This window comes from Pseudomonas fortuita (assembly GCF_026898135.2).
GTDB classification, from domain to species: Bacteria; Pseudomonadota; Gammaproteobacteria; order Pseudomonadales; family Pseudomonadaceae; genus Aquipseudomonas; species Aquipseudomonas fortuita.
Genome location: NZ_CP114035.2, coordinates 5,419,192 through 5,880,564, shown reverse-complemented (window position 1 = coordinate 5,880,564; position 461,373 = coordinate 5,419,192). Strand labels below are relative to the sequence as shown.

Annotated in this window: 396 protein-coding genes, 3 tRNA genes, 1 other RNA gene, 7 pseudogenes and 2 riboswitches (2 of these 409 cut by a window edge); of the genes and pseudogenes, 231 read left to right on the top strand and 176 right to left on the bottom strand. The window is 62.1% G+C overall.

What is annotated here, in order from left to right; genetic code table 11:
• On the top strand, positions 1–95 hold the 3' end of the coding sequence (bamE, locus tag OZ911_RS26845) for an outer membrane protein assembly factor BamE domain-containing protein (RefSeq protein ID WP_003249234.1). The gene continues 160 nt to the left of window position 1, outside the view; only the last 95 of its 255 coding nucleotides appear in the window; its start codon lies off the left edge, out of view; the stop codon is at positions 93–95.
• Positions 92–664, top strand: a complete 573-nt coding sequence (locus OZ911_RS26840; protein ID WP_016489586.1) for a lipocalin family protein — start codon at positions 92–94, stop codon at positions 662–664. Before bamE ends, OZ911_RS26840 begins: the two co-directional genes overlap by 4 nt.
• A 116-nt stretch (positions 665–780) precedes the next feature.
• Here the strand turns inward: OZ911_RS26840 and OZ911_RS26835 are convergent, their stop codons facing one another.
• Complete coding sequence (locus OZ911_RS26835; RefSeq protein ID WP_023048245.1) at positions 781–2,145, bottom strand: formimidoylglutamate deiminase; 1,365 nt, start codon at positions 2,143–2,145, stop codon at positions 781–783.
• Between the two features lie 144 nt (positions 2,146–2,289).
• On the opposite strand from OZ911_RS26835, the gene hutC reads away from it, so the two are divergent.
• The 7 genes from hutC (at position 2,290) to hutG (ending at position 10,884) form a co-directional block, all read left to right on the top strand.
• Positions 2,290–3,000, top strand: a complete 711-nt coding sequence (hutC, locus tag OZ911_RS26830; protein WP_172455918.1) for a histidine utilization transcriptional repressor HutC — start codon at positions 2,290–2,292, stop codon at positions 2,998–3,000.
• Positions 2,997–3,569: a HutD/Ves family protein gene (locus tag OZ911_RS26825; RefSeq protein ID WP_016489583.1), complete on the top strand. Its 573-nt coding sequence runs from the start codon at positions 2,997–2,999 to the stop codon at positions 3,567–3,569. Before hutC ends, OZ911_RS26825 begins: the two co-directional genes overlap by 4 nt.
• Positions 3,570–3,992: 423 nt before the next feature.
• A complete protein-coding gene (gene hutU / locus OZ911_RS26820; protein ID WP_023048244.1) occupies positions 3,993–5,666 on the top strand; it encodes a urocanate hydratase in 1,674 nt (557 codons plus the stop codon).
• Between the two features lie 108 nt (positions 5,667–5,774).
• On the top strand, positions 5,775–7,307 hold the full coding sequence (gene hutH, locus OZ911_RS26815; protein WP_016489581.1) for a histidine ammonia-lyase: 1,533 nt from the start codon (positions 5,775–5,777) through the stop codon (positions 7,305–7,307).
• Positions 7,308–7,454: 147 nt separating this feature from the next.
• A complete protein-coding gene (gene hutT, locus OZ911_RS26810) occupies positions 7,455–8,858 on the top strand; it encodes an L-histidine transporter HutT (protein ID WP_023048799.1) in 1,404 nt (467 codons plus the stop codon).
• A gap of 15 nt (positions 8,859–8,873) precedes the next feature.
• On the top strand, positions 8,874–10,079 hold the full coding sequence (gene hutI / locus OZ911_RS26805) for an imidazolonepropionase (protein WP_023048800.1): 1,206 nt from the start codon (positions 8,874–8,876) through the stop codon (positions 10,077–10,079).
• Between the two features lie 10 nt (positions 10,080–10,089).
• A complete protein-coding gene (gene hutG / locus OZ911_RS26800; RefSeq protein ID WP_023048801.1) occupies positions 10,090–10,884 on the top strand; it encodes an N-formylglutamate deformylase in 795 nt (264 codons plus the stop codon).
• A gap of 14 nt (positions 10,885–10,898) precedes the next feature.
• Here hutG and OZ911_RS26795 read toward each other — a convergent pair whose 3' ends face one another.
• Positions 10,899–16,406 (bottom strand): dermonecrotic toxin domain-containing protein, encoded by a 5,508-nt coding sequence (locus tag OZ911_RS26795; protein ID WP_175444039.1) that lies wholly within the window; start codon positions 16,404–16,406, stop codon positions 10,899–10,901.
• A gap of 183 nt (positions 16,407–16,589) precedes the next feature.
• Here OZ911_RS26795 and pip point away from each other — a divergent pair, with 183 nt between their 5' ends.
• The 7 genes from pip to OZ911_RS26760 all read left to right on the top strand — a co-directional run bounded on the left by pip (position 16,590) and on the right by OZ911_RS26760 (position 25,386).
• Positions 16,590–17,561 carry a prolyl aminopeptidase gene (gene pip / locus OZ911_RS26790; protein ID WP_016489576.1) on the top strand — a complete coding sequence of 324 codons (972 nt, stop codon included), beginning with the start codon at positions 16,590–16,592 and terminating at the stop codon, positions 17,559–17,561.
• Positions 17,558–17,995 (top strand): D-aminoacyl-tRNA deacylase, encoded by a 438-nt coding sequence (gene dtd / locus OZ911_RS26785; RefSeq protein ID WP_023048804.1) that lies wholly within the window; start codon positions 17,558–17,560, stop codon positions 17,993–17,995. Before pip ends, dtd begins: the two co-directional genes overlap by 4 nt.
• A 262-nt stretch (positions 17,996–18,257) precedes the next feature.
• Positions 18,258–19,997 (top strand): glucan biosynthesis protein G, encoded by a 1,740-nt coding sequence (locus OZ911_RS26780; RefSeq protein WP_033734161.1) that lies wholly within the window; start codon positions 18,258–18,260, stop codon positions 19,995–19,997.
• On the top strand, positions 19,990–22,563 hold the full coding sequence (gene mdoH, locus OZ911_RS26775; RefSeq protein WP_016489573.1) for a glucans biosynthesis glucosyltransferase MdoH: 2,574 nt from the start codon (positions 19,990–19,992) through the stop codon (positions 22,561–22,563). Before OZ911_RS26780 ends, mdoH begins: the two co-directional genes overlap by 8 nt.
• Positions 22,564–22,821: 258 nt before the next feature.
• Entirely contained in the window at positions 22,822–23,619 is a 798-nt protein-coding gene (locus OZ911_RS26770; protein ID WP_024717349.1) for a transporter substrate-binding domain-containing protein, read from the top strand.
• A gap of 77 nt (positions 23,620–23,696) precedes the next feature.
• Entirely contained in the window at positions 23,697–24,659 is a 963-nt protein-coding gene (locus tag OZ911_RS26765; protein ID WP_016489571.1) for an amino acid ABC transporter permease, read from the top strand.
• Complete coding sequence (locus tag OZ911_RS26760) at positions 24,652–25,386, top strand: amino acid ABC transporter ATP-binding protein (protein ID WP_024717350.1); 735 nt, start codon at positions 24,652–24,654, stop codon at positions 25,384–25,386. Before OZ911_RS26765 ends, OZ911_RS26760 begins: the two co-directional genes overlap by 8 nt.
• A gap of 120 nt (positions 25,387–25,506) precedes the next feature.
• Here the strand turns inward: OZ911_RS26760 and OZ911_RS29095 are convergent, their stop codons facing one another.
• The 13 genes and pseudogenes from OZ911_RS29095 to ubiE form a co-directional block, all read right to left on the bottom strand.
• Positions 25,507–26,211 carry a methyl-accepting chemotaxis protein gene (locus tag OZ911_RS29095; protein WP_375341498.1) on the bottom strand — a complete coding sequence of 235 codons (705 nt, stop codon included), beginning with the start codon at positions 26,209–26,211 and terminating at the stop codon, positions 25,507–25,509.
• A gap of 198 nt (positions 26,212–26,409) precedes the next feature.
• Positions 26,410–27,450 (bottom strand): annotated as a pseudogene (locus tag OZ911_RS29090) (methyl-accepting chemotaxis protein); the annotation flags it as partial.
• 231 nt (positions 27,451–27,681) lie between these two features.
• Positions 27,682–28,386, bottom strand: a complete 705-nt coding sequence (locus tag OZ911_RS29085; RefSeq protein ID WP_375341497.1) for a methyl-accepting chemotaxis protein — start codon at positions 28,384–28,386, stop codon at positions 27,682–27,684.
• A gap of 198 nt (positions 28,387–28,584) precedes the next feature.
• A pseudogene (locus OZ911_RS29080) lies at positions 28,585–29,481 on the bottom strand (methyl-accepting chemotaxis protein); the annotation flags it as partial.
• 218 nt (positions 29,482–29,699) lie between these two features.
• Positions 29,700–30,407, bottom strand: a complete 708-nt coding sequence (locus OZ911_RS26745) for a 16S rRNA (uracil(1498)-N(3))-methyltransferase (protein ID WP_016489567.1) — start codon at positions 30,405–30,407, stop codon at positions 29,700–29,702.
• Positions 30,404–31,192, bottom strand: coding sequence for a twin-arginine translocase subunit TatC (tatC, locus tag OZ911_RS26740; RefSeq protein ID WP_023047997.1), 789 nt, complete (start codon positions 31,190–31,192; stop codon positions 30,404–30,406). The genes OZ911_RS26745 and tatC overlap by 4 nt, the downstream gene beginning before the upstream one ends.
• Positions 31,189–31,566: a Sec-independent protein translocase protein TatB gene (tatB, locus tag OZ911_RS26735; RefSeq protein WP_016489565.1), complete on the bottom strand. Its 378-nt coding sequence runs from the start codon at positions 31,564–31,566 to the stop codon at positions 31,189–31,191. Before tatB ends, tatC begins: the two co-directional genes overlap by 4 nt.
• A gap of 3 nt (positions 31,567–31,569) precedes the next feature.
• Positions 31,570–31,842, bottom strand: coding sequence for a twin-arginine translocase TatA/TatE family subunit (locus OZ911_RS26730; RefSeq protein ID WP_023049298.1), 273 nt, complete (start codon positions 31,840–31,842; stop codon positions 31,570–31,572).
• Positions 31,843–31,867: 25 nt separating this feature from the next.
• Complete coding sequence (locus tag OZ911_RS26725) at positions 31,868–32,203, bottom strand: phosphoribosyl-ATP diphosphatase (protein WP_016489563.1); 336 nt, start codon at positions 32,201–32,203, stop codon at positions 31,868–31,870.
• Position 32,204: 1 nt separating this feature from the next.
• Positions 32,205–32,597 carry a phosphoribosyl-AMP cyclohydrolase gene (gene hisI / locus OZ911_RS26720; protein ID WP_023049299.1) on the bottom strand — a complete coding sequence of 131 codons (393 nt, stop codon included), beginning with the start codon at positions 32,595–32,597 and terminating at the stop codon, positions 32,205–32,207.
• Positions 32,598–32,669: 72 nt separating this feature from the next.
• Positions 32,670–34,292 (bottom strand): ubiquinone biosynthesis regulatory protein kinase UbiB, encoded by a 1,623-nt coding sequence (gene ubiB / locus OZ911_RS26715; protein ID WP_070086471.1) that lies wholly within the window; start codon positions 34,290–34,292, stop codon positions 32,670–32,672.
• Complete coding sequence (locus OZ911_RS26710; RefSeq protein ID WP_016489560.1) at positions 34,289–34,912, bottom strand: ubiquinone biosynthesis accessory factor UbiJ; 624 nt, start codon at positions 34,910–34,912, stop codon at positions 34,289–34,291. The genes ubiB and OZ911_RS26710 overlap by 4 nt, the downstream gene beginning before the upstream one ends.
• A complete protein-coding gene (gene ubiE / locus OZ911_RS26705; protein ID WP_016489559.1) occupies positions 34,912–35,682 on the bottom strand; it encodes a bifunctional demethylmenaquinone methyltransferase/2-methoxy-6-polyprenyl-1,4-benzoquinol methylase UbiE in 771 nt (256 codons plus the stop codon). Before ubiE ends, OZ911_RS26710 begins: the two co-directional genes overlap by 1 nt.
• A gap of 124 nt (positions 35,683–35,806) precedes the next feature.
• Here ubiE and OZ911_RS26700 point away from each other — a divergent pair, with 124 nt between their 5' ends.
• The gene (locus OZ911_RS26700) at positions 35,807–36,082 is read left to right on the top strand and encodes a polyhydroxyalkanoic acid system family protein (protein WP_016489558.1); all 276 of its coding nucleotides are present in this window, start codon (positions 35,807–35,809) and stop codon (positions 36,080–36,082) included.
• 36 nt (positions 36,083–36,118) lie between these two features.
• Here OZ911_RS26700 and OZ911_RS26695 read toward each other — a convergent pair whose 3' ends face one another.
• Entirely contained in the window at positions 36,119–40,852 is a 4,734-nt protein-coding gene (locus OZ911_RS26695) for a DUF6543 domain-containing protein (RefSeq protein WP_023049260.1), read from the bottom strand.
• 182 nt (positions 40,853–41,034) lie between these two features.
• On the opposite strand from OZ911_RS26695, the gene OZ911_RS26690 reads away from it, so the two are divergent.
• Positions 41,035–41,454 (top strand): phasin family protein, encoded by a 420-nt coding sequence (locus tag OZ911_RS26690; protein ID WP_023049259.1) that lies wholly within the window; start codon positions 41,035–41,037, stop codon positions 41,452–41,454.
• A 10-nt stretch (positions 41,455–41,464) separates the two neighbouring features.
• The gene (locus tag OZ911_RS26685) at positions 41,465–42,241 is read left to right on the top strand and encodes a phasin family protein (RefSeq protein ID WP_070086472.1); all 777 of its coding nucleotides are present in this window, start codon (positions 41,465–41,467) and stop codon (positions 42,239–42,241) included.
• Between the two features lie 121 nt (positions 42,242–42,362).
• On the opposite strand, the gene OZ911_RS26680 is transcribed toward OZ911_RS26685, so the two are convergent.
• The 14 genes from OZ911_RS26680 to gshB form a co-directional block, all read right to left on the bottom strand.
• The gene (locus OZ911_RS26680) at positions 42,363–42,977 is read right to left on the bottom strand and encodes a TetR/AcrR family transcriptional regulator (RefSeq protein ID WP_016489554.1); all 615 of its coding nucleotides are present in this window, start codon (positions 42,975–42,977) and stop codon (positions 42,363–42,365) included.
• A 13-nt stretch (positions 42,978–42,990) separates the two neighbouring features.
• Positions 42,991–44,673, bottom strand: coding sequence for a class II poly(R)-hydroxyalkanoic acid synthase (gene phaC / locus OZ911_RS26675; protein WP_016489553.1), 1,683 nt, complete (start codon positions 44,671–44,673; stop codon positions 42,991–42,993).
• Positions 44,674–44,714: 41 nt separating this feature from the next.
• Positions 44,715–45,566 (bottom strand): poly(3-hydroxyalkanoate) depolymerase, encoded by an 852-nt coding sequence (phaZ, locus tag OZ911_RS26670; protein WP_016489552.1) that lies wholly within the window; start codon positions 45,564–45,566, stop codon positions 44,715–44,717.
• Between the two features lie 62 nt (positions 45,567–45,628).
• On the bottom strand, positions 45,629–47,308 hold the full coding sequence (phaC, locus tag OZ911_RS26665) for a class II poly(R)-hydroxyalkanoic acid synthase (RefSeq protein WP_268968525.1): 1,680 nt from the start codon (positions 47,306–47,308) through the stop codon (positions 45,629–45,631).
• A 268-nt stretch (positions 47,309–47,576) separates the two neighbouring features.
• Complete coding sequence (locus OZ911_RS26660; protein ID WP_016489550.1) at positions 47,577–47,954, bottom strand: gamma-butyrobetaine hydroxylase family protein; 378 nt, start codon at positions 47,952–47,954, stop codon at positions 47,577–47,579.
• Positions 47,955–48,142: 188 nt separating this feature from the next.
• Positions 48,143–49,486, bottom strand: a complete 1,344-nt coding sequence (gene hslU, locus OZ911_RS26655) for an ATP-dependent protease ATPase subunit HslU (RefSeq protein ID WP_016489549.1) — start codon at positions 49,484–49,486, stop codon at positions 48,143–48,145.
• Between the two features lie 76 nt (positions 49,487–49,562).
• Positions 49,563–50,093 (bottom strand): ATP-dependent protease subunit HslV, encoded by a 531-nt coding sequence (hslV, locus tag OZ911_RS26650; RefSeq protein WP_003249309.1) that lies wholly within the window; start codon positions 50,091–50,093, stop codon positions 49,563–49,565.
• Positions 50,094–50,305: 212 nt separating this feature from the next.
• Positions 50,306–51,577 (bottom strand): dihydroorotase, encoded by a 1,272-nt coding sequence (locus OZ911_RS26645; RefSeq protein ID WP_016489548.1) that lies wholly within the window; start codon positions 51,575–51,577, stop codon positions 50,306–50,308.
• The gene (locus OZ911_RS26640) at positions 51,574–52,578 is read right to left on the bottom strand and encodes an aspartate carbamoyltransferase catalytic subunit (RefSeq protein WP_008099987.1); all 1,005 of its coding nucleotides are present in this window, start codon (positions 52,576–52,578) and stop codon (positions 51,574–51,576) included. The genes OZ911_RS26645 and OZ911_RS26640 overlap by 4 nt, the downstream gene beginning before the upstream one ends.
• A gap of 12 nt (positions 52,579–52,590) precedes the next feature.
• Positions 52,591–53,109 carry a bifunctional pyr operon transcriptional regulator/uracil phosphoribosyltransferase PyrR gene (pyrR, locus tag OZ911_RS26635; protein ID WP_016489547.1) on the bottom strand — a complete coding sequence of 173 codons (519 nt, stop codon included), beginning with the start codon at positions 53,107–53,109 and terminating at the stop codon, positions 52,591–52,593.
• Positions 53,110–53,158: 49 nt separating this feature from the next.
• A complete protein-coding gene (gene ruvX / locus OZ911_RS26630; RefSeq protein WP_016489546.1) occupies positions 53,159–53,584 on the bottom strand; it encodes a Holliday junction resolvase RuvX in 426 nt (141 codons plus the stop codon).
• Positions 53,584–54,153, bottom strand: coding sequence for a YqgE/AlgH family protein (locus OZ911_RS26625; protein ID WP_016489545.1), 570 nt, complete (start codon positions 54,151–54,153; stop codon positions 53,584–53,586). Before OZ911_RS26625 ends, ruvX begins: the two co-directional genes overlap by 1 nt.
• Positions 54,154–54,290: 137 nt before the next feature.
• Positions 54,291–55,196 carry an energy transducer TonB gene (locus OZ911_RS26620; RefSeq protein ID WP_016489544.1) on the bottom strand — a complete coding sequence of 302 codons (906 nt, stop codon included), beginning with the start codon at positions 55,194–55,196 and terminating at the stop codon, positions 54,291–54,293.
• A 91-nt stretch (positions 55,197–55,287) separates the two neighbouring features.
• Positions 55,288–56,241 carry a glutathione synthase gene (gene gshB / locus OZ911_RS26615; RefSeq protein ID WP_070086474.1) on the bottom strand — a complete coding sequence of 318 codons (954 nt, stop codon included), beginning with the start codon at positions 56,239–56,241 and terminating at the stop codon, positions 55,288–55,290.
• A 152-nt stretch (positions 56,242–56,393) separates the two neighbouring features.
• Here gshB and OZ911_RS26610 point away from each other — a divergent pair, with 152 nt between their 5' ends.
• The 7 genes from OZ911_RS26610 to trhA all read left to right on the top strand — a co-directional run bounded on the left by OZ911_RS26610 (position 56,394) and on the right by trhA (position 65,975).
• On the top strand, positions 56,394–56,795 hold the full coding sequence (locus OZ911_RS26610; protein ID WP_016501972.1) for a response regulator: 402 nt from the start codon (positions 56,394–56,396) through the stop codon (positions 56,793–56,795).
• Between the two features lie 47 nt (positions 56,796–56,842).
• On the top strand, positions 56,843–57,208 hold the full coding sequence (pilH, locus tag OZ911_RS26605; RefSeq protein WP_016489541.1) for a twitching motility response regulator PilH: 366 nt from the start codon (positions 56,843–56,845) through the stop codon (positions 57,206–57,208).
• Complete coding sequence (locus OZ911_RS26600; protein ID WP_016489540.1) at positions 57,205–57,759, top strand: chemotaxis protein CheW; 555 nt, start codon at positions 57,205–57,207, stop codon at positions 57,757–57,759. The genes pilH and OZ911_RS26600 overlap by 4 nt, the downstream gene beginning before the upstream one ends.
• Before the next feature lie 47 nt (positions 57,760–57,806).
• A complete protein-coding gene (locus tag OZ911_RS26595; RefSeq protein ID WP_224372594.1) occupies positions 57,807–59,831 on the top strand; it encodes a methyl-accepting chemotaxis protein in 2,025 nt (674 codons plus the stop codon).
• 23 nt (positions 59,832–59,854) lie between these two features.
• The gene (locus OZ911_RS26590) at positions 59,855–64,795 is read left to right on the top strand and encodes a hybrid sensor histidine kinase/response regulator (protein WP_070086475.1); all 4,941 of its coding nucleotides are present in this window, start codon (positions 59,855–59,857) and stop codon (positions 64,793–64,795) included.
• A complete protein-coding gene (locus OZ911_RS26585) occupies positions 64,788–65,261 on the top strand; it encodes a chemotaxis protein CheW (protein WP_016489537.1) in 474 nt (157 codons plus the stop codon). Before OZ911_RS26590 ends, OZ911_RS26585 begins: the two co-directional genes overlap by 8 nt.
• 96 nt (positions 65,262–65,357) lie before the next feature.
• Positions 65,358–65,975, top strand: a complete 618-nt coding sequence (gene trhA, locus OZ911_RS26580; RefSeq protein WP_070086476.1) for a PAQR family membrane homeostasis protein TrhA — start codon at positions 65,358–65,360, stop codon at positions 65,973–65,975.
• On the opposite strand, the gene OZ911_RS26575 is transcribed toward trhA, so the two are convergent.
• The 3 genes from OZ911_RS26575 to OZ911_RS26565 form a co-directional block, all read right to left on the bottom strand.
• Positions 65,976–66,695, bottom strand: a complete 720-nt coding sequence (locus OZ911_RS26575) for a 16S rRNA (uracil(1498)-N(3))-methyltransferase (RefSeq protein ID WP_023048334.1) — start codon at positions 66,693–66,695, stop codon at positions 65,976–65,978.
• 147 nt (positions 66,696–66,842) lie between these two features.
• Complete coding sequence (locus OZ911_RS26570) at positions 66,843–68,249, bottom strand: adenosylmethionine--8-amino-7-oxononanoate transaminase (protein WP_016489534.1); 1,407 nt, start codon at positions 68,247–68,249, stop codon at positions 66,843–66,845.
• 79 nt (positions 68,250–68,328) lie between these two features.
• On the bottom strand, positions 68,329–68,820 hold the full coding sequence (locus OZ911_RS26565; protein ID WP_016489533.1) for a hypothetical protein: 492 nt from the start codon (positions 68,818–68,820) through the stop codon (positions 68,329–68,331).
• Between the two features lie 211 nt (positions 68,821–69,031).
• Between OZ911_RS26565 and OZ911_RS26560 the strand changes: the two genes are divergently transcribed.
• From OZ911_RS26560 to OZ911_RS26550, 3 genes are all read left to right on the top strand, one after another.
• A complete protein-coding gene (locus tag OZ911_RS26560) occupies positions 69,032–70,897 on the top strand; it encodes a flavin monoamine oxidase family protein (protein ID WP_070086477.1) in 1,866 nt (621 codons plus the stop codon).
• 318 nt (positions 70,898–71,215) lie between these two features.
• Positions 71,216–71,767: a cytochrome b gene (locus OZ911_RS26555; protein WP_023046973.1), complete on the top strand. Its 552-nt coding sequence runs from the start codon at positions 71,216–71,218 to the stop codon at positions 71,765–71,767.
• A 34-nt stretch (positions 71,768–71,801) separates the two neighbouring features.
• A complete protein-coding gene (locus OZ911_RS26550; protein WP_016489530.1) occupies positions 71,802–72,380 on the top strand; it encodes a YceI family protein in 579 nt (192 codons plus the stop codon).
• 93 nt (positions 72,381–72,473) lie between these two features.
• Here the strand turns inward: OZ911_RS26550 and rhlE2 are convergent, their stop codons facing one another.
• From rhlE2 to ahcY, 5 genes are all read right to left on the bottom strand, one after another.
• Positions 72,474–74,351, bottom strand: coding sequence for an RNA helicase RhlE2 (gene rhlE2 / locus OZ911_RS26545; protein WP_016489529.1), 1,878 nt, complete (start codon positions 74,349–74,351; stop codon positions 72,474–72,476).
• Between the two features lie 217 nt (positions 74,352–74,568).
• Positions 74,569–75,357, bottom strand: coding sequence for a substrate-binding periplasmic protein (locus OZ911_RS26540; RefSeq protein WP_016489528.1), 789 nt, complete (start codon positions 75,355–75,357; stop codon positions 74,569–74,571).
• 47 nt (positions 75,358–75,404) lie between these two features.
• A complete protein-coding gene (locus OZ911_RS26535; protein ID WP_023046974.1) occupies positions 75,405–76,481 on the bottom strand; it encodes a hypothetical protein in 1,077 nt (358 codons plus the stop codon).
• Between the two features lie 92 nt (positions 76,482–76,573).
• Positions 76,574–77,419, bottom strand: a complete 846-nt coding sequence (gene metF / locus OZ911_RS26530) for a methylenetetrahydrofolate reductase [NAD(P)H] (RefSeq protein ID WP_023046975.1) — start codon at positions 77,417–77,419, stop codon at positions 76,574–76,576.
• Positions 77,420–77,527: 108 nt separating this feature from the next.
• On the bottom strand, positions 77,528–78,937 hold the full coding sequence (gene ahcY, locus OZ911_RS26525) for an adenosylhomocysteinase (protein WP_016489525.1): 1,410 nt from the start codon (positions 78,935–78,937) through the stop codon (positions 77,528–77,530).
• 20 nt (positions 78,938–78,957) lie between these two features.
• Positions 78,958–79,054, bottom strand: a riboswitch (S-adenosyl-L-homocysteine riboswitch).
• 178 nt (positions 79,055–79,232) lie between these two features.
• Here ahcY and OZ911_RS26520 point away from each other — a divergent pair.
• Positions 79,233–79,634: an acyl-CoA thioesterase gene (locus OZ911_RS26520; protein WP_016489524.1), complete on the top strand. Its 402-nt coding sequence runs from the start codon at positions 79,233–79,235 to the stop codon at positions 79,632–79,634.
• A gap of 116 nt (positions 79,635–79,750) precedes the next feature.
• On the opposite strand, the gene OZ911_RS26515 is transcribed toward OZ911_RS26520, so the two are convergent.
• Entirely contained in the window at positions 79,751–80,986 is a 1,236-nt protein-coding gene (locus tag OZ911_RS26515; protein ID WP_023046976.1) for a cation:proton antiporter, read from the bottom strand.
• A 193-nt stretch (positions 80,987–81,179) separates the two neighbouring features.
• Here OZ911_RS26515 and OZ911_RS26510 point away from each other — a divergent pair, with 193 nt between their 5' ends.
• Both OZ911_RS26510 and OZ911_RS26505 read left to right on the top strand, forming a co-directional pair.
• The gene (locus tag OZ911_RS26510) at positions 81,180–82,013 is read left to right on the top strand and encodes a DMT family transporter (RefSeq protein ID WP_016489522.1); all 834 of its coding nucleotides are present in this window, start codon (positions 81,180–81,182) and stop codon (positions 82,011–82,013) included.
• A 27-nt stretch (positions 82,014–82,040) separates the two neighbouring features.
• The gene (locus OZ911_RS26505) at positions 82,041–82,427 is read left to right on the top strand and encodes an MAPEG family protein (protein WP_016489521.1); all 387 of its coding nucleotides are present in this window, start codon (positions 82,041–82,043) and stop codon (positions 82,425–82,427) included.
• A 49-nt stretch (positions 82,428–82,476) separates the two neighbouring features.
• Here OZ911_RS26505 and mltA read toward each other — a convergent pair whose 3' ends face one another.
• A complete protein-coding gene (mltA, locus tag OZ911_RS26500) occupies positions 82,477–83,628 on the bottom strand; it encodes a murein transglycosylase A (RefSeq protein WP_023046977.1) in 1,152 nt (383 codons plus the stop codon).
• Positions 83,629–83,747: 119 nt separating this feature from the next.
• On the opposite strand from mltA, the gene OZ911_RS26495 reads away from it, so the two are divergent.
• Positions 83,748–84,194 carry a c-type cytochrome gene (locus tag OZ911_RS26495; RefSeq protein WP_016489519.1) on the top strand — a complete coding sequence of 149 codons (447 nt, stop codon included), beginning with the start codon at positions 83,748–83,750 and terminating at the stop codon, positions 84,192–84,194.
• A 128-nt stretch (positions 84,195–84,322) separates the two neighbouring features.
• Here OZ911_RS26495 and OZ911_RS26490 read toward each other — a convergent pair whose 3' ends face one another.
• The 4 genes from OZ911_RS26490 to OZ911_RS26475 all read right to left on the bottom strand — a co-directional run bounded on the left by OZ911_RS26490 (position 84,323) and on the right by OZ911_RS26475 (position 88,894).
• Positions 84,323–84,715 carry a DUF1090 domain-containing protein gene (locus OZ911_RS26490; RefSeq protein WP_023046978.1) on the bottom strand — a complete coding sequence of 131 codons (393 nt, stop codon included), beginning with the start codon at positions 84,713–84,715 and terminating at the stop codon, positions 84,323–84,325.
• A gap of 132 nt (positions 84,716–84,847) precedes the next feature.
• Positions 84,848–86,548: an NAD-dependent DNA ligase LigB gene (ligB, locus tag OZ911_RS26485; protein ID WP_031311600.1), complete on the bottom strand. Its 1,701-nt coding sequence runs from the start codon at positions 86,546–86,548 to the stop codon at positions 84,848–84,850.
• Between the two features lie 144 nt (positions 86,549–86,692).
• Positions 86,693–87,883, bottom strand: coding sequence for a methionine adenosyltransferase (gene metK / locus OZ911_RS26480; protein WP_016489516.1), 1,191 nt, complete (start codon positions 87,881–87,883; stop codon positions 86,693–86,695).
• An 18-nt stretch (positions 87,884–87,901) separates the two neighbouring features.
• Positions 87,902–88,894, bottom strand: a complete 993-nt coding sequence (locus OZ911_RS26475; protein ID WP_016489515.1) for an ArsR/SmtB family transcription factor — start codon at positions 88,892–88,894, stop codon at positions 87,902–87,904.
• 227 nt (positions 88,895–89,121) lie between these two features.
• Here OZ911_RS26475 and tkt point away from each other — a divergent pair, with 227 nt between their 5' ends.
• The 9 genes from tkt to OZ911_RS26430 all read left to right on the top strand — a co-directional run bounded on the left by tkt (position 89,122) and on the right by OZ911_RS26430 (position 98,511).
• Positions 89,122–91,119 carry a transketolase gene (gene tkt / locus OZ911_RS26470; RefSeq protein ID WP_023046980.1) on the top strand — a complete coding sequence of 666 codons (1,998 nt, stop codon included), beginning with the start codon at positions 89,122–89,124 and terminating at the stop codon, positions 91,117–91,119.
• 150 nt (positions 91,120–91,269) lie between these two features.
• On the top strand, positions 91,270–92,331 hold the full coding sequence (epd, locus tag OZ911_RS26465) for an erythrose-4-phosphate dehydrogenase (protein WP_023046981.1): 1,062 nt from the start codon (positions 91,270–91,272) through the stop codon (positions 92,329–92,331).
• Between the two features lie 12 nt (positions 92,332–92,343).
• The gene (locus OZ911_RS26460; protein ID WP_016489512.1) at positions 92,344–93,507 is read left to right on the top strand and encodes a phosphoglycerate kinase; all 1,164 of its coding nucleotides are present in this window, start codon (positions 92,344–92,346) and stop codon (positions 93,505–93,507) included.
• Positions 93,507–93,758: a hypothetical protein gene (locus OZ911_RS26455; RefSeq protein ID WP_016489511.1), complete on the top strand. Its 252-nt coding sequence runs from the start codon at positions 93,507–93,509 to the stop codon at positions 93,756–93,758. Before OZ911_RS26460 ends, OZ911_RS26455 begins: the two co-directional genes overlap by 1 nt.
• 62 nt (positions 93,759–93,820) lie before the next feature.
• Complete coding sequence (locus OZ911_RS26450) at positions 93,821–94,150, top strand: MliC family protein (RefSeq protein WP_016489510.1); 330 nt, start codon at positions 93,821–93,823, stop codon at positions 94,148–94,150.
• A gap of 100 nt (positions 94,151–94,250) precedes the next feature.
• Positions 94,251–95,315: a class II fructose-bisphosphate aldolase gene (gene fba, locus OZ911_RS26445; RefSeq protein WP_016501943.1), complete on the top strand. Its 1,065-nt coding sequence runs from the start codon at positions 94,251–94,253 to the stop codon at positions 95,313–95,315.
• Between the two features lie 214 nt (positions 95,316–95,529).
• Complete coding sequence (locus OZ911_RS26440; protein WP_016489508.1) at positions 95,530–97,662, top strand: putative bifunctional diguanylate cyclase/phosphodiesterase; 2,133 nt, start codon at positions 95,530–95,532, stop codon at positions 97,660–97,662.
• Positions 97,663–97,701: 39 nt separating this feature from the next.
• A complete protein-coding gene (locus OZ911_RS26435; protein ID WP_031311603.1) occupies positions 97,702–98,202 on the top strand; it encodes a M48 metallopeptidase family protein in 501 nt (166 codons plus the stop codon).
• 12 nt (positions 98,203–98,214) lie between these two features.
• Positions 98,215–98,511 carry a winged helix-turn-helix domain-containing protein gene (locus OZ911_RS26430; protein WP_016489506.1) on the top strand — a complete coding sequence of 99 codons (297 nt, stop codon included), beginning with the start codon at positions 98,215–98,217 and terminating at the stop codon, positions 98,509–98,511.
• Positions 98,512–98,643: 132 nt separating this feature from the next.
• Here the strand turns inward: OZ911_RS26430 and OZ911_RS26425 are convergent, their stop codons facing one another.
• Positions 98,644–99,096, bottom strand: a complete 453-nt coding sequence (locus tag OZ911_RS26425; protein WP_024717355.1) for a GNAT family N-acetyltransferase — start codon at positions 99,094–99,096, stop codon at positions 98,644–98,646.
• A gap of 155 nt (positions 99,097–99,251) precedes the next feature.
• Between OZ911_RS26425 and OZ911_RS26420 the strand changes: the two genes are divergently transcribed.
• On the top strand, positions 99,252–99,989 hold the full coding sequence (locus OZ911_RS26420; protein WP_016489504.1) for a substrate-binding periplasmic protein: 738 nt from the start codon (positions 99,252–99,254) through the stop codon (positions 99,987–99,989).
• 111 nt (positions 99,990–100,100) lie between these two features.
• Here the strand turns inward: OZ911_RS26420 and yccS are convergent, their stop codons facing one another.
• From yccS to OZ911_RS26385, 7 genes are all read right to left on the bottom strand, one after another.
• Complete coding sequence (gene yccS, locus OZ911_RS26415; protein ID WP_023046983.1) at positions 100,101–102,284, bottom strand: YccS family putative transporter; 2,184 nt, start codon at positions 102,282–102,284, stop codon at positions 100,101–100,103.
• 128 nt (positions 102,285–102,412) lie between these two features.
• Positions 102,413–103,594, bottom strand: a complete 1,182-nt coding sequence (locus tag OZ911_RS26410; RefSeq protein WP_016489502.1) for a BaiN/RdsA family NAD(P)/FAD-dependent oxidoreductase — start codon at positions 103,592–103,594, stop codon at positions 102,413–102,415.
• 79 nt (positions 103,595–103,673) lie between these two features.
• Positions 103,674–105,011: an ATP-dependent RNA helicase DbpA gene (gene dbpA / locus OZ911_RS26405; protein WP_231995348.1), complete on the bottom strand. Its 1,338-nt coding sequence runs from the start codon at positions 105,009–105,011 to the stop codon at positions 103,674–103,676.
• 113 nt (positions 105,012–105,124) lie between these two features.
• Positions 105,125–106,552 (bottom strand): multidrug transporter subunit MdtD, encoded by a 1,428-nt coding sequence (mdtD, locus tag OZ911_RS26400; RefSeq protein WP_016489500.1) that lies wholly within the window; start codon positions 106,550–106,552, stop codon positions 105,125–105,127.
• Positions 106,553–106,681: 129 nt separating this feature from the next.
• Complete coding sequence (locus OZ911_RS26395; RefSeq protein WP_070087044.1) at positions 106,682–108,001, bottom strand: TldD/PmbA family protein; 1,320 nt, start codon at positions 107,999–108,001, stop codon at positions 106,682–106,684.
• A complete protein-coding gene (locus OZ911_RS26390; protein ID WP_023046984.1) occupies positions 108,001–109,443 on the bottom strand; it encodes a TldD/PmbA family protein in 1,443 nt (480 codons plus the stop codon). Before OZ911_RS26390 ends, OZ911_RS26395 begins: the two co-directional genes overlap by 1 nt.
• A 32-nt stretch (positions 109,444–109,475) precedes the next feature.
• Entirely contained in the window at positions 109,476–111,278 is a 1,803-nt protein-coding gene (locus OZ911_RS26385) for an acyl-CoA dehydrogenase (RefSeq protein ID WP_070087045.1), read from the bottom strand.
• 757 nt (positions 111,279–112,035) lie between these two features.
• Here OZ911_RS26385 and OZ911_RS26380 point away from each other — a divergent pair.
• A complete protein-coding gene (locus tag OZ911_RS26380) occupies positions 112,036–112,296 on the top strand; it encodes a hypothetical protein (RefSeq protein WP_024717357.1) in 261 nt (86 codons plus the stop codon).
• Positions 112,297–112,299: 3 nt separating this feature from the next.
• Entirely contained in the window at positions 112,300–112,563 is a 264-nt protein-coding gene (locus tag OZ911_RS26375) for a DUF3077 domain-containing protein (protein ID WP_023046985.1), read from the top strand.
• Between the two features lie 428 nt (positions 112,564–112,991).
• Here OZ911_RS26375 and putA read toward each other — a convergent pair whose 3' ends face one another.
• Positions 112,992–116,945: a trifunctional transcriptional regulator/proline dehydrogenase/L-glutamate gamma-semialdehyde dehydrogenase gene (gene putA, locus OZ911_RS26370; protein WP_016489494.1), complete on the bottom strand. Its 3,954-nt coding sequence runs from the start codon at positions 116,943–116,945 to the stop codon at positions 112,992–112,994.
• A gap of 358 nt (positions 116,946–117,303) precedes the next feature.
• On the opposite strand from putA, the gene putP reads away from it, so the two are divergent.
• Positions 117,304–118,782, top strand: a complete 1,479-nt coding sequence (gene putP, locus OZ911_RS26365) for a sodium/proline symporter PutP (protein WP_023046986.1) — start codon at positions 117,304–117,306, stop codon at positions 118,780–118,782.
• A 77-nt stretch (positions 118,783–118,859) separates the two neighbouring features.
• On the opposite strand, the gene OZ911_RS26360 is transcribed toward putP, so the two are convergent.
• Positions 118,860–119,114, bottom strand: coding sequence for a hypothetical protein (locus OZ911_RS26360; protein WP_016489492.1), 255 nt, complete (start codon positions 119,112–119,114; stop codon positions 118,860–118,862).
• A 186-nt stretch (positions 119,115–119,300) separates the two neighbouring features.
• Between OZ911_RS26360 and OZ911_RS26355 the strand changes: the two genes are divergently transcribed.
• The 8 genes from OZ911_RS26355 (at position 119,301) to OZ911_RS26320 (ending at position 128,497) form a co-directional block, all read left to right on the top strand.
• Complete coding sequence (locus tag OZ911_RS26355) at positions 119,301–120,137, top strand: 23S rRNA (adenine(2030)-N(6))-methyltransferase RlmJ (protein ID WP_016489491.1); 837 nt, start codon at positions 119,301–119,303, stop codon at positions 120,135–120,137.
• Positions 120,138–120,357: 220 nt separating this feature from the next.
• Positions 120,358–122,115 (top strand): carbamoyltransferase family protein, encoded by a 1,758-nt coding sequence (locus OZ911_RS26350; RefSeq protein ID WP_016489490.1) that lies wholly within the window; start codon positions 120,358–120,360, stop codon positions 122,113–122,115.
• Positions 122,099–123,229: a glycosyltransferase gene (locus tag OZ911_RS26345; protein ID WP_096426850.1), complete on the top strand. Its 1,131-nt coding sequence runs from the start codon at positions 122,099–122,101 to the stop codon at positions 123,227–123,229. Before OZ911_RS26350 ends, OZ911_RS26345 begins: the two co-directional genes overlap by 17 nt.
• Complete coding sequence (locus OZ911_RS26340) at positions 123,229–124,125, top strand: antimicrobial resistance protein Mig-14 (RefSeq protein ID WP_016489488.1); 897 nt, start codon at positions 123,229–123,231, stop codon at positions 124,123–124,125. Before OZ911_RS26345 ends, OZ911_RS26340 begins: the two co-directional genes overlap by 1 nt.
• Positions 124,122–125,525 (top strand): PIG-L deacetylase family protein, encoded by a 1,404-nt coding sequence (locus OZ911_RS26335; protein WP_023048672.1) that lies wholly within the window; start codon positions 124,122–124,124, stop codon positions 125,523–125,525. The genes OZ911_RS26340 and OZ911_RS26335 overlap by 4 nt, the downstream gene beginning before the upstream one ends.
• Positions 125,526–125,573: 48 nt before the next feature.
• Positions 125,574–126,530 (top strand): glycosyltransferase family protein, encoded by a 957-nt coding sequence (locus tag OZ911_RS26330; RefSeq protein ID WP_023048671.1) that lies wholly within the window; start codon positions 125,574–125,576, stop codon positions 126,528–126,530.
• Positions 126,531–126,594: 64 nt separating this feature from the next.
• Entirely contained in the window at positions 126,595–127,368 is a 774-nt protein-coding gene (locus OZ911_RS26325; RefSeq protein ID WP_016489485.1) for a glycosyltransferase family 2 protein, read from the top strand.
• A gap of 37 nt (positions 127,369–127,405) precedes the next feature.
• Entirely contained in the window at positions 127,406–128,497 is a 1,092-nt protein-coding gene (locus OZ911_RS26320) for a glycosyltransferase (protein ID WP_016489484.1), read from the top strand.
• A 3-nt stretch (positions 128,498–128,500) separates the two neighbouring features.
• Here OZ911_RS26320 and OZ911_RS26315 read toward each other — a convergent pair whose 3' ends face one another.
• On the bottom strand, positions 128,501–129,106 hold the full coding sequence (locus tag OZ911_RS26315) for a protein kinase family protein (protein WP_016489483.1): 606 nt from the start codon (positions 129,104–129,106) through the stop codon (positions 128,501–128,503).
• Positions 129,107–129,207: 101 nt separating this feature from the next.
• On the opposite strand from OZ911_RS26315, the gene OZ911_RS26310 reads away from it, so the two are divergent.
• The 3 genes from OZ911_RS26310 to hldE all read left to right on the top strand — a co-directional run bounded on the left by OZ911_RS26310 (position 129,208) and on the right by hldE (position 133,759).
• A complete protein-coding gene (locus OZ911_RS26310) occupies positions 129,208–130,383 on the top strand; it encodes an O-antigen ligase family protein (protein WP_023048669.1) in 1,176 nt (391 codons plus the stop codon).
• A 15-nt stretch (positions 130,384–130,398) separates the two neighbouring features.
• Positions 130,399–132,207, top strand: a complete 1,809-nt coding sequence (gene msbA / locus OZ911_RS26305) for a lipid A export permease/ATP-binding protein MsbA (RefSeq protein ID WP_016489481.1) — start codon at positions 130,399–130,401, stop codon at positions 132,205–132,207.
• A gap of 130 nt (positions 132,208–132,337) precedes the next feature.
• Entirely contained in the window at positions 132,338–133,759 is a 1,422-nt protein-coding gene (gene hldE / locus OZ911_RS26300; RefSeq protein ID WP_016489480.1) for a bifunctional D-glycero-beta-D-manno-heptose-7-phosphate kinase/D-glycero-beta-D-manno-heptose 1-phosphate adenylyltransferase HldE, read from the top strand.
• A 132-nt stretch (positions 133,760–133,891) separates the two neighbouring features.
• On the opposite strand, the gene OZ911_RS26295 is transcribed toward hldE, so the two are convergent.
• Genes OZ911_RS26295 through OZ911_RS26285 form a run of 3 tightly spaced genes read right to left on the bottom strand, consistent with a single transcriptional unit; the run spans position 133,892 to position 136,897 of the window.
• Complete coding sequence (locus OZ911_RS26295) at positions 133,892–134,860, bottom strand: hypothetical protein (RefSeq protein WP_023048668.1); 969 nt, start codon at positions 134,858–134,860, stop codon at positions 133,892–133,894.
• 52 nt (positions 134,861–134,912) lie between these two features.
• Positions 134,913–135,725, bottom strand: coding sequence for an aldo/keto reductase (locus OZ911_RS26290; protein ID WP_016489478.1), 813 nt, complete (start codon positions 135,723–135,725; stop codon positions 134,913–134,915).
• Positions 135,722–136,897, bottom strand: a complete 1,176-nt coding sequence (locus OZ911_RS26285; protein ID WP_023048667.1) for an NAD(P)/FAD-dependent oxidoreductase — start codon at positions 136,895–136,897, stop codon at positions 135,722–135,724. Before OZ911_RS26285 ends, OZ911_RS26290 begins: the two co-directional genes overlap by 4 nt.
• Before the next feature lie 205 nt (positions 136,898–137,102).
• On the opposite strand from OZ911_RS26285, the gene OZ911_RS26280 reads away from it, so the two are divergent.
• The gene (locus tag OZ911_RS26280; protein WP_054833304.1) at positions 137,103–137,660 is read left to right on the top strand and encodes a hypothetical protein; all 558 of its coding nucleotides are present in this window, start codon (positions 137,103–137,105) and stop codon (positions 137,658–137,660) included.
• 72 nt (positions 137,661–137,732) lie between these two features.
• Here the strand turns inward: OZ911_RS26280 and OZ911_RS26275 are convergent, their stop codons facing one another.
• The gene (locus OZ911_RS26275) at positions 137,733–138,065 is read right to left on the bottom strand and encodes a DMT family transporter (RefSeq protein WP_024717360.1); all 333 of its coding nucleotides are present in this window, start codon (positions 138,063–138,065) and stop codon (positions 137,733–137,735) included.
• 87 nt (positions 138,066–138,152) lie between these two features.
• Here OZ911_RS26275 and OZ911_RS26270 point away from each other — a divergent pair, with 87 nt between their 5' ends.
• The gene (locus tag OZ911_RS26270; protein ID WP_016489474.1) at positions 138,153–139,043 is read left to right on the top strand and encodes a LysR family transcriptional regulator; all 891 of its coding nucleotides are present in this window, start codon (positions 138,153–138,155) and stop codon (positions 139,041–139,043) included.
• Positions 139,044–139,054: 11 nt separating this feature from the next.
• Complete coding sequence (gene waaA / locus OZ911_RS26265; protein WP_268968522.1) at positions 139,055–140,326, top strand: lipid IV(A) 3-deoxy-D-manno-octulosonic acid transferase; 1,272 nt, start codon at positions 139,055–139,057, stop codon at positions 140,324–140,326.
• Between the two features lie 152 nt (positions 140,327–140,478).
• On the opposite strand, the gene OZ911_RS26260 is transcribed toward waaA, so the two are convergent.
• A complete protein-coding gene (locus OZ911_RS26260) occupies positions 140,479–141,912 on the bottom strand; it encodes a TolC family outer membrane protein (protein WP_016489472.1) in 1,434 nt (477 codons plus the stop codon).
• 160 nt (positions 141,913–142,072) lie between these two features.
• A riboswitch (TPP riboswitch) is annotated at positions 142,073–142,179 on the top strand.
• Between the two features lie 154 nt (positions 142,180–142,333).
• On the opposite strand from OZ911_RS26260, the gene thiC reads away from it, so the two are divergent.
• Positions 142,334–144,214 carry a phosphomethylpyrimidine synthase ThiC gene (gene thiC, locus OZ911_RS26255; RefSeq protein WP_016489471.1) on the top strand — a complete coding sequence of 627 codons (1,881 nt, stop codon included), beginning with the start codon at positions 142,334–142,336 and terminating at the stop codon, positions 144,212–144,214.
• Between the two features lie 148 nt (positions 144,215–144,362).
• A complete protein-coding gene (gene cytX, locus OZ911_RS26250; protein WP_016489470.1) occupies positions 144,363–145,646 on the top strand; it encodes a putative hydroxymethylpyrimidine transporter CytX in 1,284 nt (427 codons plus the stop codon).
• Here cytX and OZ911_RS26245 read toward each other — a convergent pair.
• Positions 145,615–146,361 carry an RsiV family protein gene (locus OZ911_RS26245; protein WP_016489469.1) on the bottom strand — a complete coding sequence of 249 codons (747 nt, stop codon included), beginning with the start codon at positions 146,359–146,361 and terminating at the stop codon, positions 145,615–145,617. The genes cytX and OZ911_RS26245 overlap by 32 nt on opposite strands.
• A 184-nt stretch (positions 146,362–146,545) precedes the next feature.
• Between OZ911_RS26245 and OZ911_RS26240 the strand changes: the two genes are divergently transcribed.
• From OZ911_RS26240 to OZ911_RS26200, 9 genes are all read left to right on the top strand, one after another.
• Positions 146,546–147,163 (top strand): NUDIX domain-containing protein, encoded by a 618-nt coding sequence (locus tag OZ911_RS26240; protein WP_016489468.1) that lies wholly within the window; start codon positions 146,546–146,548, stop codon positions 147,161–147,163.
• The gene (locus OZ911_RS26235; protein WP_016501905.1) at positions 147,154–147,606 is read left to right on the top strand and encodes a DUF1249 domain-containing protein; all 453 of its coding nucleotides are present in this window, start codon (positions 147,154–147,156) and stop codon (positions 147,604–147,606) included. The genes OZ911_RS26240 and OZ911_RS26235 overlap by 10 nt, the downstream gene beginning before the upstream one ends.
• A 1-nt stretch (position 147,607) precedes the next feature.
• On the top strand, positions 147,608–148,405 hold the full coding sequence (gene cpdA / locus OZ911_RS26230) for a 3',5'-cyclic-AMP phosphodiesterase (protein ID WP_023047362.1): 798 nt from the start codon (positions 147,608–147,610) through the stop codon (positions 148,403–148,405).
• Between the two features lie 240 nt (positions 148,406–148,645).
• A complete protein-coding gene (locus OZ911_RS26225; protein WP_016489466.1) occupies positions 148,646–149,254 on the top strand; it encodes a YqiA/YcfP family alpha/beta fold hydrolase in 609 nt (202 codons plus the stop codon).
• A 35-nt stretch (positions 149,255–149,289) separates the two neighbouring features.
• Positions 149,290–151,194 (top strand): DNA topoisomerase IV subunit B, encoded by a 1,905-nt coding sequence (gene parE / locus OZ911_RS26220; protein ID WP_016489465.1) that lies wholly within the window; start codon positions 149,290–149,292, stop codon positions 151,192–151,194.
• On the top strand, positions 151,191–152,177 hold the full coding sequence (locus OZ911_RS26215) for an esterase-like activity of phytase family protein (protein WP_023047363.1): 987 nt from the start codon (positions 151,191–151,193) through the stop codon (positions 152,175–152,177). Before parE ends, OZ911_RS26215 begins: the two co-directional genes overlap by 4 nt.
• A complete protein-coding gene (locus tag OZ911_RS26210; RefSeq protein WP_016489463.1) occupies positions 152,174–152,692 on the top strand; it encodes a retropepsin-like aspartic protease family protein in 519 nt (172 codons plus the stop codon). Before OZ911_RS26215 ends, OZ911_RS26210 begins: the two co-directional genes overlap by 4 nt.
• Positions 152,693–152,702: 10 nt before the next feature.
• Positions 152,703–154,961, top strand: coding sequence for a DNA topoisomerase IV subunit A (gene parC, locus OZ911_RS26205; protein WP_023047364.1), 2,259 nt, complete (start codon positions 152,703–152,705; stop codon positions 154,959–154,961).
• A 171-nt stretch (positions 154,962–155,132) separates the two neighbouring features.
• Entirely contained in the window at positions 155,133–155,843 is a 711-nt protein-coding gene (locus tag OZ911_RS26200; RefSeq protein ID WP_016489461.1) for a PqiC family protein, read from the top strand.
• 111 nt (positions 155,844–155,954) lie between these two features.
• Here OZ911_RS26200 and OZ911_RS26195 read toward each other — a convergent pair whose 3' ends face one another.
• Entirely contained in the window at positions 155,955–157,409 is a 1,455-nt protein-coding gene (locus OZ911_RS26195; RefSeq protein ID WP_070086513.1) for an AhpA/YtjB family protein, read from the bottom strand.
• Positions 157,410–157,543: 134 nt separating this feature from the next.
• On the opposite strand from OZ911_RS26195, the gene serB reads away from it, so the two are divergent.
• The gene (gene serB, locus OZ911_RS26190; RefSeq protein ID WP_016489459.1) at positions 157,544–158,758 is read left to right on the top strand and encodes a phosphoserine phosphatase SerB; all 1,215 of its coding nucleotides are present in this window, start codon (positions 157,544–157,546) and stop codon (positions 158,756–158,758) included.
• A gap of 108 nt (positions 158,759–158,866) precedes the next feature.
• Here the strand turns inward: serB and asd are convergent, their stop codons facing one another.
• The 3 genes from asd to OZ911_RS26175 are packed head-to-tail and all read right to left on the bottom strand — an operon-like array spanning position 158,867 to position 162,129.
• A complete protein-coding gene (gene asd, locus OZ911_RS26185; RefSeq protein ID WP_024717361.1) occupies positions 158,867–159,730 on the bottom strand; it encodes an archaetidylserine decarboxylase in 864 nt (287 codons plus the stop codon).
• 9 nt (positions 159,731–159,739) lie between these two features.
• Positions 159,740–160,549: a rhodanese-like domain-containing protein gene (locus OZ911_RS26180; RefSeq protein ID WP_016489457.1), complete on the bottom strand. Its 810-nt coding sequence runs from the start codon at positions 160,547–160,549 to the stop codon at positions 159,740–159,742.
• Between the two features lie 44 nt (positions 160,550–160,593).
• Positions 160,594–162,129, bottom strand: a complete 1,536-nt coding sequence (locus tag OZ911_RS26175) for an HDOD domain-containing protein (RefSeq protein ID WP_023048988.1) — start codon at positions 162,127–162,129, stop codon at positions 160,594–160,596.
• 130 nt (positions 162,130–162,259) lie between these two features.
• Here OZ911_RS26175 and motA point away from each other — a divergent pair, with 130 nt between their 5' ends.
• Together motA and motB are read left to right on the top strand one after the other, a co-directional pair.
• Positions 162,260–163,111, top strand: a complete 852-nt coding sequence (motA, locus tag OZ911_RS26170; RefSeq protein WP_016489455.1) for a flagellar motor stator protein MotA — start codon at positions 162,260–162,262, stop codon at positions 163,109–163,111.
• 3 nt (positions 163,112–163,114) lie between these two features.
• On the top strand, positions 163,115–164,149 hold the full coding sequence (motB, locus tag OZ911_RS26165; protein ID WP_016489454.1) for a flagellar motor protein MotB: 1,035 nt from the start codon (positions 163,115–163,117) through the stop codon (positions 164,147–164,149).
• A gap of 174 nt (positions 164,150–164,323) precedes the next feature.
• On the opposite strand, the gene rsgA is transcribed toward motB, so the two are convergent.
• Positions 164,324–165,355, bottom strand: a complete 1,032-nt coding sequence (gene rsgA, locus OZ911_RS26160; RefSeq protein WP_016489453.1) for a small ribosomal subunit biogenesis GTPase RsgA — start codon at positions 165,353–165,355, stop codon at positions 164,324–164,326.
• A 152-nt stretch (positions 165,356–165,507) separates the two neighbouring features.
• Here rsgA and orn point away from each other — a divergent pair, with 152 nt between their 5' ends.
• Together orn and OZ911_RS26150 are read left to right on the top strand one after the other, a co-directional pair.
• Positions 165,508–166,050 carry an oligoribonuclease gene (orn, locus tag OZ911_RS26155; RefSeq protein WP_016489452.1) on the top strand — a complete coding sequence of 181 codons (543 nt, stop codon included), beginning with the start codon at positions 165,508–165,510 and terminating at the stop codon, positions 166,048–166,050.
• 91 nt (positions 166,051–166,141) lie between these two features.
• A complete protein-coding gene (locus OZ911_RS26150) occupies positions 166,142–166,753 on the top strand; it encodes a trimeric intracellular cation channel family protein (RefSeq protein ID WP_003249516.1) in 612 nt (203 codons plus the stop codon).
• Between the two features lie 40 nt (positions 166,754–166,793).
• On the opposite strand, the gene queG is transcribed toward OZ911_RS26150, so the two are convergent.
• Entirely contained in the window at positions 166,794–167,858 is a 1,065-nt protein-coding gene (gene queG, locus OZ911_RS26145) for a tRNA epoxyqueuosine(34) reductase QueG (protein WP_023048990.1), read from the bottom strand.
• A 65-nt stretch (positions 167,859–167,923) separates the two neighbouring features.
• On the opposite strand from queG, the gene OZ911_RS26140 reads away from it, so the two are divergent.
• The 13 genes and pseudogenes from OZ911_RS26140 to OZ911_RS29135 form a co-directional block, all read left to right on the top strand.
• Entirely contained in the window at positions 167,924–168,784 is an 861-nt protein-coding gene (locus OZ911_RS26140) for an NAD(P)H-hydrate dehydratase (protein WP_024717362.1), read from the top strand.
• Positions 168,772–169,245, top strand: coding sequence for a tRNA (adenosine(37)-N6)-threonylcarbamoyltransferase complex ATPase subunit type 1 TsaE (gene tsaE, locus OZ911_RS26135; RefSeq protein WP_016489449.1), 474 nt, complete (start codon positions 168,772–168,774; stop codon positions 169,243–169,245). The genes OZ911_RS26140 and tsaE overlap by 13 nt, the downstream gene beginning before the upstream one ends.
• Positions 169,246–169,256: 11 nt before the next feature.
• Positions 169,257–170,687 (top strand): N-acetylmuramoyl-L-alanine amidase, encoded by a 1,431-nt coding sequence (locus tag OZ911_RS26130; protein WP_016489448.1) that lies wholly within the window; start codon positions 169,257–169,259, stop codon positions 170,685–170,687.
• Entirely contained in the window at positions 170,684–172,582 is a 1,899-nt protein-coding gene (gene mutL / locus OZ911_RS26125; RefSeq protein ID WP_023048023.1) for a DNA mismatch repair endonuclease MutL, read from the top strand. Before OZ911_RS26130 ends, mutL begins: the two co-directional genes overlap by 4 nt.
• Before the next feature lies 1 nt (position 172,583).
• The gene (gene miaA, locus OZ911_RS26120; RefSeq protein ID WP_023048022.1) at positions 172,584–173,555 is read left to right on the top strand and encodes a tRNA (adenosine(37)-N6)-dimethylallyltransferase MiaA; all 972 of its coding nucleotides are present in this window, start codon (positions 172,584–172,586) and stop codon (positions 173,553–173,555) included.
• A gap of 94 nt (positions 173,556–173,649) precedes the next feature.
• Positions 173,650–173,910, top strand: coding sequence for an RNA chaperone Hfq (hfq, locus tag OZ911_RS26115; RefSeq protein ID WP_016489445.1), 261 nt, complete (start codon positions 173,650–173,652; stop codon positions 173,908–173,910).
• A gap of 12 nt (positions 173,911–173,922) precedes the next feature.
• Complete coding sequence (gene hflX, locus OZ911_RS26110; RefSeq protein ID WP_016489444.1) at positions 173,923–175,224, top strand: ribosome rescue GTPase HflX; 1,302 nt, start codon at positions 173,923–173,925, stop codon at positions 175,222–175,224.
• A gap of 96 nt (positions 175,225–175,320) precedes the next feature.
• Entirely contained in the window at positions 175,321–176,502 is a 1,182-nt protein-coding gene (hflK, locus tag OZ911_RS26105) for an FtsH protease activity modulator HflK (protein WP_016489443.1), read from the top strand.
• Positions 176,502–177,371: a protease modulator HflC gene (gene hflC / locus OZ911_RS26100; protein ID WP_012274454.1), complete on the top strand. Its 870-nt coding sequence runs from the start codon at positions 176,502–176,504 to the stop codon at positions 177,369–177,371. The genes hflK and hflC overlap by 1 nt, the downstream gene beginning before the upstream one ends.
• A 301-nt stretch (positions 177,372–177,672) precedes the next feature.
• Positions 177,673–178,860: an ATP phosphoribosyltransferase regulatory subunit gene (locus OZ911_RS26095; protein WP_016489442.1), complete on the top strand. Its 1,188-nt coding sequence runs from the start codon at positions 177,673–177,675 to the stop codon at positions 178,858–178,860.
• A 56-nt stretch (positions 178,861–178,916) separates the two neighbouring features.
• Complete coding sequence (locus OZ911_RS26090) at positions 178,917–180,209, top strand: adenylosuccinate synthase (RefSeq protein ID WP_016489441.1); 1,293 nt, start codon at positions 178,917–178,919, stop codon at positions 180,207–180,209.
• 595 nt (positions 180,210–180,804) lie between these two features.
• Positions 180,805–181,497 (top strand): annotated as a pseudogene (locus tag OZ911_RS29075) (methyl-accepting chemotaxis protein); the annotation flags it as partial.
• A gap of 390 nt (positions 181,498–181,887) precedes the next feature.
• Positions 181,888–182,403: pseudogene (locus OZ911_RS29135) on the top strand (methyl-accepting chemotaxis protein); the annotation flags it as partial.
• 292 nt (positions 182,404–182,695) lie between these two features.
• Here the strand turns inward: OZ911_RS29135 and OZ911_RS26080 are convergent.
• The 4 genes from OZ911_RS26080 to OZ911_RS26065 all read right to left on the bottom strand — a co-directional run bounded on the left by OZ911_RS26080 (position 182,696) and on the right by OZ911_RS26065 (position 185,718).
• Positions 182,696–184,261, bottom strand: a complete 1,566-nt coding sequence (locus tag OZ911_RS26080) for an ABC transporter permease (protein WP_016489439.1) — start codon at positions 184,259–184,261, stop codon at positions 182,696–182,698.
• The gene (locus OZ911_RS26075; RefSeq protein WP_016489438.1) at positions 184,261–185,274 is read right to left on the bottom strand and encodes an extracellular solute-binding protein; all 1,014 of its coding nucleotides are present in this window, start codon (positions 185,272–185,274) and stop codon (positions 184,261–184,263) included. Before OZ911_RS26075 ends, OZ911_RS26080 begins: the two co-directional genes overlap by 1 nt.
• Before the next feature lie 183 nt (positions 185,275–185,457).
• Positions 185,458–185,544: transfer RNA gene (locus tag OZ911_RS26070), tRNA-Leu, on the bottom strand.
• 87 nt (positions 185,545–185,631) lie between these two features.
• Positions 185,632–185,718 (bottom strand) — tRNA-Leu (locus OZ911_RS26065).
• Positions 185,719–185,990: 272 nt separating this feature from the next.
• Here OZ911_RS26065 and rnr point away from each other — a divergent pair.
• The 7 genes from rnr to dnaB all read left to right on the top strand — a co-directional run bounded on the left by rnr (position 185,991) and on the right by dnaB (position 193,182).
• Positions 185,991–188,576: a ribonuclease R gene (gene rnr, locus OZ911_RS26060; protein WP_070086515.1), complete on the top strand. Its 2,586-nt coding sequence runs from the start codon at positions 185,991–185,993 to the stop codon at positions 188,574–188,576.
• A complete protein-coding gene (rlmB, locus tag OZ911_RS26055) occupies positions 188,573–189,319 on the top strand; it encodes a 23S rRNA (guanosine(2251)-2'-O)-methyltransferase RlmB (protein WP_016489436.1) in 747 nt (248 codons plus the stop codon). The genes rnr and rlmB overlap by 4 nt, the downstream gene beginning before the upstream one ends.
• 303 nt (positions 189,320–189,622) lie before the next feature.
• The gene (rpsF, locus tag OZ911_RS26050) at positions 189,623–190,048 is read left to right on the top strand and encodes a 30S ribosomal protein S6 (RefSeq protein ID WP_003249557.1); all 426 of its coding nucleotides are present in this window, start codon (positions 189,623–189,625) and stop codon (positions 190,046–190,048) included.
• 28 nt (positions 190,049–190,076) lie between these two features.
• The gene (gene rpsR, locus OZ911_RS26045) at positions 190,077–190,307 is read left to right on the top strand and encodes a 30S ribosomal protein S18 (protein WP_003249563.1); all 231 of its coding nucleotides are present in this window, start codon (positions 190,077–190,079) and stop codon (positions 190,305–190,307) included.
• Between the two features lie 33 nt (positions 190,308–190,340).
• Positions 190,341–191,204 carry a hypothetical protein gene (locus tag OZ911_RS26040; protein ID WP_016489435.1) on the top strand — a complete coding sequence of 288 codons (864 nt, stop codon included), beginning with the start codon at positions 190,341–190,343 and terminating at the stop codon, positions 191,202–191,204.
• A 20-nt stretch (positions 191,205–191,224) separates the two neighbouring features.
• A complete protein-coding gene (rplI, locus tag OZ911_RS26035; protein WP_012316464.1) occupies positions 191,225–191,671 on the top strand; it encodes a 50S ribosomal protein L9 in 447 nt (148 codons plus the stop codon).
• A gap of 113 nt (positions 191,672–191,784) precedes the next feature.
• A complete protein-coding gene (gene dnaB / locus OZ911_RS26030; RefSeq protein ID WP_023046912.1) occupies positions 191,785–193,182 on the top strand; it encodes a replicative DNA helicase in 1,398 nt (465 codons plus the stop codon).
• A gap of 171 nt (positions 193,183–193,353) precedes the next feature.
• Here dnaB and OZ911_RS26025 read toward each other — a convergent pair whose 3' ends face one another.
• Positions 193,354–194,958: an ATP-binding cassette domain-containing protein gene (locus OZ911_RS26025; protein WP_023046913.1), complete on the bottom strand. Its 1,605-nt coding sequence runs from the start codon at positions 194,956–194,958 to the stop codon at positions 193,354–193,356.
• 1,156 nt (positions 194,959–196,114) lie between these two features.
• Between OZ911_RS26025 and OZ911_RS26020 the strand changes: the two genes are divergently transcribed.
• Entirely contained in the window at positions 196,115–198,415 is a 2,301-nt protein-coding gene (locus OZ911_RS26020) for a YgiQ family radical SAM protein (protein ID WP_031311556.1), read from the top strand.
• Between the two features lie 128 nt (positions 198,416–198,543).
• Here the strand turns inward: OZ911_RS26020 and OZ911_RS26015 are convergent, their stop codons facing one another.
• On the bottom strand, positions 198,544–199,131 hold the full coding sequence (locus OZ911_RS26015; protein WP_016489428.1) for a cytokinin riboside 5'-monophosphate phosphoribohydrolase: 588 nt from the start codon (positions 199,129–199,131) through the stop codon (positions 198,544–198,546).
• A 349-nt stretch (positions 199,132–199,480) separates the two neighbouring features.
• On the opposite strand from OZ911_RS26015, the gene azu reads away from it, so the two are divergent.
• On the top strand, positions 199,481–199,930 hold the full coding sequence (azu, locus tag OZ911_RS26010) for an azurin (RefSeq protein WP_024717363.1): 450 nt from the start codon (positions 199,481–199,483) through the stop codon (positions 199,928–199,930).
• Positions 199,931–200,044: 114 nt separating this feature from the next.
• Here the strand turns inward: azu and nadE are convergent, their stop codons facing one another.
• The gene (gene nadE / locus OZ911_RS26005; RefSeq protein ID WP_016489425.1) at positions 200,045–200,872 is read right to left on the bottom strand and encodes an NAD(+) synthase; all 828 of its coding nucleotides are present in this window, start codon (positions 200,870–200,872) and stop codon (positions 200,045–200,047) included.
• 3 nt (positions 200,873–200,875) lie between these two features.
• Entirely contained in the window at positions 200,876–202,081 is a 1,206-nt protein-coding gene (pncB, locus tag OZ911_RS26000) for a nicotinate phosphoribosyltransferase (protein WP_016489424.1), read from the bottom strand.
• Between the two features lie 469 nt (positions 202,082–202,550).
• Here pncB and OZ911_RS25995 point away from each other — a divergent pair, with 469 nt between their 5' ends.
• The 6 genes from OZ911_RS25995 (at position 202,551) to OZ911_RS25970 (ending at position 209,007) form a co-directional block, all read left to right on the top strand.
• On the top strand, positions 202,551–203,687 hold the full coding sequence (locus OZ911_RS25995) for a branched-chain amino acid ABC transporter substrate-binding protein (RefSeq protein ID WP_016489423.1): 1,137 nt from the start codon (positions 202,551–202,553) through the stop codon (positions 203,685–203,687).
• Positions 203,688–203,841: 154 nt separating this feature from the next.
• Positions 203,842–204,756: an ABC transporter permease subunit gene (locus OZ911_RS25990; RefSeq protein WP_016489422.1), complete on the top strand. Its 915-nt coding sequence runs from the start codon at positions 203,842–203,844 to the stop codon at positions 204,754–204,756.
• 2 nt (positions 204,757–204,758) lie between these two features.
• A complete protein-coding gene (livM, locus tag OZ911_RS25985) occupies positions 204,759–206,060 on the top strand; it encodes a high-affinity branched-chain amino acid ABC transporter permease LivM (protein WP_016489421.1) in 1,302 nt (433 codons plus the stop codon).
• Positions 206,057–206,932 (top strand): ATP-binding cassette domain-containing protein, encoded by an 876-nt coding sequence (locus OZ911_RS25980; protein ID WP_016489420.1) that lies wholly within the window; start codon positions 206,057–206,059, stop codon positions 206,930–206,932. The genes livM and OZ911_RS25980 overlap by 4 nt, the downstream gene beginning before the upstream one ends.
• Positions 206,929–207,645: an ABC transporter ATP-binding protein gene (locus tag OZ911_RS25975; RefSeq protein ID WP_016489419.1), complete on the top strand. Its 717-nt coding sequence runs from the start codon at positions 206,929–206,931 to the stop codon at positions 207,643–207,645. Before OZ911_RS25980 ends, OZ911_RS25975 begins: the two co-directional genes overlap by 4 nt.
• Before the next feature lie 594 nt (positions 207,646–208,239).
• Positions 208,240–209,007: an SDR family oxidoreductase gene (locus OZ911_RS25970; RefSeq protein ID WP_016489418.1), complete on the top strand. Its 768-nt coding sequence runs from the start codon at positions 208,240–208,242 to the stop codon at positions 209,005–209,007.
• Between the two features lie 118 nt (positions 209,008–209,125).
• Here OZ911_RS25970 and OZ911_RS25965 read toward each other — a convergent pair.
• The 4 genes and pseudogenes from OZ911_RS25965 to OZ911_RS25950 all read right to left on the bottom strand — a co-directional run.
• Positions 209,126–209,506 (bottom strand): annotated as a pseudogene (locus tag OZ911_RS25965) (AGE family epimerase/isomerase); the annotation flags it as partial.
• Between the two features lie 62 nt (positions 209,507–209,568).
• Positions 209,569–210,666 (bottom strand): AGE family epimerase/isomerase, encoded by a 1,098-nt coding sequence (locus tag OZ911_RS25960; protein ID WP_016489417.1) that lies wholly within the window; start codon positions 210,664–210,666, stop codon positions 209,569–209,571.
• Between the two features lie 43 nt (positions 210,667–210,709).
• Positions 210,710–211,345 carry a TetR family transcriptional regulator gene (locus tag OZ911_RS25955; protein ID WP_023046917.1) on the bottom strand — a complete coding sequence of 212 codons (636 nt, stop codon included), beginning with the start codon at positions 211,343–211,345 and terminating at the stop codon, positions 210,710–210,712.
• Positions 211,346–211,467: 122 nt separating this feature from the next.
• Positions 211,468–211,830, bottom strand: coding sequence for a hypothetical protein (locus tag OZ911_RS25950; protein ID WP_016489415.1), 363 nt, complete (start codon positions 211,828–211,830; stop codon positions 211,468–211,470).
• A gap of 340 nt (positions 211,831–212,170) precedes the next feature.
• On the opposite strand from OZ911_RS25950, the gene OZ911_RS25945 reads away from it, so the two are divergent.
• Complete coding sequence (locus OZ911_RS25945) at positions 212,171–214,237, top strand: AsmA family protein (protein WP_023046918.1); 2,067 nt, start codon at positions 212,171–212,173, stop codon at positions 214,235–214,237.
• Positions 214,238–214,348: 111 nt separating this feature from the next.
• On the opposite strand, the gene OZ911_RS25940 is transcribed toward OZ911_RS25945, so the two are convergent.
• Both OZ911_RS25940 and osmE read right to left on the bottom strand, forming a co-directional pair.
• Positions 214,349–214,879, bottom strand: coding sequence for a ferritin-like domain-containing protein (locus OZ911_RS25940; protein WP_016489413.1), 531 nt, complete (start codon positions 214,877–214,879; stop codon positions 214,349–214,351).
• 42 nt (positions 214,880–214,921) lie between these two features.
• A complete protein-coding gene (gene osmE / locus OZ911_RS25935; protein WP_016489412.1) occupies positions 214,922–215,263 on the bottom strand; it encodes an osmotically-inducible lipoprotein OsmE in 342 nt (113 codons plus the stop codon).
• Between the two features lie 123 nt (positions 215,264–215,386).
• On the opposite strand from osmE, the gene OZ911_RS25930 reads away from it, so the two are divergent.
• Positions 215,387–216,277 (top strand): esterase/lipase family protein, encoded by an 891-nt coding sequence (locus OZ911_RS25930; protein WP_016489411.1) that lies wholly within the window; start codon positions 215,387–215,389, stop codon positions 216,275–216,277.
• On the opposite strand, the gene OZ911_RS25925 is transcribed toward OZ911_RS25930, so the two are convergent.
• Complete coding sequence (locus tag OZ911_RS25925; protein WP_016489410.1) at positions 216,274–217,146, bottom strand: DMT family transporter; 873 nt, start codon at positions 217,144–217,146, stop codon at positions 216,274–216,276. The genes OZ911_RS25930 and OZ911_RS25925 overlap by 4 nt on opposite strands.
• A 226-nt stretch (positions 217,147–217,372) precedes the next feature.
• Here OZ911_RS25925 and OZ911_RS25920 point away from each other — a divergent pair, with 226 nt between their 5' ends.
• The 3 genes from OZ911_RS25920 to OZ911_RS25910 all read left to right on the top strand — a co-directional run bounded on the left by OZ911_RS25920 (position 217,373) and on the right by OZ911_RS25910 (position 219,590).
• Complete coding sequence (locus OZ911_RS25920; protein WP_016489409.1) at positions 217,373–218,161, top strand: AraC family transcriptional regulator; 789 nt, start codon at positions 217,373–217,375, stop codon at positions 218,159–218,161.
• A 63-nt stretch (positions 218,162–218,224) separates the two neighbouring features.
• Positions 218,225–218,512: a PsiF family protein gene (locus OZ911_RS25915; protein WP_016489408.1), complete on the top strand. Its 288-nt coding sequence runs from the start codon at positions 218,225–218,227 to the stop codon at positions 218,510–218,512.
• A 70-nt stretch (positions 218,513–218,582) separates the two neighbouring features.
• Positions 218,583–219,590, top strand: a complete 1,008-nt coding sequence (locus OZ911_RS25910; protein WP_023046919.1) for an AI-2E family transporter — start codon at positions 218,583–218,585, stop codon at positions 219,588–219,590.
• Between the two features lie 36 nt (positions 219,591–219,626).
• On the opposite strand, the gene OZ911_RS25905 is transcribed toward OZ911_RS25910, so the two are convergent.
• Entirely contained in the window at positions 219,627–220,898 is a 1,272-nt protein-coding gene (locus OZ911_RS25905; RefSeq protein WP_023046920.1) for an Hsp70 family protein, read from the bottom strand.
• Positions 220,899–221,062: 164 nt separating this feature from the next.
• On the opposite strand from OZ911_RS25905, the gene cbpA reads away from it, so the two are divergent.
• Both cbpA and OZ911_RS25895 read left to right on the top strand, forming a co-directional pair.
• The gene (gene cbpA, locus OZ911_RS25900; RefSeq protein ID WP_016489405.1) at positions 221,063–222,016 is read left to right on the top strand and encodes a curved DNA-binding protein; all 954 of its coding nucleotides are present in this window, start codon (positions 221,063–221,065) and stop codon (positions 222,014–222,016) included.
• Positions 222,017–222,018: 2 nt separating this feature from the next.
• On the top strand, positions 222,019–222,324 hold the full coding sequence (locus OZ911_RS25895; RefSeq protein ID WP_016489404.1) for a chaperone modulator CbpM: 306 nt from the start codon (positions 222,019–222,021) through the stop codon (positions 222,322–222,324).
• A gap of 132 nt (positions 222,325–222,456) precedes the next feature.
• Here OZ911_RS25895 and OZ911_RS25890 read toward each other — a convergent pair whose 3' ends face one another.
• The 17 genes from OZ911_RS25890 to OZ911_RS25810 form a co-directional block, all read right to left on the bottom strand.
• Positions 222,457–222,972, bottom strand: coding sequence for a GNAT family N-acetyltransferase (locus tag OZ911_RS25890; RefSeq protein ID WP_016489403.1), 516 nt, complete (start codon positions 222,970–222,972; stop codon positions 222,457–222,459).
• Positions 222,973–223,003: 31 nt separating this feature from the next.
• Positions 223,004–223,702 (bottom strand): urea ABC transporter ATP-binding subunit UrtE, encoded by a 699-nt coding sequence (urtE, locus tag OZ911_RS25885; protein ID WP_268968518.1) that lies wholly within the window; start codon positions 223,700–223,702, stop codon positions 223,004–223,006.
• 146 nt (positions 223,703–223,848) lie between these two features.
• Positions 223,849–224,706: an urea ABC transporter ATP-binding protein UrtD gene (urtD, locus tag OZ911_RS25880; RefSeq protein WP_031311558.1), complete on the bottom strand. Its 858-nt coding sequence runs from the start codon at positions 224,704–224,706 to the stop codon at positions 223,849–223,851.
• Positions 224,703–225,782, bottom strand: coding sequence for an urea ABC transporter permease subunit UrtC (gene urtC, locus OZ911_RS25875; RefSeq protein ID WP_016489400.1), 1,080 nt, complete (start codon positions 225,780–225,782; stop codon positions 224,703–224,705). The genes urtD and urtC overlap by 4 nt, the downstream gene beginning before the upstream one ends.
• Positions 225,782–227,269, bottom strand: coding sequence for an urea ABC transporter permease subunit UrtB (urtB, locus tag OZ911_RS25870; RefSeq protein WP_016489399.1), 1,488 nt, complete (start codon positions 227,267–227,269; stop codon positions 225,782–225,784). Before urtB ends, urtC begins: the two co-directional genes overlap by 1 nt.
• A 77-nt stretch (positions 227,270–227,346) precedes the next feature.
• Positions 227,347–228,612: an urea ABC transporter substrate-binding protein gene (urtA, locus tag OZ911_RS25865; RefSeq protein WP_016395201.1), complete on the bottom strand. Its 1,266-nt coding sequence runs from the start codon at positions 228,610–228,612 to the stop codon at positions 227,347–227,349.
• A gap of 263 nt (positions 228,613–228,875) precedes the next feature.
• A complete protein-coding gene (cycA, locus tag OZ911_RS25860) occupies positions 228,876–230,282 on the bottom strand; it encodes a D-serine/D-alanine/glycine transporter (protein ID WP_016489398.1) in 1,407 nt (468 codons plus the stop codon).
• Positions 230,283–230,520: 238 nt separating this feature from the next.
• On the bottom strand, positions 230,521–231,888 hold the full coding sequence (locus OZ911_RS25855) for a PepSY-associated TM helix domain-containing protein (protein WP_023046924.1): 1,368 nt from the start codon (positions 231,886–231,888) through the stop codon (positions 230,521–230,523).
• A 58-nt stretch (positions 231,889–231,946) separates the two neighbouring features.
• Positions 231,947–234,013, bottom strand: a complete 2,067-nt coding sequence (locus OZ911_RS25850; RefSeq protein WP_070086909.1) for a TonB-dependent copper receptor — start codon at positions 234,011–234,013, stop codon at positions 231,947–231,949.
• A gap of 66 nt (positions 234,014–234,079) precedes the next feature.
• Positions 234,080–234,511 (bottom strand): DUF2946 domain-containing protein, encoded by a 432-nt coding sequence (locus OZ911_RS25845; protein ID WP_016489395.1) that lies wholly within the window; start codon positions 234,509–234,511, stop codon positions 234,080–234,082.
• Between the two features lie 22 nt (positions 234,512–234,533).
• Positions 234,534–235,019, bottom strand: a complete 486-nt coding sequence (locus OZ911_RS25840; protein ID WP_016489394.1) for a copper chaperone PCu(A)C — start codon at positions 235,017–235,019, stop codon at positions 234,534–234,536.
• Positions 235,020–235,065: 46 nt separating this feature from the next.
• Complete coding sequence (locus OZ911_RS25835; protein ID WP_016489393.1) at positions 235,066–235,455, bottom strand: DUF2946 domain-containing protein; 390 nt, start codon at positions 235,453–235,455, stop codon at positions 235,066–235,068.
• Positions 235,456–235,675: 220 nt separating this feature from the next.
• Entirely contained in the window at positions 235,676–236,530 is an 855-nt protein-coding gene (locus OZ911_RS25830) for an SPFH domain-containing protein (RefSeq protein WP_016489392.1), read from the bottom strand.
• Positions 236,531–236,556: 26 nt separating this feature from the next.
• On the bottom strand, positions 236,557–236,994 hold the full coding sequence (locus tag OZ911_RS25825) for an NfeD family protein (RefSeq protein ID WP_023046926.1): 438 nt from the start codon (positions 236,992–236,994) through the stop codon (positions 236,557–236,559).
• Between the two features lie 231 nt (positions 236,995–237,225).
• Complete coding sequence (locus OZ911_RS25820; protein WP_016489390.1) at positions 237,226–237,969, bottom strand: cobalt-precorrin-6A reductase; 744 nt, start codon at positions 237,967–237,969, stop codon at positions 237,226–237,228.
• On the bottom strand, positions 237,966–239,060 hold the full coding sequence (locus OZ911_RS25815) for a cobalt-precorrin-5B (C(1))-methyltransferase (RefSeq protein ID WP_070086908.1): 1,095 nt from the start codon (positions 239,058–239,060) through the stop codon (positions 237,966–237,968). Before OZ911_RS25815 ends, OZ911_RS25820 begins: the two co-directional genes overlap by 4 nt.
• Positions 239,053–240,264, bottom strand: a complete 1,212-nt coding sequence (locus OZ911_RS25810) for a bifunctional cobalt-precorrin-7 (C(5))-methyltransferase/cobalt-precorrin-6B (C(15))-methyltransferase (RefSeq protein ID WP_016489388.1) — start codon at positions 240,262–240,264, stop codon at positions 239,053–239,055. Before OZ911_RS25810 ends, OZ911_RS25815 begins: the two co-directional genes overlap by 8 nt.
• Positions 240,265–240,508: 244 nt before the next feature.
• On the opposite strand from OZ911_RS25810, the gene cobG reads away from it, so the two are divergent.
• The 7 genes from cobG (at position 240,509) to OZ911_RS25775 (ending at position 247,017) form a co-directional block, all read left to right on the top strand.
• Complete coding sequence (gene cobG, locus OZ911_RS25805) at positions 240,509–241,840, top strand: precorrin-3B synthase (RefSeq protein WP_070086907.1); 1,332 nt, start codon at positions 240,509–240,511, stop codon at positions 241,838–241,840.
• Entirely contained in the window at positions 241,833–242,459 is a 627-nt protein-coding gene (locus OZ911_RS25800; protein WP_016489386.1) for a precorrin-8X methylmutase, read from the top strand. Before cobG ends, OZ911_RS25800 begins: the two co-directional genes overlap by 8 nt.
• Complete coding sequence (locus OZ911_RS25795) at positions 242,459–243,190, top strand: precorrin-2 C(20)-methyltransferase (RefSeq protein ID WP_016489385.1); 732 nt, start codon at positions 242,459–242,461, stop codon at positions 243,188–243,190. Before OZ911_RS25800 ends, OZ911_RS25795 begins: the two co-directional genes overlap by 1 nt.
• On the top strand, positions 243,178–244,875 hold the full coding sequence (gene cobJ, locus OZ911_RS25790; protein WP_070086894.1) for a precorrin-3B C(17)-methyltransferase: 1,698 nt from the start codon (positions 243,178–243,180) through the stop codon (positions 244,873–244,875). Before OZ911_RS25795 ends, cobJ begins: the two co-directional genes overlap by 13 nt.
• Positions 244,876–244,967: 92 nt before the next feature.
• Positions 244,968–245,648, top strand: coding sequence for a hypothetical protein (locus OZ911_RS25785; RefSeq protein WP_016489383.1), 681 nt, complete (start codon positions 244,968–244,970; stop codon positions 245,646–245,648).
• A gap of 59 nt (positions 245,649–245,707) precedes the next feature.
• On the top strand, positions 245,708–246,397 hold the full coding sequence (locus OZ911_RS25780) for a hypothetical protein (RefSeq protein WP_031312560.1): 690 nt from the start codon (positions 245,708–245,710) through the stop codon (positions 246,395–246,397).
• The gene (locus OZ911_RS25775) at positions 246,394–247,017 is read left to right on the top strand and encodes a hypothetical protein (protein WP_016489381.1); all 624 of its coding nucleotides are present in this window, start codon (positions 246,394–246,396) and stop codon (positions 247,015–247,017) included. Before OZ911_RS25780 ends, OZ911_RS25775 begins: the two co-directional genes overlap by 4 nt.
• Here OZ911_RS25775 and tspR read toward each other — a convergent pair.
• The 9 genes from tspR to OZ911_RS25730 form a co-directional block, all read right to left on the bottom strand.
• Entirely contained in the window at positions 247,014–247,610 is a 597-nt protein-coding gene (gene tspR, locus OZ911_RS25770) for a type III secretion system genes modulator TspR (RefSeq protein WP_016489380.1), read from the bottom strand. The two genes, OZ911_RS25775 and tspR, sit on opposite strands and share 4 nt — an antisense overlap.
• Before the next feature lie 97 nt (positions 247,611–247,707).
• A complete protein-coding gene (locus tag OZ911_RS25765) occupies positions 247,708–250,479 on the bottom strand; it encodes a hybrid sensor histidine kinase/response regulator (RefSeq protein ID WP_023049271.1) in 2,772 nt (923 codons plus the stop codon).
• A gap of 150 nt (positions 250,480–250,629) precedes the next feature.
• Positions 250,630–251,925, bottom strand: a complete 1,296-nt coding sequence (gene purD / locus OZ911_RS25760) for a phosphoribosylamine--glycine ligase (protein WP_268968515.1) — start codon at positions 251,923–251,925, stop codon at positions 250,630–250,632.
• Positions 251,926–252,107: 182 nt separating this feature from the next.
• The gene (gene purH, locus OZ911_RS25755) at positions 252,108–253,715 is read right to left on the bottom strand and encodes a bifunctional phosphoribosylaminoimidazolecarboxamide formyltransferase/IMP cyclohydrolase (RefSeq protein WP_023049476.1); all 1,608 of its coding nucleotides are present in this window, start codon (positions 253,713–253,715) and stop codon (positions 252,108–252,110) included.
• Positions 253,716–253,796: 81 nt separating this feature from the next.
• Positions 253,797–254,117 (bottom strand): DNA-binding transcriptional regulator Fis, encoded by a 321-nt coding sequence (gene fis, locus OZ911_RS25750; protein ID WP_012274390.1) that lies wholly within the window; start codon positions 254,115–254,117, stop codon positions 253,797–253,799.
• A complete protein-coding gene (gene dusB, locus OZ911_RS25745; protein WP_016489376.1) occupies positions 254,114–255,127 on the bottom strand; it encodes a tRNA dihydrouridine synthase DusB in 1,014 nt (337 codons plus the stop codon). The genes fis and dusB overlap by 4 nt, the downstream gene beginning before the upstream one ends.
• A 196-nt stretch (positions 255,128–255,323) precedes the next feature.
• The gene (locus OZ911_RS25740) at positions 255,324–256,691 is read right to left on the bottom strand and encodes a DUF3426 domain-containing protein (RefSeq protein ID WP_070086893.1); all 1,368 of its coding nucleotides are present in this window, start codon (positions 256,689–256,691) and stop codon (positions 255,324–255,326) included.
• A 42-nt stretch (positions 256,692–256,733) separates the two neighbouring features.
• Positions 256,734–257,612, bottom strand: coding sequence for a 50S ribosomal protein L11 methyltransferase (gene prmA / locus OZ911_RS25735; protein ID WP_016489374.1), 879 nt, complete (start codon positions 257,610–257,612; stop codon positions 256,734–256,736).
• 196 nt (positions 257,613–257,808) lie between these two features.
• Complete coding sequence (locus OZ911_RS25730) at positions 257,809–258,264, bottom strand: MaoC family dehydratase (RefSeq protein WP_016489373.1); 456 nt, start codon at positions 258,262–258,264, stop codon at positions 257,809–257,811.
• A gap of 143 nt (positions 258,265–258,407) precedes the next feature.
• Between OZ911_RS25730 and OZ911_RS25725 the strand changes: the two genes are divergently transcribed.
• From OZ911_RS25725 to OZ911_RS25715, 3 genes are read left to right on the top strand one after another with little or no spacing between them, the layout of a single operon-like run.
• The gene (locus OZ911_RS25725) at positions 258,408–258,770 is read left to right on the top strand and encodes a CidA/LrgA family protein (RefSeq protein WP_016489372.1); all 363 of its coding nucleotides are present in this window, start codon (positions 258,408–258,410) and stop codon (positions 258,768–258,770) included.
• Positions 258,767–259,483 (top strand): LrgB family protein, encoded by a 717-nt coding sequence (locus OZ911_RS25720; protein ID WP_016489371.1) that lies wholly within the window; start codon positions 258,767–258,769, stop codon positions 259,481–259,483. The genes OZ911_RS25725 and OZ911_RS25720 overlap by 4 nt, the downstream gene beginning before the upstream one ends.
• A gap of 9 nt (positions 259,484–259,492) precedes the next feature.
• Positions 259,493–260,083: an LON peptidase substrate-binding domain-containing protein gene (locus OZ911_RS25715; protein WP_016489370.1), complete on the top strand. Its 591-nt coding sequence runs from the start codon at positions 259,493–259,495 to the stop codon at positions 260,081–260,083.
• A gap of 128 nt (positions 260,084–260,211) precedes the next feature.
• Here OZ911_RS25715 and OZ911_RS25710 read toward each other — a convergent pair whose 3' ends face one another.
• Complete coding sequence (locus tag OZ911_RS25710) at positions 260,212–261,528, bottom strand: bifunctional DedA family/phosphatase PAP2 family protein (RefSeq protein WP_268968514.1); 1,317 nt, start codon at positions 261,526–261,528, stop codon at positions 260,212–260,214.
• Between the two features lie 2 nt (positions 261,529–261,530).
• Positions 261,531–262,199 carry a DNA-3-methyladenine glycosylase gene (locus OZ911_RS25705; RefSeq protein ID WP_023047864.1) on the bottom strand — a complete coding sequence of 223 codons (669 nt, stop codon included), beginning with the start codon at positions 262,197–262,199 and terminating at the stop codon, positions 261,531–261,533.
• A 489-nt stretch (positions 262,200–262,688) separates the two neighbouring features.
• Here OZ911_RS25705 and OZ911_RS25700 point away from each other — a divergent pair, with 489 nt between their 5' ends.
• The 13 genes from OZ911_RS25700 to OZ911_RS25640 all read left to right on the top strand — a co-directional run bounded on the left by OZ911_RS25700 (position 262,689) and on the right by OZ911_RS25640 (position 275,125).
• Positions 262,689–263,960, top strand: coding sequence for a glutamate-5-semialdehyde dehydrogenase (locus tag OZ911_RS25700; protein ID WP_016489368.1), 1,272 nt, complete (start codon positions 262,689–262,691; stop codon positions 263,958–263,960).
• Between the two features lies 1 nt (position 263,961).
• Entirely contained in the window at positions 263,962–264,621 is a 660-nt protein-coding gene (nadD, locus tag OZ911_RS25695; protein WP_016489367.1) for a nicotinate-nucleotide adenylyltransferase, read from the top strand.
• Positions 264,622–264,664: 43 nt separating this feature from the next.
• Entirely contained in the window at positions 264,665–265,096 is a 432-nt protein-coding gene (gene rsfS / locus OZ911_RS25690) for a ribosome silencing factor (protein ID WP_016489366.1), read from the top strand.
• Between the two features lie 9 nt (positions 265,097–265,105).
• A complete protein-coding gene (rlmH, locus tag OZ911_RS25685; protein WP_003249722.1) occupies positions 265,106–265,573 on the top strand; it encodes a 23S rRNA (pseudouridine(1915)-N(3))-methyltransferase RlmH in 468 nt (155 codons plus the stop codon).
• Positions 265,574–265,589: 16 nt separating this feature from the next.
• Entirely contained in the window at positions 265,590–267,479 is a 1,890-nt protein-coding gene (gene mrdA, locus OZ911_RS25680) for a penicillin-binding protein 2 (RefSeq protein WP_016489365.1), read from the top strand.
• Between the two features lie 38 nt (positions 267,480–267,517).
• Positions 267,518–268,621, top strand: a complete 1,104-nt coding sequence (rodA, locus tag OZ911_RS25675) for a rod shape-determining protein RodA (RefSeq protein WP_049275595.1) — start codon at positions 267,518–267,520, stop codon at positions 268,619–268,621.
• 17 nt (positions 268,622–268,638) lie between these two features.
• On the top strand, positions 268,639–269,649 hold the full coding sequence (mltB, locus tag OZ911_RS25670) for a lytic murein transglycosylase B (RefSeq protein ID WP_016489363.1): 1,011 nt from the start codon (positions 268,639–268,641) through the stop codon (positions 269,647–269,649).
• Positions 269,649–270,650: a septal ring lytic transglycosylase RlpA family protein gene (locus tag OZ911_RS25665; RefSeq protein ID WP_016489362.1), complete on the top strand. Its 1,002-nt coding sequence runs from the start codon at positions 269,649–269,651 to the stop codon at positions 270,648–270,650. The genes mltB and OZ911_RS25665 overlap by 1 nt, the downstream gene beginning before the upstream one ends.
• 272 nt (positions 270,651–270,922) lie before the next feature.
• Positions 270,923–272,083 (top strand): D-alanyl-D-alanine carboxypeptidase family protein, encoded by a 1,161-nt coding sequence (locus OZ911_RS25660; protein ID WP_016489361.1) that lies wholly within the window; start codon positions 270,923–270,925, stop codon positions 272,081–272,083.
• Between the two features lie 73 nt (positions 272,084–272,156).
• Positions 272,157–272,432: a DUF493 domain-containing protein gene (locus OZ911_RS25655; RefSeq protein ID WP_016489360.1), complete on the top strand. Its 276-nt coding sequence runs from the start codon at positions 272,157–272,159 to the stop codon at positions 272,430–272,432.
• The gene (lipB, locus tag OZ911_RS25650) at positions 272,432–273,079 is read left to right on the top strand and encodes a lipoyl(octanoyl) transferase LipB (protein WP_016489359.1); all 648 of its coding nucleotides are present in this window, start codon (positions 272,432–272,434) and stop codon (positions 273,077–273,079) included. The genes OZ911_RS25655 and lipB overlap by 1 nt, the downstream gene beginning before the upstream one ends.
• Before the next feature lie 2 nt (positions 273,080–273,081).
• Positions 273,082–274,098 (top strand): lipoyl synthase, encoded by a 1,017-nt coding sequence (gene lipA / locus OZ911_RS25645; RefSeq protein ID WP_016489358.1) that lies wholly within the window; start codon positions 273,082–273,084, stop codon positions 274,096–274,098.
• A gap of 88 nt (positions 274,099–274,186) precedes the next feature.
• A complete protein-coding gene (locus tag OZ911_RS25640; RefSeq protein ID WP_023047916.1) occupies positions 274,187–275,125 on the top strand; it encodes a S66 peptidase family protein in 939 nt (312 codons plus the stop codon).
• Positions 275,126–275,231: 106 nt separating this feature from the next.
• Here the strand turns inward: OZ911_RS25640 and OZ911_RS25635 are convergent, their stop codons facing one another.
• The 5 genes from OZ911_RS25635 to leuS all read right to left on the bottom strand — a co-directional run bounded on the left by OZ911_RS25635 (position 275,232) and on the right by leuS (position 281,236).
• Positions 275,232–276,548: a lytic murein transglycosylase gene (locus OZ911_RS25635; protein WP_016489356.1), complete on the bottom strand. Its 1,317-nt coding sequence runs from the start codon at positions 276,546–276,548 to the stop codon at positions 275,232–275,234.
• 60 nt (positions 276,549–276,608) lie between these two features.
• On the bottom strand, positions 276,609–276,773 hold the full coding sequence (gene arfA, locus OZ911_RS25630) for an alternative ribosome rescue factor ArfA (protein ID WP_016489355.1): 165 nt from the start codon (positions 276,771–276,773) through the stop codon (positions 276,609–276,611).
• A 112-nt stretch (positions 276,774–276,885) separates the two neighbouring features.
• Positions 276,886–277,923, bottom strand: a complete 1,038-nt coding sequence (gene holA / locus OZ911_RS25625; protein WP_016489354.1) for a DNA polymerase III subunit delta — start codon at positions 277,921–277,923, stop codon at positions 276,886–276,888.
• Between the two features lie 39 nt (positions 277,924–277,962).
• Positions 277,963–278,568: an LPS-assembly lipoprotein LptE gene (locus OZ911_RS25620; protein WP_023047918.1), complete on the bottom strand. Its 606-nt coding sequence runs from the start codon at positions 278,566–278,568 to the stop codon at positions 277,963–277,965.
• A gap of 61 nt (positions 278,569–278,629) precedes the next feature.
• Positions 278,630–281,236, bottom strand: coding sequence for a leucine--tRNA ligase (gene leuS / locus OZ911_RS25615; protein ID WP_016489352.1), 2,607 nt, complete (start codon positions 281,234–281,236; stop codon positions 278,630–278,632).
• A gap of 228 nt (positions 281,237–281,464) precedes the next feature.
• On the opposite strand from leuS, the gene OZ911_RS25610 reads away from it, so the two are divergent.
• Positions 281,465–281,779 carry a hypothetical protein gene (locus tag OZ911_RS25610; protein ID WP_016489351.1) on the top strand — a complete coding sequence of 105 codons (315 nt, stop codon included), beginning with the start codon at positions 281,465–281,467 and terminating at the stop codon, positions 281,777–281,779.
• Positions 281,780–281,922: 143 nt separating this feature from the next.
• A pseudogene (locus tag OZ911_RS25605) lies at positions 281,923–282,682 on the top strand (YdcF family protein).
• A 129-nt stretch (positions 282,683–282,811) separates the two neighbouring features.
• Here the strand turns inward: OZ911_RS25605 and lnt are convergent.
• Genes lnt through OZ911_RS25585 form a run of 4 tightly spaced genes read right to left on the bottom strand, consistent with a single transcriptional unit; the run spans position 282,812 to position 286,667 of the window.
• Positions 282,812–284,329, bottom strand: coding sequence for an apolipoprotein N-acyltransferase (gene lnt, locus OZ911_RS25600; protein ID WP_268968511.1), 1,518 nt, complete (start codon positions 284,327–284,329; stop codon positions 282,812–282,814).
• A gap of 8 nt (positions 284,330–284,337) precedes the next feature.
• Positions 284,338–285,177, bottom strand: a complete 840-nt coding sequence (locus OZ911_RS25595; protein ID WP_003249762.1) for a CorC family transporter — start codon at positions 285,175–285,177, stop codon at positions 284,338–284,340.
• A 25-nt stretch (positions 285,178–285,202) separates the two neighbouring features.
• Entirely contained in the window at positions 285,203–285,676 is a 474-nt protein-coding gene (gene ybeY / locus OZ911_RS25590; protein ID WP_023048414.1) for an rRNA maturation RNase YbeY, read from the bottom strand.
• Positions 285,669–286,667 carry a PhoH family protein gene (locus OZ911_RS25585; protein ID WP_016489347.1) on the bottom strand — a complete coding sequence of 333 codons (999 nt, stop codon included), beginning with the start codon at positions 286,665–286,667 and terminating at the stop codon, positions 285,669–285,671. Before OZ911_RS25585 ends, ybeY begins: the two co-directional genes overlap by 8 nt.
• Before the next feature lie 232 nt (positions 286,668–286,899).
• Here OZ911_RS25585 and OZ911_RS25580 point away from each other — a divergent pair, with 232 nt between their 5' ends.
• On the top strand, positions 286,900–287,226 hold the full coding sequence (locus OZ911_RS25580) for a DUF1820 family protein (protein ID WP_016489346.1): 327 nt from the start codon (positions 286,900–286,902) through the stop codon (positions 287,224–287,226).
• Positions 287,227–287,229: 3 nt separating this feature from the next.
• Here OZ911_RS25580 and OZ911_RS25575 read toward each other — a convergent pair whose 3' ends face one another.
• The 4 genes from OZ911_RS25575 to OZ911_RS25560 all read right to left on the bottom strand — a co-directional run bounded on the left by OZ911_RS25575 (position 287,230) and on the right by OZ911_RS25560 (position 290,711).
• On the bottom strand, positions 287,230–287,775 hold the full coding sequence (locus tag OZ911_RS25575; protein WP_016489345.1) for a tetratricopeptide repeat protein: 546 nt from the start codon (positions 287,773–287,775) through the stop codon (positions 287,230–287,232).
• Positions 287,776–287,975: 200 nt separating this feature from the next.
• The gene (gene hemL, locus OZ911_RS25570) at positions 287,976–289,259 is read right to left on the bottom strand and encodes a glutamate-1-semialdehyde 2,1-aminomutase (protein ID WP_016489344.1); all 1,284 of its coding nucleotides are present in this window, start codon (positions 289,257–289,259) and stop codon (positions 287,976–287,978) included.
• A 17-nt stretch (positions 289,260–289,276) separates the two neighbouring features.
• Positions 289,277–289,900 carry a thiamine phosphate synthase gene (gene thiE, locus OZ911_RS25565; protein ID WP_070086616.1) on the bottom strand — a complete coding sequence of 208 codons (624 nt, stop codon included), beginning with the start codon at positions 289,898–289,900 and terminating at the stop codon, positions 289,277–289,279.
• 13 nt (positions 289,901–289,913) lie between these two features.
• A complete protein-coding gene (locus OZ911_RS25560; protein WP_016489342.1) occupies positions 289,914–290,711 on the bottom strand; it encodes a hydroxymethylpyrimidine/phosphomethylpyrimidine kinase in 798 nt (265 codons plus the stop codon).
• Between the two features lie 265 nt (positions 290,712–290,976).
• Between OZ911_RS25560 and OZ911_RS25555 the strand changes: the two genes are divergently transcribed.
• Both OZ911_RS25555 and OZ911_RS25550 read left to right on the top strand, forming a co-directional pair.
• The gene (locus OZ911_RS25555; protein WP_268968510.1) at positions 290,977–292,965 is read left to right on the top strand and encodes a sensor histidine kinase; all 1,989 of its coding nucleotides are present in this window, start codon (positions 290,977–290,979) and stop codon (positions 292,963–292,965) included.
• 456 nt (positions 292,966–293,421) lie between these two features.
• Complete coding sequence (locus tag OZ911_RS25550) at positions 293,422–293,682, top strand: DUF3077 domain-containing protein (RefSeq protein ID WP_016501785.1); 261 nt, start codon at positions 293,422–293,424, stop codon at positions 293,680–293,682.
• Between the two features lie 85 nt (positions 293,683–293,767).
• On the opposite strand, the gene OZ911_RS25545 is transcribed toward OZ911_RS25550, so the two are convergent.
• On the bottom strand, positions 293,768–294,154 hold the full coding sequence (locus OZ911_RS25545) for a hypothetical protein (RefSeq protein WP_082422026.1): 387 nt from the start codon (positions 294,152–294,154) through the stop codon (positions 293,768–293,770).
• Positions 294,147–295,553: a PAAR domain-containing protein gene (locus OZ911_RS25540; protein WP_031312434.1), complete on the bottom strand. Its 1,407-nt coding sequence runs from the start codon at positions 295,551–295,553 to the stop codon at positions 294,147–294,149. The genes OZ911_RS25545 and OZ911_RS25540 overlap by 8 nt, the downstream gene beginning before the upstream one ends.
• Before the next feature lie 267 nt (positions 295,554–295,820).
• Between OZ911_RS25540 and OZ911_RS25535 the strand changes: the two genes are divergently transcribed.
• The 3 genes from OZ911_RS25535 (at position 295,821) to OZ911_RS25525 (ending at position 299,767) form a co-directional block, all read left to right on the top strand.
• On the top strand, positions 295,821–297,473 hold the full coding sequence (locus tag OZ911_RS25535) for an acyl-CoA dehydrogenase family protein (protein ID WP_016489334.1): 1,653 nt from the start codon (positions 295,821–295,823) through the stop codon (positions 297,471–297,473).
• 185 nt (positions 297,474–297,658) lie between these two features.
• Entirely contained in the window at positions 297,659–299,122 is a 1,464-nt protein-coding gene (gene amn, locus OZ911_RS25530) for an AMP nucleosidase (RefSeq protein WP_070086615.1), read from the top strand.
• 6 nt (positions 299,123–299,128) lie between these two features.
• A complete protein-coding gene (locus OZ911_RS25525) occupies positions 299,129–299,767 on the top strand; it encodes a pseudouridine synthase (RefSeq protein ID WP_016489332.1) in 639 nt (212 codons plus the stop codon).
• A 120-nt stretch (positions 299,768–299,887) separates the two neighbouring features.
• Here OZ911_RS25525 and OZ911_RS25520 read toward each other — a convergent pair whose 3' ends face one another.
• Entirely contained in the window at positions 299,888–300,091 is a 204-nt protein-coding gene (locus OZ911_RS25520; protein WP_003249787.1) for a DUF2788 domain-containing protein, read from the bottom strand.
• Positions 300,092–300,145: 54 nt separating this feature from the next.
• Positions 300,146–300,622, bottom strand: a complete 477-nt coding sequence (locus OZ911_RS25515; RefSeq protein WP_016489331.1) for an Lrp/AsnC family transcriptional regulator — start codon at positions 300,620–300,622, stop codon at positions 300,146–300,148.
• A gap of 395 nt (positions 300,623–301,017) precedes the next feature.
• Here OZ911_RS25515 and OZ911_RS25510 point away from each other — a divergent pair, with 395 nt between their 5' ends.
• Positions 301,018–301,854 (top strand): DUF6515 family protein, encoded by an 837-nt coding sequence (locus OZ911_RS25510; RefSeq protein WP_070086614.1) that lies wholly within the window; start codon positions 301,018–301,020, stop codon positions 301,852–301,854.
• Between the two features lie 115 nt (positions 301,855–301,969).
• Here the strand turns inward: OZ911_RS25510 and OZ911_RS25505 are convergent, their stop codons facing one another.
• The gene (locus tag OZ911_RS25505; protein WP_023048412.1) at positions 301,970–302,839 is read right to left on the bottom strand and encodes a cation diffusion facilitator family transporter; all 870 of its coding nucleotides are present in this window, start codon (positions 302,837–302,839) and stop codon (positions 301,970–301,972) included.
• 25 nt (positions 302,840–302,864) lie between these two features.
• On the bottom strand, positions 302,865–303,284 hold the full coding sequence (gene pmcY / locus OZ911_RS25500) for a periplasmic Zn2+ metallochaperone PmcY (protein ID WP_016489328.1): 420 nt from the start codon (positions 303,282–303,284) through the stop codon (positions 302,865–302,867).
• Between the two features lie 117 nt (positions 303,285–303,401).
• Here pmcY and hrpB point away from each other — a divergent pair, with 117 nt between their 5' ends.
• Complete coding sequence (gene hrpB / locus OZ911_RS25495) at positions 303,402–305,930, top strand: ATP-dependent helicase HrpB (RefSeq protein ID WP_060518544.1); 2,529 nt, start codon at positions 303,402–303,404, stop codon at positions 305,928–305,930.
• An 18-nt stretch (positions 305,931–305,948) separates the two neighbouring features.
• Here hrpB and OZ911_RS25490 read toward each other — a convergent pair whose 3' ends face one another.
• On the bottom strand, positions 305,949–306,602 hold the full coding sequence (locus OZ911_RS25490) for a YciC family protein (RefSeq protein WP_023048888.1): 654 nt from the start codon (positions 306,600–306,602) through the stop codon (positions 305,949–305,951).
• Positions 306,603–306,769: 167 nt separating this feature from the next.
• Here OZ911_RS25490 and OZ911_RS25485 point away from each other — a divergent pair, with 167 nt between their 5' ends.
• The 5 genes from OZ911_RS25485 (at position 306,770) to rhlE1 (ending at position 311,217) form a co-directional block, all read left to right on the top strand.
• Entirely contained in the window at positions 306,770–307,540 is a 771-nt protein-coding gene (locus tag OZ911_RS25485; RefSeq protein WP_070086613.1) for a DUF2076 domain-containing protein, read from the top strand.
• Positions 307,541–307,699: 159 nt separating this feature from the next.
• Positions 307,700–308,179, top strand: a complete 480-nt coding sequence (locus OZ911_RS25480; RefSeq protein WP_016489324.1) for a LabA-like NYN domain-containing protein — start codon at positions 307,700–307,702, stop codon at positions 308,177–308,179.
• A 9-nt stretch (positions 308,180–308,188) separates the two neighbouring features.
• On the top strand, positions 308,189–308,794 hold the full coding sequence (locus tag OZ911_RS25475; RefSeq protein ID WP_016489323.1) for a 3'-5' exonuclease: 606 nt from the start codon (positions 308,189–308,191) through the stop codon (positions 308,792–308,794).
• Positions 308,795–308,918: 124 nt separating this feature from the next.
• The gene (gene yedA / locus OZ911_RS25470; RefSeq protein ID WP_023048887.1) at positions 308,919–309,839 is read left to right on the top strand and encodes a drug/metabolite exporter YedA; all 921 of its coding nucleotides are present in this window, start codon (positions 308,919–308,921) and stop codon (positions 309,837–309,839) included.
• 55 nt (positions 309,840–309,894) lie between these two features.
• A complete protein-coding gene (rhlE1, locus tag OZ911_RS25465) occupies positions 309,895–311,217 on the top strand; it encodes an RNA helicase RhlE1 (protein WP_023048886.1) in 1,323 nt (440 codons plus the stop codon).
• 34 nt (positions 311,218–311,251) lie between these two features.
• Here the strand turns inward: rhlE1 and OZ911_RS25460 are convergent, their stop codons facing one another.
• From OZ911_RS25460 to pmrG, 3 genes are all read right to left on the bottom strand, one after another.
• Positions 311,252–312,493 (bottom strand): TIGR03862 family flavoprotein, encoded by a 1,242-nt coding sequence (locus tag OZ911_RS25460; RefSeq protein ID WP_023048885.1) that lies wholly within the window; start codon positions 312,491–312,493, stop codon positions 311,252–311,254.
• Positions 312,494–312,641: 148 nt separating this feature from the next.
• Positions 312,642–313,556: a histone deacetylase family protein gene (locus OZ911_RS25455; protein ID WP_016489319.1), complete on the bottom strand. Its 915-nt coding sequence runs from the start codon at positions 313,554–313,556 to the stop codon at positions 312,642–312,644.
• A gap of 154 nt (positions 313,557–313,710) precedes the next feature.
• The gene (gene pmrG, locus OZ911_RS25450; RefSeq protein ID WP_016489318.1) at positions 313,711–314,397 is read right to left on the bottom strand and encodes a lipopolysaccharide core heptose(II)-phosphate phosphatase PmrG; all 687 of its coding nucleotides are present in this window, start codon (positions 314,395–314,397) and stop codon (positions 313,711–313,713) included.
• 179 nt (positions 314,398–314,576) lie between these two features.
• Here pmrG and OZ911_RS25445 point away from each other — a divergent pair, with 179 nt between their 5' ends.
• From OZ911_RS25445 to OZ911_RS25430, 4 genes are all read left to right on the top strand, one after another.
• Positions 314,577–315,146, top strand: coding sequence for a GNAT family N-acetyltransferase (locus OZ911_RS25445; RefSeq protein WP_023048884.1), 570 nt, complete (start codon positions 314,577–314,579; stop codon positions 315,144–315,146).
• Between the two features lie 96 nt (positions 315,147–315,242).
• Positions 315,243–316,112 (top strand): acyl-CoA thioesterase II, encoded by an 870-nt coding sequence (tesB, locus tag OZ911_RS25440; protein ID WP_016489316.1) that lies wholly within the window; start codon positions 315,243–315,245, stop codon positions 316,110–316,112.
• A complete protein-coding gene (locus OZ911_RS25435; RefSeq protein ID WP_016489315.1) occupies positions 316,109–316,699 on the top strand; it encodes an HAD family hydrolase in 591 nt (196 codons plus the stop codon). The genes tesB and OZ911_RS25435 overlap by 4 nt, the downstream gene beginning before the upstream one ends.
• 310 nt (positions 316,700–317,009) lie before the next feature.
• The gene (locus tag OZ911_RS25430) at positions 317,010–318,020 is read left to right on the top strand and encodes a zinc-dependent alcohol dehydrogenase family protein (RefSeq protein ID WP_016489314.1); all 1,011 of its coding nucleotides are present in this window, start codon (positions 317,010–317,012) and stop codon (positions 318,018–318,020) included.
• 79 nt (positions 318,021–318,099) lie between these two features.
• On the opposite strand, the gene OZ911_RS25425 is transcribed toward OZ911_RS25430, so the two are convergent.
• Positions 318,100–318,801, bottom strand: coding sequence for a FadR/GntR family transcriptional regulator (locus OZ911_RS25425; RefSeq protein ID WP_268968509.1), 702 nt, complete (start codon positions 318,799–318,801; stop codon positions 318,100–318,102).
• Between the two features lie 261 nt (positions 318,802–319,062).
• On the opposite strand from OZ911_RS25425, the gene OZ911_RS25420 reads away from it, so the two are divergent.
• From OZ911_RS25420 to OZ911_RS25410, 3 genes are all read left to right on the top strand, one after another.
• Complete coding sequence (locus OZ911_RS25420; RefSeq protein WP_268968508.1) at positions 319,063–320,415, top strand: MFS transporter; 1,353 nt, start codon at positions 319,063–319,065, stop codon at positions 320,413–320,415.
• A gap of 19 nt (positions 320,416–320,434) precedes the next feature.
• A complete protein-coding gene (gudD, locus tag OZ911_RS25415) occupies positions 320,435–321,790 on the top strand; it encodes a glucarate dehydratase (protein WP_070086784.1) in 1,356 nt (451 codons plus the stop codon).
• A 397-nt stretch (positions 321,791–322,187) separates the two neighbouring features.
• The gene (locus tag OZ911_RS25410; protein ID WP_016489310.1) at positions 322,188–323,579 is read left to right on the top strand and encodes an amino acid permease; all 1,392 of its coding nucleotides are present in this window, start codon (positions 322,188–322,190) and stop codon (positions 323,577–323,579) included.
• 68 nt (positions 323,580–323,647) lie between these two features.
• Here OZ911_RS25410 and OZ911_RS25405 read toward each other — a convergent pair whose 3' ends face one another.
• On the bottom strand, positions 323,648–324,511 hold the full coding sequence (locus OZ911_RS25405; protein WP_016489309.1) for a LysR family transcriptional regulator: 864 nt from the start codon (positions 324,509–324,511) through the stop codon (positions 323,648–323,650).
• 280 nt (positions 324,512–324,791) lie between these two features.
• On the opposite strand from OZ911_RS25405, the gene OZ911_RS25400 reads away from it, so the two are divergent.
• From OZ911_RS25400 to OZ911_RS25290, 23 genes are all read left to right on the top strand, one after another.
• On the top strand, positions 324,792–326,324 hold the full coding sequence (locus OZ911_RS25400; protein ID WP_023047876.1) for an MFS transporter: 1,533 nt from the start codon (positions 324,792–324,794) through the stop codon (positions 326,322–326,324).
• A gap of 849 nt (positions 326,325–327,173) precedes the next feature.
• Positions 327,174–327,440 (top strand): hypothetical protein, encoded by a 267-nt coding sequence (locus tag OZ911_RS25395; RefSeq protein ID WP_016489307.1) that lies wholly within the window; start codon positions 327,174–327,176, stop codon positions 327,438–327,440.
• Entirely contained in the window at positions 327,430–328,194 is a 765-nt protein-coding gene (locus OZ911_RS25390; protein ID WP_016489306.1) for a DotI/IcmL family type IV secretion protein, read from the top strand. The genes OZ911_RS25395 and OZ911_RS25390 overlap by 11 nt, the downstream gene beginning before the upstream one ends.
• A 2-nt stretch (positions 328,195–328,196) precedes the next feature.
• Complete coding sequence (locus OZ911_RS25385) at positions 328,197–329,210, top strand: DotH/IcmK family type IV secretion protein (protein ID WP_016489305.1); 1,014 nt, start codon at positions 328,197–328,199, stop codon at positions 329,208–329,210.
• A complete protein-coding gene (locus tag OZ911_RS25380; protein WP_016489304.1) occupies positions 329,207–330,640 on the top strand; it encodes a DotG/IcmE/VirB10 family type IV secretion system protein in 1,434 nt (477 codons plus the stop codon). The genes OZ911_RS25385 and OZ911_RS25380 overlap by 4 nt, the downstream gene beginning before the upstream one ends.
• A gap of 10 nt (positions 330,641–330,650) precedes the next feature.
• The gene (locus OZ911_RS25375) at positions 330,651–331,274 is read left to right on the top strand and encodes a hypothetical protein (protein ID WP_016489303.1); all 624 of its coding nucleotides are present in this window, start codon (positions 330,651–330,653) and stop codon (positions 331,272–331,274) included.
• A 14-nt stretch (positions 331,275–331,288) separates the two neighbouring features.
• A complete protein-coding gene (locus OZ911_RS25370) occupies positions 331,289–331,873 on the top strand; it encodes a hypothetical protein (RefSeq protein WP_016489302.1) in 585 nt (194 codons plus the stop codon).
• A 37-nt stretch (positions 331,874–331,910) separates the two neighbouring features.
• Entirely contained in the window at positions 331,911–332,291 is a 381-nt protein-coding gene (locus OZ911_RS25365) for a hypothetical protein (RefSeq protein ID WP_016489301.1), read from the top strand.
• 72 nt (positions 332,292–332,363) lie between these two features.
• Positions 332,364–333,110, top strand: a complete 747-nt coding sequence (locus OZ911_RS25360; protein ID WP_024717374.1) for an HNH endonuclease — start codon at positions 332,364–332,366, stop codon at positions 333,108–333,110.
• A 63-nt stretch (positions 333,111–333,173) separates the two neighbouring features.
• The gene (locus tag OZ911_RS25355) at positions 333,174–336,236 is read left to right on the top strand and encodes a putative type IV secretion/conjugal transfer ATPase (protein ID WP_268968507.1); all 3,063 of its coding nucleotides are present in this window, start codon (positions 333,174–333,176) and stop codon (positions 336,234–336,236) included.
• Positions 336,237–336,247: 11 nt separating this feature from the next.
• Entirely contained in the window at positions 336,248–339,187 is a 2,940-nt protein-coding gene (locus tag OZ911_RS25350; RefSeq protein ID WP_023047877.1) for a TraM recognition domain-containing protein, read from the top strand.
• 117 nt (positions 339,188–339,304) lie between these two features.
• Entirely contained in the window at positions 339,305–339,922 is a 618-nt protein-coding gene (locus OZ911_RS25345) for a hypothetical protein (RefSeq protein ID WP_023047878.1), read from the top strand.
• Between the two features lie 2 nt (positions 339,923–339,924).
• Complete coding sequence (locus tag OZ911_RS25340; protein WP_016489296.1) at positions 339,925–340,449, top strand: transglycosylase SLT domain-containing protein; 525 nt, start codon at positions 339,925–339,927, stop codon at positions 340,447–340,449.
• Positions 340,450–340,513: 64 nt separating this feature from the next.
• Positions 340,514–341,014, top strand: a complete 501-nt coding sequence (locus OZ911_RS25335; protein WP_256219698.1) for a DotD/TraH family lipoprotein — start codon at positions 340,514–340,516, stop codon at positions 341,012–341,014.
• Positions 341,015–341,028: 14 nt separating this feature from the next.
• Entirely contained in the window at positions 341,029–341,976 is a 948-nt protein-coding gene (locus tag OZ911_RS25330) for a type IV secretory system conjugative DNA transfer family protein (RefSeq protein WP_256549940.1), read from the top strand.
• The gene (locus tag OZ911_RS25325; RefSeq protein WP_016489293.1) at positions 341,973–343,172 is read left to right on the top strand and encodes an ATPase, T2SS/T4P/T4SS family; all 1,200 of its coding nucleotides are present in this window, start codon (positions 341,973–341,975) and stop codon (positions 343,170–343,172) included. The genes OZ911_RS25330 and OZ911_RS25325 overlap by 4 nt, the downstream gene beginning before the upstream one ends.
• A 48-nt stretch (positions 343,173–343,220) precedes the next feature.
• Positions 343,221–343,493, top strand: coding sequence for a hypothetical protein (locus tag OZ911_RS25320; RefSeq protein ID WP_172455929.1), 273 nt, complete (start codon positions 343,221–343,223; stop codon positions 343,491–343,493).
• A 54-nt stretch (positions 343,494–343,547) separates the two neighbouring features.
• A complete protein-coding gene (locus OZ911_RS25315) occupies positions 343,548–344,867 on the top strand; it encodes a secretion/conjugation apparatus DotM-related subunit (protein WP_016489291.1) in 1,320 nt (439 codons plus the stop codon).
• A 134-nt stretch (positions 344,868–345,001) separates the two neighbouring features.
• A complete protein-coding gene (locus tag OZ911_RS25310; protein ID WP_070086785.1) occupies positions 345,002–345,994 on the top strand; it encodes a thioredoxin domain-containing protein in 993 nt (330 codons plus the stop codon).
• 12 nt (positions 345,995–346,006) lie between these two features.
• The gene (locus tag OZ911_RS25305) at positions 346,007–346,789 is read left to right on the top strand and encodes a hypothetical protein (RefSeq protein WP_016489289.1); all 783 of its coding nucleotides are present in this window, start codon (positions 346,007–346,009) and stop codon (positions 346,787–346,789) included.
• A 249-nt stretch (positions 346,790–347,038) separates the two neighbouring features.
• Complete coding sequence (locus OZ911_RS25300; protein ID WP_016489288.1) at positions 347,039–347,881, top strand: hypothetical protein; 843 nt, start codon at positions 347,039–347,041, stop codon at positions 347,879–347,881.
• 4 nt (positions 347,882–347,885) lie between these two features.
• Positions 347,886–348,458 carry a hypothetical protein gene (locus OZ911_RS25295; RefSeq protein ID WP_232894869.1) on the top strand — a complete coding sequence of 191 codons (573 nt, stop codon included), beginning with the start codon at positions 347,886–347,888 and terminating at the stop codon, positions 348,456–348,458.
• A 36-nt stretch (positions 348,459–348,494) separates the two neighbouring features.
• Positions 348,495–349,343 (top strand): hypothetical protein, encoded by an 849-nt coding sequence (locus tag OZ911_RS25290; protein ID WP_016489286.1) that lies wholly within the window; start codon positions 348,495–348,497, stop codon positions 349,341–349,343.
• A gap of 84 nt (positions 349,344–349,427) precedes the next feature.
• Here OZ911_RS25290 and OZ911_RS25285 read toward each other — a convergent pair whose 3' ends face one another.
• Together OZ911_RS25285 and OZ911_RS25280 are read right to left on the bottom strand one after the other, a co-directional pair.
• On the bottom strand, positions 349,428–349,781 hold the full coding sequence (locus OZ911_RS25285) for a hypothetical protein (protein ID WP_023049287.1): 354 nt from the start codon (positions 349,779–349,781) through the stop codon (positions 349,428–349,430).
• 11 nt (positions 349,782–349,792) lie between these two features.
• The gene (locus tag OZ911_RS25280; protein ID WP_016489284.1) at positions 349,793–350,338 is read right to left on the bottom strand and encodes a hypothetical protein; all 546 of its coding nucleotides are present in this window, start codon (positions 350,336–350,338) and stop codon (positions 349,793–349,795) included.
• A 961-nt stretch (positions 350,339–351,299) separates the two neighbouring features.
• On the opposite strand from OZ911_RS25280, the gene OZ911_RS25275 reads away from it, so the two are divergent.
• The 5 genes from OZ911_RS25275 to OZ911_RS25255 all read left to right on the top strand — a co-directional run bounded on the left by OZ911_RS25275 (position 351,300) and on the right by OZ911_RS25255 (position 357,693).
• On the top strand, positions 351,300–354,230 hold the full coding sequence (locus OZ911_RS25275; protein ID WP_070086929.1) for a DotA/TraY family protein: 2,931 nt from the start codon (positions 351,300–351,302) through the stop codon (positions 354,228–354,230).
• A gap of 164 nt (positions 354,231–354,394) precedes the next feature.
• On the top strand, positions 354,395–354,772 hold the full coding sequence (locus tag OZ911_RS25270; protein ID WP_016489282.1) for a hypothetical protein: 378 nt from the start codon (positions 354,395–354,397) through the stop codon (positions 354,770–354,772).
• A gap of 59 nt (positions 354,773–354,831) precedes the next feature.
• Positions 354,832–355,284, top strand: a complete 453-nt coding sequence (locus OZ911_RS25265; protein WP_023047575.1) for a hypothetical protein — start codon at positions 354,832–354,834, stop codon at positions 355,282–355,284.
• A 58-nt stretch (positions 355,285–355,342) separates the two neighbouring features.
• Positions 355,343–357,133 (top strand): phospholipase effector Tle1 domain-containing protein, encoded by a 1,791-nt coding sequence (locus OZ911_RS25260; RefSeq protein ID WP_023047576.1) that lies wholly within the window; start codon positions 355,343–355,345, stop codon positions 357,131–357,133.
• A gap of 125 nt (positions 357,134–357,258) precedes the next feature.
• Entirely contained in the window at positions 357,259–357,693 is a 435-nt protein-coding gene (locus OZ911_RS25255; RefSeq protein WP_016489279.1) for a hypothetical protein, read from the top strand.
• Between the two features lie 31 nt (positions 357,694–357,724).
• Here OZ911_RS25255 and OZ911_RS25250 read toward each other — a convergent pair whose 3' ends face one another.
• Both OZ911_RS25250 and OZ911_RS25245 read right to left on the bottom strand, forming a co-directional pair.
• Positions 357,725–358,978, bottom strand: a complete 1,254-nt coding sequence (locus tag OZ911_RS25250; RefSeq protein WP_023047577.1) for a DUF6685 family protein — start codon at positions 358,976–358,978, stop codon at positions 357,725–357,727.
• Between the two features lie 34 nt (positions 358,979–359,012).
• Positions 359,013–359,546, bottom strand: coding sequence for a hypothetical protein (locus tag OZ911_RS25245; RefSeq protein ID WP_016489277.1), 534 nt, complete (start codon positions 359,544–359,546; stop codon positions 359,013–359,015).
• A gap of 306 nt (positions 359,547–359,852) precedes the next feature.
• Between OZ911_RS25245 and OZ911_RS25240 the strand changes: the two genes are divergently transcribed.
• Entirely contained in the window at positions 359,853–360,344 is a 492-nt protein-coding gene (locus OZ911_RS25240; RefSeq protein ID WP_016489276.1) for a hypothetical protein, read from the top strand.
• Complete coding sequence (locus OZ911_RS25235) at positions 360,341–360,994, top strand: OmpA family protein (protein WP_016489275.1); 654 nt, start codon at positions 360,341–360,343, stop codon at positions 360,992–360,994. The genes OZ911_RS25240 and OZ911_RS25235 overlap by 4 nt, the downstream gene beginning before the upstream one ends.
• A gap of 22 nt (positions 360,995–361,016) precedes the next feature.
• Here OZ911_RS25235 and OZ911_RS25230 read toward each other — a convergent pair whose 3' ends face one another.
• The gene (locus OZ911_RS25230) at positions 361,017–361,364 is read right to left on the bottom strand and encodes a hypothetical protein (protein ID WP_016489274.1); all 348 of its coding nucleotides are present in this window, start codon (positions 361,362–361,364) and stop codon (positions 361,017–361,019) included.
• 113 nt (positions 361,365–361,477) lie between these two features.
• Between OZ911_RS25230 and OZ911_RS25225 the strand changes: the two genes are divergently transcribed.
• Positions 361,478–362,089, top strand: a complete 612-nt coding sequence (locus tag OZ911_RS25225) for a hypothetical protein (RefSeq protein ID WP_016489273.1) — start codon at positions 361,478–361,480, stop codon at positions 362,087–362,089.
• 102 nt (positions 362,090–362,191) lie between these two features.
• Positions 362,192–362,950: a FliH/SctL family protein gene (locus OZ911_RS25220; protein WP_016489272.1), complete on the top strand. Its 759-nt coding sequence runs from the start codon at positions 362,192–362,194 to the stop codon at positions 362,948–362,950.
• A gap of 44 nt (positions 362,951–362,994) precedes the next feature.
• On the opposite strand, the gene OZ911_RS25215 is transcribed toward OZ911_RS25220, so the two are convergent.
• The 10 genes from OZ911_RS25215 to OZ911_RS25170 form a co-directional block, all read right to left on the bottom strand.
• Positions 362,995–363,426 carry a hypothetical protein gene (locus tag OZ911_RS25215; RefSeq protein ID WP_256550686.1) on the bottom strand — a complete coding sequence of 144 codons (432 nt, stop codon included), beginning with the start codon at positions 363,424–363,426 and terminating at the stop codon, positions 362,995–362,997.
• A gap of 28 nt (positions 363,427–363,454) precedes the next feature.
• On the bottom strand, positions 363,455–363,880 hold the full coding sequence (locus OZ911_RS25210) for a hypothetical protein (RefSeq protein WP_016489270.1): 426 nt from the start codon (positions 363,878–363,880) through the stop codon (positions 363,455–363,457).
• A gap of 88 nt (positions 363,881–363,968) precedes the next feature.
• Complete coding sequence (locus OZ911_RS25205; RefSeq protein ID WP_023047579.1) at positions 363,969–365,318, bottom strand: hypothetical protein; 1,350 nt, start codon at positions 365,316–365,318, stop codon at positions 363,969–363,971.
• 27 nt (positions 365,319–365,345) lie between these two features.
• Complete coding sequence (locus OZ911_RS25200; RefSeq protein ID WP_023047580.1) at positions 365,346–366,479, bottom strand: M23 family metallopeptidase; 1,134 nt, start codon at positions 366,477–366,479, stop codon at positions 365,346–365,348.
• Positions 366,480–366,492: 13 nt separating this feature from the next.
• On the bottom strand, positions 366,493–367,668 hold the full coding sequence (locus tag OZ911_RS25195; protein ID WP_023047581.1) for a hypothetical protein: 1,176 nt from the start codon (positions 367,666–367,668) through the stop codon (positions 366,493–366,495).
• A 7-nt stretch (positions 367,669–367,675) separates the two neighbouring features.
• Positions 367,676–368,812, bottom strand: coding sequence for a hypothetical protein (locus OZ911_RS25190; protein WP_016489266.1), 1,137 nt, complete (start codon positions 368,810–368,812; stop codon positions 367,676–367,678).
• A gap of 1 nt (position 368,813) precedes the next feature.
• The gene (locus tag OZ911_RS25185; RefSeq protein WP_016489265.1) at positions 368,814–369,569 is read right to left on the bottom strand and encodes a hypothetical protein; all 756 of its coding nucleotides are present in this window, start codon (positions 369,567–369,569) and stop codon (positions 368,814–368,816) included.
• A gap of 12 nt (positions 369,570–369,581) precedes the next feature.
• On the bottom strand, positions 369,582–370,427 hold the full coding sequence (locus OZ911_RS25180; protein WP_023047582.1) for a hypothetical protein: 846 nt from the start codon (positions 370,425–370,427) through the stop codon (positions 369,582–369,584).
• Entirely contained in the window at positions 370,420–370,938 is a 519-nt protein-coding gene (locus tag OZ911_RS25175) for a type IVB secretion system protein IcmW (protein WP_016489263.1), read from the bottom strand. The genes OZ911_RS25180 and OZ911_RS25175 overlap by 8 nt, the downstream gene beginning before the upstream one ends.
• Positions 370,939–371,198: 260 nt before the next feature.
• Entirely contained in the window at positions 371,199–371,969 is a 771-nt protein-coding gene (locus tag OZ911_RS25170; protein ID WP_023047583.1) for a nuclease-related domain-containing protein, read from the bottom strand.
• A gap of 174 nt (positions 371,970–372,143) precedes the next feature.
• On the opposite strand from OZ911_RS25170, the gene OZ911_RS25165 reads away from it, so the two are divergent.
• A complete protein-coding gene (locus OZ911_RS25165; RefSeq protein WP_023047584.1) occupies positions 372,144–374,537 on the top strand; it encodes a TonB-dependent siderophore receptor in 2,394 nt (797 codons plus the stop codon).
• A gap of 96 nt (positions 374,538–374,633) precedes the next feature.
• Here OZ911_RS25165 and OZ911_RS25160 read toward each other — a convergent pair whose 3' ends face one another.
• Positions 374,634–375,281 (bottom strand): TetR/AcrR family transcriptional regulator, encoded by a 648-nt coding sequence (locus tag OZ911_RS25160; RefSeq protein ID WP_016489260.1) that lies wholly within the window; start codon positions 375,279–375,281, stop codon positions 374,634–374,636.
• 122 nt (positions 375,282–375,403) lie between these two features.
• On the opposite strand from OZ911_RS25160, the gene OZ911_RS25155 reads away from it, so the two are divergent.
• The 7 genes from OZ911_RS25155 to OZ911_RS25125 all read left to right on the top strand — a co-directional run bounded on the left by OZ911_RS25155 (position 375,404) and on the right by OZ911_RS25125 (position 382,957).
• Entirely contained in the window at positions 375,404–377,440 is a 2,037-nt protein-coding gene (locus OZ911_RS25155) for an NADH:flavin oxidoreductase (RefSeq protein WP_016489259.1), read from the top strand.
• A gap of 100 nt (positions 377,441–377,540) precedes the next feature.
• Positions 377,541–378,848 carry a M24 family metallopeptidase gene (locus tag OZ911_RS25150; protein WP_268968504.1) on the top strand — a complete coding sequence of 436 codons (1,308 nt, stop codon included), beginning with the start codon at positions 377,541–377,543 and terminating at the stop codon, positions 378,846–378,848.
• A gap of 13 nt (positions 378,849–378,861) precedes the next feature.
• Positions 378,862–379,671 (top strand): amino acid ABC transporter ATP-binding protein, encoded by an 810-nt coding sequence (locus tag OZ911_RS25145; protein WP_023047587.1) that lies wholly within the window; start codon positions 378,862–378,864, stop codon positions 379,669–379,671.
• Positions 379,671–380,312 (top strand): amino acid ABC transporter permease, encoded by a 642-nt coding sequence (locus OZ911_RS25140; protein ID WP_023047588.1) that lies wholly within the window; start codon positions 379,671–379,673, stop codon positions 380,310–380,312. Before OZ911_RS25145 ends, OZ911_RS25140 begins: the two co-directional genes overlap by 1 nt.
• A complete protein-coding gene (locus OZ911_RS25135) occupies positions 380,309–380,968 on the top strand; it encodes an amino acid ABC transporter permease (RefSeq protein ID WP_019470406.1) in 660 nt (219 codons plus the stop codon). Before OZ911_RS25140 ends, OZ911_RS25135 begins: the two co-directional genes overlap by 4 nt.
• A 58-nt stretch (positions 380,969–381,026) precedes the next feature.
• A complete protein-coding gene (locus tag OZ911_RS25130) occupies positions 381,027–381,860 on the top strand; it encodes a substrate-binding periplasmic protein (RefSeq protein ID WP_268968503.1) in 834 nt (277 codons plus the stop codon).
• Positions 381,861–381,949: 89 nt separating this feature from the next.
• Positions 381,950–382,957 carry an Ldh family oxidoreductase gene (locus OZ911_RS25125; RefSeq protein ID WP_070086979.1) on the top strand — a complete coding sequence of 336 codons (1,008 nt, stop codon included), beginning with the start codon at positions 381,950–381,952 and terminating at the stop codon, positions 382,955–382,957.
• Between the two features lie 815 nt (positions 382,958–383,772).
• On the opposite strand, the gene OZ911_RS25120 is transcribed toward OZ911_RS25125, so the two are convergent.
• Entirely contained in the window at positions 383,773–384,621 is an 849-nt protein-coding gene (locus tag OZ911_RS25120; RefSeq protein ID WP_024717377.1) for a hypothetical protein, read from the bottom strand.
• A 313-nt stretch (positions 384,622–384,934) separates the two neighbouring features.
• Between OZ911_RS25120 and OZ911_RS25115 the strand changes: the two genes are divergently transcribed.
• The 5 genes from OZ911_RS25115 (at position 384,935) to recD (ending at position 395,569) form a co-directional block, all read left to right on the top strand.
• Complete coding sequence (locus OZ911_RS25115) at positions 384,935–385,126, top strand: helix-turn-helix transcriptional regulator (protein WP_024717378.1); 192 nt, start codon at positions 384,935–384,937, stop codon at positions 385,124–385,126.
• 423 nt (positions 385,127–385,549) lie between these two features.
• Entirely contained in the window at positions 385,550–386,218 is a 669-nt protein-coding gene (locus tag OZ911_RS25110; RefSeq protein WP_024717379.1) for an inovirus Gp2 family protein, read from the top strand.
• Between the two features lie 128 nt (positions 386,219–386,346).
• Entirely contained in the window at positions 386,347–389,808 is a 3,462-nt protein-coding gene (gene recC / locus OZ911_RS25105; RefSeq protein WP_033734147.1) for an exodeoxyribonuclease V subunit gamma, read from the top strand.
• Entirely contained in the window at positions 389,805–393,479 is a 3,675-nt protein-coding gene (gene recB / locus OZ911_RS25100; protein ID WP_024717381.1) for an exodeoxyribonuclease V subunit beta, read from the top strand. The genes recC and recB overlap by 4 nt, the downstream gene beginning before the upstream one ends.
• The gene (gene recD / locus OZ911_RS25095) at positions 393,476–395,569 is read left to right on the top strand and encodes an exodeoxyribonuclease V subunit alpha (protein WP_024717382.1); all 2,094 of its coding nucleotides are present in this window, start codon (positions 393,476–393,478) and stop codon (positions 395,567–395,569) included. Before recB ends, recD begins: the two co-directional genes overlap by 4 nt.
• On the opposite strand, the gene OZ911_RS25090 is transcribed toward recD, so the two are convergent.
• Positions 395,557–395,721, bottom strand: coding sequence for a hypothetical protein (locus tag OZ911_RS25090; protein ID WP_196304846.1), 165 nt, complete (start codon positions 395,719–395,721; stop codon positions 395,557–395,559). The two genes, recD and OZ911_RS25090, sit on opposite strands and share 13 nt — an antisense overlap.
• A 141-nt stretch (positions 395,722–395,862) precedes the next feature.
• Here OZ911_RS25090 and OZ911_RS25085 point away from each other — a divergent pair, with 141 nt between their 5' ends.
• From OZ911_RS25085 to OZ911_RS25075, 3 genes and pseudogenes are all read left to right on the top strand, one after another.
• A complete protein-coding gene (locus OZ911_RS25085; protein ID WP_024717383.1) occupies positions 395,863–396,462 on the top strand; it encodes a tetratricopeptide repeat protein in 600 nt (199 codons plus the stop codon).
• Between the two features lie 25 nt (positions 396,463–396,487).
• A complete protein-coding gene (locus tag OZ911_RS25080; protein WP_268968502.1) occupies positions 396,488–396,724 on the top strand; it encodes a hypothetical protein in 237 nt (78 codons plus the stop codon).
• A gap of 257 nt (positions 396,725–396,981) precedes the next feature.
• A pseudogene (locus OZ911_RS25075) lies at positions 396,982–397,739 on the top strand (NAD-dependent protein deacylase).
• Between the two features lie 16 nt (positions 397,740–397,755).
• Here the strand turns inward: OZ911_RS25075 and OZ911_RS25070 are convergent.
• The 3 genes from OZ911_RS25070 to OZ911_RS25060 all read right to left on the bottom strand — a co-directional run bounded on the left by OZ911_RS25070 (position 397,756) and on the right by OZ911_RS25060 (position 401,526).
• Positions 397,756–398,292: a GIY-YIG nuclease family protein gene (locus tag OZ911_RS25070; protein WP_024717386.1), complete on the bottom strand. Its 537-nt coding sequence runs from the start codon at positions 398,290–398,292 to the stop codon at positions 397,756–397,758.
• A 6-nt stretch (positions 398,293–398,298) separates the two neighbouring features.
• Complete coding sequence (locus tag OZ911_RS25065) at positions 398,299–399,345, bottom strand: helix-turn-helix transcriptional regulator (RefSeq protein WP_268968501.1); 1,047 nt, start codon at positions 399,343–399,345, stop codon at positions 398,299–398,301.
• Positions 399,346–399,429: 84 nt separating this feature from the next.
• Positions 399,430–401,526 (bottom strand): AAA family ATPase, encoded by a 2,097-nt coding sequence (locus OZ911_RS25060; protein WP_024717388.1) that lies wholly within the window; start codon positions 401,524–401,526, stop codon positions 399,430–399,432.
• Between the two features lie 299 nt (positions 401,527–401,825).
• Between OZ911_RS25060 and OZ911_RS25055 the strand changes: the two genes are divergently transcribed.
• From OZ911_RS25055 to OZ911_RS25045, 3 genes are read left to right on the top strand one after another with little or no spacing between them, the layout of a single operon-like run.
• The gene (locus OZ911_RS25055; protein ID WP_024717389.1) at positions 401,826–403,043 is read left to right on the top strand and encodes a hypothetical protein; all 1,218 of its coding nucleotides are present in this window, start codon (positions 401,826–401,828) and stop codon (positions 403,041–403,043) included.
• A complete protein-coding gene (locus tag OZ911_RS25050) occupies positions 402,983–405,034 on the top strand; it encodes a phospholipase D-like domain-containing protein (RefSeq protein WP_268968500.1) in 2,052 nt (683 codons plus the stop codon). Before OZ911_RS25055 ends, OZ911_RS25050 begins: the two co-directional genes overlap by 61 nt.
• Positions 405,018–408,785, top strand: a complete 3,768-nt coding sequence (locus OZ911_RS25045) for a helicase-related protein (RefSeq protein WP_024717391.1) — start codon at positions 405,018–405,020, stop codon at positions 408,783–408,785. The genes OZ911_RS25050 and OZ911_RS25045 overlap by 17 nt, the downstream gene beginning before the upstream one ends.
• Here OZ911_RS25045 and OZ911_RS25040 read toward each other — a convergent pair whose 3' ends face one another.
• Positions 408,786–409,895, bottom strand: coding sequence for a helix-turn-helix transcriptional regulator (locus OZ911_RS25040; protein ID WP_024717392.1), 1,110 nt, complete (start codon positions 409,893–409,895; stop codon positions 408,786–408,788).
• A 110-nt stretch (positions 409,896–410,005) separates the two neighbouring features.
• Here OZ911_RS25040 and OZ911_RS25035 point away from each other — a divergent pair, with 110 nt between their 5' ends.
• Positions 410,006–410,884, top strand: a complete 879-nt coding sequence (locus OZ911_RS25035; protein WP_024717393.1) for a hypothetical protein — start codon at positions 410,006–410,008, stop codon at positions 410,882–410,884.
• A gap of 19 nt (positions 410,885–410,903) precedes the next feature.
• On the opposite strand, the gene OZ911_RS25030 is transcribed toward OZ911_RS25035, so the two are convergent.
• Positions 410,904–411,776: a helix-turn-helix transcriptional regulator gene (locus OZ911_RS25030; protein WP_024717394.1), complete on the bottom strand. Its 873-nt coding sequence runs from the start codon at positions 411,774–411,776 to the stop codon at positions 410,904–410,906.
• Between the two features lie 120 nt (positions 411,777–411,896).
• On the opposite strand from OZ911_RS25030, the gene OZ911_RS25025 reads away from it, so the two are divergent.
• The 7 genes from OZ911_RS25025 (at position 411,897) to OZ911_RS24995 (ending at position 419,446) form a co-directional block, all read left to right on the top strand.
• The gene (locus tag OZ911_RS25025) at positions 411,897–412,163 is read left to right on the top strand and encodes a hypothetical protein (protein ID WP_024717395.1); all 267 of its coding nucleotides are present in this window, start codon (positions 411,897–411,899) and stop codon (positions 412,161–412,163) included.
• Between the two features lie 158 nt (positions 412,164–412,321).
• Complete coding sequence (locus OZ911_RS25020; protein WP_024717396.1) at positions 412,322–413,131, top strand: YaaW family protein; 810 nt, start codon at positions 412,322–412,324, stop codon at positions 413,129–413,131.
• 28 nt (positions 413,132–413,159) lie between these two features.
• Positions 413,160–414,308, top strand: coding sequence for a hypothetical protein (locus OZ911_RS25015; RefSeq protein WP_024717397.1), 1,149 nt, complete (start codon positions 413,160–413,162; stop codon positions 414,306–414,308).
• A 319-nt stretch (positions 414,309–414,627) separates the two neighbouring features.
• The gene (locus tag OZ911_RS25010) at positions 414,628–415,569 is read left to right on the top strand and encodes an ATP-binding protein (RefSeq protein WP_033734152.1); all 942 of its coding nucleotides are present in this window, start codon (positions 414,628–414,630) and stop codon (positions 415,567–415,569) included.
• A gap of 21 nt (positions 415,570–415,590) precedes the next feature.
• Positions 415,591–416,862 (top strand): hypothetical protein, encoded by a 1,272-nt coding sequence (locus OZ911_RS25005; protein ID WP_024717399.1) that lies wholly within the window; start codon positions 415,591–415,593, stop codon positions 416,860–416,862.
• Entirely contained in the window at positions 416,859–418,766 is a 1,908-nt protein-coding gene (locus OZ911_RS25000) for a coiled-coil domain-containing protein (protein WP_024717400.1), read from the top strand. The genes OZ911_RS25005 and OZ911_RS25000 overlap by 4 nt, the downstream gene beginning before the upstream one ends.
• A gap of 11 nt (positions 418,767–418,777) precedes the next feature.
• Positions 418,778–419,446: an OmpA/MotB family protein gene (locus OZ911_RS24995; protein WP_024717401.1), complete on the top strand. Its 669-nt coding sequence runs from the start codon at positions 418,778–418,780 to the stop codon at positions 419,444–419,446.
• A gap of 339 nt (positions 419,447–419,785) precedes the next feature.
• Here the strand turns inward: OZ911_RS24995 and radC are convergent, their stop codons facing one another.
• From radC to OZ911_RS24970, 5 genes are all read right to left on the bottom strand, one after another.
• The gene (radC, locus tag OZ911_RS24990) at positions 419,786–420,283 is read right to left on the bottom strand and encodes a RadC family protein (protein ID WP_024717402.1); all 498 of its coding nucleotides are present in this window, start codon (positions 420,281–420,283) and stop codon (positions 419,786–419,788) included.
• Between the two features lie 48 nt (positions 420,284–420,331).
• Positions 420,332–421,246 carry a recombination directionality factor gene (locus tag OZ911_RS24985; protein WP_024717403.1) on the bottom strand — a complete coding sequence of 305 codons (915 nt, stop codon included), beginning with the start codon at positions 421,244–421,246 and terminating at the stop codon, positions 420,332–420,334.
• 77 nt (positions 421,247–421,323) lie between these two features.
• Positions 421,324–422,328, bottom strand: coding sequence for a YqaJ viral recombinase family nuclease (locus tag OZ911_RS24980; protein WP_196304847.1), 1,005 nt, complete (start codon positions 422,326–422,328; stop codon positions 421,324–421,326).
• Positions 422,329–422,403: 75 nt separating this feature from the next.
• A complete protein-coding gene (locus OZ911_RS24975) occupies positions 422,404–423,372 on the bottom strand; it encodes a TIGR03299 family phage/plasmid-derived protein (protein ID WP_024717405.1) in 969 nt (322 codons plus the stop codon).
• Positions 423,373–423,443: 71 nt separating this feature from the next.
• A complete protein-coding gene (locus tag OZ911_RS24970; RefSeq protein ID WP_024717406.1) occupies positions 423,444–423,773 on the bottom strand; it encodes a hypothetical protein in 330 nt (109 codons plus the stop codon).
• A gap of 390 nt (positions 423,774–424,163) precedes the next feature.
• On the opposite strand from OZ911_RS24970, the gene OZ911_RS24965 reads away from it, so the two are divergent.
• Genes OZ911_RS24965 through OZ911_RS24955 form a run of 3 tightly spaced genes read left to right on the top strand, consistent with a single transcriptional unit; the run spans position 424,164 to position 433,535 of the window.
• A complete protein-coding gene (locus OZ911_RS24965; protein WP_059395879.1) occupies positions 424,164–427,022 on the top strand; it encodes an SNF2-related protein in 2,859 nt (952 codons plus the stop codon).
• A 43-nt stretch (positions 427,023–427,065) separates the two neighbouring features.
• Positions 427,066–430,170 (top strand): site-specific DNA-methyltransferase, encoded by a 3,105-nt coding sequence (locus OZ911_RS24960; RefSeq protein WP_024717408.1) that lies wholly within the window; start codon positions 427,066–427,068, stop codon positions 430,168–430,170.
• Positions 430,170–433,535 carry a DEAD/DEAH box helicase family protein gene (locus OZ911_RS24955; protein WP_024717409.1) on the top strand — a complete coding sequence of 1,122 codons (3,366 nt, stop codon included), beginning with the start codon at positions 430,170–430,172 and terminating at the stop codon, positions 433,533–433,535. The genes OZ911_RS24960 and OZ911_RS24955 overlap by 1 nt, the downstream gene beginning before the upstream one ends.
• A gap of 30 nt (positions 433,536–433,565) precedes the next feature.
• Here the strand turns inward: OZ911_RS24955 and OZ911_RS24950 are convergent, their stop codons facing one another.
• The 8 genes from OZ911_RS24950 to OZ911_RS24910 form a co-directional block, all read right to left on the bottom strand.
• Positions 433,566–433,868, bottom strand: coding sequence for a hypothetical protein (locus OZ911_RS24950; RefSeq protein ID WP_024717410.1), 303 nt, complete (start codon positions 433,866–433,868; stop codon positions 433,566–433,568).
• Between the two features lie 473 nt (positions 433,869–434,341).
• Positions 434,342–434,417: transfer RNA gene (locus tag OZ911_RS24940), tRNA-Phe, on the bottom strand.
• A gap of 320 nt (positions 434,418–434,737) precedes the next feature.
• Positions 434,738–435,994: an integrase domain-containing protein gene (locus OZ911_RS24935; protein WP_024717411.1), complete on the bottom strand. Its 1,257-nt coding sequence runs from the start codon at positions 435,992–435,994 to the stop codon at positions 434,738–434,740.
• Positions 435,995–436,179: 185 nt separating this feature from the next.
• Positions 436,180–436,578, bottom strand: a transfer-messenger RNA (tmRNA) gene (ssrA, locus tag OZ911_RS24930).
• A gap of 99 nt (positions 436,579–436,677) precedes the next feature.
• Positions 436,678–436,968 carry a PA2433 domain-containing protein gene (locus tag OZ911_RS24925; RefSeq protein ID WP_023047600.1) on the bottom strand — a complete coding sequence of 97 codons (291 nt, stop codon included), beginning with the start codon at positions 436,966–436,968 and terminating at the stop codon, positions 436,678–436,680.
• 579 nt (positions 436,969–437,547) lie between these two features.
• Positions 437,548–440,358 carry an FAD-binding and (Fe-S)-binding domain-containing protein gene (locus OZ911_RS24920; RefSeq protein WP_023047601.1) on the bottom strand — a complete coding sequence of 937 codons (2,811 nt, stop codon included), beginning with the start codon at positions 440,356–440,358 and terminating at the stop codon, positions 437,548–437,550.
• A gap of 75 nt (positions 440,359–440,433) precedes the next feature.
• Complete coding sequence (gene lldD, locus OZ911_RS24915; RefSeq protein ID WP_019470436.1) at positions 440,434–441,579, bottom strand: FMN-dependent L-lactate dehydrogenase LldD; 1,146 nt, start codon at positions 441,577–441,579, stop codon at positions 440,434–440,436.
• 63 nt (positions 441,580–441,642) lie between these two features.
• Positions 441,643–443,313, bottom strand: a complete 1,671-nt coding sequence (locus OZ911_RS24910; RefSeq protein WP_016489185.1) for a lactate permease LctP family transporter — start codon at positions 443,311–443,313, stop codon at positions 441,643–441,645.
• A gap of 254 nt (positions 443,314–443,567) precedes the next feature.
• On the opposite strand from OZ911_RS24910, the gene OZ911_RS24905 reads away from it, so the two are divergent.
• Entirely contained in the window at positions 443,568–444,335 is a 768-nt protein-coding gene (locus tag OZ911_RS24905; protein ID WP_016489184.1) for an FCD domain-containing protein, read from the top strand.
• A gap of 133 nt (positions 444,336–444,468) precedes the next feature.
• Here the strand turns inward: OZ911_RS24905 and smpB are convergent, their stop codons facing one another.
• The gene (smpB, locus tag OZ911_RS24900; RefSeq protein ID WP_016489183.1) at positions 444,469–444,951 is read right to left on the bottom strand and encodes an SsrA-binding protein SmpB; all 483 of its coding nucleotides are present in this window, start codon (positions 444,949–444,951) and stop codon (positions 444,469–444,471) included.
• A gap of 163 nt (positions 444,952–445,114) precedes the next feature.
• Here smpB and OZ911_RS24895 point away from each other — a divergent pair, with 163 nt between their 5' ends.
• Entirely contained in the window at positions 445,115–445,549 is a 435-nt protein-coding gene (locus tag OZ911_RS24895) for a type II toxin-antitoxin system RatA family toxin (protein WP_016489182.1), read from the top strand.
• Positions 445,550–445,612: 63 nt separating this feature from the next.
• On the opposite strand, the gene OZ911_RS24890 is transcribed toward OZ911_RS24895, so the two are convergent.
• Positions 445,613–446,149 (bottom strand): outer membrane protein assembly factor BamE, encoded by a 537-nt coding sequence (locus OZ911_RS24890; protein WP_024717412.1) that lies wholly within the window; start codon positions 446,147–446,149, stop codon positions 445,613–445,615.
• Positions 446,150–446,246: 97 nt separating this feature from the next.
• Here OZ911_RS24890 and fur point away from each other — a divergent pair, with 97 nt between their 5' ends.
• Entirely contained in the window at positions 446,247–446,651 is a 405-nt protein-coding gene (gene fur, locus OZ911_RS24885) for a ferric iron uptake transcriptional regulator (protein ID WP_003249922.1), read from the top strand.
• A gap of 107 nt (positions 446,652–446,758) precedes the next feature.
• Here the strand turns inward: fur and recN are convergent, their stop codons facing one another.
• Positions 446,759–448,432, bottom strand: coding sequence for a DNA repair protein RecN (gene recN / locus OZ911_RS24880; RefSeq protein WP_016489180.1), 1,674 nt, complete (start codon positions 448,430–448,432; stop codon positions 446,759–446,761).
• A gap of 192 nt (positions 448,433–448,624) precedes the next feature.
• On the opposite strand from recN, the gene grpE reads away from it, so the two are divergent.
• The 8 genes from grpE to OZ911_RS24840 all read left to right on the top strand — a co-directional run bounded on the left by grpE (position 448,625) and on the right by OZ911_RS24840 (position 459,044).
• Complete coding sequence (gene grpE / locus OZ911_RS24875; RefSeq protein WP_016489179.1) at positions 448,625–449,182, top strand: nucleotide exchange factor GrpE; 558 nt, start codon at positions 448,625–448,627, stop codon at positions 449,180–449,182.
• A 101-nt stretch (positions 449,183–449,283) separates the two neighbouring features.
• Positions 449,284–451,209: a molecular chaperone DnaK gene (gene dnaK / locus OZ911_RS24870; protein ID WP_003249929.1), complete on the top strand. Its 1,926-nt coding sequence runs from the start codon at positions 449,284–449,286 to the stop codon at positions 451,207–451,209.
• A 196-nt stretch (positions 451,210–451,405) separates the two neighbouring features.
• A complete protein-coding gene (dnaJ, locus tag OZ911_RS24865; RefSeq protein WP_016489178.1) occupies positions 451,406–452,530 on the top strand; it encodes a molecular chaperone DnaJ in 1,125 nt (374 codons plus the stop codon).
• 13 nt (positions 452,531–452,543) lie between these two features.
• Complete coding sequence (gene dapB / locus OZ911_RS24860) at positions 452,544–453,347, top strand: 4-hydroxy-tetrahydrodipicolinate reductase (protein WP_016489177.1); 804 nt, start codon at positions 452,544–452,546, stop codon at positions 453,345–453,347.
• A 327-nt stretch (positions 453,348–453,674) separates the two neighbouring features.
• Positions 453,675–454,811: a glutamine-hydrolyzing carbamoyl-phosphate synthase small subunit gene (carA, locus tag OZ911_RS24855; RefSeq protein WP_016391781.1), complete on the top strand. Its 1,137-nt coding sequence runs from the start codon at positions 453,675–453,677 to the stop codon at positions 454,809–454,811.
• A gap of 105 nt (positions 454,812–454,916) precedes the next feature.
• On the top strand, positions 454,917–458,138 hold the full coding sequence (carB, locus tag OZ911_RS24850; protein ID WP_016489176.1) for a carbamoyl-phosphate synthase large subunit: 3,222 nt from the start codon (positions 454,917–454,919) through the stop codon (positions 458,136–458,138).
• 2 nt (positions 458,139–458,140) lie between these two features.
• Positions 458,141–458,617 (top strand): transcription elongation factor GreA, encoded by a 477-nt coding sequence (greA, locus tag OZ911_RS24845; RefSeq protein ID WP_024717413.1) that lies wholly within the window; start codon positions 458,141–458,143, stop codon positions 458,615–458,617.
• Positions 458,595–459,044, top strand: a complete 450-nt coding sequence (locus OZ911_RS24840; RefSeq protein WP_019470448.1) for a hypothetical protein — start codon at positions 458,595–458,597, stop codon at positions 459,042–459,044. Before greA ends, OZ911_RS24840 begins: the two co-directional genes overlap by 23 nt.
• A 12-nt stretch (positions 459,045–459,056) precedes the next feature.
• Here the strand turns inward: OZ911_RS24840 and OZ911_RS24835 are convergent, their stop codons facing one another.
• Positions 459,057–459,365, bottom strand: coding sequence for a YhbY family RNA-binding protein (locus tag OZ911_RS24835; protein ID WP_016489174.1), 309 nt, complete (start codon positions 459,363–459,365; stop codon positions 459,057–459,059).
• Between the two features lie 102 nt (positions 459,366–459,467).
• On the opposite strand from OZ911_RS24835, the gene rlmE reads away from it, so the two are divergent.
• Both rlmE and ftsH read left to right on the top strand, forming a co-directional pair.
• Positions 459,468–460,094 carry a 23S rRNA (uridine(2552)-2'-O)-methyltransferase RlmE gene (gene rlmE, locus OZ911_RS24830; protein WP_268968496.1) on the top strand — a complete coding sequence of 209 codons (627 nt, stop codon included), beginning with the start codon at positions 459,468–459,470 and terminating at the stop codon, positions 460,092–460,094.
• Positions 460,095–460,297: 203 nt separating this feature from the next.
• On the top strand, positions 460,298–461,373 hold the 5' portion of the coding sequence (ftsH, locus tag OZ911_RS24825; protein ID WP_016489173.1) for an ATP-dependent zinc metalloprotease FtsH. Its footprint extends 829 nt past the window's final position; only the first 1,076 of its 1,905 coding nucleotides appear in the window; the start codon lies at positions 460,298–460,300; its stop codon lies beyond the right edge, outside the window.

Sequence of the window (461,373 nt, the reverse complement as noted above, 5' to 3'; positions counted from 1 at the left end):
TGAGCAGCTGCACCTGGGGGGACGAGAAGAGCTTCATCAGCGTGCAGTACGCGGCTGACAAGGTGCTGATGTATTCAGGGCAGGGCCTCAAATGAGGCGTCTGTACCTGCTGATGGGGGTATGCCTGGCATTGCTGCTGGGCGGTTGTGCAGGCTCCGTGCACGACCCGCTGGCGCCGAAGACCGCTGGCAACGTCGACCTCAAGCGCTACCAGGGCAAATGGTTCGAGCTGGCGCGCCTGCCCATGCGCTACCAGACCGGCTGCGAGCAGTCCGAGGCGCATTACAACCTCAAGCCTGATGGCACGTTTGGTGTGCTCAACCGCTGCCGCACCATGGGTGATGAGTGGCTGCGTGCCGAGGGGCACGCAAGCATCCAGGAGCCGGGGCACACCGACAAGCTGTGGGTAGAGTTCGATAACTGGTTCACCAAGCTGGTGCCTGGCGTGGCGCGGGGCGAATACTGGATTCTGTACGTGGACGATCGCTACCGCACGGCAGTGGTCGGCAGCCCGGACCGCAAGTACCTGTGGATACTGTCACGCACGCCGACGTTGCCGGCCTGGGAGCGCGAGCACCTGCTGGCCAAGGCACGCCAGCAGGGGTATGACACCAGCCGGCTTATCTGGCGGGCGTCCGATCAGCAAATCGTAAAAATGCACTGATTTTTGGGGCCGCTTTGCGGCCCTTTCGCGGCACAAGGCCGCTCCTACAGGGATACGCGTTCCCCTGTAGGAGCGGCCTTGTGCCGCGAAAGGGCTGCAAAGCAGCCCCAATACGCTCACCCCAAGAGCTGCCGCAGCACCCCGGCAAACGCCTGCGCGCTTTCCTGTTCGTGCGCATGCCGCCCCTGGCGCACCACCCATTGCCCATTCACCATCACATCGCGCACCTGGCGATCCCCGCCAGCAAACAGCCAGCGGTTGAGAATGGCATCGCCATCCGCCATGGCGATGTAAGGGTCCTGCCCATCAAGTACCAGCCAGTCGGCGCGCTTGCCCACGGCCAGTTCCCCGACCGCTTGCCCCAGTGCCTGTGCACCGCCCGCCAGCGCGGCGTCGTACAGCGTGCGCCCGACCATCGGCTGGTCGCCACGGTACAAGCGGTTGCGTCGCTGGTCCCGCAGCCGCTGGCCATATTCCAGCCAGCGCAGTTCTTCCACCACGCTTAGTGACACATGGCTGTCCGAGCCGATGCCCATGTGCCCGCCCTGGGCCAGGAAGTCCACCGCCGGGAAAATCCCGTCGCCCAGGTTGGCCTCGGTGGTCAGGCACAACCCGGCCACCGCGCCACTGCGGGCCATGGCGGTGACTTCATCCGGCTCGGCATGGGTGGCATGCACCAGGCACCAGCGACGGTCCACATCCACATGCTCGTACAACCATTGCAGCGGGCGCAGGCCGCTCCAGGCCAGGCAGTCGTTCACCTCCTTCTGCTGCTCGGCGATATGGATATGCACCGGGCATTGTTTGTCGCTGGCCGCCAGCACTTCGGCGATCTGCCCCGGCGTCACCGCACGCAGCGAGTGGAAGCACAGGCCCAGTTGCTGCGCAGGTTGCGCGGCCAGCAGCGGGGCCAGTTGCGTTTGCAGTTGCAGGTACTGTTCGGTGGTGTTGATGAAGCGCCGCTGCCCGTCGTTCGGTGCCTGGCCGCCGAACCCGGCGTAGCTGTACAGCACCGGCAACAGGGTCAGGCCAATGCCACTGTCGGCCGCGGCCGTGCTGATGCGGCGGGACAGCTCGGCCGGGTCGGCGTAGGCCGTGCCTGCCTGGTCGTGGTGTACGTAATGGAATTCGGCCACCGAGGTGTAGCCGGCCTTGAGCATTTCGATATACAGCTGGCGGGCGATGACCTGCAACTGGTCCGGGGTGATCTGCCCGACCAGGCGGTACATCAGGTCGCGCCAGGTCCAGAAGCTGTCGTTGGGGTTGCCGGCGACTTCCGCCAAGCCCGCCATGGCACGCTGGAAGGCATGTGAGTGCAAGTTGGGCATACCGGGCAGCAACGGACCTGCCAGGCGCTCGGCGCCTTCGGCCGAAGCGCCCGGCTCGATGCGGGTCACATGGCCATCGCTGGCGACCTCGATACGGACATGGCGGGCCCAGCCCGTAGGTAGCAGGGCGCGTTCGGCGAAATAGGCGGACATCGGTGAAATCCTGTTATTGTTAACTTGTATATACATATACAGGCGTTTGCCTGCCGGGTAAACTGCGGCAAGCTACCGCTCATTCCATACGCACAAGGATCCAACGCCGTGCCGACACCTCCTGTCTCCGCGCTGGTTGCCCAGATGGGCGAGGGCCCGGCGCCGCTGTACGCCCGGGTCAAACAGATGATCATCCAGCAGATCGACAACGGCAGCTGGCCACCCCATCACCGGGTGCCCTCGGAGAGTGAACTGGTCAACGAACTGGGTTTCAGCCGCATGACCATCAACCGTGCCCTGCGCGAACTCACGGCCGAAGGCCTGCTGGTGCGCATGCAAGGGGTTGGCACTTTCGTAGCCGAGCCCAAGGGCCGTTCGGCGTTGTTCGAAGTCAACAACATTGCCGATGAAATTGCCGCACGCGGCCATCAGCATAGCTGCCAGGTGATCACGCTCACCGAGGAAGCAGCCGGTTCCGAACGGGCCCTGGCCCTGGACATGCGCGAAGGCCAGCGAGTGTTCCACTCGCTGATCGTGCATTTCGAGAACGGTGTGCCGGTGCAGATCGAGGACCGCTACGTCAACGCCGCGATCGCACCCGACTACCTCAAGCAGGATTTCACCCGGCAGACGCCATATGCCTACCTGTCCCAGGTAGCGCCGCTGACCGAGGGTGAGCACGTGGTCGAAGCCATCCTGGCAGAGCCGGAAGAATGTCGCCTGCTGCAGATCGAGCGGGGCGAACCATGCCTGCTGATTCGCCGCCGTACCTGGTCCGGTCGCCAGCCGGTGACCGCGGCACGGCTGATCCACCCCGGTTCCCGTCATCGCCTGGAAGGACGTTTCAGCAAATGAGCCAGTTGCAGTTGTTGCGCGCGCAGGATTACCCGCGCATGCCGTGGAAGAACGGTGGCGGTTTCACCGAAGAGATCACCCGCGACAGTGGTGAGGGCCTGGACGGTTTTGGCTGGCGCCTGTCGATTGCCGATATCGAAGAGTCTGGCGGCTTTTCCACCTTCGCCGGTTACCAGCGGATCATCACAGTGCTGCAGGGCGATGGCATGCGGCTGTTGGTCGATGACCAACCCAGCCGGCCGTTGCTGCCGTTCGATGCCTTTGCCTTCGGCGGTGAGAGCCAGGTCAGCTGCAAGCTGCTGGGTGGGGCGATCCGCGATTTCAACCTGATCTATGCACCGCAGCGGTACCGGGCGCGGTTGCAGTGGTTCGATGGCACAAGCCGCTTGTACAGCTCGGCGTCGACGGTGCTGTTGTTTGCTGCCAGCAGCCACGTGGAAGTGACCATGGCGGGGCGTGAGGTGCAGCGGTTGGGGTTGTATGACTGCCTGCGCCTGGAGGGCAACGATGAGTTGCTTGGGTTGGAGGTACAGGGGCGGTTTTGCTTGATTGAGCTCATTTCTCGCTGATGGGCTTGGCGATACATTTTCATCGCCTGTGAGATCGAGCGCCGCCCGCGCGGCGCTTCGCGGGGCAAGCCCGCTCCCACATTTGTTTCGGGCCGGTTTCTCCTGGGAAGTCACTGCTGCCCGCCCTGTATGTTTTGTTTGATATCCAGGGTTGCACAAGGGCAGCTCCCCGATTTGCAGCCATGCACCAAGGCTGCAACCCACCTGACTCAGGAATGATTGGCCCGAAACAGATGTGGGAGCGGGCTTGCCCCGCGAAGCGCCGCGCGGGCGGCGCTCGATCTATGCGCCGCCACACAACTCAAGCCAGGAACGGCAAGGTCCAATTATTTTGGTTGTCCATGCTTGTACATACAAGTAAAGGTGTGTTTGTATATTGACCACGACATACCCGCCCGCGGACGACCGCAGAGGACCTTTCCCGTGACCGACAACAACAAATACCGTGACGTTGAAATCCGTGCCCCACGTGGCAACAAGCTGACCGCCAAAAGCTGGCTGACCGAAGCGCCACTGCGCATGCTGATGAACAACCTCGACCCACAGGTTGCGGAAAACCCGAAAGAACTGGTGGTGTACGGCGGTATCGGCCGCGCCGCGCGTAACTGGGAATGCTACGACAAGATCGTCGAAACCCTGACCCGCCTGGAAGACGACGAAACCCTGCTGGTGCAGTCGGGCAAGCCGGTCGGCGTGTTCAAGACCCACAGCAATGCCCCGCGCGTGCTGATTGCCAACTCCAACCTGGTGCCGCACTGGGCCAACTGGGAGCACTTCAACGAACTGGACGCCAAAGGCCTGGCCATGTACGGCCAGATGACCGCCGGCAGCTGGATCTACATCGGCAGCCAGGGCATCGTCCAGGGCACTTATGAAACCTTCGTCGAAGCCGGTCGCCAGCACTACGGTGGCAGCCTGAAAGGCAAGTGGGTACTCACCGCAGGCCTCGGCGGCATGGGCGGCGCCCAGCCATTGGCGGCTACCCTGGCCGGCGCCTGCTCGCTGAACATCGAATGCCAGCAGAGCCGCATCGACTTCCGCCTGGAAACCCGCTACGTCGACGAGCAGGCCACTGATCTCGACGACGCTCTGGCGCGTATCGCCAAATACACCGGCGAAGGCAAGGCCATTTCCATCGCCCTGCATGGCAACGCCGCCGAAATCCTGCCAGAGCTGGTCAAGCGTGGCGTACGCCCCGACATGGTCACCGACCAGACCAGCGCCCACGACCCTCTGAACGGCTACCTGCCTGCGGGCTGGACCTGGGAACAGTACCGCGACCGCGCGCAGACCGAACCTGCTGCTGTGGTCAAGGCGGCCAAGCAGTCGATGGCTGTGCACGTGCAGGCTATGCTGGACTTCCAGAAGCAGGGTGTCCCGACCTTCGACTATGGCAACAACATCCGCCAGATGGCCAAGGAAGAGGGCGTGGCCAATGCCTTCGACTTCCCGGGCTTCGTCCCTGCCTATATCCGTCCCCTGTTCTGCCGCGGCGTAGGCCCGTTCCGCTGGGCGGCGCTGTCTGGCGAGGCCGAGGACATCTACAAGACCGACGCCAAGGTCAAGGAACTGATCCCCGACGACGCCCACCTGCACCGCTGGCTGGACATGGCCCGCGAGCGCATCAGCTTCCAGGGCCTGCCAGCACGTATCTGCTGGGTTGGCCTGGGCCTGCGCGCCAAGTTGGGCCTGGCTTTCAACGAAATGGTCCGCAGCGGCGAGCTGTCGGCGCCGGTCGTGATCGGCCGTGACCACCTGGACTCGGGTTCGGTCTCCAGCCCCAACCGCGAAACCGAAGCCATGCGTGATGGCTCGGACGCTGTGTCCGACTGGCCGCTGCTCAACGCCCTGCTGAACACCGCAGGCGGCGCTACCTGGGTGTCGCTGCACCATGGTGGTGGCGTGGGCATGGGCTTCTCGCAGCACTCGGGCATGGTCATCGTCTGCGACGGCACCGATGAAGCCGCCGAGCGCATCGCCCGTGTACTGACCAACGACCCAGGGACTGGCGTCATGCGCCACGCCGATGCCGGTTATGACATCGCCATCGACTGCGCCAAGGAGCAGGGCCTGGACCTGCCGATGATCACTGGCTGATTGCCACGCTTTGGATCGCACCCCGCCAGGGGTGATACTGAACAACAAGAAGGAGCGCGCAGGCACCCACGAACGGGCCTGCGGCTCCACGCGATTTGGAGTAGTAACGTGACCGAACTCACCCTCAAGCCCGGCACCCTGACCCTGGCCCAGCTGCGCGCGATCCATGCCGCGCCTGTGCGCCTGCAACTGGATGCCAGCGCCGCGCCGGCCATTGACGCCAGCGTCGCTTGTGTCGAGCAGATCATTGCCGAAGACCGCACCGCCTACGGGATCAACACCGGTTTCGGCCTGCTGGCCTCGACCCGCATCGCCAGCCACGATCTGGAAAACCTGCAGCGCTCGCTGGTGCTGTCCCACGCCGCCGGTATCGGCGCGCCGCTGGATGACGACCTGGTGCGGTTGATCATGGTGCTGAAAATCAACAGCCTCAGCCGTGGCTTCTCCGGCATTCGTCGCAAAGTCATCGACGCGTTGATCACCCTGGTCAACGCCGAAGTCTACCCGCACATCCCGCTGAAAGGCTCGGTGGGTGCTTCCGGTGACCTGGCGCCCCTGGCACATATGTCACTGGTGCTGCTGGGCGAAGGCAAAGCCCGTTACAAGGGCCAGTGGCTGTCGGCCACCGAAGCCCTGGCAGTTGCCGGGCTCGAACCGCTGACCCTGGCTGCAAAAGAAGGCCTGGCCCTGCTCAATGGCACCCAGGCGTCCACCGCCTATGCCCTGCGCGGCCTGTTCCATGCCGAAGACTTGTACGCGGCGGCCATCGCCTGCGGCGGCCTCAGCGTCGAGGCCGTATTGGGCTCGCGTTCGCCGTTCGATGCGCGTATTCACGAAGCGCGTGGCCAGCGCGGCCAGATCGACACCGCCGCCTGCTTCCGCGACCTGCTGGGCGAAGCCAGCGAAGTGTCGTTGTCGCACAAGAACTGCGACAAGGTTCAGGACCCGTACTCGCTGCGCTGCCAGCCGCAGGTCATGGGCGCGTGCCTGACCCAGCTGCGCCAGGCCGCCGAGGTGCTGGGCATTGAAGCCAACGCCGTGTCCGACAACCCGCTGGTGTTCGCTGCCGAAGGTGACGTGATTTCCGGCGGCAACTTCCACGCCGAACCGGTGGCCATGGCCGCCGACAACCTGGCCTTGGCCATCGCCGAAATCGGTTCGCTCAGTGAGCGCCGCATCTCGCTGATGATGGACAAGCACATGTCCCAGCTGCCGCCGTTCCTGGTGGAAAACGGTGGCGTCAACTCCGGCTTCATGATCGCGCAGGTTACCGCTGCCGCTCTCGCCAGCGAGAACAAGGCCCTGTCGCACCCGCACAGCGTGGACAGCCTGCCGACCTCGGCCAACCAGGAAGACCACGTGTCGATGGCCCCGGCTGCCGGCAAGCGCCTGTGGGAAATGGCCGAAAACACCCGTGGCGTGCTGGCCATCGAATGGCTGGGCGCCTGCCAGGGCCTGGACCTGCGCAAAGGCCTGAAAACTTCCGCCAAGCTGGAGCAAGCGCGCCAGGCGCTGCGTAGCGAAGTGCCGCACTATGACCGTGACCGTTTCTTTGCACCAGACATCGAAAAGGCTGTGGAACTGTTGGCCAAGGGTAGTCTGACCGGTTTGCTGCCGGCGGGTGTACTGCCAAGCCTGTAATGCCCCTAGGGCCGCGTTGCGGCCCATCGCGAGCAAGCTCGCTCCTACAAAGGCAACGCGTTCCCTTGTAGGAGCGAGCTTGCTCGCGATGGGGTTGCATGGCGCCCCCCTGATCTCACGACCACAAAAACAATTTAAGGACGTGACATGCAACAAGCTCAAGGTCTCAAGCGCGGGCTAAGTGCCCGCCACATCCGTTTCATGGCCCTCGGTTCCGCCATCGGTACCGGGCTGTTCTACGGATCGGCCTCGGCCATCCAGATGGCCGGCCCGGCCGTGCTGCTGGCCTACCTGATCGGCGGCGCCGCCGTGTTCATGGTCATGCGCGCCCTCGGCGAAATGGCCGTACACAACCCGGTGGCCGGCTCCTTTGGCCACTACGCCAGCACCTACCTCGGCCCCATGGCCGGCTTTATCCTCGGCTGGACCTACGCTTTCGAGATGGTCATCGTCGCCATCGCCGACGTTACCGCCTTCGGTATCTACATGGGCTTCTGGTTCCCGGAGGTAGCCCGCTGGGTCTGGGTGCTGGGCATCGTCTTCGTCATCGGCGGCCTCAACCTGTGCAACGTCAAGGTCTTTGGCGAGATGGAATTCTGGCTGTCGCTGCTCAAGGTCGGCGCCATCGTCGCGATGATCCTGGCCGGCCTCGGCATCATGGCCTTCGGCTTCAGCCAGGTCGGTACCGGGCATGCCGTGGGGATAAGCAACCTGTTCGACCACGGTGGCTTCATGCCCAATGGCGTGGGCGGGCTGATTGCCTCCTTTGCCGTGGTGATGTTCGCCTTTGGCGGTATCGAGATCATTGGTGTCACTGCCGGTGAGGCCAAGGACCCGCAGCGTGTTATCCCCAAGGCAATCAACGCCGTGCCGCTGCGCATCCTGCTGTTCTATGTGCTCACCCTGTTTGTGCTGATGTGCCTGTACCCGTGGCCGCAGATCGGCAGCGAAGGTAGCCCGTTCGTGCAGATCTTCAGCCACCTGGGGATTGGCTCTGCCGCCGCAGTGCTGAACGTGGTGGTGATTTCTGCCGCGATCTCTGCCATCAACAGTGACATCTTTGGCGCAGGCCGCATGATGTATGGCCTGGCCCAGCAAGGCCATGCGCCACGCAGCTTCGGCAAGCTGTCGAAACACGGCGTGCCGTGGATGACCGTGGTGGTGATGGGCGCTGCGCTGCTGATCGGCGTGTTGCTCAACTACCTGATCCCCGAGAACGTGTTCCTGCTGATCGCTTCGATCGCCACCTTCGCCACCGTCTGGGTGTGGCTGATGATCCTGCTCACCCAGGTGGCCATGCGCCGCAGCATGAGCCGTGAAGAAGTGGCCCAGCTCAAGTTCCCGGTACCCTTCTGGCCTTATGGCCCAGCCATGGCCATTGCGTTCATGGTGTTCATCTTTGGCGTGCTCGGCTACTTCCCGGATACCCAGGCGGCATTGATCGTCGGCGTGATATGGGTGGTGTTCCTGGTGGCGTCCTACCTGCTGTGGTGCAAGCCGCGCGCAGGGCAGGGCCAGCCAGTAGCAGAGCCGGTCGAGCTGCACCGCTAGCAAAGGAGATTGTGCATGAGAACCCTCTGGCAGCATTGCCATGTGGCAACCATGGCCGAGGGCCGTTATTCGGCCATCGAAGACGCGGCCATCGTCACCAGCGCCGGCCTGATCGAATGGATCGGCCCACGCGCCGAGCTGGCACCGGTTGACGCTGACCGCACGGTGGACCTGGGCGGCGCCTGGGTTACACCGGGGCTGATCGACTGCCACACCCACGCGGTGTTCGGTGGCAACCGCAGCGGCGAGTTCGAGCAGCGCCTGCAAGGCGTCAGCTACGCTGAAATCGCCGCGCAGGGCGGCGGTATCGCCAGCACCGTGCGGGCCACCCGTGCGGCCAGTGAGGACGAGTTGTTCGCCAGTGCCCGCCAGCGGGTGCAGGCGCTGATGCGCGATGGCGTAACCACCCTTGAGGTCAAGTCCGGCTACGGCCTGGACCTGGCCAACGAGCGCAAGATGCTGCGCGTGGCCCGGCGCCTGGCAGACGAGCTGCCATTGGCGGTGCGCGCCACCTGCCTGGCTGCGCATGCCCTGCCGCCGGAGTATGCCGGCCGGGCCGACGACTACATCGCGCACATCTGTGACGAGATGCTGCCGGCCCTGGCCGCCGAAGGCCTGGTGGACGCGGTGGATGCCTTCTGCGAACACCTGGCGTTCTCCCCGGCCCAGGTCGAGCGGCTGTTCATCAAGGCCCGCGAACTGGGCCTGCCCGTCAAGCTGCACGCCGAACAGCTGTCGTCGCTGCATGGCTCCAGCCTGGCGGCCCGCTACCAGGCGCTGTCGGCCGACCACCTGGAGTTCATGACCGAGGAGGACGCCATTGCCATGGCTGCAGCCGGCACGGTCGCCGTGCTGCTGCCGGGCGCCTTCTATTTCCTGCGCGAAACCCAGTTGCCACCCATGGATGCACTGCGCCGCCACGGGGTGAAGATTGCCTTGGCCAGCGACCTCAACCCCGGTACTTCGCCAGGGCTGTCGCTGCGGCTGATGTTGAACATGGGCTGCACCTGTTTCCGCATGACCCCGGAAGAAGCCTTGGCCGGCGTCACTGTGCATGCCGCCACGGCGTTGGGCCTGGGGGACAGCCACGGCTCGCTGGAAGTGGGCAAGGTAGCCGACTTCGTCGCCTGGCAAATCGAACGCCCCGCCGACTTGGCCTACTGGCTGGGTGGCGACCTGCCCAAGCGCGTGGTGCGCAAGGGCCACGAAATCTCCAACTGAGCGAGGCACGATGGACAAGGTTCTGAGTTTTCACCAAGGCCGCTTGCCGCTGTTGATCAGCATGCCGCACGCCGGCCTGAAACTGACTCCCGCCGTGGACGAGGGGCTGGTCGATGCGGCGCGCAGCTTGCCTGACACCGACTGGCACATCCCGCGTCTGTACGATTTTGCCTGGGAACTGGGTGCGAGCGTGGTGGCGGCGGAGTATTCGCGCTTTGTAATCGACCTGAACCGGCCTGAAGATGACCAACCGCTGTATGTCGGCGCGACCACCGGGCTGTACCCGGCCACGCTGTTCGACGGCGAGCCGTTGTTCAAGGAGGGCAAGGCACCCTCGGCAGCCGAGCGCGCGAGTTATCTGGAACGTATCTGGCGGCCTTACCACGACACCCTTCGTGAAGAGCTGCTGCGCCTGCGTGATCAGTTCGGTTATGCACTGCTATGGGACGCCCACTCGATCCGCTCCCAGATCCCGCACCTGTTCGAGGGCAAGTTGCCGGACTTCAACCTCGGTACGTTCAATGGCGCCAGTTGCGATGCGCGACTGGCAGAGCAACTGCAAGGCGTTTGCGCCGAGGCGGTGGATTTCAGCCATGTGCTGAACGGGCGCTTCAAGGGCGGCTACATCACCCGTCATTACGGCCAGCCATGCGACGGCATCCACGCCGTGCAGCTGGAGCTGGCGCAAAGCACCTATATGCAAGAGTGCGAGCCGTTCGCCTATTGCGAACAGCTTGCGCACCAAACCCAGGGTGTGCTGCGCAAACTGCTCGAAACCATGCTGGCATGGAAGCCGGCCGCTTAGGCCCTTGAACCAGGTCACTCGCTCGAGGAACGAGGCCTGCGATCAGGGTCGGCCCAGGCGGTGAGTTCGCGGATCAAGTGTAATTCGCGAGCCTGCCGTCTTCTTTCCAGTGTGTTGAACTCATCCGCCAGGGTGTCCAGTGACCGTTCTGGATAACGATCCTGCAATTCGATCACCTGGCCCCGGTAGCTGTCTTCGATTTGCGCGAAACGCTCCGGGTAGGCCTCGCGCAAATGCTGGACCCACACTTCATTGGCGGAGGCAAAGCGCAGGAAGTCCTCCCCGAGCTCGCCGCGCTGAACTTGCACCTCGGCATCGATCAATTCGTCGATACTGGGGTTGATCGCATAGCGCAGCCTGTCGACAGGCAGGCCTAGCTGCAGGGGCGCATTCAGTTCACGCAGGTAAGTCAGGCGCACTTCGGCTATATCCCGGTCCCCGGCTTCGCGGGTCGCCAGTTCATCCACCGCATGCACGCGGTACAGCCGGCGCACTTCACGGTAGAGGTTGGCCTGGTTGTCCGCGCCTTCGAACTGCAGGTACTCACTGGCGATGTAGAACTCGATGTTCTTGAATGTCAGCAGTGCACCGTCGTGACAGGTTCGGCTGCCATTTTCCTGCGTCAGGGCTTCACTGGCCTGGATGTTGAACAGCGCCCGCTCGTCCGGGTTGAGCAACGCCCTGACCAGCACCTGTCGCACCCGCTTGCAGAACGCCACGCGGGTTTCGTTATTCTGGTAGGTGGAGGTGTTTTTCAACCGGCCTATCAGGGCAAGCAGGTCCTGGGCGTCGCCCGACGCCTGAAGTTGCTCCCAAATGTCGCGCAGGGCTTCGTTTTCAGGCTCCGAGGCCTGGAGCCAGTCCGTGAGCACGGGGGCGTCGTCGATGACCTGTCCGCCAAAGTTGCGGAAAAATTCGTCAAGCAAGTCTTGGTCCCATTCGTCTGGGGCATCGTACCTCAGGGTGAAGCTGCCTTCGCTCTCCGATATCCCTCGTGCGCGGTGAACCGCTTGCTCCGACAATGGATTGCCGCCCAGGTCGATCGTGCTGACGAGCACGTTGTTGTGAAGGTTTTCCTGAATGTGCTGTGGCAGCTCCCTGATATGGTTATGGCGTAGGTCCAGCACCTCCAGGGGCAACAGACGATCCACCCAGGCGGGCCAATGCTCGAGGTCCGCCCGGGAAAGATCAAGGCGTCGCAGCGACCCCAGCGCAGGTGGCGCACTGACGATCGTGCCCAAGCGGTTGTTGCTGAGGTCCAGCACTTCGAGTCTTTGCAGGGGGGCCAAGGCATCCATGAAACGCTGATCGATCTCCAGCCCGACATTGTTCAAGGACAGAGAATGAAGTTCAGAGGACCGCTGCAGTGCCATCGGCAGGTCTTGTTGAGCCCGGACGAAATTATCTGCAGTCAATCGGACCAAGTGCGGGAATCGACCAAGCAGGTCTTGCAACTGTGCTGTGGTGCCGCTGACATTGTTCAGGTAGAGGGTATGTACGCGTTCGTTGAGGAATGTGGGCAGACGAGTCGGGAACAGCTCCAGTGCAATGCCTGACAGGTACAGCGCGGGGCTGTACTGACGCGTCTCCTGAGCAATCCAGAACTGATTCAAGGCATTCTCGATGCGCATTCTGCCCGCCAATACAGCCTGGCTGACCACTGTGGTGGAGGAGGAAGCGTTGACATAGTTGTCCAGAAGGTCGTGCAACTGTTGACGCATCTGCAGGTGCTGGTCAAGGAGCTCACGAAAATCGGCTGGCTGGTCCCACTCGAAACGTGTCTGAAATTCGTCTCGGCGGAGCATCACGGTCAGCATGTCGTCATAGCTGATCGGGTTGCCTTGCAGAAAGAGCTGGGGATGTCGGGTAATGCCGACAATGTGTTGCAGCAGGAAATGGGGCAGTAAGGTGATCCGGTTGTTGCGCAGGGAGATTTCGCGGATTTCGTGGGCAACGTGCCAGCCAAGCCCGTTGGGCCAATGCTCCAGCTGCATGTTATCGAGGCCGAGATGAGTCAGCTCCAGGCGGTTGAAATCGGGCGGCGAGTCGTCGGAAAAGCGATTTCCGCTGAGGTCCAGGCGGCGCAGCTCGCCCAAGGCCGTAAGGCTGTCGATATCGGAGGTGGCAATTACCATATTCTGGTTGATCAGGCTCAGCGATTGCAGTGAGGGCAGATGCTCTGCGATCAGGGGCAAGCTGGACTGGAACGGCGAAGGAGGCGCCTCAGGCCGGTAGGCGCGGCTGATCTCCAGCGTTGTGAGATTGGCGAATTGCCGCAGCAGGCTGTTCAGGCGTGAGGTGTGTTCGCCTAAGCCTTCAAAGCGCTCGGGCTGGGTCTCGAGCAATTGCAGCTCACGTACGCCTGCGGTGAAGAACGTCGGTAACTCAAGGGGGAAATCCAACAGGGACAGGCGCTGCAGCCGTAACGGATTGCCCGGATCGGGGCTTGCTGCGAAGGCTCGATCATACCAGTGCTGCAAAATGCTACCTGCCAACTGCTCGAATTCGTTCGCACTCTGGTGGGTCAGCGCTTCGCCCCTCTGCCGCCAGTTGTCAAGGCTCGACTGCAACTGGTGGCGTTGCTCCAGGAGCGTGTCGAGCAGGTCGTTGATCGCACTGCGGTCCAGGTTGCGGCTTTCCAGCGTTGCCAGCGTCTGTTCGGCGGGGTGGGGCAGGGGGAGGTACAGGCCGATCTGCCTGATTCTGTTGAGCAGTGTATGCCGTGAAAAACTGGTGGCGCGCGGGCGGGCTCCGCCCAGCGGGTAGCCGAGACGGCCATCGGCCAGGCGCATGGGCGAACGGAATTCAGGCTTTATCGGCTGCATGCCCAATACCTGCCTCAGGGCTGGGCGTGGCAGCCACTGGGCGTGTACCACCAATGCCTTGAGTGCCGCCTCATCGTCGATCCCCAGCGCCGTGCGCTGTGCTTCGCTGAGGGCTTCGAACAGGGCGCCATACAAGATGGCATGGGCATTCAAGGGGGCATCGGGTGTTTCGCTGTGCATCAGCAAGTAGCCAGCCCGGGCACTGATGATCGTCGGATTCTGCGCCGCATCAACGGGACCGATACGGGCGCTCTGGTTGGGCGATTGCATGCGCTGTTCCAGGGTGATGCCGGTATCCGCCGGCCAGTCGGGCAATCGCGCAAGGGTATGCAGGACCAGGCAATCGGTGTCCCAGTTGCGCAACTGCTCAAGGTACAACCCTTCGTAAGCACGGTTGAGCCTGAGCTGTTGCTGGAGCAGGCGAACTTCGTCGGCCAGGCGCCTGGGGACCTTGCCATCGCCCAGGTCGGCCAGTTCGCTGGCGGTAGCATTGTGTAGCAGCTCTTCGATGACCGGGGAAGGGAGCTGCCGATAGCGGGTGCGCAGCAGCTCTGCCCCCGGCGCCTGGCTGGCAGGAAGGCGCTGGTACTGCTGGTAAAAGTCGCGTTGAATCTGACCGGGTAATGCCTGGGCGTTCGCCTGCTCAATGGCCCGGTACAATTTGAAGCGGGTGAAGGTATCTTCCAGCTGTCCAGGCAGGCGCTGGCTGTCGCACAGCACCTTGCGCAGCACATCCTCGCTGATGCCGCTGACCCGCAAGATGCGCTGCGCGGTGTCGTCGTCAAACCCTTCGTTGGCTGTTCCGGAGCGACGCAACAATTGCTGTTCCTGCCATTGTTCGGGACGTTCCAATGGGTGCAGCCAGATGTCGGCGCCGTTGTGACGCAGTGGTGGCTGGTAGGCATTCGCCCGGGTTGGGTGTTCGATGCGGTATCCATCGCCCTGGGGTGAGCGCCTGACTGCGTAGGTCTGGCCGTCCAGCTTCAGCCAGGTTCTACCTTGGTGATGATGCAGGCCCAGCTCGTCTGGTCCGAGTGTGTCGGGTATGTCGATGGGCTGGGCATAGGGCGCCAAGTCGGGTTTCCAGAGCTTGATCTGGCCCTCGGGGAGTTCTACATCGTCGAGCTCTTCGATGAAAGAAGGGGTCTCAACGGGCATTGGCTCTGGTAACACCGTTGGCTCGCCCGGCCCGCCAGCAGCGGCCCTCACGCCGCCCTCGGCCGCTTTGATGGCCAGGCTGAATGCGGCCATCTGCGCAACGTTTTGCACCACGTCCAGCAGGTACTGGTAAGCCTGCTGCTTATCGTCGTGGGCCCAGCTTTCGATGCCTTCATAAACCTCGTACGCCAGTTGCAGTGCGCAGATCCCCAGCATGACCTCGCCGATCGCAGGCACGAAGAACCCGGCAATGTTGAGCGTGGTCAGTGCTTTTTGCAGCAGGTGCTCGCGGTGACTTACCGCACTGATGGTATCCATGAGCGTTGTGGGCAGGGCATGGAAGGCGACGTCTTCTTCATGGCGAAACACCTTTTCCGTCACCAGCCCCTGTAACAGGGAGCCACTGAGCTGGCGTGCCTGCAACAACACCTTGGCATGTGGGTCTGCGGTGCGCTCATGGGCGCCCGTTACCGTCAGCGTCAACGGCATCAGTCGGTCGAGCAGCCGGACCCTCAGGTGGGCCTTGTCTCGTTCTTTCATGCAGTGGTCGAGGTAATGAATGTCGCCAAGCAGGCGATCGCGCAGCCATTGCTCGCATTCTGTCTGCGACGCAAATTCCTTGAGCGGTGTTTCAGGATCGTCCGGAATGTAAAGCGCCACTGATGGGTGCCCGTCCGTTGCCTGGTAATCGAACAGGCGCAGTCGGGTCAGCTGCACATCCCACAGCGAAAGTGCACTGAACGTCAGGCTGGAGGACTGCACTGGAACATCCAGGGGCAGCGCCAGAGCGGTTTCATAGAGAGCCTGGCTGATGTCATTCTGCAGCCGGGCGAGGTGCAGGCTTTGCGTGAAAGTGCAGCGTTCGAGCTCGGCGAGCTTGTCGAAGGTTGCCGGGTTGCTCGCGCCGGTTTTGATATCGCTGTAGTAGATTGCCTGCAACTTTGCCTGGTACTGGCCACCGATATCCAGCTCGCGGCACAGACGGGCGAAGCGTTCGGGTGCGATGTCGAGGGAATTGGGGATGGGCACTGTGCCCATGAAACCTTTGTGGTCAAGGATCACCGATTTCTTCAGAAGGGCATTATCGTTGTCCATGCCACCGGGCTCTGCTGCGCTGGCCTCGAAGTTGTGCAGCGCACTTTCCAGCAATGTATGGGTGGCATGTTTGTAAGCTTCCAGCGCTTGTCCGGGTTGCTTGTCGAGGTGACGGACGTCCAGCAGATAGTTGTTGCAGACGTCTACCTCAAACCCGAAGGTTTGCTTGATGGCTGTGCTCAATTGTTCGCTGGCGAATGCTTCCAGGTTCGGCAAGGCACGATACAGCGCCTGCACCTCGGCCATGGCCGCCTGCAGCCGCGCATGCTCGCTTGTCAGCGCGCTGGCGATGGCCGGTTGGGTCTGACATGCCTGCTCCAGTGCAGTTGCACGGGTGCTCATGACCTGCTTCATGAGGGTGTGGGTCGATGGCGCCGCGGTTTTCAACCAGTTGGGGGTTTTACCTGCGATCAGCGCATACGGGAGGCGGGTGTCTTGTTCCATGGTCATATGAACCTGTGTGCAGTGAAAGGCTCAGCGACTATGGCTACATGGCCAGGGAGAATGTGGTAGATATTCGTACGGTGGTCCTCGAACTTTCATGTTCGAGGGTACGAGAACATGCTCAAAGCGCAATTCAGGTTTATGATGCCCAACGGCAGTCAATATCCTCACACGGAGTGCGCAATGCAGACCCTCTACCCGCAGATCAAACCCTACGCCCGGCACGATCTGGCCGTGGAAGCGCCGCATGTGCTGTATGTCGACGAAAGTGGCTCGCCCGAAGGTCTGCCCGTGGTGTTCATCCATGGAGGCCCGGGTGCTGGCTGCGACGCCCAGAGCCGCTGCTACTTTGACCCCAACCTGTACCGCATCATCACCTTCGACCAGCGTGGCTGTGGTCGCTCCACGCCCCATGCGAGCCTGGAAAACAACACCACCTGGCACCTGGTCGAGGACCTGGAGCGCATTCGCGAGCACCTTGGCATCGACAAATGGGTGCTGTTTGGCGGCTCGTGGGGCTCGACCCTGGCCCTGGCCTACGCCCAGACCCATCCCGAGCGTGTCCATGGGCTGATCCTGCGTGGCATCTTCCTGTGCCGGCCGCAGGAGATCGAGTGGTTCTACCAGGAGGGTGCGAGCCGCTTGTTCCCCGACTACTGGCAAGACTACATCGCACCGATTCCGCCGGAAGAGCGCGGGGACCTGGTCAAGGCCTTCCACAAGCGCCTGACCGGCAATGACCAGATTGCCCAGATGCACGCTGCCAAGGCCTGGTCAACCTGGGAGGGCCGTACCGCCACCCTGCGCCCGAATCCGCTGGTGGTCGACCGCTTCTCCGAGCCGCAGCGGGCGCTGTCGATTGCGCGTATCGAGTGCCACTACTTCATGAACAACGCCTTCCTCGAACCGGACCAGCTGATCCGCGACCTGCCGAAGATCGCCCATCTGCCAGCGGTGATCGTGCACGGTCGCTATGACGTGATCTGCCCGCTGGATAACGCCTGGGCCCTGCACCAGGCCTGGCCGAACAGCGAACTCAAGGTCATTCGTGACGCTGGCCACGCTGCGTCCGAGCCGGGCATCACCGATGCGCTGGTGCGTGCCGCCGACCAGATGGCCCGCCGCCTGCTTGACCTGCCCCTGGAAGAAGCATGAGGGGCTTGCTGCAGCGCGTGCGCGGTGCGCGGGTTGAAGTGGCGGGGGAGGTTGTCGGCGCCATCGACCAGGGTTTGCTGGTGCTGGTGGCAGTCGAGCCTGAAGATTCCCGCGAGCAGGCCGACAAACTGTTGCACAAGCTGCTGAACTACCGTGTGTTCAGCGATGAGCAGGGCAAGATGAACCTGTCGTTGAAGGACGTCGGGGGTGATTTGCTGCTGGTGTCGCAGTTCACCTTGGCCGCAGACACCCGCAACGGCATGCGCCCGAGCTTCTCGACGGCAGCGCCGCCGGCCCTCGGAGCTGAATTGTTCGACTATCTTTTGCAGCGAGCGAAGAGCCAGCATGGCAACGTGGCGAGCGGGCAGTTCGGTGCGGACATGCAGGTGCATCTGGTCAATGATGGCCCCGTAACATTTATGTTACAAATATGAGGTCAAAAACCCTTTGTTTATAAGAAAACAAGGGGTTTTGTACGATAAATAGTTGGTTCAGCCTGATGCGTTGTCACGCGACCTGCTGGATAATCGCGCGCTGCATGGACCTGCGTTCGCAGGTTCGTTTCACTCTGACTCGAGCATTGTCTGGATCCGTTTGGGGAATCATTACGCCCTCACGGGGTCCGAACAGTGCTCGCCAACCCGGCATTTGTCGCTGGCCGTTGGTTTCATGATCTGTTTTCGGCGAGGGTTGCTCGTGATTGTTAGTCCCCAAAAAGCATCAAGAATCCCCGGCATCCGGCTACGCAAGGCCCTGATGGCCAGTGTGGCACTGGTCGGCCTGATGAGCGCGGGCCAGCTGTGGGCATTCAATCTTGACGATGTTGCAGCCAAGGCAAAGGATCTGGCCGGCCAGAAGTACGACGTACCCAAAAGCAACCTGCCGGCGGTGTTCCGCGACATGAAGTTCGCGGACTACCAGAAAATCCATTTCCTGCAGGAAAAGGCCGAGTGGGCCAAGGACAAGACCCCGTTCAAACTGTCGTTCTACCACCAGGGCATGCACTTCGACACCCCGGTGAAAATCAACGAAGTCACCGCTACCAAGGTCGAGGAAATCAAGTACGACCCGAGCCGCTTCGAGTTCGGTGACGTGCCCCACGACCCGGAAACCACCAAGAACCTGGGTTACGCCGGTTTCCGCGTGCTGTACCCGATCAACAAGGCCGACAAGCAGGACGAGATCATGACCCTGCTTGGCGCCAGCTATTTCCGCGTGGTCGGCAAGGGCCATGTCTATGGCCTGTCGGCCCGTGGCCTGGCCATCGACACCGCGCTGCCGTCGGGCGAGGAATTCCCGCGCTTCACCGAGTTCTGGGTCGAGAAGCCCAAGCCGGCCGACAAGCATCTGGTGATCTACGCCCTGCTGGATTCGCCGCGCTCTACCGGCGCCTACAAGCTGACCCTGCGCCCGGGCAACGACACCGTGGTCGACGTGCAGTCCCGCGTGTTCCTGCGTGACCAGGTCAGCCGCCTGGGCATTGCCCCGCTGACCAGCATGTTCCTGTTCGGCCCCAACCAGCCGTCCAAGGTCCTCAACTACCGTCCGGCCCTGCACGACTCCGAAGGCCTGTCGATTCACGCCGGCAATGGCGAGTGGCTGTGGCGCCCGCTGAACAACCCTAAACACCTGGCCGTGAGCAACTTCAGCGTCGAGAACCCGCGTGGTTTCGGCCTGATGCAGCGCCAGCGCGCGTTCAGCGACTACGAAGACCTCGATGACAACTACCAGAAGCGCCCAAGCGCCTGGATCGAGCCGAAGGGCGACTGGGGCAAGGGCACCGTCGACCTGGTCGAAATTCCGACCGCCGACGAGACCAACGACAACATCGTAGCCTTCTGGAGCCCGGAGAAACTGCCGGAGCCAGGCAAGCCGTTCGAGTACGCTTACCGCCTGCACTGGACCATCGACGAGGCGAAGTTCCAGGCCCCTGAGCTGGGCTCGGTCAAGCAGACCCTGCGTTCCACCGGTGACGTGAAACAGTCCAACCTGATCCGCCAGCCAGACGGCAGCGTGGCCTTCCTGGTCGACTTCGCCGGGCCGGCCCTGGCCGCATTGCCGGAAGACACCGCGGTGCGCAGCCAGATCAGCGTTGGCGACAATGCCGAGGTGGTCGAGAACAATCTGCGCTATAACCCTGAGACCAAGGGCTGGCGCCTGACCCTGCGCCTGAAGATCAAGGAAGCTAACAAGTCGACCGAAATGCGTGCCGCGCTGGTGCGTGATGTGCCGGCCGAAACCGCCAAGCCTGCCCAGGACGCCAAGCAGGACAAGGCCGCAGCCAAGCATGCCAAGGCCGAGAAAGCCGTCAAGGCTGAGCAACCTGCCAAGGCCGAACAACCTGCCGCCGATGCGGCGCCCACCAACGGGACCCCGGCCACCACCGAGAAGGTGCTGACCGAGACCTGGAGCTATCAGTTGCCTGCCGATGAGTAACTCAAACGCAAGGCCAGTATCGCTTGGCGAGTACCTGGCTCACCTACCACTGAGTGACGAGCAACGGGCGGAACTCGCCAGCTGCACGTCGTTCAGTGAGCTGCACCAACGCTTGGCGGCCAACCCGGCCGCCAACGCTGCCGAGGCCGTGCAGGCCTCGGTGGGCCCGCGCCTGACCGTGGGCAGCGCCGCCGAGCTGGAAGAGGCCGAAATGCTCGGCGTCGACGGCAGCGGCCGCCTTTGCCTGAAGATCGCCCCGCCGATCAAACGCACCAAAGTTGTGCCCGAGCCTTGGCGCACCAACGTGCTGATCCGCATGTGGCGGCGCATGACCGGCCGCACCAACGCGCCGCAGCCGCCCAAGCGCGAGCTGCCGCCGGCACGCTGGCGCACGGTGGGCTCTATCCGCCGTTACATCCTGCTGACCCTGATGATCGGCCAGACCATCATCGCCGGTTGGTACATGAAGGGCATCCTGCCGTACCAGGGCTGGTCGTTCGTCGACCTTGACGAAGTCCTCAGCCAGCCGCTGTGGGATACCGTGGTGCAGGTGTGGCCGTATGCCTTGCAAACTTCCATCCTGATCCTCTTCGGTATCCTGTTCTGCTGGGTGTCGGCGGGCTTCTGGACCGCGCTGATGGGCTTCCTTGAGCTGCTTACCGGGCGCGACAAATACAAGATTTCGGGCAGCAGCGCCGGCAACGAGCCGATTGCACCCGAGGCGCGTACCGCACTGGTGATGCCGATCTGCAACGAAGACGTGCCTCGCGTGTTCGCCGGTCTGCGCGCAACGTTCGAGTCGGTGGCCGCCAGCGGCAACCTCGACCGCTTCGACTTCTTCGTGCTCAGCGACACCAACGACACCGACATTGCCGTGGCCGAACAACAAGCCTGGCTGGACGTGTGCCGCGAAACCAAAGGCTTCGGCCGCATCTTCTACCGCCGCCGTCGGCGCCGTGTGAAGCGCAAGAGCGGTAACCTCGACGACTTCTGCCGTCGCTGGGGGGGCGAGTACAAGTACATGGTCGTGCTGGACGCAGACAGCGTCATGAGCGGCGAGTGCCTGAGCAGCCTGGTGCGCCTGATGGAGGCCAACCCGGACGCCGGCATCATCCAGACCGGGCCTAGAGCCTCGGGCATGGATACCCTGTATGCACGCATGCAGCAGTTTGCCACCCGCGTGTACGGCCCGCTGTTCACCGCTGGCCTGCACTTCTGGCAGCTGGGCGAGTCGCACTACTGGGGCCACAACGCGATCATCCGCATGAAGCCGTTCATCGAGCACTGCGCCCTGGCGCCGTTGCCGGGCAAGGGGGCGTTCGCCGGTGCGATTCTCTCCCACGACTTTGTCGAAGCTGCGCTGATGCGCCGGGCCGGCTGGGGCGTATGGATCGCCTACGACCTGCCGGGCAGTTACGAAGAGCTGCCGCCCAACCTGCTCGACGAGCTCAAGCGCGACCGGCGCTGGTGCCACGGCAACCTGATGAACTTCCGCCTGTTCCTGGTCAAGGGCATGCACCCAGTGCACCGTGCGGTGTTCCTCACCGGGGTGATGTCGTACCTGTCGGCGCCGCTGTGGTTCCTGTTCCTGGTGCTGTCGACGGCGTTGCTGGCGACCAACACCCTGATGGAGCCGCAGTACTTCATCGAGCCGTACCAGCTCTACCCGCTATGGCCACAGTGGCACCCGGAGAAGGCCGTGGCGCTGTTCTCCACCACCATCGTGCTGCTGTTCCTGCCCAAGCTGCTCAGCATCATCCTGATCTGGGCCAAGGGCGCCGTCGAGTTTGGCGGGCGGATCAAGGTCACCCTGTCGATGCTGATGGAGATGCTGTTCTCCATGCTGCTGGCACCGGTGCGCATGATCTTCCACACCCGCTTCGTGCTGGCCGCGTTCCTCGGCTGGGCGGCGACCTGGAACTCGCCACAGCGTGACGACGACTCCACGCCGTGGAGCGAGGCTGTGCGTCGCCATGGTCCGCAAACCCTGCTGGGTATTGCCTGGGCCGCGTTGGTGGCGTGGTTGAACCCGAGCTTCCTGTGGTGGCTGGCGCCAATCGTTGGCTCGCTGGTGCTGTCGATCCCGGTTTCGGTGATTTCCAGCCGCACTCGCCTGGGCCTGGCGGCCAAGGACGAGAAGCTGTTCCTCATCCCGGAGGAATACGCCACCCCACAAGAGTTGCTGGCCACCGACCAGTACACCCACGAAAACCGCTGGCATGCCCTGCATGACGGCTTTGTGCGGGCTGTGGTCGACCCCCGGCAGAACGCCCTGGCCTGTGCCATGGCCACTGCCCGTCATGGCCAGGCGGCGCCGATCGAAGCGCTGCGTGCCGAGCGCGTGGCCAAGGCCATGGAAGTCGGGCCGAAAGGGCTGGACCTCAATACTCGCCTGGCCCTGCTCAGCGACCCGGTTGCGCTGACCCGCCTGCACGAGCAGGTATGGGCAGAGCACAACGCGGCGTGGATCGATGTGTGGCGCGCGTCGATCAAAAATGACCCGCACTCGCCGTTGTTGCCGCTGCATCCGGAGAATGAAGGCCAACCGGCACTCGTCGGCGCCTGATCCGTCCATTCGCGGGGCAAGCCCGCCCCCACAGGGACCTCACAGTTGTTGAATGCTGTGCGGTCCCTGTGGGGGCGGGCTTGCCCCGCGAAGCTTTTAACAGCCCATGCATTCGATTTTGGCCAACAAAGTCCCCCCCGGCGCTAGGTCCCCGAGCCGCCATGCGTTAGCATCCCATTCCGATACGACGCCTCGGCCAGTACGGCCGTGCCAACACAATAAGATTCGCTACTTTTCTTGCTAGGGGACTTGGTGATGATCAAGCAATACCTTTCGCGACTGCTGGTCGGTGTAACCGCCCTGGTCGCTGTAACTGCGGCCCAGGCAGGCGCCATTGATGACGCGGTCAAGCGCGGTACCCTGAAGGTGGGCATGGACCCGACCTACATGCCGTTCCAGATGACCAACAAGCGTGGCGAGATCATCGGCTTCGAAGTCGACATTCTCAAGGCCATGGCCAAGTCCATGGGCGTCAAGTTCGAGGCAGTGTCCACCGCCTATGACGGCATCATCCCGGCCCTGTTGACCGACAAGTTCGACATGATCGGCAGCGGCATGACCCTGACCCAGGAACGCAACCTGCGCCTGAACTTCAGCGAACCCTTCATCGTGGTTGGCCAGACCCTGCTGATCCGCAAGGAGCTGGCGGGCGAGATCAAGTCGTACAAGGACCTGAACAACGAGAAGTACCGCCTGACGTCCAAGCTGGGCACCACCGGCGAAATGGTCTCCAAGAAGCTGATCGGCAAAGCCAAGTACCACGGCTACGACAACGAACAGGAAGCGGTCATGGACGTGGTCAACGGCAAGGCTGACGCCTTCGTTTATGACGCGCCGTACAACGTGGTCGCCGTGGAGAAGGCCGGTGCCGGCAAGCTGCTGTTCCTCGAAGAGCCCTTCACCTACGAGCCGCTGGCCTTCGGCCTGAAGAAAGGCGACTACGACAGCATCAACTTCATCAACAACTTCCTGCACCAGATCAAGCATGACGGGACCTACGATCGTATTCACGACAAGTGGTTCAAGAACAAGGACTGGCTGAAGGACATGGAATAAGGCCCAGGCCACAAGCCCGGCTTTGACCCCGACGCGCAGGCAAACCCTGCGCGTTCGCATTTACGGAAGTACCCCACGTGATCAAACACAAGAAAGCCCAGTGGCCCTGGCACGGGCTGACCGCCCTGGTGCTGGTCGGCCTGGCGATCAGCCTGTACATGGCCACCTCGATGATGTCCTACGAGTGGCGCTGGAACCGTGTACCCCAGTACTTCGCCTACAAGGCCGAGGACGTACAGCGCGCCGCCGGTAACGGCACCGTGCAGGACATCGTCATTGCCGGCGATAACGCTCGCGTCACACTGAAGGACGAGCAAGGTGACGAGCAGGTGCTCGACGTGGCCAAGGACAGCCTGCAACTGAGCCGCGGCGACGATGTTGCCGAAGGCGACCAGATCGGTGTCACCCGCCACTGGGCAGCCGGCCCGCTGGCCTGGGGCCTGTGGACCACATTGTGGCTGTCGGTGGTGTCTGGCGCCCTGGGCCTGGTCATCGGCCTGTTCGCTGGGCTGTGCCGGTTGTCCAGCAACCCGACCCTGCGCGACCTTTCAACCGTCTATGTCGAATTGGTGCGTGGCACGCCGCTGCTGGTGCAGATTTTCATTTTCTACTTCTTCATCGGCACCGTCCTCAACCTGTCCCGCGAGTTTGCCGGGGTGGCCGCGCTGGCACTGTTCACGGGCGCCTACGTGGCGGAAATCGTCCGTGCTGGCGTGCAGTCCATCGCCAAGGGCCAGAACGAAGCCGCCCGCTCGCTGGGCCTGAACGCTGGCCAGTCAATGCGGCACGTGATCTTGCCGCAAGCCTTCAAACGCGTGCTGCCGCCGTTGGCTGGCCAGTTCATCAGCCTGGTCAAGGACACCTCGCTGGTCTCGGTGATTGCGATTACCGAACTGACCAAAAGCGGCCGCGAGGCCATCACCACCTCGTTCTCGACCTTCGAGATCTGGTTCTGCGTGGCAGGTCTGTACCTGCTGATCAACCTGCCGCTGTCGCACCTGGCCAGCCGGCTCGAGCGGAGGCTTGCGCAAAGTGATTGAAGTCCGTGACCTGCTGAAAGTGTTCGACACCCGTGGCCAAGTGGTCCGGGCTGTGGACAATGTCACCACCCAGGTCGCCAAGGGCGAAGTGGTGGTAGTGCTCGGCCCATCGGGCTCGGGCAAGTCGACCTTCCTGCGCTGCCTCAACGGCCTGGAGCATTTCGACGAAGGCCATGTGGCCATCGACGGCCTGCAGTTGGCCGACCCAAAGACCGACATCAACGCCTACCGCCGCGAAGTCGGCATGGTGTTCCAGCACTTCAACCTGTTCCCGCACATGACCGTGCTCGAAAACCTGTGCCTGGCGCAGAAGGTGGTGCGCAAGCGCAACAAGGCCGAGCGTGAAGCCAAGGCCCGGGCGTTGCTGGAGAAGGTGGGTATTTCGCAGAAGGCCAACGAGTACCCGTCGCGCCTGTCCGGCGGCCAGCAACAGCGGGTGGCAATTGCCCGCGCCCTGGCGATGGACCCGAAAGTGATGCTGTTTGACGAGCCGACCTCGGCGCTGGACCCGGAGATGGTCGGCGAGGTGCTGGACGTGATGAAGACCCTGGCCCAGGAAGGCATGACCATGGTCTGCGTCACCCACGAAATGGGGTTTGCCCGCGAAGTGGCGGACCGGGTGCTGTTCTTCGACCATGGCAAGCTGCTTGAAGATGCCGCGCCTGGGGCGTTCTTCGATGCGCCGAAGGATCCGCGCGCGCAGGCGTTCCTGCGCCAGGTGCTGTAACCGCACCGGCCTCTTCGCGGGACAAGCCCGCTTCCACAGGTGCCCGGCTGCTGTCAGGGTGCGTGATGCTTGTGGGAGCGGGCTTGTCCCGCGAATGGGCCGCAATGCGGCCCCGGCATTTCACAGGTTGAACCGCCCCACCATCCCCCGCAACTGCTGCCCCAGCTGCTCAAGCTCCCCGCTCGAAGCCGCCGTCTGCTCACTGGCCGCACTGGTCTGATCCGACACATCCCGCACATTGATCACGCTTCGGTTGATTTGCTCGGCCACCACGCTCTGTTCTTCGCTGGCCGTGGCAATCTGCTGGTTCATGCCCTGGATGCTCGACACTGTGTCGGTGATCTGGCTCAGCGCCTGCCCGGCCCTGCGGCTCAGCGCCACGCTCTGCTCGGTCAGGCGCTTGCTGCTGTCCAGCAAACGGGTCACGTCGTCCGTACCGTTGTGCAGGCTGTCGATCAGCTGGCCAATCTCCTCGGTCGCCGTCGAGGTACGCTGGGCCAAACCGCGTACTTCATCGGCCACCACGGCAAAGCCACGGCCGGCTTCGCCTGCACGGGCCGCCTCGATGGCGGCGTTCAGCGCCAGCAGGTTGGTCTGTTCGGACACCGACTTGATCACGTCAAGGATGCTGCCAATGCGCTGGCTTTCGCCCGCCAGGTGCTGCATGGCTGCCAGGCAATGATCCATCTGCCCGGCCAGTTGCTCGATACGGCCGATGGCTTCGGACACGACCTGGTCGCCCATCTGCGCCTGCTGGTCAGCGTTGGTCGCGGCCTGCGAGGCTTGTTCGGCATTCTGTGCCACTTCCTGCACGGTTGCGCTCATCTGGTTCATGGCGGTAGCCACCTGGTCGGTTTCCTCGCGCTGCTGGTTGATGCGCAGCTTGGTGTCCTCGCTGCTGGCCGCCAGCTGTGTAGCAGCCTGTGACAGCTGCCCGACCCCCTGGTCGATGCCGCCGATCAACTCGCGCAGGCTCAAGGTCATTTCGCGCATGCGGGTTTGCAGCTGGCCCATTTCATCACGGCGTTGCACTGCGTCAACCTGGCTCAGGTCACCCTTGGCGATACGTGCGGCTACGGCCAGCGTCTGGCGCAGCGGTTGGGTGATCTGCAAGGTGATCAGCCACGCAGCCAATACGCCCACCGCCAGTGCCAGCAGCGCCACACTGGTCAGCAGCGAGCGTGCGGCCAAGGCTTCGCTGTCACGTTGTTCGACCTTGCGTTTACCCAATTCGAGGCTGACCGCGCGCAGCTCATTGCCCATATTTTCCATATTGTTCTGCAGCTGCTCGACACGTATGGCGGCGTGGCGGTACTCGTCCAGGGCGGCGCGGTACTTGGCCAGCTCGACACCGGGCTGCTCGCTGACTGCGCGTGGCAAACCCAGCGGCGCAAGGCCGGCAAGCAGTTGCCCAAGGCTATTTTTGGCAGCATCCAGGGCGTTGTCGCCGACTTTTGCGAAATCCTCGACCGGAGTGAAGGTATAGGCTGGCACCAGGCTTTGCTGATTGGCCCCTTCGACCTGTCGGGTGAGGGTGTCCATCAGGCCCAGTACACCACTTTGCTGGCTGTCGGCTGGCATCCTCAGCAGGGCTTGGGTCTGCAGCTCGTCGATCGCATCATTAAGTGCCTGTTCCCGAGCCTGCATGGCTTCGCGCAGCGTGCTGCGGTTACCGGTGCTACGTTGCAATTCGCTGAAATCGCCGCGCAGGCGCTGTAACAGCGCCAGCTTTTCGGTCAGCAACTGTCTTGATTCATCGACGTTGCTGCGTTTTTGCAGGGTGGTCAGCATGTTGTTGAGTTGTTCGAGGATGCTGCTGATGCGCGCTTTGCTGGTGTCGTCGTTGAGCACGCGGTAGGTGATGCGTTCTGCCCGCAGGTCTTTGGTCAGGTCGTTGATCAGGCCTATTTCGCTGAGTTGCTGTGAGCGCACGATGGCGTCATCCAGGGCGCGCCACCCGCTGATGGTGGTGGCCAGTGTGAGCAGCAGCACTACGGCGAAGCCGAGGGCCAGCTTGGCAGCGACACTGATATTGCCAAGCTTGCGGTTGAGGTAGGCGAACATAGAGCGTCTCCGAGCGAATGAGAGGGAGGATGCAGGCGCATTGCTGGCATCACATCTCTGCCAATCGGCAGGGGAGCTGTAGGACTTGACCTGATAATCAGGTAGGAATAATCACTGGCGACTGTAGGAAGAATCGCCCTGCGGCGCAGCCTCTACGGAGGCTGCCAGGCGTCGCAAAAAGGGCCGCAAAGCGGCCCCGGCAATAGGTGCGGCGAAGCTGAAATGGCGGGGTCAGAGTTTGAACCGCCCCACCAACCCCTGCAGGTGGGTCCCCAGCCGCGCCAGCTCCACACTGGAACTGGCCGTCTCTTCACTTGCCGCCGAGGTCTGGTCGGATATATCCCGCACATTCATCACGCTGCGGTTGATCTCCTCGGCAACGGCGGTCTGTTCCTCTGCAGCAGTTGCAATCTGCTGGTTCATCGCCTGGATCGACGACACCGTGCGGGTGATGGTTTCCAGAGAGGTACCGGCACGGCGGGTCAGCTCGACGCTGCTGTCGGTCAGCTGGCGGCTGTTGTCCATCACGCTGGCCACCCGTTGTGTGCCGCTTTGCAGGCCGGCGATAAGCTCTTCGATCTCTTCAGTCGACTGCTGGGTGCGCTGGGCCAGGCTGCGCACCTCGTCGGCGACCACGGCAAAACCACGCCCGGCCTCCCCAGCGCGGGCGGCTTCGATCGCGGCGTTCAGGGCCAGCAGGTTGGTTTGCTGGGCCACCGACTTGATCACGTCGAGCACACTGCCGATCTTGTCGCTTTCAGTCTTGAGCTGGTTCATCGCTTCGCTGGAGTTGATCACTTCACCCGCCAGCCGCTCTATCTGCGCCACGGCCTCGCCCACCACACGGTCGCCTTCGCGGGCCTGCTGGTCGGCCATCAAGGCAGCTTCCGAGGCCTGTTCGGCATTGCGTGCCACTTCGTGCACGGTGGCCGTCATCTGGTTCATGGCGGTCGCAACCTGGTCGGTTTCGACCTTCTGGTTGTTGACCCCGGCGCTGGTCTGCTCAGTCACCGCCGACAGCTCCTCTGCGGCACTGGCGATCTGAGTGACACCGTCACCGATGCCGCCGATCAGTTCGCGCAGGCCTTGGGTCATGCGCTGCATGCTCGCTTGCAACTGGCCCAGTTCGTCGCGGCGGTTTACCTGCAGGTTCTGGGTCAAGTCGCCACTGGCGACCCGCTCCGCGGCGCGCAGGGTCTGGCGCAGGGGAATGATGATCTGCCGGGTAATAGCCCATGCCGCCAGCAGGCCGAGGGCCAAGGCCAACCCGGTGGCCACGGCGAGCAGGGTCTTGGCCTGGGTGGCCCCGGCGTCCCGCACGGCGGTCTGCGAGGTGGTCATCGCCTGGCTGGTCTGCAGCAGCAACGTACCTTGCTCGGCCATGTGCTGCAGGGCCTGCTCGCTGGCAGCCTGGGCATTGCCGAACTGGGTGACCGCATCACGGTAGCCGCCCATGGCGGTGGCGGCATCGTCGAGACCGGCGGCATGTTCGGCCGGCACTTTGGCTGGCAATGCACGCAGCTCGGCCAGGGCCTGGTCGATGGCCTTCAGCGCCGTTTGCTGGAAGTCGGTATTGCCGCTGTAGGTGTAGCCACGCACCTGGAAGCGCGCTTGTTGCAGCAGGGCGCTGACGTCTACCGCGTGCTGGTACTGGCTGATATCGCCAGCTTGCAGGAGGCCGCGCTGGACGCGCCCGATCAGCTCTGCCGCCTTGTCGGCGCTGTCGCCGAGCACGCTACGGCTGGCCTCGCGGCGCTGGCCCGCCTGCTTCAGCTCGTTGAACGCCTGCTGGTAGATGCGCACCGCCTCGCGCTGCTGCTCCAGGCGCTGGCGGTCGGCGGGGTGTTCGATCTGACCGAGCATCAGCTGCACCTGGCGGTCGAGGTTGGCCAGTGCTTTCTCCAGCTCGGCCACCGATGCGTCATCACTGCGGCGCTCGTAATGCTGGCGGGCGATGCGCAGTTCCTGGGTGTACTGCTGAATGACCGAGATGTTACCCAGCTTGTCGCCGCGGTCGATGATGCTGTCCATGCCGTGCCAGCCGGCCAGGGTAATAGCCAGGGTCAACAGCAGCACCAGGCCGAAACCCAGCCCCAGTTTGCGATTCACGCTCACATTGCCCAGCGATTGGGCTAACCATTGATACATGTACGACTCCCCGGCGGCTTGGCAGCACAAATAGTTGTTGTGTTGCCAAGGCCATCGGCCCGGGGGAGGGAAACTTGATGGCCAAAAAAGTGGCGTTTGCGTCAGAAAATACGCGAAAGCAGCGCAGTCACGGCGGTCTCTACCCGCAGGATGCGATCACCCAGTTGCACCGGTGCCAGGCCAGCCTTGCCCAGCAGCTCGATTTCGTAGGGTATCCAGCCGCCCTCGGGGCCGATGGCCAGGGTTACGGGTTGTTCCACGGCACGCGGGCAGGCAGGGTAGGGGCCGGGGTGACCGACCAGGCCCAGGGTGCCCGCGGCGATGGCGGGCAGCCGATCTTCGACGAAAGGCTTGAACCGTTTCTCGATGATCACCTCGGGCAGCACCGTGTCACGCGCCTGTTCCAGGCCGAGGATCAGGTTTTCGCGAATGCTCTCGGGCTGCAGGAAAGGTGTTTGCCAGAAGCTTTTCTCGACCTTGTAGCTGTTCACCAGAATCAGCCGTGATACGCCGAGGGTCGCCACGGTCTGGAACAGCCGTCGCAGCATTTTTGGCCGTGGCACTGCCAGTACCAAGGTCAACGGCAGCTTGGCCGGTGGCTGCTGGTCGAAGGTCACTTCAAGTTCGGCTTCGTGCTTTTCCAGGCGCAGTACCGTGGCTTGGCCCATCAGGCCGTTGAGCCGGCCCACCCGCAGGTGGTCGCCCACCGCCACGCGGTGGATCTCCTGCATGTGGGTGAAGCGCCGGTCGGCGAGAACGACGCGGTCGGCCGAGACGAAGTCGGCCTCTTCGAGGAGCAACAGGTTCACGGTTGGGTCGCTGGTGGCTGGTCGTTGTGGTCGTTGGCTGCTTCGTCGTGGGCGCTACGCTTGCGGATCAGGCTGCCACATAGCACGCCGACCTCGAACAATAGCCACATAGGTACGGCCAGCAGGGTCTGGGAGAAAATGTCCGGCGGGGTGAGGATCATGCCGACCACGAAGCAGCCGATGATCACGTAAGGGCGGATCTTCTTCAGGTACTTCACGTCGACCACGCCTATCCACACCAGCAACACCACCGCCACCGGGATTTCGAAGGCAACGCCAAAGGCGAAGAACAGCGTCATCACGAAGTCGAGGTAGTTGGCGATGTCGGTCATCATTGCCACGCCTGCCGGGGTGGCGGCGGCAAAGAACTTGAACATCAGCGGGAACACGAGGAAATAGGCAAAGGCCATACCGGCGTAGAACAACAGAATGCTCGACACCAGCAGCGGAATGGCAATGCGTTTTTCATGGCGGTACAGGCCTGGCGCGATAAAGCCCCAGATCTGCTGGAGAATGAACGGAATGGCCAGGAACAGCGACACGATCATGGTCAGCTTGAACGGCGTAAGGAACGGCGAGGCCACGTCGGTGGCGATCATCGTCGCGTTGGCCGGCAAATGGTCGCGCAGCGGCGCCGAGACCAAGGTGTAAATTTGCTGGGCGAAGGAAAACAGCCCGGCAAAGATCAGGAAAATGACGGCAACGCAGCGCAGCAGGCGGGTGCGCAGTTCGGTCAGGTGCGAGACCAGCGGCATCGGCTGGTCGTGTTCCGGATTCTCGCTCATGGGGCTCGCGGCGGTTGAGGCGGTTCAGAGGGTACGGCCGGGGCAGCAGGTGCTTCGACCGGCCTGGCTTCGAGCCCGGCAGGTGGCTGCACGCTGGCCGTGGTTACCGGCGGCTGCGCGGGTGGCGTCATCGGGTTGAGGATGCGCTTGGCTTCCTCTTCCATCTGCAGGATGTGCTCGTTGTGCAGCTGGCGGCGGATGTCGTCGGCGCCAATTTCGCGCTCCACTTCCATCTTGATGCTGTTGAAGCTGCGTTTGAGCCGGCCAATCCACAGGCCTGCCGTGCGCGCGGCTCCGGGCAGGCGCTCGGGGCCGAGCACCAGCAGCGCGACCAGACCTACGAGTAGCAGCTCGCTGAAACTGATGCCGAACATGGGTCAGTCTTTCCGCTGCGGCTCTTGGACCGGTTGGGCCTGGCCTTCGATGGTGTGGCCTTGTTGCGGCTGGGCAGTGTTTTGCACCGGCGGCACCGCTTGGGCTGGCGGCGGCGTTTGCTCGGCCGGCTTGGTTTCTTCTTCGTTCATGGCCTTGCGGAAGCCCTTGATCGACTCGCCCAGGTCACTGCCGAAGTTTTTCAGCTTCTTGGTGCCGAACACCAGGACCACGACAACCAGCAGGACGATCCAGTGTTTCCAGTCAAAAATACCCATGGTGCTCTCCTAGAATGCGTTGTGCTCAAGCCGAAGGCTGTCGAGCGGCCTTTTCATCGTGCCCGGACAGCCCGAAACGGCGGTCCAGCTCATCCAGCACGGCTTGCGGATGCTGGCCCAGCGCGCTGAGCATCACCAGGCTATGAAACCACAGGTCGGCGGTTTCGTAGATGACATCGCTGTAATCCTTGCTGACGGCAGCATCCTTGGCGGCAATGATCGTTTCGACCGACTCTTCGCCGAGCTTTTCGAGGATCTTGTTCAGGCCTTTGTGGTACAGGCTGGCCACATAGGAGCTGTCAGGCGCCGCTTGCTTGCGTTCTTCAAGCACTTCGGCCAGGCGGTTGAGGGTGTCGCTCATGTCAGTGTCCTGCGCTGTAGATGGCATCCGGGTCCTTGAGGACCGGGTCGACGATTTTCCACTGGCCGTCTTCATGGACGCGGTAGAAGCAGCTTTCCCGACCGGTATGGCAAGCGATATGGCCCAGTTGCTCGACCATCAGGATGATCACGTCGGCGTCGCAGTCCAGGCGCATTTCATGCAGCTTCTGCACATGCCCGGACTCTTCGCCCTTGCGCCACAGCTTGCCTCGCGAACGCGACCAGTAGATGGCGCGCTGTTCGCTGGCGGTCAGCGCCAGCGATTCGCGGTTCATCCAGGCCATCATCAGCACGCGTCCGGTCTTGTGGTCCTGGGCGATTGCCGGTACCAGGCCGTCGCTGTTCCACTTGATCTCGTCCAGCCAGTCTTTCATCGTCGACTCCAAAGCGGGCCCGCTCCTGTATCGGGCCCTTTGCGCTAGTGTGCCAGCCGCAGGCGCGGCTGGCTATTGGCGCACGATCAGGTAAAGGCCTGCGGCCAGCATCAGCCAGGCCGGCCAGGCTGCAGGGGCGGCCAGGCTGGCGGCCTCGGCGGCGCCAGCGGCCAGCACCGCGCCGCCACTGAGCAGGCCGGCGCCCAGCAGGCGCAGTGCCCAGCGGTCACCCTGGCGGCGGCGTTCCGGCATTTGCGGATCGTGCAGGTGCGGTTGCGACAGGCGTTCGAGCAGGTCTCGGGCCATGTTGGTCAGGTGCGGCAACTGCTCCACCTGCCCATGAATGTTGCCGAGCACGGCCTTGGGGCTGTAGCGGTCGCGCATCCAGCGTTCGAGGTAGGGTTTGGCGGTGCTCCACAGGTCCAGGTCGGGGTACAGCTGGCGGCCCAGGCCCTCGATGTTGAGCAGGGTCTTTTGCAGCAGCACCAGTTGCGGCTGCACTTCCATGTTGAAGCGCCGCGCCGTCTGGAACAGGCGCATCAGCACCTGGCCGAAGGAAATATCCTTTAACGGTTTTTCGAAGATTGGTTCGCACACGGTGCGGATCGCCGCTTCGAATTCGTTGACCTTGGTATGCGCCGGCACCCAGCCGGAGTCGATGTGCAACTCGGCAACGCGTCGGTAGTCACGCTTGAAGAAGGCAAACAGGTTGCGCGCCAGGTAATCCTGGTCCTCGGCGGTCAGGCTGCCGACGATGCCGCAGTCGATGGCGATGTACTGCGGGCTCCACGGCTTGACCGTACTGACAAAGATGTTGCCCGGGTGCATGTCGGCGTGGAAGAAGCTGTCGCGGAAGACCTGGGTGAAGAATACCTCCACCCCGCGCTCGGCCAGCAGCTTCATGTCAGTGCGCTGGTCGGCCAGAGTGGCCATGTCGGTCACCGGTACGCCGTAGATGCGCTCCATCACCAGCACTTTAGGGCGGCACAGGTCCCAGTAGACCTGGGGCACGTACATCAGCTCGGAGCCTTCGAAGTTGCGCCGCAGCTGGCTGGCGTTGGCAGCCTCGCGCAGCAGGTCGAGCTCGTCGTAAATGGTTTTTTCGTAGTCGCCGACGATTTCCACCGGGTGCAGGCGGCGGGCATCCGCCGAGGCGCGCTCGGCGGCCTTGGCAATCAGGAACAGCCAGGCCAGGTCCTGGGCGATCACCGGCTTCAGGCCCGGGCGCACGACCTTGACCACCACCTCTTCGCCCGTCTTGAGGCGTGCGGCGTGCACCTGGGCCACCGAGGCCGAGGCCAGCGGTTCGACGTCGAAGCGGCTGAACACCTCACCAACCTTCGCGCCCAGCTGCGCTTCAATCAGTGCCACGGCCTGTTTCGGGTCGAACGGCGGCACGCGGTCCTGCAGCAACATCAGCTCGTCGGCGATATCGGTGGGCAGCAGGTCGCGGCGGGTGGACAGCAGTTGGCCAAATTTGATGAAGATCGGGCCCAGGTCCTGCAACGCCAGGCGCAGGCGCGCGCCACGGCTGAGCTCAGTGGGCTTGCGTGGCAGCCAGCGCCACGGCATCAGCAGGCGCAGGCTGGCCAGCCACCAGGGCAGCAATGGCTGATCGAACAGCAGGTCATCGAGACGGTAGCGAATCACCACACGCTGGATGCGAAAAAGACGGCGGACGGCGAGCAGCTTCATGCGTTTTCGCTGGTATCAAGGGATCGGGAGAGGCGCTTGATGCGCGCCTCGAGGCGTTCTGTATCGAGCTTCAGGGCATCGAGTTCGCTGAAGGCGGCTTCGGCTTCGCGTTTGCCTACCAGGGCGCGGGACTCTTCGGCCAGGTACTCGGAAAGGTTCTGGCTGAAGCGCGCCAGGCCCTGCCGGGTCCAGCGTGCACGCAGGCGGATGTGGCCTGCCAGCAGCGCCGTGGCGACCGGGCCGAGCCAGCGTTGCAGTTCGTGCTCCCAGTCCAGTTCCAGGTCCTGCAGCACGCCGAACAGGTCAAGCAGCACGGCGCTGTCGCCATGCAGTTCGACCTGCGGGCTGTGCAGCACGGCGGTCTTGTCCCCGGCCAAGGCCAGTTGCGCCAGGCTGCCGGCCGGTGCGCGCAGGCTGCAGTCGACCTCGCCCTCCCAGTGGGCGGCGAGCATCAGGCCGTCTTCATCGGGCAGGATGAAGACCTGCAGGGCCGGTTGGCGGCAGTCTATCTCGATGACCTTGCCTTCCAGCGCGGCCAGCCGCGGCAGGGCCGTGCTGTCCATGCGCAGGACGCGGTTCAGGCCATGTTCGACGCTGGCGAGCAGCCCGGCCAGCAGCATCAGGGTTTGATCCCCCGGTGCACGGCAACGATGCCGCTGGTCATGTTGTGGTAGGTGACGCGGTCGAAACCGGCCTCGACCATCATGCTCTTCAGGGTTTCCTGGTCCGGGTGCATGCGGATCGATTCGGCGAGGTAACGGTAGCTTTCGGCGTCGTTGGTGATCAGCTTGCCCGCCAGCGGCATGAAGGCGAACGAATAGGCGTCGTAGGCCTTGGACATCAGCTTGCTGGTCGGTTTGGAGAATTCCAGGATCAGCAGGCGGCCACCGGGCTTGAGCACGCGCAGCATCGAACGGATGGCTTCGTCCTTATGAGTGACGTTGCGCAGGCCGAACGCGATGGTCACGCAGTCGAAATGGTTGTCCGGGAACGGCAGTTTTTCGGCGTCGGCCTGGACGAACTCGATGTTGCCGGCTACACCACGGTCCAGCAGGCGGTCACGGCCAACCTTGAGCATCGACTCGTTGATGTCGGCCAGCACCACCTGACCCGTCGGGCCGACCAGGCGCGAGAACTTGGCAGCCAGGTCACCGGTACCGCCGGCGATGTCCAGCACCCGGTTGCCGCTGCGCACGCCCGACAGCTCGATGGTAAAGCGCTTCCACAGGCGGTGCATGCCGCCGGAAAGCACATCGTTCATCAGGTCGTACTTGGCTGCCACCGAGTGGAACACTTCGGCGACTTTTTTCGCCTTCTGGCTTTCAGGTACGTCCTGGTAACCAAAGTGGGTGGTGGGTTCGGCGTGGTCGCCTTTGCGCTGGTCGTTCATATCGCTTCACCGGAAAAAATTACCGCCATTCTAGGGCGAACGGGCGGATTTGTCTTGGCGGGGTGTGCCAGTGGGCAGGGGCGGGCATAATGCCAATTATGTCTACATCTTCAGGAATGCCCGTATGACCCAGATCAGCGTTGAACGCAAACACTCCCTCGGCCGCGATGCTGCCCGCGCCAAGGCGCAAGCGCTGGTCGACAAGCTCAGCCGCGAATACGACCTCAAGGCCACCTGGAACGGTGACCGGGTCGATGTGGCGCGCAGCGGCGCCAACGGCAGCGTGCACATTGGCGAAGACATCATCCGTGTGGAGCTGAAACTGGGCATGATGCTGTCGATGATGAGCGGCACCATCAAGGGTGAAATCGAGCGGGCGCTGGACAAGGCGCTGGTCTGAGCCTGACGGGCCGACCGAGGTCGGCCCGTCCCACGATCAATCGGCAGGGAACGGTATGATGTCTGCCACATCTTCGCGCTTCAGATCGCCCCGGTAGATCTTGATCCGCTCGGCGGTTGTGGCCTGCTTGAGTTGTTCCTCTCGCTCCAGGCTCCGGGGCTCCCAGAACTTCAAGTGACCCTTGGCGAAGTCGAGGGCGCTGGCCTGCTTGCTGCGGTAATGAAAATGCGCCTCCCAAAGCACCGCTGCGGGGGCATGCGTGTCTCTGATCTCATACACGTCCAGAAAATCATCCGCGCGACGCGTCGGTTTTCTTGCCACGGTTGGCGTGATCTGCAGGCGCTGTTGTTCATGCAGGTAGCGCAATGCGGTGGCATCGGGGTGATGTGTGGTGAGGTAGGACTGGGTAAGCAGCCGTTGTTTCTCCGCCCGCACGTAGGCTACCGCTTCACGCAGTTCGCCAGTTAACGCGGCCAACCGGGGATCGTCCTTGATGCCCTTGATTTTGACGGCGATCTCGAGCATGTCTTCGATATGCCAGTCCATGAGGTTGGACAGGGCATTCGGCTCGTGGATATGGCGTGCGGCCTTGGCGATTCGCTCCTCACGGCTGGCGAGCAGGCTGGTGGCGCGCTGGCGCAGTTCGGAGGTGTCGAGGGCCACCGGTGGTTCCGCCGGTGCCAGCTCGAACCACTCGCCGTCGCGCTGCTCGAAGGTGCTGGCAGGTTGCTGAGTGACGGGGTCATGTTGAACCGCCCGGTTGCTGCCTTGCGCCCGGTCAACCAGTAACCTGCGACCTTGCGCCGTCCTGATCACCATGCTCTTGCGAGGATGTACACGGTACATCACTGGGGCGGGGGCGGGGCTTGCGCCGCTGTCGACGTTGACCAGGGCGCTGGCTAGTTGTGATTCCGTGATGTGCACCAGTACCGACAATTCCTCGATGTACGCTTGCAGTATGGTCTGGTCGATGGCCGGATGCTCGAAGGATTGTAGGTACTGGGCCTTGCCGAGCGTGGTCTCATACTCGCGCAATGCGTCGCCGAGCAACGCTGCCTGCTCTTCCTGGGGCAGGTTTGCAGTCGCGATCCCATCATGTGTCCAGACGGTTTGTGAGAACTGCCTGCTGTCCAGTGATTGCTGCACCGGTAGAAGATCGATGGCCACCTGTTCGGTCAGGCGCGTCTTGTCCAGCAACAGGTACGCCATGTCGCTCAGCTGCTGCGCACGAATGACCAGTGTTGAATAGGGCCGCAGCGCGATGGCCGCTTCGACCTTGGCTTTCTTGTCCTTGTTCGGGAACGTGATCAGCGGGTCCTCCAGCATTCGGGGCAAGAGGGTGTCAAGCCGCTCACTGACCGTGCGCAGGCGGCTGACGATGTCCAGCGTGTCACGCACTGCCTGGCGAAACGAAACATGGCGCTGTTTTTGCTCATCGGTCACAGGCACTTTTTTCAGGCCGACGGATTTTTGCTCAAGGCCCTGGTGGTCCGATTGTTCCAGCAGACGGCGAAGCAAGAGGATGTCGTTCTCGACCTGCGTTTCGGAAAGGACACCCAGGCTGCGTCGGGCGGTGCCTAGCGGGTCGAGCCTGGCGAACCTGGGCTCCATCAGCTGGCGCAGGAGGGAGGCATTGGTCTGCAGCAGTGACGCTTGTTTTTCCAGGCACAGCGATATCGTGCGAATCTGCGGCATAAGCTCGAGACGCCGGGCAGCCAAGTCCCGGTTCTGTTGCTGCAAGTGTTCGTCCATGGCTGCCTGGCCACCTGCCCTGGCCAGGGCCTTCCCGAAGGCGTTCGCCTCGGCATCGTAGTCGGTCATCAATTGCTGGTTGGCATCCAGCAGCGGCTTGATCTTTTTCAGGGCATTGTGATTGGCAGACACCGCTTGGTTCAAACTGTCGAACTGCTGTTGGTTTTGCGCAATGATCTGCTGCCGGCTTTTCGGCATGCCGCCTGCCAGGGCGAGGTCCAGTACCCAGGTATCGTTCCGGCGTGTCAGCCAGGGGCCGTAACTGCGTTGGCGGCCAACGATATGGTAGCCGTCCGGGTTGCCACCCCAGCGGGCTTGCCATTCATCCACGTTTTGCGGCGGGCCGATGATCCGCAGGCCTGTCTCGCTTTCCAGCACCTCGTAGGCGACCTCGTGCAACTTCACGTAGTAGCGGTCTTCGATGGCATACAGCCCTCGAAGCCTGCCTTGGCGCTGCACCGTGCGCCCCTGCAGGGAAATGTTGGCCTGCAGTTGACCCAGCGCTTGTCGGGTTGGCGCTGGAAGGTTGCCCAAGCGTTGGTTGTCGCCCCAGCTCAACAGCGTGACGTGGGTTTGGGTCGGAACCGGCGATTGCCAGGCGCCTTCGTCCGGTGCCTCCCGCCAGGCCGCAGCAGCTGACGGTCGGGCTTCCAGGCTTTCAAGCCGTGGCAGAGGGCCTTGCAGCCGGGCCGAAGGGGGCTCAGGTGTGACGCTGCCAACGTCATGAATCAACAACATGGCGACATTGGCCAGCAGGTCAGTGACTGCCAAGGCCTGCGCTTCGGGTGTGCCTTGAGTGAGGGCAGACAAATCGTCCTTCAATGCTGCCACTGCAGCCACCACCCAGGCCACGGCCGCCGCCGGGCCTCGCAGCAGTGGCGTGGTGGCGTTGAACAGCATCCAGCCAAGCTGCCAGGCCAGCGCCCAGCGCTGCTGTGAGTTCGAGACCGTCTGGCGCGAGGCAAGAAGCAATAGCGCCTGGACTCTCGCCTCGTGCAGCTTGATGTCCAGATCGCCCTGCCAAGGCTCATGCACCAGGGTAACCGGGGTCCGCAGCGACTCCAGCGCAGCATCTGTCCACGCTGTGCCACCGCCCAGCCAGTGCGCCAGTTTCGACATGCGCGGATGCAGGTGGGGCCGAAGGAAGCCGCCATTCTGATAGACGGCCCGGTTTTCGTCATCTACCCAGTCGAGCACGTCCTGTTGCAGTTGTGGATTGGTCTGGATCTGAGCCATCAGTGCATCCAGGCTGGCATGTTCTGCCAAGGGTTGTTCGGCAAACAACGGGCGGTAAAGCAAAAAGCTGGCGCTGGCCTGGACGTGCAGCACAAACATGCCCTGCACAGTGTCGCCTTCAGGGGCACCCTTGAACGGTTGCAGCACCAGTGGCGAGAAGGTCAACGGTTCTGCTGGCAGCGCTTTGCCCAGGCAGAATTCGACAACAGCCAGGCAGGCGGTCTCGCCAATCTGGCCGTCAATTTTCGCCTTTAGGGCCGTGAACGCCAGATTGCCACGCCATTCTCGGGCGAAGCGCTGGACTTGTTCGGGGTCATGCTCGAATGCCTGCAACTGGGCCGCCACGTGCACCGGGTACTGGCCGCCGATGTCCACCTCGGTGACCAGTGCCTGGAGGTAATCAAGGGTCATCCAGGCTTGCTCCGGCTGGCGCCCCTGATAGGTCAGGCCAGATGCCACTTCGTTTAGGTCGGTGTGCAGGCGCACTACGGCCATCTCGGTCAGGGTTATGCGTTTGAGGTGCCGCAGCACGGCCGGCCCTGTCGAAGACACAGGAACCACGACGGAAATCTCTATCAGCAGCAGGTCAGGGTCGAGCGGCGCCTGGTCGGGGTGGTCGAGCTGCATGCGCTCGCGAAGGCGCCTTCTGGCATAGGTGTCCAGGGGTTCGATGTCGTCCAGCGAACCTTTGCTGCCCGCCTGCGCCTGGCGAGCGCATAGCCGCAGCACTGCGTCGCTGTACAGCAGGCGGTCACTGGCGGCCGCCGAAGCCAGCCAGGCCGGCAGGGCGATGTCTGGTTGGGCTTCGTTCACCAGCCACTGGCCGGAAATATCGGAGGCGGGGTCTGTAACGGCGTCGAGCGTCTGTTCCAGCTCCTCGACGGTGCTGAACGAGGCCAGGCTCAGGCGGCCGAGGCGCTCAAGAATGCTGTTGAGCATGGCGGTGGCCTGGTGTTCGAAGGGGTCACCCAGCAAGGGGCGATGTGCCCAGCTGAACGCCTCGAAGCGATAGGCTTGCGCCAACTGGTCGCGCAGGGCGCTGGCAAAGGTGGTTGCATCCACGTAGCGGCGTACTTTGCCCGCAGGGCTGCACCACAGCACCTGATCGGGGCCGAACAATACAAGGTCCGCCAGGGTGAACGACTGGGTGTTGCCCGACATGCCCAGCGATATCTGCAGGCCGCTGACGGCGGGTGTGTCGGCCCCATTCTCCAGCAAGCGATAGAGCGTGCCTTTGGCGGTGTCATCCAGCCCTTGGCGTTCAACCCCGTTCAGCAGCGAAGCTTTCAGCAGGTGTGCCAGCCAGCGCACGTTGGAGCGCTCGGAAATGCCGTCAGTGCCGGCCCAGAAGCTGATTTGGGCCTGCTCGAACGCATCGCCCAGAGCGGCCAGCAGTGTGTCGAAATCCTGGTTGAGCATTGCCATATCAAGCGTGATTCGCGGCTGACTGGCAGGGTTTTCACCTTGCTCCTGGGGGTAGAAGGGTTGCGGTGGTGCGATGCTGAGCTGATCCGCCGCCCCCAGGTCCATGGGGCGGCCGTTCAGGTAGTGCTCGAGCAGCAGGGGCACCAGTGGCTGTACTGGCGGCTCGGAAGGTGCTGCCCTGAGCACGGTGAAACGCTCGAGGCCTTCAAGGTCCGGATAGTTGCGAACGATCCACGGGTAGCGATCGGCAAGCACGCTGAAGCCTTCGCTAGCCAGCAGCTGACGTAGCGTGGGGCGTTTGGCGAAGCGGCTGGCCACCAGCTGCCGATAGGTGGTTGTCGAGGAGGAAACAGCCATGCGAGTCGAGCTCCGTTTAGTCAATGAGCGCGAACGGTAGAAGCTGCATGGGTAACGGGTGAGGTAGATAGGTCGTGATGCGTGTTCTTAGGGTGTGGTTTCTAATTTTGTTCCCTACCTTAGGCATCAGCCCAGCGTTCATGGGCGCATCCTCCTCCACTGATGAACATGAGGCACTGAGCATGGCCAAAGTGACTGTGAAGAAAAAGGAAGACGCCCAGGGCACGCTGGGTGAGGTGCGCGGCTACGCGCGCAAGATCTGGCTGGCAGGTATCGGCGCTTATGCCCGCGTCGGCCAGGAAGGTTCCGAGTATTTCAGCGAGCTGGTCAAGGCCGGCGAAGGTGTTGAAAAACGTGGCAAGAAACGCATCGACAAAGAGCTCGATGCTGCCAACCACCAGATCGACGACGCCGCTGAAGAACTCAGCCGCGTACGCGGCAAGGTCGAAATTCAACTCGACAAGATCGAAAAAGCTTTCGACGCGCGGGTAGGACGCGCCTTGAATCGCCTCGGCATTCCGTCTAAACATGACGTTGAGGCGTTGTCGGTGAAGCTTGAACAGCTGCACGAGCTGCTTGAGCGCGTCGCGCACAAACCATAAGGAGAGCAGGATGGCTGGCAAGAAGAATTCCGATAAAGAAAGCAGCTCCTGGGTCGGCGGGATCGAGAAGTACTCCCGCAAGATCTGGCTGGCGGGGCTGGGTATCTATTCGAAGATCGACCAGGACGGCCCCAAGCTGTTCGACTCGCTGGTGAAGGATGGCGAGAAGGCCGAGAAACAGGCGAAGAAGACCGCTGAAGATGTGGCCGACACCGCCAAGGCTTCGACCACCTCGCGTGTGTCTGGTGTGAAAGACCGTGCGCTGGGCAAATGGAGCGAGCTCGAAGAAGCCTTCGACAAGCGCCTGAACAGCGCCATATCGCGTTTGGGTGTGCCAAGCCGCAACGAGATCAAGGCCCTGCACCAGCAGGTGGACAGCCTGACCAAGCAGATCGAGAAACTGACCGGTGCTTCGGTTACGCCGGTTTCGTCGCGCGCTGCGGCGGCCAAACCGGCTGCGAGCAAGGCAGCGGCCAAGCCACTGGCCAAGGCAGCAGCGGCCAAGCCTGCGGCGAAAACCGCGGCAGCCAAACCTGCAGCTAAAACGGCAGCGGCCAAATCTGCTGCCAAGCCGGCGGCCAAACCTGCCGCCGCCAAGGCTGCGGCGGCCAAGCCAGCGGCAGCGAAGAAACCTGCGGTGAAGAAAGCACCGGCCAAGCCGGCAGCCGCGAAACCGGCAGCCCCAGCGGCCAGCGCGGCCCCGGCCGCTACCACAGCACCGACACCTGCCACCGCCCCGGCCAGTAGCGCCCCGTCGGCACCAAACGGCACCGGTACCTTGATCTGATACCGCATCGCCTTCTTCGCGGGCTTGCCCGCTCGCACAGGGACAGCGCCGATCAACGGGTCAGCGCAGGCCCTGTGGGAGCGGGCATGCCCGCGAAGGCCCCAGCGCCGAAACAGCAGGCCTACCCCTCCAGGTAGCGCACAGCCAACTGCTCCGCCGCCGCCCGCGCCTGTGCCTGCAGATGCGGCGCCACCAGCATCATCACCTGGTACACCACGATCCCCACATCCCCCTCGCGCCCCAGCACACGCTGGTAATCCAGCGAGAACAGCAGCGTCATCGTGATCTGCTCCACCAGCTGCCCCAGCGCCTGCGTACCACTCTCTACCAGCCCCTGGCCCTTGAGGCTGGCCAACAGCGCCGCCAACGTGCGCTTGAGGGCATTGATCAGGCTGCGCATGCCGCGTGCCAGCTTTGGCAGGCGGCCGGTGAGGTTGGAGAGGTCCTGAAACAGGAAGCGGTACTGCGACATGTGCTCGACAATCAGGTGCAGGAACAGCCAGTAGTCCTCGGCGTCCAGGCGCACTTCCAGGGGTGGGTCAAGCAAGGGCATCAGCGCGTCCTCGAAGCGCTCGAACAGGCCCAGCACCAAGGGTTCCTTGCCGTGGAAGTGGTAATACAGGTTGCCCGGGCTGATGCCCAGTTCGTTGGCAATCTCCAAGGTGGATACGTTCGGTTCGCCCTGCTGGTTGAACAGCTGCAGGGCGCATTCCAGGATACGGTCGCGGGTCTTCATCCGGTCGTCGGGCTCATCGGGTCAGGACATAGGTGCCTGGCGCCGGGCCGAGCGGTGGGTAGGTACTGTTGCCCAGCTCGGTACGGGGAGCCTTGAGCGGACCAGAGCGCGGTGTGATCCATTCCAGCCACAACGGCCACCAACTGCCGTCGCTGCGTTTGGCCTCGTAGAACCAGGCGCGCGGATCGCTCGCAAGCTTGGGGTTTTCCAGGTAGTAGGCCTTGGGGTTGCCCGGTGGGTTGATGATGCTTTGAATGTGCCCGCTGTTGGCCAGCACGAAACGCCGGTCGCCACCGAGCAGCAGGGCAGAGCGATACACGGCGTCCCACGGGGTGATGTGATCGTTGCTGCCGGCCACGGTAAAACTGTCCAGGTCGACCTGCTTGAGGTCGATGGGCGTGCCGCATACTTCAAGGCCGGCCGGGTGGGTGAGCGGGTTGTGCTTGAAAAAGTCCAGCAAGTCGCCGTGCAGTGCCGCCGGCAGCCGTGTGTTATCGGCGTTCCAGTAGAGGATGTCGAACGCGGGTGGGGCTTTGCCAAGCAGGTAGTTGTTGACCCAGTAGTTCCAGATCAGGTCGTTGGGGCGCATCCAGGCGAAAATCCTCGCCACCTCGCCGCCGTCCAGTACACCCCGTTGATAGGAACGGCGCTTGGCCGCCTCGACGGTCTGCTCGTCGGCGAACAGGCTGGCCGGGCTGTCGAACTTGCTGTCGAGCAGGCTGACCAGGTAAGTGGCGCTGCGGATCTTGCGCAGCTGATGTCTGGCCTGCAGGTGGCCCTGCAGTGCAGCCATGGTCAGGCCGCCGGCACAGGCACCCATCAGGTTGGGGTCGCGGTTGCCGCTGATGCTGCGGCAGGCGTTCAGCGCTTCTTCCAACGCCTGAACGTACGAGGACAAGCCCCATTCGCGGTGGCGCGGGTCGGGGTTGCGCCAGCTGATCATGAACACCTGCAGGCCGTTCTTGAGCATGTACTGGACGAAGCTATTGTGGGCCTGCATGTCGAAGATATAGAACTTGTTGATTTGCGGTGGTACCACCAGCAGGGGCCTGGCGTGCTGTTTTTCACTCATCGGCTTGTACTGGATCAGCTCCAGCAGCTCGTTGCGAAACACCACCGCACCGGGTGTCGCCGCCAGGCTGCCACCCACCTCGAAAGCGCGTTCGTCCACTTGGCGCGGCAGGCCGTCATTGTGACGCAGGTCGTCCAGCAAGTGGGCCAGGCCACGCACCAGGCTTTGCCCGCCGGTGTTCAGCAGCTCTTTGACGGCCAGCGGGTTGAGCAGCGAATTGCTCGGCGCCAGGGCGTCGTTGATCATGCCGAACAGGAAGTGGGCGCGTGCCCGATCATCGTCATCCAGGTGGCTTTCGTCGATCCACTGGCGCGTCTGCTTCTGCCAGGCCAGATAGGCCTGCAGGCCCCGGCGGTAAAACGGGTTCTGGCTCCAGGTAGGGTCGTTGAAGCGGCTGTCGCGAGGGTTGGGCTGATAGGGCGTGTCGCCCAGCATCACGCGGCCCAGTTGGCCGCCGAGCGCCAACAGGTGCCGCGCAGTGTGCAGCGGGTTGGTCAAGCCGTGGCGGCCAACCCTGCGCAGGGTCGACACCAGGTCGCGCCCACGCAGGCCAAGCATGGCGTTATGCACGTTCATGCTGGTGGCGGGCAGCGGTTTCGTTCCTTTGGCCGGTTTGTCTGTCATGGCAACACTCCCTCGTCTTCCCGATGCTTGGGCAGCGACAATCAACCGCCAGAGGCGGGGCGCGGGTGCATGACCGCGCGCTGACGTTCTTCCTGGAGAAACTTCATGATGATCGGTGCGACGGCCTCGGCCCGGGTAATCAGGAACAGGTGGCCATCGTCGATTATGTGTAGCTGGGCATTGGGAATCCGCCAGGCCAGCAGGCGCATGTTGACCAGCGGGATCAGCGGGTCGTCGTCACCGGCCAGTACCAGCGTCGGCTGATGGATCTTGTGCAGCCAGTGGATGCTGGTCCAGCCCAGGCCGGCGAATAATTGCCAGTAGTAGCCCAGCTTGCCGCCCGAGCGCACCTTGGATGCATGATGCATGGCCAGGTCCGGGTCGCGGCGGAAGGCACCGCCGTAGATCAGCGGTGCAATACGGATCACATGGGAGGGCTGCACGTAGCGCCGTGGACTGGCCATCATCCACAACACCTTGGGTTTGCCCGGCACCATTACCGCGCCGGCGGCAGTTGCGGCCAGCACCAGTTTTTTGCAGCGTTCCGGATAGTCGTGGGCGAACTGCTGGGCCAGGGCGCCGCCCCAGGACACACCGATGGCGTTGACTTGGCCGTAGTCCAGGTAATCGAGCATGCGCGCTGTGAGCTTGGCCAGGCCAGGAAAACGATAAGGGTGGCGCGGTGTGGATGATCCACCCACGCCGGGTACATCGAAGGCAATGACCTCCAGGTCCGGGTCCAGCGCCTCGATGAAGGGGAACACCAGCTCCAGGTTGGCGCCGATGCCGTTGAAGATCAGCAACGGGGTCAGGTGCGGCTTGCCTGGGCGGACGGCGGTGCGAATGGACTGGTCGTCCAGCTCGACGGTCCTGAAGATATAGGGTTCCGGCATGCGTTCGACTCTTTCGTGAAAAAAGTGCCGTGGCGCGCTCAGGGCTGCCACGGCCATGCAACTCAACGCTCGTGAACGTAGGTGCCTGGGGCGGCTTCGCCAGCTGCATAGGCACGGTTGCCCAGGCGGGTTGGCGCTTTTTTCAGCTCCCCGGCCCGCTCGCTCAGCCAGCTTTGCCAGTGCAGCCACCAGGAGTCGGCGTGCTTGGTGGCGTTTTCCTGCCAGGCCACCGGGTCACCCGGGCGATCAGCCCCGGTCATGAAGCGTGCCTTGGGGTTGCCCGGCGGGTTGAGGATGCTCTGTATGTGGCCGCTGTTGGACAGCACGAACTCGATCTTGCCGCCGAACAAGTGCGCCGAGCGGTAGCACGATTGCCACGGGGTGATGTGGTCGGCGGTGCCGGCAACGCTGAAGATGTCGCAGTGCACATTCTTCAGGTCGATCGGGGTGCCGCACACTTCCAGTGCGTTCGGGCGTATCAAAGGGTTGCTTTTGAACATCTCGATCAAATCGCCGTGGAAGGCGGCCGGCAGACGCGTGGTGTCGTTGTTCCAGAACAGGATGTCGAACACCGGCGGCTCGTTGCCGAGCAGGTAGTTGTTGACCCAGTAGTTCCAGATCAGGTCGTTGGGGCGCATCCAGGCGAACACCTTGGCCATTTCGCTGCCTTCCAGCACGCCAGCCTGGTACGAGTGGCGGTTGGCGGCTTCCAGGGTCTGTTCGTCGACGAACAATGCGACCTGGTTGTCCATGGTGGTGTCCAGCACGCTGACCAGCAGGGTCAGGGCATTGACCTTGTTTTCGCCAATGGCGGCGTAGTGGCCCACCAGCGCAGTACAGGTGATGCCGCCAGAGCAGGCGCCGAGCATGTTCAAGTCTTTGCTGCCGGTAATCGCCAGTACGGCGTCAACGGCTTCCTTGAGTGCATCGATGTAGGTGGACAGGCCCCATTCCCGCTGGGCCTTGGTCGGGTTGCGCCAGCTGATGATGAAGGTTTGCTGCTGCGAGCGCAGGCAGTAGCGCGCCAGGCTCTTTTCCGGGCTCAGGTCGAACACGTAGAACTTGTTGATCTGCGGTGGCACCACCAGCAGCGGGCGGGCATGCACCTGTTCGGTGATGGGGCTGTACTGGATCAGCTCCAGCACATCGTTGCGGTACACCACCGCGCCTTCACTGGTGCCCAGGTTCTTGCCCACTTCAAAGGCGTCCATGTTCACCTGGCTGGGCATGCCGCCATTGTTGACCATGTCCTTGGCCAGGTTGGACAGGCCATCGAGCAGGCTCTTGCCGCCGGTTTCGAAGAAGCGCTTGACCGCTGCCGGGTTGGACAAGGTATTGGTCGGCGCCATGGCTTCGGTCATCAGGTTGATGACGAACTGGCCGCGGCTGATGTCCTGGGGTGGCAGGTCGCTGTTGCCGATCCAGTCCTGCAACTCGTTGCGCCAGGCCAGATAGGTTTGCAGGTAGCGGCGGTACAGCGGGTTGTTGCTCCAGGCCGGGTCGTTGAAACGGCGGTCGTCGCTTTCCGGGGCCAGGCTGGACTTGCCCAGCAGCACGTTTTTCAGTTCCAGGCCAAAGTGGGCCACATGCTTGGCGCTGTGCAGCGGTTGGCGCACGGCCTGGCGCAGCACGGTGCGTGCCGAGCTCAACAGGTCCTTGCGGCGAATGCCGATGACCGGGTTCAGCCCCAAGGTGTTTTCCGAGGCCTGCCGCTGCAGCTCATCGTTGTTCTTGTTACTCATCTACGACGCTCCGTTGTCCTGAGACGAGTACCGGTTGCTGTGGCGGGGGCACAGCCCTGAGCCCGGTACTGCTACTCGGGTGACCAGTGATAAGGAACAGCGGTGCTGCGGGGGTTCTGACTGCCTGCAAAGTGATGCAGGGAACTTGCCACACCCATTGGTTACCCGACTTTCATGTAATGCGCAAGACAGCCCTTCACTGGGCTGTCTGTAAGTCATTCAAACAGATGAATTTAGAAAATGCGCTCTAAACCCTGAAGACCTTGCGCTAGAGCATGAGTTTGACCACCGATTCGGCCGGGTCGCGGGATTTTCCGGCCTTGTGCAGCTCGTCGAGGTATTCGGCCCACAGCTGTTCCTGGCGCAGACACAGCTGTTCCAGGTATTCCCAGGTGAACAGGCCGCTGTCATGGCCGTCGTCGAAGGTCAGTTTCAGTGCATATTGGCCGGCAGGCTCCAGGCCGACCAGGCCGACGTTGATCTTGCCGAACTGCAGGATGGGGTTGCCGTGGCCCTGGACCTCGGCGGAGGGGGAGTGCACGCGCAGGAGTTCGGCGGGCAGGTGGTAGACCTCGCCGGGGGCGTAGGTGAGGGTGAGGGTTTTCGAGGCTTTGTGCAGGTTGATGGCGGTGGGCAGGCGGGCCATGGGCAGAATCTCTCGGGAGCTGATGATGCACAGCTTCGGGACATTCTGGGGATTGTGCAAGGGGGCTGCTTTGCAGCCCAGTCGCCGGCAAGCCAGCGCCCACAGGTACTCCACAGCATTCAGGATTGTGATAATCCTGTGGGGGCTGGCTTGCCGGCGATTGGGCCGCACAGCGGCCCCCTGCGGTCTTACAGAATGTAACGCGACAGGTCTTCGTTCTGCGCCAGTTCACCCAGGTGGCTGTTCACATACGCAGCGTCGATCTGGATTGGCGTTTCGTCATGTGCGCTGGCCAGGTCGCCGGCGCTGAACGACACTTCTTCGAGCAAACGCTCAAGCAGTGTGTGCAGGCGACGGGCACCGATGTTTTCGGTCTTTTCGTTGACCTGGTAGGCAATCTCGGCCAGGCGCTTGATGCCGTCGGCGATGAACTCGATGTTCAGGCCTTCGGTTTTCAACAGGGCCTGGTACTGCTCGGTCAGCGAAGCGTGCGGCTCTTGCAGGATGCGCTCGAAGTCTTCCGGGGTCAGTGCCTTGAGTTCGACACGGATCGGCAGGCGGCCTTGCAGCTCGGGCACCAGGTCGCTCGGCTTGCTCAGGTGGAACGCACCCGAGGCAATGAACAGGATATGGTCGGTCTTGACCATGCCCAGCTTGGTGTTGACGGTGCAGCCCTCGATCAGCGGCAGCAGGTCGCGCTGTACGCCTTCACGGGACACATCGGCGCCGCCAACATTGCCGCGCTTGGCAACCTTGTCGATTTCGTCGATGAACACGATACCGTGCTGCTCGACTGCTTCCAGGGCCTTGGCCTTGAGCTCTTCCTCATTGACCAGGCGGCTCGCTTCTTCATCGCGAACCATCTTCAGCGCCTCTTTCACCTTCAGCTTGCGCGCCTTGCGCTTGCCTTTGCCCATGTTGGCAAACAGGCTCTGCAGCTGATTGGTCATTTCTTCCATGCCGGGCGGCGCGGCAATTTCGACGCCCACGGCATCGGCCACTTCGATTTCGATTTCCTTGTCGTCCAGCTGGCCTTCACGCAGGCGTTTGCGGAAGAGCTGGCGGGTGTTGGAATCGCTGCTGGTCTGCGCGGCTTCCTCGCTGAAGCTGGTCACCCGCGCCTGCGGCAGCAGGGCATCGAGGATACGGTCTTCGGCGGCGTCTTCGGCGCGGTGGCGCACGCGGATGATTTCCTGCTCGCGCAGCATCTTCAGCGCGGCGTCGGCCAAGTCACGGATGATCGACTCGACGTCGCGGCCCACGTAGCCCACTTCAGTGAACTTGGTGGCTTCGACCTTGAGGAATGGTGCGTTGGCCAGCTTGGCCAGACGACGGGCGATTTCGGTCTTGCCGACACCGGTAGGGCCGATCATCAGGATGTTCTTGGGGGTCACTTCGGCACGCAGCTCGACAGGCAGCTGCATCCGGCGCCAGCGGTTGCGCAGGGCAATGGCCACGGCGCGCTTGGCGTCGTCCTGGCCGATGATGTGGCGGTTGAGTTCGTGGACGATCTCGCGGGGGGTCATGGACATGATCAATAGGGTCCTTGGGCAGATGAGTCAGCGTGGAAAAGCCCCTTCACCGGGAAGAGGCGCCAGAGCAGCTGAATCAGTCGGCCAGGTCCTGCTCCTCGATGGTCAGGTTGTGGTTGGTGAACACGCAGATGTCGCCGGCGATGTTCAGGGCGGTTTCAGCGATTTCACGGGCCGAGAGGTCGGTCTTGTTCAGCAGGGCGCGGGCTGCGGCCTGGGCATAGGCGCCGCCGGAACCCATGGCGATCAGGCCATCTTCGGGTTCGACCACGTCACCGTTACCGGTGATGATCAGGGAGGCATCCTTGTTGGCCACGGCCAGCATGGCTTCCAGGCGGCTCAGGGAGCGGTCGGTACGCCATTCCTTGGCCAGTTCGACGGCAGCGCGGACCAGGTGGCCCTGGTGTTTCTCCAGCTGGCCTTCGAAGCGCTCGAACAGGGTGAACGCATCGGCTGTGGCACCGGCGAAGCCGGCGATGACCTGGCCGTGGTACAGGCGGCGCACTTTCTTGGCGTTGCCTTTCATCACGGTATTGCCGAGGGAAACCTGGCCGTCGCCGCCCATGACGACTTTGCCGTTACGGCGGACAGAAACGATGGTGGTCAAGGGGAGAGTCTCCACGCAGCGGGGCGAAAGTGCCTGATGCAGACTCATATGGGGGTGGGGTGAAAGATTTCAACCGGGGGGGATGAATGGTTAATGCTCTCCAGCACAGGCCTGATCGCCAGCAAGCCAGCTCCCACAGGTCATCACAGGGCTTGAGGGCAGTGATTTCCTGTGGGAGCTGGCTTGCCGGCGATGGGGCCTGTGAGGGTTACTCAGGCCTCGTGGCAGATGTGGCCATCGACCAAGGTATAACGCACCGCACCCGGCAGGCAGTGGCCGATGAACGGGCAGTTCTCGCCCCGCGACAACCACTGCTCGCCAGCCACTGTCGAGGCCTGTGGGTCGAACAGCACCAGGTCAGCTGCGCCACCCACCTTCAGCTCGCCCGCCGGCAGGCGCAGGGCGGCTGCCGGGCCGCTGCTTAGGCGGGCCAGCAAAGTTGGCAGGTCGAGCAGGCCGTCCTGCACCAGGGTCATGGCCAGTGGCAGCAACAGCTCGACGCTGCTGATACCCGGCTCGGTGGCACCGAACGGTGCCAGCTTGGCGTCGCGCTCGTGCGGCTGGTGATGGCTGGAAATCGCCTGGATCACGCCCGATTTGACTGCGGCGCGCAGGCCATCCCGGTCTTTGGCAGTGCGCAGCGGTGGCTGCACGTGGTACAGGCTGGAAAACTCGCGCAGCGACTCATCGGTGAGTATCAGCTGGTACAGCGCCACATCGGCGGTCACCGGCAGGCCGAGCTCCTGCGCCTGGGCAATCAGCTGTGCACCACGGGCGCTGGTGATCTGGCTGAAGTGCGCACGCACACCGGTCTGTTCCACCAGCAGCAGGTTGCGCGCCAGGGCCACGGTTTCTGCGGTTTCCGGGATGCCCGGCAGGCCGAGGAAACTGGCCATGGCACCTTCATGGGCCAGGCCGCCTTGGGCCAGGTCACGGTCCTGGGAGTGGAACACCACGGTCAGGTCGAAGGTGGCGGCGTACTCCAGGGCGCGGGCCAGGGTCCGGTTGTTGGGGATTTGTTTCAGGCCGTTGCCGAAGGCCACGCAACCGGTATCGCGCAGGGCCACCAGCTCGGCCAGTTGCTCGCCTTCAAGGCCTTTGGTCAGGGCGCCGATCGGGTACACCTTGCTGTTGGCGGCCTCACGGGCGCGGTCCAGGATCAGTTCGGCCACCGCCGAGGTGTCCAGCACCGGCTTGGTCTGCGGCGGGCAGCACAGGCTGGTGACACCGCCGGCAACGGCAGCGCGGGTTTCGCTGGCGATGTTGCCTTTGCGGCTGTAACCCGGCTCACGCAGGGACACGCCAAGGTCGACCAGGCCCGGTGCGGCGACCAGGCCATCGGCCTGTATCGTACGGCTGGCGCTGAAACCGGCCGGTGCGGCGCCAATGGCGGCAATGCGGCCACCGTCCAGGTGCAGGTCGGTCACCTGATCCAGGCCGGTCGTGGGATCGATGACCCGGGCGCCAAGAATGCTGATGGTCACTGGGCGTTCTCCTGGTCGAATTGACGTTGTGCGTTCTGCCCGCTCATGGCCATGGACAGCACGGCCATGCGCACGGCGATGCCGTAGGTGACCTGGTTGAGGATCACCGAGTGTTTGCCGTCGGCCACCGCTGATTCGATTTCCACGCCCCGGTTGATCGGGCCCGGGTGCATGACGATGGCATCAGGCTTGGCCCCGGCCAGGCGCGCGGTGGTCAGGCCGAACAGGCGGTAGAACTCGCCTTCGCTGGGCAGCAGGCCGCCGGCCATGCGCTCACGCTGCAGGCGCAGCATGATCACCACGTCGACATCCTTCAGGCCTTCGGCCAAGTCGGTGTAGACCTTCACGCCGTACTGTTCGATGCCGATCGGGATCAGGGTTTTCGGGCCGATCACGCGGATGTCCGGGCAACCCAGCGCTTTGAGCGCCAGCATGTCGGAGCGCGCCACGCGCGAGTGCAGAATGTCGCCGACGATGGCCACCGAGAGGTTTTCGAAGCTGCCTTTGTGGCGGCGAATGGTCAGCATGTCGAGCATGCCCTGGGTCGGGTGCGCGTGGCGGCCATCACCGCCATTGATCACGGCGACATCCGGGCACACGTGCTCGGCGATGAAGTGCGCGGCGCCGGAGTCGGAATGGCGCACCACGAACATGTCGGCCGCCATGGCCTCGAGGTTGCGCAGGGTGTCGAACAGTGTCTCGCCCTTGCTGGTCGAGGAGGTCGACACGTTCAGGCTGATCACGTCGGCCGACAGGCGCTGGGCTGCCAGTTCGAAGGTGGTGCGGGTGCGGGTCGAGTTCTCGAAGAACACGTTGCACACGGTCTTGCCGCGCAGCAACGGGACTTTCTTCACGGCCCGGGCACCGACTTCCAGGAAGGAGTCGGCGGTGTCGAGGATCTCGGTGAGCAGTTCGCGGGGCAAACCGTCGAGCGAGAGGAAGTGGCGCAGCTGGCCCTGATCATTGAGCTGCAGCGGGCGCTTGGCGTCGATTGGCGTCATCGCGGGGGACTCTTAAAGGGCGGAAGCGGAGGCGAGGTCCTGGCGCTCGAGGGCGAGCGGTGCGGGTCCGGTCAATTTTACCCGTTCATGGGCGGCCAGCGACAGGGTGGCACCGAGCACATTCGGACGGATCGGCAATTCGCCGGCGTCCAGGTCCAGCAGGCAGACCAGGGTGACGCTGGCCGGGCGGCCGTAATCGAACAGTTCGTTGAGCGCCGCGCGGATGGTGCGACCGCTCATCAGTACATCATCCACCAGCACCAGGTGCTGGCCCTCGACCTCGAACGGCAGCTCGGACGGGCGCACTTGTGGGTGCAGGCCGTTCTGGCTGAAGTCGTCGCGGTAGAACGAGACGTCCAGGGTGCCCATCGGGCTGCTGTCGCCCATGGCTTCCTGCAGGGCCTGGGCAACCCAGACACCGCCGGTGCGGATACCGATGTAACGGGGCTCGGTGATTGCCCGGCGCGCCAGGTGGGCACGAAGGTCGACAGCCATCTGCCGAATCAGGTCGGCGGGATTGGGTAGGCTCATTGCGGGCTCCTCGGAAGGGGGCGCCGGGCGGGCCCGGCGGCAAAGATGATCAGGTATTGGCCTCCAGCCAGCCTTGCAGCAACAGGGCGGCGGCGATGGCATCGACCGGGTTGTCGCGGTAGCTGCCGCGCTGGCCGCCACGGGCCATGCGTTCGCCTTTGGCTTCGAAGGTGGTCAGGCGTTCGTCGTGGGTATGAACCGGCAGGTTGAAACGGCCGTTAAGGCGGCGGGCGAACTTCTCGGCGCGGGCGCTCATTTCGCTGGGTGTGCCGTCCATGTTCAACGGCAGGCCGACGACAATGGCATCGGGTTTCCACTCATTGATGAGCTTTTCCACCTGAGCCCAGTCCGGCACGCCGTTCTGCGCCTTCAGGGTGCACAGCTCGCGTGCCTGCCCGGTGATCACCTGGCCGACGGCCACGCCAATCTGTTTGCTGCCGTAGTCGAAACCCAGCAAGAGGCGTAGTTCGGCCATCAGGCGTGGCCCGCCTGGCTGGTCAGCAAGTGCAGGTTGATCCCCAGGCTGGCGGCCGCTGCTTCAAGGCGCAGGTCGCTGGCCCGGTCAAAGATGATTTGCGCGTCGAACGGGCAGTTGAGCCAGGCGTTGTCGGCCAGTTCCGCTTCCAGCTGGCCCGCCTCCCAGCCGGCATAACCCAGTGTGATCAGGCTCTGTTTCGGGCCTACCCCTGCGGCAATCGCAAGCAACACATCCTGCGATGTGCTCAGTGACAGCCCTTCCAGGGCCACGGTGGCCTGGAAGCTGCATTCGCTGCTGTGCAGCACGAAGCCGCGATCGGTCTGCACCGGGCCGCCCTGGTAGATCGGCACCTGCAGGGTGCTGGCCGGCGGCGTTTCGTCCGGGCGCAGCTGCTCGAGGATGTCGGCCAGGCTCAGTTCCTGCGGCCGGTTGACCACCAGGCCCATGGCGCCATGTTCATTGTGCTCGACAATGTACGTGAGGGTCTGGGCGAAGTTCGGATCGGCCATGTGCGGCATGGCGATCAGGAACTGGTGCTTGAGATAGCTCGGGGCGAGGGTTTTCATGGGGATAGTGTGGCGCCAGGCGGCGAGGCTGACAAGGTGCGGATTTGTGTCGCTTGGTTGGCGGCTGTCTTGAGGTTTTTGGCGCTTATGAGATCGAGCGCCACCGCATATAGCAAGCCCTACACCGAGGCCCTGAGTCAGTTGCTGGACAAACGGTCCCCACGGGCAAAGCGCCAGGTGCGGATGATCTCCAGCCGGTCAAACTCGGCCAAATCCCCGGTGAACGGTGCAAACGGCGCTGCCAGCCGCACGATGCGTTGCGCTGCCTGGTCCAGCACCTGCTGCCCGGACGATTCCAGTACCAGCACTTCGTACAGCGATCCATCGCGGTTGATCGACACCATCATGCGCAAGTTGCCGTAGATCTGTTGCCGACGTGCTTCGTCGGGGTAGTTCAGGTTGCCCACCCGTTCGACCTTCTTGCGCCACTCTTCCTTGTACCAGGCGCCCTTGTCGCGCATGGTCGAGGCGGCGTTCAGGCGGTGGATGCGCGGGCGCTTGGCGTACATCTGCTGTTCGTTGGACAGCTCCGCCTCCAGGCTGGCGATCTGGCTGGACAGCTGCGAGCTGTCGAAGTCTGGCGCGGGCGCCGCCGGCTTGGGCTGTGCCTTGCTTTCCTTGGGCTTGGGTTCGACCTTCTGCGGCTTGGGCGCAGTCGTTACTACCGCCGACTTTTGTGGGGTAGGGGGGGGTACCACCTCGGGCCTGGCGGCGGGTGGCGGGGTGATCTTGTTGATCTTGCTGTCCTGGAACGGCGCCAGTTCGGTGGTGGTGGGCACCGCTTTCTTGTCCAGCGTGCCGCTGCCCTGCTGGTTTTCCTGAGCCTGGAAATCGGCCTTCTCGGGCGCTTTCTCGCTCTTGAAGGTGGCCAGGGTGATGTCCATGGTGTGGCGGATTTCGGCAGGCTTGACCACGGTAAAGCCGACGCCAAGAATCAGCGCCAGGTGCACCAGGGCAGCCAGGAACAGGGTAAAGCCGAGCCGGTCCACCGGGCGAACACGGGGCGGCAGCAGGTCGGAGGGGATGTCAGCGGGCAGCGTCATCAGGTATCCAGCAACTGCAGGGCGGGGCAGCAGCTCAGTCGATTAGGACCGGCATCATACCCCACTCTGCGGTTTAGCTTCGCGTTGGCTGTCAGCGCGCCTTGAGCTTGCGATCAATGGCATCCATCAATTTGCCACCGATATCGGTGTTGTAGGCAGCATCGATCTCGCGGATGCAGGTGGGGCTGGTGACGTTGATTTCGGTGAGGTAGTCGCCGATCACGTCCAGGCCCACGAACAACAGGCCCTTCTCGCGCAGGGTCGGGCCGACCTGGGCGGCAATCCAGCGGTCGCGCTCGGTCAGCGGGCGCGCTTCGCCATGCCCGCCAGCGGCCAGGTTGCCACGGGTTTCGCCGCTGGCCGGAATACGCGCCAGGCAATAGTCCACCGGCTCGCCATCAATCATCAGGATGCGTTTGTCGCCGTCCTTGATCGCCGGCAGGTAGGCCTGGGCCATGATCTGCTGGGTGCCCAGCGCGGTCAGGGTTTCCAGGATCACCGACAGGTTGGGGTCGCCAGCCCGGTGGCGGAAGATCGACGTGCCGCCCATGCCATCCAGTGGCTTGAGGATCACGTCAACATGCTTGGCCGCGAATTCGCGAATGATGTCCGGGCGGCGGCTGACCAAGGTTGGGGTGGTGCACTGCGGGAACAGCGTGGCGAACATTTTTTCGTTGCAGTCGCGCAGGCTCTGCGGGCGGTTGACCACCAGCACCCCTTCATTCTCGGCCTGCTCCAGCAGGTAGGTGCTGTAGACGAACTCCATGTCGAAGGGCGGGTCCTTGCGCATCAGGATCACGTCCAGCTCGGCCAGCGGGCTGTCCTGCTCCTCGCCCAGCTCGAACCAGTGCGCCGGGTCGGCAAACACCTTCAGCGGGCGCATGCGGGCGCGGGCCTTGCTTTCGCCCTGGTACAGGTCTTGCTGTTCCATGTAGAACAGGCTCCAGCCGCGTGCCTGGGCGGCCAGCAGCATGGCCAGCGAACTGTCCTTCTTGTAGGAGATGGACGCGATGGGGTCCATGACAATGCCGAGGCGAACGCTCATGGGGTGGTTCCTCTTGGCGGCAGGTGGCCGCGATGGCGAAAGAAAAGTGGCTCAGGGTGGCGCCGCGAACGCCGCCGGTCAAGGGGCGGCGCAGATGGAATGGCCACCCGGAGTATGCTAAAAGTGCAGCTAATTTCCATTGGTAGGCGTCTATGGAACAACCCCTGAAGGTGATGGTGATCGACGATTCGCGCACGATCCGCCGCACCGCCCAGATGTTGCTCGGTGAAGCGGGCTGCGAGGTGATCACCGCCAGCGATGGCTTCGATGCCCTGGCCAAGATCGTCGACCACCAGCCCAGCATCATCTTCGTTGATGTGCTGATGCCGCGCCTGGACGGCTACCAGACCTGCGCCGTGATCAAGCACAACAGTGCTTTCAAGGACACCCCGGTGATCCTGCTGTCGTCGCGCGATGGCCTGTTCGACAAGGCCCGCGGCCGGGTGGTCGGCTCTGATCAGTTCCTGACCAAACCGTTCAGCAAGGAAGAGCTGCTCGACGCGATCCGCGCCCACGTGCCCGGGTTTACCGCGCCTCCACAACACGCACCCTGACCGCGCCCCGCCATGGCACGGCCTTACTTTCCTGATGGGGAAACAGCATGGCCCGAGTTCTGATTGTCGACGACTCGCCGACAGAGATGTACAAATTGGCCGGATGGCTTGAAAAGCACGGTCATGAGGTGCTCAAAGCCAGCAACGGTGCCGATGGCGTGGCGCTGGCGCGTCAGGCAAAGCCCGATGCAGTGTTGATGGATATCGTCATGCCTGTTCTCAACGGCTTTCAGGCCACCCGGCAATTGAGCAAGGACCCCGAGACCAGCGCCATTCCAGTATTGGTCGTTACCACCAAAGACCAGGAAACCGATCGCATCTGGGCAAAACGCCAGGGTGCGAGGGGTTTCGTGACCAAGCCCGTGGAAGAAGACGACCTGATCGCCAAGCTCAAAGAAGTGCTGGGCGCTTGACCACCCGCCCGCAAGGCGCGTCGCTGACCGCCTTCGAGCTGTTGCTGGACATTGACCGGCGCTGCCGCCTGCTGGTTGCCGACCAACCGCCGCAAGACAACCGCCTGCAACAGTGGAGCGGTATCGGTTTTCGCATTGCCGGGCAGTGGTTTGTCGCGCCCATGGGCGAGGTGGCCGAGGTGCTGCGTGAACCGCGCAGCAGCCGCGTCCCCGGTGTGCAGCCATGGGTGTGCGGGGTAGCCAACCTGCGCGGCCGGTTGTTGCCGGTGATGGACCTGAGCAGCTTCTTCGGCCTGGGCCACGCCGCCCCGGGCAAGCAACGGCGGGTACTGGTGCTGGACCACGAGGCCCTGTTCGTCGGCCTGCTGGTGGACGAGGTACTGGGCTTGCAGCACTTTGACCTGGACAGCCTGCAGCTGTCGCCGCCGCAGCCACTGCTGCGCGCCGCTGCTCGTTTTGTGCAGGGGCATTTCCCGCGTGAACGCAATTGGGCGATCTTCAGCCCCTTCGCCCTGGCCCAGGCGCCGGGCTTTCTCGATGTGGCGTTATAGGACCTGCGAACGTGAACAAGCCTGCCACCTCCGTTACCGCGACCACCGTGAGCCCGCGTACCCGCAGCATCGCGCAGATCACTGTGCTGTTTTTGATCCTGATCCTGTCGATCATCCTGTTGTTCGCCAACTTCGCGTACCTGAACACCCAATCCAATTACGACAAGCAGTACATCGGCCATGCCGGGGAACTGCGGGTGCTGTCGCAACGCATCGCCAAGAACGCCACTGAAGCCGCCACCGGCAAGGCCCTTGCATTCAAGCTGCTGTCGGATGCGCGCAACGATTTTGAGCGGCGCTGGGGCTACCTGCGCCAGGGTGACAAGTCCACCGGGCTGCCGCCCGCGCCGCCCACGGTGCGTGACGAGATGGAATCGGTACGCCGCGACTGGGAAAACCTGCGCAAGAACACCGACACCATCCTGGCCAGCGAGCAGACCGTGCTGTCGCTGCACCAGGTGGCGGCGACGCTGGCCGAAACCGTGCCGCAGTTGCAGGTGGAATACGAGAAGGTGGTTGAGATCCTGCTGCAAAGCGGCGCCCCGGCCAACCAGGTGGCGGTGGCCCAGCGCCAGTTGTTGCTGGCCGAGCGCATCCTCGGTTCGGTCAACACTGTGCTGGCCGGTGACGATGCCGCAGCCCAGGCGGCCGACGCTTTTGGCCGTGATGCCGGCCGCTTTGGCCAGGTGCTGGAGGGCATGCTCAGCGGCAACGCGGCAATCCAGATAACCCGCGTCGAAGACGCCGACGCCCGCGCGCGGCTGGCGGAAATCGCCGAACTGTTCCAGTTCGTCGCCGGTTCTGTGGATGAAATCCTCGAAACCTCGCCCGAACTGTTCCGCGTGCGCGAAGCTGCCGGCAACATCTTCAGCCTGTCGCAAACCCTGCTCGACGAAGCGTCGCACCTGGCCAACGGTTTCGAGAACCTGGCCGGCGGGCGCACCCTCGATACTGTGGGCGGCTATGCCCTGGGCGTGCTGGCGCTGGCCTCGATCATTCTCATCGGCCTGGTCATGGTGCGCACCACCAACCGCCAGCTGCGTGAAACGGCGGAAAAGAACGAACGCAACCAGCAGGCGATCATGCGCCTGCTCGACGAAATCGAAGAGCTGGCCGATGGCGACCTGACCGTGACCGTATCGGTAACCGAAGACTTTACCGGCGCCATTGCCGACTCGATCAACTATTCCGTAGACCAGCTGCGCGACCTTGTGGCCACCATCAACCACAGCGCCGTGCAGGTGGCCGCAGCCGTGCAGGACACGCAAAACACCGCTCGCCAGCTGGCCAAGGCCTCCGAGCACCAGGCCGAGCAGATCAGCGAGGCCTCCGAAGCCGTCGGCGACATGGTCGAGTCGATCGACCGGGTATCCGCGCATGCTTACGAATCGGCCAAGGTGGCCGAACGCTCGGTGGCCATCGCCAACAAGGGTAACGAGGTGGTGCACAACACCATCAATGGCATGGACAACATTCGCGAGCAGATCCAGGACACCGCCAAGCGGATCAAGCGCCTGGGTGAGTCTTCTCAGGAAATCGGCGACATTGTCAGCCTGATCGACGATATTGCCGACCAGACCAACATCCTTGCCCTTAACGCGGCGATCCAGGCTTCGCTGGCCGGTGAGGCCGGCCGTGGGTTTGCCGTGGTCGCCGACGAGGTGCAGCGCCTGGCCGAACGCTCGTCATCGGCTACCCGCCAGATAGAGGCGCTGGTGCGCACCATCCAGGCCGACACCAACGAGGCCGTCATCTCCATGGAGCAGACCACCGCCGAAGTGGTGCGCGGCGCCCGCCTGGCCCAGGATGCCGGCGTGGCGCTGGCCGAAATCGAAGGCGTATCGCAGAACCTGGCCGACCTGATCCACAGCATCTCCGACGCTGCCCAGTTGCAGACCTCGTCGGCCGGGCAGATCTCACACACCATGGCGGTCATCCAGCAGATTACCGCGCAGACCTCCGCCGGCTCCGGGGCCACTGCCGACAGCATCCGCCACCTGGCCCGCATGGCCAGCGAGATGCGCCGTTCGGTGTCCGGCTTCACCCTGCCGCCACCTGCCGAGCCCAAGTGAAGCGCCGCGTTGAGGAAGTGACAATGGCATCTGTTGCTGTAAGCCCCGAGCGCCACGACACGGTGGCGCTGGCCTGGACCAAGGCTGCCATCCTCGACTGCCTGGGCCAGGCGCGTCAGGCGCTGGAGCGTTTCGCCGGCGAGCCAGGTGACCTGTCGATACTCGCCTTTGTGGTCGACAACCTGCACCAGGTGCATGGCTGCCTGCGCATGCTCGAGCTGCGAGGTGCGACGCGTCTGGCCGAAGAACTGGAGCTGTTCGCCAAGGCCATGGCCGACGGCCAGGTGAGCCCACGGGGTGATTGCCTGGGTGCGCTGTTCCGGGGCCTGGAGCAGTTGCCCTCATACCTTGAGCGCTTGCGCGGTGCACGCCACGACCTGCCATTGGTGATGCTGCCGCTGCTCAACCAGCTGCGCGCCTGCCGTGGCATCGAGCCGCTGGCCCAGGCCAGCCTGATCAGCGGTGCTGCGCAGCGCTTTGCCGGCTCTGACGACCTGGCCAACCTCGACCTCTCGCTGGGCAACTGGCGCGAACAGTTGCAGGCCGGGCCGGGCCGCGATGCCCTGCGCTCGGTGGTGACCGCACTGTGCGACGACCTTATGCGCATCAAGGAGCGCCTGGACCAGTTCGTGCGCAGCGACCGCCAGCACAGCGAGCAGCTTGATGCCCTGCTGGCGCCGCTGCGCCACGTGGCTGATACGCTGGCTGTACTGGGCTTCCAGCAACCACGGCGGGTGATCATCGACCAGGTGTTGGCGCTGCAGGCCCTGGCTCAGGGCGAACGAGCCGTGGACGACGCGGTGTTGATGGATGTAGCGGGCGCCTTGTTGTATGTGGAAGCCTCCCTGAATGGCATGGTCGGCCCACTGGAGGAAAACGGCCAGGCCGGCCTGCCAGGCTCGGACCTGGCCGAGATACGCCAGCTGGTGCTGAACGAATCGCTGAACGTGTTGCAGCAGGCCAAGGACCTGATCGGTGACTATGTGGAGTCCGACTGGCCCCGGCAGCGCCTGCAGCCCTTGCCAGGGCTGTTGCAGCAGGTTCGCGGGGCCTTGGCCATGTTGATGCTGCCCGCCGTGGCCGAGCTGCTTGCCGGCTGTGCAAGCTATGTGCAGCGTTGGTTGCAGCACCTGGAGGAGGAGCCGCCTGCCGACGAGCTGACCCACCTGGCCGAGGCCCTCAGCGCCGCTGAATGCTACCTGCAGTGGCGGGTGGCCGACCCGCTGGCGGATGGCCAGCCGTTCATCGACATGGCGTGTGCCAGCCTGGCGGCGTTGGGTGTGCACTGTGCGCAGGCGGATGCCCGAGCGGGCCTGGATGCCAATGGCGATGGCATCGATGACGAACTGCGCGAGGTGTTTCTCGAGGAAGCGGGCGAGTTGCTGCCGGAAATCGAGCGCCACTGGCTGCGCTGGCGTGCCGATAACCAGCAGCGCGGGGCGCTGGGGGAAGTGCGCCGTGCGCTGCATACCCTCAAAGGCAGTGGCCGCATGGTGCATGCCGAGGCGGTGGCCGAACTTGCCTGGGGCGCCGAGCACCTGCTGAACCGGGTGCTGGAGGGCCGCAGCGCGCTCAGCCCGGAAGGCGTGGTGGCCCTGCAACAGGTGTTCGTCCATTTGCCCGATCTGCTGGCGGACTTTGCCACCGGCCAGCTGCCGCAATTGACCGAAATCGAACAACTGGCCGGGCACCTGCATGCCCTGGCTGAAAACGATGCACCGGCGGCCAGTATCGATGGCCTTGAGCCGCAGTTGCTGGATATCTTCCGCAGTGAGGCGCAGGGCCACCTGGCCAGCCTTGATGATTTCCTGCAGGGCGCCGACGGCCACGACACGCCGGTCAGCGATGGCCTGCAACGTGCCCTGCACACGCTCAAGGGCAGTGCCGCCATGGCCGGGGTGATGCCGATCGCTGAGCTGGCCACCGCCTTCGACCGCCTGGCCCGTGAATACAAGGGCCATCAGTTGCCACTGCAAATGGCCGAGATCGAATGGCTGGAAGCCGCGCGCTCGCTGTTCCATCTGGGCCTGGCGCAACTCGACAGCACACCACTGGCCGCCATCCCTGGCGCCGCGGAGCTGATCGAAGCGGTTGGCCAGGCAGTCGATAGCCGCCTGGCCAGCGGGCATGACGACCCGCAGCATGCCCGGCGTAGCAAGCGCGACCCGCAGCTGGTTGCCAGTTTTCTGGCCCAGGCCATGGACATTCTGCTTGATGCCGAGTCGTTGTTGTCGCGCTGGCAGCAACAGCCCGGCCAGCGCGACGCGCTGGATACCCTGCTCGACCAGATGACCAGCCTGGGCCATGCCGCGCACCTGGCCGACTTGTGGCAGATGGATGACGTGTGCGAGGCCTTGCTCGATCTGTATGGCGCCGTGGAAGAGGGCAGCCTGCCAGCCGATGCACGCTTTTTCGCCCACACGCAGCGGGCCCATGAGGCACTGCTGGACATGCTCGACGAAGTAGCGGCGGGGCAGGACATCGTGTCACGCCCGGAACTGGTCGATGGCCTGCGCACGCTGCTGGACCAGGCATTGGCACCGGATGCCACCGGCCTGGTGGGCATCGACAAGGTGACACCGCTGCACCCGGACATGGACCTGAGCGGTACTTTGGGGCTGTCGCATGACCCTTCGCTGCCAGAGGTGGGTGAGCCACTGCCAGACGAGCCGGAAAGCCCAGGCGAAGAGTTGCTGGAAGTGTTCCTCGAAGAAAGCTCGGACATTGTCGAGAGCGCCGCTGCCGCCCTGGCGCGCTGGCAGGCCGACCCGCGTAGCAGCGTCGAGGTGGACAACCTGATGCGCGACCTGCACACCCTGAAGGGTGTGGCGCGCATGGTTGAAATTGCCCCCATCGGTGACCTGGCACACGAACTGGAATTTCTGTACGAGCTGCTGGCTGCCGGGCGTTTGCCGCCGAGCCCGCCACTGTTCGCGCTGTTGCAGAATTGCCATGATCGCCTGGCGCACATGCTGGATGCCGTACGCCTGGGGCAGCCGTTGCATGCGGCCACGGCACTGATCGACTATATCCGTAACTTCAGCAGCGCAGCCCTGACCGACAGTGCGGCCGGCCAAGGGCCTGTCGAGGCAGCCGCCAGCGAGTTGCCGGCGGCAGCGCCAGAGCGGGCCGCAGGCGACATGGTCAAGGTTGATGCCGAGTTGCTCGATGACCTGGGCAACCTGGCTGGCGAGCACTCGATCATTCGTGGGCGCATCGAGCAGCAGGTCAACGATGCGCAGTTCGCCCTCAACGAGATGGAAACCACCCTGGAGCGCATGCGCGACCAGTTGCTGCGCCTGGATAACGAGACCCAGGGGCGGATCTCCAGCCGGCAGCCGTTCGAAGGCGATGCCTACGACGACTTCGATCCCCTGGAAATGGACCGCCATTCGCAGTTGCAGCAATTGTCGCGGGCCTTGTTCGAGTCTGCCTCGGACTTGCTCGACCTGAAGGAAACCCTGGCCCAACGCGCCCAGGAGGCCTACAGCCTTCTGCAGCAGCAGGCCAGGGTGAACAGCCAGTTGCAGGAAGGCCTGACCGCCACTTTAATGGTGCCCTTCGAACGCCTGGTGCCACGCCTGCAGCGTGTGGTGCGGCAGGTGGCCAGCGAACTGGGCAAGCAGGTGGAACTGGTGGTCGGCAACGCCGAGGGCGAACTGGACCGCAGTGTGCTCGAGCGCATGGTCGCACCGCTGGAGCACATGCTGCGCAACGCTGTCGACCATGGCCTGGAAAGCCGCGAAGCACGGCTGGCCGCTGGCAAGCCGGAGCAGGGCACCATCCACCTGAATTTGCTGCACGAAGGTGCCGATATCGTTATCGAAATGACTGACGACGGTGCCGGTGTGCCACTCGACGCGGTACGGCGCAAGGCCATCAAGCGCGGCCTGCTGGATCCGCACGCAGACTTGAGCGATCACGAGATCCTGCAGTTCATCCTGCGCCCGGGGTTTTCCACCGCCGAGAAGATCACCCAGATTTCCGGGCGCGGTCTGGGCATGGACGTGGTGCACGAGGAGGTCAAGCAGCTCGGTGGCTCTATGAGCATCGAGTCGGCCCAGGGCAAGGGTGCACGCTTCTTGATCCGGCTGCCGTTCACCGTATCGATCAACCGTGCGCTGATGGTGCACCTGGGCGAAGAGCAGTACGCCATCCCGCTCAATACCATCGAGGGCATTGTCCGCGTGCCGCCGGCAGAGCTCGCAGCGTGCTATCAGCTGGACACGCCGCGCTATGTCTACGGCGGCCACGAATACGAGCTGCGTTACCTGGGCGAGTTGCTGCAAGGTGTGCCGCGCCCCGCGCTGCTGGGGCAGAGCGTGCCGTTGCCAGTGCTGCTGGTGCATTCCAAGGAGCAGTCGTTCGCCATCCAGGCCGACAGCCTGTCGCCCAGCCGCGAGATCGTGGTGAAGAGCCTGGGGCCACAGTTTGCTGCGGTGGCCGGGTTATCGGGGGCGACATTGCTGGGTGACGGGCGGGTCGTGCTGATTCTCGACCTGCTCGGCCAGCTGCGCGGCCAGCAGCGGCGCCTGGCACGTTTGCCCGGCGGCGAAGCCCAGCGCCAACTGCTCGGCCCGGCGCCGCGGCGTGCGTTGCTGGTGATGGTGGTGGATGACTCGGTGACCGTGCGCAAAGTCACCAGCCGCCTGCTGGAACGCCACGGCATGAGCGTGCTGACGGCCAAGGACGGGGTTGATGCCATGGCCCTGCTGGAAGACCACCGCCCCGACGTGTTGCTGCTGGACATCGAAATGCCGCGCATGGACGGCTTCGAGGTGGCCACACGCATTCGCCGTGACGAGCGGCTGAAAGACCTGCCCATCATCATGATCACCTCGCGCACCGGGCAGAAGCACCGCGACCGTGCCATGGCCATCGGCGTCAACGAATACCTGGGCAAACCGTACCAGGAGTCGCTGCTGTTGCAGAGTATCGCCCATTGGAGCCAGCCCCATGCTTGAACTGATTTCCGGCCAGCGCAGCAGCCTGACCGGGCTGTTGCTGCCTTTGGGTGATCGCACCCTGGTGCTGCCCAACGTGGCGGTGGCTGAGTTGAGCGGGCAGCGCAACCTGGTGTGCCAGCCCGGCGACCCCGCCTGGCACCTGGGCTGGATCGACTGGCGGCAGCAGCGCCTGCCGCTGATCGGCTTCGAGGCGGCGTGTGGGGGTGAAACCCCGTGCGGTGAGCGGGCCCGGGTAGTCGTGCTCAACGCACTGGGTGATACCGGCCTGCGCTACCTGGCGCTGTTGCTGCAAGACATCCCGCGCTCGTGCAAGCTCGACAGCCAGCTGAACTACGTGGACGTGGCGCTGGGCAGGCTGGAGCTGGCGGCGGTGCAGGTGGGCGAGCAGGTGGCTCGGGTGCCGGACCTGGTTGCACTGGAAAGGCTGGTGCGTGACGCGGATCTGCAACCTGACCTTGGCTAGGATGATGCTTGTGCGGGCCTCTTCGCGGGCAAGCCCGCGAAGAGGCCATCAGCATCACATCAGGAACCCAGCCCACCTGAAGAGGTCTGTGTTTGCATGTATTACGGTGAACGCTTCAATGCCTGGACCCACCTGGTCGGTGCTGTCCTGGCCTGTATCGGTGCCATCTGGCTGATCGTGGTCGCGGGCCTGCAAGGGGACCCGTGGAAGATCGTCAGTTTCTCCATCTACGGCAGCACCCTGCTGTTGCTGTACAGCATTTCCACCCTGTACCACAGCACCCGCGGGCGGGCCAAGGTAATCATGCGCAAGCTCGATCACCTTTCTATCTACCTGCTGATCGCTGGCAGTTACACGCCATTCTGCCTGGTCAGCCTGCGCGGCCCCTGGGGCTGGAGCCTGTTCGGCGTGGTCTGGGGGCTGGCGGTGATCGGTATGCTGCAAGAGATCAAGCCGCGTTCCGAGGCGCGGATCCTGTCGATCATCATTTATGCCGTGATGGGCTGGATCGTGCTGGTGGCAGTGAAACCGTTGCTGCAATCGCTGGGCAGCGCCGGCTTTGCCTGGTTGGCCGCCGGCGGGGTGTTCTACACCGTGGGCATCATCTTCTTCGCGCTCGACAGCCGCTTGCGCCACGCTCACGGCATCTGGCACCTGTTCGTGATTACCGGCAGCCTGCTGCATTTCGTGGCGGTGTCGTTCTACGTGCTCTAGTCAAAAGTCGCCCCACAGTTGCTGTGCCACCGACAGCGCCACAACGGGCGCAGTTTCAGTGCGCAGCACGCGCGGGCCGAGGCGGGCGGCGTGGAAGCCGGACGCTTTGGCCTGCTCGACTTCGGCCTCGCTCAGGCCGCCTTCGGGGCCGATCAGAAACGCCAGGGTCGCAGGTTTTTCGTGGCTGGTAAGCGGCTCGGCCACCGGGTGCAGGACCAGTTTCAGGTCCGCCTTGGTGCTGCCCAGCCATTCGGCCAGGGTCACGGGTGGGTGGATGACCGGCAAGGTAGAACGACCGCATTGTTCACAGGCGCTGATTGCCACTTGCCGCCAATGGGCCAGGCGCTTGTCGGCGCGCTCGTCTTTCAGGCGCACTTCGCAGCGCTCGCTGACGATCGGGGTGATTGCATTGGCGCCCAGCTCGGTGGCCTTCTGGATCGCCCAATCCATACGCTCGCCGCGGGACAGGCCTTGGCCGAGGTGCACGTGCAGCGGTGAATCGGCCTGGCCGGCAATGGCCCGGTCAAGGTTGACGCGTACGGTTTTCTTGCCCACTTCAAGCAGCTGACCGAGGTATTCCTGGCCGCTGCCGTCGAATAGCTGCACGGCGTCGCCGGGGGCCATGCGCAGTACGCGGCCGATGTAGTGGGCCTGGGCTTCAGGCAGGTCGTGCTCGCCAAGGCTCAGGGGGGCGTCGATGAAGAAGCGGGACAATCTCATGGGTTTGCTCGGTAAATAGAGAGACACAGATCCCCTGTGGGAGCGGGCGTGCCCGCGAATCAGGCGCTGCGGTGCCTGGCAAGGGCTTCGCCCTTGTTCGCGAGCACGCTCGCACCCACAGGAAAAGTGGTGTGGCGAATTGCCGGGCTAGCCCGGGTCGCGGAAATCGGGGTGGAAGTTGGCCGGCACGGCAACACTGACGCTGTCGCGGGTGGCGATGTCGATGCCTTCGCTGGCGACCTCGGCAAGGAAATCGATCTGCTCAGGGGTGATCACGTACGGTGGCAGGAAGTACACCACGCTGCCCAGCGGCCGCAGCAAGGCGCCGCGGGTCAGGGCATGCTCGAACACCTTCAGGCCGCGACGCTCCTGCCAGGGGTAGGCCACCTTGCCAGCCTTGTCCTGAACCATTTCGATAGCCAGGGCCATGCCGGTCTGGCGGATTTCGGCAACGTGAGCATGCTCGGCCAGGTGCGCAGTGGCGGTGGCCATGCGCGTGGCCAGGGCCTTGTTGGCTTCGATCACGTTGTCCTGCTCGAAGATATCCAGAGTCGCCAGCGCCGCAGCACAAGCCAGCGGGTTGCCGGTGTAGCTGTGCGAGTGCAGGAACGCGCGCAGGGTCGGGTAGTCGTCATAGAACGCCTGGTAGACCTTGTCGGTGGTCAGGCAGGCGGCCAGCGGCAGGTAGCCACCGGTCAGGGCCTTGGACAGGCACAGGAAGTCCGGGCGGATACCGGCCTGTTCGCAGGCGAACATCGTGCCGGTGCGGCCAAAGCCCACGGCGATTTCGTCGTGGATCAGGTGCACGTCATAGCGGTCGCAGGCCTCGCGCAGCAGCTTGAGGTACACCGGGTGGTACATGCGCATGCCGCCGGCACCCTGGATCAGCGGCTCGACGATCACGGCGCTGATCGAGGCGTGGTGTTCGGCCAGGATCTGCTCCATGGCGGCGAACATGTTGCGCGAATGCTCCTCCCAGCTCATGCCTTCGGGGCGCAGGTAGCAGTCGGGGCTAGGCACCTTGATCGTGTCCAGCAGCAACGCCTTGTAGGTTTCGGTGAACAGCGGCACATCACCTACCGACATGGCGGCGATGGTTTCGCCGTGGTAGCTGTTGGTCAGAGTGACGAAGCGCTTCTTGCCCGGCTTGCCGACGTTCTGCCAGTAGTGGAAGCTCATCTTCAGCGCCACTTCGATACACGACGAGCCGTTGTCGGCGTAGAACACCCGGTCAAGGCCGGCCGGGGTCATGGCCACCAGGCGCTCGGACAGCTCGATTACCGGCTGATGGCTGAAACCGGCCAGGATCACGTGCTCCAGTTGGTCGACCTGGTCCTTGATGCGCTGGTTGATGCGCGGGTTGGCGTGGCCGAACACATTGACCCACCAGCTGCTCACCGCGTCCAGGTAGCGCTTGCCTTCGAAGTCCTCAAGCCACACGCCTTCGCCGCGCTTGATCGGGATCAGCGGCAGCTGCTCGTGGTCTTTCATCTGGGTACAGGGGTGCCACAGGACCTTGAGGTCACGTTGCATCCACTGATCGTTGAGGCCCATGGGCACTTCTCCTGGCTTTGCGGCGTGGTTCGACCGCGTAAGCCTAAGCAATGCCGCAGGGCAGGACAACCGCTGCCTTTCAATGACGTTGGGTGCCGGTCCATTCCAGCCTGCGGATGTGCACGGTTCCGGCCTGCGAAGTGGAGATGGTCAGGCGGCGGAAGGGGCCGTCGATCACCTGGTGGTAGGGGTACGTGGCAATGGGGCCGGGGCGCAGGTCGCTAAACCCGCTGCCTTCCACTGTGAGCCAGTAAAAGGTGCGCGGGACCGGGGCGACCAGGTCGTAATCAACCCTTTCAGCATCGAACAGCATGTGCAGGTCGTCGCAGAGAAAGTCGCTGACTACGTAGTATTCCAGGCGCAGGCACTCGACTTCCTGGGCGAAGACGATCTCTACGTCGCTGTGTTCACCGATGACCAGTTCGGTACCGTCTTCACCCTTGAACGCTTCATGAAAGCCGGTCCAAGAGGTGCTGTTGGAGCGGATACTTAGGCCGGAGGCTGTATGAAGCGTTTTTTTGTGCCATAGAAACTGCCGTTCGACGTGTTGGAAGTGCTCCTCGAAGATCATGCGCATGCCCTCCTGGCGGGGCTTCTGGCCAGTTTCGCCAGCTTCGCCTGCCGCCGTGTGACATGGCTACTGGCAAAAATGTCAGTTGCCAAAAGGACTTGATGTCACTGCGCTGGCAGGGCCGGCGGAGCTGACGTATTCTTAACGCATCTCTCTCGGGGCATTCCTGCCTCTCCCTGTTTCTGTAACCTCTGACTCGGAGTTCGCCGACATGGCTGCTGCTTGGGTGCGCCTGTGCGCGTTGGTATTGATTGGTGTCACCAGCGGCGCCGCGCTGGCAAAGGACAAGACGCCCACGGCGATTGTCGTGGGTGGCGGCCTGGCTGGCCTGACGGCAGCCTATGAGCTGCAGGACAAAGGCTGGCAGGTGACCCTGCTGGAGGCCAAATCGGGCATGGGTGGGCGTTCGGGCCTGGCCACCAGCGAGTGGATCGGCAATGCCAAGGCGCAGCCGGTGCTCAACCATTACCTGGACCGTTTCAAGCTTGAAACACTGGCGGCACCGGAGTTCGTGCGTACCCCTGGTTACCTCATCGACGGTGAGTACTTCAGCGCCACCGACCTGGCCACCAAGCAACCGGCTACCGCCGAAGCGCTCAAGCGCTACGAGAAAACCCTCGATGACTTGGCCCGTTCGATCGATGACCCGCTGAACCCGCAGGCAACCAGCACGCTGTTCGCACTCGACCAGATCAACGTCTCCACCTGGCTGGACAAACTGCAACTGCCGGCCACTGCCCGTCAGCTGATCAACCAGCAGATCCGTACCCGTTACGATGAGCCGTCGCGTCTGTCGCTGCTGTATTTCGCCCAGCAGAACCGAGTGTACCGTGGTGTCAGCGACCGCGACCTGCGTGCCGCGCGCCTGCCCGGTGGCAGCCCGGTGCTGGCCCAGGCCTTCGTCAAGCAGCTGAAGACCATCAAGACCAGCTCACCTGTCACTGCCATCGTCCAGGACAAGGATGGTGTAACGGTCAAAGTTGGCAGTGTCGGCTACCAGGCGGATTACCTGGTCATGGCCGTACCACTGCGCGCCCTGGCCAAGATCCAGATGACTCCGGGCCTGGACAACCAGCACCTGGCGGCGCTCAAAGGCACCAATTATGGCTGGCGCGACCAGCTGATGCTCAAGTTCAAGAAGCCCGTGTGGGAAAGCCGCGCGCGCATGTCGGGCGAAATCTTCAGTAATACCGGCCTCGGCATGCTGTGGATCGAGCCGGCGCTCAAGGGCGGCGCCAACGTGGTGATCAACCTTTCCGGCGACAATGCCCGCCTGCTGCAGGCGTTTGGCGACAAGCAGATGGTCGACCAGGTGCTGATCCGCCTGCATGCGTTCTACCCGCAAGCCCGCGGTGCCTTTACCGGTTACGAGGTGAAGCGCTACAGCACCGATGCTGGTACTGGCGGCGCGTACCTGGCCTATGGCCCAGGGCAGATCAGCAAGTACTGGCGCCTGTGGGAGCGCCCAGTGCAGCGCATCACCTTTGCCGGTGAGCACACCGACGCCCTGTACCCAGGCACCCTGGAAGGCGCCCTGCGCAGTGGCCAGCGTGCGGCCAGCCAGGCGCAGGACCTGCTGGCCGGCAAGTCGTTCGACCCCGCCAAGGCGGTGCCGGTTGCGGCGGCAGCGGCAGCCGGTGCAGCGGCCACCAAGGACAGCAAGGGCGGGTTCTTCTCCAATATGTTTGGTGGTTCGTCCGATAAGGGCGACAAGGCTGACAAGGCGCCGGTCAAAGCTGAGCCTAAGCAGCCCGAAGAGGCCAAGCAGGACAAGCCAGGCTTCTTCAAACGCCTGTTCGGTGGGGCGCAAGCGCCAGAGGTGAAGGCTGAGCCAATCGCCAAAGCTGAGGAAGTGGCGCCGGCACCTGCGCCTGCTCCACAGGCCGCGCCGGCCCCGGCAGCGCCTGCGCCTGTAGCCAAGGAACCGGCTGCCAAGCCTGCGGCAACCAAGGCCGCCCCGTCCAAGCATGCCCCGGCGCACAAGCCAGCTCCCAAGCCTGCCGAAACCAAGAAGGCGACAGCCAAATCCGAGCCGACCAAGAAACCTGTGGTCAATAACCAGGCCAAGGCTGGCTGATTGATCGAAGGTGCTGGCTGCTCCCTCAGAGTCACGCTAACTCCCTGAGTTAGCGGGGACTCTGTGGGAGCGGGCTTGCCCCGCGAACACCGGCAAAGCCGGTGCCAGACACCGCGTGCCCTCCTTCGCGGAACAAGCCCGCTTCCACAGCAGCTTGCTTGTTGCCGATGTTCTCCCCGACTATCGTTAATGTTTCCTTAATGGGAAGCTTACACAATACATATCGGATTTATCGATAATCCGAAGCAATTTTTTCCGCTTTTATTCGATACGTTACGCGTTAGTCTGTGCACAGCTTCCACGGAGAAACACGCCAACATGCAACTGCGCAATTCACCTTCTCGCTACGGCGTGGTCAGCATCATCCTGCACTGGGGCGTGGCGCTGGCAGTTTTCGGCCTGTTCGGCCTCGGCCTGTGGATGGTCGGCCTCGACTACTACAGCCCTTGGCGCAAGGCCGGCCCGGACCTGCACAAGAGCATCGGCCTGGTGCTGCTGGCGGTGATGCTGTTGCGGGTAGTCTGGCGTTTCATCAGCCCGCCACCACCGGCACCTGCCAACCACGGCGCGGCCACACGGCTAGCGGCCAAGCTGGGCCATCTGGCGCTGTACCTTGGCCTGTTTGCGGTGATGGCTGCCGGTTACCTGATTTCTACCGCTGACGGCGTCGGCATTCCGGTGTTTGGCCTGTTCGAAGTACCGGCACTGGTCAGCGACCTGCCTGATCAGGCAGATGTGGCTGGCGTGATTCATCTGTGGCTTGCCTGGGGCCTGGTGATTTTTGCCGTGCTGCATGGCCTGGCAGCGCTCAAGCACCATTTCATCGACCGTGACGCGACCCTGACCCGCATGTTGGGCCGCAAAGCTTGACTCTCAACCTCAATTGCATAGGAAGGAAATAAGGATGTTGAAAAAGACTTTTGCCGCTCTGGCGCTCGGTACCGCTCTGCTTTCCGCCGGCCAGGTCATGGCTGCCGAGTACAAGATCGACAAGGAAGGCCAGCACGCGTTTGTCGACTGGAAGATCAGCCACCTGGGTTACAGCTTTATTCACGGTACCTTCAAGGATTTCGACGGCAACTTCACCTGGGATAGCGCCAAGCCTGAAGCCAGCAAGATCAGCGTCGACCTGAAAACCGCCAGCCTGTGGTCGAACCATGCCGAGCGTGACAAGCACATCGCCAGCGCCGACTTCCTCGACGTGAAGAAGTATCCTGAAGCCAAGTTCGTCTCCACCGCCGTCAAGTCGACTGGCGACAAGACTGCTGACGTGACCGGCGACCTGACCCTGCACGGCGTGACCAAGCCGGTCACCTTCAAGGCTACCTTCAACGGTGAAGGCAAGGACCCATGGGGTGGTGAGCGTGCTGGTTTCAACGCCACCACCACCCTTAACCTGAACGACTTCGGTATCAAAGGCCCAGGCCCGACTTCGCAGACCCTCGACCTGGATATCAGTGTTGAAGGTGTGAAGCAGAAGTAAGCATTGCCTTGGCAATAGAAAACGCCGCCCATAGGGCGGCGTTTTCTTTTCCCGTTCAGGGCCCTGACAGGGCCGCTACAGGCTGCCTCTGGCTTAACCTTTTCGGGTCAACAGGGCGGGACGCTCACCGCGCGGGCGGCTCGGCAGATCATCCAGTTGCTCAGGCGTCGGGAAACGGTCGAGCTTGGACTCCTTGCGGATGATCACCGGCTGTTTTTCCGGCTGGCGCGTGTTGCGCACGGCCGGCTCTTGCCGGGCAGCATCGTCACGGGCCGGGCGGCCACGGCCACCGCCATCACGGCGAGCACCACCACCGTTGTTATTGCGCGGCGGGCGCTTCTCACCGTTTGCAGTGCGTGGCTGGCCGCCGTTGCGAGCCTGACCACCGCCACCGTTGCTACGCGGGGCAGCACCTCCTTGGCTCTGGCCTGCACCAGTACCACCGCCAGGACGACGGTTACGTCCCTGGTTCTTGCCTTGGTACGGGCTGACGTAATCGGCGCGGTTACCGAAGTTGTCGACTTCGTCATCCAGGAACTCATCCGGGGCACGGTCGGCTGGCGGCTTGGGCACGCTGTTCTGGCTGGCCTGCTGCTGGCGCGGCTTGTTGTCACGCGGCTTGCGCTGCTGCGGCTTGTCGCCGGACTTTTCCTTGTCTGCAGGCTTGCCGGCCGCTGGCTGCTTGGCCTTGCCTTTATCCTTGCCTTTGTCCTTGCGGCCACCGTTGGCGTCTTTGCCACCTTCGCCGCGTGGCTGGTTGCGACCGCCACGGCCGTTGTTCTGCGGGCGTTCGCGTACTTCCGGTTTTTCGGCTTCTACCTGGCTGGCGTCGAAGCCCATCAGGTCGCCGTCCGCGATCTTCTGCCGGGTGACCCGCTCGATGCTCTTGAGCAACTTCTCTTCATCTGGCGCGACCAGCGAAATGGCCTCGCCCGAGCGACCGGCGCGGCCAGTACGGCCGATGCGGTGCACGTAATCTTCCTCAACATTCGGCAGCTCAAAGTTGACCACGTGGGGCAACTGGTCGATGTCCAGGCCGCGGGCAGCGATGTCGGTGGCGACCAGTACGCGGACGCTGTTGGCCTTGAAGTCGGCCAGGGCCTTGGTGCGGGCGTTCTGGCTCTTGTTACCGTGAATCGCGGCAGCGGTCAGGCCTTGCTTTTCCAGGTACTCGGCCAGACGGTTGGCGCCGTGCTTGGTACGGGTAAACACCAGTACCTGTTCCCAGGCACCCAGGGTGATCAGGTGTGCCAGCAGCGCACGCTTGTGGCTGGCAGGCAGGCGATAGACACGCTGCTCGATACGTTCGACAGTGGTGTTCGGCGGCGTGACCTCGATACGCTCCGGGTTATGCAGGAGCTTGTCGGCGAGGTCGGTGATGTCCTTGGAGAAGGTGGCCGAAAACAGCAGGTTCTGGCGCTTGGATGGCAGGCGCGCCAGTACCTTCTTGACGTCGTGGATGAAGCCCATGTCGAGCATGCGGTCGGCTTCGTCGAGCACCAGGATTTCGACATGGGCCAGGTCGACCTTGCCTTGGCCGGCCAGGTCGAGCAGGCGGCCCGGGCAGGCAACCAGCACGTCAACGCCCTTGGCAATCGCCTGGACTTGCGGGTTCATGCCAACGCCGCCGAAGACGCAGGCGCTGACCAGTGGCAGGTCACGGGCATAGACCTTGAAGCTGTCGTGCACCTGGGCTGCCAGCTCCCGGGTTGGGGTCAGGACCAGCACGCGAGGCTGGCGAGGGCCGTGGCGCTGCGACTTGTCGGGGTGACCGGCGGGGAACAGGCGCTCGAGAATCGGCAGGGCGAAGCCGCCGGTTTTACCAGTACCTGTCTGAGCGGCAACCATCAGGTCGCGGCCTTGCAACACGGCGGGAATCGCCCGCTGTTGCACGGGGGTCGGCTGGGTATAGCCCGCAGCCTCGATAGCGCGGACAAGAGCCTCGGAGAGACCGAGGGAAGCAAAGGACATGGGCGATCCTGTTCTCGTGTGGGCTGGGCCCGTTGGGATGTTCTGCCTGGCGCGACGGGCATCGGTGGGATGCGATCGCGTCCGGTCCAGCTGGGCTTTCACTGCACATCCGGGAAACGGAGGGTGACGCGAAGGTGCGTCGGTGCCGATCGGGATGCCTGTTACGAGGCCGAGCGTCCGGGCGTGAGCCGGGCGGGAAGGCCCGAGTATAGCAGAGCTATCGCGCTGTGCTGCTTTCCTGCTGCTCAACGGCGTTGAGAATGTTTCCGATGTCGCCTGTGTAACGGTGGCTGATGGCGGCAAAGGCCGGTTCGTGCTTGAACCGCTGCAGTTCTTCGGCAAAGGCCAGGGCCAGTGTTTCGCGCCCTGGCTTGCGCACCAACCCCAGGTACTGGGCTTGGCGGCTGATTGCCAGCGGGAGTTCCTCGACTTGTTGTTCAAGGCCCAGACGGCGAATCAGGTAATGCCCGACCACGCGGTCGGTGATTGCCAGGTCGATACGGCCCAGCAGCAGTTTGCCGAAGTTGGCTTCCTGCGTTGGCGCGGCTTCACGCCGAAAATGGGTCGCCTGGTTGAACGCGTCGCCATAGGCGTAGCCGGGCGAGGTGCCGACGGTGAGGCCCGCCAGGTCCTTGAACCCGGCCACGGCATGGCGGCGTGCGCGGGCCTGAAACAGCACGAACTCGACCTCCGACATGGGCTCGGGGGCGTACACCAGATAGGGCCGCCGCGTCTCGCTCTGGAAGATGTCCAGAATACCGTCGGCCAAGCCTTTCTCGATCATTGCCAGGCAGCGCTTCCATGGCAGGAACTGCCATTCCACCTCAACCCCAAGGCGTTTGAATACCTCGGTGGTGACTTCGTAGTCGATACCGAGGGGCTGGCCCTCGTGCTGATAAATGTAGGGCGCCCAGTCATCGGATACCAGGCGCAGGCGCTCGCCCAGAGCCAACGGGCTCAGGCAGGCGAGCAGCAGGATCCAGAACAGGCGGGCGACGAGTGGCATGGCCGCAGATTACGCGCTCGGCCGATTCAAGGCCAGCACAGGGCTGCTCAAGCCTGGGAAGACCTCAGCAAATATGCCTCGACATCTTTGCGCCGTTCGCCCAGCGACAACCGCAGCCCCGGGTGACGCAGGCATTGACGTAGCCGCTCGGGTGCCATACGGCCATGGCGTGCATGGAGGTTTTCCAGGGCTTTGTCCCACCAGGCCGGCGCGCAGGCGCGGTCGAATTCATTGGGATAGGGGTAGCAGCCATAGAGCAATTCGCGCGCAAACTGGCGCTCGTGGCTGGGCAGGGTCAGGCTCAGTGCCTTGTAACCCAAGCGGTGCAGGGTAGGGGGGCGCGGCAGTTGGTCGTTGACCAACGCAACGTCAGCCAGCGCTTCGCCGCCCAATGGGTCGTGGCCGTGCTTGCGCAGCCAGGCTTGGATCTTGGCACGGAACTGGGCTTTGCGGCTCCAGTAGTGGTGGATGACGTCGGTACACTCGGCCACCTCCAGTTTGCGGTATGCCGCCACTGCCAGGCAGAACTCCTCAAGGGTATAGGCCTCGCGAGCCAAGGGGTAGAACTCGTCCATCATGTCGATGGAGCGGTCCAGGGTGCCGGCGTCCTCGGCTGTGAGGCCAATTACCCCAGAGTTGACCAGTGGCATCTGGCAGTCGGCCAGGCCCCGGGTTTGCAGGATGGACAGCAGGTTCCGGTACAGCAGGCACTTCTGGTTTGCGCCATAGCGCGGGCCGATGGCATTGCACAGCAGCTTGCCTGGGGCCACTCGGGCGAACAGGTGCAGCGGCGATGTGCGGAAGAAGGTATCGGTGTCGATCAGCACTGCCAGCGGGTGTTGTTGTAGCACCTGGCGAAGCAGCACATGCTTGCTGCGAAAATGATAACCGTGAGGAGCGTTCCATGCCTGGCGCGTGGCTTCGTCCAGCAAGTGGACAGTGACGGGCAGCTTGGCGTAGGGCTGTGGGTTGTCGGTGTACACCTGGATGCCAATGGCATCGGCTGCTGTCGTCCCCAAGTGGGCGAGGGCGCTGACAATGCTGAAGCAGGCTTCCTGATGATAGGTTGCCGGGCCAAAAGCCAGGTAGACAAGCTGTGGGCGCGATGGCTGGGGATGCTGCATGGCTGGCAAGACCTGTATACCCGAAAATGATTAAGGCTTTAGTCTATGACCAAAGCCTTAATCATTTCTTAAGCAGACTTTGCCAAAAAGTTTCAGCGCGGCAGCTTCAGGTTGTTCCAGATCGCCAGGCTTGGGTCGGCCTGGTTCAACGTGTAGAAGTGCAGGCCCGGTGCGCCGCCTTGCAGCAGCTGTTCGCACATGCGGGTAATCACTTCTTCGCCGAATGCCTGGATGCTGGCGGTGTCGTCGGCATAGGCTTCCAGCTGCTTGCGGATCCAGCGCGGGATTTCGGCGCCACAGGCGTCGGAGAAGCGCGCCAGCTTGCTGTAGTTGGTGATCGGCATGATGCCGGGTACCACCGGGATGTCCACGCCCAGCTTCTGTGCGCGCTCGACGAAGTAGAAGTAGCTGTCGGCGTTGAAGAAGTACTGGGTGATGGCGCTGTCGGCGCCCGCCTTGACCTTGTGCACGAAGTTGGCCAGGTCGGTTTCAAAATTACGAGCCTGCGGGTGCATTTCGGGGTAGGCGGCCACTTCCAGGTGAAAGTGGTCAGCGGTTTCCTGGCGAATGAACTCGACCAGGTCGCTGGCGTAGCGCAGTTCACCACTGGCCATGCCCATGCCGGAGGGCAGGTCGCCACGCAGGGCGACGATGCGCTTGATGCCGGCAGCCTTGTATTCCGCCAGCAAGGCGCGCAGGTCGTCCTTGGAGTCGCCCACGCACGACAGGTGCGGTGCGGCCGGTACCTTCACTTCGCTCTCCAGCTGCAGCACGGTGTTCAGCGTGCGGTCGCGGGTCGAGCCACCGGCACCGTAGGTGCAGGAGAAGAAGTCCGGGTTGTAGGTGGCCAGCTGGCGAGCGACGCCCATCAGCTTTTCGTGACCGGCGTCGGTCTTGGTCGGGAAGAACTCGAAACTGTAGCGGCGTTCTTGTGACATCACTCGTTCCTCAAGCAGCCTGCTTCAAGCGGCAGGTTGCAAGTAAAAGCCAGGGCGGTGTGGGCCGGCCTGGCTTGGGCATCGTTGCGAAGCGTTGCCTGCGACTACTTAGTAGCGGTAGGCGTGCGGCTTGAACGGGCCTTCGACGGTCACGCCGATGTAGTCGGCTTGCTGCTTGGTCAGCTTGGTGACCACGCCGCCGAAGCCGCGGACCATTTCCAGGGCCACTTCTTCGTCGAGTTTCTTCGGCAGTACTTCAACGGTCAGGCGCTCGGCTTTCTGCTCGGCCGACAGGTCGGCGTACTTCTGCTCGAACAGGAAGATTTGTGCCAGCACCTGGTTGGCGAACGAACCGTCCATGATGCGGCTTGGGTGGCCAGTGGCGTTACCCAGGTTGACCAAGCGGCCTTCTGCCAGCAGGATCAGGTAGTCGTCGTTCTGCGGGTCGAAGCTGCCAGCGCCGGTGCGGTGGATCTTGTGCACCTGCGGCTTGACCTCTTCCCAGGCCCAGTTCTTGCGCATGAAGGCGGTATCGATCTCATTGTCGAAGTGGCCGATGTTGCAGACCACGGCACGCTTCTTCAGGGCCTTGAGCATGTTGGCATCGCAGACGTTGACGTTACCGGTGGTGGTGACGATCAGGTCGATCTTGCCCAGCAGGGCCTTGTCGATGCTGGCTTCGGTGCCGTCGTTGATACCGTCGATGAACGGCGAGACCAGCTCGAAGCCGTCCATGCAGGCCTGCATGGCGCAGATCGGGTCAACTTCGGTGACCTTGACGATCATGCCTTCCTGACGCAGGGACTGGGCCGAGCCCTTGCCCACGTCACCGTAGCCGATCACCAGCGCTTGCTTGCCCGACAGCAGGTGGTCGGTACCACGCTTGATGGCGTCGTTCAGGCTGTGACGGCAGCCATACTTGTTGTCGTTCTTGCTCTTGGTGACCGAGTCGTTGACGTTGATCGCCGGGACTTTCAGCTCGCCCTTGGCCAGCATGTCCAGCAGGCGATGCACGCCAGTGGTGGTCTCTTCGGTTACACCGTGCACGCGGTCCAGCACTTGCGGGTATTTCTTGTGCAGCAGCTCGGTCAGGTCACCACCGTCGTCGAGGATCATGTTGGCGTCCCATGGCTGGCCATCCTTGAGGATGGTCTGCTCCAGGCACCACTCGTACTCTTCTTCGGTTTCACCTTTCCAGGCGAATACCGGGATACCGGCGGCGGCGATCGAAGCGGCGGCCTGGTCTTGAGTAGAGAAGATGTTGCAGGACGACCAGCGCACTTCGGCACCCAGGGCAACCAGGGTTTCGATCAGCACGGCAGTCTGGATGGTCATGTGGATGCAGCCCAGGATCTTCGCACCCTTGAGCGGTTGCTCGGCCAGGTACTTGCGACGCAGGCCCATCAGCGCAGGCATTTCCGATTCGGCAATGATGGTTTCGCGACGGCCCCAGGCGGCCAGGGAGATGTCAGCGACTTTGTAATCGGTAAAACCAGCAGGCATGTTTGCAGCGCTCATGAGAGCCTCCATTCGTAGTGTGCGAATGGGCGCCGTTGTGCGTTAAGCGCCCGCGAGAGCGAGCAACGCCCCATCCGAGCCTGACAGGCCTAGCCTGCTGCAGCGCCCCTCGGACAGGTGGCGGGCATGGCACCGCTGTGGGCAACCATGTGAAGCGGCGCAGATTATAGCCGCCCCCGGCAGCTTGCCCAAGGTTTTCCGTCGATTAATCGCGACGATAGTCGATGTTCAATGGAGCGAAGGCAGCCGCTCTGCCATCATTGCTACACGTTAGCCAAGCAGGTCAGGAGCAAAGATGAACTTTCACACCCGCAAGTGGGTTAAACCCGAAGACCTCAACCCTAATGGCACCCTGTTCGGTGGCAGCCTGTTGCGCTGGATCGACGAAGAGGCGGCCATCTACGCCATCGTCCAGCTGGGCAACCAGCGTGTAGTGACCAAGTACATTTCCGAAATCAACTTCGTCAGTGCTTCGCGTCAGGGTGACATCATCGAACTGGGCATTACTGCCACCGAATTCGGCCGCACGTCGATCACCCTCAAGTGCGAAGTGCGCAACAAGATCACCCGCAAGAGCATTCTTACCGTCGACAAGATGGTGTTCGTCAACCTCGGTGACGACGGCTTGCCGGCAGCGCACGGGCGCACCGAGATCAAGTATGTCCAGGACCAGTTCCCGGATTCGGCAGTCGAGTGATTTTCTGGGGCTGCTCCGCAGCCCATCGCGACACAAGGCCGCGCCCACAGGAAGTCGCATTCTCGCTGTGGGAGCGGCCTTGTGCCGTGAGTGGCCGCAAAGCGGCCCCGGCAATCTCAAGGCTGGGCGCTGACCTTGCGCACCACTCGCCCGATGCTCAAGCCCTGCACCAGGATCGACGACAACACCACGATGTAGGTGATCGACAGCAGCAGGTCACGCTCCTCGCCCAGTGGCAGCGACAGCGCCAGGGCCACCGACACCCCGCCACGCAGGCCACCCCAGGTCAGCACCCGCACCGTGCCTTTGGGCACCGGGCGCCAGCGGCGCAGCAGGACGATGGCCGGGGCCACGGTCAGTAGCCTCGACAGCAGCACCGCCAGCGCCAGCACGCTGCCGGCCGCCAGGTGCATCCAGTTGAACGGCAGCAGCAACAGCTCCAGGCCGATCAGTGCGAACAGCAGGGCATTGAGCATGTCATCGATCAGCTCCCAGAAACCGTCCATGTAGCGACGGGTCATGTCGTTCATCGCCAGGTTGCGTCCCAGGTTGCCGATGATCAGGCCGGCCACCACCATGGCGATCGGCGCCGAAACGTGTAGCTCGTAGCACATGGCCGAGCCACCGATGACCAGCGCCAGGGTCAGCATGACTTCCACCTGGTACTGCTCGATGCTCTTGATCATGCGGTAGGTGGCGTAGCCGATCAGGCCACCAAACACCACGCCACCGATGGCCTCGCGGGCGAACAGGATCGCCGTGTCGGTCATGCTCGGCGTTTCACCCAGCTGGATGATGCCCAGCAACACGGTGAACACCACTACCGCAGTGCCGTCGTTGAACAGCGACTCGCCGACGATGGTGGTTTTGAGCGGTTTGGAGGCGTTGGCGGTACGCAGCGCGCCCAGCACGGCAATCGGGTCGGTGGGCGAGATGAGCGCACCGAACAGCAGGCAGTAGATCAGCGGCACTTGCCAGCCAAACATCGCGAATACCCAGTGCGACAGGTAGCCGATGACCACGGTGGCGATCAGCACCCCAATCGTTGCGAGCAACCCGATCGGCCAGCGGTAACTGCGCAAATCGCTGAGGTTCACGTGCAAGGCGCCGGCAAACAGCAGGAACGCCAGCATCCAGTGCATCAACAGGTCGTTGAAATCGATCTGGTTCATCAGCCCTTCGACGCGCTCTTCCAGGCCAGGGAAGCCGATCAGGCTAAGGCCCTGCAGTATCAGGGAGAACAGCAGTGCCGTGACCATCACACCGATGGCGGGCGGCAGGCCGATGAAACGGTAATTTACATAGGTGAGGAGGGTGGTGAGGCAGATAAACGCGGCAACTAATTCAAGCATCCCGAATCCTGTGACAGTGGCTTCCAAGTCGTTACCCGAATGGCTCGGGCAGTTCTTTGATGACCTGGCACGGGGTTCGGGACACAAGCTTTGACCGGATTCGTTCCAATCGTTCCCATGTAAGGGGGCCGCACAGCGGCCCCTGAACGCTATATATTCACAGCAATAAAAAAGCCATTAAGGATAAGAAGGCGTGTTGGCAACATCCCTGGTGCTGGTCGCCGCCCTGCTGCATGCGACCTGGAATACCCTGATCAAATTCAGCGGCGAGCGCTTGCTGGTGATCGCCAGCATGGACACGGTGGCCCTGGTGTTCGCGGTGCTGGCGGTCGCCTTCGTCGATGTGCCGCCGGCGGAAATATGGCCCTGGTTGGTTGCCTCGGCGCTGGCCGAGCAGCTGTACCGCTATCTGCTGATCAAGGCCTACCGCGTGGGCGACCTGGGGCTGGTCTATCCTCTGATGCGCGGGCTGTCACCGTTAGTGGTGCTGGGCTTGACCTTGGCCTTTGCCGGGGAGTCGCTTAGCCAGCAGCAGATCATCGGCATCTTGCTGATCCCTTGTGGCATGGCTTGCCTGTTATGGCAGGGCGGTGGCGGTGACCGGCTGCCCTGGTCGATGCTGCCGGTGGTCGCCCTGATCGGTCTGTGCATCGGCTGTTACACCTGGTTTGACGGCCAGGCGGTGCGCTTATGGGGCAAACCGTGGGATTACCTGGTGTGGCTGACTCTGCTCAGTGCCTGGCAATTCCCGCTGCTGGCCGGGGTGGCGCGGCGGGCTCCGTTCGCCCTGTTCTGGCGAACGCAATGGCGCCTGGGCCTGGCGGTAGGGCTCTGCGTGTTGTTCAGTTATGCGCTGGTGTTGTGGGCCATGCACCTGGGGTCGGTGGCCGAGGCGGCTGCGTTGCGGGAGTTGAGCGTGATCCTGGTGGTGTTGCTGGGTATGCGTTACCTCAAAGAACCTTTTGGCGGGCCAAGACTCCTAGCTTGCGGGCTGGTCCTTGCAGGCATGCTGGTGATGAAGCTCTAACCTATTTTCGAACAAGGAGTCCTGAGCATGACCGTTGCCCTGTGGTGCATCCTGATCGCGCTGATGCTGAACCCGCTGTGTGCCTTGATCGCCAAAGTGGCCAGCGGCCGGTTTGGCCTCAAGGACAATCACGACCCGCGCGCTTTCCTTGATACCTTGTCGGGCTTGCCGCGGCGGGCCCATGCGGCGCAGCAGAATGGCTACGAGGCGTTCCCGGCGTTTGCTGCTGCGGTACTGGTGGCGGATATTGTCGGCAATGCCGAGCAGGTGACGCAGGATGTGCTGGGGGTGATGTACATCACCAGCCGCTTGCTTTACATCATCTGCTACCTGGCCGATTGGGCGGCCTTGCGCTCGCTGGTGTGGTTTGCCGGGTTGGCAATTATCGTGTCGTTCTTCGTGGTTTCCATCTGAAACCGCGTTGCCTGCTTCGCGGGCGAGCCCGCGAAGAATTCACCGCCGATCAAAGGACCTTAGGTACCTCAGGTAGTGGCTGGCCTTTAGGCCAGAGCATCCAGATCTGCCCCTGCTGCTTCATGTTCCCCGCCAGCTCGCCGGCTTCCGGCCCGGTGCCCCAGAACAGGTCGGCGCGCACTTCACCCGCAATCGCCCCTCCCGTGTCCTGCGCACCCACCGGGCGCACCACTGGCGAGCCGTCCGGGCGCGTGGTGGAAAGCCACAACAGGCTGCCCAGCGGAATCACCTTGCGGTCGATGGCCACGCTGTAGCCCGCTGTCAGCGGTACGTTCAACGAACCGCGCGGGCCTTCGTTACTGTCCGGGCGGGTGCTGAAGAACACATAGCTGGGGTTGCTGGCCAGCAGTTCCGGTACTCGCTGCGGATTGGCCTGGGCCCAGGCATGAATGGCACCCATGCTCACGTCTTCTTTTTTCAACTGACCCTGCTCCACCAGCCAGCGGCCGATCGGCCGGTAGGGGTGGCCGTTCTGATCGGCGTAGCCCAGGCGCAGCTGACGGCCGTCTTCCAGTTGTACCCGCCCAGAACCCTGGATCTGCAGGAATTGCAGGTCCATCGGGTCGGTCAGCCAGGCCAGCACCGGTGCCTTGACGCCGTTACGGTTGATCACTTCGGCAGTGTCGTATGGCTTGAGCACCCGGCCATCAAGCCGGCCGCGCAGGCGTTTACCCTTGAGTTCGGGGTACACGCTGGCAAGGTCGACCACGATCATGTCATCAGGAATGCCGTAGACCGCCACATGGTTGGTCGCTGACTGGCTCAGGCTGCCGGGGTAGACCGGCTCGTAGTAGCCGGTAATCAGGCCGTTGGCCTTGTTCTCGGCGGAGCGCAGGCCGTATACCTGCAGGTTCTGTTCAAGGAATGTACGTACCTGGGCGGCGCTCGCCGTGGCGTTGCCGGCCGCTTCGCAGGTGGCGGCCCACACTGGGTCGCGCTTGAGTTTCTCACAGCCGTTGCGCCAGGCGTAGAAACCGGCCAGCAGGTCTTCGTCGCTGACTGCGGGCAGGTCTTTGAATGTGGCCGGAGCATAAGTGGCGATGGCGTGGGGCTCGGGCTTGGCGGTCTCGCCGCCGTTGCAGCCGGCCAGCAACGCCAGCACCGGAAGTGTCCAGGCCAGGTGGCGCAAGGCAGATGTCATGTGTGCATTCCTGTCATGGGCGAACATGAAGATTCGCCCCTGTTTTTTATGTGGCTATTGGTGTTTGGCCCTTGGACGGCGATACTGGCCGCCCATTTGCGTAGGCCGAAGTGAGCGTGATGTTGAAGCGATTGACCGTTGTTCTGCTGGCAGCCCTGGCCCTGAGCGGTTGCGACCGGGTTGACCCGAACTCGCCGCTGGGCAAGCGCAAGGTAATCTTCAAGGACATGCTCAAGACCAGCGAAGACTTGGGCGGTATGCTGCGTGGCCGGCTGCCGTTCGACGGGCTGAAGTTTGCCGATGGCGCGCTGAAGCTGGACAGCCTTTCGCACCAGCCCTGGCAGCACTTCCCCGAGGTACGCGATGGCGGTGATAGCGCCGCGCGCGCAGCGGTATGGGAGCGCCAGGCGCGCTTTCATGAACTGGCCCGGCAGCTGGAAAGCGTTACGGGCGAGCTGGTCGATGTCAGCCGCAGCCAGCCGCTGGACGCTGCACAGCTGAAAGCGCCGATGGACAAGGTCGAAGCGGCGTGCAAGGCGTGCCATACCGAGTTTCGTAATCATTGATGACCTGCTGTGGCCTCATCGCCGGCAAGCCAGCCCCCACAGGTACTGCGCAGTAATTGAGGGCAGTGTGATACCTGTGGGAGCTGGCTTGCCGGCGATGAGGCCAGTAAGGGCAACGCAAATCGCTGTCAGTGATCCAGATCGTCTACCGCTTTCTGCAATTCTTTACGCGATTCGGCAAGCTTGTCCTTGCGCTTGTTGATCTTCTCCGCGTCGCCTTTTTTCTCGGCTTTCTTCAGGTCTTTTTCCCGCTGCACCACTTCGTGACGTGCATCCAGCACCTTCTGCTCACGCTCTTTGCGCAGGCTCGCGTCGGTGCAGTTGTCCACGCCACGCAGTGCTTCCTCCAGCCCTGCGACCTGGTCGCTGTTGCCGTGGTCGCGGGCGATTTTCAACTGGTTCTCGATGGCGCTGCGCTTGGCGGCGCAACCGGTCAGGCCTGGGTCCGGCTGGGCCGCTTGTACAGCTCCCGCAGCCAAACCCAGTGATGCGAGCAGGAAAAGAGTCGAAATGCGTTTCATGAAAAGCCTCCTGAACGGGGCGGGGCAGCAAAAGTTGGTGGAAATCCTGCCTTGGTTTTGCCCATTTAGGAACCCTTGGTGAGGTTTTCGGCTTGAATCTCGGGTTTTTCCTACGAGCTAAATGGTAAAAAATCATTGCTCAATGCGCTGGGGGCTAGCGGGGAACCCCTCTATGCCGGTTTTCGCCAACCGTGCAGCAATGGCCTGCACCTCAGGGGCCGCGAAGAAATCCACAAGTTGGCGCGAGCGTTTTGCGCCAATGCCGGGCACGGTTTGCCATTGCCCGGCACTGCGTGAAGCCAGCTCTGCCCAGTCGCCCGTCAGTTGCAGATGCTTGCTGACGGGCGCGCCAATGCCGCGCAGCCACAGATCGAATGGCCGTGAGCGTGCTTGGTCGAAACTGCCCAGCAGCTGTGCGGCCGTCAGGCTACTTATGCCGGGTACCTGCTGCAGGCGCTCGGCATCAAGATGCAGCCAATCGGTCATTGATGTTACCAAGCCCGCTTCGACCAGCCGGCGCCACGTGCCGGGCCCGGTACGCGGCAAGGCCAGGCCTTGTTTTCCGCCAAGCCAGGTAAGCCGGGCAATGAATTGCTCTTCACAGCCTTCGCTGGCCTGCCAGCAGCTGTGGGCATGATGCTGGTCGGGTGCAGGCGCGGCCAGTGGCTGGCGCTCGACAGCGCTGTGCACGACGTGGTCCAGGCGTGGAATGGTCAGCCCGGCAAGACTGATGGCCACCTGGTCGCCGGGGCGGATGTCCAAGGCTTGCCAGCGCGCCAGCGAGCCAAGGCTTACCTGGGAAATGCGCCGGTCATCGAGGGTTACCGACTGTACCTGCACAATGGGCGTGACCCTGCCGGTGCGGCCAACCCGAAAGCGCACGTCGCGCACTTCGGCCAAGGCTTGTACATAGGGGTATTTCCAGGCCGCGATCCAGTACGGTGCCTTGGCCTGCCAGCGCTTGGCGGGCGGCCGGCGGCCCTGGCGCAGGATCACGCCGTCGGTGGCGAAGGGCAGGGGGGAGTTGTACCAGTGCCCACGCCAGTGCGTTGCATCTTCCAACGTGTCGATGGCGATGCTGTAACGCTGGCTATCCGGGAAACCCAGGTGAGCGAGCTGTGCGAGGCGTTCGGCCTGCTGGTCGGGGCCCTGCGGCCAGCCCCATACGAACAGGCCGATAGTGTCCCCTTGCTCGGCGGTCAGTTGCTTGCGTGCGAGCAGCCCGGCCACAGTGCCGCGGGCGTTGGTGCTACCTGCCTTGGCTTGTATATGTTCGTTCAGGCGCAGATACAGCTCACCTTGCAAGTGCAGGTCAATCGGCATGGGCAACTGTCGGGTGACTGCGCCCAGTTGTGGAATGTGTCGGCTCCAGTCATGGCCATGTACACCGTCACCCCGGCTGGTGAGCTGCACCAATCGACCCTGCTGGTAAGTGAGGGAAACTGCAACACCGTCGACCTTGGGCTGTACCCACACGCCGGTCTTGCCGGCCATCCATCGCGCTACGGCCTGGCGGTCTGCCAGCTTGTCGACGCCGGTATGCGGCACGGGGTGGGTTACCGGGCCACGAGCGCTGGCCAAAGGGGAGGGGCTGCTGCCAACCGCGAAGCACTGCTGCAGGTGATTCAGGCGCTCGCGGCTTTGGTCGTACAGTTCATCGGCGACCAGGGCAACACCCTGGCGATGGTAGTTTTCGTCCCATCGGGTGAGCGTGGCGCGCAGCTGCGCAACTTCGGCCTCGGCCTGTTGCGGGTTCCAGTCAGGGCATGAGGTAGCCCTGGCCAATGGGGCGTTCAGCGTAAATAGCAGGGTGAACAACAGCAGATACGGCATGGCCAGCATCCTTGCATGGCGGGTGGGCCCTCCAGCCTAGGCAGGTTCGCGGGCGCTTGCCGCCGCGCGATTGTCAGCCGATATGTCACAAAAAAGCCCCTGCCGATTGCTCGGCAGGGGCTTTCGCCTGGTGCTGTAGGAAGCTTACAGGCCGGCAGCGTCACGCAACGACTGGGCGCGGTCGGTGCGCTCCCAGGTGAAGGTGGTGAAGGTGTCGTCGCCGACAGTCTTCTGCTGCGGCTCGCGGCCGAAGTGGCCGTAGGCAGCGGTTTCCTGGTACATCGGGTGCAGCAGGTCGAGCATGGTGGTGATGGCGTACGGACGCAGGTCGAAGCACTCGCGCACCAGCTGGATGATCTTGTCGTCGGAGACCTTGCCGGTACCGAAGGTGTTGATCGAGATGGAGGTCGGCTGGGCCACGCCAATGGCGTACGACACCTGGATCTCGCAACGCTCGGCCAGGCCGGCGGCAACGATGTTCTTGGCTACGTAGCGGCCGGCATAGGCGGCGGAACGGTCGACCTTGGACGGGTCCTTGCCGGAGAACGCACCACCACCATGGCGGGCCATGCCGCCGTAGGAGTCGACGATGATCTTGCGGCCGGTCAGGCCACAGTCACCCACCGGGCCACCGATGATGAAGTTGCCGGTCGGGTTGATGTGGTACTGGGTGCCCTTGTGCAGCAGCTCGGCAGGCAGGGTGTGCTTGACGATCAGTTCCATCACGGCTTCTTGCAGGTCTTTCTGCGAGACTTCAGGGTTGTGCTGGGTCGACAGCACCACGGCGTCGATACCGACCACCTTGCCGTTTTCGTAGCGGCAGGTGACCTGCGACTTCGCATCCGGGCGCAGCCACGGCAGCAGGCCGGACTTGCGCGCTTCGGCCTGGCGCTCAACCAGACGGTGCGAGAAGCAGATCGGTGCCGGCATCAGTACTTCGGTTTCGTTGCTGGCATAACCGAACATCAGGCCCTGGTCACCGGCGCCCTGGTCTTCAGGTTTGGAGCGGTCCACGCCCTGGGCGATGTCCACAGACTGCTTGCCGATGATGTTCATCACGGCGCAGGTGGCGCCGTCGAAGCCGACGTCGGAGCTGTTGTAGCCGATGTCGATGATGACCTTGCGCACCAGGTCTTCCAGGTCGACCCAGGCCGAGGTGGTGACTTCGCCGGCAATGATGGCGACACCGGTCTTGACCAGGGTTTCGCACGCTACGCGGGCATATTTGTCCTGGGCGATGATGGCATCAAGGACGGCGTCCGAAATCTGGTCGGCGATCTTGTCCGGATGCCCTTCGGACACGGACTCGGAGGTGAAAAGGGAGTATTCGCTCATCTCGAAGGTTCCTGAAATTTACCGATGGTGTATGTCGCCAGCCGTCCGCTGGAAATGGCGGACCTGGATCTGGAAACCGTTACGCAAGCCCACGTACAGGCTGTCCCCATGGGCCAGCCCGGCAGCGTTGGCCCAGCGGGCCAGGTCGTCCTGTTCAAAGCCAAGCCAAAGGTCGCCGCAGGCGTCCCGCGCCCACCCTTGGTCATGGCTGCACAACTCGGTGACCAGCAGGCTGCCGCCTGCCTTCACCCGCTTGGCCAGCTGGCGCAAGGCCAGGGCCGGATCGCTGAAATGGTGCAGCACCATGTTCAGCACAACGCAGTCGGCGGCCACATCCGTTGCACCCAGTGCATCGGCCAACTGCAGGTTCACGTTGTCGAGCCCCTCGCGCTGGCAGACCTGGCGCGCCAGTTCGAGCATGGTCGGGCTGTTGTCCAGCGCGGTGACCCGGGCGAAGCGCCGGGCCAGGTCGGGGAGGAAGCCACCGTCCCCGGGGCCGACCTCCAGGGCACTGGCGGCCGGGTCGAAATGCAGTTTGTCGAGCAGCGCCAGCAGGCTTTCGCGGTACTGCGGCAGCCCGGCGATCAGGTCTTGCTGTGCGCGAAACTTCTCTTCCACGCGCAGGAAGAAATCCTGGCTGGTAACCGCGCGGCGTTGTTGCACCTGGGCTATTCGCGCCTGCACGGCCGGCGGCAGGGCCAGCTCGTCGACTTCTTCGAGCAGCGCCGCATGCAGCCGACCGCCCAGGCGCAGGCTGTCGGGCAGTGCGCGGCGATAGAAGATGGCGTTGCCTTCGCGGCGCGTTGCCACCAGCTCGGCCTGGGCCAGCACCTTCAGGTGGTGGCTCATGCCCGACTGGCCGATGTCGAAGATCTGCGCCAGCTCCAGCACGCCGAACGAGTCGTTGGCCAGGGCGCGCAATACGTTCAGGCGCAGCGCGTCCCCACTGGCTTTGCACAAGGCGGCCAATGTTTCGTGTTGCTCGGGGTTTGATTGCGCACGCAGGTTCATGGGGCGGCAGTCTAGACAGGCATCGATGCCCTAGCAAGGCCAATATCAAAAAGTTTTGATATTGGGTGATGGGCGGGGCGGTTAACCCGGTTTTGCCCCGAATTGAATGCCAATCACAGGAAAATCCCCCGACTGCGACCATACGTCATTGCCCCAAGCCCCCCCAGTGGGCGAAAATGGCCGCCTTTTTCGTAACACTACCTATTCAAGCCCCCAGGAGATCAGCGATGCCCAGCCGTCGTGAACGTGCCAACGCCATTCGTGCCCTCAGCATGGATGCCGTGCAAAAGGCCAACAGCGGCCATCCAGGTGCCCCCATGGGCATGGCGGATATCGCCGAAGTGCTTTGGCGCGACTATCTGAAGCACAACCCGAGCAACCCGAGTTTCGCCGACCGTGACCGCTTTGTGCTGTCCAACGGCCACGGCTCGATGCTGATCTACTCGCTGCTGCACCTGACCGGCTACGACGTCACCCTCGATGACCTCAAGTCGTTCCGCCAGCTGCACAGCCGTACCCCGGGCCACCCGGAGTTCGGCTACACCCCGGGTGTCGAGACCACCACCGGCCCGCTGGGCCAAGGCCTGGCCAACGCCGTGGGCTTTGCCCTGGCCGAGAAAGTACTGGGCGCCCAGTTCAACCGTGAAGGCCACAACGTCGTCGACCACCACACCTATGTGTTCCTGGGCGATGGCTGCATGATGGAAGGTATTTCCCACGAAGTCGCCTCGCTGGCCGGCACCCTGGGCCTGAACAAGCTGGTCGCCTTCTACGACGACAACGGCATTTCCATCGACGGTGAAGTGGAAGGCTGGTTCACTGACGACACGCCGAAGCGTTTCGAGTCCTACAACTGGCTGGTGATCCGCAACGTCAACGGCCACGACGCCGACGAGATCCGTACCGCCATCGAGACCGCCCGCAAGAGCGACCGTCCGACCCTGATCTGCTGCAAGACCATCATCGGTTTCGGTTCGCCGAACAAGCAGGGCAAGGAAGACTGCCACGGTGCTCCGCTGGGCAACGACGAAATCGCCCTGGCGCGCAAGGAACTGAACTGGAACCACGGTCCGTTCGAAGTCCCTGCCGACATCTACGCCGAGTGGGACGCCAAGCAAGCCGGTGCCAAGGCCGAAGCCGAATGGAACCAGCGTTTCGATGCCTATGCCGCTGCCTTCCCGGAACTGGCCAGCGAACTCAAGCGCCGCCTGAGCGGTGAGCTGCCGGCCGACTTCGCAGAAAAAGCCGCTGCCTATATTGCTGAAGTCGCGGCCAAGGGCGAGACCATTGCCAGCCGCAAGGCCAGCCAGAACACCCTGAACGCCTTTGGCCCGCTGCTGCCGGAATTGCTGGGCGGCTCGGCCGACCTGGCCGGCTCCAACCTGACCTTGTGGAAAGGTTGCAAGGGCGTCAGCCATGAAGATGCCAATGGCAACTACATGTACTACGGCGTGCGCGAGTTCGGCATGACCGCGATCATGAACGGCGTTGCCCTGCACGGTGGCCTGGTGCCTTACGGCGCGACCTTCCTGATGTTCATGGAATACGCCCGCAACGCCGTGCGCATGTCTGCCCTGATGAAGCAGCGCGTGATCCACGTCTACACCCACGATTCCATCGGCCTGGGCGAAGACGGCCCGACCCACCAGCCGATCGAGCAGCTGGCCAGCCTGCGCAGCACGCCAAACCTGGACACCTGGCGCCCGGCCGATGCGGTGGAATCCGCCGTGTCCTGGAAGCACGCTCTGGAGCGCAAGGACGGCCCGTCGGCGCTGATCTTCTCGCGTCAGAACCTGCAGCATCAGGTGCGCAGCGATGCGCAGATCGCCGACATCGCCCGTGGCGGTTACGTGCTCAAGGATTGCGCTGGCGAGCCTGAGCTGATCCTGATCGCCACCGGTTCGGAAGTGGGCCTGGCTGTTCAGGCGTTCGACAAACTGACCGAGCAAGGCCGCAAGGTGCGTGTCGTGTCGATGCCGAGCACCAGCGTGTTCGACGCTCAGGATGCAGCCTACAAGCAGTCTGTGCTGCCGCTGGAAGTGGGTGCGCGCATCGCCATCGAAGCTGCCCACGCCGACTTCTGGTACAAGTACGTCGGCCTGGAGGGCCGTATCATTGGCATGACCACTTACGGTGAGTCGGCGCCAGCTTCGGCACTGTTCGAAGAGTTCGGCTTCACCCTGGAAAACATCCTCGGTACTGCCGAAGAGCTGCTGGAAGACTGATACAAGGAAGGCGAGGGCCGTTGGCCCTCGTTCGCGGCACAAGGCCGCTCCCACAGGGTATTGCGCATGCCGTTCTCTGTGGGAGCGGCCTTGTGTCGCGAATGGGCCGCATGGCGGCCCCGTTCAACTGCCGGAGTTCAAGAGCTACCTATGCCCCACCTGCGTCCCTACAAAGTTGCACTCAACGGTTATGGCCGCATCGGCCGCTGTGTCCTGCGCGCGCTGGTCGAGCGGGGGGCAAAGGCCGGGTTCGAGATCGTCGCGCTGAACGACCTGGCCGACCAGGCCAGCCTTGAGTACCTGACACGCTTCGACTCCACCCACGGGCGTTTCCCCGGCGAGGTGAAAGTCGACGGTGACTGTCTGCATATCAATGGCGACTGCGTGAAGGTTATGCGCAGTGCCACCCCCGAAGGCATCGACTGGGCTGCGCTGGACATCGACCTGGTGCTGGAGTGCACCGGTGCCTACAACACCCGTGCTGATGGCCAGCGCTTTCTCGACGCCGGCGCGCCGCGCGTGCTGTTCTCGCAACCGATGGCCAGTGAAGCCGACGTCGATGCCACGGTGGTCTACGGCATCAACCAGGCGTGCCTGACCGGCAGCGAGCGCCTGGTGTCCAATGCCTCGTGCACCACCAACTGCGGCGTGCCACTGCTGCGTGTGCTGGACCAGGCGTTCGGCATCGAATACGTGCAGATCACCACCATCCACTCGGCGATGAACGACCAGCCGGTGATCGACGCCTACCACCACGAAGACCTGCGCCGCACGCGTTCGGCCTTCCAGTCGGTGATCCCGGTGTCCACTGGTCTGGCCCGTGGCATCGAGCGCCTGCTCCCGGAACTTGCCGGGCGAATCCAGGCCAAAGCGGTACGTGTACCGACCGTCAACGTCTCGTGCCTGGACATCACCCTGCAGACCGCCCGGGACACCAGCGCGGCCGAGGTCAACCGGGTGTTGCGCGAGGCCGCGCTGGAAGGCCCGCTGAAAGGCTTGTTGGCCTACACCGAGTTGCCGCACGCCAGCTGTGATTTCAACCATGACCCGCATTCGGCGATTGTCGATGCCAGCCAGACCCGTGTTTCCGGCCCCCGCCTGGTGAACTTGCTGGCCTGGTTCGACAACGAATGGGGTTTTGCCAACCGTATGCTCGACGTTGCCGAACACTTTCTGCACGTCGTTCACCCAACCCGCAACAAACAGCCCTGAAGGACTGCATTCATGACCGTGTTGAAGATGACCGACCTCGACCTGCAAGGTAAGCGCGTACTGATCCGCGAAGACCTCAACGTGCCTGTGAAGGACGGTGTGGTAACCAGCGACGCGCGTATCCTGGCAGCGCTGCCGACCATCAAGCTGGCGCTGGAGAAGGGCGCGGCGGTAATGGTCTGCTCGCACCTGGGCCGCCCGACCGAAGGCGAATTCTCTGCCGAGAACAGCCTCAAGCCGGTTGCCGACTACCTGAGCAAGGCCCTGGGCCGTGATGTGCCGCTGGTGGCCGACTACCTGGACGGTGTCGCGGTACAAGCCGGTGAGCTGGTGCTGTTCGAGAACGTGCGCTTCAACAAGGGCGAGAAAAAGAACGCCGACGAGCTGGCGCAGAAGTACGCTGCCCTGTGCGATGTGTTCGTCATGGACGCTTTCGGCACCGCTCACCGCGCCGAAGGTTCGACCCACGGTGTGGCCAAGTTCGCCAAGGTTGCCGCTGCCGGTCCGCTGCTGGCGGCCGAGCTGGATGCCCTGGGCAAAGCTCTGAAAGCCCCGGCCAAGCCGATGGCGGCCATTGTTGCCGGCTCCAAGGTGTCTACAAAGCTGGACGTGCTGAACAGCCTGAGCAGTGTGTGCGACCAGCTGATCGTCGGTGGCGGTATTGCCAACACCTTCCTGGCTGCGGCCGGCCACCCGGTGGGCAAGTCGCTGTACGAGCCGGACCTGGTAGACACCGCCAAGGCCATCGCCGCCAAGGTCAGTGTACCGCTGCCAGTCGACGTGGTGGTTGCCAAGGCGTTTGCCGAGAGCGCCGAAGCTACCGTCAAGGCTATTGCCGACGTTGCTGCCGACGACATGATCCTGGATATCGGCCCGCAAACCGCGGCCAACTTCGCTGAGCTGCTGAAGTCGTCGAAGACCATCCTGTGGAACGGCCCGGTCGGCGTGTTCGAGTTCGACCAGTTCGGCAACGGCACCAAGGTGCTGGCCAAAGCCATTGCCGAGAGCGCAGCGTTTTCTATCGCCGGTGGCGGTGACACCCTGGCCGCCATCGACAAATATGGCGTTAGCGAGCAAATCTCCTACATTTCTACCGGTGGTGGTGCTTTCCTCGAGTTCGTCGAGGGCAAGGTCCTGCCAGCGGTAGCAATCCTGGAAGAGCGGGCCAAAGCCTGATGACGTCGGCGCTTGGCAAAGGGAGTGGCCTGATGGTCAAGCAATTGCCTGTGATGATGCTGGCTGGCCTGCTGAGCGCCTGCTCCGGCAGCCCGGCCTCGGATGGCGACCCGGCGCATCCGCCCAAGGGTGGTTGCTACCAGTCCGAGTGGCAGGCCGAAACCGTGCCGGTCATCAGCAAGCGCGTAGGCCCGGAAGGCCTGGAAAAGTACGACGAAGACCACCAGCGCAAGGCGCCGGGTTGCCCATGACCCCGCGTTTCGTCGGGCCAGGCAACCAAGCGGCTGCTCTGTGGTCATCTAGAGGAAATGTAATGAAAGCGCTTTTGGCCGTAACGGCCCTGGCGACACTGGCAGGATGCTCACTGCTGCAGCCGGCGCCACCCGCCCCGGCAGACAACTGGACCCGTTGGGTCTGTGACACTCAGGTCGAAGTGCTGTGGCGCTTCGCCGATGCACAACGCGACCAGGTCGACGTGCGCCTTGGCGGCGGTGACCAGGTCTACCGGCTCAAGTCCGAGCCGGGTGCTTCGGGTGCGTTGTACAGCGATGGCATGCTGGCCTTCCACACCAAGGGCGAAGAAGGCCTGGTGTACTGGGTGGCAACCAACGATCTGATTGGGCGGGGCTGCAAGGCACCGTGACTGGCCGGGCTGCGTGAATGGCCCACACTACTTGAACAGCAACCGCCCCTGCGGCAGGCTTGCACGAAACAAACGACGCTTGTCGGGAGAGAGATACACAATGGCACTCATTAGCATGCGCCAGATGCTGGACCACGCCGCCGAGTTCGGTTACGGCGTACCAGCTTTCAACGTCAACAACCTCGAGCAGATGCGCGCCATCATGGAAGCGGCTGACAAGACCGACTCCCCGGTGATCGTCCAGGCCTCGGCCGGCGCCCGCAAATACGCCGGTGCCCCGTTCCTGCGTCACCTGATCCTGGCCGCCATCGAAGAATTCCCGCACATCCCGGTGTGCATGCACCAGGACCACGGCACCAGCCCTGACGTTTGCCAGCGCTCCATCCAGCTGGGCTTCAGCTCGGTGATGATGGACGGCTCGCTGGGTGAAGACGGCAAGACCCCGACCGACTACGAGTACAACGTCCGCGTTACTCAGCAAACCGTTGCCATGGCGCACGCTTGCGGCGTTTCGGTTGAGGGCGAGCTGGGCTGCCTGGGTTCGCTGGAAACCGGCATGGCCGGTGAAGAAGACGGCATCGGTGCCGAAGGCGTGCTGGACCACAGCCAGATGCTGACCGACCCGGAAGAAGCGGCCGATTTCGTCAAGAAGACCCAGGTGGACGCCTTGGCGATCGCCATCGGTACCAGCCACGGTGCTTACAAGTTCACCAAGCCACCTACCGGTGACGTGCTGGCCATTGACCGCATCAAGGAAATCCACAAGCGCATCCCCAACACCCACCTGGTGATGCACGGTTCTTCCTCGGTCCCGCAAGAGTGGCTGGCGATCATCAACCAGTACGGCGGCGACATCAAGGAAACCTACGGCGTACCGGTCGAAGAGATCGTCGAAGGCATCAAGCACGGCGTGCGCAAGGTCAACATCGACACCGACCTGCGCCTGGCGTCCACCGGTGCAATGCGTCGCCTGATGGCGCAAAACCCGAGCGAGTTCGACCCACGCAAGTTCTTCGGTGAAACCGTCAAGGCCATGCGTGACGTGTGCATCGCCCGTTACGAAGCCTTCGGCACTGCCGGTAATGCCTCGAAGATCAAGCCGATCTCCCTGGAAGGCATGTACCAGCGCTACCTGAAAGGTGAGCTGGCCGCCAAGGTCAACTGATCGGCTGGCAGCAGTAAAAAAACCCGCAGCGATGCGGGTTTTTTTATGGGCAACAAAAAGGCGGAACATAATTCCGGCAAACCGACCGTTAGTCGGCTACCGTACAGTTGAACCACTGATAGCGTTCTGATTCCATTGCGTGTTGACACCTCAGGGCTAGAGTACTCATGGATCCAACCGTATTTTGAAGTCGGTCACATAACAGAGAAGCAGCATGGATGGCGCTCAAGCTCAAGTTCAACCACAGCCACTGGATGGCAGCTCGGTCCTTCTGGTGGTAGATGACTACCCCGAGAACCTCATCAGCATGCGGGCGTTGCTGGCCCGGCAGGATTGGCAGGTGTTGACGGCAAGCTCGGGGACGGAAGCCTTGAGTGCGTTGCTCGAACACGATGTCGACCTGGTGTTGCTGGATGTACAGATGCCGGAGATGGATGGTTTCGAAGTCGCCCGGCTTATGCGTGGCAGCCAGCGCACCCGGCTGACACCGATCATATTCCTCACCGCCAACGAACAGTCCGAAGCGGCCGTACTCAAAGGGTACGCCAGCGGCGCTGTGGACTACATGTTCAAACCGTTCGACCCGCAAATTCTCAAGCCCAAGGTCCAGGCCTTGCTCGACCAGCAGCGCAACCGGCGCATGCTGCAGCGCCTGACCCGCGAGCTGGAGGCAGCCAGGGCGTTCAATGCGTCGGTCCTGGAGAACGCTGCCGAGGGCATTCTGGTGGTGGATGCCCAGGGCGTGATCAGTTTTGCCAACCCGGCCATTTCGCGCTTGCTGGCGGCCCCGGTGCAGCATTTTCAGGGGGTACACCTGCTCGACCTCGTGCAACTGGCCAGTGCCAGCCTGTGGGCGGAGTCTGACTTCTACCAGGCCTACCTGGGGCGGCGTATTTTCCGCGTGCATGATGCTCAGTTGCGTACCCTCGATGGCGAACTGGTGCCGGTGGCGTTGTCCTGCGCACCGTTGCCGGCGGACCAGCAGGCCATGGTTGTCACCGTGCTGGACATGTCGGTGGTGCGCAACCTGCACCAGCAGCTGGAATATCAGGCCGTCACCGACCCGCTGACCGGCCTGCTCAACCGCCGTGGTTTCTACCAGGCTGCCGAAGGTGCGTTGCTGCGCAACGAGCGCTCGGACAAGGCGCAGGCATTGATGTACATGGACCTGGATGGCTTCAAGCGCATCAACGACTCGTTGGGCCACGACACCGGTGACCGTGTGCTGCGTTGGGTGGGCGAGCAGCTGAAGGATTGCCTGGGCAGCCAGGCCCTGCTGGCACGAATGGGAGGGGATGAATTCACCGCGCTTTTCGACAGCCTGCCCTATCCCGAACAGGCCGGGCGCTATGCCGAGCAATTGCTTGAGCGGATTTCGATCAGCCACCAGATCGAAGGGCTTGATGTGTGCCTTGGGGTCAGCATCGGCATTGCCACCTACCCGGACTGCGGAGCCAATGTCGAAGGCCTGCTGCGCGCAGCCGATGCGGCGATGTACGCCGCCAAGCAGGCTGGGCGCCAGCAATACCGTTTCTACGACCAGGAGCTCAACGGCCGGGCGCGCTCGCGGCTGATGCTGGAAGACGGTGTGCGCACCGCCATCGAGCAGCAGGATTTCACCTTGGTGTATCAGCCGCAGGTGTCTTTCATTGATGGCCGTCTGCGTGGCTTCGAGGCCTTGTTGCGCTGGCAGCATCCCAGCGTGGGCGACGTACCGCCGGGGCTGTTCATTCCGTTGCTGGAAGAAGCACGCCTGATCAACCGCCTGGCCAGCTGGATCTACCGCCAGGGGGCGGCCCAGCGCCAGGCCTGGTACGAACGCTTCCCGGCAGACCTTGTGCTCGGCATCAGCCTGAGCCGCGCGCAGTTTGTCATGCCCGGCCTGGTCGAAGAGTTGCAGCGGGTGATCCAGCTTTACCAGCTTGACCCGGCGCAGCTGGAGGTGGAAGTCGCGGAAACCTCGCTGATGTACAACATTGATGCAGCTATCAAGCAGATACACCGCTTGCGTGAGCTGGGGGTACGTGTGGCCCTGGACGATTTTGGCGCAGGCGACTGCTCGTTGCGCATGCTGCGTGACTTGCCGATCGACACCTTGAAGCTCGACCGCCACCTGGTGGCGCGCTTGCCTGATTCGGCGGTGGATGCTGCCTTGGTCCGCAGTGTGATCGGCCTGTGCGCCGACTACGGCATCACGGTGATCGCCGAGGGTGTTGAAACCCTGGCCCAGGCGGCCTGGCTGAAGGCCAATGGTTGCGAGTATGTGCAGGGTTTTCTGGTGGCTCACCCGATGACCGCGGCGGATGCCAGCGGCTTTCCGGCAATTTTCTCCTGGCCTGGGCCATGATTGGCTAGAATCGGCATTCGTTACGCCGAATGCAGCGCCATGACCGTATTACGTTATCTGCAAGCCTACCCTCCGCACCTGCAAGAGCAGGTGCGGCAGATGATCGACAGCGACCGCCTGGGTGACTACCTGCAGCGCCGCTACCCCGACCGCCATGATGTGCAAAGCGACAAGGCGCTGTATGGCTATGCCCAGGATCTGCGCCAGCAGTACCTGCGCAGTGCGCCGAACCTCGACAAGGTGCTGTTCGACAACCGTCTCGACCTGACCCATCGGGCCTTGGGCCTGAACACGGCAGTGTCGCGGGTGCAGGGCGGCAAGCTCAAGGCGAAGAAGGAAATCCGCATTGCCTCGCTATTCAAGGAGGCTGCGCCGCAGTTCTTGCGCATGATCGTGGTGCACGAACTGGCGCACCTGCGCGAGCGCGATCACAACAAGGCGTTCTACCAGCTCTGCCAGCACATGGAGCCGGACTACCACCAACTGGAATTCGACCTGCGCGTCTACCTGACCTATCGGGAGCTGCCGGGCAACTGCTAAGGACCACGCAGCATGGAAGTGAGCAAGACCAAGAGCAGCTTCTACCGTCGCCTGTACGTCGCCTGGCTGATTGACAGCCAGACCGCGACCAGCGTGCCCGCCCTGATGGAGGCTACCGGCATGCCACGGCGCACGGCCCAGGACACCATCGCCGCGCTGGCCGACCTGGACATCGTCTGCGAGTTCGAACAGCTGGAAGGTGCACGCAACCACGCCGGGCATTACCGCATTCATGACTGGGGGGCGATCGACAAGCAGTGGATCATCCGCCACTTGCGCCAGATCCGCGAAGTGCTGGGTTACCCCTGAGATTTCTGGCGTCTGTACTGGCCTCATCGCCGGCAAGCCAGCTCCCACAGATAAGGCGTGTCTCTGAGGCCTGCGCGGAACCTGTGGGAGCTGGCTTGCCGACGAAAGGGGTGCAAAGCACCCCTGGCAATGTCAGCCTTTGCGCATCCCGATGTGCGGGATGTCATCTTCAAGATGTTCCTCGCCCACCACCGCAAACCCATGGCTGGCATAAAACGCCTGCAAATGCGTCTGCGCCGACAGGTAGACCGGCACCCCCGGCCAGCAATGCTCCGCTGCCTCTAGCCCTTTGAGCAGCAGCTGTTCTTCAAGACCTGACTCGCGTGCCGCAGGTGAAGTCACCACTCGCCCGATCACCACATCCCCGCCTTGGGACTGCGGATCGAGCAGGCGCAGGTACGCCACCAGCTTGTCATCCTGCCAGGCCATGAGGTGCAGGGTATCGTCCGTAAGGTCCTGGCCATCGACTTCCTGATAGGCGCAGCGCTGCTCCACCACGAGCACTTCCGTGCGCAATTGCAGAATGGCGTACAGCTGGTCTTTGCCGAGGTCGGTGTGGTGCTTGCAGAGCCAGTCGACGGACATTGGCGCGAACTCCTTGAGTGGGCCTTCGATCATCGCATGGTCTATGCCCTTCGGCCAAAATAGAGGCTAAATGACACTATTGGCGGCTGCCCTCGGCGGCAGCTTTGTGTAATCTCGTCGGCAGTGTGTGCCCTCCATAACGAAAGGACGTGAGCATGCGGCCACTGCTTTGTGTTCTGGGGTTACTGGCAATGATGCTGGCAACCCCCGCACCGGGTCACGGCAAGCTGCGCCTGGTGGCTGATAGCTGGCCACCGTTTACTGATGCCAATATGCCGGGCGGCGGCCTGGCGACCAGCATCGTCACCACGGCGCTGGCCCGTGCCGGCTACACCAGCGGCTATGAAGAGGCGCCCTGGGCGCGGGCGCTGCTGGGGGTAGGTGAGGGGCGCTACGACGTACTGATCAATGCCTGGTACAACGACTCACGCGCCAACATCGGGCAGTTTTCCAACGCTTACCTGACTAACCGTATTCATCTGTTGCAACGCAAGGGTGAGACATTCCACTACAAGCGCCAGTCGGATTTGTACGCCTACAGCATCGCCGTGGTGCGTGATTACGCCTACTCGCCGGAATTTGACGGCGATACCCGTCTGCACAAGGTGCCGGTGCGCAACTTTTCATCGGCGGTGCGAATGCTGGCGGCAGGGCGGGTGAACCTGGCGGTGGAAGACGAGTATGTGGCCCGCTACAACCTGCAGCGTGAGCCGCAGGAAGTGCGTGATGGGGTGATGCTGGTCGAGCCGCCGCTAGGGGAGAACACCCTGCATATTCTGGTGAGCCTGAAGCACCCGGAACATAAGCGCATCGTCGAGCGCTTCGAGCAGGCGATTGCGGCGATGAAGGCCGATGGCAGCTATGCCCGGCTAATGCGCCAGCATGGCTTCTGATCTGTATCGCCTGTGCCGGCCTCTTCGCGGGCACTCCATATGTCTCAAGCCCTGTGAAGTCCCTGTTGCAGCGGGTTTACCCGCGAAGAGGCAATCACAGGCACCCAAAAATCAGGCCGGAGCACCTTCCTTGATCAGGTGTGCCGCCAAGGTCCGCAACGGCCCCAACTGTCGGCAAATCAACGCCAACTGTGTCTGCACCAACCGCTGATGTTCATCCAGCTCTTCCGGCATCTGCTCCAGCGCATTGGCCAGTGCCTCTTCAGCATCGCTGTGAATGGCCACCGGTAACCGCGCGGCCAGGCCGTTGGCAATCTCGTCCAGGCTGCTGGCCAGGCTTTGCCCGGCGCCTTCGATCAACTGCTCCTGCACCTCTGCCGGCAAGGCCGTGTCGCGGTGCGCGCCCAACCCCGAGAGGTAGCTGAGCAAGGTGTGCGACAACACCAGGAAGCGGAAGCCAACGTCGGCCTCCTTTCGGAAATGCCCTGGCTCCATCAGCATGTTGGCCAGGGTAGTGGACAGCGCCGCGTCGGCGTTATGGGCATTGCGCCGGGCCAGGCGGTAGGCCAGGTCGTCCCGCTTGCCATGGGCATACTGCTGCATGATCTGGCGCAGGTACACGCTGGCGCAGGCCAGGGTATTGGCCAGTGCCTTGTTCAACCGTCGTCCTTGCCAGTCAGGCAGGAACAGGAACACCGCCAGAATGGCGATCAGGCTGCCCACCAGGGTATCGAACAAGCGTGGCAGGAACAGCCCATAGCCATCGCCGATCTGATTGAAGCAGAACAGCACCATCAAGGTGATCGCGGCCGTGGCCAAGGTGTAGCGGGTGGTGCGGTTGACGAAGAACACCACCCCGGCGACCACGGCGAACAAAGACTGGATGACCGGGTTGGGGAACAGGTCGAACAAGGCCCAGCCCACTGTCAGGCCGACGGCAGTGCCGAAAATTCGCTGCACCAGTTTGCGCCGGGTTGCCCCGTAGTTGGGCTGGCACACGAACAGCGTGGTCAGGATGATCCAGTAGCCCTGGGTCGGGTGAATCAGGTGCACCATGCCGTAGCCGATCGACAGCGCCAGCGGCAGGCGCAGGGCATGGCGGAACAACAGCGAGGTCGGCGTGAGCTGGGTGCGCAGGCGTGTCCATACGTCTTTCAGCGAGCGTGGCGAGCGGTCGAGCAGGCTGCTGTCGCTGGCATCGGCCAGGCTGTCCGGGTTGCTGGCGGCGCTCAGCAGGCGGTCCAGTGTTGCCAGGTTGGCGGCCAGTGCCCGCAGCGAGCGCAAAAGGCTGCGCCAGGCCGGGTTGTTCTGGAGGCGCAGGTGCTCCAGCGAAGCGTTGAGGTCTTCGAGGGCTTCTGGGTAACCACTGGCCAGCACAAACGGCTGGCGCAGGCGGATCGAGCGGGCCAGCTCCTGGCAGGACGAGCCTTGTTTACGCAGCAGGCGCTGGCAGCGGAACATCACGTCGCTGTGGAAAAACGCCTCGGTCAGGCCGTTGTAGGGGTAGTGCGAGGCACTGACCCGCTCGTGAATGTCCTGGGCCAGGAAGTACAGCTTCAGGTAGCGGCTGACCTTGGAGTTCGGTTGGCTGTTGCCCACCCGGTGCAGGATGATCTCCTTGGCTGCGTTGAGCGCTGCCACCACCTTGCCGTTCTGCTGGGCCAGCTCCAGGCGCCTGGCCTCGACGTCGAGGGTGCGGATGGGCTCGAACAGGCTGGCCTTGAGCTTGAGGTAACTGCCCAGTTCGAAGAACAGCCTGGCCAGGCTCTGCTGCACAGGCTGGTTGGAAAACAGTGCCTGCCACAGTACCGAAAGCAGCCCGTACCAGGCCGCCCCAGCCACCAGCAGCAGCGGTTCGTGCCAGAAGTCCGTGACTTGGCCGCCGCGCTGGTCCACCCCGATCATGGTGTAAACCGCCGTGATCAGTGTCGCCGAGGCAATCGCACCATAGCGCTCGCCCAAGGCGCCGAGCATGGTCAGGCCAAACGCCGCCAAGGCCAGGGCGACGGCAAAGATCCAGGGGTAGGGGAACAGCAACTCGACCGCCAGTGCAGCGATGGCGAAACACACCAATGTAACGGCCAGGGCGCTGAGGCGGCCCTGCCAGCTATCGTCGGTTTCGGCCAGGGCGCTGGCGATAATGCCGAGGAACAGCGGAATCAGCAGGGCCATCTCGTTCTGGTACCAGCACAGGGCCAGGCTGCCGGTGAGGGCGATGGTGACCCGGATGCTGTAGCTGAACTTGTCTTGGCCCCACAGGCGACGCAGTGACTGACGGAACGAGCTCGATGACATGATGGCCTGCTAGGCAGTGATCAGAAGAATACCTTTCAGGGCCGGTTATTGGGGCGCGCAGCGGCCCCAGTAACGGCTCCAAGCACGGGCCAGCAAGAAGCGTTCCGTGCTGCTGAATGGATTCTACTCTACACGAACTGCGCTGCGGCGTTGGCCGACGCCCACGCCCACTGGAAGTTGAAGCCACCCAGGTGGCCAGTGACATCCAGCACTTCCCCGATGAAATACAGCCCGGGGCTTTTCAGCGATTCCATGGTCTTGGACGACACCTCGCGGGTATCCACGCCGCCCAGGGTCACTTCGGCGGTGCGGTAGCCTTCGGTACCGGCCGGCACCACTTGCCAGTTCGCCAGTTTTTCGGCGATCTGTGCCAGTTCCGCAGGGGTGTACTGCTTCATCGGCCTGGACTCGAACCATTGCTCGGCCAGCAGGTTGGCCAGCTTGCGGGTGAATACCTCGCCCAGCACGGTCTTCAGCTCGGCATTGGCACGTTCGGCCTGCATCTGTTGCAGCCAGGTCAGCGCATCGCGGTCCGGCAGCAGGTTGATCTCGACCGTGTCACCGGCTTCCCAGAACGACGAAATCTGCAAGATCGCCGGGCCGCTCAGCCCGCGGTGGGTGAACAGCAGGTTCTCGCGGAAGCTGGTGCCGTTGCAGCTGGCGGTGCAGTCCAGCGAGGTGCCGGACAACTCGGTGCACAGTGCCTTGAGTTGGGGCTCGGTGATGGTGAACGGCACCAGCCCGGCGCGGGTTGGCAGCAGGGTGTGGCCAAACTGGCGCGCCACCTGGTAGCCGAAGCCGGTGGCGCCCAGGGTCGGGATCGACAGGCCGCCGGTGGCGATCACCAGTGACTGGCAGGCGAACTGGCCGCCGCTGGTCTGCAGCAGGTAGCCGCTTTCGGTCTTCTCGATGTGTTCGATGCTGGTGTGCATGCGGATCTCGGCGCCGGCCTCGTCGCATTCGGCCAGCAGCATGTCGAGGATGTCGCTGGCCTTGTTGTCGCAGAACAGCTGGCCGAGTTTCTTCTCGTGATACGCAACGCCATGCTTGCACACCAGTTCGATGAAGTCCCACTGGGTGTAGCGGGCCAGGGCCGACTTGCAGAAGTGCGCGTTGTGCGACAGAAAGTTGGCTGGCTCGGTGTACATGTTGGTGAAATTGCAGCGGCCGCCGCCGGACATGAGAATTTTTTTGCCGGGCTTGTTGGCGTGGTCGAGCAGCAGCACCCGGCGGCCACGGCGGGCGCTGAGCTGGGCGCACATCAGGCCTGCGGCGCCGGCGCCGAGGATGATCACGTCGGTGGAGTGCACGGTATGAACCTTCAGATTTGAAATGCTGAACCCTGTGGAAGCGGGTTAATCGGAGCGCCCACAGGGACCTTGCCGAATTTTAGAGAATACGGACTTTCAGGGCGCGGCCCTTGATCTTGCCGCTGTTCAGCCGCTGCATGGCCTGCTTGGCCAGGGCGCGCTCGACGGCAACAAACGCCTGGAAGTCGAAGATGGCAATCTTGCCCACCTGCTTGCCCGGGATGCCGGCATCACCGGTCAGCGCACCAAGAATATCCCCAGGGCGCAGTTTGTCCTTGCGGCCTGCGGCAATGCACAGCGTAGTCATCACGGGCAGCAGCGGTTCGCCGCCCTTGTTCTTCAAGCTGTCCAGCGAGTCCCAGCGCAGCGGGCTTTTCTGCAGGTCTTCGATGGCCTGGGCACGGTGGCCTTCGGCTGGCGCCACCAGGCTGACCGCAACACCTTTCTCGCCGGCACGGCCTGTACGGCCCACGCGGTGCACGTGGATTTCCGCATCACGTGCCAGTTCCACGTTAATGACCATGTCCAGGCCATCGATGTCCAGGCCGCGTGCGGCCACGTCGGTGGCCACCAGCACCGAGCTGCTGCGGTTGGCGAACATGGCCAGTACCTGGTCACGGTCGCGCTGCTCCAGGTCACCGTGCAAGGCTTGGGCGACGATGCCCTTGGCCGTCAGGTGGGCAACCACGTCCTCGCACTGCTGCTTGGTGAAGCAGAACGCCACGCAGGATTGCGGGCGGTAGTGGCCGAGCACACGGGTGACGGCTTCAAGGCGGTGCTGTGGGTCGATCTCGATGAAGCTCTGTTCGATCTGGTTGTCGGTGTGCAGGCTCTCGACCTTGACCTGTTGCGGGTTGCGCATGAAGTCTGCGGCCAGCTGCTTGATGCCGGACGGGTAGGTGGCCGAGAACAGCAGGGTCTGGCGGCGCGATGGGGTCTTGCCGATGATGCTGGCGATGGCGTCGAAGAAACCCATGTCGAGCATGCGGTCGGCTTCGTCCAGCACCAGCGTGTTCAGGCCGTCGAGCACCAGGGTGCCTTTGTCCAGGTGCTGCTGGATGCGCCCCGGGGTGCCGACGATGATGTGCGCACCGTGCTCCAGCGAAGCGATCTGCGGGCCCAGCGAAACGCCACCGCACAGGGTCAGGATCTTGATGTTGTCCTCGGCGCGGGCCAGGCGGCGCAGCTCTTTGGCCACCTGGTCGGCGAGCTCGCGGGTAGGGCACAGCACCAGCGCCTGGCAGCCGAAGTAGCGCGGGTTGATCGGGTTGAGCAGGCCGATGCCGAAGGCGGCGGTCTTGCCGCTGCCGGTCTTGGCCTGGGCGATCAGGTCCTGACCCTTGAGGATGACGGGCAGGCTCTGGGCCTGGATCGGCGTCATCGAGGCATAGCCGAGGGCGTCCAGGTTCGCCAGCATGGCGGCGGACAACGGCAAAGTGGCAAAGGCGGTGGATTCGGTGGTCACGAGGCGGGCCTGCGTTGCGAAGCGAAAAAATGCCGCACAGTCTACCAGCCTCGTGGCCATTCGCCCTACGGTTCCATGTGTTGTTCCGGACGACGGGCACGCCTTCCGTCCGTCGGCGCCAGTTGCAGGAAGATCGCTGCCGCCAGCATCGCCATTATGCCAATGGTGACAAACGTCAGCTGGAAGGCGCCGAGGGTGGTCTCCACGCCTTCGGCACTGCCCGCTGCGGTAAAGCCGCCCAGCAGGGCGCCGGCACAGGCTACGCCCAAGCTGAGCGCCAACTGTGCGACTACTGACAGCAGGCTGTTGCCACTGCTGGCGCTGGCGTCGTCGAGGTCGATCAGGGTAACCGTGTTCATCGCGGTGAACTGCATGGAGTTCACCGCGCCCAGAAGGCCAAGTTGGACCAGCAGCAGCCAATAGGGCGTCTGCTCGTCCACCAGCCCCAGGCTTGCCAGCAGCACCCCCAGCAGCAACGTGTTGCCAGTGAGAATGATGCGATAACCGAACCGTTCGATCAGCGGCCGGGCAATCGACTTGGCCAGCATGGCCGCCGCTGCCAGCGGGATCATGCTCATGCCGGCCTGCGCCGGCGAGTACCCCAGCGCCACCTGCAGCAGCAACGGCACGAGGAACGGCAGGGCGCCGCTACCCAGGCGAGCGAACAGGTTGCCGAGGATCCCGATGGCGAAGGTGCGCACGCGGAACAGGCTGGGCGAGAACAGCGGCTCGGGGTCGCGCCCGGCACGCAGCCAGTAGGCGGCCAGGCAGGCCATGCCGGCGAACAGCAACAACATCACCCGCAGGTGCGGCAGGTGCAATTCGCCCAGGCCTTCCATGGCGATGGTGATGAGTACCATGGCTGCGCCAAACAGCAGGAATCCAGGGCCGTCGAACGAGGTTCGCTCCGCGCCGCGCAGGTCCGGGATGAACTTCCACACGGCAATGCAGCCGATCAGCCCTACTGGCAGGTTGAGCAGGAAGATCCAGTGCCAGCTGAGGATTTCCACCAGCCAGCCGCCGACGGTTGGCCCTAGCAATGGCCCGAGCAGGCCTGGGATGGTGATGAAGCTCATGATCCGCACCAGCTCGCTGCGCGGGTAGGCGCGCAGCACCACCAGCCGCCCGACCGGCAGCATCAGCGCACCGCCCAGGCCCTGCACGACGCGGGCGAAGATCAGAAAACCGAGGCTGTTGGCGGCGGCGCACAGCAGCGAGCCGAAGCTGAACAGCAAGATGGCGCTGAAGAAGATGCGCTTGGTGCCAAAGCGGTCTGCAATCCAGCCCGAGGCGGGGATCAGCAGGGCCACCGTGAGCATGTAGGCGATGATCACACCCTGCATGCGCAGCGGGTCTTCAGCGAGTGAACGGGCCATGGCCGGCAGCGCAGTGTTGAGGATGGTGCCGTCCAGGGATTGCATGAAGAAAGCGATGGCTACCACCCAGGGGATCCAGCGGGCGGTGACGGGGTCCAGCGGGGTACGCTCAGGCATGACGTCCTCTTTTGTCTGTGCCGGCCTCTTCGCGGGGCAAGCCCGCTCCCACAAGATCTCCACTGCCCTCTGATGTGGTGAGATCTCTGTGGAAGCGGGCTTGCCCCGCGAAAGGGTCGGTAATGCCAATCACAATGTCAGGGTCAGGCCTTTGACCAGTGCCCCGGGTAAATGACTCGACCCGGTGCTGCGCTGCCCATAGGTGCTGGTCGACAAGATCATCTCGCGCTCCCGGGTCAGGTCCTCCAGCTGGCTACCCAGCAGGCTGTACAGGCTGTCATCGAAGCGCATGGTGCTCACCGGCCCCTGGATCTGCCCGTTTTCCACCCAGAAGGTCGCGAAGCGGGTTAGCCCGGTCATCCGCGCTGCCGGCAGGTCAGAGTAGTTCAGGTACCACAGGTTGCTGATGTACAGCCCGGTGCCTAGCCGCTCAAGGATCTGTTCGCTGGCCAGGTTGCCAGGCGCCAGGCTGAGCGCGCAGGGCGACTCGTAGCTGTCGGCACCGTTGGCCTGCAGTTCGAACTCGGCCGCACTGCGCGCACTGACCAAGCGTTGCAGCGCTGCGCCTTGCTGGATCAACGGCACATCCAGGCGTGGCGCTCCTTCATCGGAAAACGCCGGGCTCAGCGAGCCGCTGACCTGTTCGGTGAAGCTCACCAGCGGGCTTAACCGTGCATCGCCGCTGTACAGGCGCTGCAAGGCGCTGTTGCCGGTGGCGAGGGCCTGCGCGGAAAACCCGCCCCAGCACAGCATGCCGGCAATTTCGTCCATGGCCGCAGGCGCCAGGTAGGCGCGGTAGCTGCCGGGCTTGAGGGTGACCGCCGTGCGACCTAGGAACCCCAGTTGTTCACGTGCCTGGCGCAAGCGTGCGATGAAGTCGTCGGCGCTCCACAGCTGGCCGGCACAGTTGGCCTTCACCGCCTGGCCGTTTTCGTGGAACAGGCTCCAGTCAAAGTTGAAGCTGTTGGCCTGGTGCCAGCCGAAGGCCCCGAAGGAACTGGCAAAGCCCCGGCAGATCGGGCCGGCGGCGTAGATGCCGACCAGGTCCAGGTCGCCAGCTTCACGGTCGAGCAGGGCCAGTACTTCGTCCAGTGCGGGCAGGGGGTGTTCCTGCTGGCTGTGGCTGTGCCAGGCGCTTTGGTCCAGGCGCAGGTAAGGGTCGAGGGCCAGCAGCGGCAAGGTCTGGCGCAGCTGCTCAAGCGCATCGCTCAGGCGCTGGCGATCCAGTTGCACGTCGCCACTCAAGGTCACCTGCTGTTCCGCCTGGCGCCCATCGCGCACCAGCCGCAGCTGCGCGCTGGCCTGGCTCACTTCACCGGCCTGGCGAACCTTGGCGTGATTGAAGCGCACGAATTGCGACTGCTCTGCGCTGTAGCCGAGGGTGAACTGCTCGCCTGCTTGCAGGGCGGCGCGCACATCCGCAACCAGGGTTTCGAAAGCGTGCTTCATCAGGCGTCTCCTCCGAATACATCGATCTGGCGGAACACACAGGCCGGCGATGCGTGGCCGACCCGCACCACCTGGTTGGGTTCGCCCTTGCCGCAGTTGGGCGTGCCCAGCACCTGGAAGGTACTGCGGTCGCCGACCGCCGACAGGTTGCGCCAGAACTGCGCGGAGATGCCACGGTAGTTGGGGTTTTTGACGATGCCTTTGAGCTCGCCGTTTTCAATCAACTGGCCCCATTCACAGCCAAACTGGAACTTGTTGCGCGCATCGTCGATGGACCAGGAGCGGTTGGTACGCATCAGGATGCCGTGCTCGATGCCCTGGATCAGCTGGTGCAGGCTCTGGTCACCCGGCTCGATGTTGAGGTTGGCCATACGGTCGATCGGCGCACGGTTCCAGCCACAGGCGCGGCTGTTGGCCACGCCGTCCAGGCCTGAGCGGAACTGCGACAGCGCGCCGCCCAGTGGGCGCAGCAGCAAGCCGTCGCGGATCAGGAACTGCTTGCTGGCCGGGGTGCCGTCATCATCAAAGCTGTAGCTGGCCAGTTCTTCGCCGATGGTCGGGTCGAAGGTCACGTTCAACAGACGGGAGCCGTACTGCAGGTGGCCGAAGTCGCTGGCTTTGACGAAGCTGGTGCCCGCGTAGTTGCGCTCGTCGCCAAGGATGCGGTCCATTTCCAGCGGGTGGCCGATGGACTCGTGGATCTGCAGCATCATCTGGTCGGGCATCAGCAGCAGGTCGCGCGGGCCGCTGGGGGTGTTGGGGGCCAGCAGCAGTTGCAGTGCCTCGTCGGCCACCCGCCGGGCGGCGCCGACCAGCCCGCAGCGCTCGATGATTTCGAAACCGCCCTGCTGGCCGAAGTTGTCGCGGCCCAGGCTGCGGCTCTGGCTGTCCTGGCCATCGCTGGCGGTTACGCCCAGCCCCGGGAACAGGAAACGCTGTGCGTGGCGCAGTTCGGCGCCCGCGGAGTTCAGGTAGGTTTGCTCCACCAGGCTCAGGCCCAGACTGGCCTGCCAGTCCACCAGACGGCTGTCTTTGGGCACGCTGGCCGATTCGGCGGCGAGCAGGCCAAGGCAGTCGGCGAGGGAGGGGACGGGCTGGTCGAAGTTGGGCGAGATATGGTCGTGGCGTGCGCTGGTCACCGGCTGGTTGCGCAAGTCCAGCAGGCTGTGTCGGGCAATCTGCCGGGCCAGCGCCTCGGCTTGTTCCAATGCGCGTTGCAGGCCAGCCTGGGAGAGGTCGGCGGTGGCCGCATAGGCCTCCACGCCATTGACCCGCGCGGTGAGCATGGCGCCTTCGTCCTGGCTGAAGAGCGGCGGTTCGGCAACATTGCGGCGAACCGACAGCGCCTGGTGCGACTGTTTCACATGGCGCAGGGAAAACAACTCGGCCGTACTGCGCAGCGCGGCAAAGCGCTGGCGCAGCAGGGCGCTGGAATCGAACATGCAAAAGCCTCCGTGTACACGGTGGCTCCCCCTTAGAACCACTCGTCCTGCATGGTGAGGCAAGTGTTGTCGCGCGCCTCTAGCAATGCCAGCTCATTATGGCAGCCCGGTACTTCCCAGGTCAGGAAATAACGCGCGGCCTGCAGCTTGCCGAGGTAGAAGTCGCGGTCGGCGGTGTTGCCTTTGAGCATGCCGAGCTCTGCGTGAATCGCCTGCTCCAGCCAGCGCCAGCCGATCACGCAGTGACCGAAGGCTTTGAGGTACAGGGCCGAATTGGCCAAGGTGTCAGCGACTTTGCCTTTGGCCAGATCGCCGAGCAGTACCAAGGTTACGCTTTGCAGGCGGTTGACCAATTGCTCCAGCGGCTGGCGCAGGGGGTCAAGGTTTGGGTTGTGGCTGGCGCGCTCGCCAGTTGCTGCCATAAGCCGAATGAGTTGCTTGAGCCCGGCACCATTGTTCTGGGCCAGTTTGCGCCCAAGCAAGTCGAGAGACTGGATGCCCTCGGTACCCTCGTGAATCGGGTTCAGGCGGTTATCGCGGTAGTACTGCTCCACTGGGTATTCGCGGGTGTAGCCGTGGCCGCCGAGAATCTGGATGGCCAGTTCGTTGGCCTTGAGGCAGAACGTCGAGGGCCACGACTTGACGATCGGGGTCAGCAGGTCGAGCAGCGCCTGCGCTTGTGTGCGGGACGTTTCGTCATCGGCGGTGTGGGTATCGTCGAACAGGCGCGCGGCGTAAAGGCCCAGGTCGAAGGCGCCTTCCACGTACGCCTTCTGTGCCAGCAGCATACGTTTCACATCGGTGTGCGCGATGATCGGCACCGCCGGGCTGAGCGGGTCTTTGTTGTCCGGCAGCCGGCCTTGCGGCCGTTGGCGGGCATATTCCAGCGAATACAGGTAGCCGGCGTATCCGAGCATCACCGCGCCCATGCCAACGCCGATACGCGCCTCGTTCATCATCTGGAACATGCAGGCCAGGCCTTGGTGCGGCTGGCCGACCAGGTAGCCGACGCACTGGTCGTTGTCGCCGAAGTTCAGCGCGGTGGAGGTGGTACCGCGCCAGCCCATCTTGTGGAACAGCCCGGCCAGCAGCACGTCGTTGCGCGGGCCACGGCTGCCGTCGGGGTTGACGTTGTACTTGGGCACGATGAACAGCGAGATGCCTTTCACCCCGGGCGGTGCGTCCGGCAGCTTTGCCAGCACCATGTGCACGATGTTTTCCGACAGTTCGTGGTCGCCACCGGAGATGAAGATCTTGTTGCCCTTGAGCCGGTAGCTGCCGTCGCCCGCAGGTTCGGCACGGGTGCGGATGTCGGCCAGAGACGAGCCAGCGTGGGGCTCGGTCAGCGCCATGGTGCCGAAGTAGCGGCCCTCGATCATTGGCTGCAGGAACAGACGCTTCTGTTCCTCTGTGCCGAAACTTTCGATCAGGTTGGCTGCGCCCATGGTCAGGAACGGGTAGGCCGTGGTGCCGGCGTTGGCAGCCTGGAAGTGAGCGAAGCAGGCCTGCGAGACCAGGCTGGGCAGTTGCATGCCGCCGACCTCGAAGTCGCGATTGGCGTTGAGGAAGCCGGCCTTGAGGAAGGCATCGACGGCAGGCTTGACCTCGGGGATCAGTTCCGCGCGGCCGTCCACGTAGCGCGGCTCGTTTTCGTCGGCCTTGCGGTTGTGCGGGGCGAAGTACTTTTCGGCGATGATGCGGGCGGTAGCCAGTGCCGCGTCGAAGGTTTCGCGGCTGTGCTCGGCAAAGCGCGGGCGCTGGGTGAGGGCTTGGGCGTCGAGCACTTCGTAGAGCTCAAAGGCCAGGTTGCGGGGGCTGAGCAGGGTCTCGGGCATGGGGGCGGTCCTGAGGCGGGATGCTGCGAGTGTAGGGAATCGGGTGGGGTGGGGGGAGGTTAATAGGTTTGGGTGATATGGGTTTAGAACGGGTGGGGCATACAGGTGCTTGCCTTGATTTTTTCTGCGCCTGCAAGACCGAGCGCCGCCCGCGCGGCGCATCGCGACGCAAGGCCGCTCCCACATTTGTTTCGGGCCAATCCATCCTGTAAGGCCACCGCTGTCCGCCTTGGTTGTTCCATGCGGTATTGAAGGGGGTGCAGTCGCTCTTTATCGATCTCCAGCCATGCACCCAGGGTGCGCGCGCCATAGGCACAGGAGAGACTGGCCCGAAACAGATGTGGGAGCGGCCTTGCGTCGCGATGCGCCGCGCGGGCGGCGCGCGATTTCACAGGCGCTGCAAAAGGTGAGGCGAACACCTTCCAGCCTCACCGCATTCCGGCCAGTTTCGGCAGATCATTTTAGGTTTTCACCTATTCCATGTAGTCCATTTCCCAAACATACTCCCAACCCCCTTCAAGCCATTGCGGTGCTCTGGATCGGGCCCTAGTCTCGGGTGGTCGCTGCCAAATCAGTGACCGGCTTTGACAGGCCGCTTAGGTCAAACCGCATCGCTTTGCCTTTATGGCAGCTGTGCATGGGGCACTTCGTGTGCGCCGGGTTTTGGTTTGCCTACCGGTCTGTCAACCCATGTACAGCTGCCACCCTCTTGTTTGACAGCAGGTGTGTAGTGGTCTTTATCACTAGGTGAACCATGATGCTGAAGATAGTCCCCGATCCACCCCTTAACGCCCATTCCCTTGAAGACACCCTGATCCAGGCCACGGATCACGCGCTGTGTGCCGCAACCGTGGTGCACCACGCCATACAGCTGCAGCCCAGGTCGCCGGCTTCGATCCTGATGATGACCACGATGCATGAACTGGAGGCGCTGCGGGCTTTGCTTGAGTCTGCATTGGTTCAGGTGCAGATGCCCGCTGAGGCCAGGCCAGGCAGTCGAGAATTATCAGGGGATTGAACAATGACAACAGAAGACCCCCAGTTCACCGTCGGCAAGACAACTTTCTACCAGGGCGAAAACGGCACGCATCCATTGTTCCGCATCGAGCCCGGTATCCCGTGCATGGATGCCCGCGAGCAGTCGTCGGAATTGATGGGCTATGTGCGCGAACTGACCATTACCGGGCTGATGGATGAGAAGCCAATGATGATATGGGCTGCCCATTACCTGAGTGCCATGGCAAAGGCACTGATGGATGATGCCGAGTTGGGCATGAAGCAGTGAGGGCTTGCCTTCCGGTTGCGTGAAGGCGGCCAGGTGTTAGTCACAACATTTTCTGCGCCTGTGAGATCGAGCGCCGCCCGCGCGGCGCATCGCGACGCAAGGCCGCTCCCACATTTGTTCCGGGCCAGTCCATTCTGTGAGGCCACCGCTGTCCGCCTTGTTTGTTCCATGCGGTATTGAAGTGGGCGCAGTCGCTCTTTATCGATCTCCAGCCATGCACCCAGGGTGCGCGCGCCATAGGCACAGGAGAGACTGGCCCGAAACAGATGTGGGAGCGGCCTTGCGTCGCGATGCGCCGCGCGGGCGGCGCTCGGTCTCACACGCGCAGAAAATGTTGTGGCGAGCACCTGTCAGCCCAACCCAATCTCAAACAAACCCCCATAAAAAAGGGAGAGCCGAAGCTCTCCTTTTTTCAACAACCCTCAGCCTCAGCCAATGGTCATCAAGCTGGCATTACCGCCGGCAGCAGCAGTGTTCACACTCACCGCCCGCTCAATCACCAACCGCTCCAGCGCAATCTGGTGATCCCCGCTGGACAGCCCGTGCACACCGACGATGGCACCGGCACGCTTGGCCACCTGCTGGCAGACGCTGCGCAGCTGGTCCGAGTCGCCATGGTGGATCACGGCGTCGAACGCCACTTCATCCTTGTTCCAGTCAGCCACCAGCTTCACCTTGGCCTGCAGCTCACGCGGCAGGCGGGCACGCAGGGCTTTGCCAGGCTCGCTGTCTGCCCACACCGCCGAGCTGCCGACGGCCAGTACGGCGGCCAACTGCGCCAGCAGGTCAGCCTCGTTGTCGGCCAGGCACAGCACGTGCTCACGCGGCAGGATGGTGTAGCTGTTGCGCTCGCCGGTCGGGCCTGGCAGCAGGCGGGCGATGCCGCTCTGCGACTGGCTGGCGAACTGGTCACAGAGCGCAGCCAGGTCGGCCAGTTGGTTGCTCTGGGCCCAGGCCTTCAGGCCGTGCAGCGGCTTGACCAGCTGTTCGTGCAGGGTGCGGTCTGGCTTGCCTTCGCCGTCCTGCTGCTGGAAGTGGCGGCCAATGGCATCGGCCGGGCGGGTCGACAACAGGCGGTACAGGTACAGTGGGCCGCCGGCTTTCGGGCCGGTGCCAGACAGGCCTTCACCACCGAACGGCTGCACGCCCACCACTGCACCCACAATGTTGCGGTTGACGTACATGTTGCCGGCGTTGGCGGTTTCCACCACCTTGGCGATGGTCTCGTCGATGCGGGTATGCACGCCGAGGGTCAGGCCGTAGCCGGAGTTGTTGATCTGCTCGATCAGTTGGTCCAGGTTGCGGCGGTTGTAACGCACCACGTGCAGCACCGGGCCGAAGATTTCACGCTTCAGTTCGTCGAAGCTTTCCAGCTCGATCAGGGTCGGCATCACGAAGGTGCCACGTTTGACCTCGGTCGCGTCGGCAATGGCCACCTGATAGACCGCGCGGCCTTTCTCGCGCATGCCCTGGATGTGCTTCTCGATGCCGGCCTTGGCTTCGGCGTCGATCACCGGGCCAATGTCCACGGCCAGGCGGTCCGGGCAGCCCAGACGGCTTTCGGCCATGGCGCCCTTGAGCATTTCGATTACGCGGTCGGCGGAGTCTTCCTGCAGGCACAGCACGCGCAGGGCCGAGCAACGCTGGCCGGCACTGTCGAAGGCCGAGGACACCACGTCGATCACCACCTGCTCGGTCAGCGCCGAGGAGTCGACGATCATCGCGTTCTGGCCGCCGGTTTCGGCAATCAGCGGGATCGGGCGGCCCTGGTTGTCCAGGCGGCCGGCGACGTTGCGCTGCAGCAGGCGGGCAACCTCGGTGGAGCCGGTGAACATTACGCCTTTAACGCGCTCGTCACCCACCAGGCCGGCGCCGACGGTTTCGCCGCGGCCCGGCAGCAGTTGCAGCACGCCCTCGGGGATGCCGGCTTCCAGCAGCAGGCGCACGGCCTGGGCGGCGATCAGCGGGGTTTGCTCGGCGGGCTTCGCCAGCACCGGGTTGCCGGCAGCCAGGGCCGCAGCTACCTGGCCGGTAAAGATCGCCAGCGGGAAGTTCCATGGGCTGATGCACACCACTGGGCCCAGGGGGCGGTGGGCGTCGTTGCTGAAATCGTTGCGTGCCTGCACGGCGTAGTAGCGCAGGAAGTCCACGGCTTCACGCACTTCAGCGATGGCGTTGGCGAAGGTCTTGCCGGCTTCGCGAATGAGCAGACCCATCAGCGGCTGGATTTCGGCCTCCATCAGGTCGGCGGTGCGTTCCAGAATGGCAGCGCGCTCGGCGGGTGGGGTGGCCTGCCAGATCGGCGCGGCGTTCAAAGCGCACTGGATGGCGTTGTCCACGTCGGCAACGGTGGCTTCCTGTACATGGCCGACCACGTCGCGGTGATCCGCTGGATTCAGTACCGGCGCGGCAGCGCTTTCACTGGCGGCGCAGGCCAGCATCGGGGCGGCCTTCCAGTCGTTGTGAGCGGTGGCCAGCATGGCGCAGGACAGTGACGCCAGGCGGTGCTCGTTGGCCATGTCGATGCCGGCCGAGTTGGCCCGCTCAGTGCCATACAGGTCGCGCGGCAACGGGATACGCGGGTGTGGCAGGCCGATGTTGCCTTCCTGGGTGCCCATGCGCTCGATGCTGGCGACCGGGTCGGCGACCAGTTCCTGAATGGAGATCGAGTGGTCGGCGATGCGGTTGACGAACGAGGTGTTGGCGCCGTTTTCCAGCAGGCGGCGTACCAGGTAGGCCAGCAGCGTCTCGTGGGTACCAACCGGCGCATAGACCCGGCACGGGCGATTCAGCTTGCCATCGGCAATCTTGCCGACCACTTGCTCGTACAGCGGCTCGCCCATGCCGTGCAGGCATTGGAACTCGTATTGGCCCGGGTAGTAGTTCTGCCCGGCAATGTGGTAAATGGCCGACAGGGTGTGGGCGTTGTGGGTGGCGAACTGCGGGTAGATGGCTTCTGGTACGGCCAGTAGCTTGCGGGCGCAGGCGACGTAGGAAACGTCGGTGTACACCTTGCGGGTATAGACCGGGTAGCCTTCCAGGCCTTCGACCTGGGCGCGCTTGATCTCGCTGTCCCAGTAGGCGCCTTTTACCAGGCGGATCATCAGGCGGTGGCGGCTGCGCTTGGCCAGGTCGATGACGTAGTCGATCACGTACGGGCAGCGCTTCTGGTAGGCCTGGATAACGAAACCGATACCGTTCCAGCCCGCCAACGACGGCTCGAAGCACAGGCGCTCGAGCAGGTCGAGCGACAGCTCCAGGCGGTCGGCTTCTTCGGCGTCGATGTTCAGGCCGATGTCGTACTGCTTGGCCAGCAGGGTCAGCGACAGCAGGCGCGGGTACAGCTCTTCCATCACGCGCTCGTACTGGGCGCGGCTGTAGCGCGGGTGCAGTGCCGACAGCTTGATGGAGATGCCCGGGCCTTCATAGATGCCGCGGCCATGGGAGGCCTTGCCGATCGAGTGGATGGCTTGCTCGTAGGAGGCCAGGTACTTTTGCGCGTCGTGCTCGGTCAGTGCGGCTTCGCCGAGCATGTCGTAGGAATAGCGGAAACCCTTGGCCTCGAAGCGGCTGGCGTTGGCCAGGGCTTCGGCAATGGTCTCACCGGTGACGAACTGCTCGCCCATCAGGCGCATGGCCATGTCGACGCCCTTGCGGATCATCGGCTCGCCGCTCTTGCCGATGATGCGGGTGAGCGAGGAGGTGAGACCGGATTCGTTGTGGGTGCTGACCAGCTTGCCGGTCAGCAGCAGGCCCCAGGTGGCGGCGTTGACGAACAGCGACGGGCTGTTGCCCAGGTGCGGCTGCCAGTTGCCGGTGCTTATCTTGTCGCGGATCAGCGCATCGCGGGTGCCCTTGTCGGGGATGCGCAGCAGGGCTTCGGCCAGGCACATCAGCGCCACGCCCTCCTGGGACGACAGCGAGAACTCCTGCAGCAGGCCCTGGACGATGCCGGCGCGACCGCCAGCACTCTTCTGATTACGCAGTTTTTCGGCAATGCCGGCGGCCAGCTTGTTGGTGGCTTCGGCCAGTGGTGCGCTCAGGCGCGCCTGTTCCAGCAGCATCGGCACCACCTCTTGCTCGGGGCGGCGGTAGGCGGCGGTGATTGCCGCGCGAAGTACCGACTGCGGCAGGATGCTCTCGGCAAATTCGAGGAAGCACTGGTGGCTGTGGTCGGCCGGGATCTCACCGGCATCGTCGACAAGGTTGCCGACATGGCCGTTAAGTTCGGTCAGGGTGGCACCACCCTCAAGCTTCTCCAGATAATTGAAGATCGCTTGCTTGATCAACCAGTGCGGCGTGCGGTCAATGGACTGCGCAGCTGCTTTGAGTCGCTCACGGGTCGGGTCGTCGAGTTTGACCCCAAGGGTGGTAGTCGCCATTTCTTATCCTCGTTATTGCCACGGCTGTGGCCTAAGCTGGCGCCAAGAGTAGCTGTAGGACAATTCGGGTGCAACCAGGTGCAACCGCATTTTTTGGCGCTATAGGTGCAACTCGTCTGACAGACATTTCCATGCCCTTCAATAAGGGCTTTAAGGGTGAGTTTTCTTATGAAAAACCCCTGTGATGCTCCAAAAAGGAGCAAAAAAGTGCCTCCTACGGAATATTGACGAGCGGGTGCAACTTCCAAATGAAAAATGGTTGCACCTGCTTTGCGTTGTTGCATAGGATTCGCCGCCTGGGTGCAACCGTCACGACTATGGTTGTGCATGAGATAAAAACAAACGCCAGGGCACACGCATGGGCAATCCACTTACGATCACTTTCGTGGTCTACATCGCAGCAATGGTACTGATCGGCTTCGCCGCCTATCGCGCCACCAACAACCTTTCCGATTACATTCTGGGTGGTCGCAGCCTGGGTAGCGTTGTTACAGCGCTGTCTGCCGGGGCATCCGACATGAGCGGCTGGCTGCTGATGGGCCTGCCGGGCGCCATCTACTTTTCGGGCCTGTCCGAGGCCTGGATCGCCATCGGTTTGACCGTTGGTGCTTACCTGAACTGGCTGTTCGTCGCTGGCCGGTTGCGTGTCCAGACCGAGCACAACGGCGATGCGCTGACTCTGCCGGACTACTTCTCCAGCCGATTCGAAGACAATAGCGGCCTGCTGCGGATTATTTCGGCGATCGTCATCCTGGTGTTCTTCACCATCTACTGCGCTTCTGGCATCGTTGCCGGTGCCCGCCTGTTCGAAAGCACCTTTGGCATGTCTTACGAGACTGCCCTGTGGGCTGGCGCCGCAGCGACCATCGCCTACACCTTCGTCGGTGGTTTCCTGGCGGTGAGCTGGACCGATACGGTTCAGGCTTCGCTGATGATCTTCGCGCTCATCCTGACCCCGGTGATCGTGCTGATTTCCACGGGCGGTTTCGACACCACCTTTGCTGCCATCGAGGCGGTGAACCCAGCCAATTTCGACATGTTCAAAGGTGCTACCTTCATCGGCATCATCTCGCTGATGGGCTGGGGCCTGGGCTACTTTGGCCAGCCGCACATCCTGGCGCGCTTCATGGCCGCCGATTCGGTGAAGTCGATCGCCAAGGCTCGCCGCATCTCCATGACCTGGATGATCCTGTGCCTGGCCGGTACCTGCGCCGTGGGCTTCTTCGGCATCGCCTACTTCTCGGCCAACCCTGACCTGGCGGGCCCGGTCACCGAGAACCATGAGCGTGTGTTCATAGAGCTGGCCAAGATCCTGTTCAACCCATGGGTCGCTGGCGTACTGCTGTCGGCCATTCTTGCGGCGGTAATGAGCACCCTGAGCTGCCAGTTGCTGGTGTGCTCCAGTGCATTGACCGAAGACTTCTACAAGGCCTTCCTGCGCAAGAACGCTTCGCAGCTCGAGCTGGTGTGGGTCGGTCGCCTGATGGTGCTGGCCGTGGCCCTGATTGCCATCGCCATGGCTGCCAACCCGGAAAACCGCGTGCTGGGCCTTGTGGCCTACGCCTGGGCTGGCTTCGGTGCCGCCTTCGGTCCGGTGGTGCTGATTTCGGTGCTGTGGAAAGGCATGACCCGAAACGGCGCGCTGGCCGGTATCGTGGTGGGTGCACTGACCGTTATCCTGTGGAAGCAGATCGATACCTGGGGCCTGTACGAAATTATCCCGGGCTTCCTGCTGGCTAGCATCGCCATCGTTTTGGTGAGCAAGCTGGGCAGCCCCTCCAAGGCAATGGTGCAGCGCTTCGAGACGGCTGACGCGGCGTATCACGCTGACAAGTGATGAGTGCTGGGTAGGCAACGAGTACGGCCCGAACAACAGCGTTGTTCGGGCCGTACTCGTTTGTAGCGGATGATTGCTTACAGGGTGAACTCGCACCGCGTTGGTTCGAACGCACCGGCCACACGTGGCACGATCAGGGCTTCATACTTGCCAGGGCCATGCCGGTCCAGGCCAACCTCCCATTCGTCGGATTTCGAGCTTGGCACTACCAGTGTCTCAGTAACGCCTTCAGGGTTCTTGAGTTTGAGCTGGGCGGTATAAGGCACATTGTCCAGGCCCAGTTTGCCGTGCAGGCGGTTTTGAGTTTTATCGTATTGGATGGAAGCTTTCATTTCATTTGCTCCTGGTTGGTGGAGACTCGATTCTTGGGATTTGCAGGGGCGCAGCGAATCAGGAATTCATTCCGAACGATGAGGGTTTTCATGGCTTCTCAACGGCGCGAGGGCGCTTGCGGTTGATTGCTGCACCTGACTCCGCCTGCAAGGCAAGGTAAACTTGCCACCCCCGCAGGAGTTGCCATGAACTATCGTCACGCCTTCCACGCCGGCAACCACGCCGACGTCCTCAAGCACATCGTGCTGACCCGCCTCATCGCCTTGATGTCGCGCAAGGAGCAGCCATTTGCCTACATCGATACCCACGCTGGGCTTGGTCTGTACGACCTGCAAGGCGACCAGGCAACCCGGACCGGCGAGTACCTGGAAGGCGTCGCCCGCTTGTGGGGCCGCGATGATGTGCCCGCCATGGCTGCCGACTACCTGCGCGTCATCAAGCGCCTGAACGCGGACGGCGAGCTGCGTTACTACCCCGGTTCGCCCGAGCTGGCTCGCCGCCTGATGCGCCAGCAAGACCGCGCCCTGCTCAACGAAAAGCATCCTGAAGACGGGCCGCTGCTCAAAGAGAACATGAAAAAAGACCCGCGTGTGGTCGTGCACCTGGGCGAAGGCTGGCATGTGCCCAGGGCCCTGCTACCGGTGCAGGAAAAGCGCGCGATCATGCTGATCGACCCGCCGTTCGAGCAGGCCGATGAGCTCAAGCGCTGCACCCATTCCATGAAAGAGGCCATCAGCCGCATGCGCCAGACCGTCGCGGCTATCTGGTACCCCATCAAGGACCAGCGCTCGCTGACGCGTTACTACCAGGACCTGACCAGCACTGGCGCGCCAAAATTGCTGCGGGTCGAGCTGTATGTGCACCACCAGGACAGCCCGCAGGGCCTTAATGGCTCGGGCCTGGCCATCGCCAACCCGCCATGGGGCCTGGAAGAAGAGCTCAAGGAGCTGCTGCCGTGGCTGGCCAAGGAGCTGGCGCAGACGGACGGTAGCTATCGCATGGACTGGCTCATCGCCGAATAGTATTGCCTGCCTGTACTGGCCTCATCGCTGGCAAGCCAGCTCCTGCAAGTACTGCATCTCCCTTGAGGGCAGCGGTGTTCCTGTGGGAGCTGGCTTGCCGGCGATGAGGCCAGTACGGGTTGCCGCGTTGCGCTTATGTTTGCGTTATAATCCCGCCCTTTAGCCGCCACCCGCCCATGAGGCCGCTGGCGCATTTTTACCGAATGAAGAGGCTAATCCCTTGGCATTGACGATTCTTGGCCTGTCCGGCGCCCTTAGCCATGACCCTTCCGCGGCCCTGTACATTGACGGCAAGCTGATTGCCGCCGCCGAAGAAGAGCGCTTCGTGCGTGACAAGCATGCGAAGAACCGCATGCCCTACGAGTCGGCGAAGTTCTGCCTGGAGCAGGCAGGCATCAAGCCGTCCGACGTCGACGTGGTAGCCATCCCGTTCGCCCCGATCAGCCTGTTCGGCAAGGCGCGCTGGCACTATGCCAAGCGCTATTGGTACGCCCCGGATCGCGCCCTCGATGCGATCCTGATGGGCAACCGTCGCTACAAGCGCTATCGCAAGAAAATCGTCTGGTGCCTGGAGCAGCTGGGCTTCGACCCGAAAAAGGTCAAGATCGAGCCGGTCGAGCATCACCTGGCCCACGCCTCCAGTGCCTACCACTGCTCTGGCTTCAAGGAAAAAACCGCGATCCTCGGCATTGATGGTAAAGGCGAATACGCCACCACCTTCTTTGGCTACGGCGAAAACGGCAAGATCCACAAGATCAAGGAATTCTTCGACCCGGACTCCCTGGGTGGCCTGTACGGTGCGATCACCGAGTTCCTCGGCTTCGAAATGCTCGACGGCGAGTTCAAGGTCATGGGCATGGCGCCGTACGGCGACGCCAGCAAGTACGACTTCTCGCGGTTGGCCAGCTTCGAAAACGGCGAACTGGTGATCAACACCGATTACGCCAACGTCATTGGCCTGCGCCGCTATAAAGAGAAGGGCAAGGGTTTCTACTTCTCGCCGAAGCTGATCGAATGGCTGGGCCCCAAGCGCGAAGGCGACATCGCAGACGAGCCGTACATCCATTACGCCGCCAGCATGCAGGCGCTGTTCGAGAAGCTGGCGCTGCAGATGATCGACCACTACCTGGGCGACACCCTGCGTGAAACCGGCAAGCTGGCCTTCGCCGGCGGCTGCGCGCTGAACGTCAAGCTCAACCAGAAGATCATCGCCCGCCCGGACGTGAAAGAGCTGTTCGTCCAGCCGGCCTCCGGCGACGCCGGTACTGCTGTCGGCGCCGCAGCCTATGTTTCCCACGCCCGCGGCGTACCGGTGGAGAAGATGGAGCATGTGTATCTCGGCCCTTCGTACTCCAACGAAGACGTGATCGCCGCCTGCGCCCGTCACCCGAACCAGCCCAAGTGGCGCAAGCTCGACAACATGCCGCAGCAAATCGCCCAGATCATGGTCGACGGCAACCCGGTGGCCTGGTTCCAGGGCCGCATGGAGTTCGGCCCGCGCGCCCTGGGTGGCCGTTCGATCATCGGCTGCCCGAGCGTCGAAGGCGTGGCTGACCGCATCAACCACCAGATCAAGTTCCGCGAGCGCTGGAGACCTTTCTGCCCGTCGATGCTCGACACCGTCGCCCCGCAGATGATCAAGGTCGACCACCCGGCACCGTTCATGACCTTCACCTTCGAAGTGGCTGAAGAGTGGAAGACCCGCGTACCGGAAGTGGTGCACGAGGACGGTACTTCGCGTGCCCAGGTGCTCAAGCGCGAGTACAACCCGCGCTACTACGACATGATGAAGGCGCTGGAAGACCTGACCGGCAATGGCGTGTCGCTGAACACCTCGCTCAACCGTCGCGGTGAACCTATGATCTGCTCGCCGACCGATGCCCTGAACATGTTCTTCGGCTCGGACCTGCAGTACCTGATCATGGAAGACATCCTGGTGGTGAAGGACGGCGCGGCCGCCTATGACCAGCCGCTCTGAACCGCGCATCCTGCAGTTCTGCCATGGCTATGACGGGCCGTTCCTCGACTGTGCCCGTCAGTACGCCAGCCTGTTCCAGGGGCGTGGCTACCAGGTCACCACGGTGTTCCTCACCGGTGCCGCCGACCCGCAGGTGGCGGCCGGTTGCGCGTCTGACGAGGTGCTGTTCCTTGAGTTCAGCTCCAAGGCCGTGCGTGGCCTCAAGCTCGGTGCCATCCGTGCCTTGCGGCGCATTGCGGCCGAGCGCAACTTCGCCTTCTGCATTGCCCACCGCTTCAAGCCCATCTACGTGGCCCTGCTGGGCACCGGCCTGCCGGTGATCGGCGTGCACCATGCCTTTGGCGACTATGAGCGCAAAGGCCGCCGGCTGTTCGCCAACCTGTTCAGCAAGCGCCTGATCCTGCTGGGCGTGTCAGACGCGGTGCGTGACGACATGCGCCGCTGCCTGCCACAGTGGCCAGCCGAACGCATCCAGACTTTGTATAACCGCATCGACATCGACGCCCTGCAAACGGCCCTGGTGCCGCGCGCCGAGGCTCGCCGGGCTCTGGGCCTGGACACGCAGGCGTGGGTCGTCGGCAATGTCGGTCGCCTGCACCCGGACAAGGACCAGGCCACTTTGTTGCGTGGTTTTGCCCAGGCGCTGCCCAAGCTGCCGGCCGGCGCGCGCCTGGCGATCCTCGGCAAGGGCCGGCTAGAGGCCGAGCTCAAGGCCTTGGCCGCCGAGCTGGGGATTGCCGGCCAGGTGAGCTTCCTGGGCCAGGTGCCGGATGCACGCCGCTACTTCGAGGCATTCGATGTGTTCGCCCTGAGCTCCGACCACGAGCCGTTCGGCATGGTCCTGCTCGAAGCCATGGTCGCTGGCGTACCGGTGCTGGCCACGGCTTGCGGCGGGGCTCGTGAAGTGGTCGAGGGTGTGGGTGTGCTGTTCCCGTTGGGCGATGCTGCCCAGTTGGCTCAGGGCCTGGAGCATATGGCCACGCTGAGCGCCGAACAGCGCCAGGCCTGTGCTGAGCACATGCTGCAACGCCTGCGTGAACGCTTCTCCGACCAGGCGGTACGCGAGACCTTCTGGCAGTTGCCGCAGGTACGTGCACTGGTGGGGCAGGCTTGATGCTCAATCGTATCCAGGCCTTCCGCGAGCGCGGGTGGCAAACGATCGACGCCAAGGCCTACGCCGAGGCATGGGCGCGTTTTGGTGGCAGTGTCGCCACCCATCCGCTGGTGGTCGAGCAACTGGCTGACCTGGCGCAGATCCCGGTACGTTACCTGGGCTGGTATCAGGCCGGCGAGCTGAAAGCCGCCATCCCGACCTGGGGGCGCCACCTGGCGCTGGCCAAGGACGTGCTCAAGCGTGCCGGCAAAAAAGCCCTGTTCGACTTGGGCAATGCCGAAATCATCCTGCCAGCTGCGGCCGATGCCGCTGCACCGTTGCGCCATACCGCACGCTACCTGTCCGAACTGAGCCAGGGCCGTTTCACGGGCCTCAAGGAACAGAAGGAACAGCTGGCGATGGCGCGGGCGCACGAAGACCTGTCGAAGAAATTCCGCTACAACCAGCGCCGCGAACTGCGCCTGCTGGAAGAGGCGGGTGGCGTGGTGCGCCCGATCAGCGACTTCAGTGCCCAGCAAATCGCCAGCATGTACTGCGACCTGTTCCAGCGCCGCTGGGGCTTCCCTGCCACCGGTGCCGAGCGCATGGCCGAGGTGCTGGAGCGTCTGCGCGAGCTGCTGATCGGCTCTGTGCTGATGCTGGACGGCAAGCCGATTGCCATTCAGCTGGTGTACCGCGTCGAAGCGCCGGACTGGGTCAGCGTCGAGTACATCAATGGCGGTGTAGACCCTGAAACCAAGGCCTTCAGCCCAGGCAGCGTGCTGAGTTTCCTCAATACCCAGGCCGCCTGGGAAGACGCCCGGGCGCGCAACAAACCATTGCGGTTCTCGTTCGGCCGTGCCGACCGCGAATACAAGGACCGTTGGTGCAACCCTGTGCCGGTGTATCAGGCGTGAGCCGTAAGCAGCAGTTGCTCAAGCGCCACCGGCGCAACAAGCGTCTGGGCTTGCTGGCAGGCCTGGTTGCGCTGGTCGCCCTCGGTGTACTGGCCTGGTGGTGGCTGCCGCTGTTGCTGTTGCCGCTGCTCTGGGCCGCCCACGAGGCCTGGTTTGCCGACCACCTGTTCTACGCACCCGGCGAGGACTACGCCTACGACTTCGGTGACCAGGCGCGGCAAGTACCTGCCAGCCTGCACGCGGGCCTGCTCAAGGCCGACTGCGTGCTACAGGGCGATGAAACCCTTGTGCTTGAGCTGCGGGTAAAAGGCAGCTGGCTCGGTCGGTTCCTGGACCCGCAGGTCGCGCTGCTGGCGGGTGAGCAGGCCGATCGGCAAACCTTCGAGCGTGGCGTCGATGGCGTGCGCTTCCTCAACCTGACCGGCCTGGCTGCGCCGCTCCAGGCCGGCGCATTGCGCCTGCGTGGTCGCCATTGCCGGCTGCTGGGCGAGCCGCGTCTGTGGATAACGCCGGCGGTCGAACTGCAACGGCGCCGGGTGATGGTGATTGCGCCGCATGCCGACGACGCCGAGCTTGCTGCGTATGGCCTTTACAGCCAGGCAGATGAAACCTGGGTAGTGACGCTGACCGCCGGTGAAATCGAGGCCGAGCACTATCAGCAGATGGGCCTGGGCAAGGCCGAGGCCGCGCGCCTGAAGGGCCGCCTGCGCGCCTGGGACAGCATCGCCGTGCCGCGTTGGGCCGGTGTGCCGGAGTCGCGTTGCGTACAGCTGGGCTACTTTTGCCTGCAGTTGCCTGCCATGCAGGCCGCGCCAGAGCAGCCTGTGGCGTCACGCGAGGCCGAGCTGGCCGATATCCGCGTATTTCGCCAGTTCAACCCGTTCCCGCTGCCGGCCGACAGCGATGGTGCGCCAACCTGGAACAACCTGCTGGCCGACCTGCGTAACTTGCTGGAAATGGCCAGGCCGCAAGTCCTGGTAATGCCGCACCCGCAACTCGACCCGCACCCCGATCACATCTGCGCTCAGGCAGCGGTGCTGGAGGCCTTGCAAGGCCTGGCATGGCAGCCACAAACCCTGCTGTGCTACGCCAACCACCTGCATGACAACGACCGCTGGCCCATGGGCGACAGCGGCGATGGTGTGGCCTTGCCTCCGCAGTTGAGTGCTGTGCAGGCCTGGGCACCTTGCAGCCTGGTCCTGGACGTGGCTACCCAGCACGACAAAGCCATGGCCCTGGGCATGATGCACGACCTGCAGCCGGCCCCGCCATTCAAGCGCCGCCTGCGCCGCTTGCTGCAACGCTGGCTGGCCGGACGGCGGCCGTCGCCTTATGGGGAGAACGAGTTCTTCCGCAAGGCCGTGCGCCGACACGAACTGTTCTGGCGGCGCGAGCTGTAAGTACGCCCCATGGTTGACCGCGATGGCGCAGAGCGCCCAAGGAAAGCAATGAAAGTCCTATTTCTGGTGCAGAAGGAACAGCGGGCGATTCTCGACCGCCTGTACGATGGCGTCGCGGCCAACTGCGAGTGCGACCTGCGTTGGCTGACCAGCGAAGACCAGCGCAACCTGCGTCGCTACTTCAAGCGTGAAGTGCAGGTCGAGCGTTATGACCGCATCGTGTTCTTTCTGCGCTTCAAGCAGGAAATCCGTCAGGTGGCCTTCATCCGTACCGTACCGAACCTGGTCATCCTCGAGCACGACGCCTACCAGAACTACATCCCGTGCAAGTACACCGGCAAGTTCAGCGCCCATTACCGCCAGTTGCCATGGGCGCGGGTGATCAGCTCTGGCTACATGGTCAGCGAGCGCCTGCGCCAGGAAGGTTTCGATGCGGTGTTCGTGCCCAAGGGCTATGACGAGCAGTTGCTGGCCGACCAAGGGCGTGAGCGCGACATCGAACTGGCCTTCGTCGGCAGTGTCAACAGCGTGGCCTACAGCGGTCGCAAGGCGCTGCTGGATGAGTTGGGGCAGGTCGAGAACCTGCTGGTCACCCGCACCAAGTCGGGTGAAGACTACTGCAACACGCTCAACCGTATTCGTTTCTTCGTCAGTGCCGACGTCGGCATGGGCGAATACATGATCAAGAACTTCGAAGCCATGGCCTGCGGCTGTGTACTGCTGGCGTACGACCAGGGCGAGGAGGAAAACCGCGCGCTGGGCCTGGAAGACATGCACAACGTGGTGTTCTATGACAACATCCCGACCCTTCAGGAAAAGCTCCGCCGTTTGCGTGCAGCCCCAGAACTTGCCCGGCAGATTGCTGAAAATGGCCGCCATCTGGCGGTTTCCCGTTTCAGTTTCGCCGCCGTTGGACGTAGCATCGTCGACCACATGCGCCCGGCGCTCAGGCCCCACCCGCCGTTGTCTGCGTGGCAGCGGCTACGCCTGACGCTGGGCATCTAAACAAGAGCTTTCGCGCCCAGGAGCGGGTGTTGAAAGCCGATAGTCGCAATGCGGAGGGAGTCCGGTGCGCTTTTCAGAAGAAAGTGATGTCACGCTCGTCGTGACCAGTTGTGGGCGGTTCGATCTGCTCAAAGACACCCTTGAGAGTTTCGATCGCTACAACACAGCGCCCATTCGCGAAGTGTTCATCACCGAAGATTCCGGTGACGATGCCGTGCATGCTGCGGTGCCTGAGCACTGGAGACCGTACTGCAAGGTGTTCGTCAACCGGCCCAAACTCGGCCAGTTGCCCTCGATCGACCTGGCCTACAGTCACGTCACGACGCCTTACATCTTCCACTGCGAAGACGACTGGCACTTCTACCGCCAGAGCTTTGTCGAAGACTCGCGGGCTATCCTGGATGCCAGGCCTGACCTGCTGCAAGTGTGGCTGCGCAGCCATGCCCATGACTTGGCTATCCACAGCCCTTACATTCACCTGGGCGATCGCCAGGTCATTGCCGGCGTGCCGTGTTATCCGCTGCTGTCCGACAAGGCCGAATGGCAAGCGTTTTCGCTCAATCCCGGCCTGCGTCGATTGAGTGATTATCAGCGCTGTGCGCCATTCGCCGCCTATGCTGGAGAGAAGGCGCTTTCCCGACGCTACGCTGAGTTTAATTTGACAGCGGTCACCTTGGAAGGTGATGCAGTGTTGCACACTGGCTTTGGCAATCACGTGACCTTGCCCATCGAAGTGGCGCGCAAGGCCAAACGTCGTCAACGTGATCGTATCAAGCTGGCATTGACGCTGGTGACAGGTGCTTTGATCGGCATGGGTATCACCCTTTTTGTTCAATGAAGTCGCTGTCCCACCTGACATGAGCGGGAGAGGGCCCATGAACATCGTCAATATGATGTGGGCGGGTGGAACGCCGTACATGTCCATCCACAAGGTGCATCGGCAAGTGCTGTCGCACGCCGGCACCGATGCCCGGATCAGTAACTGGTTGCTGCTGGGTAGCGGGCTGTGCTGTGGGCTCGGTTCAACACGGGAGTGGCACATGCCACCACGAGCTCTGAAAGGGCGGCACCTGTGGCGCCTGCTGCGGCCGTGGTTGCGCATGCGCTTGCGCAAGGGGCTGACAGAGGCCAAGGCAGAAATCGTACTGCTCGATGGTATTGGGGTTGCGCGGCTGGTATTGCCGCTACTGCGGAACATTCCCCATGTTCGGGCCAAGGTGCTGTTCCATGGCAAAACGCGCCTGAACAACAGTGACATTCGCCTGTTGCGCATGTTTCCGGGCGAGCGGCTGAGCATCGCGGCCGTGTCGCATACGCTGGCCAAATCGCTGGAACATGACCTGGGCAGGCCAGTGCAGACCCTGCGCATGGCGCTCGACCCGCTGGCGTTCGTCGAACCGTTGCTGAGCCGGAACCAGGCCAGGCAGGCGTTGCAGCTGCCTCAGGCCGACGGGGTGATGCTGGGCGCGGTAGGGCGGTTGGTTGAAAGCAAAGGATTTGAAATGCTGATCGAGGCCTTCGCCAAGGCCAGTGCGCGGCAACCAGGCCTGCAGCTGGCGATTATCGGCGAGGGGCCACAGCATGCCTTGCTGCAGCAGCGTATCAATGCGCTGGGCCTGGCTGGGCGCGTGCATCTGCGCGGTCACCGCGAAGACCTGCAGCTGCTGTATAGAGCGTTCGACTGGCTGTTGGTGCCCTCGCGTTCCGAGGGCTTGGGGCTGGTGGTGCAAGAGGCTGTGATGGCCGATGTACCGGTCGTGTGCAGTGACCTGCAGGTGTTCCGCGAACAGTTGTGCGACACCGGGGTCTACCTGCCCATCGCCGACGAAAGGGCCTGGGCTGATGCGATCGAGCGTTGCACAGCCCTCAGCGCCCCGGCGGTTGCCGCGCGGCAGCGTCAGGCACTGGCGCCGGAGCAGGCCTGGCAGGCGTTCTGTACCGGCTCACAGAGCCTGTTGCGCAACTGACGCTCAGCGCGCCAGCAGGGCTGCCTCGAAGGCGGCGAGGGGGAACTGGTCGCCCAGGTTCTCCCGCTCGATATAACGCACCATGTGCTGCACATTGCGACGAATCATGCGTGCCGAGAGCGGCGGGCGCAGGAAGCGCATGTCGGCCACATCGATCAGGCCCAGGTGCTGGTCGGGGGTAACCACCACATTGCCCAAGTGCAACGAACGGAAGTACACGCCACTGCGGTGCAGCTGGCGGACCAGCTGGATCAGTTGCGGCAGGTAAGTATCCCAGCTGAAGCCGTCATCACGCGACATTTGCAGCAAGGTGCGGCCGGGTAACGGGCGGTACAGCACGGCAGTGCGGCCTGGCACGTCGAGCTTGTGCTGGCTGATCACTTCGAGCGTGGGGATACCCAGTTCCGCCAGCCGCGCGGCGTTATCGACGAATCGCTGGGAGTATGGGCGCAGCAGTGCAGATGAAATCAGCCGCTTCCTACGAAAAACCTTTAGGAAATTACCATCCGCGAGCAGGTAGACTTTGGCGCCATGGCTGTCTGCCTCAAGCACCTGTGCGCCTTGTGTCAGCTGATCGAAGTCGACCTGGGTGAGCCGGGAGCATTGCATGAATAGAGCCTTGTCGTCTGGCGAGCAAAATGACCGGCAATAATGCCGAAAATAATGTTCTAGCACCATGGATGGTGTTTTTGATTCATCGGGGGAAATGGATGCTGTATCAAAAAAACTGGGCGCAGGCCTGGCTGGGATTGGGTCTGGTCTGGTTTCTGGCAGCGATTGCCCTGGCGCCGAGCAACAAGATTTATCAGCAAGGCCTGGTGCTGTTCCTGTGGCTACCGACATTGGTGCTGGCATGGTCCGCCCGCGAGGTGTTGGTGCAAGGCTGGAAGCGTCAGCCGGCGCTATGGATGAGTGTGGTGGTGCTATTGGCCTGGAGTGGCTTGAGCCTGGCCTGGTCGCCCGCAGAGGACACGGGGCGTGAAATCAAGCGGCTGCTCTACATTCTGGTGTTCCTGCTCGCGTTCCCCTTGTTGGCTCAGCTTGGCCTTGCGAGGATTCGCCAGCTGTTGCTGCTAGGGAGCGGCCTGCTGGCCCTCGCTGCGCTGGTGTCGATCATCAATTTCTACGGGCTGCAGGGTGAGCCGTTGCTGGTCCGCCTGGCCGGGATTGGCGAGATATCACACCCCATTCTGGGCGCTTATGTCGTTGGCTCGGCCGTTCTTTTCCTGCTGTATGAGCCGCCGCAGCAGCGTGGCCCGCAGCTGTTGTGGGTGCTCGCACTGGCTTGTCTTGGCGCGTTTGCCGTGCTCAGTCAAAGCCGTGGCGCGCTGTTGGCCCTGGTGCTCACCGTCATGATCGCACCGCTGTGGTTCCGTGACCGCCACAGCCGGGTGTTCGCCATCCTGGCAGTCATTGCAACCGGCTTTGCCTTGTATGCGGCGTATGACCTGATCGCCGAGCGCGGTTCATCCTACCGGCCAGAAATTTTCCATGCCGTGGTCAACATGATTGCCGCGCACCCCTGGACAGGCCTGGGCCTGGGGGCTGACTACGATGTCAGTGCGGTGGGCAGGCACTTCGACCACACCCACAACATGTTCACCCACGTTGCCGTGGAGATGGGCCTGCCTGGCATGCTGCTCTGGGTCATGGTGTGGTTGTTCACCTTGGGTGAAATCATCCGCGCGCGCGGTACCCTGTTCGGCAAGCTCCTGCTGGGCTTATGGGTGTACTCGACACTGGCCATGCAGTTCGATGCCGCCAGCCTTACCGGTACGCCACGTGCAGAATGGTTCATCAGCTGGCTGCCTGTTGGCCTTGCCATGATGCTGCCATGGGGGCGTGCCGAAAATGACGCCTGTGGTAAAATTTCCGGTTCAACCTGAACAGCGAGCTCGATAATGGCCGAAACACCGCGACCGGCGGAGCACACCTCCAGCCTGAAGATCTATTTCCGGCTGTTGGGCTATGTGAAACCCTATGTCGGCATTTTCCTGCTGAGCATTGTCGGTTTCGTGATCTTTGCCTCGACCCAGCCGATGCTGGCCGGCATTCTCAAGTACTTTGTCGATGGGCTGAGCAACCCTGAAGCGGTGTTGTTCCCCAACGTCCCCTACCTGCGCGACCTGCAATTGCTGCAGGCGGTGCCGTTGCTGATCATCCTGATCGCTGCGTGGCAGGGCCTGGGGTCTTTCCTTGGCAACTATTTCCTGGCCAAGGTTTCCCTGTGCCTGGTGCACGACCTGCGCGTGGAGTTGTTCAACAAGCTGCTGGTACTGCCCAACCGCTACTTCGACAACCACAACTCCGGGCACCTGATTTCGCGTATCACCTTCAACGTGACCATGGTCACCGGTGCTGCCACCGATGCAATCAAGGTGGTCATCCGTGAAGGCCTGACCGTGGTGTTCCTGTTCGCCTACCTGTTGTGGATGAACTGGCACCTCACCTTGGTCATGGTCGCCATCCTGCCGGTGATCGCGGTAATGGTCAGCATCGCCAGCAAGAAATTCCGCAAGCAGAGCAAGAAGATCCAGGTGGCGATGGGTGACGTCACCCACGTCGCGTCGGAAACCATCCAGGGTTATCGCGTTGTCCGTAGCTTCGGCGGCGAGGCTTACGAAGAGCAGCGGTTCAGCAAGGCCAGCCAGAGCAACACCGACAAGCAGCTGCGCATGACCAAGACCGGCTCCCTGTACACGCCAATGCTGCAGCTGGTGATCTACAGCGCCATGGCGGCGCTGATGTTCCTGGTGCTGTTCCTGCGTGGTGAGTCCACCGCCGGTGACCTGGTGGCCTATATCACTGCTGCCGGCCTGCTGCCCAAGCCGATTCGTCAGTTGTCGGAAGTCAGCTCGACCATCCAGAAGGGCCTGGCAGGTGCAGAAAGCATCTTCGAGCAACTGGACGAAGAGCCTGAACTGGACACCGGTACGGTCGAGAAGGACCGTGTGGAAGGCCGCCTGGAAGTGCGCAACCTGAGCTTCACCTACCCAGGTACCGAGCGTGAAGTGCTGAGCGACATCAGCTTTGTCGCCGAGCCAGGGCAGATGATCGCCCTGGTTGGCCGCTCTGGCAGCGGCAAATCGACCCTTGCGGCGCTGATCCCGCGCTTCTATCACCATGACCAGGGGCAGATCCTGCTCGATGGTGTGGAGATCGAGAACTACCGCCTGCGCAACCTGCGCCGCCACGTTTCGCAGGTGACCCAGCACGTTACCCTGTTCAACGACACCGTGGCCAACAACATCGCCTATGGCGATCTGGCAGGTGCCCCACGCGCAGACATCGAAGCCGCTGCGGCCGATGCCTACGCCAAGGAGTTCGTCGACCGCTTGCCGAAGGGCTTCGATACCGACGTGGGTGAAAACGGCGTGCTGCTCTCTGGCGGCCAGCGCCAGCGCCTGGCCATTGCCAGGGCACTGCTGAAGAACGCGCCGCTGCTGATTCTGGATGAGGCCACCTCGGCCCTGGATACCGAATCCGAGCGGCACATCCAGGCTGCCCTGGACCATGTGATGCAAGGCCGTACCACGCTGGTGATCGCCCACCGTCTGTCGACCATCGAGAAGGCCGACCAGATCCTGGTCATGGACCAGGGCCGTCTGGTAGAGCGCGGCACCCATGCTGAACTGCTCGCGGCTAATGGCCATTATGCCCGCCTGCACGCCATGGGCCTGGATGAGCCGGTCAAGGCCGATATCACCTGAGTCCTCCCTCATCGGGGCCGTAACGGCCCCGATTGTCACGGGAATTTTCCGGGGGCGATCTGGCCATAAAGCCGTCGACTACCCTGTGCTAATATCCTGCCCCTGTTCATTATTTCCATATGGGTTGCCCATGAAGTTGTCCATGCCGCGTTTCGATCAAGCCCCGGTTCTGGTGGTCGGCGATGTCATGCTCGACCGCTACTGGCATGGCGGTACTTCGCGTATCTCGCCTGAAGCGCCAGTGCCGGTGGTCAAGGTCGATCAGATCGAGGATCGCCCCGGCGGCGCGGCCAACGTTGCCTTGAACATCGCTGCGCTGGGCGCACCGGCGTCGCTGATCGGCGTTACCGGCCAGGACGAGGCCGCCGACAGCCTGGCCAACAGCCTGCAGGCTGCGGGGGTGCGGTCTGTGTTCCAGCGCATCGCGCACCAGCCGACCATCGTCAAGCTGCGGGTCATGAGCCGTCACCAGCAACTGCTGCGTATCGATTTCGAAGAGCCGTTTGCCACCGACCCGCTATCGCTGGGTGCCGAAGTCGACAGCCTGCTCGAAGGTGTCAAAGTGCTGGTCTTGTCGGACTACGGCAAGGGTGCTCTGAAGAACCACCAAAGCCTGATCCAGGCGGCACGGGCCAAGGGCATTCCGGTGCTGGCCGATCCCAAGGGCAAGGACTTTTCCATCTACCGTGGCGCTAGCCTGATTACCCCGAACCTCAGCGAGTTCGAAACCATCGTCGGCCGTTGCGCCGATGAGGCCGAACTGGTTGCCAAAGGCTTGCAGCTGCTGCAGGACCTGGACCTGGGGGCCGTGCTGGTAACCCGTGGCGAGCATGGCATGACCCTGCTGCGCGTTGGCCAGCCTGCGCTGCACCTGCCGGCGCGGGCGCGCGAGGTGTTCGATGTGACCGGTGCCGGCGATACCGTCATCTCCACCCTCGCCGCAGCCATTGCCGCGGGTGAGGACCTGCCCCATGCGGTGGCCCTGGCCAATCTGGCGGCAGGCATTGTGGTCGGCAAGCTGGGTACCGCTGCGATCAGCGCCCCCGAGCTGCGCCGCGCAATCCAGCGTGAGGAAGGCTCCGAGCGCGGCGTGCTGGGCCTGGAGCAATTGTTGTTGGCCATCGATGATGCGCGGGCGCACAACGAGAAGATCGTCTTCACCAATGGCTGCTTCGATATCCTGCATGCCGGGCATGTCACCTATCTGGAGCAGGCGCGCGCCCAGGGCGATCGCCTGATCGTCGCGGTCAACGACGACGCCTCGGTCAGCCGCTTGAAAGGGCCGGGCCGGCCGATCAACAGCGTCGACCGGCGTATGGCCGTACTGGCCGGGCTGGGCGCGGTGGACTGGGTAATCAGCTTCCCGGAAGGCACCCCGGAAAACCTGCTGAGCCAGGTCAAGCCGGATGTGCTGGTCAAGGGGGGCGATTATGGCATCGACCAAGTGGTAGGCGCTGATATCGTCAAGGCCTATGGCGGCACCGTGAAGGTGCTGGGCCTGGTCGAGAACAGCTCGACTACCGCGATTGTCGAGAAGATTCGCAAGAACTGATACAGCCAGGGCCTCTTTGCGGCCCAATCGCCGCCAAGCCAGCTCCCACACGCACAGCGCAGGCCTTGAGTCCTGCACAGGCCTTGTGGGAGCTGGTGTGCCGGCGATTGGCTGCGCAGCAGCCCCAGGGACTCACTTGTGAAGTGAGGTGCGGGCGCGCTCCAGCAGCGCCCGGGCCTTGTCGCCAAACCGCTGCAGGTGCGACGCCCGCGCCGGCTTGCTCTCCACCAACCCCTGCTGTTTGACCCAGTCCTTCCAGCGCACCCGCTCCTCCGTCACCACCCAGCCTTCCTGCCGGGCAAAACTCTCGGCCAGATACAGCCCGCGTGTGCTCGCCGGCACCAGCTCATCTTTTTTCAGCGTATACAGCTCCGCCACTGGCTGGCCGTCCTTCAACGGCATCAGATACAGGTCTGGCCGCTTGCGGTTGAGGCGGGCTTCCAGTTGGTCACCCTCCAGTCGCTCGTCGACATGGAACAAGCTGAGCTTTTTGGCTTCCCGAGGCACCTGCAGACGCATGTCGTAGATCAGCTGGAGCGACGCGGTGGGCAAGTGCACGTAGGCCCGTGGCCGCTCCATTAGCATCAGCTTGCTGCAGTGCACGGGGCGGGCGGCACCGGACTGTGGGGTAAGCACGAAATGTGGCGTTTCGCGGTAGTGCAGGGCGGCGGCGTAGGGCACGGGCAGCCAGGTGTCGTTGAAACGCCCGCCCAGCCAGCCTTCCGGGGTTTCCAGCAGGCATTCCTCGGCCACTTCCTGAACCGCCGTGTGCAGCGGGAGGTTCAGTTCCTGCGCCGGCACATAGCCAGAAATCAGTTTCAACACCACATCGCCCCGGTCTTGCCGACGCTGACGTACCAACACCCAGTAATCACGGTTTTGCCAATGCAGGGTAAGCCGCACCGACACACCCAGATTGGCGAGTTCGACCACGAAGTGCTGTGTGTCGGGCAGCTGAATGGCCTTGCGCCGCTGCTGGGTCTGGGCAAAGTTCAGCGGCATGCCGATGCTCTGATAGGTCAGGCCTTCGGGCGTTGCCTCGACATGCAGTGGTAGTGTCTTGAAGTTGCTCGGGTTTTTGCGGATCAACGTTCGCGCCACGAGGCTCCTCCTTGCGTCGGGTCGTACCTCTGGCCCTTGGGCCAGGGGTAACTCAGTGCTGGCCCAGGATACGGGCGACGGTGGCCACGTTGTGGGCCAGGTGCAGCGGATTGATGGTGCCGACGATAGCACTGCTGACACCCGGGTGGGCGAACAGCAGCTCGAAGCTTGCCTGCACCGGGTCAACGCCCGGGGCCAGGCAGATATGCCCGCTGGCCAGGGCCTTCTTTACCAGGATGGCCTTGCCGTGTTCGGCAGCGTAGTCCAGCACCGGGCGTTCTGCCTGTTCGTTGAGGTTATAGGTGACCATGGCACAGTCGCCTTGCTCCAGCGCTTTCAGGCCGCCTGCCACGGTCTTGCCGGACAGGCCAAAGCCGAGGATCTTGCCCTCTTGCTTGAGCTCCGCCAGGGTCTGGTAGACCTCCTGCTGTTCGAGGATGGCCAGGTCGTTGCCGTCGGAATGCACCAGCACCAGTTCGATGCGGTCGGTTTCCAGGCGGCGCAGGCTGCGCTCCACCGAACGGCGGGTGTGGGCCGCACTGAAGTCGAAGTGCGACAGGCCGTTGTCGAATTCTTCGCCGACTTTGCTGACGATTACCCATTCATCGCGCTGGCCGCGCAGCAGCGGGCCCAGGCGTTCTTCGCTGCGGCCATAGGCGGGGGCGGTGTCGATCAGGTTGATGCCCAATTCGCGGGCCTGTGCCAGCAGCATGCGGGCTTCGTCATCGCCGGGGATGGTGAAGCCGGTGGGGTATTTCACGCCCTGATCTCGGCCAAGCTTGACTGTGCCCAGGCCTAAGGGGGACACCTTGAAGCCGGTGCTGCCCAGGGGGCGGTGGAAATCGTGCAACGTAGGCAGGGTCATGGCAGCAGTTGCTCCCAGGCGGGTACACCCAGCGGTGGACGTGGCAGGCCGGCCAGGTCGGCTTGTGCCTGTGGGCGGATGCCGTCGCGCTCCAGGTTGGCGATTACCCGGTCGCTGAAGTCGGGTGCTAGAGCCAGCTTGGTCGGCCAGCCCACCATCAAGCGTTGCTGGTCGGCGAGGAATGCGTTGTCCGGGCGTACCAGGCCCGATTGTGCGGGTTCTGCACGGTCGACTCGCAGGGTGGCCCAGCGCACCTGGCTCTGGTCGACCCAGGGCAGCAGGTTGGCGATTTCCTTCTGCGCCGCAGCAATCTGAGCGGCAGGTTCGCGCGCCACGCCTTCGGCTTCGGCCAGGTCACCACCGAGGTACCACACCCACTGGCCATCTGCCGCCGGGTGGGTGGTCACCGTCACGCGCGGCTTGGGCCCGCCACCGAGGCAGTGGGCGTACAAGGGTTTGAGGTTCGGTCCCTTGGCCATGACCATGTGCAGCGGGCGGGTTTGCATGGCTGGTTGGTCCAGGCCCAGCGCCTGCAGCAAACCTTCGGTGCCGGCACCGGCGCTTGATACGATGCGCTGGGCACGGATTTCCCGGTCGTCCACGCGCAGGCCGACCAGCGCATCACCTTCACGCAACGGTTCGATGTGTTCACCTGCCAGCAGGGAGTCGCCGGCCAGCTCGGCCAGGTTGGCCAACAGGCTCGGGACATCGATTACCAGTTCCGCCAGGCGATAGACCTTGCCTTTGAACGCGCGGTCCTGCAAAGCGGGCGGCAGATGCTCACCTTTGACCTGGTCGACCCGGCCGCGCACGGCCTTACTGGCGAAGAAGCTGGTGAGGTTGCCGGCCAAGGTCCCCGGCGACCACAGGTAGTGGGCATCGGATAGCAGACGGGTACGCCCCAGGTCGAGTTCGCCGTCGCCAGCCAGGGCCTCGCGCCAGCGCCGTGGCATGTCGGCGATGGCTTCCGAAGCACCGGTCAGGGCGCCGTGCAGGGCGTACTTGGTGCCGCCGTGAATAATGCCTTGAGACTTGATGGTCTGCTCGCCGCCGAGGCTGGCGCGTTCCACCAGCACGGTCGAGTAGCCCAGGCGGCGCAGCCGGGCATTGAGCCACAAGCCAGCGACCCCGGCGCCGACGATCAGCACGTCAGTGGAAATGGCGGTTGGCATGGATTACCTCCAAGGTTGGACAGCTGGGCAGTATACAAGCTAAGGCCGTGCCTCTGTGTGCCCAGCCTTCTGATAGTAGCGCGCTGCAGCAGGGGGATGATTCGAACTACATGTGGGTTTGCCCAGTACTTCCTTCAAGTCGGCATGGCAACTGTCATATTTGCTAGTTTCGAGTTCGCGAGGGGGTGTTACGCTGGATTCTCGGTTGTCTATCGCTTTGAATGGCGTTGAAAATACTGAGGGTAAAAATATGAATAGTCTTATTCATCTGACTGATTTCTCGCTTCAGGCAGGCGTTGATTACAAAGAAAAAGATATTCTTAAATATGGTTTGAATGGGTGGCGGCTTTATAACCAGTCTGCGCTCGTGAAAATTCAGGAGGATCCTGAAAAACCAGAACAAGGTTCTGTCCTGCGGTTTGGCAGTAGCGGCAGCGAGGGGCCTCTGCGCCCAGGAATCATAATGTATAAAGTGATTTCGGGTTTTCCGCCTGGCTATAAACTGAAATTCGCTATGACCGCCAGGCGCCAGGGTGCTTATAATCAACCTAGATTGTCATTTCATTATAACGGCACCATTCTCAAGACAGGTTTTCACTTAAAAGATGATTACGATCATTATTTTGGAGAATTTACTGTCCGTGATGACGTAACCATACTCGCGATAGAGAACTCGATTACCGAAACTTCTGGGAATGATTTTTTCATTTCGAAATTGGAAATTCGGCCGCAGGGGGTTGGTGAGATATCCGACGAGGGGTGATTCCAATTTCCGAGTGTTTTTTATGTTGCCGGCGCGGCCATTTACTAGCGTGCCGGCAATTTTTTAGAGCGTTCAATGTCCAGCTGATTTCGAGTAGAGCTGAATTATCACCACGCCTGCAACAATCATCGCCATTCCCACCATTGCCGGTAGATCCAGCTTCTGCCCGTATATCACCAGCGCCGCCACGCTGATCAGCACAATCCCCAGCCCCGACCAGATCGCATAGGCGATGCCCACCGGAATGCTGCGTACCACCAGCGTCAGCATCCAGAACGCGATGCCGTAACCCACCACCATCAAAAGCAAAGGCAACGGCGTGCTCAGGCCTTTGACCGCTTTCATGGAGGCAGTGGCGACGACTTCGGCGCAGATGGCGATAGCGAGATAGGTATAGGCGTTCATGATGCGTTTCTCCGGTGACTGGTCGAGCATTCTAGACGCGCCCTGGATGCGGTAAAGTCATTACCTATCAGAAATGGAGATAGGTTAATGGCAGAGCGCTGGGATCTGGAACAACTGCGCCTGTTTGCACGGGTTGCCGAGCTGCGTTCGTTCTCCGCCGTTGCGCGCGAGCAGCGTAAGGCGCAATCGGCCGTAAGCAATGCCATCGCGCTGCTGGAAACCGACCTTGGCGTCACCTTGTTCGAGCGCAGCAGCGGCCGCCAGCCCAGGCTGACCGAAAACGGTACGGCCTTGCTGGAAGATGCCCGTGAACTGTTGCGTCAGTGCGAACGCCTGGATGGCCGGGCGCTCGCGCTGATGCGTGGCCAGGAAGCCCTGCTGCGGGTTGCCCAGGACGAAGCCATGCCGTATCAGCCGGTGATCGACAGCCTCGACGAACTGGCCAGCCGCTACCCGTTTCTGGAGGTGCAACTGGCCAGCGGTGCTCAGGGCGATGTAGCGCGTAAGCTGGTGGAGCGGCGCGCCGATCTGGGCCTGTTCTTCCTCCACGAGAGCATCCCGGCATCGCTGGAGCGGCGGGCGCTGGGCAGTGTGGAGATGGTTACGGTGTGCGCGGTCGGCCACCCGCTGGCGGGCGAAGGCCGGGTCACCCGGCAACAACTCGCACGCCACCGGCAGTTACTGATCACCCCACAGCAAAGCGGTTATCCCGGCGGCGAGGCGATCAGCCCTCAGGTATGGCGCGCCGACAGCTTCTACGCCATGGCCGAACTCCTGATGCGCGGCCTGGGCTGGGCATGGTTACCACGGCATGTGGTGCAGTATCCGACCTACCAAGCGCATATGGTTGAACTGGACAGCGATTGGCGGCCTCCGGCCTTGGTGGCCGAGCTGGCCTGGCGCCGCGATGAACCCTTGGGCCCGGCCGCGCAGTGGCTGGCAGAGCGCTTTGCAGTGCACCTGCGCGCGATCGGGTAAACTTCGCCGCCATGAACAGAACACTCTATACCTTGCTGTTTCACCTGGGCCTGCCGCTGGTTGCGCTGCGCCTGTACCTGCGCGCGCGCAAGGCGCCAGCCTATGGGCAGCGTATCGGCGAGCGTTTTGCGCTCAACCTGCCCCTTATGCACCAGGGCGGGATCTGGGTGCACGCGGTGTCGGTAGGCGAGAGCATTGCTGCAGCGCCCATGGTTCGCGCCTTGCTCAAGGCTTATCCCGAACTACCGATCACGCTGACCTGCATGACGCCGACCGGTTCCGAGCGTATTCGCGCCATGTTCGCCGACGAACCGCGCGTGCAGCATTGCTACCTGCCCTACGACCTGCCGTGGGCTGCGGGGCGTTTTCTCGACCATGTCCAGCCGAAGCTGGGCATCATCATGGAAACCGAACTGTGGCCCAACCACATTCACCAGTGTGCCAAACGCGGGATTCCGGTGGCGCTGGCCAATGCACGATTGTCCGAGCGCTCGGCACGCGGCTACGGGCGCTTTGCCAGGCTGACCCGGCCGATGCTGGCCGAGATGAGTCTGATTGCCGTGCAGACTGAAACCGAGGCTCAGCGCTTCCGTGATCTGGGCGCACGCCCTGAATGCGTAAAAGTCACCGGCTCGATCAAGTTCGACCTGAAGATCGATGAGCAACTGCTACCGCGTGCCAAGGCATTGCGTGAGCAGTGGGGGGCCGAGCAGCGCCCGGTGTGGATTGCCGCCAGTACCCATGACGGTGAAGATGCGCTGATTCTGCAGGCTCATCGGCAGTTGTTGCAGGTGCATGGCGATGCCTTGCTGATCCTCGTGCCGCGTCACCCTGAGCGGTTTGCTGCGGTGCATGCGCTGTGCAGCGAGCAATTCACCACCGTGCGCCGTTCTTCTGCAGCGCCGGTCGATGCCCAGACCCGCGTGTTGCTGGGCGATACCATGGGGGAGTTGCTGTTCCTCTATGCGTTGGCCGATATCGCCTTTGTCGGCGGTAGCCTGGTGCCGACGGGAGGGCACAACCCGCTGGAGCCTGCGGCGCTGGCCTTGCCGGTGCTCATGGGGCCACATGTGTTCAACTTCCTCGAAATCAGCGCGATGTTGCGTGAAGCGGGGGCGTTGCAGCAGGTGGACGATGCCGACGGGCTGGCCGGTGCGGTGCGGCGGCTGGTCGAGTTGCCGCAGGATGCGCAGCGCATGGGCGAGGCGGGCAGGGCGGTGATGCGGGCCAATCAGGGCGCGTTGCAGCGCTTGCTCGATGGCCTGGATGCGCTTGTCCGCTGACGTTTGCTTTGGTTGTCCTGGCCTCATCGCCGGCAAGCCAGCCCCCACAGGTACTGCACAGGGTTTGAGGCCAGTGAGGAACCTGTGGGAGCTGGCTTGCCGGCGATGAGGCCATCGAAAGCAACCCGGTCTGTGAGAAATACGCCCCTATTTCAAGGGCGACGCTCAAAGTTCTTGGCCGCTGCCGCAGCCAGGTCTGGCGGCAGGAAGTCCTTGTCCGGGTTGTAGTCCGGTTTCAGGTAGCGCTTGAGGTCTTGCAGGTCTTGCGGGCTCAGGGTGCCGGCCGCCTGCTTCAGGCTCAGGTTGTCGAGGATGTAGTCATAGCGGCTGTTGTTGTAATCCCTCACCGAGGTGTACAACTGGCGTTGGGCATCGAGCACATCGACGATGTTGCGGGTACCTACCTGGTAGCCGATTTCAGTGGCTTCCAGCGCGCTCTGGTTGGAGATGATCGACTGCTTGCGCGCCTGTACCTGTTCTACATCGGTGTTCACCGCGCGGTGCAGGTTGCGGGTGTTTTCCACCACCTGGCGGCGCAGGCTTTCACGCTGCTGTTCGCTCTGGCTCAGGCGTTGATATGCCTCGCGTACCTGCGAGCTGGTCAGGCCTCCGCTGTAGATCGGGATGTTCAGTTGCAGGCCAACGCTGGTCTGTTCGACATCGCCGCTGTAGCGCACGCCCAGTTGCGAAGGGTTGGTAAAGCCGAGGCTGTCGTTGTCACCTTTCTGGTACTTGGCCACGGCATCCAGGGTCGGCGCATGGCCGGCCTTGCGCTGGCGCAGGGTCTCTTCAGCAGCAGAAACCGCATAGTTGGTGGCCAGCAGGTTGAGGTTCTGGCGGCCGGCGGTTTCGACCCAAGCCTTGGCGTCGTTTGGCGTGGGTACCTGCACGGGCAGGGTATGCACCACGCCTTGAATCGAGGTGTATTCACGGTTGGTCAGGGTAACCAGCGCTTCAAAGGCATCCTGCACCTGGCGCTCGGCGATGATCCGGTTGGCCCGCGCCGTGTCGTAGCTGGCCTGGGATTGCAGCACGTCGGTCTTGTCCGACAGGCCCACATCGAAGCGTTCGTTGGACTGGTCCAGCTGGCGCTTGAACGCGGCTTCCTCAGCCTTGGTCGCGGCCAGGTTGTCCTGCGCGCGCAGCACGGCGAAGTAGTTTTGCGCGGTTTGCAGGATCAGGTTCTGTTCAGTGGCCGACAGCTCCAGCGCTGCCTGTTCGTTGACCGCTTCGGCGGCCTGCAGCTGGAACCAGCGATCAGCGCGGAAGATTGGCTGGGCCAGGGTTGCGCTCCATGAATTGCCGCTGCGGTTGGAGGTGATGGAGGGCTCGTCCAGCTTGGTGCGGGTGTTCATCATTTCGGCATCGGCCGACAGGTTCGGCAGCAACCCGGCGCGGGCCTGCGGTACTACTTCGCGGCGGGCGCCATAATCGGCGCGTGCTGCTGCCAGGTCGGCGTTGTTGTCTACCGCTTCCTGATAAACGCTGACCAGGTCGGTTTTAACTGTCGGGAGCATATCCGCTGCCCAGACCATTCCGTTGGACGCACAAGACACGGCTATCGCCAGTGAGAGTTTGCGCAGCATAGAGGCAATCCTTGTACGAAATTTAATTACTGAACTGTTGAGTATCGAGCGATGGGCCAGTGTAGTGCCATGCGCACCCGGCAACAATCGCTCGGTGTGCCTTTCATCATCCGCGCATTTACCCGCTTGGCTTTGCCGACCACTCCAGTCTAGACTGCGCATGTTCTTGTCGGGGTGCCTTGAAGCAAAGGCTGAGATCGCAGAGGTGCGGATCCCGTTGAACCTGATCAGGTTAGCGCCTGCGTAGGGAACAAGATTGCTCGCCTTCCCGGGGAGCCTCTTGTGCCAGGTCCGGGAATGTCGCAGCTGCATGCAGCTTCAGGCACCCCCTATCCGGCACTGCACGCCTTCATGGGTGCGTCCGCGTTTTTCAGGTTCTCCCCGACATTCCACTGCTAGGAAGCCGTCTGGAGAGCCTGTGATGACCAAACAAGAAAAAGCGATCAACCTCAGCGAATCGGCACAAGTCGATCAGCAGTCCGTGCAACCGTTCCCGCGCTCGCGCAAAATCTATGTCGAAGGCTCGCGGCCGGACATTCGCGTGCCCATGCGTGAAATCAGCCTGGACGATACCCCGACCGATTTCGGTGGCGAGACCAACGCGCCGGTACTGGTCTACGACACGTCGGGCCCGTACACCGACCCCAACGTCATCATCGACGTGCGCAAGGGCCTGGCCGACGTGCGTTCGGCGTGGATCGAGGCCCGCGGCGACACCGAGCGCCTGGGCGGGCTCAGCTCCGACTTTGGCCAGCAGCGCCTGAACGACGCCGAACTGGCCAAGTTGCGTTTCGCCCACGTGCGCAACCCGCGCCGTGCCAAGGCCGGCGCCAACGTCTCGCAGATGCACTATGCCCGCCAGGGCATCATCACCGCCGAGATGGAATATGTAGCCATCCGCGAAAACATGAAGCTGCAAGAAGCCCGCGCCGCTGGCCTGCTGAACGAGCAGCACGCCGGCCACAGCTTCGGTGCCAACATCCCGAAAGAAATCACCCCCGAATTCGTCCGCCAGGAAATCGCCCGCGGGCGCGCGATCATCCCGGCCAACATCAACCACCCGGAGGTGGAGCCGATGATCATCGGCCGCAACTTCCTGGTGAAGATCAACGGCAACATCGGCAACAGTGCCCTCGGGTCCTCGATCGAGGAAGAAGTGGCCAAGCTGACCTGGGGCATTCGCTGGGGTTCGGACACGGTCATGGACCTGTCCACCGGCAAGCACATTCACGAAACCCGTGAGTGGATCATTCGCAACTCGCCGGTGCCAATCGGTACCGTGCCGATCTACCAGGCCCTGGAAAAGGTCAATGGCGTGGCCGAGGACCTGACTTGGGAACTGTTCCGCGACACCCTGATCGAGCAGGCCGAGCAGGGCGTGGACTACTTCACCATCCACGCGGGGGTGCTGCTGCGCTATGTGCCGCTGACCGCCAAGCGCGTCACCGGTATCGTCAGCCGCGGTGGCTCGATCATGGCCAAGTGGTGCCTGGCGCACCACAAGGAAAACTTCCTCTACACGCACTTCGACGAAATCTGCGAAATCATGAAGGCCTACGACGTCAGCTTCTCGCTGGGTGATGGCCTGCGCCCTGGCTCGATCGCCGATGCCAACGACGCCGCGCAGTTCGGTGAACTGGAAACCCTCGGCGAGCTGACCAAAATCGCCTGGAAGCACGACGTGCAGTGCATGATCGAAGGCCCTGGCCACGTACCGATGCAGCTGATCAAGGAGAACATGGACAAGCAGCTGGAGTGCTGCGACGAGGCGCCGTTCTACACCCTCGGCCCACTGACCACCGACATTGCCCCGGGCTACGACCACATCACCTCGGGCATCGGTGCGGCGATGATCGGCTGGTTCGGTTGCGCCATGCTCTGCTACGTCACGCCCAAGGAACACCTGGGCCTGCCGAACAAGGATGACGTCAAGACCGGCATCATCACCTACAAGATCGCCGCGCACGCCGCCGACCTTGCCAAGGGCCACCCCGGCGCGCAGATTCGCGACAACGCCCTGTCCAAGGCGCGTTTCGAGTTCCGTTGGGAGGACCAGTTCAACCTGGGTCTGGACCCGGACACTGCCCGTGCCTTCCACGACGAGACCCTGCCGAAGGAATCGGCCAAGGTGGCGCACTTTTGCTCGATGTGCGGGCCAAAGTTCTGCTCGATGAAAATCACCCAGGAAGTGCGTGAATACGCCGCCAAGATCGAGGCCGTGGATGTAACGGTCGAGCAAGGTATGCGCGAGCAGGCCGAGCGTTTCCGCCAGGAAGGCAGCCAGCTGTACCACAAAGTGTAAGAACGTCATTTCCCTTTGTGGGAGCGGGCCTGCCCCGCGAAAGCGTCAGCTGCGCCAACGCGTTCGGCAGGCCAGACGCCTTCGCGGGGCAAGCCCGCTCCCACAATGGCTCGGCGAAGCCCCATCCATTCCTCTGGCGAACATGACAATGACCACCCCCAGCCAATTCTCCCCCGACCACCCGGTCCCCACCCACCAGCGCATCTTCGGCGCCCGCGACCTGTTCTCGCTGTGGTTCTCCCTCGGCATCGGCCTGATGGTGCTGCAAGTCGGCGCCATGCTCGCCCCAGGCCTTGGCCTTGCCAGCGCGGTGCTGGCCATCGCCCTGGGCACCGGCGTGGGTGTGCTGTTGCTGGGCGCCGCCGGTGTCATCGGCAGCGACACCGGCCTTTCTGCCATGGGCACCCTGAAACTCAGCCTGGGCAGCCATGGCGCGCGCTTGCCGGCTGTGCTCAACCTGCTGCAACTGGTAGGTTGGGGCGCATTTGAGATCATTGTCATGCGCGATGCCGCCAGCCTGCTGGGCGCGCGGGCGTTCGGCGAAGGCAGTGCCTGGAACAGCCCGATGCTCTGGACCCTGTGTTTCGGCGCTCTGGCCACCCTGCTGGCCGTCAGCGGGCCGCTGGCCTTCGTGCGCAAGGTGCTGCGCGCCTGGGGTATCTGGGTGTTGCTGGGCGCCTGCCTGTGGCTGACCTGGAACCTGTTCGCCAAGGCCGACCTGGCTGAACTGTGGGGCCGCGCCGGTGACGGTTCGATGTCGTTGGCCGTGGGCTTTGACATCGTCATCGCCATGCCGCTGTCCTGGTTGCCGCTGATCGCCGACTACTCGCGCTTCGCCCGCAACGGCAAGCACGTGTTCGGCGGCACGGTACTTGGCTATTTCATCGGCAACACCTGGCTGATGAGCCTGGGCGTGGCCTACACCCTGGCCTTTGCCGCCAGTGGCGAAGTCAATGCCTTGCTGCTGGCCCTGGCGGGCGCAGGCATGGGTATTCCGCTGCTGCTCATTCTGCTGGACGAGTCGGAAAAGGCCTTTGCCGACATCCACTCGGCGGCTGTTTCCACCGGCGTGCTCGTACCTGTGAAGGTTGAGCACCTGGCGCTGGGCATTGGCGTACTGTGCACCCTGATCGCCCTGCTGGCCCCGCTGGCCCAGTACGAAAACTTCCTGCTGCTGATTGGTTCGGTGTTCGCGCCGCTGTTTGGCGTGGTGCTGATGGACCACTACGTGATCCGTCGTCGTCGCCTGCCGGCGCAGGTGGGTGGCTTGCACTGGCAGGCACTGGTGGCCTGGTTTGCGGGGGTGGCGGCCTATCACCTGATTGCCGCCAACGCTCCAGAGCTGGGGGCTACCCTGCCAGCACTGTTACTGGCAGGTGTGCTGCACGGGCTGCTGAGCTTCAGCCGCGGCCGGGAAACAGTTCAGGCTTGAGTACGCCATTCAGGCGCGGGTAGGGGATCTTCAGTTCCACGTGGCCCATGGAATAGGGCGCGATGGCGTAGACCTCGTACTTGACCACTACCGCGCCGTACGTCAGGGCGATGTGCGGCGACTTCTTGAACGGCCAGGTCTTGACGAACTCGGCGTCCTTGTCCATGCCCACGCTCATCAGCCAGGCCCGGTGCGACTCCTCGACGGTTTTCCAGAAGGTCTCCTCCTGGCCTGGCACAAGCATGTCCTGCAGGGTCAGCACCTTGTCCAGCTTGCGCGAGTAGTTGATGAAGCCGCGCCCGGGCATGCCATGCGCGCCACCACTGTCCAGGTAGCTGGACAATTCGATGATCACCAGCCCGTCATGCTGCTCGCGTACCTTGGCTTGCAAATAACTGCTGTTACGTTTGTCGGCACTGGCCAGGTATTGCTGTTCGTAGGCCTGCAAGGTGCTGGGCGCGGTGCCATGCTGATTGTCTTCGGTCAGTTGCAGCAGGCGCTTTTCGACAATGCCGTCGAGCGCGGGCAGGGCCGGGAAGTGGACCGTGTCGATGTTCACCAGCGGGCAGTCGCTTTCGCTGCAGCCGGGTTTGACATGCTCCCAGGCGTCGCGCTTGACCTCGAGCGGGGCCCGGTAGTTGGGCGTGAACAGGCTCTGGCAGGCGCCCAGAGCCAGTGCCAGCACAGCCACGGAAGTCAGTTTGACAAGTGTCATGGTGATCCTTGCAGAACAGGGAAAGTCGGCCTTTGACCGTCTGCGCGGCCTTCAGTTCGCCACTAAGCTAACAGAGTGAAGACGCGCTGTCCCGAGTGTGCGAACGGTTGCCGGAAAGGGGTGAAACGGGCAAGCGTGCAGAGTAGGATGGCGCGATGCGGTAATTGAGGTAACGAGGATTTCCATGTCAGACACGTTGAATTCGGTGCCCAAGGCGGTCGAGATCGTCAAGCGGGACAATTGCTTCCAGGGCTTCTACAAGCTCGACAAGGTGCACCTGCGCCACGAGCTGTTTGCCGGTGGCATGGGCCGCGAGATCAGCCGCGAACTGTTTGTGCGCCACGATGCAGTGTGTGTGCTGCCTTACGACCCGTTGCGTGATGAAGTGGTGCTGATCGAGCAGTTCCGCGTCGGCGCACTGGACAAGGTCGGTAACCCCTGGCTGATCGAGATGGTTGCCGGGCTGATCGACAAGGATGAAGAACCCGAGGAAGTCGCCCATCGCGAAGCCGAGGAAGAGGCCGGCCTGACGTTCAGTGCCTTGTGGCCGATGACCCGCTACTTCCCGTCGCCCGGCGGCAGTGACGAATACGTTCACCTGTTCCTTGGCCGTTGCAGCAGCGAAGGCGCGGGAGGGCTGCATGGTCTGGAAGAAGAGGGCGAAGACATCCGCGTGCGCGTGTGGTCGTTCGAGGATGCCTTGCAGGCGGTACGCGATGGGCGCATCTGCAACGCGGCGACTATTATCGGCTTGCAATGGCTGGCGCTGAACCGTGACGAAGTACGAGGTATGTGGAAGTGAACCTGCTGCGCGAGCGCTATCGAGTCGACCTGGTCGGGCTGCAGGCCGCCTGCGAGGCCAACTACGCCCGGCTGATGCGCCTGTTGCCCGACATGCGCACCACCCAGAGCTCGCGCCGCATCGGCATGACCCAGGGCGACCAGATGCTCGGCGTGCTGGTGCTGGACGTGGTGCTGGCCTGCCCGTACACCACCACCTTGCATGTGCGTCAGGAGCACAGCCTGCCGTGGCTGCCGGTGCCGCACCTGGAAGTGCAGGTGTACCACGATGCACGCATGGCCGAAGTGGTCAGCGCCGAACACACCCGGCGCCTGCGCAGTATCTACCCGTATCCGAACGAGGCCATGCACCAGCCGGACGAAAAGGCCCAGCTCAACCTGTTCCTGGGTGAATGGCTGAGCCACTGCCTGGCCTGCGGCCACGAACTGGCAAGCGTTCGCTGACATGCATCCAGACCAGACGCGCCCTGTACATGTGCTGCAACTGACCGACGCCCATCTTTTCGCCGATCCGGCCGGCAGCATGCTGGGGCTCAATACCCGTGACAGCCTGCGCCATGTGGTGGCCCAGGTGCGGCGCGAGCAACCGCTTATCGACCTGCTGTTGTGTACAGGTGATCTGTCCCAGGACGCTAGCGTTGCCTCTTATGAGGCGTTCCGGGAGCTGACGGCGCCGTTAGCCGTGCCCACCCGCTGGTTGCCGGGTAACCACGACGAGGCCCGGATAATGGCTGAAGTGGCCCCGGAGCTGGTGCAAGCGGTAACTGATGTTGGGGCCTGGCGTATTGTCATGCTCAACACTGCGGTGCAGGGGGCGACACACGGTCTGCTGGAGAGCGACCAGCTGGCGGTGCTGGAGGCCGCCTTGAACGAGGCGGGCGAGCGGCATTGCCTGGTGTGCTTCCACCATCAGCCGGTAGACATCGGCTGCGCCTGGATCGCGCCGATCGGCTTGCGCAATGCCCAGGCTCTGTTCGATATCGTCGAGGCTTATCCACAGGTGCGGGCGTTGCTGTGGGGGCATGTGCATCAGGAATGGGATGAGGTGCGCGACGGGCGGCGCCTGCTGGCCACGCCTTCAACCTGTATTCAGTTCGCGGCGCGCAGCGAAGACTTCAAGGTGAGCGAGGAGCAGCCCGGGTACCGCTGGTTGCGCCTGCACGCCGACGGGCGGCTGGAAACCGGGGTGGAGCGGGCCACGGATTTTGCGGTGAAACTCGACTTTGATAGCCCGGGGTATTGAGGATCTTGGGGCTGCTGCGCAGCCCATTCGCGGCACAAGGCCGCTCCCACAGGAGACCGGGAATCCCTGTGGGAGCGGCCTTGTGCCGCGAATGGGCGCAGAGCGCCCCCGGTACTTTCAAGTCTGTTGAAGAATTTGTTGCTAAAACCACGGTGCGGCGCCAAAACCCGGCGAACGCGCTACACTGCGCGTCCCTGCGCCCACATCATCAGGCGCGAAGCCACAGATTTCGGGGGCAGCATGTCGGGTTCCATCCTCTATATCCATGGCTTCAACAGCTCGCCGCTGTCGACCAAGGCGCGCCAGCTCGACGCCGTGATGCAGCAACTGGGCCTGTCGGCCCAGCTACGTGTGCCCGCCTTGCATCACCACCCGCGGCAGGCCATCGCCCAGCTTGAAGCGGCCATCGCCGAACTGGGTGCGCCACTGCTGGTGGGCAGTTCGCTCGGCGGCTACTATGCCACCCATCTGGCCGAGCGCCATGGCCTCAAGGCCCTGCTGGTCAACCCTGCGGTAACGCCGCACAAGCATTTCGACGGGTACCTGGGCACTCAGCGCAATCACTACAGCGGTGAAACCTGGGAGCTGACCCACGATCACGTACAGGCCCTGGCCGAGCTGGAAGTGCCGGCCCCGGTGGATGCCGGCCGCTATCAAGTGTGGCTGCAGACCGCCGATGAGACCCTGGACTATCGCCATGCCGAGCGTTATTACCGTGCATGCGCCCTGCGTATCCAGGCCGGTGGCGATCACAGCTTCCAGGGCTTTGCCGAGCGCCTGCCGGCTCTGCTGGCGTTTGCCGGCATTGCTCGCGGGCACTACGCGGCGCTCGATTTTTCTGTATTTTGACCTTTTTGCATTCACCAGACTGACGACGAGACCCTATGGCCAATCCCAGCGCTAGCGCCTATAACGCAGACGCCATCGAAGTCCTCTCGGGCCTTGACCCGGTCCGCAAGCGGCCGGGCATGTACACCGATACCAGCCGCCCCAACCACCTGGCCCAGGAAGTCATCGACAACAGTGTTGACGAAGCCCTGGCTGGCCACGCCCGTTCTGTGCAGGTCATCCTGCATGCCGACCATTCGCTGGAGGTCAGCGACGATGGCCGCGGCATGCCGGTGGACATCCACCCGGAAGAGGGCGTGTCCGGTGTCGAGCTGATCCTTACCAAGCTGCATGCCGGCGGCAAGTTCTCCAACAAGAACTACCAGTTCTCCGGGGGGTTGCACGGTGTGGGTATCTCGGTGGTCAACGCCCTGTCGACCCAGGTACGTGTGCGCGTCAAGCGCGACGGCAACGAATACCAGATGACCTTCGCCGATGGCTTCAAGGCCAGCGAGCTGGAAGTGGTCGGCTCGGTCGGCAAGCGCAACACCGGTACCAGCGTCTACTTCAGTCCAGACCCGAAGTACTTCGACTCACCCAAGTTCTCCATCAGCCGCCTCAAGCATGTGCTCAAGGCCAAGGCCGTGCTGTGCCCGGGGCTGCTGGTAAGCTTCGAAGACAAAGCCAGCGGCGAGAAGGTCGAGTGGCACTATGAAGACGGCCTGCGTTCTTACCTGGTCGATGCGGTCAGCGAGTTCCAGCGCCTGCCTGACGAGCCGTTCTGCGGCAGCCTGGCGGGCAACAAGGAAGCCGCAGACTGGGCGTTGCTGTGGTTGCCAGAAGGCGGCGACAGCGTCCAGGAAAGCTACGTCAACCTGATCCCCACTGCGCAGGGCGGCACCCATGTCAACGGCCTGCGTCAGGGCCTGCTGGATGCCATGCGCGAGTTCTGCGAGTTCCGCAATCTGCTGCCGCGTGGGGTGAAGCTGGCGCCGGAGGACGTGTGGGAGCGCATCTCTTTCGTGCTCTCGATGAAAATGCAGGAGCCGCAGTTCTCCGGGCAGACCAAAGAGCGCCTGTCGTCGCGCGAGGCGGCTGCCTTTGTCTCCGGCGTGGTCAAGGACGCCTTCAGCCTGTGGCTCAACGCCCACCCCGAGCTGGGCATGCAACTGGCAGAACTGGCCATCAGCAACGCCGGGCGCCGCCTGAAGGCCAGCAAGAAGGTCGAGCGCAAGCGCATCACCCAGGGCCCGGCTTTGCCGGGCAAGCTGGCCGATTGCGCCGGCCAGGACCCGATGCGTGCCGAACTGTTCCTGGTCGAGGGTGACTCGGCGGGTGGCTCGGCCAAGCAGGCACGGGACAAGGAATACCAGGCGATCCTGCCGCTGCGCGGCAAGATCCTCAACACCTGGGAAGTGGACGGTGGCGAAGTTCTGGCCAGCCAGGAAGTGCACAACATCGCCGTGGCCATCGGTGTTGACCCGGGTGCCACAGACCTGGCGCAACTGCGTTACGGCAAAGTCTGCATCCTCGCCGACGCCGACTCTGACGGCCTGCACATCGCCACGCTGCTGTGTGCGCTGTTCGTCCAGCACTTCCGTGCGCTGGTGGAGGCGGGGCATGTGTACGTGGCCATGCCACCGCTGTATCGCATCGACCTGGGCAAGGAAATCTACTACGCCCTCGACGAAGCCGAGCGTGACGGCATCCTCGACCGCCTGGTGGCCGAGAAGAAGCGCGGTAAACCGCAGGTTACCCGCTTCAAGGGCCTGGGTGAGATGAACCCGCCGCAACTGCGTGAAACCACCATGGACCCGAACACCCGGCGCCTGGTGCAGCTGACCCTGGATGACGTCGAGGCCACCTGCGAGCTGATGGACAAGCTGCTGGCCAAGAAGCGCGCAGGTGACCGCAAGAGCTGGCTGGAAACCAAAGGCAACCTGGCCGAGGTCATGGTTTGATTCGGCACGTTCTTGCCGTTTGCGTTGCGTTGGTTGCCCTGCCTGCCCTGGCGGGTAACTGGCCCGAGCTGAAGCTCACTGCCGAGCACCCGATTGACGGCATGCGCGGTGGCAACTTGTCCGGCCTGGCGCAATGCCGGGGCGGGCTGTGGGGCGTGTCCGACCGCGACGACGACCGCATCTACCGCTTCGACCAGCAGAACCCGACGTGGCGCGCGCAACCGCTCACCTTTACCCCGCCATCGCCTCCGGAAAGCGGCCTGCCATGGGGCCTGAAATCGCGTAATTGGGCGGCCTCGTACATTCGCGGGGGCGAGCTGGATTTCGAAGGTATCACCTGTGACCAGGCGGGTAACCTGTACCTGGCCAGTGAAGCCCATGCCGCCGTATTGCAGTTACCGGTACAAGGCGAGCCGGACTGGTTGAAGATCGACCCGGCCATGGTGCGCCAGGCCCGCGCCAGCGGCATGCTGCTGAACTTCAATGCCTTGTTCGAAGGCCTGGCGATCAACCCGGCGGGCGACCGCCTGTGGCTGGCCGCCGAACGCGAGCGCCGTGGCCTGGTGGCCATCGAGCGCCAGCAATCGGTGTGGACCTGCGGACGCAGCTGTGTGCTGCTGAGCGAGGCCGGAGTCGAGATGCAGCCTGCACAAATGCCCAATGCCAGGGCGCTGTCGCGCGATTTTGCCGACCTGGCCTGGTTCGAGGGCAAGCTCTTCACCCTCGAACGCAATGCTTACCGGGTCTGCCGGCGTGATACCGACAGCGGTCAGGTCGAGCGCTGCTGGTCGTTTGCGGCCGACGCCCTGGCCGAGGCGCGCCGATACCCGCAACCATTCGGCCTGGCCGAAGCCCTTGTGATTGATGCCAAGGGCGCATGGATCGGCCTGGACAACAACAACGGCGCCCGGGCCGATGGCGAGACGCGCCCGATTGTCTGGCGCTTCGCTGCACCGGAAGGTGGCTGGAGCGCCAAACCATGAGCCAGGCGCCGGGCAAGCGGGCGGGCAGGGTACTGATGATCGTCGCCTGGGCGGCGGCACTGTTCCTCGCCACGCGCTTTTTCGGCCAGTGGGAAGACAGCCAGCGCAACCCTAATGCCCAGGTGCAGTCCGAGCACGGCGAAGGCTTTGTCGAAGTACGCCTGCTGGGCAACGGCCAGGGCCACTTCATGGTGGATGGCGCGATCAACGGCCAGGTGGTGCATTTCATGCTCGACACCGGTGCCACCGATGTGGCGATCCCCGAGGCGCTGGCCCGTGACCTGAACCTTGAGCGCGGCAGCCCGGTGTTGCTCAGCACCGCCAATGGCCGCACCGAAGGCTACCGCACACGCCTGGTCAGCCTGCAACTGGGCGATATCCGCCTGCAGGATGTGCGCGCCATCGTGGTGCCGGGGCTGGACGGGCAAACCGTACTGCTGGGCATGAGTGCCCTGAAACAACTTGAATTTACCCAGCGCGGCGGCACCATGCTGCTACGCCAGAACCTGAAATGACGAGGCCCGCATGAGCGACTCACTGGAACTCAGCCTGGACGGTGTCGAACGCCGCTCGCTGGCTGACTTCACCGAACAGGCCTACCTCAACTATTCCATGTACGTGATCATGGACCGCGCCTTGCCGCACATCGGCGATGGCCTGAAGCCGGTGCAGCGACGCATCGTCTATGCCATGAGCGAGTTGGGGCTCGATGCCGATGCCAAGCACAAGAAGTCGGCGCGCACCGTCGGTGACGTGCTCGGCAAGTTCCACCCCCACGGCGACTCGGCCTGCTACGAGGCCATGGTGCTGATGGCGCAACCGTTCAGCTACCGCTACACCCTGGTCGACGGCCAGGGTAACTGGGGTGCGCCGGACGATCCAAAGTCGTTCGCCGCCATGCGTTATACCGAGGCGCGGTTGTCACGCTACGCCGAAGTGCTGCTCAGCGAAGTTGGCCAAGGCACCGTGGATTGGGTACCGAACTTTGACGGCACCCTGCAGGAGCCGGCCGTGCTGCCGGCGCGCCTGCCCAACATCCTGCTCAACGGTACCACCGGTATCGCCGTGGGCATGGCCACCGACGTGCCGCCGCACAACCTGCGTGAGGTGGCCAGCGCCTGCGTGCGCCTGCTCGACGAGCCCAAGGCCACCATCGAGCAGCTGTGCGAGCACATTCAGGGGCCGGACTACCCCACCGAGGCGGAAATCATCACGCCGCGGGCAGAAATCCTCAAGATGTACGAAAGCGGCCGCGGCTCGATCCGCATGCGTGCCGTTTACCGCGTCGAGGATGGCGATATCGTTGTGACTGCACTGCCACACCAGGTCTCCGGGGCCAAGGTGCTGGAGCAGATCGCCGCACAGATGCAGGCCAAGAAACTGCCGATGGTGGCGGACCTGCGTGACGAATCCGACCACGAGAACCCGTGCCGCATCGTCATCATCCCGCGCTCCAACCGTGTGGATGCCGACGAACTGATGCAGCACCTGTTCGCCACCACCGACCTGGAGAGCAGCTACCGGGTCAACGTCAATATCATTGGCCTGGACGGCCGCCCGCAGTTGAAGAACCTGCGTGCAATATTGGTGGAGTGGCTGGAGTTCCGCACCAACACTGTTCGCCGGCGGCTGCAGCATCGCCTGGACAAGGTGGAAAGGCGCCTGCACCTGTTGGACGGTTTGCTCACCGCATTCCTCAACCTGGATGAAGTGATTCACATCATTCGTACCGAGGAGCACCCCAAGCAGGCGCTGATTGCCCGATTCGAGCTGAGCGAAATCCAGGCTGAGTACATCCTCGAGACCCGCCTGCGTCAGCTGGCGCGCCTGGAAGAGATGAAAATCCGCGGCGAGCAGGACGAACTGCTCAAGGAACAGGCCAAGCTGCAGGCGCTGCTGGGCAGCGAGGCCAAGCTGCGCAAGCTGGTGCGCAGCGAACTGATCAAGGATGCCGAAACCTACGGCGATGCGCGCCGTTCGCCCATCGTCGAGCGCGTCGAAGCCAAGGCCCTTTCGGAAAACGAACTGATGCCGACCGAGCCGGTCACCGTGGTGCTCTCGGAGAAGGGCTGGGTGCGTTGCGCCAAAGGCCACGACATCGACGCCACCGGCTTGTCGTACAAGGCCGGCGATGGCTTCAAGGCCGCTGCGGCCGGGCGTTCCAACCAGTTTGCCGTGCTCATCGACTCTACGGGCCGCAGCTACTCGGTGGCTGCTCACAGCTTGCCGTCGGCACGTGGTCAGGGCGAGCCGCTGACCGGCCGCCTGACGCCACCGCCAGGGGCCACCTTCGAGTGCGTGCTGTTGCCGGACGACGACGCGCTGTACGTGGTGGCCTCGGATGCGGGCTACGGCTTTGTGGTCAAGGGTGAAGACTTGCAGGCCAAGAACAAGGCCGGCAAGGGTTTACTCAGCTTGCCCAACGGTGCCAAGGTCATGACCCCGCGCCCGGTGGCCAATCGCGAGCAGGACTGGCTGGCAGCCGTGACCACCGAAGGTCGCTTGCTGGTGTTCAAGGTCAGCGACTTGCCGCAGCTGGGCAAGGGCAAGGGCAACAAGATCATTGGCGTGCCGGGCGACCGGGTGGCCAGTCGTGAAGAATATGTCACCGATCTGGCCGTTATTGCCGAAGGTGCGACCCTTGTATTGCAAGCCGGCAAGCGTACCCTTTCTCTGAAAGCGGACGACCTGGAGCATTACAAGGGCGAGCGCGGACGGCGAGGCAGCAAGCTGCCACGCGGCTTCCAGCGCGTCGATGGGTTGCAGGTGGAAGTGCCGGCGTAACGTGCAGAAATGTCTGGAACGGCAATTTCAGCGCCGTTCCGGGCAGAAATGCTGGAGTCGGACGGTTATTTCGCGGATGATATGGCCCTTGCGGTGCCGACGTAGTCGTGTGCCCGTTTGAATCTATATGTATCACTGCGGTGGCCTATAGGCGACCGCCTGGATGGGATGATGAAACTTCTGCGCCTTCCATTTGCGCTGTTGATGACTGGCCTGCTGGGCCTTGGCGGGTGCACCATGCATCAGCCGGTTGCCTTGTACCAGCTCGACAGTGGTGATCCTGGCCAGCCTTCGCAGAGTGCAGGCATGGCCGTGGTGCTCGGCCCGGTATCGGTAGCCGATTACCTGCAGCGTGAGACGTTCCTGCAGCGTCAAGCCGATGGCAGCCTGAGCGCGGCGACTGACGGCCGTTGGGCGGGTAGCCTTTCGTCGGATATCGACCAGTTGCTGGTGCGTCAACTGGCCTGGCGCCTGGACAGCCAGCGCGTTGTGCTGGCGCCGGCGACCGCTGGCTTCAGCCCGGACGTGCAGGTACTGTTGTCGATCACGCGCCTGGACTCGGGCAAAAACCAGCCGGCCATCCTGGATGCCCAGTGGCGTCTGCTGGACCGCCGGGGCCATGTGCGTGACAACCGTATCGTTCACCTCGAGCAGCAGCATGAGGGTAGCGAGTCGTCGCAGGTACAGGCTCAGGGCCAACTGCTGCAGAAGCTGGCTGAACAGCTGAGCACCGCAGTCAAGCCGCTGGCCAACCAGCCGGCGATTGCCGAAGAAGCCCCGAAAAAGCCCGCTGCACCGGTGCAGGTGAAGAAGGGACCGGAGAAGTCCAAGATTCCGATGGCCTCGCCGATTCGCACCGACATGGAAGTTTATCGGTTCTGATCCAACAGCCATCCACAAAAAAGCCCGCATAGGTTGCGGGCTTTTTTGTATCTAAAGGATAGATGCGGACTTTGTGGGAGCGGGCGTGCCCGCTCCCACAGGGGGAAACTGTCAGGCGCGGCGTTCGTGCATGCGGGCCAGCTGGCGCTCCAGCATCGACGGGTAAGGCTCCATCAAGCGCTCCACACAGCAGGCGCCTTCAGGGCTGGCAATCGGGCGAATGCGGGCGCGCTGGCGAATCAGCGCGTCATCGCTGATCTGCCGCTCCACCAGCAACAGGTTGCGGCTGTGCTGAGACAGCGCCAGGGCATCCTGGGCCTTTTCGGTCATCAGCAGGTCCACCAGCTCCAGCCCTTGCAGGTCGTTGCCCAGGACCAGGCCCAGCTGCAGCTGAAGGGTGATGCCGCTGTCAGCCACTTCGATCTGCAGGGCATGACCCAAGGCGCGCAACAGCTCACCGCAGCAGATGGCGTTTGTCAGGTAGTCCTCGCCACAGTCGCGGCTGTGGAACAGCACCAAGGTGCTGCCGTCGTTGAGCGTGTGGGTTTCACCGTCATAGAGCGAGGCTGCATGCTCCAGGCAATCGCGGTAGCGTTCGGTCAGCTCGGTCAGGCGTGTGCGGGGCAAACGGCGCAGTTGTTCCTGCGAGCCCAGTTGCACGGCAAGTACGGCGCTGTACTGCGGCTCGTCAGACTCGACCGGGGCGGCTTTGGGCGCACTGTCGTCGTCCAGCAGGCCGGCAAAGGCGTCGTCATCCTCCTCAGCCAATGCGGCAACCCTGGGACGCGACGCAGCCGTGGAGGCCGGTGCAGTGTCGTGGACGTCGTCGAAATGCTCGTCGTCCTCCTCCTCAAGCTCTGGCTCCGGCGGTGGCGGCGGGGCCAGGCGCGCATGCAGCTGGCGCGCGATGTCGCCGATCTCGTCCTGGCGGTCTGTGGCCGGGGTATAGGGTTGCGGGTCACGCAGCCACACCCGCAACTGCAGCAGCGGCAGGGTGATGAAACGGCCCTGTCGCAGGCTCAGGCTGAGGGCCAGGGCCAACAGGATGGCCGCCATGATCCCCATGCTCTGCAGGCTGATCAGCATCGGTTGCTGGAACTGGCTCATGTCCAGGCTGATGCGCAGTTGCCCGGCTGTCACGTCCTGGAAGGTGATCTTGGTCTGGTACAGGCCCTCGGCCTCGCCCAGCAGGCTATTGCGCGGGCGCTGGCCGGCTTCGGCGAGGATACGGTTGTCCACGCTATAGATAGCCGCGTGGGCCACCAGCGGGTTTTTCACCAGGTTGCCCAGCAGCACATTGAGACTGAGGATGTCGTTGGACACCAGCAGCTCGGTCGCCGAGGTGGCGGTCTGGGTGGTCAGGCTCTGGCCAAGGGCATCGGCCTGCTCGTGCATGGCCTGCTTGAACTGCAGGCCCATCACGCAGGCATAGATCACCAACGCCAGCGCGACCAGGAAGATGTTGGTGCAGGCGATGCGCAATGCCAGCGGCACGCGGCGTTGACTCAGGGCACGATAGATCATCAGGAAGAAATTGTCTGGTTTGACGGGCGTGGGCCGGTTCACTGAGCTCGGCTCTTAATGGCAGAAAGTGTGGGGCAGTATAGCGACCCCGGTTTTGTCGGCAAAGTATCGTTGGCGCCCGATGGTCACGGAAAATCGGTAGAATGCGCATTTTTCATCGAAGTCGGAGCCAGGTTGTGCGCGAAATCGTCCTGATCAACATCACCGGTGAGGACCGTCCCGGTCTCACTGCGGCAATCACCGGCGTCCTGCTGCAGGGCGGTGTGAGCATCCTCGACATAGGCCTGGCAGTCATGCACGGCACTTTGTCGTTCGGTATCCTGGTCGACATCCCCGACAACGAAGTGGCTACCGCCCTGCTGCAAAGCGTACAGGCCAAGGCCCACGAACTGAACCTGCAGGCCCGCTACACGCCTATTTCCGAGGCCGACTACCAGCACTGGGCTGACGGCCAAGGCGAAGCGCGCCACATCGTCACCCTGCTCAGCCGCAAGATCACCCCCGAGCAACTGCAGCGGGTGAGTGCGGTTATCAGCCAGTACGGGCTCACCATCGAGCGCATCGAGCGTTTGTCTGCGCGCGTGGCGCTGGATGCCGATACCGAAAAAGGCAAGGCGGCCATCGAGATCTCCGTGCGTGGCGCACCGAGCGATGCCCAGGCCCTGCGTGCCGACTTCTTTGCCCTGGCCGAAGCGCTGAGCGTCGATATCGCCTTCCAGAAGGACGACCTGTTCCGCCGTAACCGCCGCCTGGCGGTGTTCGACATGGACTCGACGCTGATCGAAGCCGAAGTCATCGACGAACTGGCCAAGGCGGCCGGCGTGGGTGAGCAGGTGGCGGCCATCACTGAGCGGGCCATGCGCGGTGAGCTGGACTTCCGCGCCAGCTTCAAGGAGCGCATGGCGCTGCTCAAGGGCCTGGATGTGGGTGTGCTGGACGAAATCGGTGCCTCGCTGCGCCTGACCGAGGGTGCCGAAAACCTGTTCGCCGAGCTCAAGCGCCTGGGTTACAAGACCGCGATCCTGTCCGGTGGCTTTACCTACTTCGCTCGCCAGGTGCAGGCGCGCCTGGGCATCGACTATGTGTTTGCCAACGAGCTGGAAGTGGTCGACGGTAAAGTGACCGGCGTAGCTGTCGAGCCGATCGTCGATGCCCAGCGCAAGGCCGAGCTGCTGCAAAAGCTGGCCCACGAAGAAGGCTTGCAGCTGGAGCAGACCATTGCCGTGGGCGATGGCGCCAATGACCTGCCGATGCTGTCGCTGGCCGGCCTGGGCGTAGCGTTCCGCGCCAAGCCGCTGGTGCGCCAGTCTGCCAAGCAGGCGATTTCCACCCTGGGGCTGGATGGCGTGCTGTACCTGCTGGGCCTGCGCGACCGCGACGCCCGCGGCTAGTTTGCCGTTTAATCTTCAGCGCCTGTGAGATCGAGCGCCGCCCGCGCGGCGCTCGATCTCACAGGCGCTGAAGAACCCGCGCCGATCACCTCGAAGCAGAAACCACGGTCAAGCCTGTGCAGGCGCCGCCAACAGTTGCCCCATGCGCACTGCAGAACCAGCGCCCAGGTTCTCAGCCCACTTCACCTGCTCCGGCCCGAACAGCACAATGGCGGTCGAGCCCAGCTTGAAGCGGCCCAGCTCGGCACCTTTCTCCAGGTGGATCGGCGCACGGCTGGCTTCGTCGTAACGGAAGGTCTTCAGCTCACGCTTGGGCGGCGTCACCAATCCAGCCCACACGGTTTCGATCGAGGCGACGATCATCGCACCCACCAGCACCACGGCCATCGGCCCGCGCTCGGTGTCGAACAGGCAGACCACGCGTTCGTTGCGGGCAAACAGCTCGGGAACGTTCTCTGCGGTGGTCTGGTTGACCGAGAACAGACGGCCCGGCACATAGACCATTTCGCGCAGGGTGCCGGCCAGCGGCATGTGCACGCGGTGGTAGTCCTTGGGCGAGAGGTAGATCGTGGCAAACTCGCCGCCCATGAACGGCGCTGCCATGGCCGGGTCGCCGCCCAGCAGCTCTTGCGCGCTGAAACCGTGGCCCTTGGCCTGGAAGATGCGACCGTGCTCGATCGGGCCGAGCTGGCTGACGGCACCGTCGGCCGGGCACAGGATGGCGCCTGGGGTTTCGTCCAGCGGGCGGGCGCCCGGCTTCAGGGCGCGGGTGAAGAACGCATTGAAGTGCTCATAAGCGCTCAAGTCCTCGACCAGGGCTTCAGACATGTTGACCTGATAGCGTTTGGCGAACCAGGCGGTAAAGGCATTCTTGAACCAGCGCACGCGGCACTCGGCAATGCAGCCGGCCAGCCGCGACAGCAGGTGGTGCGGCAGCAGGTACTGGCTGATGATGAACAAACGGGATTTCATGCAGGTTCCTTAAACTTCTACAGGCGTGTCCGGGTGGTTGCCCCATTCGCTCCACGAGCCGGCGTAGGCCTTGACGCGTGGGTAGCCCAGGGCCTTGGCCACCAGATAAGTGAAGCCGGAGCGGCGGTGGGTCTGGCAGTGGGTGATCACTTCCTTGTCAGGAGTGATGCCCAGTTGCGCGAGGACTTGTTTGATGTCCTGGCGAATGCGCAGGTTGTCGTTGAGGTCCATGCCGGCTGTCCACTCGAAGTTGATAGCGCCGGGGATGTGACCGCCCTTGGCTGCCAGTACCTTCTCGCCGTTGAATTCCTGCGGGCCGCGAGCGTCCCAGATGACCAGGTCATCGGCGCCCAGGCGGCTTTGCAGGTACTCGCGGGTGGCGGTGGGCGCGTTGTCGATACGCAGGTGCACCGGGCTGTTGCTGCTGGCGGGCACTTCGGTGGACAGCGTGTCTGCCGGCCAGGCCTGGATACCGCCATTGAGGTAGTGATACGCCTTGTGGCCAATCACGTCGAGCAGCCAGATGAAGCGCCCGGCCCAGCCACCGCCTTCATCGTCGTACACCACATAGACGGCGTCGTCGCGGTGGCCGAGTTCGCTGAACAGTTTTTCCAGCTCGCCCTGCGGCGGCAGCAGGCCGGGGGCAGGAGGCTGGCCAAGCTGGGTACGCTTGCCTTCGACAAAGCGTGCGCCGGGGATGTGCCCGCTGACATAGCGGTTGGCACTGCTCAGGTCGACCAGGATCAGCTGTGGCGAACCCAGGCGTGGCAGCAGGTCAGCCGCTTCGATCACCAGGGGCAGGCCGGAAAAGTCAGTCATCCACGGTCTCCAGTGTGGAAAGAGGGGCGATTGTAGCGCAAGGCTCAGCCCTTGCGGTTGGCAAACACCGACAGTGCCCGCTCGGTGCATTGCGCGGTCTTGCCGAAGGCCTGCACGCTGATGTCGGCCAAAGGCCGGCAGCCTTGGTCGGCCACCATCAGCATAAGAACCTGGTCATTCACCGCCAGCGAGCGCAGCAGCACGTGCTCGCTGCGGAACAGGGCACGCAGCGGGGCTGGCAGCAAGGCCGAGAACTGGCTGTGGTTTTCCGGAGTGATGCGCAGTTGCCCGGCCTGGGCCATCAGCTTTTGCAGCAGTTTGTTTTGTGACACCGGCAAGGCCAAGGCACCTGCCTCGTTGGGTAGCCCCGCAATCTGCTGCACGCGCAGGCTGTCGCTGGCCTTGTCCAGGCTCAGCAGCATGATGCGTTGCATGCCGCAGGCCAGCAGGGCTTCGCGGGCCTGGGTAGCCAGGTGCACGGTGTTGGTGAACGGGCTGGGCTGTGCCAACAAGTCCTGGCACAGCTTGCGCCAGCGCGCCAGGTCGTCGCTGCTGGGCGGTGGCGGCGCCAGCATGTCCGGGTGCGGGCGGCGCTGGTGCCAGGGCCAGATCAGCGCCTCAGCCGGGTGGAACAGGGCATGCCTGGCGTGGCGGCGGGCGCTGGCGGCAGCCTGCTGGTGTACTTGCTGCTGCACGTCTTCCAGCGAAGTTTGCAGGTACAGCGCAGTCAGCAGCTGCCAGCGCAGCAGGTGCGGGTTGTCCCAGCCCACTTGCGCCGCCAGCGCAAGGTTGTTGGCCAGCAGCACGGTGTTGGCCGGCTGGTTGAACCAGCGGCGCAGGCCAGGCTCGGCGTCCAGGCGGTGTTGCTGGCTGAGCAGGTCTTCGTCGCGGGCGATGTTGAGCACCAGGGCCAGTTGATCGCGTTCTTCCAGCAGCAGGCGGTAACCTTGTGTCACCCACTGCGGCAGGCGCCAGTACTCCGCCATGGTCTGGCACAGCGCCATGATGCGCACGCCAAACAGCTCATCCTCTACCAGGGCGGCGTCCTCGCCCTTGTGGATAACCCGAAGCTCCCAGGTGTCAAGCAGCTTGGGGTAGGCCAGTGCCAGCGGCCACAGTGGAGACAGGAAAAGCAGGCTTCCCCAGTGAATTTCCTGCCACAGGCGTGCCAGGCGGCTGGCAAACAGGCCGCTGGCCTGCTGCGAAGCGTGCTGGCTGATCAGCTGGAACTGGCTCAGTACGGGCGGTATTTCTTCGACGGGCAGCGCGGGCAGGCGCTTGAGCAGTTGCTCGCTGCGCTCCAGCCCCAGGCGATTCAGGGCCACCTCCAGGCTTTCGGCGGGCTCGGCCTGGCTGGCGTTGGTGGGATGGTTTGCTTCGCGCATCACCGAAAGCACCAGCGCCGGGCTATCTTGCATCAGTTCGGCGATATCGCGCAGCGAGCGGCGGCTGTCGTGAATGGCAGCCATGACCCGGTCGTAGCTGTGCTTCGGCACGGGGATGCGAACACTCTCTAGCAGCTTTACCCAGGCCTCTAGCGTACGCGGGGCCTGAGCGGGCACCTTGGTTTCGATTGGCATTTTGACATCAGTCCGAACTGGCTTTTCGCATTGAGTGGCTATAGTCTGGCGCAGTTCTGCCGATAAGTAGAAGAAGAGTTTTAAAGCTCCCGTCTCTTCCCCTGACCACGACAGCAAGTGCTTTGAACCTATGGCTAAAATTATCGGCATCATCGTCGTATTCGCGAGCGTGCTCGGCGGCTACGTGCTCTCCCACGGCAAGATCGCGGCGCTGATCCAGCCGTTCGAAGTTCTGATCATCGGCGGTGCCGCCTTTGGTGCATTCCTGCAGGCCAACCCTGGCCACATGACCATGCACGTCATCAAGAAGTCGATGAAGATGTTCGGCTCGCGCTTCACCCACGCCTACTACCTGGAGGTACTGGGCCTGGTGTACGAGATCCTCAACAAGAGCCGTCGCGAAGGCATGATGGCCATCGAGGCCGACATCGAGGACGCCGCCGCCAGCCCGATCTTCGCCAAGTACCCGACAGTACTGGCCGATGAGCGCATGACCGCGTTTGTCTGCGACTACCTGCGCATCATGTCCACCGGCAACATGGCCCCGCACGAACTCGAGGGCCTGTTCGACATGGAGCTGCTGAGCATGAAGGAAGAGCTGGAGCACCCGTCCCATGCGGTGACCGGCATCGCTGACGGCATGCCCGGTTTCGGTATTGTCGCGGCGGTACTGGGTATCGTGGTGACCATGGCCTCGCTGGGCGAGGGCGACCAGGCGGCCATCGGCATGCACGTGGGTGCGGCGCTGGTCGGTACCTTCTTCGGTATCCTGGCTGCCTATGGCTTCTTCGGCCCGTTGGCCAAGTGCCTGGAGCACGATGCCAAGGAGGAGCTGAACCTCTACGAATCGATCAAGGCTTCGCTGGTCGCCTCGGCCTCGGGCATGCCGCCTTCGCTGGCCGTCGAGTTCGGGCGCAAGGTGCTGTACCCCATGCACCGCCCAAGTTTCGCCGAGCTGGAACAAGCGGTTCGCGGTCGCTGAGTCATGGAAAACAACCAGCCCATCATCGTCAAGCGCGTCAAACGCTTTGGCGGCGGCCACCACGGCGGCGCCTGGAAAATCGCCTTTGCCGACTTTGCTACGGCAATGATGGCGTTCTTCCTGGTGCTGTGGTTGATGTCCACAGCCACCCCGGAGCAGAAAATCGCCATTGCCGGCTACTTCAAGGACCCGATCGGCTTCTCGGAAAGCGGCACGCCCTATGTCATCGACCTGGGTGGCTCACCTGAACTGGCACCGGAAAAAACCATCAACCCGGAAGTCAAATCCGAGCCGATGCCCGAGTCCACGACCCAGCTGAGCAAGGACCAGGTCGAGACCATGGCCGAGCAGGTCGAGCGCGAGCGCCTGGAGTTGCTGCTGCAGGAGCTGCAGAACAAGGTAGAAGAGAACCCGCAGCTGCAGAAGTTCAAGGACCAGATCCTGTTCGAGATCACCCAGGACGGCCTGCGCATCCAGATCATGGATGCCGAGAACCGGCCGATGTTCGACATCGGTAGCGCCCGCTTGCAGCCGTACTTTGAAGACATCCTGCTGGCCATGGCCGACACCATCAAGGCGGTGCCGAACAAGATCAGCATCAGCGGCCACACCGATGCCAAGCCGTATGCCGGCAGTGGCGAGTTCGGCAACTGGGAGTTGTCGGCCAACCGTGCCAACGCTGCGCGCCGTGCACTGGTAGCCGGTGGTTACCCGGATGGTCAGGTGGCGCGGGTGGTGGGTTATGCCTCGTCGTCGCTGTTTGACCGCAAGGACCCGTTCAACCCGGTCAACCGCCGTATCGATATCATCGTGCTGACCAAGAAGGCCCAGCGCAATATCGAGGGTGAGCAGGGTGCGCCCGAAGCGCCGGCCGCCGACCCTGCTGCACCGCCAGCCACTGGCGCTGCGCCAGGGGCTGGCGTGCCGGATGCCCCAGGGGCAGCGGAACAAGCGCCGATGCAGCCGCGTGAGCTGCGCCAGAAGCTGAACATCTTTGAAGATGGCACGCTGAAGATGGATGAGGCCAAGGAGCAGTAAACGGCTTTTTTTGTGCGGGCGACTGTTCTACACAAAACCTGAACGCTGGCGCGATCAGTGTGGGAGCGGGTTTACCCGCGAAGCATCCAGCGCGGTGGATGGCACCGGCGTTGCCGGTGTTCGCGGCTAAAGCCGCTCCCACAGGGGATCGCGGCAACTTTCATTTCAAGCGTTTCAGTAGCTGTCTTCTGTCAGGCTGGCGATGATCGAGCGGTAGCTGTTCATGCGTTGCGGCGTGATGCGCCCCTCGTCCAGTGCCTTGAGCAGCGCGCAGCCCGGTTCGCGGTCGTGCTTGCAGTCGCGGAAGCGGCAGGTGCCGAACAGGTCGCGGAACTCGATGAAGCCATCTTCCACGTCGTCGCGGCTGACATGGCCAAGGCCAAACTCACGGATGCCCGGCGAGTCGATCAGGTCGCCGCCATTAGGGAAGTGGTACAGCCGTGCCGTGGTGGTGGTGTGGGTGCCCTGGCCAGACCATTCCGACAGGTCGCCGACACGGGTGCCCGCGTCCGGCAGCAGGCTGTTGACCAGCGACGACTTGCCCACCCCGGACTGGCCGACGAACACACTGATGTGGCCGTCAAGTAGTTGCTGCAGGCGCTGCATGCCGTCGCCCTGGTGTGCCGATACTTCCAGCAGCGGGTAGCCCAGTTCGCGGTAAACCTCCAGCAGCGCATGCAGGCCGGGGCCGTTCTCGTCGTTGATCAGGTCGGCCTTGTTCAGCAGCAGCAGCGGCCGCAGGCCGGCGTGCTCGGCCGCTACCAGGTAGCGGTCGATCAGGTTCGGGTGCGGCTCCGGTGCCGGGGCGAACACGATCACGATCAGGTCGACGTTGGCTGCCACCGGCTTGAGTTGCCCGTGGTTGTTCGGCCGGCACAGCTCGGTGCTGCGTGGCATCTGCGCCACGATCACGCCAATGCCCTGGTTGCCCGCACGCCACACGACACGGTCGCCGGTGACCAGCGCCGGCAGGTTGGCCCGCAAATGGCAGCGGAACACCTGGCCTGCGGTTTCGCCATCCTGGGCTTCAACTTCTACCTGCACGCCGAAGTGCGCGATCACCAGGCCCAGTTGCTCGGGCCCCAGGTCGCCGCCCTCCAGTTCCTGCAGCGCATGCTGCTCGCGTTTGGCGGCGCGAGCGGCGCGCTCGCCCTGGATTTTTTCGATCCGCCAGTTTTGGCGGCGATTGAGCTGGCGTTTGGCCATGAAGGTACCGTGAGAAAGGCCCGGGTAGGGCATTGAAAACGGCTGGCAGTTTAGCACGCCAGGCGCTGGACCATTCCGCTTACCTTTGATGCAGTGAATGGGTTTGCTTTGACCACTAGGCTAATATGACGGCCTATATGAGGAGCCCCTGCATGCAAAACCCACAGAACCTGATCTGGATCGACCTGGAAATGACCGGCCTGGATCCGGACAGTGATGTCATCATCGAGATGGCCACCATCGTTACCGACAGCGAGCTGAACACCCTGGCTGAAGGGCCGGTGATCGCCATCCATCACAGTGACGAAGTGCTGGCGCGCATGGACGAATGGAACACCCGTACCCACGGTGCTTCGGGCCTGACCCAGCGCGTGCGCGAGAGCAAGCTCAGCATGGCAGAAGCCGAAGCGCAGACCATCGCCTTCCTCGAGCAGTGGGTGCCCAAAGGCAAGTCGCCGATCTGCGGCAACAGCATCTGCCAGGACCGCCGCTTCCTCTATCGCCACATGCGCAACCTGGAAAACTACTTCCACTACCGCAACCTGGATGTCTCCACCCTGAAGGAACTGGCCGCGCGCTGGGCGCCGGGCGTGCGTGACAGCTTCAAGAAGGGCAACACCCATTTGGCGCTGGACGATATCCGCGAATCGATCGCCGAGCTGCGTCACTACCGCGAGCACTTCATCAAACTGTGAGCCCACAAGGCGCAGATATTGTATCTGCGCCCCCTTTTGGTGCCTTGGGCAACTGGTTAGACTGCGCGCCTTTCCTGCACGGACCCGCGCCATGTTGTTGATGCTCTACCTCATCGCTATCACCGCCGAAGCCATGACCGGCGCGCTGTCTGCCGGGCGCCGCGGCATGGACTGGTTCGGCGTGGTGCTGATCGCCTGCGTCACCGCCCTGGGTGGCGGCTCGGTGCGCGACGTGCTGCTCGGGCATTACCCGCTGACCTGGGTGAAGCACCCGGAATACCTGGTGCTGACCAGCTTTGCGGCGTTGCTGACCATCTTCATTGCGCCAATGATGCGCCGCCTGCGCTCGCTGTTTCTGGTGCTCGATGCCCTGGGGTTGGTGGCCTTTACCTTGATTGGCTGCATGACTGCACTCGAGATGGGGCAGGGCATGCTGGTGGCGTCGATCAGCGGGGTGATCACCGGGGTGTTTGGTGGGATCTTGCGCGATATCTTCTGCAACGACATTCCACTGGTGTTCCGCCGTGAGCTGTATGCCAGCGTGTCGTTTGCGGCGGCCTGGTTCTACCTGGGGTGCGTGTATTTCAAGGTGCCGGCAGAGCAGGCGATGCTGCTGACCTTGTTTGGCGGGTTTCTGGTGCGGTTGCTGGCTATCCGCTTCCACTGGGAAATGCCCAAGTTCCACTACAACGACCAGCAGTAGGTCATTTTCAGCCCTGATGCAGTCTTTGTGGGGCGGGTGGTTACTGGATGTTGTGCCGGGCCAAAGCCCACGCCACATGCTCGCGCACCAGTTCTGATTCATCCTCGCGGCGGGCCTTCAGGGCCTCGATCACAGGAATGGTGGAAGGCGCATTGCCCAACCCCACCGCCAGGTTGCGCAAGAACCGCTCATATCCCGCCCGCCGCAACGGCCCACCCTCGGTCTTGCGCAGGAAGGTACGTTCATCCCACAGGAACATCTGCGCCAACTCGGCATTCTCCAGCCCATGCCGTGGCTGGAAGTCCTGTTCCTGGCTGTGCTTGGCAAAACGGTTCCAGGGGCAGACGATCTGGCAGTCATCGCAACCGAACACCCGGTTGCCCATCATTGCCCGCAACTCGACAGGGATCGCGCCCTTCAGTTCGATGGTGAGGTATGAGATGCAACGCCGGGCGTCCAGCACATAAGGCCCGACAAATGCCTGGGTCGGGCAAATGTCCAGGCAGGCCTGGCAGCGCCCGCAATGCTCGCTGGTGGTCGCTTCGTCCACCGGCAACGGCAGGTCCACAAACAGCTCGGCAAGAAAGAAGTAACTGCCCGCCTTGCGGTTGAGCAGCAAGGTGTTCTTGCCGATCCAGCCCAGCCCGGCCTGTTCGGCCAGGGCCTTCTCCAGCACCGGGGCGCTATCGACGAATGCGCGGTAACCGAACGGGCCGATAGCCTCCTGAATGCGGTCGGCCAGGAACTGTACGCGCTTGCGCACCAGCTTGTGGTAGTCCCGGCCCAGCGCATAGCGCGATATGTAGGCCTTTTCCGGCTGCGCCAGGCGCTGCGCCATCTGTGTGTCGCCGGGCAGGTAGTCCATGCGCAGCGAGACCACCCGCACCGTGCCGGGAATCAGTTGGTCGGGGTGCGAGCGCTTGCTGCCGTGCGCGCCCAGGTACTCCATTTCGCCCTGGTAGCCGGCATCGAGCCAGCGCTGCAGGTGGTGTTCGTGTTCGCCAAGGTCGACCCCGGCGATGCCGACATGGGCAAAACCGAGTTCCTGGCCCCAAATCTTGATCGATTGGGCCAGTTGGGCGAGGTCAGGTGTGCAGCTGGACATGGATGGGTAAGGCAATACGGGCTCAGGTGCGTATAATTCTGCCAGACAATGGAGCCTTTGACCCCATGCCGCAGACCAAACACCCCAGCCATGCCCCGCAACTGCTCAGCAGCGTGACCGTCGCGCACCTGCCGACACGGCATGCGCATGCCCATAAAGGCGACTTCGGTCATGTACTGGTGGTCGGTGGCGACCTTGGCACAGGCGGCGCTGTGCTGTTAAGCGCTGAAGCCGCCCTGCGCTGTGGCGCCGGGCTGGTCAGCGTGGCGACGCGCCCTGAGCATGTCGGCGCGAGCCTGGCCCGTCTGCCCGAAACCATGTGCCTGGGTGTCAGCTCGGCCAACCAGCTGATGGGCGTGCTGGAGCGCGCCTCGGTACTGGTGGTGGGCCCGGGGCTGGGGCAAGCGGCGTGGGGGCGTAGCCTGCTGTCGGCAGTGGCCAACGCCGAGCAGCCGCAGGTATGGGACGCCGATGCCCTGAATTTGCTGGCGCGTACCCCCCTGGCCCTGCCCAGTGGCAGTATCCTCACCCCGCACCCGGGGGAGGCGGCGCGGCTGCTGGGCATTTCCACCGAGGCGGTGCAGGCCGACCGCCAGGGCGCTGCGCGCAAGCTGGCGCGCCGTTACAACAGCGTCTGCGTGCTCAAGGGGGCCGGTACCCTGGTCGCCGACCCCGCCGGGCAACTGATGCTGTGCGAGCGAGGCCACCCGGCGATGGCCGGGGCCGGCTTTGGCGATGTGCTGACCGGTGTGCTGGCGGCCTTGCTGGCCCAAGGGCTGGACGCCTGGCAGGCCGCTGGGCTGGGTGTGTGGTTGCATGCCTGTGCGGGGGAGCGGTTGGGTGTACAAGGTAGAGGCCTGGCGGCCAGTGATCTGGCGCCGGTCATTCGTGAGTTTCTGGAGGAGCATTCTGCGTGTCTGGCATAACCCTGTTTCTGGCCGATGAAGACGCCACGGTCAAGTTTGGCGCAGCCCTGGCTGAGGTGACCGGCGGTCGCGGCGTGATCTTTCTTGAAGGCGACCTGGGTGCGGGCAAGACTACGCTTTCCCGAGGGCTGATCCGTGGCCTGGGCCATACGGGTGCAGTGAAAAGCCCGACCTTCACCGTGGTTGAACCCTACGAAATCGGTGAGGTGCGGGCCTTCCACTTCGACCTGTATCGCCTGGTCGATCCGGAGGAACTGGAGTTCATGGGAATCCGTGACTATTTCGAAGGCGACCCGCTGTGCCTGTTCGAGTGGCCACAAAAGGGTGCGGGCGTTTTGCCAAAGCCTGACCTGACCATTACCATGACCCCCCAAGCGGGCGGACGCTCGCTGATCCTTTCGCCGCAGGGGGCTCGCGGCGAGGCCTGGTGCGTGGCACTGGCCAAACACTATAAACAGTAAGTGGGGTAGGTATGCGCATACGCGCACTGGTTGCCATCGTTGGGCTGCTGCTGACAACGGTGACCGTTGACGCTCTGGCCGTCACTCAAGTCAAGAGCGTGCGCCTATGGCGCGCGCCAGACAACACGCGGCTGGTCTTCGACCTGTCTGGCCCCGTGCAGCACAGCGTCTTCACCTTGAGCGCGCCTGATCGTCTGGTTATCGACATCAATGGCGCCACGCTGGCCGCGCCATTGAACGTGGCCACCTCCAACACGCCGATCAGTAGCGTGCGTTCAGCCCAGCGCACCCCCACCGATCTACGGGTGGTGGTAGACCTGAAAAAGTCGGTCACCCCGAAAAGCTTTACGCTGGCGCCGAATGCCCAATACGGCAATCGCCTGGTGGTCGACCTGTACGATCAGGAAGCCGACGCCATTGCGGCCAGCGCGCCACCTCCGGCGCCCGTGCCGGTGCAGACGCCGGCGACCACGCCAGCGGTGCCGGTATCCCCGGCCCAGCCCGCCATCAAGTTGCCGCCGGTGCCTAGCGGCAAGCGTGAAATCGTGGTTGCCATCGACGCCGGCCACGGTGGCGAAGACCCGGGTGCGTCCGGTTCGCGTGGCCAGCATGAAAAAGACATCGTGCTGCAGATTGCCAAAGAGCTCCAGCGCCAGATCAACAGCGAAAGAGGCTTTCGTGCCGAGCTGACCCGTACGGGCGATTACTTCATTCCGCTGCGCAAACGCACGGAAATCGCCCGCAAGAAGGGGGCCGACCTGTTCATCTCGATTCACGCCGACGCCGCGCCGTCGCGTGCTGCATTTGGTGCCTCGGTGTTCGCCCTGTCTGACCGCGGCGCCACCTCCGAGACCGCGCGCTGGCTGGCCGACACGGAAAACCGTTCTGACCTGATCGGCGGTGCTGGCAACGTCAGCCTCGATGACAAGGACCGGATGCTGGCCGGCGTGCTGCTGGACCTGTCGATGACTGCCACGCTCAGCTCCAGCCTCAATGTGGGGCAGAAGGTGCTGGGCAACATGGGCCGTGTCACCTCGCTGCACAAGCAGCGTGTGGAACAGGCCGGCTTCATGGTGCTGAAGTCGCCTGATATTCCGTCGATCCTCGTTGAAACCGGGTTCATCTCGAACAACAACGAAGCCGCCAAGCTGGCCACCGCCAGCCATCAGCAGGCCTTGGCCCGTTCGATCCATACCGGTGTGCGCCAGTACTTCCAGCAGAACCCACCGCCGGGTACCTATATTGCCTGGCTGCGTGATACCGGCAAGCTTGCCGCCGGCCCACGTGAGCACACAGTGCGCCCTGGCGAGACCCTGGCGATGCTCGCCGTGCGTTACCAGGTCAGCGTGGCCAGCCTGCGCAACACCAACAGCCTCAAGACGGATGAGCTGAAGGTCGGCCAGCGCCTCGACATCCCTGCTACCACATTGGCCGCGCAATGAGTGGCGGTTCGCGCATCCAGCTGCTCAGCCCGCGGCTGGCCAACCAGATCGCCGCCGGTGAGGTAGTCGAGCGGCCGGCCTCGGTTGCCAAGGAGCTGTTGGAAAACAGCCTGGACTCCGGTGCCCGACGTATCGACGTGGACGTGGAGCAGGGCGGCGTCAAGTTGCTCAAGGTGCGGGACGATGGCAGTGGTATTTCTGCTGACGACCTGCCGCTGGCCCTGGCCCGTCACGCCACCAGCAAGATTCGCGAGCTGGAAGACCTTGAAGGGGTATTGAGCCTGGGTTTCCGTGGTGAGGCCCTGGCGTCGATCAGTTCGGTGGCACGCCTGACCCTGACTTCGCGTACCGCCAATGCCAGCGAGGCCTGGCAGGTCGAAACCGAAGGCCGTGACATGACCCCGCGCGTGCAGCCGGCGGCGCACCCGGTGGGTACCTCGGTAGAAGTTCGCGATCTGTTCTTCAATACCCCGGCGCGGCGCAAATTCCTCAAGGCTGAAAAGACCGAGTTCGATCACCTGCAGGAAGTGATCCGCCGGCTGGCGCTGGCGCGTTTCGACGTCGGCTTTCATCTGCGCCACAACGGCAAGAGCATCCTCAGCCTGCACGAGGCCCATGACGAAGCGGCCCGGGCGCGGCGGGTAGGCGCCATTTGCGGCCCCGGTTTCATGGAGCAGGCGCTGCCGATCGACGTCGAGCGCAACGGCCTGCGCCTGTGGGGCTGGGTTGGCCTGCCGACCTTCTCGCGCAGCCAGGCAGACCTGCAGTACTTCTTCGTCAATGGCCGTGCGGTGCGCGACAAGCTGGTTGCCCACGCTGTGCGGCAGGCCTACCGTGACGTGCTGTTCAATGGTCGGCACCCCACATTCGTGCTGTTCCTGGAGCTGGAACCCAACGGCGTCGACGTCAATGTGCACCCGACCAAGCACGAAGTGCGCTTCCGCGAGGGGCGCTCGGTGCACGACTTCCTGTATGGCACCCTGCACCGCGCATTGGCCGATGTGCGTCCGGAAGACCAGTTGGCCGCGCCCGCCGCCGTACCTGAGCTGATCCGCCCCACTGGTCAGCAGGCCGGTGAGTTCGGCCCACAGGGCGAAATGCGCCTGGCTTCGCCAGTGCTTGAACGGCCTCAGGCGCCGCAGCATGCGATCTCCAACGGCGGCAGTGGCGCCGGTTACCAGTATCAATACACCCCACGCCCTTCGCAGCCGCTGCCGGCCGCCGAGGCACAGGCGGTGTATCGCGAGTTCTACAAACCGCTGGAAGGCGGTGCGGCACCGGTCACGACGTTGCCCGAAAGCCAGGGTGATATTCCCCCGCTGGGCTACGCACTGGCGCAGCTCAAGGGCATCTATATCCTGGCCGAGAACGCGGTTGGCCTGGTGCTGGTGGACATGCACGCTGCTCACGAGCGCATCATGTACGAGCGCCTCAAGGTGGCCATGGCCAGCGAAGGCCTTAGCGGCCAGCCGCTGCTGGTGCCCGAAACCCTGGCCCTGAGCCAGCGTGAAGCTGATTGCGCCGAAGAGCATGCGCAGTGGTTCCAGCGCCTGGGCTTCGAACTGCAGCGCCTGGGCCCCGAGACGTTGGCGATACGCCAGATTCCGGCCTTGCTCAAGCAGGCCGAGGCCAACCGCCTGGTTCAGGATGTGCTCGCCGACCTGATGGAGTACGGCACCAGCGACCGTATTCAGGCGCACCTCAATGAATTGCTTGGCACCATGGCCTGCCACGGCGCCGTGCGCGCCAATCGGCGCCTGGCCATTCCTGAAATGAATGCCCTGCTGCGCGACATGGAAAATACCGAGCGCAGTGGCCAGTGCAATCATGGCCGTCCCACCTGGACCCAGATGGGCCTGGACGATCTGGACAAACTCTTCCTGCGCGGTCGATGAAATGAGCGGCAAGCCCCCTGCAATATTCCTGATGGGCCCGACGGCGGCCGGCAAGACCGACCTGGCTATCGAACTGACCAAAGTGCTGCCGTGCGAGCTGATCAGCGTCGACTCGGCGCTGGTCTATCGCGGCATGGACATCGGTTCGGCCAAGCCGTCCAAAGAAATCCTGGCTGCCCACCCGCACCGGCTGATCGACATCCGCGACCCGGCCGAGAGCTATTCGGCCGCGCAATTTCGCGCCGATGCCCTGGAGGCCATGGCCGACATCACCGCGCGTGGCAAGATCCCGCTGCTGGTAGGCGGCACCATGCTCTATTACAAGGCGTTGATCGACGGCCTGGCCGACATGCCGGCAGCTGACGCTGCGGTGCGGGCCGACCTGGAAGCCCAAGCCGAGGCGCTGGGGCTGGCCGAACTGCACCGCCAATTGGCCGAGGTCGACCCGGAATCGGCGGCGCGCATCCACCCCAACGACCCGCAGCGGCTAATCCGCGCGCTGGAAGTGTATCGGGTGAGCGGTGAGAGCATGACAGCCCATCGCCAGCGTCAATTCGCGGAAAGTCGCGCCGCAGACGCAGGCGCTGGCGGACATTTGCCCTATACTGTCGCGAGTTTGGCGATTGCTCCTACAGATCGTCACATTTTGCATCAGCGAATTGCGTTACGATTTTCGCAGATGTTGGAACAGGGCTTCGTTGACGAGGTCCGATCGCTGCGAGCCAGAAGTGACTTGCACGCCGGGCTGCCGTCTATACGGGCTGTGGGGTATCGGCAGGTCTGGGATTACCTGGACGGCACGCTGACTGAGAATGAGATGCGAGAACGCGGTATCATTGCTACCCGGCAGCTGGCCAAGCGGCAGTTCACCTGGTTGCGTGGCTGGCCTGATGTGCACTGGCTTGACAGCATGGCCTGCGACAATCTGTCCCGCACCTTGAAATACCTTGGGGCCATCTCCATATTGAGCTGAGTCCCTGCTGATTGCCGTCTATTCTTGCGAAGGGGCGGCCTAATTTATCGATTTTCTTGATTTTCTATTATTTATCCTTACAGGAGTGCGGCATATGTCAAAAGGGCATTCGCTACAAGACCCTTACTTGAACACCTTGAGAAAAGAAAAGGTTCCGGTATCCATCTACCTGGTCAACGGCATCAAATTGCAGGGCTCGATCGAATCGTTCGACCAGTTCGTGGTACTGCTGAAGAACACCGTCAGCCAAATGGTCTACAAACACGCCATTTCGACTGTAGTGCCTGCCCGTCCGGTTCGCCTGCCAAGCCCGTCCGATTCCGACCTCGGCGACAGCGAGCCAGGCAACGCCTGATAGGAGCCTGCATTGTTCTTTGAGCGCCACGGTGGTGGTGAGCGGGCGTTGCTCGTTCACTTGGAAGGTCAGAACCCTGAGGCGCGCGAAGATCCGCAGGAGTTTCGGGAGCTGGCATTGTCGGCCGGGGCGGACATCGTCTCGCTGGTGACAGTGACAAGGCATCAGCCCACGGCCAAATACCTGATTGGCAGCGGCAAGGTCGAGGAATTGCACGACCTGGTCCATGCCGAACAGGTAGACCTGGTGATTTTCAATCACACCCTTACGCCCAGTCAGGAGCGCAACCTTGAACGTGTGTTCGAGTGCCGTGTGCTCGATCGTACCGGGCTGATCCTCGATATTTTCGCCCAACGGGCGCGTACCCATGAAGGCAAGCTGCAGGTCGAACTGGCCCAGCTTGATCACATGAGCACGCGGCTGGTGCGTGGCTGGACCCACCTTGAGCGACAAAAAGGTGGTATTGGCCTGCGTGGCCCGGGTGAAACCCAGCTGGAAACCGACCGCCGCCTGTTGCGGGTGCGCATTCGCCAGATCAAGTCACGCCTGGAGAAGGTACGCAGCCAGCGTGAGCAGGCGCGTCGCGGGCGCAAGCGCGCGGATATCCCTTCAGTATCGCTGGTGGGTTACACCAACGCCGGCAAGTCCACGCTGTTCAACGCTCTGACCGAATCCGAGGTGTACGCCGCGGACCAGCTGTTCGCCACCCTCGACCCGACGCTGCGCCGGCTCGAGCTCGACGACCTGGGGCCGATCGTGCTTGCCGACACCGTGGGCTTCATTCGCCACCTGCCGCACAAGCTGGTCGAGGCTTTTCGGGCTACGCTCGAAGAGTCGAGCAACTCCGACCTGCTGCTGCACGTGATCGACGCCCATGAGCCAGAGCGCATGGAGCAGATCGAGCAGGTGCTGGCCGTGTTGGGTGAGATTGGCGCTGAAGGCTTGCCGATCCTTGAGGTGTATAACAAACTCGACCTGCTCGAAGATGTCGAGCCACAGATCCAGCGCAATGCCGACGGCAAGCCGGAACGGGTCTGGGTATCGGCACGTGATGGGCGTGGTCTGGAGCTGGTTGGCCAGGCGATTGCCGAGTTGCTGGGGGATGATCTGTTTGTCGGTACCCTGTGCCTGGAGCAGCGTTTTGCCCGCTTGCGCGCGCAATTCTTTGCTCTGGGTGCCGTGCAGAGTGAAGAGCATGATGAAGAAGGGCGCAGCCTGCTGAGCGTGCGACTGCCCAGGGTCGAATTGAATCGCCTGGTCAGCCGCGAAGGCATGGAGCCGCAAGTGTTTGTCGAGCAACACACTTTGCAATAAATGCTCGTCGAGGTCGCCGGGCAGCAGTGACAGGCATTCTGTAGCATTGGACGGCGCGCCGTGGGCGCGTCTTTGCTTTATCAGATGGAGAGCGCTATGGCTTGGAACGAGCCGGGTGGCAACTCGAACAATCAGGATCCCTGGGGCGGCCGCCGTGGTGGCGGTGGCGGTGGTGGTGACAAGAAAGGTCCGCCGGATCTGGACGAGGCCTTCCGCAAACTGCAGGACAGCCTGAATGGCATGTTCGGCGGTAACAAGAAACGTGGCGGCGGTGACCGCAATGTCGGCAAGGGCGGTGGCCTTGGCCTGCTGGGCATAGGCCTGGCGGTGCTGGCTGCCATCTGGCTGTACAGTGCCGTGTACGTGGTCGACGAGCAGGAGCAGGCCGTGGTGCTGCGCTTCGGCAAGTACCACGAGACGGTCGGTCCCGGCCTGAACATCTACTTCCCGCCGATTGATCGCAAGTACATGGAAAACGTCACGCGTGAGCGTGCCTATACCAAGCAGGGCCAGATGCTGACCGAAGACGAGAACATCGTCGAGGTACCGCTGACCGTCCAGTACAAGATCAGCAACCTGCAGGACTTCGTGCTTAACGTCGACCAGCCTGAGGTGAGCCTGCAGCACGCGACCGACAGTGCCCTGCGCCACGTGGTGGGTTCCACCTCGATGGACCAGGTGCTCACCGAAGGCCGTGAACAGATGGCCGTGGATATCCGCGAACGTCTGCAGCGCTTCCTCGACAACTACCGTACCGGTATCACCGTTACCCAGGTCAACGTACAGAGCGCGGCAGCCCCGCGTGAAGTGCAGGAAGCCTTCGACGACGTGATCCGTGCCCGCGAAGACGAGCAGCGTGCCCGCAACCAGGCCGAGTCCTACGCCAATGGCGTGGTGCCGGAAGCCCGTGGTCAGGCCCAGCGCATCATCGAGGACGCCAACGGTTACCGCGACGAAGTCATCGCCCGGGCCAAGGGTGAGGCCGACCGCTTCACCAAGCTGGTTACCGAGTACCACAAGGCACCTGACGTGACCCGTCAGCGTCTGTACCTGGAGACCATGCAAGAGGTCTACAGCAATTCGAGCAAGGTCATGGTGGCGACCAAGGACGGGCAGAACAACCTGCTTTACCTGCCACTGGACAAGATGGTCGAAGGCAGCCGCAACCCGTCCACGCCAACCACCAGCGTGTCGCCATCGGCCAACGATGCGGCCGCCCGTGCGGCGCAGGACCTGCAACAGCAACAGCAGCCGCTGCGTACTAGGGAGAGCCGCTGATGAGCAATAGATCGCTGATCGCCCTGATCGCCGCCGTCGTTCTGGCCATTGTGGCCTGGAACAGCTTCTACATCGTGTCCCAGACAGAACGTGCGGTACTGCTGCGCTTCGGTAAGGTGGTCCAGGCAGATGTTCAGCCCGGCCTGCACGTGAAGATTCCGTACGTGAACCAGGTGCGCAAGTTCGACGCCCGCCTCATGACCCTCGACGCCCCGACCCAGCGGTTCCTGACCCTGGAGAAAAAAGCGGTGATGGTCGACGCCTACGCCAAGTGGCGCGTCAAGGATGCCGAGCGCTTCTACACCGCCACGTCCGGCATGAAGCAGATCGCCGACGAGCGTCTGTCGCGTCGTCTGGAAAGCGGCCTGCGCGACCAGTTCGGTAAACGTACCCTGCACGAGGTGGTTTCCGGTGAGCGTGACGCACTGATGGCCGACATCACTGCATCGCTGAACCGCATGGCCAACAAAGAGCTGGGCATCGAGGTGGTCGACGTGCGCGTCAAGGCCATCGACCTGCCGAAGGAAGTCAACCGCAGCGTGTTCGACCGCATGAGCACCGAGCGTGAGCGTGAAGCTCGCGAGCACCGTGCCAAGGGTAACGAGCTGGCTGAAGGTATTCGTGCCGATGCCGACCGCCAGCGCCGTGTGCTGCTGGCCGAGGCCTACCGCGAAGCAGAAGAAACCCGTGGTGACGGCGACGCCCAAGCGGCTGCCATCTATGCCAAGGCCTACAGCCAGGACGCTGATTTCTATGCGTTCCACCGTAGCCTGCAGGCATACCGCGAGAGCTTCTCGAGCAAGAGCGACGTGCTGGTCCTGGACCCGAAGAACGAGTTCTTCCGTTACCTGGACAAGAGCAAGCCGTGATGCTCAGGCCCTGATTTTCATGCAGCGGCGCCCCGCCTGGCAGCTAAAACACCAGGCGGGGTGCATCCTGAATGAAAAGGGGTGTATGATGAGGCAGCCGGGAAATTTCCCGGCTTTTTTGCGTCTGAAAGGTTGATTGGCACAGCGCCAGTTGACGGTTTGGTCAGCTCGCAAGGCAATTCGAGGGTATCGGGTACGGTGGCTGCGCTGGGATCAGTGCTGCCCGCTGCTGTGCGCGATACCGGCTTTACTGACGGCTCGCCAGCTGGCAAGCCGCCCGGACCAGAGGGGAAAAGGCGTAATGGCAACGGTAGACCGCTGGCTGCTGCCAGATGGCATCGAGGAAGTACTGCCACCTGAAGCCGCGCGCATCGAGATCGCGCGCCGCCAGGTGTTGGACCTGTTCCAGAGTTGGGGCTACGAGCTGGTCGTCACCCCGCATATCGAGTACCTGGAGTCGCTGCTCACCGGCGCCGGCCAGGACCTGGATCAGCGCACCTTCAAGGTAGTGGACCCGCAGTCCGGTCGCCTGATGGGCTTCCGCGCCGACTTCACCCCGCAGGTGGCGCGCATCGACGCGCACACCCTGCGCCGTGAAGGCCCGAGCCGCCTGTGCTACGCCGGCAGCGTGCTGCACGCCCAGCCGCGTGCACTGTCCACCTCGCGCAGCCCGATCCAGCTAGGCGCCGAGCTGTATGGCGATGCCAGCCCGACCAGCGACGTGGAAGTCATCAGCCTGATGCTGGCCACGCTGCAACTGGCCGATGTGCCGGACGTACACATGGACCTGGGCCACGTCGGTATCTACCGCGGCCTGGCCCGTGCTGCCGGCTTGTCCGGTGCGGTCGAGCAGCAGCTGTTCGACGCCCTGCAGCGCAAGGCCGTCGATGAAGTGCAGGCATTGACCGCCGACCTGCCGAAGGACCTGGGCAACATGCTGCGTGCATTGGTCGAGCTGTGCGGTGGCCGTGAAGTGCTGGCCGAAGCCCGCGTGCGCCTGGGCCGTGCCCCGGCCAGCGTGCTGGCGGCGCTGGACGACCTGCTGGCGATCGCCGATCGCCTGACGTCGCGCTATCCGGACCTGCCGTTGTACTTCGACCTCGGCGAGCTGCGCGGCTACAACTATCACACCGGCGTGGTGTTTGCCGTGTTCGTGCCGGGCGAGGGTCAATCGATCGCCCAGGGCGGGCGCTACGACGACATCGGCGCCGACTTTGGCCGGGCCCGCCCGGCCACCGGTTTTTCCACGGATTTGAAGACCCTGGTCACACTGGGGCGAGCGGAGGTCGTATTGCCAACTGGCGGCATCTGGATGCCGGACAGTGGCGACGCGGCCCTCTGGCAGCAAGTCTGCCAGTTGCGCAACGAGGGCCAGCGTGTGGTCCAGGCCCTGCCTGGCCAGCCGTTGAGTGCTGCTCTCGAGGCGGATTGTGATCGGCAATTGATTCAGCAAGACGGGCGCTGGCAGGTTCTGCCGCTGGCCCAGTGAGTTTCTGCGTCGGCAACAGGCCGGCAACCAAGTTTGCGTGAATGAGGACCAATGTAATGGGTAAGAATGTCGTCGTCCTGGGCACCCAGTGGGGTGATGAGGGCAAAGGCAAGATCGTCGATCTGCTGACCGAACATGCTGCCGCCGTAGTGCGCTACCAGGGGGGCCACAACGCGGGTCACACCTTGGTGATCAACGGTGAAAAGACCGTTCTGCACCTGATTCCGTCCGGCATCCTGCGTGAAGGCGTACAGTGCCTGATCGGCAACGGCGTGGTCGTTGCCCCGGACGCCCTGATGCGCGAAATCACCAAGCTGGAAGAAAAAGGCGTACCGGTGCGCGAGCGCCTGCGCATCTCCCCGGCTGCACCGCTGATCCTGTCGTACCACGTGGCCCTGGACCAGGCCCGCGAAAAAGCCCGTGGCGAAGCCAAGATCGGCACCACCGGCCGTGGTATCGGCCCAGCCTACGAAGACAAGGTCGCGCGCCGCGGCCTGCGCGTGGGTGACCTGTTCCACCGCGAGCGTTTCGCTGCCAAGCTGGGTGAGTTGCTGGACTACCACAACTTCCAGCTGGTGAACTACTACAAAGAGCCGGCCATCGATTTCCAGCAAACCCTGGACGAGTGCATGGCCTACGCTGAACAGCTCAAGCCGATGATGCTCGACGTCACCGCCGAGCTGCACAACCTGCGTCGCGCCGGCAAGGACATCATGTTCGAAGGTGCCCAAGGCTCGCTGCTGGACATCGACCACGGTACCTACCCGTACGTCACCAGCTCCAACACCACCGCTGGCGGTATTTCCACCGGTTCCGGCGTTGGCCCGATGTACCTGGACTACATCCTGGGTATCACCAAGGCGTACACCACTCGCGTAGGCTCCGGTCCGTTCCCGACCGAACTGTTCGACGAGACCGGCGCTACCCTGGCCAAGCGTGGCCACGAGTTCGGTTCCACCACCGGCCGCGCTCGCCGTTGCGGTTGGTTCGACGCTGTGATCCTGCGTCGCGCCATCGACGTCAACAGCATCTCGGGCATCTGCCTGACCAAGCTGGACGTGCTGGACGGCCTGGAAACCATCAACATCTGCGTTGGCTACAAGAACGAGAACGGTGCTGTCATCGACGCGCCTTCCGACGCCGACAGCTACATCGGCCTGGAGCCGGTGTACGAAGAGATGCCAGGCTGGAGCGAGTCGACCCTGGGTGCAAAAACCCTGGAAGAGCTGCCGCAAGCTGCGCGTGACTACATCAAGCGCATCGAAGAGCTGGTTGGCGCGCCGATCGACATCATTTCGACCGGCCCGGACCGCAACGAGACCATCGTGCTGCGTCACCCGTTCGCCTGATCTGCCCTCCAGGCTGATCTGACGCCGTGGCCCTGAAAGGGGCCGCGGCGTTTTCATTTGTGGGGTATGCCTGCACTGGCCCTATCGCCGGCAAGCCAGCTCCCACAGCATCTCCACAGATCTCGGGATAGGCCGGTACAGGCAACCCTCTTCCTGAAACTTGGCGTTTATCCCTGCTGCCTTCGGCACAACCCTTGCTGTAAGAAGTTTCTGTAGATGCCATCAAAATAGTGGCGCCAGTAAACACGAGGGTTACACCGTGTCTGCCATCCTCTCACTGTTACGAAGCCGCCTTTTGCGGCCTGTGTTTGTTGCCCTTGGTATCGCTCTTTTGGTGCAGGTGCTGGTTGCCGTTGCGCTCACCCGAAGCACGGTCACCGCCCTGGAAGCCGACCTTGGCGAACGCCTGGGCAACGACAGCCGCCAGCTGGCCAACGACCTGGAGCAAGCCGGGCAAGACGTGCGCTCGGGCCTGGACAGCCTGTCCAGCAGCACCCGCCAGCGCCTGAGCGCCGGGTTGTCGGAGCGCCTGCAAAGCGAACAGCAGCAACTGCGCAGCACCCTGGAAAAGAATCTGAAGGACTCTGCCAACGACATGGCCGAGCTGCTGGCTTCGGTGGCCCCGCGGGCGATCTGGGACAACGACGTGCCAGTGCTCTCTGACTTTGCCCGGCGTGCCCAGCGTAACCCCAACGTGCTGTTCGTGGTGTACGACGATGCCCAAGGCCAGCACCTGACCCGCTACCTGAACCGGCAAAACCCGATCAACCAGGCGTTGATGGACAAGGGCCAGGGCGAGCGTGCGCTGGACAAGGTGATCGATGCCGCCCGGCGCGACCCGGCGGTGTACTTTGTCGAAGCCTCGATCAACCCTAATGGGGCGGAAATCGGCAAGGTAGTGATGGGTGTTTCTACGGCCGGTATCGACCAGGAGCTCAAGGCCCTGGATCAGCGTTTCACGGCGCTGATTGCCAGCGGTGAGCAACTGGTTGCAGACAGCCTGGTGGGCGCTGCCGCCGACAGCGGCAAGACCCTGCGCGAGCGCCTGGAAAAGGCGCAAGGCAGTGCTGCAGCAATGCAGGCCAATACCGCGCAGACCGTGCGTGATGCCGCCGCCGAGCTGCGCTGGCGCATTGGCCTGGGTTTGGTGCTCGTTGGTCTCGGCGTGCTGCTGGTGGTGGCCGTGGTGCTTGGCCGCCGAGTGCTGAGCAAGCTGCGCCTGTTGATTGCTGCCCTGGACGACCTGGCGGCGGGCGAAGGCGACCTGACCAAGCGCGTGCCGCTCGACAGCCGCGACGAAATTGGCGACATGGCTTCGGCGGTGAACCGCTTTGTCGACAAGTTGCAACCGATCGTGCGTGAGGCGGGCGAGGTGGCCCAGCGTACCGGTGTCGAGATTGGCGCGATGGCCCAGCGCAACGCCGGCGCGGATGCTGCCGCCGCATTGCAACGCGATGAAGTGGCAGCCAGCCTGCGCGACCTTTCGAGCATGGCCGATGAAGCCCAGGCCGAAAGCCATGCGATGCAGGCGGCCTTGAAACAGGTGGTGGATATCCGCCAGGCCACCGACGAAAACAGCCGCACCTCGACCCAGCTCGCGGGATTGATCGAGAACCTGGCAGGCCAGGTAGAGACCGGCTCCCAGGTGATCGAGCGCCTGGCCAAGCAAAGCGAGCAGATCGAAGTGGTGCTGACGGTGATCCACGGCATTGCCGAGCAGACCAACCTGCTGGCGCTGAACGCGGCCATCGAGGCCGCCCGGGCAGGTGAGACCGGGCGCGGGTTTGCCGTGGTGGCCGATGAGGTGCGGGCGCTGGCGAGCAAGACGCAGAGCTCCACAGGGGATATCCAGTCGCACATCGCGGCGCTGCAGAAGGGCGCCAAGGAAGCCGTGGCGACCATCAGCCAGGCCGGGCTCAAGGCCAGCGAAGGGCTGCTGGTACTGCGTGATAACGAGCGCCGGCAGCAGTCGGTGCAGGCGGCGGTGGAGCAGGTGCATGCGGCCATTGGCCTGGCCACCCGGGCAGCTGAGCAGCAGGCGAGCGGGGCGCAGGCCGTGCGGGGGCGGGTGGAGACTATCCATGCCCAGGCTGAGCGCTCGGCCGAAGTGGTGATGCAGACAACAGCCAGCAGCAAGGTGCTGGATGACCTGGCCGCGCAGCTACGGGCAAGCCTGGGGCAGTTTAGAGCTTGAGATGGAGGCGGTCGTGAGGTTTTCGGCGCCTGTGAGATCGAGCGCCGCCCGCGCGGCGCATCGCGAGCTGTCGCTCGCTCCTACGTTTGTTTCGGGCCAGTTACGCTTGTGACAGGCGCGCGCGACCGCTTTGTTCGTACGACGCGAAATCGAGCCGTGCGCCAAGGCGTTCGCGCGCAAATCCAACAGGAATCATTGGCCCGAAACAAACGTAGGAGCGAGCGACAGCTCGCGATGCGCCGCGCGGGCGGCGCTCGATATACGCAACGGCACAGCAATCGAGGTGGACCATTCAAGCCTTGTTCAGGTACATCCGCGTAGTCAGCAAATACACCGGCAGCCCCGAAACCACGATCAGCAGTGCCGCATAAGGCGCCGCTGCCGCGAACTCGACGTTGGCCGTATGCGCCCACACCTCGGTGGCCAATGTGGTCATGCCCGTGGGGCTGAGCAGCAGCGTGGCCGTCAGCTCCTTCATGGCATCCAGGAATACCAACGCGAAAGCCGCCGCCATGGCCGGGAAGATGATCGGCAGGGTCACCCGGCAGAACGCAGTAAAGCTGCTCGCACCCAGGGTGCGTGCAGCTTCCTCAAGCGTTGGCGAGGCCTTGTTCAGCGCGGTGCGCACTGGCGACTGCGCCAGTGGCAAAAACAGCAGCGCATAGGCCAGCAGCAGCAGTGCCGTGGTCTGGTACAGCGCCGGCACGTAGTGCAGGGCGAAGAACACCAGGGTCAGGGCAATCACCAGGCCGGGCAGGGCGTGCAGCAGGTAAGGCAGGCGCTCGGCCCAGATCGCCAGGCGACCCTTGTAGCGCACCACCAGGAAGCTGATCGGCAGGGCCAACAACACGCAGAAGCCAGCACCGCCAAGCGACACCGACAGCGAAGTAAACAGAGCCTTGGAGATAGCCGCCACCGGGAACGCTGCCGACGAACCCACGCTGAGCCAGTAGCCGAGCATGGCCAGTGGAATACCGCTGCCCAGCACCGCCAGGCCCACGCAGAACAGCTGCGCCAGCACCGCCCAGCCGCGCAGCCGCACCGGTTGCGCCCGCCGCGCTACGCCCTGGCCGATGCGTACATGGCGGGCTTTGCCGCGTACGCGCAACTCCAGCCACAGCATCACCAGGCACATCGCCAGCAGCACGGCAGACAGCATGGCCGCGTTGGCATTGCTGAACTCCAGTTCGAACTGTTGGTAGATGGCGGTGGTGAACGTCTGCAGGCCGAGGATCGACAGCGCGCCGAACTCCACCAGCATGTGCAGGGCAATCAGCAGCGCGCCACCGAGCATCGACGGCCACAGCAGTGGCAGGGTGACCTTGCTGAACACGCCCCAGCGGCTGCAACCCAGGGTGCGCGCCGACTCTTCCAGCGAGGTATCGAGGTTACGCAGGGTTGCGGCCACCGGCAGAAACACCAGCGGGTACTTGGACAGGGCCATGACCATGATCGCCCCGCCGAGGCCTTCGAAGTCCGAACTCAGCGACACCCAGGTGAAGCTGCTGACGAACGACGGCACGGCGAACGGCAGGCACAACACCACGCCCCACAGTCGACGACCTGCCAGGTTGCTGCGCTCCAGCAGCCAGGCCAGCGCCAGGCCGACCACCATGCAGGTCAGCGTCACCCCGACCATCAGCAACAGGGTGTTGCGCATCAGCCCCCAGACAAAGGGGCGCCACAGCAGGTGCAAGGCTTCGCGCCAGCCGGCTTCCCAGGCTTTGATGGCGACATAAGCCAGGGGCAGCAGGCTCATCGCGACCAGGAACAGCACAGGCAGCACGACCCAGATGGAGGGGCGCTTGCGGCGCGGTACAAAGCGCACCGGCGCCGGTGCAGACAGGGCGGCAGTCATCAGAGCAGGCCGACCTCGCGCTCAAGCTCGATGGCTTCCTCGGCGTTACCCAGGTCGGCCGGCGAGATCTTCGGCGGGCGCAGCTCGTCGAACGGCTTCAGGCCGCGGTCAGAAACCATGCCCTTGTGCAGCGGGTACTCGGCGGTGGTCTGGGTGATGACGCGCTGGCCTTCTTCGCTGGCCATCCAGTTGAGCAGGGCCTGGGTCTCTTTCGGGTGCTTGCTGGCCTTCACCACGGCTGCGCCGGAGATGGTGACCAGGTTGCCGGCGTCACCGTCGGCCAGGTAGTAAAGTTTGGTGTCCAGTTTGCCGCGTTCGCGTTCAAGCGCGTACCAGTAGTAGTTGTTTACCAGTACCGCAGCCACTTCGCCTTTTTCCACGGCTTTGAGGGCGACCATGTTGTTGGTGTAGGTCTTGCCGAAGGCTTTAAGGCCGGTCAGCCATTCCTCGGTAGCTTCACGACCGTGCATTTTCAGGATGGCCACAGCCTGTTCCTGGAACGCACCACTGGTAGGCACATAGCCGACGCGGCCTTCCCACTCAGGGTTGGCAAAGTCCATCACTGTGGTAGGCAGGTCTTTTTCGTCGACCTTCTTCGGGTTGTACACCACGATGCGCGTACGGGCCGTGATGCCCATCCACGTACCGTTGGCGCCAACGTATTCCTTGGGCACCATGTTTGCGGTGGCGTCGTCGATCTTCGCCAGCAAGCCCAGCTCGCCCAGGTTGTTCAGCGGCGGCGACTCTTCGGTATAGATGATGTCGGCTGGCGAGCGGTCGCCTTCCTCGATTATCTGGCTGGCCAGCTGGTTGCTGCTGCCTTTGCGGATATTGATGTGAATGCCGGTCTTGGCCTCGTAGGCCTTGGCGATGGCTTCGCCGATTTCCTTATGCTGACCGTTGTACATGGTCAGGGTGACCGGTGCGTCTGCCATGGCGGCCGGAGCGCCGATGACCAGGCTCAGCACGGCGGCGGCCAGAGTACGCATCAGCAGTTGCGGGCGGATCGTCATGCGGGTACTTCCTCGCTTACGGCTACATATTTGGAAACAATGGTAAACGAAATTGTTTCTCAAGTGGCCGGGTGACGAGAAATTCATGGGCAGACCATGGTGCAGGACCGGGAGTGCGCGGGGAGGGTGGGGCAAAAAACGCAGGCAAGAAAAAACCCACTAGCAAGCTAGTGGGTTTTTGTATGGTGCCCAGGAGAAGACTCGAACTTCCACGACCTTGCGGTCACTGATACCTGAAACCAGCGCGTCTACCAATTCCGCCACCTGGGCAAAGCTTTGCATCATCTGTAGAAGGCGACTATCGTTCGCTTCACACAGTAGTAACAGATCCTTGGTCATCTGTTACTTGAAAATATTTGGTGCCCAGGAGAAGACTCGAACTTCCACGACCTTGCGGTCACTGATACCTGAAACCAGCGCGTCTACCAATTCCGCCACCTGGGCACACATTCGAGATTAAAAGATGCTTTACAGCGCCGTTCATCTCTACTACAACGTTGGGGTTGTCCGTCGTTGTGGTGCGCACTATACGGACGCTCCCCAAGGCTGTAAACCCCCCAATCAAAAAAAATTTCAAAAAATTCAACTTGTTGATTCCACAGGCCTATTACTGCTCTGGATGCACAGCAGTGGGGGCTGTCCAAGGCAGACATTTCCGGTTTCAATAGGCCTATGCCAGAATTCATATCTATATACCCCAAGGTGAACCCCTTCTGATGGCCGATTGGCAATCCCTCGATCCCGAGGCCGCTCGCGAAGCGGAAAAATATGACAACCCCATTCCCAGCCGTGAGCTGATCCTGCAACGCCTTGCCGACCGTGGCGAGCCCGCTGCGCGCGAGGAACTGGCGAAAGAGTTTGGTCTGTATGAAGAAGACCAGATCGAAGCCCTCCGTCGCCGTCTGCGTGCCATGGAGCGCGACGGCCAGCTTATCTATACCCGGCGCGGCACTTATGCCCCGGTGGATAAGCTCGACCTGATCTGCGGCCGTATCTCCGGCCACCGCGATGGGTTTGGTTTCCTCATCCCCGATGATGGCAGCGATGACCTGTTCCTCAGCCCGTCGCAAATGCGCCTGGCCTTCGATGGCGACCGCGCACTGGCGCGCGTGTCGGGTACCGACCGCCGTGGGCGCCGTGAAGGCGTGATCGTCGAGGTCATTTCCCGTGCCCACGAAAGCGTGGTCGGCCGTTACTTTGAAGAAGGCGGCATCGGCTACGTAACCCCGGACAACCCGAAGATCCAGCAAGAAGTGCTGGTGACCGCCGGGCGTAACGGTGGTGCCAAGATCGGCCAGTTCGTCGAGATCAAGATCACCCACTGGCCAACGCCGCGCTTCCAGCCGCAAGGCGATGTGGTAGAAGTCATCGGCAACTACATGGCGCCGGGCATGGAAATCGACGTTGCCTTGCGTAGCTACGACATCCCGCATGTCTGGCCCGATGATGTGGTCAAGGAAGCGCGCAAGTTCCGCTCTGAAGTCGAAGAGAAAGACAAAGAGAAGCGTGTCGACCTGCGTCATTTGCCATTCGTCACCATCGACGGTGAGGACGCCCGCGACTTCGATGACGCTGTCTATTGCGAGCCGCTGGGCAAACTGCGCCTGTTCTCCGGTGGCTGGCGCCTGTATGTGGCCATCGCCGACGTGTCCAGCTACGTGCGCCTGGGCTCGGCCCTGGACGTCGAGGCCCAGCAGCGCGGCAACTCGGTGTACTTCCCCGAGCGTGTGGTGCCGATGCTCCCCGAAGAGCTGTCCAACGGCCTGTGCTCGCTGAACCCGCACGTCGACCGCTTGGCCATGGTCTGTGAGATGACCATGAACAAAGCCGGCCAGATGGTCGACTACCAGTTCTACGAAGGTGTCATCCACTCCCACGCCCGCCTGACCTACAACAAGGTCAGCAGCATGCTCGAGCACGCCCGCACCCGTGAGGGCAAGGCGCTGCGCGAGGAGTACAAGGCGGTCGTGCCTGACCTGAAGAACCTGTACAACCTGTACAAGGTGCTGTTGGATGCCCGTCACACCCGGGGTGCGATCGACTTCGAAACCCAGGAAACCCGCATTATCTTCGGCGATGAGCGCAAAATTGCGGAAATTCGCCCGACCGTGCGTAACGAAGCCCACAAGCTGATCGAGGAATGCATGCTGGCGGCCAACGTGGCCACCGCCGAGTTCCTGCAAAAGCACGGCGTGCCTGCACTGTACCGCGTGCACGACGGCCCGCCGCCGGAGCGCCTGGAAAAACTGCGTGCCTTCCTTGGCGAGCTGGGCCTGAGCCTGCACAAGGGCAAGGACCCGTCGCCAAAGGATTACCAGGCCCTGCTGGCGAGCATCGCCGGGCGCCCGGATTTCCACCTGATCCAGACAGTCATGCTGCGCTCGCTGAGCCAGGCGGTGTACAGCACCGAGAACAACGGCCACTTCGGGCTGAATTACGAGGCGTACACCCACTTCACCTCGCCGATCCGCCGTTACCCTGACCTGCTGGTGCACCGCGCCATCCGCAGCATCATCCGTTCCAAGGTCGATACCCCGCACGTCAAGCGTGCCGGCGCCATGAGCATTCCAAAGGCGCGCATCTACCCATACGACGAGAACACCCTCGAGCAGCTTGGCGAGCAGTGCTCGATGACCGAGCGCCGGGCTGATGAAGCCACCCGTGACGTGGTCAACTGGCTCAAGTGCGAGTACATGAAGGATCGCGTGGGCGAAACCTTCCCCGGTGTGATTACTGCGGTGACCGGTTTCGGCCTGTTCGTCGAACTGACCGACATCTATGTGGAAGGCCTGGTGCACGTCAGTGCGCTGCCGGGCGACTACTACCACTTCGATCCGGTCCATCACCGCCTGTCCGGTGAGCGCACCGGGCGCAGCTTCCGCCTGGGCGACTCGATTGAAGTCAAGGTCATGCGTGTTGACCTAGACGAGCGCAAGATCGACTTCGAAGTGGCTGACAAGACGCTGGCTGCGCCAATCGGCCGCAAGCAGCGCGGCGCCGCGTCGGCTGCCGACAAAGCCGACAAGCCCGAGCCAGCACCGGTCGAGGCCAGGGCCACGCCGAAGCCGCGCAGCCGCAAGAGCGAAACCTCCGAGGCGTATTTCCCGAAAGACGCCGTGCAGCGTAACGCCGAAGTGCGCAAAAGCCGTGAAATGAAAAAGGCGCTGATGAGCGATGCCCGCACCGGCAGCTCGTCCAGCAGCAAGTCGGACAAAGGCGGCAAGCCCGCCGGCAAGCCGACCAAGCACCGTAAAGGCCCGCCGAAGTCCGGTGCACCACGCAAGAGCAAGAGCAAGTCATGAGTCAGCTGGAAAAGATCTACGGCGTGCACGCCGTGCAGGCGTTGCTGCAGCACCATCCGAAGCGGGTCAAGCAGATCTGGCTGTCGGAAGGGCGCAGCGAGCCACGCCTGCAGACCCTGCTGGCGCTGGCTGCAGAAAACCGTGTGCAGGTTGGCCAGGCCGAGCGCCGTGAGATGGATGCCTGGGTCGAAGGCGTTCACCAGGGTGTTGTCGCCGAGGTGAGCCCAAGCCAGGTGTGGGGCGAATTGATGCTCGAGGAGTTGCTTGAGCGCACCGAAACGCCACCGCTGATCCTGGTGCTGGACGGTGTCACCGACCCGCACAACCTTGGCGCGTGCCTGCGCACCGCCGATGCGGCCGGTGCCACGGCGGTGCTCGTGCCCAAGGACAAGTCTGCAACCCTTACGCCTGTTGTGCGCAAGGTGGCCTGCGGCGCGGCAGAGGTGATTCCGCTGGTGGCCGTGACCAACCTCGCGCGCACGCTGGAAAAGCTGCAGCAGCGTGGCTTGTGGGTGGTGGGTACCGCCGGCGAGGCTGAGCAGGAGATCTACCAGCAAGATCTGACCGGGCCTCTGGTGATGATCATGGGCGCAGAAGGCAAAGGCATGCGCCGGCTGACCCGCGAGCATTGCGACTTCCTGGTGAAGTTGCCGATGGGCGGTAGCGTCAGCAGCCTGAACGTTTCGGTGGCCACCGGGGTTTGCCTGTTCGAGGCTGTGCGTCAGCGTCAGGCCAAGCGCTGATCTTCCCCTGTTGCGGGCCATTCGCGGGCACGCCCGCTCCCACAGGATTTTCACTGGCTTACAAGCAGTGGGGCCCTGTGGGAGCGGGTTTACCCGCGAAAGGGCCGGTAGCCTGTGAATATGTTTCAGGCTGTTCAAATATTCGCCAATTACCTTGCTTGTGCGCCACGCCTTCTCTACAATTGCGCCCCTTGCCGAGCTGGCAGGCGCACATGTGCCTCCCCTCCGTGCAAGACATACAGTGTCATTCACTCCTTGTCTGACCAGATTCGCTGGCAGACTACTAACCCGTAAGGAGCATTCATGCGTCATTACGAAATCATCTTCCTGGTTCACCCGGACCAGAGCGAGCAAGTCGGCGGCATGGTTGAGCGTTACACCAAGCTGATCGAAGAAGACGGTGGCAAAATCCACCGCCTGGAAGACTGGGGCCGTCGTCAACTGGCCTACGCAATCAACAATGTTCACAAGGCTCACTACGTGATGCTGAACGTTGAGTGCACCGGCAAGGCCCTGGCCGAGCTGGAAGACAACTTCCGCTACAACGATGCCGTTATCCGTAACCTGGTCATCCGTCGCGACGAAGCCGTTACCGGCCAGTCCGAGATGCTGAAGGCTGAAGAAAACCGCAGCGAGCGCCGTGAGCGTCGTGAGCGTCCTGAGCATGCTGACTCCGCCGAAGGCGACGACAGCAATGACAGCGACTCCAGCGATAACGCTGACGAGTAATCCACGGACCTTTAGAGGAGCCTATTAAATGGCACGTTTCTTCCGTCGTCGTAAATTCTGCCGCTTCACTGCTGAAGACGTGAAAGAGATCGACTTCAAAGATCTCAACACCCTGAAAGCTTACGTATCCGAAACCGGCAAGATCGTTCCAAGCCGCATCACCGGTACCAAAGCTCGTTATCAGCGTCAGCTGGCTACCGCTATCAAGCGCGCCCGCTTCCTGGCCCTGCTGCCCTACACCGACAGCCACGGCCGCTGAGACCGGGTCGTCGACAAGCAGTAAGGGATTAGCATGCGAGCGTTAGCAAGTTTCATCATGCGCGGTCGTGTGCAGGCCACCCTCGTGGTGGTCATCAGCGCGGTACTGCCGCTGCTGTTCTGGTTGAGTGCCGCTGCCTGCAGCCTTGTGCTGCTGCGGCGTGGGTTCAAGGATGCTACAACGGTCATCGCCGGCGGCCTGCTGGCGGGTCTGGCCGTGTGGGTCATGGGTGATCCCATCACCTTTCTGGTGATTGCGGGTGCCTTGGCCCTGGCCGCCATGTTGCGTGCCGAGCATCCCTGGAGCCGGGTGTTGCTGGTCAGTGCCGTGTTCGCCGTGGCTTTCAGCCTCGTGCTCGATCTGGCGCTGGCCCAAACCTTCGATGTGCTGGCCAAGGCGTTTGCCGAAGCCATGCCGAAAATCGAGGGGCAGCCGGTACTCTCCGGTGAGCTGATCCGCCCTGTGCTGGTCGCCTCCACAGCAGTGACGGTGCAATTGTTCAGTGTGCTGGCCTTGGTGCTGGCGCGCTACTGGCAGGCAGCGTTGTACAACCCTGGAGGCTTCGGTCGCGAGTTTCGCGCGCTGAAGCTGCCAAAACAGACCATGGCGGTCTTGGTGGCAGTGATGGTGGTGGCTCCGTTTATCGGGCCGCAGTTCATCATCCTGGCATCGGCTTCGAGCCTGGTACTGGTACTGGCCGGCATCGCTTTGATGCATGGGCTGGTGGCACAGGGCCGACTGGCCGGTTTCTGGCTGGTGGGCATGTACGTGACGTTGCCGCTGATCATGCAGCTGATTTATCCGTTGCTGGTGGTTTTGGCCATTGTCGACAGCCTGATTGATTTTCGCGGTCGCAAGTCCCCCAAGGGGAATGACTCCGCGAACGGTGAAGGTTAAAAGTTAAGAGGTTTTACCAAATGGAACTGATCCTGCTGGAAAAAGTCGCTAACCTGGGCAACCTGGGCGACAAAGTAAAAGTTAAGGCTGGTTACGGCCGTAACTTCCTGCTGCCATTCGGCAAGGCCACCGTTGCCAACGCCGCCAACCTGGCTGCGTTCGAAGAGCGTCGCGCCGAGCTGGAAAAAGCAGCTGCTGACCGTAAATCGTCGGCTGAAAGCCGCGCTGCCCAACTGGCCGAGCTGGAAGTGACCATCACTGCCACCGCTGGCGACGAAGGCAAGCTGTTCGGTTCGATCGGCACCCACGACATCGCTGACGCCCTGACCGCCTCCGGCGTTGAAGTGGCCAAGGCTGAAGTTCGTCTGCCGAACGGCACCATCCGTCAGGTTGGCGAATACGACGTAGCCGTGCACCTGCACAGCGACGTTGAAGCCACCGTACGTGTGGTTGTCGTAGCTGCCTAAGCTGCGCTAACTGGCTGGCTCCTTGCGAGTCAGGCGGTTAACATCGGGCACGGTCCTGTTTTATACAGGCCGTGCCCTTTGTCTTTTTCATCCTCCAGAATTCTTTCGTGGCCATGAACGAGATCACAACCTCCGAACAGCTTGACCTGCAAACCGCCGCCCTGAAGGTGCCGCCGCATTCCATCGAGGCCGAACAGGCCGTGCTCGGTGGCCTGATGCTGGACAATGAGGCCTGGGAGCGGGTGCTGGACCAGGTGTCGGACGGCGATTTCTACCGGCATGACCACCGGCTGATCTTCCGCGCCGTGCACAAGTTGGCCGATGCCAACCAGCCATTTGACGTGGTGACCCTGCACGAGCAGTTGGACAAGGAAGGCCTGTCCTCGCAGGTAGGCGGCCTGGCTTACCTGGCCGAGCTGGCCAAGAACACCCCGTCGGTGGCCAACATCAAGGCCTACGCCGCGATCATTCGCGAACGGGCCACACTGCGCCAGCTGATCAGCATCAGTTCCGACATCGCCGACAACGCGTTCAACCCGCAGGGGCGCAACGCTGCAGAGATTCTCGACGATGCCGAGCGGCAGATCTTCCAGATCGCCGAAGCACGGCCAAAGACCGGCGGCCCGGTAGGCGTCAACGAGCTGTTGACCATGGCCATCGACCGCATCGATACGCTGTTCAACTCCGACAGTGATATCACCGGTATTTCTACTGGCTACACCGACCTGGACGAGAAAACCAGCGGCCTGCAGGCAGCCGATTTGATCATTGTCGCCGGTCGTCCGTCGATGGGTAAAACCACCTTCGCCATGAACCTGGTGGAAAACGCCGTTCTGCGCAGCGAAAAGGCGGTGCTGGTGTTCTCCCTCGAGATGCCAGGTGAATCGCTGATCATGCGTATGCTGTCGTCGTTGGGCCGTATCGACCAGACCAAGGTGCGTTCAGGCCAACTGGACGACGACGACTGGCCGCGGCTTACCTCCGCAGTCAACCTGCTCAACGACCGCAAGCTGTTCATCGACGATACTGCCGGCATCAGCCCGTCGGAAATGCGTGCGCGCACGCGTCGTCTGGCGCGTGAGCATGGCGAAATCGGCATGATCATGGTCGACTACCTGCAGCTGATGCAGATTCCGGGCTCTTCCGGTGACAACCGCACCAACGAAATTTCCGAAATCTCCCGCTCGCTCAAGGCCCTGGCCAAGGAGTTCAACTGCCCGGTCATCGCCCTGTCGCAGCTGAACCGCTCCCTGGAACAGCGCCCCAACAAACGCCCGGTGAACTCCGACTTGCGTGAATCGGGTGCAATCGAGCAGGACGCCGACGTGATCATGTTCGTGTACCGGGACGAGGTTTATCACCCCGAGACCGAGCACAAGGGGATTGCGGAAATCATCATCGGTAAACAGCGTAACGGCCCTATCGGTTTCGTACGCCTGGCATTTATCGGCAAGTACACCCGCTTCGAGAACCTTGCGCCGGGCATGTACAACTTCGACGATGACGAATAACGCCAGTAAGTCATAAGTGGTTCAAGACTTTTGGTGCTGCTGCGCCGCCCATCGCCGGCAAGCCAGGCTCCCACAGGTACGGCGTAAATCTCAAGCTTTGCACCGTACCCGTGGGAGTCTGGCTTGCCGGCGATGGGCCGCAAAGCGGCCCCGATTAAAGAAACGTGGCTTTTAGCACTGACTGACAATCCGCCCTTCGCTCATCGTGATTACCCGATCAAATCGCGACAGGGCACTTTGATCATGAGTAACGCAGATCAGCCCCTTCCCGTGGAGTGTTTCGAACAGCAGATCCCAGGTCTGCTCTGCCGATCCGGCATCTAGGCCGCTTGTAGGCTCGTCAAAGAAATTGAAATCGCCAGGCTGGTTAAGTACCCGCAGCAACGTCAGCCTGCGCGCCTCGCCACCCGAAATGGATTCTGCGCGTGCATCCAGATCAAGTTCGTACCAGTCTTTGCTCAAGCCCAGTCGCTCAAGCCATTGTTCGATCTGAGCGCGATCATGAGCATGTTCGAACAGCACTGCGCGGGACAGGGGGCCGGGTATGAAATGCGCATCCTGAGGGCAGAGTCGTAAACGACTGAACTGCTCACACCCCTCGAGCGCAGCCAGGCTTCTGCCATACAAGTGAACGTGCTTGCGCAACTGGAATACCGTTCCTGCGAGCGCATGCAGAAGTGTCGATTTACCACACCCGCTGGGCCCGACCAGCGCGACTCGTTCTCCTGCCCGTATTACCAAGGGCTCATTGATCAGCAGTTGCAGCGCATTTCGAGCGCTGAGTTGGCAGGGTGTGATGCGAAGCCCTGCGTTTTCATCCAAGGGCTCTGCCTCCATGGAGTCTGTCGGGCCGAACACTGGGAGTTGGAGCCAGTGTTCGAGCTTGCGTTTGTCGAGCCGGAACTGGTCGAGTACCCGCCAGGCTTCCGCCAGTTGTGCAACGCTTGCGAGCAACCCAGTCACCAGCGTAATGAGGGCAACAAGCTCGCCCAGGCTCAGATGCGGCGTTGCCTGGGATTGATCATGGATGCCCCACAACAGCACACCACCACTGCCCAGGCCAATGAACAGGGTACGCAAGCCCTGAAGCCAACCCCCGCTGCGGGCTACCCGCACTGCTGAATCGGCATAGTCCGAGAGTGTCTGGTTGACCGGGAGCATTGCCGCATCCTCAGCCCTTTCCAGTTTGACCGTTGCCGCGCTGGCGAAGGTATCCACCCATTGTTCCGCCAGTTCATCCTCTCGCGAGTTTACGGCCTCGATATGAGGCCTACGCCAGCGTATCAGGCGATCGTTGGCCCATAGATATGCCAAGCTCAAGGGGATGAGGCCGATTAATACCGAAGTAGCCCCGAGGTATGCGAACAGTGTGACCAGCACCACCGCTTCGGCCAGTACCGGCCATGCTGAGCCAATCAGAAAGCCTAGCCATCGTTCCTGGGCCGTTATTCCTCTATCCAGTACCTTTACCAAGGTCCCGCCATGGAGTTGTCCATAAGCCTCGAAGCGTTTGTCCAGCAACCCTCGGCACCAGCGCATCGAAAGCTGCTTCACGCGCTCTTGGCAGAGCCGCGCCAGGCACCAGGCTTGCAAAGGGGTCAACGAGGCTTGTAGCGCGACAAGGCATATGAAGGCACCGAGCAGAATGAATGAAGACGAGGCCGATGTGGACAGGTTGTCGATAATGTCAGCCAGGATCAGGGCTGGTACGACGGTCGCGACTTTCAACACTAGTGTTGCGCTCAGAGCTGCGATGATTCCTCGATAGATATGCATATGCCTTGCGTGCGTTCTGCAGGAGGTGGATGCCGGGCCTGATTGGCTAGAGAGGCTGTGGAATGGTGTGTTGCTGGAAGGGCGTATCTTTCAACAAGTCCGGCTGGTTGTCTGCCTGCCAAGAGTTTGGAAATGTATCCGGCTGGCGCTGTTTGGCAGGACATGATCAGATTTTTCCCGTTGCGCGTAGGCCATTTCTGAAATAGCTTCCTACGGCCTTTACACCATTGCGGTGGTTTTCTGGGCGGCCTAGTCTGGCCCTGTCGTTGTAAAAACAGCGACCGGGCCTACAAGCCCGATCAGGAACGAATGTTGTTCACCGCAAGCCAATGGCACGCGCCATCGGGCTCGCTTGATGGTGGCTGCGTGCGGGAGGTTTTCGTTCTCTGTCCGGTCTTGCAGACCCGTACGTGACCGCCACCCATCACACTGCAAGTCATGAGTGCGGCTCTGTGTGAATCTACAGAGAGCTGTAGCATGCTGAAAATTATCCCCGATCCACCCCTCGATCCCCACTCCTTGAACACAGCTCTATTCAGGCCGAATGCCCACCGTAAGGCTTGATTGATAGTGCGTCTGGCCGGGCCCTTTCGCGGGTGAACCCGCTCCCACAAGACACCACAGCTTTCAGGCTTGCACAGTACCTGTGGGAGCGGGCGTGCCCGCGACGCATGAGGGCTGACAGGTGTTCGCCACAGCAGTTTCAGCGCCTATGAGATCGAGCGCCGCCCGCGCGGCGCTTCGCGGGGCAAGCCCGCTCCCACATCTTTTTCGGGCCAGCCCCTTCTGTGAGTCCACCGCTGGCCGCCTCGTTTGTTTCCTTCGATATTGAAGGTTGCATCGCTGCTCTTAATCACTCTTCAGCCATGCACCCGGGGTGTGCGCGGCTATTGCTCAGGAATAACTGGCCCGAAACAAATGTGGGAGCGGGCTTGCCCCGCGAAGCGCCGCGCGGGCGGCGCTCGATCTCACAGGCGCTGAAACTGCTGCGGCGAACACTTGGCGACCTCATCACAAGCCCCAAGCCCAGCACCTGGCAGCCTACACCCAACCGTCGCCCAACCCACCAATCCCCACGAAGACAGTCGGATTTGGTCAAAATTTGTGCTATATTCCGCGCCCGCGATTTCCCTGCACACCAGAACCGGTCACTGACATGCAAGCAGCCAAACCACTCTACGACTATCCCAAGTACTGGGCCGAATGCTTCGGGCCAGCACCTTTCCTGCCGATGAGCAGGGAGGAGATGGATCTGCTCGGCTGGGATTCCTGCGACATCATCATCGTGACCGGGGACGCCTACGTCGACCATCCGTCGTTCGGCATGGCCATCATCGGCCGTCTGCTGGAAGCCCAGGGCTTTCGCGTGGGCATCATTGCCCAGCCAAACTGGCAGTCGAAAGACGACTTCATGAAGCTTGGCGAGCCGAACCTGTTCTTCGGCGTGGCCGCAGGCAACATGGACTCCATGATCAACCGCTACACCGCCGACAAGAAGATCCGTTCCGACGACGCCTACACCCCTGGTGGCCTGGCCGGCAGCCGACCGGACCGCGCCAGCCTGGTGTACAGCCAGCGCTGCAAGGAAGCCTACAAGCATGTGCCGATCGTACTCGGCGGCATCGAGGCTTCGCTGCGCCGCATCGCCCACTACGATTACTGGCAGGACAAGGTCCGCCATTCGATCCTGATCGACGCCAGCGCCGACATCCTGCTCTTCGGCAACGCCGAGCGTGCGGTGGTGGAAGTGGCTCAGCGCCTGGCCAGTGGCGAGACGATCGAGAGCATCACTGACATCCGCGGCACCGCGTTCGTGCGCCGTGATACCCCGCAGGGCTGGTACGAGATCGACTCCACCCGCATCGACCGCCCAGGCCGCGTCGACAAGATCATCAACCCGTACGTCAACACCCAGGACACCCAGGCCTGCGCCATCGAGCAGGCCAAGGGCGACCAGGAAGACCCGAACGAAGCCAAGGTGGTACAGATTCTCGACAGCCCGGCCGTGACCCGGGAAAAGTCGGTGATCCGCCTGCCATCGTTCGAAAAGGTACGTAACGACCCGGTGCTCTATGCTCACGCCAACCGCGTGCTGCACCTGGAGACCAACCCGGGCAACGCCCGCGCCCTGGTGCAGAAGCATGGCGAAGTGGATGTGTGGTTCAACCCGCCACCCATCCCCATGACCACCGAAGAAATGGACTACGTGTTCGGCATGCCTTACGCCCGTGTCCCGCACCCGGCCTATGGCAAGGAGCGCATCCCGGCCTACGAGATGATCCGTTTCTCGGTGAACATCATGCGTGGCTGCTTCGGTGGCTGCACCTTCTGCTCGATCACCGAGCACGAAGGCCGCATCATCCAGAACCGCTCGCACGAGTCGATCCTGCACGAGATCGAAGAAATGCGCGACAAGGTGCCGGGCTTCACCGGCGTGGTCTCCGACCTTGGCGGGCCGACCGCCAACATGTACCGCATCGCCTGCAAGAGTCATGAAATCGAGAAGCACTGCCGCAAGCCGTCGTGCGTGTTCCCGGGTATCTGCGAAAACCTCAACACCGACCACAGCTCGCTGATCGAGCTGTACCGCAAGGCCCGTGCCTTGCCAGGTGTGAAGAAGATCCTGATCGCCTCGGGCCTGCGCTATGACCTGGCCGTGGAGTCGCCAGAGTACGTCAAGGAACTGGTTACCCACCACGTTGGCGGCTACCTGAAGATTGCCCCGGAGCACACCGAGCGTGGCCCGCTGGACAAGATGATGAAGCCGGGTATCGGCTCGTACGACCGCTTCAAGCGTATGTTCGAGAAGTACTCGAAAGAGGCGGGCAAGGAGCAGTACCTGATCCCGTACTTCATCGCCGCGCACCCGGGCACCACCGACGAAGACATGATGAACCTGGCCCTGTGGCTGAAGGGCAACGGCTTCCGCGCCGACCAGGTCCAGGCGTTCTACCCGTCGCCGATGGCCTCGGCCACGGCCATGTACCACTCGGGCAAGAACCCGCTGCGCAAGGTGACCTACAAGAGTGAAGGGGTGGAGATCGTCAAGAGCGACGAGCAACGCCGCCTGCACAAGGCGTTCTTGCGCTACCACGACCCGAAGGGCTGGCCGATGCTGCGTGAAGCGCTGGAGCGTATGGGCCGCGCCGACCTGATTGGGCCGGGCAAGCACCAGCTGATCCCGCTGCACCAGCCGCAATCCGACACGTACCAGAGCGCGCGTCGCAAGAACTCGACGCCAGCGGGCAGCCACAAGGTGGGCAAGGAGCAGAAGATCCTCACCCAGCACACCGGCCTGCCACCGCGTGCCAGCGATGGCAGCAAGCCGTGGGACAAGCGTGAGAAGGCCAAGGCCGAGGCGTTTGCGCGTAACCAGCAGGCGGCCAAGGAACGCAAGGAAGCAGCCAAGGGCGGCAAGGGTAACAAGAAGCCGCGTCAGCCCGTTATTCCGCGCTGATTGATCTATTTGGGGCTGCTTTGCAGCCCTTTCGCGGCACAAGGCCGCTCCTACAAGAAACCGCGATTCCCTGTAGGAGCGGCCTTGTGCCGCGAAAGGACCGCAAAGCGGTCCCAAAAATCTCAGCTTTAATCAGGCTGCTTGTCGACCCACTTCGGCACCACCGGCGCCACAAAGCTGTCCATCCCGTCCAGCAGCGCGTCTGGCTGCTGCCCCAGCAGCAACATTGCCCGATGCTGCGGCCGCACAAAGCCTTCTTCGACGATATGGTCGAGGAACCCGCCCAGCTTCGCGTAGAAGCCGTTCACATCCAGCAGCCCCAGCGGCTTGGCGTGATAGCCCAGTTGCCCCCAGGTCCATACCTCGAACAATTCTTCCAGCGTACCCAGCCCACCCGGCAGGGCGATGAAGGCATCGCTAAGCTCGGCCATGCGTGCCTTGCGGGCATGCATGCCGTCGACCACTTCCAGGCGGCTGAGGCCCTTGTGGCCGATTTCGGCGTTCATCAGGCTTTCGGGGATGATCCCGATCACTTCGCCACCGGCCGCCATGGCCGCGTCGGCAACGGTGCCCATCAGGCCGACCGCACCGCCGCCATAGACCAGGGTCAGGCCGCGACGCGCGATGGCCTGGCCAAGCGCGATGGCAGCATCACGGTAGGCAGGGTTGGCGCCGATGCTGGCGCCGCAGAACACACAAACGGAACGTACGGGCATTGCTCATCTCCTGTCACTCAGGTGGACAGGGTACGGCGCATGCCCGTCGCTTCCAAGGCCACGTTCATTCCGGGCGGGAGAATTCGCAGATGGCGCCCGTTGCCCCGTGGGCATAGGCGGCGAGCAGGCTGTTGATAAATGCAGAGATGGGCATTTGGTATTGCTCCTAAATGAGAGGTTGTCCCATCGTCTATTAAAAGGGCATGATGTGCTCTTAGATTGGTTGTATACAATCCATTGAACAATTCTACTGGCTGGCCTGTTGACGCCCCCTTGACCCATATCAGCAAGGGGCTGAACGGTTTCAGGCAGTCTCGCAATTGATAAAACCCTGCCAAGGAGATTCATGATGTTTGCGAAAGCTGTAGCGGTATCCCTGCTGACCCTCGCCAGCGCCTCTGTCTTTGCAGCCGAATGCTCGGTGACTGTTGAATCGACGGACCAGATGTCCTACACCAGCAAAGAATTCACCGTCGACAAGAGCTGCAAGGAATTCACCGTCAAACTGACCCACTCCGGCAACCTGCCTAAGAACGTCATGGGCCACAACCTGGTGATCAGCAAGACTGCCGACATGCAGGGCATTGCCACTGAAGGCATGACTCAGGGCATCGAAAAAGGCTACCTGAAGGAAGATAACGCCAACATCATCGCCCACACTGCGATGATCGGCGCACCAGAAAAAGAGACCGAAGTGAAGTTCGACACTTCCAAGCTGGAGGCCGGTGGTGACTACAGCTTCTTCTGCACCTTCCCGGGCCACATCTCGATGATGAAAGGCAAGGTTGTAGTCAAGTAATGACAGCTGTGTAGGCCTCTCGGGCCTATTCGCGGGCACGCCCGCTCCCACAGGGTAAGCACTGTCTTCAAGGGCAGTGAAAATCCTGTGGGAGCGGGCGTGCCCGCGAAGCTTTTATGGGGCGAACGGCAGTTCGCGCTTGTGCTGGGTCTTGCGGTAGGTGGCGACGATGATGTCGAATGCCGCCTGATCAACCGGCAACCCATGCAGGAAGGCGTCGATCTGCTGGTAGGTCACGCCATGGGATGCTTCGTCCGGCTTGCCCGGCTCCAGGTCTTCAAGGTCCGCCGTCGGCACCTTCTCCACCAGTGACTCCGGTGCGCCAAAGCTGCGCGCAATCGCCCGTACCTGGTTCTTCACCAGCCCGCTCAGGGGCGCCAGGTCGCAGGCACCATCACCAAACTTGGTAAAGAAGCCCATTACCGCCTCGGCGGCGTGGTCGGTACCGATCACCAGGCCCGCGCGGGCCCCGGCGATGGTGTACTGGGCAACCATGCGGGTACGTGCCTTGACGTTGCCCACCACGAAGTCCACAAGCGTCGGCGAGCCGTTCTTCAATTCCACTACTTCAGCGGCCAATGCCCGCACTGCCGGGGCGATATCCACGGTGTGCACTTCATCGGCCTTGATCACGTCCAGGCACGCCTGGGCGTCATGCTCGTCATGCTGCACCTGGTAGGGCAGGCGCACGGCAATGAAGGTGTATGCCTTGTCGCCGGTTTCTGCGCGCAATTCATTCACGGCGCGCTGGGCGAGCAAGGCGGCAGTCAGCGAGTCGACACCACCGCTGATGCCCAGCACCAGGGTCTTGAGCCGGGCATTGGCCAGGCAGTCCTTGATGAAGGCCACGCGGCGGGCGACTTCGGCCTCGAGCGCGGCGGTGTCGGCGAACGGCGGCTGTACCTTCAGTGCCTGGGCAATCTCTTGCTGAACCGCTTGCATGGGTTACTCCTTGCTGGGGACTTTGAATACGTGACGCATGTAGGCGACGAAGTTTTCGTCACGGCACTGGGTCTTGGCTGATTCATCCGAGATCTTGGCCACTGGCGCGCCGTTGCAGTCGGTCATTTTAAGCACGATGCTCATTGGGGCCACACCCGGTATGTCGCATGTCAGGTTGGTGCCAATGCCAAAGCTGACGTTGATGCGACCGCGCAGGGCACGGAAAATCTCCAGCGAGCGGGTCAGGTTGAGGCCGTCGGAAAACACCAGGGTCTTGGTCATCGGGTCGATCCCCAGTTTCTGGTAATGGGCTATGGCCTTTTCTGCCCAGGCGATTGGCTCGCCCGAATCGTGGCGCAGGCCATCGAACAGCTTGGCGAAGTACAGGTCGAAATCGCCGAGGAAGGCATCCATGGTGATGCAGTCGGTCAGGGCGATGCCAAGCAGGCCGCGGTACTCGCGTACCCAGCAGTCCAGTGCGGCGATCTGGCTGTCGATCAGCCGTGGGCCGAGCTGCTGGTGGGCCATGAACCATTCATGGGCCATGGTGCCCAGCGGCTTGACATCCAGTTTCCATGCCAGGTCGACGTTGCTGGTGCCGACGAAGCGGGCGGGGAAGTCATCGCGCAGCACGCGAACCACTTCTTCCTGCACGCGGCTGGAAAAGCGCCGACGGGTGCCGAAGTCGGCGACCTGCAGTTCGGCCAGTTCGTCATCACTGGCATGCGCACGCAGCCAGTCGAACTTGCGGTACAGCTGGTCGCGCGCTTCGGCCAGGCGCATATGCGGGTGCAGATGGCGGTTGCGCACTTCGCTGATGATGGCCAGCAGCGGCACTTCGAACAGGATCACATGCAGCCATGGGCCTTTCAGGCGCAGGAACAGCTGGTCGTTTTCAACGCCGACGCGCACGTAACGCAGGTTGAAGCGGAACAGGCGCAGAAAACGCAGGAAGTCGGGCTTGAGGAAACTGATGCGTTCAAGAAAGGCCAGTTGGCCATCATCCAGGGTGAGGTCGCTGAGCAGTTCGAGCTGGTTGCGGATCTCGCCCAGGTAAGGGCGCAGGTCCTCGCCGTTGCGGCAGCGGAATTCCCATTCGACGTCGGCGTCCGGGTAATTGTGCAGCACGCCCTGCATCATGGTGAGTTTGTAGAAGTCGGTGTCGAGCAGGTTGTGCACGATGCGCTCGGCGAATGCGCTTTCGCTCATCAAGGGGGCTCCGGAAGCGGCGAATGGCCGACATTGTGCCAGCCTTTTGGGCCTTGATGTGTCTGGGCTGGCCTCTTCGCGGGTGAACCGGCTCCCAAAGGGCTGCGTATCTGCCAAAACAGAGGTGTTTTTCCGTGCACCGGCTAGCCTTGAAACGGTGCCGCCTGTAGCAGTCGCGCACCAGCGGTGTGCACTTCGGTGACGTCCGCTGTTACAGGGCGGTTGCACGTAAACACTTGCCAGGGTTGCAATGATGGCACATGGCGGTTGCTCCTTGTCTGTACGTGTGGTGGCGCCTGCCGCGCAGCAGACGGTTGCACGCTCAATAAAGAAAAGGCCGTCGGTCGCCTGCAGTGCACCTGCGCAGTGTGTTTTCCCGGAAGACAAAACCGATGGCACGGCCCTTGCTCTGAGCACAGGGTTGAGAAGTTGTAGTGCCAACCAAAAAAAACTCTAGGAGCACCACCTCATGTCGCAGACGTTTTACAAGAAAGGTTTCCTGGCACTGGCCGTAGCTACGGCCCTGGGTGTTTCTTCGTATGTTCAGGCCGACGTCAAGATCGGTGTAGCGGGCCCGATGACCGGGGCTAACGCAGCGTTTGGCGAGCAGTACATGAAAGGTGCGCAGGCAGCGGCCGACAAGATCAACGCAGCCGGTGGCGTCAACGGCGAGAAAATCGTCCTGGTCAAAGGCGATGACGCCTGCGAACCAAAGCAGGCCGTGGCTGTGGCCAACCGCCTGGCCGATCAGGACAAGGTGATCGGCGTAGTGGGCCACTTCTGTTCTTCCAACACCATTCCGGCGTCTGAGGTGTATGACGAAGCGGGCATCATCGCCATTACCCCGGGCTCGACCAACCCACAGGTGACCGAACGCGGCCTCAGCGCCATGTTCCGCATGTGCGGCCGTGACGACCAGCAGGGCATTGTCGCCGGCGACTACATCGTCGATGTGCTCAAGGGCAAGAAAGTCGCGGTGCTGCACGACAAGGACACTTACGGCCAGGGCCTGGCCGACGCGACCAAGGCGCAGCTGGAGAAACGCGGCGTGAAGCCTGTGCTGTACGAAGGCCTGACCCGTGGCGAAAAAGACTTCAGCGCCGTGGTTACCAAGATCCGCTCCACCGGTGCCGATGTGGTCTACTTCGGCGGCCTGCACCCAGAGGCTGGCCCGCTGGTACGCCAGTTGCGCGAGCAGGGCCTGAAGGACGTCAAGTTCATGTCCGATGATGGCATCGTCACCGACGAACTGGTGTCCACCGCTGGCGGCGCGCAATACGTCGATGGCGTGTACATGACCTTTGGCGCCGACCCGCGCCTGCTGCCAGACAGCAAAGCGGTGGTGGAGGAGTTCCGCAAGGCCGGTACCGAACCTGAAGGCTACACCCTCTACGCCTACGCCTCGCTGGAAGCCTTGGCCGCTGCGTTCAACGGCGCCAAGTCGAACAAGGGCGAAGACGCGGCCAAGTGGCTGAAAGCCAACTCCGTCAAGACCGTCATGGGCGAGAAGAAGTGGGACAGAAAGGGTGACCTGACCGTGTCCGACTACGTGGTCTACCAATGGGACAAAGACGGTAAATACCACCAGCTGGAAAAACAAAAATAATAACGGCCCATGGCCCGGGCTGATGCTCGGGCCCAAGCCCCGCGGTACCTGTCTTTATTCGTAGATCTGCACAGTTCTGCGCTGCGAGGGCCCCGCACCGGTGGCCCGCGCCGTGGTCGGCGCTCGTGCAATCTCAATCAGGTGAGATTGCGTTATGGATGGTATTTTCCTGCAGCAACTGGTCAACGGCCTGACCCTCGGGTCGGTCTATGGCCTGATCGCCATCGGCTACACAATGGTCTATGGCATCATCGGCATGATCAACTTCGCGCACGGCGAGGTGTATATGATTTCCGCGTACCTCGCGGCAATCAGCCTGGCATTGCTGGCCTATTTCGGCGTCGAGTCGTTCCCGCTACTGATGTTGGGCACGCTCTTGTTCACCGTCGTCGTCACGGGCGTTTATGGGTTCACCATCGAACGCATCGCCTACAAGCCCCTGCGTAACTCCACCCGCCTGGCGCCGTTGATCAGTGCCATCGGCATCTCGCTGATCCTGCAGAACTACGCACAGATCAGCCAGGGTGCCCGCCAGCAAGGCGTGCCGACCTTGCTTGAAGGGGCCTTGCGTGTCGAAGTCGGCACCGGCTTCGTGCAACTGACCTACACCAAGATATTCATCCTGATCGCTGCCTTCGTGGGCATGGGCCTGCTCACTTACGTGATCAAGTACACCAAGCTCGGCCGCATGTGCCGTGCCACCCAGCAAGACCGCAAGATGGCTTCGATCCTGGGCATCAACACCGACCGGGTGATTTCCTACGTGTTTGTCATCGGTGCAGTCATGGCCGCTCTGGCGGGCGTGCTGATCACCATGAACTACGGCACCTTCGACTTCTACGCCGGCTTCATCATCGGCATCAAGGCGTTCACCGCCGCAGTGCTCGGTGGTATCGGCTCGCTGCCTGGCGCCATGCTCGGCGGCATCATCCTGGGGATTTCCGAGTCGCTGTTCTCTGGCCTGATCAACTCCGACTACAAGGACGTGTTCAGCTTCTCGCTGCTGGTGATGATCCTTATCTTCCGCCCACAAGGCCTGCTGGGTCGCCCGCTCGTGGCTAAGGTGTGAACATGTCCGTTGCCAAAACTGCCTCTGTTAGCGAAACCAAAGGTTTCGACCTTAAACGCAGCCTGCTGGAGACCCTAGTCGCCGGCCTGCTGGCTCTCATTGTGTTTGGCCCGGTCGTGGGCGTAGTGCTCGACGGCTACACCTTCAATGCCGAACCGCGCCGCGTAGCCTGGCTGGTTGGCGGGGTGATGGTGGGGCGCTTCCTGCTCAGCCTGTTCCTGCAGAGCGCCGCTGGCGTGCGCATGCTCCAGGGCTTCGACAGCGGTGGCTCGGGCGTGCATGTGAACGCGCCGGACTACAAGTCGCGCCTGCGCTACATCATCCCGGCGCTGGTGGTGATTGCCATCGTCTTCCCGATTTTTGCCAACAAGTACCTGCTGACCGTGGTCATCCTCGGCCTGATCTACGTGTTGCTGGGGCTTGGCCTGAACATCGTGGTCGGCCTTGCCGGCCTGCTCGACCTGGGCTACGTGGCGTTCTATGCCATTGGCGCCTACGGCCTTGCTTTGGGTTACCAGTACCTCGGCCTTGGCTTCTGGAGCGTGCTGCCCTTGGCGGCCATCGCCGCAGCGCTGGCGGGGTGCATACTTGGCTTCCCGGTGCTACGAATGCACGGTGACTACCTGGCAATCGTGACCCTGGGTTTTGGCGAGATCATCCGTCTGGTGCTGAACAACTGGTTGTCGTTCACCGGTGGCCCCAACGGCATGCCGGCGCCTTCGCCAACCTTCTTCGGCCTGGAATTCGGCCGCCGGGCCAAGGATGGCGGGGTGCCGATCCACGAGTTCTTCGGCTTCGATTACAACGCCAACCTCAAGTTCGTGTTCATCTACGCGGTGCTGTTCCTGGTGGTGCTGGCCGTGCTGTACATCAAGCACCGCCTGACCCGCATGCCGGTAGGCCGGGCGTGGGAAGCGCTGCGCGAAGACGAGATCGCCTGCCGTTCGATGGGCCTGAACCACGTACTGGTCAAGCTTTCGGCGTTTACCCTGGGGGCGTCCACTGCGGGCCTGGCCGGTGTGTTTTTTGCCACCTACCAGGGCTTCGTCAACCCGTCGTCTTTCACGTTCTTCGAGTCGGCGCTGATCCTCGCCATTGTGGTACTGGGTGGCATGGGCTCGACCGTGGGCGTGGTGATTGCGGCGTTCGTGCTGACTGTGGCGCCCGAACTGCTGCGCAGCTTCTCCGAATACCGGGTGCTGCTGTTCGGGGTGCTGATGGTGCTGATGATGATCTGGCGACCGCGTGGGCTGATCCGCATCAGCCGTACCGGTGTGACCCCGCGTAAAGGAGTGGCGCCATGAGCGACGATATCATTCTCTCGGTCGACAACCTGATGATGCAGTTCGGGGGCATCAAGGCGCTGAGTGATGTCAGCCTGAAGGTACGGCGCAACCAGATCTTCGCCCTGATCGGCCCCAACGGCGCCGGCAAGACCACGGTGTTCAACTGCCTGACAGGCTTCTACAAGGCCAGTGGCGGGCGCATCGAGCTGAACGTGCGCGGCAGCCACACCAACGTCATCCAGTTGCTTGGCGAGCGCTTCCAGGCGGCGGACTTCGTGTCGCCGGCGCGCTTTGCCAACCGCCTGTACTACAAGATGTTCGGCGGTACCCACCTGGTCAACCGCGCAGGCCTGGCGCGCACCTTCCAGAACATTCGCCTGTTCAAGGAAATGTCGGTGGTGGAGAACCTGCTGGTGGCCCAGCACATGTGGGTCAACCGCAACCTGCTGGCCGGGGTGCTCAACACCAAGGCCTACCGCAAAGCCGAGAGCGATGCGCTGGACCACGCGTTCTACTGGCTGGAAGTGGTCGACCTGGTCGATTGTGCCAACCGCCTGGCCGGCGAGCTGTCGTACGGCCAGCAGCGCCGCCTGGAAATTGCCCGGGCCATGTGCACGCGGCCAAAGATCATCTGCCTGGACGAACCGGCGGCCGGCCTGAACCCGCAGGAAACCGAAGCCCTCAGCCGCATGATTCGAGTGCTGCGTGACGAGCATGACATCACTGTGGTGCTGATCGAGCACGACATGGGCATGGTCATGAGCATTTCCGACCATATCGTGGTGCTGGACCACGGCAACGTGATTGCCGAAGGCGCACCGCAGGAAATCCGCCACAACCCGACGGTGATCGCCGCCTACCTGGGTGCAGATGAAGAGGAACTGGTATGAGTGCACCCATTCTCGAACTGAAGGACCTGGACGTGTTCTACGGGCCGATCCAGGCGCTGAAAAAGGTTTCGATGCACATCAACGAGGGCGAGACGGTGAGCCTGATCGGTGCCAACGGTGCTGGCAAGTCGACCCTGCTGATGTCGATCTTCGGGCAGCCGCGGGCAGCGTCCGGGCATATCGTCTATCGCGGCACCGACATTACCCGCAAATCGTCGCACTACATTGCTTCCAACGGCATTGCACAGTCGCCGGAAGGGCGCCGGGTGTTCCCCGACATGACCGTCGAGGAGAACCTGATGATGGGTACCATCCCCATCGGTGACAAGCATGCTGATGAAGACATGCAGCGCATGTACGAGCTGTTCCCGCGGTTGAAGGAGCGGCGTAACCAGCGAGCCATGACCATGTCCGGGGGGGAGCAGCAGATGCTGGCGATTGCCCGGGCGCTGATGAGCCGACCGAAGTTGCTGTTGCTGGATGAGCCTTCGTTGGGGCTGGCACCGATCGTGGTCAAGCAGATCTTCTCGACCCTGCGTGAGCTGGCAAAGACCGGGATGACCATTTTTTTGGTGGAGCAGAACGCCAACCATGCGCTGAAGCTCTCCGACCGGGCCTATGTGATGGTCAACGGGGAGATCCGCATGACCGGGACCGGGCAGGAGCTGCTGGTCAACGAGGAAGTGCGCAACGCCTATCTGGGCGGGCACTGAGTTACATTCGGGGCTGCAAAGCAGTCCCATTTCCAATGTGGACAACTTACCCCGCGATACTCTCGATCCACGCTAATAGTCTCTCGCAACCCCTTGTTTCCACAGGCTTGATCTTGTCCACGGATAATGTGGAACTGCCTGTGGAAAACATGGTGGCATCTCGCTCCAGCCCTTTGATATCAGGCCCTGCATCGATGCGATCATTTTTTGATCACATCCTTCCTGTGGATGATTTTTCAAGGTTTTTCACAGATCCGAAAGCACCTCGAAACCAGCATCAAGGCTGTGGATAACTCTGTGGGAAAACCTTGGACAGACTGCTGCAGGCAGCATGTTTGAAAGCTTTGCACCATCACCAAAAAACTATCCACCGACCCTGCATCGCTGAAAGGGTTCCGCACAGTAGACAAGTTGCCCCCAATCCGTGGGGAAAGCCTTGTGGATAACATGCGCATAGCTGGCGCCGAGCCTTCTGCCGCAAGGGTTTGCCGGATATGAACAAAAAATGTACAGCGCCCCGAACGGCTTGCTGCCAGCGCGCGGCGCGGGCATGCTGCAAAGCTGCCGATGACAACCTACCGTGAGGAACAGAGCATGACGTCCACCGTATTCATCACTGGCGCCACTTCCGGTTTCGGCGAGGCCACCGCCCGCCGTTTTGCCGACGCTGGCTGGAAGCTGGTGCTCACCGGCCGCCGCAAGGAGCGCCTGGACGCCCTGTGCGCTGAGCTGTCGGCCAAGACCGAGGTGCACGGCCTGGTGCTTGACGTGCGTGATCGCAAGGCCATGGAGCAGGCGATCGCCGGCTTGCCGACCGGGTTCGAGAAGCTTCGCGGCCTGGTCAACAACGCCGGCCTGGCACTGGGGGTGGATGCGGCGCAGAACTGCAGCCTGGACGACTGGGAGACCATGGTCGACACCAACATCAAGGGCCTGATGTACACCACCCGCCTGCTGTTGCCACGGCTGATCGCCCACGGTCGTGGCGCGTCGATTCTCAACGTAGGTTCTGTGGCGGGCAACTACCCGTACCCGGGCAGCAACGTGTATGGCGGCACCAAGGCTTTCGTCGGCCAGTTCTCGCTGAGCCTGCGCTGCGACTTGCGCGGGACCGGCGTGCGCGTGAGCAACATTGAGCCGGGGCTGTGCGAGAGCGAGTTTTCGCTGGTGCGCTTCGGCGGCGACCAGGCCAAGTACGACGCCACTTACGCGGGTGCCGAGCCGATCCAGCCGCAGGACATTGCCGAGACCATCTTCTGGATCCTCAACCAGCCGGCGCATATCAACATCAACAGCCTGGAGCTGATGCCGGTGAGCCAGGATTGGGCAGGGTTCTCCATCGACCGTTCGGTCAAGGGCTGAAAATAGTCACCGGGGCCGCTGTGCGGCCCATTCGCGGGGCAAGCCCGCTCCCACAAGGTAATTCACTAGCCTAAGGGCGGTGCAGTACCTGTGGGAGCGGGCTTGCCCCGCGAATGCGTCAGCTCAGGCGCTGCAACCCTTCCAGGCAGGTCGCCAAATGATAGGGCGTAGTAGAAGGCATATCATGCCGGCTGACGTTGCCTTCACCATCCCGGCACTCATACCAGCCCGCTTCCCGCAAGAACTGCGCTTCCAGCAGCTGCAACTGCTCCCGCAACTTCGCCTCGCCGCCAGCACGCAGCACCAGCGCTCGCAGGTACTCCGCCTGTGCCCATACCCGTTGTGTGGCATCCAGCACCTGGCCATCCACATCCAGCATCGCCAGCACTGCCCCGTTCTTCACCCCGAACTGCTCGGCAAAGCCGAACGCCCGGTCGATGGACGCATGCAGCGGCGTGTCACGCAGCAGCGGTGAGGTATGCAGCAAGTAGAACCACTCGGTAATTCACTAGCCTAAGGACGGTGCAGTACCTGTGGGAGCGGGCTTGCCCCGCGAATGCGTCAGCTCAGGCGCTGCAACCCTTCCAGGCAGGTCGCCAAATGATAGGGCGTAGTAGAAGGCATATCATGCCGGCTGACGTTGCCTTCACCATCCCGGCACTCATACCAGCCCGCTTCCCGCAAGAATTGCGCTTCCAGCAACTGCAACTGCTCCCGCAACTTCGCCTCGCCGCCAGCACGCAGCACCAGCGCTCGCAGGTACTCCGCCTGTGCCCATACCCGTTGTGTGGCATCCAGCACCTGGCCATCCACATCCAGCATCGCCAGCACTGCCCCGTTCTTCACCCCGAACTGCTCGGCAAAGCCGAACGCCCGGTCAATGGACGCATGCAGCGGCGTGTCACGCAGCAGCGGTGAGGTGTGCAGCAGGTAGAACCACTCGAACTGGTGCCCCGGCTCGAACCAGTTATCCACAGCCCCGCGTGGCTTTTCCAGCATCAGGCCATGGGCTGGTTCAATGAAGTGAACCTGCAGCGCTTCACACAACTGCAGCAGCGACTGCTGGGTATGGCTATCGTCACGCACTGCCAACACCTGCAGGAACGCCTCGGCCAGGTGCATCTGCGGGTTCTGCAGCGGGCCGCTGGCGAGGTCTGCCCAGTCTTCGCCCAGGCTGGCTTCGTACAGGCCGTCGTCACGGGCGAACTGCTGGTCGATGATGTCCAGCGCGGCATTCAAGGTGGACTCCACCAGGCTTTCGCGCACCTTGCCCCAATAGTGCGCGCAGGCAAAGACGATGAACGCGTGGGTGTACAGGTCCTTGCGGCGGTCCAGCGGTTTGCCTTGGGCGTCGATGCTGTAGAACCAGCCACCGTGCTCGGCGTCGTGGAAGTGCTTTTGCAGCGAGCGGAACAACGCTGCTGCGCGCTCGGCCGCGCCCGGTTGCCCGATACGGCTGCTGAACAGGTACAGCTGGCGTGCGCAGGCCATTGCCCGATAGCGCTGCACAGGCAAGGGCTGGTGGTGGGCGTCCAGGGCCTCGTAGGGCAGGGCCATGTCGGCATTCCAGCCCGGGCCTTGCCACAACGGCACGATGCATTCGGCGAAGTGCTGGTTGAAGCGGGCCAGTTCAGGCAGGGTGGGGCGGGGGTCAGACATTTCGGCGCTCGTCGCTGTCGGGCAGGGCGCAATGGTAGCAGAACTACGGTTGTGGGTTGCCCAGCCCTTGCCAGTGCCGGGCGCCAACAAAGATGAAGCGCAATTGCTGAGTGATCTTTTCCTGCGCCGTCAGTGCTTGTGGATAACTTGAGTCGGGGCTGTCGATAAGCTCGGGCAGGGTAGCGAACACGGTCTTCACCACCAGGTCGGCCATTACCGCCAACGCGGCGCTGTCCAGGTGCTGCCAGCGCTTCATGCGCGCCAAGTCGGTGGCAAGGTCGTCGCTTATGTCCTGGCGCAGCCGGGCAATGGCCTGGCGGACGGCTTGTGAGCCCCCGTACTGTTCGCGGGCCAGAAACAGGAACTGCGCGCGGTGAGCGGCTACCACGTCGAGGAAGATGCGCACCGAAGCATCGGTGATGCCGCCCAGTTCGAATTCGTTCTGGCGCACCAGGCGGATGGTCTGGCGGAAGGTGGTATCGATTTCGGCCACAAGCGCCAGGCCCAGGGCGTCCATGTCGGAAAAATGCCGGTAGAAGCCGGTCGGCACGATGCCTGCGGTCTTCGCCACTTCGCGCAGGCTGACACTGCCGAAACCACGGCCACTCTCCATGAGCAGGCAGGCGGCATCGAGCAGGGCCTGGCGGGTCTGTAGCTTCTGTTCGGCGCGCGGCAGCATGATGCGGGCTTCTGTGACGGTAAGGCTGGGCACTCTAGATAAAAAAACAAAGCCCGGTCAATGGACCGGGCCTGGAGGGGAGCAAGCGATGTGACAGAGGTTGTTCTTTTCGGCCATGGTGATCAGCTCACACGGCTGAGTTCAACCAGGCGATCCGAGCCACCTTCAGCAACGCGGCCACTGCGTTCGATCAGGCGATCAGAACCACCTTCAGCTACACGGCCAGAGCGTTCGATCAGGCGATCAGAACCACCTTCGGCTACGCGGCCAGAGCGTTCGATCAGGCGGTCAGAACCACCTTCGGCTACGCGGCCAGCGCGTTCGATCAGGCGGTCAGAACCCCCTTCGGCAACGGTTTTCAGCGGCTGGGCGATTTCGGCAGCGCTGGAGCGGGATTCGGCGGTCAGGTGCTGTTCGTCGGCTGGCAGGGCGAAAGCGTTGGCAGCCAGGATGGACAGGGTCAGGGTCAGCAGGTGGCGTTTCATGATTTCGGTGCTCCTCTCGGGGGCTGGAAAGTGGGTACGGAGCCAATGCTACGCTCGGTAACGCCAGAGAGAAGTTCATACGGGTAATGGTAACAATCGACCGCATTGATAGAGGTCGGCAACCGCTCTGGAAAGCGCTTTACAGGTCTGCTGAGGATGACGTGAAGGTCCTGATGCCGGGTAGCGGGCAGCGCCTGACGCGACGTATTGCTGAGCAAAAGGCCAGGAAAACTTCGCTATGATGCCGCTCTCGATAAAACCCCACGGGTTTTCCACAGTCCGACATATTGACTGCCATCGCTGCACCCGTTTTGTGCCATACCGCAAGGAGAATCACGCAATGACGCGTCCCGCCAGAATCCTCCTCTGGGCCCTCGCCACCCTCCTTACCCTGCTGGCGATTCTGGTGGTGGTGATCGCCACCTTCGACTGGAACCGCGTAAAGCCCCTGCTCAACGAAAAGGTGTCCGAGGCCCTGCACCGGCCCTTCGCTATCAACGGCAACCTTGCCGTTCACTGGCGCACCGAGCCTGAAGAGGGTGGCTGGCGTGCCTGGGTGCCATGGCCGCATTTCATTGCCGAGGACCTGACCCTGGGCAACCCGGAGTGGCTCAAGGAGCCGAAGATGGTCGGCCTGGAGCGCGTGGAGTTCCGCCTGGCGCCGCTGCCGCTGGTGTTCCAGCAGATCAGCATCCCGCGCATCGACCTGACCAAACCCACTGCCAGCCTTACCCGTCTGGCCGATGGCCGTGCCAACTGGACGTTCGACTTCGGCCCCAAGGATGAAAACGCCGAACCTTCCAAATGGCAGCTGGATATTGGTGCGATCGGTTTCGACCAGGGCAATGTCAGCTTCGACGATCAAACCCTGAAAACCAGCATGAAGGTGCAGATTGACCCGCTGGGCAAGCCGATCCCGTTCAGCGAGATTGTCGGCAAGGCCAGCGCCGAGAAGGCGGGTGGTGCACAGGACTACGCCTTCGGGCTCAAGGCACAAGGCCGCTACAAGGATCAGCCGGTGTCCGGCACCGGCAAGATCGGCGGCCTGCTGGCGCTGCAGGACGCCCGCCAGCCGTTTCCGCTGCAAGCCGACGTGCGCATCGCCGACACCCATGTGGTGCTCGCCGGCACCCTGACCGACCCGCGCAACCTCGGCGCCCTGGACCTGCGCTTGCGCCTGTCCGGTGCCAGCCTGGGCAACCTCTACCCATTGACCGGGGTGACCCTGCCGGACACCCCGGCCTACTCGACCGACGGCCGCCTCAGCGCCAACCTGCATGCGCCACAAGGCGCGACGTTCAACTACCACGGCTTCAATGGCAAGATCGGTGACAGCGACATCCACGGTGACCTGGCCTTCGTTGCCAGCCAGCCACGGCCCAAGCTGTCCGGCAACCTGGTGTCCAACCAGTTGCTGTTCAAGGACCTGGCGCCGCTGATCGGCGCCGATTCCAACGCCGAGCAGAAGGCCCGTGGTGGTGCCAGCAAGCAGCCAACGGGCAAGGTGCTGCCAGTGGAAGAGTTCCGCACCGAGCGCTGGCGCGCGATGGACGCCGACGTCACCTTTGCCGGCAAGCGCATCGTGCACAGCACGCAACTGCCGTTCAATGACCTTTCGGCCCACGTGATTCTCGAAGACGGTCTGTTGCGCCTGGAGCCCCTGCGTTTCGGCGTGGCCGGCGGCAACCTGGCCTCCAGAATTCGCCTGGACGGTCGCAGCGTGCCTTTGCAGGGCCGCGCCCAACTGACTGCCAGGGGCTTCAAGCTCAAGCAACTGTTCCCGACTTTCGCGCCGATGCAGACCAGCTTTGGTGAGTTGAACGGCGATGCCGACATCAGCGGCCGTGGTAATTCAGTGGCGGCGCTATTGGGTACGGCCAATGGCGACCTGCGCATGCTCGTCAACGATGGCGCGATCAGCCGCAGCCTGATGGAGATTGCCGGCTTGAACGTGGGCAACTATGTCATCGGCAAGCTGTTCGGTGATGAGGATGTGAAGATCAATTGCGCGGCGGCGGATGTGGGTATCAAGGAGGGGTTGGCAACGACCCGTCTGTTCATCTTCGATACCGAGAACGCGATCATCTACATCAACGGTACGGCCAACTTCAGCAGTGAGCAGCTGGACTTGAAAATCACCCCCGAATCGAAAGGCCTGCGGCTGTTCTCGCTGCGTTCGCCACTGTATGTGCGTGGGCCGTTTGCCAAGCCGAGTGCTGGGGTGCAGGCAGTTCCGCTGGCACTGCGTGGTGCGGGGATGGTGGCGCTGGGTGTGGTGGCCGGGCCGGCGGCGGGGTTGCTGGCGCTGATTGCGCCCAGCAGCGGGGATGATCCCAACCAGTGCACGCCGCTGTTGCAGCAGATGAAGGCGGGCAAGGCGCCGGCAGTGGTGAAAGGTCGGAAATAGCAGGGGGCCGCTCTGCGGCCCATCGCGGCACAAGGCCGCTCCTACAATGGATCGCTTTCCCCTGTAGGAGCGGCCTTGTGCCGCGAAGGGCTGCAAAGCAGCCCCTTGCGATTACAGCCCTTGCAGCAGGTCGGACATGTCGTCCGCGTGCTCTTCTTCCTGGGCCAGGATGTCTTCGAAGATGCGTCGGGTGGTCGGGTCTTTATCACCGATGTACTGGATGATCTCGCGGTAGCTATCAATGGCAATCCGCTCAGCCACCAGGTCTTCCAGCACCATTTCCTTCAGCGAATTACCCGCCACGTACTGGGCATGGGAGTTCTTGGTCAGGTTGTCGGGGTTGAAGTCCGGCTCGCCGCCCAGCTGCACGATGCGCTCGGCCAGCTTGTCGGCATGTTCGGCTTCCTGGTTCGCATGCTCCAGAAATTCCTGGGCAGCCACACTGGCTTTGATGCCGCTTGCCATGAAGTAGTGGCGCTTGTAGCGCAGTACGCAGACCAGCTCGGTGGCCAGCGACTCGTTCAGCAGGCGCAGGATTTCCTGACGGTCGGCGTGGTAGCCCTCGGTCACCGCGCCTTGCTCCACATGCTGGCGGGCACGTTCGCGCAGGGTTTTCACATCGGTCAGTTCAACGTTGCTCATGGTTATCTCCAGGCATATCAGGGTCAGGGTGGGGACGCAGGCTCACGCGCCGGGGACGGCGTCGCTGTCCTCTTGGCGTTGTTTACAAGTCTTGAACCCTTTGGCATCGACGTGGCCAGTGGCGTCGAAGCGCACGTAGTAGGGCTGTTGTTTGCCGTCGCGGTTGAGGATGTAGTCGTTGCAGGTGCCCCCGTGCGGCAGGTCGATCACATTCGATGGGCTGCCACCGATGGCGATGACCTTCTGCATGGTCATGCCGTGCTCCACCTGCTTGACCAGCGGTTCGTCGCGGTAGGTGACATAGTCCGCCGGGTTTTCCGGGCGGCTGCCACAGGCGGCCAGGGTGGCGCTTGCCAGAAGGATTGCCAGGGTCTGCTTGTACATGGTCCCGCTCCTTGCAAAGGGTCTGTGTGGTTTGGAACCACAGCGCGGGCCGGGAGTTCGATTGCGATGGTCATGATTGGCGCTGTAGTGTGGACCGGTCGTCCACGGAAAGGGGCTGGTGCAATGCAACAGGAATTGGCCACGCGATACCCGTTGGTGCTGGTGCCGGGCATGCTCGGTTTTGTCCGGCTAATGCTCTACCCCTACTGGTTCGGCATCGTGCCAGCCTTGCGCAAGGGGGGGGCGCAGGTGTTCCCGGTGCAGGTTTCGCCGCTGCATTCCAGCGAGGTGCGCGGCGAGCAGTTGCTGCTGATCATCGAGGATATCTGCACGCGTACCGGTGCCGAAAAGGTCAACCTCATCGGCCACAGCCAAGGTGCCCTGAGCGCGCGCTACGCAGCGGCCAGGCGGCCAGAGCGCGTGGCTTCGGTCACCTCGGTGGCCGGCCCCAACCACGGCTCGGAACTGGCGGACCACCTGGACCGCACGGCGCCTGGCGATTCACCCCAGGGGCGCATCCTCAAGGCTGTGTTGCAGGGTCTTGCCGTGTTGCTGGTGTGGCTGGAAACCGGCTGGCGCCGCGACCCGCTGCCGGTTGACCTGCACGCCTCGCACCAGTCGATGACCACTGCCGGGGTGGCGCTGTTCAACCAGGCATATCCCCAAGGGCTGCCGCAGACCTGGGGCGGGGAAGGGGCCTATGAAGTCGATGGTGTGCGTTATTACTCGTGGTCTGGCACCTTGCAGCCCGGCCTTACCGACCAGGGTCGCAACCGCTTTGACGGCAGCAATCGCTTCTGCCGCCTGTTTGCCCGCAGCTTCGTCAAAGAAAAGGGGCATTGCGACGGCATGGTCGGGCGTTTCAGTTCGCACCTGGGGCAGGTGATCGGCGACGACTACCCGCTCGATCACCTGGATATCGTCAACCAGTCTCTCGGCGCCGTGGGCAAAGGCGCCGAGCCGGTGCGGTTGTTCACCGAACATGCCGCCCGGCTGAAGGCTGCCGGGCTTTAGCGGCGTATCGGGGTGGTCCAGCGCTCGGCCAGCACTACCCCGGCCAGGGTCAGCAGGCCGCCGACCAGGTGATAGCGCGCCAGTTGCTCATCGAGCACCACGGCGGCGATCAGTGCGGTGACCAAGGGCAGCAGGTTGAAGAATAGCGTGGTGCGGCTTGGCCCCAGGCGATGCACGGCCTGCATCCACACCCGCGGCGCGATCATCGAGGCCAGCACGCAGGCATACAGCACCAGGCCGATATTACGGCTGTTCAGGCCCGTCTTGTCCGACAGCAGGAACAGCGGCAGCAGCACCACGATTGCCACCAGCACCTGCAAATACAGCAACTGCAGGGGTGGCAGGCGCAGTTGCCATTTCTTCAACAGGAAGCTGTACAGCGCATAGGCCAGGGTGGCGACCAGCATCAGCAAGTCGCCGCTGTTCAGGCCCTGCTGCAACAGGCTCGCGGGGTGACCGGCACTGACCACCTCCAGCACGCCGAAGAATGACACCACCGCACCCAGCAGGGCACCGTAGCTCAGGCGCTGGCCCAGCCAGGCGATGGACAGCGCCAGAGACATCAGTGGCATCAGCGAGAGGATGATCCCCATGTTGGTGGCGCTGGTGATGCCGGCGGCAAAGTAGGCCAGGCTCTGGTACATCGCCATGCCCAGCACGCCCAGCACGAACACCTTGCCCAGGTGTGGGCGGATGGCTGCGCGGTTGCGCCACACGGCGGGCAGCAGGAACGGCGTGAACAGCAAGCCGGCCAGCAGCCAGCGGTAGAAGCCGATTTCGGCAGGGTGGATGGCACCGGCGGACATCTTGGTGACCACGGTGTTGCCGGCCCAGATGAGGATGGCGGTGAGGGGGAACAGGTAATTCATGTAGCGGGTTACTCATTGGGGCCTGGATTGGGGCTGCCTTGCAGCCCTTCGCGGGCTTGCCCGCTTCCACAGGGATATCACAGGCCTTGAGGCTGGCGCAGTTCCTGTGGGAGCGGGCAAGCCCGCGAAGGCCTGCAAGGCAGGCCCTCGATAGGCCTGTATTATCGAGTGTCTGTCCACAAGCCTATACTCTTATCCAGACAACCCACCCCGCAAAGCAGACAGCATGCCGCGCAAATACCTCGATATACCCCAATTCACCCAACTGCCGGCGCCGGTGTACTTCCGACACGATGAGTTCGTTGCCGATACCCACAGCGCCGTGCATCAACACGCCTGGGGCCAGCTGAACTACACCGCCCACGGCGTGATGCAACTGGAGGTCGCCGGCCAGCGTTTCCTGTCGCCGCCGCACTACGCCGTCTGGGTACCGCCCGATACCGCGCATGGCTGTTACAACCCCCAGGCCATCGTCTACCGCTCTATCTATCTACACCGCAGCCTGTGCGCAGCCCTGCCACCGCAACCGTGCAGCCTGATGATCAGCGATATCCTCAAGGCCATCCTCGGCGACTTCGCCCGGCGTGACCTCAAGGTGGCCGAGGACGAGCGCGACCAGCGCCTGGTGCAGGTACTGCTCGACCAGTTGCTGCTGGCGCCCGCCCAGGCCTGCTACCTGCCGTTTGCCCAAAGCGATGGCCTGCGTCAGGTACTGGACGCCCTCAGTGCCGAGCCGGGTGACAACCGCCCGCTGGCCGACTGGGCCGCCCGTGTGCATGTTAGCGAACGCACCCTGGCCCGCCAGTTTCTGCGCGAACTGGGCATCAGTTTTGGCGAGTGGCGCCTGCGCCTGCGTTTTCTGCGTGCCATCGAAGCGCTGGAGGCCGGCCTGCCCATTCAGGCCATTGCCTTCGACCTTGGCTACAGCAGCGCTTCGGCGTTCATCGCCATGTTCCAGCGCCAGGCCGAGTGCACGCCCGAGCAGTACCGCCGGCAGGCGCGGGCGGGGCGCTGAAAAATCTTGGCTACACTCAGCTCGACCCCCGTGCGTCGGGCACGGAGCCAAGGAGACTACTCCATGAAAGTGCTGCACATCCCATTACTGGCGCTGGCAGTGTTGTTCAGTGCCCAAGGCTTCGCGGCCAATACCGCGCAGCAGGAAAAAATGAAAACCTGCAATGCCGACGCTACTACCAAAGCCCTCAAGGGCGATGAGCGCAAAGCGTTCATGAGCACCTGCCTGAAGAAGGACGTGCCACACACCCAGCAAGAGAAGATGAAGACCTGCAACGCCGACGCCACGACCAAAGCCCTGAAGGGTGACGAGCGCAAGGCGTACATGAGCGACTGCCTGAAGAAGAAATGACCTGCGCCTATGCCTGCGCCGCCAAGGCTGGCAGACTGCGGGCATTCCCGCTGTCTGCCGTCGAGGCTGTATGACCTTTACCCCCCGTCAGATCACCCTGGCCAGCCTGTTCATCGTCATGGCCGGCCTGCTGCTGGCTTTGCCCCTTAAGTTGTTGCCCAGCCTGCTGGCTGGCCTGCTGGTGTTCGAACTGGTCAACATGCTGACCCCGCGCCTTCAGCCGCTGCTGGCCGGCCAGCGTGCGCGCTGGCTGGCCGTGGCGCTGCTTGGCACGCTGGTGGTCATTACCTTGACGCTGCTCATTGCCGGTGCCTTCAGCTTTTTGCTGCACGAGGCGGAAAACCCCGGCGCCTCGCTGGACAAGTTCATGGCCCTTGTCGAGCGTGCCCGCGGTCAGCTGCCGCCCTTCATCGAGGGCTACCTGCCCGCCAGTGCCGCAGAGTTCAAGGTCGCCATCGGCGACTGGATAAAAAGCCACCTGAGCGATTTGCAGCTGGTGGGCAAAGGCATGGCGCACATGTTCGTGACGCTGCTGATCGGCATGATTCTCGGCGCCATCATCGCCCTGCAGCGTATTCCCGATGTTTCCCGGCGCAAGCCCCTGGCGGCAGCGCTGTTTGAGCGCCTGAACCTGCTGGTGAAGGCGTTTCGCAACATCGTGTTCGCGCAGATCAAGATCTCGCTGCTCAACACGGCCTTTACCGGCATCTTCCTGGCGGTGGTGATGCCGCTGTTCGGCGTGCACCTGCCGCTGACCAAGACGCTGATCGTGCTGACCTTCCTGCTGGGCTTGCTGCCGGTGATCGGCAACCTGATGTCCAATACCCTGATCACCATCGTCGGCTTGTCGTTGTCGATCTGGGTGGCGGCGGCGGCGCTGGGTTACCTGATCGTTATCCACAAGGTCGAGTACTTCCTCAACGCGCGGATTGTTGGCGGGCAGATCAGTGCCAAGGCATGGGAACTGCTGCTGGCGATGCTGGTGTTCGAGGCGGCGTTCGGGCTGCCGGGGGTGGTGGCGGGGCCGATATACTATGCCTACCTCAAGAGTGAGCTTAAGCGGGAAGAGCTGGTCTAACAGATTGTCGGGGCCGCGTTGCGGCCCCAAAATAGCTCAGGCTGCGCCGTAACGCTTGCGGGCCTCGATGGCCAGCCCGCTACCAATGCTGCCAAAGATGTTGCCTTCCACATGCCGCGCATTCGGCAACATCGCCGACACACTGTTGCGCAGCGCCGGAATGCCGCTGGAGCCGCCCGTGAAGAACACCGTGTCTACCTGGCTCTCGCTCACGCCAGCCTTGGCCAGCAGTTCGGTCACGCTGCCGCGTACGCGCTCAAGCAGGCCTTCGATGGCGTCTTCGAACAAAGCTCGGGTCAGCTGCGCAGTCAGCTCGGGCTCGACACGGCGCAGGTCGATGTGGCGGCTGTCCTGTTCGGTCAGCTCGATCTTGCTGGCTTCCACTTCCATCGCCAGCCAGTGCCCGGCGCGCTGCTCGATCAGTTTGAACAGGCGGTCGATGCCGAAACTGTCCTCGATGTCATAGCGCATGCTGCTCAGCGCCAACTGCGACTTCTGCGAGTACAGGGCGTTGATGGTGTGCCAGGTGGCCAGGTTGAGGTGGTAGCTGGTGGGCATCAGTGCGCCGCTCTTCATCCGGCTACCGTAGCCGAACAGCGGCATCACGCCCTGCAGGCTTAGCTGCTTGTCGAAGTCGGTACCGCCGATGTGCACGCCGCCGGTGGCGAGAATATCGCTTTGGCGCTCTGCGACCAGGTGGCGCTCGGGCGACAGGCGGATCAGGGTGAAGTCCGAAGTACCGCCGCCGATGTCGACGATCAGTACCAGTTCTTCACGGCTGATGCCCGACTCGTAGTCGAAGGCCGCGGCAATCGGCTCGTACTGGAACGACACATCCTTGAAGCCGATCTTGCGCGCCACGTCGGCCAGGGTGTCCTCGGCTTCCTGGTCGGCAGCCGGGTCTTCGTCGACGAAGAACACCGGGCGGCCCAGAACCACCTGGTCGAACTCGCGGCCAGCGGCGGTTTCGGCGCGCTTTTTCAGCTCGCCGATGAACATGCCCAGCAGGTCCTTGAACGGCAGGGCGCTGCCCAGCACGCTGGTGTCGTGCTTGATCAGCTTGGAGCCCAGCAGGCTCTTCAGCGAGCGCATCAGGCGGCCTTCGTAGCCTTCCAGGTATTCGTGCAGTGCCAGGCGGCCATACACCGGGCGCCGCTCTTCGATATTGAAGAACACCACCGAGGGCAAGGTGATCTTGCCGTCTTCCAGGGCAATCAGCGACTCCACGCCAGGGCGGTGCCAGCCGACCGTGGAGTTGGAGGTGCCAAAGTCGATGCCCAGGGCGCGGGCCGGGGATACGTCAGACATGGGAAATGGGCTTCCGGAGGCAAAACGGCCGCGCAGTGTATGCCAGTTGGCTACAGAATCAAGACCAGTCGTCTGCCTTGAGGCAAACCCAAGTCGGTCTTGAAAGGCTATGCTTGACCCCTATCTTCTGTTGCAACACGCACATTCACATTGGTGATCCACAAATGGACTTCAAAGACTATTACAAGATACTCGGCGTAGAGCCCACGGCGGACGAAAAGGCGATCAAGGCCGCGTACCGCAAGCTGGCGCGCAAGTATCACCCCGATGTCAGCAAGGAGCGCGACGCCGAGGACAAGTTCAAAGAGGCCAACGAGGCCTATGAAGTGCTGGGCGACGCGCAGAAACGTGCCGAGTTCGACGAAATTCGCAAGTATGGCGGCCAACATGGCCGACCGTTCCAGGCACCACCGGGCTGGGAGAGCCGCGGCGGTGGCGGCGGCTTCGAGGGCGGCGACTTCTCCGACTTCTTCAGCTCGGTCTTCGGTGGGCGGGGTGGCAACCCCTTTGGTGGCGCCCGGCAGCAGCAACGCAGTGCCGGCAGGCGAGGGCAGGATGTGGAGCTGGAACTGGCAGTATTTCTTGAAGAGACCCTGAGCAAGGAGTCCAAGCAGATCAGCTTCCAGGTGCCGCAAACCAATGCCATGGGGCAACGCACCGGCTTCACTACCAAGACCCTGAACGTGAAGATTCCGGCCGGTGTTACCGACGGCGAGCGTATCCGCCTCAAGGGCCAGGGCGCGCCGGGCAGCGGTGGTGCGGCCAATGGCGACCTGTTCCTGACCATCCGCATGGCACCGCACCCGCTGTTCGATGTCGAAGGCCATGACCTGATCATTACCGTGCCGCTGGCACCGTGGGAGGCGGCCCTGGGCACCAAGGTGGCGGTGCCGACCCTGGAAGGCAAGATCAACCTCACCATCCGCCCCGACAGCCAGAGCGGTCAGCGCCTGCGCGTGCCGGGCAAAGGCCTGGCGAACAAGCGCGGTGAGCGCGGCAACCTATACGCGCAACTGAAAGTGGTCATGCCGCCGACCTCCGATGAGGCTGCCCGCGAATTGTGGACGAAGCTTTCCGAGAAAGCGGCGTTCAACCCGAGGACACAATGGAGTAAGTGATCATGAGCAGCACCCTGATCGTTCAACTGGACATGCGTACCCTGTGTCAGGAAGCCGATGTCACGGCTGACTGCGTGATCGAAATCGTCGAACACGGCATTGTCGAACCCTCCGGGCGAACGCCTGAGGACTGGTTGTTCGACGATCAGGCGCCGTTGTTGGCCAAACGCGCGGTGAAGTTGCACCAGGAGCTGGAGCTTGAGTGGGAAGGGGTGGCGTTGGCGCTGGAGCTGTTGCAGGAAGTGCAGCAGTTGCGCAGCGAAAACAGCATGTTGCGCCAGCGGCTGGGCAGGTTTACCCAGATATGAGTGTGTTTGCCTGCACCAGCCTCTTCGCGGGACAAGCCCGCTCCCACAGGTACTCCGCTTAATCTCAAGTGAGTGGGGTATCTGTGGGAGCGGGCTTGCACCGCGAAGAGGCCGGTTCAGCCGGCATCAATTTCAGGTCGGTTCGGTTCCGGGGTTCAGCACCAGTTGCATGAAGGTCAGGTCCAGCCAGCGGCCAAATTTCACCCCCACCTGCGGCATCTGCCCGGTCACCACGAAGCCCAGCCGCTCATGCAGGCGCACCGACGCCGCGTTGCCACTCTCGATGGCTGCCACCATCACATGCTTGCCGCACCCGCGCGCACGCTCGACCAGCGCTGCCATCAATACCGGCCCCAGCCCTTTGCCACGCTGGTCGCCGCGGATATACACCGAGTGCTCCACGGTGTTGCGAAAGCCCTCGAACGGCCGCCAGTCGCCAAACGAGGCATAACCGAGCACGCCACTGTCGTCCACCGCCACCAGTATCGGATACCCCTGCTGCGCCCGTGCTTCAAACCAGGCCTGACGGTTGCCGAGGTCCACCGGGGTTTCGTTCCAGATCGCCGTGGTATTGCGCACTGCGTCGTTATAGATGTCGAGGATGCCCGGCACGTCGGTGGGCAGGGCGTCGCGGATTTGGTAGCTCATGACAGGGTCTCGCAGGGTCGTTGCTTGCAGATTAAATGGTTACCAAGCCACGCACACCTTCGGCTTGCATGTTTTCGCCGCGGCCGTGCTGCACGATCTCGCCACGGGCCATGACCAGGTACTGGTCGGCCAGTTCCTCGGCAAAGTCGTAGAACTGCTCCACCAGCAGGATCGCCATGTCGCCGCGCTCGGCCAGGCGGCGGATGACGGCACCGATTTCCTTGATTACCGAGGGCTGGATGCCCTCGGTCGGCTCGTCGAGAATCAGCAGCCGTGGGCGGCTGGCCAGGGCGCGGCCGATTGCCAGCTGTTGCTGCTGGCCGCCAGACAGGTCGCCGCCACGGCGCTGTTTCATTTGTTCCAGCACCGGGAACAGCTCGTAGATGAACGCGGGGACTTCGCGGGCCTCACGGGCCGGGAAGCGTGACAGCCCCATCAGCAGGTTTTCCTCGACGGTGAGGCGCGGGAAAATTTCGCGGCCCTGGGGCACGTAGGCGATGCCGGCCTGCACCCGTTGCTGGGGCTTGAGGCGGGTAATGGGCTTGCCCTCCCATTCGATGCTGCCGTCACGGGCGGGTACCAGGCCCATCAGGCAGCGCCGCAGGGTGGTCTTGCCCACGCCGTTGCGGCCCAGCAGGCAGGTGACTTCGCCGACCTTGGCTTCGAACGACAGGCCACGCAGGATGTGGCTGCCGCCGTAGTATTGGTGCAGGGTGTCGATTTTCAGCATGTCATGTCCTTGGTGTTTTTGCTGTGGCTGCACCGGCCCTTTCGCGGGACTAGCCCGCTCCCACAGGTTCACCACAGTTTTGGAATGGGTGATTTCCCTGTGGGAGCGGGCTTGTCCCGCGAAAGGGCCGGTGCAGGCTGCTTGAATCATCGGCCCAGATACACCTCGACCACCCGCTCATCCGCCTGCACCTGCTCCAGCGACCCTTCTGCCAGCACGCTGCCCTGGTGCAGCACGGTCACATGATCGGCAATGCTGCCCACAAAGCCCATGTCATGCTCCACCACCATCAGCGAGTGCTTGCCAGCCAGGCCTTTGAACAGCTCGGCGGTAAACTCGGTCTCGGCATCGGTCATGCCGGCCACCGGCTCATCCAGCAGCAGCAATTGCGGCTCCTGCACCAGCAGCATGCCAATCTCCAGAAACTGCTTTTGCCCGTGTGACAGCAAGCCGGCCTGGCGCTGGGCCAGGGGCAGCAGGCGCAAGGTGGTCAGCACTTCTTCGATGCGCTGGCGCTGCTCACTGCCCAGGCGCGCCGCCAGGCTGGCCCATACCGACTTGTCGGTCTTCAGCGCCAGCTCCAGGTTCTGGTATACCGTCAACGCCTCGAACACCGTGGGCTTCTGGAACTTGCGACCAATACCTGCCTGGGCGATCTGGTACTCGCTCATGCGCGCCAGGTCGAGGGTGTCGCCAAAGAAGGCGCTACCGGTGTCCGGGCGGGTCTTGCCGGTGATCACGTCCATCATCGTGGTCTTGCCGGCACCGTTGGGGCCGATGATGCAGCGCAGCTCGCCCACGCCGATGTACAGGTTCAGCCCGTTGAGCGCCTTGAAACCATCGAAGCTGACGCTGATGTCCTCCAGGCTCAGCACCGTGCCGTGGCGGGTGTCCAGGCCCGCCTCGCGGCGGCTGCCCAGGCCAATGGCATCGCGGCCGGCCCCGAGGTTGTCGAAGACCGGTTCAAGCATGAATTCTGGGTGAGCGGGGGGCACGCCTCTCATGGCTGACTCCTTTTTTTCAACAAGCCGACCACGCCCTTGGGCAAGTACAGGGTGACGAGGATGAACAGCGCGCCCAGGAAGAACAGCCAGAACTCCGGGAAGGCCACGGTGAACCAGCTCTTCATGCCATTGACCAGGCCGGCGCCGAGCAGCGGGCCGATCAGCGTGCCGCGCCCGCCCAGGGCCACCCACACGGCGGCTTCGATGGAGTTGGTCGGCGACATTTCGCTGGGGTTGATGATGCCCACCTGCGGCACATACAACGCGCCCGCCAGGCCGCAGAGTACGGCGCTTAGCACCCACACCAGCAATTTGAAGCCGCGCGGGTCGTAACCGCAGAACATCAGGCGGTTCTCGGCGTCGCGCACGGCGGTGAGCAGGCGGCCGAACTTGCTGCGGGTCAGGCGCCAGCACAGGTACAGGCTGGCCAGCAGCAGGCCGACGGTGAGCAGGAACAGCACCGCGCGGGTCCCTTGGGCGGCAATGTCGAAGCCCAGGATGGTGCGGAAGCTGGTGAAACCGTTGTTGCCGCCAAAGCCGGTTTCGTTGCGGAAGAACAGCAACATGCCGGCGAAGGTCAGGGCCTGGGTCATGATCGAGAAGTACACGCCCTTGATCCGCGAGCGGAAGGCGAACCAGCCGAACACCAGTGCCAGCAGCCCAGGCGCCAGCACCACCAGGCACAGCGCCCAGGCGAAATGCTGGGTACCGGCCCAGTACCATGGCAGCTCGGTCCATGACAGGAAGGTCATGAACCCCGGCAGGCCATCACCGGCCGCCTGGCGCATCAGGTACATGCCCATGGCGTAGCCGCCCAAGGCGAAGAACAGGCCGTGACCCAGCGACAGCAGGCCGGCATAGCCCCAGACCAGGTCCAGGGCCAGGGCGACGATGGCGTAGCAGAGGATCTTGCCGACCAGGGTCAGGGTGTAGGCCGATACCTGTAGCACGTGATCCGCCGGCAGCAGGGACAGCAGCGGCAGGGCCAGCAACAACAGGACGACGATGGCGCCGATGGCCAGGGTCAGGCGTGGCCCGGCCTTTTGCGTAGCGGTGACAAGCAGTGGCTGGTTCATCAGTCGATTACCCGTCCCTTGAGGGCGAACAGGCCTTGCGGGCGCTTCTGGATGAACAGAATGATCAACGCAAGGATGAGTATCTTGCCGAGCACGGCACCGATCTGCGGCTCCAGCAATTTGTTGGCGATGCCAAGGCCGAATGCGGCCCAGAGGCTGCCTGCCAGTTGCCCGACGCCACCCAGCACCACCACCAGGAACGAGTCGATGATGTAGCTCTGGCCCAGGTCCGGGCCGACGTTGCCGACCTGGCTCAGTGCCACGCCGCCGAGCCCGGCGATGCCAGAGCCCAAGCCGAAGGCGAGCATGTCGACGCGCCCGGTGGACACGCCGCAGCAGGCGGCCATGTTGCGGTTCTGGGTGACCGCGCGCACGTTCAGGCCCAGCCGCGTACGGTTGAGCAGCAGCCAGGTGAGCAGCACCACGGCGAGGGCGAAGCCGATGATGACCAGGCGGTTGTAGGGCAGTACCAGGTTAGGCAGCAGCTGGATACCGCCCGACAGCCACGCCGGGTTGCTGACCTCGACGTTTTGCGCGCCGAACAGCAGGCGGATGGCCTGAATCAGGATCAGGCTGATGCCCCAGGTGGCCAGCAGGGTTTCCAATGGGCGGCCGTAAAGGTGGCGAATGACCGTGCGCTCCAGCGCCATGCCCACGCCGGCACTGACCGCGAAGGCTACCGGCAGGGCAATCAGCGGGTAGAACTCGATAGCGCCCGGGGCGTAGCGCTGCACCAGCACCTGGACCATGTAGGTGCTGTAGGCGCCGAGCATCAGCATCTCGCCGTGGGCCATGTTGATCACCCCGAGCAGGCCGAAGGTGATCGCAAGGCCCAATGCCGCCAGCAGCAGGATCGAGCCCAGCGACAGGCCACTGAACGCCTGGCCGAGCAGTTCGCCGACCAGCAGCTTGCGCTTGACCTGGGCCAGGCTGGTCTCGGCAGCAGTACGCACGCCCGGGTCGGCTTCTGCGTCGGGTTGCAGCAGCGCTTCAAGGCGGGTGCGGGCCACCGGGTCACCGGTTTCGCCCAACAGGCGCACGGCGGCCAGGCGTACTGCCGGTTCGCTGGCGCCCAGTTGCAGGTTGGCCAGGGCCAGGCCGATGGCGGCGTGTACGGCGGCATCCGGCTCACTGGCGAAGCGCCGGTCGAGGAAGGCCATTTGCGCGGGTTGTGCGCTTTTTTGCAGTTGTTGGGCGGCGGCCAGGCGCGTTTCGCTGTTGTCGCTGAGCAACTGGTGGCTGGCCAGGGCGTTGTCGATCAGGCCGCGCAGGCGGTTGTTCAGGCGTACCTTGCGGGTGTCGTCAGTGCCAATGCGGCCCTGGCGCAGGTTGTCCAGCAGCGGCACGCGCGCGGCATCGGGTTGCGCCGCCCAGCTTTCGAGCAGGCGAGCCTGCTCGGCGGGCTTGGCAGTGAGGAAGAATTCGCCCTCGCTGGCCTGGGTGGCCATGGGGAGTAGCAGAAGCAGGGTGAGCAGCATTCTGAGCATGCGGGCAATCCTGGAATACAGTGGTGGATTCTTCGCGGGCAAGCCCGCGAATGGGCCGCATAGCGGCCCCAGTGCACTCAGTTACCTTTCACTGCGTAGTCAGGTCGCTTGTCATTGCCTGGAATGAACGGGCTCCAAGGCTGCGCCCGCAGCGGCTGCTCGGTTTCCCACACCACACTGAACTGCCCGTCATCCTGGATCTCGCCGATCATTACCGGTTTGTGCAGGTGGTGGTTGGTCTTGTCCATGGTCAGGGTAAAGCCCGACGGCGCCTTGAAGCTCTGCCCGGCCAGTGCTTCACGCACTTTGTCGACATCGGTGGACTTGGCCTTCTCGGCGGCCTGCGCCCACATGTGGATGCCCACGTAGGTGGCTTCCATCGGGTCGTTGGTCACCGCCTTGTCAGCGCCTGGCAGGCCCTTGGCCTTGGCGTAGGCCTTCCAGTCGGCGACGAATTTCTGGTTCACCGGGTTATCCACCGACTCGAAGTAGTTCCAGGCAGCCAGGTGGCCCACCAGCGGTTTGGTGTCGATACCGCGCAGTTCTTCTTCGCCCACCGAGAACGCCACCACCGGTACGTCGGTGGCCTTCAGGCCCTGGTTGGCCAGTTCCTTGTAGAACGGCACGTTGGAGTCGCCGTTGACCGTGGAGATGACCGCGGTCTTGCCGCCGGCGGAGAACTTCTTGATGTTGGCAACGATGGTCTGGTAATCGGCGTGGCCGAACGGGGTGTACACCTCTTCGATGTCCTTGTCGGCCACGCCTTTGCTGTGCAGGAAGGCCCGCAGGATCTTGTTGGTGGTGCGCGGGTAGACGTAGTCGGTGCCCAGCAGGAAGAAGCGCTTGGCGCTGCCGCCATCTTCGCTCATCAGGTATTCAACGGCTGGAATAGCCTGCTGGTTGGGGGCGGCGCCGGTGTAGAACACGTTCGGCGACATCTCCTCGCCCTCGTACTGCACCGGGTAGAACAGCAGGCCGTTGAGTTCTTCGAACACCGGCAGCACCGACTTGCGTGACACCGAGGTCCAGCAGCCGAACACCACGGCGACCTTGTCCTGGGTCAGCAGCTGGCGGCTCTTTTCGGCGAACAGCGGCCAGTTGGAGGCCGGGTCGACCACCACCGGTTCGAGCATCTTGCCGTTGACCCCGCCTTTGGCGTTGATCTCGTCGATGGTCATCAGCGCCATGTCCTTGAGCGAGGTCTCGGAAATGGCCATGGTCCCCGACAGCGAATGCAGGATGCCAACCTTGATGGTCTCGGCGGCCTGGATACTCCAGCTCAGGCCCATCGCCGCAATCGATGCGCTGAGGGTAAAGGCCTTGATCAGACTGCGACGCTTCATGTGCTCTCTCCGCTGAGTTTTTTTGGTTTTGGCCAAGCGGGGAGGGCGTTGCAAGGGGTGTGCCTAGTGGCGCAAGGGGCGTGATAGAGGGGTTGTGCGAGGTGTTGGGGCGTTTGCGAGGTCCAGGTTGGTGCCTGGGACATCGATGTGCACAGGATTGGGGCCGCTGTGCGGCCCATCGCGACACAAGGCCGCTCCCACATCTGACGGCGTGTGGGAGCGGCCTTGTGTCGCGATGGGCTGCAAAGCAGCCCCCTAGGCCATCAGCCGTTACGCACAGCCGAACGCGGATGGCGCCTGCTGCGTACAAACTGATACGTCACCGCCAGCAGCACGAACCAGATCGGCGTTACCACCAACGCCGAGCGCGTATCCGCCTCCAGGCTCAGCAACACCAGAATGAAGGCGAAGAACGCCAAACACACGAAGCACATGAAGCGCCCGCCCGGCATCTTGTACTTCGACGCCTGGTGCAGCGCCGCGCGGTTCTTGCGGTACTTCAGGTACGACAGCAGGATCAGCGTCCAGACGAACATGAACAGCACCGCCGAAACCGTGGTCACCAGGGTGAACGCCTCGACCACGTTTGGCACCAGATAGATCAGCACCGCGCCCAGCAGCAGGCAGGTGCACGAGAAATACAGGCCGTTGGCCGGCACCGAACGGCTCGACAGTTTTTCGAATGCCTTGGGCGCGTCACCTTCTTGCGACAGGCCGTAGAGCATGCGGCTGGTGGAGAACACGCCACTGTTGGCCGACGAGGCCGCCGAGGTCAGCACCACGAAGTTGATGATGCTGGCCGCCGCAGGCAGGCCAGCCAGCACGAACAGCTCCACGAACGGGCTCTTGCCCGGTACCACGTCGCGCCATGGGGTCACGGCCATGATCGCGATCAGCGCCAGCACGTAGAACACGATGATGCGGATCGGGATCGAGTTGATCGCCCGCGGCAGGGTGCGCTCCGGGTTCTTGGCTTCGGCGGCGGTGGTACCCACCAGCTCGATGCCGACGAAGGCGAACACGGCAATCTGGAACCCGGCGAAGAAGCCCATCAGGCCATGGGGGAACATGCCGCCGTCATTCCACAGGTTGGCCAGCTGTGCAGTGCGCCCGCTGGGCGAGGTGAAGCCGGTGATGACCATGTACAGGCCGGTAGCGACCAGGCCGAGGATGGCGATGATCTTGACCAGGGCGAACCAGAATTCCATCTCGCCGAACATTTTTACCGTCACCAGGTTCAGCGACAGCAGCAGCCCTACGCAGGTCAGCGCCGGTATCCACTGCGGCAGGTCGGGGAACCAGAATTGTGTATAGGCTGCGATGGCGACCACGTCGGCGATACCGGTGACCACCCAGCAGAACCAGTAAGTCCAGCCGGTGAAGTAACCCGCCCAGGGGCCGAGCAGGTCGGCCGAGAAGTCGATGAACGATTTGTAGTTCAGGTTCGACAGCAGCAGTTCGCCCATGGCGCGCATGACGAAGAACAGCATGAAGCCGATGATCATGTAGACGAAGATGATCGACGGGCCCGCCAGGCTGATGGTTTTGCCCGAGCCCATGAACAGGCCGGTCCCGATTGCGCCGCCGATGGCGATCAGCTGGATATGGCGGTTGGTCAGGTTGCGTTGCAGGTGCTGCTCTTCTTGTGGTTTGGGTGAAATTGCGGTCATAAGCTGCATTCCCTTGAAAGTCGCCGGCTAGGCTAACACGAGCGTTCCAATTCGAGATCGCGACAGATCGACACGATCTTCAGATGGCAGCCGTGCTTTCGCAGGAAAAGTTCGAGACCTTCACCGGCCTCTTCGCGGGCATGCCCGCTCCCACAGGTATCGCGCCACGCCTGAGGGCGGCAGAGATCCTGTGGGAGCGGGCAAGCCCGCGAAGAGGCCAGTGCAGGTTATGCAGGGCTCAGGCGCTGGCCAGCTCCCGGCGGCGGCGCACCACCAGGCTGTCCACCACCCACATCACCACCATCGACACTCCCACCAACGGGAACATCACCCCCAGCACCAGCATCACGCCCACCGCCGCTTTCCAGCGCGGCAGGTCATGGCGCAGCGGTGGCACGCCCAGCCCGCCTTCAGGCCGGCGCTTCCACCACATCACCAGCCCGCTCACCGAACCGAGCAGAATCATCAGGCACACCACCAGGATGATGATCTGGTTGAACGCCCCGAACATCTTGCCCTCGTGCAGCATTACGCCCATCTCGGTGGCGCGGGCGACCGGGCTGTAGTCTTGCCAGCGCACATCGGCCAGGACCTTGCCGGTGTACTGGTCGACATGCAGGGTAGCGTCGTTGCGCGGGTCGTCGGCGAACACGGCAATGGTGAACACGCCGTCTGCCGTAGTCGGCAGGGTGATGCTGTAGCCAGGCTCGACCTGGCGCGAGGTGGCGATGTCTTCGACCTGCTGCACGCTCACCTGGGGTGCTGCGGGCTTGTCCGACATCATGTGGTGCCCAGCGTGCTCGGCGTGTGCGCCGGACTGCGGCATCGGTGTGTTTTCCATTGCCCAGGGCACGGTCTGGCGGTGTGCGTTGTTCAGTTCGCCTGCCTGCTGGTCCGACTTTGGCACGTCGTTCCACATGGCCGCCGGGAAGCGGTTCCACAAATCGGCGTACTGCTTGCCCCATAGGCCGGTCCAGGTCATGCCGCTGACCAGCATCAGCAACAGCAGGGCCGAACCCCAAAAGCCTGTTACCGCGTGCAGGTCGCGCCAGAACAGCCGGCCGCGTGCCGACAGCCGTGGCCACAACACGCCAGCGCCATTGCGCCCGCGTGGCCACCACAAGTACAGGCCCGACACCACCAGCACGATGCCCCAGCCTGCGGCCAGTTCCACCAGGCGGTCACCGACCGTGCCGACCATCAGCTCGCCATGCAGGGCGCGGGCGATGGCCTGCAGGTTCTGCTTGCCGTCCTGCTCGCCGAGGATCTTGCCACTGTACGGGTCAACGAACACGTTCAGTTCGCGCCCGCCGTCATGCACCACGAACTGCGCACTGCGCTCGGCGTTCAGCGGGGGCAGGTACTGGCCGACGTGGCCTTCGGGGTAGGCCTGGCGCACTTCGGCCAGCATCGCATCGGCGCCCTGCCGATGGTGGCCGGCTTCGACCACCATCAGGTCGCTGTACAGCAGCGGGTCGAGCTGCGGCTTGAACAGGTAGATGATCCCGGTAATCGCCAACAGGATCATGAACGGGGCCACGAACAGCCCCGCATAAAAGTGCCAACGCCAGGCCAGGTTATAGAAATTGGTGCGTGTTCCTCTCATGGGAACCTCCTGTTTGACCAGCAGAGGGGCGCAACCGAAGCTGCGCCCGTGGTTGTTGTCAGAAGCTGAAATCGACCTTGGTCCAGAAGGTCCTGCCTGGCTCGTTGACCGGCTGTGGGTCTGTAGCCGGGTAGCCGAACCCGGCGTTCCCGGCCAGGTTCAAGTGCTCGGCGTAGGTTTTGTCGAACAGGTTGTCGACCCCTGCGCTGAGCTTGAGGTTGTTGTTCACCTTGTAGGCGCCGTTCAGGGAGAACACGCCAAAGCCGGCGCTCTTGTCATAGTCCTTGCCGACCACGTTGCCCTGGTTCTCGGCGATGCGGTTCTGCGCAGCCACCAGCCGCCACAGTGCGCCGACGCTCCACACATCGCGGCTGTAGGTCAGGCCCAGGCGGCTTTCCAGGGGCGGCATTTGCGGTAACGCTTTGCCGTCACTGCTGTTCTTGCCCCACGCATAGGCCAGCGTGCCGTCGGCCTTCCAGTTTTCCGTCAGCTGGTAGGCCGCACCCAGTTCGCCACCCATGATGCGGGCGTCGATGTTCTGCGCCTGGGAAGTGCTCATGCCCATCATGCCGGTGCGGTAGTCGAACAGGATGTAGTCGCGGATCTGCCCCACATAACCCGAAGCCCAGGCTTCAAGGCGTTCGGTGCGGTACTGGATGCCGAAGTCGAGCTGGGTGGTTTTCTCTGGCTTGATGCCGTCGAAGGCATTGGCCGAACCGGGTGGCGCCAGCTTTGGCGAGAACAGCTCCCAGTAGTCGGGGAAGCGCTGGGCATGGCCGAGGCCGATGTAGGTGGTGGCCGGGATGGCTGCCAGATCGTGCTCGTAGCGGATAAAACCGCTGGGCAGGGTGTCGGCGCGGGTATCGCCTTCGGTGGCGCTGCCTTGGCGGAAGTCGCGGGCCGAGGCGCGGTCCAGGCGGGCACCGGTGATCAAACGGTCCTCACCGCTGACGTACCAGGTCAGTTCGCTGAAGGCGCCGTAGTTGTGGAAGTCGGCGTCCTTGGTCCAGGCCTGGCCCTTGTGTGCGTCCACACCCATGCCGCCACGTTGGCGATGTTCGTTGGTTTGCGCGTCGATGCCGCTGATCAGCTGCACATCGGCCCAGCGCCAGGTGGCCTTTATGCGTGCACCCAGGGTGCGGCGATCGACGTTGCTGACCATCGGCATGCCCATCATGCCGCTGCCGGACGGGGTACGCAGGCTGTAGTTGTCCATCACATGATCGGCGTAGTTGTAGTAAACCTGCGCCTCGACCTTGTCGAGCACTTCGCCGAGGTTGGACTTTTCAAACCGCAGGCCCAGGCTTTCACGCTTGAACTGCGAGCCGTCCATGCCGCGCCCGGCATAGCGGGCCTCGCCATCGCCCTTGCCGGCGGTGAGCTCCAGCAGGGTGTCCTGGTCGGGCGTCCAGCCGAGGGCAACATCGCCGTTCCATTTTTCCCAGCGTGACGGCACGGTGTCGTCGTTGCCGTCGTGGTAGTCATCCGACCGTGACTGGTTGCCGACGAAGCGGGCGTAGGCCTGGCTGTTGCCGGCGGCGGCGTCCAGCACCTTGTCGAAGCGGCCATTGGAACCTGCCAGCAGGCTGGCGTTTACGCGGCTGCCGAGGGTGCCGAACTTTTCGGGTTCACGCTCGAAGAGGATGGTGCCTGCCGAGCCGCCCGGGCCCCAGATCACGCTTTGCGGGCCCTTGATCACGGTCAGGCGGTCGTAGGTCTCTGGCGAAATGTAGGAGGTGGGGGCGTCCATGCGGTTGGGGCAGGCGCCCAGCATCAGGCCGCCGTTGGTGAGGATGTTCAGGCGCGAGCCGAACATGCCGCGCAACACCGGGTCGCCGTTGGTGCCGCCTGCACGGATCGCCGAGAAGCCGGGGATGGTCTTCAGGTAGTCGGCGCCGTCGCTGGCCGGCACTGGCTGGCGCGGGTCTTTCGGGTTGGTGACCACGGTCAGTGGCGAACTTGGGGCCACGGCAGTTATCACCGTGGGGCTCAGCTCGGGAGCATCGTGCCCATGGCCTTCATGGCCAGGGTCGGCGGCCAGGGCCACGGGCGCGAGCAACGAGCCGCACACGACGGCGAGGGTCCCACGCAGGGACAAGGCAAAAACAGGGGTGCAGCCGGACATAATGATTCCAGTCGATCAGTCATGAATTAGCGCGAAGCCTCCTGGCTTCGTGCACAAAATGTGGGTTCAGACGCTGATCGAGGAAGGCGGGGCGCGGCTGCGCGCACCGGGGAATACAGCCTGCCGGGCATGGCCCTGGTGCGTTGGTGCAAGCAGGTGGGTGGTGGGGGCGACGCTGCCGGCGCTGAGCGGGCTGAGGGCCTGGGGCAGGGCCGGGCAGTTGAACAACAGGCTGCAATAACCGCACTTTTCCCACATCACATGCAGCTGGCCATCGCCGCCGTGGCCGTGATGGGCGTCGCCGCCATGCTCATGGGCAGCCGCCATCGGCATGTCCATCGGCATGCTCATACCGGCGTGGTGGTCCATCGGCATCGACTGGGAAATCAGCGGGCCGATGAAAATCATCCACATGGCGAACAGGCTCAGCCATCCGCCACCGGCGCGCCTGCGGTCAGGGCGGGTGGTACGGCTGATGCTGTTGCGCGGCAGGCTCATGGCGAGTGCCTGTCAGCAGTTGTCAGTGCGCGTGTTCGTGGGCTTGCGGCTGGTCCGCCGGCGCCTGCTTCTGCACGGCCACTTCGACGGTGATGTCGCCGGCCTTTTCGAAATGCAGGGTCAACGGGAAGCGCTTGCCGTCGCTGAGCAGGCTGCGGTCTTTTGGCTGCATCAGCATCACGTGGTAGGCGCTGGGGGCGAAGGTCAGGTCCTTGCCGGCAGGCACCACCACGCTGGGCACTTGCTGCATTTTCATGGCGCCGCTGGCGCTCATGGCATGCTCGTGCAGTTGCGCGTCATCGCTGATGGGGCTGTCGACGCTCAGCAGGCGGTCATCGGCCTGGCCATTGTTGTGCACCACGAAATACGCGGCGACATTGGGGGCGTTGGGGGGCAACTGCAGCGACCAGGGGTGGGCGATGTGCAGGTCGCCCACGCTGTATTCGTGGGCATTGGCAAAGGCGCCGGGCAGCAGCAGGGCGGCCATGACGAGGGCGTGCTTGAGCATGGTGAATCTCCGTTGTGTTCAGGTTCAGGCAGACAGCGTGATGAACTCAGGCCAGCGGAGAGGCACGGGGGTTTAGCGCGGGCCAGAGCTGGCGCGGCGTGGGTTGGTAGTCGGCGGGGGGCGGCAGCAGGCCGGCAAACAGTGTTGGCGGGTTGTGCAGTTGCGGCGGGTAGCCGGGCAGGGCCAGCAGCGGCGCTGCGCCGGAGCAGCACCAGCAATTCATCATGCTGGCGCTGTCGTCGCTTTGCGGGCCAAGGTCGATCTTGGCCAGGGCCTGGACATCGACCTTGGCCTTGTTGGCCATGCTGGAACAGAAAGCCCCCCACAGCAGCTGCTCTGCCGGGCCCTTGGGCACGGCAGAGGCCAGCGGCATGGCCAGCAGGTTGAACAGCACTGCAAGGCAGGCTATCCAGGCGATGGGCCGACGTGGGGGCATGGAGAGATCCGGTCAGGAATCGTGGTGGCTATTGTAAGGCGCAGTATAGGTAAAAAAGGCAGGGTGCGGTGAAGTGACGCAGGCTGTCGGGTATGGGGGCTGCTGCGCAGCCCATCGCGGCACAAGGCCGCTCCTGCAGAAGTGCCGCAGCCTCGAATACTGCGCTGTCCTGTGGGAGCGGCCTAGTGCCGCGAATGGCCGCAGAGCGGCCCCGGCAATCTCAAGCCTTGTTGCGGCCCATCAGGCCACGGACGGTTTCCTGCAGATCCGCCGGCAACACCACCACCTTGGCGTTGTTGCTGCTCGCCAGGTTCTCCATGGCCCCGACATAGCGCTCACCCAGCAAATACATCGCCGGCACGGTTTCGTTGCCCACGGCCTCCTTGACCAGCGAAATCGCCCGCGCCGAAGCCTCGGCCAGGCTGATCTGCGCTTCGGCATCCAGCCTGGCGGCCTGCAGGCGAGCTTCCGCTTCAAGGATCGCGGCCTGCTTGGCGCCTTCGGCGCGGGTCACATCGGCTTTGCGCTCACGCTCGGCCGCCGCCTGGCGCTCCATGGCCAGTTGCATGTTTTCCGAAGGCTTGATGTCCTGGATTTCCACCGAGCGCACGGTCACGCCCCAGTCTTCGGTCTGCTCCGACATTGCCTCGCGCAGGCGTGCCTTGATCTGCTCGCGGCTGGACAGCGCTTCGTCCAGGTCCATGGCGCCGACGATGGCGCGTAGCGACGTCATGGTCAGGCTGGTGACGGCGAACGAGAAGTTCTGCACGCCATAGGAGGCCTTCTGCGGGTCGACCACCTTGGCGAAGCACAGGGCGTTGGCAACGATGACGGCATTGTCCCGGGTGATGATTTCCTGCTGCTGTACATCGAGGATGATGTCTTTGGTCGGCAGGCGATAGGCGACCACATCCATGTACGGGATGAGGATGTTCAGGCCGGGCTTGAGGGTGCTGTGGTAGCGGCCCAGGCGCTCGACGATCCACTCCTCGCCCTGGGGCACGATGCGTACCCCCTTGAACACGGTGATCAGGACGAACAGGGCGATGGCGCCGACGACGATGAGGCTGGTCATGATGCGAAATTCCTTTTAGTGCGGATTCAGGCCCGGATGACGCGGGCGATGTTCCCCTCGATGGCGGTCAGGCGCACCCGTTCGCCGGCGGCGATCTGGCTATCGGCGATGCAGGTCCATTCTTCGCTGCCAAGGATCGGCTTCTGGAAACGCACGCGGCCTTTCTGGAACTCCGAAACGCCAGCGCTCAGCAAGCCCACCTCGCCGATCACGCTGTCGGCGGTCCAGCGCACGTCTGGCTGCTTGCGCCGGAACACGTTGAACCACAGCGCGGTGGTGGCCGATGACAGCACGACCCACAGCAGGCCCTGCATGTCCAGTTGCAGGCTGGGGGCGGCAAGCGAGATGAGAGAGACCAGCACGGCACCGATGCCGAACCAGAGGATGAAGAACGTTGGCAAGACCAGTTCGAGCAGGATCAGCGCGATGCCGAAGACCAGCCAGATCCACCATTGCATTTCCATATGGGTGAAACCTTCCGGGGGAGGGGCGTTGAGTTTACGGCAGCAGTACGACCCAGAGCCACGTGCGGGGTTGAAAGAAATATCCGAAAGGGCTGTAGGGCAACGGTCATATACAGGTTTCAAGACGGGTACGGTCTTTTGTGGGAGCGGGCGTGCCCGCGCAGAAGACGACTCGATGTATGGCACCGGCTTCGCCGGTGTTCGCGGGCTTGCCCGCTCCCACAGGGATCTCTAGCGTGCTTGCGAGATGTGTTGATGCAGGTCGAGTGCTGCTGCCATGTCAGCCTGCGATTCGAATGCGCGGTCAATATCCGGCAACCCCGGGCGCTTGAGGATCAGCACCGGCAGACCAAGTTCCCGCGCTACCTCGAGCTTCGGCTCGGTCGCCACACTGCCGCTGTTCTTGCTGATCAGCACATCGATACTGCGGCGTTGGAACAATGCCCGTTCATCTTCAATGTTGAATGGCCCACGCGCGCCAATCACTTCGCAGCGCGCGTTTCCAGGGCACGCTTCCAGCGCCCGCAAGGTCCAGAACTGCTCCGGCGGAATCTCGTCCAGATGCTGTAGTGGCTCACGCCCCAACGTGAACAGCGGTCTGCGAAACGGCTTGAGTGCTTCGATCAGCCCTGCCCAGTCCTCGACTTCGCGCCAATCATCCCCCGCTTGCGCCTGCCAGGCCGGGCGGCGCAAGGCCCAGCACGGGATGCCGGCGCTACGTGCAGCACTGGCAGCATTGCGGCTGATCTGCGCGGCATAGGGATGGGTGGCATCGATCAACAGGGTGATGCCTGCCTCGCGCAGGTAGTTGGCCAAGCCCTCGGCACCGCCAAAGCCCCCGACCCGTACCTGGCATTGCAGGTCCTGCGGCACACGACCGATACCGGCCAGGCTATAGACATGCTGAGGGCCGAGCCGGCGGGCGATGGCGAGGGCTTCGGTGACACCGCCCAGTAGCAGGATGCGCGCAGTCATTGCACACCTGCCCGGCCGACGATGCCGCCCTGGCGGTCGATGGCGAACACTTCCACTTGCACAAGCGCCGGCACGACGCTGCGGGCGAAGGCCAGGGCGTGGGCGCACACTGCGTCACCCAAGGCAATGCCGGCCGCATGAGCCAGTGCAAGCGCTTGCTGGCTGGTGTTGGCGCCGATGATGGCTGCCTGCAGTGTTTCGTCAGCGCCAATGTCGGCAGCCCAGCCGGCCAGTTGCGGCAAGTCGATGCTGGAGTGGCGGCTGTGCAGGTCCATGTGCCCGGCGGCCAGTTTGCTGATCTTGCCGAAACCGCCACACAGGGTCAGGCGCGGCACCGGCACCTTGCGCAGGTGCTTGAGCACTGCACCGACAAAATCGCCCATCTCGATCAGGGCGATTTCCGGCAGCCCGTAGACCCGGCGCATGGTGTCTTCGCTGGCGTTGCCGGTGCACGCGGCGATGTGCGTGTAGCCGTTGGTGTGTGCTACATCGATACCCTGGTGGATCGAGGCGATATAGGCCGCACAGGAGAACGGCCGCACGATGCCGCTGGTGCCAAGGATCGACAGCCCGCCGAGGATGCCCAGGCGCGGGTTCATGGTCTTGAGCGCGAGTTGGTCGCCGCCCTGCACATTGACCGTGACCTCGAAACCACCGAGGTAGCCGCACGCGTCGGCCAGGCGTTGCAGGTGTTCAGTGATCATGCGCCGTGGCACCGGATTGATGGCCGGCTCACCCACCGCCAGCACCAGCCCCGGGCGGGTCACGGTGCCGACGCCGGTGCCGGCGACAAAGCGGATGCCCGGCTCGCCCAGCAAGCGCACCTGGCTGTAGAGCAGGGCACCGTGGGTCACGTCCGGGTCGTCGCCAGCATCCTTGAGGGTGCCGGCTTCGGCACGCTCGGCAATCAGGCGGCAGAATTCCAGGCGCATCTGCACCACCTTGCCCTTGGGCAGGGTAATGCTGACGGCGTCGCTGCTTTCGCCGATCAGCAGCAAGCGAGCGGCTGCCAGGCTGGTGGCGGTGGCGCAGCTGCCGGTGGTCAGGCCGCTGCGCAGGGGCGCGGGCTGTTCGCGGGTTTCTTCACGCATCGACGGGTTTCACCACTTCCAGCAGGGTGATCGGCAGCGCCTGGCGCCAGGTGTCGAACGCGCCCAAGGGCTGGGCATGGGCGACATGGATGCGGGTCAGCTCACCACCGTGCTGTTCGCGAAAATGCGCCAGGGCCAGTTCGCTTTGCAAGGTCACCGCGTTGGCTACCAGCCGCCCGCCGGGGCGCAGGTTTGCCCAGCACAGGTCCAGCACGCCTTCGCGGGTGACGCCGCCACCAATGAAGATTGCATCAGGCTGCTCCAGGCCTTGCAGTGCTGCAGGCGCCTTGCCGCAGATCAGCTGCAGGCCGGGTACACCCAGCGCGTCACGGTTGTGTTCGATGAAGCCTTGCCGGCCTTCATCGGCCTCGATGGCCAAGGCGCGGCAGGCCGGGTGGGCGCGCATCCATTCGATGCCGATCGACCCGCAGCCCGCGCCCACGTCCCACAGCAGTTCGCCGGGCTGAGGCGCCAGGCGCGCCAGCGTGATGGCGCGGACATCGCGTTTGGTCAGCTGGCCGTCGTGCCGGAAGGCGCTGTCCGGCAGCCCGGCCAGGCGGTGCAGGCGTGGGGCATCGGGCGTGGCCAGGCACTCGATGGCCACCAGGTTGAGCGCAGCGATCTCGGCGTGCGGCCAGTCCTGGGCGGTGCCGGCCAGTTCGCGTTCTTGCTGGCCTCCCAGGTGCTCCAGCACCCGCAGGCGGCTTGGCCCGAAGCCACGCTCGCGCAGCAGCGCGGCAATGGCCGCCGGGCTGTCGCCATCGTTGCTCAGCACCAACAGGCGCACACCGCTGTGCAGGTGGGCATTGAGCGCCGACAGTGGCCGGGCCACCAGCGACACCACCTGCACCTCCTGCAGCGGCCAGCCCAGGCGGGCGGCGGCCAGGGCGCAGGAGGAGGGCATCGACAGCACACGCATCTCACTGGCAGGCACCTGCCGCGCCAGGCTGGCGCCGACACCGAAGAACATCGGGTCGCCGCTGGCCAGCACGCACACTGGCTCGCCGCGCAGGGCCAGCACCGGGCCCAGGGAAAACGGGCTTGGCCAGCCCAGCCGTTCGCCGGGCACGCAGCGCGGCAGCAAGTCCAGCTGGCGCGGGCTGCCGAAGATCCGCGCAGCGCCCAGCAGCGCGCGCCGGGCCTGCTTGCCCAGGCCACTGAAGCCGTCTTCGCCGATGCCTACTACTGTCAGCCAGGGTGCCATGTATTTCATTCCGCCATTTTTTGGGGCCGCTTCGCGCCCTTTCGCGGGCACGCCCGCTCCCACAGGTACAGCGCAGCCATTGAGGGAAGCGATGATCCTGTGGGAGCGGGCGTGCCCGCGAAGAGGGCGACACAGCCCTGAATTTCTCCTCAATCGCTGAGGATGCTCGACCACCGGCTTTTCATGCCGCCGGACAAAGCAGGCATAATACCGCGCCTTCTACACTCAAGCGCATTTTCACAGATTGCCGGACGCCCCTTTGACGCAGGCCCATGCCCCCAACGTTTCGCCCCGCCCCTCGGCCTGCCCGGGGTTGTGGCGTATTGTCAGTGCCCGTGATGGCGGCATCTGCCGCATCAAACTGCCAGGCGGCTTGCTGCTGGCCGACCAGGCCGACGCGGTGGCGACGGCAGCCGAGCGCTTTGCCAGCGGCGTGATCGAGGCCACCAACCGTGGCAACCTGCAGATCCGCGGCATTGGCAACGCACATCGCGCCCTGGTCGAGGCACTGCTCGCAGCCGGCCTGGGGCCGCGCGATGTGGCCGGTGACGATGTGCGCAACCTCATGCTCAGCCCGCTGGCCGGGCATGATCCGGCAATGCTGCTGGATGCACGGCCGTTGGCAGGGCAGATCCTCGACCTGCTGGAAGGCACCCCGCGCTTTCACCAATTGTCGGCCAAGTTTGCCGTGCAGCTGGATGCCGGCGAGCGCCTCGCCATGCTCGAGCACCCCCACGATTTGTGGCTATCGGCCCTGCGTCTGGAGCAGCAGACCTGGCTGGCGTTTGGCCTGGCGGGCTGCCCGGCGGACGGCCAGGTGCTCGGCGCCGTGCCGCTGGCGCAGGGCCTGGCGTTGGTGCGTGCGGTGCTGGAGCGCTTTCTCGACCTGGCCACCCTGACGCAGTCGCGCATGCGCCAGTTGCTCGAGGTGTGCCCGGCAAGCGATTTCGTCGATGGGCTCGGCCTGGACATCCGCCGTGATACCGCCGTGCTCGCCTGGCGCCGTGAACAGCACCGCGCCTCCTGGCTGGGCACGCTGCCGCAGGCAGAAGGCGTTGCCCTTGGCGTAGCCCCGCCGCAAGGCCGCCTGACCCCGGCCATGCTGCGCGGGGCTGCGCGGGTGGCCCGGGAACGGGGCGATGGCAGCTTGCGGCTCAGCCCTTGGCAAAGCCTGGTGCTGACCAACCTGCAAGCACACCACATCGACACCGCCCAGGCCGAACTGTCCGCCCTGGGCCTGCTGTGCCACGACCATGAACCGCTGGCGCGCATCAGCGCCTGCACCGGTGCCAGCGGGTGCGCCAAGGCGCTTGGCGAGACAAAGGCCGACGCCGTTGCCTTGGCCGCGCTGTTGGGCCCTGGCGTGCCCGCCAGCGTGCACCTGTCTGGCTGCCCCCGTTCCTGCGCCGTGGCCCATGTTGCCCCGGCCACCCTGCTGGCCCGCTCGCCGGGCCGATATGACCTCTATCTGCGTGACGCGCGCCAACCGGGCTTTGGCGCCCTGCGCGGCACCGACCTTACCTTGAATGAAGCAGGCGCCATGCTCGACCTGCCGACGGAGCACCTTGATGATTGACTACATCCGCGATGGTCAGGAGATCTATCGCAATTCCTTCCGGATCATCCGTGAGGAAGCCCGACTCGAGCGGATCCCCGCAGACCTCGAAAAGCTCGCCGTGCGCGTGATCCACGCCTGCGGCATGGTCGATGCCATCGATGGCCTGCAGTTCTCCGAGGGCGCCGGCCGGGCCGGGCGCGAGGCGCTGCTTAACGGCGCGCCGATCCTGTGCGATGCGCACATGGTCGCCGAAGGCATCACCCGGGCCCGCCTGCCTGCCGACAACAAAGTCATCTGCACCCTGCGCGACCCCAGCGTGCCAGGCCTGGCCAAGGACGCCGGCAACACCCGTTCCGCGGTAGCCCTGGAGCTGTGGCGCCCGTACCTGGAAGGCAGCGTGGTGGTGATCGGCAACGCGCCCACCGCCCTGTTCTACCTGCTGGAGATGATCGACGCCGGTGCACCCAAGCCGGCGCTGATCCTAGGCTTCCCGGTCGGTTTCGTCGGTGCGGCCGAGTCCAAGGCGATGCTGGCCGCCGACAGCCGCGGCGTGCCGTTCGTGATCATGCAAGGCCGCCTGGGCGGTAGCGCGATGGCTGCCGCTGCAGTCAACGCCTTGGCTACGGAGGTGGAGTGATGGCGCCGCGTGGACGTCTGCTTGGCCTGGGCGTTGGCCCGGGTGACCCTGAACTGATCACCGTCAAGGCCCTGCGCCTGCTGCGCGAGGCGCCAGTGGTCGGCTACTTCGTGGCCAAGGGCAAGCGTGGCAATGCCTTCGGCATCATCGAGGCGCACCTGCAAGCGGAGCAGACGCTGTTGCCGCTGGTCTACCCGGTAACTACCGAAGCCCTGCCGGCACCGCTGTCCTATGAGCAGGTGATCAGCGACTTCTACGACGAAGCCAGCGTGCAGGTGGCCGAGCACCTGGATGCCGGTCGCGACGTGGCGGTGATCTGCGAAGGTGACCCGTTCTTCTACGGTTCCTACATGTACCTGCACGACCGCCTGGCGCAGCGCTATGAGGCCGAAGTGATCCCGGGCGTCTGCTCGATGCTCGGTGGCGCCTCGGTGCTGGGCGCGCCGTTGGTGTACCGCAACCAGAGCCTGTCGGTTTTGTCTGGTGTGTTACCCGCAGAGGAGCTCAAGCGCCGCCTGGCCGACGCCGATGCGGCGGTGATCATGAAACTTGGGCGCAACTTTCCCAAAGTCCGCGACGTACTGGCCGAGCTAGGCCTGGATGGGCGCGCGCTGTATGTGGAGCGGGCTACCATGGCCAACCAGAAGATCGTGCCGCTGGACCAGGTCGACCCTCAGTCGTCGCCGTACTTCTCGCTGATCATCGTGCCGGGGGAAAAATGGCAGGGATGAGCACGCACAATGCCCCGGCAATCGTCATGCTTGGCCCGGGTAGCCTGGCGACGGCGCAGCGTATCCAGCAATGGTATCCACAGGCGACGATCCATGGTCTGGAGGGGCGTGTCGAGGGTGCAGACCAATCGTACCGTTCGTTCGGCGAGACCCTGCGCGGGTTGTACCAGCAGGACACGCCGATCATCGCCCTGTGTGCTGCCGGCATTGTCATCCGCAGCCTGGCCAGCCTGCTCAGCGAGAAAGGCACCGAGCCGCCGGTGCTGGCCGTGGCCGAGGATGGCAGCGCTGTGGTGCCGCTGCTCGGTGGCTTGGGCGGCGTGAACGTGATGGCGCGCGAAATCGCTGACGCACTGGGCGTTGCTGCAGCGATCACCACCAGCGGCGAGCTGCGGTTCGGCACTTGCCTGCTGAACCCGCCGCAGGGTTATGCACTGGCGGACATCGAGCAAGGCAAGCGCTTTGTCTCTGATTTGCTGGCTGGCGAGGCGGTGCGCATCGAAGGTGATGCGCCGTGGCTGCAACAGGTGCAGTTGCCTGCCAGCGATGCAGCACGGCGAACCATTCATGTGGGGCATCAGGCGCGCCCGGCCAACCGAGACGAATTGCTGATCCACCCCCGCTCGGTGGTAGTGGGGGTTGCAGGTGGCAACCTGAACGGTATTCGAGCTGCATTGCAGCAGGCCGGTATCGCCGAGCCATCTGTTGCCTGTGTGCTGGCGGACGAACAAGCCATGGCCGACAGTGCCTTGCACGAGGCTGCGCAGGCTTTGGGTGTCGCCTTGCGCTTCGCTGCCAGGCCAGGCGATGTGGCCAGCATGGTGGCTGCAGCGTTGCCAGGCGCAGAGTTGATAGAACAGGCCGAAGTGGTCATCGCAGTGGCGCCGGCGCCGGTGGATGCCGCGCAGGTCGGCCGCCGTCGTGGCCGGCTGGCGGTGATCGGCCTCGGCCCTGGCGCTGCCGAGCTTATGGTGCCGGCGGTCAAGGCCGAGCTGGCACGCGCCGAGGATATCCTCGGCTACGAAACCTACGTGCGCATGGCCGGGCCGTTCCGTGACGACCAGGTGATGCACTGCACCGACAACCGTGAAGAAATGCAGCGCGCCCGGCATGCCTTCGAGCTGGCGGCCCAAGGCCGTTCGGTGGTGGTGGTCTCGTCGGGCGACCCAGGCGTGTTCGCCATGGCCGCTGCAGTGCTTGAAGCGCTGCACGAGTCCAGTGACCCCACCTGGCATCGCGTCGACCTCGAGATCCTGCCTGGGGTGTCGGCCTCGCTCGCTACCGCTGCGCAGGCGGGTGCACCGCTGGGGCATGACTTCTGTGTGATGTCGCTGTCGGACAACCTCAAGCCCTGGTCGATCATTGAAAAGCGCCTGGACCTGGCGGCCCAGGCGGACCTGGTGCTGGCCTTCTACAACCCGATTTCCAAGTCCAGGCCGCACCAGCTCGGGGTGGCACTTGAGGTTGTGCGTCGCCACCGCGAGGGGAACACGCCTGTAGTCCTTGGCCGCGACATCGGTAGGCCGGGGCAGACGCTGAAGGTAGTCACCTTGGCCGAGCTGCTGCCGGAAATGGTCGATATGCGCACCATGGTTTTGGTCGGGTCCTCTACAACCTGTGTATTCCCTCGCCTGTCGGGTGGGGTGTGGGCGTACACGCCGCGTTGGTACCCCACCGCCAACTAGTTGCGTCGGAAACCCTTCAGCGCGCTTCGTGGCCAACGCGCTGGCTAAGGTGGTTGCCCCTGACTCAAGGGGCAACCATCAAGGAGTTTCCAATGTCCGATGCAACACAAGTCACCACCACTAACGCTGCCATCCTGGTAGAAGGCAACCTGCTTGCCTGCGGCGCGGGCATGTCTGCGCAAAGCCGTCACGATGTGAAGAATGCCTTCCACTTCGCCACGCTGGTCGCCGACAAAGCCTTTAACGCCGAAAAGCAGAGCCGGGAGTGGTACGACAAATTTATCGACGTCATGCGTGACCTTGGTTTCACCATCCCACGCCGTACCTTCGAACTTGAAACTTCGGCGGAACTGTCTGTCACCGTCGGCGCCGTGGCGATCCGCGCGATCGGTGTGGTGGGCAATGCGATGCTGGGCGGCACGAAGTTGGGCGAAGTGGCAAAGCTGGCCTTCGACAAACTGACCACTGTCGAAAACGATGCCAAGGTGCTTGATCACAAGCGCAAGAACAAGGCCAGGGGCATGGTCGGCATGGCGGCCTGCATTGAAACCGAAAACAACGATGTGGTCATGGTGGTGAGCTGCATCCAGGCCTCTGCCCCGCAACTGGACGACGACGTGCTGGGTATCCAGTGGAAGCTGGACAAAACCTCGTACTACGCCGGTACGGCAGTGCTCACGCTCAACAACTTCGTCTACGACAAAGTGCGCGAAACCGTAGAAAACAAACTTGGCGTGCGCAGCGTCGAGAACGTTCTCGAGTACGACATCTGATTGCTCGGCGGCGTCGTCGCAACGCCGCCTTGTTCGGTTCTTTGTGATGAGGTAACACGATGGATAGAGCAGCTGAGCAATTGATGTTGATTGGCGGAACAGCATTGCTGTATTCGCCGGGCACGGTCGAGGCACAACGCCAGGCCGCTTTTGATTCAATCCTTTACGCACAGTTGGTGGCCAACAAGCACGCCGGTTCACGCATCGACAATTATGAACGCTGGTATGCCGCGTATCGCGAGGCTTACCGCCAATTGGGCTGGATCAAGCTGGCCAGCACACATGACCTCAAGCAGTTGGGGCGACCCGTGCGCAACGCGCATATACAGCCACTTGAAGCCTGGCTGAAAATTCGCTCGTTACGCCATGAGGCCGTGCTGGCGGGAATCAAGTCGGGCCTCGCTCGATCTGCTGAGGGCTTGCGGCACCTGCTGAAGTTCAGCGCACACGACCAGGCCCAGTCCTCCACGCTGGTCATCGAACTCGGCGTACTCAAGCCGGGACCGACACTGGACCTGTGCAGCATCTCGATGCAAATCGACCAGCCACTCTCGCTGGTCTCGATGGCGACATTTACGAGCGAACACGTGCTTGATGGCGAAGCCGAGTTCAATGGCGTTTCCCTGGCGTTGGATGAAGGGCGCTTCCAGCACCAGCGTGGTGAATTGCAAGCCTTGATGCAAAGCAAAGACGCACAAGCTGCTTACCGCTTTGACCCTTACGCGCAACCTACAGGAGCAGCATCATGAGTGAAGCCACGTCTGCCGTGATCGGCGCCGGGATCGTTTCCTTTTTGCCAGGCATTGATGCCGCGCAGAAAGACAAGGTGAAGCTGGCCCTGGCGATGGCCGAACGAGCCACCGATACCGCTTACAAGGAGGGGCTGATAAAAGACTGGTTCGCTTATTACCGTAACCAGCTCAAATTCATGGGGTGGGATGCCGTAACGGCCGAGCAGATCCATTGGCCGGACAAGACGCGTACGCAGCAGACGGATCAACTGCTGCAGACGCTGTCCAAAACGGCCGGAGACAGCTTTGCTACATCGGTGAAAGTGTCTATTCAAACATTGCTGAAGAAGCCATCGGTGCTGAAGGAACTTGAGACAAAGGCATTCGAGAGGCAACACTTTCAAGTGTTGGCCTGCGCGCCGGCTGGCAACAACCGGGTTGATATGGTGGTTTACCACGAAGCGGACAAACAGTCTGTTTTCAGTGCAGGGTTCATCAGCCGCAAGCGCAGTCACAAGAATGTGCGTGCGGAACTGGTACGGTTCAATATTCTGGCCTTTGAGAACAGCGTATTGCCAAAAGTCCAGGAAAGCGTCGTCAAGGTGTCCCAGGCGCGCATTCATGACTATGCCATCTAAGGCACCAGATACCCTTTGATCCCGGTAAAAATGATCTGCGCCGCCAGGGCACAGACGAACAGCCCCATCAGACGGCTGACGATCTGCAGGCCCTGGTCGCCAAGGATCCGCTCGATACCGTGCGACAGGTAAAGCACCAGGCCGACGGTAAAGCTGGCCAGCGCGATACTGACGATGGCCAGCAGTTTGTCGTCCCAGTGCGGTTGGCTCACACCCATCACCAAGAGGGCACCGATGGTACCGGGGCCAACCGTCAGCGGAATGGTCAGCGGCACGATCGTCACGTCCTGCTGCACGTTGTCGGCCTGTACCGCCGGCTTGCCCTGCGCCATCCCCAAAGCCGAAATGAACAGCACGCTGCCGGCCCCGATGCGGAAGGCGTCGGCGGTAATGCCGAAAATACCGAAGATCACCCGACCGAACAGGTAGAGCAGCACGCTGGCGACCAGGGCTGCGAAAGCGACCTTCCAGGCCAGTTGCTTGCGCTCCTTGCTGGAGTGGCCGCGGGTCAGGCTGATGAAGCACGACAGCACGAAGAACGGGCTGTAGAGCACGAGCATTTTCAGGTAGACGCTGAACAACTCATGGAGCATGAGCGCTGGTCCTCGGAAACTCAAAAAGGTTGCGCAATTATTGTGGGAGCGGGCCGTATGGATCTGGTGATCAGTGTTCACTGCACGACAGCGTAGTCTAGGAAGTAGGCGCCGGGTCCACCTTGGCTTCCCGGTGATTGGCCCAGTACTGGATCAGTTCGCGCAATTGCGACAGCTCGACCGGCTTGGCCATGTGCCCGTCCATGCCCGCCAGCCGGGCGCGTTCCTTGTGTTCTGTAAGAATGTGCGCGGTCAGTGCCACTACCGGGGTGCGCTGGCGCTGGTTGGCGGTTTCCCACGCACGCAGCTGCTGGGTGGCCGAGAAACCGTCCAGAATGGGCATCTCGCAGTCCATCAGCACCAGGTCATAGCGCTGGTTTTTCATTGCCTGCAGGGCCTCCTCGCCATTGCAGGCGGTGTCGGGCTCAAGGTTGAGCTTGCCGAGCATGCCGCGTATTACCTTGGTCGAAATGCTGTTGTCCTCGGCGACCAGCACGCGGAAGTCGCCTGGCAGGTCCAGTGCCTGCGGGATACCGGGCAGGCTGGCCGGCACCGCCTGATCGCGGCCGCGCTGAGCCAGTTCTTCGGCCAGGGTGGTTTTGAGTGTGTAGCCGGCCACCGGCTTGGCAAGTATCCGTTTGACCCCGGCGTTGCGTGCGATGACCTTGCTCGGTGCATTGCTGATACCGGTGAGCATTACCACCAGAATGTCGTGGTTCAGGCTCGGGTCTTCCTTGATCTTGGCGGCCAGTTGCATGCCGGTCATGCCCGGCATGTTCTGGTCCAGCAGCACGGCGTCGAAGTAGTCACGCAGGTGCGCCTTGGTGCGTAACAGGGCCAGCGCTTCCTTGCCCGAAGGCACCGCGCTGACGTTCATGCCCCAGGCGCTGCATTGTTGCACCAGCACCTTGCGGCAGGTGTCATTGTCGTCCACCACCAGCACGCGGGCATCGCGCAGCGGGCTGTCGAGATCGGTTGGTGGCTGCTCCAGGCGAGAGGGGTCCAGCGGCAGGGTCAGCCACAGGGTGTTGCCCATGCCGGTGCTGCTCTTGATGCCGAACTCGCCCTGCATCAGGCCGATCAGCTGTTTGGCAATGACCAGCCCAAGGTGGCCGCCCAGCTTGTTGCTGGACAGGAAGTGGTGGCTGTGCAGCTCGGCTTGCAACAACGCTTCACGGTCTGCGGCGGCCAACGGTTCGCCGCTGTCCTGCACAGCGATGCGCAGGCGCGGTAGCTCACCCCGTTGGTCCAGTGCCACTACCAGCAGGATTTCGCCCTGATCGGTGTTTTTCAGGGCGTTTTCCAATAGGCTCGACAAGGCCTGGCGCAGGCGTGTCGGGTCGCCACTGATCACTCGCGGTACCTGTGGCTGCGTGAAGCTGATCAGCTCGATGTTCTGCTGCTCGGCCTTGGCGCGGAAGATGTTCAGGCAATCCTCGATCAGTGCATTGAGGTCGAACTGCACGTCATCCAGCTCGATCTGCCGGGACTCCAGTTTGGAAATGTCGAGAATTTCGTTGATCAGTGTCAGCAGCTCGTTGCCGGCACTGTGGATGGTCTGCACATAGTCGCGTTGCTTGACTGACAGCGGTGTGCCCAGCAGCAACTCCGTCATGCCCAGCACGCCGTTCATGGGGGTGCGGATTTCGTGGCTGATCTTGGCCAGGAACTCGGCCTTGGCGTTCATTTCGGCATCGCTGGCGGCCAAGGCGCGGCTGGCGCTGAAGCGCTCTTCGCTCATGCGGCGCAGGCGTTCGCTGACTGCCAGGTTGAGCAGCAGGCCGCTGGCCACGGCCAGCCCCAGCAGAATGCACAATAGCCAAGGCGTAGCGGTACGGGTCAGGCCCAGCAGTGCCGGCAGCAGCACCAGGCCACCCAGGTTGAACACCACCATGGCCAGGCTGAACAGCCGGCCGGGTGCATAGCCCCGGTACCAGTGGTAGCTGCTGACCAGCAGCATGCTCACGCTGCCCAGCGCCAGCAAGGCGTAGGTCATCAGGTTGAGGGGCAGGGTGTCGACGAACAGCAGCACCAGCCCGCTGACCCCGACCACCAGCATTTCGCCCTGCAGCAGGCGGTTGATCCGCGGCGAGTTGCACGGGTTGAAGAAGTGCTGGGTGAAATACAGCCCCGCCAGCCCGGCCAGTACCAGTGTCAGGTAGGCGGCCGGGGTTTGCGCGTTGTGCCACACGTGCCACCAAGGGCCGCTGAGGTTCAGCAGGATCAGGCCGCTGAGCAGCATCAGGCTGTGGTAGAGCGCCAGGATCAGGGTGGTGGTGGAGTGGCTGTAGAGGAAGCGGATCAGGTTATGCAGGATCAGCATGACCAAGCCGCCGAACAGCATGCCGAACAGCAGTGGCTGGCTATGGTCCGAGGCGGCTACGGCCGCAGGTTCAAGGCTGATGGCCGGGCGCAACTGGTGCTCGGAGACTAGGCGCAGGTAGATGTCCAGTGGTTGCCTGCTGTTGGGCAGGGGCAGTACATGGTCGCTGCCACGCAGGGTCGGGCTGGCATTGCCGGCCTGGCGCCCGTGGTGCAACTGACGCAGAAGTTGGTCGCCCTGGAGGGCGTATAGGTCAAGCCCAGACAGGTCGGGGGCGAATACCCGAAGCAGTTGCTCCTGGTCGCCTGGTTCCAGGCGGTAGTGCAGCCACAAGGCCTGCTCCGGCGGAGCGGCATCCAGTTCGGCAAGTACCAGCGGGCTGAACTGGTTGCGATAACGCTCGGAGCGTACATCGCTAAGTTGCAGGTTGGCCTGTTCGTCGAGCAGAACGGTCCAGCCTCCGTCATGCTCGGCTGCAGCCGGTAACATGAAGAGCAAGGTCAGCAAGGTGACGATCAGAGCTGAGGCAATCCGAAGCCGACGCACTACGAAATCCCTTCTTAGCCGATGTGCCGGGTACTAACTATGCGCGGCGCGCCAAGTCGAAGGCAAGGCCCGTGCCGGGCCTTGTCGACGAGCCGGATGCCGTGCGCCGGGCGGTTGACAGCCCCGGGCGGCACGGCGTTCCGGTAGTGCTTACTGCTGGTGTTCACCGCGCTCGCGGGCGATGGCCCGGTAGCCGATGTCGGTGCGGTAGAAACTGCCGTTCCAGCTTACTTCCCTGGCCAGGCGGTAAGCCTGCTGCTGCGCATCGGCAACCGTGCTGCCCATTGCCGTGGCGCACAGCACGCGCCCGCCGTTGGTGACCACTTGGCCGTCCTTGAGCGAAGTACCGGCATGGAACACCTTGCCTTCGATCTTGGCTGCTGCGTCCAGGCCGCTGATCACGTCGCCCTTGGCGTAGTCGCCCGGGTAACCGCCAGCCGCCAGCACAACGCCCAGGCTCGGGCGTGGGTCCCACTGGGCTTCGACCTTGTCCAGCGCCTTGGCGAAGGCGGCTTCGATCAGCAGCACCAGGCTCGACTCCAGGCGCAGCATGACCGGCTGGGTCTCTGGGTCGCCGAAGCGGCAGTTGAACTCGATGACCTTGGGGTTGCCCGCCTTGTCGATCATCAGGCCAGCATAGAGGAAGCCGGTGTAGACGTTGCCTTCCTCGGCCATGCCGCGCACAGTTGGCCAGATCACCTGGTCCATCACGCGCTGGTGCACGTCGGCGGTAACGACCGGGGCAGGGGAGTAGGCACCCATGCCGCCCGTGTTCGGGCCGGTGTCCTGATCGCCGACGCGCTTGTGGTCCTGGCTGGTGGCCATGGGCAGCACGTTGTGGCCGTCGACCATGACGATGAAGCTGGCTTCTTCGCCGTCGAGGAACTCTTCGATCACCACGCGCGAACCGGCTTCACCGAAGGCATTGCCGGCCAGCATGTCACGCACGGCGGCTTCGGCTTCTTCGAGGGTCATGGCGACGATGACGCCTTTGCCCGCAGCCAGGCCGTCGGCCTTGATCACGATCGGCGCGCCTTTTTCTTGCAGGTAGGCCAGGGCCGGCTCGATTTCGGTGAAATTCTGGTAGTCGGCGGTCGGGATCTTGTGACGCGCCAGGAAGTCCTTGGTGAAGGCCTTGGAGCCTTCCAGCTGCGCTGCACCCTTGGTTGGGCCGAAGCAGTCCAGGCCACGGCTGCGGAACAGGTCGACCACCCCGATGACCAGTGGTGCTTCCGGGCCGACGATGGTCAGGTCGACGTTTTTCTCGGCAAAGTCGGCCAGTTGTTCCAGGGCGCATACGTCGAGGGCGACGTTCTCGCACTTGGCTTCAATGGCGGTGCCGGCGTTGCCTGGGGCAACGAAGACTTTCTCCACGCGTGGGTCCTGGGCAACTTTCCAGGCCAGGGCGTGCTCACGGCCGCCGCTGCCGATGATCAAAACTTTCATGTCAAAACCTCGAATTCTTTCGGGCGCAAGGCGAAGCCTCACGCTGTACGAGGTCGCAATGAAGCAGGTAGATGCAAGGCGGGGCCGGTTCCGATGAGCGGAGTTGCCTTCTGGCAATGAGCATCAGCGGAACCGGCCCCAACGCAGCAGATGCCTGCTTCAGTGCGGCCGATTGCCGTAAATCAGTGGCGGAAGTGGCGCATACCGGTGAATACCATCGCGATACCGGCTTCGTCAGCAGCAGCGATGACTTCGGCATCACGCATTGAGCCACCCGGCTGGATCACGGCGCTGATACCCACTTTAGCGGCATTGTCGATGCCATCACGGAACGGGAAGAACGCATCCGATGCCATGACTGCGCCCTGCACCTGCAGGCCAGCATGCTCGGCCTTGATTGCAGCAATACGCGCGGAGTTGACGCGGCTCATCTGGCCTGCACCCACGCCGATGGTCTGGCGCTGCTTGGCGTAGACAATGGCGTTGGACTTGACGAACTTGGCCACTTTCCAGGCAAATACCAGGTCGTGGATTTCTTGCTCGGTCGGGGCCCGTTTGGTGACGATCTTCAAGTCATCGGCGGTGATCATGCCGATGTCGCGGCTTTGTACCAACAGGCCGCCATTGACGCGCTTGAAGTCCCAGCCGGCAGCGCGTTCGGCTGGCCACTCGCCGCATTCCAGCAGGCGTACGTTTTGCTTGGCAGCCACCACGTCGCGGGCAGCCTGGGAAATTTTCGGCGCGATGATCACTTCGACGAACTGGCGCTCGACGATGGCCTTGGCAGTTTCGCCGTCCAGTTCGCGGTTGAAGGCAATGATGCCGCCGAAGGCCGACTCGGTGTCGGTGGCGTAGGCCAGGTCGTAGGCCTTGCGGATGCCGCCTTCGTCTTCAGGCACAACAGCCACGCCGCACGGGTTGGCATGCTTGACGATGACACAGGCCGGCTTGACGAAACTCTTCACGCACTCCAGCGCGGCGTCGGTGTCGGCCACGTTGTTGAACGACAGCTCCTTGCCTTGCAGCTGGATGGCAGTGGAAATGCTCGCTTCGCCTTTTTTGGCTTCTACGTAGAACGCCGCGCTCTGGTGCGGGTTCTCGCCGTAGCGCATTTCCTGGGCCTTGACGAACTGGCTGTTGAAGGTACGCGGGAATTCGCTGCGTGCGGAAGTCGAAAGGGTGTCCTTGGCCTGGTCGATGGTGCCCATGTAGTTGGCGATCATGCCGTCGTAGGCGGCAGTGTGCTCGAACGCCTTGAGCATCAGGTCGAAGCGCTGGGCGTAGGTCAGGCCGCCGGCCTTCAGGCTTTCGACAATGCCGGCGTAGTCGCTGGCGTTGACCACGATGGCGACATCTTTGTGGTTCTTGGCTGCCGAACGGACCATGGTCGGGCCGCCGATGTCGATGTTCTCGATGGCGGTTGGCAAGTCACAGCCAGGCTTGGAAATGGTGGCTTCGAACGGGTACAGGTTGACCGCAACCAGGTCGATCGGCTTGATACCGTGCTCGCTCATGATGGCGTCGTCGGTGCCGCGACGGCCCAGGATGCCACCGTGGATTTTCGGGTGCAGGGTCTTGACCCGGCCATCCATCATTTCGGCGAAGCCGGTGTAGTCGGCCACTTCCACCGCGTTCACGCCGTTGTCCTTGAGCAGCTTGTAGGTGCCGCCGGTGGACAGGATCTCGACACCGAGCTGCTGCAGCTCACGGGCGAATTCGAGGATACCGGTCTTGTCGGAGACGCTGATCAGGGCGCGGCGGACTGGCAGGCGGGTAGTCTGGTCGGTCATTTCGGGTTCCAATAACGCGGTGGAGTCTGCAAAAAAGGCGCCTCTGTTCAGGGAGCCGCCTTTTCTGGTTGGGATTCTGGCTTACAGCAAGTCGTACTGCTTGAGCTTCTTGCGCAGGGTGCCTCGGTTCAGCCCGAGCATCTCGCTGGCCTTGGTCTGGTTGCCCTTCACGTAATTCATCACGCTCTCGAGCAGGGGCGCCTCCACTTCGGAGAGCACCAGGTTGTACACGTCCGTGACGGTCGCGCCTTCCAGGTGGGCGAAGTAGTTGTGCAGCGCCTTCTCGACGCTGTCGCGAAGGGTCTGGCCCTCTTCGCTCGGCGTGTTGAGGTGCTGTTTCAGGTTGGCGTTGTCGCTCACGGGCGTTGTTCCACTCACAAATGTCTCTGTCATCATCGTCATGCGGCCACCCCTTGTCCGTCCTCTGTCCCAAGGCTCTGTCGACGTTCACTGAAAAACGCGCGAACGTTGGCGCACTGCGCTTGTGTGTCTTCCAAAGCGTTGAACCGGGAGCGAAACTCCTTGCCGCCGGGTCGTGTTGCCAGGTACCAGCCAACGTGCTTGCGGGCGATACGTACGCCCATCACATCGCCATAAAAGGCATGCAACGCGGCCAGATGCTCCAGCAGGATGCGTTCCACTTCGTCCAGTTGCGGCGCTGGCAGGTGTTCGCCAGTGCGCAGGTAATGCTCGATCTCGCGAAAGATCCATGGCCGCCCTTGGGCTGCCCGGCCAATCAACAAGCCGTCGACCCCGGTGGCATCCAGCACCGCCCGGGCCTTTTCTGGCGAGGTGATATCGCCATTGGCAAAGACCGGGATCGACACCGCTTGCTTGATGGCTGCGATGGTGTCGTATTCGGCTTCGCCGGTGTAAAGATCGGCACGTGTACGGCCATGCACCGCCAGCGCCTGGATGCCGGCCTGTTCGGCAATTTTCGCCACGTTCAGGCCGTTCTTGTTCGCCCGGTCCCAACCGGTGCGGATCTTCAGGGTCACCGGGACGTCCACAGCGCCGACCACGGCGTGGAGGATCTCGCTGACCAAGGCTTCATCTCTCAATAAAGCAGAGCCTGCAGCTTTGTTGCAGACTTTTTTTGCCGGGCAGCCCATGTTGATGTCGATGATCTGGGCGCCCGCTTCGACGTTGGCCTTTGCTGCTGCAGCCATCATCTGCGCGTCACCACCGGCGATCTGCACCGAGCGTGGCTCGGGATCGCCTTCATGGATGCGGCGCAGGCTCGACTTGCGGCTGTTCCACAGGCTCATGTCGCTGGAGACCATCTCCGATACCACCATGCCTGCGCCCAGGCGCTTGCAAAGCGTACGGAAAGGTTGGTCCGTGACCCCGGCCATGGGCGCGAGGATCAGGTTGTTACGTAGTGTGTATGGGCCGATGCGTACCGCCGACATAGGTGATCCCTGTTGTGGGGCCGAATCTTGGAGTTCGAAAAAGGGTGGGCATGATACCCGCTCTCGGTGACCGGATAAAGATGGATTTGGATAAAATCTGAACAGTTGTCGGCTTATGACTTTTGGTATGAGCCAAGATCCGGGTACCGCGCGTACCCTCTGGGAGCGGGCATCCCCGCCTCCACAGGGTTGCTGGCTATTCCGGCGAACGGAAGCTGAGGCTGTAGTTCACGGCCTTCGGCCCCGGGTCGAGGATGTCCAGGGCGATATGGATCGGCGTCTGGCTTGGCATGTCGCCACGCCCGGCCAATTCGCCGGACAGGTACTCGCTGGGTTTGAAGCGCCGGCTGGCGATCAGTTGGCCATTGAGGTCGGCAAAACGCAGTTCCAGCAGCGGGAACGGTTGGGCGAACGGTGCACGGTTGTAAATGATCGCATCGACGATCAGTGCGCCTTTGAAATCCGGGTGGCTGCGCACCACCAGGTTGCTGCTCTTGATTCTTGAGATATCGACGCGGGTCGGTACCTGGCACCCGACCATCGGGCAAATTTGCTGGAAGATCGGCCGGTACTGGTCCTGGCGGGCCATCTCGTCGAAGTGGAACCACACATACTGGAATGCCAGCAGGCCAGCGGCCAGCAGGGTCAGGAAGCCCCACAGCAGGCGTTTGCCCCAGTTGGGTGCGGGTTTTTCCCAGCCCAGTTGCAGTGGGTCGTCGACCACATCGACCAGCGGCTCCTTGCGCAGCGGGCGCTCGGGCTTGCTGGCAAGGCCCGGCTCCAGGCGTTCACCCGGCAGCGGCTCATCAGGGTCATCGTCGCGCGCCGACAGGTGCAGGGCCAGCGGTTCATCATCGCGGGCGCTCAGGCCTTTTTCCGGGATTTCGTCATCGCTGGCGCGCAGCGGTTCGCTGAATGCGGCCTGGTCATCGATTTCGGCTGCGCGGTGTACGGGCGGCTCGTCATCGTTGTCCAGGTCAAGGTTACTGCCCAGTGTCGGCTCGGTGCGTTCGCCGGGTACAGGCTCCAGGTCCAGTTCCAGGGGCTGCGGCTCCAGCACAGGGGCGGGCTCTGCGGGCGTTTTTGGCTCGAAGGGCTCACCGGTGGCGTTGCCGAACAAGTCGTCCGCGTGCTCGTCCGGGCCCGGTTCGTCACGCCGCGCCTGCAGCCCGTCATCCATGTTGGCGGGGCGTGCCTGGGTCGGTTGGCCGCGCCGCTCCAGGCGTGCGAGCTCCTGGTCGAGGTCAAGTGCGTCCAGCGCCTGGGCGGTCAGGGCCCAGTCCTCGTCAGGGGTAATGCTGCGCTCGCGGGGGACAGGCTCGGGCGTGATTGCCGGCGCGGGCACGGGCTCGGCAGGCGCCGCTGGCACAGGCACAGGTGCAGGTACTGGCACCGGCAGCTCAGGTGCGCTGGCACGGTTCTGCTCCAGCAGTTGCTTGGCGGCATTGAACACCTGTAGGCAATGGCCGCAGCGGACTACGCCGCGGGCCACGCTCAACTGGTGGTGGGTGACGCGAAAGCTGGTCTGGCAATGCGGGCACTGGGTGACGAAACTGTCGGTCATGCGGCAATCCGGGAGCTGTGCAGAAGGATATTCTAGGCCCGCTTAGCGGCGGCGACCACTGATGCGCACCCAGCCATCGCGAACGACGATCGGGTCCAGCTCGAAGTCGGCGGCGTAGGCCGCAGCCACGTCCTCACCCTGTTCGGCCAGAATGCCGGACAGCGCCAGCAGGCCACCTGGGCGCACCAGGCCCGACAGCTGCGGAGCCAGCGACACCAGCGGGCCAGCGAGGATATTGGCGACCAGCACGTCGGCCTGCATGGCCGGCATGTGCTCGGGCAGGTACAGCGCCAGCTTCTCATCGGCAATGCCGTTGCGCTGGGCGTTATCGCGCGAAGCTTCGATGGCCTGCACGTCGATGTCGGTACCGACCGCTTCACGCGCGCCCAGCAGTAGCGAAGCGATGGCCAGAATGCCCGAGCCGCAGCCGAAGTCCAGCACCTGGGTGCCTTCAAGTTGCTGGCCGTCGAGCCATTCCAGGCACAGGGCAGTGGTGGGGTGGGTGCCAGTGCCAAAGGCAAGGCCTGGGTCCAGCAGCAGGTTCACTGCGTCCTTTTCCGGGGCGTCGTGCCAGCTGGGCACAATCCACAGGCGGCGGCCGAAACGCATAGGCTGGAAGTTGTCCATCCAGCTGCGCTCCCAGTCCTGGTCCTCGATTACCTCGGCCTGGTGCTGTGGCAGCTCGGCGCCGGTCAGCAGGCGCAGGTGGGCAAACACCTGCTCGGGCTCGGCATCGGCCTCGAACAGCGCCAGCAGGTGGGTGTGCGACCACAGCGGGGTGGTGTTGAGGTCTGGCTCGAAGATCGGTTGATCTTCGGCATCCATGAACGTGACCGAGACGGCGCCTACTTCGAGCAGGGCATCTTCGTAGGTTTCGGCTTGTTCCGGGCTGATGGCCAGGCGTACTTGCAGCCAGGGCATGGCGGGCACCTTTGGTAAATCGACGGGGGCAGCCCTAGGCTGCGCGAAGGCTCGCAGTCTACGCGAGTGCGGAAGATTTGTGGATCGGGGCCGCTGTGCAGCCCATTCGCAGCACAAGGCTGCTCAGGAGCTCGCATACCCCTGCGGGAGCAGCCTTGTGCTGCGAATGGGGCGCATTGCGCCCCCGGGGGTTACATCAGACGAAACAGAGCGAGAGCGACTCAGCTATATAAGCAGGCTTCTCTTCACCCTCGATTTCCAGCGTAGCAATTGCCTTGAGCAGCCATTGCCCCGGCTTCTTCTGCACCACTTCGGCCAGGTCCACCTTCAGCCGCACCTGGCTGTTGACCTTGACCGGCTGGATGAACCGTACGCTGTCCAGCCCATAGTTCACCACCATCTTCAGCCCTTGCGGCAGGACCAGGATGTCCTCGATCAGCTTGGGGATCAGTGACAATGTCAGAAAACCATGGGCGATGGTGCCGCCAAACGGGGTTTCGGCCGCCTTTTCAGGGTCGACATGGATGAACTGAAAATCGCCTGTCGCCTCGGCGAACAGGTTGATGCGCTGCTGATCGATCTTCAGCCAGGCGGAGTGGCCCAGCGCTTTACCAACATACTGCGAAAGCTCTGTAACCGGCACATAGGGCATCGCGGACTCTCCAGGTTGTCAGTTGGTACGAAAGTGCAAGATCAGCACGGCGAACCGTTTCAGTCAAGTTGTCTGTTTTTCGACGAATATCGGTATATCGCTGTGCGTGCTTATAATGGCGGCCGTGCCCGAGGGAGATGCTTATGCTGTTGCGTGGTTTGACCTGGCTGGTGCTGTTCCAGCTGCTGGGGACGGCGATCAACCACTTGTTGGTGCCGTTTCTGCCGGGGCCGATCATCGGCCTGGTGCTGCTGTTGGGCTTCCTCATGGCCCGCGGTGAGGTGGGCAAGCCATTGAACGAGGCGGCCAGCAGCCTGCTGCGCTACCTGCCGCTGTTGCTGGTACCGCCGGCAGTGGGGGTGATGGTGTATGCCAAAGACATCGCCGCCGACTTCTGGGCGATTGCCGGAGCCCTGCTGATCTCCTGCCTGGTGACGCTGGTTTTTGTGGGTGTGCTGATGCAAACGCTCATTCACCGCCAGGGCAAGCGCGAGGAGCGGCCATGATGCCCGATTGGCAAGGCGCGCTGGATGCAGTGGTGCACCATCCTTTGTTTGGTATCGGTATCACGCTCGGTGCCTACCAGGTGGTGCTGGCGGCCTACGAGAAAACCCGCTGGATCTTCCTGCAGCCGGTACTGGTATCGATGTTGCTGGTAATCGGCGTGCTGCTGCTGTGCGGCATTGAATACAGCGAGTATCGCAAGAGCACCGAAATCATGAACATCCTGCTGGGCCCCGCCACTGTGGCGTTGGCCGTGCCGCTCTACCTCAACCTGCGGCGTATCCGGCAGCTGTTCTGGCCCACATTTACTACGCTGGTAATCGGGGGCCTGTTCGCCACGCTCTGCTGCCTGTTGCTAGGCTGGTGGTTCGGTGCAGAACACATGATCCTGATGACCATGGCACCCAAGTCGGTGACCTCGCCAATTGCCATGCTGGTGGCAGAGCAGATTGGCGGTGTGGCGGCGCTGGCGGCAGTGTTCGTACTGATCACCGGGGTGATTGGCGCCATCTTCGGCCCGGCGCTGCTGAGCCGCTTCGGCGTGCATAGCCCTGAGGCGCGCGGCATGTCGCTGGGCGTCACGGCGCATGCGGTGGGGACCTCGGTCGCCCTGCAGGAAGGTGACGAATGCGGCGCTTTTGCCGCGTTGGCGATGAGCTTGATGGGGGTAGCCACGGCAGTGTTCCTGCCGCTGGCGGTCAGCCTGGTAGCTTGAGGAATTGTGATGACACTACCGCTGTTTCCGCTCAATACCGTGCTGTTCCCGGGCTGCTTTCTCGATTTGCAGATTTTCGAGGCGCGCTACCTGGACATGATCGGGCGCTGCATGAAGCAGGGCGAAGGCTTTGGGGTGGTCTGCATCCTGGAAGGTGAACAGGTTGGCAAGGCGCCACCGATGGTCGCTTCGATCGGCTGTGAAGCGGTGATCCGCGACTTTGCGCAGCAGGATAATGGCTTGCTGGGTATTCGCGTTGAAGGGGTGCGGCGCTTCAGTCTGGCAAGCACCGAGGTGCAGAAGGACCAGTTGCTGGTGGGGCAGGTGCAATGGCTGCCGGAGCACGCGGACAGCCCGTTGCTCGATTCCGATGATGACCTGCTGGCGCTGCTGGTGGCGCTGGGTGAGCACCCGATGGTCGAGGCGCTGGACATGCCGCGCCCGGTGGACGGGCGCCAGGCGCTGGCCAACCAGCTGGCGTACCTGCTGCCGTTCATGGAAGAAGACAAGCTGGACCTGCTGACCCTCGACTCGCCGCAGCAGCGATTGGGGGAGATTCAGAAATTGCTGGAGCGGATTCAGGGTGAGCTTTTCGCCTGATCTCTTTGTGCTGCTTGGGCTGGCCTCTTCGCGGGCTTGCCCGCTCCCACAGGTATGTCACTTGCTTCGAGGCAGGTGCAGTACCTGTGGGAGCGGGCAAGCCCGCGAAGAGGCCAGTAAGGGCGACATCAATATTGGTATCTGAGCAAAGCCTGCGGCAGCGCATGCATTGCAAAGTACGCCAGCAGCGCGATACATGCCGGCAACACCAGCCACCACACCCGCAGCGGCAGGGCCGGCAGTGTCTGCTGGCGCTGCGCCACAGTCAGGCTAAGCGCGCATACACAGCAGGCCAGCAGGGCGCCGGCCAGGATGTCGGTTGGCCAGTGCGCCCCCAGGTACACCCGTGACAGGGCAATCGCCAGCGCCGGAATGCAACCCAGCATCACCCAGGTCAGGCGCATGCGCGGCGGCTGTCCGCGCCCTGCCAGCACTGCCATGACCAGAAAGAACGCAAACGACGCCGAGCTGTGCCCGCTGGGCATGCTGTAGCTGGTCAGTGGGTCGGTCAGCACTTCCGGCCGCGCCCGGGCAAACAGCCATTTCAGTGTACCGTTGGCGATCGCTGTGCCCATCAGCGCGCCAGCGGCAAAAAACGCGTGCCGCCACTGGCGGGCAAGCAGCAGCAGGCCGGTCAGCAGGGCGCCGAGAAACAGTTGCGTGCGGAAATCGCCCAGCCGGGTCACCAGTACCACGGCGCCGTCGATGGCCTGGCTGCGATGCTCCTGCACCAGTGTCATCACGCCTTGGTCGAACTCGTGCAGGTAAGGCCAGCCGAGGAATAGCCCGGCCAAGGCAGCGAAGCTCATGCCGGCGATCAGTCGTGTCCCATGGCGCTGGTCGCGAATGCTGGTGGTCAGGCTAAGGCCGATGATGACCGCCAGGGTGCCGGCGATGATGCCGGCGTCCAGCCAGAAACCTTCCGGCAGCGGCAGGCGCATGGCCGCGCCGGTAGCCCAGCCTGGCAGCAGGTAGGCGACCGACCAGCCGGCGCCGGCCACCAGGCTGACTGCGATGAAGCGCGGCAACGGCATGTCGAACATGCCCGCGACCATTGGCAGCATGGGCCGCAGCGGCCCGATGAACCGCCCTACCAGCAGGCTGGCAATGCCGTAGCGCTGAAAATAGGTCTCTGCACTGCCAATCCACTCCGGGTGGTGGCGCAGTAGCGGCAGGCGGCGAATGTTCTGGTGGAAGTACTTGCCCAGTGTGTACGACACGGCGTCGCCCAAAAGGCCGCCAAGAAAGCCCAGCAGCAATGTTTCGCCCAGGCTGAAGGCGCCACTGCCGGCCAGTACCGCGACAGCAAACAGCAGCACAGTGCCAGGCACGATGATGCCGGCAATAGCCAGGCACTCAATGCAGGCCACCAGGAAAATCGCCAGGCCAAGCCACTGCGGGTTGGCGCTTAGCCAGCCGGTCAGGCTGTCGAGCCATTGGCCCATGTTCAGCTTCCTTGTTCGAGAATGAAGAAGTCACGGCCTTCGACTTGGCCGCGACGTAACGGGTTCCGCGTGCAGAACCGGGCGTACTCGGCGTCGACGAAGCGGTAGGGCAGGTGCTCGTCGCGCCCGTGCGGGATGCCCAGCCTTGCAGTCTGGATAACCCTTGGTACGGCGTTGCCGCAATCGTCCACATACAGCCGCTCGGCGTCGAAGCGCTGGGCGTCCCACACTGGCACTTTCAGGCCCAGGGCTCGGCACAGCAGGGTCTGGCCGGCGCACAGGCGTTCATCCGGGCGGAGCTTGCTGCTGGCGTCGGGGTTGTTCAGTTGCATCTGCGCCAGGCTGTCGGGGCCCGAGAGGTCGTCCTGCCAAGGATAGGCAGACTTGATCAGCACCGCGTTGCCCGGCCCGTGGGCGCTGAAGTTCAGCGAGTCGCCGCCGCGGGCGTAGTACATGTAGATGTGCCCGCCATCGAGGAACAGCGCCTTGCGCTTTTCGGTGTAGCCGAGCGAGGCGTGGCTGCCTTTGTCGGTGAGGTAATAGGCCTCGGTCTCGATGATGCGTGCGGCCAGCCACAGGTCGCCGTGGCGGTGGCGGATTACCTTGCCCAGCAGGGCCTTGGCCACGGTCTGGGCGTCACGGTCGAAAAAGCTGTCGGGCAGGGCTGGCATGCGGGCAGTTCGTGGCGGGGGACGCGGGGATGATAGCAATGAATGGCTTAATCTTGGCTGAACCTGTGGGGCGATTGATTGGTATCCATATGTTTCATTGGTAGCGGCTGTCAGGGGTTCGCCTTGATGTGTTTGGTATCCGTGAAATCGAGCGCCGCCCGCGCGGCGCATCGCGAGCTGCGCTCGCTCCTACGTTTGTTTCGGGCCAATTAATCCTGTGGGATTTGCGCGCGAACGCCTTGGCGCATGGCTCGATAGCGTGTCGTACGAACAGGGCGGTCGCGCGCGTTGGCGCAGGTGTTACTGGCCCGAAACAAACGTAGGAGCGAGCGCAGCTCGCGATGCGCCGCGCGGGCGGCGCTCGATTTCACAGGCGCAGACAATCGTGAGGCGAACACCCATTTTCTACCATCCGCCACCCGCCGCTGGGCGTACACCTGCGCGGCAGTTATAATCAGCCGATTTCCCCTTCGCCAAGACACCGAACCCATGACTGAGTCCGTTCTTGACTACATGACCCGTTTGGGTCGCGCTGCCCGTGAGGCTTCCCGGGTAATCGGCCGTGCCAGCACCGCGCAGAAAAACCGCGCCCTGCAAGCCGCTGCCGATGCGCTGGATGCTGCCCGTGCGGAACTGACTGCCGCCAACGAGCTGGACCTGGCCGCCGGCCGCGCCAATGGCCTGGAGCCGGCACTGCTCGACCGCCTCGCGCTGACCCCTGCACGTATCGATGGCATGATCACCGGCCTGCGGCAGGTCGCCAGCCTGCCGGACCCGGTTGGTGCCATCCGCGACATGAGCTACCGCCCATCGGGTATTCAGGTTGGCAAGATGCGCGCACCGCTGGGCGTGATCGGGATCATCTACGAGTCGCGCCCGAACGTGACCATCGATGCTGCCAGCCTGTGCCTGAAGTCAGGTAACGCAACCATCCTGCGTGGCGGCTCTGAAGCCATCCATTCCAACCGTGCTATCGCCACCTGCATCCAGCGTGGCCTGGCCGCCGCGGGCCTGCCGGCTGCCGTGGTGCAGGTGGTCGAGACCACCGACCGCGAAGCCGTGGGCGCGCTCATCAGCATGCCGCAATTTGTAGACGTCATCGTGCCGCGCGGCGGCCGTGGCCTGATCGAGCGCATCAGCCGCGATGCCCGCGTTCCGGTCATCAAGCACCTGGACGGCATCTGCCACATCTACGTCAGCCAGCATGCCGACCTGGACAAGGCCTGGAACGTGGCCTTCAACGCCAAGACCTACCGTTATGGCATCTGCGGCGCCATGGAAACCCTGCTGGTCGACCAGCAAGTGGCCGAGCGTTTCCTGCCGGAAATGGCCCGCCGCTTCCAGGAGAAGGGCGTGGAACTGCGTGGCTGCGAGCGTACCCGCGCGCTCATCGAGGCCAAGCCGGCCACTGAAGACGACTGGCACACCGAGTACCTGGACGCGATCCTGTCGATCCGCGTCGTCGATGGCCTGGACCAGGCCATCGAGCACATCAACCACTATGGCTCACACCACACCGACTCGATCATCAGCGAACACCAGGGTGAAGCCCGCCAGTTCATGGCTGAAGTCGACTCGGCGTCGGTCATGCTCAACACCCCGACCTGCTTTGCCGACGGTTTCGAGTACGGGTTGGGTGCGGAAATCGGTATTTCCACCGACAAGCTGCATGCCCGTGGCCCGGTCGGCCTGGAAGGCCTGACCTGCGAGAAGTACGTAGTGATCGGCGACGGCCAGCTGCGCGGTCAGGAGTCCTGCTGAGTTGAGCACGGCCCAGGCAGTCCGGCGCATCGGCATTCTAGGTGGCACCTTCGACCCCGTGCATATAGGCCACCTGCGCAGCGCGCTGGAAGTGGCCGAGTTCATGGGGCTGGACGAACTGCGCCTGTTGCCCAACGCCCGGCCGCCGCACCGCGACACCCCGCGGGTGGCCGCGCAGGATCGCCTGGCCATGGTCCGCGAAGCGGTGCAGGGCGTGGCTTGCCTGAGCGTCGATGCGCGCGAGCTTGAGCGGGACAAACCGTCCTACACCATCGATACGCTGGAATCGATCCGCGCCGAACTGGCCGGCCACGACCAGCTGTTCCTGGTGCTGGGCTGGGATGCCTTCTGTGGTCTGCCGGGCTGGCACCGCTGGGAAGAATTGCTGCAACACTGTCACATCCTGGTGCTGCAACGCCCGGATGCCGACGTAGAACCCCCTGACGAGCTGCGCAACCTGCTGGCTGCGCGCTCGGAGAGCGATCCCGCCGCCATGTCCGGCCCGGCGGGAAATATTTCGTTCGTCTGGCAGACGCCGCTTGCGGTGTCGGCTACACAGATCCGACAGCTGCTGGCCAGCGGCAAATCGGTGAGGTTCCTGGTGCCGGACGCCGTACTGGCCTACATCGAGGCGCACGAACTGTATCGTGCGCCTAACTGACGGTGCCTCTGGCGCCTCATCCAACGAGTTGAACGAGTTTTATATGAGCAAGCAGAAAACCAATGGCATCAGTGGCGAAGAACTGGTCAAACTGACCATTAGCGCTCTGGAAGACGTCAAAGCCCAGGACATCCAGGTCATCGACGTGCGCGAAAAGCACAGCCTGACCGACTACATGATCATTGCCACCGGTACCTCCAACCGCCAGATCAACGCGATGCTGGAAAAGGTCCGTGAAGCGGTCAAGAAACAAGGCGCACAGCCGCTGGGCGAAGAAGGCAAGGGTGACAGCGACTGGGTGCTGCTGGACCTGAACGACGTCATCGTGCACATGATGACCGCCGCTGCCCGCCAGTTCTACGACCTGGAGCGTCTGTGGGCGGGTGCCGAGCAGAGCCGTGCTGCTGATGCCAAGCATCACAGCCCGGAAAACGCCAGCGCCTACTTCGATGACAAGATCAAAGACCGGGAATAAGGAAGCGTCGTGCGTCTGCGCCTGATCGCGGTCGGCTCGCGCATGCCGAAGTGGGTCGAGGAAGGTTGGCATGAATATGCCAAGCGCCTGCCCGCCGAGCTGTCGCTGGAGCTGGTGGAAATCCCGCTGAACACCCGTGGCAAGAATGCCGATGTCGCCCGCCTGATCCGTCAGGAGGGCGAAGCCATGCTGAGCAAGGTTCAGCCTGGGGAACGCATTGTCACCCTCGAGGTCCATGGCAAGCCCTGGAGCACCGAGCAGCTGGCGACCGAGCTGGACCGCTGGCGCCTGGATGCGCGAACGGTGAATTTGATGGTGGGCGGCCCGGAAGGCCTGGCGCCTGAGGTTTGCGCGCGCGCCGAGCAACGCTGGTCGCTGTCGCCGCTGACCCTGCCACACCCGTTGGTAAGGATACTGATCGGCGAGCAGATCTACCGCGCCTGGACCGTGTTGTCCGGGCACCCATACCACAAATGAGCCTGTAAGCAGTCAGATGTCGCAGCCGATCCGCCTCAAGGACCACGAGAAAGACGCCCGCCTGGTGCGCAACCGCGTCGTGGTCGGCGCGGTGGCGATCATGCTGCTTATTTGCGTGCTGATCGCGCGGCTGTACTACCTGCAGATCATCCAGTACGACTATCACTCGACGCTGTCAGAGAACAACCGGGTGCATGTGCAGCCGATCCCGCCGACCCGCGGGCTGATCTTCGACCGCAACGGGGTAATCGTTGCCGACAACCGGCCCAGCTTCAGCCTGTCGATGACCCGCGAACGTGCGGGTAACTGGCAGGAAGTGCTGGATACTATCGTCGAAGTACTGGACCTGACGGCCGACGACCGGGCCCTGTTCGAGAAGCGCATGCGCCAGGGCCGTCGGCCGTTCGAGCCGGTGCCGATCTTGTTCGAACTCAACGAAGAGCAGATCGCCCGGGTGGCGGTGAACCAGTTCCGCCTGCCAGGCGTGGAAGTGGTGGCCCAACTGGTGCGGCATTACCCGCAGGGTGCGCATTTCGCCCATTCGGTGGGTTATGTGGGGCGGATCAACGAGAAAGAGCTGAAAACGCTCGACCCGGTGAACTACAGCGGCACCCACCATATCGGCAAGACCGGCATCGAGCGCTTCTACGAAGACGACCTGCACGGCCAGGTCGGCTACGAAGAAGTCGAGACCAACGCCCGAGGCCGCGTGCTGCGGGTGCTCAAGCGCACCGACCCGAAACCGGGCAAGGACATTGTGCTGAGCCTGGACATCAAGCTGCAGGAAGCCGCCGAGGCCGCCCTGGGTGGCCGGCGTGGCGCAGTGGTAGCACTCGACCCACGCACTGGCGAGGTGCTGGCGATGGTCAGTCAGCCCAGCTTCGACCCCAACCTGTTCGTCACGGGCATCAGCTTCAAGGCCTATGCCGAACTGCGCGATTCGATCGACCGGCCGTTGTTCAACCGCGTGCTGCGTGGCCTGTACCCGCCCGGTTCGACCATCAAGCCGGCGGTAGCCATCGCCGGCCTGGACAGTGGCGTGGTCAATGCCAGCAGCCGGGTGTTCGACCCAGGCTATTACCAACTGCCCAACTATGACCACAAATACCGTAACTGGAACCGCTCCGGCGATGGCTGGGTCGACCTGGACACCGCGATCATGCGTTCCAACGACACCTACTTCTACGACCTTGCGCACAAGATGGGCATCGATCGGCTGTCCAGCTATATGAACAAGTTCGGCATCGGCCAGCGGGTTTCCCTCGACATGTTCGAGGAGTCCGCCGGGTTGATGCCGTCGCGCGAATGGAAGCGTGCCACCCGCCGTCAGGCCTGGTTCCCCGGTGAAACACTGATTCTCGGCATTGGCCAGGGCTATATGCAGGCCACGCCGCTGCAACTGGCCCAGGCCACTGCGCTGATCGCCAACAAGGGGGTGTGGAACCGCCCGCACCTGGCCAAGACCATCGAAGGCCAGCAGCCTGTGGACGACAACCCTATGGAAAACATCGTGCTGCGTGACAAGTCCGACTGGGCCAAGGTCACCCATGGCATGGAGCAGGTAATGCACGGCGCCCGCGGCACTGCGCGCAAGGCTGCCGCCGGCGCCCAGTACCGCATTGCCGGCAAGAGCGGTACCGCCCAGGTGGTGGCGATCAAGCAAGGCGAGAAGTACGACCGCAACAAGCTTCAGGAGCGCCACCGCGACCACGCCCTGTTCGTCGCCTTTGCGCCGGCCGAAGCCCCGAAAATCGTGGTATCGGTGATGGTCGAGAACGGTGAGTCCGGCTCGGGTGTCGCCGCGCCCGTGGTACGCCAGATCATGGACGCCTGGCTGCTCGACGAAAATGGCCGGCTCAAGCCCGAGTTCGCGCCTGCCACCGTTACCCAGGAATCGGCCCTGTGATGAACAATTTCGATCGCATGCTCTCCAGTGAGGATGTGATGCGTCGGCGCGCCAGCTTTCTGCAGCGTATCCATGTCGACGGCCCCTTGCTGATCATTCTGCTGACCCTTGCGGCCGGCAGCCTGTTCGTCCTGTATTCAGCCAGTGGCAAGAACTGGGACCTGCTGCTCAAGCAGGCCACCTCGTTCGGCATAGGCCTGGTGTCGATGTTCGTCATCGCCCAGCTGGAGCCGCGCTTCATGGCCCGCTGGGTGCCGCTGGCGTACTTGACCGGGGTGCTGTTGCTGGTGGTGGTGGACGTGATGGGCCACAACGCCATGGGCGCCACGCGCTGGATCAACATCCCCGGGGTGATCCGCTTCCAGCCCTCGGAATTCATGAAGATCATCATGCCGGCGACCATCGCCTGGTACCTCTCCAAGCGCACCTTGCCGCCCCACCTGAAGCACGTGGCGATCAGCCTGGTGCTGATTGGCGTGCCGTTCATCCTGATCGTGCGCCAGCCCGACCTGGGCACGGCGCTGCTGATTCTCGCCTCCGGCGCCTTTGTGCTGTTCATGGGGGGGCTGCGCTGGCGCTGGATCCTCAGTGTGCTGACGGCGGCGGTGCCGGTCGCGGTGGCGATGTGGTTTTTCGTCATGCACGACTACCAGAAGCAACGGGTACTGACCTTCCTCGACCCGGAAAGCGACCCGCTGGGCACGGGCTGGAACATCATCCAGTCGAAGGCGGCGATCGGCTCGGGCGGGGTGTTCGGCAAGGGCTGGCTGCTCGGCACCCAGTCGCACCTGGATTTTCTGCCGGAAAGCCACACTGACTTCATCATCGCCGTACTGGGCGAGGAGTTCGGCCTGGTCGGCATCTGCCTGTTGCTGATCGTCTACCTGTTGCTGATCGGCCGTGGCCTGATGATCACCGCCCAGGCGCAGACCCTGTTCGGCAAGCTGCTCGCGGGCAGCCTGACCATGACTTTCTTTGTGTACGTGTTCGTCAATATCGGGATGGTCAGCGGCCTTCTGCCTGTGGTGGGCGTGCCGCTACCCTTCATCAGCTATGGCGGAACATCGTTGGTGACGCTGCTGTCAGCGTTTGGCGTTTTGATGTCGATCCACACGCACCGCAAATGGATCGCACAGGTTTGAATAAGGTGAAGAATTTCATGCAAGCAGTGCGTAACTGGGCTGCCCGTTGTGCGCCGTGGATTGGCGCGGTGGGCCTGTTCGGCGCTGTACAGCTGGCCCATGCCGGCGATTATCAAGGCTCACCGCAGGTGGCCGAGTTCGTTGGCGAAATGAGCCGCGACTATGGTTTTGCCCCGGAGCAGTTGATGAGCGTGTTCCGTGAAGTGCAGCGCAAGCAGTCGATCCTCGACGCCATCTCGCGCCCGGCCGAAAAGGTCAAGCCGTGGAAGGACTACCGGCCGATGTTCCTCACCGACGCGCGCATTGCCCGTGGTGTGGACTTCTGGCGCCAGCACGAGGCCGTGCTGGCCCGTGCCGAGCAGGAATACGGCGTGCCGGCGCAGTACATTGTTTCGATCATCGGTGTGGAAACGTTCTTTGGTCGCAACACCGGCAACTACCGGGTGATCGATGCGCTGTCGACGCTGGGCTTCGATTACCCGCCGCGGGCCGAGTTCTTCCGCAAGGAACTGCGCGAGTTCCTGCTGCTGGCCCGTGATGAACAGCTCGACCCGCTGACGCTCAAAGGCTCCTATGCCGGCGCCATGGGCCTGCCGCAGTTCATGCCGAGCAGTTTTCGCAACTACGCGGTGGACTTCGACGGCGATGGCCACATCAATATCTGGAATAACCCGGACGATGCCATCGGCAGCGTCGCCAGCTACTTCAAGCGCCATGGCTGGGTGGCGGGCGGGGGCGTGGTCAGTCGCGCCTGGGTGGACGGTGCAGGTGCCGAGCAAGGCCTGACCACCGGTATCGAGCCGGTGAAAACGGTAGGGGAGTTGCGCGCGCTTGGCTGGTCGGTTCATGATTCGCTGCGCGATGATCTGCCGGTTACTGCCTTCCGCCTTGAGGGCGACAATGGTCCCGAGTACTGGGTTGGCCTGAAGAACTTCTACGCGATCACTCGCTACAACCGCAGCGTGATGTATGCCATGGCGGTGCATCAGCTTGCGCAACAGCTGGTTCAAGCACGGGGCGTCAAGTAATGCGCGCAATCATCTCTGCCAACTCCTTCAAACTGCTGACCTGCCTCGCCGTTGGCGTGGTGCTGGCCAGCTGTTCATCCAGCCGCCCGACCCCGCAAAGCAGTGGCAACGTGGTGCGTACCCAGCCGGGGCTGGACATCAACCGGGCCCACAAGGACGGCGCGCCCTGGTGGGACGTGGATGTGAACAAGATCCCCGATGCCACGCCGACCGTGCACACCGGCAACTACAAGGCCAACCCCTACACGGTGCTGGGCAAGACGTATTACCCGATGCAGGACTCGCGCAATTACCGCGCCGAGGGCACCGCATCGTGGTACGGCACCAAGTTCCACGGCCAGAACACTGCCAACGGCGAGCTGTACGACCTGTATGGCATGAGCGCGGCGCACAAGACCCTGCCGCTGCCGGCCTACGTGCGGGTGACCAACCTGGCCAACGGCCGTAGCGTGATCCTGCGGGTGAATGACCGTGGCCCGTTCTATTCCGACCGTATTATCGACCTGTCCTACGCGGCGGCGAAAAAGCTCGGCTATGCCGAGACCGGCACCGCGCATGTGCGCGTCGAGGGGATCGACCCGCAGCAGTGGTGGGCCCAGCGTGGGCAGACGCCGCCGATGGTGCTGAAAGAGCCGCAGGTGGCCCAGACCCAGGCGATCCCGGCCAGTACCGGACGTGTCGAGCAATGGACCCCGCCGGCACAGCAGCATGCGGCGCCGGTGGTGCCGGTGCAGGTGGGTGGCAACAATGTGCCTGGCGGTGCGGGTGGCAGCTTCCTTCAGGTCGGCGCCTTCGCCAACCCGGATGCCGCCGAGCTACTGCGCTCCAAACTCAGCACCATGGTCAATGCACCGGTGTTCATCAGCTCGATCGTGCGTAACCAGCAGACCCTGCACCGCGTGCGCCTGGGGCCGATCGGCAGCCAGGGCGAGATCCAGCAAGCACAAGACAGCATCCGCCTGGCGAACTTGGGGCAGGCCAAGCTGGTCACAGCAGACTGACCGCGTCGTCTTCTTCGCGGGCACACCCGCGCCCAGAGGGGTATGCGACACCCTGTGGGCGCGGGCGTGCCCGCGAAGAAGGCAACACCAAACTGTCGGTTTTGTCATGAATTGCCGGGCGCGGCCATGTACAATGACGGCTTTTGCCCGCAGCGACATAAAGCCGCACGTTCGCGGGCCAGGCCAACGGCCATAAAACTAGACTGACTGGCGCTGGGCACATGATCTTGCCCAGGGAACATCTCAGACCATTAGCGATTTTCGAGAGACGGATGAACATCACCAACCTTGCCAAACGACTTTGCCTGCCTGTACTGCTGATGATCACGCCTGCCGCCTTCGCGGCAGAGCAGATGACGCCGGCGCCACCGCAACTGGCAGCCAAGTCCTACGTACTCATGGACGCGTCCAGCGGCAACGTGCTGGTCGAGAACAACGGTGACGAGCGCCTGCCGCCAGCCAGCCTGACCAAGCTGATGACCGCCTACATCGCCACCCTGGACATCCGCCGCGGCCAGATCGGTGAGAACGACCCGGTTACCGTCAGCGAAAACGCCTGGCGTACTGGCGGTTCGCGCATGTTCATCAAAGTCGGTAGCCAGGTGACTGTCAGCGACCTGCTGCATGGCATCATCATCCAGTCCGGCAACGACGCCTCGGTCGCTTTGGCCGAGCACATCGCAGGCAGTGAAGATGCCTTCGCCGACATGATGAACAAAACGGCTGCCGACCTGGGCATGAGCAACAGCCACTTCATGAACCCCACCGGCCTGCCGAACCCGGAGCATTACTCGTCGGCGCATGACATGGCGACCCTGGCCCGTGCGATCATCACCGTCGATCCGGCCCACTACGCCATCTACTCGCAGAAAGAGTTCTTCTGGAACAACATCAAGCAGCCTAACCGCAACCTGCTGCTGTGGCGTGACAAGACTGTCGATGGCCTGAAGACCGGCCACACCGACGAAGCGGGCTACTGCATGGTGGCTTCGGCTGTTCGCGATGGCCAGCGCCTGATCGCCGTGGTGTTTGGCACCAACAGCGAGCAGTCCCGTGCTGCCGAGACCCAGAAGCTGCTGACCTACGGCTTCCGCTTCTTCGAAACCCAGACCTTCTACCAGAAAGGCACCGAGCTGACCCAGGCCCCGGTCTGGAAGGGCGCCACCAGCCAGATCAAGGCTGGCCTGGCTGACGACCTGACCATGACTATGCCTAAAGGCCAATTGAAGCGTCTGCAAGCTTCGATGACCATGAACCCGCAGCTCACCGCGCCAATCGCCAAAGGTGACGTGATCGGCAAAGTGGAAGTCAAACTGGACGAGAAAGTGGTTCACAGCGCCGACCTGATCGCCCTTGATGGCGTCGAGGAAGGTGGTTTCTTCCGCCGTATGTGGGATAGCATCCGTCTATTCTTCTTCGGGTTGTTCAACTGATACGTGACCTGCATGCCCCCGCGTATCTAGCGGGGGCGTTGTTGTTGCCACGGCTTACGAGGCCGTTTCCGCCATGAGCGAACCAGACGTCAAGTCGCACAAGATCGAATTCCCTTGCGCTGATTACCCGATCAAGGTAATCGGCGATACTGTTGTCGGCTTCAAGGACACGGTGATCGAGATTCTCAGCAAGCACGCCAAGGTCGACCTTTCCACGCTGGCTGAACGCCAGAGCAAGGAAGGCAAGTACACCACCGTGCAATTGCACATCGTTGCCACCAGCGAAGATCAGCTGCACGATATCAACAGCGCCCTGCGCGCTACCGGCATCGTGAAAATGGTGCTCTGATGTCCGCCTGTCTCGGTTTTCGCGAGCTTGGCCTGCAGCCCTATGAACCGGTGCTGGAGGCCATGCGTCGCTTTACCGAGCAGCGCAGCCCGTGCAGCCAGGATGAAATCTGGCTGGTCGAGCACCCCGCGGTCTTCACCCAGGGCCAGGCCGGCAAGGCCGAGCACCTGCTGGTACCGGGCGACATCCCGGTGGTGCAGACCGACCGCGGTGGCCAGGTGACCTACCATGGCCCCGGTCAGCAGGTGGCCTACCTGCTGCTGGACGTGCGCCGGCTGGGCTTTGGCGTACGCGAGCTGGTCAGCCGTATCGAACAGGCCTTGATCGGCCTGCTCGCCAGTTACGACGTGCAGGCATCGGCCAAGCCCGATGCTCCTGGCGTCTATGTCGATGGAGCGAAGATCGCCTCCCTCGGCCTGCGAATTCGCAACGGCCGTTCGTTCCACGGCCTTGCCCTGAACGTGGACATGGACCTTGCGCCATTCCGCCGAATCAACCCCTGCGGCTATGCGGGGCTGGCCATGACCCAGCTGCGCGATCTGGCAGGTCCGATCGAACTCGACGAGGTCAGGACAAGGCTGCGCGGACAGCTGGTCAAGCACCTCGACTACGCTGAGCAGACGACCCTCACGGGCGGAATCGACTGAATATGACAACTGTGCAAGAAGCCGTGCCGAACCTGATATCTACCCAGGATGTCACCCCGCGCCAAGCGCCGAAGAAGGTGGAAGCTGGGGTCAAACTGCGTGGCGCCGACAAAGTCGCGCGCATCCCGGTAAAGATCATCCCTACTGACGAACTGCCGAAAAAGCCTGACTGGATCCGCGTGCGTATCCCGGTGTCGCCTGAGGTAGACCGTATCAAGCAACTGCTGCGCAAGCACAAGCTGCACAGCGTATGCGAAGAGGCCTCCTGCCCGAACCTGGGCGAGTGCTTCTCCGGTGGTACCGCCACCTTCATGATCATGGGTGACATCTGCACCCGCCGCTGCCCGTTCTGCGACGTTGGCCATGGCCGACCTAAACCGCTGGACCTGGACGAGCCGAAGAACCTGGCTGTCGCCATTGCCGACCTGCGCCTGAAGTACGTGGTGATCACCTCGGTAGACCGCGACGACCTGCGTGACGGCGGTGCCCAGCACTTTGCCGACTGCATCCGCGAAATTCGCGCGCTGTCCCCGGGTGTGCAGCTGGAAACCCTGGTGCCGGACTACCGTGGGCGAATGGATGTTGCGTTGGCGATCACTGCGCAAGAGCCGCCAGATGTGTTCAACCACAACCTTGAGACGGTGCCGCGCCTGTACAAGGCCGCGCGTCCGGGTTCGGATTACGACTGGTCGCTGGACCTGCTGCAGAAATTCAAGCAGATGGTACCGCACGTACCGACCAAGTCGGGGCTTATGCTTGGCCTGGGTGAGACTGACGAAGAGGTGATCGAGGTCATGCACCGCATGCGCGAGCATGAAATCGACATGCTCACCCTCGGCCAGTACTTGCAGCCATCGCGTAGCCACCTGCCGGTGCAACGTTTCGTTCACCCGGACACCTTCGCCTGGTTCGCCGAGGAAGGTTACAAGATGGGCTTCAAGAACGTCGCCTCTGGCCCGTTGGTGCGTTCTTCGTACCATGCTGACCAGCAAGCTCACGAAGCCAAGATCAAGCTCTGAACCAAAGAGCAGAGCCACGTATGCCGATGCACGCCGACAGGCGGCGTCGGCATTTTTATTTGCGCCCCACGCGCTGCTAGGAGCTGCGATGAATTGCGCCGAAACCCTCCAACCCAGCCTGCCAGCTGCGCTGCCGGCTAACGCCTGCTTTGCCATTGTCGCGCCGGCGGGCGCGGCGCGTCTGGATACGCACAAGGTCAGCCAGTGGTTTGCTGACCGCGGTTACCGTTGCCGTATCTACCCGGGTGCCCTGCAGGCGCAGGGCTATTTGGCGGGACCGGATCAACAGCGCCTGCAGGACCTGCATGACGCGTTTGCCGACCCGGCCATCGACGCCATCCTCTGCATGCGCGGCGGCTACGGCAGCATGCGCTTGCTCGGTCAGCTCGACTTCGAGCTGATTCGGCGCAACCCCAAGCCGTTGATCGGCTACAGCGACATTACCGCGCTGCACACGGCGATCTACCGGCATAGCGGGCTGGTTACCTTCCATGGGGGGATGCTCAATGCCGACCTGCTGGGCGCCAAGTTGCCGCCGACCGAGTCATCGTTGCTGGCGCAGCTGGGCGGGCACGTACGGGCAGGCGAGCAGCTTGTGCACCCGGCGGGCTATGCCTTGAGCAGTGTGTTGCCGGGTGTGGCCAGCGGCCCGCTGCTGGGCGGCAACCTGTCGATGCTGGGTGCGACCATGGGGACGCTTGCCGAGCTGGAGGCCCAGGGCTGCATCTTGTTCATCGAGGACGTCAACGAGCCGTTGTACCGGGTCGACCGGCTGCTGACCCAGTTGCGCCTGGCGGGCAAGCTGGAGGGGGTGAAAGGCGTGCTGGTGGGGGACTTTGCCGGGATTACCACGGCGGCGTTGGCGCCGTTGCTGGAGGAGACCTTCGCGCCGCTGGGTGTGCCGGTGCTGGCGGGGTGGCGCAGTGGGCATTGCGACCCGAATGTGTGCTTGCCGCTGGGGGCTCGGGTCAGGCTGGACAGTGATCGGCAGAGCCTGGTGCTGGAGCAGGACCTGTTCAAGGTTTGAGGTTGTCGGGGCTGCTTTGCAGCCCATCGCGGCACAAGGCCGCTCCTACAGGGGATTGCGATACCTTGCAGTTACGCGGTTGGCTGTAGGAGCGCCCCCAGCATTCTCATTGCTGACGCAGGCTCTCAAGCAGCTTGTGGGTCGGGTAGCCATCTGCTGGCCACCCCAGCCCCTGCTGGGCAGTGCGAATGGCCTTGCGGGTATTGGCGCCGATGATGCCATCGGCATTCCCGGCCTCATGGCCACGGCTGTTCAACAAGTTCTGCAACTCCATGCGCTCGCTGCGACTCAACGGCAGGTCTTCTTTCGGCCAACTGCCGGCAATGAAGCCCCAGCCGCTGAAGCGGTCCCCCAGCAGGCTTACCGCCAGTGCGTAGGACGAAGAGTTGTTGTACTTCAGAATGGCGCGGAAGTTGTCCAGTACCAAAAACGCCGGCCCGCGGGCGCCAGCCGGCAGCAGCAGGGCGGCTGACAGCTGGTTGCTGTTGGCGGGCAACTGCGTGCCTGCAGGCAGTTTCACGCCCATTGCCAGCCACTCGCTCACCGGTTTGCGCAGCGCGCCATCGGCTTGCCAGAAATCGAAACCAGCTGGCACTTGTACCTCGAAGCCCCATGGCTGACCACGCTTCCAGCCCGAGCTTTGCAGGTAATGCGCCGTCGAGGCCAGGGCATCCGGTGTGCTGTTCCAGATGTCGCGGCGGCCATCACCGTCGAAGTCCACGGCATGGGTGTTGTAGGTGGTGGGGATGAACTGGGTCTGGCCCATGGCGCCGGCCCACGAGCCACGCATGGCCTCGGGCTGGATGTCGCCATGCTGGATGATCTGCAGCGCGGCGATGAGCTGGTCCTGGGCGAACTGCGGGCGACGGCCCTCATAGGCCAGCGTGGCCAGCGAGCGAATCACCGACTTGTTGCCCTGGAACTGGCCAAAGTTGCTTTCCATGCCCCACACCGCGACCAGCACCTGGCGATCCACGCCATAGCGTTGTTCGAGGCGGGTCAGCAGCTCGGCGTTCTGCTCCAGCAGCTTCTTGCCGTTGCGTACCCGCAGAGGCGACAGGGCGCCGTCGAGGTATTCCCACACCGGGCGGGTGAACTCAGGCTGGCTGCGGTCGGCCTTGATCACGTCCATGTCGGGGGTGACGCCGAGGAAGGCACTGTCGAACGTGCTCGGCGAGATGCCGGCTTGCAGGGCTTGCTGGCGGAAGCCTGCCTGCCACTGGGCGAAGGTTTGCAGAGGCTGGATTTCAGTGCTGACGTCGGGCGTTGTGCCGGGCACAGTCACCACTGGAGCGGGTTGGGCAGGGGCCAGCGGCAGTGCGTCGGCAGCGGTGGGCTTTTCCGCGCAGGCCACAAGCAGGATGAAGCTGGAGGCCGCGATCAGCTGGCGGGTTTCCCAACGGGGGATAAGACGGAAGAGCATGCACAGATCCAGAATTGCAGGTCAGGTGACGACCATACCATGCCTGCGCTTGCGATGCTTTCATGCTGCCAAAAAGTAGGAAGCCTCCCAATCTCTTGATTGGAAGGCTTCGCGGCGGTAGCTGCCTTTGCCCTTGTCCGGTCGTTCCTGGCGGCAGCGGAACAGGGGTTGGGCAACGATGGACTTGGCCTTGTTGGGGCCGTGCTTTTTCGGCTTTTTGCTCATGGCGGGTTCCCGGTTTGGGTGGGGTTTCGGGGCGCACTGTAGGGCTTGGGCTGCGGGGGAGCCAATTGATTGTGTTTATGGCTGGGATGTTAGGGCCGCTTCTCGGCCCCGGCTATTCCGGAGGTAGCGCCAGGCGCTGGCCTGCCATCAACAGCGACAAGCGCGCAAGACCCGTCCAGGGCGAGCCCTCGGCCTGGCCCTTGATCTGCGCATCGATACGCTGGGCATCCTGCAGCAACTGTGCCCAGCGTCGCGCCGACAAGCGTTGCAGGGCTTTGCTGACCAGCGGTCGGCGTTTGTCCCAGATCGGCGGGCGGGCCTGGCTGAAGGCCTTGTCCAGCGGCACCCCCTGGCTGAACTGTTGGGCCAGCCCGGCCAGTTGGCGCAACTCGCGAGCCAGGGCCCAGAGGATCACTGGCGGTTCCACGCCTTCACCACGCAAGCCCTCGAGCATGCGCAGGGCATGTGCTGCTTCGCCATTGAGAATGGCGTCGACCAGGCCGAAGACATCGAAGCGGGCGCTGTCGGCGACGGCGGCCTGCACGGTTTCCACGGTGATCGGGTTGCCATCGGCGAGCAGCTTGAGCTTTTCGATTTCCTGCGCGGCGGCCAGCAGGTTGCCTTCCACGCGCGCAGCGATCAGGTCGACAGCGTCACGTTGCGCCGACAGGCCGGCTTGCTGCAGCCGCTGGTTGATCCACTGCGGCAGCTGGTGCACATCCACCGGCCAGATCTGGATGAACTGGCAGTGCGCACCCTCGATCAAGGCCTTGCCCCACTTGGTCTTCTGCGCACTGCCGTCCAGCTTGGGCAAGCTGACCAGCAGCAAGGTGTCTTCGGCAGGGTTGGCGCAGTATTCGATGAGCGCAGCGGCGCCTTTGTCACCGGGCTTGCCCGAGGGCAGGCGCAGTTCCAGCAGGCGGCGCTGGGCGAACAGCGACAGGCTGGCGCCAGCCTGGAGCAGGGTGCCCCAGTCGAAGTTGGCGTCGGCACTGAATACCTGGCGTTCGTCGAAGCCTTGCTGGCGTGCCGCGTTACGGATGGCGTCAGCGGCTTCCTGGCACAGCAGCGGGTCGTCGCCGCTGACCACGTAGACCGGTGCCAGGGCGCCTTGCAGGTGCTTGTTGAGTTGGGCGGGGGCGAGTTTCATGGGAAACAGGTGAGGCACCCGAGGGTGCCCCACGCGGGCTTAGTTGCCCGGCACTTCCAGCGGCGACTGCTGAGGCGTTTCGGCCTGCTGTCGGCGAGCGGCCTCCAGTGCGTCGGCTTCGGCCTTGGCACGCTCGTCGGCCTTGCGCTGCAGCTCGTCCAGCTGGGACGGGCTCAGCATCTGCAGGCGGACAACCATGGCGTTGACCAGGTCGCGGCGCATTTCTTCACGGGCGCGGTTGGCTTCCTGCTCGGAACCGGTGACGTTCGAGCCGTCACGCACGTAGATCTTGCGTACCTGCAGCTTGTCGCTCAGCAGCTCCAGGTTGTTCAGGCCCTGGATGCTGTAGCTCAGATCGGTGGTCAGCTCGTACTCGGCGGTACGGTTGCCGCTGTTGTAGGTTGCCGAGCGCTCGCGCTCCTGCTCGTTGGTCAGCACCAAGCGGTAAGGCGCGCCAGCATGCACGTTGACACCGCTCCGCTCCAGTACCTTGCGCAGCTCGACCACGGTCGGGCCGTAGGCATTGCGTGCACTGACATCCATTTCCTTCACACTCAGCTCGGTAGAGCCGGTGCCGCGCAGCTGGAAACCGCAGGCGCTGAGCATGACCGCCAGGCCGACTACCAGCAAATTGCGTTTGATCATGTTGTTGCTCCCTTGTGGGCCTGTTCCGCCCACCCGCAGCCACTGCGGGTGGGCGTTTTCATCAGTTGGCGACGATGTTGACCAGCTTGCCCGGTACCACGATGACCTTGCGGATGGTGAGGCCATCGATGAAGCGCAGGACATTCTCGTTGCTGCGGGCGGCGGCTTCGACTTCTTCGCGGCTGGCCGCGGCAGGCATCTCGACCTGGCCGCGCAGTTTACCGTTGACCTGAACCACCAGGGTAACGGTGTCCTGCACCAGTGCCTGTTCGTCGACGCTCGGCCAGGCGGCATCGATCACCGACCCTGCATGGCCGAGGTGCTGCCACAGCGCGTGAGAAATGTGCGGGGTGATCGGTGCCAGCAGCAGGGTGACGGCTTCCAGGCCTTCCTGCAGCAGGGCGCGGTCCTGTTCGCTGGCCTGAGGGGCCTTTTCCAGCACGTTCATCACGGTCATCACCTGGGCGATGGCAGTGTTGAACTTGTGGAACTGGCCTACATCGGTGCTGGCCTGCTTGATGGCTGCGTGGATGGCGCGGCGGATGACCTTCTGTGCGTCGTCCAGGGCAGCGATATCCAGCTTGCCCGGCAGGCCTTGGCTGACGTGAGCCTGGGCCAGGCGCCAGACACGGCGCAGGAAGCGGCTGGCTCCCTCGACGCCGGAGTCGGACCACTCCAGGCTCATGTCGGGCGGCGAGGCGAACATCATGAACAGGCGGCAGGTGTCGGCGCCGTAGGCTTCGATCATCGATTGCGGATCGACGCCGTTGTTCTTCGACTTCGACATCTTCTCGGTGCCGCCGATTTCCACCGGCAGGCCGTCGGTCTTCAGGCGGGCGCCGATGATCTTGGCCTTGGCATCGCGCTCGATCTCGACATCGGCCGGGTTGAACCAGTCCTTGCCGCCATTGCTGGCCACGCGGTAGTAGGTTTCGGCGACCACCATGCCCTGGGTCAGCAGGTTCTTGAATGGCTCGTTCGAGGTGACCAGGCCTTCGTCGCGCATCAGCTTATGGAAGAAGCGCGCATACAGCAGGTGCAGGATCGCGTGTTCGATACCGCCGATGTACTGGTCTACCGGCAGCCAGTGGTTGGCGGCTTTCGGATCGACCAGGCCCTTGTCGTAGTTCGGCGAGGCGTAACGGGCGAAGTACCAGGACGATTCGACGAAGGTGTCCATGGTGTCGGTTTCGCGCTTGGCTGCAGTACCGCATTTCGGGCAGCTGCATTCATAGAACTCAGGCATGCGCGCCAGTGGCGAACCGGCGCCGTCCGGCACCACGTTCTCGGGCAGGGTGACCGGCAGTTGGTCTTCCGGCACCGGCACGTCGCCGCAGGACGGGCAGTGGATGATCGGGATCGGGCAGCCCCAGTAGCGCTGGCGGCTGATGCCCCAGTCGCGCAGGCGGAACTGTGTACGCGACTTGCCCAGTTCCTTGCGGATCAAAGCGGCTTCGATGGCGTCGAATGCACCGGCGAAGTCCAGGCCGTCGAACTCACCGGAGTTGATCAGCTGGCCGTGCTCGCCATAGGCGGCCTGCCATTCGTTGCCGACTTCATCACCAGCGCTGGTGCGCACCACGGCCTTGACCGGCAGCTTGTACTTGTGGGCGAACTCGAAGTCGCGCTCGTCGTGGGCCGGCACGGCCATTACCGCGCCATCGCCGTAGTGCATCAGCACGTAGTTGGCGACCCATACCGGCAGCTTCTCGCCGGTCAGCGGGTGCTCGACCAGCAGGGAAGTGGCCATGCCCTTCTTCTCCTGGGTGGCCATGTCGGCTTCGGCAACGCTGCCGCTCTTGCACTCGTCGATGAACGCCTGCAGCGCCGGGTTGCCCTGGGCAGCCTGGGTGGCCAGCGGGTGCTCGGCGGCAACGGCGACGTAAGTCGCGCCCATCAGTGTGTCCGGGCGGGTGGTGAAGACCTTCAAGGTGCCTTCGTGGCCGATGCTGGCCTGGTCGTACGGGAACTGTACTTCCATGCCGCGCGACTTGCCGATCCAGTTGCGCTGCATGGTCTTGACCTGCTCAGGCCAGCCCGGCAGCTCGTCGAGGCTTTCCAGCAGCTCGTCGGCGTAGTCGGTGATGCGGAAGTAGTACATCGGGATTTCGCGCTTCTCGATCAGCGCGCCCGAACGCCAGCCACGGCCGTCGATGACCTGCTCGTTGGCCAGTACGGTCTGGTCCGCCGGGTCCCAGTTCACGGTACCGTTCTTGCGGTAGATGATGCCTTTCTCGAACAGGCGGGTGAACAGCCACTGCTCCCAACGGTAGTAGTCGGGCTTGCAGGTGGTCACTTCACGTGCCCAGTCGATGGCCAGGCCCAGGCTCTTGAGCTGGGTCTTCATGTAATCAATGTTTTCGTAGGTCCACTTGGCCGGGGCGACGTTGTTTTTCATCGCCGCGTTTTCCGCGGGCATGCCGAAAGCGTCCCAGCCCATCGGCTGCAGGACGTTCTTGCCCAGCATGCGCTGATAGCGGGCAATCACGTCGCCGATGGTGTAGTTGCGCACGTGGCCCATGTGTAGCTTGCCGCTCGGGTACGGGAACATCGATAGGCAATAGTAGGTGTCTTTGCCTGGCTGTTCGGTAACAGCGAACGATTGTTGCTCGTCCCAGAAGTTCTGGGCGGCGGCTTCGATATCACGGGGCGTGTATTGTTCGTGCATGGCTACTTTTGGCTGAGAGAGAAGAGACCTTGTTCCAGGCAGCGGAACCTCGCTGCAACCGGTACTCCGGTGTCGTTTAGAGTGAACGCCGTAGCATACAGCAGCGTTGCGTATCGTGGGAAACCTTCGTTGCGAATGCCCGCTGGTCGCGGCAGGCGGCTGCTTTTCATTGCGCCGCTAAGCTCAGGTGTGGGGGGAGATATTCTTTATCTTCAATGAGGTGAACGGATGGGAGAGACGCAGCTACCCGCAATCAAGCCGGAGCTTTACGAGCGCCTGATCGACCGGCTTGGCCTGGCACTGGAAGCGGCCAGGACCTCGGTGCGATTGCGTGACGAGATGCCAGCCGAGCTGGAATTGCGCGGCCTGAGCCACGCCGAGTTCGAAGTGATCAAGGCCTACCTGGATGCAATCCCGGAGCGCCCAAGTGCCTGTGCCGGCAGTTACCCACAAGCGGAGCCGACATCGGCCAAGATCATCTGGCTCAAGGACAAGAAACGCCCCGCCAATGCGGCGAGATCCAGGACGCTGCCACATCGCTAGCCGTTCAGGATGCCAGCCGCAGGCCATCGCGCGCCGGTTCTGCAATATCACACAACCACACAGCTCACGATTGGCGCCGGTCGCACCCTTGTTGACCGGCGTCGATCCTTTTAGGCTGCACCCCTGCCAAGGAGGTGTGGCCGATGCCGATCCGATTCTTCATCAAACAATGGCTGATGCCGCCCGGCATCCTGTTCCTGCTGCTGCTTGCGGCCTGGTGGCTGCGTGCGCGGCGGCCACGATTGGCGGCGCTGTGCTTTGCCGTGGGGCTTGGTGGGCTGTGGCTGATGAGCCTGCCGCTGGTGGTACAGGAAACCGCCCGTATGCTGGAAAGCGAGCCGCCGTTGGCCGTGGGCGACTGGGGCGCCCTGGCGAGCCGGGGATGCCATTGTAGTGCTAGGTGCGGGGCGTGAGCGCGGTGACCCGGCCTGGGGCGGTAGCGACCAGCCCACGGCCACGGCGCTGGAGCGTCTGCGCTTTGCCGCGCAGCTGGCCAAAGCATCGGGGTTGCCGGTGCTGACCAGCGGTGGGCTGCACTATGGCACGCCGCCGAGCGAAGCGCGGTTGATGGCTGATCGCCTGCGTGAAGACTTTGCGGTTGCGGTGAAGTGGCGCGAGGAGGCAAGCCGCACGACCTGGGAAAATGCTCAGTTCACCGCCAAGGTGCTGCAACCGCTGGGCATTCGTCGCGTAGTGGTGGTGACCCAAGCCTGGCACATGCAGCGCTCGCGCTGGAGCTTTGAGCAAGCGGGATTCGAGGTGGTGCCGGCGCCGGTGGGGTTCCTGGGACGCGATCATGCGCGGCCGTTTGCCGGGCTGCTGCCGGAGAGCCGGGCGATGTGGCAGAGCGGGCAGCTGCTTAATGAAGTGGTGGGGTTGGTGGGGTATCGGCTCTTCTATTGAACCTTGTGCTGCCTGTGACGGCCTCTTCGCGGGCTTGCCCGCTCCCACAGAATTAGCGCAGCCTTCGAGGCGTGTGCAGTCCCTGTGGGAGCGGGCAGGCCCGCGAAGAGGCCGTTACAGGCAGCATCATCAGACGGTTTTGGCTATGCGCCCTGCCAGCAACGCCCAGCCCAGCAGCAGCACACAGACGATCGCCAGCGGCCACGAGCGCCATTTCAGGTATGGCGTCAGTTGCTGCATCGGCACCACTTCGCCATACAGCACCGCCTGCTGGAATTGCGGCACTTGCGTGGTAATGCGGCCAAACGGGTCGATCAGGGCAGTCACGCCGTTGTTGGTGGCGCGGATCATCCAGCGGCCGGCTTCCAGTGCGCGCATCTGTGCCATCTGCAAGTGCTGCAAGGGGCCTATCGATTTGCCGAACCAGGTGTCGTTGCTGATGGTCAGCAGCAGGTCGCTGCGTGCGGCCAGGCCTGCGGCAAACTCGGGGTAGACCACTTCGTAGCAGATGTACGGCGCAACCTGATAGCCCTTGGCCTGCAACAGCGGCTGGTCTTCAGGCCCGCGAGCGAAGTCGGACATGGGCAGGTTGAAGAACTCGATCATGCCCCGCAGCATGTCCTGCAGCGGCACGTATTCGCCAAACGGCACCAGCTTCTGCTTGAGGTAGGTGCCATCGCCTTCACCGGTGACGGTAATGCCGTTGTAGTAGCGGCGCTGGTGATGCACCACTTCACGCACCGGCACGCCTGTGATCAGCGCCGAATGACGCTCGGCGGCGAAGCGGCCCATCACGTCGATGTAACCCTGGGCCTGGTCCTTGAGCACCGGCACCGCGGTTTCAGGCCAGACCAGCAGGTCCACAGGTTTGGAGCTGAAGCTCAGGTCACGGTACAGCGCCAGTTGCGCGTCGCTGTGTGCCGGGTCCCATTTCAGGTCCTGCTCGACGTTGCCTTGAATGGCTGCCACTTTCAGCGGGTCGCCTGCCGGTTTGGTCCAGGCATGGCCCTTGAGTGCCAGGCCCAGTGCCCACGGGGCCAGTAACAGCAGGCAGGCGACTGCCAGGAACGAGGGGCGGGTGCGCAGGCGGTGCAGGTTGCACAGCAGGGCTGCTGTAAGCGCCAGGGCGAAAGAAACCAGCCATACGCCGCCCAGCGGTGCCAGGCCGGCCAGCGGGCCGTCCAGCTGGCTGTAGCCGGCGTAGAGCCAGGGGAAGCCGGTCAGGAACCAGCCGCGGAAGGCCTCTTGCAGCAGCCACAGGGCGGCGAAGCACAGCGCGTCGGCCAGTGGCGCTTCATTGCGCCTCAGCCAGCGCGCCCACAGCCAGGTGGGCAGGGCAAAGAACCAGGCCAACGCAGCGAAGAACGCCAACAGCAGCAGGATCGCCAACAGCGGCGAGGCGCCGCCGTAGGTGTTCATGCTGACGTAGATCCACCAGGTGCCGGCGCCATACAGGCCGAAACCGAACCACCAGCCCCGCCACATGGCCTGGCGCGGGCTGAGCTCGCGCAGGCCGAGGTAGAGCACGGCGATGGACAATATGGCCAGCGGCCAGATGTCGAACGGCGCCAGGGCCAGAAGGGTGGAAGCACCGGCCGCCAGGGCCAGCAGGTTACCGGGCCAGCCGGGGCGGGTGATCCAACGCATGTTTGTCCTTAACGGGTGATCGGGGTCAGGCGCAGCAAGTGTATCCGCCGGCTGTCGGCGTTGAGAATACGGAACTTGTAAGACCCGATCTCGGTGGTTTCGTTGCGCTTGGGCAGGTGGCCAAAGGCGCTCATCACCAGGCCGCCGACCGTGTCGAATTCGTCATCGGAGAACTCGCTGTCGAAGAACTCGTTGAAGTTTTCGATCGGGGTAAGCGCCTTGACCAGGAAGTCACCGCTGGGCAGCGGCTTGATGTAGCTGTCTTCCTCGACGTCGTGCTCGTCCTCGATATCGCCGACAATCTGCTCCAGCACGTCCTCGATGGTCACCAGGCCTGCCACACCGCCATATTCGTCGATGACGATGGCCATATGGTTATGGTTGGCGCGGAATTCGCGCAGCAACACGTTCAGGCGTTTGGACTCGGGCACGAAAGTGGCCGGGCGCAACAGGTCCTTGATGTTGAAACTGTCGCCGTTCTCCTTGAGGATCAGCGGCAGCAGGTCTTTGGCGAGCAGGATCCCGAGCACATCGTCGTGGCTTTCGCCGATCACCGGGTAGCGCGAGTGCGCGGCGTCGATCACCGCTGGCAGAAACTCGCGAGGCGACTGGCCTGCCTTGATGCTGTTCATCTGCGAGCGCGGCACCATGATGTCGCGCACCTGCAGGTCGGCGACCTGGATGGCGCCTTCGACGATGGTCAGCGCTTCGCTGTCCAGCAGTTTGTTCTGATGGGCTTCGCGCAGCAACTCAAGGAGCTCCTGGCGGTTTTTCGGCTCATGGGCAAAAGCCTGGGTCAGTTTGCCCAGCCAGGACTTTTGCCCGTTGCTCGATCGATCTTCGCTCATGGCGGTTCTCGTGATCCTTCGTGTTTCAGTGTGTGATTGAGTCGGTTTCATCGTCGGCATACGGGTCGGGGTGACCCAGTTCTGCCAGCAATTCCCGTTCCAGGCCTTCCATTTCTTCGGCTTCCTCATCATCGATGTGGTCATAGCCGAGCAGATGCAGGCAACCGTGAATGACCAGGTGCGCCCAGTGGGCCTCCAGCGACTTGCCTTGTTCGGCCGCTTCGCGCTCGACCACTGCTACACAGATCACCAGGTCGCCCAGCAACGGGATATCGAGCAGGTCGTCGGGTACATCGGCCGGGAACGACAGCACATTGGTCGCGTAATCTTTATGCCGGTAGGTGTGGTTCAGCTCACGGCCTTCGGCGTCCTCGACCAGGCGAATGGTCATTTCCGAGTCGGCGCTGCGCTGGCGCAGGGCCAGTTCGCACCAGCGGCGGAAGGCGGCGTCATCCGGGGCGGCAGCGTCCGTGGCCCGTTGGATATCAAGTTCAAGCATTTTTGCCGGGCGCCTCGGGCTTGGCCTGGTGGGCTTCGAAGCGGTCGTAGGCTTCGACAATACGCTGCACCAGTGGGTGACGAACCACATCTTTGGGCTGGAAGTGGGTAAAGCTGATGCCTGGAACGTCCTTCAGCACCTCGATGACGTGTGCCAGGCCGGACTTGGTGCCACGTGGCAGGTCGACCTGGGTGATGTCACCGGTGATCACCGCCGTGGAACCGAAACCGATGCGGGTGAGGAACATTTTCATCTGTTCCAGCGTGGTGTTCTGGCTTTCGTCGAGGATGATGAAGCTGTTGTTCAGGGTGCGGCCACGCATGTAGGCCAGCGGGGCGATCTCGATCACCTGGCGCTCTATCAGCTTGGCCACGTGCTCGAAGCCGAGCATTTCGTACAGGGCGTCGTACAGCGGGCGCAGGTACGGGTCAATCTTCTGCGCCAGGTCACCGGGCAGGAAGCCAAGCTTTTCGCCTGCCTCGACCGCCGGGCGCACCAGCAGGATGCGGCGCACCTGTTCGCGTTCCAGCGCATCCACCGCGCAGGCGACGGCAAGGTAGGTCTTGCCGGTACCGGCCGGGCCGATGCCGAAGTTGATGTCGTTGGCCAGGATTTCCTTCACGTAGCGCTGCTGGTTGAGCCCGCGTGGGCGGATGTTGCCCTTGCGCGTACGCAGCGACACGCTGACTTCGTTCACGGCCGGGTTGTCGATGTTCTCGACAGCCGACTCCTGAAGGTACAGGTGCACGGTTTCCGGCGACAGGTCGGTTGCCTTGGTCTCGCGGTAGAGACGGCGCAGCAACTGTTCGGCCGCAGAGGTGGTCTTGGGTTCGCCGATCAGTTCGAACTGATTGCCGCGGTTGCGGATTTCAATGGCCAAGCGCTGTTCGATCAGGCGCAAGTGCTCGTCGAACTGCCCGCACAGGTTGGCGAAACGGTGGGCCTCGAAGGGCTCGAGGATGAAACGATGGGGTTCTATGGGTGCGTTCAAGGTCGTTTTTAGCCGCTCGACGGCAATGGGTGTGAACTCAAGAATAACCCTTGAATGCCAGTGGCGAAAGCACTGAAACGTTCAACGGTATGTACTGCCTGTTCTGGCCTCTTCGCGGGTGAACCCGCTCCCACAGGTTGTGTGCATGACCTGTGGGAGCGGGTTCACCCGCGAAGAGGCCGGAGCAGGTATCATGCCTGCCTTTTCTTACGCATGTGTTATCCCTCCCATCATGAGCAAACGCGAACCTGCCATCTATAAAGTGATCTTCCTCAACCAGGGGCAGGTCTTCGAGATGTATGCCAAGCAGATCTACCAGAGCGACCTGTGGGGCTTCCTGGAAATCGAGGAGTTCGTGTTCGGCGAGCGCTCGCAGCTGGTGGTAGACCCGAGCGAGGAGAAGCTCAAGAGCCAGTTCGAGGGGGTGATCCGCAGTTTCGTGCCGATGCACTCGATCGTGCGAATCGACGAAGTCGAGCGCCTGGGCACGGCAAAGATCAGCGAAGCCAAGGGCGGCGGCAATGTGATGCCGTTCCCGATGCCAATGCCGGAAAAGTAACCGTCAGGGGAGCGGCGAGAACGGCGTGCGCCCTTCGGCGTTCTGCAGTTCCAGCAGGTATTTGCGGAAAATCTGGCCGAGCACCTGGGTGGCATGCTCCAGCTCGTCGCGGGGCATTTGCTCGGTCACTTCGTCGGCCATGTCCAATGCATCTTCGGCACCGTTGACCGCGGCCATCTTCAGCAGGATGTAGGCCTGCACGTTGTTGGCCTTGACCCCTTCGCCATGGAAGAACATCGCACCCAGACGGTACTGGGCGTCGGCCTGGCCTTGCAGCGAAGCCTTCTGGAACCAGTCCAGGGCTTTGTCGAGGTTTTTCGGCGTTTGCGTGTAGTAGTACTCGCCCAGTTCGAATTGCGCCTGGGCATCCCCCGCGGTAGCCGTCTGCTCGCAGGCCTTGAGGGCGTTTGCCAGGTCTTCAGGCTGAACATTCAAGGTGCAGCGGCCCGTCGCCGGAATCAGCAACGAGTTACCGCCCTCCGCCAAGGCCAGCAGGGGCTGAAGAAGCAACAGGCAGCCCAGGGTCAGGGCGCGGCCGGTGCGGTTCATGGGGATCGACTTACCTCTGCAAAGCTGCGGCCAATGTCTCTGGTGGCACATTATGGGATAAGCAGCGCCAACCTTACAAAGTTTTACTCGAATTTCTGCTTGGTTGGGGAAGTCAGCTGATTGTGCATGCGTAATTATTACCTGTACCGGCCTCTTCGCGGGGCAAGCCCGCTCCCACAGAGGCCGGTGCAGGCTGGCAATTACTTCAATGCAGCAAAGGCCTTTTCAGCTGCATCCAGGGTGATCTGCAGCTCCTTGTCGCCGTGGGCGATGGAGGTGAAGCCCGCCTCGAACGCGCTCGGTGCCAGGTACACGCCGCCTTCCAGCATCAGGTGGAAGAAGCGCTTGAAGCGTTCGGCATCGCTGCTCATCACGTCTTCGAACGTGACGATGTCGTCGGCGCCGCTGAAGTACAGGCCGAACATGGCGCCGGCCTGGGTGGTGACGAACGGTACGCCAGCGGCATCGGCACGTTGTTGCAGGCCATCAAGCATGCGGCTGGTGTAGTCGGTCAGCTCGGCGTGGAAGCCCGGGCGGCTGATCAGCTTCAGGGTGGTCAGGCCGGCGGCCATGGCCAGCGGGTTGCCCGACAGGGTGCCGGCCTGGTAGACCGGGCCGAGCGGGGCGATGCAGCCCATGATTTCGCGTTTGCCGCCGAAGCAGCCGACCGGCATGCCGCCACCGACGATCTTGCCGAAGGTGGACAGGTCCGGCTTAATGCCATAGTGGCCTTGGGCGCCGCCCAGGGAGACGCGGAAGCCTGTCATCACTTCGTCGAAGATCAGTACCACGCCGTGTTTGTCGCACTGCTCGCGCAGGCCTTCAAGGAAGCCCGGCGCTGGGGGGACGCAGTTCATGTTGCCGGCCACGGGCTCGACAATGATGCAGGCCACGGTCTGGCCGACCTCGGCCAGGGTTTTTTCGACCGCGGCAATGTCGTTGAACGGCAAGGTGAGGGTGTGCTTTGCAAAGTCTGCCGGCACGCCGGCCGAGCTTGGCACGCCTTGGGTCAGCAGGCCGGAACCGGCTTTTACCAGCAGGCTGTCGGAATGGCCGTGGTAGCAGCCTTCGAACTTGATGATGGCGTCACGGCCGGTGTAGCCACGGGCCAGGCGGATGGCGCTCATGGTGGCTTCGGTGCCCGAGCTCACCATGCGGACCATTTCCATGGATGGTACCAGCGAGCAGACCAGGTCGGCCATGTCGGTTTCCATGGCGGTGGGTGCGCCATAGGACAGGCCGTGTTCCAGTTGCTTGCGTACCGAGTCCAGCACGTCCGGGTGGCCGTGGCCAAGGATCATCGGGCCCCAGGAGCCGACGTAGTCGACGTAGCGCTTGTCGTCCTCGTCAACGACGTAGGCGCCTTCGGCATGCTTGAAGAACAGTGGCGTGCCGCCAACGCTCTTGAAGGCGCGGACCGGCGAGTTGACCCCGCCTGGGATGTGCTTCTGGGCTTTGGCGAACAGGTCTTCGGAACGGGACATGAAAGGTTCTCTCGAAATCAGGATGCGAACAAGGCGTTGAAGGCGCGGGCGCGGCGGGTGACTTCTTGCGCGCTGTCGGCACCGAACAGGCCATGGATCACCGCCAGCAGGTCGGCACCGTGGGCGACCAGCGGGGCGGCGTTGTCGAGGGTGATGCCGCCGATCACGGCAATCGGCAGTTTCACCTGGGCACGCGCCTGCTCCAGCAGTTCAACGTTGGCGGCGGGCGCGCCCGGCTTGGTAACGGAATTGAAGAAGCGGCCAAAGGCGACGTAGCTGGCGCCTTCACTGGCGGCCTGGGCGGCCAGCTCGAGGCTGGCGTGGCAGGTGGAGCCGATGATCGCCCGGCGGCCGAGCAGGGCGCGGGACGGGGTCAGCGGGCCGTCAGTCTGGCCCAGGTGTACGCCAACGCCCAGGCGCGCGGCCAGTTCGGCGTCATCGTTGATGAGCAGCTGGGTGCCGTAGCGCTCGCAGAGCTTCATCAGCCCTTCGGCTTCACGCAGGCGGCGCGCCGCGTCGTCACTTTTGTCGCGGTACTGCAGCAGGCACACGCCACCTTCCAGGGCCGCTTCGACATGGGACAGGAAACGGCCAGCGAGCAGCTGGCTGTCGGTGATTGCGTACAGACCGCGTAGCTTCATCGAAGGCCTCGTATCAGGAGCAGAAGTCCAGGGGCAGGCGGCGCGGCACGAACTGGCCCCTGCCCAGCTGTTCGGCGTCACGCAGGGTGCGCCAGGTGTAGTCCAGGGCGCTGCGCACGGCGCTTTCCAGCTGCTCGCCGAGCGCCAGGCGGCCAGCCAGGGCGCTGGCCAGGGTGCAGCCCGAACCGTGGTAGCTGCCCGGCAGGCGCTGGCAGGTCCAGGTGTGGTGCTGACCGTCCTGGGTGTACAGGCGGTTGTGAATTTCGTCTTCGTCGCCGTGACCGCCGGTAATCAGCAGGTGTCTACAGAACGGCAGCAGCTTTTCGGCACATTCGTCGGCGGTGCCTTCAGGCAGTTCGGCGAGGATGCGGGCTTCGGGCAGGTTCGGCGTGGCGATGGTCGCCAGCGGCAGCAGGCGTTCGCGCACGGCGTAGCCGACTTCGTCCTTGCCCAGGCGGCCACCGCCGCCGGCACGCAGCACCGGGTCGCAGACCAGCGGCAGGTGCGGGTGGGCGGCCAGCAGTTCGGCGACGGTGTCGACCATTTCGATCGAACCGAGCATGCCCAGTTTGACTGCGGCCACCGTGGAGTCGGCCAGTACGGCATTGGCCTGGGCCAGTACCCACTCGCGGTCGAGCACGCGGAAGTCGGAAACGTTGACGGTATCCTGCACGGTCAGGGCGGTCACTGCGGGTGCAGCGTGACAGCCTTGCGCGATCAGGGCTTCGATATCTGCCTGCAGGCCGGCGCCGCCACTAGGGTCGTGGCCGGAGAGACAGAGGACAACGGGGCGGGAGCTGTAGGTATTCATGGTCGGCGAGCTTACCACCAAACCTGTTTGGGCGGATCGTCCGACAAACGCGTTTTACTGATCGATTGGTCAGATTTTTGTTTGGTGTTCTTCTGAAAGTATTGATTTAGAGCCTTTTCTTTGGTTTTTGAGATGGCCGATTGCCAGGTTGCGAAGCTATGCTAGAGTGCTCGGATAACTCGACAAACGGGTGCTGCCGGATCACGTCGTCTCAAACGGATGGGAGGCTAACGCGACGCGACTGGACAGGCCATGCTGGGGCTGTATGCGCTATTTGCTGATTGTGCTTTTGGGCTTGCTGCCCGTGCTGGCCGGAGCGGTCGATTTCGACGACGCTACCCGGCATCTTCCGTTGGGCAAAGCCATGCAGGTTTACGAAGACCTCGATGGCAGTGCCAGCATCGCCCAGGTGAGTGCCCCCGGGTTCGCCAAATACTTCAAACCTCACCACGAAGACGTGCTGAATGCCGGTTACTCCACCTCGGTGTTCTGGCTCAAGGTCGAGCTGCGCCCGGTTGGCGCGCCCAGCGCTGCCCCACGGCAATGGCTGCTTGAGCTGGCCTATCCGCCGCTGGACCACCTCGAACTGTACCTGTCCGACGGCAGGGGTGGCTTTCACCTGGCCCAGCGCACCGGCGATGCCTTGCCCTACGACAGCCGCCAGATCCGGCAGAACAACTACCTGTTCGAATTGCAGCTGCCGCCTGGGCAGGTAACCACCGCCTATCTGCGCCTGCACAGCCAGGGCTCGGTGCAGGCGCCGCTGGCGCTTTGGTCCGCCGAGGCCTACATGGAGGAGCAGCCCACCCGCTTGTATGTGCTGGGAATGATCTACGGCGTGTTGCTGGTGATGCTGGTGTACAACCTGTTCATCTACCTCAGCGTGCGTGACGTCAGCTACCTCTACTACATCCTCTATATTGCCTCGTTCGGTTTGTACCAGGTGTCGGTGAACGGTGCGGGCGTGGCCTACTTCTGGCCCGACAGCCCTTGGTGGGCGAACGCCTCGACGCCGCTGTTCATTGGTGCAGCAGGCCTGTTCGGCTGCCAGTTCGCCCGGCATTTCCTGCAACTGGGCAACATCAGTCGTGGCTTCGACCGGCTGCTGCAGCTACTGATGCTGGGCGGTGCGCTGGTCATGGTGCTGGCGGTGAGCATGCCCTACGGCATTGCCCTGCGCATGGCCACGCTGCTGGCATTACTGTTCACCGTCAGCATCTTCAGCGCTGGCTTGTACGCCTGGTGGCGGGGCTTGCGCGTGGCGCGCTGGTTCATCATCGCCTGGACGGCGTTCCTGCTTGGCGGCCTGGTCAACACCTTGATGGTGCTGGGCTATCTGCCAAATGTATTCATCACCATGTATGCCAGCCAGTTGGGTTCAGCGCTGGAGGTGGCATTGCTGTCGCTGGCGCTGGCGGACCGCATCAACAGCCTGCGTGAGCAGCAGGCGCAGACCTTGCGCGAGACCGGGCGCACGCTGGAGCAACTCAACCTGCAGTTGGCCAGGAGCAACCGCCTGAAAGACGAGTTCCTGGCCAGCGTGACCCATGAGCTGCGCACCCCGATGAATGGCGTGATCGGCTCGCTGGAGCTGATGCACACCCTGCCGATGGACGCCGAAATGGCCCAATACCACCGCACGGCGGTGGGGTCGGCGCAAAGCATGATGGACATGGTCGACGCCATTCTCACCCTGTCCGAACTGCAGGCCGGCCGCCTGCGTGCGCAGCCGACGCCGTTCAGTCTGCGTGCGCTGCTGCAGGGCTTGCGCGCTGGTTATGCAGGGCAGGCCCTGCGCAAAGGCTTGTACCTGAGCCTGGACATACCGGCCGACCTGCCGGACGGGCTGCTGGGTGACGGGCAGAAACTGGCCCAGTGCCTGGGCTGCCTGGTGGACAACGGTTTGAAGTTCACCCATCAGGGCGGGGTGATGATCCAGGTGCGCGGCCGCCGGTTGGGGCCGGGCGACCTGGCCTTGACCTTTACCGTCAGTGATAGCGGGATCGGCTTCGATGACCTGGAGCAGTCGACCCTCTATCAGCGGTTCTTCCAGGTCGACGGTTCGATGACCCGGCGGTATGGCGGTTTGGGGATTGGTTTGTCGATCTGCCGGCAGATGGGGGAGTTGCTGGGGGCGCGGTTGGCGCATGAGTCAACGCGCGGGTTGGGGAGCCGGTTTGAGTTGAGTTTGAACATGGCGATTTCGCAGGTGCAGATGACTCCGAATATCCAACAGACGAGGCGTTCGCTGTAGGTTTTTATTGGGGCTGCTTTGCAGCCCTTCGCGGGCACGCCCGCTCCCACAAGGATCGCGCACAGCTTGGGCTGAGCACAAAACCAGTGGGAGCGGGCGTGCCTGCGAAGGGCCGCAAAGCGGCCCCAAGAGATTCATTGGCTACGATGATTTCAGACTCTTCCTACGGCTCGGGGCTGGCAACTCCACCCTCCTGCGAAATACCCTACAACCTCTGTCGACACGCATCTGATTGTTCCTGCAAATCCCGCCCTCTAGGCTTTGCCTGTCGCTGACGGTTCAGCGATCGGGTGTGGAAACCTGGCAGTACATATGGTGCTTGTTGTCATGACAGCTGTACGCGGGAGGCTTTCGCCTACCGGGTTTGCCATATGCCTGGATTTCCACTCCGTGTGCAGCTGTCACCCCAACGTGTGGAAACTGACGGGTGGCACATAACGATATGGTGCCCAATCGATGACCGACGAAACCAAAACCACCCCAGGCGTAACCTATTTCTACCAAGGCGAAGGCCAAACCCATCCGCTGTTCCGCATAGCCGAAGGCATTCCCTGCCGCAGTGCCCGCGAGCAGGCCTCCGAGTTGATGGGCTATGCACGGGACTTGTCGCTGACCGGTTTGATGGATGGCGACCAGCAAATGATGTGGGCATCGCATTACTTCGCTGCCATGGCCAAGGCGCTGCTGGATGATGCCGAGTTGGGCTTGATGCGCTGACTTTTGTATTGGCTGTACCGGCCCCTTCGCGGGTAAACCCGCGAATTAGCTGTGCGCTCAGCTTTTTCTGAAACATGTTTGTGTCTCATTTGATCAGCTTCATTAGGTAATATGCCGCTACCCAGGCAATGCCAACAGTATTTAGCGAAGATGCAATGAGTATTTTTCTTCTTAAATACCTGGGGAATTGTAAGTGGTCTTGCTCATCCAATAGCCCAAGGCGAATGCTGGAGGCGGGGGATCCAATGGCACCGGCGATTACAGAAATAACTAGAATTCTGGAACCAATTCTTTGCTCTCCCCACATGCCGGTCGCAAATGGAAGGCACGCGCTACGTTGGAGTGCTGAGGTCATTTCTTTATATTGGCGAGAACAGGCGATGTGAAGGTCAGCTACAAGCCCGATTAAAGCGAGGCAGATAGGAGCGCCTAACAGAAATAATCTTATTTTTACGTCAAGGTGATCAATCATCTCCAAAGACCTCGAAGACTAGTTCGCCTAGCTCCTCGCCTGCTTCCATACCACCGATGCTGCCGGCCAAGGCGCCTCCACCAGTGATCACTATTCCACATGCAACGGCGTAGGGTCCGACTCTCCAGCAAACCTTCGCAGAAATCCTGCCCGCGAGTTTTCCTGCCAACCAGCCACCCGCTAAGCCACCGGAAAAATTACCTGCCTCAGTAACGCTGACTTTTTTACAGGCATGTGTGTTGCCCTCTTTGCACACCTCAGAAATTTTCATAGCAGCTCCGCTACCGCCGATAGCAGTGCCAATACGCCCTCCGGTTTTTAAATATTTAGCCATTTTGGCCAGCTTGTCCAAATGTGTCGAGTAACCAGGGATGTGGCTCGGCGCCCCTGCTTTACTCCAGTGGTGTACTAAGCTTCTTGACGATATACCTAAATCCCGGCGGAGGTTTTCATGATTTCCAAGGTTGAGGCGTTTGTTTAAAAGGGTGGCTTTTAAGTTTGCACTCAGTTGCGTGAACAGTTTTTGACGTTCCGCAAAGAACTCAGGGTGCCTAAGGTGCCCATGCTTGATGAATTGATCTTTATGCAGGTCTTCAATTTTTCGCAGTATGTCGCTGAGTTCATCCAGCGACTTGCCAACCATCGCCTCACTTACCCCCATCGCCAGGCTCACATCGCTGAGCAACCCGGCAATCTGGGCCTGATGGCGCATCATGAACTCGGCCTCTTCTGGCGTCAGGCTCGCCAACGCTTCCCGCGCCTGTTTCGCCGCACTCATTGCAGTCAGTTCTTCACGCGTACACACCGGCCGCTGCAACCCGTCGCCAATGACAAAGATCTCACCTGCCTTGAACCCACGCTGATAGGTCGGGTTCAGTCGTTCCAGAATCGAGCTAGGCAGGTTGGCCTGCGGCGCGCCGAGTTCTGCCAAGACTTCCTGATACGTCATGCAGCGCGGAACGATGTAGAAGCCAGGCTCCATGCCCTGCGCTGTTTTTGAGGGCTGATGTGCCCCAGGTTGATAGCTGCTGCTTACTTGGTTACTCGCTTGGGCCTGTGGTGGTGCCTCATGAACAGGCTCAGGTGCAGGCGCCCTGCGCGGCGGCGCAGGTGCATATCCACTTGCAACCAGGCGATTGCTGCCCGATGGGCACCCGCATTGCACCAGCGCACCATCCAGAGCAGTGGGTATGTCGTCCTGCCGCCAACGAGATTCGCCCTCGATGATGGTGCCCGCTTGTCCACAGAGCGGGCAGGGTGTGGTCGGGTCGCCTTGAAGAAGCCAGTTGCGGCCATGCACGCGGCCCCTGGCCCGGCTGGCAATACAAACAGCGCCTGTGGTGGTTTGGTCGCCCTCAAGGCCCTGGTATCGGCCGAAGATGTTCATGCGCATGCTCATGGCTTGCCTCTTTTTTGAGGATGAAAGCCAGGAACCTAGCAGCCTGTAGACGGGTATTTTCGGAGCAGGGGGGCTTTAGGAAGCGTCCTACAGGGGATAGAGAATTGGACTACAAGCCTTGCTGGGTGGCACCGCCTGTCAGCCCTGATGCATTCCCAAGGCATGCGCCACCCCCACCACACGTTTAGTCATTAATGCCTCTTTGACTCCCCGGCAAGCAGTGCTTCACTGGGTCTCTCAAGCCTACCCGGATCCAGGAGCCCCCCGATGAACCTGCACCAGTACGCTGAAACCCACGAAGTCACCAACCAGCCACCGTCCCTCGACGGCGCCAACCTGTACCGCCTCGACCTGCCATTGCAGGAGTGGTCACGGCGTTTCGGCGCGGGCTGGGCCGAGTCGCGGATCGATGCCTATGGCGCCCTGGCGGGGGGGCCGCTGATGCAGGCAGGTTTCCTGGCCAACGCGCACAAGCCGGAGTTCATCAGCCACGACCGCTACGGCCATCGCATCGACCTGGTCGAGTTCCACCCGGCCTACCACCAGCTGATGCGCACCGCCGTCGAGCACGGTCTGCCTTCCTTGCCTTGGGCCGAACCCCGCGCTGGCGCCCATGTGGCACGGGCTTCGATGACCTACCTGCACAGCCAGGCCGAAGCCGGTACCGGCTGCCCGCTGACCATGACCTTCGCCGCCGTGCCGGCGCTACGCCTTCAGCCCGAACTGGCCGAGTACTGGCTGCCGAAAATCCTGGCCTGCGAATATGACCCGCGCAACGTCGGCGACCGGCACAAGGCCGGGGTCACCCTGGGCATGGCCATGACCGAGAAGCAGGGCGGCACCGATGTGCGCGCCAATACCACGCGGGCGTATCCGGTGGGCGCACCTGGCCCGGGGCAGCCGTACGAGCTGGTCGGGCACAAGTGGTTCTGCTCGGCGCCGATGTGTGATGCATTCCTGACGCTGGCGCAAACCGAAAAAGGCCTGAGCTGCTTCCTGCTGCCGCGCCACCGCCCGGACGACAATCGCAACCAGTTCTATATCCAGCGCCTGAAGAACAAGCTGGGCAACAGCTCCAACGCCTCCAGCGAAGTGGAGTTCCGTGGTGCGCTGGCGTGGATGATTGGCGAAGAAGGGCGGGGTGTGCCGACCATCATCGAGATGGTCGCCATGACCCGTTTCGACTGCATGGTGGGCTCCAGCGCCCTGATGCGTCAGGCGCTGACCCAGGCGACCCACCACTGTGCGTACCGCAAGGTCGGCGGGCGGGTGTTGAACGAGCAGCCGCTGATGCAGAACGTGTTGGCCGACCTGGCCCTGGAGAGCGAGGCTGCACTGGCCCTGAGCCTGCGCATGGGGCAAGCGCTGGAGCAACTGGACGACCCGCAGCAGGCGCATTTCGCCCGGTTGGTCACGGCGGTGGGCAAGTACTGGATCTGCAAGCGCGCGCCGGCCATGATCAACGAGGCCGCCGAATGCCTGGGCGGTGCGGGTTATGTCGAGGACAGCATCCTGCCGCGACTGTACCGCGAGGCGCCGGTCAATTCGACCTGGGAAGGCTCTGGCAACGTACAGTGCCTGGATGTGCTGCGGGCCTTGTCCAAAGAGCCGGGCGTGCTCGATGCGCTGTTCACCGAATTGGGCGATGGGCATGGGGATCCGCGCCTGGCGGCGCATATCGGCAACCTCAAGGGGGCATTTGTCGACACCGGCGACATACAGTACCGCGCGCGGCAGCTGACCGAGGATATCGCCCTGGCGCTTCAGGCCAAACTGTTGCTGGAGGCGGGCAATGCGGTGGTCAGTGACGCGTTCATCGGTAGCCGGCTGACGGGTGGTGGACGGGTGTATGGGGCGCTGCCTCGGGGTGCCGATGTGCAGGCACTGGTGAGCAGGGCAACACCTGCCTGGCCGAGTTGAGCTGGCTTTGAAGGGCTCACCGCCGGCAAGCCAGCTGCCACAGGTCATGCACAAGGTTCGATGCCGGTGGAGTACTTGTGGCAGCTGGCTTGCTGGCGATGAGGCCGGTACTGACCGCCGGGGATGTAATTGCCACGAAACGCAGGCAAGATGGCCCACATGCATGTCCAGACAGGAAGCACAGTGTGAGCCACGCTTTTGTAGTCGTTGATACCCCCGAACAGGCCGTCGACCGTCTGGCGGCCCTGCATGAACAGGCCACGGGGGCCCTTAGCCAGGCCCTCAAGCGATACCTGAAGGACCGTACCGAGCCGGGCGCCGACGAGCGCGACCTGTTCCGTTACCCGGCACTGCGCCTGACCTACTACAGCCACGGTGAGGTTGCCGCCACCACGCGGGCCTATGCCAAGGTCCAGGTGGCCGGCACTTACAGCGTCACCGTCACCCAGCCCGCCGCGTTTCGCGGCTACCTGCTGGAGCAACTGCGCCCACTGATGCACGACTACACCGTCACGGTAGAAGTGGGCATCAGCGAGCAGAACATTCCCTACCCTTATGTGGTTGACCAGGGTGACGAACTGGCCGGCAGCGGTATTACCGCCGCGCAGCTGGCACGGGTATTCCCCAGCACCGACCTGTCGGCCGCCACCGACAACATCGCCGATGGCCTTTACGACTGGGACCGTGCCGAAATTTTCCCACTGGCGCTGTTCGACGCCGCGCGCGTCGACTTTTCGCTGCGCCGCCTGGTGCACTACACCGGCAGTGACTGGCGCCATGTGCAGCCGTGGATCCTGCTGACCAACTACCACCGTTATGTCGACCAGTTCATCAGCCACGGTCTTGAGCAACTTCGCGACGACCCGCGCTTCGTGCGCATGGTGCTGCCGGGCAACGTGATCATCGAAAAAGCCATGGACCATGGTGAAACCCAGGCCCTGGTCGCCAGCGTGATCTGGCACCGCTACCAGATGCCGGCCTACCACCTGATCGCCGCCGATGGCGACGGCGTGACCTTGGTCAACATTGGTGTCGGCCCATCCAACGCCAAGAACATCACCGACCACCTGGCCGTGCTGCGTCCGCACTGCTGGCTGATGATCGGCCACTGCGGCGGCCTGCGGCAGTCGCAAACCATTGGCGACTACGTGCTGGCCCACGCCTATATGCGCCGTGACGGCATTCTTGACCGGGTAGTGCCGCCGAACATCCCGATTCCCGCCCTGGCCGAGGTGCAGATGGCCTTGCAGGAGGCTGCCGCGCAGGTCACCGGTGAGCGTGGCGAACAGCTGAAAAAGCGCCTGCGCACCGGTACCGTGCTGACTTACGACGACCGTAACTGGGAGCTGCGCTGGGCGCAGGAGCGTCCGCTCATCAACTTGTCGCGCGCCGTGGCGGTGGACATGGAAAGCGGCACCATTGCCGCCCAGGGTTATCGATTGCGCGTGCCGTACGGCACCTTGCTGTGTGTGTCCGACAAGCCGCTGCACAGCGAGATAAAGCTGCCAGGTTCGGCCAACGCCTTCTACAACCGGGCGGTCAGCCAGCACCTGAAGATCGGCATTGCGGCCCTCGACCTGTTGCGCAGCGAGCTCAACTCGCTGCACTCGCGTAAACTGCGCAGCTTCGATGAGCCGCCGTTCCGCTGAGGATCCATGTCACTGCCACCCCGTAACAAGCCGCGCCGTCCCCAGGCGCGGCCTGCCGCCGGCCCGCGTCGCCAGCCCAAGGCGCCACCGGCCGAGCCGCGCCTGATCCTGTTCAACAAACCGTTCGACGTGCTGACCCAGTTCAGCGACGGCGAAGGGCGCGCGACCCTCAAGGACTTCATCGACATCGCAGGCGTGTACCCGGCCGGCCGGCTGGACCGTGACAGTGAAGGCTTGCTGTTGCTGACCAACGATGGCGGGCTGCAGGCGCGTATTGCCGACCCCAGGCACAAGCTGGCCAAGACTTACTGGGTGCAGGTGGAGGGGGAGCCGAGCGACGAGCAGTTGCAGCGTTTGCGTAATGGCGTGGAGCTGAACGATGGGCCGACCTTGCCGGCCGAGGCACGGCGCCTGGAAGAACCCGAACTGTGGCCACGCAACCCCCCGGTGCGCTTTCGCAAGAGCGTGCCGACCAGCTGGCTGGAACTGGTGATCCGGGAGGGGCGTAACCGGCAGGTACGGCGGATGACGGCGGCGGTTGGGCTACCGACCTTGCGCCTGGTGCGGGTGCGGATCGGGGATTGGGCGCTGGATGGGCTGGAGCAGGGTTGCTGGCGCGAAGTAGTTCCGAAGCTACAGCGATAAGGGGGGCCGCTTTGCGGCCCATCGCGACACAAGGCCGCTGTGACAGGTACAGGGCCAGCCTCAGGCATGTGTATTCCCTGTTGGAGCGGTCTCGCGTCGCGAAAGGAGCGCAAAGCAGCCTTACACCCCTTCGAGAAACCCCACTACCACGCTCTTGATGATAAAGGCCAGCACCCCCAGCCCCAGCACGAAGAACAGGATCAACGTCCCGAACTTGCCGGCCTTGGACTTTTTCGCCAGGTCCCAGACGATGAAGCCCATGAAACCGATCAATACGGTGACCAGGATGATCATCATCCACTCTTCGAATACGGCGGGATCCATCTGTGTTCTCCAGGCAGGCTGAGCAGCTGATTATACGCGGGCTACCGTGGGTATTTAACGCAGGTGGGTCAATGGCAGCTCGGTGCTGGCCAACACCTGGTTGAGCACAAAGCTCGAACGCACGCTGGTGACGCCCTCGATGCGGGTCAGGCTGCCTAGAAGCAGTTTTTGGTAATGGTCCATGTCTGGCACCACCACTTTGAGCTGGTAGTCGGCATCCATCCCGGTGACCAGGCTGCATTCAAGCACCTGCGGCAGGACACGGATGGCCGCCTCGAAGGTTTCGAAGCGCTCCGGGGTGTGGCGGTCCATGCCGATCAGCACGTAGGCGGTCAGGCTCAGGCCCAGCTTCTTGCGGTCGAGCAGGGCCACCTGGCGCGAGATGTAGCCGTCGTCCTCCAGTTGCTTGACCCGACGCGAGCATGGCGACGGCGACAGGCCGATGCGTTCGGCCAGTTCCTGGTTGGAAATGCGCGCATCGCGCTGCAATTCGGCGAGGATGCTCAGGTCGTAGCGGTCAAGTTTGCTCATGGCATTTGCCTTTTCTGTACGTATTGCGGCGAATTATCAATCCAGGGTGAAAAATTGCGCAAGTGCTATTTATCTGAGCAATCTTCGCAATCCTCTGCCGCAACCTCTCCGGTATCTTTATCAACAGAATCACTGCCCGGACATCAGTCCACGGCGACGCGCTCTAGGCGGGCGGTCGCGGCCAGCCATCCAACAGGATGCGCCAGGCCCCCGGGCTACACACCCTTCAGAAGACGGTGTGAGGTGAGCCGGCGCCACAAGTGCCGAGCACGGACGACAATTTCAGAAGGGAGGCCCTGCGGCCTCCCTTTTTTCTGTCTGGAAATTTAATTGGCCTGGGTGGCCGTCACGGTAGACTGGCTGTGATTGCAGCATTTTCTACCGAGAGGAACACCATGAAGTCGCGCATCTGGCAGTTGGCAGGTGTTGGTTTGCTGGGTTTGAGCATCAGCCTGGGGGCTTTGGCCGAAGGGCCGGGTGAGGGGCATGGCGAACGAGGCCAGCAAGGGCAAGCAGATGGTATGCCCGGCCGCTCGCTGAACTCACGCGACGAAGTGCGCCAGACCCAGCCGCCAAGGCAGGGCTACTACCAGGACATTCCCCGGCGCCATGGCGATAACCGTCAATGGGAAGCCGGCGGCCCTGGGCAACGCCCGGGTGGTGATTGGCAGGGGCGCCCGGATGGCCATGGCAACGGCTGGGGGCCTGGGCCGCAGTATCGCCCGGGGCACACGGTGGATCATTTCCCCGACCGCTACTGGAAAGTGCCCTACCGTGGTGCTGACTACTTCTACTCCGGTGGCTACTGGTATCGCCCGCATGGCGGCAGTTACATCGTGGTGATGCCGCCTTACGGCGTGCGGATCAATTACCTGCCGCCCTATGCGCAGGAGGTATGGCTGGGTGGTGCGCTGTTCTTCCTGGTGGCGGACACCTATTACCAGTATCTGGCTGACAGCCAGGAGTATGTGGTGGTCAACCCGCCCTCCGTCGCGCCGGCACCCGTACCGGTGTCACCGGCCAACGGCGGGTACGACGTGGTGGCTTACCCGATGAACGGGCAGGGGCAACAGCAGCAGGAGCAGGACCGCTACCAGTGCCATCGCTGGGCGGTGAGCCAGTCGGGATTCGACCCGGCGACGGCGACTTACGCACCGGCGGCCAATGTGCTCGACACCTATCGCCGGGCGCTGGGTGCCTGCTTCAGTGGCCGGGGTTACAGCATCAACTAAGCCAGTTGTGCTGTCGGTCCCGGCCCTGTCGCCGGCAAGCCAGCTCCCACAGGTATTGCGCATGCCCTCAGGCCGGTCACGCCTGTGGGAGCTGGCTTGCCGGCGATTTGCAGATTCACACCGGGTCGGCGTGCACCATCACATCCGCTTGTGGATAACGCTGGCGGATCACCCGCGACGCCTCCACACACAACCCATGCGCGTCATGCAGCGGCAACTGCCCCGGCAGCTCCAGATGCAACTGCACGAACCACTGATTACCCGACACCCGCGTGCGCAGGTCATGCACACCTTTCACGCCGGGTATGGCCAGAACCAACGTGCTCATGTCTTCGCCCACATCGCCGGGCAGTTCCTTGTCCATCAGTATCGACGTACTTTCGCGGGCAATCTGCAATGCGCTCCAGAGGATGTAGCAGGCAATGCCCAGGCCGAACAGTGCATCCAGTTGTGGCCAGCCAAAGCGTGCCAGCAACAGGGCCAGCAGAATGCTGCTGTTCAGCAACAGGTCCGAGCGGTAGTGCAGGGAGTCGGCCCGTACTGCGGTGGAGCCGGTCAGGCGAATGACCTTGTGCTGCAGTGCCAGCAAGGCAAGCGTCAGCACCAGTGACAGCAGCATCACTGCAATGCCGACACCGGTGTCGCCCAAAGGCTGCGGCGTGTGCAGGCGTTCGGCCGCCTGCACGCCAATCAGCACCGCACTGACGCCGATGAACAGCGCCTGCGCCATACCGGCCAAGGCTTCGGCCTTGCCATGGCCAAAACGGTGGTCGTCGTCGGCGGGGCGCAAGGCGTAGTGCACGGCGAGCAGGTTGATAAACGACGCGACAGCATCCAGTGCCGAGTCGGTCAACCCGGCCAGCAGGCTGACCGAGCCGCTCAGCCACCAGGCCAGGGCCTTGCTCAGCACCAGGATACTGGCCACCGCCAGTGAGGCGCGGGTGGCCAGGCGTAGCAGGCGCTGGTGTTCGGCTGGGGTGATCATCCGTGGTCAAGTCCGTGTGTGGGGTTCAGGCTGCCGGCACCAGGCCCAGGCTGGCCAGCTGTTCGACGCTGCCGCGGTGCTGGATCAGCCGTGGGTCGTTCAGCGGCAGGCGCTGGCCCAGTTCGCTTTCGAGAATGGCCTGCAACTTCAGGTTGTCGACCTTGCCGTCGGGGCTTACCGCTTCTTGCAGCTTGGCCGGGTCGACCTGGGCGGTGCGGCCACCTGGGTAGTAGATGGCGCCGGTGGCAAAGTCGATGCCGAAGGCAATCAGCCCCGGGATCACGTAGAACAGGATGCCGATGGCGTCCATTGCGGCTACCACGGGGTCGATCTTGCCGCCGATCTGGCCGCGCCGGTCCGGGTAGAAAATGGTGCCGCAGGCCGTCAGCTGGGTCAGCAAGGTGGCGATGAGAGCGCCGCCGATGACGCGGGATGGGATGCGCATGTAAATCTCCGAGAGGGTTTTCAGCAGGGCAAGCGAAGCGCCTGCGCCTGAAGCTTAAGACCATGATAGAGCAGGCTGGGTTCGCCGTTATACTCGCCAGATTGTTCGAGGACCACCATGATTTCATTACCGATCGATGCCGTCTTGCCTGCCTTGCGCCAAGCCCTGGAAAACCGTCACGAAGCCGTGCTCGAAGCGCCACCCGGCGCCGGCAAGACCACCCGCGTGCCGCTGGCGCTGCTGAACGAGCCGTGGCTGGCCGGGCAGACCATTCTCATGCTCGAACCCCGGCGCCTGGCGGCGCGGGCGGCGGCCGAACGGCTGGCCAGTGAACTGGGCGAGCAGGTCGGTGAAACGGTGGGTTATCGCATTCGCCTGGACAGCAAGGTCGGGCCGAAAACCCGTATCGAGGTGGTGACCGAAGGCATTCTTACCCGCCGCCTGCAAGCCGACCCGGCGCTGGAAGGTGTGGGCCTGCTGATCTTCGACGAATTTCACGAGCGCAGCCTGGATGCCGACCTGGCCCTTGCCCTGAGCCTCAATGGCCGTGAGTTGCTGCGTGACGACCCGCCACTGAAGATCATGCTGATGTCCGCAACCCTGGAGGGCGAGCGCCTGTCACGGCTGCTGGATGAAGCCCCGGTGGTCAGCAGCGAGGGCCGCATGCACCCGGTGGATATCCGCTGGGGGCGGCCTTTCCAGCCGGGCGAGTTCATCGAGCCACGGGTCGTGGACAGCGTGCTGCAGGCCTTGGCCGAGCAGACGGGGAGCGTGCTGGTGTTCTTGCCCGGCCAGGCCGAAATCCGCCGGGTGCACCAGAGCCTGCAGGAGGCACTGGGCGAGCGGCCGGAGATTTTGCTGTGCCCGCTGCATGGCGAACTTGACCTCAATGCCCAGCGCGCAGCCATCGACCCGGCGCCCAAGGGCCTGCGCAAGGTGGTGCTGGCCACCAATATCGCCGAGACCAGCCTGACCATCGACGGCGTGCGCGTCGTGATCGATGCCGGCCTGGCCCGGGTGCCGCGGTTCGATCCTGGCAGTGGCATGACCCGGCTGGACACCCAGCGTATCTCCCGCGCCAGCGCCACCCAGCGCGCCGGCCGTGCCGGCCGGCTGGAGCCGGGCGTGTGCTACCGGCTGTGGTCCGAGGCCCAGCATGACCAGTTGGCTGCCCATGGCAGCGCCGAAATCCTCCAGGCCGACCTGGCTGGTTTGGCCCTGCAACTGGCGCGTTGGGGCGTCGCACCTCATCAGTTGCGCTGGCTCGACCAACCGCCCAGCGCAGCGTTTTCCCAGGCTCAGGACCTGCTGGCGCGCCTGGGGGCATTTAAACCGGGCAGCCGCGACAACCTCAGCGATCACGGCCAGGCCATGGCCGAGCTGCCGGCTCACCCACGTATCGCCCATTTGTTGCTGCGTGGTCAGGGCCTGGGTTTGGCCGCCATGGCCTGTGATGTGGCGGCGTTGCTCGGGGAGCGGGATATCCAGCGTGGCGGCGGTGCCGACCTGCACAGCCGGCTGGCGTTGATCAGCGGCGAGACCAAGGCCAGCCGAGGCGGCCAGGGTGGCGTGCAGCGCGCCCGGCAGCTTGCGCGTCAGTACCGTGGCCTGTTGCGCGGCAAGGCCAAAGCCGCCGTCGCTGACCCTGATCACCCGCGCTGGCTTGGGGCCCTGCTGGCGCTGGCCTATCCCGACCGGGTTGCGCAGCAGCGGCGTGAAGGGGGCGCCGAGTATCGTCTGGCCAACGGCCGTGCAGCCTTGTTCGGTGAGGTCGATGCGTTGATGAAACACCCGTGGCTGGTGATCGCCGACCTGGGCAGCCGCCAGGGCCAGCGCGAAGAGCGTATCTACCTTGCGGCAGCATTCGACCCGGCGCTGCTCGATGATGTGCTGGCCGAGCAGGTAGAACGCGTCGATCTACTCGACTGGGACGAGCGCGAGCAGGTGCTGCGTGCCGAACGCCAAACCAAAGTGGGTGAGCTCATACTAAGCCGCGAACCACTGACCGGCCTGGGTGATGAAGCGCGCGCCAAAGCGCTGCTCGGCCTGGTACGACGCAAAGGCCTGAACCTGCTGACATGGACACCGGAACTGCGCCAGTGGCAGGCACGGGTGGCACTGTTACGCCAGCTGGACCTGGACAGGGGCGGGCAAAGCGAATGGCCCGACCTGGGTGACGAGGCGCTGCTCGCCAGCCTGGAAGACTGGTTGCAGCCCTACCTTGGCAAAGTGTCCCGCCTCAGCCACTTCAGCGCGCTGGACCTGCCGTCGATACTGCGCAACCTGCTGCCCTGGCCGCTGCCGCAACGCCTGGACGAACAGGCACCCGCGCATCTGGCCGTGCCGTCCGGCTCGAACATCCGCCTGGACTACAGCGAAACCCCGCCGATTCTTGCCGTGCGCCTGCAAGAACTGTTCGGCCTTGCCGACACCCCGCGCATTGCCAATGGCCGGCAGCAGGTCAAGTTGCACCTGCTGTCACCGGCACGCCGACCCGTGCAGGTGACCCAGGACCTGGCCAATTTCTGGCGCACCACTTATGCCGAGGTAAAGAAAGACCTGAAAGGGCGGTACCCCAAGCATTACTGGCCGGACGACCCGCTGGTGGCCGAGGCTACAGCACGGGCCAAGCCCAGGGGGACGTGACCGTAGCCGGGCTGGTGGTCAGTCGGCTTCACCTTCCAGCAGCATGAACAGGCGGTACAGCACCACAGTGCTGAACAGCTGCAGGAAGCCGCTGAGGCTGTCCATGGCCAGCTCCATGCCGGGCGATGGCTCGGGGAACGCCATCAGCAGCAGCCCGTCGATCAGCCAGATCGGTGCCAGCACTGCCAGCACGCAGATCATGATGCGCATGAAGTGCCCGGTAGTCATGCGGGCGCTTTCGCGCATCGACTGCACCACCGGCAGGCCGCGCAGCACCAGCAGGTACTCGGCGAACACCAGGTTGATCATGATCCACACGCCCGGGAAGATGAACAGCGCAAGGCCGGCCATGATCAGCAGCGAGCTGATCAGGATCAGCAGGGCCAGTTGTGGCCATAGTTGCAAGGCGCGGGCGAACAGGTCGCGCTTGCCGATGTCCTGGCCGTTGCTGCGGGTGTGCAGGTAAAGAATCAGTGCCGCACTGTACAGCGGGTAGAACAGCAGGCTGACCAGCATGCCGTAGGCCGGCGATGCCTGGTCGCCCATCTGCCGGTACAGCAGCTGGGTGAGCAAGGCTTCCAGCACCACCAACGGCAGGCACAGCTGGAGAATGTTCGGCAGGTGGCGGCGGAAGAAGTACAGGGAGTCGCGCAGAACGCTCAGCGGATTCATCAGTCAACATCGCATGGCAGTAAAAACAGGGGCATAACTTTAGCCCAAAGCAGGCGGGGGGCTGTCACTTGCTGAAAAAAGTTTCACGGCGCCGGTGATTGAATCCTGTGCCGCTACACCCCATCTTTGACGCTGTCCGTTGTCACGCTACCCCACGAGGTCGCCCCATGAACACTGAAGAACAAACCCTGATCGACGGCCTGTTCGGCCGCATCAAGCAAGCCGAAGACCCGAACCAGCCGCGTGACGCGCAGGCCCAGGCGTGCATCGAGCAACACCTGCGTCAGCAGCCGGCGGCGCCTTACTACATGGCACAGGCAATTCTGGTGCAGGAGGCGGCAATCAAACGCCTCGACGAGCAGAACAAGCAACTGGAGGCCGAGCTGAAGCAGGCCCGCGCCCAGGCCGAGGCCGCACAAGCCGGTAACAGCGCACCAGGCAACGGCGGCGGTGGCTTCTTGTCCAGCATCTTTGGCTCGGGCGGGCGCAGTGCGGCCCCGGCTGTGCAGCCTCAGCGCCCTTCGGCGCCGCCTGCAGCATCCGGCGGTGGCTGGCGCGAGCCGTCGGCCCCAGGTTTCTCCCAGCCTCAGCCTCAACCTCAGCCGCAGCAGCCTGGCTTTGGCGCTGCGCCGGCGCGCAGCGGTGCCAGCAGCTTCCTCGGTGGGGCCATGCAGACCGCAGCCGGTGTGGCCGGTGGTGTGTTGCTGGCGCAGGGCATCAGCAGCCTGTTCAACCATAACTCGCAGCCGGAAGAGGTGGTCGAGGTGATCAAGGAAGAGCCAGCACCGGCCAGTGACAGCGGCGGCTGGAACGACCAGGGCGGGCAGCAGCAGGTGGCTGACAACGGTGGTTGGGGCAGCGACCAGGGCGGTTATGCCGACACCGATTACGGCAGTGACGATGGCGAGTTCTTCTCGGACGACGACTCGTACGTCTGACAGGTCTGGCATACTGCTGGCAATTCTGGGGGCGCTTGGCGCCCCTTCGCGGGCACGCCCGCTCCCACAGTGACATGTACGACACCTGTGGGAGCGGGCGTGCCCGCGAAGGGCTGCGCAGCAGCCCCCGGTATCCCAGGCCAGACATGAGGTTCCCAGGTGAAAAAGATCGCGCTGTTCGCCGATGTGCAGAACCTCTACTACACCGTGCGCCAGGCGCACGGCTGCCATTTCAACTACACCGCGTTGTGGGCTGACGTCAGCCGTGAAGGCCAGATTGTCGAAGCGGTGGCGTATGCCATCGACCGTGGCGACAGCAAGCAACAGCAGTTCCAGCAGATTTTGCGCAACCTTGGTTTCGATGTCCGCCTCAAACCCTTCATCCAGCGCAGCGATGGTTCGGCCAAAGGGGACTGGGATGTGGGTATTACCCTGGATGTGATCGACGCGGCCAGCCGGGTCGACCAGGTGGTGCTGGCCTCTGGCGATGGTGACTTCGACCTGTTGCTGGAACGGGTGATCCAGCGCCACGGTACAGAGGCCGTGGTGTATGGCGTGCCTGGGCTTACCGCCTTGTCGTTGATCCGTGCGGCCACCCGCTATGTGCCCATCGAGGGTAAGCTATTGCTCAAACATTGAGGCCCTTTGATGGAACGTATTGCTGTAATCGACTTTGAAACTACCGGCATCAGCCCTGGCGCCGGCTGCCGCGCTACCGAAGTGGCGGTGGTGATGCTGGAGGGCGGGCGCATTGTCGAGCGCTACCAGAGCCTGATGAACGCCGGTGTGCCGGTGCCAGCCTTCGTCGCCGGGCTGACTGGCATTACCACCGCCATGCTGCGCAGCGCGCCGCCGGTGGACAAGGTAATGAACGAAGTCGCCGAGTTCGTCGGGGTCACCCCGTTGCTGGCGCACAACGCTGCCTTCGACCAGAAGTTCTGGGACTACGAGCTGAGCCGCATTGGCCGTAGCCGTAGCCAGTCTTTCGCCTGCTCTCTGCTGCTGTCCCGGCGCCTGCTGCCGATGGCACCGAACCACAAGCTGGGCACTTTGACCCGCTGGGCCGGCCTTCCGGATACCGGTACCGCGCACAGGGCCATGGCCGATGCCGAGATGGCCGCCAACCTGCTGCAACATTTGGTAGGCGAATTGCGCCAGGCCCATGGTGTACAGCAACTCTCGCACGACCTGCTTTGCCGTTTGCAGAAGACCCCGGCTGCGAAAATGCGCGAAGCGCTGGCCAAATACCGTTAGGCAACACTGCCCCTAAACCGGACGCACCACAATTGTGCCGCTCATTTGCGCCCGTTCTGTAACGTACCTTGACCCAGGCAGGCCGTTAGACTGAATGACCCGTAAACGGATTTCGAGTTTTCCCATGCCTGCCTCCCGTCGCTTCCCGTTGTTGCTCATCGGTGCTTTCCTGGCCTTGTACCTGGTCTGGGGCTCTACCTACCTGTTCATTCGCATTGGTGTGGAGAGTTGGCCGCCGATGCTCATGGCCGGGGTGCGCTTCCTGATTGCGGGTGGTCTGCTGTACGGTTTTCTGCGCTGGCGTGGTGCGCCGGCGCCGACTTGGGCGCAGTGGCGGGCGGCAGGGGCAATCGGTTTTCTGCTGCTTAGCTGTGGCAACGGCGGCGTGACCGTGGCCGAGCATGCAGGGGTGGCATCGGGCGTGGCGGCGCTGGCAGTGGCCACAGTTCCCTTGTTCACCTTGCTGTTCGGCCTGTTGTTCGGGCACCGCAACTCGAGATTGGAGTGGGCCGGGATCGCCCTGGGGCTGGTAGGTATCGGCCTGCTTAACCTGGGCTCCAACCTGCAGGCAAGCCCGATGGGTGCGGCGCTGATTGTTTTCGCGGCGGCGTCGTGGGCGTTCGGTTCGGTGTGGAGCAAGACCTTGCCGTTGCCCCAAGGGCCGATGGCCAGCGCTGCAGAAATGCTGGTGGGTGGCGCGGCGCTGTTGCTGGGCAGCGTGCTGTCTGGCGAGCGTATGACGCAGATGCCGACTGCGGCCGGCTGGGGGGCGTTGGCCTACCTGGTGTTCTTCGGCTCGATCCTGGCGTTCAGTGCCTACATGTACCTGCTCAAGCACGTACGCCCGGCGGCGGCCACCAGCTATGCCTACGTTAACCCGGCGGTTGCCGTGCTGCTGGGCATTGTCTTTGCCGGCGAACAGATTGGCGCCGAGGAGTGCGTGGCCATGGCGGTGATTATCGGTGCGGTGGTGCTGATCGGCCTGCCACAGTGGCGCAAGGCACCTGCGCCTGCGCAGCCGTTGGAAGGCGAAATCTGCAAGTAGGCCGGGGTGATGCGGTAAACTTGCCGCCTTCGCTGAACCCCCTGACGGTATTGCCATGAATTTCGCCAAACTCGGCCTGATCGAACCCCTGCTGCGCACGCTGCAGCAGCTGGACTACACCACCCCGACCCCGGTGCAGGCCAAGGCCATCCCCGCCGTGCTGGCCGGCCGCGACCTGATGGCCGCGGCCCAGACCGGCACCGGCAAGACCGCAGGCTTTGCCCTGCCCGTGCTGCAGCGCCTGGCACTGGAGGGCGAGAAGGTGGCCTGCAACTCGATCCGCGCGCTGGTGCTGGTGCCTACCCGTGAGCTGGCCGAGCAGGTGCACAACAACGTGCGCGAGTACGCCGAGAACCTGCCCCTGAGCACTTACGCGGTGTACGGCGGCGTCAGCATCAACCCCCAGATGATGCGCCTGCGCCGTGGCGTCGACCTGTTGGTGGCCACCCCGGGCCGCTTGCTCGACCTGTTCCGGCAGAATGCGGTGAAGTTCAACCAGGTGCAGACGCTGGTGCTGGACGAAGCTGACCGCATGCTCGACCTGGGCTTTGCCGAAGAACTGCAATCGGTGTACGCCGCGCTGCCGCGCAAGCGCCAGACCCTGTTGTTTTCTGCCACGTTCTCTGACCAGATTCGCGTACTGGCGGGGCTGGCGTTGAATGACCCGCTCAGTATCGAAGTGAGCCCGCGCAACGCCACTGCAACCAGCGTCAAACAGTGGCTGGTGCCTGTGGACAAAAAGCGCAAGGAAGACCTGTTCTGTCACCTGCTGCGCAAACAGCGCTGGAGCCAGGTGCTGGTGTTTGCCAAGACCCGTAACGGTGTCGACCAGTTGGTGTCGCGCTTGCTGGCCGAAGGCGTAAACGCCGACGGCATCCACGGTGACCGCCCGCAGGCCACCCGCCAGCGGGCGCTGGACAGCTTCAAGGCCCGCGAGATTCAGGTACTGGTGGCGACCGACGTGGCGGCCCGTGGCCTGGATATCGACGACCTGCCGCTGGTGGTCAACCTCGACCTGCCGATCGTCGCCGAGGATTACGTGCACCGCATCGGGCGTACCGGGCGGGCGGGTAACAAGGGCGAGGCGATTTCGCTGGTGTGCGCGGATGAAGTGCAGTTGCTGGGGGCTATCGAAGTGCTGACCCGGCAGACCCTGCCACGCCATGAAGAACCGGATTTCATCCCTGATCACCGGGTGCCGATGACCGACGCCAGTGGCCAGGTGATCAAGAAGCCGAAGAAACCCAAAAAGCCGAAAGAGAACAGCGCCAAGCGCGGGCTGGGGCGTTGGATGGACAGTGGGGAGCCGGAGCCGGCAGTGAAGGCGGTGCGCAAGGTGCCGAGCTTCAATGGTGGGCCGCGTAAGCGTAAGCCTTGAGATTGATGGGGCCGCTTTGCGGCCCCAAAATTTGTCAGGAAACCCGCGTAACCCACTCCGCCGCCGCCCGCCCGGCACGCAACCCGCTGGCAAAGCAAGCCGTCAGCAGGTACCCCCCGGTCGGCGCCTCCCAGTCCAGCATCTCGCCGGCACAGAACACCCCCGGCATGCTTTTGACCATCAACCCCTCATCCAGCCCCTCGAAGCGTACCCCGCCGGCACTGCTGATTGCTTCATCCAGTGGTCGCGTACGCACCAATGTGATCGGCAAGGCCTTGATCGCCTGGGCCAGCGCCAATGGGTCGGCAAAGGTCGCCTGATCGGTCAGCTCGCGCAGCAGCGCCGCCTTGACGCCATCAATGCCCAGCTGGCTGTGCAGATGCTTGGCCATGGAGCGCGAACCGCGTGGCTTGGCCAGTGCCTGGGCAATGTTGTCCACAGGCTTGTCTGGCAGCAGGTCGAGCAGCAGTACCCCTCGGCCTTCGCGGTTGATGGCTTCGCGCACCGGTGCCGACCAGGCATACACCAGGCTGCCTTCAACACCCTGCGCGGTGAGGATGAACTCGCCTTTGCGCGGCGCGCTGCCGGGGACGCTGAGGGCAATGTTCTTCAGCGGTGCGCCCGCGAATTTCTCCTTCAACAATGCGCTCCAGCCATCCACCTCAAACCCGCAGTTGCTGGGCTGCAAAGGCGAGATATCCACAGCCCGTTCGGCCAGTAATGGCTGCCAGGCGCCATCCGAACCCAATCGCGCCCAACTGCCGCCACCCAGCGCCAGTACCACGACTGCAGCCTGCACCGCGCGCTCGCCCTGTGGATAAGCGATCCGCAAGGCACCGTCGGCATTCCAGCCCAACCAACGGTGGCGGGTGTGGATAACTACCCCGCAGTCGCGCAGCCGCTTGAGCCAGGCGCGCAGCAGGGGGGCGGCTTTCATGTCGGTGGGGAACACCCGCCCCGAGGTGCCGACGAAGGTTTCGATGCCCAGGCTGTGAATCCACTGGCGCAAGGCTTCGGCGTCGAAGCCGCGCAGCAGCGCCTCGACTTCGCCCTGGCGCCCGGCATAGCGTGAAACGAACGCCGGGTACGGCTCGGAGTGGGTGATGTTCATCCCGCCAACACCCGCCAGCAGGAACTTGCGCCCCACCGAAGGCATGGCGTCGAACACCTCGACCGCCAGGCCTGCCTGGGCCAGTGCTTCGGCAGCCATCAGGCCGGCGGGGCCACCACCAATAACGACGGCGAGAGGAGGGGAGGCGGGGTTCAGATCGGACATGGTGGGCAGCAGGCTGTGGAAAAGATGCGCATTCTAGCGCAGCGCTGCCCATGGAAGCACTGGTCAAAAAATGATCATAGTTCTGCAGGCCTTGCGTACAAAGGGCTACAGCGCCTTTCCCGCAGGTTATCCACAAGCGGTTCCACAGTCACTGTGAACAACCGATGACGCGTGCCGCGCTGTGGTGAAGGATGCCATGGCGCCTGGCCAACGCTTCGCGGTCCTTGCTGTAGCCGCCGCCGATCACGCCAACCACCGGGATGTCACGGCCCAGACAATGGCGCAGCACCGCTTCGTCACGGGCGGCCAGGCCGGCGTCAGTCAGTTGCAGGTAGCCAAGGGCGTCGTCCTTGTGCACATCGACGCCGGCGTCATACAGCACCAGGTCGGGTTGATAGAGCGGCAGCAGGTAGTTAAGGGTGTCGTCCACCACCTTCAGGTAGGCCGCATCGCCCATGCCACGGGGCAGGGGAATGTCCCAGTCGCTCTGCGCCTTGCGGGCCGGGAAGTTCTGTTCGCAATGCAACGACACGGTGATGGCCTCGGGGGTGTCGTGCAGGATGCGCGCGGTGCCGTCACCCTGGTGCACATCGCAATCGAAGATCAGTACCCGGTGTACCCGGCCAGCCTCCAGCAGGTAGCGGCTGATCACGGCCAGGTCGTTGAAGATGCAGAAGCCGGCGGGGTGGTCGTAATGGGCATGGTGGGTGCCACCGGCGAGGTGGCAGGCGATGCCATGTTGCAGCGCCATCTCGGCGGTCAGCAGCGAGCCACCCACAGCCCGCACCGTGCGCCGGGCCAGGGCTTCGCTCCAGGGCAGGCCGAGGCGACGCTGGTCCTCGCGGGACAGGTCGCCGTTCATGTAACGCTCGATATAGCCACGGTCGTGGGCCAGGGCGAGGATGTCGTTGGGGCAGATGTCCGGGCGCAGCAATGCCTGGTCGGTGGTCAGCCCGCTGTCCACCAGGTGGTCATGCAGCAGGCGGAACTTGTCCATCGGGAAGCGGTGTTCGGCGGGGAACTCCGGGCTGTAGTCTTCGTGGTAGATCAGCGGCAACGGCATGGGTGGGGTCGCAATCAGGGCCAGTGCTGATCTTGCCATGACGGGTGACTGCAATGGGAGTACCTGTTTTTTTCGCCGGTACTGGCCCTTTTGTGGGAGCGGCCTTGTGTCGCGATTGGGCCGCTCCCACAGGGATCGCGTTTACGTTTGAGGGCTATTTTCCTGTGCTGGCCAATACGCGTTGCCAGTCGGGTTCGTTCAGTCGCCCGAGGATGCGTGCCTTGCCATTGCCATCCACCGACACGAACAGGGCACTGGCATAGCCACTCTCGCGCTCGCCACCCGCAACGTTCTGCTGGCGGGCGAAATGGTCGATGCAGCCATTGTGGGTCACCAGCACCAGGTTGTGGCCGGGGCGCTTGCGTGAGAGTGCTTCACTGGCGAACTGGTTGTCACAGCCTTCCAGCCAGTTCTCGCTGGCCACCGCCTGGCCGAGGATGAAATGCGCGGTTTGCCGGGTGCGCAGTTTCGGGCTGCTAAGCATATCGGCGTTGTCAAGGCCCAGTTGGTGCAACCCTTGGCCAACGCGTCCGGCGGCCTGGCTGCCGGCCACAGTGATGCCGGTGGGGTCGCCCAGGCAGGGGCCGGGGGCGCTGTCGCAGCGTTCGGCGTGGCGGATCATCACGATCACTGCGCCGTCGGCCCAGTCCTGCAGCAGGCCGCTGTCACTCAGTTGTTGCTCGTTACCAAGGTCCACGATATGCGTCCTCGTCGCCAGCCAGGTGGTCACCGCCGCCACGACCATGCAAAGCCCAAGGGCGGCACCGAGGGCTTTGCGTGACAGGCGCCGCTTGCGCCGGGCGTGAATGGCAGGGTGTCCCAGGGTGTTGCTCGATAGCATGTGTTGCTCCGTTGGCGGTGCCGCGGTTGGCGCGGAGGTGGATGGCAGCATCCTGCCAAGTGGCCTGTCGGGGACCGGTGAAGGGCGTGTGAAAATTGCATTTGGCGGCTGCCGGCTGGGTGAACCCCGCGCCCGCGCCTACGCTGTAAACTGCAAGGCGGTAAACCGGAGCAGGCACGATGACCCCCATTCTTGAACTGGAAAGCGCACGGCTGGTGCTGCGTCAATGGCATGACGATGACTTGCGCGAGTTCGCCGCGCTGTGCGCCGACCCACAGGTGATGCGCTATTTTCCGGCGCCGCTGACGCGTGTTGAGGCGGCAGCGTTGATCGGCCGGGTACGCGGGCATTTCAATGAGTACGGCTTTGGCCTGTGGGCCTTGGAGCGCAAGGACAGTGGTGCATTCATCGGCATGACCGGGTTGCTCAATGTCAATTTCGACGCGCCTTTTGCCCCGGCGGTGGAGATCGGCTGGCGCCTGGCACGTCGCCACTGGGGCCTGGGCTTTGCCAGCGAGGCGGCGTGGACCTGCCTGCGTTGTGCTTTCGCCCAATTGCGCCTGGAAGAGGTGGTGTCGTTCACTAGCGAGAGCAACTTGCCGTCGCAGAAGGTGATGCAGGCCATCGGCATGCAGCAGGACCTGAACGGCAGCTTCGAACACCCCCGCCTGCCCGTGGGGCACCCGTTGCGCCCGCATGTGCTGTACCGCATCGACCGCGCGCTTTGGGAGCGCACCCTGCGCGCCTGAACGCACGGCCATGCCCGGTAAGAATGACAAACCCTGTATCATTTGCCTTCATAACGAGCGCTGTAGAGACGTGTTGCCTTGCGAGGAGAACCCCCAATGAGTCATGTGTTGGACGACCTGGTCGACCTGTTGAGCCTCGAATCCATCGAGGAGAACCTGTTCCGTGGACGCAGCCAGGACCTGGGCTTCCGTCAGTTGTACGGTGGGCAGGTGCTGGGCCAATCGTTGTCGGCGGCCAGCCAGACAGTCGAGGACGCCCGCCATGTGCATTCGTTGCATGGCTACTTCCTGCGCCCGGGCGATGCCAGCCTGCCGGTGGTGTACTCGGTGGACCGCGTGCGCGATGGCGGCAGCTTCAGTACCCGACGGGTGACGGCGATCCAGAAGGGCCAGACCATCTTCACCTGCAGCGCGTCGTTCCAGTACGACGAGGAAGGTTTCGGGCACCAGGCGCAAATGCCTGACGTGGTCGGCCCGGAAAACCTGCCCACCGAGGTGGAGCTGGCCCGCGCCATGGCCGACCAGTTGCCCGAGCGTATTCGCGACAAAGTGCTGTGCGCCAAGCCAATCGAGATCCGCCCGGTCACCGAGCGCGACCCGTTCAACCCCAAGCCCGGCGACCCGGTGAAGTACGCCTGGTTTCGCGCCGACGGCAACCTGCCCGACGTACCCGCCCTGCACAAGTACCTGCTGGCCTATGCCTCGGACTTCGGCCTGCTGACCACGGCGTTGCTGCCGCATGGCAAGTCGGTGTGGCAGCGCGACATGCAAATCGCCAGCCTCGACCATTCGCTGTGGTTCCATGGCAACCTGCGCGCCGATGAGTGGCTGCTGTACGCAACAGACAGCCCCTGGGCCGGGAACTCCCGCGGTTTCTGCCGCGGCAGCATCTTCAACCAGGCCGGGCAACTGGTGGCATCGTCGAGCCAGGAAGGCCTGATTCGCCATCGCAAGGACTGGGCATGAGCCTGGGCGAGGTGCGTCACTGGGTGTTCGACATGGACGGTACCCTGACCGTGGCCGTGCATGATTTCGACGCCATTCGCGTGGCGTTGGAGATACCGGCCGAGCACGACATCCTCACCCACCTGGCGGCGTTGCCGGCAGACGAAGCGGCGGCCAAGCATGCCTGGTTGCTGGAGCACGAACGCGACCTGGCGGTAGCCTCCACGGCGGCCACCGGGGCGGTGGAGCTGGTGCGCGAGTTGGCCGGGCGCGGGTGCCGGCTGGGCATCCTGACCCGCAATGCCCGCGAGCTGGCGCATGTGACGCTGGAGGCCATCGGCTTGGCAGACTGCTTCCCGGTGGAGCACATTCTTGGGCGTGACGAAGCGGCGCCCAAGCCAAGCCCGGATGGGCTGCTGAAAATTGCCGGTGCCTGGGGCGTGGCGCCGAGCGAGCTGGTGATGGTGGGGGATTACCGGTTTGACCTGGACTGCGGTCGTGCAGCGGGTGCGCGCACGGTGCTGGTGAACCTGCCGGATAACCCATGGCCGGAGCTGGCGGACTGGCATGCGGCCGATTGCCGGGCACTGAAGGTGATGCTGGGCTGATTTTGTGTTGGCAATGCGGGCCTCTTCGCGGGCATGCCCGCTCCCACAATGGCACTTGCTCCCTGCGCGACAGCGCAGCCCAACTGATTTACTGATTTAGCAATGACTTTGTGGGAGCGGGCTTGTCCCGCGAACCCCGGCGCAGCCGGGGCCATCCATCGCGTCGCCTGCTTCGCGGGGCAAGCCCGCTCCCACAGGTATTGCGCGAGTCTCAGGGCTGTGGTGCCCCTGTGGGAGCGGGCGTGCCCGCGAAAGGGCCGAACCTGTCTATGCTGAACCCCATTCTTTCCTCTGATACGGAGACCCACCCATGACCAGCAAGGCCATCTACGTACAACCCGGCGGCGGCTACGACAAGGTCGAGGTCGGCACAAGCGAGGCCGCTGCCCCCAAGGCCGGCGAAATCACCGTGCGCCTGCACGCCAGCTCCCTCAACTATCACGACTTTGCCGTGGTCAGCGGCATGTGGGGCCCGAGCGAGCGGCGTATCCCCATGGCCGATGGCGCTGGTGAAGTGGTTGCGGTGGGCGAAGGTGTCAGCGAGTTCCAGGTGGGCGACGATGTGGTCAGCACCTTCTTCCCCGACTGGCTCGACGGCCAGGCCAACGTCGAAGGCTTTGGCAGGGTACCCGGCGACGGCCTCGATGGTTATGCCCGTGAGCAGGTCACTGCCCGTGCCACCGCGTTCACCCTGGCCCCCAAGGGCTTCAGCCACGCTGAAGCGGCTACCCTGACCACCGCAGGCCTCACCGCCTGGCGTGCGCTGATGAGCGACGACCACCTCAAACCTGGCGACACGGTACTGGTGCAAGGCACCGGTGGTGTGTCGATCTTCGCCCTGCAGTTCGCCAAGCTGGCTGGCGCCACCGTGATCGCCACGTCGTCCAGCGACGCCAAGCTGGAGCGCCTGAAGGCCCTGGGCGCCGACCACCTGATCAATTACAAGAGCACCCCGGCTTGGGGTGAGAAGGTGCGCGCGCTCACCGGCAACCGCGGTGTCGACCATGTGATCGAAGTGGGCGGCCCGGCGACGCTGGAGCAGTCGATGATTGCCGCGCGCATCGGTGGGCATGTGTCGCTGATTGGCATCCTTACCGGCGTGGCCGGTCAGCTGCCGCTGGTGCAGGCGCTGGTGCGGCAGATTCGTCTGCAAGGTGTGCTGGTGGGCAGCCGCGCCCAGCAGCAGGCGATGGTGCGGGCGATCGATGCCAACGGCCTGCGGCCGGTGGTGGACAAGCACTTCGAACTGGAGCAGATCGTCGAAGCGTTCCGCTACCAGGAAAGCAACCGGCATTTCGGCAAGATCTGCCTGACCTGGTGAAGGCTGGACTCCCAAAGGCCCTGCCCATACGCGGGACCTGTGTGAGCGGGCGCACCCGCGAAGGGCTGCGCAGCGGCCCCTAGCCCGGCAGCAAACGGTCGCGGCTGTTGGACAGGTGCAGGCAGACCGCCGCCCTCGCTGCGTCCGGGTCTTGCCGGCGGATGGCATTGAGGATTGCCTCGTGCTCCAGGTTGGCCAGGTACGCCTGCCGCGCCAGCTTCGCCCCGCCGCGTTCGGCCAGGGCCATGCGGTTGCGCGGGATCAGGCTGTTGCCCAGGTGCAGCAGCATTTCGGTGAAGTACAGGTTGCCGGTGGCCTCGGCAATCAGTAGGTGGAAACGTCGGTCGGGCTCGATACAGCTGTCGCCGGCGGCTGCCAGGTCCTGATAGTCATCCAGCGCCTGGCGCATGCGCACCAGGTGCCCCTTGTCACGGCGCAGCGCAGCCAGGGCGGCGGCTTGGCCTTCCAGGCCAATACGCAGTTCCAGCAGGTCACGCACATTCGCCGCGCTTTCCGCTGCCATACGCAGCCCGGCCTGGGCCTGGCGCGCCATCACGAAGGTACCGATACCGTGGCGCGGCTCTACCAGCCCGGAGGCCTGCAACTTGGACAAGGCCTCACGCACCACCGTGCGACTGACCCCGTGCTCGCGCACCAGCGTGTTCTCTGAAGGCAGCTTGTCGCCCGGCTTGAAGGTGCCCAGCAAAATCTGTTGGGTCAGGCTGGAGACAAGGTCATGGGCGCGGCTGTGGCCGTGCTTGCGGGCGTTTTCGTGTTCCATGCTGTGATCCGTTTCGCGCTTAACTTGTACGACAAGTTAAACCATAAAATTATTTTTTGCCGATTATTTGTGCCTTCAGACTGCTGTTTAGCTTCGCTGTTTTTGAAAGATCGCAGCATGTTTACATTATGAAAGCTTGTATTTTGCTGTTTTACCGACATTGTTGATCTTGTCGTACAACATCGCCACGCATATGCTCATCCCCACTGCCATGTCAGACAACCCAGACCCGCACAAAAACAATTAGTGGGAGATTTGCAAGTGAACGACACCCTCACTCCGTCTGCCCGGCACGACAGTGACGTCTTGGCCAGTGCCGTGGCCAAGGTCAAGCGTCATGTCCTGCCGCTGTTTGTCATCATGTTCATCGTCAACTACCTCGACCGCGTCAATATCGGTTTCATCCGCCCGCACCTGGAAAGCGATCTGGGCATCAGCGCTGCGGCCTATGGCTTTGGCGCCGGCTTGTTCTTCATTGGTTATGCGTTGTTCGAAGTGCCTTCGAACATGTTGCTGCAAAAGGTGGGGGCGCGGCTTTGGCTGACCCGCATCATGTTCACCTGGGGCTTGGTAGCCACGGCCATGGCCTTTGTGCAAAACGAAACCCAGTTTTACGTGCTGCGCTTTCTGCTGGGGGTTGCCGAGGCGGGCTTCTTCCCTGGGGTGATCTACTACTTCACCCGCTGGCTGCCACGCGCCGAGCGCGGTAAGGCGATTGCCATCTTCCTCAGCGGTTCGGCGCTGGCTTCGCTGATTTCCGGGCCGCTGGCCGGGGCGTTGATGCAGATTCAGGGCCTGGGTATGCATGGCTGGCAGTGGATGCTGTTCATCGAAGGCATGGCCTCTGTTGTACTGTGCTTCTTCGTGTTTTTCTGGCTGGATTCCAAGCCGCAAGATGCCAAGTGGTTGAGCCAGGCCGAGCAGGACGCGCTAGTGGCCGCCATCGACCGTGAGCAACGTGAGCGTGAAGCCGTTGGTACAGTCAAGGCATCGGCCTGGACCCTGCTCAAGGATCGCCAGATCGTGCTGTTCTGCGTGATCTACTTCTGCATTCAGTTGACCATCTACGCTGCCACCTTCTGGCTGCCTAGCATCATCAAGCGCATGGGTGACCTCAGCGACCTGCAGGTCGGCTTTTTCAACTCGATCCCGTGGCTGATCTCGATCCTGGCCATGTACGCCTTTGCCGCTGGTTCTGCGCGCTGGAAGTTCCAGCAGGCCTGGGTAGCCGGTGCCCTGTTGGTCGCCGCCATCGGCATGTTCATGTCCACCACCGGTGGGCCGGTGTTCGCCTTTGTCGCCGTGTGCTTCGCGGCCATCGGGTTCAAGTCGGCATCGTCACTGTTCTGGCCGATCCCGCAGGGTTACCTGGATGCCCGCATCGCGGCGGCAGTGATCGCCCTGATCAACTCGGTCGGCAACCTCGGCGGCTTTGTTGCCCCCACCACCTTCGGCCTGCTGGAGCAGCAGACCGGTTCGATCCAGGGTGGGCTGTACGGCCTGGCCGTGACCTCGGTGCTGGCGGCCATTGCCATCTTCTTTGTACGCACTCGCCCCAAGGGCGCCCCTACCGATGACCTCAAGGCCCCCTCGGCCCTGGGCCATACCCACTGATGACTGCGAGACAACAATCATGACTATGCAGACCAATCCCGCCGTTCATACCAGTACTCCGGTGGTCACCGACCTGCGCGTTATTCCCGTGGCCGGCCATGACAGCATGCTGCTGAACCTCAGTGGCGCCCATGGCCCGTATTTCACCCGCAACGTGGTAGTGCTGCGCGACAGCGCTGGCAATACCGGGCTGGGCGAGGTGCCTGGCGGTGAAAACATTCGCCAGACCCTGGAAGACGCCCGCAACCTGGTGCTCGGCCAGCCGATCGGCCACTACCAGCGCGTGCTCAATGCCATGCGCCAGACCTTTGCCAGCCGGGACTCGGCTGGTCGCGGCCTGCAGACGTTTGACCTGCGCATTACCGTGCATGCAGTAACGGCCATCGAGTCGGCACTGCTCGACCTGCTTGGCCAGCACCTCAACGTGCCTATGGCAGCCTTGCTGGGCGAGGGGCAGCAGCGCGATGCGGTGAAGATGCTGGGTTACCTGTTCTACATCGGCGACCGTCAACACACCGACCTGGCCTACCGCAATGAGGCCGATGCCGATGACGACTGGTTCCGCGTGCGCCACGAGAAGGCCTTGACCCCGGAAGCGGTGGTGCGTCTGGCCGAAGCGGCCGAGCAGCGCTATGGCTTCAGCGACTTCAAGCTCAAGGGCGGTGTGCTGCGTGGCGAAGAGGAGATGGAAGCAGTGACGGCGCTGGCCGAGCGCTTCCCCGAAGCCCGTATCACCCTTGACCCTAACGGCGCCTGGTCACTGAAAGAGGCCATTGCCCTGTGTCGCGACAAGCATCACGTACTGGCCTATGCCGAAGACCCCTGCGGCGCCGAGAACGGTTACTCGGGCCGTGAGGTGATGGCCGAGTTCCGCCGTGCCACCGGCCTGCCCACCGCCACCAACATGATTGCCACCGACTGGCGGCAGATGGGCCATGCGATCCAGTCGCAGGCAGTGGATATTCCGCTGGCCGATCCGCACTTCTGGACCATGCAGGGCTCGGTGCGGGTAGCGCAGATGTGCAATGACTGGGGGCTGACCTGGGGTTCGCATTCGAACAACCACTTCGACATTTCGCTGGCGATGTTCACCCAGGTGGCGGCGGCGGCGCCGGGCGAGATCACCGCAATCGACACCCACTGGATCTGGCAGGACGGCCAGCGCCTGACCCGTGAGCCGCTGCGCATTGTCGACGGGCATGTGCGGGTCCCGGCCCGGCCGGGGCTGGGGGTGGAGCTGGATGAGGACCAGTTGGCCAAGGCCCATGAGTGCTACCGCAACATGGGGCTGGGGGCGCGGGATGACAGCGTGGCGATGCAGTTTCTGATCCCGGGCTGGCGCTTCGATCACAAGCGGCCTTGCCTGGTGCGTTGAGGCGGTTACAGGCCCGCAGTGCAAAGACAGCCCCGGGTGACCGGGGCTTTTTTGTGAGTAGCTGAAATCGCCTGGGCCGGCACTGGCAACCCACATCCAGATGAAAAACAAAAGCTCCAGATGGCGAGGTGGCGCGATCGGGCATGCCATTCGCGACATCTGGCGGTAATGGAACTGCCCTGTCGTGATCGAACAGTTCCGGGGCGTTCTCGTGTAATTTCCCGCAGCCCTGCAAGGCTTAAATGAAGCCCGAACCGCACGGACATGTTGCTCTGTGATGCGCGCCAAAGATCAACAACAGCGCGCGAGCAACCTGTCGACTTACTGATTTGAAAGGAGATATTTTCGCCTACACCTGCCCGTCCATCCTTGTGTCAGCAAAAAGAGAACAACATCAATGAGCACCGTGGGATCTGATGGCAACCTTGCACAAGGTTTCAAGCCTCGTCATGTAACGATGCTGTCCATCGCCGGCATCATCGGCGCCGGACTTTTCGTAGGCTCTGGCCACGCCATCGCGGCGGCCGGGCCAGCTACCATAGTTTCTTATTTCGTGGCCGGAACCCTGGTGGTACTGGTCATGCGCATGCTCGGCGAAATGGCCGTGGCACACCCTGATACCGGGTCATTTTCCACCTACGCCGACCAGGCCATCGGCCGCTGGGCCGGTTACACCATTGGCTGGCTGTACTGGTGGTTCTGGGTACTGGTGATCCCTATCGAAGCGCTGGCTGCCGGGCATGTGTTGAATGCCTGGTTCCCGCAGGTGGACAGCTGGATCTTCGCGCTGGCTTCGGTGCTGCTGCTGGCCTGCACCAACCTGTTCAGCGTGGCCAAATACGGTGAGTTCGAGTTCTGGTTCGCCATCCTCAAGGTTACGGCGATTCTGGGTTTCATCGGCCTGGGCTTTGCCGCGTTGATGGGCTGGTTGCCTAACCGCGAGGTCAGCGGCCTGAGCGGGCTGATGGCTGAATATGGCGGCTTCGCTCCGAAAGGTTGGTCGGCGGTGGTGGGTGCGTTCATCACCGTGATGTTCAGCTTCATCGGCACCGAGGCAGTGACCATCGCCGCGTCCGAGTCCAGCGACCCGTCGCGCAACATCGCCAAAGCCACCCGCTCGGTGATCTGGCGTATCAGCACCTTCTACATCCTGTCGATCTTCGTGATCATCTCGGTGGTACCGTGGAACGATCCGCAGTTGGCAGTGGTGGGCTCATACCAGCGTGCGCTGGAAATCATGAACATTCCCAACGCAGCGTTCATGGTCGACCTGGTGGTGCTGGTGGCAGTGACCAGTTGCATGAACTCGTCGATCTACATTGCTTCGCGGATGATGTATTCCCTGGCCAAGCGCGGTGACGCCCCGGCCTTCCTCAACAAGACCTCCAAGGTTGGCGTACCGCGCGCTGCCGTGTTTGGCAGTACCCTGATCGGGGCAGCTATCGCCGTTCTCAACTACTTCGCGCCAAAGGGGGTGTTCGAGTTCCTGCTGGCCAGCTCTGGGGCCATCGCCCTGCTGGTGTACATGGTCATCGCCATCTCGCAGCTGCGCATGCGCCGCCGCCTGGAGCGGGAGAACACCGAGCTGAAGTTCCGCATGTGGCTGTTCCCGTACCTGACCTGGGCGGTGATCATCTTCATTGCCGGGGCCTTGGCGGTGATGATGTACACGCCCGAGCACCGGGTAGAGGTAAGTTCTACGTTGGGCCTGGCGATCGTGATTTCCTTCCTGGGGATCGTTACCTCGCGCGGCCATGTGCAACCTGTGGGGGCGCGGTCGATGGGGTGATTCAGTTCACCTGGCGGTAGGGCGAAGGGCACCCGAGGATGGGTGCCCTTTGTTTTTCAGGGCGACGGTCAGGCCGTCATCATCTCGATGTACCTCATCACCGCCGGCGCTTTCTCGAAGCGCCGGTGAACCAGGCTTAGCCACGAGCTAGCTTGGCAATCGACGACCCGCCGGTAATTCACCTGTGGCAGGTTGATGCGCTGCACCACCGATTCCGGGACGACGGCAACGCCTTGCCCCAGTGATACCAAGGTAATCACTGCCACCAGGCTGCCGGGTTGTGAGCCAAGCCTGGGGACGAAACCACCTTGCGCGGCCACTTCCAGCGTGCCGGAAATTTGCTCGGGCAGGATGAAGGATTCGTTGGTCAGGCGCGAGGCCGGGATCTGCGGCATTTCGTTGATACGCGAGCTGGCGGGCAGGGCGAGGACGAAACCTTCCTGGTGCAAGGCGATGGCTTCCAGTTCGTCAGGCAGCTCCATCGGTGAGCGCACGTAGGCAAGGTCGAGCAAGCCGTCGCGGACCATGCCGGGCAGTTCGGCCATGGGCAGTTCACGGATATTCAGGCGCACGCCAGGGCAGGTTTCGCTGTAGCGGCTGACTTGCTGCTGGAGCATGCCCGAGTAGGCGGCCGAAGCCACGTAGCCCAGTTCGATACGCCCGCTTTCGCCGCGGGCGGCCTTTTGTGCGCCCAGTTGCGCCGCATCGAACTGACGCACGGCGTGCTCCGCCTCGATCAACAATGCCTGGCCGGCGGCGGTCAGGTTGACCTCGCGCTGGCTGCGCTCGAACAGGCGTACGCCCAGTTCGCGCTCCATGTCCTGGATCTGGCGGCTGAGAGTGGGCGGGGCGATCCCCAGTTGCTCGGCGGCACGGGTGAAATGACCGTGGCGGGCGACGCAGAGGAAATAGCGGAAATGGCGGATTTCCATGGGTGTTACCTACAGGGTAATGACGCAGGCCGCCGGGGCTAACAACGCTTTGGGTTGGCGGCGTTATGGTTGAGGCCAACACTACAAGGCTGGTGGCTTGGGGGTAAAGGCCGCTTGTGGAATAGCCGGGCACTGCTTTGCAGGGGGCTGCACCGCTCGCGAAGGTTAGGCAAAACCTGTGGGAGCTGGCTTGCCTGCGATGGGCTGCAAAGCAGCCCCCGGCGATGCTGCAACTTGACCGTACCGCCAAGCCAACCCGCTCTGCTTCCGGAGCCTTATCATGCCCTCTGCACGTTTCACCCTGCTCACTGCCTCCCTGGTCTGCGCCCTGATCATTCTCGACACCAACATCGTCGCGGTCAGTCTGCCCAGTATCGCCCGTGACCTGGCGGGCTCGTTTGCCGATATCGAGTGGGTGGTCAGCGCCTACCTGCTGGCTTTTGCTGCCTGCCTGCTGCCTGCCGGTAGCCTGGCCGACCGCTTCGGCAGGCGGCGCATGCTGTTGCTCGGCCTGGTGCTGTTCGGCATCGCTTCGTTGGCATGTGGTGCAGCGCCAAGCCTGTTGTTCCTTGACATGGCCAGGGCCGCCAAGGGTGTGGGGGCAGCGTTGTTGCTGACCTCGGCACTGGCCGCCATCGGCAACCGCTTTCATGAGCCGCAGGAACGCATGCGCGCCTGGGCCTTCTGGGGTGCCTGCATGGGTGCCACCATCACCTTCGCGCCGCTGTTGGGCGGGATAATCGCCAGTACCTTGGGCTGGCGCTGGATCTTCTACATCAACCTGCCGTTGGTGGCAGTGCTCGCGGTCATGGTGCTGTACAGCGTCGATGAGTCTCGCGACAGTGCGGCGGCCCGGCTCGACCCATGGGGCAGCCTGACTTTCGCCGGCGGCCTGGGTTACCTGATCTGGGCGATGATCGATGCCAGCCAGGTGGGCTGGGGCAGTGCGCAAACGCTAGGTAGGCTGGTGATCAGCGCCTTCCTGTTCGGCGTGTTCGTCATGGTCGAGCGCAGCCAGCAGCGGCCAATGATCGACCTGCGGGTGATGCGCAGTGCGCGTTTCGTCGGTGCCTTGCTGGGCATGTTCGCCTACGCCGCTTGCGCCCAGGTGATGATGACCCTGCTGCCGTTGTACCTGCAGAACGGCCTGCAGCTGTCGGCCCTGGCCGCGGGTGCGGGCATGTTGCCATTCGCCGTGGCCATGCTGCTGATGCCGCGGGTTGGCATGCGCCTGGCCGCGCACTGCAGCGCTGCGCAGGTGTTTGCGCTTGGGCTGATGCTGGTGGGGGTAGGCAACCTGTTGTGTGCCTGGGCTGCAAACCATGGCGGCTACAGCGCGTTTGCAGTGGCCAGCCTGGTGCTAGGTGCGGGCGCCGGGCTGCTCAATGGCGATACGCAGAAGAACATCATGGCCTGTGTGCCCCGTGAGCGTACTGGCATGGCGTCGGGGCTGAGCACCACCACGCGGTTCGGCGCGATCGTGCTGGCAATAGGTGTGCTGGGCGCAGTGCTGGCCGCCCGTACCGGCCAGTTGATGAAGGAGGCGATGGCAGTGGTGGCCCCAGCGCACCTGGGAGAAGTTACAGCGATGGCCACGCGAGTGGCTGCCGGTGACCTGGCCGCCGCGTTGGCCATGCTGGATCCCGCCTTGCGTGCCGAGGTTGCTCCCTTGGCTCGGCAGGCGTTCATCGGTGGTTTTGAGAGCGTGCTGCACGTCGCAGGCATTGCCGCCATGGTGTTTGCCATTGTGGTGGGTGTGTTGCTGAGCCGCCCGCCAGTGCAGCTGGAGGCGTGGGCAGAGCACGGTGCGTGAGCCCTCACGCGGCGTTACAGGATAGCGTTTTGCAATTATTTCTCCCGGGCCCTCAACTATTTCGAACGGCGAATGTCATTGATTGCGGGCCTGTTGAGTGATGCCAAAGTGCAATGAGCACCATCTGTCGCCCTGATGGCAAAAAGCCGCTATCGCACAAAACTGTGTAGATGGTGGAAAATCACGTTTTCGCCATACCAAGGCAGTGCCTTGGGTAGAAGAAACCGCCCTTGAGCATCGGGCGATTCCGCCAGCGGTAGCCGCAATCTACTGTTTGGTGCGTGGCTTAAAAATGGATTTATCCCTTGTTTTACAAGGGTTTTAGTAAAAGTAGCGCTCAGTTCTATGGATACTCACGGAGGAGGGCTGGACCAAGATTCAGGTTTGTCATGGAGGATACGCTGCAAACCCCGCCATCAACCCTGCCGATCTTCCTGATCAGGTGCTGGAGATCACGGTTTACGTGGCCTTCAGGGCTTTTCGCACATTTTTCCGACCGCTGACTTCAGCCATTTTAAATGTCCGAATGGTCAGGTTTTGCACATCGAAAATATAGGTCGACGGTAATTTTTTAGAGTAGGCCGGTCAGCGCTGTTGTGCATGCCGGCGAGGTGCAGTAAACACCACCTAATTCGTTGATTTCCCCAGTGTAATCAGGGCTATAGCCCTGATTTTGGCGTGGCCGTATTGGCCGGCGCCCCGCTTTGATTTTGGGTATTTAGCGTCAAAAGCTTTTACATGGGTGTGCAGAAATGCGTCGCGGATTGCAGGTATTAACCAAATCTGTCAAAATTTCGCTGTTGCACATTTCTAAGTCTTGGATGAAAATGCTGCTTCATGGAGCGAGATATGGACGAACTGGGACCAACCACAACGTCATGGGGCAGCGGTGCGGGCGAGGATGTGGATGTTCGCGCGCTACGACGCTACAACCGGTTGCTGGGTGTTTTGCTGGATATCGGGGAGTGGGCCTGCATCGGCTTGCTGCCTTGTGTAGCGGTGGCCGCCATCTGGCTGGTGACGCAAACGAATTTTGAAAATGTCGTGTTCTATGACGGAACCGACTCGATTTGCATTTACGACGGAACGACAGGGGAAATCCGCAATGTCGAGTAAGGAAACCCAGCACGGAACCCCTGATGGTGATGCGCCGCAGGCCCGGCGGGGCACCGATGAAGAAAAGCTGCTGGAGCTGGCACTGGACGAAACGCCCGGTGAGGCCGCAGCCACCGTCAGGGAAGTCAAGCGTCTGCAGCTGGAGTGCCTGGATCTCAAGCGCCGTAACAAGCGCGTCTGGGGGCAGCTGCTGGCCCTGACTTGCGTGTTCGGCGTAACCATCGCGGCGGTGGTGTTCTGGTACCCGAAGTACCGCTGGATTCCGACGATTGACAACCATGCCATCTGTGAAGTCTCCACTGAAAGCAACCCGCGCGTCACCCCTGCGACGCTGGCCGAGTACGCCAAGGATGCGGTGGTCAACTCGTACTCCTACGACTATGTGAACTACCGCTCCAACCTCAATGCCGCAGGTGCGCGCTGGTACACCGATGAGGGGCGCAAGGCCTTCCTGAAGACGCTTGACGATTCCGGCAACCTGGAGCGCGTGCTCAAGGGGCGGATGATCCTGCGGGCCATGGCCACCCAGGTGGCCCAGGTCGAAGAAAGCGGTGTGCTGGCGAGCGGGCAGAACTACTGGGTGGTACAGGTGCCGATTGCCATCGAGTTCTATGTCGGCGGTGATCAGCAAGCACGCTCGCGCCAGGATTTCCTCGCAGCCGTAACCATCGTCCAGATCCCCGCTTCGGCCACCAACACCAAAGGCATCGCCGTCGATTCTGTTCAGCTGTCGCCGTACACCTCAAGGAAGTGACCATGAAGAAGCATCTGATCGCATCGTTGCTTGCGAGCGCTATCGCCATGCCGGCATTTGCCAACGAGGCGCCAGAAGCGCCGGCCGCCCAGGGTGGCATGGGGCAGATTGGCGCGACGCAAGCTGGCGAAGCTCCGCCCCAGCCACCGATGAATGGCCTGGGCCGGCAAGTATCCAGTGTTGCTCAAGTGGTCTACCCGCGCCCGGAAGATGTCATCAGCGACACGGTACAGGACGTTCAGGATTCGCAGCTGACGTCGTCGCAGGTAGAGCTGATCAAGCAGCTATGGCTGGAGCGTGAAAAGCAGAAAGCCACGGCCTACATAAGCCCGGCCAAACCTGTGACCCGCACGCTTGCACTGAACCTGGACCCGGGCGTGTCGCCACCCATCGTTCGCCTGAGCAAGGGGCAGCAGTCGTCGATCGTGTTCTCCGACTATGCCGGGCAGCCATGGATGATCCAGAACGTGTCGATCAACCGCGAACTCTTCAGCGACGGGCGCGAGCGAGGCGGTCAGAACGGACAGAACGGCACTGCCGCACCGACCAACATCCTCACCCTGGACCCCGCCACAGCGGCGGCCTACGGCAACGTCACCGTCACCCTGCGCGGGCTGGCCACGCCCATCATCCTGATCCTGGCTGCCGGCCAGGAAGAAGTGGACATGCGCGTGGATGCGAAGGTACCCGGGCGTAATCCGGATGCTGCGGCTTCTGTGGCAATGCTGAGGATGCCGGGTATCGATGATGCGCTGACCTACTTCCTGGATGGTGTGCCGCCGAAAGAGGCCAATCGCCTGAAGGTGACCGGGCTGGAGGGCGTCGAGGCCTGGAGCTATGGCCCGAACATGTACGTGAAAGCCAAGGCTGATGCGCAATACCCGGCCTACACCAACGCTGCGCGAAGCACCACCGGTGTGGCGGTGTATCGCTACGCGGGCCTGCAGAACAGCGTCACGTTCACGACTGGCGGGCAAGCCGTAACCGTCTTCATCGAGCAAGGGAATCTGCAATGAGTGATCACAACATGCCGCCGAACGACTCGGGCTTCGATGAAGAGGACGAGCACCTGGTAGCCGACCGCGACGGGCCGGCTGGCTCGCACGTGAAGAAGGCGCGCAAGTCCGATGAGATGCAGCGCAATCTGCACGCCGTGTTCGGTTCCGGTGTGGGCAAGGTGTCGCTGATCGCGGCCGGCCTGGTGGTGCTTGCGCTGGGGGCGCTGGCCTACAACGGCATGACCAGCAAGGACGAACCTGTCGGCAAGGCCTCTACGGTGGATGTCCCGCGTGCACCGCAGCCCGAGGTGTCGGTCGACCCTATTTCCGCTGCCGAGGCGGAGCGTCGCAACCAGCGAAGCTCGCTGGAGGCCGAGCAGGCTGCCGAGCGCGGCATGTCGTACCAGCCTGGCTTCGACCCCAATATCGTTCAGTCCACCGGCAGGGATGCTGCCCGTGGCCAGAATGCCCAGTTCAATGTGCCCGGGCAGCCGTACAACGATGCCAGCATGCAGCCGCCGCCGATCTATGTCGGGGCGGGGCAGCCGCCCCGCGAGGCCGCCCAGAACCAGCGCGCCGGCGCGAGCAACGCACAGTCTGATGAACAGGAACGCCTGCGCCTGGAAGAGCAGCTGAAAAAGGCCGAGCAGCAGCGCGACCTGTACGTCAACGAGCTCAAGGCCGAGACGCTCAAGTCGATCAAGCAACTGATGGGTGAGTCTGAAAGCGCAAAAGGCTTCGCCGAAAAAAGCAGCTTCAGCACGGTCAGCTATTACCCGACCGAGCGTGCTGGCAGCAGCGAACGTGATGGCGTGTTGCGTGCCGGCAACGACAAGAACAAGAAGGACCCCAACGACATCGAGGCCGTGGGTGACACCGACCGGGAGTTGCTCATCAAGACCGGTACCATCATGTACGCCACGCTGGATGCGGAGGTCAACACCGACGACGGCGGCGACGTGCTGGCAACCATTCGTGGCGGCAAATGGAACGGCTCCAAGCTGATCGGCAAGATCGAACAGGCGCCGGACAACATCCGTGTGAAATTCACCATTCTGGCGCCACCGGTGAACGATTCCCGCCCGACCATGCGCATCAGCGCCGTGGCGCTGCGAGAGGATGATGCCAAGCAGGGTATTGCCGAGACCAAGGACCACCACACCATGGAGCGCTACTTCGCCCTGGGGGCTGCCTCGCTGCTGTCTGGCTACGGTCGGGCTTACCAGCAGACGGCAGGTACCACGATCATCAGCCCCAGCGGTGTAGTGGCCCAGACCACGACCGAGCCTTCGACCAAGCAGGTCATCGGTTCGTCGGTGGGCGAGATGGGTACCGCGATCGCGTCGGAAGTACGCCGTGGGTTCAACCGTCCGGCTACCTACGCAACACCTGCGAACAAAGGCTTTGGCCTGTTCTTCCTGCAAGACGTTCACGATCAATCTCGATAAGGAGTTCGACATGAAGAACTGGTCATTCGGAAAACTCATAGGCGTTTTTGCCGGTAGCTTCGTGGCGCTGATCGTGGTCGCCGTGGTCGTGATCAAGGCCTCCTCGTCGCCGGTCGCCAAGGCCAAGCGCACAGCGCAAATCCAGGCTCAGTCGGCACAACAGCCACGCATGGATGTGCTGAGCATCGAGCTGGCCAAGTCCAGGGAGCAGGCGCAAGCGGCCCTGCAAGCCCAGGAGAACAGTGAAAAGCAACTGAAGATCGTGCGTGAGGAATCGCAGCGCAATACCCAGCTGCTGCTGAGCCAGATCAAGAACCTGGATAACAGCATGTCCCAGCTGGCCCAGCGCATGAACAGCTACGAGCAGAACCGTCAGCGTGTGGAAATCGTCAAGCCGCCGCGCAGGGCGCCAGCACCTGCCGCGTCGCAGGGGTACGCCAGAAGCGCTCACCCGATTCCGCAATCGAGTGGCTACAAAGTGCAGGCCGTGGTCGGGCACCGGGCCTGGGTGAAGAATGGTGAGAGTGAAGACAGCGTAAAGGCCGGCGACACGTTGCCACCGGTGCAGCGCGAATTGAAGGTGCTTTCAGTTGATCGCGACAGCGGTATTGTAGTGACTTCACCCGCTCTTTAAACAAGGACGTTGCCATGGCGGCCGGATTTGCCGATCTAGTAGATGTATTGGTCAATATCGGGAAAGTAATCCCGACGGCGATCATGATGTGCCAGGGTATTGCCGCACTTATCGGTCTTTACCTGACAGGTGCTGCGTTGATTGAAATCTGGGGTGTTACCCATGACAACGCATTGAAGTATGTAGCCGGGCGACAGCGTTTTTCTGTCGGCTCCGCCTGTGTGCAACTGGTGATCGGCTCTATTTTGCTGGCCATTGGCACACTGGAGTGGATGGGGATCATGTCGCGAACGTTGACCGGGGATTATGCCAACTCGCGCATGTTGTCCTATTCCTCTACCGGCACCACGTTGCAGCAACAGGCACAACTGGCCACGCTCGCCCTGCTGGGCATCATGCAGGTGGTCGGTCTGATTGCCATGGTGAAAGGTTGGTTGACGGTAAACGGTTATTACAACAATCAAACTCAGGCCGGCCTGGGGACCGCCAGTGGATGGATCATCGGCGGTGTGCTGGCGTGGAACTTCAAATGGTTCAGCGATGTACTCAACAACACAATCGGATTCAATCTGGTTGGACTTTTCACGCCGTGGTCGTAACGGCTTTTCGAAATATGAAACCCAAGGAGCGTCACTCATGAAAGCACTCAAAACCCTGAAAGCTGCTTACGATTCGGCCAAAGTTCGTGCGACCACTGCAGTTATCGGTGCCCTGGCAGCACCGTCGGCATTTGCCATTACCAAGACTGACCTGACCCAGGACACCTCGGGCGGCAAGACCGCTGACGACGTGATGACCAACATCGACAATACCGCTCAGGGCGGCGCCACGCTGCTGATCTCGCTGGTGTCGATTGGTGGTTTCGTGGTCGTTGCCATTTCGCTGTACACCCTGTGGAAAGCGTCGAAGGATGAGCGTGAAAAGCCGATGTCGGCCATTGTCGGCCTGTTCATCGGTGGCCTGATGGCGGGTGTCGGCACCGTGATGTGGATCATGCGCAACACCATGGTCAACTAAGGCTGCGCGCCGCTGACCCTAAAGCGGGGCGCCAGGCCCCGCAATTTCCAGACAGTTTCGGGGATATCGGACGTGAGCGAAACAAACTCTGCGCAGGGCAGGGCAGTGACTGTGCCCACGCTGGCGAGTGGTTATGTCAGCCGTACTGCCAACCAACCGGTATTCGGCGTGCGCCGGCCACTGTGGCGCTCTGACGATGATCAACGAAAACTGTTCAGTGAAGCGCACAACACACTGCGCACTTCGGTGTGGCAACGCGACAATTACACCTGTCGCTTCTGTGGTTTCAAGTCTGCCAAGTTTCAGGAACTCCATGCACTGGATGGCAATGCCGACAATTGCACCAAGGACAACCTGATCACCGCGTGCAACTTGTGCCGCCAGGTTCATCACTTGGGTGCCTGCGCCATGAATGGCACCGGTTTTTTCGTGGCAGTTCAGGAATTGACACAAACCGAGATCAACAACATTGCCCGGTGCATCTATGTCAATGAGTTGCTCGGCGACAGGGCGGTCAACGAGAAACTGACCAGCCTGTTGGCAGCGTTCCAATTTCGCGGTGGCGACACGCTCAAGGACGTATTCGGCGGAGAAGTGATCACGGTATTGAGTGTGGCCGAAACCCTCGCAAGCAAAACACTTGTCAGCGATGAAGAATATGAAAGACGTGCTGAATGGTTGGCCCCGCTGCGGCTGTTTCCAACCAAGGGCGCGTTCAAGGATGGGCAGCTTGAATATTACGCGGCCAATAACCGCGCCTTGTTCCTGCCCGGCAACTGGTCGGCATTGACCGGCCAGCTACTGAAGCAATTCGCTTGATGCAACCTGAAGCAGAGCTGATCAGCCTCGCCATTGAGAACCTTACACAGGAAGAACAAGGAAATGTTTAACAAACTCGAGGCGGTGATCCTGACGGTTCTGAGCCAGCTCAAGGCAGACGTGCAGGACTATTGCGACCTTGAAACGGTCGACGGTGGGCAGTCCATCGTCGCCAACGACGGTTCACTGGCGTCCATCGTACGTTTCAACGGCACCAAGAGCGTACTGGGGCGCGAACAGTTCGAGCGCCTGGTGAGCCTGCTGGAAGCGTCGCTTTCGGTGTACTTCAAGGTGCGCGGCCATCACCTGCAGATTGTCTTCAGCCGCGACCTGGATGCGACTGCGCCGCTGGAGCAGAACGCCTCGCAGCAGGCAGCAACTGCCGAGCGGTTGAACCTCAACGTGCGGCACCTGATCAACGAGGGCGTGAGCAAGTACGCCCAGTATGTGTATGACGAAGAATGCTACCTGGTGTTCTGGTCGCGGTCCGCGCTGCTTGACCAGACCGAACGGTCGATGGCGCGCGAGGCGCTGAACGAGTTCAGGAAGGCATCGGAATGGCCGGCCACCGCCGAAGCGCAGAACCTGTTGCGGCCCATTTCCTACCTCAAGGACCGCCACCTTTCCTTTGTCACCAAGATTTCCGAAGACCTGACGTCCCCCGAGTTCGGTTGCTCGGCGGATGTGCTCGACGTCAGTGAAGCAATCCGCGCCATCCGCGCGAAGGTGAACCCCGACATCACGCCGCGTACCTGGAAGCCCTACATTCCGGGCAGCGCCATTCCGATGCGCTGGAAGACCAGCAAGCGCAGTGGGGACATGTCAGAGTTCATGTACCCCACGCTGCCCAGCCAGATCATGGTCACGTCGGCTGAAATCGGCAGTGGCGAGCGCACCAGTCTGCTGCCCGACCCTACCAGCGTGCGGGTTGGCTCGCGCGTGTATGCGCCGTTGCTGATGTCGATTCCACCGGCAGAGCCGCAATACTTCAACACCCTGTTCAACAGCCTCAACCGCGCGGAAACCCAGGAAAACGGTGTGTCACGCGCCTTGCCGTATTCGGTGTCGATCATGCTGTCGTCCGATGGCATGAGCGTGCTGGCCTGGAAAAGCCTGTTTGCCCAGTTGCTTTCGGTAACCTCCGAGCAGAACCGCAACATCAACCTGGCCACCAAGGAGCTGCGCGAGCGGGTGCGTGACGGTGAGTGCATGGTCAAGCTGCAGGTTGCCGCCATGACCTGGGCCAGCCCGGACGAGAAAGGCGTGAAGGAGCTTGCGCTGCGCAAGTCGAAGCTCTGGCGCACGCTGGAGTCGTGGGGCCAACCGGTGTTCATCGAGCGTACCGGCAACCCGATGCAGGCGTTCCAGTCCAACTGCCTGGCCTTGACCACCAAGCATCTTGGCGACCCTGCCGCAGCGCCGCTTGGCGATGCCGTGGCCATGCTGCCGCTGACCCGGCCAGCCTCGCCGTTCCAGGAGGGTTCGACCATCTACCGCAGCCTGGACGGCAAGATCCTCAAGTACCAGCGTTTCTCGTCTCAGCAGACCACCTGGATCACGCTGATCGCAGGCAAGCCGGGTTCGGGCAAGTCGGTGCTGATGAACAACAACCACTTCGAATCCTGCCTGATGCCGGGCCTGACCGGCCTGCCTTACATCGGCATCACCGACATCGGGATTTCCTCGTCCGGTTTCTGTGACCTGGTGCGCGACAACCTGCCCCCCCGGCTTCATCACCTGGTGGTGTACAAACGTTTGCAGAATGCCAGGAAAGACTGCATCAACCCGCTGGATACGCCGTTGGGCCAACGTTATCCACTGCCGAAAGACCGTGAGTTCAACAAGAACTTCCTGACCATTCTAGTGACGCCGCCCGAGCGCGAAAAACCCTATGAAGGGATGAGCAACTTCGTCGGCCGGATGGTTGACCTGGCCTATCGGCGCAAGGACGACAAGATCGAGCGGGCCAGCCCGGAAACCTACAAGCCGGGGCACAACGATGTCGTGGATACTGCCGTGGCGCAGCTTGGCTTCCGGATTCTTCCGGCGACTACCTACTGGGAGCTGGTCGACGCGATGTTCGATGCCGGCATGGTGTACGAGGCAGAGGTGACCCAGCGCTACGCGGTGCCAACCCTCAATGACCTGGTGGCGGTGGCGTCGACCGAGGAAGTGCGGGCCGAATACGAGGGGTCCGGCGAGGTCGGGCGTAGCCTGGTCGACGCCTTCATCCTGGGTATCCGCGAGGCGGTGGGTGACTTCCCGGTGTTCTCCGATCACACCCGCTTTGACGTGGGCAGTGCCCGCATCGTGGCCCTCGACCTGCAGGACGTGGCGCTGCAAGGCTCTGCATCGGCGAAAAAGCAGACGGCCTTGATGTACATGATCGCCCGCCAGTGCTTCATGAAGAAGGTGGCCTTCTCGAAGGAGGACTTCCCGTTCTTCACCGAGAAGTACCTGCCATTCTACGAGCGCCTGGTGGCGGACCTGGTGGATGAATACAAGGTCATGTGCATGGACGAATTCCACAAGACCGGTGGCCACGTGGGCTTGCAGGAGCAGATGCAGACCGATGGCCGTGAGGCCCGTAAGTGGAACATGGAGATCATCCTGGCTTCGCAGTTGATGGAAGACTTCGGCCAGCTGACCAAGATCGCCACGGCCACCTTCATCCTCGACTCGGGTACCAAGGAGACCCGCGACTGGCTGCGCAAGAACATCGGCCTGTCCGACACCGAGGAGCATGCGCTGGTCAACTTCGTGCACGGGGCCAACAAGCATGGCTGTACCTTCCTGGCGCGCTTCGAAACCAAGAACGCCACCTACAGCCAGCTGTTCACCATGTCTGCAGGGCCGATGCGCCTGTGGGCACTGACCACCACCGCCGAGGACCGGAAACTGCGCACCATGCTCTACGAGCACATGCCGCGCCCGGACGCGCTCGCATTGCTGGCCCGCCGCTTCCCGTCGGGTGGCTGCAAGGACATGGTGGAGCGGCTCAAGCGCGAGACGTTCAAGGATGTCGAGTTCGTCGATGACGACATGGAGCAGTCCGTGATTGCGCGCATCGCCAAGGATCTGGTCGCTGACTACATCAGCGCCAGTGCATACGAAGACGTAGTGTGAGGGAGTGACAGATGGCTCAGTACAAGGGCGCATCCCGTCAGCATGAAGTCAGCACCAGCCGGCGGCGCAAAGACACGCGCCTGGCCGGGCAGCGCTTCAGCGATTTTTTCCAGTCTGCTGATGGCGCAGTGTTTGGCACCTTCGCGCTGCCGATCCTGGCGCTGGTTTCGATCAAGGTGCCCTTCTCGGGTGAGCTGCTGTTGCTGCTGGCCTGGGTGTTCAAGCGAAAGTTCGTCGATGTCGAAAACCGTGCCTTCGATTTCCCTTACCGGGTACCCAAGCTGGCGGATGTCAATGACGGCTCGTACAAGGGCAAAAAGAAAGGCGAGGGGGTTACCCTTTTCGGCAATGACCTGGAGACCCGGGAGCAGATCTACGCCGGCGACAGCGACCTGAGGACGCACCAGCTGGTGTTGGGCACCACGGGCTCCGGTAAGCCGCAGCCCAAGCATGCCAAGGTGCTGACGCCGGGCGGCTGGGTGGAAATGGGCCGCATCCGGGTCGGAGACAGCGTGTGCACGCCCGATGGCAAGCAGGCTGCGGTGCTGCGGGTGATCGAGCAGGGCGTTCAGCCGATCTGGACGATTGCCACCCGCGACGGCCGCAGGGCCCAGGCCACCGGTGACCACCTGTGGCGAGTGCTTACACGCGGCGAGGATGGTAGCGAAGCAGCGCACACCGTGACGACCGATGCCATCCGTGAGCTGATGGGGCGTGGCGTGGTGGTGATGCTGCCCAAGGTGCGCAAGAAGCGTGGGTCTGCCAAGTTCAATGGCTGGGCCGAGGTGTGGAAGGTAGACGCTGCCGGGCAGGCGCCCTGCCAGTGCATCGAGATCGATCACCCACACCACCTGTATATCACCGACGACAGCCTGGTCACCCATAACACCGAGCTGTTGCTCGGCATCGTGTTCAACGCCCTGGTGCAGAACACGGGTTTCATCTACGTCGACGGCAAGGGTGACCCCAAGCTGCAGAAGGAAATCTTCCGCCTGTCGCGCTACCTCGGCCGCGAAGATGACCTGTTGATCATCAACTTCATCACCTCTGGCCGCGACTTCGTCGAGAAGCAGGTCGACAAGGTGACCAACAACATGAACATGATGGGGAATACCTCGTCGGGCATGTTGATCGAGCTGATCGTGTCGCTGATGGATGACTCCGGTGGCGGCGGCGACATGTGGAAGGGGCGGGCGATCATGTTCGTGGCAGCCCTGACGCGGCCGCTGACCTATCTGCGGGACAAGGGTCACATCAACCTGTCCCCCGAGAAGTACCTGGAGTACTTCGAGCTGAACGTGATCGAAGAACTGGTGTGGGAGCACGGCGGCAAGTACGGCGAGATGTTCGATGTGATCGTGGCCCCGCTGCGCTCCTACCTGCTGACGCTGCCGGGTTACCAGAAGGCGAAGTTCAAGAAGCAGGAAACCAAGACCCTGGAGCAGCACGGCTACATCGTCATGCAGCTCGGGCGGATCTTCAACGACCTGACCTTCAACTACGGCCATATCTTCAAGACACGCGTCGGTGACGTGGACTTCTACGATGTGGTGATCAACCGCCGCTTGCTGGTGGTGCTGCTGCCGGCGCTGGAGCGTGCACCTGACAGCATGCGCATGCTTGGCAAGATGATTGTAGGCAGCATCAAGCAGATGATGGCCGGCTGCCTGGGCAACCGGGTCGAAGGGGTGGTACGCGAAATCATCGACAGCCGGCCAACGGGCTCCAAGTTCCCGTTCTATACCATCCTCGACGAATACGGCTATTACGCCGTGGTCGGCTTCGCCGTGGCCCCGGCCCAGGCGCGTAGCCTGGGCTTCAGTGTCACCTTCGCGGCGCAGGACTTTTCCTCGCTGAAGAAATCCAGCGCCGAAGAAGCGGATGCCACCTGGGAAAACACCAACATCCGCGCCGTCGGCCGCCTGACCTCGGGCACCGAATCGGAAACCTGGCGGCGCGTGCAGGGCGCGGCGGCCGAGTCTTCGCAGGCCATGCTGGGCAATTTCGAACGCACTGCGGGCAACGAAAAGCTGCGCCAGTCGGACAACATCGGCATCGAGCAGCGCAGCCGGTTGAACTACGACGACGTCGCCATGCAGGAAAACGGCGAGTTCACCTTCCTGGTCGGCAAGAAATCGCAGAATGGCAAAACCGGCGGTGTGGCCCTTATCCGCGGCATGGGCTTCTACACAGCCGGCCCGGCACCGAAAGAAATGCGCATCAACGATTTCATCCCGGTCGAGCCGCCCGAGCCGTCAGACCTTCCGCAGAACAGGCAATCGCGCCAGGCATTTGTCGACAGCCTGAAAGATGGCTCGTTCGCCAGGCGGGTGCGGGCGGTGGTCAAGGGCGACCCTACCTTTGCCCGTATGCACAGTGCGTTCGAACACAACTACGCAGACCCCGACCGGCCACTGCTGGGTAGGCTGGATACTTCGTTCGCCGTGCTCGGGGGGTATTTGACCGGTGCGTTGAAAAAGCCGGCTCCGGCTGCGCCATCTCCGCAGCAGGTGCTGGAGACACCCGTTACGCCACCCGCTGCGCCCGTAGCGGCAGCCCAGGAGGATCCACTGAGCCCGGGGGCGATCGAGGCGAGCATTCTGGCGGTGGCGGACCTGATCGTCGGGAACACGGTGGCGCCAGAAGTGCCCGCTGTTGCGGCTGCGGACGAGCAGACGCTGGACGATGAATGGGCCCGTGAACTGGCAATCGTCATGCCCAAGCAAATGCTCGACATGCAAGTGATGGCTGCCGGTGAAGGGTTTGCATCGCTGTCGGACAAGTGGGCCGCCGAAGAACGCATCCGCGAAGCCTGCGATGCCATCGCTCGCGAAACGGCCTATTCCGTAGCGCCCGCGCCTGAGGCGCAGGATGTGGCGGGTATGCGTGAACGGTTGAATGAACTGCAGGCGCAATGCCGCGCGCTGATGAAGAACAAACCGCATGAGTAGGCATCGAGCCCCCCGTCCACTGGTCGGAAGCAGATTCTAATTGGTGTCATAAATTGACGACGATAGATATCTAACAGATAATCAGAAACTAGAATTTTTGCATGCCAGGGTGACGTGATGGGGTTGTTCGATTCAGGGAAGAAGGCAGCGAAGTTCGCGTTCATCACCATGCCCATGGCGGCCTTGGGCGTGAACCAGCTGCGCATGGGCAACCAGCACATCAAGTCGCTGTGGCGTTCCAATTTCAGCCCCACTTGCCCCGAGTGCGAGCGCGGGGTCCTGCTCAAGACCGAAGGCGATCATCAGGAGCTTGAGCAGAGCCCGAAAGGCAAGCTGCGTGTGCTGCACAGCTGGGGCTGCAACAACTGTGACTTCGCCTTGTTCGAAGAGGACAATGTCACAAAGGTCCGCGAGCATGCTGCGCGCTACCGCAATGAGCGCGTCAAGGCACAGCTGACGACCATCGAGCGCGACGAACTCGACCGTATCGCCCGCAACCACCGGCTGCATTCCAGGGCGTTTTTCATCGCCAGCCTTTTCGCCGTTGCCGGGTTCGTCTACATGCTGGCGACCGGCGCCGGCATCATGATCGCCCTGAACTGGTTGTCGATCGGCTTTGCGCTGTGGGTATTCGGCATGAAGAAGTCCTATCGCAGCTGGCAGGTCTCGACCGGGCAACTGTTTGTCGAAGGCGCGTTCTGGTTCTGGTTCCAGCATCAGAAGTGGATTATCTGAACATGGCGCGCAACGGGCTCCAATGGGTAGTCGCCGTGCTGGCGCTGTGGTCTGCGCAAGTGCTGGCCGACGACTTCTATGCCGTGCGGCCTGCGGATATCGACTGCGTCGTGCAGGCCGCACAGCGCCAGGGTGTGCCGGCCAACGTGCTGCTGGCCATTTCCAGCAAGGAGAGCGGGAAGAACGGGCAAAGCGTGTCGAACAGCAACGGCACCTTCGACCTTGGCCACTTCCAGATCAATACCACCCACTGGGGGCCGAAAGGCGTATTTGCCTCGTACCCGGCCATTACCAAATCCGATGTCGCCTGGCGCGGTTGCTACAACGCAGAGCTGGCGGCCTGGCTGCTGCGCCAGAAGCTTGCCGAGAACAATGGTCAGGACTTCTGGACCCGTGCGGCCAACTACCACTCCCGCACCCGCAAATTCAACGACATCTACAAGAAAGACCTGATCCCGCTCGCGGTGAAATGGGGCAAATACCTTGAACGGCAGCGCCATGACCGGCTGGTGGTCAGCTACCAGTAACCAGGCCGCCGCAGGTTGCCCCTGCGCAGGGTCGATCAGAATGACAAACTTCAGGAGTTTTTAAATGAAAGGAATGCTCATGGGTGCACGCTGCTGCAAGGCCGGAGGCGTGCTGCTGGCATTGGTTGCGCTGGGGGGCTGTGCCAGTTCTGCCAAACCGACTACCGACGACACCGAGGCGTTTGCCAGCCGGATCATCGCCGACAAGGTATCGGTAGCGGTCAACTCTCAGCACAACTACGTGTCGCGCCTGAACGCTGACCGTGTGCAAGCCGCCTCTCGCCAGGCTGCGGTCGACACCGACCAGGTGGATATCGATTTCATCGGCAAGCCCCAGGAGCTGCTGCAGACCTTCGCCAGCCGCTACGGCTATGCCTACGTCGAGAGCGGCAAGCGTGTGGACCTCAAGCCCATCAACGTGTGGGTCCGCAAGGCTACCCCGATCAACGTGCTCAAGGATGTGGGCGCGCAGATCGACAACGGTGCCGATGTGGTGCTCGACAAGAGCACCAATACCCTGCGCCTGATCTACAAGCCGGTACCGTTGGCGCTGGGGAGGGGCTGAACATGGCGATGGACATGCCCCCGATGACCCTTGAGGACGCCGAGCGCCTCTATGACAAGCCTGCCTACGTTCAGCAGCAGGGCGACACCGGCGATGCCAAGTCCGCTGTCGAGGCCATGCGCGATGAGAAGAACCAGGCATCGGCAGCCCGTGGCGAAGCCATTCTCGATGCCGCGCTGCAGGTCGGTGTAAAGGCTGGCCTGGCCTGGCAGCTCACCAACATCAACAAGGCGCTGAAGGTGCGCGAGCGCGAGTTCGATACGGTCTATGACTTCAGCAGCCTGATGATCCAGGACCGCGTGGTGCCGCCGGTGATCACCGAGGCGCGCCACCTGTACAACCAGGACGGCGATTACACGCTGCGCCTGTCGGGGGCGGCCTACAAGATCGAATCGCAGGCGCGCTTTTCGTCCGTTCCGCCAAGCTGGCGCGAGTACCTGACCTTCCCGCTGCCCAGCTTCGACCGCACCTCGCTGGTTTCTGCGCTGGTGCCGCGTTCCGACGAGGAAGAGCGGGTATGGAAACTGGCTGTACGTGAAGGCTGGAAGCAAGGCGTCGAGCAGGCAAACCTGATGCTGACCTACGGCTTCGACCGGATGAACCGCGATATCGATGGCATGCGCCGTTTCAGTGAGTTTGCCCGCCACGGCCAGGTCACCCTGCCGATCATCTCCGGAGCGGCCATCCCTGTTACCAAGGAAGGGCGGTCGATGGCGGTGGACGAAACCCTGTTGCGCATCACGGCGCTGCCAGAATTCAACGACAACATGAATGTCTGGCGCAGCTCGATTGCCACCTCCACCACCGCCGATCCGGTGCGACGTGCTGCGCCAGCCCGTGCCGCAAACCCAGCACCGTCGCCGGCCGCCGCCCGTCAGCCTGCAGCGGCCGAGGCATTCGCGGCCCCCGGTGGCAGCCGCTTGCGCGCGCAGCCCGCTGCCGGTGAAGGCGGGCCGCAATGAAGCAGGACTTCCACGATGACGTGATGATGCTGGAGCCGGGCGCACTGATCGAGCGCCTGGAGCGGCTGACCAGCTACGAAGACCCGTTTCGCTTCGACCGCGCCGACCAGTTCAAGGCGATGATGCTGGAAACCCTTACCCATGGCGTCAGCGATATCTTCATCCAGCCCGCATTGCCGGTGGTGGTGAAGAAGTACGGGCGGTTGTATGCGGTCACCCGCCGTACGCTCGATGTCGGGGAAGTCAACGAACTGTTGAAGATGGCGGCCAACCGGGACACCGCCACTACCGATATCGTGTCCGGGACGGCGGTCAACGAGCGGTACGAGTTGTTCGACCCGCAGCGCAAGGATGCGCGAGGCGCCCGCCTGCGTTATGCCTACCGGGTAAACGCCTCGCCTATTGCCTGCCATGGCGATACGTCGTGCCAGATTGTCATCCGGGCCATTCCCGATGACCCGCCCCGAATCCAGGACGTCGGTTTGAGCGAGGACATCGTCAGAATGGCCACGCCGCGTGATGGCATCGTTTATGTGGCCGGGGCCACGGGCCATGGCAAGACCACCACGTTTGCCGCCATCAACCGTTTCATTCTGGAAAACGACACGCCGATCAAGGGCAACCTGATCAGCCATGAAGAGCCGATCGAGTTCACCTACGACAAGATCCAGAGCAAGCATTCGATCTTCGTGCAGTCGCAAATTCCCACGCACTTCAAGGATTTCTACCGGGCCAACCGCGAGGCCATGCGGCGTGCCCCCGGCCTGTGTGTAATTGGCGAATTGCGAGACCAGGAAACCATTCGTGCGGCGGTCGAGCTGTCGCTGACTGGCCACCCGGTGTTCGGCACGGTCCACGCCAAGGACGTGGCGGCGATCATGCGCCGGATGATCTCCCGCTTCCCCGAACAGGAACGGGCGACGGCCATCTACGACCTGGTCGACACCAGCCGTTTCATGATGGCGCAAAAGCTGGTGCCAACGGTCGATGGCAAGCGCACGGCGGCGCGCTCTTGGCTGAAATTCACCGAGCAGGTGCGTGACACCTTGATGGACCTGACCGACATGGGGCGGGTTACCCAGCGTGTCGCCGAGTTCGTGCGCGATGAAGGGCATACGTTTGCTGCCGAGGCGGACCGCCTGCTGGCAGCGGGCGTGATCAACGAAGCGGCTGCCCGCGACTTGCGCCACGGCTGAGCCGGGGCGCTCTGGTAAAGGCTACCCAACAGAATTCAGGGGAAGAACATGGCAACAGGACGGTATCACTGGAGCAGAAGTGCTCCACCCGCACGTTTCTTCGTGATCAACGCAAGCGCTGCCTTGCCTTGGTTGCTGTTGTTGCTGGTGCCGGCGCTGTGGAAGTTTCTGCTGCCGCTGGCGTTGTGCATGACGCTCGGGCTGGTCTACATCGAAGTGGTCAAGAAAATGACCGTACGCGCTGTTTTTCGTCAGGCTGCGGTGTTCATGGTGGGGCGTGTGCGTACCACCCACAACATCCTCAAAGAGCTGGTCAGGTAGGGGCACGGCAGGCATGACCGGCGAAAATCTTTGTGGCGGCAGAAGGGGCGTTGAATGAAGCAGCAAGGCGGTGGGCAAAAAAGTTTCACGTGGGATGATCCCGCGATATTGATAGGGATCATCGTGGTGCTTTACCTGGGGGGGTGGGGTGCCTGGTACTTCGCCCACGAAAAGATTTCCGCCGCCTACACCTACATCCGCTACGTGGAACTCTGGTTGCCGAGCGTGCTTGGCGACTTTGCGGACATACCGGGTATTTCGTCGATCAACGAATGGGTCGGGCGCATGTGTGCGCCCGACGGCATTGTGGGCGCCTGCCAGCGTGACTTTTCAAACGTGGCGTGGGGCGAAATTACCTCGTCCTCCCTGTTCATGAACGGGTTCTTGCTGGTACTCATGGTAGTGCTTTCGGTGCGCATGTTCCTGCGCATAAACAAGACCCACCCCAAGCTCAGGTTCACCCGGACACACAACATCAAGAGCTATGTGCAAGAGAACAAGGCGCAGTACCCGCACCTGCGGATGTTCGCCGAGCTCGACCTGATCGCCCAGCCACTGGACCACCCTGTATTCGGCATGTCGCAGACCTCCCGCCAGTTTGCCTACGAGCATCTGCTGATCAGTGGCTGGCAAGCGCAGTCGGACCGAAGCTGGGCGCCGACGCTCGACCGTGAGAAGGCCACCGAAGTGATGCGGCGTCAGTTGGGCCAGCACTGGACCCGGGTTGGCAACTTGTCTGCGGCGGAAACCCTACTGGTGGCAATTGCCTTGCCACGGGTGGTTGCCACAGACACGTCGCTCGATGACGAAGCCTTCAAGGCGGCGATGGCCGACAGCGACTACATGGTTGCGTGGTGTTGGGACCAGTTCAAGGCGCCTTCGGCGAAGGGGGGTAAAGGCGCTGGTGCCGCCGACCCTTATGCCTGGCTGAAGCCTGAAGTGCCACTGGAGGTGCCGCGGGCAATCATCCAGAAATACATAAAGCACCCTAACGCCAGTGCGATCCTGCATGCCCATGCGTTCGTCAGGACCATCATCTTCGCCATGTTCTTCCAGGCGCGGCGCCTGGGCGTGTTGCCTCCCGCCGAGATGCGCTGGCTGCGCTTTTTCGACAGGGACATGTGGTATGCCCTGCAGACGATCGGGCGCCAGGCCGGGTTCCCGGAGGCGCCGGGCATCCTGTCGCACTTCCTTTATGAGTGCAAGGCAGGTGCATCGCTGGCGGAGCCCCAGCTGGACAAGGCAGTCAATGGCCTTGAACAGGCCATGTCGGCGTACAAGTATACCGACGCCGACAAGAAGCGTTACGAGGCCGTCCAGGAAGAGAAGGAAGCCGCGGCACGGAAGGCGATGCACGATGAGAAAATGACATGAAGTGGCACTGCTGAGCCGGCAGTTCGCTGTCAGAGGGTCATCATTCAATATGACCCTTTTTTGTTTTTTAGTGCCTTTTTCTGCTTTTTTGTTAGAATGCGGTCGTATTGGATTATTAATAAGGACGTTGAGCCATGAAGGGTGTGTTTGCAAGACCTGTTGCCGTGCTTGCGGTGCTTGCGGCGGGGGTTTCAGTCGCCCATGCCGCCCCGGCTCAAACGGCGGACCTCTCTGCTTTCATCACCGCTCAAGCCGTTGCGCCGGCCACTCAGGCACAGCAGGAACTCGATGACCTGACCGCGCAACGGGTATCGCGCTATGGCCGCATCGTCAACGCCCGCCCGGTGGGCCTGGGCGGGTTGACTGCCTGGACGGTGGAAAAAAACGGCCATCAGGTGGTGTTGTTCAGCACCCCGGATTCTGCGGTGCTGTTCACCGGTGTGGCCTGGAATGCCGAATCCGGCGCCAACATCTCCGACGCCTTCCTGCCGGGCGCTGCGCAGGTCGCCAACCCTGCGCCTGCTCCTGCTCCTGCTCCTGCTCCTGCTCCTGCAGCCGTTGCTGTTGCACCTGTCGCGCCGATGATGTCGCCGGTTGTCGCACCGAACGTGCGTGAGGCCGCAGCGATGGATGGCAGTTTCAAAGGGGCTGTACCGGAGTCGATGAAGACGGTCGACTCCCTTGCCGGGGTGAAGGAAGGCAAGGGCGGTATTGGCGATACCGTCTACATCATCATCGACCCCCGCTGCCCATACTGCCGGGAGGCGTACAACCTGACGCGGGCGTATGCGGCGAAGGGCCACTCGATCAAGTGGATCCCCTCAGCAGCGCTGGGCAACCCGGAAGATGGCGTCCCGCTTGCGGCCACTATCCTGCAGGCCAAGGACCAGAAAACGCTGGCGCGAGTGCTGGGCAAGCACGAGCAGATCCGCTCTGAGCCATCGCCGGAAACGGTCGAACAGTTGAGCACCAACCTGGCGTTCCTGTTTGCCGCGTTCGAAAACAACGGCAAGGAACAGGCGGGTGTCCCGGCTGCGTTCTTCATCGACCACCGCACAGGGAAGCCAAGGATGATGACGGGCCTTTCACAGGCCGTCGTACTTGAAGACATCTTTGGGAAACTTTAAGGAGCAACGTACATGAAATCCAAAGCGCCGAACTTCGAGTTCGATCCCGGCATCCGCATCTTCGGCTCGGGCGAGCACTTGCTGGTGGTGTTCGACAGCCAGAGCCCCCATGACGTGCTGCGGGCGCCCCGGACCGTGCGTATTCCCAAGGGGTTTCAGCAGTTGTCCCTGTTGGTTGCCGGTTTTGATACGGCTGAAGACGATGGTCATCAGCGCTTGCTGAAGGGCAGCGTCAGCCTGGCAATCGAGGATGCCACTGGCGCGCTGTCAAACCACGAGCTGGCCGCCCTGCAGCTGGTATTCCATGCCGAGGCAGATCGCAAGGGCGCGCTGACCCACATTGATCCGGCCCTGGTTGCCTACACCGTTCGCCAGGCCCTTGCGCAATGCTTGAACGAGGCCCTGAACGACTACTTCCAGCGCGATGAAGCTCAAAGGGTGGGTGGGCAGCTGCAGCCGGCGGCATTTAATGCTTCGCTTCCCGTGGCTGCGCCGCAACCGTCACGCAAGGCCCTGCGCGAACAGGCCGCCGATGATGCAGCTCGCCAGGCCCGATCGCGCCGGCGCAAGACTGCATTGGCCTGGGTTGTTCCGCCATTGGTAGTGGTTGCGGTAATGGCCACCATGTCTCATCTTGCTTCCTCCCCGTCGCCGATTGAAAATGCTGTCGCGCAGCAGATGGCGAATGACCCTGAGTCAATCAAGGCGCAGGTGGAGCTTACCAAGCAGACGCTTCAGTCCATGGGCCTTGACCCAGGTCAAGGCGGCGATCTCGGGTGCCTGGCACCGCAATGATTGCCGTTGCTTCCATCTTGAGGGATGGGTTATGCCTTTCGCTGGTTTGCGGGCGTGTGAAATGGCGTAATGCTTTTTCGCTTTGCCCGATTGTTGCCAAGCGGTGCCGAAGGTGGTTCTTTTCCAGGATTGGAGATTAAGAGCAGGCAAGGGCCGCGAAGCCTTCCGTGCTGTTCTGCTTGAGCAGGGTGTTGCTCTCCCTGCAGGCACTTTAAGACTATTTTGGATTGGAAAACCTTAGGTACGTATATGCGACCAGCGAATGAAGTGAAAGACGGGACCAAGTTGTTGTCGCTTGCCCAAGGCTTGCGGTCCCTGCTGGTCCCCTCGCCGGATGTACTGGCAGACACCGTCAAAGAGTTGCACCCGCTGGTCAACCTGTCCGACAAGGTGCTGCCGCTGAAATCGTATTTCAACATGGTCCAGGACATTCAGCGGACCAAGCACACCCATGCCGCCATGCGCGCAGCTGGCGAACCCCTGAGCCGCGAAGCCATTCAGCAAGGCGTGTCGCGCAAGCTCTGCACTGAAGACATTTTCATGGTTGCCTGCTCGTTCCTGGAAGTGGAAATAGCCAAGCAGGGCTCGGTCTACTACCTCAGTGGCGAGTCGCCCGATTTCAAGGAAACCAAGAAGAACCGAAACCCGCTGGACCTGTCCGATGAAGTCGTGCTGAAAAACCTTTCCAGCGGGCTGGCCCGGCCGGACACCGACCGCGGTGCCGTTGAGCGAGGTCAGATCGACAGTGGCTTCAATCACCTGGTGCGGCTCAACCAGTTGCACAACCTGATGCTGGAGTCGGTGCGGCTGATGAAGGCGGACGAGCGCCTGACCAAGGTCGATATCCGCAAGAAGTTCAACATTTCGCATACCGATTATGAGCGCATGATGTCGATGGCGCGCCGTTCTGGGCTGATCTCGTTCCGTAACCGGAAAAAAGATCCGTCCAATGCCTACACCTTGCGCAACGACAATCATGAGCGGGTGTCGGAACATGCCAAGAACTTTGGCCATACGCCGCAAAAGATGTTGAACAAGATTCTTGATGATTTCTTCGGGATGCTGGAAAAGCGCAAAAAGCACGAGGACTGATTTGATGGGAACCCAAGGCCATAAGGATGTCGGGCCGGCTATAAGCGCAGATGAGCGAGCCCGGATAGCGCGGGCCGCCAGGCAGGTGGTGGCGTACGCCAACTTTTTGCGCTGGACGGCGAACTTCAAACGGGACGAAGTGCTGCGCCATCCTGAGCACGACCGCGTGATGTTGCTCTCGCCCATGCAAAGTGGGCGATTCAGCTTTGCGCTGGAAGGGGACACCCTGTATGTGGGTGTGCAGCCCTTCGAGGCCGCCTGGGCCGGGTGCATGCCTTTCGAGGCTGCCTACGTATCCGACCGGCTGTATTTGTCGGTTGAGAGCGTCAACTTCATGGACACTCGCATGCCGCCGCTGGCGCTTGGCATTTTTGTCGACGATCAGGGCAAGCGCGAACTCATGGCTCAAGCCAGGTTCGTCCAGTTCGTGCGGGTGAGTGTGCATGAAGGCTATGTGGCTGAGGTCGGCGAGCCTTGTGGCGAGGCTTTTGCGATGCGGCCGGGCGATGTGGTGGGTCAGCTGCGCGAGACGCGAAAGGTGAAGGCACAGCAGCAAGACATGGGGCGGTTCTTCTGACGCGCTCAAGCAGATTTTTCAAGTAAGGACACGAGCATGACCAAGTGCAAACTCATCCTGCCCCTGCTGGCCGCTGCGGCGATGGCGGGTTGTGTAACCACCGAGCAGATGCCGGACGGGACCACCAAGATTCGTTTTTCGGACGAGGCTGTCAGTTCGCTCACCTCGATGATGCCTGGCAGCCTCGTTACCGGGATTGCAGGTGGCGCAGGTGGGGGAGGGATCAACCTTGTTCCGACAACAAGCCCGCTTGGCACGGGCGAGCAACTGTATCTCAACGGGCAGTTTGAGCTGGAGTGTGCTTCTGCCCTGCTCTACAGCGCAAAGTCTGGGCGCCCCATGGACGCGCAGATCAGCAACAAGTGCCGCTCCAGCTACTTCTTGCGCCAGGAGCAGCTGAGGATGGCGGGCAAGCCCTATGATCGGGGGGCGCCAGCTTATGATCCTTCGAACCCGCCCAATGAGTACTGGGCCAAAGTGGTGGGCCGCACTGTCAGCCAGTTGGCGGCTGCTGACAAGTTCACCGCGCGGTTTGCCGGATACCCGCGTATCGAGAGCAGCGGCGGCATCACCATTGCCGTGCGCTTGCTGGGAGAGTCCCAGGGCGCCCACGTAGCGCTGGCGACCACGCCGGCACGTACGCCGGTTGTTCTGGATGATGCGCAGTTCGAACTGGGTATGCGCCAGCGTGCCTCTCAGGTCAGCAGCCAGGTGGTGGATGCGATAGCGTGCGATGCGGTGCTTGCCTACAGCAAGACCGTAGACAAAGGCCCCAGGCCATCACGTGTTTCTGCAAGCGCCTACACGCGGTATGAAGTGTTGTTCACGGTTGCATCCATGGGTTGCAAAGACAGCACTCGTCAGTTCAAGACCGCTTCGCGATAACCTGTGATGGGCCGACCTCGCAGTCGGAAGCAGGCACAAAAAAAACCGGACGCAGGTCCGGTTTTTTTGTGCCTGCTTGTCAGGCTAGGGCTCTGCGTTCCAGGTGTCGTCCGCAGCTGCCGCTGACTCATCGATCCCCGTCCGTTGCGTATCGGCAGCGTTCAGCCACTCCTGGCTGACGTCCGCCTGCTGAGCCACGCGTTCGTGGGCAAATTCACGAAGCAGGATGGAGTCCTCGATCGACGTCATGAGCGCTGGGGATGCCTGGCCATAATCGCCGAGCAGCGTCCGTGTGGCTTCAGGTGGCAGCTGGCTGATTGCGTTGCGCAGCTCACGGCCGTAGTCGGCCAGTACGGGCTGCTTGGCAATGACAGTCTCCGCCGCCTGGGAAGGGAACACGGAGGCGGTGAAGCTCTGAAATTCCTGCGGGGTCGGCATGGCTTGAATCCTTACATGCTGTAGTCGTTACTGCTTTCGCTGCGTGGTAGCGATGGGTTGGCGTAGCGGGCGAACGTCTTGTCCAGGTCGGCAGCCAGGTAGGCTTGTTCGCTTTCACGCACCATCCGCTTCATGCTGTCGGCGTCGGAGGAGGCCGCGATTACCTGATCGCGCACGGAGGCTAGCAAACCTTCCCTGTCTGCCCGTGAGCCAGGGGTATTGTCGATTGCTTCGAGTGCATCGAGCAGCGACTGGCGCAGCTCGGACTCGGCGCCGCTCCTTCCGGACGGGCTGGCCATTTCCAGGGTTACGCTGCTGATCACGGCACGATGGATGGCTGTGAATGCGCTGGCTTCGGCTTCTCTGCTTTGCATTATCCGCTCGGAGCGCAGGGTGTGGGGAGGCGTGTTGCGCAAATATTCAGACGCTTGATCGGCCAGTGTGTCGATCGTCTGGCGGACTTTCTGGCCGTCAGGGCCTTCCCGCAGGGCGGCTTGCGCTACGTTGCCAAGGCTGATTGCCGGGTTGCCTGAGGCCTCGATGGCTTTTTGTCGCATTAGCCCGGCGCCGATCACGAATCGGCTCGCATCGCGTATTGATAGCTGCATCTATGTCCGTCGTTTTTTCACGGGGCTTGAACGTGCCCGAGTCAGTCGGCATTCAGCAACATCTGCTTCCCTGTGCGGCTCGCCGTACCCAGGCGCATAGGCTGATGCGGGCGGTCGAATGAGTCTGCGCTGACGTGCTGTGCCAGTCCACCGCGAACCCTGCGGTTCGCTTGCTTGAGTGACCATAGCATTTTTACTGTTATTTTTCTTGTGCTTGAGTCGGATAAATAGGTTTTTTGGTTGAATCAGGTATCCCCTTGAGCAAGCGCTGGCTTGTGTCCTCAAAAGCCCTCATCAGGACGCTGATGAGCGGGAGGCCCACTAAAAACGGGCTGTTGTGGCCAATCATGCCGCCCCTTTCGTGTGCTGACCAGTAGGTGAAATGTCTATTTACACAACTTTACAGGCCTGTAAGCCGTTCAATTGAGAGCCTTCTGTACGTTTTTTGTGCAGAAAAGGCAGGTTGACGGGGCTCCCGCTGGCATCTGAATAACGTGCTAGCCCGAAGGTTCAAAAAACCTCATTTTTGGCCAAATTATGAAATTTCGCGCTCATATCTCTTTCTTTAAGCCAAATTTTCGGAATTTTCACGAATTTACAGGTTGGTCGCTTTCCCCGTTTCGCTAAAAGCACGGCTTCATGATCAGTATTGATCCAGATTTTGTTAATTTTCTTTCGTAGCATTATTTTGATTTTTTTGTAATTTGTGGTTTAAGATTGCCGAGTTTTCCATATCTTCAGGATCATGCCTGCAGAGTAGTATCATGAGCTCAGGCTCAAAGCATCGGTGTAAGCCATCGCCTACCGGGTGCAGCGAGCTCAATTCAAGGACGACGGAGCATTCCAAGGGGAATTCGTCGCGAACGATTTAGATCAACCGTCCGCAACTCGATTCAGGTAGGTATTCTCAATGGCTCAGATGCCGTTTTCACCGTGCAGCGATGCAAACGCCTGCACCGACCAGTCAGTCGAGATGCTTGGCAGGATCTTTGGCCCGGTAATCGATGCCCTGGTCAAAGGCACCGACCCCAACGCTGTGCAGGCAAGCGCCAATATCCTCGCGACGATGTTCGGCTTCTTCAACAGCGGGATCCTCATCATCGGTTCGCTGATCGTTTCCTACGTTGCCGTAATGGGTGTCACCAACACGGCCAACGACGGGGAGGCGATGGGCAAGAACTGGTCCTCGCTGTGGACGCCGGTACGGATCGTGGCGGGCGGCGCAGTGTTGCTGCCCACAACAAGCGGCTTCTCTTTCATACAGCTCATTGTGTTGATGTTTTCCCTGTGGGGCGTCGGCTTTGCCAATGGCACCTACAAAGCAGGCATGGCCATGGGCGTGCTGTCGCCGAACGGCATCGTCGAAGGGGTGAACTCACCTGGCAATTTCTACGGCTTGCGCGATTTCGCCCGCAGCTACCTGGCGGCGTCGTATTGTGCCAAGGCGGCCAACTCGATCTATGGCAACAACCCGGCATCCGGTGCGGTTCCCGAAGTAAGGGCGAACAACACGCAGGACAAGCTCAACACGGTAAATGGCCGCACGGAATACGTCTTCGAAATCAAGGACCGCAACGCCGATACAAACCTGGCCGGTGGGGCGGCTTTCTGTGGCACCGTTAAGGTGGCGGTGTATTCGGCACAGACCCAGACGGAGGCGATGGCCAGGGCTCTGGAATCGCTGCGGGTGAATGTGCAGGGCAAGAAGCGCGAAGCGGCCATGGGCATGATGACCCAGCTGGACACCTGGGTGAGAAGCTGGCCTGCGACGATCAACGACGCTGGCTGGGATGCGGTCGACTCGGACCAGTTCAATACCATCGTGAACGCGGCGGAGCAGAAGGTGGCCACGCAACTGTTCGCCCAGGTGAGCAGTGATCAGGGCGATGTCGACAATGGCCTCAAGGACTTCCTCAGCACGCTGACCGATGATGGCTGGTCGGCGGCTGGCGGATGGTTCCAGCGCGTGGGTATGGTCCGAGGCCAGATTGCCGGGGTGCTGTCCGAGCCGGTCGGTTCGGTCAGTGCGCCTTCTCTCGGTGCACTGCCTGCCGATGCCCGGGCCTCTCTGCTGACGCACAGCGTGACCACGGTCACCGAGGCAATCGACAAGAAGTCAGAAGAGAAGCCAGGGTACAAGCAATCGACCACGGCCAAGCCTGAGGATATTGCCAGCCTCATTCCCAAGGACCCCAACAGCGATATCAACGTCGGGTCCTTGAAAGCTGACATGGACTCCAAGATGTCTTCGTACGTCAACAGTGTCATGTTGAACGTGGTGGAGATTGCCACGGGTGCGGGCAGCAACGGGCAGACACCCCTGTGCGGAACGGCCGGGCAGATGGGGGGCTCGCTCAATCGCATGAAGTGTGTGGGCGATTACCTGACCGTTGCGCGTGCCGGCATTCTTGTGGCCGATGTAGCCATCAAGACTGCCGGGACAGCGATTCGGGTGATTGCCGGCGCGCTTTCCTCGGTCAAGGGCTTGGGCAACGGCCTTGATCTGGACAAGGTTGTGACCCCGCTCTGGGACTGGGTAATGACCGTGCCGGTCAAGCAGCTCGCCCTGATGGCCTCGTACATCGAGCCTCTGGCGTTCTACTTTGCAGTCTTTCTTCCAAGCCTGCCGTACACGCTGTTCATGATCGTCTTTGTTGGCTGGGTGCTGGCCGTGCTGCAGTCGATCATTGCTGCGCCGCTGTGGGCGGTCATGCACATGACACCGGATCGAACGTTCGTAGGCTCCCAGACCCAGGGTTACCTGCTTCTGCTCTCGCTGTTCGCCCGCCCTGCGCTGGCTGTTCTGGGGCTGTTTGCCGCGGTGCTGGTGTCAGACCCGGTGATCGACTATATCGCCCAGGGCTTTTTTGCCATGCGGGGGGCTGTGGTGTCTTCTTCAGGTGGTGTAGGTGCCATCTCCGAGTTCCTGACCTTTGCCTGGTGGTTCATGGTGTTCGGGCTGACGTTGTTGCCCGTGTTGTACATGATCTTCGGCTTGCCGCAGACATTGCCTGACCAGGTATTGCGCTGGATCGGTGCAGGCATTGGCGACCTGGGTGAGACCAATGCTGTCGGCCAGATGCGGGGCGGTATGGCTTCTGTAGGCGCAGGCATTCAGGGTTCGGGTTCTGGCATGCGCCTCGGTAATGACAAAGGCAAGCTGCCACCGCCCGATGGCTCTTCGCCTGGCGGCGGGCCCAGAGGTGGCGGGCCTCGAGGCGGGGCGGGTGGCGCAACACCTCTGCTTAATGCCAACGGCCAGGGCGCCGGTGGGGCAGCTGCCCGGGATTCAGGCGCACAGGCTTCGGCCGAGTCGGGTGACACCCGAAGCCTTGGCGAAAAGCGCTCCGAGGCTGCTGGTGTCGCGCTGGGGCGGGCAATCACGGGCGGCACTGCTGCAACTGCCAGGTCGCTGCGCAGCGCGGGGAGCGCCGCGCTATCGGCAGGGCGTTCGGGGGTGGAATCCTTCCAAAGCTCGGGCTCTGGTTCGATGGGCGGGCGGCTGCGTGACGGCGTCAGGGCCGGCGCGCTGACTGCCGGTGCGGGCTTGGCTTCCACGGCCAGCGCTGCTGGGGCTGACTATAAGCAAGCCTTCTCGACTGCCAAGGCAGAAGGCAAGGCGGCGTACCACGAAGGTGCGCCCGCCCGGGTTCAGGCATTCAAGGACTCGCTCAAGGGTGGTTCGGCACCGGCCGGGAGTGATGCGGGCCAGGATCAGGCCGCTTCGGCTGATGCTGCTCCTGAAACTACCGGCTCCCGGGGGCAGCAGTTCAATGACGCTGGGCTTCCTGCCGGGGCTGGTTCGGCTAACGCCAAAGACGACGATGAAGAGGGTCGATGAGCGGCAAAGTGCCGCTCTTGTTTTGGCATTTCGTGGGTGCAATAACGGTCCGTCGGCTGCCTGCGGGGGTGGGAATTTTTCAAACCTTCGGTTGTCTTGGACGATGACGCGCAATCGTGTGCGCACCTTGATACGCGACTCGGATCGCTTGGCGGAGACATCGCATGGATGAGAATCAACTGGAAGACCAGCTTCGACGGCTTCTTACCGGGTTGGCTGACCAGGCCATCGTGCGCGGTGAGCAGTTCATCTATGACGGCGGGGAACTGTACGCTGATGATGTAGCGGACATCGGGCTGGTCTCGGTGCTGTGCATTGCGCAGGCGTTGTCCGAGCGGGCCGGGTTGGGCGGGTTTGGTTATGAATTCCAGTTGGCTGCACCGGCCAATCCGGTGTTCCCTATTCACGCCACTGCGCCGGAGGTGCTGCCCGACTTTTTCAGGGTGGCGCCTTTTGTGTCGGCGGTTTTTCACAGTGAAGTGCTGAATGCCAGGCAGGACCTGACGCTGCTCTACCATGCGGCCGTGCTGCGATTGCAGTAAGTATCCGGAACGTGAAACAAGGCTGGCCGATTTTCTACCTGTAGCCCAAGGAAGTTTTTATGCACGACGAAGACAGTTCAAATGAAGGGAGTGGCCCAGCCGTCGAGCTGCCGCCTGGTGTGTTTCCGCCGATGGCGGGTTACACCATTGGAGATCTTCTGGCGGTAGCCAATGCCCCGTTCGAGGCATTGCTGGAAAGTCACGATATCGACCCTGGGCTGATTCGTGAAACGGTTATTGCGCTGGCCCAGCACTTGTACGCGGCATTCGAAAGAGAGGACGCCCAGTACCAGATTGCCACGTGGTATCAAAAGCCATATGACCAGCCTGGAAAGCGCCAGCGCAGTATCGAGATCATCGCCGAGCAATTCGGCGTCATCACGCTGAAGGCAACGGCCGAATCATTGAAGGGATCACCGTTGCTCGGCCTGGGCAAGCCGTTCTATCTGAGCCTTGTCGAGGCAGCCGGGCAGGCCATAAAGGCGCATATTCTGAAGTTGAATCAGGGCTGATGCGGCAGTTTGTTCATAGGGATATGAAGTGACTAATACAATTTATTTTAGTGTCTACATGGATGGCACCGATAACAACAAGGACAGGGACACGCCTCTCGGTAGCCATACCAATGTGGCCAGGCTTTATGAATACGACACCGCGCACGGCACCAACCTTTCCCTCAACTCCGGCGCTGCGCCCCGCAAGTATGGCCCTGGCGGCCTTACCGGCCAGTCGGAGAAAATTTACCTTGATGGGGTGGGGAGCCAGAAGGGTAATGCGCCTATCGCCTTGATCGAGCGGGGCACAGGGCGCGGCAGCCAGAACCGGATCGAGCAGGCTTATGATGCCTTCGTCACGTTCTGCAACAAGAACCCTGATCTGAATATTGAATTGAATGTGATCGGCTTCAGTCGCGGGGCGGCGCAGGCCCGTGCTTTTACCAACGAGGTGATCGACCGTGGTGTGCCCCGACTCGACAGCCAATGGAAAGCCACCGACGATTACCTGATCCCGCCTGGTGAGGCGCAAATCAACAAGCTTGCCATTTTTGACACGGTTGCCTCCTACGGTGTTCCCATTACTGAAAGCCACGTCAGGAAAAACCTGGAGATTAGTAACAACGTCAAGTCCACCACGCATTTGGTGGCCATGCATGAATACCGTGCGACATTTCCCTTGACCAGCGCGCTGCGCAATGACGACAACTCGCGCATCGAAGAGGTCAAGTTTGCAGGGGCCCATTCGCAGGTTGGGGGTGGCTACCGTAATGACTTGCTGGCAGCAGGCCCGCTTGCATTCATGTATGACCGCTTGAAGTCAGCAGGCGTGGAACTGGTGAATTTTCCGGCCAAAGAGCTTGAGCGTATCGAGCAATATAATGCGTTGATCAAACAGCCCGAGCGGTTGCAGGAGGCTTTGATTGATTCCCGGTTGCTCAAGGGTAATGAAGCGTTCAAGCGGGAAGCGGATGGGTCTTACACCCGCATCAATAACCGGCCGTTTCCTGCTGAGAGCGGCACATTGAATTTTATTGGGTGGGAAAGCACGTCCGGGTTTATGGCATGGCAACGAAAACCCTTCGACCATCCAGTGAGCGGTCGTAAAGTCATTTTCGAAAATGATCGCTCGCTCGCTGCACCTCTCATCCAGCAAATAGGCAGGCATGTGGGGCAGACGCTGGCTGGGTGGAACGGCAAGGTCAGCAACGATTCAGCCGTGCCGGATAACCCTTCAGAAAACATGGCTGGCGCCATGGAACTGATCGATGACGACTTTGATGCCAATGCCGCCGAGCCGCGCAAGCAATTGGCAGAGCTCTCGTCATTGCTCGCGGGCTCAAAGCCGGAGGCCGAACATATCCAGCGCCTGGCCCTGAAGGAAGTGCCTCTTCCCGGCGCGAGCGTGTCGGCGAAGTATGCAGTGCTTCGCGTCGATCCCGAGGGTTCTTCTGCCTTTGCTGACCTGGGCTTTGGCTACGAGGCCGCCCGCATTGTTGCCGATGCCGGTGAGTTGACCCGCAATCGAGGGCCGCTGAGTATCAATGACCCGATCGCGCTCCACGATACCAATGGCAATAGGGTGGGCAGCCTGGAGGCTGTGCGTGAGGCGCCGGCATTTGCGGGAGAGCGCGGCATCCTGATCGCAATAGACATGCAGCATGTGGCGCCAGGTGCACAGGCGGGGGTCATTCGCGAGGGCCTCACTCAGGTTGCGCAATGGATCGCTGAACGGCCGGAAGGCAGCTTGAAAGACGAATACGAAATTGCCGGGGCGGATGGCAGGCCGCGGGTTCGTGCCATGGTTGACTGCCCTGTTGTGCCCGAGCAGCAGCGAACCGTTGCCTGGGAGGCCCCAGCGCCCTGAGTGAGCCAATGCTGTTACACATACGGGCGATGGCACACACTGCAGTAACGCTTTTTGCAACCTGCTTGCTTAGAATGCACCTGTTGCCGGCGATGGTCGGCCAGTCAATCGGTAAGGGTTAGAACATGAAAATCCACAAATACCAGCCAGGCAGCTTCATCGAGGTCGATGACATGGCGGGTGGTCGCCGTGTGGGCATGGTCTGCAAGGACGGCGTGACATTTTGGGATTTGCTCGATTCCGAGCGCTGCACGCCACTGACGATTCATCCTTCAATGAATCCGCAAGAGCTGGGCAACCTGGTGCAGTTCAGCCGGGACAAGGGGTTGGGTAAAGCGACCCAGGCACTGGTCGGCCACATGCAGGCGGCGGATGACCAGCGCCTGAGCGGCGACCCGCTTTTCGTCATGCGTGCGCTGTGGTTCGTGGCCAAGAAGGCGAGCGGTGAGGACTATGTTCCTGATGCCGGAACACTGCGATGGGCCTGCGAGCAGGCCCAGGCGCAGACGCAATCGGCGGAGCGTGTCCACCAGCTGGCAGACCAGTACTGCTCCGCTTAGGCCGGAATGAAACTGCCCCTGCAGGGGCCGATCAGTCTGGGCTCGGTGCTTGCGGAGTTGCCTGCTTGGCCACCTGGTGCTCATGCAGGGCGGCATAGCCGTCCACCGTGGCGCGCAGGGTGTGCAAGGCCTGGCTGGAGATGGCGCCTGGGCTGTGCCGGGCCAGCGCATCGTAAACGCTCTGGGCATCTAGCCGGTGCACGCCAAAGGCTTCATCCATTGTCGCTTGCTCGACGCTTTGCCAATTCACCGCGGTCGGCAACTCGTCACGAAGGCTGGCTGCTGCGTGCTTGCCGAACAAGTGCGCCGCGCCGGCCTTTGCTTCCAGTTCGGGCAGGGCTTGTATGCGGCAGCGTATTTCATCGTGGCGGGCGCGACGCTCGACTGTGGCGTCGGGAGAGGCCAGCGCCATCAGTAGTTCGCCCACATTGGTAAAGCCTTCACTCTCGAAGATCTCTGCGACCTTGCGTGAGCGTGCTTCATCTCTGGGCAGGAAGATGGCTATGCCATTGTCATAAGGCTGCGGCAGGTCGCCCCAGTAGTGGGTGGCCTTGAAGTCGCGCATGGCATCGAGACCTTCAGCAAAGAACACGTCCTTGGTGACGGCGTAGATGGCGTAGTCATCGTTCAGCTGGGCAGCGGCTTCGGCATCGAGGCCGTTACGGACGAGGCGGCCTTGCAGCGCAACAGTTTGCTGCAACTGCCTGGCGATATGCTGGGCGGCGACGAAATGATGCGAGCCACCGCTGTTGGCCAGGTACAGTCCGTCATCCCAGTCGTACTGGACCAGGAAGTCGCTGGTGCCATGAACAATGCCGATCTCGGGCCAGCGCAGGTTTTGCGCAAGCCCTTCCTGGCTCACATCCCGGATCAACGCCTGGCAGGCCTGTTCCGCCATCTGCTGCATGGAGTAGAAACGATACAGGTCGGACTTGGAGGCCGACAGGCCCGTCACGTCAGCTATGTCACAGGTGAAGTGGGCCGTGGTTTCGCTGCTGCCCAGTCGGGCGAGTGCCGGGATATGCCGGTGTTCGCTCTGGTAGTGGCCGTCGCTGGCGCGCCAGCCCCTGACCTCACCGTTCTTTTCGCTGCCTTGGCTGAAGCCGATATGGTTCGACCACTCATGCCAGCGCACCACGCTCGAGGAGGCGATGACGGCGGCGGTGTCATCCACCCGCATTCGAATGTTCGGCGCCTGCGCGATGACCCGGCGCAGCCGGGCGGGGATGCCCAGGTCGTCCTTGACCGTTTCCAGAAACTTGGCAGCCAGTGTTCTGAAGCTCATGGCGTGACTCCATTCAACGCAGGGTGATTGGCACTTACTGGGTGACGCGCTGCACTGCGTCCGCTGCCTCGCGCGCTTTGCGTTTGAGGGTTTTCACCACCGTGCGTACATCGTACGAACAGCTGATGTAGGTATCGCTGCCATCTGCATAAAGCCACAGGTCATGGTTGCCGACTTCTTTCTTGTAGTCGCCAACCTCGTCCTTGGGAATGTCGGCCAGCTTGGCGACCGTCTGGATGCTTTCGCCGCTGAATGCGCCGCCGTAGGCGTTGAAGTCGCCTTCGCCATTGGAACCAGGGTGCAGCGACAGCCGGGTGACGGGACGGCCGTACACGTCCAGCGGGTTTGGAACGGTGAATTCACCGTCGGACAGGTCCGATGCCTGGACGATGGCTTTACCGTTCGCGGCCTTGATCAATGCTTCGAACTGCTCGGGCGATACATTGCGTTTGCAAGTGAGCGCCTGGGTCAGGCGGGCACTGGCTTCTGACGGGTCGATTTTTTCTGCGTAGGCCGAGGTGCAGGCGAGCGAAACCAAAAGCGGCAGGGCGAGTTGCAGGGGGTTCATGCGTCAGATCCTTCTGGATGACAAAATGCTATCAATTTTAGTTGTCAGAAAAATGTTTTTTGCATAGGGCGAGTGTGCGCTACGCCTTGCCCAGGGTCAAGCGATCAGCTGTTCATGAGCAGGATTCAAACCTTGACGGGGCAAGGCCTCAAATTCATACTCGCTATCCATATCAACATTTTTCTAACAGGCCATTTTGATAATTGACAGGACGTCGAGCAGTGGCTGACGCACTTCGCTGTCAGTTGTTGCGGCGTTTGCGCTGGGCCTTACCGTTCAGCTGGCCCTTACAAGGAGTTTCCTGGCATGTCCTACCCATTACCTCCACTTGCCGTGGAGTCGGGCCTGAGGGTGGTGGGCGATCGCCGCGCAGCCTTGTGGCTGTTGTCGGTGCCTTTGCTGGCGGCGCTTGTCGCTTTTGCCATCGCGGTCATTGCAACCCTGATGGGTGAAATGGCGCAAGGATCACCACGTTTCTACGCCGCCGCGCTGTCCTTTTCGACCTTGCTGCTAAGCGTGATGCTGCTGCCTGCGTACCTGTTGAGTCTGGGCTGGTACGCATGGTGGACGCGCGAAGGTGACCATCATCGTCTGCGCCTGGGCCTGTGGCTCGCGCCGCTGGTAGCGGTGTTGTTCGCATGGTTCCCGGCCACGCTGGTTCCCGGGCTGCAGCCGCTTGGCCAGGATGCCATCGACCCGCTGCGAACCTATTTGCTCGCAGGCATGCTCACCCTGTTGCTGGGCTATGCCTGGTCCGTCATCGTTTTCGTGATCCTGCGGTACTGGAGAGATGTATGAACACCGTGCTTGCCACCCCACGCAGCGTGCTGCCGCTTGTTCTGGCCGTCATGTCGGCGGTAATGGTGCCCAGGGCTTTCGCAGGGTTCGAACTGGTAGAAAGCCCCGCGGCGCCGGTCCCTTATGCCGCACCTTCTGCCCAGGGGCAGGACACGGCGCACATGCAGCAGACCATCAACGCCTTGAATGTCGAGATCCAGAGCCTGCGGGTTCGTCTGGCGGCTGCAGAGGCCGATGCCAATGCTAGCCGCCAGGAGCTGCTGGCAATTCGTGCGCGGCAGGACCACATCCAGTCCTCGATCAACCACATGACCCTGAATTTCGCCTTCGGCCACTCACGGTTCAGCCCCAGTGCCGATGATGGCGACGTCCTGGTGCGCTCCGCGCAAGACGCACTGCAGGTGAAGATCGTGGGTTTCACCGACGGTGTTGGCACGGTAGAGGCGAACCGCCGTGTGGCCTTGCTCAGGGCCCAGGCTGCGAAGATGTACCTGGTTCGCCGGGGGGTGGCAGCGTCGAAGATCAGTGCCGAAGGGCAAGTGGGCGATTACATTGCCCCGAACGACACTGCAGATGGCCGCGCCGCCAACCGCCGGGTTGAATTCGAGTTTTTCGGCCAGTATCAGGCAAGCACGCCCGTCAATCGTTAACGGCCAGGGCCATGCCGATGGGTCAGGCCTGTAGGCGCTGGTTGTCCAGGAACAACCGCGCCTCGGCGGCCGCGGCGATGGTGGCGTCGGCTGGCGCCTCCCAGGCTACCCCGTTGTAGCGCAAGCTGTAGCTTTCGCGGCAGGAGTGAAAGCCGATATGGGCCCAGTCAATGCTTTCACTGCCAGCCCATTCACCCAGAATCTCCGACCTTGCTGCGCCAGCCGCCCGGCGCTTTTCGATCTGCCCGACCACATCGGCGAACAGCCGCAGGTTTTCAAGGTCGATGCTGACCGAGGCAGGGCCAATGTTCAGCACGCCGCCGACATTGCCGGGCGCGGGTTGAAATGCACAGTGAAACTGATGGGTCATTGCTACATCCTTGAAGTTTGGGCTGCAAACATACAAAACACGAACGACTGCCGGTTGGACCTTTCAGCAGGTTGAAGTTCAGTCTAGCCGAGCCGGTGCGAGGGAGTTGGACCATGTATACGCTGTATGAACTCGAGGCTTTTGTGGCGCAGGCCATCAGTGGCGATATCTTTGCGCAGGCAGGGGGTGGCTTCGTCAGCGTTATGGCCAAAAGCTCGCCTGCCATCCAGAAGGACATTCCGGCGGCTTTCGAGATGTACACGCTGCTGGAGCATTACCTGAAATCACTGCCCGTTCGGCACGCGGCAATCGGCTACGGCGCAAAAATGCTCGACCTTGAGCCGGGCATCGTGGTTGATGACGACGGGCGCAAGGTGATCGCACTGTTGCCGATTCAGGCCAACCAATTGGCGCAAGTGGCCTTCTGGCTGGCCGATGCGTTGCCCAGCCAGGAGGTGAAGGCGATGCCCGGGACGCTTGCGTTGATGTTCAGCGTTGAAACCCATGAAGGCACGGAACACTTGCTGCCGGAATGGATGGCCGTATTTTATGTCCAAGGCGATGCAAGGCATTGTGTGCCGATTCTCGCGCTCAAGTCTGTGCTGGAGGACGAGCGTTTCGGGGGTGACTGGGTAGCGGTTGCCTTGCACCGGCTGACTGATTTTTCTTTGCCTCAGGCGGATGCCCAGCAGGCCGCCGGGGCTGAAGTACACACGACAAAGTAGCCCTGATCCGCCCCCTTTCGCGGGCAATGGGCTGACCGATTCACCCTGAAGCTGATGTCGGCAGCGCGTGTGCCGGCGATATGCAGATGCCTGGAGGCAGCAATGGACCATAACTGGGGGGCAGGGCGGCGCAGCGGCGGCCTGGATGGCGGGTATACCGGGTCGCTTGATCATGCAATCTCCAACCTTCATGTCGGCCGCAGCCAAGGCCGCAAGCAAGGCCTTGAGGAGGGCCACAAGGAGGGCTTTGAAGAGGGGTACTCGCAAGGCTGGTATGCCGGGGCGGCACGTGCCAACGAAAAACTGGAGCCGCTGCGTGACTATGTTCGCCAATACTTCGACGAAGCCGTGCAACTGCGGGCCGAAGTAGAGCGCCAGCGTGAACTGATCAAGCTGATGCACGGGCAGATGCTGCAGTTTGCACAGGCCAGGCGCGCCGGGGCGCAGGAGGGCGGACCGGAAGCAGGGCTGGCCGAAGAGGTTGCCGCGCTCAAGAAAGCCAATCGGCTATTGCATGCAACCATCGATTCGATGGAAACGCAGTTCCAGTCCACGTTTGCGCAGTCCGGCCTGAAGACGCAGCAATACAATCGAACCCTGGTGTTCGCGCATGCGGCGCAGGCGCTTGTGGCTGAGCTGGTTGCCGATGGCACGCCTGAGGCTCAGCTGGTACGTGAGCGATTCGTGGAGCACTACCGGCAAGAAGTTGCGCATAGCCTGCGTGAAGGCGATATCCAGATAGCCCCGGAGCTCGATGAGGCGTTTCAGAAACAGCTGCCCGAAACGCATCGGTTCATCATCGACATGCTGCAATCGGTTGCACCCCGGCCAGAAGCGGGTGAACCTGACCCAATGCCGTAGGCGCCGGGTCAGGGCAGCTGCCTGTCGCAAGGGGTACCGAGGGGCTATTGAGCAGGCTGGTCGATTGCGGGTGGCGGCGCAGGCTGAGGCGCGTAGGGCGACTCGTGGCCTGGGTTGGCGGGGGCATCACCCGGCGTGCCCTGGCTGTCGATGGGTACGCATACCAACGCCGTGCGTACCTGCGCAGGGTATTGCTGCACTTCGTAGCCGTATGCCGGCGGCTGTCGCATTTCCGGGGCCTGGCAGGTGCCTTCGATCACGCCCTGGCGAGGGGTGGAGAAGTCACAGCTTTCGCCTTCGTAGCGATTGGCGCACGAACGGTAAGCGGCCACCGGCGTGACCTGCTTCGGCACAGGCACGTAGATGGTGGTGTTGCGGGGTAGCTCCTGCCACTGCTCCTCACGGGGCACAGGGGCGTCCTGCGCCAGGGTGGCATTCGCCATGGCCAGCGCGCCGAGCGCCAGCACTATCGTCATGCTTGCTTTCACCGAGCCCCTCCAGCCGTCACATGCCGGGTTCATAATCCGAACCACTGCGGTTTCTGGGCGCAGGTTCGCTGTGGTCCAGGCCTGCGTCCACTTCCACGCCGCGCTCTTTCATCTCGCTGATCATGTATTCATAGCCGATCGTGAAGTGGGCCAGGTCGTAGCCAGGGTCGGCCTGCTTGATCTTCGAGGTCAACTGGACGATTTCCAGTTTCACCGGGTCCGGGGTTTCGTCGGTGTCCCAGTTGCCCGAGTTGTTTTCCAGGTTGTTCAAGTGGAAGGCCTGGCTGAAAGCCTTGCCATTCACCGTGATTTCCTTCGCCAGCTTCTCGTACAGGTTTTTGCCACCCAAGCCCTCTTCCAGGCTGGCGTCAACCACCCGCAAGAAGTCCAGATGGGCCTCTGGCGTGGCGGTGACTTCTTTCCAGTTGCTGTACTCTTTCATTCCGTTCTCCTTGCTTGGATGAATGCCTGCGCCCTCATGGCTCCCGTTCGGCATTGGCTGGGGGGTGAGCGTGTACGCGTGTCTGGCCTCAGGGAGTGAAACCGTTGTCTTGCGATGAGCCTGAAGGCTTGCCGCGGACCAGGCTGACGATGCCCTGCACCATTTCCTTCAGGCGCTCGAAAATGCGCTGCATGGCGTCTTGCAAACGCTCCAGGTGCGATTGCGATTCGCCTGCGAATGCGGGGGTGTTACCTGCATTGTGGTGCATGCTCTCGCTGGAGTTTTCCAGCCGGTTCTTGAGCTTGTCGTAATGCGGGCTGCCTTCGGTCTCGGGGTTCAGCAGCTCTTCCTGGGCGCGGCCGTACTGCCTGGCCCAGCCGGTGAGTGCCTTGTCCATGGCCTTCTTGCTGGCCTGTGCGTCAGGTGACTGCCCTACGGCTTCGACGAATGCCTCGTGCAAGTCGGTGAATTCACCGTCGGGTTTCATCTTCTCGACCACTTCGGGCACGGTAAGGCCGGTTTGTACGGCGCGTGCTTCGATCTGTTCACGAACCTGGGGCAGTTCGCCCGCGTTCCAGAAAGCCTGATGAGCCTTCTCGTAATTGCTGGCGGCTTTCTCGACCTGATCCACCCGGTATTCGGACAGGCGGGGCAATACCTGCACCCGGCCAGCCAGCTCTTCAGCAAACGCAGACTCACCCGCAGCGGCAGGTTGTTCCTGCGTTGCCGGCTGCGCCGCAGCGGCCTCTTCAGGCTGCTTGCTCGTGCCTGCACGCAAGGTACTGGCCAGCGCGCTGGCACCCTTGCCCAGGCCTTGCATGGCTGCACCCGTCAGCGAAGCCACGCCACCCACGAGCTCGGCACTGCCTTGCAGCAGCGTTTCGGCAGCGTTGCGCTCTCGCGCCTGCCGGTTGGGTGCGTCTGCAGCATTGGCGGTATCCGACTCGTGGAGGGTGGCGTTGATGCGTCGCACTTCTTCCGGGTCGAGCGAAGCGCCTTCGGGCTTCAATTCGCCGGCAACCTTCATGATGGCGTCAAACACGCTTGCGTCGAAGTCTGGGCTGCCTTGTGCCTGGCTGGCGTGTGGGGGTTGGCCAGCGCTCATCCCACCGGCTTCGACGTTGTAGGCCGGCAGTGCAGTTGCATCGATCGAGCGCGCTACCCAGGCGTCGCCCTGGTAGTCCATCAATACAGGTTCGCCGCGCTGCGCCGTTGTGTCGTGCATGGCCTGTTCAAGCCCTGCCCCCCACAGCGTCCGGCTGCCGTCGGGTGTTTCCAGGGTGACGTAGTAACTGCTCTGGTTGGTAGGGTCATGTTTGTAGGGCGCTGCGCCATGATGGACCAAGATGCCTGCATAACTCCGCCCTGGCTGGGCGGGTTGCCCGGCCGCAGAATCAGCGACGGCTTGATCAGGCTTGTCGAGTTCTTTGGGTTCCATCTGTGTTTACCTTTCGTGGGCGCCGCATTATTCAATGGATCTGGACACAGCTCCTTTCTGAGCACGCTGGTGCGCCCATTCGGTCTGTGCCCTTTGACCTGCCAATTTCTGCGACGCGTAAACGGCAAGCAATGCTTCAACTTTTTCCTTTTTGCGATAAATCGCTTCCGACAAGTAGTTGCTGACACCTATCGCCCGGTTGTAGTCAACCCATAGCGCGCGGCTGGAAACATGGGTGATGCTGTTGTTCCACTCGGCATCGCTGAACCGTCGGGAGGCTTCGGTCATCATCATTTCCGAAACCGACATGGTGTCGTAACCACCGATGGGTGGCGTCGGCAAGGCACCATAGCCATCGGCGTCGGACAAGTACATCGGTGGCGTCTTGCCGTCAGCCTCTGCCAGCGCCGCATCGGCATTGGCCGCTGCCACTTGCACGGGCTCGGCTGTGGAGTCTGGCGCAACGCCGCCTGAAGGTACATTGCCGAACAGGATCTCGTGCTGTGCCTTGGTATCCTTGCCCAGGATGCGCTGATGCTCCGGGTGACCATCCTGAATGGGGTAAGTTTGGCAGAAATAGGGTGCCGGGTCAGTCTTCCAGCCAATGCCGTCCTGACGCTTGAACACCGGTGGCAGCTGCGCGGGGTTGAATGGCCCGCGCTGTGCGTTTTCGGTGAATGCCTTGGCCCTGGCGGCGTCTTTGGTGGAGGTGCCGTAGGTGAAGTGCAAATGCTTGGTCATCGAGCTACTGGGGGTATTGCCCGAAAGGCCCAGCTGTTGCCCGGGTTTGACCTGGGCCTTGCGCTTTACGCCGTTGGCAAAGCCGCTGAGGTGGTAGTAGGCGACGATGTCGCCGTTGGCCCGCTTGATCAGCACGGCGTTACCCGCAGAACCTAGCGCCCCGGCGAAGGTGATTTCGCCCTCGGTGGTGGCATAGACCGGTTGCGACGCGCCACTGGTGGAAAAGTCCAGGCCGTCGTGCATGTGCGCTTTCTGGTTGGCCGAGCCAAAGTTGCCCGAGCCACCACCACGGAATTTGCCGAAACGACCAGAAACAACTTCCTTGTCGGTTGGCGATACCATGCAGGTGTCTGCAACGGCACTGTGGGCGCAGGCCAGTACGCCCAATGTCGCAACGCCGCGCAAGATCGTTTTTTTCATCCCTTGCGCTCCGTCACTTCACGCTCTGCTGCATGTTCTGCCTGGCAGCATCCGTTGCCGCTTTGCTGGTCAGGGTCTGGCCGCCAGCTGTGCTGACGTTCATCGATACCAGCGACGCCAACTGAGCTTCCATGTTTTCGTACTGCCGGTACTGCTTTTCCTGGATGGCCAGGTCCAGCGCCTTGATCTTCAGCAACTCGACCAATGCACCACGCTCGTTCTGTGCCGCCATGACCCGCGCCCAGCTGTCGTACTCCGCCGTGTTGCCCGAATAGCGCTTCACTTCGTTACGGAAATGCACTGCCAACGGCAGGTCGGTACCTGTTTCCTTGCCTTCAACGCCTGAGTAGTCGAGCTGGATCGCCTTGAGGCTGGACAGCGCAGGTGAAACCAGTGCGTCCTTGCGGGCTTTGGAAAGGGAGTAATCCTCGGCAGCAGACGATTTGCCCGCCGACGACGGGACCGGGCCGTCTGGCAGGCCGGCAACGTTGTTCACGAACCCGACCTTTGCCTTGTACAGGGTTTCGTTTTCCATGGCGGGTTCGAACAAGGTGGCGACGGTGAGGTCGGCGCCCGGCATCGTGCCCACCGATTTGCACAGGCCAGAGTCTGCCTGGTCCTGGGTGCAGAACGGCTTGCGTGCTTCTATCAGTGCCGTCTGGGCGCTGATAGGTTCGGCGTAGGTGCCCGGTGCGGCCACGATCTCGGCCTTGACCCGCTGGCGAACCTCGGTGCCCATGTCGGCATCCCGGTTACTGATCAGCGTACGGGTCGAGAAGATCTTGCAGGGCGAATAGCCTTGCCCGAACTCGCCGCCGTAGTCGAAGCGCGCCTGTTTTACCCGCTGTGTCTGGGCCAGTACGTTGAGTGCCGTCGCTGTCTGCTGCGCTGCATTGCGCCCGGCCTCGGCAACCGTGTTGGCTGCAAGGGCTTTCTGCTTGGTCATTACCGCAATGGCCGACGTCAGGCGTTGGCTTTCGGTTTCAAGCAAGGCAGAGAGGGACGCATCGACAGCAGAAACGGCCGCGTTGAGCGTCTGGGTAGCCGTCGTGAATGCGGGGGCTACGGTATTTTCCTGGTATTGCGGTGGGCAATAGGCCCAGGCCAGTGTGGAGGTCAGGGCCAGCGATACGCCGAATGAAACCTTCCATCTGCGCGCATCGCGTGTTTCGTCGAAATCCTTTTTCATGGCTACCTCACTTTACCGACCGTGCAGCGGTTTCAGACAATACCTTCTGGTACCGCGCTTCCAGCGTGGCGTCGAGGCTGTCGGAGGAGGCGACCACCAGCGTTGCCAGGTTGGCGAGCAGGCGTTGGTTCTGCTCGTACTGTTGCTGATGAATCCATACCTCAAGCCCCCCCATCTTCGCCGCCTCTACCAGCAACCCGCGCTGGGTCTGGCGTGCCAGGTTGCCTGACCATTGTTCCGCTTCCTTTCCACCGAAGTACTGGTTTACGCGCAGCTTGAGCACTTCATTGGGTGACTTGTTGCCGAAGCCCGCGCTGCGGGTGTTGGCTGCGTTGATCATCGACAGGCTGTAGGCCGGTACCGAGAGCAGCGAGTCCTTGCGATTTTTCTGCACCATGTAGGTTTCACCGGCAGGCGTCGCACCGGCCTCTTTGCTCAGCGCCTGATCTGGCGGGCCCATTACATGCTGGATATAGGCCGTGCGTGCCTCGGTGGTCAGCGAGTTTTCGTCCGCAGGCTCGAACAGCAACGCTGCGTTCGTATCGCCGCCTGGCAAGGTGCTGAGCGTGCACAGGCCGGCGTTGGCTTCAGCTTCGGTACAGAACTTGTCGCGATGCTGCTTGAGTCGTTGCTGCATGGCCTGGCCCGTCGAGGCAACCAGGCGCCCTGGCGATGCGTCCAGTTCACCAACCGAAGCTTTGGCCTTGGCCGCCATGGTGCTGAAGGCGATGTCCATCGACTTGTTCTTGGCCACCGTGCCGCAAGGGTCAAAGCCCTGGCCGGTCGCTGCGTTGAAGTCGAGGTAGGCTTTGGCAACGGCCGTGTTCTGCTGCTGGGCGCGGATGGCGTTGACCAGTTGCTCGGATGTCTGCCGGTTGTTGTCTGCTACCACGTTGGCAGACAGCGCTTCCTGCTTGGTGGCAATGGCCACCGCCGAAATGATCTGCTCGAACTTGTACGACATCTGGGTACCGAAGCTCGTGCCAAAGGCCGCTATGTTGGTGGACACGCTTGTTGTAAGCGCAGCTATCTGGGCTGCGGTCCAGGCTTCTGCCGGGCCGAAGCCATACAACGCGCCATACGAAACACTCGAGAGCATCGTCGAGCCTGCGACGATGCTGGCCAGTTTGAGCCGAAAATTCATATCACTGCCCTGTGAGCATTGGCACGCGACGGTCCGTCACCTGCCCAACAAGAGAATTGGCAGCCATCGCGCTCATCGCCGAGGCTGCGAGCTGTTGCGACTGGGCGTCATTGCAGGCCACCGAAGTGCAGTCGATGTGCGCTTCGGCACGTTGGTCGGTGATCATCGCGGTATAGGCGTAGGCTGCCGCCTCGCCTTCAGGGGCGAGGGTCTTTTCGCTGAACGGCCCTGCGTAGTCCACGTCCCAGCCCTGCATGCCGTTGGCATTGAGCGCGCACATACCCTGCCTGGCTTCGGACACCGTGCAATAGGTATCCCGGTGCATGGCCAGGGTGGCCTGGTCGGCACCCGCCCTGGAGCCGACCCGCTGTGAGGCATAGGTGGCCATCAGCCGCGCTGCATCCTTGTCACGCTGTGATACCGCCTCGACGAAAAGCTTGCCCTGCTCCTGGGCGGTGCACTTGATGGTCACCGGCTGCCCGACTGCGGAGTCGAACGAGGTTGCGGCTTTCATCACCCGGTCGGACATGTCGATGGCCCCTACCGCGTTGGCAAGCTGCTTCTTTGAATCGCTGTCCATTTGCGAGACAACGTTGGCCGACAGCGCGGTCTGCTTGACCGTCACCGACCAGGCACTCATTTCTGTCTGCATGGTGCTGATGAAGGTCAGCACCGACGCCCAGGACAGCGCCTGGGCCGGCAGCGCAGTTGCCCCCAGCCCAAGGCCCACGGCCAGAACTGCCGCGACTTTTTTCATTGCCGGCCCCCTTTAGTTGAACAGGCCGGCAGCCGAGCTGGATGACCCGCTGCTGCTACTGGAAGAGGAGCTGCCGGTGCTGCTCGAAGAGGTGTCAGGTGCGGGGCTGGGCGCCGGTGCCACGGCTCGGGTTGCCGCCGCGCTGCCGGTCGTGGTGCCGCTGCCGGTGCTGGCGCCACCACCAAAGTCGGTCTGTACGTAGTTGAACGGGTTTACATCCACCGTGTAGGTGGCCTCGTACCCGGCGGCGGCGTTGTGGTAGCCGCTGCCCAGTTGTGGGTCGAGCGTGCTCATGCCTTTGCTGACCAGGCCATTGGTAAGGCCATTCAGGTCGCCCAGAGAAGTACCACTGCTGACCTTGCCGATGGCCTGGTTGATCGGGCTGGTCACCATCGAGGCAACCTGCTGGATCGCGGTGCAGACCTTTTTCTGTGCGTACTGCAGCACGGCAGCCTGGGCCGAGGCCAGGATGCTGCCCAGGCTCGGGATCGAGCCGGACAGGTCGAACAGGCTGCTCAAACCGCCGAAGCAGTCTGCCGTGGCACTGAACAGCGACTCGACATTTGGCGTTGCCGACGCCAGCTCGGTATGGATTTTCAGTGCGTCACTGATGGAGGCGCCAATGGTGCCTTCCTTGGTGCCTTCGGCGCAGGCTTCGGCGTCGGCCTTGATGGCTTCGGCCACCACCGAGTCTTGTTGTGAAATCAAGTTGCTGGAGGTGGCGCCCAGGCTACCGGTTGCCGCAACAGCCGGCCCGGCCAGCAACAGCCAGGCCCCCAGCACGCCGCCCATGACTGCGCGTTTGCCCACAGATTTGCCCACTGCCACAGCGACAGGGTTCAGTCGTCCGTCATACATCTGCGTAACTCTCCATGATCTGTGATATCTCGCGCAGCCGCTCCCCGGAGAAAATCTCGCTGAGCAGGTGAGCCTTGCTGAACGCCTCCAGCCGGCGGCGAAATGCCGTGAGCTCTGCCGGCTGCGACAAGTCGCCAGCCAGCAGGGGGGCCAGCGCGCCGGTGAATGCGATGTTGCGCTGTGCCACATACCGCACCAGGTACATGCAGCGCGAAGAGGTGAGGTGGGCCAGCAGCTCGGTGAAGGGTTGTGGAACCTGGTGCAGGACGAGTGCGTAGGCTTCGACGAAGGCCTGGATTTCTTGCATCAGCAACTGGATTTCGAACTGCTGCGCAGGGGCATCCTCATCGAAATCCACCGCCCAGCGGTCAAGCCGATCCATGCTCATCAGGAAACCCACCAGCTGGGCGTTGCGCGATGACTTGGCAAAATGCCCCAGAACGCCGTGTGCCGTGAGGTCCAGCTGATCGATCGGCGGTGTGCCCGCTTCGGAGGTTGTGTATTCGTCCATTCCCTGCACTCGCTTAAAGCATACTGAAATACGCTAAAATGCATCCTGTTTCTAATTCTGTATCAAAAATGCTGGCGTATCAACTTTTTGACATGGCGAGGCCCGGGAAAAATTTTGGCAATTGGCCATTATTTCCGGGTAGTTGCGAGGATTTCATGTGGCGCCAGCAGGGCAGCTGGCGCGTTATGGGGTGATGGGTGGGCGGTTAGCGCAGCACTACCAAGAGCTGAAAAGGGCAGACCTTAGCGAGGAGTTAGCAGCTAGAGACTCTGCATGATTCTGCATTTGGGGAATGCCGAGCAGCCCCAGAACTGCTGCCCCACCTTTGCGCCTGACTTGAAGGTTCTGATCAGCAGCGCATTGCCACACTTTGGGCACTGCCGTTCTGCGCTCGGGTCGCTACGGCGTTTGAGGTTCTGCACATGCTCGCGATGAGTTGCCAGGGTTGGTGCCCGGCGTCCGGTTTGCAGGGCTTGCAGCATGGCGTCTACATCGGCCTCGCTGAACACCGGTTGCTCGAATGATTTCATGTAGCGAATGAACGTGCTGCCTTGAGTGACGTTGGCTGGCATCTCGGTCTTGAAGGTGCTGTCGCCAACAAAGGTGATCACTGAGTGCAGGTGCTCGGGGCTGACGTTCAGTGTCGCTTCCAATGCCTTCAGGTGCTTGTAGTTCTGTCGCAGCGGGTTCTGGAATTTGAAGGTGCGTTTGTAGAGCTTCTGTGTCCACTGGGCCTGCTTCTCGCCACCAAAGATCCAGCCGCTCATGTTTTTGGTTTCCAGCACGAAGATACCGTAGATCGAGACAAAGACATGGTCGATCTGCGTCGTGCCGTCAGGTGTATCCAGTGTGATGTTGTGCAGGCGGCGGTAAGTGTTTTCGTCCAGCTTCAGCCATGCGAAATAGCGCACCAGCAGTTCACCAAGGTACCCCTTGGTTTCTGGCCTTTTGAGGATTAGCAGCAGAACGACGAGCGGGATGAACCAACTCAGGGTTGTCCAGTGCTGGCTAATGATTGCAGTGAAATCCATTTCTTGACGCTCCATAGATGCTTGACCTTGTGGATTTTACCGAATCAGGCGAGGTGCCACGACGGCCTTGTCCCGAATTGAAAAATAAATGAGGTGATTTCTCATTCTCGTCCGGCCTGTAGAGAAGGCCGGATTACAGGCCACCCCGCCGACCCTCTTACACGGAGCGAGAGAATGAGTTCTACCCCGGTTCCACAGCGCCATCCACTGAGCCGTGCCTTGCACGCTGCACTGTTCGGTTTGATGGTCAGCAGCTACGCACTGCCGTCGCTGGCGCAGCCTTTGAGCGCTGATCACGACACCCCGCTCAAGCAGTGGAACATTCCTGCCGGCCCGCTGGCGCCCGCACTGGACCGCTTTGCGCGTGAAGCGGGTATCAGCCTGTCGTTCGATGCGCAGAGCGTGGCCAACCGCAATACCCAAGGGGTGCAGGGTGCGCTGGATACCCCGTCGGCATTAGCGCGGCTGTTGCAGGGGACCGACCTGCAGCCCGAGCAGCAAAGCCAGGCTGCCTACCTGGTGGTACCGCAACCCCAGCCTGCCGGCCCGCTGGAGCTGGGCGCGACTGAGGACTACCGCCTGGCGCCCGTCATCATCAATGCCAAGGTCAAGGCCAGTGCCGACGATGACACCCACTCGGTGGTTGCCAAGGAACTGTGGGTGGGCGGCAAGGTGGCGACCAGCATCCTCAACACGCCAGCCTCCGTGTCGGTAGTGACCAACAAGGAAATGCAGCAGCGCAGCGTCAGCACTACTGAAGAGGCGCTGCAATACACCCCAGGTGTGGTCAGCGACTTCTACGGCTCGGACGACCGCAACGACTACTTCCAGATCCGCGGCTTCCAGGCCACCACCTACCGTGACGGCCTGACCTTGAGCTCGATGCGCGGTGTGCGCGAAGACCCGTTCGCCTACGAGCGCATCGAAATTCTGCGCGGCGCCAACTCCACCCTGTTCGGCCCGGCAGACCCAGGCGGCTCGGTCAACTTCGTGACCAAACAGCCGCGCTTCGAAAAATTTGGCCAGGGCTACGTGACCTACGGCTCCTATGACCATGCCGAAACCGGTATCGATGTAGGCGACGCCCTGAACGACGAACAGACGCTGGCCGGCCGCTTCACTGCCAAGATGCAGAACAGCGACCGTGAGTACGACCATTCGCAGGACGACAACCGCTTCGTGATGGGCGGCCTGACCTGGGCGCCTACCGACTTCACTTCGGCCACGGTGATCCTCGACTACCTGAAGACCAACAGCTCGCCAAACAGCGGTGGCTACCCACTGGACAAGGAATACGACCGCAGCGATTTCTACGGCGAGCCCGGCTACAACTTCCACGATGTCGAGCGCACCAGCCTGAGCGGCAACATCACCCACGACTTCGATAACGGCTTCACGCTGCGCGGCAACCTGCGCTACAGCGAGTTGAGCGATGACTTTGGCTATGTCTATCTGAGCGACAGCGCTTCGCGGGTGGGTACCACCCTGCCGCGCTATGTATTCGGAACTGACAGCGATGCCGATCAGCTCAACGGTAACCTGATGCTGCAATACGATGCCCAGTTCGAGCACATCGACAGCAGCACCCTGGTGGGTGTGGAATACCTCGACTCCACCACCAAGCAGAGCTCCGTATACAGCCTGGCGCCCTCCATCGATATCGCCAACCCAGTGTTCACCGGCGTGCCGGGCGGCATCACGCCCTATACCCGCAAGAAGAACGACGCCACCACCAAGGCCGTGTTCCTGCAGCAGAACCTGTCCTTCTATGACCGCTTGATCGCTACAGCGGGTGTGCGTAATGACTCCATGGACCTGTCCAGCACGGAGTACGTCGGCGGGGTGAGCAAGCAAAGCGACAACTTCTCTGAAACGTCCTACCGTGGCGCGCTGACTTACATCGTCAACGATGAAGTCTCCACTTATGTGAGCATGGTGGAATCGGTTTCGCCGCCGCAGGTGGGCGTAACGCCGCAGACCGGCAGGCAGTACGAAGTGGGTGTGAAGTACTCGCCACTGGGCATGGATGCGTTGTTCTCTGCTGCCGTTTATGACCTGACCCAGGAAAACGTCACCATCGCCGTGGTGCTGCCGAGTGGCATCATCGAGCAGCAGACGGTGGGCGAGTCACGTGCCCGTGGCCTGGACCTGGAAGCCAAGGCGCAAGTCACGCAAAACCTCAGCCTGATCGGTGCCTATTCCTACATGGAAACCGAGGTGCTGCGCGGTGCGCTGTATGACGGCAGTTCGCTCAAGGGCAAGGAATTCACTGTGGCGCCGAAGCATACGGCTTCGCTGTGGAGCTACTACGACATTGCCAACACTGATGTGAGCGTTGGTCTGGGTGCCAGGTACGTTGGTGGCTATTACATGGATGCTGCCAACACCAAGAAGAGCGACGGCACCACGCTGTTTGACGCGGCGCTGAACTACAAGATTGCCAAAGGGACTGACCTTGCCCTGAATGTCAGCAACCTGTTTGACGAGCAGCATGTGGTGGGCTCGGGGACGGCGAACTATTACAACCCGGGGCGTGAGGTGACGGCGAAGGTGAGTTACAGCTGGTAATACGGCTAGCGGATGGCACGGGTTGCGCCCTGTTCACGGGCAAACCCGTGGCCACAGGGGCGCAAATCCTGAAGCTTGCAAAGGCCCCGGTGTTTGTCAGGCGCTCAAATCGGCACTACTAAAACCGTTGCGCTGATAAAAGCGCTCCAGCTCACGGGCTTCCGGCTCCCTGCCGGTAAAAATCTTCAGGTACTCGGGGATGTAGCGCATGCGCTGAGCCAACGGCTCCCGGGTTTTCATGCTGATGTAGCCGATTTGCGTAAGGTAGATCGACCGGGCGCGGGTAATCGCAGCATCGTTTTCAAAGCCGAAACGGTCGAACATCTGCCGTAACGCCTCGACGCGCTGCGCGTCTGCCTGGCCGATTTCCTGCGCCACTTCCGGTGACTGCAGCGCCCAGCTGCGCATGGCGAACTCGAATTGCGAGTCGAACAGTTCGCTGTTCAGCCAGCAGTCGAAGACGTTGAGAATCGCCTCGGTGATGGACTCGGCATAGGCCTGGGACTGGGTCACCAGGTTGAAGGTGTTCTTGTTTTTCCACTGCTCGATCAAGGCTACGAGCAGGGCATCGCGGTCTTCGAAAAACCAGTAGAAGCTGGTGCGCGACAAATTCAGTTTTTTTGCCAGCGGCATCACGCGCACGGCATCGACACCTGACTCAGTCAGGCTTTCATAGGCCGCATTAAGCCAGCTTTCCAGTGAGCCTCGGCCTGCGGGTTCCGCCTTTGAGGTGGCGCCTTTCATGGGCATTTCTCCCTTTTCAATCTGCTGTTTGTGGCAACTGTACACCATCGTCAAGAGTATTGACACCTGTGTACAGAGGGGCATATTGTCGGCTTGCCTGATGACCTGTTTGCGAGACCGATATGAAAAACGATCCGCTACTTCAGCCTTATCGCCTCAAGCATCTGACCCTGCGCAACCGCATCATCACCACGTCCCACGAACCGGCTTACCCGGAAGACGGGATGCCGAAAAAGCTCTATCGGGCCTACCACGTCGAGCGTGCCAAAGCCGGTGTAGCCATGACCATGACCGCAGGCTCCGCCGCGATCTCCCGTGACAGCCCGCCCGTGTTCAACAACATTCTGGCCTACAAGGATGAAGTGGTCGGCTGGATGAAAGACCTGACTGACGAGTGCCACGAACATGGCGCGGCGGTGATGATCCAGCTTACTCACCTGGGCCGGCGTACCCGCTGGGACAAAGGCGACTGGCTACCGGTGGTGTCGCCCTCCCACAATCAGGAACCCGCACACCGCGCCTTCCCCAAGCAGCTGGAACATTGGGACATCGACCGCATCATTCGCGACTATGCCGATGCCGCCGAACGCATGAAGGCCGCCGGCCTGGACGGCATCGAGCTGCAAGCCTACGGCCACTTGATGGACCAGTTCTGGTCGCCCCTGACCAATGAACTGGAAGGGCCTTACGGCGGCTCGCTGCAAAACCGCCTGCGCTTCACCTTCGATGTGCTCACGGCCATTCGCAAACGCGTGGGCCCGGACTTTATTGTCGGCATCCGCTACACCGGGGACGAAGTGCTTGCCGGTGGGCTGCAAAAAGAGGAGGGCTTGCAGATCTCTCAACTGTTGAAAGACAGTGGCATGATTGACTTCCTCAATGTGATCCGCGGCAATATCGCCACCGACGCCGGGCTGACCGACATCATCCCGATCCAGGGCATGCGCAATGCGCCGCACCTGGACTTTGCCGGTGAAATCAGGGCGCTGACCGGCTTCCCGACCTTCCATGCAGCGAAGATCCCCGACGTGGCCACAGCGCGTCATGCCATTGCCTCGGGGTTGGTGGACATGGTCGGCATGACCCGCGCGCACATGACCGACCCGCACATCGTGCGCAAGATCATCGAAGGCCGTGAAGACGATATCCGCCCATGCGTGGGCGCCAACTATTGCCTGGACCGCATTTACAACGCTGGTGCTGCGTACTGCATCCACAACGCCGCGACCGGGCGTGAAACCACCATGCCCCATGAAATACCCAAGGCGGTGCACAAGCGGAAAGTGGTGATTGTGGGCGCCGGCCCTGGTGGCCTGGAGGCGGCACGTGTGGCAGCAGAGCGCGGCCACGAGGTGGTGGTGTACGAGCTGGCGGACAAACCCGGCGGGCAGATTCGCCTGACCGCGCAGTCCGAGCGGCGCAAAGAAATGATCAGCATCATCGATTGGCGCATGGCGCAATGCGAGCGCCTTGGCGTGACGTTCCACTTCAACACCTGGGCAGACACCGCGGTTGTGCTCGATGAAAATGCCGACGTGGTGATCGTGGCGACCGGGGGCATGCCGCACACCGAAGTGCTGGCACACGGCAATCAGTACCTGGTTTCAAGCTGGGACATCATTTCTGGCGATGTGAAGCCTGGGCGCAATGTGCTGGTGTACGACGATGCGGGCGACCATGCCGGCCTGCAAGCCGCCGAGTTCATAGCCCGCAGTGGCGCCAAGACTGAAATCATGACCCCCGACCGTTCGTTCGCGCCAGAAGTCATGGGCATGAACCTGGTGCCCTACATGCGCGCGTTACAGCACCTGGACACCACCTTTACCGTCACCTACCGGCTCAAGGCGGTGGAGAAACAAGGCGACCAATTGCTGGCCACGATCGGCACCGATTACAGCGACCTGACTAAAACGCGCCTGGTGGACCAGGTGGTGGTCAACCACGGCACCCGGCCGCTGGACGAGCTGTATTTCGAACTCAAACCCTTGGCCAGCAACGAAGGCGCCGTGGAGTACATGGACCTGATTGTCGGCAAGCCGCAAACCGTTGTCAGCAACCCCGACGGGCGCTTCCAATTGTTCCGCATTGGTGATGCAGTGGCGTCGCGCAATACCCATGCGGCCATCTACGATGCCCTGCGGCTGGTCAAGGACCTGTAGCTACTGTGTGTTGCCCACAACAATAAAGACAGCCGTCACCCGATTTAGAAACCTTTAGTTACTGCCCCGAAAGTTGGTCTGACTCAGCGGAGGTTGTTGCATGCAAACGGGTTCTGATTCCATTGAGCTGCTCACTGCGTTAACCGAACGCGACCTGCGCTTTCGCAGCGATGCCAAGGTCACTGAACATGCCATCGCGCCGGTCGACACGGCGTTACTCGATGCGTATGCCGCCATCGACCGCAAAGCCTTGCGCCATTACCGCCTGGAGCGCATTCGCGAGCAACTGCGCGCCCAGGATTACGCCGGCATTCTGCTGGCCGACCCGATCAATATTCGCTATGCCACCGACACCAATAACCTTGGTTTGTGGGTGATGCACTCGCCCAGCCGCTATGTGTTTGTGGCCACCGACGGCCCGGTGGTGCTGTTCGAGTTCACCAGCAGCCGGCACAACAGCGAGCACGTTGAAACCATCGATGAAATTCGCCCGGCGATACCCTGGCTGTATTTTCTTGCCGGCCCCCGCGTGCAGGAAAAAGCCGAGCGCTGGGCACAGGAGGTGGCAGACCTGATGGCCCGCCACGCTGGCGGCAACCGCCGCTTGGCGGTGGACCGCTGCGACCCTTGGGGTGCCCAGCGCCTGACGCAACAGGGCATTGAACTGTTCGATGCGCAGCCCTTGATGGAGCAGGCACGCTTGATCAAATCGGCGGAAGAAGTGGCCAGCCACCGGGTGTCCATGGGCGTGTGCGACCTGGCCATTGCCCGCATGCGCACAAGCCTGGTGCCAGGGGTTACCGAAAACCAGCTGTGGAGCATCATGCACGGCACCAACGTCGCGCACGGCGGCGAATGGGCGGAAAGCCGCTTGCTCAGTTCCGGGCCGCGCACCAATCCGTGGTTTCAGGACGCCACCGACAAGGTCATCAAGGCAGGTGAAATGGTCTGCTTCGACACCGACATGGTCGGACCCGGCGGTTACCTTTCAGACATCTCGCGCAGCTTCATCTGCCCCGGCAAGGCGCCAACCATGGCCCAACGCGACTTGCTCGACATCGCCTCGCAGCAGATCAATCACAACGTCGAGCTGCTGCGCCCAGGCCTGTCCTTCCGCGAGTTCGCCGAACACTGCTGGCCGGTGCCCAAGCGCTTTGAGCACAACCGCTACATGATGATGCTGCACGGCGTCGGGCTGGTGGACGAGTACCCCAGCGTCGCCTACGCCGTGGATTTCGCCGAGTGGGGTTACGACGGCCTGTTCCAGGAAAACATGGTGGTGTCGGTGGAAAGTTACATTGGTGAGCAAGGCGGTGGGGAAGGGGTGAAGCTCGAAGAACAGGTGCTGATCAGCGCCAACGGGCCGATCAAACTCTCGCGCAGGCCCTTAGTCGACGGCGATCGATAGCTGGAGCAAAACCATGAGCAGCATGACCGTGATTGAAACCGCACCCACCTTGGCACCGCGGCCGGTGGCCAGCGCCGAACCGTTCTTGCGCCTGGAGGGCATTCATAAACAGTTTGGCCCTTACCCCGTGTTGCACGACGTGTGGTTTGAAATGAACAAGGGCGAGGTGGTGGCCATTATCGGCCCCAGCGGGTCGGGCAAAAGTACCTTGCTGCGCTGCATCAACCAACTGGAGCCGCCGACCAAGGGGCGGGTCAGCATGGATGGCGTGCACATCGAAGCGGGCAAGGCGTTGCCCCGTACCGAGCTGCTCAAGTTGCGCCGGCGCATTGGCATGGTGTTCCAGTCGTTCAATCTGTTCCCGCACCTGACAGTGCTGCGCAACGTCAGCCTGGCGCAAATCCGCACCCTGGGCCGCAGCCCCAAAGACGCCGACGCCCGCTCCTTGCAACTGCTCGAACGCGTCGGGCTGGCCGACAAGGCCCAGCATTATCCGGCGCGCTGCTCCGGTGGCCAGCAGCAACGCATCGCCATCGCCCGCGCCCTGGCATTGGACCCTGAGCTGATGCTGTTCGATGAGCCGACCTCGGCGCTGGACCCCGAGCTGGGCCTGGAGGTGCTGGCGGTGATGAAAGAGCTGGCCGGCGAAGGCATGTCGATGATTGTGGTAACCCACGAGATGCACTTCGCCGAAACCGTGTCTGACCGTGTGGTGGTGATGGCTGACGGGCGCATCATCGAGCACGGGCCAAGCCAGCAGGTGATGCGCGAGCCCCAGCATGAACGGGTGGTGCAGTTTCTCCAGGCCGTGAGGAATCGCTGATGCAAGACATCCTGATGATGCTGTTGAACGGCGTACCCTGGACCATTGCCGTTACCGTGCTGGCATTCTGTGTGGGCGTAGTGCTGGGGTTTCCGATCTGTGCCCTGCGCATGTCCAGGGTCAAGGTGCTGAGTGTGCTGGCTGCCATGCTGGTACTGACCCTGCGCTCGATTCCCCCGATTGTCTGGCTGTTTTTCATCTTCTTCGGCATCGGTGGCGGCTATGTCAGCCTGTCGCCGTTTACCGCAGCGGTGGTTGGCCTGGGGCTGATTACGGCGGCGCACATGTCCGAGGTGTACCGTGGTGCGTTCGCGGCGATTCCTGCCGGCCAGTTCGAAGCCGCCTACGCGCTTAACCTGTCGGCACCGCAACGGTTTTTCGATGTGGTGTTGCCGCAGTTGGTGCGCATCGCCATTCCCACCTCAGCCACCTACGCCATTGGCCTACTGAAGGATTCGGCCGTGGCCTCGACCATTGGCGTGGGTGATATCAGCTTTCAGGCTTATCAGGTTTCACAGCAAACCTTTCAGGGCCTGAGCTTCTACAGCGCGGCGGCGGTGGTGTACCTGGTGCTCAGCGTGCCAGTGGCCCTGTGCTCACGTTGGCTGTCGGCCACGTTGAAACAGAGGATTGCCCGATGAGCGAACTGTTGACGATGTGGGCGCAATGGTTGCCAGAATTGTGGAAGGGCTTTGTGCTGTCGATGCAGGTGACAGCGGTGAGCCTAGGCCTGGGCGTTGTGCTGGGCCTGCTGCTGGCCCTGGGCGTTTCGGCGCCGAACCGCTGGTTGCGTTACCCCTCCCTGGTAGTGGTAGAGCTGGGGCGTGGTGCACCGGCATTGATCCTGCTGCAGTATTTCTACTTCGGCCTGCCCAGCGTCAACCTGACCCTTACCTCGTTCTGGGCCGCTGCGCTGGCCATGGCGTACTGCACGGCGGCCTACACCAGTGAAATCATCCGCGGTGGCATCGAGTCGGTGGCCGCAGGGCAAACCGAGGCCGCCGAAGTGATCGGCCTCAACCGGTTCGACGCACTGCGCTTTGTGATCCTGCCTCAGGCCTTGCGGGTGGCGCTGCCATCACTGCTGGGGTTCTCGATCATGATGTTCCAGGCCTCGTCGCTGTGTTTCACCATCGCCCTGCCAGAAATTGTCAGCCGGGCATCGTCCATTGGTTCCTCCACGTTCGAGTACATGCCAGTGCTGATACTGGCCGGTTTGATGTATGCCGCTGTCTGTGCCCCGGCGACCCTGGGCGTGGCAGCGCTGGAAAAAAGACTGGCCCCCAGCCAGCCATAACAACAAATGCCACTCGCGCCGATTTCGGCTGCTGCTCTCTTAATGCAAAGGTGACGTCATGACTCGCTCATTCAAACGTTTTACCCGTTGGATGTTCTTGTGCTCCACCTTGGCCGGCGCCCCGTACGCCCTGGCCGAATGCACCCCCGCGAACCAGTTTGAAACCATCACCCCAGGTGTACTCACCGTGGCGGCGTATGTGTTCCCGCCCTACTCGATACCAGGGCCCAACAACCAGTTGAGCGGCGTGGATGGCGAGATCATCAAGCGCATCGCCGAGCGCGAATGCCTGAAAGTCAAAACCATGGTGGTGGACACCGCCGCCGTCGTGCAGGCGGTGGTGGCTAAGCGCGTCGATGTCGGCATTGGCGATTGGTACCGCACGGCAGAGCGCAGCAAGGCGCTGGGCTTGTCGGCACCGTTGTACCTGGACGTGATGGGCATTATTTCGGATGAGGGTTACACCAAGATCTCCGAACTGGATGGCAAGCGTATCGGCACCGTGCAGGGCTACCTGTGGGTGGACGATTTGAAGAAGGCCTTTGGCGACAACCTGGTGCTTTACCCAAACCCCGTGGCCATGGCCCAAGACTTGGCGTCCAGGCGCATCCAGGTTGGCGCGGACAGCTTCGCAGTGGCCGTTTCTTCGCAGCAAAAGGGCGGCTACCCCGGCAAGAGCATCAAGGTGTCCGAGCCCGATCAACGGGTCAAGGCCACGCTTGAGCCCGGGCAGAGCGCCTTCCCGTACACCAAGGCCAACGCAGCCTTGGGCGAGGCGCTGGGCAAGAACATCCAGGCCTTGCACGCCTCGGGCGAAATCGCAGAAATCCTCGCCACGTTTGGCCTGGACCGCGAGGCTGCAAAAGTGGGTGAGCCAAGGATGATTCAGTAAAGGTCATCAAATCCTGCAGGAGCGGCTACGCCGCCCCTGCAGGTTCTCAGGCTGCGGCACACCAACAATCCGAGAACACCGAAGCCACCATGGAAAACCACAAACCCGAAAAGCGCCTGTCTCTGGCCGATGCCACCGCCTTTGCACACCAACTCTGCCTGGCCCACGGCGCCAGCCACGCGGTAGCCTCGGCGCTTGCCGATGCCACGGTGTCAGCCCAGGCCCACGGCCAACACGAACTCGGTTTCGGCCACTTGCCTGATTACCTCAGCGGCTTTGCCACCGGCCGAATTGCCCCGGCGGCCGAGCCCATCGTGACCCAGGTCGCGCCGGCCATGATCCGCTGCGACGCGGCCCGAGGGATCGCGCAACTGGGGTTCGATCGCGCTTTCCCAGCGCTGTGCAGCAATGCGCATCAACTGGGTATCGCCCTGTTTGCGCAGTTCAACGCTTTTACCTGTGGCGAGTTGGGTTATTACACCCGTCGCCTGGCGCGCGAGGGGCTGGTCGCGTTGGCGTTCACCAATGGCCCACCGCTGCTCACCGTGGCGGGGCAGCGCAGACCGCTGTATTCCACCAACCCCATCGCATTTGCAGCGGCCAGTGCAGCGGGGCGTTTACTGGCGATTGACCAGGCCAGCAGTGCCACGGCGTACGTAAACCTGTTGCGGGCCGCTGAAGCGGGGGAGGCGATACCGGCAGGCTGGGCGGTTGATGCGCAAGGCAATGAAACGTGTAGTGCGCGGGAGGCATTGCGTGGGACGTTGCTGGCGTTTGGGGGTGGGCGGGGGGCGAACATTGCGTTGATGGTTGAGGTGCTTGCGGCGGGGGTGACGGGGGCCAATTGGTCGTTGGATGCAGGCGATTTTCGGGCTGGTAGCGAATCGCCGGGGGCTGGGATGCTGGTGATTGGGATTGCTCCCAGGTTGTTGGACGAGTGTTTTGCTACACGGTTGGGTGAGCAGATGAGCCGGCTTGAAGGCTTGGGGGTTTACCTGCCGGGTAGGGGTAAAGAGCAAGCTTATGCTCGTGCGGTTCGTGAGGGGATCAGCTTGCCGTTATCGGCGTACGATGGGTTTGAGGTGCAGGTGGGGTAGTTACATCCGTTGCCACCCGGCGACTGCGGTAGAGAGCGCTCAAATGCAGCGGTTGCGCTGGGGAAGTCTTTGATGCGGACAGGATCGGGTGTTTCGACTGCGGGTACGCTGCAGTTGGTGGGCCGGGGTAATCTGAAATAGCCGTATAATATACTGATTTTAAACATAAATTTTCGGTTGATAATTGTTCTGGAATACCATTTGGAATACCAGCTCTCTGAGCTTAAGTCTCAGTGCTCGGTGCCCTACGATATTTGGGTGTAGGAGGCCGCTTTTGCACGGTAGGCTAACGGGTGGCCATCTTCGTCTTTGTATCCTCCATCGTGGTGTCCAGCACGCTGGTAGCGGCATAGCGATTGCGCTCTTGCCCCAGTGCAGCATTTAGGACTGGATGTGCAAGGTAAATTTCTCGGTGTCGCCGAACTAGCCTTCGCAGTGTGGTTCGTTCTTTGGTGCACTGACTTGAGTCGCTCGATAAATTCGGGGTAGCTACCCCGTTGCCGCATCGACTTTCAGCATAGCCAGTCCCGAAGCCACGTCGACTCCGATTTGCTCGCGGGAGCAAATTAGACGGTTCAGAGCCTGTAGCCCCTTCCAAGTGGGCGTGTTTATCTGCGCCGATCCTTGTACTGGCGCATTACGTGTAGGTAATCGTCCCTTTAGATGCTCAAGACAATCATTAAAACCTATCAGCCGAAGATTTATGATGCAGCCCAAAACTCTGACCCACGTACCCTGTGTTCAGAGCATCTGAGACCTTAACCAAACATCCCTGTGCTTCCGAGGCCGCCTATGACTTTCTCAATTTGAGATGGTTAACCACCTTGCAGTAATTTTGAGTTCTTCAGCTTTTCTGCTATGTACAGTCCTTTCTGAGCCTCTAGCTCTACAAGTATTTCTATCGTTCGTGCACGACTGATTTCGTATTGGGCAGAGATTTTATCTAATGCCTCTATCGTCTTGTTTGAAAGGACGAAGTTGTACTGTGCCTTGTTTTTTAGGGATGCTCTATATTTTCTTTGGGTCCATGCTTTTTTGATTTTCCCTATATAGAGCTCTTCCTTCTCTGGGGTGTAATTGGCGTTGTCGAAGAAAATCAATAGGTCTTCGTATGTTTCAATAGGGGTGCGAAAAATGGTGAGGTATGCATTTTTTTCTAGCCACTCGTAAGCAAGTGAGCACTTTTGATTATCGTCTTTAAACCATGAATATCTCTTGTCGTGTGCTTTATGTTGTAGCCAGCGCTGCTCCAAGTTTTTAATGAGGGATGTTTTCTCGGTGATGTCTCGTTGCCATACATCAAGCAGCGCTATGGGGAAGTCTCTTCCTGTGAGGTTGAAGCGGAAATTAATTTGGCTGTGGTTGGTTGTATTTTGAAGTTCTCTTGTTAACCATTCCACTAATCGTCGTTCATCAGTGATCCATGCTAGCTGTTGTTTGGGAATTAGTTGCTCTCTTCTTTTTTGTGGTACCTGATCAGCTAACCATGTGTTTCTTTGGAGATATCGAGCCATTTTGTCTCGCATTCCAAAGTCTGGGAAGTCATTTTCATTAAAATTTTTATCGAAGAAAACAAGTGTGTACCAAAGCCATGTGTCATGGCGATGGTTGTATTCCGATTCGCCGAGAACTTGACTTAGCTCGTCGTTGTGAAGTATAGCCACTCTAGCATCTCTCTATGCCGATTCAATGGTCGCTATAGGTTTACTCTATGATCACTCATGAGTCAATCTAGCTGTGCTCTAGTAGATCAAACGTATAATTTTTCATAGGTTTTACTGGGTCTTCAGGCGGTTTTGCGCTTTGCGAAGGAAGAATAGAGGCTTCGGGGACCGTTACTACTGCAGGAGAGTTTAGCGCAGGGGTGGATGGGTAGAGGGCACAGAAGTGGCTACCTGTTAGGACGAGCGAGGTTCCGTAATCCGTCAATTTTTACTGGCCTTACCAATCCTCTGGACGAACAGAGGAGCTACGTTCATGAGAATCATCCGCTTGAAAGAAGTTATCGACTCGACAGGTCTTGCTCGGTCGACCATCTATAAGTACATCGCAGAGCAGAGCTTTCCGAAGCCGATATCGTTGGGAGATCGATGTGTCGGTTGGTTGGAAAGCGAGATTCACGACTGGATTCTCACCAAGGTGGCCGAGCGTGATGAGGCCCTAGGCTAGATAATTAATATTGATGAACATAGCAGCCGTCATGATCCGGCCACAGTCGGATCATGATGGTTTTTTGCCGGAGTTGAATTGGTAAGGGTATCAGCCAATATTGCTATGAGATTACTGGGTTGTGCGGGATGTGCGGTGTCATGTGATTTTCGGTATGGGTAATATGCATATAGCAATCCCTAACCATCTATCACCTACTGGTTAGTGTGCTACCTACTGCTTGCCAGTGCTACTGGCATGCCTAACGTACTACTTACTACGTGATGTATTACCTGTCTGGATGACATGTGGCCAGATGAGTGTGATATGCATGTGGGTGTACATGAGTGTTGGGGATGGGTCTAGGGCAGTCCAGAAAGGGTGACTCGTAAACAAATACCATGCTTGCTGAGTATATGAGTCTTATCAAAGAGAGTGGTAGCCATGCTGCGTCATCCCGAGAATACCAACCTTCATATTCACACTGGCGACCTGTTTGAAGGTCTTCCTATCATGTTCGATAAAGGGCCATTTGTAACCGAATATCTCGCCGCTTTGAAACGAACTATCGATAACGCGCTCAATCAGTATCCTAGGGGATTGGCCTTTAGAATCGATCTGCGTCTGCCAGTCGGTATTGTTTTGCCTGACTATGCGTATACCAACCAGGTCATGAGCAGATTTATTGAATCCTTCAAAGCGAAGATTGAGCACAACCGATTGAAGGTTCGCGAGCAGAACAAGTACGCGCATGACTGCAGGGTGCGTTATGTCTGGGCTAGAGAGGTAGGCTGGGAGGGGCGACCGCATTACCACCTGCTGATTCTGCTCAACCGTGATGCGTTCTACACCGTCGGCAGGCTGCAGTCAGTGAGTCCCAACATGATCAGCCGCATGCAGGAGGCTTGGGCGAGTGCGTTGAAGTGCGAGGTTGAGCAAGTGAGGGGCTTGGTACATATCCCGCCTAATGCAGAATACCGGGTCGATCGGGATTTTCGGCCGGGAAATGTGGATCAGTTACCTGAACTGTTTCATCGAGCCAGCTACCTTTGCAAAGCTGCGACGAAGCGTTATGGGGAGGGCGCTCATGGATTCGGATGCAGCAGGGGGTAGAGGGGGCTATGTCGCCAATTCTCATGCCGGGGGATCACAGATGACCGTATCCCCACCTTGGATTAAAGTGATGGCTTTTTGATGTTTTGTTAAGCAGTGCTGAGCATTCAGAGCTGAGGGAGGCGGTTATGCTGGATACGGATTCGTTGAAGCCTGGCTTTATGATCATCCATGGCAATCGTCTGGACGATTTGCGTGAGCTTGCGGTTGGTTGGATGCAGCGTTTCCCGCTGGCACCGCTAGAGAACGAGGTTGTACTGGTTCACAGCAATGGTATCGCGCAATGGCTGAAACTGGCGTTGGCCGAAGATCAACATCAAGGCGGATGTGGCATTGCAACTGCTATGGATGTTCAATTGCCGGCACGTTTTCTGTGGCAGGCCTATCGCTCGGTTTTGGGGGCACAGACGACGCCGGAATCCTCACCGTTGGACAAGACGGCCCTGAGCTGGCGGCTGATGCGCTTGCTGCCAGGTCTGCTGGGAAACCCCCATTTCAGTAGCCTGCAGCGCTTCCTTGAGGAGGATGACGATCAGCGCAAGCGCCATCAGCTGTGCGAACGGCTGGCGGACCTGTTCGACCAATACCAGGTCTATCGCGCCGATTGGCTGGAGGACTGGGCGGCCGGGCGGGATCAGCTCAAGTCGATCAAGGGCGGTGTGCAGCCGCTGGATGCCGACAACCTCTGGCAAGCTCAGTTATGGCGTGAAGTCTTGGCGGATGTTGGCGAGGGCGCACTTGAGCAGAGCCGCGCCGGGGTTCACAAGCGCTTTGTCGCGCACCTGCGTGAAACCGTGCAGGCCCCGAGTGGATTGCCACGGCGGGTGGTGGTGTTCGGTATTTCGTCGATGCCGGCGCAGGTGCTCGAAGCCTTGGCCATGCTGTCACGCTACAGCCAGGTATTGCTGTGCGTCCACAACCCGTGTCGCCATCATTGGGGCGATATCGTCGCTGACAAGGAACTGTTGGCGCACAGCTATCGCCGTCAACCCTTGCGCAATGCGCCCATGGCGGCGAATGAACATGGCCAGCCCTTGCTCGCTGCGTGGGGCAAACAAGGCCGCGACTATATCAACCTGCTTGATCACTATGATGAGCCCGGCAGCTACCGGCACCTGTTCGACGGCCTCAATGGCGGGCGGATCGATCTGTTTACCGACCCTGCGCCCTCAAGCCTACTGGGGCAGTTGCAAAGCGACATTCTTGAATTGCGCCCGCTGGCGGAAACGCGTGAAGCCTGGGGCCCTGTCGATGTCGCACAGGATCGCTCGGTGCGTTTTCACGTGGTCCACAGCGCGCAGCGTGAAGTGGAAGTGCTGCACGATCAGTTGCTCGCGCGCTTCAGTGCCGACCCCCAGCTAAGCCCGCGGGATGTGATCGTGATGGTGCCGGACATCAACGCGTATGCCCCGCATATCGAGGCGGTATTCGGCCAGGTACCACGGCACGACCCGCGTTACTTGCCCTTTACCGTGGCCGACCAAGGCCAACGTGGGCGCCAGCCTTTGCTGATCGCACTCGAGCACTTGCTCAAACTGCCCCATAGCCGGTTTGCCGTCAGCGATATTCTTGACCTGCTGGACGTGCCGGCACTGCGCGCGCGTTTTGCCATCAAGGAAGCGGATGTGCCGATCCTGCAGCGTTGGATCGACGGTGCCGGTGTGCGCTGGGGGCTCGATGCGCAGCAGCGTGAGAGCCTGGATATGCCCGCAGGCCTGGAGCAGAACACCTGGCGCTTCGGGATGCGTCGCATGCTGCTGGGCTACGCGGCTGGTCGCGGGCCTGAGTTGAATGGCATCGAGCCCTACGATGAGGTGTCGGGGCTTGAAGCGGCCCTGGCCGGGCCGTTGCTGACCTTGCTCGACCACCTGGAAATTGCCCGCCAAGACCTGCAGCAGCCGGCCACGCCGGTGCTCTGGGTCGAGCGCCTGCAATCGCTGTTGAAAGTGTTTTTCCGCCCGGTGGGCGATGCCGAGGAGCTGCTGGTCAACCAATTGCTCAAGCTGCTCGATGACTGGTTGCGCACGTGCGCGGCCGCGCAGTTTGTGCAGGCGTTGCCGTTGAGCGTGATTCATGAAGCCTGGCTATCGGGCATTGAAGAGGGTGGCCTGTCGCAGCGCTTCCTCGCCGGTGCGGTGAACTTCTGCACCTTGATGCCGATGCGGGCGATCCCGTTCAAGGTGGTGTGCCTGCTGGGCATGAACGATGGTGATTACCCGCGCCAGCAATCGCCCGTCGATTTTGACCTGATGCGCAACGACTATCGCCCCGGTGACCGGTCGCGGCGTGAAGATGACCGCTACCTGTTGCTCGAAGCGTTGTTGTCTGCCCGGGAGCAACTGTACGTGAGCTGGGTAGGCCGCAACATCCGCGATAACAGCGAGCGCGTGCCTTCGGTGTTGATCGGCCAACTGCGTGACCATCTGGCCAGCGGCTGGCGCTCGGCCACACCCGATTCACTGCTGCATGCGCTGACCCAGGAGCATCCGCTACAACCGTTCAGCGCTGCCTATTTTGCCCATCAGCCTGGGCCTGATGGCTTGTTCACGTACTCCCACGAGTGGCGTGAGGTGCATGACGCGCAAGCCGGGCAGCAGGCGGTCGAGCTGTTGCCAACGCTCGTGCAAGACACGCCATTGACCTTGCGTCAACTGGCCGGGTTTGTGCGTGATCCCGTCGGTGCCTTCTTCCAGCAGCGCCTCAAGGTCAATTTTGACAATGATGAGTTGACCAGCCGCGATGACGAAACCTTCCAGCTCGACGGCCTTGAGAACTGGCAGCACCAGGATCGGCTGAGCCAGGCGCTCAAGCGTTGGGTCGAAGAGGATTACCGCCCAGAGCAGGCGATGATCGAGCTTGATCTGCACGTGCAGCGTTTGCAGCGCGAAGGCAAGTTGCCGTTGGGCGGTTTCGGCCGCTTGAGTGCATCGGCCCTGGTGGAAGCGATGCCGGACATGCTGGCGCGCTACCACGCGCAATTGCAGGCGTGGCCTGAAATCGAGGAAGGCCAGACTGCCACGACGATCGCCGCCGATGAGACGACCCCGGGGCTGAGTGACTGGCTGGGTGGTATTCGCCGCACCGCCCAAGGTGAGCGCGCCTACCTGCAACTGGACAGCAAGAAGCTGTGCAACGCGGACAGCTGGCGCTGGCACAACCTGGTGCGCCCTTGGCTGCGGCACCTGGCGTTGCAGTTGAGCGGGCAAGGCTGCACGACGATTCTGGTCAGCTTGAACGGGGATGTGGTGTTCCGGCCCGTGCCTGTGCAGCAGGCTCAGGCACAGCTGCACGCGCTGCTCGACGCCTGGGTGGCGGGCATGCGAGAACCGCTGCCCGTGGCTTGCAAAAGCGCCTTTGCCTGGCTTGCAGCCGGCGGGGAAGGCAGCGATACAGCCTGCGACAAAGCCCGCGAGGCGTTTGAAGGTGGCTTCATGCACACAGGCGAGGCCGAGAGTTCGTTTGCCTTGCGCCGCGCGTACATCGATTTCGACCAACTGTGCGCTAGCGGCCAGTTCCCCCTCTGGGCCACACGCTTGTATGGCGGCCTGTTCAATCACCTGACCTCGAGCTGCGCAGGGAGCGACCAATGACACCGGTAAATCTCAACCCCCTCGACTTTCCCCTGCATGGCAGCCGTTTGATCGAGGCGAGCGCCGGCACCGGCAAAACCTTCACCATCGCCTTGCTGTATGTGCGCCTTGTGCTTGGCCATGGCGGCGAGGCCGCGTTCAAGGGCCCGCTGACACCGCCTCAGGTCCTGGTGGTGACGTTCACCGACGCAGCCACCCAGGAGCTGCGCGACCGTATTCGCGCCCGCTTGACCGAAGCCGCGCAGTGCTTTCTGGAGCCTGATCGGCAACATGACAAGCTTCTGCAGCAACTGCGTGCCGAGTACCCAACCGAGCAGTGGCCCGCATGCGCACGCCGGCTGCAGCTGGCGAGCGAGTGGATGGACGAAGCGGCGGTCTCGACCATCCATGGCTGGTGCTATCGGATGTTGCGTGAACATGCCTTCGATAGCGGCAGCTTGTTTACCCAGACACTGGAAACCGACCAGAGCGAACTGCTGACTGAGGTGGTCAGGGACTACTGGCGTCGGCATTTCTATGAGTTGCCTGTCGAGCAGGCGCGTGCGATCAGTGATTGCTTCAGCAGCCCTCAAGACTTGGGCAATGACCTGGGTGTGCTGATGGCTCGCCGAGATGCCAGCTATCAATACGAAGCGGAGCCACTTGAAGCCCCAGGCTCGTTGCAGGCATTGCTCAAGGCGCCGGGCGAGTGGTACCAAACGGTCGCCGAACTGGAGCACAACGCGCGTAAGCTCTGGCTTGAGCATCAGGGCGAGCTTGAGGATCTGCTGCGCAGCATTCGCCCTCACATGAGCGGCACGACCTACAAGAAAATCGATCAGGATGACGTCTTCAACGGCCTTCTGAACACGTTGGCGCAGTGGGCCAGGGGGCAGTCTGCACCGCACAACGTGCATGCTTTCGGGGCGTCTGGTATCAAGCTGAAGGGCAAAGCCGTGGTGCCCGAGCATGCGGCTTTCAAGGCGATCGATCTCTGGATCGCACAACGTGATGCCAAAATCGACATCCGCGCTCAACTGCTGCTTCATGCCTTGCATGAAGTGCGCGAGCGTTTTGATGACGAGAAACGCCGCCGTGCCGAAATTGGCTTCGACGACCTGCTCAATCGCCTTGACCAGGCCTTGCAAGGGCCGTCCGGCCCTCGGTTGGCCGAGACCATTCGCCAGCAGTACCCGGTCGCCTTAATCGATGAATTCCAGGACACCGACCCGGTTCAGTACCGGATCTTCGATACCATCTACCGCATTCCCGACAACCTGGATGACAGTGGCCTGTTCATGATCGGTGACCCGAAACAGGCGATCTATTCCTTCCGTGGCGCAGACATCTACACCTACCTGCAGGCGCGTGAGGCCACGGTTGGCCGGCATTACACGCTGGGTACCAATTACCGTTCGACCCAGGCCATGGTAGAGGCGGCCAACCACTGCTTCAGCTACGCCGAAGGCCACCCCCGCGGTGCGTTCCGGTTCGCCGAAGAGGGCCAAGGCAACCCCGTGCCGTTCACCAGCGTTAATGCCAATGGCCGCGACGATGTGCTGCAGATCGCGGGTAAAGACCAACCCGCCTTGACCTTCTGGCAACTGCAAACCGATGGCGTGATCAATAACGCCACGTACCTGCGCGAGGCCGCCGAAGCATCGGCATCGGCGATTCAGGCCTGGCTCGACCCCACCGCCCCTGATCGTTCGGGCTTGCGGGCGGCCAATGGCGAATTCATCGCCTTGCGGCCTGCCGATATCGCCATTCTGGTGCGCAATCGCAAGGAGGCCGAAGCCATTCGTAAAGCGCTCGCGCACCGGCAGCTGGCCAGCGTCTACCTGTCCGACAGGGACTCGGTGTTTGCCAGCGAAGAGGCCCAGGACCTGCTGTACATCCTGCGGGCCTGTGCGCAACCCACCAGTGACCGCTTGCTGCGCGCAGCGCTGGCGACCCGCAGCGTTGGCCTGCCATGGCAGACGCTGGAGCGCTTGAACCAGGATGAATTGTTCTGGGAGCAGCAAGTCCTGCGGTTCAGGGATTTTCGTGCGTTGTGGCAGCAACAGGGCGTGCTACCCATGCTGCGCAAGCTGTTTGCCACCTTCAAGGTCCCGGCCCGCTTGCTGCTGGAAGACCAAGGGGAGCGCCGCCTGACCAACCTGCTGCATTTGGCCGAATGGCTGCAGCGCAGCGCCGCCGAGCTCGATGGCGAGCATGCGCTGATCCGCCACTTGGCCGAGCAGGTAGATGGCCAGAGCGAAGAAGAGATTCTGCGCCTGGAAAGCGATTCGGACCTGATCAAGGTCATTACCGTGCACAAGTCCAAGGGGCTGGAATACCCGTTGGTGATGCTGCCATTTGCCTGCAGCGCCAGAGCGATCGATGGCCGCAGCTCGGCACCGCCCATGTTCCATGAAGACGATGGCCTGGTGATTGAGCTGGCCAAGGGGGACTCGGCAAAGTCGGCACAAGGGTTTGCCAACGATGAGCGTATGGGCGAGGAAATGCGCCTGCTCTACGTCGCCCTGACCCGCGCCCGTTATGCCACCTGGATCTGCGTGGCCCCTCAGGGCTCCAGGGCTGGAGGAAAGTCGACAGACTTGAACAAGGCGGGTTTGGGTTACCTGCTGGCGGGCGAGGGCGCAATAGCACCAGACCAATTGGCTGGCGTGGTCGAGGCGTTGGCAAACGGCTGCCAAGACATTACCGTGTGCAGCGCTCCCGCCGTAACCGACAGTGTCCACGTGGCGCCTGCTCTGCCCACCGTGGGGCCGGCCTTGCGCCCCTTGCACACGCTCGCGGCAAACTGGTGGATTGCCAGCTACTCCGCCTTGGCCATTGCGGACGGCCATGTGCTGATGGGCGCCGAGTTGGCTGTCAGCCTTGAGCCGGCGACTGCCCTCGAAGCCAATCTGCAGGAGGAGGACGACGCTGAAAGCTTGCCTGTGGGGGCCGGGATTCACGGCTTCCCTCGGGGTGCGGGGCCGGGCACCTTCTTGCACGGGTTGTTCGAGTGGGCCGGCCGGGAAGGCTTCGCCAAGGTTGCTGGCGATCTCGAAACCTTGCACAACACCGTGGCCCGGCGCTGCAACCTGCGCGACTGGGAGAACTGGATCGAACCATTGTCCGCCTGGCTGGGCAGCTATCTGAATGCACCACTGCGCTTCAACGGTACCCAGTGCACGCTCTCGGCCCTGAGCACCTACCAGGTCGAGATGGAGTTCTGGTTCTCCAGCCACTGCGTGAACGTCCAGCGCCTCGATGCGCTGGTGCGCCAATACACCTTGGCTGGTGCACCGCGCCCTGTGCTGGCCGCCAATGAGTTGAACGGCATGTTCAAGGGCTTCATCGACCTGACGTTCGAACACCAAGGCCGCTACTACGTGGCGGACTACAAATCCAACTGGCTGGGCAGCAACGATCAGGCCTATGCCGCCGAGGCGATGGCCGTGACGATGCTGGACAAGCGTTACGACCTGCAGCTGTGCCTGTACCTGCTGGCCTTGCATCGTCAGCTCAAGCTGCGTCTTCCAGGCTATGACTACGAGCAGCATATGGGCGGGGCGTTGTACCTGTTCATCCGTGGGCATCAGGCGCCCACCCATGGCGTGCACTTCGAGCGGCCGCCACGGCAACTGATAGAACAGCTGGACCAACTATTCATGGGGCAGCACACGGAGGTCAGCGCATGAGCCAAACCCTTAAGCAACTCAGCAACAGCCAACGCACGGTCGATCATGCACCGGTATTCATTGGTGAGGCCAGCAACACGGCGCTGCTGCAGCAACTGGACAACTGGGTGGGCCGCGGCTGGTTGCGTGCGTTGGATCGCTCGTTCGCCACCTTCATCCTTGAGCAGGACCCTCAGGCCCAGGCCAGTGTGTTGTTGGCCGCCGCGATGACCAGCCACCAACTTGGCCGCGGGCATTCCTGCCTGGACCTGGCGGCAACGCTGAATGCCCCAGACTTCGTGTTGTCGTTGCCACCTGAAGGCGAGGAGGGCAACCAGCTACCGTCGCAATGGTTGCTCGGCCTGGGTGTCGAACACTGGCGCCGGGCGTTGTCCGCGAGCCCGTTGGTTGAGGACCGGGACGGGCAGCAGCGCAGCCCTGAGCGCCCGTTGGTATTGGTAGGGCAGCGCCTGTACTTGCGTCGCTACTGGAACTACGAGCGCAGCATTGCCCAGGCCTTGAGCGCACGCTTGAGTGTTGCCACGGTTACGCCGGAAAAACTCGCAAGCCGGCTCGATGCCTTGTTCCCAGATGCTTTTGAGATCAACGGCGAACGCTGCAGCGACTGGCAAAAGATTGCGTGCGCACTGGCTGCGCGAGGCAATTTCAGTGTCATCACCGGCGGCCCTGGTACGGGCAAGACCACCTCGGTGGTGCGCCTGTTGGGGTTGCTGCAAACCCCAGCGGTGGAAGAAGGCAAACCGCTGCGCATCCGCCTCGCCGCCCCCACCGGCAAGGCGGCTGCGCGCTTGTCCGAGTCCATCGGCAAGGCTGTCAGTGTATTGCCTGTCAGCGCCACGGTGCGCGAGGCGATACCGACAGATGTTTCAACCTTGCACCGCTTGCTCGGCAGCCGACCGGATTCGCGTAACTTCATTCACCAGCGTGACAAGCCGTTGGAATTGGATGTGCTGGTGGTCGACGAGGCGTCGATGATCGACCTGGAAATGATGGCCTGTCTGCTGGATGCCTTGCCCCGTCAGGCGCGCTTGATCCTGCTGGGTGACAAGGACCAGCTGGCGTCGGTGGATGCCGGTTCGGTGTTGGGCGACCTGTGTCGTGAGGCTGAAAAGGGCGGCTACAGCGAGCAGACGACGGCCTGGTTGAACACCCACAGTGGCGAGACGCTTGGTGCGCCAGGTTTGCAACTGGCAGCCGGCCTGGGCGACCCACTGGCGCAGCAGACCGTCATGCTGCGTTACTCGCGGCGCTTCGACCCCCAGCAAGGGATCGGGCGCCTGGCGAAGTTGGTCAATGAAAAAGATGCCGTTCAAGCCCGCAGCTTGCTGGAGCAGCCCTCCGCGCAGCTGTGCAACCTCAAGCTGCGTGGCGAGCATGATGCCGCGCTCACTGACGTGATCATCAATGGCAAAGGCGATGCCCCGGGTTACCGTCATTACCTTGAGCAGCTACGGGGCCTGCGCCCTGCGAGTGATACGCCCTGGGACAGTGGCCTGTGGGCCAGCTGGGCTGGCAGCGTATTGTCCGCGTTCGATGAGTTCCGCCTGCTCTGTGCGCTGCGCCGGGGGCCTTGGGGGGTTGAGGGGCTGAACCAGCGGGTTGCCGCAGAACTGCACCGCTGCGAACTGCTGGCAGGCGAGCAGGGGTGGTACGAAGGGCGACCGGTGCTGGTCACCCGCAACGACTACAGCCTGAACTTGATGAACGGTGACATTGGCATCGCCCTCTGGGTGTCAGGGCCCAACGCTGAGCGGGTGTTGCGCGTAGCCTTCCCGCGCAATGATGGCAGCGGCGGCGTACGCTTCGTGATGCCAAGCCGGCTGGTGGAGGTCGAGACGGTGTTTGCCATGACGGTGCACAAGTCCCAGGGTTCGGAGTTCAACCACACGGCCTTGGTGTTGCCCGATGCGCTGAACCCGGTATTGACCAAGGAGCTGCTGTACACCGCCATCACCCGGGCCAAGCAATGGTTTAGCTTGATAGAGGCCAGCCCAGGGGTGTTCGAGGGGGCGGTGAGCCGCAATGTGCAGCGTACCAGCGGGCTGGCGCTGCAACTGCAAGACGAACTGGCGACCGTTCAACGCACCTGAGTGGGGGCGTTCAGGCATTTGTAGCCTGGGTACTGGGCCTGGGCAGTGACCTTTGCCATGGCAGAGCTCACTGCCTGAACCGTGATGGTGAAGTTAGCTTGCGGGCCGGCGGTTGCGACCACGCGTTGCATGAAGGCTCGGTATGTTTTCATGGGCAGAGGCTCTGGTAAAGATACGGGCCTTTACGGTGACGCTTGGCTACGACATTTTGTGTCGAGATGCATCTGCGACACAAAATGTCGTTTAAGTCTCGAAAATGGGCTTATCGAGCGATCAAGCAGAAGGCTGCCCGAATGAGCCCAGATGAAAAGGTCTTTAAGTTTTTGGATGCGCTGCTGCCCAGTGCAGAGTGCGTGCGATTTGTCGAGAGGCGATTGCCATGCGTTGTCGATATAGATATCGGGATGCCTTCTTTAAGGGTGCCAAGGCTGCGCGTCGATGGGCTCCTCCCTTCCATGATCGGTATTGTAGTTAATCCACTGGCTACTTTGAACGATCCCTCGTTGCTGAGCTGTCTCTATAAACATCTGCGTGATGACGCGCTCGCCTCTGATCCAGATGCGATCAATGATCTGGGTTGGCTTTGGATAAATGGCAGTCGACTGTCTTTCGATAACGTTCTTGCCCGACGTTTGCTTAGACTCGCGTATGTGTTGGGTTCAGGTGAGGCGGCGTTCAATCTTGGTGAGCAAGCCTGGCACGGTCGAGGAATGGCCGTTAATCACGACCTTGCGGCCTGCTATTACGAACACGCTTATGAGCGTGGTATCAGTTGTGCGGGCAGAGCGCTAGGGCGGTTGTATGAAACAAGGGCAAAGGGCCATGCTCCAGACTTTGAGCAGGCTGCGTACTGGTACCGTCAGGCAGCCGAATCTGCGTTGTTCGAGGGTTAAAGACATGATCATTGGGATTTGGAGCATGTTGGCGCTGCAAAGTCTGATCTTGATTATGCTCTCATTTCAGTACTTGCAGCATACTAAAACCTCGCGTCTGCTTAATCACTGGCGGATTTCACTGCAGGAGCATCGGCAGCGTGCCTATTGGCACATCGAGGAAAACCGCGAGCTCAGATCAGCCCTACGAGCGGAGAAGGCGCATATAGAACAACTACAGCGCCAGGTGGAGATCTTGAAGGCTTTGCTTCCTGTGGTGTGAAAGTTGTGACTTTTATTCCAATTTAAGCGTAATTGAGGAGCCCGATTATGCCTGTAAGGCCGAGACCGTTCACATTTATATGCTGCGAATGTGGCTGGAAGAAGACGGTCGCGCCACTGAGTGATGTCTTAAACCCCACGGACTGGTGTGAGAGATGTGAGCGTTGTGGACATGAATCGTTGACCTTGCAACCGGCTAGCGCAATCGACCGAATACTGGCCGAGTGGTATGCAAGGTTGCGGAGATAAGGACGGCTTATGATTGAATTTCTTGGGGCACGTTTACATGGCGCACGTCATGTGGTGGTGTTCACAGGCGCGGGTGTCTCGGCAGAAAGTGGCACCCCAACATTTTGCGATGCCTTAAACGGTTTATGGGCATTATTCGCCCCGGCTGCTTTGGCTACTGCCAATGCCTTTCGCATGGATCCTGCGTTGGTATGGGGGTGGTATGAATGGCGACGTGCAATGGTACTCGCCGCCAAACCGAACTCTGCCCATCTGGCGATTGCCGAGCTCAGCTCGCCCGGCGGGTCACGAGGTTCACCGTCATTACCCAGAATGTCAACGATCTGCATGAGCGTGCCGGTAGTCATGGGGTGATTCATCTGCACGGCAGTCTCCACTCGCCGCGCTGCTTTGCCTGTGCCAGGCCCCATGAGGTGATCGCTGGACAGGTCAATGAGCCTGAGGGCGGTCGTAGGATCGAACCACCTCGCTGTCGGCATTGCAACGGCAGGATTCGTCCAGACGTGGTCTGGTTTGGTGAGACCCTACCGCAGCAGGCCTGGCGCGCCGCCCTGGCAGCGGCCACAGTGTGTGACCTGCTGCTGCTGGTTGGGACGTCGGGGCTGGTGCAACCGGCTGCACAAATTCCCGGGATCGCCAGCGATAACGGCGCCGTCGTGGTGCATATCAACCTGCAGCGAACATCGGTCCAGGGCGACAGGGCGTTCAGTCTCGCCGGCAAGGCGGCAGAACTACTGCCGCAGTTGCTGGCCCAGGCAAACCCGTAGCGGGCGTTGCGGGTCGTCAGCGAGCGCCCTGTCTGCCGAACATAGGTCTGTTCGCGGCCCACAAGCCATCCTCTATCGCCTGGACGACGTTACCTTCGATCTCTTTGCCGAATCGCCACACCTGGATGTGCACTGTTCCCTCCTGCGCAGGCAGCCAGTGACAAAGCTGCATGGCGTAGGTGCCCTTGGTGCCGAAGCCCAGGTGTTGTTTGATCCGCGAATCCAGGTCAGAGGAACTCCCGACATACAACAGGGGAGATGCAGGGTTCAAGCGACAGTAGGCCCGATCGTTTTTCCGGGTTTGCTTGGCGACCTCAAAGGCACCGTGGAGCGCTTCGCATACATCGTCCTGCACTGAGAACTGATAGATGTAGCGCGCCTTGGTGGCAGACCAGGCCTTCAGCGTCGCCAACGCCTCGGCAGGATAGCCGCTGCGGATCTGGCTGAAGGAAAGGCTGACCTCACGGCGACTTTCGATCGCTGTGCGTTCAACGAAGCTGGCCAGATCGCGCAGGTTGTTGGCGATGTCGGTCAATGTGGATGGCGTTAGCATGTCGTTCTACTTCAGCAAGTACGTAGTTTGATCACAGTGACAGGTGTCAGGCTCATACGCCGCAGCGGCGCGGCGCAAGGTATCGCTGACCTGTTGGCGCAGCGCCGGCGGCTCTTGCACCACCAGCGAGTCGCCCAGCGACAGGATCCACCAGTGCAGTTGCCAGCTATTGGTCACCGTTGCCTGGAGCTGGAAGCCTTGCTCCAGTGGTTCCAGGCGCATATCCGTGCTCAATGGCGTCTCTCGAATCAGTCGTGCCTGGTATTCACTGACCCAGGCCTTGAAGCGGATTTTCTCGGGCTTTCCGAACTGCAAGGCGTCGGTGGCGAGGTAAGCCTGCAACTCGAACTCGCCCAAGCCCTGACAGGCCGAGTCAAGCACCGTCGCTGTGCAAAAACGATGCACGGCAAACTGGCGGACGTCGGTATAAGGCAGAGCGGTCGCAATCAGGTAGGTGATTAGCCCGCGCTGGACAATGGCCAGCGGGTTGAGGGTCAACTCGCTCAACTTGTCGCTATGCGCCGAGTAGTACTGACAATGCACTTGCTGCTCGCTGATCAGCGCCTGCTGCAGTGCTTCCAGGGTTTCTGCCTGGATCTCGGGCGCTCGCAGATTGAAATCCGGTCGGACACTGGCGACCTTGTCGGGCCAGCGAGCGGCGGGGTTACCCTCTTCGAGACCTCTGAGCTTTTGCCGAGCGTGCTCGAAGCGCGGTTCCAGCACGCTCAACATGCTGCCCGGCAGCAGAGGACGAACAGCATCCTCCACCAGGACAAGACTCACGGCCTCGGTCAAAGTAATGCCCTGCAATTCGACGCTTACGCCCGGCTTCCAGTACCAACCAAATGGTGTGCCCGCATCGTTGCACTGCAACGGGAACACCAGCGAAAGGTCATGCAGGTCGCGCTCTACGCTGCGCCGGCTGATGGCGTAGCCGGCGGCCACCAGGCGGGTATGCAGTTCAGTCACAGTGATGCCAGGAGGGCGCTTGGGTAGCTGTTGGAGCAGCTCCCATTGACGACTCAACGCGTTGTGGGTCTTGGCGGAAGGCACGAAACTCATCCTTGTAGTGTGACAGATGGCCTTTGGCTAGCATCTTGGCAGGTTATCTGCCTATCGGCGACGACAGGACAATCTTTAGTTTGTCCATTGTGTGAAGCCGATAGGGCGCTGTTGCCCGGTGGACTTCAATCGACATTCGGCCAGCAGCGCGGTGGCCAGCTCGTCTGCGCTGGCGAACGGCTTGAAACGCCCACGGCGCGCGATCGCGGCGAAATCACCCGGCGTCAGGAATGCCTCACCGCGCAAGCGCGAAGCCGCACTGTTTTGTGGATCCTTGAGCGACAGTGCTTTCAGGTGAGCGGCAAACAGGGTTTGAGCCTGGGCGGTCGCCAGATAGCCGAAATGCACCTTGAGGTCGAAGCGCCGCAGCGACGCTTCATCCAGGTCGCGGATCAGGTTGGTGGAGGCAATGAACAGCCCCTGGTAGCTCTCCATTTGCGTGAGCATTTCATTGACAGCGGTGACTTCCCAGCTTTGTCGCGCCTTGCGCCGATCCTGCAGAAAGCTGTCGACCTCATCGAGCAGAAGTACGGCATCTTCTTGTTGCGCGCGCTCGAAAGCGTCCGCCAGATTCTGCTCGGTCATGCCCACGTAGGGGGATACCAGATCGGAAACCCGCTTGACCATCAATGGCTTGTTCAGGGCGTGCGCCAGCCACTGACAAAATGCGGTTTTGCCGGTACCCGGAGGGCCGTAGAAACACAGCCGCGCCTGGGGGTGCGCGCGCAAACCGTCCACCAGTCCGTCCAGTGGCAGGTCTGAATTGATCCATTCTGGCGAATAGAATGCCGGCAGCGTGCTCTCGTTACGCTGCAGCTTTTCGAAACCCTGTGCCTTCAAGGTTCCGTCGACGATGCAGCGAATGGTGCTGTCCAGCAGCTTGCCGGCGCGCTGCGACACGCTACGCCCCACACGCACAGCGCGCTCCAGCACGGCGGGTGTCATCTGTTCATGTGCGCAGAGATGTTCCACCAACTCATCGCTCACCTTGCCACCGCCACATTCACGCAGCATCTGCTTGCGCTGCGCCAAGGGCGGGTTGGGGACTTCGATCACCAGGTCGAAGCGGCGAATATGGGCAGCGTCGATTGCTTCGATGCTGTTGCTAAGCCAGAAACACGGAAGGGTGTTTTCTTCCAGCATGCGATTGATCCAGCCTTTTTGCGATCGGCTGCTTTCGGTTGCGTTGGCGGCCTGGAAGATATCTTCGATCTCGTCCAGTACGAGCATGGCACGTTGCGAATGCAGCACACTGTTGGCCGCGCGCAACGAGCATAGGCGTTGCTTGGCCGACACCGGGTCGCCATGGCTGTCAGTGCAGGCGACTTCGTAAAGCGCGCTGTCCAGGCGGCAGGCGATCAGGCGGGTCAACTGAGTCTTGCCAGTGCCAGGCGGGCCATACAGCAGAATGTTCACACCTTGACGCGCTTGAGCCAGGGATTTGCTCAAGTAGCGTTCGGCGATGACCAGCGGCTGCTTGATATGGCTGTAGTGCTCCCAGTTCAAGCTGCCAGGCGGGCTGGCACGAAATGCATAGGCAAACAGCTCAAGGGGCGTACCTTTGCTGAAGCGCAGCAAACCTGGCAGATCCGGATTGCTCACCGACAACATCGAGCTCAGCGCCATTGCCGCGCGGTGGCTGGTGCTGATGTCCAGCAGCCCGGTGCGCATCAACGGGCTGTTATGCGCCAGGCAGGCTTCGACCTTGGGCAGCGGCAGGCCCAGGAGTACGGACAGCACTTTCAGCGCGCGGTTGAACCCCAGCATACCCAACTGATCGGTGGCATCACTGAGCGTCGGATCGCTGTGCATCAGTACGCAAAAGCCCAGTACCTGAAGCTCTGCTTCAGGCAGCGCCAACAATGCTCCCAACGCCTCAAGATTGCTCGCCAGGTTGTCCGGGTAGCGGGTGTTCGGGTGATCGCCCTGGAAGCTGCGAGCGCATTTGCGCAGCGTCGCCAGAGCAAGGGAGGGGCTGTAGTTGTCACCGTCCACCCATTTGTCCAGGCCCAGTTCATGAGCGAGATCATCGTCGTTGAGGCCGTGTCGACTGATGAACGTGCGGTGCCCTCCCAGATCCAGCAGTAGCTGGAAACTCCACTTCAGCGACAGCGCACAGGTGTCTACCGCGCGGTGGCTGCCGTGTGCGAAGGGGTTTAGTCGGGCGCCCATACTGATCTCCTATTGCAGTGGAGCTGGCAGGATGGAGCGGGCGGTGGTCAGAATGTGTCGTGTCTGTCGCTGCAGGTCGAAAAGATGGCATATTGCCTGCTTGCCACGTTTGGCCGATCAGATTCCTGTTTGGCACTGCGACTCATGTTGTCGTCTCCAGTTGCGATGTTGGCCAGGCGTGGCCGGTGCTTCGGATTTCCTTCGTGCGATCAGGTACTCAAGAGGCAGCAGCGTCAACAAGTTGAGTCGCCCGCGTAATGGATGGTCCTGGCCGCGAATTTCTCAAGGATGGCGTTTTGATGCTTACCGTTCTATCTCTGCTCGATGACAGGCTGCGCCCCAAGGGGGCCAGGGATCCCTTGGCCATCGAGTCCATCTGGAGCGCTGTGGGGCGCAAGCTGGTCGGTAACCTGACCACGGTGACCAGTCGCGCAGACCATTTCATGGTGGCGCTCCTGGCCTGCCGTTATGCCCATGAAGGTTCCAGATCCCGTTCCCTGGACGATGTACAGGAACGTTATGCCAGGGCCGAGCAACTGGCCGCCTACCTGCGACTGGAAGCCTCTTTGGAGGCCAGTCTGTTGGGTCGCCAGCTAGCCGTTGCCAATTTCAGGCGCGACTCGATGGCGCTGGGCATGCACAAGAAAGCCCAGATCCTCAGCAATCAACTCAGCTACGGGTTATGGGGGCTGTATTCCTCGGCATTGCAGGAAGCCGGCCTGATCAAGGGGAGCGACAGGCGCTTGACCTGCGCAGGGATCGCCCTGACGGATGCCTTGCTGGAGACATTTGGCCTGTCGCAGTGGCAGCGTTTCGGCGAGTTGGCGACTCAGGGTGCGGTAAGAAAGGAGCAGTTGTCGCAACTGGCTCGCCGCTTTGCGGCCCTGCTCAATGACCAGGGCATGCGTAAAAAACTGGTGTCGGCGCTGCTGCGGTATGCCGGCGCGCGGCCCTTGCAAGTGGCGTTGTATGAGGCGGTTCAGCACTGGTTGGCCGTGTCCGCTGAGCCATCTGCATCCGTTCGCTCATTCGCCCGGTGGGCGGTGGACGCCCATCAGGTCGATGCACAGGTGCAGGACGTCTTGAAGCAAATCCTGTTGTTGCAACCGGTATTGGTCTTCGCCAACACCGTGGTCGTCTGGTTGCAAAGGCAGAACGGGCGAGCCCGCAGTGAACTGGCCAATGACCTGCACTCGCGGCTGGGTGAGCCATTTCTCCACCCGGGTTGGGACCGGCCCGGTTTGCCTCATGCCGGCTTCCTCCGGGGTTTGACCGATGCCGCCAATGACGGGGATGCGGGTCAGCTCATCGATCAGCTCATGGCTCAGAACGGGGCCGTGACGGGCGCACGAGGCGGTGCGGCCTGGCTTCATTGGGAGGGCGATAGGCTCAGGGTCAGGGTCCCTGTCGATCGCGCCAGCTTGCCTGAGAATCTGGCCGCACATTGTCATCAGGCGTGGGACTACAGCTTTTTCCTCCACGCCTTCCTCTCCATTGCCAGGGCCGAACACGCATGAAAGCACACACCATCAGTGACGCGTTTCGCAGGTGCATCGGTGAGCGTGAAGTGAGCTTTGCCTTCTTCACGACCTACAGTTTTGAACCAGATTTTTTTGAACTCGAAGTCATTCCCTTGCTCCTGGGCGATCAAGCGCTCTCAAGTCAGGATGAAATTCGCTATGTCCAGTTGCAGGCCTTGATGCAGGACAAGGCCCGGCGTTTCGCCGTGGCCCATGACGTGGATGTGTTCAATCCTGCCGCCGGCAGTCGCCTGGAAGTCGACTACTTGCCCATACGGGTCGGCAATGGCTGTCAACATTCCAAGCTGGCGATCCTTGTGGTTCAGGGGGAGGATGACGATGCGCCGGTTATCGTATTGGCGGCAGGGTCATTCAATCTGACCAAGGCGGGGTGGTGGGACAACATCGAGGTTGGCCACTTTGTCGAACTTCGGGCGACCCGTGCTCCAGGCAATGTCCTTGAGCCGCTGCGTCGTGCATTGCAATTCTTCCAGGCCGCCACACCGACACCGGCTCTAAACGGTATTGTCGAGGTGCAGGCAGGGTGGTCGCCGAGTGCCGATGATCCTGACTGCAGCTTTTATTTCTCAGGGGCGGCACCTGAGCGCCTGGCATTTCTCGACTTCATTCATCAGCACCTGCGCGCGCCATCGGCTGCGAAAGCGTCTGGCACGCTGGAAATCATCAGCCCGTTTTTCGGCGAGACGCCCACCTGTGGCAGTACGCAAGAGCTGATGAGCGAGTTTGCGACAGTGCGCCTGTTGCTGCCCTATGACGAAGAGCGGCGTGCGTTGGTTGATCCGGCAGTGTTCAGTGCCTTCCACGTGGATCAATGGTGCGACTGGGCCGGGCATTGGCACAACAGCCACAAGGTGCACGACAAGCCGTTTCGTCGTCTTCACGCCAAGATTTTTCAAGGGCTGGGCAAACGGCCCTGGCAATTCGTCGGTTCGGTGAATTTCAGCCACAAGGCATTTCAGGTAAACGTCGAGTCAGGGTTCCTGCTCCAGGGGCGGGACCTTGTGCCGTTGCTGGCACCTTCGCCGGTCAGTCTCTCGGGGTTTGCGGCCGACCCTGGCCTGCAAACCGCCGAACCACTGGACGGGTTGACGATGCCCGTTTTGCGCCTGGCCTACGACTGGGAAAGTCAGGTGCTGGAGGTTACGGCTCAGCAGTCGATCAGCGGCGATCTGGTGCTTCTGGACAGTTCGCAATGCAGCATCGGCACTCTGGGTTTCGATCGGGCCGGGCAGATAGCGCAGCCGCTGCCGGCGTTACGTGAGCAACTGCAGCGTTCTTCACTGCTCAACGTACGCTGGCAGTCAGGCACCGATCGCGTGGAGCGTTGGCTCATGGTCTCGCAGTACAACATCTACCGTCGTCCCAGCCATTTGCCGGCCATGGACCTGCAAAGCCTGCTGCGTCTGTTCATCGAGATGCGCTTGAGCAAGAAGATCAGCCAGTTTGGCGAGTTGGCCCGGCAGCTGCTCAGCAGGCGTCGCGCCAACGACGTGGTGGACGAACAGTTGTCGGAAATGGTGGATGAGGGGGAGGGCAGGAGCTTTTTCTCAGAGTTTTCACAGGTCAACAGTGCGTTCTGGCAACTGGAACGCACACTGGCGCTGGCTGAGGCCGACGGCAATCATAAAAAGCTGGCGTATTACCTCGCAGGCTGTCAGCCCGATTCCTTGCAGGCCATGCTGGACAGCGTGAAGGATGGCGGCCGCGATGAGGAAACGCTGGTTGTGCGCTATTTGACGCTGGTCAGCATGCAGAGCGTGTTGAACCGGTATCCGGGGCACAGTTGCGTGACCCTGGTCAGGGGCGTAGAGGCAGTCATCACCGAGCTGGAAAACGACGAGCTGCTGGGTCACCTCGACGAGGCTGAAGGCAGGCGTTTTCTTGACTGGTTCAGGGCTCAATTTCAGCGTCCCTTGAGCGCTGCGAATTCACGCAAGAAGGATGTTTCCCATGCAGCGGATCAATAAGGCCACGGCCGAGGCCGTTATTGATTTTTCTGGCAACAACCGCGACCTCCAGGGGCTGGCCGAGCAGCAGCTGTTGGGTGCCGTCGCCTTGTACAACAAGCTTGCGGACCACCGGGTAGCGTACCTTGCCGATGAGGTCGGTATGGGCAAGACCTATATAGGCCTTGGTGTGGCTGCCTTAATGCGGCATTTTAACCCTGGTCTGCGGGTGCTGTACCTGTTGCCGAAAAACAACGTTCGCGACAAATGGATCAAGGATTATCGAGCGTTCGTGCAAACCAACTATCGGCTCGATGACCTGGCGGTCAAAGGGCTGGGCGGCGGTCCGGTCACGCCCTTCAAGGACTGTCGGAACCTGTCCGAGCTGGTGCAGACAGTCGCCAGTGGCAATGAGCGGGATATGTTCCTCTGCACATCGATTTTCAGCTTTGCGCTGGGCAACACGGTTGCTCAGGTGCTGAACAACACCCGGCAGTTTGAAGAGTTAATGCCGCAGTATCGGGACCTGATGGCCCCTTTGGTCAGGCAACTGAGGGCTATGAGCGGTAACAGCAAGCCTGCTGAGCTCAAACGCAAGGTCAAGGACGTCTGGATGCAGGCGCTAGGCAAGATGCTGCCGCGCTTCGACCTGGTTGTGGTGGACGAGGCGCACAACCTGCGTGCCGGCCGTGAAAGCAGCGACCGTAACCGCTTGCTGGCGACCTTGCTGGGCGACAACCGACGGATCAAGCGACTGTTGCTGCTGTCGGCGACGCCATTCGATCGCGACCTGGGTCAGTTGCGTAACCAGCTCGCATTGTTCGGCTTCAATCGCCAGGCAGACCTGCCTCAGGGGAGCGATCCGGCCGATCCCGACATGCGTGCGGCGCTCAGTCGCTTGCTGGTCCGTCGCCTCAATACCCTCACCCTCGACAAGGTGGCCCACACGCGCAACATGTATCGCCGCGAGCATCGCAGCGGGGAGGCTGCGGAGGTGAAGTTGACCGTTGCGCAAAAGCTGTTCGCCGCGCTGTTGCAGAAGAAGGTCAGCGAGCATCTGCAGGAGAATTGCTCGAATCGCTTTGAACTGGGGATGCTGGCTTCGTTCGAGAGTTATCTGCCAGGCGAAAAGAACCAGCCCGTGGAGTTCGACGGTCTTGAGGCCGTGAGCGAAGGCGATTCGTCACGCGACGCGGCAGACCGCAGTGTCGTCGAATACCTGGTGGACGATTACGAGAAGTCCTTCAAGCGCAGGCCGCCGCACCCCAAAATGGACAGCGTGTGCCAGCAGACACACCGGTTGGCGTTTGTCGAAGGCAAGAAACAATTGATTTTCGTCCGCCGTGTACGCAGCGTCTCGGAGCTTAAGTTCAAACTCGAAGAAGCCTACGACCACTGGATTGGTGACTACATCGGTGGCGATGATGCCGTTGCCAGGATTTTCCAGCGATACCGGGCGCGCACAGTCGAACGCAGTCACTCGCTCATTGAGAATGAGGCCGCCGACGGGTTCGAAGCGTCGGCCAGCAGCGACAATTTCTTTACCTGGTTCTATCGAGGACAGAATCCTGAGCTGGACGGTGACACGAGGCTGGGGCCGTTGCCGTCCTACTTCCGTAGCACGCTGTTGCAAAGCCGCTTGTTCGAGACGAACTGGGTCTCCCTGCCGGGCATGCCAGTGGTGAACTCGTTGACTATCGACTGGGGCGTGATTGGCAAGAGCGAGTCGGTTGCCAGCCCTGGGCAGCGTTATCGACTGGCACAGTATGCGTATCTGCGGGCCGTCGCCGAGGGAGGGGACGGGGCTGCGACGGTCGCAAGGCACGTGCTGAATGTACTGTTCGAAGGGTTTCAGGCCATGTGCGACCTGGCTGAGCCTTCAGGGCTTGCCCGTGAGCTTGCGCGTTCAACGCTCTGGGACCGCCTGCGAGGCCATGACGAGCTCAGGGGCCTGGCGCCGCAATGGAGCGCCGAGACATTCACCCAACTGGCCACGTTGAACAGTGGTGAGGTCGACCGGCTACTACGCAGGCTGATTACCCACCAGGAACTGCTGGGGGTGCTATGCCGTGTGGATCATCCTTTCATCGACCTGTATTCACTCAGGCACGCTCGCAGGGAACGGGACGGTGATGCAGATGGTTCGTTCATCGCGGCACTGGCCGGGCTGTTGACGGTCCAACAGGCAGACCACACCCCGTTCAGCAGTTACCAGATACTGCGTGACACCGCCCAGAACCTGGACCTGTTGATCAAGCTCAATTTTCCTGAGGTGTACTCCAGGCCGGTGAGCGGCCTGACCAAGTACCTGGCCAGCCAGGTCCGTTCCACATCACCCATTCGCGGTGCGACCGGCGAAAACAGCGGCAGCCGTACAGCGATTGCCGCCCTGTTCCGCATGCCGGGTTATCCCCGAGTGCTGGTATCTACCGATGTCTTTCAGGAAGGTGAAGACCTGCATACCTTCTGCGACAGCGTCGTCCACTACGGTATTTCATCCAGCCCTATCGCCCTGGAGCAAAAGGTCGGCCGTGTTGACCGGGTCGGCTCGCTGGCGCATCGACGCATGCATTCGGCCGGTGCCGGTTATGCCGAGCATTTCATTCAGGTCGGCTTTCCGCACATCCGTCAAAGCATGGAGTTCTATCAAGTGCGTCAGGCTGCCGCCAACATGAACGCCTTCATTCAAACGCTGCATGCCGTGGGCCAACAAGGTCCGCGCTTCAAGCGCGAGCTGGAGCTGCATGAAGAGGTGGTGGACCAGGCCCCCGTGCAGCCGCAAATCCTTGATTTTCTGACCAGCCACTATGAGATCACGGACAACGATATTCAGGGCGATGACTGCAGTCGGGCAATAAGCTACCAGGCCGATGCTATGAAGCGGCGCCTGGCTCATGTCAAAAACCAGTTGGGGGCCACGCTCAGGGATCTGACGGGTGATCCGCAGCTGTTCGTGAGGGAGGCTGGCGATGGCTGGCACTTGTCCACGACGGGTCGCAAGCCCCCACACGCTGGCGCGCCGTGCGTCACGGTGCGCAGCGCCGTTGGCATGGCTGAATTGCTGGTATCGGCGACCTTGCCCGGTGAGATCGAAGACCCGGGCGATATCGACAGCCCCATCGGGCGTGTGCGCTTTGTTCAGGCACTGCAGGCCGATCCGTTCAGGCGCCTGTCGCAGGTTCCGGGCACCGACAGCTCAAGGCGACTGGCGGTGCAGTACAGCGTCGACAATTACGCGGGCAGCGACGGTGTGCTGATTGGCGACGAAATTCTTGACGTCTATCAGCGTGCCTCAGGTACGCGGCCTGCATCCAGTAAATGCCCCGAGCAAACTGTGCTGCGTGTCCACGAGATGGTGGACAGGCTGGTACACGACACGGAGCGCATGAGTGTGCGGCGTCTATCGACCTGGCGGCTTGAGTTCTGTTTCAAGCTGGAGGGGCGATACCAATTGGTACGATGGGGGTTCAAGGGGCAGTACGTGATGTTCAGCGCCAAGGTGGTCAACCGTAAATGGACCCGAAAACTGGCCACGTTCAAACGGTTCAGTCAGTCCCCCCTGGTGGAGCACACGCTGGGTCGCAACGCCCGTTTTGAACTTGTGGACTTTCATGTCGACCATGATGAGGAGCTGAGCGTACGCGCGTGCCACCCGGTGCAACACATCAATGAAGAAGAACTGATGTATATCGCCCATCAGGTCGCGTCCCAGGCCGACAGGCTGGGACACGTACTGATGGGGCGGGAAGGGGACATCGGCGGCGACGACTGATCAGTGCGAGTGGCTTTCGTGCGCCGGGCGTTCGTATTGGCCCAGTGCATTGCGCAGTGTCTTGTACACCTCGGCACGTAGTTGAGCGGGAGCCAGCACCTCGATGTCTGCCGCATTGCTGAGCAGGAACAGGCGTAGCCCTTGGGTGTCGTCCAGCCGGCACGCCAATATCCATCCCTGTTCATCCAGCGTCATGACCTGACTGACAGACAATGGGTTCTCGGTGAGCCGGTTGTGGAGATTGGGGCTCAACCTGAGTTTCAGGTCGACAGGCCCGTCGCCATAAATCGTCATCAGGTCCCGCTGTGCTTCCGTTGACTGGGGATCGTAGCCCGGTGGTTCGGCGATGCTGGCCACCGTCGTGCGGACGCTGACCACGCGGTGGAGCATGAGTGCGCAGGTGGTGCCTGGCCCGTTGCTGCTGTACTTGCCACGAGGGGCTCCCGCTTCAGGCGTTTTGTTTTCTGGCCACTCCTCGCTGTCGACGTATGCCGTCAGGTAGACGTTCGAGTCCTGGTAGGAGAGCGTCAACGGCTTGAGCAGGTAGGTGCAGGTTACGTCGCCGGCTTCTCGTGGCCTGTAGACCAGCTCCAGAGACTCGTCATTCCTCATGGCATTCTGGATGGTCTCGAGGTGTTCGGTGTTGTAGTCCCCCGGATTGAGCACGGTAAACCGGGTTCCTGTCCTGATACGTCCTTCGGCCAGCAGGTTGCGTCTGGCGCCGGCAACGACCGAGTCGGCGGCGTAGTTGCGCAACGTGGCCAACTCGCCCAGCGCAGCACTAAATCCGAAGCGTTCTGCATGCTGGAAGATGGCGGTGAGCGTCATGGACTCTGCAGGCGAAAGGACCAGGTCGAGGCTCGCGCCGTTGAGCTTCCAGTAGCGGGCCCTGAGGTCTTTTCTCCCTTTCGTGACCTCCGTTATCACTTTCTGCCTGGCCAGGGCTTCAAGGTCACGGCGGGTTGTCCTGCTGCAGTACTGCGGATAGGACGCTTCCAGGGCCGCATGAATCTTCTTGGTCGTCAGTTCGCCCCCGGCACGATGAAGAATATCCCTGATGAATTTGCGGCGTTTCTCGCGATTGGGTGCGGTGTATTTGGCGGCAGCCAATGGAATTTTCCTCGCGGGCAAAATACGGACAAAATAGTGTCGTATCGGTAGATACCATTCTTCTCGCTGGCACGCAATTCTGCGCTGAGCGCCAGCCCACAGGAGTAATGATGAAAGCCAAACAAGCCCACGCCACCCTTCCTCACGTCCCTGAATTCATCGGCTGGCTCGCGACCGAACTGGACTCCCCGACCCTGGTCAAGCATGCGTACGTCGATCGCCGCACGGGCAACGAATGGTCCTGCGACAGCCTCTACGGTGCCTACCAGGCCTACGCCTGGAATCATCCTGGCAACGCCCGTCTTTCGTTCAATCCTGGCGTGGACTCGGTCAGTAACTCGAATGCACTGGAGGCTTTGCGCCGCGATCTGCTAGCCGCTGGCAGCGACGATGACCTGATGCTGCAAAGTGCACTCGATGTCATGGCCTGGGGCGGTGTCACGGCACGTAACGCCCAGTGGCTCAAGGAAAACAAGGCTGGGCTGGGGCGCATGGTGCAGGATGTGAAAGCAGCGTTGATCAAGAAGGACCCCGATGCCCCGATCCTTCGCGCCAAAACCCTGCGGTTCAACTCCGGGATGACCAAGATCTACTCGCTCGTGTGCCCTGATTTTGTGATCTACGACAGTCGCGTGGCCGCGGGCCTGGGCATGCTGGTCGTGCAGTACTGCAAAGCGAAGGGGCTTACCAAGGTGCCGGCGGGTCTGAATTTCCCTTGGGCAGCGGCAAAAGAGGGGGCTAATACGGTTACCCCGAAGAACCGTAACCCCAGCGTCGGAACGCTTCAGTTCCAGCGGCTTCGCTCGGGTTCGCACCATGCGCGCTGGAACATGAATGCCAGCTGGATTTTGAGCCAGGTTGCCTGCCATGTGCTCAACGCCGGCAACCCGTTCCGCGTTGGCGCGACGTCTGCCCAGACCTTGCGTGCCATCGAACAGGCGCTGTTCATGATCGGTTATGACCTGGGGACTGCCACGGCTGCCGAGTGATCGAAGCGTGCCGTTCGGTTCAGTCATATAACCAGGGTTTGAGCTCAGCAAGATTCTTCACCATGATCTGCTGGGCTTCCGGTTTCGGGTCCAGGTTCTTGGGGTCGATCTGATACCGCTGCAAAACGTACTTCACCAGGGCCTGGCGGGTCACGATCTCCAGCCGACCATCGTCCATGCCGTAGTCATGGTGAATGATCGCCTTCTGTGCCTCGCCCAGGCGTGAGTCTGGTTCAATGATCACTGACACTTCGGTATTCCAGGCCTGGTCCTTTGCGATGTCATTTCCGTTGCTCTCCAGCAACCCGGGCTCTCCTCGCATACGGCTGAGCACGAAGTCACGATAGGCCCCGTTCTTCTCGCAGTAAGCGCGAACATGCCAGCGCATTCCGGTGTGCACCAGCGTGTGCGGCTCGATGATCCGCGTTTCCGGCTTGGGATTGGCAAGCGAGACGTACTCCATCTCAAGGCGCAGGCCTTCCCGACAAGCTTTGAGCAGCGGCCGCAAAATCTCGGGTTGAACACTGCGATCGGGCACCTGAAGCACGAGGGTATGGGCATACGCCAGCTTCAGTCCTTCGACGTGTGGCGCTCGCTCGTTGTTCTGTGCAAGCAGGTCGAGGTAGGCGCTTGCACTGCGGTCGATGAAGCACGGCTTGAACGAGCGCGTCGGCACGTACCCCTTGATCTGCTTGTCATATGTCAAGTTTCTTGACGCATGCTCGGTGATGTAGGTGTTGATGTCTTTCGAGGCTTGCTGGCGGCTGATACCGAAGCTCTGCATCAAGTGACCCGTGGTCAACCGGCCCTCCCACCAGGCTACGGTCTCGATCAAGCGATAGCGAAGTGCCAGATCCCAGCGGACCTGCGAGATGGATTGTTTGCGTTTCATGGCGCCTCCGTGTGAGCGAATACTTTACCTGTACAGGTCTACACTATGGACCTGTCGTTAAAAGCGACATATCGTCTGTGTTACGTTGATTGCAAATGGCCACATGAAGGGTGGTGAGATATGGATATGTATGACTGGGTGGCAGTGGGTGCGCTGGTACTGATGGGCGGGATCTTGCTGACGCTGTTGGTGCAGTACCTGCGGTTGCAGGAGATCTGGCAGACCGTCGGAAAGTGCCGGGAGTCGATGCGCTGGGCACGGATCTGTGAAAGTGAAAACCGGGAGCTCAAGAGAAGCCTGCGCGTCCAGCAACGGCTCAATGCCCACCTCCTGCAGCGCATGCGAGCCCTGCAAGGTGCTGCGCCCAGGCTGCCCAGCAAGCTGTGATGAACAGGCAAGCCGGGCGCCGGCAAGAAACGAACGCTCGTGAAGGCCCCGACTGACAGGGGTGATTGGCTAAAGTTTTGCGACGTGGCGCCGATAGCGTGCCAAGAAACTATGACTGCTGGCAGCGGCTTGCCTGGACGGATTTCGAGGGATGGTTGATGGAAAGCGAAATTGATATCAATGGGGACACTGAGCTTTTGCAGCTGCTCAGTGACGCAGATCCAGCTGATGTGTCCGCTTTAGTCGACTTCTTGACCGACTCGAGCAAGGGGCGGTTGTCGATGGCAAGTGAAGTGCGCGAAGCGCTTGAGTCGGCGAAAAAGAAGAGCAAGTTTTCCAGAGGCGTACTGTTGCTGCTGATTCGTGAGCTTCAGCATTATGGCGGCAATAGCATCGTCAACCTGTTCCGTCGCAACGGTGTGCCCTATGCCGAGATCGTCGCCGATGTGCTTGGTCATGTGGGTGGAACGGCTGGCAAGAATGAGCCGGTAGCGAGTCTGGAGCTCAAGGTGCTGGAGAAGCTGCTTTGCCAAGCCTGGGAAAAAATGTCGCCGCAAGATCAGGCCGACTTCTCCAGGGGCTTCCAGTATGAGACAGGGGTGCTGGGCGTGTCCTATGCAGCGATTCAGGCAGCCATCCGCCGCGGCGGTCCTGCGGCCATGCAGGCTGCGCTTCTGGCCAGCGGTGCATTCACCCGACTGGCGATGGGCGGGGCGTTGGCCGCTGGTGCCAACCTTGTTGCCGGGCGTGCTGCCGGGTTGGCATTTGGCCCCGTTGGTGTCGCGTTGACCGGTATTGCAGGGGCTCACACCCTGGCGAGCCAGGCCTACCGGGTAACGGTGCCTTGCGTCGTGCAGATCGCCTACATCCGGCAGAAGAGCGCGCTGGTCACTTGTTCCGCCTGTAAGGCGGGCAGTACGCGGGGCACCCGATTCTGCGGCGAATGTGGTGCGGCGTTGGCGCAATGAACAATCCAATCTGAATCTGGAGCCCGTGATGGAAAACAACCTCCCAGTACCCAGCGCCGCCAGGAGCGAGCAAGCGACCTGGTTGATCGGGCGATCTGCCGAGCAGCCCCTGATGAGTGTCCAGCTTGCGACGGAGCAACTCATTCCCGCTGGCGCCAAAAAGGTCGATGCTACCAGCTTGGGCATCGACCGATTGGGTCCATTGCTGCAAACACTGCCCAATCTTATTGTCGCCAAAGACGTTGCCCAGTCTCGTTATATGCAAGTGGTCATCGATGGCCCTCTCGCCTCGGTCGCCAATGGCGACGGCTATCGCGCTTTCTCAATCCAGGGCGGAAGGATTCGCGAGCATGCGACCTTATTCGAACCTGAACGGCTCAAGCAATTGGTCAGCTCTGCTGCAATGTTCCAGATCGCGTCTGCAGTCGTGGCGCAAAAGCATCTGGCCGATATCAGTGCCAAGCTCAGCGAGATCCAGGCGGGGGTGGAGGGCATTGCCAGGTTTCAGGTCGAGGAGCGCAAGTCCAAGGTCAAAGGAGCGCTGAACTACCTCAGGCAAGTCACGCCTCTGGTGCTGGCCGGCGAGTTGAACCCCGCGATCAGGCAGAAGCTGGAAGACATCGAAGTGGATCTGGGCGCGATCCATGATCACTTGGAGGGCGAGTTGGTGGCGCTGGCCAAGCGGGCCGCGGAGCACAAAGCGCCGGGTCTGTTCGAAACCACGGCGGGATTGACGGCAGCCTTGAAAAAGATGCAGAGCGAATCCGATGAGCGAGCAGAGGAGTGGAAGCTGTGTATGGGAACCCGGTGGGTGGCCTGCCGGCTGTTGGGCTCATTCCCTAGAGAAGCTGCCGTGGTCAAACAGCGTCAGGCGACGCTCGACAGGGTGGCGGCTGACTTCCTGGGAGCGCGTGGGCACTTGTCCAACTTCAAGGGCGCTGTCGAGGACCGAGTCAACAAACTCTCCTCTTACCTGGACTCCCAGTCCACGATCCAGGCAAACCGCTTGTCCTTGAGGGAGTGGGAGGAGGAGACGCTGCCCGTGTTCATGGCGAGCGCAAAAAGCGATATCGGGCAGATGCAGCAATTGCTGGTCGAGCAGCGATCGCCCGTTATGTTGACGATAGAGATGCGAGGTAACGAGGTGGTTGGAGCTTATAAAGTCTCTGCCGCGTGACACCGAAGCGGTAGTAGCAAAGAGCTATTAATCATAGTAATGTCGCCAGCACTTTGACGCCAAAACGCCATACTGCCTGAAGGCTTCACGGATGAACATGCATTGGATACGTCAGCGAGGTGCTTTGGTAGTCATGTCCTGGGCCACCGAACGTTCCGGCTTCAATTGCCTGACATCAGCCCTGGATACCTTCGGCCTCACCAGCGGACCGCCCTCGGGCGCCTTCTGCGTTCAGCTCATCACCTCTTCATCATCCACGCGCGGTTTGAGTCGGTAGAACGACCGTCTCCGCGCCTCCCATGTCTCTCAGGCTAACTCCATGCACGATAACGCTCCTGGCCAGAATCCGGCGCCACCACGCGTGGCCGATCCCGCTAGCAACGCCCCGACCTTCACGCTCAGGCCAACACGTTTCACGTTGAACGATGATCTGGTGCTGTCGGCCAGGACACGTCTGCAACTGGACGAGTGCCTGGCGCGCCTGCGCTTTCATCGCACGATCTACCAGGACTGGGGCTTCGCTGCCGTCGATCCGATGGGCATGACCGCCATCCTCAACTTCTATGGCCCGCCCGGTACCGGAAAAACCCTGTGCGCCGAGGCCCTGGCCGGTCAGCTCGGGTTGCCGTTCATGGCGCTGGGAATTGCCGAACTGGAAAGCAAGTTCATGGGCGACACCGCGCGCAATATCCAGGCAGCGTTCGCCCAGGCGACCGAGACCGGCGCGCTGTTGTTCTTCGATGAAGCCGATACCTTGCTCGGCAAGCGCTTGTCTTCAGTCACCCAGGGGGTCGATAACGAGGTCAATGCCATGCGCTCGACACTGCTGATCGAGCTCGAGCGGTATGAAGGGATTGTGGTCTTCGCCACCAATTTTGCCGGCAACTACGATGAAGCGTTTCGCAGCCGGATCGGCTATCACATCGAGTTCAGTCTGCCCGACCTGGCTGCCCGCGAGCAGCTGTGGTCGCGCTTTCTGGTCGAGCAGATTCCCCTGGGTTCGCCGCGCGATCTGCTGTTGACCGAAGCGGCCATGCAATCGGAAGGGCTGTCGGGTCGAGAGATCCGCACCTGCATGCGCCTGGCGCTGCCCAAGGCCTTGCTGACGGCTGAGCAGCAAGGCAGCCCGGCCCAGTTGCAGATGGCCCATATCCAGCTGGCCATCGACGAAGTACAGACCGCCCAGCGGCAGGTCGCCACCCACACCAACCACGCCACCAAGGATGCCAAGCGGGCCAAGGCCCTGCTGGGTATCGACTGACGACATCACGAGGACTGAACAATGGGGTTTTTTTCGGATTGCTGGAGCGCCATCAAGAGCGTCGGTTCAGCGGTGGTAGAGGTGGTGCGCACCACGTACGACACCGTACGTGAGAAGGCCAGGGATGCGCTGGACTGGATGGCGACCAAGGCCGAATCCTTCGTCGGCAAGGTCAAGGAGGTATGGAGCAAAGTCAAGCCCTTCATCGCCACTGTGGTCAGGCCGGCGCTCAAGATCGCCGCCGAATGGGCGACCGTTGCATTGCCGACCTTCCCTTGGGTGGCCACGGCCATCCGGGCTTTCGACAAGGCCCTCGAGGCGTTGCTGAACTGGGAAAAGACCGCACTGGCCAAGCAGGTAAAGGCTGCCGTCGAGTGGGCCATCGCCAAAGCCAAGACCCTGCGCGATGTGCTCTTGAACGATGAAGACATGGAGCAGGCTGCGACCCACGAAGAAGTACTGCGCGAAGCCCGCGAGGAAGTGCGCGGCGAAGCTGGCCGTGCCCTCGACCTGGCAACCCTGATCACCCAGTACGCCCAGTTGAGCACCCGTATCCAGCAGGTGCTGGAAAACAACAACATCAGCGATTTCGATCACTACCTGCGCCTGCGCGCCTCGCAAAAGTTGCTCAAGGACACCGAGCAACGACTGATTCACGCTCAGGACCTGGACGCGATCAACCGTGACGATCTGTTCCTGGTCGAGATCGCTGCAGAACTGCTCAAGGCCAAGCCTCAGGTGAACGATGCCCAGGCGGTGCGCCTGGATGAAGTGATCGCCGCACGTTTCGGCAAAAAGCTGATTCCGTTCGTGTTCGAAGAGCTGATCATGGCCTGGGGGTGCAACCTGGAGCAGCAGGAGAAGGACTGGAAAACCCTCAGCGAATCGGTGGCCAGGCTACAAGTCCAAGAGCGCCAGCTGAAGATCAGCCAGAACCTCGGTGAACCTTCTGCCGAAGACAAGGCCGCCCTGGCCGACATCCAGGCCCGTCTGCCGGCCCTCAAGGCGCAGATGGACCAGCTGCGCAAGCGCAACCAGGAAATGCGCAACTATGTCTACGCCGCCGAAGGGTTCCTGCAGGTGCTGGAGAAAGCGCCCGAAGACTTCGCCGACGACGCCTACCTGCTGACCGACAGCCAGGAGGTCGGCATGATCATCATCGACTGTGCCCAGCATGGCAAACGCTGGGAAGAGCTGACCGAAGACGAACAGAGCCTGATCATCGATTTCGCTAACATCTTCGAAGAAGCCAGCCGTGAACGTGCCAGCCGCTTGGTCGAGGTAGCCGCGTGAATTTTCAGGAGATCCTCACCTTTCTGCTGCCGTCGGCAGACCTGTTACAGCTGTTGTTCGCCGGGCTGATCGGAATCCTTTCGCTGGTGACCGTAATTGCGTTGAAGCGCGGGGCACGGGAACAGAGCTGGGAGCGCAAGTGGAACGGCGGCGGCCAGGATGACCTGGACGTGGAGCACGGCTCAGTGAACGAGATCAGTGCCGCCGTGGCCAGCCCCGGCGAAAAAATGGTCGAGTTCATGCCCGGGATCCTGTTGATCCTGGGTCTGCTGGGTACCTTCCTGGGCCTGGGCATCGCCTTGAACAAGGCCTCGACGATTCTGGTCGAAGCCAATGCCGGGGGCGGTATGGACAATGCCATGACTAACCTCATGGGCATGATGGAAGGCCTGGGCACCAAGTTCAAAACCTCGACCTGGGGCATTCTTGCCTTCCTGCTGCTAAAAGCCTATGCCGCCAGCAACGGTTACGAAGAGCGGCGACTGCGCTGGTGTGTCGGGCAGATGAAGCGTGCCTTCGACAGCAGCCGCCTGCAACGCCAAGGCGAGCGCCAACAAGCGCAAACGACGCTGCTCGAGACCCTGAGCCGGCTTGATCAAAACCTTGCCGCTCAGAACGAGAGTCAACGGCAGTTGCTGGATCTGCAGGCACGCCTGTTCAAGCATCACGCCGCAACGACCCAGCAGGCACTTGCGGACAATCGCTCCAGCATCGATGCCCTGCTGCTCCCCCTGAACGCGTCGCTGCAGGAGCAGCAAGCCGGCAACTTGACGTTGCAGGGACTGCTGCAAGAGCAACAGGCAGGCAACCAGAATCTGCAGAAACTGCAAAAGGATCAGTTGGCCGCAAACCAGGTCAGGCAAACCCTGGTACAGGAAGCCCAGGCTGGTAACCAGGTCCGGCAGGACATCCTGCAGGCCCAGCAAGCTAGCGGCAAGACACTGACAAGTGCCCTCCCTGCGCTGCGCACGTTGAACAGCACCAGCGAACAGACGCTGACTGCACTGGGCGCCATCGATGCCCGATTGCAGCAGCACGGCGAGCAGAATCAGCAAAAGCTTGAAGACGGTCGAGCCACACGCCAGGCCATGGAACACTTGAACGACAGTAATAGCCGCAACCTCGCAGCCATTTCCGGCGCAGCTGAACAGATGGCCAGCGCCGCGGGCACCATCGGCGCTTCGGCAGGTAACCTGCAGCAAGCCATTGCTGACTTCAAGGAGGGTGTCGCTGGTGTGCTTGGCCATCTCAAGCAAGATCTGGGCGAGACCATTGGCTTGATGGGCAGCAGCTTCACCAGCAACATGACGCAGATGTCCGCCAGTCTGTCTGAGGCCACTCTGGGCATTTCCACGGCGGTCAACAGCCTGTCGAACAATGTAGGCCAGACCATGGAGGGCATGAAGAAGTCCAACGAGGAGTCGCTGAACCTGCAACGTAATGCCCATGCCAGCTTCCAGGGCTCCAGTGAAACCCTGCAAGTCAACGTCGAAGGCATGACCCACTTGGTGGGCGACCTGCGTGAAAAAATCCTCTCCGGCCTCAAGGCCGTTTCCGAAAGCGGCCGGCGCATGGTAGCCCTCGACAGTCGCTACGAAGGGGTCACTCAACAGGCCGAGCTGGCCGCCAGCGAAATCAAGGGATTGGTCGCGCAACTGATGACGATGCAACACAACAGCCCGCTGCAACCGGCTGTGGATGCAATGGCCGCGCGGGTCGACATGATTGGTCGCAATCTGCAAGAGATCGATCAGAACCTGGAAGTGCTGAGCAACGTGGTCCAGCACAACCAGCAGCGCAACACCGGCGGTGAGATTAGCCAGTCGCTTCGCGAGATCATTGCCCAGCTCCATGTCCTCGACCGTGCGCAGCCGACTGCGGTGCAGATCGAAACGGCCTTGTGAGGTGACAGGCGATGAAAGACAAGCCGAATGAATGGGTGTCAATTGCCGACCTGATGGCCGGGGTCATGGCTGTGGTCATGTTGCTGTTGGTGATGGCGGTGTTACAGAAGAGTTACTCGGACATCAAGCACCAACAGGAACAGGCCCAGAGCAGTGCCAGCCAGCGGCAGAAGGTCGAGCACTTGCTCGGGGCCTTGCAGGATTCGCTCAAAGGCACCGCCGGTGCCGGCCTGGTGGCATTGGACCTGGGGGCGCAGAAACTGACGTTGCGCGACGGTGTATTCGGTCGCGGCAGCGCCTGCATCACTGAACAGTCCCGCGAGGCCTTCCAAAGCATCGAAGCGGCGGTCACGCAGTTTCTGGCGCAGTTTCATGGTGCCCAGGTGTATATCGAAGGCCATACCGACAACCTGCCTGTGCTGCGCCCGGTGACTAACTTTGAAGCCAATTGCACAGTCTACGACGACAACTTCACCCTCTCTGCCGCTCGTGCTCGTGAAGCGCGCAAGCTGATCGTCGGAAATCTCGATCCTGCTACTGCAAGACGTGTAGTGGTGGCAGGCTATGGAGACTCACAGCCGATACCTGGTATCGCGCCGGAGGACGCCCAGCAGCGCCGCATCGAAGTCCGCTGGATCACCCCAGAGGAGCCAAAGTCCGAGCTCAGCTTAGTAAAATGAAGGAAAAACCGGGGCGGCGGTGAAAGTCTCCCGCCCAGGTTTGCTGTCAGGATAAGTGCAGCGCTGAGGCGACATTGTCAGGCATTTCTCTAGCCTACCGAATATCCAGCGGGCTAGCAGCGAGGCAATCAGTAGCGGCGGAGTGCGAAGTATTACAATCCCTACAATTCCGGCGGCAGCACAGGCTGCTAGAGCGTCGTCAGGGCAAATAGCAAAAAAAAGAAAGGTGAATGATGCTTATGACACCTATCCTGAAGCGGCGGCAACTGATGTCGATGGGCCACACCGACCAAGGTCTGGTGCAGGCCATCGGATGAATGGAGAATGAAAGGAAGGTTGCTATAGATAGCCCTGTTCGGCGAACGATACACAGCCTTCATGGCCAACCACCACATGATCCAAGATGCGGGTGCCGATCATGTTCAGAGCGTTCTTGAGGGTGGTGGTCAGGGTACGATCGGCTTGGCTGGGCTCTGGGTCGCCGGAGGGATGATTGTGAACCATAATGACGGCCGCAGCATTGTGCTCCAAGGCGATCTTGACCACCTCTCGCGGGTATACGCTAGCCCCATCCAGCGTGCCTCTGAATAGTTCTCTAAAGCCTATAACCCGATGTTTGGAATCGAGCAGCAGCAGGGCAAAGACTTCATGCTGGTGGTACTGCAGCAGCGTTTGTAGGTGGCTGAACACTTGCTTGGGCTCAGTCAGTGCCCGCCCTTTAGACAGACGACTCATGGCCAATTGTTGCGCCATCCGCAGGATGTCGGCTTCGGTGACGGGTGACTCCATGACATAGGTGCCGCTCGTCTCACCGGCTTTGAGCTTGTGATATTTCATGACGGTAGTCCTGTACGAATGGGGAAGTAGGGGAGACTGAGGAGAGCATTACTGGACTGAAGGCCTCGTGCTGTGCTCGATAGCCTGAGCCTCCAACTTCTGAGCCAGTGAGGGCTTTGAAGGCCCTTTCGGTTGGGGCTCCGCGTTGTTGGGAGGGGCTTCAGCAGCAGGAAAGAACTCCTCGACGATGGCACTGGTGTCCTCCTCGTTGTCTTCAAAAGCACCATTGTTAAAGCCCTGGCGGGCTGCGTGATCCAAGGCGCTCTGGTCAAAGCCCGAGGCTTGCCGGGTTTCCTCTAGTTGCTTGGCGGCGCGCAAGGCGTCTTCCAGGCATAGTCCGCTGCGAACCGTGATATCGACGTAGAAGATCGGCGTGCCATGGCTCTGCCGAGTGGATTTACCACGCAGACGCAGCTCCAGTGGCAGGTAGGCCAGGCGATTGCCGGAGATGGCTTGCAGGTAATGTAGGCGCGCGGCCAGGGTGCGGATGCTGTTGAATCCAGTGGTGCGGAACACAAAACTGCCCAGTGGGTCGTCATCGCCAATCACCACATTCAGCCGACCGTAAGGCTTACAGGCATTGCCTTGAGCCAGTGGGCAGCCATCGGGTGAAGGGCAGGGCAGCAACTGGATGCCGTCCTTGGTGAAACGCTTGCACGTTTCACCGTTGCCGACGCATAACGGTCTGCCGGTGGTACGGTCGAACAGGCTGTAGTCCGCGCGAAAGTTGAGGTCCGGTTCGTTGAACAGCAATCGGATCGGAATGCTGCGCAGCTTGCCATCCTGGCCATTGCGCAGTTCCTCATTGAGTGGGTGCAGTAACCAGCCGTAACGGCTCTGGACTTGCGATGTGATGGTGAACTGATCATCTTTCTCGGGCAGACGCTTGCCGTTTTTCTCGACGACCTTACCGATGGAAATGCGCCCGAGGACCGGCGGGGTAATGGCCAAACCTTTGAGCATGGTGATACTCCTTGATCTGAAAATAAAAAAGCCACCGGGACGTGAGCAGTCCGGGTAGCTAGTTTGAACAGACGGTTTCAGCCGATCAGGAAGCGACGGCTGCCTGCTTTGGTCTTGGGATAGCGGACCTGTAGGTACGGTTTGTCTTTGAGCATCTGTTCGACATCCAGACCAATACTGTCTTTGGATTTCTTCCAGCTGATGTAGCCCTCGGCAAACTCGGCACGGGCGGCTTCGCCCATGGCCTGCTGCAGAACCTGCTTGAGCTGCGCTTCACGTGTCTCCTGCTGGGCAATGGTTTGGCGAACAGACTTGAGTTCCAGAAAGGTGCTGGCCAGCTCCATGTGGTGGCTGAAGTCCAGCGTCTGTCCGTTATCCTCGGGGTAGAGGCAGCGTAATGCCGCTTCCGCAGACGCTGTGCCGTCGGCCGGTGGCGGGGTGTCACTTACGACGTAATCCCAAAACAGCCGTTCTAGGTCAATCAGTCGCGCAATCAGTGCCTCGTCGCGTGTGATGCGATGGATTTCGAGATGCTGACCACCGAGTAGGACCGCCACATCAGCGGCCTGCTTGCCAGTGACGGCGAGCTGGTGCATGACTTGCAATTGCACATACTCGGGCACGCCCTCTTTCCAGAGGCGTGCTCCGTTTATGCCCGCTGTTTTGCATTCGAGGATTTGCACCTCTGGAGTACCGATCACCTCGCGGTCGATATTGGCGAGCATCCAGGGCAATTCTGGATCAGGATGCTGCAGCACTGCGTTGATCCGCCGAACCTTGTTTTGGCTGCGCTTGCTGTAGTGCCAGGCCACGATGGGCTCCAGCACATTGCCCCAGTACAGCGGGTTTTCCTCATCCTGAGGATCGGCTTTGGGCATGCTGGCATCGCGGCCAGTTTTCTCCAACCACAGCTCAAGCTGCGACTTGTAGGGATTCAGGCCGACCGCAGCGGCGGCGTCTGAACTGCCGATGCCTTGCTTGCGGATCTGCAGCCAGTCCTCTCGCGGCAGCTCCTTGGTGCTGACTAGGCGCAGGGCGGGGCGTTTCTTGCGGGTGCTGTTATTCAATGACGTTGCTTTCATCGTATTTACCTGCAGACATAAAAACGCCCGACCAGCACAAGGCTGACCGGGCGTAAGGGTTGATGTGTGAGTGCGTTAGGCTGCGAGTTGCAGGGCGGCATCCAGGGCGCGTTGCTTGATTTGCGCCCCTTGACCAAACCAGGCCGAGTCCAGGCGGTACTCGTTGCTGCGTGCACGGCGCTCGTGGTCGACATATTCGGTCACGGCATTGAGCAGGCCCCAGGCGGTGCCGCGTGCCGAGTCCAGTTGGCTGCCGCGACCACGGCCCTCGTACAGTTCCTGGACCTTGCGTAGGGCGCGCTCGTTGGGCAACTGCTCTGGCAGAGCACCGGTCGGGCTGCTCTCACACATCACGGTCATGAAGTATCCCAATGCCTCATGCCACTGCACCTTGCGCTCAGCCAAAGCCTTCATGCGGTACATAAACTCGTCCCAGCCAGAGACGGCGATGCCCAGTTGCCTCTTTACCGTCTTCGGGTCAAAGCGAGTGTTGTGTGGCACCTTGATGGCGCGGCTGCTGCCATCCAAGGCGATGGTCAAGGTGTTGTTGCACACCACGCGCACGGTGGTGGGCGTTGCTGTGGTGGCCAGGGTGCCATCACAGGAGGTGGCCAGCAGGAGGTAGCCGTTGACCTGGTCGTTGCCCTTCAGCTCTGCCCCTTGCCCGGTACGCGCCAGTGCCCAGAATTTGCGTCCGCCCTTGAGCACGCCGGCCGTTTCTAACTCGTAGCCAGAGACGTCGGTGAGATCGCGGTAGAACTCCAGAACCTCTCGCGGCTGCACGGTGTGATAGCGCTGCGAGACCACCGAGAGAGGAGCCTTGGTGTCGGAACGGTAGAGCACCTTCTGCTCAGGGAAGGAGTGGATGGTGCTTAGGTGGCCGACCATGTCCGACTTGAAGTGCACTGGGCTCTCCAAAATCTGCCAGTCCATACCGGCTTCACGCTGCCAGACCTCAATAGATTCTTTGCGGGGTAAGTTGTTGCCTAGTCCATGCCAGGGGGTAGAGCCAGCGTAGGCCATGGTTTCAACGAGATGAGCCATGAGAATGATTCCTTACGAAAGAATGGGAAAGAGCGTCGTTTGATCAGCAAGCGACGCCTGTTCACAACGGCTTAACGGTTGACGCTGAAGCTGTAGCCACACTCCAGGCATTGGTAATTAGCCAGCACCTTGTCATCGATCTGCTCACCCAGCGTGGCCCCGGCAATGCCCCCCGCGACCCCGCCAAACAGACCACCCCAAATCGCCCCGGCGATGCTGCCAATAGCAATGCCCACCGGACCACCGACTACTCCTAGTACCGCGCCGGCTTCCGCACCTGACAGGGCACCGGCGGCGCCACTGGCTGCACCGCCTGCAGCGCCAATTATTCCGCCCGTTTGTTTACCGAGATTTTTCGTAATGACTCGTCCCGAGTTGCAGCTTGGGCAAGGGGTATACATACGCAGATCCTTTCAAGTGATGAGCGTGCTGAGGCAAGAGCTGGCACGCAAAATCCCCGACGGCAGTTGATACTGTGGGGCGTTCACAGAGGTGATATAGGTTTGAATTTTTTTTGATTAGGACATCGAGCCGTATTTGGTTAAAACCAAGCGGAAATTTGAATTTTTCAGGTGTTACAGGTGGCGGCAGGGAATTCAGTTCCCGCTCTTGGCGTGCCACGCCAGTGTCGTGAGCGGTTGGCTGGTGTTCAAATGTGTGACGTTATACTGTGCGCCTTTCACTCCAGCCTCATCTGGGAAAATCGAGTCAGGCATGTCATCTGGCAAACCGTTAATATACCCAGTCATTTTTGGGTACAAACACACATTGCCCTAGAGGGAGCTTCGGCCTTGATTACCGGTTATCACGCTAAGTACTACGCCAATGAGCTGACTTGTCGTCATGCTGCGGACAGTGTGGACCGGCTTTCGCAGTCGTTATTCGATGCCAGCGTAGACCTGAACCCACACCAGATCGATGCAGCGCTCTTTGCCCTCCGTAACCCCCTGCAGCAGGGAGTATTGCTTGCTGATGAAGTTGGTCTGGGCAAAACCATCGAGGCAGCACTGGTGCTATGCCAGCACTGGGCCGAGCGACGACGCCGCTTGGTCATCGTTTGTCCGGCCAGCCTTCGTAAGCAGTGGGCACAGGAACTGGCAGAGAAATTCGCCTTGCCTTCCGTGGTTGTTGATGCGGCCGCGATTCGGCGTACAGGGCTTTCAGCCAGCCTTGCACTGTCCCAGTGGGTGGGCAAGCAGATCGTCATCCTCTCATACCCCTACGCTGCACGGCTTGCAGACGACTTGGTGGCTACCCCCTGGGATCTGGTGGTCATCGATGAAGCGCACAAACTGCGCAATGCCCACCGGCCCGGCAACCGCATTGGGCAGGCGCTCAAGCGAGCTTTCAATGGACGGCGCAAGATCCTGCTCACAGCCACGCCCTTGCAGAATTCGCTGATGGAGCTGTATGGGCTTTCCACCTTGATTGATGAGTATCTATTCGGAGACGAAGCTGCCTTCCGCAAGCAGTTCATCAACGGGACCGGCGACAACGATTCATTGCGTGAACGTCTGGCGGGGTTTGCCAAACGCACTTTGCGTCGGCAGGTCTTGGAGTATGTGCGCTATACAGAGCGCAAGGCGCTGACCCAACCGTTCAATCCAACTGACGATGAACATGCCCTCTATGAAGCTATCTCGATCTTCCTTCAGCGCGAGCACTCCTATGCGCTGCCGCGCCAGCAGCGCCACCTGACAGGTCTTATCTTGCGTAAGCTGTTGGCTTCCAGTGCCTATGCAGTCACTGGAACGCTCTTGGCCATCCGTCAGCGTCTGCAGGATCAGCTGGAAGGCCAACCATCAGACGATGCGAGCTTTCTCGATCAATTAGTCGAAGAGGATGATCTGGAGGAGGATTATCTCGAAGAGCTGGAAGTAGAAGAGGCCAGCACTGAAGGCTTGCCCATGGATCGGCAGGCTTTGCGTTTGGAGATTGCAGAGCTCGATGGCTTCATCATTCGAGCTCAAGCGCTGAAAACGGATACCAAAGCTCAGGCACTGCTATCCGCATTGGACATCGGGTTCGCCAAGATGGCCGAGCTACGAGCGCCGCGTAAAGTCATCATTTTCACAGAGTCGCGTCGCACCCAGGACTATCTGGCCGAGTTCCTTGCTGCCAACGGCTATGCCGATAAACTGGTGACCTTTAGTGGCAGCAACAACGGCCCACAGGCTACGGTGATCTACCAAGACTGGCTCAAGCAGCACCAGGGTGGTGACCGTGTAACCGGATCTCCACAGGTAGACCGGCGTACTGCCTTGATCGATTACTTCCGCGAGAAAGCGGAAATCATGATCGCCACCGAGGCTGCAGCAGAGGGGGTCAACCTGCAGTTCTGCGCCTTGCTGGTCAATTATGATCTTCCCTGGAATCCCCAGCGAGTTGAACAGCGCATCGGACGCTGCCATCGCTACGGTCAGCGTTTCGACGTGGTGGTGATTAACTTCCTCAACACGCGCAACCAGGCCGACCAACGTGTGCTGGAACTGCTGACTGAGAAGTTCCAACTATTTTCTGGTGTGTTCGGCGCCTCCGATGAAGTATTAGGGCGTATTGAGTCTGGTCTCGACTTCGAGCGGCGCATCGCGCAGATCTATGACACTTGCAGACGGCAGGAGGACATCCAGTCAGCCTTCGAGGAGTTGCAGCGTGAGCTTGAAACCGATATCAACGACAAGCTCCGTGAAACCCAAAGCCAACTGATTGAGCATTTCGACGAGGACGTGCATGAGCGTTTGCGCCTGCAGCTCGATGAGGCTCAGGCGCGACTGGATCGCATTGGTCGCTGGTTCTGGGCAGTCACATTCTTCGCGTTGCAAGGCAGAGCGCAGTTTGATGCCATGCATCATGCTTTCTCCCTGACGCAGCCGCCCATTCCCAGTGCTAAGTCTGGGCGCTACCAACTGGTACGCGGTGGGCAGCAAACCGACATGCTGGCGAATGCCTACCGCCTCAACCATCCGCTGGGGGAATGGGCACTGGACCAGGCGCTTCAGGCTTCGACGCCGATCGCTGAACTACATTTCGATTACAGCCACCATCCCACCCGGCTCTCGGTCGTCAGCGAACTGACCGAGGCTTCAGGCTGGCTTCGACTCGATAAGCTCAAGCTAACGGCGCTGGACAGTGTCGAGCACCTTATTTTCACTGCATTGACTGACGATGGGCGTGTGCTCGACCAAGAGTGCTGCGAAAAGCTGTTTGGCGTAGAGACTAGTCAGAAGCCACACAGTCTCAGCCAGCAGCCTCCTGCCTCACTGGAGGGCAACAGTCAAAGGCGTATTGCGGCAAGTATTGCGGCCTTTGTCGAGGGCAATCAACGACTGTTCATGGAGGAGCGGGAGAAGCTGGAAAAATGGGCCGATGACAAGTTGCTCAGTGCAGAGGAGTCTCTTCGTGAGACCAAGGCGCGTATTGCCCAGTTCAAACGCGACAGTCGTAAGGCGAACAGTCTGCAGGAACAGAGTGAATTGCAAAGTCAGCTCAGCGAGCTGGAGCGGGTGCAGCGCCGTCAGCGTCAGGAAATCTTCGCAGTTGAAGACGAGATTATCGAAAAGCGAGATGCGCTGATCGATGCCCTACAGCAGCGTCTGAGCCAAACCACCGAAACCGAACACCTGTTCACCGTGCGCTGGCTCGTGGTGTGAGCAGCTACCGATTTAACGAAGCATCATTGATAAGGCTTTCTGCATGAGCAAGTACAACGAACTCGTCGCCAAAATGCGCGAAATTTTCCAGATCGACCGTCCGGAACTGGACTTTGGTATCTACCGCATCCTCAATGCTCGCGCGGGCGAGATCAACGACTACCTGCAGAACCGGCTGGCTGAAAAAGTGCACCAAGCTCTTTCCCTAGGCAGCGCCGCCAGCGCGCAACAATTGCAGTCCGAACTGCAGGAGGCGGAGAAGAGTGCTCAAGCCTTGGGCGTCAATCCCGATTCTGTACCCAAGGTGCAGGAACTACGCGCCAAGCTTAAGGAGGCCACCGCAGGCAGCCGCGAACACGAAAATGCCGTGTTCTCGCATCTGCTCACTTTCTTCTCTCGCTACTACCAAGACGGCGATTTCATCAGCCTGCGCCGCTACAAAGGCGACACCTACGCCATCCCCTACTCGGGCGAAGAAGTGATGCTGCACTGGGCTAACAAGGATCAGTACTACACCAAGAGCGGCGAGAACTTCTGCAACTATAGCTTCAAACTCGACGATGGCCGCACGGTACATTTCCGACTCTCAACCGCCGACACCGCTAAGGACAACCGCAAGGACAACGACAGGGAGCGTCGTTTTGCTCTTGTGGCGGCAAAAACCGTCACCCGTGTGGATGAAAACGGCGACGATTACGTAGAAGAACTGGTGCCCGTGGAGGAAGTATCGGGCATCGACGGTAATCAGGAGCTGATCATCCGCTTCGAGTACGCCGCTCAGTCCAAAGGCACTAAGCAGGAGGCGCTAGTCACCAAGGCGGTAGAAACTGTATTGGCAGACGCCGACGTTAAGGCTCGTTGGTTGGCCCTAGGTAACCGCGCGCCCACCGAGAAAAACCCCCAGCGCACTCTGCTGGAAAAGCATCTGAGCGACTACACGGCCAAGAACACGGCGGACTACTTCATCCATAAGGATCTGGGCGGTCTCCTACGTCGCGAGCTGGACTTTTACATCAAGAGCGAAGTGCTGCACCTGGACGATGTGCAGAACGCGGGCGCCTTTGCCGACATCGAGAAGAACCTGCGCTTGGTCCAGTGTCTGCGCAGCATCGCGCTGGAGCTGATAGCCTTCCTGGCGCAGTTGGAGGACTTTCAGAAAAAGCTGTGGCTGAAAAAAAAGTTCGTTGTCTCAAGCCACTACTGCATCACGCTGGATCGTGTGCCGGAAACGCTGTGGCCGGCAGTGGTAGCGAACGAGCGGCAGTGGGCAGAGTGGAAAAAACTGGGTGTTTGGGATGGCGATGCGCCGGGGACTATGGAAGACTTGAAAGCTGCACCGTATCGAATGGTGGATACTGCAGTATTCGATGAGGAATTTAAGCGGCTACTTTTGGCAAATATCGAAGATGTCGATAAGGCTGTTGATGGCGTTATCATTAATGGAGATAACTTTCAAGCGCTTAACTTGGCTAAGTATCGTTACCAATCTAGTATAGATTTCGTCTATATTGATCCGCCCTATAATACCGTGCACTCCAAGATTGCGTACAAAAACCAGTTTGAGCACTCAAGCTGGTTGGCCCTGATTTCTAATACGTTGCCATTCACTCGAGATCTTTTTGGAGGTGTTTATTCGTTTGGTTTCGCCATTGATGATTACGAATATAACAATGCCTTTCACTGCTTGAAGGGGTACTTCACTGAGTGTGATGTCTCGACAATCGTGATAAATCACCATCCGCAAGGATCGGGTGGACGGCTGTCACGGACGCACGAATATTACATCGTCGCATCACCCCAAAACGCTCCTCAATACCTTGGATTTCCGAAAGAGGATGAAACCGAGGACAGGCAGTTCATGCGGAGTGGTACAGCGGACAATAACTACCGTGCGCCGCGTGGCGGTGGGGTTGGTCGTTGGCGTAGTTTTTACGCCCTACTTGTTGATCCGACCACCAAGACAGTTGTAGGTGCAGAGCCGCCGCCACCACTTGGAACAGATTATCCAACCGAACCAACGGCGGAAGGATTACAGAGAATCTACCCTATCAATACCACCGGTGAGGAGCGCGTTTGGCGGTCATCCTACGAGACCGGGAAGGTGCGAGCAGAAAAAGGCGAGCTGATAGTTACTGAACGCGGTGCTGTGAAGCAGCTTATTGATCATCAGGACAAGCGGGAAACGCTCTTCAGTAATTGGATCGGTGCAGACTTCAATGCTGGCACCAATGGGACTGCAGTCTTGGATAACCTAGGGCTTGGGGGGGGGTTTGATTACCCTAAGTCAGTGAAAACCCTTGAGCAATCCTTCTGGATGCAGTCATTTGGTAAAACAGACTTCACTGTTCTTGATTACTTTGCAGGTTCAGGAACTACTGCACATGCAACAATTTCCCTAAATCGCAGGGACCAAGCATCGCGTAAATATGTGCTAGTCGAGCAAGGTGAGTATTTCGAGACCGTTCTCAAACCACGAATTCAGAAAGTCGTTTTTTCCGCCGGTTGGGTGGGCGGCAAACCTACTTCGCCAGAGACAGGTATTTCGCATTGCTTCAAGGCAATCAAACTCGAAGGCTATGAAGATACTCTGAACAATCTGCAATTGGGCCGCACGTCCGGGCAGGGCGATCTGTTGAGCACGTTGCCGGAGCAAGCCAAGGACGACTACCTGCTCAACTACATGCTGGATGTGGAAAGCCGTGGCTCGCTGCTGTCAGTGGAGGATTTTAGGAAGCCCTTCGACTACACCCTCAACGTGTCCGTAGATTCGGCGGGTGCGTTCGAGCCGCGCAAGGTTGATCTGGTGGAAACCTTCAATTACCTGGTCGGCCTACGTGTGAAGCACGTCGATGCTCAGCCACTGCGAGGCTTTGTCATTATCACCGGCACCCTGCCCAGCGGCGAAAGCTGCCTCGTGCTTTGGCGCGACTGCGATATGTTGGATTATGCAGGCGTCAGCAAGCTTTGCGACCGGATGGCCATCAATCCGGCGGACAACGAGTACGATGTTGTCTACATCAACGGCGACCACAACATCCCCACGGTGCTCGCGCAGACGGTCGAGGAAGGCGGAGTCACGCGTGTGCTTAAACTTCGCCAGATCGAGCCGGAGTTCCTGGAGCGTATGTTCTCGGTGGAGGATTTCTGATGGCGCGTCCTCGCAAGGCAGTAACCACTTCATATAGCCTCAAGAAACGTAGCTTTCACCAAGAGCTGGTCCTCAACCGCTGGATGCTTGGCTTCTTCAAGGGGGGGAGTCTGGGCGCACTAAAGGTGCGCTTGGGTGAGGATCAGTACGAAGGCATCGACGATGATGGACAGACGCTGTTCTTCCACGAGATCAGGCGCAACCTGTTCGAGGTTGATCGTGTTGCGGAAACCGACCTGCGCCGCTACGACCTGAACATAGTCGGTCATTGGCAGAGTATCACCGCTCAGCGCAACAAACTTGAAGGCCACCAGCTGCAGATGAAGTACTTCCAGTACCTATCGCTGCTGTTCACTGAGATCTATCTGGACTGGTACTTCAGCAAGCGGCAAGAGCTTCTCGATAGTCTGAACGCCGAGCTGGCTCGTTACAGTGCAGAACCAGGTGCGGATAGCTTCCAGTCTTTCGACGCCGACGAGCTGAACAAGCTGGCATTCTGGAACGCGACTGGCAGCGGCAAGACGTTGCTGCTGCACGTTAACATCCTTCAGTACCTGCATTATTTCCAGGATGGCAACAGCGGCCACTATCCGGACAAGATCATACTGCTTACCCCCAACGAGGGGCTCTCCCGTCAGCATTTGGAAGAGCTACACCTGTCCGGTTTCAGTTTTGCCCAGTTCTTCAACAAGGCACAAACTCCGCCGCGCGGCACCATTGAGCTCATCGACATCAACAAGCTTGGCGATGAGATGGGCGACAAGACTGTCGCAGTGGATGCCTTTGAAGGTAACAATCTCGTGCTGGTGGACGAAGGCCACCGCGGCACTGGTACGGCTGCAGGTGCCTGGATGGCCCGGCGCGAGAAGCTGGTTCGTGGCGGTTTCGCTTTCGAGTATTCCGCGACCTTCGGTCAGGCCGTGGCCAAGGGGTTGACTGTAGCGGGAGCTGAGGAGGAGCAGCTCAAGAAGAAGGCAAAAATGCTGTTCGAGACGACCAGTCTTAAAAAACTGGATAACGATCAGCTTGTCCAACTAACGCTGACTAGTGAAGAAAGGCGCCGAGCTCGGGTAACAGCCACTCGCGAGATTTACGCTAAGTGCATTCTGTTCGACTACTCCTATAAGTTCTTCTACGAGGATGGCTATGGCAAGGAGTCTCTGATCCTCAATATGGAGGGTGAAGCCTACGATCAAGCCGACAATGCTGAGAAGTATTTCACCGCCTGTCTGCTGGCTTTTTACCAGCAGCAATGGCTGTGGCAGACCCAGGAGCAGAAGTTGAGTGATTTCAACATCGAGAAGCCTCTTTGGGTGTTCGTGGGCAACAAGGTGTCTGACGACGACTCTGATATCTTGCAGGTGGTTATTTTTCTGGCTTATTTCCTGACGCATGAGCAGCAGATCAAGCTCTGGCTCAAAGATCTGGTCAGTGATAAAGCGCAATTGCTGGATGCCAAGGGCAACAACATCTTCCTGGGTCGTTTCACTCCGTTGTTGGGTTTTATCGACAAGATCGATGACCTGTATGCAGATATCCTTCTGCGCGTTTTCAATGCGCCGGCCCGGCAGCGCCTGAAACTGGTCAATATCAAAAACAGCAAGGGCGAGCTGGCGCTGCGTGTTGGTGAGGCAGAACCCTTTGGGCTGATCAACATCGGTGATGATGCGGGCTTCTTCAAGCTGGCTGAGGACTCGACCAGCTTTGACAATGAGGCAGACGACTTCGGCAGGCCCTTGTTTGGCTCGCTGAACGATAAAGACAGTAAGCTCAACGTGTTGGTCGGCTCACGTAAGTTCACCGAAGGCTGGAGCAGCTGGCGGGTTTCGACCATGGGCCTGTTGAACATGGGTCAGGGCGAGGGCTCGCAGATTATCCAGCTGTTCGGCCGCGGCGTGCGCCTAAAGGGTAAGGATTACTCGCTCAAGCGCAGTACGCCGCAGCAGCGTCCTAAGGGGCTCCATCTGGATAAATTGGAAAGCTTGAACATATTCGGTGTGCGTGCCAGTTACATGGCGGCCTTCAAGGACTATTTGAAAGAAGAAGGCATCACCCCGAGCGACGAGATTCTGGAGCTAGACTTCGAGACGCGTGCCAACTTGCCGGCTGGCAAGCTCAAAACCTTGGCCTTGAAGGATGGTTATAAGGACAACCAAAAGCTGGGATTCAAGCGAGTTCATTTCCCATATTTGTACGAGGAGCCAGCAGAGTTCAAGGGCAAGATCAAACCAGCCCACGTGATGCTCGACTTGTATCCGCGTGTCGAGGCGCTCAGCACCAGCGCTGGTAGCGGCGTTGTGCAGGCCGAGGCGCGCTATAAGGGCAAGCTGAACCCACAGCTGTTTGCGCTGTTCGATTGGGATCGCATCTTCCTAGCCTTACAGAACTACAAGCTGCAGCGAAGCTGGAGCAATCTGCGGCTGGATCGCCGGAGGTTGCTTGATTTTTGCACCCAGTCGAACAGCTGGTACACCCTGTATGTGCCTGCCTCCGAATTGCAGGTCGATACCTTTGCCGCCATCCGCAAGCAGGAGGATATCCTCATACGCTTGCTATGTGACTACACGGATCGCTTTTACAAGTCCTTGAAAACAGCCTATGAGGGCCAGTTCTACGATGTAGTGCGTATGAACGAAGAGCACGGCTCAATGCTCAAGGTCTACCACTTTGAAATCGAAGACTCTGATGACGGTCAGGCCTATCTGCAACGCTTGGAAATGCTGCAGAAATTGGTCTCAGAGGGCAAGATTGGTGAGGCTAGCAAGTGGAATGCTCCACACATGGTCGCTATCAGCTTTGACCGGCACCTGTACTACCCACTGCTCTCACTGGAAGACAAGGATGCAGTCCCGCTAAAGCTCCGTCCTCTGGCTTTCGATGCACCCAGCGAAGTGGAGTTCGTGAGAGATCTCGAAGCTTTCTATAACTCTTCGGTCGGCAAGGAGTGTATTGGCAAGCGCAGTCTGTATTTGCTGCGCAACGCGGATCGCCAGGAAAAAGGTTTGGGGTTTGCCCTGGCTGGTAACTTCTATCCTGACTTTCTGCTCTGGCTCGTTGACGATGATACCGGCCAGCAGTGGCTGACGTTTGTCGACCCCAAAGGGCTGCGCCAGATGGATCTGAACCATCCCAAGCTCGGCCTGTACAACGAAGTGAAAACGCTGGAGGCGACTCTGGCACGGCAAGCCAAGGCTGGTGAGCCGCCGCTCACCCTGAACGCATTCGTACTGTCACCCACCAAGTTTACTGACTTGCTCAACGTGGGGGATCCTGCGAAGAAAGCTGTATTGGAAAACCGCCACGTACTGTTCATGGAGGACGGCGGAGAGAAATATCTGAGCAAGATGTTTAGCCGCATCGCCTGAGTAAGATGCGCGGGGCGCTGGTCTGGGAAGCTACAGCCAGTGCTTCGGCACCTCGATCCCATAGTTCTTCGCCACGGTCTTGAGTGTGGCGAGAATCTCGGCATGGCGTGCTTGATCGGCTGTTTGCCAAGTGGCTCGTTGTTCCAAGAGGCCTTTCAGCTCGCCCAGGTTGTACATACCGAGACGATGAAAATTGCCCCAACTCGGTATGCCGAACAGGTTGTAGATGACCACGGTGGCGTCGCGTTCGCTAGCAAGGCGTTTTTCTCCGCTGAGCTTTTCGGCAGCGGCGTCAGCTTCATCTCGGTCTTCGTAGGTATTGAGCAGTTTCATCGGTTCCGCCTGGTCGTAGTCCAATTGGGCGGTGGATTCTGCCTGACAGACCGGAAAAAGAACATCCAAGACTCTGTTTCGGAGGAGCCGTGTGTATAGAAATCGGCGAGAGAATGGCGCAGGTCGCAATGCTACGCAGAAGGTGATTGGCTGGGATGTGATTTTCAAGGTTGAACGAGTAAAACAGTCGCTCCTGCCCACTCGATAGCTGCCCCATCATGCTGTGTGATCCCAACGGCCAATGCAGAGATTTTGCAACAGGCCAGACAGGGTTGATACTTTTTCAGAATTGGCCGATCTCTGGCGGTCAGAGCCACGGAAGGTACTGGTTTTTGGGGCCGGTACCGAAAGCTCGTTGAACGCCTTTCAATCACACTCCGGAAACGTCTTGGTCCAGAAATGGTCCAGCAGCCATAAAATCGCAGGCAACAAAAAACCCAAGGGCAAATTGCTCCTTGGGTTTCTCGGTGTTTTGGTGCCCAGAGACGGAGTCGAACCGCCGACACGGGGATTTTCAATCCCCTGCTCTACCGACTGAGCTATCTGGGCTGTGGCTGAATTAGACGTTTTTTACTGCTGGGGTGTCAAGCACGAAATCACAAAAACTCAATGAATATCAATAGTTACGACTGCTCGTAAACTAGAGAAACACTGCTAAAAAACAGAAAGCGGGAAGTGGTTAGTCTCGTCCGTTGGGCTCACGTAGAGCGGCAACGATCATAGGGCTGAAGCCCCCTTCCCGCCATGATACGTATCCGACAGAGAGCAAGGATTTCAATCTCAGACGCGTACTCGTCTACCGTAGAAACCACGTCCGATTTTTCAACAGAATCGACTGCTACCGGCTGCTTTTGGGTTCTTGGCACTAATCAGCGTATCGGAACTACCTTTCTATCTATTTTTACCTGGATTGCTGCTATGGACAGGTTGCCAGTAGCTGCCTCCTGAATATGCTCACTCCACCAGGTCATCATGGGGCGTCGCCGCTCGATGTAGTCCGCCCGGTTGTAGGCGCTGCGAACCTCGTCCTTGTCTACGTGAGCAAGCGCCACCTCGATCAGTTCAGGATCCCAGCCGTGCTCGTTGAGGATTGTGCTAGCCATCGAGCGCATGCCATGGCTGACCAGGCGCCCTTCGAAGCCCATGCGCTTTAGTGCCATGTTGGCGGTCTGGCTGTTGCAGTGGGTGCGTGGGTTCCGGTCTGCGGGGAACACATACTCCCGATGTCCACTGTAGGGTTTGATCGCTTCCAGGAGCGCGAGAGCCTGCTCCGTGAGCGGGACAATGTGCGTGCGGCGCTTCTTCATACGCTCCGCAGGGATCGTCCAGATCTTCTTCTCGATGTCGATATCTGCCCAGCAGGTGGTTGCTGCCTCGACTGGCCGAGTCATGGTGTGTAGCTGCCACTCGATCAGGCAGCGGGTTGTTCTTTTTATGCTGGCATTGGCGATTGCCACCATGAGCTCTTTCAGCTCATCGGGGGGCAGTGCCGCCATGTTTTTCTTTTTCGGTTTCTTGAAGACGGAGCGGATGCCACTGAGCGGGTTCGCGTGAATCAGTCCCGAGTTGACCCCGTAGGTCATGATCTCGTTGAGCCGCTGCGTCAGCCGTTTAACCGTCTCAAGGCTGCCTTTGGATTCGAGCGGCCGGAGCAGGTTGATGACTTTGGGGGCATTGATGGCGGAAATCGGCGTGCTGCCCAAGTCCGGGAAGATGTGCAGGGTGAGGGAGCGCCAGATGTCCTCGGCGTAGGCCTGTGTCACCGCATCCTTTTTCAGCTCATACCAGGAAGTCGCTACGTTCTGGAATGTGTGCTCAGTCGCCGCTTTCTTGGCTTGCTGCACGGCATCCCGTTTCTCTTTTGGGTCGATACCGTGGGCGAGGAGCTCACGTGACTCAACGGTGCGCTTGCGGGCCTGCGCCAATGAAACTTCGGGGAAGGTCCCAAGGCCCATGTTGATCCGGTTCTTCGTCACCGGGTGCCGGTAGTTGAAGTTCCAGAGCTTAGATCCATTGCTTCTCACTCGCATTTGAAGGCCATCGCCATCGCTTAGGACGTAGTCCTTTTCTTGAGGCTTGGCGGCTTTGACTTTGAGGTCCGAGAGGCGGGTGGCTTGAGCGCACATGCGGTATTCCAAGAGCGGTTTCGGTATTCCAAAAATTACCAGTAGATGGCTTGGAATACCACTTGGAATACTGGATTTCGTGGATCCTTCTGGACGCTATCGGATCCTGATGGCGCTGAAAGCCCAGTATTTACTGGGTTTAAGGCACAAAAAAAGACGTCCGTGGACGTCTTTAGATGGTTATTTGGTGGAGCCGGGGGGATTTGAACCCCCGTCCGCCAGTACTCCGCTGTCGGTACTACATGCGTAGCCGTGTCTACTGATTTAATCCGCAGCCGCCCGACGGGCAGGGTGCTTTGGATGAGTTGTGTAAGTTTTAGTCACTTCGCCCACAACGTGCTACGCGACGATCCTGTTCTGTATGACAATCAGTTCGGGTTTACAGGCATCCCCTAGTGATTGCTGGAGCCGAAGCTACCAGAAGCAACGGGTCAAGAGGACTGCTTACGCAGCCAGCTTGTACTCCGCGCCGTAGTTTTCGTCATTGGCAACTATAAAAGTTGCAACAGTGGATTTACGAGTTCTGTTACCAACTCGGCATGCACCTAGAGTTTCGCTACCGGCGTCGAATCCTAATCGGCCCCACACTAGCGTTACGCTAACGTACCTTACGGCACGTGGGATGGAGTATACGCCATTGCGCGGGCGACGTCGACAGCCGGTCCTGTCGCCCGCTTCATGGCTCACGCGCCGCCGCTGCCGGAGCCGCTGCCTTTCTCGGTTTTTTCCAGGCGCTCCAGCACTTTGCTGGTGATGGCGATGCATTCCTTGGTGTCGCCCGAGGCCTGGGCGGCTTTGGCTTTGTCCACCTGCTCGGTAAGGGCCTTGTCCAGGCCTTCGGAGGTGGCGCCGGCGGTGGCCATGCTGTCGTCGATCTTTTGCAGGTTGGTGTTGCAGAGGTCATCGGCGGCGAACACCGGCGAAGCCAGCAGGGTGGCGGCCGCGAACAGGGCCGAAAGCGCGGTACCTTTCATGGGTGTCTCCTCTGGGGCCTCTGGAAGGTGGGCCTGTAGGGTGGACTGTGGGGGATTGGCGGGGGTTCAATCGGGATGGTGGCGGGGCGATATTGAAATGTGGGATGGCACCGGCTTTGCCGGTGTTCGCGGGGCGAGCCCGCTCCCACATGGATCGTGCTTGGGCCGGGGGATACGCTGTGCCAGGTGCCTTTAGCTTGTAAACCATGTCCCCGGTTTGAAATGTAAATGATGTCTCCGGTTTGTACCCGGGGCGAGCCCACACATGGATCTTGGTTGGCTCGGGGATAGGCTATAGCGGGGGCTTTAGGGGGGTGTAGGGATTGGTTTGTCGGGATGGTGGCGGGGCGATGTTGGGGTGGGGGATGGCACCGGCTTTGCCGGTGTTCGCGGCTGAAGCCGCTCCCACAGGGATCGTGCTTGGCTCGGGTATGCGCTGTACCTGTGGGAGCGGCCTTGTGTCGCGAAAGGGCTGCAGAGCAGCCCCGGGGATCTATGCAGCGCTGCTGAGAACCTGGGGCCGCTTTGCGGCCCGATCGCGACACAAGGCCGCTCCCACAAGGGTGAAGGTGTCTGCCTTTAGATGCTGCGTGGCCGGGTAACACGGTCTACCAGGTAGACCAGGCCGTGGTAGTCGATGCCGCTGTGGCTCGACAGGCCTATTTCGCAGGTGCGGCTGGTGGAGATGCCTTCGCTGCAATACTGCACCGCATCCTTCAGGCTGCGCAGCGAGTGGGCGTTGAGCTCGGGGGTGGTGAAGCCTTTGTCACCGGCAAACCCGCAGCAATGGATGCCTTCGGGGATTACCACCTGTTTGCTGCAGCGCCGCGCCAGGTCGATCAAGGCCTGGCTTTCGCCCAGGTGTTGGGTGCTGCAGGTCACGTGCACGGCTACCGGCTCGTCCTGGGGGGTGAACTCCAGGCGGTCGAGCAGGTGGGTGCGGATGAAGCGCACCGGGTCGTACAGGTCCAGCCGGGTTTCGCCCAGGTCTTGCACCAGGCGCAAGGTGCAGGGGCTTGTGTCGCAGTAGATCGGGTCAAGGCCGCCGCGGCTGGCGTGCAGCAGGGCGGTGATCAGCTCCTGGCGCTTGTGCTCGGCCTGCTCGGGGTAACCCTTGGAGGCGAAGGGCTGGCCGCAGCACAGGCTGTCGGCGTTGTCGGGGAACACCACCTGGTAACCGGCCTTTTCCAGCAGGGCGCGGGTTTTGTCCAGCAGCGAGCTTTGCTCGCGGTCGGCATAGGCCGGGCCCATCACCCGTGACACGCAGGCGGCCAGGTACACCACGCGGGGGCGGGCGTCGTTGCTGGCCGGGCCGAAGCTGATCGGGCGCAGGGGTTGTGGCATGGCCGGGGTCCACTGGGGCAGGCGGCCTTTGCTGGCTTTGCTCAGCGAGGCGCTAAGGCGGCCCAGGCGCGGGGCGCCGAGCAGCTTGCGTGCAGTGTTGGCGGCTGTGAGGGTAAGGCGGGCGCCACCCAATGCGGTGTGGAAGTGCTCGGCCAGCCAGTCGGCGGTCTTGTTGTGCTCGGCGGCCTGGCTGCGCAGTTTTTTCACCAGCTCGCCGGTGTTGATACCGACCGGGCAGCGCTGGGCGCACAGGCCGGTGGCGGCGCAGGTGTCGATGCCTTGGTACTGGTAGGTCTGCATCAGTTCGCGGGTGTCGATGCCGGCGCGTTGCTTGGCCTGGATGTCACGCCACATGACGATGCGCTGGCGTGGGCTGAGGGTAAGCCCCTTGGACGGGCACACCGGTTCGCAGAAGCCGCATTCGATGCACTTGTCGACGATTTCGTCGGCGGCAGGCAGCGGCTTGAGGTTTTTCAGGTGGATGTCCGGATCGATGCTCAGCACCACGTCGGGGTTGAGGATGCCGTTGGGGTCGAGCAGGCGCTTGAGCTTCCACATCAGCTGGTAGGCGTCATGGCCCCACTCCAGTTCCACGAACGGTGCCATGTTGCGGCCGGTGCCGTGCTCGGCTTTTAGTGAACCGCCAAACTCCACGGCCACCAGGTGCGCCACGTCGTCCATGAAGGCCTGGTAACGGGCGACTTCCTCGGCGCTGTTGAAGCCTTGGGTGAAGACGAAGTGCAGGTTGCCTTCCAGCGCGTGGCCAAAAATGATCGCTTCGTCATAGCGGTGCTTGTCGAACAGCAGGATCAGGCGGTTGACGCCTTCGGCCAGTTGCTCGACGGGGAAGGTCACGTCTTCGATGATCACCGTGGTGCCGGTCTGGCGCACGGCGCCGACGGCGGGGAAGGTGTCCTTGCGGATTTTCCACAGCTGGTTGTACACGGCCGGGTCTTCGCTGAAGTCCACTTGCTGTTCCAGCGGGAAGTCGGCGATCGAGGCCATTACCTGGTGCAATTGCTCGTGCAGCAGGCTCTGGCTGGCGGCGCGGGACTCGATCAGCAGGGCGCAGGCGTTGTCCGACAGGCCTTTTACCCACAGCGGCATGCCGGGCATGTTCTGCACCGAGCGCAGGCTGCGGCGGTCGAGCAGTTCCACGGCCGAGACCGGCTGCTGCTTTAGCACGGGTACCGCGCGGCAGCAGCTTTCGACGCTGGGGAACACCAGCAGGGCGCTGGCCTTGTGCGGGTGGTCGGGCACGGTGTTGTAGGTGACGGCGCTGATGAAGCCCAGCGTGCCTTCGGAACCCACCAGCAGGTGCTGCAGGATGTCCAGCGGCTGGTCGTAGTCCACCAGTGCGTTCAGCGACAGGCCGGTGGTGTTCTTCAGCCGGTATTTGTGCCGGATGCGCTCGGCCAGCGCGGTGTTGGCGCGGGTCTCGCGGGCCAGGCGGGCCAGCGATTCCAGCAACGCGGCGTGGCTTTTTTCAAAGGCGGCGACGCTGGCTGGGTCTTCGCTGTCCAGGCGGGTGCCGTCGGCCAGCACCAGGCGCAGGCCGGCCAGGGTGTGGTAGGTGTTCTGCGCGGTGCCGCAGCACATGCCGCTGGCGTTGTTGGCAACGATGCCGCCAATTTTGCAGGCGTTGATCGAGGCCGGGTCGGGGCCGATCTTGCGCCCGAAGGGGGCCAGCCAGGCGTTGGCCTGGGCGCCGATCACGCCGGGTTGCAGGCGGATCTGCTCGCCCTGGCCACGGATTTCGCGGCCGTTCCAGTTATCGCCGAGCACAATCAGCACCGAGTCGGTGATGGCCTGGCCAGACAGGCTGGTGCCGGCTGCGCGGAAGGTGACCGGCACCCGCTCGCGCTGGGCCAGTTTGATCAGGCCGACCACTTCGTCCTCGGACTCGACGCGCACCACCAGCTTTGGGATCAGCCGGTAGAAGCTGGCGTCGGTGCCAAAGGCTAGGGTGGAGGTGGGGTCGTCGAAGCGGCGTTCGGCGGGTATCAGGCGCTCGGCATCACGCAGGAACGCGGCGGGCAAGCTCATACAGTCTCCTCGCGGGGCTGTGGCGTCTGTGCGCCACATGCCCCGGGTCAATCAGGCGGTGTTTCTTGCAGGCGGTCAGGCGCCCAGTTCGCGTACCAGCGAGTCACGGGTGATCTCGCTGATCGACTTGGCGCCGGTCAGCACCATGGCCACGCGCATTTCCTTCTCGAACAGCTCAAGCAGGTTCTTCACCCCGGCCTGGCCATGCACGGCAAGGGCGTAGAGGAAGGCGCGGCCGATCAGTACGGTGTCGGCGCCCAGGGCGATCATGCGCACCACGTCGAGGCCACTGCGGATGCCGGAGTCGGCCAGAATCTTCAGGTCGCCTTTGACGGCGTCGGCAATGGCCGGCAGGGCGCGGGCGCTGGACAGCACGCCATCGAGCTGGCGGCCGCCGTGGTTGGACACCACAATGCCGTCGGCGCCGAACTTGACCGCATCGCGGGCGTCATCGGCATCCAGAATGCCCTTGATGATCATTGGGCCGTCCCAGTACTCGCGGATCCACTCCAGGTCTTTCCAGGAGATGGACGGGTCGAAGTTGTTACCCAGCCAGCCGATATAGTCGGCCAGGCCGGTGGGGTTGCCGCGGTACTTGGAGATGTTGCCCAGGTCGTGCGGGCGGCCCATCACCCCAACATCCCACGCCCACTCGGGGTGGGTCATGGCTTGCAGCACGCGGCGCAGCGGGCCGTTGCGGCCGCTCATGCCCGAGTGGGCATCGCGGTAGCGGGCGCCGGGTACCGGCATGTCGACGGTGAACACCAGGGTTTTGACCCCGGCGGCCTTGGCCCGCTCCAGGGCATTGCGCATGAAGCCGCGGTCCTTCAGCACGTACAGCTGGAACCACATCGGCCGGTCGATGGCCGGGGCCACTTCTTCGATCGGGCACACCGACACGGTAGACATCGTGAACGGGATGCCGTGGGCGGCCGCTGCACGCGCCGCCTGCACTTCGCCACGGCGGGCGTACATGCCGGTGAGGCCGACCGGGGCCAGGGCCACCGGCATGCTCAGGGTTTCGTCGAACAGCTTGGTTTCCAGGCTGAGCTCGGACATGTTGTTCAGCACGCGCTGGCGCAGGGCAATGCCGGCCAGGTCCGACACGTTGTGGCGCAGGGTGTGCTCGGCGTAGGCGCCGCCGTCGGCGTAGTGGAACAGGAAAGGAGGCAGCTTGCGTTGGGCCGCGGCGCGATAGTCGGTAGAGGCAGAAATGATCATGGATTCTCGCAGCGTTGCTTGTGGGGAGGGCCGGGCGCGCGATGGCGCCCGGCCCCTTTCACTTTAGTGATGAACCAGCATGCCGGTCAGCCAGTAAGCCTGCACCAAGGTGATCAGGCCCACGATGGTGGCAAAGAACAGGCTGTGCTTGACGGTGAAGCGGAACAGGTCGGATTCCTTGCCCACCAGGCCGGTGGCGGCGCAGGCCACGGCAATGGACTGCGGCGAGATCATCTTGCCGGTCACGCCGCCGCTGGTGTTGGCCGCTACCAGCAAGGTGTCGTTGACGCCGATCTGGTGTGCGGTGGTGGCCTGCAGCGAGCTGAACAGGGCGTTGGACGAGGTGTCCGAACCGGTCAGGAACACGCCCAGCCAGCCAAGGAACGGCGAGAAGAACGGGAACGCGGCGCCGGTGCCGGCCAGTACCAGGGCCATGGTCGAGGACATGCCCGAGTAGTTGGTGACGAAGGCGAAGGCCAGCACCATGCCGATCGACAGGATAGGCCAGCGCAGCTCCCAGAAGGTCTCTTTGAAAGTGGTCAGACCAGTTTTGAAGTTTATCTTCAGCACTGCCATGGAAATCAGCGCCGAGAGGAAGATCGCGGTGCCGGTGGCGGAGATCGGGTCGAGCTTGAACACCGCTGGCATGGCAGTGGGCGCGGCAACGATCGGTGCGGTCTTGATCACCAACTGGTCGAGGTGCGGGATGGCGAAGTTGAAGACGAAGTTGTACATCGCGCCGCCCGGGGCGAACGCTGCCTTGAACGGCTTCAGGGTCCAGATGGTGACCAGTACGGTCAGGATCAGGAACGGCGACCAAGCCTTGAAGATTTCGCCAAAGCTGTAAGGGCTAGGCTGGCTGCCGCTTGGCTGCACAACGGCTGCGCCGACGCTGCCTTTGGCTTCGCTGAACGAACGCTTTGGCTGCCAGACTTTCAGGAACAGGGTGAGGCAGATCAGGCTGGCCAGCGCCGAGGTGATGTCGGGCAGTTCAGGGCCGATGAAGTTCGAGGTGAAGTACTGGGTGACGGCGAAGCTCAGGCCGGCGACCAGGGCGGCAGGCCAGGTTTCTTTCACGCCACGCAGGCCGTCCATCATGAACACCAGCCAGAACGGCACGAACAGCGACAGCAGCGGCAGCTGGCGGCCAGTCATGGCGCCGATGTGGAAGGCGTCGATGCCGGTGACCTGGCCGGCCACGATGATCGGGATGCCCAGGGCGCCGAAGGCCACGGGGGCGGTGTTGGCGATCAGGCACAGGCCGGCGGCGTACAACGGGTTGAAGCCCAGGCCCACCAGCAGTGCGGCAGTGATTGCCACAGGGGCGCCGAAGCCCGCCGCGCCTTCGAGGAAGGCACCGAAGCAGAAGCCGATCAGCAGCACTTGCAAGCGCTGGTCGTCGGTAATCGACAGCACCGAGCTGCGGATCACTTCGAACTGGCCGCTCTTCACCGTGAGTTTGTACAGGAACACCGCGGCAACGATGATCCAGGCAATCGGCCAGAGGCCGTAGAGGAAGCCGTAACCCGCGGCGGCGAGGGCCATGTCGACAGGCATCTGGAAGGCGAAGATCGCCACCAGGATCGACAGGGCAAGGGTGATGCTGCCCGCTACGTGGCCTTTCAGGCGGAACACGGCGAGGGCAAGGAAGAAGAACACGATAGGGATGACTGCCGCCAGTGCGGACAGGCCAAGACTACCAAGCGGGCTATAGAGTTGTTGCCAGGTTTGCATATGGGGTGGCCCCTAATTGTTGTTGGTCAGCACTGGCATTGGATAATTGGTAAGACCAATTTACAATGGCTGGTCGCTAGGTTAAAAGCGCTGTCGTGGGTGTGTCAATTTGTCCTGTGCAAAACTTTGGTCGCGGGCCGATGAGCGGGCGCCTGATGCGCTGGCAAAATCGCGGCTTGATGGGTGTTTGCGCGGCCTGGATCGGCGAGAATAGGCGCCCCTGAAATTTGCCGGGGGTTTGTGGAGAGCATGTGATGGTTTTTGATCAGGTCCGCCAACGGCGCCTGTCCGACGACATCGTCGATCGGTTGGAAGGGATGATTCTGGAAGGCACGCTGACCTCGGGGCAGCGGCTGCCGGCCGAACGCGCCCTTGCCGAGCAGTTCGGCGTGTCCCGCCCGTCACTGCGTGAGGCGATCCAGAAGCTGGTGGCCAAAGGGCTGCTGGTCAGCCGCCAGGGCGGGGGCAATTTTGTTGCCGAGTCACTGGGCTCTACCTTCAGCGACCCACTGCTGCAGTTGCTTGAGCACAGTGCCGAGGCGCAGCGCGACCTGCTCGAATTTCGCCATACCCTGGAGGCGTCGTGCGCCTACTACGCCGCCCAGCGCGCCACCGACCCGGACCGGGCGCGTTTGAAGGCGGCCTTCGATGCGTTGCAAGACTGCTACACCCGGGTCGATGAAGTGACCCGGGCGGAGGAGGGCGCGGCGGATGCACGCTTTCACCTGGCGATTGCCGAGGCCAGCCATAACGCGGTCTTGCTGCACACCATTCGGGGCTTGTTCGACCTGCTCAAGCGCAACGTGGTGACCAACATTGGCGGCATGTATCAGCAGCGCACCGAAACCCGGGACATGCTGATCAGTCAGCACCGGGAGCTGTACCTGGCGATTGTCGAGGGCAGGGCGGAAGATGCGCGGGAAGTGTCCAGCCGGCACATTCTGTATGTGCAGGAGGTGCTGGAAGAAGCGCATGAAGAGGCGCAGCGTGTGGCGCGCGCGGAACGGCGCAGCGGGCGCTGAGGTTTGTATAAGCAGTGCTGGCCTCTTCGCGGGGCAAGCCCGCTCCCACAGGACCCTCACAGCTTTCAAGGGCTGTGAAGGCCGTGTGGGAGCGGGCGTGCCCGCGAAGAGGCCGGAACAGGCTAAAGACCGATTAGTCTTCCTTGCCCTTGTTCCGCACAACCCGCTGCAGCTCGCGGTTGGAATCGCGTTCGCGCACGGTGTCGCGCTTGTCGAATTCCTTCTTGCCCTTGCCCAGTGCGATTTCGCACTTGATCAGGTGCTTGCTCCAGTACAGCGACAACGCCACGCAGGTGTAGCCTTTTTGCGCTACAGCCGCTTCCAGCCGCTCGAGCTCACGCTTGTTCAGCAGCAGCTTGCGGGTGCGGATGGGGTCGGCGATGACGTGGGTGCTGGCAGTGGTCAGCGGGGTGATGTGGCTGCCGAACAGCCAGGCCTCACCGTCCTTGAGCAGCACGTAACTGTCAACGAGGTGCGCCTTGCCAGCTCGCAGGCTTTTTACTTCCCAGCCGGACAGGACCAGCCCGGCCTCGAACTTGTGTTCGATGAAGTAATCGTGTCGCGCTTTTTTATTCTGCGCGATGGTCCCGGTCGGATGTTTTTTTTGCTTAGCCATAGGGGCGGCATTATAGGCAAAGCCGCGCGTCGTTCGCTATGGGATTTCGGTGTGCTTGAGCCACCGGAATGAATACCGGACAATACAAACCCTGTCATACGCACAGAACCTGTTTTCGGCACGCTGCGAAGCGAAGCCACCCAGCCTTGGAAGTGACGCCTGGATGACTACCCATATTCAACGCTCCGCCCTGCTGCCATACCCCGCCCAGGCGCTCTACGATCTGGTCAACGATGTGGCCAGCTACCCAGAGTTTCTGCCGTGGTGCTCGGCCTCGACGGTGATCGATGCCAGTGATACGCACATGCATGCCAAACTGGAGGTGGCCAAGGGCGGCATGAGCCAGTACTTCGTCACGCGTAATGTGCTGGTGCCGGGGCAGTCGATCGAGATGAACCTTGAAGAGGGGCCTTTCACGCAGCTGCATGGCGTGTGGGTGTTCAAACCGTTGGGCGAAAAGGCCTGCAAGATCAGCCTGGACCTGTCCTTCGATTATGCCGGGCCGATTGTGCGCGCCACGTTGGGCCCGCTGTTCAATCAGGCGGCCAACACACTGGTCGACGCGTTCTGCCAGCGTGCCAAGCAATTGAATGGCTGACGGATAAGCCGCAAACAAAAAGCCCGGACCAGGTCCGGGCTTTTTTGCATCTGCTGTTCCCGGTTAACGGGTTTCCAGCGGTGCCGGGGTCGGGACCGGGGTGGTCTCGATGGTGTCGATTTCGCGCTGAATGGCCTCTTCAGTCGAACCAGGCTTGGCTGGTTTTTCTTCAGGCTGCGCTGCTGGCTGTTCGGTCTGGCCTGGCTCGGTGGCCGGGCTGACGGTGGTGTCGCTGCTGCCACCGAGGATTTCCTGGTCGCGGCTGACGCCTGGCATGAAGTCGCCCGACAAGCTGACCAGTTGGTCGCTTTCGTTGAAGAAGATGCTCATGCGCTCTTGCTGGCGTTTACCACCACCCGGCTGCAGGCTGTACAGGTAATCCCAACGGTTGGTGTGGAAGGTGTCCTGAATCAGCGGGTTGCCCATGATAAACCTTACTTGCCGGCGGGTCATTCCCGGGCGTAATTGGTCTATCATGTCCTGCGTGACGACATTGCCCTGCTGGATGTCGATTTTGTAAACCCCGGGAAACGAGCAACCGGCGAGTGCGAGCAGTCCCACTAGGGTGAGGCTGGTTAGCAAGAGCTTGGTGTTTTGCATCGGTGGGCGACTTCCACTATCTTGGCTGGACAACGTAAACCCCGATCATACCCGTATTAAGAGAAGCTGCGAAGCAGCATCGGCGAGAAAGCTGACCATGGTTGAAAATAGCGAATTGCGCAAAGCCGGTCTCAAGGTGACCCTGCCTCGAGTCAAGATCCTTCAGATGCTCGATTCCACCGAGCAGCGTCACATGAGTGCCGAGGATGTTTACAAGGCACTGATGGAAGCAGGCGAGGACGTAGGCCTGGCCACCGTCTATCGCGTACTGACCCAGTTCGAAGCGGCGGGGCTGGTGGTTCGCCACAACTTCGACGGCGGCCATGCAGTGTTCGAGCTGGCCGATGGCGGTCACCACGACCATATGGTGAACGTGGATACCAGTGAAGTCATCGAGTTCATGGATGCCGAAATCGAGAAGCGCCAGCGCGAAATCGTAGCCGAGCATGGCTTTGAGCTGGTGGACCACAATCTGGTCCTGTATGTGCGTAAGAAGAAGTAACGGTTTTTATCGTTATGAATGACAAAGGCGACCTTCGGGTCGCCTTTGTGCTTTCTGCTTCGGGCAGATTAATTTGCTTGCCGGCGATAGGGCCAGTACAGGTAGCATCAGGCCTTGCCAGAAACCACCATCTTGCGCGCATGCGCCAGGGATTCCTTGGTCAGGTCAATGCCGCCCAGCATTCGCGCCACTTCCTCGACCCGCTCACGCTTGCCCAGGCTGGCCACGGCGGTGTGGGTGGTGTCGCTGTTGCGCACCTTGTGCACAAACAGGTGGTGATGCCCTTGCGCAGCGACCTGTGGCAAGTGGGTCACGGTCAGTACCTGGCCGCGCTCGCCCAGGCGGCGCAACAACTGGCCGACAATTTCGGCCGTAGGGCCGCCAATACCTACGTCGACTTCGTCGAACACCAGGGTAGGTATGCGTGATGTCTGCGCGGTAATCACCTGGATCGCCAGGCTGATACGCGACAGTTCGCCACCTGAGGCCACCTTTGCCAGGCCCTTGAGCGGTTGGCCGGGGTTGGCGCTGACCAACAGTTCGATCTGCTCCAGGCCATGCGGTGACAGGTCTGCGCCCTCGGTGGGAGTGAGCTCGATACGGAACCGCCCGCCGGGCATGCCCAGGCGCTGGATTTCCTGCTCGACGGCGCCCGCCAGTTGCTGCGCGGCTTGCTGGCGCAGGGCGCTGAGCTCGCGAGCCCGCTCTTTATAGTGGTGTGCGAAAGCGGCCAGTTCTTCGCCTAGGCGCTCGATCGACTCATCACTGGCGTTCAGGCCTTCGATCTCTTCCATCAACTGTTGTTGCAGGTGAGGCAGTTCAGTGGGGTGCACGCGGTGTTTGCGTGCCAGCGTATAAATGGTGTCCAGGCGCTCTTCCAGTGCTTGCAAGCGCATCGGGTCGGCGTCGAAATTGTCGAGGAAGCGATTGAGTTCGCCCACGGCTTCCTCGACCTGAATCTGTGCGCTGGCGATCAGGTTGGCTGCTTCGCTGAGTGCCTTGGGCGAGTGGGTAGCGGCACCCAGGCGGTTCAGGCTGGAGGTGAGGGCGCTGAGCACGTTGCCCGAATCGCTTTCACTGCACTGGTCGATCACCTGGCGACAAATGCCGAACAGGGCTTCGGCGCTGGTCAGGTTCTTGTGTTCCTGTTCCAGTTGCTCCAGTTCGTGCTCACCCAGGCCAAGGTTGTCCAGCTCTTCCAGCTGGTAGCTGAGCAGTTGATGGCGGGCACGCTGCTCGTCACCCGAATTGGACAGCCGCTCCAGCTCTAGGCGGGTCTGGTTCCAGCGCTTGGCGGCCAGGTGCACCTGGCGGGCCAGGTCGACGGCGCCGGCGTACTCGTCGAGCAGGCGGCGGTGGGTGTCGGTCTTGAGCAGCGATTGGTGCTCGTGCTGGCTGTGGATATCGATCAGCAGCTCGCCCAGCGCCTTGAGGTCGCCCAGCGGGCACGGCGTGCCATTGATGTAGCCGCGGCTGCGGCCTTCAGCGGTGATTACCCGGCGCAGGATGCACAGGCCGTCGTTGTCCAGGTCGCGTTCGGCCAGCCAGGCGTGGGCCTCGGGGATGTCTACCAGGTCGAAGGTGGCGAGGATGTCCGCCTTGTCGGTGCCAGGGCGCACCACGCCACTGTCGGCCCGATCGCCCAGGGCCAGGCCGAGGGCGTCGAGCATGATCGATTTGCCAGCGCCGGTCTCACCCGTGATGACGGACATGCCGCGGGCAATTTCGAGGTCGAGGTGCTCGACGATGGCGTAGTTGTGAATGGACAGGTGCACCAGCATGGGGGCGGCTCCCGAAAGTCAGGTCTGGTTATTTATACAGTACTTTTTTCGGGCCTGCCAATGCCCTTCACAGAATCTGTTGCAGTGGGGAAAAGCACCTTGCCCCCTTGAAGCTGGTTTTTCCGGCCCCATATAGCCGACATCACAGGCGAGCCTGGCTCGCAGTCTACAAAATTGCGCAGGAGAGACCCCATGGCTGATGAACAGCTGAACGAGAAAGACCTTAACGTGGAAGAAACCGGTGCAGGTACTGCAGCTGACACCCGTGTTCTGGAGCTCGAGGAACAGCTGGCCGCAGCCAAGGACCAGGCGCTGCGCGCCGTTGCCGACGTGCAGAACGTGCGCCGTCGTGCCGAGCAGGATGTGGAGAAAGCCCACAAGTTTGCCCTGGAGAAGTTCTCCAGCGACCTGCTGCCGGTGATCGACAGCCTGGAGCTGGCCCTGGCCCACTCCAGCGCCGAGGACGAGCACGTCAAGCAGATCCGCGAAGGCGTCGAGCTGACCCTGAAGATGTTCCAGGACACCCTCAAGCGCTACAACCTCGAAGCGGTCGACCCGCACGGCCAGCCGTTCAACCCTGAGCACCACCAGGCCATGGCCATGCAGGAAAACGGCGAAGTCGAGCCAAACAGCGTGCTGAATGTGTTCCAGAAGGGTTACCTGCTGAACGGCCGCCTGCTGCGCCCCGCCATGGTGGTGGTCAGCAAGGCGCCGAGCGCGGCGCAACCCTCGATCAATGAAAAGGCTTGAAATCCATCGGGGCATCCCCATCTAGGTGTCAAGCCTTCAAGTATTACCGCAGTTGGCCAAAGTAGTCGCTGCTACCAAATTCAAGTTTCGGGAGAGTTAACATGGGTAAAATCATCGGTATCGACCTGGGGACCACCAACTCGTGCGTCTCCATTCTGGAAAACGGTAACGTCAAGGTCATCGAAAACGCCGAAGGTGCGCGTACTACCCCTTCGATCGTGGCCTACGCCAACGATGGCGAAATCCTGGTAGGTCAGTCGGCCAAGCGCCAGGCTGTGACCAACCCGCACAACACCCTGTTCGCAGTGAAGCGCCTGATTGGCCGCCGCTTCGAAGAAGATGTCGTGCAAAAAGACATCAAGCTGGTGCCGTACAAGATCGTCAAGGCGAACAACGGTGACGCCTGGGTCGAAGCGGCTGGCAAGGAAATGGCTCCGCCGCAAATCAGCGCCGAAGTCCTGAAGAAAATGAAGAAGACCGCCGAAGACTACCTCGGCGAGCCAGTGACCGAAGCGGTCATCACCGTTCCGGCCTACTTCAACGACAGCCAGCGTCAGGCTACCAAAGACGCCGGTCGTATCGCTGGCCTGGACGTAAAGCGCATCATCAACGAGCCGACCGCCGCTGCACTGGCGTACGGCATGGACAAGGCCAAGGGCGACCACACCGTCATCGTTTATGACCTGGGTGGTGGTACCTTCGACGTTTCGGTCATCGAAATCGCCGAAGTCGACGGTGAGCACCAGTTCGAAGTACTGGCTACCAACGGCGACACCTTCCTGGGTGGCGAAGACTTCGACATGCGCCTGATCGACTACCTTGTCGACGAGTTCAAGAAAGAGTCGGGCATGGACCTGAAGAACGATCCTCTGGCCCTGCAGCGCCTGAAAGAAGCCGCAGAAAAAGCCAAGATCGAACTGTCGTCCGCTCAGTCGACCGACGTCAACCTGCCGTACATCACTGCAGATGCCACCGGTCCTAAGCACCTGAACGTGAAGATCTCCCGCGCCAAGCTGGAGTCGCTGGTCGAAGACCTGGTCAAGCGTACCATCGAGCCTTGCCGCATCGCCCTGAAAGACGCCGGCATCGACGCCAGCAAGATCGACGACGTGATCCTGGTCGGCGGTCAGACCCGTATGCCGCTGGTGCAGAAAGAAGTAGCCGACTTCTTCGGTAAAGAAGCCCGCAAGGACGTCAACCCGGACGAAGCCGTTGCCATGGGCGCTGCTATCCAGGGTGCTGTTCTGGCCGGTGACGTGAAAGACGTACTGCTGCTGGACGTCAGCCCGCTGACTCTGGGTATCGAAACCATGGGCGGCGTGATGACTGCGCTGATCGAGAAGAACACCACCATCCCGACCAAGAAGTCGCAGGTGTTCTCCACTGCCGATGACAACCAGGGCGCCGTGACCATTCACGTACTGCAAGGCGAGCGTAAGCAGGCTGCGCAGAACAAGTCGCTGGGCAAGTTCGACCTGGCTGACATTCCGCCAGCACCGCGTGGCGTTCCACAAATCGAAGTAACCTTCGACATCGACGCCAACGGCATCCTGCACGTAGGCGCGAAAGACAAGGCTACCGGCAAGACTCAGTCGATCGTGATCAAGGCCAACTCCGGCCTGTCGGACGAAGAGATCGAGCGCATGGTGCGTGACGCCGAGGCCAACGCCGAGGAAGACCGCAAGTTCGAAGAGCTGGCCGCTGCCCGTAACCAGGGTGATGCACTGGTTCACTCGACCCGCAAGATGGTCGCTGACGCGGGTGACAAGGTCACCGCTGAAGAGAAAACTGCCATCGAAGCGGCTGTGGTTGCCCTGGAAGCCGCCGTCAAAGGCGACGACAAGGCTGCCATCGATGCCAAGGTCGAGGAGCTGTCCAAGGTCTCTGCCCCGGTTGCCCAGAAAATGTACGCCGAGCAGTCGGCTGAACAGCCTCAGGGTGGCGCGCAGCAGGCCGAGCCGGAAGCCAAGCACGATGACGTGGTTGACGCCGAGTTCGAAGAAGTGAAAGACAACAACAAGCAGTAATCCCTGCATGTTGTCGGCCAGCTCACCGCCGTTTGGCGGTGAGCTGGTAGGATGTCGCCGCGCGGGGGCTTGCTCCCGCGTTGGCGTATCTGGAATTCGAGAATTTTTACAGCATCTGTCAGCCACCTTTGGAGGCGCAGGCAGGTGCTGATGGCGCGGCGCAGATGCCAGACGCCCAACAAGGTGCAAATGACCTATGTCCAAGCGTGATTATTATGAGGTTCTGGGCGTCGAGCGCGGCGCCAGTGAGTCTGACCTCAAAAAGGCTTACCGCCGTTTGGCGATGAAGTACCACCCGGACCGCAACCCGGGTGACAAAGAGTCTGAAGACAAGTTCAAGGAGGCCAACGAGGCCTACGAAGTGCTGTCTGATGCCAGCAAGCGCGCGGCGTTCGACCAGTATGGCCACGCAGGTGTCGACCCAAGCATGGGCGGTGGTGGTGCCGGCTTCGGTGGCGCCAACTTCTCCGATATCTTCGGTGATGTGTTCAGCGACTTCTTCGGTGGCGGTCGCGGTGGCGGCCGTGGCGGTGCCCAGCGCGGCAGCGACCTGCGCTACACCCTGGAGCTGAACCTGGAAGAAGCGGTGCGTGGCACCACGGTCAGCATCCGTGTGCCTACCTTGGTCAACTGCCAGCCTTGCGATGGTTCTGGCGCCAAGAAGGGTTCGACCCCGTCCACCTGCCCCACTTGTGGTGGCATCGGCCAGGTGCGCATGCAGCAAGGCTTCTTCTCGGTGCAGCAGACCTGCCCGCGCTGCCATGGCCAAGGCAAGATCATTACCGACCCGTGCGCCTCGTGCCACGGCGAGGGCCGTGTCGAGGAATACAAGACGCTGTCGGTCAAGGTGCCGGCAGGTGTCGATACCGGTGACCGCATCCGCCTGTCGGGCGAGGGCGAGGCTGGGGCCCATGGTGGCCCGACTGGCGACCTGTACGTGGTGATCAGTGTGCGTGAGCACGAGATCTTCCAGCGCGATGGCAAGCACTTGTACTGCGAAGTGCCAATCAGCTTCACCGATGCCGCCCTGGGTGGCGAGCTGGAAGTGCCCACCCTCGATGGCCGCGTGAAACTGAAAATTCCGGAAGGTACTCAAACGGGCAAGCAGTTCCGCCTGCGTGGCAAGGGCGTGGCGCCAGTCCGCGGTGGTGGTGCCGGTGACCTGCTGTGCCGGGTGGCGGTGGAAACCCCGGTCAACCTCAGCCGCCGTCAGCGCGAGCTGCTCGAAGAGCTGCGTGACTCGCTGGAAGGCGACAGCTCCCACTCGCCCAAGGCCAGTGGCTGGTTCGATGGCGTGAAGCGCTTCTTCGGCGATCTCTGACAAGGAACAGGCTATGCGACGTATTGCAGTGATGGGTGCGGCAGGGCGGATGGGTAAGACCCTTATCGAAGCCGTGCAGCAAACCCCGGGTGCCGGGTTGACGGCGGCGATCGATCGTCCTGATAGTTCGCTGGTCGGGGCCGACGCCGGTGAGCTGGCGGCACTTGGCCGGATTGGCGTGCTGTTGTCCGATGATCTGGCCAAGGTCGCCGATGAATTCGATGTGCTCATCGACTTCACTCACCCCTCGGTCACCCTGAAAAACCTGGCGTTTTGCCGCAAGCACGGCAAGGCGATGATCATTGGCACCACCGGTTTTACAGCTGAAGAGAAGCAGCTGTTGGCCGAGGCCGGCAAGGACATTCCAATCGTGTTCGCCGCCAACTTCAGCGTGGGTGTAAACCTTAGCCTGAAGCTGCTGGACATGGCAGCGCGGGTGCTGGGCGATGATGTCGACATCGAGATCATCGAGGCGCACCACCGGCACAAGGTCGATGCACCTTCGGGCACTGCGCTGCGCATGGGTGAGGTCGTTGCCAATGCGCTGGGCCGAGACCTGCAGGAAGTGGCCGTGTATGGCCGTGAGGGGCAGACCGGCGCGCGTGATCGCAAGACCATCGGTTTCGCGACTGTGCGGGCTGGTGATGTGGTGGGTGACCACACCGTGCTGTTCGCTGCCGAAGGCGAGCGCCTGGAAATTACCCACAAGGCTTCCAGTCGCATGACCTTCGCCAAGGGCGCCGTGCGTGCGGCGCTGTGGCTGGATGGGCGCGCGCCTGGCCTGTACGACATGCAGGATGTGCTCGAGCTGCGCTAAGCCGTTCGAGTGGTGTTGGCTTCTTCGCGGGCTTGCCCGCTCCCACAGGCATTGCGCAGGTCTTGGGGTCTGTGGTGTTCCTGTGGGAGCGGGCGAGCCCGCGAAGAAGCCCCCGCCGATGTCAGTCTGTCGCATTGATGTGTTTTAGAGACACATATGCGGTAGACCGAAAACGCACTTTTCTGTAAGCTACAGCTTTAGTGTGTCCACTAAAAGCGCGCAGCGAATTGAATTCAGCACATGAAAGCGGGGTGACGTGTCCATACGTCACTCCGCTTTTTTGCAACCTGCGATCGCCCTTTCATGCTTGATTTACGGGAGGTCTTCTTGACAAAGCCAGCCATACTCGCCCTTGCCGACGGCAGTATTTTTCGCGGTGAAGCCATCGGTGCCGACGGTCAGACCGTTGGTGAGGTGGTGTTCAACACCGCTATGACCGGCTACCAGGAAATCCTTACAGACCCTTCCTACGCGCAGCAAATCGTTACCCTGACCTATCCGCACATCGGCAACACCGGCACTACGCCGGAAGATGCCGAGTCGAACCGCGTCTGGTCCGCTGGCCTGGTCATCCGTGACCTGCCGCTGCTGGCCAGCAACTGGCGCAACACCCAGTCGCTGCCTGAGTACCTCAAGGCCAACAACGTTGTTGCCATCGCCGGCATCGACACCCGTCGCCTGACCCGTATCCTGCGTGAAAAAGGCGCTCAGAACGGTTGCATCCTCGCCGGTGACAACATCAGCGAAGAGGCAGCCATCGCCGCCGCCCGTGGCTTCCCTGGCCTGAAGGGCATGGACCTGGCCAAGGTCGTTTCCACCAAGGAGCGTTACGAGTGGCGCTCCAGTGTGTGGGAGCTGAAAACCGACAGCCACCCGACCATCGAAGCTGCCGACCTGCCGTACCACGTGGTCGCCTTCGACTACGGCGTCAAGCTGAACATCCTGCGCATGCTGGTTGCCCGTGGCTGCCGCGTGACTGTGGTGCCGGCCCAGACCCCGGCCAGCGAAGTGCTGGCACTCAACCCGGACGGTGTGTTCCTGTCCAACGGCCCTGGTGACCCCGAGCCGTGCGACTATGCCATTCAGGCGATCAAGGAAATTCTCGAAACCGAGATTCCGGTATTCGGCATTTGCCTCGGCCACCAACTGCTGGCCCTGGCGTCCGGTGCCAAGACCGTGAAAATGGGCCACGGTCACCACGGCGCCAACCACCCGGTCCAGGACCTGGATACCGGCGTGGTCATGATCACCAGCCAGAACCACGGTTTTGCTGTTGACGAAGCCACCCTGCCGGGCAACGTTCGCGCCATCCACAAGTCGCTGTTCGACGGCACCCTGCAGGGTATCGAGCGCACCGACAAGAGCGCGTTCAGCTTCCAGGGCCACCCTGAAGCGAGCCCTGGCCCGACCGACGTCGCGCCACTGTTCGATCGTTTCACCGATGCCATGGCCAAGCGCCGCTGAGCATCCTGCTTCAAGGCCCCGGGCCGGCTCGCGCCGCGCCCGGAAGCGCCTGACCCAGATTGTTCAAAGCGGCTTGCCGACTGACCCCGGATTTGAGTGACCACCATGCCAAAACGTACAGACATCAAAAGCATCCTGATTCTCGGTGCCGGCCCGATCGTGATCGGCCAGGCCTGTGAATTCGACTACTCCGGCGCCCAGGCCTGCAAGGCCCTGCGCGAGGAAGGTTTCCGCGTCATCCTGGTGAACTCCAACCCAGCCACCATCATGACCGACCCGGCCATGGCCGACGCCACCTACATTGAGCCGATCAAGTGGCAATCGGTGGCCAAGATCATCGAGAAAGAACGCCCGGACGCCGTCTTGCCGACCATGGGCGGCCAGACCGCACTGAACTGCGCGCTGGACCTGGAGCGCCACGGCGTTCTGGAGAAGTTCGGCGTAGAGATGATCGGTGCCAACGCCGACACCATCGACAAGGCTGAAGACCGCTCGCGCTTCGACAAGGCGATGAAGGACATCGGCCTGGAGTGCCCCCGCTCCGGTATCGCCCACAGCATGGAAGAGGCCTATGCGGTCCTCGAGAAGCTTGGCTTCCCGTGCATCATTCGCCCGTCGTTCACCATGGGTGGCACTGGCGGTGGTATCGCTTACAACCGTGAAGAATTCGAAGAAATCTGCACCCGCGGTCTGGACCTGTCGCCGACCAAAGAGCTGCTGATCGACGAATCGCTGATCGGCTGGAAAGAGTACGAGATGGAAGTGGTCCGCGACAAAAAGGACAACTGCATCATCGTTTGCTCGATCGAAAACTTTGACCCGATGGGCGTGCACACCGGTGACTCGATCACCGTTGCTCCCGCGCAGACCCTGACGGACAAGGAATACCAGATCATGCGCAACGCCTCGCTGGCGGTGCTGCGTGAAATCGGTGTTGAAACCGGCGGTTCCAACGTGCAGTTCGGTATCTGCCCGAACACCGGCCGCATGGTCGTCATCGAGATGAACCCGCGGGTATCGCGTTCGTCCGCCCTGGCTTCGAAGGCTACCGGCTTCCCGATCGCCAAGATCGCCGCCAAGCTGGCCATCGGTTACACCCTCGACGAACTGCAGAACGACATCACCGGCGGCCGCACCCCGGCTTCCTTCGAGCCGTCGATCGACTACGTCGTCACCAAGCTGCCGCGCTTTGCCTTCGAGAAATTCCCGAAAGCCGACGCCCGCCTGACCACCCAGATGAAATCCGTGGGTGAGGTCATGGCCATCGGCCGTACCTTCCAGGAGTCCCTGCAAAAAGCCCTGCGTGGCCTGGAAGTGGGTGCCTGTGGCCTGGACCCGAAAGTCGACCTGGCCAGCCCGGAAGCTGCCGGCATCCTCAAGCGCGAGCTGACCGTGCCGGGCGCCGAGCGTATCTGGTACGTGGCTGACGCCATGCGTTCGGGCATGACCTGCGAAGAGATCTTTGCCCTGACCGGCATCGACATGTGGTTCCTGGTGCAGATGGAAGATCTGATCAAGGAAGAAGAGAAGGTCAAGACCCTGGCCCTGTCGTCGATCGACAAGAGCCTGATGCTGCGCCTCAAGCGCAAAGGTTTCTCGGACCAGCGCCTGGCTGTGCTGCTGGGTATCACCGACAAGAACCTGCGCCGTCACCGTCACAAGCTCGAAGTCTTCCCGGTGTACAAGCGCGTCGACACCTGCGCTGCCGAGTTCGCCACCGACACTGCCTACCTGTACTCCACCTACGAGGAAGAGTGCGAGGCCAACCCGTCGACTCGCGACAAGATCATGATCCTGGGTGGCGGCCCGAACCGTATCGGCCAAGGCATCGAGTTCGACTACTGCTGCGTACACGCCGCCCTGGCGCTGCGTGACGACGGTTACGAGACCATCATGGTCAACTGCAACCCGGAAACCGTCTCCACCGACTACGACACTTCTGACCGCCTGTACTTCGAGCCGCTGACGCTGGAAGACGTGCTGGAAGTGTGCCGCGTCGAGAAGCCAAAAGGCGTGATCGTCCATTACGGCGGCCAGACCCCGCTGAAACTGGCCCGCGCCCTGGAAGAAGCCGGCGTACCGATCATCGGTACCAGCCCGGACGCCATCGACCGCGCCGAAGACCGTGAGCGCTTCCAGCAGATGGTTCAGCGTCTGAACCTGCTGCAGCCGCCAAACGCCACCGTGCGCAGCGAAGAAGAAGCTATCCGCGCTGCTGGCAGCATCGGTTACCCGCTGGTGGTGCGCCCGTCGTACGTACTGGGCGGCCGCGCCATGGAGATCGTCTACGAACTGGACGAGCTCAAGCGCTACCTGCGTGAAGCCGTGCAAGTGTCCAACGACAGCCCGGTACTGCTCGACCACTTCCTCAACTGCGCCATCGAGATGGACGTGGATGCGGTGTGCGACGGCACCGACGTGGTGATCGGCGCCATCATGCAGCACATTGAGCAGGCCGGCGTTCACTCCGGTGACTCGGCGTGCTCGCTGCCACCTTACTCGCTGAGCAAGGAGGTGCAGGACGAAGTCCGCGTACAGGTCGCAAAAATGGCCCTGGAGCTCGGCGTTGTCGGCCTGATGAACGTGCAGCTGGCCCTGCAGGGCGACAAGATCTACGTGATCGAAGTCAACCCGCGCGCCTCGCGTACCGTGCCGTTCGTGTCCAAGTGCATCGGCACTTCCCTGGCCATGATCGCCGCCCGCGTAATGGCCGGCAAAACCTTGAAAGAGCTGGGCTTTACCCAGGAAATCATCCCGAACTTCTACAGCGTCAAGGAAGCCGTCTTCCCGTTCGCCAAGTTCCCAGGGGTTGACCCGATCCTCGGCCCTGAGATGAAATCGACCGGTGAAGTCATGGGTGTCGGTGACACCTTCGGTGAAGCGTTCGCCAAAGCCCAGATGGGTGCCAGCGAAGTGCTGCCGACCGGTGGTACCGCGTTCATCAGCGTGCGTGACGACGACAAGCCGCAAGTGGCTGGCGTTGCCCGCGACCTGATCGCCCTGGGCTTCGAAGTGGTTGCAACTGCTGGCACTGCCAAGGTTATCGAAGCGGCAGGCCTGAAAGTGCGCCGTGTGAACAAGGTGACCGAAGGCCGCCCGCACGTGGTCGACATGATCAAGAACGACGAAGTGTCGCTGATCATCAACACCACCGAAGGCCGCCAGTCGATTGCCGATTCCTACTCGATTCGTCGCAATGCGCTGCAGCACAAGATTTACTGCACCACTACCATTGCGGCCGGTGAAGCCATCTGCGAGGCGCTGAAATTTGGTCCGGAAAAGACCGTTCGTCGCCTGCAAGATCTGCATGCAGGACTGAAAGCATGAGCATTACCAAGTACCCGATGACCGTCCAGGGCGCTCGCGCCCTGGAAGAGGAGCACCTGTTCCTGAGCAAGACCGAACGCCCGCGCCTGAGCCAGGCGATTGGTGAGGCACGCGAACTGGGCGACCTCAAGGAAAACGCCGAGTACCATGCCGCCCGTGAAGAACAGGGCATGGTCGAGGCGCGTATCCGCGATATCGAAGGCCGTTTGCAGAACTCGGTCGTGATCGACGTGACCACGATCCCCCACACCGGCAAGGTGATTTTCGGTACCACCGTGGTACTGGCCAACACTGAAACCGATGAAGAAGTGACCTACCAGATCGTCGGCGAGGATGAAGCCGACGTGAAACAGGGCAAACTCTCGAGCGGTGCGCCGATTGCCCGTGCCATCATCGGCAAGGAAGAAGGTGATACTGTCGTCGTCAAGACGCCTAGCGGCACGGTCGAGTACGAGATTGTCGAAGTCAAGCACATCTGACCGGCGCCTGCGGGCGCCATCCCTCGAGGGGATCCTCTGGCAACTGGCCCAGGTTTTCTGGGTCGGTGGCTTATGGGTGTTCCATGTGGGGCTGGTGCCTGCGCTCAAGGTCAGTGGTCTGGCCCCGCTGCTGGTGCAGGATATCGCCGGGCAGATCGACCGCTGGTTGATCGGCGTGGCGTTGCTTGGCTTGTTGACCCAGCTGGCAGTGCTGGCAAGGGTGGACGGCCTGGCGGCCTGGTGGCGGCAGTTCCGTGGCCAGATGCTGTTGCTCGGCTTCGGTGCCTGCGTGGGGTATTACACCTTGCGCTACGGTATTTCCGTGGGTGAGCGCTGGCAGATGTTCTGCTTCCTGGTCCTGGGCTTTTCCGGCATCGTGCTGGTGGCCCAGCCGGTGCCGGTCAGGGCGCGCTCATCGCGCCACTGACCGGAGCCACCGTTACTTGTAGCGGTGGATATTGGACAGCTGCTTGTTCGGCTGTGGGTTCTTGCGGTAAATCAGCGCTTTTTTGCCGATGGTCTGCACCAGCTCGGCACGGCCGGCCTTGCACAACTCGGCAATGGTTGCTGCACGTTCTTCGCGGTCTTCCGAACGAATCTCGACCTTGATCAGCTCATGGTCGACCAGCGCACGCTCCAGTTCGGCGACTACGCCTTCATTCAGACCGTTCCCGGCAACGATCAGGACCGGCTTCAGGTCATGACCAATGGACTTGTATTGCTTCTTCTGCTCGTTATTGAGCGGCATAATCTGACCCTTTCCGTCTGATTCTGTAAAATTGACGGGCATTTTACCCGAGGGCCACCGGCTCCGCCCAGTCAATCACGACGCATATCATCGAGGTGCCCCGTGGTACAACGTTCCAAAAGCAGCGCAAACTGGCTGCGAGAGCATTTTAACGACCCTTTCGTCAAACAGGCGCAGAAGGATGGCTACCGCTCGCGTGCGAGCTACAAACTGCTGGAGATTCAGGAAAAGGACCGGCTGATCCGCCCGGGCATGAGTGTTATCGACCTCGGCGCGGCGCCTGGTGGCTGGTCGCAGGTGACCAGTCGTCTGATTGGTGGCCAGGGGCGCCTGATTGCTTCCGACATTCTGGAAATGGACTCGATTGCGGATGTGACCTTCATTCAGGGTGACTTCACCCATGACGAAGTGCTGCAGCGCATTCTCGAAGCGGTCGGCGATTCGCACGTGGACCTTGTGATTTCCGACATGGCCCCCAATATGAGTGGTACGCCCGCGATAGATATTCCACGGGCCATGTTCCTCTGCGAGTTGGCGCTCGATCTGGCAACCCGCGTACTCAAGCCTGGCGGCGATTTCCTGATCAAGATTTTCCAGGGCGAAGGTTTTGACGTGTACCTGAAGGACGTGCGTAGCAAGTTCGACAAGGTGCAGATGCGCAAGCCATCGTCGTCGCGGGACCGTTCCCGTGAGCAATACCTGTTGGGCAGGGGCTTCAAAGGGGCATGAAAGGTGTGAAGCGGGGTGGCCGATAGTTAATTCCAATCGGCCACTGCGTCAGGATCGTCCGAACTTCGTGTAGTCTAGCTTTCACAAAGGGTTACAGACGGTGCCTGCGGCTGCGTAGGTAATGTAGTAAGTTAGGGCGATGAATATCATGCGAGGCACGGCTGCGTCGTGCGCCGGCCTCAGAGGGTAGCGAATTGAACGACATGGCAAAGAATCTGATCCTGTGGTTGATCATCGCAGCTGTCCTGGTGACAGTGATGAACAACTTCTCCAGCCCTAACGAGCCGCAGACCCTCAACTATTCCGACTTTATCCAGCAGGTCAAGGATGGCAAGGTCGAGCGTGTGACCGTCGACGGCTACATCATTACCGGCAAGCGCGCCGACGGCGACAGCTTCAAGACCGTGCGCCCGGCCATTACCGACAATGGCCTGATCGGTGACCTGGTTGACAACCACGTGGTTGTCGAAGGCAAGCAGCCAGAACAGCAGAGCATCTGGACGCAGTTGCTGGTCGCCAGCTTCCCGATCCTGGTGATCATCGCGGTGTTCATGTTCTTCATGCGCCAGATGCAAGGCGGCGCGGGTGGCAAGGGCGGGCCGATGAGCTTCGGCAAGAGCAAGGCGCGCCTGCTGTCCGAAGACCAGGTCAAGACCACATTGGCCGACGTTGCAGGTTGCGACGAAGCCAAGGAAGAAGTGGGCGAGCTGGTCGAGTTCCTGCGCGATCCGGGCAAGTTCCAGCGCCTGGGCGGTCGTATCCCCCGCGGCGTGCTGATGGTCGGCCCGCCCGGTACCGGTAAGACCCTGCTGGCAAAGGCCATTGCGGGCGAGGCGAAAGTACCGTTCTTCACCATTTCCGGTTCGGACTTCGTTGAAATGTTCGTCGGTGTCGGTGCCAGCCGCGTGCGCGACATGTTCGAGCAGGCCAAGAAGCACGCCCCGTGCATCATTTTCATTGACGAGATCGACGCCGTTGGTCGCCACCGTGGCGCCGGCATGGGTGGCGGTCACGACGAGCGTGAGCAAACCCTCAACCAGTTGCTGGTAGAGATGGATGGCTTCGAAATGAACGATGGCATCATCGTCATTGCCGCTACCAACCGCCCTGACGTACTCGACCCGGCGCTGCTGCGCCCTGGTCGTTTCGACCGTCAGGTGGTGGTAGGCCTGCCAGACATCCGTGGTCGCGAACAGATCCTCAAGGTGCACATGCGCAAGGTCCCGATTGGCGAAAACGTCAACCCGGCGGTCATTGCCCGTGGTACCCCCGGCTTCTC

Excerpts from the sequence above, each read along its gene's own strand:
- OZ911_RS26840 (WP_016489586.1), top strand. The coding sequence starts at position 92 with ATGAGGCGTCTGTACCTGCTGATGGGGGTATGCCTGGCATTGCTGCTG.
- OZ911_RS26835 (WP_023048245.1), bottom strand. The coding sequence starts at position 2,145 with ATGTCCGCCTATTTCGCCGAACGCGCCCTGCTACCTACGGGCTGGGCC.
- hutC (WP_172455918.1), top strand. The coding sequence starts at position 2,290 with ATGGGCGAGGGCCCGGCGCCGCTGTACGCCCGGGTCAAACAGATGATC.
- OZ911_RS26825 (WP_016489583.1), top strand. The coding sequence starts at position 2,997 with ATGAGCCAGTTGCAGTTGTTGCGCGCGCAGGATTACCCGCGCATGCCG.
- hutT (WP_023048799.1), top strand. The coding sequence starts at position 7,455 with ATGCAACAAGCTCAAGGTCTCAAGCGCGGGCTAAGTGCCCGCCACATC.
- hutI (WP_023048800.1), top strand. The coding sequence starts at position 8,874 with ATGAGAACCCTCTGGCAGCATTGCCATGTGGCAACCATGGCCGAGGGC.
- hutG (WP_023048801.1), top strand. The coding sequence starts at position 10,090 with ATGGACAAGGTTCTGAGTTTTCACCAAGGCCGCTTGCCGCTGTTGATC.
- OZ911_RS26795 (WP_175444039.1), bottom strand. The coding sequence starts at position 16,406 with ATGGAACAAGACACCCGCCTCCCGTATGCGCTGATCGCAGGTAAAACC.
- pip (WP_016489576.1), top strand. The coding sequence starts at position 16,590 with ATGCAGACCCTCTACCCGCAGATCAAACCCTACGCCCGGCACGATCTG.
- dtd (WP_023048804.1), top strand. The coding sequence starts at position 17,558 with ATGAGGGGCTTGCTGCAGCGCGTGCGCGGTGCGCGGGTTGAAGTGGCG.
- mdoH (WP_016489573.1), top strand. The coding sequence starts at position 19,990 with ATGAGTAACTCAAACGCAAGGCCAGTATCGCTTGGCGAGTACCTGGCT.
- OZ911_RS29095 (WP_375341498.1), bottom strand. The coding sequence starts at position 26,211 with ATGAGCGCAACCGTGCAGGAAGTGGCACAGAATGCCGAACAAGCCTCG.
- OZ911_RS29085 (WP_375341497.1), bottom strand. The coding sequence starts at position 28,386 with ATGACGGCCACCGTGCACGAAGTGGCACGCAATGCCGAACAGGCCTCG.
- tatC (WP_023047997.1), bottom strand. The coding sequence starts at position 31,192 with ATGAGCGAGAATCCGGAACACGACCAGCCGATGCCGCTGGTCTCGCAC.
- tatB (WP_016489565.1), bottom strand. The coding sequence starts at position 31,566 with ATGTTCGGCATCAGTTTCAGCGAGCTGCTACTCGTAGGTCTGGTCGCG.
- OZ911_RS26730 (WP_023049298.1), bottom strand. The coding sequence starts at position 31,842 with ATGGGTATTTTTGACTGGAAACACTGGATCGTCCTGCTGGTTGTCGTG.
- OZ911_RS26725 (WP_016489563.1), bottom strand. The coding sequence starts at position 32,203 with ATGAGCGACACCCTCAACCGCCTGGCCGAAGTGCTTGAAGAACGCAAG.
- hisI (WP_023049299.1), bottom strand. The coding sequence starts at position 32,597 with ATGAAAGACTGGCTGGACGAGATCAAGTGGAACAGCGACGGCCTGGTA.
- ubiB (WP_070086471.1), bottom strand. The coding sequence starts at position 34,292 with ATGAAGCTGCTCGCCGTCCGCCGTCTTTTTCGCATCCAGCGTGTGGTG.
- OZ911_RS26710 (WP_016489560.1), bottom strand. The coding sequence starts at position 34,912 with ATGCTGCTGGCCGGGCTGCTCGCCAGCGTCGAACATGGCCTGAACCGC.
- ubiE (WP_016489559.1), bottom strand. The coding sequence starts at position 35,682 with ATGAACGACCAGCGCAAAGGCGACCACGCCGAACCCACCACCCACTTT.
- OZ911_RS26700 (WP_016489558.1), top strand. The coding sequence starts at position 35,807 with ATGACCCAGATCAGCGTTGAACGCAAACACTCCCTCGGCCGCGATGCT.
- OZ911_RS26695 (WP_023049260.1), bottom strand. The coding sequence starts at position 40,852 with ATGGCTGTTTCCTCCTCGACAACCACCTATCGGCAGCTGGTGGCCAGC.
- OZ911_RS26690 (WP_023049259.1), top strand. The coding sequence starts at position 41,035 with ATGGCCAAAGTGACTGTGAAGAAAAAGGAAGACGCCCAGGGCACGCTG.
- OZ911_RS26685 (WP_070086472.1), top strand. The coding sequence starts at position 41,465 with ATGGCTGGCAAGAAGAATTCCGATAAAGAAAGCAGCTCCTGGGTCGGC.
- OZ911_RS26680 (WP_016489554.1), bottom strand. The coding sequence starts at position 42,977 with ATGAAGACCCGCGACCGTATCCTGGAATGCGCCCTGCAGCTGTTCAAC.
- phaC (WP_016489553.1), bottom strand. The coding sequence starts at position 44,673 with ATGACAGACAAACCGGCCAAAGGAACGAAACCGCTGCCCGCCACCAGC.
- phaZ (WP_016489552.1), bottom strand. The coding sequence starts at position 45,566 with ATGCCGGAACCCTATATCTTCAGGACCGTCGAGCTGGACGACCAGTCC.
- phaC (WP_268968525.1), bottom strand. The coding sequence starts at position 47,308 with ATGAGTAACAAGAACAACGATGAGCTGCAGCGGCAGGCCTCGGAAAAC.
- OZ911_RS26660 (WP_016489550.1), bottom strand. The coding sequence starts at position 47,954 with ATGGCCCGCCTGCCCACCGCCATCAACCTGCACAAAGCCTCGAAAACC.
- hslU (WP_016489549.1), bottom strand. The coding sequence starts at position 49,486 with ATGTCCATGACCCCCCGCGAGATCGTCCACGAACTCAACCGCCACATC.
- OZ911_RS26640 (WP_008099987.1), bottom strand. The coding sequence starts at position 52,578 with ATGACGCCAATCGACGCCAAGCGCCCGCTGCAGCTCAATGATCAGGGC.
- pyrR (WP_016489547.1), bottom strand. The coding sequence starts at position 53,109 with ATGAGCCTACCCAATCCCGCCGACCTGATTCGGCAGATGGCTGTCGAC.
- ruvX (WP_016489546.1), bottom strand. The coding sequence starts at position 53,584 with ATGGCCGAACTACGCCTCTTGCTGGGTTTCGACTACGGCAGCAAACAG.
- OZ911_RS26625 (WP_016489545.1), bottom strand. The coding sequence starts at position 54,153 with ATGAAAACCCTCGCCCCGAGCTATCTCAAGCACCAGTTCCTGATCGCC.
- OZ911_RS26620 (WP_016489544.1), bottom strand. The coding sequence starts at position 55,196 with ATGACGCTGCCCGCTGACATCCCCTCCGACCTGCTGCCGCCCCGTGTT.
- gshB (WP_070086474.1), bottom strand. The coding sequence starts at position 56,241 with ATGAGCGTTCGCCTCGGCATTGTCATGGACCCCATCGCGTCCATCTCC.
- OZ911_RS26610 (WP_016501972.1), top strand. The coding sequence starts at position 56,394 with ATGGAACAACCCCTGAAGGTGATGGTGATCGACGATTCGCGCACGATC.
- pilH (WP_016489541.1), top strand. The coding sequence starts at position 56,843 with ATGGCCCGAGTTCTGATTGTCGACGACTCGCCGACAGAGATGTACAAA.
- OZ911_RS26590 (WP_070086475.1), top strand. The coding sequence starts at position 59,855 with ATGGCATCTGTTGCTGTAAGCCCCGAGCGCCACGACACGGTGGCGCTG.
- OZ911_RS26585 (WP_016489537.1), top strand. The coding sequence starts at position 64,788 with ATGCTTGAACTGATTTCCGGCCAGCGCAGCAGCCTGACCGGGCTGTTG.
- trhA (WP_070086476.1), top strand. The coding sequence starts at position 65,358 with ATGTATTACGGTGAACGCTTCAATGCCTGGACCCACCTGGTCGGTGCT.
- OZ911_RS26575 (WP_023048334.1), bottom strand. The coding sequence starts at position 66,695 with ATGAGATTGTCCCGCTTCTTCATCGACGCCCCCCTGAGCCTTGGCGAG.
- OZ911_RS26570 (WP_016489534.1), bottom strand. The coding sequence starts at position 68,249 with ATGGGCCTCAACGATCAGTGGATGCAACGTGACCTCAAGGTCCTGTGG.
- OZ911_RS26565 (WP_016489533.1), bottom strand. The coding sequence starts at position 68,820 with ATGATCTTCGAGGAGCACTTCCAACACGTCGAACGGCAGTTTCTATGG.
- OZ911_RS26560 (WP_070086477.1), top strand. The coding sequence starts at position 69,032 with ATGGCTGCTGCTTGGGTGCGCCTGTGCGCGTTGGTATTGATTGGTGTC.
- OZ911_RS26555 (WP_023046973.1), top strand. The coding sequence starts at position 71,216 with ATGCAACTGCGCAATTCACCTTCTCGCTACGGCGTGGTCAGCATCATC.
- OZ911_RS26550 (WP_016489530.1), top strand. The coding sequence starts at position 71,802 with ATGTTGAAAAAGACTTTTGCCGCTCTGGCGCTCGGTACCGCTCTGCTT.
- rhlE2 (WP_016489529.1), bottom strand. The coding sequence starts at position 74,351 with ATGTCCTTTGCTTCCCTCGGTCTCTCCGAGGCTCTTGTCCGCGCTATC.
- OZ911_RS26540 (WP_016489528.1), bottom strand. The coding sequence starts at position 75,357 with ATGCCACTCGTCGCCCGCCTGTTCTGGATCCTGCTGCTCGCCTGCCTG.
- OZ911_RS26535 (WP_023046974.1), bottom strand. The coding sequence starts at position 76,481 with ATGCAGCATCCCCAGCCATCGCGCCCACAGCTTGTCTACCTGGCTTTT.
- metF (WP_023046975.1), bottom strand. The coding sequence starts at position 77,419 with ATGTCACAAGAACGCCGCTACAGTTTCGAGTTCTTCCCGACCAAGACC.
- ahcY (WP_016489525.1), bottom strand. The coding sequence starts at position 78,937 with ATGAGCGCTGCAAACATGCCTGCTGGTTTTACCGATTACAAAGTCGCT.
- OZ911_RS26520 (WP_016489524.1), top strand. The coding sequence starts at position 79,233 with ATGAACTTTCACACCCGCAAGTGGGTTAAACCCGAAGACCTCAACCCT.
- OZ911_RS26515 (WP_023046976.1), bottom strand. The coding sequence starts at position 80,986 with ATGCTTGAATTAGTTGCCGCGTTTATCTGCCTCACCACCCTCCTCACC.
- OZ911_RS26505 (WP_016489521.1), top strand. The coding sequence starts at position 82,041 with ATGACCGTTGCCCTGTGGTGCATCCTGATCGCGCTGATGCTGAACCCG.
- mltA (WP_023046977.1), bottom strand. The coding sequence starts at position 83,628 with ATGACATCTGCCTTGCGCCACCTGGCCTGGACACTTCCGGTGCTGGCG.
- OZ911_RS26495 (WP_016489519.1), top strand. The coding sequence starts at position 83,748 with ATGTTGAAGCGATTGACCGTTGTTCTGCTGGCAGCCCTGGCCCTGAGC.
- OZ911_RS26490 (WP_023046978.1), bottom strand. The coding sequence starts at position 84,715 with ATGAAACGCATTTCGACTCTTTTCCTGCTCGCATCACTGGGTTTGGCT.
- ligB (WP_031311600.1), bottom strand. The coding sequence starts at position 86,548 with ATGCCGTATCTGCTGTTGTTCACCCTGCTATTTACGCTGAACGCCCCA.
- metK (WP_016489516.1), bottom strand. The coding sequence starts at position 87,883 with ATGAGCGAATACTCCCTTTTCACCTCCGAGTCCGTGTCCGAAGGGCAT.
- OZ911_RS26475 (WP_016489515.1), bottom strand. The coding sequence starts at position 88,894 with ATGAACCTGCGTGCGCAATCAAACCCCGAGCAACACGAAACATTGGCC.
- tkt (WP_023046980.1), top strand. The coding sequence starts at position 89,122 with ATGCCCAGCCGTCGTGAACGTGCCAACGCCATTCGTGCCCTCAGCATG.
- epd (WP_023046981.1), top strand. The coding sequence starts at position 91,270 with ATGCCCCACCTGCGTCCCTACAAAGTTGCACTCAACGGTTATGGCCGC.
- OZ911_RS26460 (WP_016489512.1), top strand. The coding sequence starts at position 92,344 with ATGACCGTGTTGAAGATGACCGACCTCGACCTGCAAGGTAAGCGCGTA.
- OZ911_RS26455 (WP_016489511.1), top strand. The coding sequence starts at position 93,507 with ATGACGTCGGCGCTTGGCAAAGGGAGTGGCCTGATGGTCAAGCAATTG.
- OZ911_RS26450 (WP_016489510.1), top strand. The coding sequence starts at position 93,821 with ATGAAAGCGCTTTTGGCCGTAACGGCCCTGGCGACACTGGCAGGATGC.
- fba (WP_016501943.1), top strand. The coding sequence starts at position 94,251 with ATGGCACTCATTAGCATGCGCCAGATGCTGGACCACGCCGCCGAGTTC.
- OZ911_RS26440 (WP_016489508.1), top strand. The coding sequence starts at position 95,530 with ATGGATGGCGCTCAAGCTCAAGTTCAACCACAGCCACTGGATGGCAGC.
- OZ911_RS26435 (WP_031311603.1), top strand. The coding sequence starts at position 97,702 with ATGACCGTATTACGTTATCTGCAAGCCTACCCTCCGCACCTGCAAGAG.
- OZ911_RS26430 (WP_016489506.1), top strand. The coding sequence starts at position 98,215 with ATGGAAGTGAGCAAGACCAAGAGCAGCTTCTACCGTCGCCTGTACGTC.
- OZ911_RS26425 (WP_024717355.1), bottom strand. The coding sequence starts at position 99,096 with ATGTCCGTCGACTGGCTCTGCAAGCACCACACCGACCTCGGCAAAGAC.
- OZ911_RS26420 (WP_016489504.1), top strand. The coding sequence starts at position 99,252 with ATGCGGCCACTGCTTTGTGTTCTGGGGTTACTGGCAATGATGCTGGCA.
- yccS (WP_023046983.1), bottom strand. The coding sequence starts at position 102,284 with ATGTCATCGAGCTCGTTCCGTCAGTCACTGCGTCGCCTGTGGGGCCAA.
- dbpA (WP_231995348.1), bottom strand. The coding sequence starts at position 105,011 with ATGCTGGCGAACCTGGACGCCCTCGGCTATGCCTCGATGACGCCGATC.
- mdtD (WP_016489500.1), bottom strand. The coding sequence starts at position 106,552 with ATGCCTGAGCGTACCCCGCTGGACCCCGTCACCGCCCGCTGGATCCCC.
- OZ911_RS26395 (WP_070087044.1), bottom strand. The coding sequence starts at position 108,001 with ATGAAGCACGCTTTCGAAACCCTGGTTGCGGATGTGCGCGCCGCCCTG.
- OZ911_RS26390 (WP_023046984.1), bottom strand. The coding sequence starts at position 109,443 with ATGTTCGATTCCAGCGCCCTGCTGCGCCAGCGCTTTGCCGCGCTGCGC.
- OZ911_RS26385 (WP_070087045.1), bottom strand. The coding sequence starts at position 111,278 with ATGCCCGAGACCCTGCTCAGCCCCCGCAACCTGGCCTTTGAGCTCTAC.
- OZ911_RS26380 (WP_024717357.1), top strand. The coding sequence starts at position 112,036 with ATGCTGAAGATAGTCCCCGATCCACCCCTTAACGCCCATTCCCTTGAA.
- OZ911_RS26375 (WP_023046985.1), top strand. The coding sequence starts at position 112,300 with ATGACAACAGAAGACCCCCAGTTCACCGTCGGCAAGACAACTTTCTAC.
- putA (WP_016489494.1), bottom strand. The coding sequence starts at position 116,945 with ATGGCGACTACCACCCTTGGGGTCAAACTCGACGACCCGACCCGTGAG.
- putP (WP_023046986.1), top strand. The coding sequence starts at position 117,304 with ATGGGCAATCCACTTACGATCACTTTCGTGGTCTACATCGCAGCAATG.
- OZ911_RS26360 (WP_016489492.1), bottom strand. The coding sequence starts at position 119,114 with ATGAAAGCTTCCATCCAATACGATAAAACTCAAAACCGCCTGCACGGC.
- OZ911_RS26355 (WP_016489491.1), top strand. The coding sequence starts at position 119,301 with ATGAACTATCGTCACGCCTTCCACGCCGGCAACCACGCCGACGTCCTC.
- OZ911_RS26345 (WP_096426850.1), top strand. The coding sequence starts at position 122,099 with ATGACCAGCCGCTCTGAACCGCGCATCCTGCAGTTCTGCCATGGCTAT.
- OZ911_RS26340 (WP_016489488.1), top strand. The coding sequence starts at position 123,229 with ATGCTCAATCGTATCCAGGCCTTCCGCGAGCGCGGGTGGCAAACGATC.
- OZ911_RS26330 (WP_023048671.1), top strand. The coding sequence starts at position 125,574 with ATGAAAGTCCTATTTCTGGTGCAGAAGGAACAGCGGGCGATTCTCGAC.
- OZ911_RS26320 (WP_016489484.1), top strand. The coding sequence starts at position 127,406 with ATGAACATCGTCAATATGATGTGGGCGGGTGGAACGCCGTACATGTCC.
- OZ911_RS26315 (WP_016489483.1), bottom strand. The coding sequence starts at position 129,106 with ATGCAATGCTCCCGGCTCACCCAGGTCGACTTCGATCAGCTGACACAA.
- OZ911_RS26310 (WP_023048669.1), top strand. The coding sequence starts at position 129,208 with ATGCTGTATCAAAAAAACTGGGCGCAGGCCTGGCTGGGATTGGGTCTG.
- msbA (WP_016489481.1), top strand. The coding sequence starts at position 130,399 with ATGGCCGAAACACCGCGACCGGCGGAGCACACCTCCAGCCTGAAGATC.
- hldE (WP_016489480.1), top strand. The coding sequence starts at position 132,338 with ATGAAGTTGTCCATGCCGCGTTTCGATCAAGCCCCGGTTCTGGTGGTC.
- OZ911_RS26290 (WP_016489478.1), bottom strand. The coding sequence starts at position 135,725 with ATGACCCTGCCTACGTTGCACGATTTCCACCGCCCCCTGGGCAGCACC.
- OZ911_RS26285 (WP_023048667.1), bottom strand. The coding sequence starts at position 136,897 with ATGCCAACCGCCATTTCCACTGACGTGCTGATCGTCGGCGCCGGGGTC.
- OZ911_RS26275 (WP_024717360.1), bottom strand. The coding sequence starts at position 138,065 with ATGAACGCCTATACCTATCTCGCTATCGCCATCTGCGCCGAAGTCGTC.
- OZ911_RS26270 (WP_016489474.1), top strand. The coding sequence starts at position 138,153 with ATGGCAGAGCGCTGGGATCTGGAACAACTGCGCCTGTTTGCACGGGTT.
- waaA (WP_268968522.1), top strand. The coding sequence starts at position 139,055 with ATGAACAGAACACTCTATACCTTGCTGTTTCACCTGGGCCTGCCGCTG.
- OZ911_RS26260 (WP_016489472.1), bottom strand. The coding sequence starts at position 141,912 with ATGCTGCGCAAACTCTCACTGGCGATAGCCGTGTCTTGTGCGTCCAAC.
- thiC (WP_016489471.1), top strand. The coding sequence starts at position 142,334 with ATGACCAAACAAGAAAAAGCGATCAACCTCAGCGAATCGGCACAAGTC.
- cytX (WP_016489470.1), top strand. The coding sequence starts at position 144,363 with ATGACCACCCCCAGCCAATTCTCCCCCGACCACCCGGTCCCCACCCAC.
- OZ911_RS26245 (WP_016489469.1), bottom strand. The coding sequence starts at position 146,361 with ATGACACTTGTCAAACTGACTTCCGTGGCTGTGCTGGCACTGGCTCTG.
- OZ911_RS26240 (WP_016489468.1), top strand. The coding sequence starts at position 146,546 with ATGTCAGACACGTTGAATTCGGTGCCCAAGGCGGTCGAGATCGTCAAG.
- cpdA (WP_023047362.1), top strand. The coding sequence starts at position 147,608 with ATGCATCCAGACCAGACGCGCCCTGTACATGTGCTGCAACTGACCGAC.
- OZ911_RS26225 (WP_016489466.1), top strand. The coding sequence starts at position 148,646 with ATGTCGGGTTCCATCCTCTATATCCATGGCTTCAACAGCTCGCCGCTG.
- parE (WP_016489465.1), top strand. The coding sequence starts at position 149,290 with ATGGCCAATCCCAGCGCTAGCGCCTATAACGCAGACGCCATCGAAGTC.
- OZ911_RS26210 (WP_016489463.1), top strand. The coding sequence starts at position 152,174 with ATGAGCCAGGCGCCGGGCAAGCGGGCGGGCAGGGTACTGATGATCGTC.
- parC (WP_023047364.1), top strand. The coding sequence starts at position 152,703 with ATGAGCGACTCACTGGAACTCAGCCTGGACGGTGTCGAACGCCGCTCG.
- OZ911_RS26200 (WP_016489461.1), top strand. The coding sequence starts at position 155,133 with ATGAAACTTCTGCGCCTTCCATTTGCGCTGTTGATGACTGGCCTGCTG.
- asd (WP_024717361.1), bottom strand. The coding sequence starts at position 159,730 with ATGAAATCCCGTTTGTTCATCATCAGCCAGTACCTGCTGCCGCACCAC.
- OZ911_RS26180 (WP_016489457.1), bottom strand. The coding sequence starts at position 160,549 with ATGACTGACTTTTCCGGCCTGCCCCTGGTGATCGAAGCGGCTGACCTG.
- OZ911_RS26175 (WP_023048988.1), bottom strand. The coding sequence starts at position 162,129 with ATGCCAATCGAAACCAAGGTGCCCGCTCAGGCCCCGCGTACGCTAGAG.
- motA (WP_016489455.1), top strand. The coding sequence starts at position 162,260 with ATGGCTAAAATTATCGGCATCATCGTCGTATTCGCGAGCGTGCTCGGC.
- motB (WP_016489454.1), top strand. The coding sequence starts at position 163,115 with ATGGAAAACAACCAGCCCATCATCGTCAAGCGCGTCAAACGCTTTGGC.
- rsgA (WP_016489453.1), bottom strand. The coding sequence starts at position 165,355 with ATGGCCAAACGCCAGCTCAATCGCCGCCAAAACTGGCGGATCGAAAAA.
- orn (WP_016489452.1), top strand. The coding sequence starts at position 165,508 with ATGCAAAACCCACAGAACCTGATCTGGATCGACCTGGAAATGACCGGC.
- OZ911_RS26150 (WP_003249516.1), top strand. The coding sequence starts at position 166,142 with ATGTTGTTGATGCTCTACCTCATCGCTATCACCGCCGAAGCCATGACC.
- queG (WP_023048990.1), bottom strand. The coding sequence starts at position 167,858 with ATGTCCAGCTGCACACCTGACCTCGCCCAACTGGCCCAATCGATCAAG.
- OZ911_RS26140 (WP_024717362.1), top strand. The coding sequence starts at position 167,924 with ATGCCGCAGACCAAACACCCCAGCCATGCCCCGCAACTGCTCAGCAGC.
- OZ911_RS26130 (WP_016489448.1), top strand. The coding sequence starts at position 169,257 with ATGCGCATACGCGCACTGGTTGCCATCGTTGGGCTGCTGCTGACAACG.
- mutL (WP_023048023.1), top strand. The coding sequence starts at position 170,684 with ATGAGTGGCGGTTCGCGCATCCAGCTGCTCAGCCCGCGGCTGGCCAAC.
- miaA (WP_023048022.1), top strand. The coding sequence starts at position 172,584 with ATGAGCGGCAAGCCCCCTGCAATATTCCTGATGGGCCCGACGGCGGCC.
- hfq (WP_016489445.1), top strand. The coding sequence starts at position 173,650 with ATGTCAAAAGGGCATTCGCTACAAGACCCTTACTTGAACACCTTGAGA.
- hflK (WP_016489443.1), top strand. The coding sequence starts at position 175,321 with ATGGCTTGGAACGAGCCGGGTGGCAACTCGAACAATCAGGATCCCTGG.
- hflC (WP_012274454.1), top strand. The coding sequence starts at position 176,502 with ATGAGCAATAGATCGCTGATCGCCCTGATCGCCGCCGTCGTTCTGGCC.
- OZ911_RS26095 (WP_016489442.1), top strand. The coding sequence starts at position 177,673 with ATGGCAACGGTAGACCGCTGGCTGCTGCCAGATGGCATCGAGGAAGTA.
- OZ911_RS26090 (WP_016489441.1), top strand. The coding sequence starts at position 178,917 with ATGGGTAAGAATGTCGTCGTCCTGGGCACCCAGTGGGGTGATGAGGGC.
- OZ911_RS26080 (WP_016489439.1), bottom strand. The coding sequence starts at position 184,261 with ATGACTGCCGCCCTGTCTGCACCGGCGCCGGTGCGCTTTGTACCGCGC.
- OZ911_RS26075 (WP_016489438.1), bottom strand. The coding sequence starts at position 185,274 with ATGACGATCCGCCCGCAACTGCTGATGCGTACTCTGGCCGCCGCCGTG.
- rnr (WP_070086515.1), top strand. The coding sequence starts at position 185,991 with ATGGCCGATTGGCAATCCCTCGATCCCGAGGCCGCTCGCGAAGCGGAA.
- rlmB (WP_016489436.1), top strand. The coding sequence starts at position 188,573 with ATGAGTCAGCTGGAAAAGATCTACGGCGTGCACGCCGTGCAGGCGTTG.
- rpsF (WP_003249557.1), top strand. The coding sequence starts at position 189,623 with ATGCGTCATTACGAAATCATCTTCCTGGTTCACCCGGACCAGAGCGAG.
- rpsR (WP_003249563.1), top strand. The coding sequence starts at position 190,077 with ATGGCACGTTTCTTCCGTCGTCGTAAATTCTGCCGCTTCACTGCTGAA.
- OZ911_RS26040 (WP_016489435.1), top strand. The coding sequence starts at position 190,341 with ATGCGAGCGTTAGCAAGTTTCATCATGCGCGGTCGTGTGCAGGCCACC.
- rplI (WP_012316464.1), top strand. The coding sequence starts at position 191,225 with ATGGAACTGATCCTGCTGGAAAAAGTCGCTAACCTGGGCAACCTGGGC.
- dnaB (WP_023046912.1), top strand. The coding sequence starts at position 191,785 with ATGAACGAGATCACAACCTCCGAACAGCTTGACCTGCAAACCGCCGCC.
- OZ911_RS26025 (WP_023046913.1), bottom strand. The coding sequence starts at position 194,958 with ATGCATATCTATCGAGGAATCATCGCAGCTCTGAGCGCAACACTAGTG.
- OZ911_RS26020 (WP_031311556.1), top strand. The coding sequence starts at position 196,115 with ATGCAAGCAGCCAAACCACTCTACGACTATCCCAAGTACTGGGCCGAA.
- OZ911_RS26015 (WP_016489428.1), bottom strand. The coding sequence starts at position 199,131 with ATGCCCGTACGTTCCGTTTGTGTGTTCTGCGGCGCCAGCATCGGCGCC.
- azu (WP_024717363.1), top strand. The coding sequence starts at position 199,481 with ATGTTTGCGAAAGCTGTAGCGGTATCCCTGCTGACCCTCGCCAGCGCC.
- nadE (WP_016489425.1), bottom strand. The coding sequence starts at position 200,872 with ATGCAAGCGGTTCAGCAAGAGATTGCCCAGGCACTGAAGGTACAGCCG.
- pncB (WP_016489424.1), bottom strand. The coding sequence starts at position 202,081 with ATGAGCGAAAGCGCATTCGCCGAGCGCATCGTGCACAACCTGCTCGAC.
- OZ911_RS25995 (WP_016489423.1), top strand. The coding sequence starts at position 202,551 with ATGTCGCAGACGTTTTACAAGAAAGGTTTCCTGGCACTGGCCGTAGCT.
- OZ911_RS25990 (WP_016489422.1), top strand. The coding sequence starts at position 203,842 with ATGGATGGTATTTTCCTGCAGCAACTGGTCAACGGCCTGACCCTCGGG.
- livM (WP_016489421.1), top strand. The coding sequence starts at position 204,759 with ATGTCCGTTGCCAAAACTGCCTCTGTTAGCGAAACCAAAGGTTTCGAC.
- OZ911_RS25980 (WP_016489420.1), top strand. The coding sequence starts at position 206,057 with ATGAGCGACGATATCATTCTCTCGGTCGACAACCTGATGATGCAGTTC.
- OZ911_RS25975 (WP_016489419.1), top strand. The coding sequence starts at position 206,929 with ATGAGTGCACCCATTCTCGAACTGAAGGACCTGGACGTGTTCTACGGG.
- OZ911_RS25970 (WP_016489418.1), top strand. The coding sequence starts at position 208,240 with ATGACGTCCACCGTATTCATCACTGGCGCCACTTCCGGTTTCGGCGAG.
- OZ911_RS25960 (WP_016489417.1), bottom strand. The coding sequence starts at position 210,666 with ATGTCTGACCCCCGCCCCACCCTGCCTGAACTGGCCCGCTTCAACCAG.
- OZ911_RS25955 (WP_023046917.1), bottom strand. The coding sequence starts at position 211,345 with ATGCTGCCGCGCGCCGAACAGAAGCTACAGACCCGCCAGGCCCTGCTC.
- OZ911_RS25950 (WP_016489415.1), bottom strand. The coding sequence starts at position 211,830 with ATGAAACGCCACCTGCTGACCCTGACCCTGTCCATCCTGGCTGCCAAC.
- OZ911_RS25945 (WP_023046918.1), top strand. The coding sequence starts at position 212,171 with ATGACGCGTCCCGCCAGAATCCTCCTCTGGGCCCTCGCCACCCTCCTT.
- OZ911_RS25940 (WP_016489413.1), bottom strand. The coding sequence starts at position 214,879 with ATGAGCAACGTTGAACTGACCGATGTGAAAACCCTGCGCGAACGTGCC.
- osmE (WP_016489412.1), bottom strand. The coding sequence starts at position 215,263 with ATGTACAAGCAGACCCTGGCAATCCTTCTGGCAAGCGCCACCCTGGCC.
- OZ911_RS25930 (WP_016489411.1), top strand. The coding sequence starts at position 215,387 with ATGCAACAGGAATTGGCCACGCGATACCCGTTGGTGCTGGTGCCGGGC.
- OZ911_RS25925 (WP_016489410.1), bottom strand. The coding sequence starts at position 217,146 with ATGAATTACCTGTTCCCCCTCACCGCCATCCTCATCTGGGCCGGCAAC.
- OZ911_RS25920 (WP_016489409.1), top strand. The coding sequence starts at position 217,373 with ATGCCGCGCAAATACCTCGATATACCCCAATTCACCCAACTGCCGGCG.
- OZ911_RS25915 (WP_016489408.1), top strand. The coding sequence starts at position 218,225 with ATGAAAGTGCTGCACATCCCATTACTGGCGCTGGCAGTGTTGTTCAGT.
- OZ911_RS25910 (WP_023046919.1), top strand. The coding sequence starts at position 218,583 with ATGACCTTTACCCCCCGTCAGATCACCCTGGCCAGCCTGTTCATCGTC.
- OZ911_RS25905 (WP_023046920.1), bottom strand. The coding sequence starts at position 220,898 with ATGTCTGACGTATCCCCGGCCCGCGCCCTGGGCATCGACTTTGGCACC.
- cbpA (WP_016489405.1), top strand. The coding sequence starts at position 221,063 with ATGGACTTCAAAGACTATTACAAGATACTCGGCGTAGAGCCCACGGCG.
- OZ911_RS25895 (WP_016489404.1), top strand. The coding sequence starts at position 222,019 with ATGAGCAGCACCCTGATCGTTCAACTGGACATGCGTACCCTGTGTCAG.
- OZ911_RS25890 (WP_016489403.1), bottom strand. The coding sequence starts at position 222,972 with ATGAGCTACCAAATCCGCGACGCCCTGCCCACCGACGTGCCGGGCATC.
- urtE (WP_268968518.1), bottom strand. The coding sequence starts at position 223,702 with ATGCTGAAAATCGACACCCTGCACCAATACTACGGCGGCAGCCACATC.
- urtD (WP_031311558.1), bottom strand. The coding sequence starts at position 224,706 with ATGAGAGGCGTGCCCCCCGCTCACCCAGAATTCATGCTTGAACCGGTC.
- urtC (WP_016489400.1), bottom strand. The coding sequence starts at position 225,782 with ATGAACCAGCCACTGCTTGTCACCGCTACGCAAAAGGCCGGGCCACGC.
- urtB (WP_016489399.1), bottom strand. The coding sequence starts at position 227,269 with ATGCTCAGAATGCTGCTCACCCTGCTTCTGCTACTCCCCATGGCCACC.
- urtA (WP_016395201.1), bottom strand. The coding sequence starts at position 228,612 with ATGAAGCGTCGCAGTCTGATCAAGGCCTTTACCCTCAGCGCATCGATT.
- cycA (WP_016489398.1), bottom strand. The coding sequence starts at position 230,282 with ATGACCGCAATTTCACCCAAACCACAAGAAGAGCAGCACCTGCAACGC.
- OZ911_RS25855 (WP_023046924.1), bottom strand. The coding sequence starts at position 231,888 with ATGAGAGGAACACGCACCAATTTCTATAACCTGGCCTGGCGTTGGCAC.
- OZ911_RS25850 (WP_070086909.1), bottom strand. The coding sequence starts at position 234,013 with ATGTCCGGCTGCACCCCTGTTTTTGCCTTGTCCCTGCGTGGGACCCTC.
- OZ911_RS25845 (WP_016489395.1), bottom strand. The coding sequence starts at position 234,511 with ATGAGCCTGCCGCGCAACAGCATCAGCCGTACCACCCGCCCTGACCGC.
- OZ911_RS25840 (WP_016489394.1), bottom strand. The coding sequence starts at position 235,019 with ATGCTCAAGCACGCCCTCGTCATGGCCGCCCTGCTGCTGCCCGGCGCC.
- OZ911_RS25835 (WP_016489393.1), bottom strand. The coding sequence starts at position 235,455 with ATGCCCCCACGTCGGCCCATCGCCTGGATAGCCTGCCTTGCAGTGCTG.
- OZ911_RS25830 (WP_016489392.1), bottom strand. The coding sequence starts at position 236,530 with ATGACCAGCCTCATCGTCGTCGGCGCCATCGCCCTGTTCGTCCTGATC.
- OZ911_RS25825 (WP_023046926.1), bottom strand. The coding sequence starts at position 236,994 with ATGGAAATGCAATGGTGGATCTGGCTGGTCTTCGGCATCGCGCTGATC.
- OZ911_RS25820 (WP_016489390.1), bottom strand. The coding sequence starts at position 237,969 with ATGACTGCGCGCATCCTGCTACTGGGCGGTGTCACCGAAGCCCTCGCC.
- OZ911_RS25815 (WP_070086908.1), bottom strand. The coding sequence starts at position 239,060 with ATGCGTGAAGAAACCCGCGAACAGCCCGCGCCCCTGCGCAGCGGCCTG.
- OZ911_RS25810 (WP_016489388.1), bottom strand. The coding sequence starts at position 240,264 with ATGGCACCCTGGCTGACAGTAGTAGGCATCGGCGAAGACGGCTTCAGT.
- OZ911_RS25800 (WP_016489386.1), top strand. The coding sequence starts at position 241,833 with ATGATTGACTACATCCGCGATGGTCAGGAGATCTATCGCAATTCCTTC.
- OZ911_RS25795 (WP_016489385.1), top strand. The coding sequence starts at position 242,459 with ATGGCGCCGCGTGGACGTCTGCTTGGCCTGGGCGTTGGCCCGGGTGAC.
- cobJ (WP_070086894.1), top strand. The coding sequence starts at position 243,178 with ATGGCAGGGATGAGCACGCACAATGCCCCGGCAATCGTCATGCTTGGC.
- OZ911_RS25785 (WP_016489383.1), top strand. The coding sequence starts at position 244,968 with ATGTCCGATGCAACACAAGTCACCACCACTAACGCTGCCATCCTGGTA.
- OZ911_RS25780 (WP_031312560.1), top strand. The coding sequence starts at position 245,708 with ATGGATAGAGCAGCTGAGCAATTGATGTTGATTGGCGGAACAGCATTG.
- OZ911_RS25775 (WP_016489381.1), top strand. The coding sequence starts at position 246,394 with ATGAGTGAAGCCACGTCTGCCGTGATCGGCGCCGGGATCGTTTCCTTT.
- tspR (WP_016489380.1), bottom strand. The coding sequence starts at position 247,610 with ATGCTCCATGAGTTGTTCAGCGTCTACCTGAAAATGCTCGTGCTCTAC.
- purD (WP_268968515.1), bottom strand. The coding sequence starts at position 251,925 with ATGAAAGTTTTGATCATCGGCAGCGGCGGCCGTGAGCACGCCCTGGCC.
- purH (WP_023049476.1), bottom strand. The coding sequence starts at position 253,715 with ATGACCGACCAGACTACCCGCCTGCCAGTCCGCCGCGCCCTGATCAGC.
- fis (WP_012274390.1), bottom strand. The coding sequence starts at position 254,117 with ATGACGATGATGACAGAGACATTTGTGAGTGGAACAACGCCCGTGAGC.
- dusB (WP_016489376.1), bottom strand. The coding sequence starts at position 255,127 with ATGTCGGCGGTACGCATCGGCCCATACACACTACGTAACAACCTGATC.
- OZ911_RS25740 (WP_070086893.1), bottom strand. The coding sequence starts at position 256,691 with ATGACCGACAGTTTCGTCACCCAGTGCCCGCATTGCCAGACCAGCTTT.
- prmA (WP_016489374.1), bottom strand. The coding sequence starts at position 257,612 with ATGCCCTGGCTGCAAGTACGCCTGGCCATCAGCCCGGAACAAGCCGAA.
- OZ911_RS25730 (WP_016489373.1), bottom strand. The coding sequence starts at position 258,264 with ATGCCCTATGTGCCGGTTACAGAGCTTTCGCAGTATGTTGGTAAAGCG.
- OZ911_RS25725 (WP_016489372.1), top strand. The coding sequence starts at position 258,408 with ATGCTGTTGCGTGGTTTGACCTGGCTGGTGCTGTTCCAGCTGCTGGGG.
- OZ911_RS25720 (WP_016489371.1), top strand. The coding sequence starts at position 258,767 with ATGATGCCCGATTGGCAAGGCGCGCTGGATGCAGTGGTGCACCATCCT.
- OZ911_RS25715 (WP_016489370.1), top strand. The coding sequence starts at position 259,493 with ATGACACTACCGCTGTTTCCGCTCAATACCGTGCTGTTCCCGGGCTGC.
- OZ911_RS25710 (WP_268968514.1), bottom strand. The coding sequence starts at position 261,528 with ATGGGCCAATGGCTCGACAGCCTGACCGGCTGGCTAAGCGCCAACCCG.
- OZ911_RS25705 (WP_023047864.1), bottom strand. The coding sequence starts at position 262,199 with ATGCCAGCCCTGCCCGACAGCTTTTTCGACCGTGACGCCCAGACCGTG.
- OZ911_RS25700 (WP_016489368.1), top strand. The coding sequence starts at position 262,689 with ATGACTGAGTCCGTTCTTGACTACATGACCCGTTTGGGTCGCGCTGCC.
- rsfS (WP_016489366.1), top strand. The coding sequence starts at position 264,665 with ATGAGCAAGCAGAAAACCAATGGCATCAGTGGCGAAGAACTGGTCAAA.
- mrdA (WP_016489365.1), top strand. The coding sequence starts at position 265,590 with ATGTCGCAGCCGATCCGCCTCAAGGACCACGAGAAAGACGCCCGCCTG.
- rodA (WP_049275595.1), top strand. The coding sequence starts at position 267,518 with ATGCGTCGGCGCGCCAGCTTTCTGCAGCGTATCCATGTCGACGGCCCC.
- mltB (WP_016489363.1), top strand. The coding sequence starts at position 268,639 with ATGCAAGCAGTGCGTAACTGGGCTGCCCGTTGTGCGCCGTGGATTGGC.
- OZ911_RS25665 (WP_016489362.1), top strand. The coding sequence starts at position 269,649 with ATGCGCGCAATCATCTCTGCCAACTCCTTCAAACTGCTGACCTGCCTC.
- OZ911_RS25660 (WP_016489361.1), top strand. The coding sequence starts at position 270,923 with ATGAACATCACCAACCTTGCCAAACGACTTTGCCTGCCTGTACTGCTG.
- OZ911_RS25655 (WP_016489360.1), top strand. The coding sequence starts at position 272,157 with ATGAGCGAACCAGACGTCAAGTCGCACAAGATCGAATTCCCTTGCGCT.
- lipB (WP_016489359.1), top strand. The coding sequence starts at position 272,432 with ATGTCCGCCTGTCTCGGTTTTCGCGAGCTTGGCCTGCAGCCCTATGAA.
- lipA (WP_016489358.1), top strand. The coding sequence starts at position 273,082 with ATGACAACTGTGCAAGAAGCCGTGCCGAACCTGATATCTACCCAGGAT.
- OZ911_RS25640 (WP_023047916.1), top strand. The coding sequence starts at position 274,187 with ATGAATTGCGCCGAAACCCTCCAACCCAGCCTGCCAGCTGCGCTGCCG.
- OZ911_RS25635 (WP_016489356.1), bottom strand. The coding sequence starts at position 276,548 with ATGCTCTTCCGTCTTATCCCCCGTTGGGAAACCCGCCAGCTGATCGCG.
- arfA (WP_016489355.1), bottom strand. The coding sequence starts at position 276,773 with ATGAGCAAAAAGCCGAAAAAGCACGGCCCCAACAAGGCCAAGTCCATC.
- holA (WP_016489354.1), bottom strand. The coding sequence starts at position 277,923 with ATGAAACTCGCCCCCGCCCAACTCAACAAGCACCTGCAAGGCGCCCTG.
- OZ911_RS25620 (WP_023047918.1), bottom strand. The coding sequence starts at position 278,568 with ATGATCAAACGCAATTTGCTGGTAGTCGGCCTGGCGGTCATGCTCAGC.
- leuS (WP_016489352.1), bottom strand. The coding sequence starts at position 281,236 with ATGCACGAACAATACACGCCCCGTGATATCGAAGCCGCCGCCCAGAAC.
- OZ911_RS25610 (WP_016489351.1), top strand. The coding sequence starts at position 281,465 with ATGGGAGAGACGCAGCTACCCGCAATCAAGCCGGAGCTTTACGAGCGC.
- lnt (WP_268968511.1), bottom strand. The coding sequence starts at position 284,329 with ATGCGTTGGATCACCCGCCCCGGCTGGCCCGGTAACCTGCTGGCCCTG.
- OZ911_RS25595 (WP_003249762.1), bottom strand. The coding sequence starts at position 285,177 with ATGAGCGAAGATCGATCGAGCAACGGGCAAAAGTCCTGGCTGGGCAAA.
- ybeY (WP_023048414.1), bottom strand. The coding sequence starts at position 285,676 with ATGCTTGAACTTGATATCCAACGGGCCACGGACGCTGCCGCCCCGGAT.
- OZ911_RS25580 (WP_016489346.1), top strand. The coding sequence starts at position 286,900 with ATGAGCAAACGCGAACCTGCCATCTATAAAGTGATCTTCCTCAACCAG.
- OZ911_RS25575 (WP_016489345.1), bottom strand. The coding sequence starts at position 287,775 with ATGAACCGCACCGGCCGCGCCCTGACCCTGGGCTGCCTGTTGCTTCTT.
- hemL (WP_016489344.1), bottom strand. The coding sequence starts at position 289,259 with ATGTCCCGTTCCGAAGACCTGTTCGCCAAAGCCCAGAAGCACATCCCA.
- thiE (WP_070086616.1), bottom strand. The coding sequence starts at position 289,900 with ATGAAGCTACGCGGTCTGTACGCAATCACCGACAGCCAGCTGCTCGCT.
- OZ911_RS25560 (WP_016489342.1), bottom strand. The coding sequence starts at position 290,711 with ATGAATACCTACAGCTCCCGCCCCGTTGTCCTCTGTCTCTCCGGCCAC.
- OZ911_RS25555 (WP_268968510.1), top strand. The coding sequence starts at position 290,977 with ATGCGCTATTTGCTGATTGTGCTTTTGGGCTTGCTGCCCGTGCTGGCC.
- OZ911_RS25550 (WP_016501785.1), top strand. The coding sequence starts at position 293,422 with ATGACCGACGAAACCAAAACCACCCCAGGCGTAACCTATTTCTACCAA.
- OZ911_RS25545 (WP_082422026.1), bottom strand. The coding sequence starts at position 294,154 with ATGATTGATCACCTTGACGTAAAAATAAGATTATTTCTGTTAGGCGCT.
- OZ911_RS25540 (WP_031312434.1), bottom strand. The coding sequence starts at position 295,553 with ATGAGCATGCGCATGAACATCTTCGGCCGATACCAGGGCCTTGAGGGC.
- OZ911_RS25535 (WP_016489334.1), top strand. The coding sequence starts at position 295,821 with ATGAACCTGCACCAGTACGCTGAAACCCACGAAGTCACCAACCAGCCA.
- OZ911_RS25525 (WP_016489332.1), top strand. The coding sequence starts at position 299,129 with ATGTCACTGCCACCCCGTAACAAGCCGCGCCGTCCCCAGGCGCGGCCT.
- OZ911_RS25520 (WP_003249787.1), bottom strand. The coding sequence starts at position 300,091 with ATGGATCCCGCCGTATTCGAAGAGTGGATGATGATCATCCTGGTCACC.
- OZ911_RS25515 (WP_016489331.1), bottom strand. The coding sequence starts at position 300,622 with ATGAGCAAACTTGACCGCTACGACCTGAGCATCCTCGCCGAATTGCAG.
- OZ911_RS25510 (WP_070086614.1), top strand. The coding sequence starts at position 301,018 with ATGAAGTCGCGCATCTGGCAGTTGGCAGGTGTTGGTTTGCTGGGTTTG.
- OZ911_RS25505 (WP_023048412.1), bottom strand. The coding sequence starts at position 302,839 with ATGATCACCCCAGCCGAACACCAGCGCCTGCTACGCCTGGCCACCCGC.
- pmcY (WP_016489328.1), bottom strand. The coding sequence starts at position 303,284 with ATGCGCATCCCATCCCGCGTCATCGGCGGCGCTCTCATCGCCACCTTG.
- hrpB (WP_060518544.1), top strand. The coding sequence starts at position 303,402 with ATGATTTCATTACCGATCGATGCCGTCTTGCCTGCCTTGCGCCAAGCC.
- OZ911_RS25490 (WP_023048888.1), bottom strand. The coding sequence starts at position 306,602 with ATGAATCCGCTGAGCGTTCTGCGCGACTCCCTGTACTTCTTCCGCCGC.
- OZ911_RS25485 (WP_070086613.1), top strand. The coding sequence starts at position 306,770 with ATGAACACTGAAGAACAAACCCTGATCGACGGCCTGTTCGGCCGCATC.
- OZ911_RS25475 (WP_016489323.1), top strand. The coding sequence starts at position 308,189 with ATGGAACGTATTGCTGTAATCGACTTTGAAACTACCGGCATCAGCCCT.
- yedA (WP_023048887.1), top strand. The coding sequence starts at position 308,919 with ATGCCTGCCTCCCGTCGCTTCCCGTTGTTGCTCATCGGTGCTTTCCTG.
- rhlE1 (WP_023048886.1), top strand. The coding sequence starts at position 309,895 with ATGAATTTCGCCAAACTCGGCCTGATCGAACCCCTGCTGCGCACGCTG.
- OZ911_RS25460 (WP_023048885.1), bottom strand. The coding sequence starts at position 312,493 with ATGTCCGATCTGAACCCCGCCTCCCCTCCTCTCGCCGTCGTTATTGGT.
- OZ911_RS25455 (WP_016489319.1), bottom strand. The coding sequence starts at position 313,556 with ATGCCGTTGCCGCTGATCTACCACGAAGACTACAGCCCGGAGTTCCCC.
- pmrG (WP_016489318.1), bottom strand. The coding sequence starts at position 314,397 with ATGCTATCGAGCAACACCCTGGGACACCCTGCCATTCACGCCCGGCGC.
- OZ911_RS25445 (WP_023048884.1), top strand. The coding sequence starts at position 314,577 with ATGACCCCCATTCTTGAACTGGAAAGCGCACGGCTGGTGCTGCGTCAA.
- tesB (WP_016489316.1), top strand. The coding sequence starts at position 315,243 with ATGAGTCATGTGTTGGACGACCTGGTCGACCTGTTGAGCCTCGAATCC.
- OZ911_RS25435 (WP_016489315.1), top strand. The coding sequence starts at position 316,109 with ATGAGCCTGGGCGAGGTGCGTCACTGGGTGTTCGACATGGACGGTACC.
- OZ911_RS25430 (WP_016489314.1), top strand. The coding sequence starts at position 317,010 with ATGACCAGCAAGGCCATCTACGTACAACCCGGCGGCGGCTACGACAAG.
- OZ911_RS25425 (WP_268968509.1), bottom strand. The coding sequence starts at position 318,801 with ATGGAACACGAAAACGCCCGCAAGCACGGCCACAGCCGCGCCCATGAC.
- gudD (WP_070086784.1), top strand. The coding sequence starts at position 320,435 with ATGACTATGCAGACCAATCCCGCCGTTCATACCAGTACTCCGGTGGTC.
- OZ911_RS25410 (WP_016489310.1), top strand. The coding sequence starts at position 322,188 with ATGAGCACCGTGGGATCTGATGGCAACCTTGCACAAGGTTTCAAGCCT.
- OZ911_RS25405 (WP_016489309.1), bottom strand. The coding sequence starts at position 324,511 with ATGGAAATCCGCCATTTCCGCTATTTCCTCTGCGTCGCCCGCCACGGT.
- OZ911_RS25400 (WP_023047876.1), top strand. The coding sequence starts at position 324,792 with ATGCCCTCTGCACGTTTCACCCTGCTCACTGCCTCCCTGGTCTGCGCC.
- OZ911_RS25395 (WP_016489307.1), top strand. The coding sequence starts at position 327,174 with ATGGACGAACTGGGACCAACCACAACGTCATGGGGCAGCGGTGCGGGC.
- OZ911_RS25390 (WP_016489306.1), top strand. The coding sequence starts at position 327,430 with ATGTCGAGTAAGGAAACCCAGCACGGAACCCCTGATGGTGATGCGCCG.
- OZ911_RS25385 (WP_016489305.1), top strand. The coding sequence starts at position 328,197 with ATGAAGAAGCATCTGATCGCATCGTTGCTTGCGAGCGCTATCGCCATG.
- OZ911_RS25380 (WP_016489304.1), top strand. The coding sequence starts at position 329,207 with ATGAGTGATCACAACATGCCGCCGAACGACTCGGGCTTCGATGAAGAG.
- OZ911_RS25375 (WP_016489303.1), top strand. The coding sequence starts at position 330,651 with ATGAAGAACTGGTCATTCGGAAAACTCATAGGCGTTTTTGCCGGTAGC.
- OZ911_RS25370 (WP_016489302.1), top strand. The coding sequence starts at position 331,289 with ATGGCGGCCGGATTTGCCGATCTAGTAGATGTATTGGTCAATATCGGG.
- OZ911_RS25365 (WP_016489301.1), top strand. The coding sequence starts at position 331,911 with ATGAAAGCACTCAAAACCCTGAAAGCTGCTTACGATTCGGCCAAAGTT.
- OZ911_RS25355 (WP_268968507.1), top strand. The coding sequence starts at position 333,174 with ATGTTTAACAAACTCGAGGCGGTGATCCTGACGGTTCTGAGCCAGCTC.
- OZ911_RS25350 (WP_023047877.1), top strand. The coding sequence starts at position 336,248 with ATGGCTCAGTACAAGGGCGCATCCCGTCAGCATGAAGTCAGCACCAGC.
- OZ911_RS25345 (WP_023047878.1), top strand. The coding sequence starts at position 339,305 with ATGGGGTTGTTCGATTCAGGGAAGAAGGCAGCGAAGTTCGCGTTCATC.
- OZ911_RS25340 (WP_016489296.1), top strand. The coding sequence starts at position 339,925 with ATGGCGCGCAACGGGCTCCAATGGGTAGTCGCCGTGCTGGCGCTGTGG.
- OZ911_RS25335 (WP_256219698.1), top strand. The coding sequence starts at position 340,514 with ATGAAAGGAATGCTCATGGGTGCACGCTGCTGCAAGGCCGGAGGCGTG.
- OZ911_RS25330 (WP_256549940.1), top strand. The coding sequence starts at position 341,029 with ATGCCCCCGATGACCCTTGAGGACGCCGAGCGCCTCTATGACAAGCCT.
- OZ911_RS25325 (WP_016489293.1), top strand. The coding sequence starts at position 341,973 with ATGAAGCAGGACTTCCACGATGACGTGATGATGCTGGAGCCGGGCGCA.
- OZ911_RS25320 (WP_172455929.1), top strand. The coding sequence starts at position 343,221 with ATGGCAACAGGACGGTATCACTGGAGCAGAAGTGCTCCACCCGCACGT.
- OZ911_RS25315 (WP_016489291.1), top strand. The coding sequence starts at position 343,548 with ATGAAGCAGCAAGGCGGTGGGCAAAAAAGTTTCACGTGGGATGATCCC.
- OZ911_RS25310 (WP_070086785.1), top strand. The coding sequence starts at position 345,002 with ATGAAGGGTGTGTTTGCAAGACCTGTTGCCGTGCTTGCGGTGCTTGCG.
- OZ911_RS25305 (WP_016489289.1), top strand. The coding sequence starts at position 346,007 with ATGAAATCCAAAGCGCCGAACTTCGAGTTCGATCCCGGCATCCGCATC.
- OZ911_RS25300 (WP_016489288.1), top strand. The coding sequence starts at position 347,039 with ATGCGACCAGCGAATGAAGTGAAAGACGGGACCAAGTTGTTGTCGCTT.
- OZ911_RS25295 (WP_232894869.1), top strand. The coding sequence starts at position 347,886 with ATGGGAACCCAAGGCCATAAGGATGTCGGGCCGGCTATAAGCGCAGAT.
- OZ911_RS25290 (WP_016489286.1), top strand. The coding sequence starts at position 348,495 with ATGACCAAGTGCAAACTCATCCTGCCCCTGCTGGCCGCTGCGGCGATG.
- OZ911_RS25285 (WP_023049287.1), bottom strand. The coding sequence starts at position 349,781 with ATGCCGACCCCGCAGGAATTTCAGAGCTTCACCGCCTCCGTGTTCCCT.
- OZ911_RS25280 (WP_016489284.1), bottom strand. The coding sequence starts at position 350,338 with ATGCGACAAAAAGCCATCGAGGCCTCAGGCAACCCGGCAATCAGCCTT.
- OZ911_RS25275 (WP_070086929.1), top strand. The coding sequence starts at position 351,300 with ATGGCTCAGATGCCGTTTTCACCGTGCAGCGATGCAAACGCCTGCACC.
- OZ911_RS25270 (WP_016489282.1), top strand. The coding sequence starts at position 354,395 with ATGGATGAGAATCAACTGGAAGACCAGCTTCGACGGCTTCTTACCGGG.
- OZ911_RS25265 (WP_023047575.1), top strand. The coding sequence starts at position 354,832 with ATGCACGACGAAGACAGTTCAAATGAAGGGAGTGGCCCAGCCGTCGAG.
- OZ911_RS25260 (WP_023047576.1), top strand. The coding sequence starts at position 355,343 with ATGGATGGCACCGATAACAACAAGGACAGGGACACGCCTCTCGGTAGC.
- OZ911_RS25255 (WP_016489279.1), top strand. The coding sequence starts at position 357,259 with ATGAAAATCCACAAATACCAGCCAGGCAGCTTCATCGAGGTCGATGAC.
- OZ911_RS25250 (WP_023047577.1), bottom strand. The coding sequence starts at position 358,978 with ATGAGCTTCAGAACACTGGCTGCCAAGTTTCTGGAAACGGTCAAGGAC.
- OZ911_RS25245 (WP_016489277.1), bottom strand. The coding sequence starts at position 359,546 with ATGAACCCCCTGCAACTCGCCCTGCCGCTTTTGGTTTCGCTCGCCTGC.
- OZ911_RS25240 (WP_016489276.1), top strand. The coding sequence starts at position 359,853 with ATGTCCTACCCATTACCTCCACTTGCCGTGGAGTCGGGCCTGAGGGTG.
- OZ911_RS25235 (WP_016489275.1), top strand. The coding sequence starts at position 360,341 with ATGAACACCGTGCTTGCCACCCCACGCAGCGTGCTGCCGCTTGTTCTG.
- OZ911_RS25230 (WP_016489274.1), bottom strand. The coding sequence starts at position 361,364 with ATGACCCATCAGTTTCACTGTGCATTTCAACCCGCGCCCGGCAATGTC.
- OZ911_RS25225 (WP_016489273.1), top strand. The coding sequence starts at position 361,478 with ATGTATACGCTGTATGAACTCGAGGCTTTTGTGGCGCAGGCCATCAGT.
- OZ911_RS25220 (WP_016489272.1), top strand. The coding sequence starts at position 362,192 with ATGGACCATAACTGGGGGGCAGGGCGGCGCAGCGGCGGCCTGGATGGC.
- OZ911_RS25215 (WP_256550686.1), bottom strand. The coding sequence starts at position 363,426 with ATGACGATAGTGCTGGCGCTCGGCGCGCTGGCCATGGCGAATGCCACC.
- OZ911_RS25210 (WP_016489270.1), bottom strand. The coding sequence starts at position 363,880 with ATGAAAGAGTACAGCAACTGGAAAGAAGTCACCGCCACGCCAGAGGCC.
- OZ911_RS25205 (WP_023047579.1), bottom strand. The coding sequence starts at position 365,318 with ATGGAACCCAAAGAACTCGACAAGCCTGATCAAGCCGTCGCTGATTCT.
- OZ911_RS25200 (WP_023047580.1), bottom strand. The coding sequence starts at position 366,479 with ATGAAAAAAACGATCTTGCGCGGCGTTGCGACATTGGGCGTACTGGCC.
- OZ911_RS25195 (WP_023047581.1), bottom strand. The coding sequence starts at position 367,668 with ATGAAAAAGGATTTCGACGAAACACGCGATGCGCGCAGATGGAAGGTT.
- OZ911_RS25190 (WP_016489266.1), bottom strand. The coding sequence starts at position 368,812 with ATGAATTTTCGGCTCAAACTGGCCAGCATCGTCGCAGGCTCGACGATG.
- OZ911_RS25185 (WP_016489265.1), bottom strand. The coding sequence starts at position 369,569 with ATGAAAAAAGTCGCGGCAGTTCTGGCCGTGGGCCTTGGGCTGGGGGCA.
- OZ911_RS25180 (WP_023047582.1), bottom strand. The coding sequence starts at position 370,427 with ATGTATGACGGACGACTGAACCCTGTCGCTGTGGCAGTGGGCAAATCT.
- OZ911_RS25175 (WP_016489263.1), bottom strand. The coding sequence starts at position 370,938 with ATGGACGAATACACAACCTCCGAAGCGGGCACACCGCCGATCGATCAG.
- OZ911_RS25170 (WP_023047583.1), bottom strand. The coding sequence starts at position 371,969 with ATGGATTTCACTGCAATCATTAGCCAGCACTGGACAACCCTGAGTTGG.
- OZ911_RS25165 (WP_023047584.1), top strand. The coding sequence starts at position 372,144 with ATGAGTTCTACCCCGGTTCCACAGCGCCATCCACTGAGCCGTGCCTTG.
- OZ911_RS25160 (WP_016489260.1), bottom strand. The coding sequence starts at position 375,281 with ATGAAAGGCGCCACCTCAAAGGCGGAACCCGCAGGCCGAGGCTCACTG.
- OZ911_RS25155 (WP_016489259.1), top strand. The coding sequence starts at position 375,404 with ATGAAAAACGATCCGCTACTTCAGCCTTATCGCCTCAAGCATCTGACC.
- OZ911_RS25150 (WP_268968504.1), top strand. The coding sequence starts at position 377,541 with ATGCAAACGGGTTCTGATTCCATTGAGCTGCTCACTGCGTTAACCGAA.
- OZ911_RS25145 (WP_023047587.1), top strand. The coding sequence starts at position 378,862 with ATGAGCAGCATGACCGTGATTGAAACCGCACCCACCTTGGCACCGCGG.
- OZ911_RS25140 (WP_023047588.1), top strand. The coding sequence starts at position 379,671 with ATGCAAGACATCCTGATGATGCTGTTGAACGGCGTACCCTGGACCATT.
- OZ911_RS25135 (WP_019470406.1), top strand. The coding sequence starts at position 380,309 with ATGAGCGAACTGTTGACGATGTGGGCGCAATGGTTGCCAGAATTGTGG.
- OZ911_RS25130 (WP_268968503.1), top strand. The coding sequence starts at position 381,027 with ATGACTCGCTCATTCAAACGTTTTACCCGTTGGATGTTCTTGTGCTCC.
- OZ911_RS25125 (WP_070086979.1), top strand. The coding sequence starts at position 381,950 with ATGGAAAACCACAAACCCGAAAAGCGCCTGTCTCTGGCCGATGCCACC.
- OZ911_RS25115 (WP_024717378.1), top strand. The coding sequence starts at position 384,935 with ATGAGAATCATCCGCTTGAAAGAAGTTATCGACTCGACAGGTCTTGCT.
- OZ911_RS25110 (WP_024717379.1), top strand. The coding sequence starts at position 385,550 with ATGCTGCGTCATCCCGAGAATACCAACCTTCATATTCACACTGGCGAC.
- recC (WP_033734147.1), top strand. The coding sequence starts at position 386,347 with ATGCTGGATACGGATTCGTTGAAGCCTGGCTTTATGATCATCCATGGC.
- recB (WP_024717381.1), top strand. The coding sequence starts at position 389,805 with ATGACACCGGTAAATCTCAACCCCCTCGACTTTCCCCTGCATGGCAGC.
- recD (WP_024717382.1), top strand. The coding sequence starts at position 393,476 with ATGAGCCAAACCCTTAAGCAACTCAGCAACAGCCAACGCACGGTCGAT.
- OZ911_RS25090 (WP_196304846.1), bottom strand. The coding sequence starts at position 395,721 with ATGAAAACATACCGAGCCTTCATGCAACGCGTGGTCGCAACCGCCGGC.
- OZ911_RS25085 (WP_024717383.1), top strand. The coding sequence starts at position 395,863 with ATGAGCCCAGATGAAAAGGTCTTTAAGTTTTTGGATGCGCTGCTGCCC.
- OZ911_RS25080 (WP_268968502.1), top strand. The coding sequence starts at position 396,488 with ATGTTGGCGCTGCAAAGTCTGATCTTGATTATGCTCTCATTTCAGTAC.
- OZ911_RS25070 (WP_024717386.1), bottom strand. The coding sequence starts at position 398,292 with ATGCTAACGCCATCCACATTGACCGACATCGCCAACAACCTGCGCGAT.
- OZ911_RS25060 (WP_024717388.1), bottom strand. The coding sequence starts at position 401,526 with ATGGGCGCCCGACTAAACCCCTTCGCACACGGCAGCCACCGCGCGGTA.
- OZ911_RS25055 (WP_024717389.1), top strand. The coding sequence starts at position 401,826 with ATGCTTACCGTTCTATCTCTGCTCGATGACAGGCTGCGCCCCAAGGGG.
- OZ911_RS25045 (WP_024717391.1), top strand. The coding sequence starts at position 405,018 with ATGCAGCGGATCAATAAGGCCACGGCCGAGGCCGTTATTGATTTTTCT.
- OZ911_RS25035 (WP_024717393.1), top strand. The coding sequence starts at position 410,006 with ATGAAAGCCAAACAAGCCCACGCCACCCTTCCTCACGTCCCTGAATTC.
- OZ911_RS25030 (WP_024717394.1), bottom strand. The coding sequence starts at position 411,776 with ATGAAACGCAAACAATCCATCTCGCAGGTCCGCTGGGATCTGGCACTT.
- OZ911_RS25025 (WP_024717395.1), top strand. The coding sequence starts at position 411,897 with ATGGATATGTATGACTGGGTGGCAGTGGGTGCGCTGGTACTGATGGGC.
- OZ911_RS25020 (WP_024717396.1), top strand. The coding sequence starts at position 412,322 with ATGGAAAGCGAAATTGATATCAATGGGGACACTGAGCTTTTGCAGCTG.
- OZ911_RS25015 (WP_024717397.1), top strand. The coding sequence starts at position 413,160 with ATGGAAAACAACCTCCCAGTACCCAGCGCCGCCAGGAGCGAGCAAGCG.
- OZ911_RS25010 (WP_033734152.1), top strand. The coding sequence starts at position 414,628 with ATGCACGATAACGCTCCTGGCCAGAATCCGGCGCCACCACGCGTGGCC.
- OZ911_RS25005 (WP_024717399.1), top strand. The coding sequence starts at position 415,591 with ATGGGGTTTTTTTCGGATTGCTGGAGCGCCATCAAGAGCGTCGGTTCA.
- OZ911_RS24995 (WP_024717401.1), top strand. The coding sequence starts at position 418,778 with ATGAAAGACAAGCCGAATGAATGGGTGTCAATTGCCGACCTGATGGCC.
- radC (WP_024717402.1), bottom strand. The coding sequence starts at position 420,283 with ATGAAATATCACAAGCTCAAAGCCGGTGAGACGAGCGGCACCTATGTC.
- OZ911_RS24985 (WP_024717403.1), bottom strand. The coding sequence starts at position 421,246 with ATGCTCAAAGGTTTGGCCATTACCCCGCCGGTCCTCGGGCGCATTTCC.
- OZ911_RS24980 (WP_196304847.1), bottom strand. The coding sequence starts at position 422,328 with ATGAAAGCAACGTCATTGAATAACAGCACCCGCAAGAAACGCCCCGCC.
- OZ911_RS24975 (WP_024717405.1), bottom strand. The coding sequence starts at position 423,372 with ATGGCTCATCTCGTTGAAACCATGGCCTACGCTGGCTCTACCCCCTGG.
- OZ911_RS24970 (WP_024717406.1), bottom strand. The coding sequence starts at position 423,773 with ATGTATACCCCTTGCCCAAGCTGCAACTCGGGACGAGTCATTACGAAA.
- OZ911_RS24960 (WP_024717408.1), top strand. The coding sequence starts at position 427,066 with ATGAGCAAGTACAACGAACTCGTCGCCAAAATGCGCGAAATTTTCCAG.
- OZ911_RS24955 (WP_024717409.1), top strand. The coding sequence starts at position 430,170 with ATGGCGCGTCCTCGCAAGGCAGTAACCACTTCATATAGCCTCAAGAAA.
- OZ911_RS24950 (WP_024717410.1), bottom strand. The coding sequence starts at position 433,868 with ATGAAACTGCTCAATACCTACGAAGACCGAGATGAAGCTGACGCCGCT.
- OZ911_RS24935 (WP_024717411.1), bottom strand. The coding sequence starts at position 435,994 with ATGTGCGCTCAAGCCACCCGCCTCTCGGACCTCAAAGTCAAAGCCGCC.
- OZ911_RS24925 (WP_023047600.1), bottom strand. The coding sequence starts at position 436,968 with ATGAAAGGTACCGCGCTTTCGGCCCTGTTCGCGGCCGCCACCCTGCTG.
- OZ911_RS24920 (WP_023047601.1), bottom strand. The coding sequence starts at position 440,358 with ATGAGCTTGCCCGCCGCGTTCCTGCGTGATGCCGAGCGCCTGATACCC.
- lldD (WP_019470436.1), bottom strand. The coding sequence starts at position 441,579 with ATGATCATTTCTGCCTCTACCGACTATCGCGCCGCGGCCCAACGCAAG.
- OZ911_RS24910 (WP_016489185.1), bottom strand. The coding sequence starts at position 443,313 with ATGCAAACCTGGCAACAACTCTATAGCCCGCTTGGTAGTCTTGGCCTG.
- OZ911_RS24905 (WP_016489184.1), top strand. The coding sequence starts at position 443,568 with ATGGTTTTTGATCAGGTCCGCCAACGGCGCCTGTCCGACGACATCGTC.
- smpB (WP_016489183.1), bottom strand. The coding sequence starts at position 444,951 with ATGGCTAAGCAAAAAAAACATCCGACCGGGACCATCGCGCAGAATAAA.
- OZ911_RS24895 (WP_016489182.1), top strand. The coding sequence starts at position 445,115 with ATGACTACCCATATTCAACGCTCCGCCCTGCTGCCATACCCCGCCCAG.
- OZ911_RS24890 (WP_024717412.1), bottom strand. The coding sequence starts at position 446,149 with ATGCAAAACACCAAGCTCTTGCTAACCAGCCTCACCCTAGTGGGACTG.
- fur (WP_003249922.1), top strand. The coding sequence starts at position 446,247 with ATGGTTGAAAATAGCGAATTGCGCAAAGCCGGTCTCAAGGTGACCCTG.
- recN (WP_016489180.1), bottom strand. The coding sequence starts at position 448,432 with ATGCTGGTGCACCTGTCCATTCACAACTACGCCATCGTCGAGCACCTC.
- grpE (WP_016489179.1), top strand. The coding sequence starts at position 448,625 with ATGGCTGATGAACAGCTGAACGAGAAAGACCTTAACGTGGAAGAAACC.
- dnaK (WP_003249929.1), top strand. The coding sequence starts at position 449,284 with ATGGGTAAAATCATCGGTATCGACCTGGGGACCACCAACTCGTGCGTC.
- dnaJ (WP_016489178.1), top strand. The coding sequence starts at position 451,406 with ATGTCCAAGCGTGATTATTATGAGGTTCTGGGCGTCGAGCGCGGCGCC.
- dapB (WP_016489177.1), top strand. The coding sequence starts at position 452,544 with ATGCGACGTATTGCAGTGATGGGTGCGGCAGGGCGGATGGGTAAGACC.
- carB (WP_016489176.1), top strand. The coding sequence starts at position 454,917 with ATGCCAAAACGTACAGACATCAAAAGCATCCTGATTCTCGGTGCCGGC.
- OZ911_RS24835 (WP_016489174.1), bottom strand. The coding sequence starts at position 459,365 with ATGCCGCTCAATAACGAGCAGAAGAAGCAATACAAGTCCATTGGTCAT.